The 453,159-nt window shown below is 52.1% G+C and carries 410 protein-coding genes, 1 tRNA gene, 5 pseudogenes and 1 riboswitch (1 of these 417 cut by a window edge); of the genes and pseudogenes, 347 read left to right on the top strand and 69 right to left on the bottom strand.

Features of this window, described 5'->3' with window-relative positions; translation table 11 throughout:
- The 16 genes from ACFPOF_RS15735 to ACFPOF_RS15660 form a co-directional block, all read left to right on the top strand.
- On the top strand, positions 1-224 hold a 224-nt coding region (locus ACFPOF_RS15735), incomplete at its 5' end, for a DUF4309 domain-containing protein (RefSeq protein WP_378134233.1).
- Positions 225-611: 387 nt separating this feature from the next.
- Complete coding sequence (locus ACFPOF_RS15730) at positions 612-2,870, top strand: helix-turn-helix domain-containing protein (protein WP_378134231.1); 2,259 nt, start codon at positions 612-614, stop codon at positions 2,868-2,870.
- Positions 2,871-3,158: 288 nt separating this feature from the next.
- Positions 3,159-4,070, top strand: coding sequence for an ABC transporter permease (locus tag ACFPOF_RS15725; RefSeq protein ID WP_378134229.1), 912 nt, complete (start codon positions 3,159-3,161; stop codon positions 4,068-4,070).
- A 93-nt stretch (positions 4,071-4,163) separates the two neighbouring features.
- Positions 4,164-5,030, top strand: coding sequence for a carbohydrate ABC transporter permease (locus ACFPOF_RS15720; protein ID WP_378134436.1), 867 nt, complete (start codon positions 4,164-4,166; stop codon positions 5,028-5,030).
- Between the two features lie 65 nt (positions 5,031-5,095).
- On the top strand, positions 5,096-6,673 hold the full coding sequence (locus tag ACFPOF_RS15715) for an extracellular solute-binding protein (protein ID WP_378134227.1): 1,578 nt from the start codon (positions 5,096-5,098) through the stop codon (positions 6,671-6,673).
- Positions 6,674-6,753: 80 nt separating this feature from the next.
- Positions 6,754-8,817 (top strand): beta-galactosidase, encoded by a 2,064-nt coding sequence (locus ACFPOF_RS15710; protein WP_378134226.1) that lies wholly within the window; start codon positions 6,754-6,756, stop codon positions 8,815-8,817.
- 3 nt (positions 8,818-8,820) lie between these two features.
- Complete coding sequence (locus ACFPOF_RS15705) at positions 8,821-9,855, top strand: DUF4432 family protein (protein ID WP_378134224.1); 1,035 nt, start codon at positions 8,821-8,823, stop codon at positions 9,853-9,855.
- Between the two features lie 208 nt (positions 9,856-10,063).
- Positions 10,064-11,881 carry a sensor histidine kinase gene (locus ACFPOF_RS15700; RefSeq protein WP_378134222.1) on the top strand — a complete coding sequence of 606 codons (1,818 nt, stop codon included), beginning with the start codon at positions 10,064-10,066 and terminating at the stop codon, positions 11,879-11,881.
- Positions 11,878-13,053 carry a response regulator transcription factor gene (locus tag ACFPOF_RS15695; protein ID WP_378134220.1) on the top strand — a complete coding sequence of 392 codons (1,176 nt, stop codon included), beginning with the start codon at positions 11,878-11,880 and terminating at the stop codon, positions 13,051-13,053. Before ACFPOF_RS15700 ends, ACFPOF_RS15695 begins: the two co-directional genes overlap by 4 nt.
- Positions 13,054-13,254: 201 nt before the next feature.
- On the top strand, positions 13,255-19,530 hold the full coding sequence (locus tag ACFPOF_RS15690; RefSeq protein ID WP_378134218.1) for an S-layer homology domain-containing protein: 6,276 nt from the start codon (positions 13,255-13,257) through the stop codon (positions 19,528-19,530).
- Positions 19,531-19,546: 16 nt separating this feature from the next.
- Positions 19,547-20,893: an ABC transporter substrate-binding protein gene (locus ACFPOF_RS15685; protein ID WP_378134216.1), complete on the top strand. Its 1,347-nt coding sequence runs from the start codon at positions 19,547-19,549 to the stop codon at positions 20,891-20,893.
- Between the two features lie 78 nt (positions 20,894-20,971).
- Complete coding sequence (locus ACFPOF_RS15680; RefSeq protein ID WP_378134214.1) at positions 20,972-21,844, top strand: carbohydrate ABC transporter permease; 873 nt, start codon at positions 20,972-20,974, stop codon at positions 21,842-21,844.
- 10 nt (positions 21,845-21,854) lie between these two features.
- The gene (locus ACFPOF_RS15675) at positions 21,855-22,685 is read left to right on the top strand and encodes a carbohydrate ABC transporter permease (protein WP_378134212.1); all 831 of its coding nucleotides are present in this window, start codon (positions 21,855-21,857) and stop codon (positions 22,683-22,685) included.
- A gap of 28 nt (positions 22,686-22,713) precedes the next feature.
- Positions 22,714-23,928, top strand: a complete 1,215-nt coding sequence (locus tag ACFPOF_RS15670) for a Gfo/Idh/MocA family oxidoreductase (RefSeq protein ID WP_378134210.1) — start codon at positions 22,714-22,716, stop codon at positions 23,926-23,928.
- Complete coding sequence (locus ACFPOF_RS15665; RefSeq protein ID WP_378134208.1) at positions 23,925-24,473, top strand: GNAT family N-acetyltransferase; 549 nt, start codon at positions 23,925-23,927, stop codon at positions 24,471-24,473. The genes ACFPOF_RS15670 and ACFPOF_RS15665 overlap by 4 nt, the downstream gene beginning before the upstream one ends.
- Before the next feature lie 4 nt (positions 24,474-24,477).
- Complete coding sequence (locus tag ACFPOF_RS15660; RefSeq protein WP_378134206.1) at positions 24,478-25,356, top strand: protein phosphatase 2C domain-containing protein; 879 nt, start codon at positions 24,478-24,480, stop codon at positions 25,354-25,356.
- Between the two features lie 156 nt (positions 25,357-25,512).
- Here ACFPOF_RS15660 and ACFPOF_RS15655 read toward each other — a convergent pair whose 3' ends face one another.
- The gene (locus ACFPOF_RS15655; protein ID WP_378134204.1) at positions 25,513-25,989 is read right to left on the bottom strand and encodes a GyrI-like domain-containing protein; all 477 of its coding nucleotides are present in this window, start codon (positions 25,987-25,989) and stop codon (positions 25,513-25,515) included.
- A gap of 15 nt (positions 25,990-26,004) precedes the next feature.
- Positions 26,005-26,442 carry a hypothetical protein gene (locus tag ACFPOF_RS15650; RefSeq protein WP_378134202.1) on the bottom strand — a complete coding sequence of 146 codons (438 nt, stop codon included), beginning with the start codon at positions 26,440-26,442 and terminating at the stop codon, positions 26,005-26,007.
- Between the two features lie 123 nt (positions 26,443-26,565).
- Here ACFPOF_RS15650 and ACFPOF_RS15645 point away from each other — a divergent pair, with 123 nt between their 5' ends.
- The 8 genes from ACFPOF_RS15645 (at position 26,566) to ACFPOF_RS15610 (ending at position 36,239) form a co-directional block, all read left to right on the top strand.
- Entirely contained in the window at positions 26,566-27,534 is a 969-nt protein-coding gene (locus ACFPOF_RS15645; RefSeq protein ID WP_378134200.1) for a helix-turn-helix transcriptional regulator, read from the top strand.
- Positions 27,535-28,104: 570 nt separating this feature from the next.
- Positions 28,105-28,572, top strand: a complete 468-nt coding sequence (locus ACFPOF_RS15640; RefSeq protein WP_378134198.1) for a MarR family winged helix-turn-helix transcriptional regulator — start codon at positions 28,105-28,107, stop codon at positions 28,570-28,572.
- A gap of 14 nt (positions 28,573-28,586) precedes the next feature.
- On the top strand, positions 28,587-29,789 hold the full coding sequence (locus tag ACFPOF_RS15635; RefSeq protein ID WP_378134196.1) for an MFS transporter: 1,203 nt from the start codon (positions 28,587-28,589) through the stop codon (positions 29,787-29,789).
- 685 nt (positions 29,790-30,474) lie between these two features.
- Positions 30,475-31,800 carry an ABC transporter substrate-binding protein gene (locus tag ACFPOF_RS15630; RefSeq protein WP_378134194.1) on the top strand — a complete coding sequence of 442 codons (1,326 nt, stop codon included), beginning with the start codon at positions 30,475-30,477 and terminating at the stop codon, positions 31,798-31,800.
- 105 nt (positions 31,801-31,905) lie between these two features.
- Entirely contained in the window at positions 31,906-32,793 is an 888-nt protein-coding gene (locus ACFPOF_RS15625; RefSeq protein ID WP_378134192.1) for a carbohydrate ABC transporter permease, read from the top strand.
- A complete protein-coding gene (locus ACFPOF_RS15620; protein WP_378134190.1) occupies positions 32,781-33,623 on the top strand; it encodes a carbohydrate ABC transporter permease in 843 nt (280 codons plus the stop codon). Before ACFPOF_RS15625 ends, ACFPOF_RS15620 begins: the two co-directional genes overlap by 13 nt.
- Before the next feature lie 40 nt (positions 33,624-33,663).
- Positions 33,664-35,493: a sensor histidine kinase gene (locus tag ACFPOF_RS15615; RefSeq protein ID WP_378134188.1), complete on the top strand. Its 1,830-nt coding sequence runs from the start codon at positions 33,664-33,666 to the stop codon at positions 35,491-35,493.
- Complete coding sequence (locus tag ACFPOF_RS15610; protein WP_378134186.1) at positions 35,487-36,239, top strand: response regulator; 753 nt, start codon at positions 35,487-35,489, stop codon at positions 36,237-36,239. Before ACFPOF_RS15615 ends, ACFPOF_RS15610 begins: the two co-directional genes overlap by 7 nt.
- A 27-nt stretch (positions 36,240-36,266) precedes the next feature.
- Here ACFPOF_RS15610 and ACFPOF_RS15605 read toward each other — a convergent pair whose 3' ends face one another.
- A complete protein-coding gene (locus ACFPOF_RS15605; RefSeq protein ID WP_378134184.1) occupies positions 36,267-37,346 on the bottom strand; it encodes an NAD(P)H-dependent flavin oxidoreductase in 1,080 nt (359 codons plus the stop codon).
- A gap of 123 nt (positions 37,347-37,469) precedes the next feature.
- Here ACFPOF_RS15605 and ACFPOF_RS15600 point away from each other — a divergent pair, with 123 nt between their 5' ends.
- The 6 genes from ACFPOF_RS15600 to ACFPOF_RS15575 all read left to right on the top strand — a co-directional run bounded on the left by ACFPOF_RS15600 (position 37,470) and on the right by ACFPOF_RS15575 (position 42,779).
- Entirely contained in the window at positions 37,470-39,236 is a 1,767-nt protein-coding gene (locus ACFPOF_RS15600; protein WP_378134182.1) for a Rieske (2Fe-2S) protein, read from the top strand.
- A gap of 354 nt (positions 39,237-39,590) precedes the next feature.
- Positions 39,591-39,920: a metal-sensitive transcriptional regulator gene (locus tag ACFPOF_RS15595; protein ID WP_378134434.1), complete on the top strand. Its 330-nt coding sequence runs from the start codon at positions 39,591-39,593 to the stop codon at positions 39,918-39,920.
- A gap of 85 nt (positions 39,921-40,005) precedes the next feature.
- Positions 40,006-40,626 (top strand): nitrite reductase, encoded by a 621-nt coding sequence (locus ACFPOF_RS15590; RefSeq protein WP_378134180.1) that lies wholly within the window; start codon positions 40,006-40,008, stop codon positions 40,624-40,626.
- A gap of 105 nt (positions 40,627-40,731) precedes the next feature.
- Positions 40,732-41,262: a MarR family winged helix-turn-helix transcriptional regulator gene (locus tag ACFPOF_RS15585; protein ID WP_378134178.1), complete on the top strand. Its 531-nt coding sequence runs from the start codon at positions 40,732-40,734 to the stop codon at positions 41,260-41,262.
- Positions 41,263-41,410: 148 nt separating this feature from the next.
- A complete protein-coding gene (locus ACFPOF_RS15580; RefSeq protein ID WP_378134176.1) occupies positions 41,411-41,875 on the top strand; it encodes a hypothetical protein in 465 nt (154 codons plus the stop codon).
- A gap of 25 nt (positions 41,876-41,900) precedes the next feature.
- Positions 41,901-42,779, top strand: a complete 879-nt coding sequence (locus ACFPOF_RS15575; protein ID WP_378134174.1) for an SDR family oxidoreductase — start codon at positions 41,901-41,903, stop codon at positions 42,777-42,779.
- Positions 42,780-42,870: 91 nt separating this feature from the next.
- On the opposite strand, the gene ACFPOF_RS15570 is transcribed toward ACFPOF_RS15575, so the two are convergent.
- On the bottom strand, positions 42,871-45,204 hold the full coding sequence (locus tag ACFPOF_RS15570) for a hybrid sensor histidine kinase/response regulator (RefSeq protein WP_378134172.1): 2,334 nt from the start codon (positions 45,202-45,204) through the stop codon (positions 42,871-42,873).
- Between the two features lie 161 nt (positions 45,205-45,365).
- On the opposite strand from ACFPOF_RS15570, the gene fdhF reads away from it, so the two are divergent.
- The 5 genes from fdhF (at position 45,366) to ACFPOF_RS15545 (ending at position 50,518) form a co-directional block, all read left to right on the top strand.
- Complete coding sequence (gene fdhF / locus ACFPOF_RS15565; RefSeq protein ID WP_378134170.1) at positions 45,366-48,308, top strand: formate dehydrogenase subunit alpha; 2,943 nt, start codon at positions 45,366-45,368, stop codon at positions 48,306-48,308.
- Between the two features lie 12 nt (positions 48,309-48,320).
- Positions 48,321-48,806, top strand: coding sequence for a helical membrane plugin domain-containing protein (locus ACFPOF_RS15560; protein WP_378134169.1), 486 nt, complete (start codon positions 48,321-48,323; stop codon positions 48,804-48,806).
- A gap of 89 nt (positions 48,807-48,895) precedes the next feature.
- Positions 48,896-49,618, top strand: a complete 723-nt coding sequence (locus ACFPOF_RS15555; RefSeq protein ID WP_378134167.1) for a cupin domain-containing protein — start codon at positions 48,896-48,898, stop codon at positions 49,616-49,618.
- A complete protein-coding gene (locus tag ACFPOF_RS15550) occupies positions 49,593-49,877 on the top strand; it encodes a hypothetical protein (RefSeq protein ID WP_378134165.1) in 285 nt (94 codons plus the stop codon). Before ACFPOF_RS15555 ends, ACFPOF_RS15550 begins: the two co-directional genes overlap by 26 nt.
- 158 nt (positions 49,878-50,035) lie before the next feature.
- Positions 50,036-50,518, top strand: coding sequence for a WGxxGxxG family protein (locus tag ACFPOF_RS15545; protein WP_378134163.1), 483 nt, complete (start codon positions 50,036-50,038; stop codon positions 50,516-50,518).
- 94 nt (positions 50,519-50,612) lie between these two features.
- Here the strand turns inward: ACFPOF_RS15545 and ACFPOF_RS15540 are convergent.
- Positions 50,613-50,960, bottom strand: a pseudogene (locus tag ACFPOF_RS15540) (type I phosphoribosyltransferase); the annotation flags it as partial.
- 151 nt (positions 50,961-51,111) lie between these two features.
- On the opposite strand from ACFPOF_RS15540, the gene ACFPOF_RS15535 reads away from it, so the two are divergent.
- The 4 genes from ACFPOF_RS15535 (at position 51,112) to ACFPOF_RS15520 (ending at position 55,735) form a co-directional block, all read left to right on the top strand.
- Complete coding sequence (locus tag ACFPOF_RS15535; protein WP_378134161.1) at positions 51,112-52,167, top strand: LacI family DNA-binding transcriptional regulator; 1,056 nt, start codon at positions 51,112-51,114, stop codon at positions 52,165-52,167.
- A gap of 193 nt (positions 52,168-52,360) precedes the next feature.
- The gene (locus tag ACFPOF_RS15530) at positions 52,361-53,584 is read left to right on the top strand and encodes an AGE family epimerase/isomerase (protein ID WP_378134159.1); all 1,224 of its coding nucleotides are present in this window, start codon (positions 52,361-52,363) and stop codon (positions 53,582-53,584) included.
- Between the two features lies 1 nt (position 53,585).
- On the top strand, positions 53,586-54,788 hold the full coding sequence (locus ACFPOF_RS15525) for a glycoside hydrolase family 130 protein (protein ID WP_378134158.1): 1,203 nt from the start codon (positions 53,586-53,588) through the stop codon (positions 54,786-54,788).
- Positions 54,789-54,922: 134 nt separating this feature from the next.
- Entirely contained in the window at positions 54,923-55,735 is an 813-nt protein-coding gene (locus tag ACFPOF_RS15520) for a divergent polysaccharide deacetylase family protein (RefSeq protein WP_378134156.1), read from the top strand.
- A 353-nt stretch (positions 55,736-56,088) separates the two neighbouring features.
- Here the strand turns inward: ACFPOF_RS15520 and ACFPOF_RS15515 are convergent, their stop codons facing one another.
- Positions 56,089-56,835 carry an N-acetylmuramoyl-L-alanine amidase family protein gene (locus ACFPOF_RS15515; protein ID WP_378134154.1) on the bottom strand — a complete coding sequence of 249 codons (747 nt, stop codon included), beginning with the start codon at positions 56,833-56,835 and terminating at the stop codon, positions 56,089-56,091.
- A 163-nt stretch (positions 56,836-56,998) separates the two neighbouring features.
- Between ACFPOF_RS15515 and ACFPOF_RS15510 the strand changes: the two genes are divergently transcribed.
- Positions 56,999-57,253: a YqzE family protein gene (locus ACFPOF_RS15510; protein WP_378134152.1), complete on the top strand. Its 255-nt coding sequence runs from the start codon at positions 56,999-57,001 to the stop codon at positions 57,251-57,253.
- On the opposite strand, the gene ACFPOF_RS15505 is transcribed toward ACFPOF_RS15510, so the two are convergent.
- The 3 genes from ACFPOF_RS15505 to ACFPOF_RS15495 all read right to left on the bottom strand — a co-directional run bounded on the left by ACFPOF_RS15505 (position 57,244) and on the right by ACFPOF_RS15495 (position 61,004).
- Positions 57,244-58,167: a hypothetical protein gene (locus ACFPOF_RS15505; protein ID WP_378134150.1), complete on the bottom strand. Its 924-nt coding sequence runs from the start codon at positions 58,165-58,167 to the stop codon at positions 57,244-57,246. The genes ACFPOF_RS15510 and ACFPOF_RS15505 overlap by 10 nt on opposite strands.
- Positions 58,168-58,386: 219 nt before the next feature.
- A complete protein-coding gene (locus ACFPOF_RS15500; RefSeq protein ID WP_378134148.1) occupies positions 58,387-59,271 on the bottom strand; it encodes a YqhG family protein in 885 nt (294 codons plus the stop codon).
- On the bottom strand, positions 59,268-61,004 hold the full coding sequence (locus ACFPOF_RS15495) for a DEAD/DEAH box helicase (RefSeq protein WP_378134432.1): 1,737 nt from the start codon (positions 61,002-61,004) through the stop codon (positions 59,268-59,270). The genes ACFPOF_RS15500 and ACFPOF_RS15495 overlap by 4 nt, the downstream gene beginning before the upstream one ends.
- Before the next feature lie 397 nt (positions 61,005-61,401).
- Here ACFPOF_RS15495 and ACFPOF_RS15490 point away from each other — a divergent pair, with 397 nt between their 5' ends.
- Together ACFPOF_RS15490 and ACFPOF_RS15485 are read left to right on the top strand one after the other, a co-directional pair.
- Positions 61,402-63,969: an adenosylcobalamin-dependent ribonucleoside-diphosphate reductase gene (locus tag ACFPOF_RS15490; RefSeq protein ID WP_378134430.1), complete on the top strand. Its 2,568-nt coding sequence runs from the start codon at positions 61,402-61,404 to the stop codon at positions 63,967-63,969.
- A gap of 444 nt (positions 63,970-64,413) precedes the next feature.
- The gene (locus ACFPOF_RS15485; RefSeq protein WP_378134146.1) at positions 64,414-65,394 is read left to right on the top strand and encodes a cache domain-containing protein; all 981 of its coding nucleotides are present in this window, start codon (positions 64,414-64,416) and stop codon (positions 65,392-65,394) included.
- Here the strand turns inward: ACFPOF_RS15485 and ACFPOF_RS15480 are convergent.
- Together ACFPOF_RS15480 and ACFPOF_RS15475 are read right to left on the bottom strand one after the other, a co-directional pair.
- Positions 65,382-67,166 (bottom strand): sensor histidine kinase, encoded by a 1,785-nt coding sequence (locus ACFPOF_RS15480; protein WP_378134144.1) that lies wholly within the window; start codon positions 67,164-67,166, stop codon positions 65,382-65,384. The two genes, ACFPOF_RS15485 and ACFPOF_RS15480, sit on opposite strands and share 13 nt — an antisense overlap.
- Complete coding sequence (locus tag ACFPOF_RS15475) at positions 67,147-68,409, bottom strand: response regulator transcription factor (RefSeq protein ID WP_378134142.1); 1,263 nt, start codon at positions 68,407-68,409, stop codon at positions 67,147-67,149. Before ACFPOF_RS15475 ends, ACFPOF_RS15480 begins: the two co-directional genes overlap by 20 nt.
- Before the next feature lie 196 nt (positions 68,410-68,605).
- On the opposite strand from ACFPOF_RS15475, the gene ACFPOF_RS15470 reads away from it, so the two are divergent.
- From ACFPOF_RS15470 to ACFPOF_RS15410, 13 genes are all read left to right on the top strand, one after another.
- Complete coding sequence (locus tag ACFPOF_RS15470; RefSeq protein ID WP_378134140.1) at positions 68,606-69,628, top strand: serine hydrolase domain-containing protein; 1,023 nt, start codon at positions 68,606-68,608, stop codon at positions 69,626-69,628.
- A gap of 23 nt (positions 69,629-69,651) precedes the next feature.
- A complete protein-coding gene (locus ACFPOF_RS15465) occupies positions 69,652-72,291 on the top strand; it encodes a glycoside hydrolase family 2 protein (protein ID WP_378134138.1) in 2,640 nt (879 codons plus the stop codon).
- Positions 72,288-73,217 (top strand): carbohydrate ABC transporter permease, encoded by a 930-nt coding sequence (locus tag ACFPOF_RS15460; RefSeq protein WP_378134136.1) that lies wholly within the window; start codon positions 72,288-72,290, stop codon positions 73,215-73,217. The genes ACFPOF_RS15465 and ACFPOF_RS15460 overlap by 4 nt, the downstream gene beginning before the upstream one ends.
- 11 nt (positions 73,218-73,228) lie before the next feature.
- Positions 73,229-74,113 carry a carbohydrate ABC transporter permease gene (locus ACFPOF_RS15455; RefSeq protein WP_378134134.1) on the top strand — a complete coding sequence of 295 codons (885 nt, stop codon included), beginning with the start codon at positions 73,229-73,231 and terminating at the stop codon, positions 74,111-74,113.
- 142 nt (positions 74,114-74,255) lie between these two features.
- Positions 74,256-75,734, top strand: coding sequence for an ABC transporter substrate-binding protein (locus tag ACFPOF_RS15450; protein WP_378134132.1), 1,479 nt, complete (start codon positions 74,256-74,258; stop codon positions 75,732-75,734).
- A 137-nt stretch (positions 75,735-75,871) separates the two neighbouring features.
- Positions 75,872-76,969, top strand: a complete 1,098-nt coding sequence (locus ACFPOF_RS15445; protein WP_378134130.1) for a peptidyl-prolyl cis-trans isomerase — start codon at positions 75,872-75,874, stop codon at positions 76,967-76,969.
- 44 nt (positions 76,970-77,013) lie between these two features.
- Positions 77,014-81,534: an S-layer homology domain-containing protein gene (locus ACFPOF_RS15440; RefSeq protein WP_378134128.1), complete on the top strand. Its 4,521-nt coding sequence runs from the start codon at positions 77,014-77,016 to the stop codon at positions 81,532-81,534.
- Positions 81,535-81,573: 39 nt separating this feature from the next.
- On the top strand, positions 81,574-83,736 hold the full coding sequence (locus ACFPOF_RS15435; protein WP_378134126.1) for a beta-galactosidase: 2,163 nt from the start codon (positions 81,574-81,576) through the stop codon (positions 83,734-83,736).
- Between the two features lie 246 nt (positions 83,737-83,982).
- The gene (locus ACFPOF_RS15430) at positions 83,983-86,016 is read left to right on the top strand and encodes a right-handed parallel beta-helix repeat-containing protein (protein ID WP_378134124.1); all 2,034 of its coding nucleotides are present in this window, start codon (positions 83,983-83,985) and stop codon (positions 86,014-86,016) included.
- Positions 86,017-86,096: 80 nt separating this feature from the next.
- Positions 86,097-86,744: a hypothetical protein gene (locus tag ACFPOF_RS15425; RefSeq protein WP_378134123.1), complete on the top strand. Its 648-nt coding sequence runs from the start codon at positions 86,097-86,099 to the stop codon at positions 86,742-86,744.
- Between the two features lie 111 nt (positions 86,745-86,855).
- On the top strand, positions 86,856-88,907 hold the full coding sequence (locus ACFPOF_RS15420; RefSeq protein ID WP_378134121.1) for a hypothetical protein: 2,052 nt from the start codon (positions 86,856-86,858) through the stop codon (positions 88,905-88,907).
- A gap of 397 nt (positions 88,908-89,304) precedes the next feature.
- Positions 89,305-91,476 carry a GH39 family glycosyl hydrolase gene (locus ACFPOF_RS15415; protein ID WP_378134119.1) on the top strand — a complete coding sequence of 724 codons (2,172 nt, stop codon included), beginning with the start codon at positions 89,305-89,307 and terminating at the stop codon, positions 91,474-91,476.
- A gap of 38 nt (positions 91,477-91,514) precedes the next feature.
- Positions 91,515-94,880 carry a GH39 family glycosyl hydrolase gene (locus ACFPOF_RS15410; RefSeq protein WP_378134117.1) on the top strand — a complete coding sequence of 1,122 codons (3,366 nt, stop codon included), beginning with the start codon at positions 91,515-91,517 and terminating at the stop codon, positions 94,878-94,880.
- A 124-nt stretch (positions 94,881-95,004) separates the two neighbouring features.
- On the opposite strand, the gene ACFPOF_RS15405 is transcribed toward ACFPOF_RS15410, so the two are convergent.
- Together ACFPOF_RS15405 and ACFPOF_RS15400 are read right to left on the bottom strand one after the other, a co-directional pair.
- A complete protein-coding gene (locus ACFPOF_RS15405) occupies positions 95,005-95,883 on the bottom strand; it encodes a carbohydrate ABC transporter permease (protein WP_378134115.1) in 879 nt (292 codons plus the stop codon).
- Between the two features lie 72 nt (positions 95,884-95,955).
- Positions 95,956-96,813, bottom strand: a complete 858-nt coding sequence (locus ACFPOF_RS15400) for an ABC transporter permease (RefSeq protein ID WP_378134428.1) — start codon at positions 96,811-96,813, stop codon at positions 95,956-95,958.
- 303 nt (positions 96,814-97,116) lie between these two features.
- Between ACFPOF_RS15400 and ACFPOF_RS15395 the strand changes: the two genes are divergently transcribed.
- The 7 genes from ACFPOF_RS15395 to ACFPOF_RS15365 all read left to right on the top strand — a co-directional run bounded on the left by ACFPOF_RS15395 (position 97,117) and on the right by ACFPOF_RS15365 (position 108,285).
- A complete protein-coding gene (locus tag ACFPOF_RS15395) occupies positions 97,117-98,841 on the top strand; it encodes a type 2 periplasmic-binding domain-containing protein (protein WP_378134114.1) in 1,725 nt (574 codons plus the stop codon).
- A gap of 113 nt (positions 98,842-98,954) precedes the next feature.
- Positions 98,955-100,640: a sensor histidine kinase gene (locus tag ACFPOF_RS15390; RefSeq protein WP_378134426.1), complete on the top strand. Its 1,686-nt coding sequence runs from the start codon at positions 98,955-98,957 to the stop codon at positions 100,638-100,640.
- Positions 100,641-100,660: 20 nt separating this feature from the next.
- A complete protein-coding gene (locus tag ACFPOF_RS15385) occupies positions 100,661-102,286 on the top strand; it encodes a response regulator transcription factor (RefSeq protein ID WP_378134112.1) in 1,626 nt (541 codons plus the stop codon).
- 72 nt (positions 102,287-102,358) lie between these two features.
- Entirely contained in the window at positions 102,359-104,248 is a 1,890-nt protein-coding gene (locus tag ACFPOF_RS15380) for a glycosyl hydrolase family 28 protein (protein WP_378134110.1), read from the top strand.
- A complete protein-coding gene (locus ACFPOF_RS15375) occupies positions 104,238-105,341 on the top strand; it encodes an SGNH/GDSL hydrolase family protein (protein WP_378134108.1) in 1,104 nt (367 codons plus the stop codon). The genes ACFPOF_RS15380 and ACFPOF_RS15375 overlap by 11 nt, the downstream gene beginning before the upstream one ends.
- Before the next feature lie 245 nt (positions 105,342-105,586).
- The gene (locus ACFPOF_RS15370) at positions 105,587-107,197 is read left to right on the top strand and encodes a family 43 glycosylhydrolase (RefSeq protein WP_378134106.1); all 1,611 of its coding nucleotides are present in this window, start codon (positions 105,587-105,589) and stop codon (positions 107,195-107,197) included.
- A gap of 2 nt (positions 107,198-107,199) precedes the next feature.
- Complete coding sequence (locus ACFPOF_RS15365; protein ID WP_378134104.1) at positions 107,200-108,285, top strand: Gfo/Idh/MocA family protein; 1,086 nt, start codon at positions 107,200-107,202, stop codon at positions 108,283-108,285.
- Between the two features lie 24 nt (positions 108,286-108,309).
- On the opposite strand, the gene ACFPOF_RS15360 is transcribed toward ACFPOF_RS15365, so the two are convergent.
- Complete coding sequence (locus ACFPOF_RS15360; protein ID WP_378134102.1) at positions 108,310-109,104, bottom strand: helix-turn-helix domain-containing protein; 795 nt, start codon at positions 109,102-109,104, stop codon at positions 108,310-108,312.
- 222 nt (positions 109,105-109,326) lie between these two features.
- Here ACFPOF_RS15360 and fdhA point away from each other — a divergent pair, with 222 nt between their 5' ends.
- From fdhA to ACFPOF_RS15305, 11 genes are all read left to right on the top strand, one after another.
- The gene (fdhA, locus tag ACFPOF_RS15355; protein WP_378134101.1) at positions 109,327-110,544 is read left to right on the top strand and encodes a formaldehyde dehydrogenase, glutathione-independent; all 1,218 of its coding nucleotides are present in this window, start codon (positions 109,327-109,329) and stop codon (positions 110,542-110,544) included.
- Between the two features lie 124 nt (positions 110,545-110,668).
- A complete protein-coding gene (locus ACFPOF_RS15350) occupies positions 110,669-111,445 on the top strand; it encodes a DeoR/GlpR family DNA-binding transcription regulator (protein WP_378134100.1) in 777 nt (258 codons plus the stop codon).
- A gap of 76 nt (positions 111,446-111,521) precedes the next feature.
- The gene (locus ACFPOF_RS15345) at positions 111,522-113,273 is read left to right on the top strand and encodes a class I mannose-6-phosphate isomerase (RefSeq protein ID WP_378134099.1); all 1,752 of its coding nucleotides are present in this window, start codon (positions 111,522-111,524) and stop codon (positions 113,271-113,273) included.
- Positions 113,274-113,289: 16 nt separating this feature from the next.
- The gene (locus ACFPOF_RS15340; RefSeq protein ID WP_378134098.1) at positions 113,290-114,219 is read left to right on the top strand and encodes an ROK family protein; all 930 of its coding nucleotides are present in this window, start codon (positions 113,290-113,292) and stop codon (positions 114,217-114,219) included.
- A gap of 269 nt (positions 114,220-114,488) precedes the next feature.
- On the top strand, positions 114,489-115,163 hold the full coding sequence (locus tag ACFPOF_RS15335; protein WP_378134097.1) for a GntR family transcriptional regulator: 675 nt from the start codon (positions 114,489-114,491) through the stop codon (positions 115,161-115,163).
- 52 nt (positions 115,164-115,215) lie between these two features.
- Positions 115,216-115,977 (top strand): SDR family NAD(P)-dependent oxidoreductase, encoded by a 762-nt coding sequence (locus tag ACFPOF_RS15330; protein WP_378134096.1) that lies wholly within the window; start codon positions 115,216-115,218, stop codon positions 115,975-115,977.
- 23 nt (positions 115,978-116,000) lie between these two features.
- Positions 116,001-117,098, top strand: coding sequence for a mandelate racemase/muconate lactonizing enzyme family protein (locus ACFPOF_RS15325; protein ID WP_378134095.1), 1,098 nt, complete (start codon positions 116,001-116,003; stop codon positions 117,096-117,098).
- 5 nt (positions 117,099-117,103) lie between these two features.
- A complete protein-coding gene (locus ACFPOF_RS15320) occupies positions 117,104-117,943 on the top strand; it encodes an amidohydrolase family protein (protein WP_378134094.1) in 840 nt (279 codons plus the stop codon).
- 392 nt (positions 117,944-118,335) lie between these two features.
- Entirely contained in the window at positions 118,336-119,385 is a 1,050-nt protein-coding gene (gene gap, locus ACFPOF_RS15315; RefSeq protein WP_378134093.1) for a type I glyceraldehyde-3-phosphate dehydrogenase, read from the top strand.
- 60 nt (positions 119,386-119,445) lie between these two features.
- Positions 119,446-120,312, top strand: a complete 867-nt coding sequence (locus ACFPOF_RS15310) for an AraC family transcriptional regulator (protein WP_378134092.1) — start codon at positions 119,446-119,448, stop codon at positions 120,310-120,312.
- Between the two features lie 115 nt (positions 120,313-120,427).
- Positions 120,428-121,174 carry a phytanoyl-CoA dioxygenase family protein gene (locus ACFPOF_RS15305; protein ID WP_378134091.1) on the top strand — a complete coding sequence of 249 codons (747 nt, stop codon included), beginning with the start codon at positions 120,428-120,430 and terminating at the stop codon, positions 121,172-121,174.
- A gap of 198 nt (positions 121,175-121,372) precedes the next feature.
- Here the strand turns inward: ACFPOF_RS15305 and ACFPOF_RS15300 are convergent, their stop codons facing one another.
- On the bottom strand, positions 121,373-122,935 hold the full coding sequence (locus tag ACFPOF_RS15300; RefSeq protein WP_378134090.1) for a HEAT repeat domain-containing protein: 1,563 nt from the start codon (positions 122,933-122,935) through the stop codon (positions 121,373-121,375).
- 141 nt (positions 122,936-123,076) lie between these two features.
- Between ACFPOF_RS15300 and ACFPOF_RS15295 the strand changes: the two genes are divergently transcribed.
- The 22 genes from ACFPOF_RS15295 (at position 123,077) to ACFPOF_RS15190 (ending at position 150,331) form a co-directional block, all read left to right on the top strand.
- The gene (locus ACFPOF_RS15295; protein WP_378134089.1) at positions 123,077-123,940 is read left to right on the top strand and encodes an AraC family transcriptional regulator; all 864 of its coding nucleotides are present in this window, start codon (positions 123,077-123,079) and stop codon (positions 123,938-123,940) included.
- A 384-nt stretch (positions 123,941-124,324) separates the two neighbouring features.
- Positions 124,325-127,063: a DUF7402 domain-containing protein gene (locus ACFPOF_RS15290; RefSeq protein WP_378134087.1), complete on the top strand. Its 2,739-nt coding sequence runs from the start codon at positions 124,325-124,327 to the stop codon at positions 127,061-127,063.
- 386 nt (positions 127,064-127,449) lie between these two features.
- Entirely contained in the window at positions 127,450-128,121 is a 672-nt protein-coding gene (locus ACFPOF_RS15285; protein ID WP_378134085.1) for a GntR family transcriptional regulator, read from the top strand.
- 69 nt (positions 128,122-128,190) lie between these two features.
- Positions 128,191-128,862 carry an RraA family protein gene (locus ACFPOF_RS15280; RefSeq protein WP_378134083.1) on the top strand — a complete coding sequence of 224 codons (672 nt, stop codon included), beginning with the start codon at positions 128,191-128,193 and terminating at the stop codon, positions 128,860-128,862.
- 30 nt (positions 128,863-128,892) lie between these two features.
- A complete protein-coding gene (locus tag ACFPOF_RS15275; RefSeq protein WP_378134081.1) occupies positions 128,893-129,960 on the top strand; it encodes a mannonate dehydratase in 1,068 nt (355 codons plus the stop codon).
- A gap of 15 nt (positions 129,961-129,975) precedes the next feature.
- Entirely contained in the window at positions 129,976-130,755 is a 780-nt protein-coding gene (locus tag ACFPOF_RS15270) for a glucose 1-dehydrogenase (RefSeq protein ID WP_378134079.1), read from the top strand.
- Positions 130,756-130,779: 24 nt separating this feature from the next.
- Complete coding sequence (locus ACFPOF_RS15265; protein ID WP_378134077.1) at positions 130,780-131,826, top strand: DUF4432 family protein; 1,047 nt, start codon at positions 130,780-130,782, stop codon at positions 131,824-131,826.
- A 325-nt stretch (positions 131,827-132,151) separates the two neighbouring features.
- Positions 132,152-134,020: a 3D-(3,5/4)-trihydroxycyclohexane-1,2-dione acylhydrolase (decyclizing) gene (gene iolD, locus ACFPOF_RS15260; protein ID WP_378134075.1), complete on the top strand. Its 1,869-nt coding sequence runs from the start codon at positions 132,152-132,154 to the stop codon at positions 134,018-134,020.
- A 13-nt stretch (positions 134,021-134,033) separates the two neighbouring features.
- Positions 134,034-134,948, top strand: a complete 915-nt coding sequence (gene iolE / locus ACFPOF_RS15255; protein ID WP_378134073.1) for a myo-inosose-2 dehydratase — start codon at positions 134,034-134,036, stop codon at positions 134,946-134,948.
- Positions 134,949-134,955: 7 nt separating this feature from the next.
- The gene (iolC, locus tag ACFPOF_RS15250; protein WP_378134424.1) at positions 134,956-135,966 is read left to right on the top strand and encodes a 5-dehydro-2-deoxygluconokinase; all 1,011 of its coding nucleotides are present in this window, start codon (positions 134,956-134,958) and stop codon (positions 135,964-135,966) included.
- A 41-nt stretch (positions 135,967-136,007) separates the two neighbouring features.
- Complete coding sequence (locus ACFPOF_RS15245) at positions 136,008-137,471, top strand: CoA-acylating methylmalonate-semialdehyde dehydrogenase (RefSeq protein ID WP_378134071.1); 1,464 nt, start codon at positions 136,008-136,010, stop codon at positions 137,469-137,471.
- A gap of 18 nt (positions 137,472-137,489) precedes the next feature.
- Complete coding sequence (fba, locus tag ACFPOF_RS15240; protein WP_378134069.1) at positions 137,490-138,371, top strand: class II fructose-1,6-bisphosphate aldolase; 882 nt, start codon at positions 137,490-137,492, stop codon at positions 138,369-138,371.
- Positions 138,368-139,396 (top strand): inositol 2-dehydrogenase, encoded by a 1,029-nt coding sequence (gene iolG / locus ACFPOF_RS15235; protein ID WP_378134067.1) that lies wholly within the window; start codon positions 138,368-138,370, stop codon positions 139,394-139,396. Before fba ends, iolG begins: the two co-directional genes overlap by 4 nt.
- Positions 139,381-140,205 (top strand): 5-deoxy-glucuronate isomerase, encoded by an 825-nt coding sequence (iolB, locus tag ACFPOF_RS15230; RefSeq protein WP_378134065.1) that lies wholly within the window; start codon positions 139,381-139,383, stop codon positions 140,203-140,205. Before iolG ends, iolB begins: the two co-directional genes overlap by 16 nt.
- Before the next feature lie 89 nt (positions 140,206-140,294).
- Positions 140,295-141,293, top strand: a complete 999-nt coding sequence (locus tag ACFPOF_RS15225; protein WP_378134064.1) for a LacI family DNA-binding transcriptional regulator — start codon at positions 140,295-140,297, stop codon at positions 141,291-141,293.
- The gene (locus tag ACFPOF_RS15220) at positions 141,290-143,095 is read left to right on the top strand and encodes a cache domain-containing sensor histidine kinase (protein ID WP_378134062.1); all 1,806 of its coding nucleotides are present in this window, start codon (positions 141,290-141,292) and stop codon (positions 143,093-143,095) included. The genes ACFPOF_RS15225 and ACFPOF_RS15220 overlap by 4 nt, the downstream gene beginning before the upstream one ends.
- A gap of 28 nt (positions 143,096-143,123) precedes the next feature.
- Entirely contained in the window at positions 143,124-143,870 is a 747-nt protein-coding gene (locus tag ACFPOF_RS15215) for a response regulator transcription factor (protein ID WP_378134060.1), read from the top strand.
- 33 nt (positions 143,871-143,903) lie between these two features.
- Positions 143,904-146,501, top strand: coding sequence for a DUF5054 domain-containing protein (locus tag ACFPOF_RS15210; protein WP_378134058.1), 2,598 nt, complete (start codon positions 143,904-143,906; stop codon positions 146,499-146,501).
- A 100-nt stretch (positions 146,502-146,601) separates the two neighbouring features.
- Positions 146,602-147,897 (top strand): ABC transporter substrate-binding protein, encoded by a 1,296-nt coding sequence (locus ACFPOF_RS15205; protein ID WP_378134056.1) that lies wholly within the window; start codon positions 146,602-146,604, stop codon positions 147,895-147,897.
- A gap of 78 nt (positions 147,898-147,975) precedes the next feature.
- Complete coding sequence (locus tag ACFPOF_RS15200) at positions 147,976-148,854, top strand: carbohydrate ABC transporter permease (protein WP_378134054.1); 879 nt, start codon at positions 147,976-147,978, stop codon at positions 148,852-148,854.
- A complete protein-coding gene (locus ACFPOF_RS15195) occupies positions 148,851-149,705 on the top strand; it encodes a carbohydrate ABC transporter permease (RefSeq protein ID WP_378134052.1) in 855 nt (284 codons plus the stop codon). The genes ACFPOF_RS15200 and ACFPOF_RS15195 overlap by 4 nt, the downstream gene beginning before the upstream one ends.
- 197 nt (positions 149,706-149,902) lie before the next feature.
- Positions 149,903-150,331, top strand: coding sequence for a hypothetical protein (locus ACFPOF_RS15190; RefSeq protein WP_378134050.1), 429 nt, complete (start codon positions 149,903-149,905; stop codon positions 150,329-150,331).
- 453 nt (positions 150,332-150,784) lie between these two features.
- Here ACFPOF_RS15190 and ACFPOF_RS15185 read toward each other — a convergent pair whose 3' ends face one another.
- Positions 150,785-151,678: a carbohydrate ABC transporter permease gene (locus tag ACFPOF_RS15185; protein ID WP_378134049.1), complete on the bottom strand. Its 894-nt coding sequence runs from the start codon at positions 151,676-151,678 to the stop codon at positions 150,785-150,787.
- A 24-nt stretch (positions 151,679-151,702) separates the two neighbouring features.
- Positions 151,703-152,632 carry an ABC transporter permease gene (locus ACFPOF_RS15180; protein WP_378134047.1) on the bottom strand — a complete coding sequence of 310 codons (930 nt, stop codon included), beginning with the start codon at positions 152,630-152,632 and terminating at the stop codon, positions 151,703-151,705.
- Positions 152,633-152,891: 259 nt separating this feature from the next.
- On the opposite strand from ACFPOF_RS15180, the gene ACFPOF_RS15175 reads away from it, so the two are divergent.
- The 9 genes from ACFPOF_RS15175 to ACFPOF_RS15135 all read left to right on the top strand — a co-directional run bounded on the left by ACFPOF_RS15175 (position 152,892) and on the right by ACFPOF_RS15135 (position 171,393).
- Positions 152,892-155,162, top strand: coding sequence for a helix-turn-helix domain-containing protein (locus tag ACFPOF_RS15175; protein WP_378134045.1), 2,271 nt, complete (start codon positions 152,892-152,894; stop codon positions 155,160-155,162).
- Between the two features lie 169 nt (positions 155,163-155,331).
- Positions 155,332-156,942 (top strand): ABC transporter substrate-binding protein, encoded by a 1,611-nt coding sequence (locus ACFPOF_RS15170; RefSeq protein ID WP_378134043.1) that lies wholly within the window; start codon positions 155,332-155,334, stop codon positions 156,940-156,942.
- 329 nt (positions 156,943-157,271) lie between these two features.
- Entirely contained in the window at positions 157,272-162,077 is a 4,806-nt protein-coding gene (locus tag ACFPOF_RS15165) for an S-layer homology domain-containing protein (RefSeq protein WP_378134041.1), read from the top strand.
- Positions 162,078-162,210: 133 nt separating this feature from the next.
- The gene (locus tag ACFPOF_RS15160) at positions 162,211-163,776 is read left to right on the top strand and encodes a spore germination protein (protein ID WP_378134039.1); all 1,566 of its coding nucleotides are present in this window, start codon (positions 162,211-162,213) and stop codon (positions 163,774-163,776) included.
- Positions 163,773-164,876 carry a GerAB/ArcD/ProY family transporter gene (locus ACFPOF_RS15155; RefSeq protein ID WP_378134037.1) on the top strand — a complete coding sequence of 368 codons (1,104 nt, stop codon included), beginning with the start codon at positions 163,773-163,775 and terminating at the stop codon, positions 164,874-164,876. The genes ACFPOF_RS15160 and ACFPOF_RS15155 overlap by 4 nt, the downstream gene beginning before the upstream one ends.
- A complete protein-coding gene (locus ACFPOF_RS15150) occupies positions 164,861-165,985 on the top strand; it encodes a Ger(x)C family spore germination protein (protein WP_378134035.1) in 1,125 nt (374 codons plus the stop codon). Before ACFPOF_RS15155 ends, ACFPOF_RS15150 begins: the two co-directional genes overlap by 16 nt.
- Before the next feature lie 235 nt (positions 165,986-166,220).
- Positions 166,221-168,290, top strand: a complete 2,070-nt coding sequence (locus tag ACFPOF_RS15145) for a DUF5054 domain-containing protein (protein WP_378134033.1) — start codon at positions 166,221-166,223, stop codon at positions 168,288-168,290.
- Between the two features lie 32 nt (positions 168,291-168,322).
- Positions 168,323-170,068, top strand: a complete 1,746-nt coding sequence (locus tag ACFPOF_RS15140; protein ID WP_378134031.1) for a glycoside hydrolase family 35 protein — start codon at positions 168,323-168,325, stop codon at positions 170,066-170,068.
- Between the two features lie 26 nt (positions 170,069-170,094).
- A complete protein-coding gene (locus tag ACFPOF_RS15135; RefSeq protein ID WP_378134029.1) occupies positions 170,095-171,393 on the top strand; it encodes a Gfo/Idh/MocA family protein in 1,299 nt (432 codons plus the stop codon).
- A 107-nt stretch (positions 171,394-171,500) separates the two neighbouring features.
- On the opposite strand, the gene ACFPOF_RS15130 is transcribed toward ACFPOF_RS15135, so the two are convergent.
- Positions 171,501-172,385 (bottom strand): helix-turn-helix transcriptional regulator, encoded by an 885-nt coding sequence (locus ACFPOF_RS15130; protein ID WP_378134027.1) that lies wholly within the window; start codon positions 172,383-172,385, stop codon positions 171,501-171,503.
- A 134-nt stretch (positions 172,386-172,519) separates the two neighbouring features.
- On the opposite strand from ACFPOF_RS15130, the gene ACFPOF_RS15125 reads away from it, so the two are divergent.
- Positions 172,520-173,368 (top strand): phytanoyl-CoA dioxygenase family protein, encoded by an 849-nt coding sequence (locus ACFPOF_RS15125; RefSeq protein ID WP_378134025.1) that lies wholly within the window; start codon positions 172,520-172,522, stop codon positions 173,366-173,368.
- A 60-nt stretch (positions 173,369-173,428) separates the two neighbouring features.
- Here the strand turns inward: ACFPOF_RS15125 and ACFPOF_RS15120 are convergent, their stop codons facing one another.
- The 4 genes from ACFPOF_RS15120 to ACFPOF_RS15105 all read right to left on the bottom strand — a co-directional run bounded on the left by ACFPOF_RS15120 (position 173,429) and on the right by ACFPOF_RS15105 (position 177,842).
- Positions 173,429-174,172: a phytanoyl-CoA dioxygenase family protein gene (locus ACFPOF_RS15120; RefSeq protein WP_378134023.1), complete on the bottom strand. Its 744-nt coding sequence runs from the start codon at positions 174,170-174,172 to the stop codon at positions 173,429-173,431.
- A 190-nt stretch (positions 174,173-174,362) separates the two neighbouring features.
- Positions 174,363-175,943 carry an ABC transporter substrate-binding protein gene (locus ACFPOF_RS15115; RefSeq protein WP_378134021.1) on the bottom strand — a complete coding sequence of 527 codons (1,581 nt, stop codon included), beginning with the start codon at positions 175,941-175,943 and terminating at the stop codon, positions 174,363-174,365.
- A 66-nt stretch (positions 175,944-176,009) separates the two neighbouring features.
- Complete coding sequence (locus ACFPOF_RS15110; protein WP_378134019.1) at positions 176,010-176,891, bottom strand: carbohydrate ABC transporter permease; 882 nt, start codon at positions 176,889-176,891, stop codon at positions 176,010-176,012.
- A gap of 24 nt (positions 176,892-176,915) precedes the next feature.
- Positions 176,916-177,842, bottom strand: coding sequence for an ABC transporter permease (locus tag ACFPOF_RS15105; RefSeq protein WP_378134017.1), 927 nt, complete (start codon positions 177,840-177,842; stop codon positions 176,916-176,918).
- Positions 177,843-178,092: 250 nt separating this feature from the next.
- Here ACFPOF_RS15105 and ACFPOF_RS15100 point away from each other — a divergent pair, with 250 nt between their 5' ends.
- The 6 genes from ACFPOF_RS15100 to ACFPOF_RS15075 all read left to right on the top strand — a co-directional run bounded on the left by ACFPOF_RS15100 (position 178,093) and on the right by ACFPOF_RS15075 (position 185,563).
- The gene (locus ACFPOF_RS15100; RefSeq protein WP_378134015.1) at positions 178,093-180,342 is read left to right on the top strand and encodes an AraC family transcriptional regulator; all 2,250 of its coding nucleotides are present in this window, start codon (positions 178,093-178,095) and stop codon (positions 180,340-180,342) included.
- A 360-nt stretch (positions 180,343-180,702) separates the two neighbouring features.
- On the top strand, positions 180,703-181,467 hold the full coding sequence (locus ACFPOF_RS15095; RefSeq protein WP_378134013.1) for an SDR family NAD(P)-dependent oxidoreductase: 765 nt from the start codon (positions 180,703-180,705) through the stop codon (positions 181,465-181,467).
- 55 nt (positions 181,468-181,522) lie between these two features.
- The gene (locus tag ACFPOF_RS15090; protein WP_378134011.1) at positions 181,523-183,445 is read left to right on the top strand and encodes a DUF8034 domain-containing protein; all 1,923 of its coding nucleotides are present in this window, start codon (positions 181,523-181,525) and stop codon (positions 183,443-183,445) included.
- A gap of 22 nt (positions 183,446-183,467) precedes the next feature.
- Entirely contained in the window at positions 183,468-183,764 is a 297-nt protein-coding gene (locus tag ACFPOF_RS15085; protein WP_378134009.1) for an L-rhamnose mutarotase, read from the top strand.
- Between the two features lie 28 nt (positions 183,765-183,792).
- On the top strand, positions 183,793-184,701 hold the full coding sequence (locus ACFPOF_RS15080; RefSeq protein WP_378134007.1) for an aldo/keto reductase: 909 nt from the start codon (positions 183,793-183,795) through the stop codon (positions 184,699-184,701).
- 25 nt (positions 184,702-184,726) lie between these two features.
- Positions 184,727-185,563 carry an amidohydrolase family protein gene (locus tag ACFPOF_RS15075; protein WP_378134005.1) on the top strand — a complete coding sequence of 279 codons (837 nt, stop codon included), beginning with the start codon at positions 184,727-184,729 and terminating at the stop codon, positions 185,561-185,563.
- Here the strand turns inward: ACFPOF_RS15075 and ACFPOF_RS15070 are convergent, their stop codons facing one another.
- On the bottom strand, positions 185,564-186,406 hold the full coding sequence (locus ACFPOF_RS15070; RefSeq protein ID WP_378134003.1) for an AraC family transcriptional regulator: 843 nt from the start codon (positions 186,404-186,406) through the stop codon (positions 185,564-185,566). It lies immediately after the preceding gene.
- A gap of 138 nt (positions 186,407-186,544) precedes the next feature.
- Here ACFPOF_RS15070 and ACFPOF_RS15065 point away from each other — a divergent pair, with 138 nt between their 5' ends.
- Positions 186,545-188,149, top strand: coding sequence for an alpha-amylase family protein (locus tag ACFPOF_RS15065; RefSeq protein ID WP_378134001.1), 1,605 nt, complete (start codon positions 186,545-186,547; stop codon positions 188,147-188,149).
- Positions 188,150-188,208: 59 nt separating this feature from the next.
- On the opposite strand, the gene ACFPOF_RS15060 is transcribed toward ACFPOF_RS15065, so the two are convergent.
- From ACFPOF_RS15060 to ACFPOF_RS15045, 4 genes are read right to left on the bottom strand one after another with little or no spacing between them, the layout of a single operon-like run.
- A complete protein-coding gene (locus ACFPOF_RS15060) occupies positions 188,209-192,081 on the bottom strand; it encodes a glycoside hydrolase domain-containing protein (protein ID WP_378133999.1) in 3,873 nt (1,290 codons plus the stop codon).
- 56 nt (positions 192,082-192,137) lie between these two features.
- On the bottom strand, positions 192,138-192,962 hold the full coding sequence (locus ACFPOF_RS15055; protein ID WP_378133997.1) for a carbohydrate ABC transporter permease: 825 nt from the start codon (positions 192,960-192,962) through the stop codon (positions 192,138-192,140).
- Between the two features lie 3 nt (positions 192,963-192,965).
- Positions 192,966-193,829, bottom strand: coding sequence for a carbohydrate ABC transporter permease (locus ACFPOF_RS15050; RefSeq protein WP_378133994.1), 864 nt, complete (start codon positions 193,827-193,829; stop codon positions 192,966-192,968).
- A 20-nt stretch (positions 193,830-193,849) separates the two neighbouring features.
- Positions 193,850-195,232, bottom strand: a complete 1,383-nt coding sequence (locus ACFPOF_RS15045; protein WP_378133992.1) for an ABC transporter substrate-binding protein — start codon at positions 195,230-195,232, stop codon at positions 193,850-193,852.
- 232 nt (positions 195,233-195,464) lie between these two features.
- Between ACFPOF_RS15045 and ACFPOF_RS15040 the strand changes: the two genes are divergently transcribed.
- The 4 genes from ACFPOF_RS15040 (at position 195,465) to ACFPOF_RS15025 (ending at position 199,633) form a co-directional block, all read left to right on the top strand.
- Positions 195,465-197,294, top strand: coding sequence for a cache domain-containing sensor histidine kinase (locus ACFPOF_RS15040; RefSeq protein WP_378133990.1), 1,830 nt, complete (start codon positions 195,465-195,467; stop codon positions 197,292-197,294).
- Positions 197,291-198,844 (top strand): response regulator transcription factor, encoded by a 1,554-nt coding sequence (locus tag ACFPOF_RS15035; RefSeq protein WP_378133988.1) that lies wholly within the window; start codon positions 197,291-197,293, stop codon positions 198,842-198,844. The genes ACFPOF_RS15040 and ACFPOF_RS15035 overlap by 4 nt, the downstream gene beginning before the upstream one ends.
- Positions 198,845-198,987: 143 nt before the next feature.
- Positions 198,988-199,233: a PD-(D/E)XK nuclease family transposase gene (locus ACFPOF_RS15030; protein WP_378133986.1), complete on the top strand. Its 246-nt coding sequence runs from the start codon at positions 198,988-198,990 to the stop codon at positions 199,231-199,233.
- Positions 199,166-199,633 (top strand): Rpn family recombination-promoting nuclease/putative transposase, encoded by a 468-nt coding sequence (locus ACFPOF_RS15025; protein ID WP_378133984.1) that lies wholly within the window; start codon positions 199,166-199,168, stop codon positions 199,631-199,633. The genes ACFPOF_RS15030 and ACFPOF_RS15025 overlap by 68 nt, the downstream gene beginning before the upstream one ends.
- Positions 199,634-199,837: 204 nt before the next feature.
- Here ACFPOF_RS15025 and ACFPOF_RS15020 read toward each other — a convergent pair whose 3' ends face one another.
- Entirely contained in the window at positions 199,838-200,725 is an 888-nt protein-coding gene (locus ACFPOF_RS15020; RefSeq protein WP_378133982.1) for a LysR family transcriptional regulator, read from the bottom strand.
- Positions 200,726-200,855: 130 nt separating this feature from the next.
- On the opposite strand from ACFPOF_RS15020, the gene ACFPOF_RS15015 reads away from it, so the two are divergent.
- Genes ACFPOF_RS15015 through ACFPOF_RS14995 form a run of 5 tightly spaced genes read left to right on the top strand, consistent with a single transcriptional unit; the run spans position 200,856 to position 205,109 of the window.
- The gene (locus ACFPOF_RS15015) at positions 200,856-201,743 is read left to right on the top strand and encodes a 3-hydroxyacyl-CoA dehydrogenase family protein (RefSeq protein ID WP_378133980.1); all 888 of its coding nucleotides are present in this window, start codon (positions 200,856-200,858) and stop codon (positions 201,741-201,743) included.
- 3 nt (positions 201,744-201,746) lie between these two features.
- Complete coding sequence (locus tag ACFPOF_RS15010) at positions 201,747-202,529, top strand: 3-hydroxybutyrate dehydrogenase (protein WP_378133978.1); 783 nt, start codon at positions 201,747-201,749, stop codon at positions 202,527-202,529.
- 14 nt (positions 202,530-202,543) lie between these two features.
- A complete protein-coding gene (locus ACFPOF_RS15005; protein WP_378133976.1) occupies positions 202,544-203,239 on the top strand; it encodes a CoA transferase subunit A in 696 nt (231 codons plus the stop codon).
- A 12-nt stretch (positions 203,240-203,251) separates the two neighbouring features.
- Complete coding sequence (locus ACFPOF_RS15000) at positions 203,252-203,926, top strand: 3-oxoacid CoA-transferase subunit B (RefSeq protein ID WP_378133974.1); 675 nt, start codon at positions 203,252-203,254, stop codon at positions 203,924-203,926.
- A 1-nt stretch (position 203,927) separates the two neighbouring features.
- The gene (locus tag ACFPOF_RS14995) at positions 203,928-205,109 is read left to right on the top strand and encodes an acetyl-CoA C-acetyltransferase (RefSeq protein WP_378133972.1); all 1,182 of its coding nucleotides are present in this window, start codon (positions 203,928-203,930) and stop codon (positions 205,107-205,109) included.
- Positions 205,110-205,136: 27 nt separating this feature from the next.
- Here ACFPOF_RS14995 and ACFPOF_RS14990 read toward each other — a convergent pair whose 3' ends face one another.
- Entirely contained in the window at positions 205,137-206,045 is a 909-nt protein-coding gene (locus ACFPOF_RS14990) for an AraC family transcriptional regulator (RefSeq protein WP_378133970.1), read from the bottom strand.
- 132 nt (positions 206,046-206,177) lie between these two features.
- Here ACFPOF_RS14990 and ACFPOF_RS14985 point away from each other — a divergent pair, with 132 nt between their 5' ends.
- A complete protein-coding gene (locus ACFPOF_RS14985; RefSeq protein WP_378133968.1) occupies positions 206,178-207,395 on the top strand; it encodes a Gfo/Idh/MocA family protein in 1,218 nt (405 codons plus the stop codon).
- 380 nt (positions 207,396-207,775) lie between these two features.
- Positions 207,776-210,277: an S-layer homology domain-containing protein gene (locus ACFPOF_RS14980; RefSeq protein WP_378133966.1), complete on the top strand. Its 2,502-nt coding sequence runs from the start codon at positions 207,776-207,778 to the stop codon at positions 210,275-210,277.
- Positions 210,278-210,860: 583 nt separating this feature from the next.
- On the opposite strand, the gene ACFPOF_RS14975 is transcribed toward ACFPOF_RS14980, so the two are convergent.
- A complete protein-coding gene (locus ACFPOF_RS14975) occupies positions 210,861-211,742 on the bottom strand; it encodes an AraC family transcriptional regulator (protein WP_378133964.1) in 882 nt (293 codons plus the stop codon).
- Positions 211,743-211,871: 129 nt separating this feature from the next.
- Between ACFPOF_RS14975 and ACFPOF_RS14970 the strand changes: the two genes are divergently transcribed.
- Entirely contained in the window at positions 211,872-212,636 is a 765-nt protein-coding gene (locus ACFPOF_RS14970) for a phytanoyl-CoA dioxygenase family protein (RefSeq protein WP_378133962.1), read from the top strand.
- Positions 212,637-212,737: 101 nt separating this feature from the next.
- Here ACFPOF_RS14970 and ACFPOF_RS14965 read toward each other — a convergent pair whose 3' ends face one another.
- From ACFPOF_RS14965 to ACFPOF_RS14955, 3 genes are all read right to left on the bottom strand, one after another.
- Positions 212,738-213,097 carry a DUF2500 domain-containing protein gene (locus tag ACFPOF_RS14965; RefSeq protein ID WP_378133960.1) on the bottom strand — a complete coding sequence of 120 codons (360 nt, stop codon included), beginning with the start codon at positions 213,095-213,097 and terminating at the stop codon, positions 212,738-212,740.
- A 159-nt stretch (positions 213,098-213,256) separates the two neighbouring features.
- Positions 213,257-214,771, bottom strand: coding sequence for a response regulator transcription factor (locus ACFPOF_RS14960; protein ID WP_378133958.1), 1,515 nt, complete (start codon positions 214,769-214,771; stop codon positions 213,257-213,259).
- A 1-nt stretch (position 214,772) separates the two neighbouring features.
- Entirely contained in the window at positions 214,773-216,671 is a 1,899-nt protein-coding gene (locus tag ACFPOF_RS14955) for a sensor histidine kinase (RefSeq protein ID WP_378133956.1), read from the bottom strand.
- Positions 216,672-216,890: 219 nt separating this feature from the next.
- Between ACFPOF_RS14955 and ACFPOF_RS14950 the strand changes: the two genes are divergently transcribed.
- From ACFPOF_RS14950 to ACFPOF_RS14940, 3 genes are all read left to right on the top strand, one after another.
- A complete protein-coding gene (locus tag ACFPOF_RS14950) occupies positions 216,891-217,829 on the top strand; it encodes an ABC transporter permease (RefSeq protein ID WP_378133954.1) in 939 nt (312 codons plus the stop codon).
- 49 nt (positions 217,830-217,878) lie between these two features.
- Positions 217,879-218,805: a carbohydrate ABC transporter permease gene (locus ACFPOF_RS14945; protein WP_378133952.1), complete on the top strand. Its 927-nt coding sequence runs from the start codon at positions 217,879-217,881 to the stop codon at positions 218,803-218,805.
- Positions 218,806-218,905: 100 nt separating this feature from the next.
- Entirely contained in the window at positions 218,906-220,417 is a 1,512-nt protein-coding gene (locus ACFPOF_RS14940; protein WP_378133950.1) for an ABC transporter substrate-binding protein, read from the top strand.
- A gap of 122 nt (positions 220,418-220,539) precedes the next feature.
- On the opposite strand, the gene ACFPOF_RS14935 is transcribed toward ACFPOF_RS14940, so the two are convergent.
- Positions 220,540-221,568, bottom strand: a complete 1,029-nt coding sequence (locus ACFPOF_RS14935; protein WP_378133948.1) for a glycoside hydrolase family protein — start codon at positions 221,566-221,568, stop codon at positions 220,540-220,542.
- Between the two features lie 203 nt (positions 221,569-221,771).
- Here ACFPOF_RS14935 and ACFPOF_RS14930 point away from each other — a divergent pair.
- The 24 genes and pseudogenes from ACFPOF_RS14930 to ACFPOF_RS14815 all read left to right on the top strand — a co-directional run.
- Positions 221,772-221,990 (top strand): annotated as a pseudogene (locus ACFPOF_RS14930) (YiaA/YiaB family inner membrane protein); the annotation flags it as partial.
- Positions 221,970-222,233, top strand: a complete 264-nt coding sequence (locus ACFPOF_RS14925) for a YiaA/YiaB family inner membrane protein (RefSeq protein WP_378134423.1) — start codon at positions 221,970-221,972, stop codon at positions 222,231-222,233. The pseudogene ACFPOF_RS14930 and the gene ACFPOF_RS14925, both read left to right, overlap by 21 nt.
- A 166-nt stretch (positions 222,234-222,399) precedes the next feature.
- Positions 222,400-223,107, top strand: coding sequence for a TerC family protein (locus ACFPOF_RS14920; protein WP_378133946.1), 708 nt, complete (start codon positions 222,400-222,402; stop codon positions 223,105-223,107).
- A 307-nt stretch (positions 223,108-223,414) separates the two neighbouring features.
- On the top strand, positions 223,415-224,917 hold the full coding sequence (locus ACFPOF_RS14915; protein ID WP_378133944.1) for an FTR1 family iron permease: 1,503 nt from the start codon (positions 223,415-223,417) through the stop codon (positions 224,915-224,917).
- A gap of 18 nt (positions 224,918-224,935) precedes the next feature.
- The gene (gene efeO, locus ACFPOF_RS14910; RefSeq protein WP_378133942.1) at positions 224,936-226,132 is read left to right on the top strand and encodes an iron uptake system protein EfeO; all 1,197 of its coding nucleotides are present in this window, start codon (positions 224,936-224,938) and stop codon (positions 226,130-226,132) included.
- Between the two features lie 19 nt (positions 226,133-226,151).
- A complete protein-coding gene (efeB, locus tag ACFPOF_RS14905; RefSeq protein ID WP_378133940.1) occupies positions 226,152-227,399 on the top strand; it encodes an iron uptake transporter deferrochelatase/peroxidase subunit in 1,248 nt (415 codons plus the stop codon).
- 141 nt (positions 227,400-227,540) lie between these two features.
- Positions 227,541-228,815 (top strand): methyl-accepting chemotaxis protein, encoded by a 1,275-nt coding sequence (locus ACFPOF_RS14900; RefSeq protein ID WP_378133938.1) that lies wholly within the window; start codon positions 227,541-227,543, stop codon positions 228,813-228,815.
- A gap of 89 nt (positions 228,816-228,904) precedes the next feature.
- Positions 228,905-229,678 (top strand): NUDIX domain-containing protein, encoded by a 774-nt coding sequence (locus tag ACFPOF_RS14895; RefSeq protein ID WP_378133936.1) that lies wholly within the window; start codon positions 228,905-228,907, stop codon positions 229,676-229,678.
- A 60-nt stretch (positions 229,679-229,738) separates the two neighbouring features.
- Complete coding sequence (locus ACFPOF_RS14890; protein WP_378133934.1) at positions 229,739-230,284, top strand: cysteine hydrolase family protein; 546 nt, start codon at positions 229,739-229,741, stop codon at positions 230,282-230,284.
- A gap of 21 nt (positions 230,285-230,305) precedes the next feature.
- Positions 230,306-231,136: an ammonia-dependent NAD(+) synthetase gene (nadE, locus tag ACFPOF_RS14885; protein WP_378134421.1), complete on the top strand. Its 831-nt coding sequence runs from the start codon at positions 230,306-230,308 to the stop codon at positions 231,134-231,136.
- Between the two features lie 4 nt (positions 231,137-231,140).
- The gene (locus ACFPOF_RS14880) at positions 231,141-232,583 is read left to right on the top strand and encodes a nicotinate phosphoribosyltransferase (protein ID WP_378133933.1); all 1,443 of its coding nucleotides are present in this window, start codon (positions 231,141-231,143) and stop codon (positions 232,581-232,583) included.
- 42 nt (positions 232,584-232,625) lie between these two features.
- Positions 232,626-233,357, top strand: a complete 732-nt coding sequence (gene pnuC, locus ACFPOF_RS14875; RefSeq protein ID WP_378133931.1) for a nicotinamide riboside transporter PnuC — start codon at positions 232,626-232,628, stop codon at positions 233,355-233,357.
- Positions 233,248-234,252, top strand: a complete 1,005-nt coding sequence (locus ACFPOF_RS14870; RefSeq protein WP_378133929.1) for an AAA family ATPase — start codon at positions 233,248-233,250, stop codon at positions 234,250-234,252. The genes pnuC and ACFPOF_RS14870 overlap by 110 nt, the downstream gene beginning before the upstream one ends.
- Before the next feature lie 52 nt (positions 234,253-234,304).
- Positions 234,305-235,192, top strand: coding sequence for an ADP-ribosylglycohydrolase family protein (locus ACFPOF_RS14865; RefSeq protein ID WP_378133927.1), 888 nt, complete (start codon positions 234,305-234,307; stop codon positions 235,190-235,192).
- A 108-nt stretch (positions 235,193-235,300) separates the two neighbouring features.
- Positions 235,301-236,143, top strand: a complete 843-nt coding sequence (locus ACFPOF_RS14860) for a DegV family protein (protein WP_378133925.1) — start codon at positions 235,301-235,303, stop codon at positions 236,141-236,143.
- A 339-nt stretch (positions 236,144-236,482) separates the two neighbouring features.
- Positions 236,483-237,583 (top strand): Gfo/Idh/MocA family protein, encoded by a 1,101-nt coding sequence (locus tag ACFPOF_RS14855; protein ID WP_378133923.1) that lies wholly within the window; start codon positions 236,483-236,485, stop codon positions 237,581-237,583.
- A 127-nt stretch (positions 237,584-237,710) separates the two neighbouring features.
- Positions 237,711-238,376, top strand: coding sequence for an SOS response-associated peptidase (locus ACFPOF_RS14850; RefSeq protein ID WP_378133921.1), 666 nt, complete (start codon positions 237,711-237,713; stop codon positions 238,374-238,376).
- 96 nt (positions 238,377-238,472) lie between these two features.
- On the top strand, positions 238,473-239,528 hold the full coding sequence (locus ACFPOF_RS14845) for a Gfo/Idh/MocA family protein (protein WP_378133919.1): 1,056 nt from the start codon (positions 238,473-238,475) through the stop codon (positions 239,526-239,528).
- An 81-nt stretch (positions 239,529-239,609) separates the two neighbouring features.
- Positions 239,610-240,194 carry a thymidine kinase gene (locus ACFPOF_RS14840; protein ID WP_378133917.1) on the top strand — a complete coding sequence of 195 codons (585 nt, stop codon included), beginning with the start codon at positions 239,610-239,612 and terminating at the stop codon, positions 240,192-240,194.
- A gap of 28 nt (positions 240,195-240,222) precedes the next feature.
- A complete protein-coding gene (locus ACFPOF_RS14835; protein ID WP_378133915.1) occupies positions 240,223-241,026 on the top strand; it encodes an alpha/beta hydrolase in 804 nt (267 codons plus the stop codon).
- Between the two features lie 6 nt (positions 241,027-241,032).
- Positions 241,033-242,442: a sensor histidine kinase gene (locus ACFPOF_RS14830; RefSeq protein WP_378133913.1), complete on the top strand. Its 1,410-nt coding sequence runs from the start codon at positions 241,033-241,035 to the stop codon at positions 242,440-242,442.
- Positions 242,435-243,106: a response regulator gene (locus tag ACFPOF_RS14825; protein WP_378133911.1), complete on the top strand. Its 672-nt coding sequence runs from the start codon at positions 242,435-242,437 to the stop codon at positions 243,104-243,106. Before ACFPOF_RS14830 ends, ACFPOF_RS14825 begins: the two co-directional genes overlap by 8 nt.
- 182 nt (positions 243,107-243,288) lie before the next feature.
- Positions 243,289-243,999 (top strand): YwaF family protein, encoded by a 711-nt coding sequence (locus tag ACFPOF_RS14820; protein WP_378133909.1) that lies wholly within the window; start codon positions 243,289-243,291, stop codon positions 243,997-243,999.
- Between the two features lie 93 nt (positions 244,000-244,092).
- Positions 244,093-244,749 (top strand): SGNH/GDSL hydrolase family protein, encoded by a 657-nt coding sequence (locus ACFPOF_RS14815; RefSeq protein ID WP_378133907.1) that lies wholly within the window; start codon positions 244,093-244,095, stop codon positions 244,747-244,749.
- 13 nt (positions 244,750-244,762) lie between these two features.
- On the opposite strand, the gene ACFPOF_RS14810 is transcribed toward ACFPOF_RS14815, so the two are convergent.
- Positions 244,763-245,086 (bottom strand): hypothetical protein, encoded by a 324-nt coding sequence (locus ACFPOF_RS14810; protein WP_378133905.1) that lies wholly within the window; start codon positions 245,084-245,086, stop codon positions 244,763-244,765.
- Positions 245,087-245,245: 159 nt separating this feature from the next.
- On the opposite strand from ACFPOF_RS14810, the gene ACFPOF_RS14805 reads away from it, so the two are divergent.
- The gene (locus ACFPOF_RS14805; protein WP_378134419.1) at positions 245,246-246,175 is read left to right on the top strand and encodes an AEC family transporter; all 930 of its coding nucleotides are present in this window, start codon (positions 245,246-245,248) and stop codon (positions 246,173-246,175) included.
- Between the two features lie 2 nt (positions 246,176-246,177).
- A complete protein-coding gene (locus ACFPOF_RS14800) occupies positions 246,178-246,822 on the top strand; it encodes a bifunctional 4-hydroxy-2-oxoglutarate aldolase/2-dehydro-3-deoxy-phosphogluconate aldolase (RefSeq protein WP_378133903.1) in 645 nt (214 codons plus the stop codon).
- Between the two features lie 56 nt (positions 246,823-246,878).
- Here ACFPOF_RS14800 and ACFPOF_RS14795 read toward each other — a convergent pair whose 3' ends face one another.
- Positions 246,879-248,114, bottom strand: a complete 1,236-nt coding sequence (locus tag ACFPOF_RS14795) for an aminopeptidase (RefSeq protein WP_378133901.1) — start codon at positions 248,112-248,114, stop codon at positions 246,879-246,881.
- 169 nt (positions 248,115-248,283) lie between these two features.
- Here ACFPOF_RS14795 and ACFPOF_RS14790 point away from each other — a divergent pair, with 169 nt between their 5' ends.
- The gene (locus ACFPOF_RS14790) at positions 248,284-248,952 is read left to right on the top strand and encodes a helix-turn-helix transcriptional regulator (protein WP_378133899.1); all 669 of its coding nucleotides are present in this window, start codon (positions 248,284-248,286) and stop codon (positions 248,950-248,952) included.
- Between the two features lie 11 nt (positions 248,953-248,963).
- Positions 248,964-249,773: a pyruvate, water dikinase regulatory protein gene (locus ACFPOF_RS14785; protein WP_378133897.1), complete on the top strand. Its 810-nt coding sequence runs from the start codon at positions 248,964-248,966 to the stop codon at positions 249,771-249,773.
- Positions 249,774-249,871: 98 nt separating this feature from the next.
- Here ACFPOF_RS14785 and ACFPOF_RS14780 read toward each other — a convergent pair whose 3' ends face one another.
- Positions 249,872-250,192: a hypothetical protein gene (locus ACFPOF_RS14780; protein ID WP_378133895.1), complete on the bottom strand. Its 321-nt coding sequence runs from the start codon at positions 250,190-250,192 to the stop codon at positions 249,872-249,874.
- A 118-nt stretch (positions 250,193-250,310) separates the two neighbouring features.
- Positions 250,311-251,507 carry a hypothetical protein gene (locus tag ACFPOF_RS14775; protein WP_378133894.1) on the bottom strand — a complete coding sequence of 399 codons (1,197 nt, stop codon included), beginning with the start codon at positions 251,505-251,507 and terminating at the stop codon, positions 250,311-250,313.
- A gap of 150 nt (positions 251,508-251,657) precedes the next feature.
- Between ACFPOF_RS14775 and ACFPOF_RS14770 the strand changes: the two genes are divergently transcribed.
- Positions 251,658-252,614, top strand: a complete 957-nt coding sequence (locus tag ACFPOF_RS14770) for an RluA family pseudouridine synthase (protein ID WP_378133892.1) — start codon at positions 251,658-251,660, stop codon at positions 252,612-252,614.
- Between the two features lie 13 nt (positions 252,615-252,627).
- The gene (locus tag ACFPOF_RS14765; RefSeq protein ID WP_378133890.1) at positions 252,628-253,308 is read left to right on the top strand and encodes a DNA alkylation repair protein; all 681 of its coding nucleotides are present in this window, start codon (positions 252,628-252,630) and stop codon (positions 253,306-253,308) included.
- A gap of 274 nt (positions 253,309-253,582) precedes the next feature.
- Here ACFPOF_RS14765 and ACFPOF_RS14760 read toward each other — a convergent pair whose 3' ends face one another.
- On the bottom strand, positions 253,583-254,251 hold the full coding sequence (locus ACFPOF_RS14760) for a DUF559 domain-containing protein (protein WP_378133888.1): 669 nt from the start codon (positions 254,249-254,251) through the stop codon (positions 253,583-253,585).
- Positions 254,252-254,576: 325 nt separating this feature from the next.
- On the opposite strand from ACFPOF_RS14760, the gene ACFPOF_RS14755 reads away from it, so the two are divergent.
- The 5 genes from ACFPOF_RS14755 (at position 254,577) to ACFPOF_RS14735 (ending at position 261,220) form a co-directional block, all read left to right on the top strand.
- Positions 254,577-256,328 carry an ABC transporter ATP-binding protein gene (locus tag ACFPOF_RS14755; RefSeq protein WP_378133886.1) on the top strand — a complete coding sequence of 584 codons (1,752 nt, stop codon included), beginning with the start codon at positions 254,577-254,579 and terminating at the stop codon, positions 256,326-256,328.
- Positions 256,325-258,232: an ABC transporter ATP-binding protein gene (locus ACFPOF_RS14750; RefSeq protein WP_378133884.1), complete on the top strand. Its 1,908-nt coding sequence runs from the start codon at positions 256,325-256,327 to the stop codon at positions 258,230-258,232. Before ACFPOF_RS14755 ends, ACFPOF_RS14750 begins: the two co-directional genes overlap by 4 nt.
- 46 nt (positions 258,233-258,278) lie before the next feature.
- Positions 258,279-258,854 (top strand): nitroreductase family protein, encoded by a 576-nt coding sequence (locus ACFPOF_RS14745; RefSeq protein WP_378133882.1) that lies wholly within the window; start codon positions 258,279-258,281, stop codon positions 258,852-258,854.
- A 99-nt stretch (positions 258,855-258,953) separates the two neighbouring features.
- Complete coding sequence (locus tag ACFPOF_RS14740) at positions 258,954-260,444, top strand: amidase family protein (RefSeq protein WP_378133880.1); 1,491 nt, start codon at positions 258,954-258,956, stop codon at positions 260,442-260,444.
- 20 nt (positions 260,445-260,464) lie between these two features.
- Positions 260,465-261,220: an AAA family ATPase gene (locus ACFPOF_RS14735; RefSeq protein ID WP_378133878.1), complete on the top strand. Its 756-nt coding sequence runs from the start codon at positions 260,465-260,467 to the stop codon at positions 261,218-261,220.
- Positions 261,221-261,322: 102 nt separating this feature from the next.
- Here the strand turns inward: ACFPOF_RS14735 and ACFPOF_RS14730 are convergent, their stop codons facing one another.
- Positions 261,323-262,339 (bottom strand): LacI family DNA-binding transcriptional regulator, encoded by a 1,017-nt coding sequence (locus tag ACFPOF_RS14730; protein WP_378133876.1) that lies wholly within the window; start codon positions 262,337-262,339, stop codon positions 261,323-261,325.
- A gap of 127 nt (positions 262,340-262,466) precedes the next feature.
- Here ACFPOF_RS14730 and ACFPOF_RS14725 point away from each other — a divergent pair, with 127 nt between their 5' ends.
- From ACFPOF_RS14725 to ACFPOF_RS14700, 6 genes are all read left to right on the top strand, one after another.
- Positions 262,467-264,257 carry an L-fucose isomerase gene (locus ACFPOF_RS14725; RefSeq protein WP_378133874.1) on the top strand — a complete coding sequence of 597 codons (1,791 nt, stop codon included), beginning with the start codon at positions 262,467-262,469 and terminating at the stop codon, positions 264,255-264,257.
- Positions 264,258-264,299: 42 nt separating this feature from the next.
- Entirely contained in the window at positions 264,300-264,956 is a 657-nt protein-coding gene (locus ACFPOF_RS14720) for a class II aldolase/adducin family protein (protein ID WP_378133872.1), read from the top strand.
- Positions 264,957-264,991: 35 nt separating this feature from the next.
- Positions 264,992-266,485, top strand: a complete 1,494-nt coding sequence (locus tag ACFPOF_RS14715; protein WP_378133870.1) for a rhamnulokinase — start codon at positions 264,992-264,994, stop codon at positions 266,483-266,485.
- 20 nt (positions 266,486-266,505) lie between these two features.
- Positions 266,506-266,940, top strand: a complete 435-nt coding sequence (fucU, locus tag ACFPOF_RS14710; RefSeq protein ID WP_378133868.1) for an L-fucose mutarotase — start codon at positions 266,506-266,508, stop codon at positions 266,938-266,940.
- Between the two features lie 567 nt (positions 266,941-267,507).
- Positions 267,508-268,089 carry a Uma2 family endonuclease gene (locus tag ACFPOF_RS14705; protein ID WP_378133866.1) on the top strand — a complete coding sequence of 194 codons (582 nt, stop codon included), beginning with the start codon at positions 267,508-267,510 and terminating at the stop codon, positions 268,087-268,089.
- A gap of 76 nt (positions 268,090-268,165) precedes the next feature.
- Positions 268,166-268,573, top strand: coding sequence for a DUF6232 family protein (locus tag ACFPOF_RS14700; RefSeq protein ID WP_378133864.1), 408 nt, complete (start codon positions 268,166-268,168; stop codon positions 268,571-268,573).
- Here the strand turns inward: ACFPOF_RS14700 and ACFPOF_RS14695 are convergent.
- From ACFPOF_RS14695 to ACFPOF_RS14685, 3 genes are all read right to left on the bottom strand, one after another.
- Positions 268,566-269,594: an LLM class flavin-dependent oxidoreductase gene (locus ACFPOF_RS14695; protein WP_378133862.1), complete on the bottom strand. Its 1,029-nt coding sequence runs from the start codon at positions 269,592-269,594 to the stop codon at positions 268,566-268,568. The two genes, ACFPOF_RS14700 and ACFPOF_RS14695, sit on opposite strands and share 8 nt — an antisense overlap.
- Before the next feature lie 74 nt (positions 269,595-269,668).
- Positions 269,669-270,106 (bottom strand): MarR family winged helix-turn-helix transcriptional regulator, encoded by a 438-nt coding sequence (locus ACFPOF_RS14690; RefSeq protein ID WP_378133860.1) that lies wholly within the window; start codon positions 270,104-270,106, stop codon positions 269,669-269,671.
- A gap of 105 nt (positions 270,107-270,211) precedes the next feature.
- Positions 270,212-271,057 (bottom strand): AraC family transcriptional regulator, encoded by an 846-nt coding sequence (locus ACFPOF_RS14685; RefSeq protein WP_378133858.1) that lies wholly within the window; start codon positions 271,055-271,057, stop codon positions 270,212-270,214.
- Between the two features lie 113 nt (positions 271,058-271,170).
- Here ACFPOF_RS14685 and lacZ point away from each other — a divergent pair, with 113 nt between their 5' ends.
- The 10 genes from lacZ to ACFPOF_RS14635 all read left to right on the top strand — a co-directional run bounded on the left by lacZ (position 271,171) and on the right by ACFPOF_RS14635 (position 286,147).
- Positions 271,171-274,299 (top strand): beta-galactosidase, LacZ type, encoded by a 3,129-nt coding sequence (gene lacZ, locus ACFPOF_RS14680; protein WP_378133856.1) that lies wholly within the window; start codon positions 271,171-271,173, stop codon positions 274,297-274,299.
- A gap of 103 nt (positions 274,300-274,402) precedes the next feature.
- Complete coding sequence (locus ACFPOF_RS14675; RefSeq protein WP_378133854.1) at positions 274,403-274,642, top strand: DUF3892 domain-containing protein; 240 nt, start codon at positions 274,403-274,405, stop codon at positions 274,640-274,642.
- 273 nt (positions 274,643-274,915) lie between these two features.
- Entirely contained in the window at positions 274,916-276,844 is a 1,929-nt protein-coding gene (gene glgB / locus ACFPOF_RS14670) for a 1,4-alpha-glucan branching protein GlgB (RefSeq protein WP_378133852.1), read from the top strand.
- A gap of 47 nt (positions 276,845-276,891) precedes the next feature.
- Complete coding sequence (locus tag ACFPOF_RS14665) at positions 276,892-278,058, top strand: glucose-1-phosphate adenylyltransferase (RefSeq protein WP_378133850.1); 1,167 nt, start codon at positions 276,892-276,894, stop codon at positions 278,056-278,058.
- Positions 278,055-279,167: a glucose-1-phosphate adenylyltransferase subunit GlgD gene (gene glgD / locus ACFPOF_RS14660; protein ID WP_378133848.1), complete on the top strand. Its 1,113-nt coding sequence runs from the start codon at positions 278,055-278,057 to the stop codon at positions 279,165-279,167. The genes ACFPOF_RS14665 and glgD overlap by 4 nt, the downstream gene beginning before the upstream one ends.
- Before the next feature lie 60 nt (positions 279,168-279,227).
- Entirely contained in the window at positions 279,228-280,661 is a 1,434-nt protein-coding gene (gene glgA / locus ACFPOF_RS14655; protein ID WP_378133846.1) for a glycogen synthase GlgA, read from the top strand.
- A 24-nt stretch (positions 280,662-280,685) separates the two neighbouring features.
- On the top strand, positions 280,686-282,668 hold the full coding sequence (locus tag ACFPOF_RS14650) for a glycoside hydrolase family 15 protein (RefSeq protein WP_378133844.1): 1,983 nt from the start codon (positions 280,686-280,688) through the stop codon (positions 282,666-282,668).
- 137 nt (positions 282,669-282,805) lie between these two features.
- On the top strand, positions 282,806-283,543 hold the full coding sequence (locus ACFPOF_RS14645) for a DUF1361 domain-containing protein (protein ID WP_378133841.1): 738 nt from the start codon (positions 282,806-282,808) through the stop codon (positions 283,541-283,543).
- A gap of 109 nt (positions 283,544-283,652) precedes the next feature.
- The gene (locus tag ACFPOF_RS14640) at positions 283,653-284,240 is read left to right on the top strand and encodes a hypothetical protein (protein ID WP_378133839.1); all 588 of its coding nucleotides are present in this window, start codon (positions 283,653-283,655) and stop codon (positions 284,238-284,240) included.
- Positions 284,241-284,473: 233 nt separating this feature from the next.
- A complete protein-coding gene (locus tag ACFPOF_RS14635) occupies positions 284,474-286,147 on the top strand; it encodes a PucR family transcriptional regulator (protein WP_378133837.1) in 1,674 nt (557 codons plus the stop codon).
- Positions 286,148-286,465: 318 nt separating this feature from the next.
- Here the strand turns inward: ACFPOF_RS14635 and ACFPOF_RS14630 are convergent, their stop codons facing one another.
- Genes ACFPOF_RS14630 through ACFPOF_RS14610 form a run of 5 tightly spaced genes read right to left on the bottom strand, consistent with a single transcriptional unit; the run spans position 286,466 to position 288,298 of the window.
- A complete protein-coding gene (locus ACFPOF_RS14630; protein ID WP_378133835.1) occupies positions 286,466-286,921 on the bottom strand; it encodes a spore germination protein GerPE in 456 nt (151 codons plus the stop codon).
- Entirely contained in the window at positions 286,918-287,130 is a 213-nt protein-coding gene (locus ACFPOF_RS14625; RefSeq protein ID WP_378133833.1) for a spore gernimation protein GerPD, read from the bottom strand. Before ACFPOF_RS14625 ends, ACFPOF_RS14630 begins: the two co-directional genes overlap by 4 nt.
- 18 nt (positions 287,131-287,148) lie before the next feature.
- Positions 287,149-287,823: a spore germination protein GerPC gene (gene gerPC, locus ACFPOF_RS14620; RefSeq protein ID WP_378133831.1), complete on the bottom strand. Its 675-nt coding sequence runs from the start codon at positions 287,821-287,823 to the stop codon at positions 287,149-287,151.
- Between the two features lie 18 nt (positions 287,824-287,841).
- Positions 287,842-288,060, bottom strand: coding sequence for a spore germination protein GerPB (locus ACFPOF_RS14615; protein WP_378133829.1), 219 nt, complete (start codon positions 288,058-288,060; stop codon positions 287,842-287,844).
- 1 nt (position 288,061) lies between these two features.
- On the bottom strand, positions 288,062-288,298 hold the full coding sequence (locus ACFPOF_RS14610) for a spore germination protein (protein ID WP_378133827.1): 237 nt from the start codon (positions 288,296-288,298) through the stop codon (positions 288,062-288,064).
- A 143-nt stretch (positions 288,299-288,441) separates the two neighbouring features.
- Here ACFPOF_RS14610 and ACFPOF_RS14605 point away from each other — a divergent pair, with 143 nt between their 5' ends.
- Positions 288,442-288,927 (top strand): hypothetical protein, encoded by a 486-nt coding sequence (locus ACFPOF_RS14605; protein ID WP_378133825.1) that lies wholly within the window; start codon positions 288,442-288,444, stop codon positions 288,925-288,927.
- 107 nt (positions 288,928-289,034) lie between these two features.
- Complete coding sequence (locus ACFPOF_RS14600; RefSeq protein ID WP_378133823.1) at positions 289,035-289,235, top strand: hypothetical protein; 201 nt, start codon at positions 289,035-289,037, stop codon at positions 289,233-289,235.
- Between the two features lie 75 nt (positions 289,236-289,310).
- Here the strand turns inward: ACFPOF_RS14600 and ACFPOF_RS14595 are convergent, their stop codons facing one another.
- Complete coding sequence (locus ACFPOF_RS14595) at positions 289,311-289,547, bottom strand: hypothetical protein (protein ID WP_378133821.1); 237 nt, start codon at positions 289,545-289,547, stop codon at positions 289,311-289,313.
- A 177-nt stretch (positions 289,548-289,724) separates the two neighbouring features.
- Here ACFPOF_RS14595 and ACFPOF_RS14590 point away from each other — a divergent pair, with 177 nt between their 5' ends.
- From ACFPOF_RS14590 to ACFPOF_RS14545, 9 genes and pseudogenes are all read left to right on the top strand, one after another.
- Positions 289,725-290,171, top strand: a complete 447-nt coding sequence (locus tag ACFPOF_RS14590) for a Fur family transcriptional regulator (protein WP_378133819.1) — start codon at positions 289,725-289,727, stop codon at positions 290,169-290,171.
- A gap of 14 nt (positions 290,172-290,185) precedes the next feature.
- Positions 290,186-290,398: a membrane protein insertion efficiency factor YidD gene (gene yidD, locus ACFPOF_RS14585; protein ID WP_378133817.1), complete on the top strand. Its 213-nt coding sequence runs from the start codon at positions 290,186-290,188 to the stop codon at positions 290,396-290,398.
- A 401-nt stretch (positions 290,399-290,799) separates the two neighbouring features.
- Positions 290,800-292,815, top strand: coding sequence for a methionine--tRNA ligase (metG, locus tag ACFPOF_RS14580; RefSeq protein ID WP_378133815.1), 2,016 nt, complete (start codon positions 290,800-290,802; stop codon positions 292,813-292,815).
- A gap of 336 nt (positions 292,816-293,151) precedes the next feature.
- Complete coding sequence (locus tag ACFPOF_RS14575) at positions 293,152-294,072, top strand: metal ABC transporter substrate-binding protein (RefSeq protein ID WP_378134417.1); 921 nt, start codon at positions 293,152-293,154, stop codon at positions 294,070-294,072.
- A gap of 54 nt (positions 294,073-294,126) precedes the next feature.
- Positions 294,127-294,897 (top strand): metal ABC transporter ATP-binding protein, encoded by a 771-nt coding sequence (locus ACFPOF_RS14570; protein ID WP_378133813.1) that lies wholly within the window; start codon positions 294,127-294,129, stop codon positions 294,895-294,897.
- A 6-nt stretch (positions 294,898-294,903) separates the two neighbouring features.
- Positions 294,904-295,707 carry a metal ABC transporter permease gene (locus tag ACFPOF_RS14565; protein WP_378133811.1) on the top strand — a complete coding sequence of 268 codons (804 nt, stop codon included), beginning with the start codon at positions 294,904-294,906 and terminating at the stop codon, positions 295,705-295,707.
- Between the two features lie 69 nt (positions 295,708-295,776).
- On the top strand, positions 295,777-296,484 hold the full coding sequence (locus tag ACFPOF_RS14560) for a cytochrome c biogenesis CcdA family protein (RefSeq protein ID WP_378133809.1): 708 nt from the start codon (positions 295,777-295,779) through the stop codon (positions 296,482-296,484).
- Between the two features lie 125 nt (positions 296,485-296,609).
- Complete coding sequence (gene mntR, locus ACFPOF_RS14550; RefSeq protein ID WP_378133805.1) at positions 296,610-297,032, top strand: transcriptional regulator MntR; 423 nt, start codon at positions 296,610-296,612, stop codon at positions 297,030-297,032.
- 185 nt (positions 297,033-297,217) lie between these two features.
- Positions 297,218-298,215 (top strand): annotated as a pseudogene (locus tag ACFPOF_RS14545) (patatin-like phospholipase family protein).
- 51 nt (positions 298,216-298,266) lie between these two features.
- Here ACFPOF_RS14545 and ACFPOF_RS14540 read toward each other — a convergent pair.
- Together ACFPOF_RS14540 and ACFPOF_RS14535 are read right to left on the bottom strand one after the other, a co-directional pair.
- Positions 298,267-298,578: a hypothetical protein gene (locus ACFPOF_RS14540; protein ID WP_378133803.1), complete on the bottom strand. Its 312-nt coding sequence runs from the start codon at positions 298,576-298,578 to the stop codon at positions 298,267-298,269.
- Between the two features lie 26 nt (positions 298,579-298,604).
- Complete coding sequence (locus ACFPOF_RS14535) at positions 298,605-299,549, bottom strand: DUF1385 domain-containing protein (protein ID WP_378133801.1); 945 nt, start codon at positions 299,547-299,549, stop codon at positions 298,605-298,607.
- 389 nt (positions 299,550-299,938) lie between these two features.
- On the opposite strand from ACFPOF_RS14535, the gene aroQ reads away from it, so the two are divergent.
- The 4 genes from aroQ (at position 299,939) to ACFPOF_RS14515 (ending at position 303,501) form a co-directional block, all read left to right on the top strand.
- The gene (aroQ, locus tag ACFPOF_RS14530) at positions 299,939-300,391 is read left to right on the top strand and encodes a type II 3-dehydroquinate dehydratase (protein ID WP_378133799.1); all 453 of its coding nucleotides are present in this window, start codon (positions 299,939-299,941) and stop codon (positions 300,389-300,391) included.
- A 27-nt stretch (positions 300,392-300,418) separates the two neighbouring features.
- Positions 300,419-301,492: a M24 family metallopeptidase gene (locus ACFPOF_RS14525; protein WP_378133797.1), complete on the top strand. Its 1,074-nt coding sequence runs from the start codon at positions 300,419-300,421 to the stop codon at positions 301,490-301,492.
- A gap of 34 nt (positions 301,493-301,526) precedes the next feature.
- Complete coding sequence (gene efp / locus ACFPOF_RS14520) at positions 301,527-302,084, top strand: elongation factor P (RefSeq protein ID WP_378133795.1); 558 nt, start codon at positions 301,527-301,529, stop codon at positions 302,082-302,084.
- Positions 302,085-302,247: 163 nt separating this feature from the next.
- Positions 302,248-303,501: an aspartate kinase gene (locus ACFPOF_RS14515; RefSeq protein WP_378133793.1), complete on the top strand. Its 1,254-nt coding sequence runs from the start codon at positions 302,248-302,250 to the stop codon at positions 303,499-303,501.
- A 273-nt stretch (positions 303,502-303,774) separates the two neighbouring features.
- On the opposite strand, the gene ACFPOF_RS14510 is transcribed toward ACFPOF_RS14515, so the two are convergent.
- Together ACFPOF_RS14510 and comA are read right to left on the bottom strand one after the other, a co-directional pair.
- On the bottom strand, positions 303,775-304,233 hold the full coding sequence (locus tag ACFPOF_RS14510) for a DUF441 domain-containing protein (protein WP_378133791.1): 459 nt from the start codon (positions 304,231-304,233) through the stop codon (positions 303,775-303,777).
- A 231-nt stretch (positions 304,234-304,464) separates the two neighbouring features.
- Positions 304,465-305,289 carry a phosphosulfolactate synthase gene (comA, locus tag ACFPOF_RS14505; RefSeq protein ID WP_378133789.1) on the bottom strand — a complete coding sequence of 275 codons (825 nt, stop codon included), beginning with the start codon at positions 305,287-305,289 and terminating at the stop codon, positions 304,465-304,467.
- A gap of 177 nt (positions 305,290-305,466) precedes the next feature.
- Here comA and ACFPOF_RS14500 point away from each other — a divergent pair, with 177 nt between their 5' ends.
- From ACFPOF_RS14500 to ACFPOF_RS14350, 31 genes are all read left to right on the top strand, one after another.
- On the top strand, positions 305,467-305,730 hold the full coding sequence (locus tag ACFPOF_RS14500) for a YqhV family protein (protein WP_378133787.1): 264 nt from the start codon (positions 305,467-305,469) through the stop codon (positions 305,728-305,730).
- A gap of 135 nt (positions 305,731-305,865) precedes the next feature.
- Entirely contained in the window at positions 305,866-307,011 is a 1,146-nt protein-coding gene (gene spoIIIAA / locus ACFPOF_RS14495) for a stage III sporulation protein AA (RefSeq protein WP_378133785.1), read from the top strand.
- Positions 307,004-307,531, top strand: a complete 528-nt coding sequence (gene spoIIIAB / locus ACFPOF_RS14490; RefSeq protein WP_378133783.1) for a stage III sporulation protein SpoIIIAB — start codon at positions 307,004-307,006, stop codon at positions 307,529-307,531. Before spoIIIAA ends, spoIIIAB begins: the two co-directional genes overlap by 8 nt.
- Positions 307,532-307,577: 46 nt before the next feature.
- A complete protein-coding gene (spoIIIAC, locus tag ACFPOF_RS14485) occupies positions 307,578-307,781 on the top strand; it encodes a stage III sporulation protein AC (RefSeq protein ID WP_378133781.1) in 204 nt (67 codons plus the stop codon).
- A gap of 9 nt (positions 307,782-307,790) precedes the next feature.
- The gene (gene spoIIIAD, locus ACFPOF_RS14480; RefSeq protein WP_378133779.1) at positions 307,791-308,180 is read left to right on the top strand and encodes a stage III sporulation protein AD; all 390 of its coding nucleotides are present in this window, start codon (positions 307,791-307,793) and stop codon (positions 308,178-308,180) included.
- 26 nt (positions 308,181-308,206) lie between these two features.
- Positions 308,207-309,511, top strand: coding sequence for a stage III sporulation protein AE (gene spoIIIAE, locus ACFPOF_RS14475; protein ID WP_378133777.1), 1,305 nt, complete (start codon positions 308,207-308,209; stop codon positions 309,509-309,511).
- Between the two features lie 28 nt (positions 309,512-309,539).
- Positions 309,540-310,298 (top strand): stage III sporulation protein AF, encoded by a 759-nt coding sequence (gene spoIIIAF / locus ACFPOF_RS14470; protein WP_378134415.1) that lies wholly within the window; start codon positions 309,540-309,542, stop codon positions 310,296-310,298.
- Between the two features lie 12 nt (positions 310,299-310,310).
- The gene (gene spoIIIAG / locus ACFPOF_RS14465) at positions 310,311-310,961 is read left to right on the top strand and encodes a stage III sporulation protein AG (protein WP_378133775.1); all 651 of its coding nucleotides are present in this window, start codon (positions 310,311-310,313) and stop codon (positions 310,959-310,961) included.
- 39 nt (positions 310,962-311,000) lie between these two features.
- On the top strand, positions 311,001-311,669 hold the full coding sequence (locus tag ACFPOF_RS14460) for a SpoIIIAH-like family protein (protein ID WP_378133773.1): 669 nt from the start codon (positions 311,001-311,003) through the stop codon (positions 311,667-311,669).
- A 215-nt stretch (positions 311,670-311,884) separates the two neighbouring features.
- Positions 311,885-312,373: an acetyl-CoA carboxylase biotin carboxyl carrier protein gene (gene accB / locus ACFPOF_RS14455; protein ID WP_378133771.1), complete on the top strand. Its 489-nt coding sequence runs from the start codon at positions 311,885-311,887 to the stop codon at positions 312,371-312,373.
- A 19-nt stretch (positions 312,374-312,392) separates the two neighbouring features.
- The gene (gene accC, locus ACFPOF_RS14450; protein ID WP_378133769.1) at positions 312,393-313,778 is read left to right on the top strand and encodes an acetyl-CoA carboxylase biotin carboxylase subunit; all 1,386 of its coding nucleotides are present in this window, start codon (positions 312,393-312,395) and stop codon (positions 313,776-313,778) included.
- Positions 313,779-313,894: 116 nt separating this feature from the next.
- Entirely contained in the window at positions 313,895-314,302 is a 408-nt protein-coding gene (locus ACFPOF_RS14445; RefSeq protein WP_378133767.1) for an Asp23/Gls24 family envelope stress response protein, read from the top strand.
- A gap of 167 nt (positions 314,303-314,469) precedes the next feature.
- The gene (gene amaP / locus ACFPOF_RS14440; RefSeq protein ID WP_378133765.1) at positions 314,470-315,033 is read left to right on the top strand and encodes an alkaline shock response membrane anchor protein AmaP; all 564 of its coding nucleotides are present in this window, start codon (positions 314,470-314,472) and stop codon (positions 315,031-315,033) included.
- Between the two features lie 12 nt (positions 315,034-315,045).
- Positions 315,046-315,276 (top strand): DUF2273 domain-containing protein, encoded by a 231-nt coding sequence (locus tag ACFPOF_RS14435; RefSeq protein ID WP_378133763.1) that lies wholly within the window; start codon positions 315,046-315,048, stop codon positions 315,274-315,276.
- Between the two features lie 152 nt (positions 315,277-315,428).
- Positions 315,429-315,881, top strand: a complete 453-nt coding sequence (gene nusB / locus ACFPOF_RS14430; protein WP_378133761.1) for a transcription antitermination factor NusB — start codon at positions 315,429-315,431, stop codon at positions 315,879-315,881.
- A gap of 2 nt (positions 315,882-315,883) precedes the next feature.
- The gene (gene folD / locus ACFPOF_RS14425) at positions 315,884-316,735 is read left to right on the top strand and encodes a bifunctional methylenetetrahydrofolate dehydrogenase/methenyltetrahydrofolate cyclohydrolase FolD (protein ID WP_378133759.1); all 852 of its coding nucleotides are present in this window, start codon (positions 315,884-315,886) and stop codon (positions 316,733-316,735) included.
- A 15-nt stretch (positions 316,736-316,750) separates the two neighbouring features.
- Positions 316,751-318,112: an exodeoxyribonuclease VII large subunit gene (xseA, locus tag ACFPOF_RS14420; RefSeq protein ID WP_378133757.1), complete on the top strand. Its 1,362-nt coding sequence runs from the start codon at positions 316,751-316,753 to the stop codon at positions 318,110-318,112.
- Positions 318,105-318,392, top strand: coding sequence for an exodeoxyribonuclease VII small subunit (gene xseB / locus ACFPOF_RS14415; RefSeq protein WP_378133755.1), 288 nt, complete (start codon positions 318,105-318,107; stop codon positions 318,390-318,392). Before xseA ends, xseB begins: the two co-directional genes overlap by 8 nt.
- Before the next feature lie 41 nt (positions 318,393-318,433).
- On the top strand, positions 318,434-319,345 hold the full coding sequence (locus ACFPOF_RS14410; protein WP_378133752.1) for a polyprenyl synthetase family protein: 912 nt from the start codon (positions 318,434-318,436) through the stop codon (positions 319,343-319,345).
- A gap of 201 nt (positions 319,346-319,546) precedes the next feature.
- The gene (dxs, locus tag ACFPOF_RS14405; RefSeq protein WP_378133750.1) at positions 319,547-321,442 is read left to right on the top strand and encodes a 1-deoxy-D-xylulose-5-phosphate synthase; all 1,896 of its coding nucleotides are present in this window, start codon (positions 319,547-319,549) and stop codon (positions 321,440-321,442) included.
- A gap of 2 nt (positions 321,443-321,444) precedes the next feature.
- Positions 321,445-322,302, top strand: a complete 858-nt coding sequence (locus tag ACFPOF_RS14400; protein ID WP_378133748.1) for a TlyA family RNA methyltransferase — start codon at positions 321,445-321,447, stop codon at positions 322,300-322,302.
- 242 nt (positions 322,303-322,544) lie between these two features.
- Entirely contained in the window at positions 322,545-323,009 is a 465-nt protein-coding gene (locus ACFPOF_RS14395) for a hypothetical protein (protein ID WP_378133746.1), read from the top strand.
- Positions 323,006-323,455, top strand: coding sequence for a transcriptional regulator AhrC/ArgR (gene ahrC, locus ACFPOF_RS14390; RefSeq protein WP_378133744.1), 450 nt, complete (start codon positions 323,006-323,008; stop codon positions 323,453-323,455). The genes ACFPOF_RS14395 and ahrC overlap by 4 nt, the downstream gene beginning before the upstream one ends.
- 48 nt (positions 323,456-323,503) lie before the next feature.
- On the top strand, positions 323,504-325,189 hold the full coding sequence (gene recN, locus ACFPOF_RS14385; RefSeq protein WP_378133742.1) for a DNA repair protein RecN: 1,686 nt from the start codon (positions 323,504-323,506) through the stop codon (positions 325,187-325,189).
- 124 nt (positions 325,190-325,313) lie between these two features.
- Complete coding sequence (spoIVB, locus tag ACFPOF_RS14380) at positions 325,314-326,642, top strand: SpoIVB peptidase (protein WP_378133740.1); 1,329 nt, start codon at positions 325,314-325,316, stop codon at positions 326,640-326,642.
- Between the two features lie 249 nt (positions 326,643-326,891).
- Complete coding sequence (gene spo0A, locus ACFPOF_RS14375) at positions 326,892-327,704, top strand: sporulation transcription factor Spo0A (RefSeq protein ID WP_378133738.1); 813 nt, start codon at positions 326,892-326,894, stop codon at positions 327,702-327,704.
- Positions 327,705-327,888: 184 nt separating this feature from the next.
- On the top strand, positions 327,889-328,863 hold the full coding sequence (locus tag ACFPOF_RS14370) for a tyrosine-type recombinase/integrase (protein WP_378133736.1): 975 nt from the start codon (positions 327,889-327,891) through the stop codon (positions 328,861-328,863).
- A gap of 215 nt (positions 328,864-329,078) precedes the next feature.
- Positions 329,079-329,363 (top strand): hypothetical protein, encoded by a 285-nt coding sequence (locus ACFPOF_RS14365; protein ID WP_378133734.1) that lies wholly within the window; start codon positions 329,079-329,081, stop codon positions 329,361-329,363.
- Positions 329,350-329,850, top strand: coding sequence for a hypothetical protein (locus ACFPOF_RS14360; RefSeq protein ID WP_378133732.1), 501 nt, complete (start codon positions 329,350-329,352; stop codon positions 329,848-329,850). Before ACFPOF_RS14365 ends, ACFPOF_RS14360 begins: the two co-directional genes overlap by 14 nt.
- A gap of 58 nt (positions 329,851-329,908) precedes the next feature.
- Complete coding sequence (locus ACFPOF_RS14355; protein WP_378133730.1) at positions 329,909-330,568, top strand: hypothetical protein; 660 nt, start codon at positions 329,909-329,911, stop codon at positions 330,566-330,568.
- Between the two features lie 162 nt (positions 330,569-330,730).
- Positions 330,731-330,922: a hypothetical protein gene (locus ACFPOF_RS14350; protein WP_378133728.1), complete on the top strand. Its 192-nt coding sequence runs from the start codon at positions 330,731-330,733 to the stop codon at positions 330,920-330,922.
- A 38-nt stretch (positions 330,923-330,960) separates the two neighbouring features.
- Here ACFPOF_RS14350 and ACFPOF_RS14345 read toward each other — a convergent pair whose 3' ends face one another.
- The 4 genes from ACFPOF_RS14345 to ACFPOF_RS14330 all read right to left on the bottom strand — a co-directional run bounded on the left by ACFPOF_RS14345 (position 330,961) and on the right by ACFPOF_RS14330 (position 334,502).
- On the bottom strand, positions 330,961-331,257 hold the full coding sequence (locus ACFPOF_RS14345) for a DnaA N-terminal domain-containing protein (protein ID WP_378133726.1): 297 nt from the start codon (positions 331,255-331,257) through the stop codon (positions 330,961-330,963).
- A 45-nt stretch (positions 331,258-331,302) separates the two neighbouring features.
- Positions 331,303-331,773 (bottom strand): hypothetical protein, encoded by a 471-nt coding sequence (locus tag ACFPOF_RS14340; protein WP_378133724.1) that lies wholly within the window; start codon positions 331,771-331,773, stop codon positions 331,303-331,305.
- Positions 331,774-332,200: 427 nt separating this feature from the next.
- Positions 332,201-333,634, bottom strand: coding sequence for a TOTE conflict system archaeo-eukaryotic primase domain-containing protein (locus ACFPOF_RS14335; RefSeq protein WP_378133722.1), 1,434 nt, complete (start codon positions 333,632-333,634; stop codon positions 332,201-332,203).
- A 322-nt stretch (positions 333,635-333,956) separates the two neighbouring features.
- The gene (locus ACFPOF_RS14330; protein WP_378133720.1) at positions 333,957-334,502 is read right to left on the bottom strand and encodes an NUMOD4 domain-containing protein; all 546 of its coding nucleotides are present in this window, start codon (positions 334,500-334,502) and stop codon (positions 333,957-333,959) included.
- A 402-nt stretch (positions 334,503-334,904) separates the two neighbouring features.
- Here ACFPOF_RS14330 and ACFPOF_RS14325 point away from each other — a divergent pair, with 402 nt between their 5' ends.
- Positions 334,905-335,030, top strand: coding sequence for a hypothetical protein (locus ACFPOF_RS14325; RefSeq protein WP_378133718.1), 126 nt, complete (start codon positions 334,905-334,907; stop codon positions 335,028-335,030).
- Between the two features lie 149 nt (positions 335,031-335,179).
- Positions 335,180-338,206, top strand: coding sequence for a hypothetical protein (locus tag ACFPOF_RS14320; RefSeq protein ID WP_378133716.1), 3,027 nt, complete (start codon positions 335,180-335,182; stop codon positions 338,204-338,206).
- A 268-nt stretch (positions 338,207-338,474) separates the two neighbouring features.
- Here ACFPOF_RS14320 and ACFPOF_RS14315 read toward each other — a convergent pair whose 3' ends face one another.
- Complete coding sequence (locus ACFPOF_RS14315; protein ID WP_378133714.1) at positions 338,475-339,071, bottom strand: recombinase family protein; 597 nt, start codon at positions 339,069-339,071, stop codon at positions 338,475-338,477.
- Between the two features lie 272 nt (positions 339,072-339,343).
- On the opposite strand from ACFPOF_RS14315, the gene ACFPOF_RS14310 reads away from it, so the two are divergent.
- The 10 genes and pseudogenes from ACFPOF_RS14310 (at position 339,344) to ACFPOF_RS14265 (ending at position 348,101) form a co-directional block, all read left to right on the top strand.
- Positions 339,344-340,420: a restriction endonuclease gene (locus ACFPOF_RS14310; protein ID WP_378133712.1), complete on the top strand. Its 1,077-nt coding sequence runs from the start codon at positions 339,344-339,346 to the stop codon at positions 340,418-340,420.
- A gap of 198 nt (positions 340,421-340,618) precedes the next feature.
- Positions 340,619-341,260, top strand: coding sequence for a restriction endonuclease (locus ACFPOF_RS14305; RefSeq protein ID WP_378133710.1), 642 nt, complete (start codon positions 340,619-340,621; stop codon positions 341,258-341,260).
- A gap of 200 nt (positions 341,261-341,460) precedes the next feature.
- On the top strand, positions 341,461-342,600 hold the full coding sequence (locus ACFPOF_RS14300) for a DUF3800 domain-containing protein (protein WP_378133708.1): 1,140 nt from the start codon (positions 341,461-341,463) through the stop codon (positions 342,598-342,600).
- Positions 342,601-342,951: 351 nt separating this feature from the next.
- Positions 342,952-343,083: pseudogene (locus ACFPOF_RS14295) on the top strand (sporulation initiation factor Spo0A C-terminal domain-containing protein); the annotation flags it as partial.
- 173 nt (positions 343,084-343,256) lie between these two features.
- On the top strand, positions 343,257-343,475 hold the full coding sequence (locus tag ACFPOF_RS14290) for a hypothetical protein (protein WP_378133706.1): 219 nt from the start codon (positions 343,257-343,259) through the stop codon (positions 343,473-343,475).
- 163 nt (positions 343,476-343,638) lie between these two features.
- On the top strand, positions 343,639-344,841 hold the full coding sequence (locus ACFPOF_RS14285; protein WP_378133704.1) for a peptidylprolyl isomerase: 1,203 nt from the start codon (positions 343,639-343,641) through the stop codon (positions 344,839-344,841).
- A 241-nt stretch (positions 344,842-345,082) separates the two neighbouring features.
- Positions 345,083-345,781: a response regulator transcription factor gene (locus ACFPOF_RS14280; protein ID WP_378133702.1), complete on the top strand. Its 699-nt coding sequence runs from the start codon at positions 345,083-345,085 to the stop codon at positions 345,779-345,781.
- Entirely contained in the window at positions 345,771-346,859 is a 1,089-nt protein-coding gene (locus tag ACFPOF_RS14275; protein WP_378133701.1) for a sensor histidine kinase, read from the top strand. The genes ACFPOF_RS14280 and ACFPOF_RS14275 overlap by 11 nt, the downstream gene beginning before the upstream one ends.
- Before the next feature lie 91 nt (positions 346,860-346,950).
- The gene (locus ACFPOF_RS14270; RefSeq protein ID WP_378133699.1) at positions 346,951-347,844 is read left to right on the top strand and encodes a D-alanyl-D-alanine carboxypeptidase family protein; all 894 of its coding nucleotides are present in this window, start codon (positions 346,951-346,953) and stop codon (positions 347,842-347,844) included.
- Positions 347,841-348,101, top strand: coding sequence for a hypothetical protein (locus ACFPOF_RS14265; RefSeq protein ID WP_378133697.1), 261 nt, complete (start codon positions 347,841-347,843; stop codon positions 348,099-348,101). Before ACFPOF_RS14270 ends, ACFPOF_RS14265 begins: the two co-directional genes overlap by 4 nt.
- A gap of 41 nt (positions 348,102-348,142) precedes the next feature.
- Here ACFPOF_RS14265 and ACFPOF_RS14260 read toward each other — a convergent pair whose 3' ends face one another.
- A complete protein-coding gene (locus ACFPOF_RS14260; RefSeq protein ID WP_378133695.1) occupies positions 348,143-348,475 on the bottom strand; it encodes a DUF2627 family protein in 333 nt (110 codons plus the stop codon).
- A gap of 301 nt (positions 348,476-348,776) precedes the next feature.
- Entirely contained in the window at positions 348,777-349,598 is an 822-nt protein-coding gene (locus tag ACFPOF_RS14255; RefSeq protein WP_378133693.1) for a transposase, read from the bottom strand.
- Positions 349,599-349,938: 340 nt separating this feature from the next.
- Here ACFPOF_RS14255 and lpdA point away from each other — a divergent pair, with 340 nt between their 5' ends.
- The 5 genes from lpdA (at position 349,939) to lipB (ending at position 355,819) form a co-directional block, all read left to right on the top strand.
- Positions 349,939-351,369, top strand: coding sequence for a dihydrolipoyl dehydrogenase (gene lpdA / locus ACFPOF_RS14250; RefSeq protein ID WP_378133691.1), 1,431 nt, complete (start codon positions 349,939-349,941; stop codon positions 351,367-351,369).
- 184 nt (positions 351,370-351,553) lie between these two features.
- Positions 351,554-352,582, top strand: a complete 1,029-nt coding sequence (locus ACFPOF_RS14245; RefSeq protein WP_378133689.1) for a thiamine pyrophosphate-dependent dehydrogenase E1 component subunit alpha — start codon at positions 351,554-351,556, stop codon at positions 352,580-352,582.
- Positions 352,583-353,569: an alpha-ketoacid dehydrogenase subunit beta gene (locus ACFPOF_RS14240; protein ID WP_378133687.1), complete on the top strand. Its 987-nt coding sequence runs from the start codon at positions 352,583-352,585 to the stop codon at positions 353,567-353,569.
- 39 nt (positions 353,570-353,608) lie between these two features.
- A complete protein-coding gene (locus ACFPOF_RS14235) occupies positions 353,609-354,973 on the top strand; it encodes a dihydrolipoamide acetyltransferase family protein (RefSeq protein WP_378133685.1) in 1,365 nt (454 codons plus the stop codon).
- Positions 354,974-355,105: 132 nt separating this feature from the next.
- The gene (gene lipB / locus ACFPOF_RS14230) at positions 355,106-355,819 is read left to right on the top strand and encodes a lipoyl(octanoyl) transferase LipB (protein WP_378133683.1); all 714 of its coding nucleotides are present in this window, start codon (positions 355,106-355,108) and stop codon (positions 355,817-355,819) included.
- On the opposite strand, the pseudogene ACFPOF_RS14225 reads toward lipB, so the two are convergent.
- Positions 355,818-355,865: pseudogene (locus ACFPOF_RS14225) on the bottom strand (hypothetical protein); the annotation flags it as partial. The gene lipB and the pseudogene ACFPOF_RS14225 overlap by 2 nt on opposite strands.
- Before the next feature lie 74 nt (positions 355,866-355,939).
- Between ACFPOF_RS14225 and ACFPOF_RS14220 the strand changes: the two are divergent.
- Positions 355,940-357,070, top strand: coding sequence for a M20/M25/M40 family metallo-hydrolase (locus ACFPOF_RS14220; RefSeq protein WP_378133681.1), 1,131 nt, complete (start codon positions 355,940-355,942; stop codon positions 357,068-357,070).
- 185 nt (positions 357,071-357,255) lie between these two features.
- Here ACFPOF_RS14220 and mciZ read toward each other — a convergent pair whose 3' ends face one another.
- The gene (mciZ, locus tag ACFPOF_RS14215) at positions 357,256-357,414 is read right to left on the bottom strand and encodes a Z-ring formation inhibitor MciZ (RefSeq protein WP_378134413.1); all 159 of its coding nucleotides are present in this window, start codon (positions 357,412-357,414) and stop codon (positions 357,256-357,258) included.
- Between the two features lie 104 nt (positions 357,415-357,518).
- Between mciZ and ACFPOF_RS14210 the strand changes: the two genes are divergently transcribed.
- The 4 genes from ACFPOF_RS14210 (at position 357,519) to fur (ending at position 360,582) form a co-directional block, all read left to right on the top strand.
- Entirely contained in the window at positions 357,519-358,088 is a 570-nt protein-coding gene (locus tag ACFPOF_RS14210; RefSeq protein ID WP_378133679.1) for an NUDIX domain-containing protein, read from the top strand.
- Complete coding sequence (locus ACFPOF_RS14205) at positions 358,022-359,302, top strand: endonuclease Q family protein (RefSeq protein ID WP_378133677.1); 1,281 nt, start codon at positions 358,022-358,024, stop codon at positions 359,300-359,302. The genes ACFPOF_RS14210 and ACFPOF_RS14205 overlap by 67 nt, the downstream gene beginning before the upstream one ends.
- A gap of 67 nt (positions 359,303-359,369) precedes the next feature.
- On the top strand, positions 359,370-360,029 hold the full coding sequence (spoIIM, locus tag ACFPOF_RS14200) for a stage II sporulation protein M (protein WP_378133675.1): 660 nt from the start codon (positions 359,370-359,372) through the stop codon (positions 360,027-360,029).
- Between the two features lie 73 nt (positions 360,030-360,102).
- Positions 360,103-360,582: a ferric iron uptake transcriptional regulator gene (gene fur, locus ACFPOF_RS14195; protein WP_378133673.1), complete on the top strand. Its 480-nt coding sequence runs from the start codon at positions 360,103-360,105 to the stop codon at positions 360,580-360,582.
- An 88-nt stretch (positions 360,583-360,670) separates the two neighbouring features.
- On the opposite strand, the gene ACFPOF_RS14190 is transcribed toward fur, so the two are convergent.
- On the bottom strand, positions 360,671-361,153 hold the full coding sequence (locus ACFPOF_RS14190; protein WP_378133671.1) for a glutathione peroxidase: 483 nt from the start codon (positions 361,151-361,153) through the stop codon (positions 360,671-360,673).
- 154 nt (positions 361,154-361,307) lie between these two features.
- On the opposite strand from ACFPOF_RS14190, the gene ACFPOF_RS14185 reads away from it, so the two are divergent.
- A complete protein-coding gene (locus ACFPOF_RS14185) occupies positions 361,308-361,772 on the top strand; it encodes a glutathione peroxidase (protein WP_378133669.1) in 465 nt (154 codons plus the stop codon).
- Positions 361,773-361,841: 69 nt separating this feature from the next.
- Here ACFPOF_RS14185 and ACFPOF_RS14180 read toward each other — a convergent pair whose 3' ends face one another.
- Positions 361,842-362,960 (bottom strand): S8 family peptidase, encoded by a 1,119-nt coding sequence (locus ACFPOF_RS14180; protein ID WP_378133667.1) that lies wholly within the window; start codon positions 362,958-362,960, stop codon positions 361,842-361,844.
- A 144-nt stretch (positions 362,961-363,104) separates the two neighbouring features.
- Here ACFPOF_RS14180 and ald point away from each other — a divergent pair, with 144 nt between their 5' ends.
- From ald to ACFPOF_RS14155, 5 genes are all read left to right on the top strand, one after another.
- Positions 363,105-364,220 (top strand): alanine dehydrogenase, encoded by a 1,116-nt coding sequence (gene ald, locus ACFPOF_RS14175; protein ID WP_378133665.1) that lies wholly within the window; start codon positions 363,105-363,107, stop codon positions 364,218-364,220.
- A gap of 62 nt (positions 364,221-364,282) precedes the next feature.
- Positions 364,283-364,522, top strand: a complete 240-nt coding sequence (locus ACFPOF_RS14170) for a DUF4227 family protein (protein WP_378133663.1) — start codon at positions 364,283-364,285, stop codon at positions 364,520-364,522.
- A 57-nt stretch (positions 364,523-364,579) separates the two neighbouring features.
- The gene (locus ACFPOF_RS14165; RefSeq protein ID WP_378133661.1) at positions 364,580-365,503 is read left to right on the top strand and encodes a tyrosine recombinase; all 924 of its coding nucleotides are present in this window, start codon (positions 364,580-364,582) and stop codon (positions 365,501-365,503) included.
- Between the two features lie 51 nt (positions 365,504-365,554).
- Positions 365,555-366,730, top strand: a complete 1,176-nt coding sequence (locus ACFPOF_RS14160) for a phosphopentomutase (RefSeq protein ID WP_378133659.1) — start codon at positions 365,555-365,557, stop codon at positions 366,728-366,730.
- A 30-nt stretch (positions 366,731-366,760) separates the two neighbouring features.
- Complete coding sequence (locus ACFPOF_RS14155) at positions 366,761-367,588, top strand: purine-nucleoside phosphorylase (protein ID WP_378133657.1); 828 nt, start codon at positions 366,761-366,763, stop codon at positions 367,586-367,588.
- A gap of 60 nt (positions 367,589-367,648) precedes the next feature.
- On the opposite strand, the gene ACFPOF_RS14150 is transcribed toward ACFPOF_RS14155, so the two are convergent.
- Positions 367,649-367,927, bottom strand: coding sequence for a hypothetical protein (locus tag ACFPOF_RS14150; protein WP_378133655.1), 279 nt, complete (start codon positions 367,925-367,927; stop codon positions 367,649-367,651).
- Positions 367,928-368,117: 190 nt separating this feature from the next.
- On the opposite strand from ACFPOF_RS14150, the gene ACFPOF_RS14145 reads away from it, so the two are divergent.
- From ACFPOF_RS14145 to ACFPOF_RS14005, 29 genes are all read left to right on the top strand, one after another.
- The gene (locus ACFPOF_RS14145; protein ID WP_378134411.1) at positions 368,118-369,308 is read left to right on the top strand and encodes a D-alanyl-D-alanine carboxypeptidase family protein; all 1,191 of its coding nucleotides are present in this window, start codon (positions 368,118-368,120) and stop codon (positions 369,306-369,308) included.
- A gap of 128 nt (positions 369,309-369,436) precedes the next feature.
- Positions 369,437-369,790, top strand: a complete 354-nt coding sequence (gene spoIIAA / locus ACFPOF_RS14140) for an anti-sigma F factor antagonist (RefSeq protein WP_378133653.1) — start codon at positions 369,437-369,439, stop codon at positions 369,788-369,790.
- Positions 369,787-370,233 carry an anti-sigma F factor gene (spoIIAB, locus tag ACFPOF_RS14135; protein WP_378133651.1) on the top strand — a complete coding sequence of 149 codons (447 nt, stop codon included), beginning with the start codon at positions 369,787-369,789 and terminating at the stop codon, positions 370,231-370,233. The genes spoIIAA and spoIIAB overlap by 4 nt, the downstream gene beginning before the upstream one ends.
- A gap of 25 nt (positions 370,234-370,258) precedes the next feature.
- Positions 370,259-371,017 (top strand): RNA polymerase sporulation sigma factor SigF, encoded by a 759-nt coding sequence (gene sigF / locus ACFPOF_RS14130; protein WP_378133649.1) that lies wholly within the window; start codon positions 370,259-370,261, stop codon positions 371,015-371,017.
- Positions 371,018-371,296: 279 nt separating this feature from the next.
- Positions 371,297-372,757 (top strand): spore germination protein, encoded by a 1,461-nt coding sequence (locus ACFPOF_RS14125; protein ID WP_378134409.1) that lies wholly within the window; start codon positions 371,297-371,299, stop codon positions 372,755-372,757.
- Positions 372,744-373,934 carry a Ger(x)C family spore germination protein gene (locus ACFPOF_RS14120; protein ID WP_378133647.1) on the top strand — a complete coding sequence of 397 codons (1,191 nt, stop codon included), beginning with the start codon at positions 372,744-372,746 and terminating at the stop codon, positions 373,932-373,934. Before ACFPOF_RS14125 ends, ACFPOF_RS14120 begins: the two co-directional genes overlap by 14 nt.
- Positions 373,931-374,182, top strand: a complete 252-nt coding sequence (locus ACFPOF_RS14115) for a hypothetical protein (RefSeq protein WP_378133645.1) — start codon at positions 373,931-373,933, stop codon at positions 374,180-374,182. Before ACFPOF_RS14120 ends, ACFPOF_RS14115 begins: the two co-directional genes overlap by 4 nt.
- Entirely contained in the window at positions 374,163-375,482 is a 1,320-nt protein-coding gene (locus ACFPOF_RS14110) for a GerAB/ArcD/ProY family transporter (RefSeq protein WP_378133643.1), read from the top strand. Before ACFPOF_RS14115 ends, ACFPOF_RS14110 begins: the two co-directional genes overlap by 20 nt.
- A 14-nt stretch (positions 375,483-375,496) precedes the next feature.
- Positions 375,497-376,138, top strand: a complete 642-nt coding sequence (locus tag ACFPOF_RS14105) for a stage V sporulation protein AA (RefSeq protein ID WP_378133641.1) — start codon at positions 375,497-375,499, stop codon at positions 376,136-376,138.
- On the top strand, positions 376,131-376,556 hold the full coding sequence (locus tag ACFPOF_RS14100; RefSeq protein ID WP_378133639.1) for a stage V sporulation protein AB: 426 nt from the start codon (positions 376,131-376,133) through the stop codon (positions 376,554-376,556). Before ACFPOF_RS14105 ends, ACFPOF_RS14100 begins: the two co-directional genes overlap by 8 nt.
- 133 nt (positions 376,557-376,689) lie before the next feature.
- Positions 376,690-378,021 (top strand): diaminopimelate decarboxylase, encoded by a 1,332-nt coding sequence (gene lysA, locus ACFPOF_RS14095; protein WP_378133637.1) that lies wholly within the window; start codon positions 376,690-376,692, stop codon positions 378,019-378,021.
- A gap of 44 nt (positions 378,022-378,065) precedes the next feature.
- Entirely contained in the window at positions 378,066-378,491 is a 426-nt protein-coding gene (locus tag ACFPOF_RS14090; RefSeq protein WP_378133635.1) for a peptidylprolyl isomerase, read from the top strand.
- A gap of 150 nt (positions 378,492-378,641) precedes the next feature.
- A riboswitch (FMN riboswitch) is annotated at positions 378,642-378,833 on the top strand.
- Positions 378,834-379,096: 263 nt separating this feature from the next.
- Complete coding sequence (gene ribD / locus ACFPOF_RS14085; protein WP_378133633.1) at positions 379,097-380,197, top strand: bifunctional diaminohydroxyphosphoribosylaminopyrimidine deaminase/5-amino-6-(5-phosphoribosylamino)uracil reductase RibD; 1,101 nt, start codon at positions 379,097-379,099, stop codon at positions 380,195-380,197.
- Positions 380,198-380,869, top strand: a complete 672-nt coding sequence (locus ACFPOF_RS14080) for a riboflavin synthase (RefSeq protein ID WP_378133631.1) — start codon at positions 380,198-380,200, stop codon at positions 380,867-380,869. It begins immediately after the preceding gene.
- A gap of 14 nt (positions 380,870-380,883) precedes the next feature.
- A complete protein-coding gene (locus ACFPOF_RS14075) occupies positions 380,884-382,104 on the top strand; it encodes a bifunctional 3,4-dihydroxy-2-butanone-4-phosphate synthase/GTP cyclohydrolase II (protein ID WP_378133629.1) in 1,221 nt (406 codons plus the stop codon).
- Between the two features lie 113 nt (positions 382,105-382,217).
- The gene (ribH, locus tag ACFPOF_RS14070) at positions 382,218-382,688 is read left to right on the top strand and encodes a 6,7-dimethyl-8-ribityllumazine synthase (protein ID WP_378133627.1); all 471 of its coding nucleotides are present in this window, start codon (positions 382,218-382,220) and stop codon (positions 382,686-382,688) included.
- A gap of 52 nt (positions 382,689-382,740) precedes the next feature.
- A complete protein-coding gene (locus ACFPOF_RS14065; RefSeq protein WP_378134408.1) occupies positions 382,741-383,526 on the top strand; it encodes a segregation and condensation protein A in 786 nt (261 codons plus the stop codon).
- The gene (gene scpB, locus ACFPOF_RS14060) at positions 383,495-384,112 is read left to right on the top strand and encodes an SMC-Scp complex subunit ScpB (RefSeq protein ID WP_378133625.1); all 618 of its coding nucleotides are present in this window, start codon (positions 383,495-383,497) and stop codon (positions 384,110-384,112) included. Before ACFPOF_RS14065 ends, scpB begins: the two co-directional genes overlap by 32 nt.
- Positions 384,113-384,158: 46 nt before the next feature.
- Entirely contained in the window at positions 384,159-384,848 is a 690-nt protein-coding gene (locus tag ACFPOF_RS14055) for a DUF2953 domain-containing protein (protein ID WP_378133622.1), read from the top strand.
- Positions 384,849-384,926: 78 nt separating this feature from the next.
- Positions 384,927-385,406, top strand: coding sequence for a GerW family sporulation protein (gene ytfJ / locus ACFPOF_RS14050; protein WP_378133620.1), 480 nt, complete (start codon positions 384,927-384,929; stop codon positions 385,404-385,406).
- A gap of 118 nt (positions 385,407-385,524) precedes the next feature.
- Entirely contained in the window at positions 385,525-386,763 is a 1,239-nt protein-coding gene (locus ACFPOF_RS14045; RefSeq protein WP_378133618.1) for a D-alanyl-D-alanine carboxypeptidase family protein, read from the top strand.
- Positions 386,764-386,766: 3 nt separating this feature from the next.
- A complete protein-coding gene (locus ACFPOF_RS14040; RefSeq protein ID WP_378133616.1) occupies positions 386,767-387,405 on the top strand; it encodes a nucleoside recognition domain-containing protein in 639 nt (212 codons plus the stop codon).
- Positions 387,406-387,410: 5 nt separating this feature from the next.
- Positions 387,411-387,950 carry a spore maturation protein gene (locus ACFPOF_RS14035; protein WP_378133614.1) on the top strand — a complete coding sequence of 180 codons (540 nt, stop codon included), beginning with the start codon at positions 387,411-387,413 and terminating at the stop codon, positions 387,948-387,950.
- A gap of 21 nt (positions 387,951-387,971) precedes the next feature.
- Entirely contained in the window at positions 387,972-388,706 is a 735-nt protein-coding gene (locus ACFPOF_RS14030; protein WP_378133612.1) for a pseudouridine synthase, read from the top strand.
- 305 nt (positions 388,707-389,011) lie between these two features.
- The gene (locus ACFPOF_RS14025; protein WP_378133610.1) at positions 389,012-389,545 is read left to right on the top strand and encodes a redoxin domain-containing protein; all 534 of its coding nucleotides are present in this window, start codon (positions 389,012-389,014) and stop codon (positions 389,543-389,545) included.
- 21 nt (positions 389,546-389,566) lie between these two features.
- Positions 389,567-391,279 (top strand): cytochrome c biogenesis protein ResB, encoded by a 1,713-nt coding sequence (gene resB / locus ACFPOF_RS14020; RefSeq protein WP_378134407.1) that lies wholly within the window; start codon positions 389,567-389,569, stop codon positions 391,277-391,279.
- Positions 391,276-392,535 carry a cytochrome c biogenesis protein CcsA gene (ccsA, locus tag ACFPOF_RS14015; RefSeq protein WP_378133608.1) on the top strand — a complete coding sequence of 420 codons (1,260 nt, stop codon included), beginning with the start codon at positions 391,276-391,278 and terminating at the stop codon, positions 392,533-392,535. Before resB ends, ccsA begins: the two co-directional genes overlap by 4 nt.
- Positions 392,536-392,559: 24 nt before the next feature.
- On the top strand, positions 392,560-393,273 hold the full coding sequence (locus ACFPOF_RS14010; protein WP_378133606.1) for a response regulator transcription factor: 714 nt from the start codon (positions 392,560-392,562) through the stop codon (positions 393,271-393,273).
- Between the two features lie 3 nt (positions 393,274-393,276).
- Positions 393,277-394,731: a HAMP domain-containing sensor histidine kinase gene (locus ACFPOF_RS14005; RefSeq protein ID WP_378133604.1), complete on the top strand. Its 1,455-nt coding sequence runs from the start codon at positions 393,277-393,279 to the stop codon at positions 394,729-394,731.
- Positions 394,732-395,287: 556 nt separating this feature from the next.
- Here ACFPOF_RS14005 and ACFPOF_RS14000 read toward each other — a convergent pair.
- A complete protein-coding gene (locus ACFPOF_RS14000) occupies positions 395,288-396,166 on the bottom strand; it encodes a LysR family transcriptional regulator (RefSeq protein WP_378133602.1) in 879 nt (292 codons plus the stop codon).
- Between the two features lie 123 nt (positions 396,167-396,289).
- Here ACFPOF_RS14000 and dapA point away from each other — a divergent pair, with 123 nt between their 5' ends.
- Positions 396,290-397,165 (top strand): 4-hydroxy-tetrahydrodipicolinate synthase, encoded by an 876-nt coding sequence (gene dapA / locus ACFPOF_RS13995; RefSeq protein WP_378133600.1) that lies wholly within the window; start codon positions 396,290-396,292, stop codon positions 397,163-397,165.
- 93 nt (positions 397,166-397,258) lie between these two features.
- On the opposite strand, the gene serA is transcribed toward dapA, so the two are convergent.
- Together serA and ACFPOF_RS13985 are read right to left on the bottom strand one after the other, a co-directional pair.
- The gene (gene serA / locus ACFPOF_RS13990; RefSeq protein ID WP_378133598.1) at positions 397,259-398,851 is read right to left on the bottom strand and encodes a phosphoglycerate dehydrogenase; all 1,593 of its coding nucleotides are present in this window, start codon (positions 398,849-398,851) and stop codon (positions 397,259-397,261) included.
- A gap of 228 nt (positions 398,852-399,079) precedes the next feature.
- On the bottom strand, positions 399,080-400,003 hold the full coding sequence (locus ACFPOF_RS13985; protein ID WP_378133596.1) for a hypothetical protein: 924 nt from the start codon (positions 400,001-400,003) through the stop codon (positions 399,080-399,082).
- 112 nt (positions 400,004-400,115) lie between these two features.
- Here ACFPOF_RS13985 and ACFPOF_RS13980 point away from each other — a divergent pair, with 112 nt between their 5' ends.
- Entirely contained in the window at positions 400,116-400,712 is a 597-nt protein-coding gene (locus ACFPOF_RS13980; protein WP_378133594.1) for a CPBP family glutamic-type intramembrane protease, read from the top strand.
- Positions 400,709-401,014: a hypothetical protein gene (locus ACFPOF_RS13975; protein ID WP_378133592.1), complete on the top strand. Its 306-nt coding sequence runs from the start codon at positions 400,709-400,711 to the stop codon at positions 401,012-401,014. Before ACFPOF_RS13980 ends, ACFPOF_RS13975 begins: the two co-directional genes overlap by 4 nt.
- Here the strand turns inward: ACFPOF_RS13975 and ACFPOF_RS13970 are convergent.
- A complete protein-coding gene (locus ACFPOF_RS13970; protein ID WP_378133590.1) occupies positions 401,008-401,895 on the bottom strand; it encodes a polysaccharide deacetylase family protein in 888 nt (295 codons plus the stop codon). The two genes, ACFPOF_RS13975 and ACFPOF_RS13970, sit on opposite strands and share 7 nt — an antisense overlap.
- Positions 401,896-402,076: 181 nt before the next feature.
- Between ACFPOF_RS13970 and ACFPOF_RS13965 the strand changes: the two genes are divergently transcribed.
- The 63 genes from ACFPOF_RS13965 to ACFPOF_RS13655 form a co-directional block, all read left to right on the top strand.
- On the top strand, positions 402,077-402,343 hold the full coding sequence (locus ACFPOF_RS13965) for a hypothetical protein (RefSeq protein WP_378133588.1): 267 nt from the start codon (positions 402,077-402,079) through the stop codon (positions 402,341-402,343).
- Between the two features lie 182 nt (positions 402,344-402,525).
- Complete coding sequence (locus ACFPOF_RS13960; protein ID WP_378133586.1) at positions 402,526-403,125, top strand: genetic competence negative regulator; 600 nt, start codon at positions 402,526-402,528, stop codon at positions 403,123-403,125.
- 135 nt (positions 403,126-403,260) lie between these two features.
- A complete protein-coding gene (gene prsW / locus ACFPOF_RS13955) occupies positions 403,261-403,956 on the top strand; it encodes a glutamic-type intramembrane protease PrsW (protein ID WP_378133584.1) in 696 nt (231 codons plus the stop codon).
- A 50-nt stretch (positions 403,957-404,006) separates the two neighbouring features.
- A complete protein-coding gene (locus tag ACFPOF_RS13950) occupies positions 404,007-404,165 on the top strand; it encodes a hypothetical protein (protein ID WP_378133582.1) in 159 nt (52 codons plus the stop codon).
- Between the two features lie 115 nt (positions 404,166-404,280).
- A complete protein-coding gene (ypeB, locus tag ACFPOF_RS13945; protein ID WP_378133580.1) occupies positions 404,281-405,636 on the top strand; it encodes a germination protein YpeB in 1,356 nt (451 codons plus the stop codon).
- Positions 405,637-405,778: 142 nt separating this feature from the next.
- On the top strand, positions 405,779-406,423 hold the full coding sequence (locus tag ACFPOF_RS13940; RefSeq protein ID WP_378133578.1) for a flagellar brake protein: 645 nt from the start codon (positions 405,779-405,781) through the stop codon (positions 406,421-406,423).
- 98 nt (positions 406,424-406,521) lie between these two features.
- The gene (locus tag ACFPOF_RS13935) at positions 406,522-406,755 is read left to right on the top strand and encodes a hypothetical protein (RefSeq protein WP_378133576.1); all 234 of its coding nucleotides are present in this window, start codon (positions 406,522-406,524) and stop codon (positions 406,753-406,755) included.
- A 145-nt stretch (positions 406,756-406,900) separates the two neighbouring features.
- On the top strand, positions 406,901-407,605 hold the full coding sequence (gene cmk, locus ACFPOF_RS13930) for a (d)CMP kinase (protein WP_378133574.1): 705 nt from the start codon (positions 406,901-406,903) through the stop codon (positions 407,603-407,605).
- A 3-nt stretch (positions 407,606-407,608) separates the two neighbouring features.
- Positions 407,609-408,196: a lysophospholipid acyltransferase family protein gene (locus ACFPOF_RS13925; protein ID WP_378133572.1), complete on the top strand. Its 588-nt coding sequence runs from the start codon at positions 407,609-407,611 to the stop codon at positions 408,194-408,196.
- 121 nt (positions 408,197-408,317) lie between these two features.
- On the top strand, positions 408,318-409,553 hold the full coding sequence (rpsA, locus tag ACFPOF_RS13920) for a 30S ribosomal protein S1 (RefSeq protein WP_378133570.1): 1,236 nt from the start codon (positions 408,318-408,320) through the stop codon (positions 409,551-409,553).
- Between the two features lie 126 nt (positions 409,554-409,679).
- Positions 409,680-410,297 carry a hypothetical protein gene (locus ACFPOF_RS13915; protein WP_378133568.1) on the top strand — a complete coding sequence of 206 codons (618 nt, stop codon included), beginning with the start codon at positions 409,680-409,682 and terminating at the stop codon, positions 410,295-410,297.
- A 6-nt stretch (positions 410,298-410,303) separates the two neighbouring features.
- Positions 410,304-411,221, top strand: a complete 918-nt coding sequence (locus tag ACFPOF_RS13910; RefSeq protein WP_378133566.1) for a YIEGIA family protein — start codon at positions 410,304-410,306, stop codon at positions 411,219-411,221.
- The gene (locus ACFPOF_RS13905) at positions 411,214-411,393 is read left to right on the top strand and encodes a capping complex subunit for YIEGIA (RefSeq protein WP_378133564.1); all 180 of its coding nucleotides are present in this window, start codon (positions 411,214-411,216) and stop codon (positions 411,391-411,393) included. The genes ACFPOF_RS13910 and ACFPOF_RS13905 overlap by 8 nt, the downstream gene beginning before the upstream one ends.
- Positions 411,394-411,534: 141 nt before the next feature.
- Positions 411,535-412,857 carry a ribosome biogenesis GTPase Der gene (gene der / locus ACFPOF_RS13900; protein ID WP_378133562.1) on the top strand — a complete coding sequence of 441 codons (1,323 nt, stop codon included), beginning with the start codon at positions 411,535-411,537 and terminating at the stop codon, positions 412,855-412,857.
- 14 nt (positions 412,858-412,871) lie between these two features.
- Positions 412,872-413,486, top strand: a complete 615-nt coding sequence (plsY, locus tag ACFPOF_RS13895; protein ID WP_378133560.1) for a glycerol-3-phosphate 1-O-acyltransferase PlsY — start codon at positions 412,872-412,874, stop codon at positions 413,484-413,486.
- Entirely contained in the window at positions 413,476-414,510 is a 1,035-nt protein-coding gene (locus tag ACFPOF_RS13890; protein WP_378134406.1) for an NAD(P)H-dependent glycerol-3-phosphate dehydrogenase, read from the top strand. The genes plsY and ACFPOF_RS13890 overlap by 11 nt, the downstream gene beginning before the upstream one ends.
- A 111-nt stretch (positions 414,511-414,621) precedes the next feature.
- On the top strand, positions 414,622-414,894 hold the full coding sequence (locus tag ACFPOF_RS13885; RefSeq protein ID WP_378133558.1) for a stage VI sporulation protein F: 273 nt from the start codon (positions 414,622-414,624) through the stop codon (positions 414,892-414,894).
- 160 nt (positions 414,895-415,054) lie between these two features.
- On the top strand, positions 415,055-415,273 hold the full coding sequence (locus ACFPOF_RS13880; RefSeq protein ID WP_378133556.1) for a DUF2768 family protein: 219 nt from the start codon (positions 415,055-415,057) through the stop codon (positions 415,271-415,273).
- A 30-nt stretch (positions 415,274-415,303) separates the two neighbouring features.
- Positions 415,304-415,597, top strand: coding sequence for a 2Fe-2S iron-sulfur cluster-binding protein (locus tag ACFPOF_RS13875; RefSeq protein WP_378133554.1), 294 nt, complete (start codon positions 415,304-415,306; stop codon positions 415,595-415,597).
- 22 nt (positions 415,598-415,619) lie between these two features.
- On the top strand, positions 415,620-416,276 hold the full coding sequence (locus ACFPOF_RS13870) for a nucleotidyltransferase domain-containing protein (protein WP_378133552.1): 657 nt from the start codon (positions 415,620-415,622) through the stop codon (positions 416,274-416,276).
- Entirely contained in the window at positions 416,233-416,595 is a 363-nt protein-coding gene (locus ACFPOF_RS13865) for a 2Fe-2S iron-sulfur cluster-binding protein (RefSeq protein ID WP_378133550.1), read from the top strand. Before ACFPOF_RS13870 ends, ACFPOF_RS13865 begins: the two co-directional genes overlap by 44 nt.
- A 26-nt stretch (positions 416,596-416,621) precedes the next feature.
- Entirely contained in the window at positions 416,622-417,359 is a 738-nt protein-coding gene (locus ACFPOF_RS13860; protein ID WP_378133548.1) for a hypothetical protein, read from the top strand.
- 305 nt (positions 417,360-417,664) lie between these two features.
- Complete coding sequence (spoIVA, locus tag ACFPOF_RS13855; protein ID WP_378133546.1) at positions 417,665-419,143, top strand: stage IV sporulation protein A; 1,479 nt, start codon at positions 417,665-417,667, stop codon at positions 419,141-419,143.
- Between the two features lie 248 nt (positions 419,144-419,391).
- Entirely contained in the window at positions 419,392-420,531 is a 1,140-nt protein-coding gene (locus ACFPOF_RS13850; RefSeq protein WP_378133544.1) for a sugar ABC transporter substrate-binding protein, read from the top strand.
- A 104-nt stretch (positions 420,532-420,635) separates the two neighbouring features.
- Positions 420,636-422,156, top strand: a complete 1,521-nt coding sequence (locus tag ACFPOF_RS13845) for a sugar ABC transporter ATP-binding protein (protein WP_378133542.1) — start codon at positions 420,636-420,638, stop codon at positions 422,154-422,156.
- Positions 422,153-423,139, top strand: coding sequence for an ABC transporter permease (locus ACFPOF_RS13840; RefSeq protein WP_378133540.1), 987 nt, complete (start codon positions 422,153-422,155; stop codon positions 423,137-423,139). The genes ACFPOF_RS13845 and ACFPOF_RS13840 overlap by 4 nt, the downstream gene beginning before the upstream one ends.
- Positions 423,140-423,268: 129 nt before the next feature.
- Positions 423,269-423,541, top strand: coding sequence for an HU family DNA-binding protein (locus ACFPOF_RS13835; RefSeq protein WP_378133538.1), 273 nt, complete (start codon positions 423,269-423,271; stop codon positions 423,539-423,541).
- A gap of 114 nt (positions 423,542-423,655) precedes the next feature.
- Positions 423,656-423,732 (top strand) — tRNA-Pro (locus tag ACFPOF_RS13830).
- 109 nt (positions 423,733-423,841) lie between these two features.
- A complete protein-coding gene (gene mtrB / locus ACFPOF_RS13825) occupies positions 423,842-424,063 on the top strand; it encodes a trp RNA-binding attenuation protein MtrB (RefSeq protein ID WP_378133536.1) in 222 nt (73 codons plus the stop codon).
- An 87-nt stretch (positions 424,064-424,150) separates the two neighbouring features.
- On the top strand, positions 424,151-424,684 hold the full coding sequence (locus tag ACFPOF_RS13820) for a hypothetical protein (protein ID WP_378133534.1): 534 nt from the start codon (positions 424,151-424,153) through the stop codon (positions 424,682-424,684).
- Between the two features lie 94 nt (positions 424,685-424,778).
- Positions 424,779-425,660, top strand: a complete 882-nt coding sequence (locus ACFPOF_RS13815; protein WP_378133532.1) for a heptaprenyl diphosphate synthase component 1 — start codon at positions 424,779-424,781, stop codon at positions 425,658-425,660.
- Positions 425,660-426,379: a demethylmenaquinone methyltransferase gene (locus ACFPOF_RS13810; protein ID WP_378134403.1), complete on the top strand. Its 720-nt coding sequence runs from the start codon at positions 425,660-425,662 to the stop codon at positions 426,377-426,379. Before ACFPOF_RS13815 ends, ACFPOF_RS13810 begins: the two co-directional genes overlap by 1 nt.
- A complete protein-coding gene (locus ACFPOF_RS13805) occupies positions 426,376-427,251 on the top strand; it encodes a UbiA-like polyprenyltransferase (RefSeq protein ID WP_378133530.1) in 876 nt (291 codons plus the stop codon). The genes ACFPOF_RS13810 and ACFPOF_RS13805 overlap by 4 nt, the downstream gene beginning before the upstream one ends.
- Positions 427,252-427,298: 47 nt before the next feature.
- Positions 427,299-427,886: a UbiX family flavin prenyltransferase gene (locus tag ACFPOF_RS13800; RefSeq protein ID WP_378134401.1), complete on the top strand. Its 588-nt coding sequence runs from the start codon at positions 427,299-427,301 to the stop codon at positions 427,884-427,886.
- Positions 427,873-428,757 (top strand): menaquinone biosynthetic enzyme MqnA/MqnD family protein, encoded by an 885-nt coding sequence (locus ACFPOF_RS13795; RefSeq protein ID WP_378133528.1) that lies wholly within the window; start codon positions 427,873-427,875, stop codon positions 428,755-428,757. Before ACFPOF_RS13800 ends, ACFPOF_RS13795 begins: the two co-directional genes overlap by 14 nt.
- Before the next feature lie 4 nt (positions 428,758-428,761).
- A complete protein-coding gene (locus ACFPOF_RS13790; RefSeq protein WP_378133526.1) occupies positions 428,762-429,736 on the top strand; it encodes a polyprenyl synthetase family protein in 975 nt (324 codons plus the stop codon).
- 63 nt (positions 429,737-429,799) lie between these two features.
- The gene (gene ndk, locus ACFPOF_RS13785) at positions 429,800-430,243 is read left to right on the top strand and encodes a nucleoside-diphosphate kinase (protein WP_378133523.1); all 444 of its coding nucleotides are present in this window, start codon (positions 429,800-429,802) and stop codon (positions 430,241-430,243) included.
- Positions 430,244-430,255: 12 nt separating this feature from the next.
- A complete protein-coding gene (locus ACFPOF_RS13780; RefSeq protein ID WP_378133521.1) occupies positions 430,256-431,077 on the top strand; it encodes a CheR family methyltransferase in 822 nt (273 codons plus the stop codon).
- Positions 431,078-431,141: 64 nt separating this feature from the next.
- Positions 431,142-431,300: a hypothetical protein gene (locus ACFPOF_RS13775; protein WP_378133519.1), complete on the top strand. Its 159-nt coding sequence runs from the start codon at positions 431,142-431,144 to the stop codon at positions 431,298-431,300.
- 148 nt (positions 431,301-431,448) lie between these two features.
- Positions 431,449-432,624 (top strand): chorismate synthase, encoded by a 1,176-nt coding sequence (aroC, locus tag ACFPOF_RS13770; RefSeq protein WP_378133517.1) that lies wholly within the window; start codon positions 431,449-431,451, stop codon positions 432,622-432,624.
- Between the two features lie 11 nt (positions 432,625-432,635).
- Positions 432,636-433,727 (top strand): 3-dehydroquinate synthase, encoded by a 1,092-nt coding sequence (gene aroB / locus ACFPOF_RS13765; protein WP_378134399.1) that lies wholly within the window; start codon positions 432,636-432,638, stop codon positions 433,725-433,727.
- Between the two features lie 168 nt (positions 433,728-433,895).
- Complete coding sequence (gene aroH / locus ACFPOF_RS13760; RefSeq protein WP_209743156.1) at positions 433,896-434,264, top strand: chorismate mutase; 369 nt, start codon at positions 433,896-433,898, stop codon at positions 434,262-434,264.
- Positions 434,265-434,412: 148 nt separating this feature from the next.
- Complete coding sequence (locus tag ACFPOF_RS13755) at positions 434,413-434,598, top strand: hypothetical protein (RefSeq protein WP_378133515.1); 186 nt, start codon at positions 434,413-434,415, stop codon at positions 434,596-434,598.
- Between the two features lie 9 nt (positions 434,599-434,607).
- Complete coding sequence (locus tag ACFPOF_RS13750) at positions 434,608-435,105, top strand: hypothetical protein (protein ID WP_378133513.1); 498 nt, start codon at positions 434,608-434,610, stop codon at positions 435,103-435,105.
- A 460-nt stretch (positions 435,106-435,565) separates the two neighbouring features.
- Entirely contained in the window at positions 435,566-437,143 is a 1,578-nt protein-coding gene (gene trpE, locus ACFPOF_RS13745; RefSeq protein ID WP_378133511.1) for an anthranilate synthase component I, read from the top strand.
- Between the two features lie 18 nt (positions 437,144-437,161).
- Complete coding sequence (gene trpD / locus ACFPOF_RS13740) at positions 437,162-438,208, top strand: anthranilate phosphoribosyltransferase (protein ID WP_378133509.1); 1,047 nt, start codon at positions 437,162-437,164, stop codon at positions 438,206-438,208.
- Positions 438,198-439,004, top strand: coding sequence for an indole-3-glycerol phosphate synthase TrpC (gene trpC / locus ACFPOF_RS13735; RefSeq protein WP_378133507.1), 807 nt, complete (start codon positions 438,198-438,200; stop codon positions 439,002-439,004). Before trpD ends, trpC begins: the two co-directional genes overlap by 11 nt.
- Positions 439,001-439,693: a phosphoribosylanthranilate isomerase gene (locus tag ACFPOF_RS13730; RefSeq protein WP_378133505.1), complete on the top strand. Its 693-nt coding sequence runs from the start codon at positions 439,001-439,003 to the stop codon at positions 439,691-439,693. The genes trpC and ACFPOF_RS13730 overlap by 4 nt, the downstream gene beginning before the upstream one ends.
- Positions 439,690-440,928 carry a tryptophan synthase subunit beta gene (gene trpB / locus ACFPOF_RS13725; RefSeq protein ID WP_378133503.1) on the top strand — a complete coding sequence of 413 codons (1,239 nt, stop codon included), beginning with the start codon at positions 439,690-439,692 and terminating at the stop codon, positions 440,926-440,928. The genes ACFPOF_RS13730 and trpB overlap by 4 nt, the downstream gene beginning before the upstream one ends.
- Entirely contained in the window at positions 440,925-441,782 is an 858-nt protein-coding gene (gene trpA / locus ACFPOF_RS13720; RefSeq protein ID WP_378133501.1) for a tryptophan synthase subunit alpha, read from the top strand. The genes trpB and trpA overlap by 4 nt, the downstream gene beginning before the upstream one ends.
- A 159-nt stretch (positions 441,783-441,941) precedes the next feature.
- Positions 441,942-443,039: a histidinol-phosphate transaminase gene (gene hisC / locus ACFPOF_RS13715; RefSeq protein ID WP_378134397.1), complete on the top strand. Its 1,098-nt coding sequence runs from the start codon at positions 441,942-441,944 to the stop codon at positions 443,037-443,039.
- Between the two features lie 4 nt (positions 443,040-443,043).
- Positions 443,044-444,189, top strand: coding sequence for a prephenate dehydrogenase (locus ACFPOF_RS13710; RefSeq protein ID WP_378133499.1), 1,146 nt, complete (start codon positions 443,044-443,046; stop codon positions 444,187-444,189).
- A gap of 1,499 nt (positions 444,190-445,688) precedes the next feature.
- On the top strand, positions 445,689-446,285 hold the full coding sequence (locus ACFPOF_RS13705; RefSeq protein WP_378134395.1) for an RNA polymerase sigma factor: 597 nt from the start codon (positions 445,689-445,691) through the stop codon (positions 446,283-446,285).
- Positions 446,282-446,881, top strand: coding sequence for an anti-sigma factor family protein (locus ACFPOF_RS13700; RefSeq protein WP_378133497.1), 600 nt, complete (start codon positions 446,282-446,284; stop codon positions 446,879-446,881). The genes ACFPOF_RS13705 and ACFPOF_RS13700 overlap by 4 nt, the downstream gene beginning before the upstream one ends.
- Entirely contained in the window at positions 446,878-447,492 is a 615-nt protein-coding gene (locus ACFPOF_RS13695) for a histidine phosphatase family protein (protein WP_378133495.1), read from the top strand. Before ACFPOF_RS13700 ends, ACFPOF_RS13695 begins: the two co-directional genes overlap by 4 nt.
- A gap of 123 nt (positions 447,493-447,615) precedes the next feature.
- The gene (locus ACFPOF_RS13690) at positions 447,616-448,833 is read left to right on the top strand and encodes a hypothetical protein (protein WP_378133493.1); all 1,218 of its coding nucleotides are present in this window, start codon (positions 447,616-447,618) and stop codon (positions 448,831-448,833) included.
- 98 nt (positions 448,834-448,931) lie between these two features.
- Complete coding sequence (locus ACFPOF_RS13685) at positions 448,932-449,114, top strand: IDEAL domain-containing protein (RefSeq protein ID WP_209743132.1); 183 nt, start codon at positions 448,932-448,934, stop codon at positions 449,112-449,114.
- Positions 449,115-449,270: 156 nt separating this feature from the next.
- Positions 449,271-449,714 (top strand): DUF2487 family protein, encoded by a 444-nt coding sequence (locus ACFPOF_RS13680; protein ID WP_378133491.1) that lies wholly within the window; start codon positions 449,271-449,273, stop codon positions 449,712-449,714.
- Between the two features lie 259 nt (positions 449,715-449,973).
- Positions 449,974-450,507, top strand: a complete 534-nt coding sequence (locus ACFPOF_RS13675) for a ubiquinol-cytochrome c reductase iron-sulfur subunit (protein WP_378133489.1) — start codon at positions 449,974-449,976, stop codon at positions 450,505-450,507.
- 20 nt (positions 450,508-450,527) lie between these two features.
- On the top strand, positions 450,528-451,199 hold the full coding sequence (qcrB, locus tag ACFPOF_RS13670) for a menaquinol-cytochrome c reductase cytochrome b subunit (RefSeq protein WP_378133487.1): 672 nt from the start codon (positions 450,528-450,530) through the stop codon (positions 451,197-451,199).
- 19 nt (positions 451,200-451,218) lie between these two features.
- Positions 451,219-452,091, top strand: a complete 873-nt coding sequence (locus ACFPOF_RS13665; protein WP_378133485.1) for a c-type cytochrome — start codon at positions 451,219-451,221, stop codon at positions 452,089-452,091.
- 112 nt (positions 452,092-452,203) lie between these two features.
- The gene (locus ACFPOF_RS13660) at positions 452,204-452,875 is read left to right on the top strand and encodes a DUF1405 domain-containing protein (protein WP_378133483.1); all 672 of its coding nucleotides are present in this window, start codon (positions 452,204-452,206) and stop codon (positions 452,873-452,875) included.
- Between the two features lie 44 nt (positions 452,876-452,919).
- Positions 452,920-453,159, top strand: the beginning of a protein-coding gene (locus tag ACFPOF_RS13655; RefSeq protein ID WP_378133481.1) for a sporulation protein YpjB. It continues 705 nt past the right edge of the window; 240 of the gene's 945 nt are visible here — the first part of the coding sequence; the start codon lies at positions 452,920-452,922; the stop codon falls past the right edge of the window.

The following is a 453,159-nucleotide window of genomic DNA, read 5'->3' as shown; positions in this document are numbered from 1 at the left end:
GCGAAATGCGCTATTTCGGCACGAACGTCGAACGCGAGACGAACATCGGGGGCATTACGCTGAAAATGCTCAAGCAGCATTGGGGCAAGCCAACCGCGACTACGTCGATCAAGAACGGAAAGCTCGAGCAACAGAAAGTCGTCTACAACCGCGGCGACTACGCGCTATCGTTTATTTTCAACGATGCGACGCATCTCGATCATATCAATCTGACGAAGAAATAGATCGATCGTGCGGAGTTGGCAGATGTGCTGGAATCAGGTGTCATTGGTAGCAATACAGTGGAGGTTCGAGTCCTCTCGACCGCACCACCTACTTAAGCGATAGAAGCCTAGCGATGGGCTTCTTTTTTTGTTGTCTTTGCGAATGTGAAGGGCTCGCACACTTGTCTGCCGATCTCGGACAACCCTAGTTATAAAGGCAGCGGAAAACTGACTGGACGAGTCGCGATCCTATCGGACGGAGATAGCGGCATCGGCCATCAGTTGTCGTATTTTTATTGTAATGTCCGTTATGAATATGATAATGTCAAAAACGAACATATACTTGTTCTCAATAAGAGAGGGTGCTTTAGCATCAAACGACAATCGTGGATCGGAAGATTGCGTTGGTTGACCGGGGCGAACCGGCTGATTCCGAAGCAGGCGTATATCCGGATTTTCATCGGGGTCGGCCTTCTCTTCGCGATCGTCTCCGTCCCCTTCGCGTTCTTGCTGTCCAATCAATTTTCCCGTTATGCGATGAAACAAATCGATCAAGTGAGCGAGGCGGAGATGGCGCACTCTCGGGACAACGCGCAATTCCTGCTAAGCAAGATGATTTCCTACGGCTTGAACATGTACGCGAACAAGAGCATCCAAGCCTGGATGATGGCGGACGCCGAATCGCATGAGAGCCAGGTCGACGCCTTGGCGGCAGGAACGCAATACATGGCGACCGAGCCTTTTCTTGATAACGTTTATATGATCAACATGCAGACCGAGCACGTGATCGATCTTCGTTACGGCATCTCCACGTTCGCGCAATTCAGCGATCCGTCGATGCTGGAGCTGGCGCGACACCCTCAGCCTTCGTACCAGCATTTCATTCCTCACGAGCTGAACGGCAAGACCAAGCTCGCGCTCGTTATTCCGACCGTTCCTTCCGGCCAGCCTTCCTTCGGGTACCTCGTCTTGATTCTCAACGACGATCTCCTGAAGCATTATTTGCTTAAGGACAACGGAAAGGCGGGCGTGCTGTCGTTCATCCTGGACGACGAAGGCAAGGCGATGCTCGGGCCGGCGGACGAATCGTTTGCCACGTTATATGACGGCTTCGCTTCCAAAGTGTCGGCGGATCAAGGAGACTTCACGGTTCGTTACGAGAGCGAAACATGGTCGGTTCAGTATGCGAAGATCGAACCGCAAGGCTGGACGTTCTTCCAGATGGCGAAGCTGGCCGGCATCCGGGCCGACTTCCGAACGTTCCAGTCTAGAATGATCGTATTCCTAACGAGCCTCATCATTCTGCTTCTTGCCATCTTGTTCTGGAATTCCCGCCGGACTTACCGCCCGTTCTCCCAGCTTGCGAGCCAGCTCGAGTCGAGGTTCGGGCCTGCGCTGCGCGGCAAGCCGAACGAGGGACCGTCGGAGGAATACCGAGTCATCCGATACGGCATCGAGATGTTGGAAGATCGTATGGATCAACTCGACTCCTCCATGCGCGAGCATCGCAACGTCATCAAGGCGGAGTACTTGCGGCAGTGGATCCTGCAGGGCAAGCTCATTACGCCGATCGAGACGTATTTGCGACGGGAAGCGCCCGCATTATTCGAAGAAGACGGCCTCTTCGTCGGCGCCATCCGCATCAGCGGCTATAGCGCGTTCAAGGAGAAGTACAGCTTCGCTTCGCGCAAGCTCGTCAAATACGCGATGGGCAACATCGCGGAAGAGATCATCCGCCGCGAAGGCTACGCTGAAGCCGTCGACCTGGGAGGCGATCATCTCGTGCTGCTGATCGCGGGAGGCAAGCTGAATAGCGACCAACTCACGCGATTGCTGGAGGAGATCCGCGATCAGATCCGGCAATGGACGCAAGTGCGGGTCGCGATTTCCGTCAGTGGACGAAAGGCGACCTTGGACGATCTTCGAGCGGTATATCAGCATATTCATGAGCTGACGATGCTGCAATTCGTCTCGGGCGAGACCAAGGTGTTTCTGGAACGCGACTTCGAAGCGTACATGCGGAAGGTCGAGCCGCTTCCCGACGACAGCCTGCTGGACGAGCTGATCGCGAAGGTTCGAATGGGGAGGACGGAGGAAGTGTCGGCGGGACTGGACCGGATCTTCGAGCCGATGCAGTCTATGCTATACGCCCAAAGCAAGTTCCAGCTGTCGCACCTGTTGTACACGCTGTTCAAGGCGTTCAATAAGCTGCCTTCGGTCGAATCCTTAGAAGGTATCGACGGCTTGCTCGAGTCGTTCGATACTCTCGCGGGCGTTCGGGCTTGGCTGGAGAAGGAATTGCTTGCGATTATCGAGGAGCTCAGCAACCGCAGAGGCTCCAGCCGTCGCGACGAGGTCGTGACGGAGATCGTCGATTACGTGCGCAGCCACCTGCACGATCCGATGTTGACCATCGAGGAGATCGCCGAGCACGTCTCATTGTCGACCCGCCATGCGAGGCAGCTCTTCAAGGAAGTGTGGGACATGACGCTGTCCGATTACATTCTTCAGGAGAGAGTGGAGAAAGTGAAAGAACTGCTCGGCACGACCGAATGGACGGTAACGGACATCGGCGAACGCGCGGGCTTCCAGACGAAGAGCCACTTTTTCACGATCTTCAAAAAGGCGACGGGCATGACCCCAAGCCAGTATCGCGAATCTTTATAACGGTGTGATGGACTCCTCTTTGCCCGAATGGGCGAGGCGGAGTTTTTATTATTTAAAATCGATATCCTCTTAAGCAGCCTTCGTCCTCCTTATAGATTCGCGCTATTTCACCTTATTCTTCGAGGTACTTCCGCCAAGAGAACTCGATTTCCGGATTGAGAACCTTGGTTTTATGCGGATTACGAGCCTCTTTTCCAAGATGAGAACTATACAGACCAAGCGCGGCGCCCGTAATGTTGGACGCAGAGCAAGTGAATCGCCGACAGCAGGAAAGGAGACGGAGAACCGGTGGGAATCGCTAGAGAGATTATTAAGAATCGTTATTTGTACGTATTGGCATTGCCTGGGTTCATGTTCTTGATCGTGTTCGCCTATGTGCCTATGGCCGGGCATCTGATCGCGTTTAAGCAGTACCGGCTCGCCGACGGCATCTGGGGGAGCAAGTGGATCGGCTTCGACAACTTCAAGTTTTTCTTTATGAGCAGCGATTGGTATAAGGTGACGTTCAACACGATTTTCCTGAACGGGCTGTTTATCGTCTGCGGCCTCGGAATCGCGCTTCTGCTCGCCATCTTCTTAAGCGAGATACAGAATGCGCTCTTTAAGAAAATCGCCCAATCGTTCATCTTCATGCCTTACTTCATTTCTTGGCTCGTCGTCAGCATGATGGTGTTCGCGTTCCTTAACACGACCGACGGCATCCTGAACCGGACGCTGGCCGCGAACGGGTTGGATACGAAGAATTGGTACTTGATGCCGGGCATCTGGCCAGCCGTGCTTACGATTATTTACGTGTGGAAGTTCGCGGGCTATTACTCGATTATCTTCCTCGCGGCAATCGCGGGAATTTCGGGCGAGTATTACGAGAGCGCCCGAATCGACGGAGCCACGCGCTTCCAACAGATCATCCATATCACGCTTCCGCTGATTCGCAGCGTCTTGATCGTACTTGCCTTGCTCGGGGTCGGGCGGATTTTCTACGGGGACTTCGGCATGATCTACGGCATCGTGGGCGATACCGCACCGTTGTACCCGACGACGGACGTTATCGACACCTACTCGTACCGGGCGCTAAGACAACTGGGCGACTTCGGCAAATCGTCTGCCGTTATCATGTACCAATCGGTGATGGGGCTCGTCACCATCGTCATCTTCAACGCAATCGCCAAACGAGTCGACAAGGATGCCGGCTTATTCTGATTCCAATCCGACAACAAGGAGGTGCCATTCATGGATAACGCAATCGGGCAGATCCGTTCCCAAAAAGCGGCCAAAATCAAAAACGACCGAACGATCCGGGAGAAGCTGTTCGTTATTTTCCTCTATGCGTTCAGCGGGTTGTTCGCTCTTCTTTGCTTCCTGCCGTTCTGGCTCGTGTTCATCAATTCCTTCGCGGCTGAATCCGCGATCAAGAAGTTCGGTTATCAGCTCATTCCGCACGACTTCACTTTGTATGCCTATCAATTCGTCATGCATGGCAAGCAGGTGGCGAGAAGCTACGGCGTCTCGGTGACGGTGACGGCCGTCGGAACGGTGCTGGCGCTGCTTATCACGGCGATGTACGCTTACGTGCTGGCCCATCCGAAAGCCAGGTACCGCAACATTCTCAGCTTTTTGACCTATTTTACGATGATTTTCGGCGCCGGCTTGGTCGGGTTCTACATCCTGATCGCCAACTGGCTTCATCTCAAAGACACGCTGTGGGCGCTCATCCTTCCTTATCTGCTGAACCCGTTCTTCGCCTTTATTATGGTGTCGTTCTACCGAACGTTGCCATACGAGATCAACGAAGCCGCAACGGTAGACGGAGCGAACGAGCTTCGCATCTTCTTCCGCATCATTCTGCCGATCTCGAAGCCGGTGCTTGCCACGGTGGGTCTTTTCTACGCGCTGCAATATTGGAACGACTTCTTCCTGGCGCTTATGTTCGTCGACGATTACAAGCTGCACCCGCTGCAAATGATGATCCGCCAGCTGATCTCCAACATCAACATCAGTGCCTACGTAAGCGGAAGCCAGACGACTTACACCCAACCGTTGCCGACTTATGGGGCTCAACTTGCGACGGTGTGCCTGACCATCGGCCCGATTTTCCTCTTGTATCCGTTCGTTCAGCGTTTCTTCGTCAAGGGGATTACTATCGGCGCCCTCAAAGGATAGTCTTGACCCGGCGACAAATCGTCCGGTTAAGGATAGAATCAACATTACACAGGAGGTCATTAAACATGATACTCAGAAAAGGATTGACGGCAGCGGCGGTAACCGCGCTTCTGCTGACGACGGCGGCATGCGGCTCGAATTCGAACGATGCCGGCAACACTGCAAGCTCGGGGGCATCCGCCAGCGCGGCGCCATCGGGAACGACGGGGGCATCATCCGCCAAGCTGGATCCCGTCACGCTTAAGATCGTCGTGCCGGGCGACCGTCCGGCGGAAATGGACGCGGTCATTAAAGAAGCCGAGAGGCAGATGGCCGATACGATCAACGTGAAGCTCGATCTTGTATTCGTACCGTGGTCCGATCTGGCCCAGAAGACGCAAGTCATGCTTGCATCCGGCGAAAACGTCGACCTCATCTTCGATGCCCCCTGGCTGCATATGGATCAGATGATCAGCGCCGGTTACTATGAACCGCTGGAAGACCTGCTGGACAAGTACGGCCAAGACGCGGTGAAAGTCCGTTCGCAGACGATGTTCGACGCCAACAAGTTCCAAGGACACATCTACGCGCTGCCGCTCGGCAATACCCATCTTGCGGGAAGAACGTATCTCGTGCGCAAGGATCTCCGCGAGAAATACGGGGTTCCGCCGATCCAAACGTATGACGATCTGATCAAGTTCGCTTATAAAGTCAAAGAGAACGAGAAGGACATCGTTCCGCTGCTTGCGTACGGTCAATCCGGGCAGAAGGACGTCTCTTGGGGAGCGTTCCGCGCCTTCATGGAATACGACCCGCAGTTGCTCCGCTCGGACGCGCTCGGCCAAAGTCTCGTGCTCTACTATAAGAACAACGACGGCAAGGTCTACAACCTGTTCGACGAGATGGAGCCGCGTGTCTGGTCGTGGATCGAAGACGCCCGCAAACTGTACACGGACGGCTTGATTCATCCGGACGTCCTCGCGATCAAGGACGTGGTTTCGGTCATCAATTCCGGTAAGGTCGCCGTTGCCGTGTACAACGAATTCGGCGTACCTTCCTCGATTAGCTCCGCTCTTGCGCAGAACTCTCCGGGCGCAGAGCTTGAAGCGGTCACGTTCATCAAGATGGAGAAGGGCCAGAACATCACGAACTTCAAGCAAGCTAACTTCCAAGCGATCCCGAAAGTCAGCAAGAACAAGGAACGCGCGATGTTGTTCCTCAACTGGACTGCCGATAGGGACAACTACGATCTTCTCGCTTACGGCATCGAAGGCCAGAACTATGAGAAGATCGGCGACGACCAATACAAGCAGATCGGCTCGGGCTACAGCTACTTCCCTTACGCTTGGATCTGGAATCCGACGACGGACCGCCTCAACGCGGGCTTCGACGAGGAGTCGATCAAGCACTATCAATTCAATAAGGACGCTTCCAACCTGACGCCGAGCATCCTGACGGGTTTCTCGTTCGACCCGGCTCCGGTCAACAACGCAATCTCGCTGTATAACGCGACCGAAGACAAGTATTACAACTCCTTATTCGACGGCGTGACCGACCCGGACGAGACGTGGTCGAAGTTCAAGAAGGAAGCCGAAGGCAATGCCAAGAAAATTCAGGTCGAGCTGCAGAAGCAAATCGACGCTTTCCTGGCAAGCAAGAAGTAAGTTAAGAATACGCAGGAAGACCGCGGGTATCCGGCAGCCGAGAGGTGCTGGGTACCCGTCCTTGATAGGGGAGAATTCATATGAACGCAGAAAAAGCAGGAGTAGCTTCGCGTAGATCGGTTATTCGCTTCGGCGGAGATTACAATCCCGAGCAGTGGCCGGAGGAGATGCTGGAGCGGGACATTGCCCTAATGAAGGAAACGGGGGTCAACGCGGTTACGATAAACGTGTTCGGCTGGTCGGCGATTCAGCCGGAACGGGAGCGGTACGATTTCCGCCGATTAGATGCCGTATTCGATCGTTTGGAGCAAGAGGGGATCGGTGTCGTCTTGGCAACTCCGACGGCCGCCCCGCCGGTTTGGCTGTTCGAGGAGTTTCCGACGATGCTGAAGGTCGGGGAAAACGGCCAGAGGACCGTGCATTGGAGCAGGCAGGCGTATTGCCCGAACCACCCGGCGTATCTGGCGGAGATCCGCAAGCTAGCAGCCGTGCTCGCCGAACGATACGGACAGCGCGAAGGGCTGCTCCTGTGGCACATCAACAACGAGTACATCGTGCATTGCTACTGCGATCATTGCGCCGAGGCATTCCGGGAATGGCTGAGACGAAAGTACGGCACGCTGGAACGATTGAACGAGGCATGGCAGCTCAGCCAGTGGAGCCTGACGCGCACCTCCTGGGAACAAATTACGCCGCCGCTCGGCGGGATGTCGCACACAAGCCACAGCTTGGATTATCAGCGTTTTCTGTCGGACTCCAATTTGCACAGTTTTCTGACGGAAAAGGAAGAGATCGTTCGGCGGTCGCCGGGAGTTCCCGTCACGACCAACTTCTATTCTCTCGACTTCCGAGGTCAGATTCATCCGAATTGGGCGCCGCATCTGGATGTTATTGCATGGGATTCCTATCCTCCGCATCGGGATCACGCCGTTTGGGCAGCCTTCCAGCACGATTATTTCCGCAGCCTGAAGCAACAGCCGTTCCTTCTCATGGAGCAAGCGACCGGCAGCGTCAATTGGAAGGCATACAACCCCGCCAAGCGTCCGGGCATGATGCGGTTGCAGAGCTATCAATCGCTCGCGCGAGGGGCGAAGGCTGTGATGTTCTTCCAGTTCCGCCAAAGCCGGGGAGGCGTGGAGAAGTTCCATAGCTCCATGGTTAGCCACGGCTCGGAGACGGAGAACCGAATCTATCGGGAAGTCCGAGAGTTGGGCGGTGAATTGGCGCAACTTGGAGAGCTCGCATGTGCAGGCTTTGGAGGTGCACGGGTCGCCTTGCTGTTCGACGTGACGCTCAGTTGGCTAGTAGACTGGAACCGCGGCAGCTTAGACATCTCTTATCGCGATGCGGTGACCGCTTTCTATCGGCCGCTCTATGAAGCGAACGTTCCGATAGATATCGTTCATCCGACGGACGATCTAAGCGGCTATGAGCTCATCGTCGCGCCGATGCTGTACATGTTCGAGGACGGAGTGCCGGAGAAGCTGCGCGAGTTCGTGGAAAAAGGCGGAAAGCTGGTCATGAGCTATCTAAGCGGAATGGTGAACGGCAACGACGTCGTGGAGCGCGGAGGGTTCCTGCGCCCGATCGATGATGTTTTCGGAATCGTCGTGGAGGAGTGGGACGCTTTCGAGCCGGATATGGCGAATCGGATTTCTTGGACTGCGGCGTCTTTATTGGCGGATGGTTCGCCGCGTTCCAGCTATGATATCCGCAAATGGGCGGAGGTCGTTCATCTGAGGGGAGCCGAAGCTCTGGCGACGTTCGAGGAAGAATATCACGCCGGGCAGCCGGCCGTCACGCGCCATAAGTATGGCAAAGGCGAGGCGTATTACGTGGCCGCTCATCCCGAGGAGGCTTTCTTACGCGAACTGTTCGGACGGATCTGCCGGGAGTACGGAGTGGAATCGCTTGGCGGAAGGAGCGAACCTTCCGGTGTAGAGATTACGGTTCGAGAAGGGGAAGAGGCAACGTATCGGTTCGTTCTAAATCACAATCCGGAGCCGATTGAGATCTGTCTTGAAGAAGCAGCCGGCGGATGGGAAATGATCGGTGGACAGCGCTTGGACGATGGGCGAATAGCGCTAAGCGGATACGGCGTTGCCATCGTGCGGCAGGGGTCTCGTAAGGAAGGAGTCGGTTGATCCATGAGTTTCTTGGATATTCGCGAGCTTACGGTCGGAGGCATCCCGGCCGTACGGCTTGAGAACGAGTGGCTGAAGGTCGTCGTTCTTGTCGGCAAAGGCGCGGACGTATGGGAGCTTGCGTATAAGCCGCTAGGCGTCAATTTATTGATGCGGACGAGGAACGGATTGGAGTCCCTTCGCGGAAGGGATTTACGATCGGAGCCAATGGAACACTACGCCCGTCCCTATCTCGGCGGTTGGCAGGAACTGCTGCCGAATCGGGCGCGATTCGGTGCTCGCGTGATCGGGTCAGACCGTGAAGGCGAGTCTGCGTGCATTCCGTGGGAGTACGAGCTACGGCGGGAGGAGGCGGGCGAGGTTACGCTGCGATGTTGGGCGGCGCTGCCGGTAACTCCCCTGACTGCGGTGAAGGAGTTCAGGCTGCGCGCCGGAGAGCCAGAATTAATCGTTGAAGAGGAGGTCGAAGGCGTAGGGGATGAGCCCATCCAGCTTATCTGGACGCATCACCCGGCTTTTGGCGCCCCGCTAGTTGAGAAGTCGGCGCGTATCATACTGCCCTCGGAGAGCCGGGCTTTTCAGGCGCTCTGGTATGACGTCGCGCCGAATGCAACGGAGCGACCGGCTTCGTTCGAGGAAGATGTCGGAGCGGTGACGCTGGATAACGGCAAGAACAAGGATCTGCGCGAGGTAGAAGAGAACAAGACGGATGGAGAGGACTGCTACGTCGCTCTGTATGGATTCTCGGATGCGGAAGCGGGTATTGACAATCCTAGGCTAGGCATTGGAGTAAGGCTTACGTGGGACAGAGACACATGGCCCTATCTGCGCTATTGGTCCAGCTACAACGAAGAGATATACACCGTTGCCCTTGAGCCAACCAACTCTCGCTATTCGAACATTGCCGACGGTCTGCGGCATGGAGAAGCTCTCACGCTTCACCCTGGAGAGAAGCGTTCGGCCTGGATTCGCCTTCGGGTGGAGCCGCTGGCATATCGGGATGAACTGCCCCGACAAGTAGACAGTCACAAAAAATAAAAATGACCTTTGCGGTCTTGGTCCTATACTCCACCGGACTGAGGCCGTTTTGCTTTTTTAAGAATGCATTCTCCGCCCGAAATGGGTTCGTTGCCTGATGAATGTTAAAGTTCTTCTACTCTATCGTTAACACGCCGTTAATTGTAAAACGATAAAATGTGATGACCGGACTTTTTGCCCGTAAATCTACTGCCGGGAGGTCGCATACATGAGCGTAAGAGACGGGTTCAGGGCTTTGTTGTCCAGTTGGAAGCTGTTTTTGTTCATTCTCTTTTCATTGTTGGTTTTGTTTCTCATCTCATTCCAGGGTTATGTCGTCAGCAAGCCGTCCACGAAGAAGATCGAAGAGCAATACAACCGGATCATCGAAGCCAATATGGATTCGGTATCCGTCAACGTGTCGAACGACTTGAATTACATCGACGATTTTGCCCGCACTTTATCGAACGATCCGGATTTGATCGAGGTGCTGCAACGCCCCGGCGCCGACATGAAGGAGAATGCCGAGAAGCAGATTCGCTTGTTCACAGAAAATTATCATTTAAGATTGCCCGTCAATATCCAAATTTACGACAACTACGAGAACGTTTTTGCCTACCCTTCTCTCAACCTGTGGGAAGAACAACGATTAAAGCAAATCGTCTCGAAGTTTCCGTGGTTCATTCAGCGCGTCGTGCTGGACAACAACTATCTTCACTGGAACGTGACGACGGATTTCCATAACGAACAAGCGTCGAACGCCCTCTATGTGAGCAAGAATATTATCCGGAATAGCCAATCGATCGGTCTGCTCGTCATCGAATTGAACGGAGCTTTGATCGAAAGGTTGCTGAACCGCGTGCAAATTCATCCCGACAATCCCATTTTGATTATATCGCCTGATATGCAAGTGCTGTTCCATAATGAAAAAGCTCCCGCTTCGCTTCGGCTGGACGCGGAATCGCTCCGCGGCTTCTATCAGTCGGCGAAATCCGGGAATCAGGATCGAGGCTCCGCCGACGTTTCATTATCGGGAATGCAATATCATCTCATCCATAAGCAAATCGCGGCCACTCCTTGGACGATGGTTTCTTTGATTCCTCCCGGGCTGCTTCATGCGGACAGCGTAAGCATATGGCGGATTTCATCGATCATGACAGTCCTATCGGTCATATTCATCATCGTTTTTTTTGCCGTTCTGTATACGAAAGTGACGCTGCCGCTTCATCAGCTGTCCCGCGTTATCCGCAATGCGGGGAACGGGCGGACGCCCGACGCTTATCACTATAAAGGCTTCAAGGAAATCGAAACGTTAAGCCGCGGCATCTTTCAATTTATCGCGGAAATCCAGCAGCAGTTCGAAACGATCAAGCGGGGGGAAGGGGAAAAGAGGAAGCTGGAGCTGCGAAGGCTTCAAGAGCAGATGCGGCCCCACTTTTGGCACAATTCGTTGAACTCGCTGCGCTTTCTGGCCGTTCTGCACGGCGATCGCACGATGGCGGACGCGTTGCTCTCATTGACCAAAATGCTCGATTACACCTTGAAAAATACCGAAGTTCTCTACAGCACGTTGGAGGAAGAGAAAGAATATGCGATGAGCTACGTACGGTTTCAGGAAATCCGTTCGATGCAGCCAATTCAAGTCCGGTTGGAATTGGACGAGCCGTCGCTCCAAGCGCAAGTGCCGAAGTTTACGCTGCAGCCGATCGTGGAAAACGCAATTATGCATGGGTTCGCATCTCCGTTCGTAGGCGAACCGCGCATTACGATTTCCGCCGCGGTACGGGACGGCAGCTTGATTCTCGAAACGACGGACAACGGAAACGGAATCGAACCTGCCAAGCTGCATGCCCTGTTTCACCGTGAACGACCGCGGTCCCCGCGATCCTCCGGAATCAGCTTGATCAATATGCAGCAGCGTTTCCGGCTGGAGTACGGCAAGCCATACGGCATTCGAATCGAGAGCCGGGTTCGGGAATATACCGACGTGACGGTTAATCTTCCCTATGTAACGGCGGACCGCCAGAAAGAAGGGATTTCAGGATGAAAGCGATGATCGTGGAAGACGAAATTTTGGTGCGGTTAGGCCTTCGAAAAGCGATTCCTTGGCCGGCGCTCGGAATGGAATTGGCTTGCGAGGCAAAGGACGGCGAGGAAGCTTTCGATCTATTCAAGCAGCATCGGCCCGATATCGTGCTGGTCGATATCGAGCTGCCGAAAATGGACGGCTTGAAATTTATCCGCTACGCCAAATCCCACCATGCGGGAGCCCGGTTCATTGTTCTGACGTGCCAGCAGGATATGAAATACACGCGCGAAGCGATTCAACTGCAGGTCAGCGACTTTATTCTGAAATCGACATTGGACATGTCCGAATTGTGCGGGATTTTGCAAAATCTCTCGCTCGAAATCGTGAAAGAGCGGATCGATGCGGAACAGGCAAAATCGTCCGAGCCTACCACCGACCGTATGGCTTCAGGGCTTCTGCCTTTCGACTATTACGAGGAGGAGCACGGCTTCGATCGCAATCATAGCCCGTTTCACGACGTCATGTCCGAGACCGTGCAGAAGAGGAAGAAGATTATCTACGAATGCATCGAATCGCTCCGGATTGCCGTCGCCAAACAGCGAATGACGGAGCTGAAAGCGGAATTGAGGCAGCATCAGCCGCCCTTCCTGCACCCCAACATTGTGAAAAACATGATCACGGAGTTTCTGTTCCGCATGTGGTCGGCCTGCGAGGAAATCGCTTCCGGAAAGCAGGCTGCCAACCATTTGCTTGTCGACCGAATTTACGCTTCCCGAACGCTCGAACAAACCTTCTCCCTGGCCATGCAAGAGATGGAACGGGCCGAAGCCGATTTGTCGTTGACGAATACCGGGGAAGACAAGGCCAAGGTCATCTTGCTGATCAAGCAATATATCAAGACGCATTTGCATGAGGAAATTTCCCTTCAGGATATCGCGGACTCTTTTTATATTAACAGCACGTATTTGAGCCGGCTCTTCAAAGAGGTAAGCCGCATGAGCTTCACCGAATTCGTCCTCTTCGAGAAGACGGAGCTTGCTATCCTCATGATGAAGAACGGCAAAAGCCTAACCGAAATTTCCGATAAGCTGGGCTATTTGAACCTCAGTTCCTTTACCCGGATGTTCAAAAAGGTCCGCGGCAGTTCTCCTTCCCGTTATTTGCAATCCCAGGATTCGACCATCGGGTGATAAATCGAAAAGCATAAAGTGATAAAAGCCGGCGCGGATTTAACCGCCGGCTTACAATCGTTTTCGGTTTGTTTTAAACGGTTATGGCCGCTTGCGAAGGAGATAACGGATTGGTCAAATCCTGTAGTACTCGTCCGAATGGCGTGTCTGTATTATGAAAGGCAGAATCGCGTGATTCTCAAACATCCGGGAGGAATGACAATGAAAGTCGGCAGCAGAGCCAGACGGAACTGCAGGGTAATGTTCGCGGCCATCCTTATATTGGCCATGATGAGCTCCGGTTGGAGCGCGTTCGCGTCGCCATCCCCCTCTGACGTGCAAGGTCATTGGGCGGAAGAATCATTAAACCGTTGGCTGCAGGACGGCCTGATCCAGGGTTATCCGAATGGGAAAGTCGAGCCGAACCGCGTCCTGACGCGAGCGGAATGGGCGGCGCTCGCCAACCGGGCATTCGGTTTCAGCGGCAGGAGCGACATCTCTTTCCCGGATTTGCCCGTGTCCAACTGGGCTTACGACGAAATCCGAACAGCGGTAAAGGCCGGATATCTAGGCGGCTATGCCGACGGTACGGTCCGCGCCGGCGCTCAAGTGAGCAGGCAGGAAGCAGCCGTGATGCTCGCGAAGATGCTTGCGCTGGATACGTCCTCAGGCGCGGCGACGGCCGATCGTTTCCTGGACGCGTCTTCTATCGCCGAATGGAGCAAAGCCGCCGTCGGCGCTCTCGCCTCGAAACAGCTTCTCTCCGGTTATCCGGACGGTTCGTTTAAGCCGAAAGGCTTCCTCACTCGCGCGGAAGCGATCGTCCTGCTGGAAAACGCGAAGCGGGCAGCCGCGCCAACCACCGTCACCACATATGACAAGCCTGGAACCTACGGTCCGGCCGATGGGCAAATGACGGTAAAAGGCGACGTATCGGTGAGCGCCGCCGGCGTTACGCTGCGAAATATGGTCATCGAAGGCAAGCTGACGCTCACGGCCGGCATCGGAGAAGGCGATGTCTTCCTGAACCGGGTTACGGTGAGGGGAAACACGCTCGTTCAGGGCGGCGGCCCCAACAGCGTTCACATTGCCGATTCCGATATCGCGAAGCTGATCGTCGACAAGAAGACGGGCGTTATCCGCATTGTAGCGGAAGGCTCGACTCGGTTCGCTTCGGTATCCTTGTTGTCTTCGGCCATATTGGAAGAAGCTTCGAACCTGACGGGAACGGGATTTACGGCCGTCGAGCTTGCAAGTATGCTTCCGGCCAAATCTACCGTGACTTTAAAAGGGAAATTTGACAGCGTTGACGTGTTTTCTACCGAAACAGCCGTGATCGTTCCGCAAGGCTCGGTCATCCGGTTCACGGTGGACAAGTCGGCCTCGGGATTGACCTTGACGGTGGAAGCGGGCGCGAAAATCGTGACGCTCGACCTGAACGCTGTCATCAAGGTGCGGGGTCAAGGCACCATTGAGAAAGCGATCGTAAGCGATCAGGCGAAAGGTTCGACTTTCGAGAAACAGCCGATTACGACGGTGAACGGAAATAACGGAAACAACGGCAATAACGGAAACAACCCGGGGACGTCGCCGGAAGAAGCGCCGATCCTTGCTTTTCCGGTGATGAGCGACACGCATGTCGGCATTGCGGATGTTTCCGTCGACGCCGCAGCCAAATTCGAGGCAGCGTTGAAGGTATATCGCAACCTCGCCCGCTACGATGCCGTCGTGGTCAACGGCGATCTCGTGGACAACGGTGCGGTCGCCGAGTATGACACCGCCATGCGCATTCTGGAGCAGAATAAAATCAAGGATGCCAAGTCCATTCTCGTTCCCGGTAACCACGAGTATTACGCTGCAGGCGACGAGTTCGGCGGCGACAAATACAAAGCGGCCGAGCGGTTCTACGAGAAAACGGGCATGAACGGAGACGGCTTCACCGTTGAGCCAGTCGACAGAAACACCGAGAACGCGGGTGTCTTTTTCGACACTTGGGTCAAAGGATACCACTTCATCGTGATGGATCACGATCGAAGCGCGATGTCGGATGCCAAGTATGCCTGGCTGGAGAAGGAAATCAAGACCAATGAGCATGGAAAACCCGCGGATCCCGCCAAACCGGTGTTCGTCCTCGTACATTATCCGTATCGGGACACGACCTACGGCAGCGAAAGCGCCGGTTGGAAAAATCCGGCCGAATACGCCAAATTCAAAGCCGTGATGGAGAAGCATCCGAATGCGGTCATGTTCACGGGACATACGCATTACACGCTGGAACATCCGAATACGATCAACGCGAACGACGGATTCATCCGCGTCAATGACGCGTCTACCTCGTTCGTGCAGACGGGCGGTTACAGCAACCGGAACGATCTTTATTTGGATAAGAAAACGTCGCAAGGCTTGTTGGTCAAGGTATACGACAAGAAGCTTGTCATTGAAAGAAGGGAACTGGATCAGAACGGCGCCTTGATCGGAGATCCGTACGTGATCGATCTGAAAGATCCCGTGGCTTCGGCGAAAAAGTATTCGACCGACAACCGCAATCCTGCTTTCGGTTCGAGTGCGTCGGTGACCGTATCGGCCGTAACCGCGACATCGGCGACGTTGACATGGCCGAAAGCTTCGGATGATACGAAAGTGGACTCTTACGTGATTAAGGCGAACGGCAAACTCATCGGAGCGCCGTCGGTGCTCTCGCCCTATGCGGAAGCGTCCGTCCATACCTTCGCAGCGAAAGGCTTGACGCCGAATACGGATTACTCGGTATCGATCCAGGCGATCGACGCGTTCGGGAAAACTTCGTCCCCAATCAAGGCAACCTTCAAAACGTCGGAGGCGCCCGCCGGTTACGATCCTTCGAAACCGGATATTCTCGATATGGATTTCACCAAAGTTGACGGAAATATTGTAAAGGACGGCACGTTAAACGGAAATGACGCCGATCTTGAACATCACGCGAAAGTCGCGAAAGATCCGATATTCGGCAAATCGGCGCTGGAGCTTGACGGCGCGGGGGCGCGCGGAATGCCGAGCTCTATCGCCAGGGTCAAATATAACAGCAGCTTGTTCAAGCAGGATGCGCTGACCATTGAAACCGCCGTGTACATTTCTCCCGACTCCGACTTGTCCAAGGACGAATATCACATCGTAGGCAACTATGAGAATGGCGGTTATTATCTGTACTATTCCGCCGAAGACAAGAAGTTCGTGTTCGACATCCAAAATTCGGACGACCCGGCGGAATCGGCTGAAATTGCCGACGTAAAAGGTAAGATTTTCTACCTCACCGCCGTATACGAAGGCGACGCGGCGCACGGTTACGCCAACGGCACGATCAAGCTGTACGTGAACGGAGTGTTGGCGGGCAGCAACACGGCTTCCGAAGCGCTGCCGATCAACGAAACGAACGACCTGATTATCGGCGGAGACGTGGAAGCTTACGGCGATGTGATCCATCCGTTCGAAGGCGCGATCGACCACGTGAAGATTTACTCCAGAGCGCTTAGCGACTCGGAGATTACCGATCACTTCAACCAATTCAACGGCAGCGTCAACATCGTAGGCGGACACGACATCGTCCTGTTCAAGGACGAAATCGCCTGGGTAGACGTCGCGACTCCGAAATTCATCGGGATCGGCGCCGAGGCCGTGTGGGACATTCCGGAAAACGGCGTCATCGCGGAAGACGACGACCACGGCAACAAGCGCGCCATCAAGGCCAAAGGACCTGGCGTCGAAACGATCAGCGTAACCGTCGGGGACAAGAAAGATACGGCCAACGTCATCGTAGCCAACTACAACGTCAAGCTGACGCTGAACCCCGGTATTCATAACTCGGCGGACCTAGCGGCCATTATGGCGCCGGGCAAGACGGCAACGGAATGGACATCGCTGTCGCCGGATGTAGCGATGGTGGACGCGAATGGCAGGGTAACCGCGAAGCGGGTCGGCAATACGGTCGTGTCCGCGACGGTCGACGGGAAGACGGTCCGAACGAGGGTCATCGTCGACCCGGATCCGAATCGATTCGAACCGCTGAATCCGATCGATATTTCCAACAGACCCTTATCGGCGCAGAAAGTCCAATTGAGCCATATTACGCCTGCGGCCGTGGGGACCGTGCTGCAAAAGAAAGCAACGAAGTATGCCAAAAACGACTCGTCGCTGCCGCAAAGCGTGAAAGATTATATCAACGGCGTTACTCCGGCCCCTGCCGACAAAAACATTCCGGTTCTGAACGGCTATCTTCCCGGACAGATCCTGCCTGTGGACGTCGCGGATGTGAAATTCAGCGTCACGGATGCCGTCAACACGACATGGCTAGCCACGACGAAAGGCGTCGTTCGCATCCAACCGGATGAAGCTTACTCGAGAGACGTCGTGCAATTGTTCGCGACGCACCGGTATTTGCCTGACGACAACGTCCTGTTCATCGCCGTCGATGGAAGCAACGGCATCTGGACCGTAACGGATACCGGCGTCTCGCATATCGAGATGATCGGAATGGGCTATGAACGGAAAGCCCAGATCATGAGCGACAATCTGCAGGCCAGCAACATTCGCCGCGGTCCTAACGGCGAGCCCGCATTGCCATTCCTGAGCGAAGGCTATGGAACCCCGGGGAACCGCCGCGGATCCGAAACGGATAACGACGGATTGTGGACGGCCGACGCGATCGCCGGCGAATTGTTCCGCACCGGAGTCGAGGAAGCCATCAATCCGAACAGCGCCCAAGCCAAAGAAGCGCGCGCCAGAGCGACCAAATCCGTGGAAGCCGATCTGCTGCTCATGTACGTGACGGGAAGAGCCGGCCAAATCGAGTCCAAAATCCGGATGTTGCCTTACAGCACGATGGATACCGGCATGATGAGCTACTCGTATCTGAAAGCCGGAGGAGACAAGAACAATCCGGACGATTATGTATACGCGGGGCCGGCGGCGACCGAGAAGCGGACGATCCAAGGCTTCATCAGCCGCACGATGGGCATCGACAAGGCCGGATTCGACCAGCACGCGAGTTGGGACGGCATCTTTTACAAAAAAGGGCTGACGGTGGACGGCAACAGCTACTCTTATAACACGACGGACTCGTTCGCGGATCCGGCCAATACGGGCAATCAGGACGTCAGGAAGAAAGGCTGGGGCGAATTCGCGGGCTCGGTCGTCAACTCGGCGAACGCGATTCCCGCCCGACTGTCCAAACTGTTCACCGATCTCGGCGCCAGCGAGCAGGACTTGTACTACAAAGGCGATACGAGCGCCGACGAAATTCTGGGTCATATGTATATGTACAAAATCGCCTACGATACGCTCTGTACCGGACCGAACGCGGATCATGAGCTCGGCGAGCTGATCGCGAACGCGGCAGGCGAGTTCGCGAGGCATATCATCAACAACGGCTACTCCATTGTCGATATTACTGGACAACCAACGGTACACGGCAAATATACCGGCGAGACGTTCGGTCGGACCGAAGACTCGGGTGAAGATACGGCTTTGCGTGCGGCGGAGCTCATGGCGATTTTCAAGACGGCCTCTTACGTGACGGGCAACCCGTTGTTCCTGAACGAGTATCGCAAGGTGGCGCGAGATTACATTTACCCGTCCGTCTTCGAAAATCAGGACGCTTACCAAGACGTCGTGAACGGCATTCTAGGTATCGGACCTCTGGCCGGGGCGAAAGAGCTTCACGGCGTGACCATGCCTCCGCAGAACGGGACGGCAAAGGGCTACATGCAGCGGCTGAATCAACGCTGGGCGAGCTACTTCTATGCGAGCAGAAGGGACGGGGACCCGCATCCGTTCACCTGGTACAACTATTCGGACGAGCGGCAGGCCATGTTCACCTACTACAACCTGATCGCCATACCGGACCAGGCGGGCGACGAAGATATTGCCGCCATGATCCGCGCGGGGCTCGACAATTGGTACAACTCCAACATGAAGTTTGAGGACGAGCCGCTGTGGGATTACATTTACCAGCTGGCTTATCCCGACAATCCTGTCATCGACCTGAACAAGGCCGCATGGGTGCTCAAGCGCACGCCGATCGACAGAACCGATTATTACGTGAATCTCACGGGCCGCACGGATATCTCGTGGTTCGTCGCCAAAGCGATCGTGACTGCCGACGACGGCTATAACAGCAAAATATCGAGCGGAGGCCTCGTGACCGCTGCCGGGGTGCCCGCGGCGAACGGGATCGTCTACGATCCCGTGTCCAAGCAGTATGTCAAGAAAGAGGTCCAAGAAGGAGACTTGTTCGTCGCCAGAACGAGAAGACAGGAAGGCCGGCACGTGCAAACCGCGATCAAGGACGATCCGACGACGAAAGTGGCCGTTTCGCCCGACGAACGTCCGTTAACGAGGCCCGGCGACAGTATGTTCGCTATCGACGACGGCGGCAACGAAAATGCTTGGGATTACGGGAACGCGTTTAACGCTCCCTATTGGATGGCTCGTTATTACGGCATGATTACCGCAGACCAGAACTAGGGAGGAGAACATTCGGATGACACGGAATCGAAAAATCGGGTTTATTCTGACGATCTTCGCATGCCTCGCTTTGCTTACGGCATGCAGCGGCGGAAAGGGGGAAAGCGGAGCGGACGTTTCCGCTTCTCCCGACTCCGGCAACACGGACGCAGGGCAGAAGATCAAGCTCGTCTTCTGGAATACGTCTTATCCGACGATCGACGAGAACGACAAAACGAAGAAAAAAGAAGCCTTCTATATTTACAAGGCGATCAAGCGTTACGAAGACGCGCATCCCGGCATTACGATCGATATCCAGGACATACCGGACGGAACGAACGCGATGACCAAGTTCCAGACGGCCGGAATCGCGGGCAGCGGTCCCGACGTCACGAACCTGTGGTCGGGGAATTACACGCTCGACTTGAAGTCGTTCATTGAGCCGCTGAACGATTATCTCGATCAGAAAGACATCGACAACCTGACCGGATGGAATGCCGTCACCGAAAACTTCGCCGATCAAGGTACCGTTTACGGAATTCCGGACGGGACCGACGGGACGATCGGCATCCTGTACAACAAGCAGTTGTTCGCGTCCGCCGGAGTCGACCCGGTGAAAGAGCCGCCTCATAACGTTACCGATTTCATGGCCATGCTCAAAAAAATCAAGGATTCCGGCGTGACCCCCATCGGCTCGGAAAACGACGGCGACTTCGTCTACTTCCTGGATTACTGGTTCGCGCAGATGGTCGGAACGTCCGGCATCAACGATATCGTGAACGGGAAAACGAATTTCAGCAATCCCCAGTTCGCGCAGGTTATGGACGGTTATCTCCAGCTTTACAAAAACGGGTATGTCATCAACGATCAAGCCCAGACGAATTTTTACAACGGCAAGGTGGCGCTCATCTTCGGCGGTTACGGTTATTTGAAAGATGCGCAGTCCGCGCTCGGAGACAAACTGGGCACGATGAAAATTCCCGATTTCAGCGAATCGGCTCTTGTGCGCGGCGGCGGCATAGGGGGAACGGGAGCGGCGTTCGTCGTAGCCAAATCGTCCAAGCATCCGAAGGAAGCGGTGGACTTCATCAAGTTCCTGATGAGCCAGGAGGAACAAATCGCACGCTTCAAGGACGGCTACGGCAAGCTGATCAACATCCGGAATGTCGATCCGGCTATGTTCACGGACGATCCGCTCGTTAAGGAGCAGCAGCAATGGGCTGACGAGCCGAGCACGATTTTTTGGCCCGATAACATTTATCCTTCGGAGCTGTCCGGTTACATCAGCAACATGAATGCTCTTGTCATCAAACAGCAGCTGGCCCCTGCCGATTTCTTGGCGAAGCTGGACCAGAAACGGAATGAAATCTTAGCGCAAAAATAGCGTCGCAATCGGTTAACGAAGGCCTACATGCCAGGTTGAGGCGTAGGCCTTCCTACTTCCAAAGAGAGGGACTGTCCCATGCATTATCGCGCGAAAGAATCGTGGACCGGCTACCTGTCCCTTTTGCCGGCATACCTTGCGCTCTCTGCCGTCATTTTCTATCCGATGGGGAATACGTTCTACCACAGCTTTACGAAATGGAACGGGGCGTCATCATCCTGGATCGGCTTGACGAATTACAAGTTCATCTTCACGAACGGGGAATTGTGGACGCTGCTGCGCAACAACCTGATTTTCCTGTTATCGATTCCGGGCATCCTGCTGCTCTCGCTCATCGTCTCCGTCCTGTTGTTCGAGGAAGTGCGCGGGAAGCGGTTTTTCCGCTCCGTGTACTACCTTCCGACGATCTTGTCTTCGGTCGTGGTCGGCATGCTCATGAAGCTCATGTTCGCCCGAAACGGGGTCGTGAACGAATGGCTACACGCGTTAGGGATTTCCGACGGAAATACAGAATGGCTCATGCGCGTGCCGACGGCGTTCGCGGTATTGATTTTTTGCTTTTATTGGCAAACGCTGGGACAAGGCGTGCTGATCTTTTTGTCCGGTCTGTCCTCGGTATCGCACGAAATTTTCGAATCGGCCAGCATCGACGGCGCCAATTGGTGGCAGCGGCTGTTCCGCATTACGATGCCGTCCTTGGTTCCGACGATCGTCTATTTTACTGTAACGAACGCGATTTACTGCTTTATCGGTTTGTTTTCGCTCATATACGCCGTCACGAAGGGCGGTCCCGGACTGGAAACGACGCCGATCGATTATATGATTTATGCCAAAGCTTTCGAATCCGCGGATCAGCTCGGCTATGCCAGCGCGTTGTCGATGGTGCTGTTCGCGATCGTCATGATCGTTTCGTGGGTGCAAATCAAGCTGTCAAACCGGTATCAGGAATAGGGTGTTCTATATGGCCAACCGCAAGCCTCTATGGGTGAATGTTACGATTTATGCCGTCTTGATCGCTTTCGCCGTTATCGACATTTATCCGATCGTATACATGGGGATCAACAGCTCTCGGACCGCGGTCGATTTTTTCCGAAATCCCGGCGGACTTCCCGCGCCCTGGTATTTCGATAATTTCAAGGCGTTGTACTACCGATTCGACGTCATTCGCCTGTTCGGCAATACGCTGTTCAGCGCCGCAGCCGCATTCGTGCTCGCGATGGCGTTGTCGATCCCCGCTTCCTTCGCTTTTGCGAAGCTGAAGTTCCGGTACCGCTCCGGATTATACTTGGCGGTGATCGCAACGATGGCGATTCCCGGCATCACGTTCGTCATTCCGAACTTTCTACTGATGTCCCGCCTGGGGCTCGTGAATCATCTCTCTTCGGTCATTCTGTTGTGGGCCATTATGAGCGTCCCGTCGAACATTTTTCTGCTCGTTGCGCTGATGCGTTCGATTCCGGACGAAATTCTCGAGGCTGCCAAGATGGACGGCATCCGATATTCTCAAACGTTGTTTCGGATCGTCATTCCGCTATCGATTCCGGGCATCGTGACCCTTGCCATTTTCAACACGACAGGGTGGTGGAACGACCTGTTCACGCCGCTTATTTTCCTGCAATCCGACGAAATGAAGACGATGACCGTGGCAGTGGCCACGATTTTGAAACGGTTCGACACCGATTATCCGCTGCTGCTCGCGGGTCTCTTTATGACATCCATCCCGCCGATCTTGATCTATATTGCACTGCAGAAATATATCAAAAAAGGACTTGTCATCGGCTCGGTCAAATAACGCAAACGTAGATTCGGAGGGAACGATTATGGCTCATCAACCGCTGCGCCTGGCAATTGTAGGAGGAAACCGGGGCGGCCGTTTCAAAAAAACGATATCGGCATTGGCCGGCCAAATCGAGCTCGCCGCCATATGCGATGTACAGGAGGAAGTGCTTCTCCGGTGGAAAGCTGATTACCCCGACATCGCCACGTACGGGGATTACCGCTTCATGCTGCAAAATCCGCGAATCGATGCGGTTTTGATAGCCAGTCCCATGCTTCTGCACGCCCGGCAAGCGATCGATGCCCTGAAGGCGGGAAAGCATGTGCTCAGCGAGGTCATTGCGGCGCATACGCTGGATGGTGCTTGGGAACTCGTGGAAACGGTAGAGAAGACCGGTCTTGTCTACATGATGGCGGAAAATTATTGCTTCTCGCGTTCGAATTTAGCGGTTCGCCATATGGCGGAGCAAGGGCTGTTCGGGGAAATTACGTATTTGGAAGGCGGCTATATCCACGAGCTGCGGCACTTGGCTCATCAACGCGATGGGTCGTTGACGTGGCGCGGCCAGCTACATCATGACTATAATGGGATGAACTACCCGACGCATGCAATAGGACCGATTACACAGTGGATCGCGTTAAACCGGGGCAAGGGGGACCGGCTGGAAACCCTGTCCACGTTCGTATCGAATGCCCGGTCGATGCGCCGTTATTTTCAGGAGCATTTCGGCAACGACCACCCGGCTTCGCAAGAAGGTTATTGGAGGCAAGGCGACTGCGCGGTCACGAATTTATTGACTCGGGACGGGGTGCTGATTACGCTAAGGGTGGATTGGACGTCCGTTCGCCCGCATAACATGCGCCACTATGCACTGCAAGGGACGGAAGGCGCTTTTGTGTCCAAGCGTCACGACCGGGAAGACGATCTCGTCTGGATCCATGGCCGGTCTCCGCACAATCAGCGGGAGAACGGCGAACGGGAGGAGTTGTGGGAGCCGCTCAGCCGTTATCTGCCGGAATTCGATCATCCCGACTGGAGACGATGGGAGGCGCACGCGCTCGGCGCTTCGCACGGCGGCGGTGATTTTCTCGTGCTGCAGGAATTCGTTTCCGCCATTCGCGACAAACGAAGCCCGCTGATCGACGTGTACGACGCGGCGGCGTGGAGCAGCATCTTTCCGTTGTCCATGGAATCGCATGCGCTGGGTGGCAACCCGGTTCAGGTTCCCGACTTCGGAAAACGGAGGCGGCTGTCATGAGGACGGAAGATAGACAATTGCCCCAGTTGGTCATGCGGCGCGCGAGCTTGTCCGATTTGCCGGAGCTTCTAATGCCTGCTGGTTTCCGCTTGCGGCAATACGAGCCGGGCGACGCGCCGGCATGGGAGGCGCTCGTGGAGAAAGCGTTCGGGTGGAAACGGGATTTTCAGGAGCGTATCGCTTCCCGCGCCTATTTCCGGCCGGAGCGGGTCCTGTTCATTTGCAATGGCGACGTGCCGGCGGCGACCGCTTGCGCTTGGGAGGAGCCGGCTTGGGAGGAAAGCTGCGGCTACTTGCACATGGTAGGCGTGAACCCGGACTATTCCGGCCGGGGCCTCGGGTATGCCGTCAGTCTCGCGGCGCTGCGGCGCATGCGCGAGGACGGCAAACGGCAGGCTGTTCTGGAAACCGACGACTTCAGGCTGGCGGCGATCAAAACGTATTTCAAGCTGGGCTTTCAGCCCGATGCGAAAGAGGAAGCCGTTCGGGAGAGATGGAGACGGGTAGGTTTGCAGCTTAACATGCGTTTCATGGAAGAGGGATGACCGGATGAAAGAGTATCGTTTACAAGATCGGGAGCTGATCGTCACGGCACTGACACGGCCTGGAAATCCGCTCAAACGGAATGAAGACGCGTTGGCGATCAACCCGGAAGCGCGGATTTTCGGCGTGATCGACGGGGTGTCGGGAATGGCCGTCTATGAGGACGAGCAGGGCAACTCGGGCGGCTGCATTGCCGCCCGGCTGCTAGCAGACGAACTTGCGGCCGCCACAGCGGAATTGGATTTGCGAGAGGTCGTGAGAAGCGCGAACGCGAAATTGCGGCAGCGAATGGAAGAGGCCGGCATCGATTTCGCGACCCCATGGAAGCGGTGGGGAGCCGTCTTCGCCGTCTTTCGGCTCCATGCCGACCATTTGGAATTCGTTCAAGCGGGCGACTGCATGCTGTTTGCGCGTTACCGGGACGGGAGCGTGAGGGCCGTCACCCGCAATCAAGTTGCCGAGTTTGACCTGCAAACGCTAGAGCGGAAGCGGGAATGGAATGAGGACGGGACACTGGCGGACGAGGAAATCGAACGGAGACTGAAAATATCCCATGAAAGCAATCGCAACAAAGCGAATACTCGTGAAGGCTACTCTGTCATGAACGGAGATCCGGCGCTGATCAGCTTCATGGAATCGGGCCGCATCTCGCTGGCGCGAGTGGCCGTCGTCTATGCCGTGACCGACGGGATGTTCCATTTTATCGAACATAGCAAGGATTCCGGGAAATGGGAAACGTTCGTGAAAGAATTGGACGAATACGGAATCGGTCCTTATATGGACCGGCTTCTCGAGCAAGAGAATCTCGATCCGTCATGCGTGAAATATCTCCGGCACAAAAAGTCCGACGACAAATCCGCCGTTGTCGCGGAGTTACTTCCATGACCGCAGCGAATGGGGGGCGGCTTGACTCTCGACCGCCACCATAACAATGAACTAGCTCTTGAAATTTGTCCTTGCGACGATTCAGGAGCTTTTTTGCAAGCTTGGGAAAAATGCAAAAAAACAAAGCCCCGATAAATCGAGGCCTTGTCGACATCCTTATTTTTTGACCACAGGCACCCAAAATTCGCCGTAGAAAGTGCCGTCGCCATTATCTTTACGATAAGTCGCATTTGGACCGCCGATGTAGGCATAGTCAGGGACTTGGCCCAAGACTTCGCCAAAAGCACGGTAAGTCAGCTGATCAAACAATGTTTCCTTATCGCCATTTCCTGCGACCACGATGTACTCGCTCTCCGGAAACTCGATGATGCGCGTGGCGTCGACCACTGATTTGCCAGCTTCTACCGCGAAATAATTCCACGGCTTGCCTTGATAAACCTCGTTGACTGACCATTCGCGATCGTCTTTGGCGGCGTCTTTGAGCTTATCGAATCGCCCATCAGCTTTGAGTCCGCTCCAAAACTCGGCTTTTTCCTTCTGCAAAGCGGGCATGTCTTGGAAATTCGACCGGATTGAAAAACCATAAGCGGTCAAAGTAAATGATTTTTTATGTTCAAGTTTGTAATCTGCCATGTGAGTGCTCCTTTATCAGCCTCCGATTTTTTTTGCACGAAGCCACATTTCGCCGTAGAATTCACCATTATCAGCAGCTTTGACGAATGTGGAGTTGCCAGGACCAACGTATTTGTAGTCTTTGATTTCTTCCAACAAGCCGCTGAAAACTTTGCCCGTGATTTCGTCGGCAAGGCGGTCTTTGTCAGCGCCTGTTCCCGGCACGACGATGTAGTCGCCAGCGAGGAAATTGAGGACGATCGCGCCTTCCGCTTCGAATTCACCCATCACGCCAAAGCCGCGCCAAGCCTTGCCTCCGAGGACGTAGTTGATTTGATATTCTTGCCCGTCAGCGAGCGCTAGAAGTTCAGCAAGTTTGCCGTTTTCAGTGATTTCAGCTTTTTTCGCTGCCGTTTTTGCTGCATTGCCTGCCCAGTCGTTGTAGTCTTCAAGTTCAACTCCGAAAGCCGTCATTTTGTAGTTTTCCGAGATTGTTTTGATGGAGTAGTTAGACATTTTTTTTCGCTCCTTGAGGATTTATTTTCTACAAGATTGATTGTATTGGCCTAATGTATCAAAAAATGATACTCTTTATTTATGAAGAAAACAGAACGAGTAAATCTGATCATGCGCTATATCAATAACCGCGCGCGTTTTACGATTGCCGAGATTCAGCGAGAGTTCAAAATATCACGCGCGACGGCGATCCGAGACATTAACGAGATTCAGGCGATGGGGTTTCCGCTGACGACCGAGCTTGGGCGCGGCGGCGGTTACAATGTCCTGCAAAATCAGTATCTACCCGCGACCCGCTTCACGCCAGAAGAGCTGAAAGCGATATTTATCAGTTTTATCGCCTCGAAAAATTCGCAGCTGCCGTATTTGCAAAATCGTCGCTCAATCTCTGAAAAACTCATCGGCATCGCATCGCAAACCCAGCAAGACGAGTTGATCGAACTGAATCATATTTTGCTATTTGAGAATACGAATCCTGCCAATCCGAATCTATTGGAGCTCGATGATGCGGCGCCTCCGGAGCTAAACCAATTGATTTCGCTAGCTGTGCGGGATAAGCATTTGCGCGTGACTTATGAGCTGAGCCCTGGTTGGCCGCAATTAATGGACGTTTATTTGCTGCATATTTTTAACTCGAACGCTCAGTGGTTGGTCGAGGTTTATGATTTTGACACGGATGAGTTTCGTTATTTGCCTGTTGAGATGCTGCGGGATTCGGCAATTTCCGAACAGGAGATGAAGTGGTCCGAGCAAGAGATTTTAGGCAAAAAACGGCTTAGTGCACGTGAGTCTAATCTTGTTGTGAAGCTTGATACGATTGGGATTCAGCGCTTTAAGCGTATGCACCCTCCGGGAATTATTTTGTCCCTTACCGGGATGTTTCAGTCGAGCGGGGTATTCAATGTCCAGTTGGATGTGACCGATGTGGAGGCGCTGACTTATTATGCGGACTGGCTTTTGTTTTTGGGGAAAGGGGTCGAGTTTGAGCGGATTCCTGATGAGCTGCGCATGATTTTAGAAGAGCGTTTAGCAAATTTAAAATTTTGTTGAGTTTTAGCGATGGAAAAGGGGCTGTCCCAAAAGTGTTCGCATGACAGGCGAACATCCCTATTCACACGTGAAAGGACCTCAAATTCCACCACTTCAATGTGGGGGCTGAGGTCCTTTCTACTACTGTACAATCGACGATTGCTTCGAATGAGCGTCGAACGATTAACAACTGGACGAGCGTATGTGTATGAAAATTCGTACAAAATCGGGAGGATCGGCGACCGGACGGGGTATGTGTATGAAAATTCACACAAAATCGGGTAGGTCGGCAACCGGACGGGCGTGTGTGTACGAAAATTCACACATAATCGGGAGGATCCGCAATTGGACGAGGTATGTGTATGAAAATTCGTACAAAATCGGGCAGAACGGCAACCAAACGGGGTATGTGAACGAGAAATACGCGGGGCACAAAAGAACGCAAAACGGCTTTTGGTACAGTCCCTTTATTTCTATTTCGATTTCTGAGCTCGCGTGATTTACATCAAATTAATTTAGAGATATAATTTAATTAATTGGTTGTCATGACAACTAAATACGGAATGGTGTACGACAGGAGGTTAGTAAGCAATGGCTAATAAGGAGAACGAACGCGCCGATTACGAGTTGGAGCGCTCCGTCGGATTTATGATGGGGATGGTTTATCGCAAAATGTCGGCTTTTTTTCTCAATCGAATCAAGGCATTCGGGGTGACCCCGGAGCAATGGTCGGTGCTCTTTCAGATCGACAGGCATGAAGGGCGGATTCAGAAGGAAATTGCGGATATGGTGGGCAAGGATAAGCCGACAACGACGCGGATTCTGGATCTGCTGGAGGCGAAAGGACTCGTTCGCAAACAAGTTGGCGAAAGCGACAAACGCTCATTCCAATTGTACATTACAGAAGAAGGCAGGAAGCTTGTTCGCCACCTGACTCCGATCGAGCAACAGGTAGCCGGAGAGGTCATGCAATGCATGTCCAGTGAGGAAGCTGACACCTTCATGCTGTTGCTGAAGAGATTGGACGCACACGTTGAACAAACGCTTAAACCGGAATAGGAGACCTAAATACGATGCAACAAGACCATTCCAGATTATGGACCAAATCTTTTGTCGCGTTGACGATTAGTTCTTTTCTTTTGTTTCTAAACTTGCAAATGCTATTGTCTTCCTTCCCGGCATATGTGAAGGCAGAGTTTCGATCCGATGATATGCAATTAAGCCTTGTCACAAGTGTCTTTGCTATCGCGGCGATCGGAGCGAGGTTCATGACAGCGGCATTGATGAAAAAGTGCAGACGGAGCTCACTGCTCTTCATAGGTCTGGGTATTGCCGCGCTTTCGACCGGCCTCTACGTGTTGGCGGATTCGATCGGCTCACTGCTTGTGATGCGCGTCTGTTACGGAGTTGGTTTCGGCATGGGCAGCACGATAATTCCGACCATTGTGTCGCAGATCATTCCGAGCCGCAGACTGGGCGAAGGGATCGGATACTTCGGATTGTCCACGAGTCTGGCCATGTCCGTCGGGCCAATGATCGGGCTAAATGTCATGAAGGAAGCGGGATTCGGCGCGCTTACGACGGTCGGGACGGTGACGATGCTGCTGACCTTCCCGCTTTTGCTGCTTACGCGAGCCATTCCGGTGGAAGCTGCGCGTTCAACTCACAACCAAGCTCCCCAGCCTTCCGTTAAAGCGCCGTTCAATTCCAAGCTGCTGCTTCCGATGCTGTTAAACTTTCTTCTGGCGATTACTTATAGCGGCTTGCTTAGCTTTCTGGCCTTGTTCGGGCAGGCGGCCAAGCTGGAGCAGGTTGGTTTGTTCTTCGTGTTCAATGTCATTACGATTCTGCTGATCCGACCGATATCCGGAAAAGTGTTCGACCGACGCGGTCACGCTTCTGTGTTAATACCTGCTGCAGTATTCGTGATCGCTAGTATGATCGTGCTGTCGTATGCGGAAACGATGCCGCTCCTGATTGTCTCCGCTTTGCTATACGGGGTCGGCTTCGGCGCGATTCAGCCGACGATACAAGCGTGGATGCTGCGAGTGTCGGCGCCTTCGCAGCACGGGATGGCCAATAGCATGTTCTATAATTCGACGGACTTGGGCGTTGCCGTTGGCGCCTTCATTCTAGGTGCGATAGCCGAGATGTCCGATTATAATGTTATGTATCGGTACTCTGCAGGCGTGATGGCTATATTTCTGATGCTCTACTCCATCAGCCAACTACGGTCGAAAATGGCCAAACAAACAGCGATCCCCGAACGACCGTGAACATACAGGCGATTCATTCAAGGCTTCTCGAGAAGGGAACCATTGAAATAGGTGGAAAAACCCGGTTGCAGCGACGGACTGGGCCAAACGCCCGCTGACGGACTACCTCGCACGCCGCTTTGTACGAAATTTCGCACAAACACTCGCTGACGGACTACCTCGCACGCCGCTTTGTACGAAATTTCGCACAAACGCCCGCTGACGGACTACCTCGCACGCCGCTTTGTACGAAATTTCGCACAAATGCCCGCTGACAGACTACCTAGTACCCCGCTTTGTACGAAATTTCGCACAAATGCCCGCTGACAGACTACCTAGTACCCCGCTTTGTACGAAATTTCGCACAAATCGAGCGAGAGAGGCGGGATTAACCCGCTTGGGCACCTTTATTATGAGACAGCTTCTTTCTTTTGGGGAAAGTTAGGTGTGGAGCCATCATCAACGAAATTCTTGTTATGAATGTGATATATTTCTTGACATGAAAAAGAGTGAGGGTAGCACGTCGATTTCAGACCAATCTTTGGAAACGGTGTCATCGGCTAGCAAGCGGTTTCATAAATGGCTGTACATTTCTCCGAATCAAAAAAATGAACAATAAAAACAAAATGCCGCCATTTGAATGTTATTTTGTTTGACATAAGATGAATTCAAGCTACAAAGAGACAATTCGAAAGGGGTTAATCGTATGAAAAAAACGCTTTCCACTGCAACCGCCTCCATCGTCGCTCTCTCGCTGCTCGCGGGATGCGGCGGCAAATCGAATGAAGGTGCGGCATCGCCGTCCGACACAAGCTCGTCTTCTTCGCCGCAAGCTAGCGCCAGCGCAAGCCCGAGCGGCTCGGAAACGGGAAATGCAGCCGAAGGGCTGAAGGGCACGATCACATGGGCAACACATCGCGCCGAACTGGTAGATACTGACCTGAAGAAATACGTAGACGCTTTCAAAGCGAAATATCCGGGCACGGATGTCAAAATCGAAGGCCTGAAAGATTACGAGCAAACGATGCGCGTGCGCATGGCTGCCAAAGAGCTGCCGGACGTCATGTCGCTCGTGGAAACGAAACGATCCGACCTGCCGAATTTTTACGCGCCGCTTGACGACCTTGGTCTGGACGACAACGTCTACTTCAAAGATTTCAACACTTACGACGGCAAAATGTACGGCATAACCCAGCAGGTTGCGATCAACGGCCTTGTATACAACAAGAAAGCGTTCGAGAAAGCGGGGATCGCCGAGCCTCCGAAGACACTGGACGAGTTGTTCGCAGACGCGGATAAGCTGAAACAAGCCGGCATTACACCGTTCGCGACGGCGTTCAAGGATGCATGGACTTTGCAATACTGGACGGATCCGGCCGAATTCATCTATGGCAGCACGAATCTGCGCAACGACAAGATCAAAACCGATGAGCCTTACACGCTGGACAACGCATATGGCAAAGGGCTTGGCATCGTCAAGCAACTGTATGACAAAGGCTATTTGGAGAAGGACGTCTATTCGGCGAACTGGGATCAGGCGCAGAAAGATATCGTTACCGGCAAAACCGCTATGATGTACATCGGCAACTGGTTTTTCTCGAACTTGCTCAAAGGCGGCATGCCGCTCGAAGACATCGGTTTCGCGCCATTGCCATATGACAACAGCGGCACGTATAAAGGGATGATGCGCAATGACTGGGCGTATGCCGTCAGCGCGAACAGCAAAAATCCGGAGCTGGCCAAAGCATTCGTCAAATTCCTGATCGAGGAATCGGGCGACTACGCGGATCATATGATTATTTCTCCGCTGAAGGACGCCAAGTACGACCTGCCGCAAATCAACGAGTTTATGAGCTTTAAACCGACGATGCTGGAAGCGCAAGCGATCGATCCGAACGTTGACGCGGTCGAGAAGAAAATGCAGTTCGATCCGTTCAAGTTCATTCAGGAAACGATCGTCGGCAACATGAAGGATGTTTTCGATGGCTACAACAAAAAGTGGAAAGCATCTAAGGCAAGCGTAAGCAAGTAACATCAAAGCTTCAACATGGCGGCAAAACGGACAGTGCGCGCAACAAGCCCATCCGTTTTGCCGTATGCATATGTTATTCATTTTTGCAGCAAGCGAGGTGGCTCCATGACCCCCAACATGTCTTACAAACGTCAGAAAACCATTTTGATCATCCTGTTTTTGCTCGTACCGTTAGTTTCGCTATCGGTGTTCGCCATCTATCCGGCGGGTTATCTCGTCTATTTAAGCTTCATGAACTGGGACGGCTTAAGCCCTGAGAAAACGTGGGCGGGGCTGGACAATTTCAGGGAAGTGTTCGCAAGCCCGGATATTTTCTCCTCGTTCCGGCATAACCTCGTTTACTTGGGCTGGGGCTTTCTACAAAACGCAATAGGACTCTTTTTTGCTTTGCTTCTGAATTCCAGATTGCGAGGCCGTAACGTCTATCGGGTCATTCTGTTCATGCCATTTATTATGAACGGGGTAGCCGTTGCTTATATGTTCAACTATGTATTCAACTCCGAATACGGGTCGCTGAATACGCTGCTAAGGGCGGCGGGGCTCGATTCGCTCGCGATCAGTTGGTTCGGCTCCCCGGGAGCCGTCAATCATGTGCTCGCCTTCATTACACTGTGGAAATTCATGGGGCTTAACATGGTTATCTATTTGGCTGCATTGCAGTCCGTTCCGTCCGAAATGCTCGAAGCGGCGCATATCGACGGAGCCACCAGATGGCAGACCATCACGCGCGTCATTTTGCCGAATATGATACGGGTTATTGAACTGAATCTGTTCCTGACGATTATCGGGACACTGGAAATTTTCGACTTGCCGTTCGTACTGACCAAGGGAGGACCGCTCGGAGCGAGCGATACGTTCCTCACGATCACGATGAACAATGCCTTTAAGTTCAACAACTTCGGCCTCGCATCCGCAATGAGTATCGTACTTATTGTGATGGTGATGATCGTCATCGGCGTTCAAAGACTTGTTTTCCGGAGGTGGGCAGATTGAGCTTGAAACGTAATGTGCCTGCGTCCATTTTGAAGCATGCGATTTTGCTTACGACTGTGCTGGCGATCTTTTTCCCGCCTTATATTCTGGTGTTGAATGCGTTCAAGAGCAGCGCGGAGTTTGCCCAGACGAGCGTGTTCAAGCTGCCTGAAAGTTTCCTGCACTTCGACAATTTCATCAGCGTCATGCACCGTGCGCATCTCGACCGAGCATTTGGCAATACGTTTTTCATTATCGTTCTTTCCATAGCAGGCAACGTGCTGCTCGGTACGATGGTCGCCTATGTGCTAGGCCGGTTCACTTTTCCGTTGAAGAAAACGGTAATGGGCGTCTATATCGCGGTTCAGTTCATTCCGACGATTACGACCCAGATTGCGACATTCACCGTTATTCAGCATCTTCACCTATACAATACGTTGTTCGCGCCGGTCGTGCTGTATTTGGGGACGGACGTGCTCCAGCTCTTTATTTATTTGCAGTTCATTAATAGCATTCCGAAGGATTTGGACGAAGCGGCGATGGTGGAAGGCGCATCATTGTTCAAAATTTATCACAGCATCATCTTCCCGCTGCTTGCTCCGGCGACGGCAACTGTCGTCATTATTAAGACAATCGGCATTTATAACGACATGTTTATTCCATACTTGTACATGCCGGCGCAGCATTTGGCCGTCGTGTCGACAAGTTTGATGAATTTCTCATCGGAGAGAAGCACCGAATGGGAAGTGATGTCGGCAGCTATTCTGCTCATTATGATCCCGATTGTCGCGCTTTATTTGTTCTTCCAGAAGTATGTGTTTGCCGGGATCGTGAATGGTGCTGTAAAATAATCGGTACTAAAACGGACTTTATCCCGGAGGAGGAGCTGATTTGGCGGCAGCAGTGCGGACGGCGATCCGGAACGCGGCGGAGAAAACGTGGATGGTATTCGCCAACCTCAGCATGCAGCAGAAGCTGCTCATTGTGTTCGTGTTTCTCGTTTCTTTGCCCGTTACGTTGGTCAGTTACGTCTCTTCCATTAACTATACCCGGTCTATCGAGGTCAACACGACCGCTTACGCGGAAGAACTGACAGCGCATTCGCTGGCGAAGCTGGATGACTACGTCACGGATTTGTTCAACATGTCGGCGATGCCGCTGTATAATGAAGACTTTCTGTCCTGGCTTCACGAGCCGGAATTGGATTTGCAGCGTCAAAATTCCATGTATTTTTACGTGACGAATTTGAACAAAATCAAGCCGGACACGGTATCGGTTTATATTTTCGATAACTTCGGCAACGCGTATTACAATATCAAAACCGGAGGTAAACGAAGTAATTTCTCCGAAGCCCAGATGACGTGGGCTCGCATCGCGAAGCAGGGAGACGGTCGGCCGATGCTCGTCAGCACGCAGGAAGTGTCCAACGACCGGGAATCTCCCTACTACGCATTCTCGGTTATTCGGGAACTGAAAGACGTGAAAAACGATTTCGAACCGCTAGGTTACATCGTGTTCGACACAAGCATCAATGCGATCCGGCGTCAGCTTGAAAGCGTGGACCAGGTGACCAAGGGCAAAACGGTGCTCGTGGACGAGAGCAATCGGGTCGTATTCGACAGCGAAGGGACGCTGACGACGCAAAACATTTCCAGCGATGAATCGATCCGCAAGGCGACGGCCGACCGCGGATCTTTTTCCATCCAGTTGGATGGTAAAACCTTTATTTGCACGTACGCGAAATCGGCGTTGACGAACTGGAAAATGCTCGTGTACGTACCGGTGGAGGAAGTGACCCGGCAAGCATCGGTGACGCGGAATTTGACGCTGCTGACAACCGCTATCTTTATCGCCTTTGCGTTGTTTATCGCCATCGCCATTTCCTACGCGCTTACACGGCCGATCAGCAAAATCAAGCAGCTCATGCAGGAAGTGCGGCTCGGCAACCTGGACGTGCGGTTCAACCAGAAATACCGGGACGAAGTCGGCCTGCTCGGACGCAATTTCAATACGATGATCGTCCGCTTGCAGGAATTGCTGGAACGCGTCAGGGTGACGGAGACGCAGCGCAAGGAAGCGGAGCTTGACGCGCTCCAAAGCCAGATCAACCCGCATTTTATCTACAATACGTTAGAAACGATCCGCATGCGCGCGGAAATCAACGATGACGAAGAAGTCGCCGATCTGACCTACATCCTCGGCAAGCTACTCCGTTATAGCGTCAACCACCGTGGCTCGTCCGTTACGGTACGAATGGAAATCGAGCATCTGAAAAACTATTTTGCGCTCCAGAATGTCCGATTTTCCGGCAAGTATGAGCTCGTGCTCGATATTGCGGAACGGTGGTACGATCATCCTTGCATCAAGCTCATATTTCAACCGATCGTTGAAAATGCGCTTCATCACGCATTCAAAAACAAGCCTGGACCAGGCACGATTCGCATCTCTGCTTGGGAGGAAGGCATCGACCTTGTTTTTGCGGTTGCGGACGATGGAGACGGCATGGACGACACTGCGTTAAAAACGCTGAAGGAGCAAATGGCCGGCTTGCGCAGCGACGCTACCGGCAGGGGAATCGGCTTGCGCAACGTGCACGAGAGGCTGAGACTGCAGTACGGGGAAGGATACGGATTAAGCGTGGAAAGCTGGATCGATCGAGGCACGGAAGTGAAGATCAGGTTGCCAATGTCAGATTCCGGCGGGGAGGGAACAACGTGCTGAACGTAATGGTTGTCGATGACGAACAGTCGATCCGCGAAGGCATCGTCAAAATCCTGTCCAAATATCCGGGCGAATTGGCCGTCGAAGGGACATATGCGAACGGACTCGATGCGATGGTTCGCATTGCCCAGATGGAGCCTGGCGAGTTAGACGTCATCATTACGGACATCGAGATGCCGGTTATGGACGGGTTGAAGTTTATCGAGCAGGCGAAACGCAAAATGCCGGACGTCTCCGTCGTCATGCTGAGCGGTTACAACGATTTCGAATACGCACGGCAATCGATGCGCAGCGGCGCGGCGGATTATTTGCTCAAACCGATGGACAAAGTGGAAGTGTTCCGGCTGCTGGATTCATTTGCGCTGAAGAAGCGGGCTGCCGAAGGGGAGCAAACGAAGACGCCTCCTCCTTCCGAGGGGAACGGCGTAGTCGAGCAAGTCCGCAAGCTGCTTGAGAAGGAATATTACCGGCCGATCGACCTTCCCTATATTGCGAAGAAAATCGGATTTAACGCGAGTTATATTAGCAGCGTGTTCAGCCGGGAAACCGGCGAGACGATTACCGATTGCCTTAACCGTCTCCGGATCGAAAAGGCCAAGCAATTTCTGCTTGACCATCCCCACTTGAAGGTATATGAGATTGCGTATCAGGTCGGTTACGGAGACAAAATTTATTTTCAGAAGCTGTTCAAAAAAATCGTCGGCTCGACGCCCGTGGAATATCGCGAGCGCAGAAGTGAAGGTTAGAAGTCGGAGATGCTGGAGAATAAATAACTAACGGAAACGATTTTGTACAAGAGTATAGGCTTGATCGATCGTTTGTTTGACGATTGCAGCTGCAGATTGATCGTTGGCTAACCTAACACCTTGCCCCGCCCAAAGCGACATATACTGAGAGTCATTTGCTTTTGCAGCTGCTTGTCTTATGTCTCGGGTCAATGCATTTTGTATAGGGTAGGCAGGGATTTCTCCGGGATACTGCTGCATGTCGTTCATAAAAGCTGTTCGAATCCCTCTTGCCGCTTTGCCGGAGTATGCAAGCGTTATTTCGGTGGAGTCCTCATTTGATGCGAGAATTTTCTGTTTGTACGTTTCATGGGCACCGCTTTCCGGACAGGCCAGAAATGCAGTGCCCATCTGTACAGCAGCGGCCCCTAATGCAAGGCTCGCTACAAGTCCTCTTCCATCCATAATGCCTCCCGATGCGATGACCGGAACCGACACATGATCGACAATCTGTGGAACAAGAGCCATCGTGCCGATCAGCGACTCGGAAACACTTTTCAAAAATGTGCCTCGGTGTCCTCCTGCTTCGCACCCCTGAGCTACAATTGCGTTTACGCCGGCTGCTTCCAAATGGTTAGCTTCTTCAACTGTTGTTGCAGTGCCTATTACGACTGTACCCTGCTGCTGCATGGCGTGGATCACGTCAAGTGACGGTATGCCGAAAGTGAAACTAAATACCGGGATCTTCTCTTCAAGCAGTACTTGCACTTGCTCCTCAAACGATTCCGAAAACTTCTTAATGGACGGATTCTGGACGATTCCAAGCTTGTCGCGGTATTTATTGAGATATTCTGTCATTTGCGCGACGGCTTCTTCCGTTTGTTCCGATACTTCCGGTTGCTCGGGCACAAACAAGTTGACACCGAAAGGCTGGTCTGTTAATTCTCTGATCTTCTGGATCGCGCCGCGAAGCTGTTCCGGCGTTAAGTATCCGGCTCCCAGATTGCCTATACCGCCGGCATTCGAAACGGCTGCTACCAAATCAGGCGTTGTGGGACCGCCTGCCATCGGTGCTTGGAAAATAGGGTGTCGAATGTTTAACGTGCGCGTTAACTCCGTTTCGAACATAGGTGAATGCCTCCTGAATTCACATCATGATAGACAAGTGATCGATATTATATCAATATTCTACATAAGTATGTATATCAATTAAACGATATCTCATCGTAATCCGGGAAGGGGAAAAAACGAATGCGTACAGAAGAATGGATTTCTGCCGGCGCGCTGGAACAATTGAGATCGGATGGCGCTAAAGTGATCAAAGGGGGAATCGCCGTATTTGCCCATGAGGACGGAGCGGCGGCAGTGGACAATCGCTGTCCGCATCTTGGGTTTCCACTCCATCTGGGCAGTCTTTGCGACGGAATATTGACCTGCCACTGGCATCATGCGCGCTTTGACGTATGCAGCGGCGGCACGCTCGATCCATGGGCGGACGATGCGTTGTCTCATGATGTCAAGATCGAAAACGGTGAAGTATGGGTCAACGCAGCACCTCGGAGAACGATGACGATCGAGAAATTAAACAAGCGGTTGCAGGAAGGCTTGGAGCAAAACATTGGTATTGTCATCGCCAAAGCTGTGGTCGGCCTTATCGAAGCAGGCGTATCCGAGGACGAGATTGTGCGCGTCGGCATCTTGTACGGGACATCGCAAAGCAGCGGCTGGGGCAGCGGCTTGACCATTCTGGCGGCTATGCGCAATGTGCTGCCTAAGCTGGATAAGTCAGGACGGATTCTGGCGTTATACCACGGACTGGTACACGTTGCTCGCGCCGGAGCCGGCCGCGCTCCCCGACGTCTGCTCGGTTCGTTGCCATCTGCGGACGCGTCAGTCAAACGGCTAGCGGAATGGTACCGCAACTGCGTAGAAGTACGTGATGCGAAAGGCGCGGAAAAAGTGTTGCTGACTGCGATCGCCGCTGACGCTTCTCCCGATCAGTTGGCCGACATGATGCTTGTTGCAGTTACAGACCATTTCTATCTGGACGGAGGGCATACGTTCGATTTCCATAATAAAGCATTTGAAACGCTCGAAGCTATTGGACCGGATTCAGCGGAATCCATTCTTGCCGCGCTTACGCCTCTGCTCAGTAACCCTTCGCGCAGCGAGGAGCAGCATCATTGGCAATCGCCAGTCGATCTGGTCACGCCCCTGAAGCAAACGTTCGAACGGTTACAGCGCGGAGAATTGTCCACACAAGATCAATCCGAGTCTTTCAATGCTCCTTTTGACGAAGAGGCATTCGTTGAACAATTGCTTGGCGATCAGCCTCTTGCTACGATTCGGCAAATGGCCGACGCGTTGCAGGGCGGCATCGATCCTGCCCGCCTGGCGCGGTTGATTGCTTTGGCGGCTGCGGAACGTATTGTTCGATTCCATACTCAAAATGATTTCGGAGATTGGCTAGCCGTCCTGCATACGTTCACTTATGCCCATGCGGTGCATGAACGATTGCTGCGCTCGAAGGAGCCTTTGCTGCATCGCGCTTTGTTCTACGGGGCAATTGCGATTTATCATGATCGATTCTTGAACGTGCCGCGCGCGCCAAAGCCGAAAAAGGATGCGTATATGAAGGGGATAGCTGAAGCCCCAACGGAGGATCTGCTTTCGTTGCTGGATCGTCGGCAGCAAGTGGAAGAAGCGGCGGGCTGGGTAACCGCCTATTTGGATTCCGGCTGTGACCATACAGCCTTGCTCAATACGCTTGGCCACAGCTTGCTACGCGAGGACGCTGAATTCCACTCCTTCCAAATGTACGAAGCCGCTATCGCCGAGTACGATCATTGGCGCGCATTAATGGGAACTGAATCATTATCGGAACGCGCTGCAGACACGATGTTGATCGCATGCGCCCGTTATTTGGCCGCCCATGCGCCGACTGCCCGAGAGATGCCGCATACGGCACGCATTGCCTGGCGTCTGCATCGCGGAGAGAAATTGTTCGAGTCTGAATAAGGAGAATAAAAATAAGCTCTTGAATTGTCCATTCGACAGTTCAAGAGCTTTTCTGTATAGCCAGATGACTAGCGGATATTTCCAATCGCATTTTTCGCTGTTTCATGTCTGGTTTTCAATCCATTGGAGCTGGACTCGGCAAAGGCAGCCCCGGCAAAGACAGTTAGCGTAAGAATAAGTACGAAAGCTGAAAACAGGAGCTTCTTCACGTGTGAAATCACCTCCAATATGGGATATTGTACCATGCCCCGAAGAAAAATAGGATATAAATAACGTTCTTCGAGTTGTATAGGGGGTGGGGGTATGGTATAATGTTTTGCAAAGGAGGCGAATCACGTGGAATTGACTACGAAAATGGCGGAGAAATCATGCGAGCACGATTCTCATCATTGCGGTGAAGAGGGAGAGCGAAAAAGTCATCATTCGGATAAAATGAAAAGCAGCTTGATTAGCCGATTAAATCGGATTGAAGGTCAAATACGCGGTTTAAAAGGGTTAATCGAGAAAGATACGTATTGCGATGACGTTCTGAATCAAATCGCCTCGGTTCAATCCGCTTTAAATGGAGTAGGCAAGCTTCTTCTCGAGCAACATCTCAAAAGCTGTGTCATCGAGAGAATTCAAGAAGGCGACACTGAGGTTATCACGGAGCTGATGACAACGATGAACAAGTTGATTAAATAATTACGGCAGCGAATGCTGCTTTTTCTTTGGAACAAATTATAGGGTACAAGGGTATCGTAAATTAATAAGAAAGAGGTGGCTGGTCATGGAAGAGACGACTAAAATCGCTATAAGCGCAGGGATTCAAGTTGGAGGAAGCCTGTTCACTCCGGAGCAGTTTGCCAAAATCGGTTCTGTCGTGGGCACGGATGCTACCATTGAGATGACCCCATTTAAGCAGCTTTATGCGGATGTGCCTCTCGAACGGCGCGAAGTCATAAAAGATGAGCTTGAGCGTTATGGACTTGAAGTGTACCCGGCAGGGTTTGTTACTAAAAGTCTAATTGCCTGTAATTTCTGCAAAGGGGCTGAGGAGGCCGGGTTAGATACAGCTAGTGCCTTAAATTCAGCGATAGCAGGCATTGAGACGCCTACCCCCCTGAAGATCGGGTATGCAGGTTGTGCCTTAGGTACGAGCGAGCCGTTGCTTAAGGATATCGGCGTTATCAAAATGCGAAATACATTTGACATCTACGTTGGCGGTGAGCCGAAAGGACTTAAAACCTCCTTCGCCAAACTTGTCGTTTCCGGATTATCCGAAGACCGGCTCATTCCGGCCGTCATCGCGCTTATCCATTTCTATAAAGCAAACGCGAAGGGAAAAGAAAAATTCAGCAAATTTGTGGACCGGGTATCGCTTGAGCAGCTACGGCAAATTGCAGGATAACGGATAGCAAAAGCGAGTCTAATAAGTCTGGGATTTGACGAGAAAACAAGTTGTGCCGGTGTAAAAAAGGTTGACACCCATATAATTAGGCGCCATACTAAATGCATGAACAACGATTATTTACAAAGATATGACATGAATGTTAGCCCGTCTCTTGCTCAATCGAAGCGCCAGATCGACCGCTATAACTTAGACGTAGATGCACAAGCCGTACTCGTTGCATCCAGGCTAATGGCGGCAGGGGCGAGGCTAGGACACGCAGCGGAGATCCATTTCTCCAGATTCGGTTTATCCACTGGGAGATATCGCTTATTGGCCGATCTGGAGGACCATGAAGGGGAGCTACTTCCCTCGCAGTTGGCGGAGCACTTAAGCGTTACTCGTGCTACGGTTACAGGGCTAATCGACATTCTGGAAAGGGATGGACTCGTTTCACGGCGGGCCAGTTCAGCGGATGGACGACAAAAAGCGGTGAGTCTGACCGAGAAAGGGGCTAAGAAGCTTCAAGAGATGGCTCACGAGCATTTTACCCGGTTAGAAGCGATGGTGAGCTTGCTAACGTTGGAAGAACGCGGCGTTTTTCTCGATCTGTTAGGGCGCATTACACAGGGCATTTCAGCCCTGACAGACGAATAAGTCGTGCATGCTAGAGAAGACATGTCACTTGAGAGTGATGCCGGTTTGGGCTAGTTGGACTAGCCCATTTTCATCGCCATATAGTTAGGTGGCTAATTATATGCGAGATTTTGCACCCCTTTGAACATGAGAGGATGGAAAAACGATTATGAACAAAATGAAAGCTGAAAAAAATGTGGGGACTCGTAAATTTGTGCTTTGGCGTGAAGTGATTATGGCTTATATTTCTCCAGCCATAATGGCAGGTATTGGCGGGGTGATTACTGGAGATAGGGCACTTCAACTAGGGGCGTTAACTACAATAGGAGGCACCTCGGCTTTAATCGCGTTGATGCTCGGGCTATGGCTCAGAAGACGAGGTGGGCCAATGCATCAAAGCTGGATGCTCAGAGCGCCTCGCTTGCTCGTTGTCGTTCTATTCGGATTGGGAGGGGGGATGTTAGGTCTGGGTGCGGCCTGGACTTTATCGGAGTGCCTGAGCAGTATCGCCTCGATCGGCAATAAGGCCTGGGTTGACCGAGTCTGGATGGACTTTCCATTATCAGGGGTCATCGCAAGTACGATCATGACGTGGCGGTGGCGCGTCGTTGTCAAATCGAATCGTCAAAACTAAGCAATCAACAAAGGAGAAGATGAAAATGATAGGAATCATTGGAGCTACAGGTACGATAGGGGATGCCTTGTTGAAACGTTTGGTTGATCTTGATGTGCCAGCCCGTGCGCTGAGCAGAGAACCGGAGAAGCTGCGAGCCCGACTCGGGGAGAAGGATCGGACAATGATTGAAGTCGCGTACGCTGATGCTGGGGAACCTGAATCGCTGCGACATGCTTTGAATGGAGTTAATCAGCTTTTTATGGCCATGTCTAACAGTCCTGATCAAATCGTGTTGGAAACTTCGATTATTCAAGCTGCCGTCGAGTGCGGCGTTGAGCATATCGTCAAAATCTCAAGCCCGGAATTTGAGAGAAAATCGCCTGTAGCTGTAGCCGGTTGGCACCAAGAAATTGAGCGCAATTTATCAGAATCGGGTCTCATTTGCACGGTGCTGCGTCCTTATGCTTTCATGCAAAACCTTCTGCGTCTCGCTCCACTGATAGCTGAGCAAAATATTTTCTTCGGCTCGATGGGAGATTCCCCTTGCAATTTCATTGACTGTCGCGATATCGCGGACGTTGCCGCAGAAGTACTAACAAACCGTAAAGCATCTGGCCAAATCTACACGCTTACAGGTTCGGAGACTTTCAGCTACCCTCATATTGCCGGCATGCTTACTGTCTTGCTTGAACGGCCTATCCGATACATCAACTTACCTTCTCAAGAGCTATACCGGAATTTGATAGAACAAGGGCAATTGCCACCTTGGATCGCAAACCATGTCATTGAAATCCAAGCTATGGCTATCGTTATTCCGGAAAGACCTACGGACACGATCAGGCAATTGCTTCATCGAGAGCCTCGTACGCTGGCGGCTTTTCTTCAGGAGCATCAAGAAACATTTAGTTTATCAAGGGCTTAGGATTACCCGTCACGACAAAGCCGCATGGTGTGCCATGCGGCTTTGATGAGATCCATACCGTACAGACGGCGAACTTGCCCAAGTCTTTAAGTCACCGCTTTCGATCTCCTCGCTTAAACTCGACAAACTTCCGTATCTCCTTGATTATTGCGCTGTAATCGAGAGCGTTTTTAGGCATAATGTTCTTCACATAACCGCCGAGCATTTGTCTTTCTTCCGCAGTTATCGATTTGGCTGTAATAACGACAACCGGGATGTTGTGCCAAATTTCATGTTTGCGAAGCTCGGCGATAAATTCAAACCCGTCCATTTCCGGCATCATTAAATCTAGCAAAATAAGCGAAGGAAGGTTCTGAACCAACTGTTCGAGCGCGTGGCGGCCGTTGTGCGATTGCACGACAGCATACCCTTCTTTACGCAATAGCTTGGTTATATAATCTGTTGTCGCAATGTCATCCTCAATAATGAGAATTTGCTCGTCATCGCGTGCGGAAATATATTTTTCCATCACTCTGATTAACTTCTCGCGTTCCACCGGTTTGGTCAAATATTCGGAGACGCCTAGCGTGTAACCAAGCTGACGATCGCTAGTCATCGACCAAATAATAACCGGAATATCCGCGAGTTCCGGATCGTTCTTCAGGGCTGTGAGCACGCTCCAGCCATCCATACTAGGCATGAGAATATCCAGACAAATCACCTTTGGTCGCAGCTTTTTGGCCAATCTCAGCCCTTCGGGACCGCTTTGAGCATATGCCATTGACCATCCGGTTCGTGACAAATAGCGCTCCATCAGCTCGCGATTAAAAGATTCATCATCAATGAGAAGAATGCTGACTTCGCCCGCCTCTATCTTTTGCATTTCTAAGGGTTCGGGCGAGTAAGAAGTCATTCGGTCCGCAGGTTCCTCTGCAGCAAGAGGCAGCCAGCATGTGAAGGTCGTCCCTTGGCCAAATTCGCTTTCTACCACGATGTCGCCGCCCATCAGTTGAATAAAGCGTTGGCTGATCGCAAGTCCAAGGCCGGTACCGCCATATTTCCGAGTCGTGGAGGCATCCGCTTGGGTGAACGGTTGAAACAGCTTCTCGAGTTGTTCTGGTGTCATGCCGATCCCCGTATCTTCCACACGAAACACGTAACCGTTTAGATTCCCGCGCGATTGTTTATACACATCGAACTTGATCGAACCCGCATCGGTGAACTTATTTGCGTTGCTTAACAAATTAATTAGAACTTGTCTCATTTTAGTGACATCGACGTTGATTTCCCCGGTTTCCTCGCACTGAGTTCGCATGTCGTTGCCTTTGTTCTCGACAAGCGGCCGGATCGTCGTTAATACGTCATGAATTAAATCCTGAAGGCTGCATTTTTCCAAAATCAGCTCCATTTTGCCGGCTTCGATTTTGGAAATGTCCAAAATATCATTGATCAAGGCGAGCAGATGATTGCCCGCTTTCCTGATTCTGCTAAGGTCCTCCACGAAAGTCGGCTCGCCGAGCTCTTCCGCTTCCTCCTTCAGCATCTCGCTGTAGCCGATGATCGCATTAAGAGGAGTCCGCAGCTCATGGCTCATGTTAGCCAGAAACTGGCTCTTGATCATACTCGCTTTGATCGCTTCGTCACGCGCTTTCGCGAGCTGCTCCGTACGTTCGGCTAGGTCGGTTTCCGCCTTCACCCGATCCGTAATATCCGAACGAATGGAGATGAATTGCTGTGGTTGGCCTTCACTCCCTAGAAACGGAACAATCGTCGTATTCATCCAGTATTCACTACCGTTTTTGGCGCGGTTTTTGACCTCGCCCCTCCAGACGCGTCCGCTTTTAATCGTCTCCCACATATTTTGAAAGAAAAGTTTTGGATGATAGCCGGAATTGATGACTCTATGTGTTTTGCCGATCAGTTCGTCCCGATTGTACTTGGAAATCTCGCAGAACTTCTCGTTGACATAGGTAATCACGCCTTTGTCGTCCGTGATGGCGACGATGGAGGATTCATCCAAAGCATTTTCGATGTCGCGCAAGCTTTCGATCGTTCGGTTTAAGGCGAGCTCATTATCCTTACGGCTTGTAATATCGGTTCCGAACGCGACGTGTTGCATTATCTTTCCCTCATCATTTTCGAAAGGGACGATCGTAAGGTTCACCCAGTACTCGCTGCCGTCTTTGGCTCGATTCTTCATCTCGCCTTTCCACACTTGTCCTTGCTCCAGCGTCATCTGCATCGATTGGAAATGCTCTTCGGTATACGTATCCGAGCTGATTAAGCTGGAAGGGCTTCCGACGAGCTCGCTTCGTTCGTACTTGGACGCTTCGCAGAACAGGTCATTCACATAAGTAAAGTTGCCTTCTCCGTCCGTGATCGAGACAATCATAGACATTTCCAGCGCATCCAGCGCTTTCTCGATATTTTTCAGCTCTCTTAACATCGTTCGCTCGCTCCTAACCGGCATTCGAATCCAGTCGCCGTCGGTTTTCCTGTATGACAATTAGTATAGGAATGGAAGCTCTATATTGTACAGTCTATTTCTCGCGAGAAGCTATTTTATAGTAAAATAAACGTAAACGCGACATGAAGGGGGCCCCGCTCATGACAGAAATTGCTGCCTCGATTCAATTGAATGGCACAACCTACGAATTCAAGCAGGGTTCAACGATTCTTGAGACGATTAATCGGCACCAGATACCGCATCCTCAAGTCTGTTACGTGCCGGAAGTAGACCCTATTCGGACGTGCGATACTTGTATTGTAGAGGCGGATGGAAGGTTGGTCCGTGCTTGTGCTACTGCAGCTGTGGACGGCATGGACATTCGTTTGTCTTCCGAACGGGCCAAGGCGGCGCAAGTCGAAGCGATGGACCGGCTGTTGGAGAACCACTTGCTCTATTGCACAGTGTGCGATAATAACAACGGCAATTGCACGATTCATAACACAACGGAACTGCTAGAGATCGAGCATCAGAAGTATCCCTATCAACCGAAAGTCGACCCAAGCGAAGTCGACATGTCCCATCCCTTTTATCGCTATGATCCGAACCAGTGCGTCGCATGCGGCCAATGCGTAGAAGTATGCCAGAATCTTCAGGTCAACGAAACGCTGTCGATGGACTGGGAAGCTGACCGCCCTCGAGTTATTTGGGATGATGGCGTAGCGATCAACGACTCTTCTTGCGTCAGCTGCGGTCAATGCGTGACCGTCTGTCCGTGCAATGCTCTAATGGAAAAGTCGATGCTGGGCGAAGCCGGGTTTTTAAGCGGAATGGGCAAAGAGCTACTGAATCCGATGATTCAATTGATTAAGGAAGTAGAGCCGGGTTATAGCGGTATTTTTGCGATTTCCGAGGCAGAGGCTGCTATGCGTGAAACACGAACGAAAAAAACGAAAACGGTTTGCACATTTTGCGGAGTCGGTTGTTCTTTCGAAGTGTGGACCAAAGGGCGCAAGATTTTGAAAGTCCAACCGGTATCCGATGCCCCTGTGAACGGCATATCGACTTGCGTAAAAGGTAAATTCGGATGGGATTTCATCAACAGTGAAGAACGACTGACGAAACCGCTTATCCGCCAAGACGACGTATTCGTAGAATCGACTTGGGAAGAAGCGCTCAGCCTGATGGCCAGCAAAATGGGTTCTATTAAAGAAAAATACGGCGGAGACGCGCTCGGATTTATTTCCTCTTCCAAATTCACTAATGAAGAAAACTACTTGATGCAGAAGCTAGCCCGTCAAGTATTCCATACGAATAACGTAGACAACTGTTCGCGTTATTGCCAATCTCCTGCCTCATGGGGGCTGCAGCAGACAGGCGGAATTGGCGGCGACAGCGGCACGATCAAGGACCTCGCATTCGCTGGTCTCGTTATTTTGGTCGGATGCGCCCCTGCCGAAGGCCATCCGGTACTCGCAACGCGCATCAAACGCGCACACAAGTTGCACGGACAGAAGCTGATCACGGTTGACTTGCGAAGGCATGAGATGGCGGATCGCGCCGACTTGTTCATTCGCCCTAAGCAAGGAACGGACTATGTGTGGCTATCGGCTGTCGCCAAATACATGATCGATCAAAACTGGCATAAGCCTGCATTCATCGAGCAACATGTGCATTTTTATCCGGAATATTTGCAGCTTCTCGAGCGATTCACTTTGGAATTCGCCGAGAAAGAAACAGGCATATCCAAAGAAACGTTAATTCAAGTGGCTACGATGATTCGCGATGCGGATGGAACGGCGATATGCTGGGGTATGGGCGTCACGCAAAACGTCGCCGGCTCCCATACGTCGGCTGCGATTGCCAACCTGCTGCTCATTACCGGAAACTTCATGCGTCCGGGGGCAGGCGCTTTTCCGCTGCGCGGCCACAACAACGTGCAAGGCGCGTCCGACATGGGAACGATGCCGAATATTTTCCCCGGGTATCAGCCGGTTGCGAACGACGAGATTCGCGCCAAATTTGCAGCGGCTTACGGAGTTGCGCTACCGGACAAACCGGGGCTCGACAACATTCAAATGCTCGACGCCATTGACCGCGACGAGATGAAAGGGATGTACATTTCCGGAGAGGAGATGGCGTGGGTGGATGCGAACTCCAACCATACCCAGGAAATGCTCTCCAAGCTCGAGTTTCTTGTCGTGCAAGACGTATTCCTAAGCAAGACGGCGCAATTCGCCGACATTGTCCTCCCTGCGTCGCCGTCGCTTGAAAAAGAAGGGACGTTTACGAATACCGAACGCCGCGTGCAGCGGCTGTATCAAGTGTTTGAGCCGAAGGGCGACAGCAAGCCTGATTGGTGGATTTTCAGCCAAGTTGCGAAGCGTATGGGATTTGAATGGAATTACAGCCATCCGAGCGAGATTTTTGAGGAAATGGCTTCGTTGACCCCATTTTTCTCGCAATGCAATTACGATTTACTTGAAGGCTGGAACAGTTTTCACTGGGGATCGCAGGACGGAAGCAATACGCCGTTGCTTCATACCAAAGGATTCAATTTTCCGGATAAAAAAGCTCGTCTCGCTCTATTCGAATACATTCCGCCTGCAGAGTTCCCTGAAGAGTTCGATCTTTCGCTCAACAACGGACGTCTGCTGGAACAGTTCCATGAAGGCAATTTGACGAACAAATCCGACGGCATTCAATTCAAACTCCCGAGCGTGTTTGTAGAAGTGTCGCCTGAGCTTGGCAGGGAACGAGGAATCAAAGATGGATCATTGGTGCGTCTGGAGTCGCCTTACGGCGCGATCAAACTTCGTGTCGTCATCTCCGATCGCACACAAGGGAAAACCGTGTACGTTCCGATGCACTCCGCCAGCCATGAGAATGCCGTTAATCTGCTGACCGGCGGAGCGGTCGATGTCAAGACGCACACACCGGCCTACAAGCAAATCAAAGTGCGCATGCAAGTGCTGGAACCGGAAGGAGACAATCCGCTGCCGAAAACAAGTCCAAGACTTAAGAAACGCCATCCGCAGAACGGCGTCGAAGTACAGCGCAAATGGAACCGTCCCGGATATGTATCGCTAATTGATTTAACGTGAAGGAGGAGGCAAATGGCTAAACCGATCGCGACAATCAAAAAAACGGAAGTCTCGGCGCAGGACAAAGAAAAGCAGGCGCTCAATCAGCTTTCAGCCGACCTTGCGGATAACGAAGCTGCGCTGCACAAGACGTTGGAATTGGTTCGCGAATTGCATGACAGCGGCATACTCGAAGCGGCTCATGCGATGTTGAAAGCGAAAGCGGACATTACGAATATCGTCGTCGAACAAGCGAATCGCAAACCGGTAACGAACATGATTAACAACGTTATGGGGGCGGCCGGCGCGTTGTCGGAAATAGACCCCGAGCTTACGAAGCAGCTGCTGAGCAGCGTCGCTTCCGGCATGGAAGAAGCCAAAAACTACTTGGAATCGCCGAAAAAAGTCGGGTTGCTCGACTTGATGAAAGTCATGAATGACCCGGATATCAATCGCGCGATCGGTTTCGGTTTACGCTTCTTGAAAGGGATGGGCAAAGGGTTGGCCGAAGAACATTAAGGTGAAAATGGGCGCACTCATCCTCTGGGCGGGCATACCCTGTTTGCGAAGGGCGATAGCCCAATACGCAATCAGAAGGGTTGGTTCCGATGGCAACATCCTCGATGGATTTTACGTCGCCGAACGTTCAATTTACTTATGATATCAACAAAAATCCCTTTTATGTCAAGGACGAGCGAAACCGGATCAACTCGCTCGGCGTTCAGCAGCTCAATACGTTAGGCAACGTTTCCCTTCTGGACATTTTTTTGAGCAAAGGAAACGTCGTCGAGCCGCACACGCATCAGAACGCAACGGAGCTTGTCTACTGTGCAACTGGCGGCGCGATCGTCTCCATGATCAACCCGTTCACGAAGAAACTGCTGAATTACCAGATCGGTCCCGGCCAAGTGGCCAACGTGCCGCAAGGCTGGTGGCATTATGAACTCGCAACGGTCGATCAGACGCATCTTATCGCCATTTTCGACGCGCCGACGCCGGAATTTATTCCTGGATCGGATGTGCTTAGACTGACGCCTCCGAACGTGCTTTCTTACACGTATTGCTTGGACGAAGCGACATTGAAGGCGGCGCTCGCGCCGATTAAAGATACCGTCGTAATCGGTCCGCCGGTCGGCTGCGTTCCGGCTAAAGTCCATGTGCATGCCGAGAGGCAGGAACCCGTACGGCAGCCCTATGCGGCTGGTCATCAGCCGGGCATGGCGGGCATGCCTTCTTCCGCGGCGCCTGTGAGCGTGCAACAACAGCGAGTGTCGCGCGAGTATGCGGCGGAAGCTTATCCAGGCCTTGGCTACCCGGGCACGTCCTATTAATGTTCCCTTTTTCGCGATGGCTCATGCCGAAGCGTATGAACATAACGAACGCCCCGCGGCCTCGGCACCGTGGGGCGTTCGTTTTCTTTTGCATATTTTAGCAATATCCAGCGCGCAGGATGATTACAAGAAGAACGAAAAGCACGAGAGCGATTGCAGCGGCTCCCAGACCGCCACCACAGTTAACGCCGCCGACGCCTTCACCAGCAACAGGATATCCCAAGTCTATCACCACCGTGCGTGTAATTTTGACGAATAGTCACGATGTAGCTTATGTCGGGATACGTATATGGTCAGTACAAATACCTAATGCAATGTAAAAACAGGCGCACGCACAGGTTGCCCTTTCCTCGGATGATTAGAGATCGATCAGGACACTATAAGTAAGCAGTCCAATTATCCGAGGGAGGTTTTACATTGAGAAAGCAAGCGGCAAGTTTGGCGTTGGCATCGGCGCTGTCTTTGACAATTGCGGTTCCGGCCTTCGCATCGCATACGGCAACCCATACGACGCCGCCGACGACGACAACGATCAACAGCACGACGAACACAACGAGTCCGACGTATAACCCGCGCATGAACCAAATCCCGTATAACGGCGGCATTTATAACGATTATTTCAACGATGCGAATGCCCGCTCGCGGACGGGAACAGGGATGGTCGGAACGTACAACGCTTATGGAACGAACAATGACGGTGTAAACCGTTACGGCGCTTACGACTCGACGCGGATGAACGCGTACAGACCGTACAGCACTAACTTGACGGAAAAAATTAACCACCCAGTGCGGACACTTGAAACGACAACCAAACGTACGTTTAACTGGGGCTGGCTTGGTCTGCTCGGCTTATTCGGGCTGGCGGGCATGAGAAGCAAAAGCCGTGACGAAGTTCGGTAAACAGCGGTTCTGAAAATGACCATGAAGTGACAAAATCCCCGTAACCCTCTTTCCTGCAGGAGAGTGGCTACGGGGATTTTTGTGTATTACTGCCCTTGGATAAAAACTTAGCTGCGACGGACACTTCATTTTCTTCCATTTTCGTGAACGAGCACACTTTCTCCGTATATAAGTCCGATTGCAGCGTCATTGATTTGCGTTTGCGGGCGAACACGACTGGGATGCCGAGCTCGAGACCGGTCATTACCGCTGGAGCGATGCCCGACGACTCGATCGTGACGATTTTGCCGATCTTGCTTTCCCGGAACAAAGTACCGAAAGTTCTCCCAATCTCGAGCATGAGCAAGGGGTCGACCTGGTGATTTAAGAACGAATCCACCTTTAGCACCTGATCGCTCAACACGATTCCTTCATCGATGATTTTCTTCTTCAGCAGTTCCATGTGATTTCCCCCTTTCCTATAGTTTATCACTCTTGTCATTCATTTGAGTGGCCTGTCCGAATAAAACACATTGTTAGCTTAAACATTATGTTATGATAACAAAAGTAGTTTTGTTATCATCTTCGCTTAGGCGAGTGGAGTGAACTGTACCATGTCGAAAAAAATGACAATGCAGCAAATCGCGGATCACGTAGGACTGTCCAAATTCGCGGTATCCAAAGCGCTATCAGGCAAATCCGGTGTTAGTCCCGATACGAGAGAGAAAATCATCCAGGCAGCCACCCAACTCGGTTATTTCTCTCAGAAACGTAACAAGCTCGCCGCCAGTCGGCCGACGGTGCCGACCCGACGCCCCTCAACAGATCGGGATACCATTGTTGTTCTCCTCCCTAACGTTCGGGAACAAAATCGGCAGTCAACGTTCTGGGGGAGAATCATCGACGGGATTACGGAAGGGCTCGAGATCAACAGCTTGGGTATGATGATCGTAACCGAACACATTACGGATAATTTCGCCAAGCTCATTAATGCGGACGCCGTGCTCGGCTTGATCGGAGTCGGCCTCATCTCGAACCAGTTGCTGCTTGAAATCCGCAAGTTGGGCATCCCGTTCGTGCTCGTTGATCATGAGGACTCTTTGATTCCGTCGGACGTCCTGTTCATGAATAATTATGAGTGCGTTCGTAAAGCAACGAATTACTTGCTGGGTAATGGCCATAATCAGCTTCAATTTGTCGGTAATGTCCGGCATTCCCGCAGCTTCTTCGACCGCTGGCTCGGCTTTCGCTCCCTGTTGGAGGAGCAAGGATTCGAGTTGCTGCAAGAAAACAAATTGCTTGAATTCGAGGGTATAAATCGTTCAGAAATGACGGAACAACTTGAGCCGATCTTGCGAGAGTTGAAGGGAGCGGGACGGCTGCCGACGGCGTTCGTCTGCGCGAACGATTCGATCGCGATCTGTATGATGACTGCGCTGATGAAGCTGGGCGTCGAAGTTCCCGGTGAGGTGTCGATTTGCGGTTTCGATAATATCGAGGATGCAAGTTTGTTCTCGCCTAAGCTTAGCACCGTCCACGTCAACAAAGAAGCGCTTGGGCAACGCGCCGTGGAGACTCTAATATGGCGAATTTCTCATCCCGATGCCCCGAAGGAGAAAATTCTCCTTGCGGGGGATTTTGTCCCGCGCGAGTCGACAGCGTCGCGCTGAGACGTCTGGTTCGTTTGGCGTTCGGTTATCGCCGCCCCTCTGCGGGCGGTTTTTTCTTTCCCGGAAAGGGCAGAAAACGATTGACAAACGGACTGACGGTGATACAATTTTCAATATTGTTATCAATAAATTAGCTATATAAAGCTAACGAAATAACTGTTATTGCTCTGGCGATCTGAAAGGGCGTGGAGACTTGGAAGATGGGCTAACGATCGGGCAATGGCGTGCGGAACTGGAGGACACCCTAAGAAGCAATATTCTTGGCTTCTGGATCGAACACACGGTAGATCGCCAGAATGGAGGGTTCGTGGGGGAAATTCGCGGCGACATGACGATAGTGCCAGACGCGAACAAAGGTCTGGTGCTGAATGCCCGCATCCTATGGAGCTTCGCCGCAGCTTACCGCATTTACGGAGATCCAGCTTATCTAAGTATGGCAAAGCGGGCTTACTCAGAGTTGCACGACCGATTTTGCGATCGTGAGCATGGCGGTCTGTTCTGGATGATCGACAAGGACGGGAAACCTGTCCAGGACAAGAAGCAGGTGTACGGGCAAGCATTCGCGATTTACGCATTGTCGGAATATTATCGGGCAACAGATACGGAAGAAGCACTCGAATGGGCGAAGGAGCTGTATATCCTCCTTGAAAGGCATGCTTGTGACTCTGTCCATAGAGGTTATGTGGAAGCACTGGCGCGTGAGTGGTCAGAGACGAGCGATCTTAGTCTAAGCACGAAAGATATGAACGAGCGTAAGTCGATGAACACTCATCTTCACGTGCTCGAGGCATATACGAACTTGTATCTTATATGGAAGCCAGAGCACTTGCGTGTGAGGCTGGCCGAGCTGATCGATATTCATCTCGACCTGATCGCGGACGGAAGCACGCATCATTTCCGGTTGTTTTTCGACGACGAGTGGCAATCGAAATCCGATCATATTTCATTCGGTCATGACATCGAAGGAAGCTGGCTGCTGTGCGAAGCGGCTGAAGCGCTCGGAGACGGGGACACGATCGCCCGTGTGAGGGCGGAAGCATTAGCGATGGCGGAGACGACGCTTGCGGAAGGCGTGGACGCTGATGGCGCTGTATTTAACGAAGCGGACGGCCATGGGCATATCGATGACGCCAAAGAATGGTGGCCTCAGGCGGAAGCAATGGTCGGTTTTCTGAACGCGTACTGTTTAAGCGGGGACGATGCGATGCTGCGTGCGGCGTATGCCAACTGGCAATTTACGAAGACATTCATGATCGATCGCGAGAACGGCGAATGGCACTGGCAAGTGGCGCGGGACGGCACGCCGAATGTGGCTCACGCTAAAGTCGACCCATGGAAGTGCCCGTATCATAATAGCCGAGCATGTCTGGAAGCAATGGAAAGATTGGCACAAATCCCGAATATGGAGGTTCATTAATATGAGCGAATTTATGCGGAAATTAAAAGTACTGAAAGAAAACTACGTTCGACTTATCGATCGTTCGAATGTGCCGACGGTAAATAACAACGGCGTGTACACGAGATACGAATTTCCGGTGCTTACGAGCGCGCACGCGCCGATCTACTGGCGTTACGATCTCAATCCGGAGACGAATCCGCTGCTGTTGGAAAGACTCGGCGTCAACGCGACGTTTAACCCCGGCGCGATCGAACTGAACGGTAAAATCTACTTGATCGTTCGCGTTGAAGGCGTAGACCGCAAATCGTTTTTCGCCATCGCCGAGAGCGACAGTCCCGTAGACAACTTTAAGTTCTGGGAATACCCGGTGCTGCTTCCGGAAACCGATAACCCGGACACGAACGTTTACGATATGCGACTAACAAAACACGAGGACGGCTGGATCTACGGCGTGTTCTGCACCGAGCGCAAAGATCCGAACGCCCCGGCCGGCGACTTGTCGAGCGCGGTTGCGCAAGGCGGCATCGTTCGCACGAAAGACTTGAAGGCATGGGAGCGTCTCCCCGACTTGAAGACACCTTCCGCGCAGCAACGCAACGTCGTCCTTCATCCGGAGTTTGTCGACGGCAAATATGCGTTCTATACCCGTCCGCAAGACGGATTCATCGATGCGGGCTCCGGAGGCGGTATCGGCTGGGGTTTGTCTGAGAGCATGAACCCCGCCGTCATCGAACAAGAGACGATCGTGGATACTCGGTACTACCATACGATCAAAGAAGTAAAGAACGGCCAGGGCGCAGCGCCGATCAAGACGGACAAAGGATGGCTCCACATCGCCCACGGCGTTCGCAATACAGCTGCCGGCCTTCGATACGTGTTGTATATGTTTATGACGTCCCTCGAAGACCCAAGTCTCGTCATTCACGCCCCTGGCGGTCATCTGATCGCGCCGGAAGGCATCGAACGGGTCGGCGACGTATCCAACGTCGTGTTCTGTAACGGCGTCATCGCGAAAGAAAGCGGCGAAGTATACATCTATTACGCATCTTCGGACACGCGCATTCACGTCGCGGAGACGACGGTGGAGAAACTGGTCGATGCGTGCGTGAATACGCCGGAAGATCTTTTCCGTTCCCGGACTAGTGTCGAGCAGCGTTCCGCGCTTATCTCTGCGAACTTAAAGCTGATGGAAACGCCGGAGTTCGCTTTTCTAAAAGATTGAATGTCGCATAGTCGTGCATCGTCCGAAGGCCTTATAGCTTGTGGCTTATAAACACACATATTTGTTGCCAATCCGACCGATACTGAGCGAAGGGGATATCATACCGACGACTCGGTTTATCAGGAGGATGCGAAATGAAAGTAAATGGTCGTCCGTCAGGACGCAAAATCGCGCTGCTGCTCGCAGCGGGCATGCTGTTCGGTAGCGTAAGCGTGCATGCGGAGGAGAAAGAGAAACCTGCGAGCAGGCAAATCGCGGTCGTCATCGACGACTTCGGCAACGGGATGAAAGGAACGCCGCAAATGCTGGATTTGCCGATTAAGCTGACGGTCGCGGTTATGCCGTTTCTACCGACGACCAAAGCCGACGCGGAAGCGGCATTCCGTAAGGGACACGATGTTATCGTCCATATGCCGATGGAGCCGGTAAAAGGGCTCAAAAGCTGGCTCGGTCCGGGAGCGATTACGACGGATTTGAGCGACGAAGAAATTCGCCGTCGCGTCGAAGCGGCGATCGCCGAAGTACCGCATGCGATCGGCATGAACAATCATATGGGCTCGAAGGCAACGGCGGATGCGCGAGTGATGAAGGTTGTACTCCAAGTATGCAAGGAGAAAGGACTCTTTTTCCTCGATAGCCGCACATCGTTTAAGACGGTTGTACCGAAAGTCGCAGGCGAGCTTGGCGTGACTACATTGCGAAATGACGTATTCCTCGACGACGTCTATACGCACAGCCATGTCATGCATCAAATTTCAGTCGTTAAGAAATTTATCGAAAGCCACGATAAATGCATCGTCATCGGCCATGTCGGCTCCCCAGGCTTGTACACCTCGGGAGCGCTAAAACAGGCGATTCCGGAGCTGACCGGCAAAGCGACGTTCGTGCCGCTATCCCGCTTACTGCCATCGACGATGCCTGTTGCCGACGAACAAAATAAGCAATAAGGAAGAGGGGGCAACTGCCCCCTCTACTTCGTTTAAGGCACGAAACTGGCCGGGAGTCATGCCCACTTTGTGCTACTGCACCCGCTTGATCAGATTTCGCCGAATTAACGTTCCAGCAGATCACTATTGCACTCGCTAACTCGATTCGGGCTGGAATAATGTTCCTGCAGACCACTATTCCGCTCGCCAACCCGGTTTTCTCCGAAATAATGTTCCCGCGGATCACTATTCCGCTCTCCAACCCGATTTCGCCGAACTAACGTTCCCGCAGATCACTAATTCGCTCGCTAACTCGATTCAGGCTGGAATAATGTTCCTGCAGACCACTATTCCACTCGCCAACCCGGCTCTCGTTAAGGGCAAAATTGGCGATAGCCCAATATGCCGCTTGCGATGGCGGCGGCGAGCCGATTTTGCCCGGGAATGGAGGTGAGCATTTTCCGATCGCCGGCATCGCTCAGGAAAGCTGTTTCGACGATGACACTCGGCACTTTCACCCGATTCAGCAAATAAAATTGATCAGCCGCCTGGGGCAGTCTGAACACATTCTGTTGACGGTTCAAGCTGTCTTGAATGAAGCCGGCTAGCATCGCGCTGCGTCCTTCGCCTTGATGGATGACAAGGGGGCCGCGCTTGTTGCCTTTGGGCGACCAGTTCACGTGAATGCTAACGAACAAATCTGCGCCGACTTCGTCGGAGAGGCCATGACGTTGGGACAAGTCTTTCCGATGGCGGGAGCGCGTCATATGCCAGCGATTATCGTCGCTGAGCGCGTAATCGCCCGTTCGGTTCAAAATCACTTTGATGCCTTTGCTTCGAAGCAGCAAATACAGCTTCCGTGACACTTCCAGATTAATGTCTTTTTCCAGCACATCGTTCCAATGGGTTCCGCCGTCGATGCCGCCATGCCCGGCATCGATGAGCACGTCGGCCGTCGGCAGCGTATATTCGATTGGATGTTCAGGATCGATCGGCGTTTCTGTCCGCCAGGTCCATCCGGATGCCAGCAGCAATGCGAAGCTGAACAGGATAAGACGAGCAAGCCGTTTGGCATTCGGTAGTCTCGTCGGAGTATGAGGGAAGAACGGCGTTATTTTCAAGCGGCAATCCTCCTTCGGCGGAACGGCTTTCTCCGTCCGCACAGTTGTACTGTTATCGTGGCACAAATCGGACAACCTCATGCAAGCATGTCGAAAGGGCGATCCGGAAAGATTGAACGGGCTTCCGATCGGGCATAATACAAGCAAGGAGGAGGAACAAACGATGGATAGTTCCGAGTATATAAGATACGTGACGGAGAAAGTTGTCGGTTATATGGAGAAGACAGCGTCACCGCAAACGGCTGACGATGAAAAAGCGAAAGGGCATACGAGCAAAATCAGCCGCGAACCGTGGCTGACGAGATGGTTCGGGGTGGCGCCGCTCGGAGTGCAGGTATGGTGGACGGGGCGCGCCGATCGCAAAAATAAAACGCGCCAGGAAGCGGCGCGCGCGGTTGAGCCTTCGTCTTATCGATAAAAGAAGCCTCGATCGAGCATGGCCCCGATCGGAATGAAACGGTCGCCTTCCATGTCGATCGCCAAGTCCATCCGACCGTTCGACCAGCGCTGATAGCCGATGATCGGAACGGCATACAGCATGGCCTCGCCGAATGGTTCGGTTACATATCTTAAATGTTTGTTGCTATCAAGCCGCTTCTTTAACACAGCGGCGTCTTTGGCATTAAACGGGGTGTCTCCCGTTAACCAAGGGAGCTTTTCATAGGGATCGAATGGCTCGTTAAGCTTGAGAGAGGATATTTTCGCGCCGGTCGATGTTAGTTGGTATAACGATTTATTATCCGGGAACAACGAATGCCATGACCGTGCATCCAGCGGCAGTTGTTCCGCCGTCTTAGCGTCGAGCCAATACGTATCCTCGCCTACAGTCACTTCCCAGACCGCAGCGAAAGGGTGAATGTAATGTTTGACCGCTACGATCCCGGGAAGCTGTTCTGCGGTCGCAAGACCTCCGTCGATGAGCGAGCGCTTGAGAATGGTTTTGGAGAATAACGAGTACGGGCCGGTGCCGTATTCCCCTAATTGAAAGGTGCCATCGGTGACTGCATGTACGACCATATAACCGATATCTTTGCCTTGTTTGGAGAAAAGGACGAGCCAGCTGTGCGTGCCCGGACCGAGCGCTTCGATCTGCGGGTCGGTGCCTTGCCATGCCTTAAAAGGCGTCTGCTTCGATAGGACGGCGACCCATTCAGCCACTTGGCGTTCAAGCTTGGACGGAATCGGTGCTGTCGCCTGAACAGCGGCTACAGCAGGCGGGGGGACGGAAGCATGAGCGGAAGCGAAAGATGGTATGCAAGCAATAAGCATCGCGGCTGTTGCCATTAGCTTCGAGACGCGGATGCGGAAAGTACGCTGTCGATGAACGGACATAGGACCTCCTGCAAATCAAGTGATGGAGCGGCTCTCGCCCGCGCTGGCGGCATCGAAACCGATAGGCTCCGACGGCTTTCTGTGCGCGGGGCGCCGCGTCGCTTTATTGTAAAGGACAAGCTTTGCCGAATCTGTTGCTTCATGTCGGACGCATCGGGCCTGACAGGTTCTATTTTTGCCGATTAACGGCGGAACATCGAAGCTTACTACTTGCAGCTGTCATTCGATGCCGGGCAGATGAAAAATGCCGCAGTTGATGACGGAGAGCGTCACGCGAGGGCGATATTGCCAATCGATCTCGGCCTGCCTCTGCTCGTACCTGGCGGACACCGCCTCTTTCTGCGTCTGCTGATCGGGGTGGGTCATCGCTTCCAGCATCGGCTCGTAGTAGTGACGAATGCGGTCAAGCTCGTCTTGTCTTCGTTCCTCCGCATCAACCGCCCATGTGAAGTCTCCTACTCGCAGCTTCCTTTCTAATGTCAGTTCGAGCTGATTCATCGCCTTGCGAAGCGACAGACCGTTTCGAAGCAGATGCACGTTGGAAGGCAGCCGAGGCGTTAGCTTCTTCTCGGCCAGCGTCTCCATGAATTTCTCGTTAATGACACCTGTTGCTAGAGAAATGCCCCAACCGTACATCTCTTCCCTTTTCATATCGCACTCGTAACCGACTTTGAAGTTGGCGCCGAGCCAGGCGGTATAGGGACGGGAACCGAACGGATCGCCCTTGCCGCGCGGCGGTTCCTCGAACATCGTGACACAACGGCCCCATTGGCGGGCCGCTTCGAAAATTTGCAGTAGCCTGCGCGAGCCATAATAAGCATCTTCCTGAACAATTCGCCCTGACTCCGTTACGATGTAGGAAATCGGATTGGCTGCTGCTCTTTCCGCCATCGAAGGCGGTTCGAACGTCCAGCGGAACGTCATCGTCTCCGGTTCCGAGCCGGTGCGATCGACAAAACTCCAATAATATGGTCGGTTCGTGAGCGCCCGGTCCGCCTCGGGGGACAATTTGACCGTCACATATGCGGGGTTCTTCTCGAGAATGAGACAGCCGGTCGACTCGAGGTAACCCATGACGTATTTCTGAACTTGTTTGGCGTTCATGGCCGACTCTCCCGCTTCATGTGTTCCCTCGTCTGCAGCAGCGTGTCTCCGAGCCCGTCGATTTTTTGCCGCAGTTCGTTGCCATCCGCCGCTTCCAATACGAGTTGGGCTAATCTGCGTTCGAGAGACTCTTCTTTCTCGAACTGCTGGATAATTTCGTCAAGCTCGCCAATAACCAATTCAAACATATTGATTTTCTCATGGAGCAGGTGTACGATATGTTCTTCGATCGTTCCGAGCGTACATAGATTATAAATTTCGACGTCCCGCGTCTGGCCTAACCGGTGAACGCGCCCGATGCGCTGTTCGACCCGCATAGGGTTCCAAGGCAAATCGAAATTAATGACATGTCGACAGAATTGCAGATTGATGCCTTCGCCTCCGGCTTCGGTCGCGATCATCACTTGGGCTCGTCTGCGGAATAGATCCATCATCCAGTCTTTTTTGCCGCGGTTCATGCCTCCTCTGTATGGTACAGCCGTTATGTCGCGTTCCTGGAAAAATTTCAGTAAATATTCCTGCGTTGCCCGATATTCCGTGAACACGATCACTTTGTCGTCCATCGCACGAATGAGCTCAATCGTTTTCTCCGCTTTGGTGTTCGATTTGATGCTCTTGATCAGTTCGACGAGTTCCCAGATTCTGGCGCGGAGCGGGGAATCCTCAGTTGTCTTCTTGAACAGGTTGATCAGCGTCAGGAAAACCGCATCGCGACTCGAGCACACTTCTCGCTGTAACGTGACGAGAGAGAGCATGCTTGCCAGGTCAACTCCGCTCTCCGAGGACGCGTGTTTGCGAACATAATCGGTAACGCCTTCGTACAGCGCCATTTCTTCGGCAGACAACCGGAGCGGGACATTCGTAACGATACGTTTGGTGAACTCGACGCCGCCGTCACTGCGGCGATTGCGGATCATGACCTGGCCGAGCGTCTCATGAAGCTGAGCTTCATTCTTCGGGACCCGACGGTCAGCGACGAAATTGGCGGCAAAGTCGCCTTCTCCGCCGAGTTGTCCGGGCTTCAGCAGCGTAATCAGGTTATACAGCTCGGACAAGTCGTTCTGGACGGGCGTGGCGGTCAACAACAGGCAATATTTTTTGCGAAGCTCGTTAATGAAGTGGTAATTGCCGGTTTTTTTATTTTTTAACTTATGCGCTTCGTCGACAATAACAAGATCGAACTCTTCGTTCAGCAGCGTGTCCCGATGGGGCTCCCGCTTCGCCGTGTCGATGGACGCCACGACGATGTCGTTGTCCCACATGTACGTTTTGCGCTGCGCGACGGCCGGAATGTCGAACTTGCTGTTTAACTCGCGAACCCACTGCAGGACAAGGGAAGCGGGCACAAGGATTAGCACTTTTCGGGCGAGGCCGCGAATCAAATATTCTTTCAGGATGAGTCCGGCTTCGATCGTTTTTCCGAGACCGACTTCGTCAGCGAGAATCGCTCTGCCTCTCATCTCATGCAGCACCTTGCGTGCCGTCTCGACTTGATGGGGGAGAGGTTCGAAATGCGGCAGCACGGACAAGCACCGAAGCGCGTGAAAATCGGTCACGAGAGCCGACTCCTCGGATTCAAGCGCGAGTTGGTACATCGCCCAGTCGTCCCAAGGGCCATTCCGTTCAAGTCGGCGTTCCAGCTCATCGAAAGGGGAACGCTCGATATGCAAATCGACTAACGGGTGCAGCTTCCGCGGCGGGACGTCTGAGACGGGGCTGCCGAATGGTTTCATGTCCTGTTTCTCTGACAAAGGCTGAGCCCCCGCTTCCATCGGCGGCAATTCGGCTTGCGGCAGAGCGGCAGGCGAAACCGCACCGGTCGGCATACCGGCGGAAGAAGAGTGAGGGTGTGGGGTTGGCAACGGTTGCTCCTCCTCGTAATTCTAACGAGACTTTTTTGAAACACTTACTGTTAGTATGAGCAAACGCATCGTTTTCAAAACAAGATCCGCTTATGAATTGTGAACATGCTGTATGACCTATGGAAGCACCAGATGTGGTCATGTATAATGAATTACGCACACCATATCTTGTACGGTCTGATATTCAGAGCGTATTGCGGATCGGGCGATTTATCGTCTTCTATTTTCTTTTATTTCTTTCTTGGGAGGGTGTATCGCATTGAATACGATGCAGTCGAAACGGTTGGAAGGCCTCAGCGAGAAAATATTTCTGGACCGCTACGCGTGGAAGAACGCCGACTCGAGCCAGACGAAAGTCGGCGACGTCGTTCTCGTTCTAACGAAAGATGATCCGAAGTTCCCGGCTAAAGAAGTCGGAGAAGTCGTGAAGCGTGAAGGCGATACGGTTACGGTCAAGCTTCGCAACGGCGAGCTGGTGGAGTCTCACGTTGAGAAATTAACCCTTACGATTGAGAAAACGCCGGAAGACTTGTGGGCACGCCTTGCGAACGCAATGGCTTCCGTTGAAGATACGCCGGAGAAACAGAAAGCATGGTCGGAGAAGTTCCGCTGGCTATTAGACGATTGGAAGCTTGTGCCGGGCGGCCGTATCGCTGCCGGGGCAGGCGCGAGCGAAGAATTGACGCTGTTTAACTGCTACGTTATCCCGTCCCCTCATGATAGCCGCGGAGGCATTATGCAGACGCTGTCCGAGATGACAGAGATTATGGCTCGCGGAGGCGGCGTCGGCATTAACTTGTCTTCGCTTCGTCCTCGCCGTTCGATCGTCAAAGGCGTGAACGGTTCGTCTAGCGGCGCCGTATCGTGGGGCGGCTTATTCAGTTACACGACCGGCCTGATCGAGCAAGGCGGCAGCCGTCGCGGCGCGCTCATGTTGATGATCAACGATTGGCACCCGGACGTGCAGGACTTTATTACGGTCAAGCAGACGATGGGCCAAGTGACGAATGCGAATTTGTCCGTCTGCGTCAGCAACGCGTTTATGAAAGCCGTAAAAGAAGATAAGGACTGGGATCTCGTATTCCCGGATTCGAAAGATATCGACTATGATGCGTTGTGGGACGGCGACCTGGAGAAATGGAAGCAACGCGGCAAAGCTGTCGTTCACTATCGTACCGTACGCGCACGCGACGTGTGGAATAGCATTATCGAAGGCGCGTGGAAATCGGCCGAGCCGGGCGTCGTCTTTATGGAATACTACAACCAGATGTCGAACAGCTGGTATTTTAACCCGATTATTTGTACGAATCCGTGCGGTGAACAAGGATTGCCGGCGTGGGGCGTGTGCAACTTGTCCGCCATTAATCTGTCCAAGTTCTATGATGAAGAGAAACACGACGTCGCGTGGGACGAACTGTCCAAAGTCGTTCGCTATTCGACGCGTTTTTTGGACAATGTCATCGACAAGACGCCTTACCATTTCCCCGAGAATGAGAAAAACCAACAGAACGAGCGTCGTGTCGGCCTCGGAACAATGGGACTTGCCGAGCTGATGATCCGTCTCGAAGTTCGTTACGGCAGCCCGGAAAGCCTGGAATTCCTAGACAAGCTGTACGGCTTCATGGCTCGCGAGGCGTATCTCGCTTCGACCGAGATCGCGGCGGAGAAAGGCTCGTTCCCCGCGTTCGAAGCGGAACCGTTCCTGCAATCCGGCTTTATGAAAAATATGGTCGGGACATATCCGGAAGTCGGAGAAGCGGTGAAAAAGCGCGGTATGCGCAACGTTACCGTCATTACCCAAGCACCGACAGGTTCTACGGGCACGATGGTTGGCACGTCGACGGGCATCGAACCCTATTTCGCGTTCGAATTTTTCCGTCAAAGCCGTCTCGGCTTCGACAAGCAGTTCGTACCGATTGCGCAGGAGTGGAAGGACTCGCACCCGGGCGAAGATTTGCCGGCATGGTTCGTGACTTCGATGGATTTGTCCGCGAAGGATCACATTCGCGTGCAAGCGGCGATCCAGCGCTGGGTCGACAGCTCGATCTCCAAGACGGCGAACTGCCCGAACGACTTTACGGTCGAAGAAACTGCGGAATTGTACGAGCTCGCGTTCGAACTCGGTTGCAAAGGCGTCACGATCTACCGCGACGGCAGCCGCGACGTTCAAGTGCTGAGCACGGCGAAAGACGAGAAGAAGACGGAAGCGAAAGCGGAGGCAGATGTTTCTTCGCCAGCTGCAACATCGGCAGTCGCAACGCCTGCAGAGACGCTAAACGCATCGCTTAACGTGTCTGTGACTCCGGAGCAGAAAGCGACGTTCGATAAGCAATACAAGAGCCGGCCGAAAATTCTTCGCGGCGCGACGTACAAATACAATACGCCGTTCGGCATGGCGTATATTACGGTGAACGATATTGACGGCACGCCGGGGGAAATTTTCCTGAACGTCGGCAAAGCCGGCTCCGACGTGTTCGCGATGGCGGAAGCGCTGGGTCGCGTCTGCTCGTTGTTCCTCCGGTACGGCGACCATGGCAACAAAGTGGAGCTGCTCGTCAAGCACCTGAAAGGCATCGGAGGTTCCGGCGCCGTCGGCTTCGGTCCGAACCGCGTCGAGTCGATCGCGGACGCGGTCGCCCAAGCGCTCGAAGCACACGCTGGCCTCGGCGATGAAGGACACGAACACGCTGCAGCGGCCGAAACGCCGATCGTAACGGAGAAAACGAAAGTTCCGTACACGTCGAAAGACTTGTGCCCTTCCTGCGGCTCGGCATCGCTGCTGAACGTGGAAGGTTGCAAAACTTGCGGGAATTGTGGTTATAGCAAGTGCAGCTAACTAATGTAAAAGTGTAGATGAATTTTAATGTCGTCCGTCCGTCTGGAACCAGTAGTAAAGAAAATCCCGATGATGATTTAAGGTCATCGGGATATTTTTCATGCATCTTATCCTAAAAAATGAACAATCGTCACAATACATACCGGGATACGTTGAAGGTCCAGTTATTATACTCTTGATGTAAAATTAAATGACGGTATGAAAATTCGAAAATCCGCGAGGGAATTGTTTCACAATTAACTAATCGATCGATCGGATAGCTATTGAATTTGGCTTCCGCCATCAAGCCAACCTGATTTCAAACCATTTCGCAGGTTAACAGCCTTTTACATCGCTGCTCCTCATGGTAATATCGATTCGCGATAAAAGAAAGCGCTTATCCTGCGGTTGGCGTAAAATAAAGGTTATTCATTGGCAGTTTGTTTCGGGAATGAGGGACGGACTTTGTTCAGAGCGCTTGATAAGAAAATGAAGGCCATTTTACTATCATTTATTCTAGTGTACGTTATCTTATCCAGCGTTCTCGTCTTTCGAACGATCGAGAACCGAAGCTCGGAAATGCAACGCCAGCTTTCGCTCCAATATACGGGTCAACAACATAAGAACGCGCAGCTTTTCATGAAATGGATGGAGGAAATGGCGAATCTGGTGACCAGCAATTCAGCCGTACAGGACTCGCTCTCGAGCAATGAATACGACAATACGATCCCTCCGATTTTGGACGGCATGATTTCATCTAACCTTTATATATTGGATATGGTTATATACGGAAACGGCGGCAATGTATACGCATCAAGCAACGTATCGGCGAATCTTTCTTTAAGCGAATTAGATGAGGTTTCAGAATACGCCGAATTTCTCGACTCCGATCTGACTTCCGAATGGACGGTTCAAGCTCCGGGATCGCTCGTATACAAGAACACGGACCCGCGCAGAAAACTTCTCTATATCGCGAAGATCGCCGATAAGAAGAAACAAACGGCGGGCCTGCTCCTGATGACAGTGGATCTTAAGAAAATGAACAGTTTCTATCATGCCGACGATCCGGATCTCTATGGCCGGCATCCCACGTTTATTCTGACGCATGATCATTCGATCGTAAACGCGAGCGGCTTGCAACAAGAGCCGTCTAGCCCCGTATGGGAAACGCTGCGGCAATCGTCGCCCGGCGAAGAAATGGAGATCAGGCAGACGGAAGACGGCATCGCGCTTCTTTACCGTCTGTACCACTCCGAAGATCGCATGGCGATTCTCATTTCGGGCGATGCGATTAAAAGCGAGCTCAGACTGTTGAGAAATACGTTAATCGCGGTAGGCGTTTTTATATTGATCTTGTTCTTCGTGCTGATCCAATGGCTATCGCGAAGTATTCTGGATCCGCTAAAGGAATTATACAAAAAGATGCGCAAGCCTCATGAAATTTGACCGGATTCCAACCGAATCCGAACAAGGGCGGTCGTGCCGACTCCGGGTTCGCTTGTAATGGTCAGGCCGCATTCCGCTCCGTACTCGAGCTTAATGCGTTCGTCAACGTTCCTTAGGCCGTATCCGCTTTGAAATAATACGTTTTTGCTGTTGCTTTGGATATTGTCTTTACTCCTGAAACCGACTCCGTCGTCTGTGATTTCAAAGATAAGGTAATCTTCTTCCTGCCAGTTTCTAATCCGAATAAGCCCTTTTCCTTGTTTCTCGCTCATTCCGTGCTTGATGGCGTTTTCGACTAAGGGCTGCAGGATCAGCTTCAAAATCCGAATTTTGCGCAGCGGTTCCGGTATGTCGTAGATGACGTCGAATTTATCGGGAAAACGCATGAGCTCCACCGTCACGAAACTTTGAACGAGCCGGATTTCATCCTCGACGGGGATATGCTTGTCCCCTTTATGCAAGCTGATTCTGAAAAAGGTTGCCAGAGCGGAAATCATTCGTTCGATCTCCGGCTGTTTCTTCAAACGGGCCGTCCACGTAATGGCGTCTAGCGTATTGTACAGAAAATGCGGATTGATTTGCGATTGCAGCGCGGTGAGTTCCATGACGCGCTGTTTTTCTTTTTCTTCATCGTTTTCGTGGATAAGATTATTGATTCGGTCGATCATCGCGTAATAGCTGTTTTCCAGCTCGCTGATTTCGTCGCTGGATTGCTTGCGGTCGATCATCAGCTTGAGTCCGGATTTGCCGATCGCGCCCAGCTTTTTCGTCAGATTGAAGACAGGCTCCGTCATTTTGGCGGCTAAGTAAAAAGACAGGACGAGCAGGCCGATAAACGTCGACAAGGCGAGAAACAGCGCATAGCGATTTCCTTCATCGATAGCCCCGAATAATTGGGGACGGGATACGACGGAGACGAGCTTCCAATCGACGCCGAATCGGTTAAGTCGGTCGCTTAAGGAATACGTGCTTAGTACATATTCCTGACGGTTCAAAGAAACGTTCCGATATCCGGCCTTTTTGCCGGGATGAAACGCATCGGATTCCAGCAGCGTGTTTCCTACGATCCGCTTGTCCGGGTGGGAGATAACTTCGTTGTTTACCGAGGCGAGATAGGAATATCCGATCCCCTCGAAAGCCGATTTATAAAGATTAAACAAAGAGTTTTCCTTCACGTACACGAGAATTATTCCGATATTTTGCCCCGTGTTGAAATTCCGGTATTTCTGACCGAAAACAATATACGCGTTCCCAGCGGAATCGTGCTTCACTTTTCCGACGACGGGCAGTACGGATTGGTTCACTTTCGAGATGAGGAGGTCGTCGGGGTCTTCGAAAATATTGTCGTCCGCAACGTATCTATAGCGGGCTCCTTCTTTCGTTATGACCACGATATCTCCGATTAGTTCGTTTTTGGCAATTATGCCGTCCATCAAGGAACGGATACGCGACTTTTTATCCTTTTCCCCGATAGACGAATCGCCGATGATCCGGTAAATATCGGAGTTGACGAGAAATCGGAGGGAAAGCATTTGAATATCGTCCACGATTAATTCTAGGCTCAGCCCGATCTCCTTCTGGATGTTGCCGATATGATTGTAGAGATTGTTTTTCAGATACGTATGGGCGTAAATGTTGAAGACGCCCAGCATGAGAATAAGGTGCAGGGTAAGGCCGAACACGATGACAAAGGTGATTCGGGCTCTTATGTTTAATTTCCGCAGGATAGACGAGCGACTGTTCGGATCTTGTTTAGGTTTGATTTTTAGCATATTCGCTCGGGGACATTCCGGTCATTTTCCGGAAAATTTGGCTGAAATATTTGGAATCGCCGAATCCAACCTTTAATCCGACCTCATAAACGCGATAGGAAGAATGGCGAAGCAATCTTTTGGCCTCATCGATGCGGTATTCTGTCAAACATTCATAGAAAGTTTTGTTTAAGTCTTTCCGGAACAAATGCATGAGATGAGTGGCGCTGACATGAACCTGCTCGGCAACCCTGTCCGCGGTAATATTGTCGGCGTAATGGAGCCTGATATAAGCGAGCGCGTCCCGGACTTCGCGACGGGCCCCCGTTTTTTCCTCTTCGGAATCGAACAAGACGCCTCCCAAGCCGGAAATCGATTTGCGCGCCGCTTCGCGCGATTTCACGACTGCCGCGTAAATGCCGGCATAGGGGTCGGATGCGACGGAGAAGCCCGCAGTCGCTTGGAGACCGGAACATCCTTTTAGCTCCTCGACGAGCGCATGGCCGAAAGCATACATGGTCGACACGATATCGGAGGGGGGGGATTTTGAATTCAAATCCAAGATTAAAGTCCACTCCGTGGCAGCGCTTCGCGAAACCGCGACGGCTAATAGACGATGGTCGTTCGCGACTTGACGGATTCGTTGTTCGATAGCGGACCATTTGGATGAATCAGCGAGATCCGTTGCCGTAAGCGCGTCCGGAAAGACGGAAATGACGGACACGACAAGCTTATCTTCAGGCGGGATTGAAATTTGCAACCAGTCGTACTTCTCCCGGATCGTTTCGGGATCGGAAATTCGTCCGTAAAATAAATCAAGCCAAAATTGCGAGGAGATGGCGTTTTCTTCCTCTTTGAGCTTTTGAAACTGCATACGATCGGTTTCTTTCGCGATTGTCAGCATGCCCACTTTAACTACGGCGTCGGCCAATTCTTCTATGTTAACCGGCTTAAGCAAATAATTGGACGCTCCATGGCGCAAGGCTTCCTGCGCGTATTGAAACTCGTCGTAACCGCTAAGCACGATGACGCCGCAATGCAAGTTATGTTCTTTGATCTTCTCTAAAAACTCTAAGCCGTTCATATACGGCATACGTACGTCGGTTACGATGATATCCGGACGATGAAGCAACGCCAGATCCAAGCCTTCTAAGCCATTGCTGGCATCTCCGATAATTTCCACTCCATAGTCGGCCCAATCGATGGTTTCGCGAATGCCCGTCCGTACCAGATATTCGTCATCGACGATAAGCGCTTTCAACACGGTGTCCGACTCCTCTTCAGCCAATTGATGACTTCGATGTTCATTATAATCTATCGCCCCATTCTCGTCAGTTCCATTTGGCGTTCCGACAGAATAATCCACTCTTTCGCAGGATAGCAACCTACTTCCGGCTCTTTTTCCTGTGCTACGATGAGCTCGTGAACGAAGTCGTAACGAAGGAGCTGGTATCGCCGCGATGAGCTGTCCATATGCGGTTGTTGAATATGTTGAGCGATTGATGCAAGAAAAAGTAACTCCGTGCTATTCCCTAGCTGTTGCCTATCGGGGCAAAACTTACGAAGCTTACGGAGGAACGGTCCTTACCTCTGACGGAACCAAAGTGGTCGCGGGGCCCGATGTCCCCTTTAACGTCGGCTCGGTGACCAAAATCATAACCTCGTCTCTTGCCGTCAAGTTAGCGGAGAAGGGGTTAATCTCGTTGGATGATCCCGTTTCCAAATACGTCCCGGCCTATAGATACCCGCATACCATCCTGCAATTAATGCTGCATACGGCTGGGTTCGCGCCTCCGGAATCGCTTCAATGGCCTGCGAACGAACAGTTGGATTCGTATAAGCAACGCATATACGATCATCCGGTATCCGAAGTCGCGGATCGAAGCGCGGTGTATTATACGCAAGGGTACACGATTCTGATGGATATTTTGGAGATTGCAAGCGGGTCGAGCCTGGGCGATCTTGGAAGCCGGTATATCTTCGAGCCTATGGAGATGTCCAATACGACGATCGAAACAAGCGGTTGGATGCCCGGCACTTATACTTTGCCTTATGATAACGGCAACAATGGGCCTGTTAATGAGTTGGAAGGACTGGCGGTTACCGGAGACAGCGGTTTGTACTCTACGGCGGCGGATTTGCTTCGATTCGGGCGGATGTTGCTTGCGGACGGACGGTATGAAGGAAAGCAGTTGTTCTCCGAGGCGGCCGCCAAGCTGTTGAAACGAGAGGTAACGAATCACCGGTTCAATAAAACGCCGGCGATGTGGGTGAAAGGCGAACGCGATCTCTACGGGTGCTTCGGGGACTTCATGACGCCATCGGCGATGGGACATCCCGGATTCAGCGGCTGCATGCTGGCGATAGATCCGGGATTCGACTTTGTCGGCGCATTCGTTACGAATAGCCAGAAGATTCATGCGGATTGGTCGTACTATAGGAAGCTATGGAATGTTGCGATTAGCGGTTCGGATCGAGTTTGACTTCCGAGAGGAGAAATTCTTGTATGCAAGAGATCAATTTGAGTTCATTGGATTGGCGCGTAAAAGGATTCTGGCCATGGGTGCCGATCAAAGGGACAAGCATGGAGCTCGGGCAGGAGCTGTTGGGAGTGACGGACTGGCTGCCGGCAACCGTGCCTGGAGGCGTACATTACGACCTATATCAAGCGGGTATCATCGCGAATCCTTATCAAAATCTGAACAGCTTGAACTGCGAGTGGGTCGAGAACCGCTGGTGGCTGTACCGAACCGTCGTCGAACGTCCGGAACGGACTGGCTGCCGAATCGAGCTAGCATTCAAGGGACTTGATTACGAAGCGGCCGTGTATGCGAACCAAACGCTGCTGGGCGAACACAAAGGCATGTTCCATGAAGCGGCATACGACGTCACGGCGTTAATGAACGAACATGAGCGATTGGAAATATCGGTGCTTCTCAAGCATGCTCCCGATGAGATGGCTCAAATCGGCAAAACTTCGGAAACTTTCACGCAGAAAAGCCGGTTTAACTACAAATGGGATTTCTCCACGCGTCTAGTCAATATCGGAATATGGGACGATGTCGTCTTGCGCTTGCACAATGCTTATTCGATCGGAGAAGTCTATTTGAGCTCGGATGTCCGGGGGCTTGGATCTTCGGAGGCGAATTCGGTTACCGGCATTATTCGCATGAAGGCAGACGTTCGGAAACAGGATCCCTGTAACGAAGATAGAATTCCTTTAATGCTTCTCGTGGACTGCCGCGATCCAGAAGGCCGCGATGTCGCGAGCCATACGGTAGTCGTTCGGGAGGGTGGTACGGCGGAAGCGGAGCTTAAGGTTCCAAATCCGCAGCTATGGTACCCTAACGGATACGGGTTTCAACCGCTTTACCAAGTGAACGTTAGGTTGCAATCGTCTGAGGGGGTCATTTTGGACGAGAGAACGTTCGCAACGGGTATCCGAAAATTGGAATATAGACGGAACGATGACAGTCCCGAGGATGCGTTGCCTTATACCGTGATCATCAATAACAAAAGAATCTACATTCGCGGCGTCAACATGACTCCGTTGGATCATTTGTACGGCAATGTGACGAATGAGCAGTATTCCTGGATGGTTCGGCTAATGCGGCAAGGCAACATGAATATGGTTAGGATATGGGGCGGGGGCCTCATCGAGAAAACGAAATTTTACGAGCTATGCGACGCAAACGGGATCATGATCTGGCAAGAGTTCATTCAATCGAGTTCCGGTGTGGATAATATTCCGTCCAAGCGGCCCGAGTTTCTGGAATTGCTGGAGCAAACGGCCCGAGCGGCGTTGGCCGATCGCCGCAATCATGTTTCTTTAACGGTATGGAGCGGCGGCAACGAATTGATGAGCGAGCCGAACAAGCCTTCGAACGACGGAGACGCGAATCTGGCGATGCTCAAGGCGCTTGTGGCGGAATACGATCCCGGGCGACTCTTTCTGCCGACCTCCGCATCCGGCCCCGTGGAGTACATTACGGACGATAAAGAGATTGGGCACGATGTGCATGGGCATTGGAAATACATGAACAACCCTGAACACTACCGTCTCTACGGGGAGAACGACAACCTCTTTCATAGCGAGTTCGGGGTGGACGGTCTAAGCCGGGTGAAAAGCCTGCATAAATTTCTGAGCGAACCGCATCGTGATCCCGTTTCCATGCAGGCGAGCATGGTTTGGCGTCATCACGGGGAATGGTGGGATACGCTGGCCCGCGATGATTCGTTATTCGGCCCGATGGAAGACTTGGCCGTCTTCTCCGAATGCAGCCAATGGGTTCAAGCCGAAGGGCTCAGATTCATCTTGGAGGCGAACCGCCGCCGCAAATTCCACAACAGCGGCAGCATCGTCTGGCAATTGAACGAGCCGTGGCCGAACGTCTCGTGTACGAATTTGGTCGACTACTTCGGGGAAACCAAGATGGCATATTATTGGACCAAACAGGCATTCGCGCCGTTGCATGTTTCGATGGATTACCGGAAATTGAATGTGGAGCCGGGCGAGCGGGTTCAACGCGACGTGTACGTGCATGCCCATGATGCGGGAATCAACGTGCAAGTTACCGCCGAGGTTCTCGACTTCTTGGGAAATCTTCTTCATAGCGCTAAGTTCGAGGCATTAACGGTTGAGGATAAAGCGCTATGCGTCGGGCAATTGAACTTCTGTATTCCTTCCGCGTTAGTCGGTCTGCTGATCGTCAGACTTCGATATCGGTCGAATCTCGGCGAAGGGGAAACCCACCCTTATTTCTTCTCGGCCGATTCGGGACCCGTCTATCGATCCGCGTTAAATATAGCAGGCGCGAAGCTTCAAGTTCGGAAAGAGCAAATCGGGCAGCGATCAACTCTAACGGGGATGATCGAAAGCCTATTTACCGTAACAAATAGCGGAACCGAAGCGGCATTGCACGTTCACGCGGAAGAATTGACGAACGGTTATTGGATGGAAAGCGACGATCAATATTTCACGTTGCTTCCCGGCGAGATGAGAAAAGTCGCCGTCAGGTGTTTCAAGAAGAACGGTGGAGGTTTTCTGACGGCCGATTCGATAGAAGGATCCGCTCCCGAAGCCGATCCGGAGATCGTATTTCGCTGTTTCCCTAAATACAACGTCATGGAAAGGAAGCCAACATGAGCGAAAACGCAAGTACGGGAACTTATACTCCCAAGCGGAAAAAATCAAGCTTAATTATGTATTGGATGAAGGAATGGTCTTCCTGGCTGTTGATCATCCCCACGCTGTTGTTTTTCTTTTTCTTTTCCTGGCAGCCGCTATTGTCCGGTGTATGGCTATCCTTTTTCAAAACGAAGGGATTTAAAGCCGAAGGATTCAACGGACTGCAAAACTATATCGACGTCGTTACGAATTCGGTCTTCCAGCAAACGCTGATCAACACGTTCGTGTACGTGCTATGGTCTCTCGTCATCGGATTCGTCTTCCCGATCGTCGTTGCCGTGATGATCAACGAAATGCGGCACTTTAAATCGTTTTTCCGGTTTTCGGCCTTTTTTCCGAGCATGATTCCGGGAATCGCCGCCTCCTTGTTATGGATGTTTCTATTCGAGCCCAGCGAGAACGGCATGATCAATCGGATTCTGGGCAGTGTCGGGATACAGCCGCTAGGATGGCTGCAGGACCCGAATCTTACGATCGTCACCATTATTCTTACGATTACTTGGAGAAACTTCGGGGCGACTACGCTTCTGTATTTGGCCAGCCTGCAAGGAGTCAACAACGACTTATATGAAGCCGCATCTATGGACGGAGCAGGCATATGGAGCAAATTCCGGAATATCACGCTTCCGCAGGTTGCGCCTTTGATCGGTTTGACCCTCATTTTGCAAGTAAGCGGCGTGTTTCAAATTTTTAACGAACCGCTCGTCCTGACCGAAGGCGGACCGAATAATGCCTCTATGACGCTGCAACTGCAAAGCTACTTCTATGCATTCCGTTATTTCGAAGCGGGCCACTCGGCAGCGCTTGGCGTCATTACGTTCTTGATCCTCATGGTGATGACGATTTACTATTTCAGGCTGCAGAAAAAATGGGATAGGGAGTAGGGAACGAGTCAATGAAAACAGTCAAAACCTCAGGAATCATCGGGGATCTGGAGTATAAATTACCCAAAGTCAAAATGGTATACTGGCTATTCTTTACGATCATGGTTTTCATTTCGTTGATCTGTATCCTTCCTCCGGTCTGGGTCATCTTGTCAAGCTTTAAGGACATCAAGGAATTTTACGAAATCCCAGCGACGGTCATTCCGCGCACCTTTCACGCGGAGAAGCTGTGGAACACCTGGAACGAGTTTAAGTTTATAAGGTATTATGTGAACACGTCCTACGTGACGATCGGTACCGTATTTTTTACCGTATTTTTTAACGGCTTGGCCGGATACTTTTTCTCCAAGCTGAAGCCCAAGGGGAGCGCGTTCTTTTTTCTGCTCATTCTATGGACGGTACTGTTGCCTAATACGGTCGGCATCGTGCCGCTGTTCGGCAATATCGTCGATTTTCCGCTGCTGCATATTAATTTTACGAACACCTATTGGCCTTTATGGTTTTTGGCGGCCGTTAACCCCGTTGCGATCCTTATTTTCAAAAACTTTTTCGATACGATTCCGGCTTCGCTGGTCGAGGCGGCGCGCATCGACGGCTCGTCCAAGCTAGGTATTTTCGTGCGTATCGTTCTTCCTTTAAGCATACCTGTTCTCATTACGATTACGATTCTAACGATCAACGGGGTATGGAACGACTTTTTCTGGCCTTACATGATTCTCAAAGATCAATCGAAGTGGACGGTCATCGTAGCTATTTTTAACCTGAAATCGACGTTGCCCGCGGATATCCAGTTCATTGGGTTGACCTACGCGATCGTTCCGCCCGTCCTTCTGTTCTTGATCTTCCAACGCTATATCATGCAAGGTTATTCGATCGCCGGGGGCGTTAAAGGATAGGGAAGAGCGCAGTATAACAAACCGTTTCGTAGAGTTGTACCCTACTGAACTCGACAATTTGTATGTTAGCATTTAGAGGCCGGCAGTAAGAAAGCGCTTCACAACAAATCTCATTCCATAAAAAAGGCTGGGGAAAATACGAATGGCTTCGAACAAAAGAAAGAATTGGCAGTTTACATGGGTCGTTATTTGCGTGTTTGCATTGGTCATCGCGGGATGCAGCAATAACAAAGGGAACAACGAAAGCAGCAAGCAACCGTCCGCAAGCAGCCAGAACAGCCAGGGCAGCGAAAGCAGTCCGACGGGCGAAGCTTCGCCGGAATCGAAACCCGTCACGATCAAGATCAGCAACTGGCCGAAGCCAAACGATGAAGCGCAAGTCAAAGTGTATGACGCGCTCGCGGCCTCGATGAAAGAAAAATATCCGTACATCAACATCGTGAAGGACGAGTGGGGCTACGATGTGAGCTCTTTCCTGCCGAAAGCGGCGAGCGGCGAACTTCCGACCGTGTACGAAACGTTTTTCACCGAAGCGGATAAAATCATCAAAGCGAATTATGCCGCGGATATCACGGATATCATGACCAAAACCGCGATCGACAAAGCCCTTAATCCGGAGTTGTTGAAGCTGGTTCAAAAAGACGGCAAGTACTATGGCATTCCCAAGGACGGCTATGTGATGGGAATGATGTACAACGTCAATTTATTCAAGCAAGCAGGCCTTGTCGACGATAAGGGGATCCCGAAATTCCCGAAAACGTACGAAGAGCTCGCGCAAACCGCGCAAGTCATCAAAGAAAAAACAGGCAAGCCAGGCTTCTTCTTCCCGACGAAAAACAATCAGGGCGGATGGATGTTCATGAATATCGCATGGGCATACGGCGCAGAATTCGAAGCCCAGGAAGACGGCAAGTGGAAAGCCGTATTTAATACGCCGGAAGCCGCTGCCGCCCTTCAATACGTGAAAGATCTTAAATGGAAATACAACGTTCTTCCGGCTAACAACTTGGTAGACGTCGGAACCGATTTGTTCCAAATGTTCGGAACGGACCAAGTGGGCATGAGCTTCGGAATATCCGATTGGGCGAACGCGATGGTTCAAAATCTTAAAATGTCCAAAGACAACCTGGCCATGTCCGCGCTGCCTGCCGGACCGAAAGGGAACGTCACGCTTCTGGGAGGCGGATTGTACATGTTCGCACCGGATTCGACTTCGGAGCAATTGGATGCCGCGTTCAAATGGCTGGAAGTCAAAGGCTTCTCGTCGCAGACGACCAAAGAAGCGCTCGACGGGCTTGAAACGTCTTCCAAGACGGCCAACGAGCAAGGCTTGATCGTCGGACCGCACGGTTTGCGGGTGTGGGTGAACGAAGATCGGATCAATGCGGAACAGAAGATTCTTGATCAATACACCAACGTCAACATGGCGATGTTCGACGATTACATGAAGAACGGTTCGAAGGGACTGCGTCCGGAAGTGCCGGTCAACGCTCAAGAGCTGTACAAAACGCTGGACGTCGTTATTCAGGCGGTATTGACGAACAAAAACGCCGATCCGGCCAAATTGCTCGAAAAAGCGGCTTCCGATTTCCAAAAAGATTATTTGGACAAAGTTCAATAAACAGCGGGAAATCGCGAAATGAATCGCTAGCAACGAAACCCCGAGGCGAATCGCCTTGGGGTTTCACCATTATTCGGAAGGATCGCGCGCATGTCATTTGAATGGAGCCGATGGTTATGAAAAGGGATGACCGGAAAATGGCGAAAACGATTCTCGGAAAAGGAAAGTCGTATGCGATCCTTGGTTTATTGGCGGCGCTAACGGTCGGTTTTATCTTGATCGGACCTATCCATAAGACATCGGACAAGAATCATAGCCCCTATCCGATTTCCTTGAACGGAAGCGAAGTGTCGGAGGACGAATTCGGCATGTATCTCGATTTCAATAAGGCGCTAGTTGTGAATGATTTCAAGCAAACCTATGACGCCGACTATTCCGAGCAATTCTGGACTACCCCATACTCCGGTGAAATTCCTCAACGGAAGCTCATCGATTATGCCAAAGCGCAATTGATGAAAACGAGGGTCGTACAACTGTTGGCGCAGAAGAGCGGCGTGATCAAGGAGATCGGTTACCGTTCGTTTCTAGAAAAAATGGAAGCGGAGAATGCCAGACGAAGCAAAGCAGCAGCCAACAATGAGATCGTGTATGGCCCTACTTCTTTCGAAGTCCTGGCTTATTATAGCTACTATATGAGCAACTTGGAAAATGCGACGATCGATGCGATGTTGAAAAACGGTACGATATCCATATCGGAAGAGCAAGCGAAACGGGACTACGAAACGAACAAGCAGTCGAAGTACGCCAAGCAAGGTCGTATAAAGCTGGAATGGGCGACACTCGCTTACGGCCCGGGAACGTCGACCAAAGATAAAAACGATGCGCTGGATAGGATGAAGCAGTTGAATAAAGCCGTTGCCAATGGAGCCAGTCTCGTAGAGACGGCTTCCGGGCTTGGCGTCGACGTTATCGACGCTAACTTAACCGATACTTCGCGTCGTACGGCCGCATTGGAAAATCCGTTGCTGCTTCGGAGGGCGGAACGGTTGAAGGAGGGGGAGACGAGCGAAGTTTTCGAAGAAAACGAGGCGTTCCATATCATCCGTTGCGTGTCCGCAAGCGGCATGGTAATCCTGCCGTTCGATCAAGTGAAAGATTCGATCGCCCGCCAATTGGCGAAGGAGAAATTCGACGACATCGTCCAGGGGGAAATGGAAGATTCAACAATCCAATGGAGTAACCGGATTGAAATGAAGCTCTGGAAAAAGTGGATGGAAATGAATTTCATTAAATAATCGTCAATTTGTGTTTTTTATTATCCAAGGGGGAGAAAACGAAAATGAAAATGATAAGAAAACTGACAAGTACGGCGATTGCGTTCGCGTTGCTCTGCATGTTGGCCCTTCCATCCGCGAGAGTAGCGGCACATCAAGCGACGACGATCGAAGATGAATTGTCCGATGTCTCAAAAGTGTTCTCGTATACCGCGAATTGGACGATCGACGGCAGCAATCCGCAATTTTTCGGCGGAGATGCAGCTAGAATCGTGAGAACATCCAAGTCGACCGAGAGTGTCGTGTACCATCTGAGCGGAATTCAATCTTTTTCCGTCCAAGCTTTTTATTTCTCGGGATCGACAGGCGTCATCAAGTTTTACGGATCATCGGATGCGACAACTTGGACGGAAATCCCATCCGATTATGCCGATCCTTACGGGACCGGTTCCGGCTGGTACGGAACCGTATATAGCCCTTCGGCTGCGCTGCAAAGCGGCATTGATTACTTAAAAATCGAAATAAGCGGAGACATCGATACGTGGCTTATGCAGATCGGATCGGTATCGATATCCAACGTATCCCTGGCGCCTCAAACGATAAACGATGAGCTAACCGATGTTTCTAAAATCCATTCGCAAACGGCGAATTGGTCAATCGACGGAAGCAATCCAGCCTTTTTCGGCGGAGATGCTTCAAGAATCGTAAGAACGACCGTCTCGGCCGAATTTATCGTTTATCATTTGCATGGCATCAAAAATTTCTCGGCACGGATTCATTCTTTCGCGGGGTCGACTGCCGCGATCAAGTTTTACGGATCATCGGATGGATCGGCATGGACTGAAATTCCGTCCAATCACGATACGCCCGTATCCACCGGGGACGGGGCGTGGACGGGAACGACTTACTCGCCTGCAGGAAATTTGCCGGCAGGAGTCGATTATTTGAAAATCGAAGTCAGCGGCGACCCTGTTCCGTGGGCCGTGCAATTGGGTTCCGTCTCTGTTTCGAATGTCGCGCCGGGAGGCGGGAGCTCCGGAGGCGAAGGGGACTACTTCGTCGATTCCGCTGCCGGCAGCGATAACAATGACGGCAAATCCCAGAGTACCGCTTGGAAAACCTTTGCCAACGTCAACAATACGACGTTCGCGGCCGGCGACCGGATTTTGCTGAGAAAAGGCGGCGTATGGAACGAACGATTGTATCCGAAAGGCAGCGGAACGAGCGACGCTCCGATCACGATCAGCTCTTACGGCAGCGGCGGCAAACCGATTATTAACGGCGGCGGCATGGCTGGAGGAGCGGTATACCTTCGTAACCCTTCGAATTGGATTGTACAAAATTTGGAAGTGACCAATTTCACGGCTGAGCGAGGAAACATATACCGGGAAGGCATCATGGTCGAGAATGCGAATGGCGGTACGTTAAGCAACATTCAAATATTGGACAATTACGTGCATGACGTTTCGAGCAGCTTTAGATATCCGACAGGATCGGGAGCGGAAGGCGGCCCTCATGCATTCGGTGGAATTTCCGTCTACGTGGGAGGAACAACGGCAGCGGACAAGTTCGATAACGTTCTGATTCAAGGCAATACGGTCGAGCGGATCGGACGAACCGGCATCGTAGTATGGGACCAACGCTGGAATGGAACCGGTTATGCGTCGACTAACGTGAAGATTCGCCAAAATTACGTCAAGCAAGCCGACAGCGACGGCATACTTACTTTCGGCGCCGACGGCGCATTGATCGAGCGCAACGTGGCGGAAGGGGGCGGCAATTATTCCGAACCGGGGGAATTTAACGGTTCGGCAGCCATCTGGCCGACGAGAGGCAAAAATAACGTCGTGCAGTTCAACGAGTCATTTAATACGAACAAACCGGAAGGCGACGGCCAAGGGTTTAATCTGGATATCGACTCTACCGACAGCGTAGTTCAATACAACTATAGCCATGACAATAAGGGCGGTTTCATGCTTTTCGTGGATGCGCGATTGTCTCCCGGCGTTTTTAACGGTTCCTCGAACAGCGTCGTGAGATACAACATCAGCCAGAACGACTTGACCCACACGTTCAATTTCGCGGGCGGCGTTACGCCCGGAACGCAAATCTACAACAATACGATCTATATCGGAACAGGGCAAAACACGAAAATCATCGACCATGAATGGAACGATGCCGGGGATTTGAACGCGGCATATTCGTTCAAGAACAATATCGTTTATAACTTAGGCTCCGGCGGCTACAATATACCGGGCTCGAACGGCGTTTTCGACCGTAACCTGTTTTACGGAAACCATCCTTTGACAGAACCTGCGGATTCGAACAAAATCACTGCCAATCCGTTGTTGGTTTACCAAGGAGGAGGCGGAAAGGGCTGGAATACCGTTGACGGGTACAAATTGAGGGCGGGATCTCCCGCGATCGGAAAGGGAGCTGTCATCCCGGGCAACGGCGGATTCGATTATTATGGCAATACGGTATCCGCATCGGAAGCGCCGAATATCGGGGCATACAATGGTACGGGGCTCGATCCTGCCGAATTGCCGGAACCACCGGTAGACGACTTGAGGCAATATTTCCAAGGTTTGCAGGTGACGCCGATCGTGGACAAAAACGGCGGCAAGTCGTTGCAGGTTCGGTTTGCGAACAGTTCGGATACGAATAACCTGTCCGTCGGCAACATTTCATGGAATGTCGGTACGGGAAATAGCGCCTTGAGCGGAACGAAGACAAATTTATCTCCGATCGGACCGAACGCTCAATCGACATTTGCGATTCCTCTCGTGGGATTGTCCGAAGGCATCCAATATCCGCTGGAGATGACGGTAGAAGTCGCCGGTTTCGAAAAGATCCATTTGAGCCGCAAGATCGACTTCAACCGCATTCTTCATGAATCATCCGGCATCCATCCGAATACGATCGATTTGGCGGACGGGAACAAGGTTTTAACCACGTACAACGGAGATGATGATCTTAGCGGTACTGTGAAGCTGCGCTGGGATTCGAACAATTTCTATCTTACGGCCGATATCAAGGACGATGTATTCTTCCATGAGGCTTCCGGGATTTCCATTTGGCAAAATGACGGTATTCAGTTCAGCGTGGCGCCCGGCGTTCCGGGAGAAAGCCAATCTTGGTACGAGTACGGAATTTCACAGACTCCGAACGGACCGCAGATTTATAGATGGCTAACGATGCAGGGAAAATCCGCCGGAGCGGTAACGAACGGAGCGCTTGCCGTAACGCGCGATGAAGTCTCGAAGATTACTTCATATCGGCTAGCGCTTCCTTGGAGCGAGCTTTATCCGATTCGGCCCGCGGCGGACAGCGTTTTAAGCTTCTCTATGGTCGTTAACGATAACGATGGCTCAGGTCGAAAAGGATACATCGAGTGGGGCTCCGGAATCGGAGCCGCCAAGGATCCCGTCCTCTTCCGCAACGTGCAACTGATGGGTCCGGATGACGAGAATGGGACGCCAATCATTGGAAATAACGGCAGCGGTGAAAGCAGTCCGAATAGCATCGACAAGGGCACCATTCATGCAAAGGGATTAAGCATCGACAATGGAGTTGTGCAAGTTGATATCGGAAGCGAAGAGATCAAGAAAGCGCTCGAAAGCGTACAGGACGGTCAATTGGTTATTAGCGTAGGCCCGGGCGAAAAGAATGTACTAGGGGCAGCCGTTCATCTTCCAGCAGACGGATTTAAGGAAATCGGAAACAAAGCGAAATCGATCGTCGTGAAAGCAAACGGCGCGGTCGTATCTTTTCCTGCAGAGACGCTTGCGGGCAGCATTCCTGCCGATTCCAAACGAATGGATATATCCATCGTACAAGTCGACTCGTCTTTGCTTCCATCGCAGCTTAAAGAAAAATCTCATGGTTATCCCGTTTACGATTTGTCCGTTAAGGTCGATGGAGCCGCGATCCATTCGTTCGGCGGCGGAGCCCCCGTAACCGTCACCATGAAATACGATCTGAAGCCGGGCGAGAACCCGCACCAAATCGTCGTTTATTTTATCGGGGAAGACGGTCGTTTCGAAGTCGTTAAAAACGGGAAATACGAACCTTCGACAGGCGTAATTACGTTTCAACCGAAACATTTCAGCCGATATGGAGCGGCTTATGCGAACGTTCGATTTACGGATTTAAAGAACAATTCGTCAACGATAATCGAAGCATTAGCAGCACGCGAAATAATAAAAGGAACGGGCAAGGGCAAGTTTGAACCGAACCGTCCCATTACCCGGGGAGAGTTCGTTCAGCTTCTTGCGACAGCGCTTGATCTGGCTCCGGGCATCGGAGAGGGCGGATCTTTCGGCGGATCCGAAGCGATCACCCGTGAAGAAATGGCGACAATCGTATTTCGCGCGTGGGGCATCGGATCGAAAAAAACGGCTACAGGCGGCGTAGCGGAACCGTTTAAGGATCAAAGCCAAATTGGATCCTATGCAATGGAGGCGATTGAGGCTTTAAGGAACGCGGGTATAGTCAACGGGTATGCTGACGGCTCCTATAAGCCTAAAGGAATGACGACTCGCGCGGAAGCGGCGGCGATTATTTATCGATTAATGGGAATGTAAACGACAACAAATAATGACCAAGCTGAGAGGTGCGACAAATTGAGCCAACTTTCTTTTATTCCATTCGGCTTTCAATATTACAGGTCTCCGACTCCTTATCGGGATCAGTGGGAACAGGATTTATGCCGCATAGCGGACATGGGCTTCAATTGCGTGAAATACTGGGTGCAGTGGCGCGCAAGCGCGCAGGATGAGAACACGTTCGTGTTCGACGATATTAAGGAACTGTTGGATTTGGCCGACAAATACCGGTTGAAGGTCATCTTGAATGTCATATTCGACATAGCTCCTGCATGGTTTTATAAGAAATATCCGGACTCCAAGATGATAACGGCCGATGGAACCGTGCTTGAGCCGCTGGCTCTCAGTTATCGGCAAATCGGCGGCGCGCCGGGCCCTTGTTATCATCATGAGGCTGCCCAAATCGAGAAGGACCGATTTCTTGCGGCCGCGGTCCAAGCGCTGAAGGATCATCCTTCCTTATGGGTTTGGGATTTATGGAACGAACCGGAGCTGACGACAGGTATTAAGCGTACGCTATCCTTCGAGAATCAGGTTTGCTATTGCGACCATTCTCAGCGGGCTTTCGGGCAATGGTTGGAAAGCAAATATGAGACGATGGAAGCGTTCAACGAAAAATGGCAGCGCAACTACTCGAATTGGTCAGAAGTAGAGCCGCCGAGAGGACAAGCGGTATTCAACGACCTGGTCGATTGGCGTCTGTTCATGTCCGATGCACTGACCGACGATTTGAAGCGCCGGGTCGCCGTCGTGAAAGTTTATGATCCGGTCCATCCCGTCATGGTACATACGGTGCCCGCGCCGATATTCAATCTGATTACGGCGGGGTCAGACGATTTCAAGCTGGCGGAGCCGTGCGATCTGTTCGGCAATAGTCTCGGCTCTTCGGCCTGGTCGGCCGACTTGCTCATATCGGCGGCTAAAGGAAAAAAAATCATTAATACCGAAATTCACGCGCTGCCCGGCCATACGGCGATGAAGCCCAAGAAGCTCGATTTTCGCGAATTGAAGCGGCATATTCTGATTCCGCTTGCGCGCGGAATCACCGGGTTCCTGTTCTGGCAGTACAGGCCGGAGGTGCTCGGGCATGAAGCGCCAGCTTGGGGGAGCACGTATTTGGACGGCAGCGTGACTCCGTGGCTTAAGGACATGGCGGATTTAAACCGAGTCGTTCAAGAGCATCAAGAGATACTGGAGAAAGCCTCGCGACCGTCTGACGGAATAGCGGTGCTTTACAGTTCGGAGAACCAGATCGCCAATTTCTCCGTATACGCGCATTTGGATACGTACAACGATTCAGTGCAAGGGACTCATAAGCTGCTTCATGACCTGAACTATAAAGTCGATTTTATTCACGACGGCGACGTGACGAAACAATCGCTTTCCCAATACCGGTGCTTGTGGATGCCGTATCCGCTATATTTGAACGCGCAAATTTGCGCCGTCATTCGGGAATGGGTCGATGAAGGAGGAATCCTCCTATCGGAATGCTCCTTCGGAGCGCTGATGGCCGAGAACGGAAGCCACAGTTACCGCGTACCGGGATACGGCTTCGATGAAGTGTTCGGCGTTCGCGAGACTTGGATCCATTCCGTGGAACATCTCGATCATAGCTACCATAACGTGACGATCCAATCGAAGAAGACGATTCCTCTTGTTAGCCGGATTGGCTTTAACGAAGATCAAATGCCTGTTGCTGGCAACGGGGCCTATTATAAAACGGATATCGAGCTTCAAGAGGGCACAAAAGTCGTCGCGGATTTCGCGGAGGATCGTTCGCCGTCCATCACCTGTGCGCGCTACGGGAAAGGCAAAGCGGTATGGATCGGCACGCTTCTTGCCGCCGCTTACTGGAATACCGGAGACGAGGGCACGTTGCGGATGACGAGAAGCTTGCTCATGGAAGAACTGGGTCTAAGGCCGTATGTCGAAGTTCAAAGCGGCTCCGTAAGAGCGGATCTGTCCGAATGGGAGCAAGACGGTAAACTTCAGCGCTTGTTGTTCGTCCATAACTGGGGGCAAGAAACGACCGTGGGCGAGGTAAAGCTGCCATCCGCTTGCAAGATGGCCACACCTTGGTTCGAGGACGGAGCCGAAACGGCCGAACGGGATACTACGCGCCCTGAGCGGTTGAGTATCCGTTTGGAAGCCGGGGATATTCAAGTGTATCAACTCATGTAGGCGACAATAACCCGGGATACGCTCGCTTGACGTAGAAGCGATAGTCTCCCGGGTTATTATTTGGATGAAAAAAGCGCAACGTTCAACCATTTCGCAGCTTTCCCCCCTAAACAAAATCGTTGCAAGCGATTACATTGGAGGTGCTAACGAAACCCTGTCAGCATGAGATGGACATTTCAACATCCGAAAGGAGGGACATGGATATCCGGTTTTGATTTGTATTCTACCCTTTAGGAGGTTAGGGAAATGTCGATAGGCATTCCGATGAGAAAAGTTTGGACGACGGCATTGATCGCCGTATTGCTCGCGTCCGGATTACTGCTCCCGAAATCGGACAGCAGGGCTTATGCGGCGAATACGACGTATTACGTAGACTCGGCATCTGGAAGCGACACCGCTAACGGCACAAGCATGGGTACGGCGTGGAAATCATTGACCAAAGTGAACTCGGTAACGTTCCAAGCCGGGGACAAAATTCTATTCAAAAAGGGAGGCAGTTGGAACGGACAGCTGCATCCGCTCGGCTCCGGCAGCTCCGGTAATCCGATCACGATCGATTCCTACGGAACGGGTAACCGTCCGCTCATTAACGGCGGCAGTTTGGCGTCCGGAGCCGCCGTGTACCTTGTGAATCAACAGTATTGGGTCATTCTGAACTTGGAGGTGACGAACAATTCCGGCACGGACAACTCGGGAACGGCAACCGCAGGGGGCATACCCCGCTATGGCATTTACGTCGAATCAAACGGAGGCGGAAAGCTTAACGGTTTTCGAATCGCCAATAACTACGTGCACGAAGTGAACGGTTGTTTCAACTGCGGCGCGGTTGCTCCTCATACGAACGGAGGCATAAGCCTATTTGCCGGCGGGGCGGTCGACGGCTTTAATGACGTGACTGTCGAGAACAATACGGTGGATCATGTCGGACGCAACGGAATCAATATCTGGGATGCCAGCTATCACACGGGAGATCAGACGGTAGCCGTTGCGTCGCAGCTAAGCACGGGCTTGAAGGTTCAGAATAACAGCGTATCGTATACGGACGGAGACGGCATTCTCGTATTCGGCTTCAAGGATTCGGTCATCCAGTACAACGTGTCGAACGGAGCCGGTCAGAAGATGATCGCGGGTTTCAACATGAACGCAAGCGCCGGTATATGGCCTACCCGTTCCATTGGTTCGATCGTACAATATAACGAAGCTTACGGCACTCGGACGACCGATACGGACGGACAAGGCTTCGATGTCGACTTGGTCCACTACGGAGCGATCGTTCAGTACAATTACAGCCATGATAACGAGGGCGGATTTATTCTATTGATGGGACCGTATACGAACACGAGCACGATCCGCTATAACTTAAGCGTAAATGACGCTTATGGCGGCCAAAAAGGGGTTTTCACGTTCTCTTGGGGAGTACCGGAAGGGACGAATATCTACAATAATACGATCTACATCGGCTCCGGTCTCAAAAATCCGATCTATTGCGATGGCTGCGACGCCAATACGCCGGGAACGTGGAGCTTCAAGAACAACGTGATCTATAACATGGGGACGGGCACTTATGGGTACCCGAGCGTAGGAGCTGCTTTCGATTACAATTTGTTCTACGGCAACCATCCTGTCAGCGAGCCGGTCGATGCCCACAAGCTGACTTCGGATCCGTTGTTCGTAAGTCCCGGAAGCAGCTTGCCGGGACTAAGCACGGCCGACGGTTATAAGCTTGCCGCAGGATCGCCCGGAATCGGCAGCGGCCTGTTCATCCCGGGTAATGGCGGGAAGGATTATTTCGGGAACATTCTCTCCAATTCGGCCGCTCCAAGCAGGGGCTTCCATGAAGCCGGTTCCTTCGCCGCTCCCGTTCAATTGACGGATTACGCGAACGATTGGAGCGTCTCGAGTTCTCATTCCGCCAATATGATGTTGGATTCCACTAATCCATCTTCCTTTAACGGGGATGCTTCCCGGTTCAAACGTGGCTCTACGGCGACGGGGTACGTCATTTATCAATTCGCCGACATGAAACAGTTTTCCGCGGATATTTACGAATTTAATATCAACTTGACGAAAGTAAAGTTCTATTCTTCGCAGAACGGCACGACTTGGACGCTAGTCGCTAGCACGAATACGACACCGGCAGCGACTGCCGCCGGCTGGGCGTTTACGCAGTACGCGCCAACGGCATTGCTTCCAACGGGAACGAATTACCTAAAGGCGGAGTTCTCGGATACGACTTCGGCATGGGGAACGCAACTGGGACAGATCGTGATTTCGAAGTAGGAGGAGGACGAGAGAACGAGATTCGAGACGGAGGGGCGACAAAAGGTTGCCCCTTCGTTTTATAGAAGGGAGTACCGTCGATGAAAAGAAATCGGATCAAGGGTCTATTACTGGCAATGGGAATTGTCTTAAATACGGGCTGCGCCGAACATTCGGCACAGGAAAGATCGACGGATAGGGTGAAGGATCAGGAAATCGTCGCTTCCGTAGACGGAGAACCAATTCGGTACGGCGAATTTGCGCTGATGATGATGCGTGAACGAAGCAAGGCCGTTCAGTATTTCTACGATAAATACAAAGCGGAAGACAGTACCCGTTATTGGACTACCCGTTTCGGCAAGGAAATTCCGATAGAGTGGCTTAAATCGGCCGCGCTCGACGAAGCCAGAAGGATCAAAGTTCAGCAGATGATCGCAAGAGACGAAGGCATCGTTCAGCGGATCGATTATTCCGATTTTAGGAACGGCTGGATCGAGGAAAACGAGCGTCGCCGGAAAGCCGCGGACAAGAAGATGATCCTGTACGGCCCCCTGCAATACGATGAAAACACCTATTACGATTACGTGTTCAGCAATATGGTTTTTCAGGTCAAGGAAAAGCAAAGAGAGAGTTCGGGCCTTACGGTCGAAGAAGGGGAAAAGCGGTATGAAAAGCTGGTAGATCGGAGGCTGGGCGCGGTAACGGAGGTTATCGAACGGGATGTTTACGACCGTATCAAAACTCCATAGACAAACAAACGCTTTCGCAGGGTTGTCGGATGTCGTGAGGTTTTGCAAAGCGTTATGATGAGGATTGAAGTGCTAAAACTTTGCCCTACTCCATGGAAAACGAGGAAACGCATGAATACGAATAATCTGATCTTTGCGCCGGGTAACTATGTGCCGATTAGCGAATTTATAAGGCTTGACGGTACTTCGGCGTTCTTCGAATTCCCCATTCGTCGGGACGTTCTAGAAACATTAATCGGTAAGGATGAACCAATAAAAGTAGCTATCTGTTCAAATGAATGTATTGCCTATGCGGAAGTGCTGCGCGTTGATACGAATAAGGGCCTTGTCCGGATCGAGTCGGGGAAAGCCGGTATTTATGCGATCGTCGCGACGGGCCAACGGAATGCTTTCCCGATCGTCACAAACTGGAACGCCGCATTAAACGAAGGTAGAGGCGGTCACCAGTCGGGCGGGACGGATGGAATCGGCATGCTACGATTGAATGAACAATCCGGGAATCGCGAAGTCGAGTTGTCGACGCTTAGGGACAATGATCCGAGTAATCCTTATTATTATCGAACGGAAGCATATGCGTTGTTCGCGGGGGAGGAAGATGGGCAGTTCTTTCCGACGCCTGCATACGAGCGCTATATCGGCGAGACGTACAGCTTGGTCCGCGTGACGGACGAAGCGGCTTTGAAGCTGTCGAATGAAACGCTGAAGCTGACCGGGTATCCGCTTATCGTAAGGCCTACCGATGTTGAACCGGAACAACTGGTAGGGAGGCCGGCTTTCCAACTCATTCATGGATGTATCGCTGGCCGGGGAGAACACCGCAGTATGGTTAGCTATATTGTTCCTCCTTTCTGGACACCGGCGCCCGAGAAGCGTTATCCGGCTTTGTTCAGCGGATTTTACGACCAGAATGAGAACGTGTTTTCTACGGTTGGTCCACCGCTGTTGAATGTGCTCGGGCAAACGCTCCTCGACACGGGGAAAGGCGTAGTCGGAATTATTTGGAACGGAGGAGGATCATTCGGCACGAGAACGATACAAGGATCGGTTTACGATAATTTGGATGATTTGTTTAGAACGGCGATAGAGCGATATGCCGTAGACGGCGAGGCGATCGTAACGGTAGGCGGTTCGCGCGGAGGCATTACGAGCTTGGTTGCGGCGGGTAATCCGAATAGCGCGGTTTACTTGGTCCGTTACGCTATTTGCTACAATGTACCGTTGTCTTTCGGCGAGCCTTTGAAAGAAATGGCGAATCCAACCTGCCCGGTATTTTGGCGCGTAATTTGCGAGGATACAGGCTACAAGGACGCTTGGCAGCCAGGTTGGACAGATCCGGAAGGCCGCTCGGCGGTCGATCTGTTCCTGCTCACGCTGCTCGGAACGAGCGATTCGTCCTTGATCGCAAGCGAGCTTAGCGCCGCTTCGGAACGAATTATCCGCAGCCTGAAAGCAAAAGGGACGCAAGTCTGGCTGACTCACGGAACGCATGATGCTTTCACATCAAGCTGGCTTGCTTACGAATGGGTGGGACGAGCACGCAGGAACGGAGTACAGGTACGGCATGAAATCGGATATCGGTTCGGCCATAATAATTGCACGAACCCGTTCGATAGCGCGAAAACGTGTTTGGAATCGTTATTGACCGGCGAGCCGATAGTTTTGGAGGGAACGCGGCATTATCGAAGGGCAAGCGAAGACCCGGATAAGTGGGAGCTCGCGGAGCGATTCCTTCCACTTCGGCAACCGGTTTTCTTGGAAGGACCGAAAGTCGCGGTTAAGGGATTGCCAATTCTCGTTATTCTGTATGGCGAACCTGGAATGGAGTATCGTTTGACTCTGCTTCCGCTGAGCGGGTCGAAGCCGAAGGTTGATCTGTTGGAAGGAAAGATGGAGTCGCTCGAAGGGTACGATGAAACTTTCTCCTTCGTGAAATCCGTGCAACTTGTACCCGGGGAGCTTGCACCGGGCGAGTACGTCTATGAGTTACAGTTCAGAAGGCCGGGTACAGCATGTTGGGAGAAGGCGGTAATGCATGCGCCTCATCCTGGTTTCGAAGGGCGGGCGACGTTGGAAGTGATCGAAGAAATGCCGAATTTCTCGAGCGACGAGTGGCTCGAGAAGACGATGAAATATGCGATCGGTTGGGGATTAAGCGAAGCTTGATGGTCTTTTGGGATATGACTTTTCATGATTGAGCAAATGAGAAATGGCGGCGTTAGGGGCATCCCTAATGCCGCCATTTCTCACATCCCCCCCTTTTTCTTACATTAGCAATCCCCCTTATTGAGCTAGGACTTACTTTGGGAACAGTTCTCTTTCTTTGCTCGTTTCAAGTTAATGATTTGTTGTTTTTGTTGATTTTGTTTTCTATTTTTTCTCGTTTTTATTCGCTATGCTTGGGATGAAATTCGGGGGGAAGGAGGGCGGTGACGGATTCAGAGAATCTCAAGTAGCCAATTTGAGTGGCAAAGGGGTGACGGTTTTCAGTTCATTCATATTTCTCGGAACAATACTGTAAGCGTTATCAAAATATGGGTTTTAAAAAGGAGCTCCTCCCAATATGAAATTCACTTTCAGAAGGTGTTGCGCTTGCCTGATCGTCTCTATGTTAATGTGCGGTGCGATCTTTTCTTCGTCGGGAGTCTATGCGGCCAATTCTTTTAATGTCAATGCCGTTCTGCAAAGCGATGTCATCACGAACAAATTTAATACGTTGAACAGCTGGTATTACAATAGCGACTGGGGTTCTTTCGCGAGCAGTCAGCCTGACAACTATGTGACAAGCAATTATCCTTTCATCCAATACGTCCGGCTGTTTACGGCAACCGGTGGCTGCTATACGGGGTATGCAGGCTGCAGCAGCGGGAATGACCGCGATCTGTTCGTGAATCCCGCCAACACGGCAACGATGACGGATTATAAGTTCGATAGTCTGAAGGCTTCCATTCAGAACGTTCTCAACAAAGGCTTGAAGCCTTATATCGTGACCGGCAACGTACCCATTAAATATTCCGCAGCCCCTTATATCGGAGCATTTAATGTCAATACCCGACCTCCGACAGACTACTCGACATACTACAATTATATTAAGGCAATGGCCGATGCGCTTGTATCCCAATTCGGCGTCACAGAAATCAAGACGTGGAAATGGGGAGTGCTGTCGGAATTCGAGAATGCGGATTGGTTTTGGGACAGCCCCGGCGCTGCTCCGGACGCGAACGCATCCAAAACGGCTTATTTCAAGTTGTACGATTACACGGTGGCGGCTCTGCAAAGTTCAATCGGCTCCGGAAATTTGACGGTTGGCGCGCACGCAATGGCCGTTACGACGGGCTTGTGGGATCCGCGTGACTTTATCGACCATGTTGCAACCGGAACCAACTACAAAACGGGTGGCATTGGCACGCAAATCAATTTCATCACAGCCTCGTACTACGATAATGCACCCGGCGTCTATACGGCCAACAGTTTGCCGTTTGTCATCAACCGCCTGCGGGACCGTGCCATCGTAGATGGGTTAACGAACCTTCAGGTCGGGGTGGACGAAGGCTGGTTCCTAACGGATACGAGCGGCAAGGATTTGTTCTCCCGATCATCGGGAACGGGCTATCAGGGAGCTTACTTGGCCAAAAAAATCAAGGAAATGGTCGACTACAACATCGACTGGTTTTCCGTCTGGGACCTCAACGCTTATGGCTTATGGGGAGGAGCGAGCGTTCCGACGATCTCCACCAATGTCATCGCGTTGGCGAGCAAAATGGCAGGGGAACGCAGGGCGGGATTGTCCATCGGCGGCAGCGCCTCCGGTTCGGGCAACGTCGTAGACGGATTCGCCAGCTACAGCGACTCGACGAAGAAACTGCACGTCCTCCTATATAACTACAACGCCAATCCGAGCGCCGCGAGCAGCGAGTCTCCGACGATTACCATCAACAACATAGCCGCAGTGACGGGAGGCAGCGTGAATGTCAAATCATGGACGGTCGACGACACCCACGCGAATTTTTGGCCCCAATGGTGGAGCGACAAGGGATCTTCGTTGACGTCGGCCGACTTTGGCGGCTTCTGGTCTCCGCAATCGGTAGAAGTCCCCGCCGCCCTGACGAATTCGTCCGCTCTTGCTTACTGGAACAGTAGGCTGGGAACCTACCAATCGCTAGCCGCCCTCACTTCGTCGGCGACTTCTCCCATGACGGTAAGCGGCAACACTATCACATTGTCGCCTACCTTGAACCATCATGGTGTCATGTTGTATGAGATCACGAATGTAACGAGCATAGGCAATCTTGTAAGCATCACGGACGACATTAACGATTTCTCGAAAATGAACGCGCACAGCTCCGGACTGTTCTTCGACAGCCTGAACGTGGCCGCGCTCGGGGATACGAGAAGAGCAGCGCGAACGACCACGGGTACGACGCCGGAATTCGTGACTTATCTATACAACAATTCAAAAAGCGTTACTTTGACCGGTTTGTTCGATTCCACTACCGAACCGATCAATAACTTCAAGCTTTACGCGTCTTCCACGGGAGCGAGCGGATCCTGGGGGCTCCAGAGCGGTTACACAACGAACGATACGCCAATCAATAGCAACCTATGGACGAAACGCGTTTACAACTGGTCTTCCCTGCCCGCGGGCACGAATTACGTTAAGGTGGAGTTTCCGACGGGCGGTTCGCAGAATTGGAATCCGCAGTTGAGTCAGGTAACGATCCAATACACCCCTTGACCGCAACGTTTAATCCCTTCACAGACAGGAGCAATAAGATGATAAAAAGAAAAGCTGTAAGCGCTATACTCTGTCCGTTTCTTCTGTTAAGCATGGTTCTTGGTCTATTTCCCGGCATTTCGACCGCAGCGGCCGGCGTTCAACTGACGTTCGACCTGAACGCCCAGGGCCAGACGCTGACGAACAAATTTTACGACCTGAGTGCCTGGGACCTGAATGAGCAATGGACGACAAAAGCGGACGGCCAGGATGCCGATTATTTCTCTTCCCGCTATCCATTTATCAAAAGAGTTCAGCTCATGATCGCGACCGGCGGCTGTTATATCGGCTACCCGGGATGCAACACGAACCGGGACTTATTCGCCGACCCTTCGGATAAGACGAAATTGAACGATTATAAGTTCGACTCCCTGATTCAAGCGACGGGCAACATTGTTAAGCAAGGATTGAAACCTTATATCGTAACTGGCAACGTTCCGATCAAGCTCAGCTCGAAGCCGGTACTGGGCCCTTTCCAGGTTAACGTCCGGCCGCCGGCTGATTACGAACAATACTACAACTATATCAAGGCAATGGGCGATGCGCTGGTTGCCAAATTCGGGGAGGAAGAACTAAAAAGCTGGCAATGGGGCGTCGTGCAGGAATACGAAAACCGTGATATGTTCCTAGCCGACGACGAATCTTCCGAGAGTACCCGAATCGCGTATTTCAAGCTTTACGATTATACGGTAGCCGCCCTGCAGGATTCAATAGGCTCGGCTAATCTCACGGTCGGTGCGCACGCGATGGCGGTCTCCCCCGGACTGTGGAGTCAACTTGAGTTCATCGATCATGTCGCGAAAGGGAAAAACTATAAAACGGGAAAGATCGGAACGCAAATCGACTTTCTGACCGGCTCGTATTACGATCAGAAACCGGGAGTCGGCGCTCCGGCCTCCAAATCTCTCGAGCATACGATCAATCTGCTGCGGAGCCGCGCTCTGCAAAACGGGCTGACAGGCTTGAAATTCGGCATCGACGAGGGTCGCATTCTTCAGGGACCCGACGGGAAAGATCTGCTGTCGAGGGTCGTCGGACATAGCTTTCAGGCCGCGGCCGATGCCAGGCTGTTCAAGCAATTGCAGGATTGGAACGTAGATTGGTTCTCCATGTGGGGGATGAATACCGAAGGAGTATGGGGCGGAGCGGATTCGGTAAGCGCCCATATCGCGAATTTGTCCTACAAGATGGTCGGCGGCAAGCAGTTGAATCCCGTCTTGTCCGGCTCTCCGGCCGGTACCGGCAATGAAGTCGGGGGAGTCGGCGGATTCAAAGCCGAGGAGGACAAGCTTCACCTCATGGTATACAACTATAACGCCGATATGAACGCCGAAGCCGGCGAGACGCCTGCGATCACGATCAAGAATATCGCTCCGGCATCCGGGAATACCGTTACGGTCAAGCAATGGACGGTTGACGATACGCACGGCAACTTCTGGCCCGCCTGGTGGTCGGATCAAGCTTCGCGCGGTCTGCAAGACGGCTCGTACAACGTGTGGTCCAAGTATTCCGTTGAAGTGCCGTCCTCTCTGAAGAACGAAGCGGATAGGGAGTATTGGTATTCCAAAGAAGAAGGCTACAAAAAACGGGCCGAGTTAGCGTCCACTACACGCAGTGTTGCCGTAAAAGGCGGCTCTTTGACGCTGTACCCCGACATGGGGCATCATGGCGTCGTCTTCTTCGAGATTACCAACGCCAAAAGTACGGGAACCGCTCAAATCGTAACCGACGATCTTAACGATTGGACCCGCAGCTACGCGCATAGCGACGGCCTGATTTTCGACACGGGCAATGCCGCTCTTCTCGGAGATCCCAGCCGCGTCATGCGGAAAGGTCCGTTTCCCGGTCCGGGCGCGGAATCCGTCACTTATAAGTATGCGAATATGGCCAGCTTATCCGCGACGGCCCTGTTTGCTTCTTCGAGCGAGGCCATCAGCGATTATAAATTTTATGCGTCCGCGGATGGGGAAAAATGGACGGAACAATTCGGATGGAAGAGCCAGGATACGCCGATCAACGACGGCTTGTGGACGAAACGAAAGTACACGCTGGGCTCGCTCCCCGGAGGGACGCAATATGTAAAAATCGAGTTCCCGGCGGAGGCGGCATACTTCTATAGTCCTCAGCTCGCCCAGGTTCAGATCGTCTATGCCAATACTTGCGCGTGCGCCGACAATTCGGTTTATGCCGACGATTTGAATGATTGGTCGGTCGCGCACTCGCATACGGTGGGGCTTGGATTCGATACGTTGAACGGGGAAGCGCTCGGAGACCCTAGCAGGGTCATGAGAACGGACAACGTCAGGAATTCATCGGAATCCATCACCTACCGGTTCGATGGAATGTCCGCGGCTTCCGTGTCCGCCCTGTTCGCTTCCGGCTCGGAACCGATCGCCGATTTCAAGTTTTTCGTTTCGGCGGACGGTTCCAAGTGGACGGAACACGCGAAGAAGAAAACAGCGATCCACGATGCTCCGATCTCCGGGAAGAGCTGGACCCAAAGGCTGTATACGCTTGCCGATCTGCCTTCGGACACCGCCTATTTGAAGATCGAATTTCCGAAAGGCGGGAAAAACAGCTGGAACCCGCAGCTCGGACGCGTCGAAATTCGGGTGAAACCGAAGCCACCGACGGAGCTGAAGGCAGCGACGGCCGGTATGACGAAAATCCGTTTAAGCTGGACGGCTTCTTCCGGCGCCGGCGGATATAACGTCTATCGTGCCGACAGCGCGAACGGCGTTTATAAGAAAGTCAACGATCATGCAGTTTCGACGACAGCGTACGAGGATTCCGGCTTGAGCGCAGGAGGTACCTACTTTTACAAGGTAACCTCGCTCAACAATGTGGGAGAATCCGCTCCTTCGGCTGCGGCCAGCGCGACGACCTCACTCTTCGACGTCGTGACGCTGACGGACGAACTGAACGACTGGTCGATCGCAAGCTCGCATAGCTCCGGGCTGCAATTCGATACCCTGAATGCCGACGTCCTTGGAGATCCGAGCAGAGTCATGAGGAAGGAGACACGGACTGAGCCCGCCGAATCTGTCGTCTACCGGATGAACGGGATGACCGGCGCCTTCGTAAACGGCTTGTTCGCTTCAAGCACGGAACCGATATCGGACTTTATATTCTACGTATCGCCGAACGGCACCGATTGGACGAAGTTATCGAAACAGGCGGCCGTAGAAGACAAGCCGATTACGAGCGTCAACTGGACCGATCGTAAATACGCGCTGAATGATTTGCCTTCGGGAACGAATTATTTGAAGATCGAGTTCCCGGCCGTCGCCGGCGCTTTCTGGAATCCGCAGTTAAGCAGGGTGGAGCTAACGGCGAAGATGGGCGCGACAACGGACAAGAAGTAGACTCCGAGCCGAATCGGTTCCTCGACGGAATATCGCGGTATGACAAGCAAAATGCAGCCTGCCTCCCTAGGGAGGCAGGCTGCATTTGAATTCCATCCGCCCCGGGCCGGAGCAAGCGAACGTCTCACTCCTTCACGGCACCCAGGACCATGCCTTTAACGAAATACTTTTGAAGAAACGGATAAACGAGCAAAATCGGAATCGCCCCGATGAAGATTTGGGAAGCTTTGACCGTGTTGTTGGAGATCAGTTTGACGTCTTCGGGACGGAGGTTGATCTTGCTAAAATCTTCCGTCACGACAATCGTTTGGAGCAGGGTACTGAGCGGCCATTTTCGGGCTTCCGTAATATAGATCATTCCGTCGAACCATGAATTCCAATGCCCCACCATCGTGAAAAGCGAGAGCGTAGCCAAGGCCGGCAAGGAAATAGGCAAGTAGATATGAAGCAGCGTTCTGAAATGCGAGGCTCCGTCTATAAGAGACGCTTCTTCCATTTCTTTCGGTACGGTCTTAAAGAAATTGAGCAGGAGAATCATGTTCCAGGCGGATACAGCTCCCGGCAACACCAGAGCCCAAATCGAATTCATAAGATGCATCTTCTGGACGACGATGTAGGTGGGGATCAGGCCTCCGTTAAACAGCATCGTAAAGACGAAAAACCACGTATACATCGTTCTTCCTTTGAAGCGGGAATGGATTTTGGACAACGGATAGGCCGTCAGGATCGTGACGATCATGCCGATTCCCGTCCCCAGGACGACTCGCTCGACGGAGACCAGGATGGAACGCAAAAAGTTCGAATTGGAAAACGTCTGCTCGTACGCGTCGGTATTAAAGCCGACGGGCCACAAGCCTACCATATTGGCGTTTGCCGGTTCCTTGGCGCTGAACGAGACTGCAAGTATATGAATCAAGGGCAGTATGCAGGCAACGGCTGAGAAAAGCAATAAAGTAATGTTGATGATGTAGAAGACCCTGTAGGCGGGGGCTTTATAATACATATTCATGCTCCTTTTCTTAATAGAGGTTGTTCAAAAAGTCCAATTTTGAAAATCGGACTTTTTGAACACGCATTAGAAGATGCGATAATTGGCGAATTTGAAAGCCATTCGGTAGGCGGTTACGATGAGGAAGAAACTGACCACCGATTTAAACATGCCGACCGCCGTGGCGAAGCTGAACTGTGTTTTGAGCAGACCGGCCCGATAGGCGAAAGTATCGATAATATCCCCTTTGTCATAGACAAGCGCATTGTAGAGATTAAAGATTTGATCGAAGCCCGCATTCAGAATGTTTCCAAGAGACAAAGTACCGAGAACGATGACGATCGGAGTGATCGCGGGAATCGTCACGTTCAGCGTTTGTTTCCAGCGACCCGCTCCGTCCATCTCCGCGGCTTCGTAAAGAGCCGGATTGACGGCGGTTAACGCCGCAAGGAACAGGATGGTGCCGAAGCCGAATTCCTTCCAAATATCGCTAGCGACAACCGTGAAGCGGAACCAATCCCCCTGCATAAGGAAAGGAATCGATTCGATGCCGAACCAGGAGCCGAGCAATTGATTGACGGGGCCATTGTTTCCTAGCAGGTTGATCAGAATGCCGCCTAGTATGACCCAGGACATGAAGTGCGGCAAGTAAACGAGCGTCTGCACGAGCCGTTTGACGAACATATGGCGCAATTCGTTAAGCAATAGGGAGAAGACGAACGGAACGAGCAAGCCGAACGCGATTTTCAATCCGGCGATAACGAAGGTGTTGCGAATGACCTCTAGGCTGTCATCCCGGGCGAACATCAGGCGGAAATTGTCCAGCCCTGCCCAAGGAGAGTGAAAAAAGCCCAGCCAGGGCTTAAAATCCTGAAAGGCGATTACTAGCCCGCCCATAGGATAATAGAGAAAAACGAGAGCCAGAACGATTCCGGGAACGAGCATGGCATGAAGCTGCCAAGACTGCCCGAATGATCGAGACCTTCTTCCTGCGGAAGCGTGCGTTTTTGTATCCAAGTTCAATTCGAATTCCTCCCAAGATCTGCGGTTATGTTTCCGTACATTCATTGTAAAAGGGCGATTTGGATTCAGATATGCGAAAGTTTCAACAAAAAAAGCATTCTCTTAACTTCGATGGGGAATGGTTAATGAATTGTCATTTTTGTTAAATTTGTTTTCTATCCGACCCTTTCATTATTCGTTATGCTTGGGGAGCAAATCCAAATCATGAGGTGGAGGTCAGCAGAAATGAAAGCTATAAAAAAGCAATTTTTACTAGGGATGGTCACGGTTCTCGCCCTCTCGTCTTTAGCTGCTTGTTCCGGCAAATCCGGCAACGAAGCCGTTCGGGAGACGAACCCCGCAGCAAGCTCTTCGAGCGCATCGTCAAATGATAGCGGTTCCGCGGAAGCGAACGGGGAAACGGCTCCATTCAAGAACGGCAAATACGATCCGCCGATTCCGATCAACATAGCGGTCGATGTCGGGGACGATATCCAGTATTTCAACGGAGAAACGGCTGAGAAGAATATATTGTTCGACCAGACCAAAGCCAACCTGGGCCTGGACATCCATGTGCTGTGGACCGCCCCCGGCAAAAACGACGGGTTCAAAACGAAGCTGCTGCTTTCCCTGGCTTCCGGCGAAAAGCTCCCCGACGTGGTCTTTACGGGCGGAGACTCCGAGCTTATGAATCAATTGATAGACTCCGGCAAGTTTATGGCTCTTAACGATTCCATCGACAAATACGCAAGCGAAGACATCAAACGGGTTTACAATGAAAACCCGGATCTGTTCCTGCCTGTTACACGCGACGGAAAAGCGATGGCTCTGCCTATTCCGATCTTCGGACCGAACAGCCCTCCTCTGATGTACGTCCGTCAGGACTGGCTGGATAAGCTGAGTCTGAAAGCGCCGACCAACATGGACGAACTTGAACAGGTAATGGACGCCTTCGTCAATAAGGATCCGGACGGCAACAACAAGAAAGACACGTACGGAGCGGCCGTGCAGTTGAAAAATCCGGGCGGAGATATATTCGCCGACGCGACCGCCTTGTTCGGTGCTTATGGAGCGATTCCAGGAATATGGAGAAAATCGGAAGACGGCCAATCGCTTTCCTACGATTCGGTTCAGCCGGGAATGAAAACGGCGCTTGGCAAATTCCGTGATTGGCTATCCAAAGGGTATATCTCCAAGGATGCCGCCCAGCAGGACGGAGGGACGGCGACGCAATTGTTCACTTCGGGGAAAGCCGGTATCGTGTTCGGTCCGAACTGGTTCCCGTACTTTCCGCTGCCGGATCTGGAGAAGAACGTTCCGGGAGCCAAGTACAAGGTTTATCCGATTCCAGCCGGTCCGGACGGCAAAGCCGGACGCAGAGCTATGTCCATCTTCGGCGGAGCGCTTCTTATTAACAAGGACTACGCTCATCCCGATGCCGTATTCAAATATGCCCAAGCCATGTACGAGTTGGCCAGAGACGGCCAGGTCTGGGGGCTTACTCGGGATTTCCTCATGAACAACGGATACCAAGCGCAAGGAAGCTATTTCCAAGTATCGAAATACGGTTTCCTTCCGAATTACTTCGTCGATCCGTGGTACCAAATCGACGGGTATCTGGATTATATGAAAGAAGGCAAGCCGGGCCGCTCTCCAAGCGAACAGGAAGGGTTCGATACGTGCCAAAAAAATCCGTTGTGCATTAACGGACAGATCGAATCGATGAGCACGTGGAGGGCGCAGAAAGACGCCGACGTCATCAGCGCTTTCGCCGGGCCTACGACGGAAACTCAAAAAACGCAAGGCGATTACCTCTACAAAATGGAATACGAGACGATGATCAAAATCATCTACGGCTCTACGCCGATTGACGGTTTCGACGCTTTCGTCGAGAAGTGGAAATCGAGCGGCGGCGATAAATTGACTCAGGAAGTCAACGATTGGTACACGAAGAACGTTCTGAAGAAATAACAGGCTAATCTGTACGGAAGAGGCGGAATTTCCATCCGCCTCTCTTGTACGTCCCGAAAGGGCTCCGTCATAATGGACATAAAAAACAGATGAGGCGATCGATTGTGATCAAGATGAACAACTTCACCAAGGTGAACATATTGATTCTCATGCTGCTCACTCCCGTTCTCATTATGTATGCGTATTCTTACCGAACAAGCATCCGGGTGCTTCAGCAAAATATTCAGGACTCCCAGATGAGCCGGTTGTCGTTTCTTTTCAACCAGCTTAACGATAACGTCAATCAATTGTCCATGATGGCCAACGTGCTGCTCAAAGACCCGAACGTAAAGGAGTTTCGCGACCTGGATTTGTATGGGGACGAAATCAACTTTCTCAAGACCGTGCAAATCATCAGCCAGAAGTTAAACCTTCAAAGCGTCGCCAATACTTTTTCCAATTCCATCGTCATCTACGCCCCCCGTATCCAAAAGGCGATCGGACAATATTCGCTCGTTTATTACGACCCGAAAGATCTTTACGGACATGCCGATCCGAAATGGCGGTACGATATGGAAACCGGCCAATTCATCTTATATGCGTTCGATCCCATCAACGAAAACAATCTTGCCGCGAATGCCAGATTAATCGCGAAAGTGAGTTTCAAGTCGGACAATATCGTGAAAATGTTGGACAACTATCATTCCGAAGGAACCGGGGAAACGTTCTTGTTTCGCCCGGGAGCTCGGACAATCGTCAAATCCAGCGATAATCCCGCCTTCATCGATCAAATCGCCGATAAAATCGGGCAGTGGAAGTTAGGGGAGCAAGGAAACGCAACGGTCGATATAGAGGGCTCCTCTTATTTGATCAATTACCTGAAATCCAATGAGCTGGGCTGGTATTTGGTCGACTATGTGCCGCTGCAGGATATCCTGTCCCCGATCACCGCCAACCGCAAGTTTTTCTATTTATTTTTGGGCGTGATGCTGTTTGTCAGCCTGATGATTTCCTATATCTTATATCAGAACATCCGGATCCCGATCAAAGATTTGATTCGCAGCGTGCAGCAGCTCAAAAAAGGCAACTATTCGACCCGAATCCGGGTAAAGTCGGACAATGAGTTTACATTCCTGATCCTAAAGTTTAACGAAATGGCGGGCGAAATCGAGAATCTGATCGGCAAGGTGTATGCGGAAGAAATCCGTTCCCGCGAAGCGACCTTAAAACAGCTGCAATCCCAAATCAACCCCCACTTCCTATACAACTGCCTGGCCTTCGTGAAAAGCATGGCCGTTCTGGAAGAGAAAGAGTCTATCGTCGCGATGGCCGTTAACTTAAGTAAATATTATCGCTACACGACGAGAAACGAACGGCAGCTCGTAACCGTGCGGGAAGAGATGGAGCTTGTCCGCCATTATTTGGCTATCCAGAACCTTCAAATGAAGCGATTGTCTTGCCGAATCGAAATCCCTGAATCCATGCTCGATCTTCCGATACCGCGATTGTTGATCCAGCCGGTCGTGGAGAACGCGATCATCCATGGTATCGAGCCGCATCCCGATGCCGGACGTATCGTTATCCGCGGCGAGCAGGATAATGGCGAAAATCGCATTACGGTAGAAGACGATGGGCCGGGAATGAGCGACGATGAGAGACTAGCGCTCTCGAAAAAGCTCAATCTCCCGCTCACGGACGAGATTGGGTGCGGTCTGTGGAACGTTCATCAACGGTTGAAATATCAGTTCGATCCGGAATCCGGACTTCAGTTCGAAGCGACTCAACCCTCGGGACTAAAAGTTATTCTTCATTGGAAATAAGCGGGAAGGGGGGCAGATTCATGTTTCGAATTCTGATCGTGGACGATCACGAACATCTGGTGGCGAGCTTGGTAAAGTCGATTCCTTGGGACGAGCTTGAATTCGATCAGGTCCATCAGGCTTATTCCGGCGCGGAAGCCTTGGATTTTCTTAACACGTACCCTATCGATATCGTTATTACGGATATCCGTATGCCGGGGATGTCGGGGATTGAGCTGCTTCAGCGGATTCGGCAAAAGTGGAAAAGAATCAAATGCGTCCTGTTCAGCGGATACGCCGATTTCGAATATGCCCAGCAAGCGATTCAATACCATACCGACGACTACATTCTCAAGCCGGCGGACGACGAAGAGATCGTCGCGTGTTTGAGGAGATTGACGGAAGCGATCCGTATGGAATGGGAGGAAATCAGTTCGAATCAACGGACACTCTATACGCTGAGAGAAAATTTCCCGAAGTTGAGGGACGGCTTGCTGAACGAATTGCTGCAAGGCCGGTCCTTCTCCGAGCAAGCTTTGTCCCAGCAGCTCGGCGCTTTCGAAATCCCTTTCGCCGCAGGGGACGAGGTCACTCTGATGCTCGTCCGCATGGATGATTCGTTCTATTCTTACAATGATCGGGACTTTCATCTGCGAGAATACGCAATCGTCAATATGGCGGAAGAGATATTCCGGGACGAATTCGTGTTGTGGACGTGCAAGGACCCCCACGACTATCTCCTCTTTCTGATTAAGAGGAAGCGGAGCGAAACGAGCGCTACCGATAGGCCACACCGGTTAGAGCGCGAAGCGAGCGAGCTTCAGAACAGCGTTCAGACCTTTCTGCACGGTAAGGTTTCTATTCTGCTCAGCGCTAAGGGAACGTTTCCGGACGCAGTTCCGCAACTGTATCAGTCTTCGCTCCGCGTCGTCCGCCAACGTTTCGGCAAGCAGGACGAGTTCTTGATCTCCACGGATTCTTTCGACGACAATCCGCAGGTTGACGCTTCCGCCGGCCTTTACGATTCGCCGACACTGATCCAGCTTCTGGAAGCAGGACGCTGGGAGGCAATCGACGTCAAGCTTCGGACCGTGTTCGAGGAGATGACCAAGCTGGATCGGCAAACCCATCAGGAGCACCTCATGGAAGTGTGCATGACGGTCAGCGGCGCGCTGATCTATATTTCGCACAAAAACGGAAAGCCTCTGGAATCCGTCATCGGCGAAGACTGGGTCTTTCTTTTCCAACCGAATCCGTTTCGCAATGTCGATCAATTGCAGCAATGGGTATGGCGGGTGCTGGGAAAGATGCAGGCCGATATGCAAAGCGAGCAGAACGAGACGGTGGCCTATCTCGTCCGCCGGGCTCAGCAGTACGTCGAGGATCATTTGTCGGGAGATACTTCGCTGCAGACCGTCGCCGATCATGTACGCGTTCATCCGGTCTATCTCTCTCGCGTCTACAAATCCGAGACCGGAGAAGGTCTCAGCGGTTATATTTTACGCTTGAAGATGGAAAAGGCGGAAAAAATGCTTTTGGACGGTAGCCAAAAGATCCATGAAATCGCCGAACAGTTGGGGTATGCCAATCCGCCCTATTTCATCAAAGTGTTTAAGAAGCATTCCGGGCTGACACCCAGGGAGTTCCGCGATCAGGCCGGGCGCTAAGCGCCGCTGAACCGATGGACGAGCTTCAAATGATAGGGCTAAAACTCTGAAACGTGAAAAGGTAGGCGAACGATGAGTAACAATACGATAAAGGACACCGGTACGGCAAGTACCGATTACCAAGTCCGGGTTAACGGCCATCCGGTGCATGTGTATCGGACGTCCGTCCATTTCGAGGACGACCGCTTGGAGAAAGAACGCTGCGAGCCGGAGATGGCTTCCTTCTGCTATTTTCCCATGACCGAAGATCAGGCCGTTGTGGAAGTCGAAGTGTTGTTCGGCGCCCCGGACGACGTGAGTATACGACCTCTAAGCCGTGCTATTCGATGGGATATCCGGGAGCGCACGATCCGGTTCGTGCTCGATTCGCCCGTAAAGCTGTCCGTCGAGATCGGTCGGCTTATTCATCGCAATTTGATGATATTCGCGGAACAGCCGGAGCGGGAGCCGATATCGGCTCCCGCCGCATCCGGGGCGGAAAACCTTATCTATTTCGGACCCGGGGTGCATACGATCGCCGGCGAGTACGGTATTTTGGAACTGAAGAGCCGACAGACGCTCTATCTTGCCGCAGGCGCCGTATTAAGAGGAAGGATTTTCGCGGAAGACGCGCACGACATTGTGATTCGGGGAGCCGGCATTCTCGAAGGCACTTGTCTGAAGGGCCGCTGGCCCGACTATCTGCAATCGCATTTCGGGGAGGAGCGGGGTACTGAACGGCCAGCGTTTGTCGAGCTTCGCAATTGCGTGAACGTAACCATCAGAGGGATCAAACTGATCGATTCACCGTCCTGGACCGTCTATCTGTCGGGTTGCGAACAGGTGCTTATCGAGGATATCAAGCTGATCGGGTACGTGCCGAACAGCGACGGCATTAATCCCGTGGATTCGCGCGACGTAACCATCCGGGACGTATTCATCCGCACGGGCGACGACTGTGTCGCCGTCAAGGCGAATGCGGGCCGGGCGAATACGGTCGTCGAACGAATTACGGTGAGCGATTCCGTCTTCTGGGCGGATCGAGCGAGCGCGATCGAAATCGGACACGAAACGACGGCAGCCGCGATTCAAGACGTCATTTTCGAAAATCTGGATATCCTTCATCAGGATATGGAGATTACGGGATATCATGCGATCGACATCGCCAACTGCGATCAAGCGGCTGTTCGACGAATTACGTATCGCGACATACGCGTCGAGAGGGCGCGCCGCTTGATCGGGGTGCGGGTGAACGGCGGCATTTTCGCCAAGTCGCCGGAACGCGGTCATTGCGCGGATATCGTATTCGACAATATCGTCTGTGGCGAAGAGGCGCCGTTCGATATCCACCTTTACGGTTACGACGAAGAACATCAGGTCGAGGGAATCGTTATTCGGAATTTGAAGCATAGCGGCGATCCGGAGCGCAAGCCTCAGCTTTACGCGAATCCGTTCGTCAGAAATGTCGTTGTCGATCATAAGGGCCATATTCGGCATGCGGACAGGCTGTATCCCGATGACATTCGGACGTTGCAGCCTGGACTCGCACAGCGTGAGCTTGAGGTTGGCGGCATCCGGTTTGAATGTCCCTCTATCCTGCCGTCCGAACCGGTTGCCGGCATTCCCTTCGAGGCGGGCATCCTGCATGACAGGTTCGATATCGGTGCGGGTGTGAATGCGGAGACGATCTTCTTCCTGCATACCGTCGCGGGGTTGTATGCGCGTATCGGAGTCGTTCTTGCGGCATACATCGTGGAGTACGAATCCGGCGAAGACGCGATTGTCCCTGTCGTCTCCCGTCTTGACGCGGACGACTGGAAGCTGTGGTCGATGGCGGGGTGGCAGGCCGTTCGCGATGGCGTTCGCTTGTATGTCCAGGCCTGGCGCAATCCGGAGCCGGGGCGGCGAATACGGGCGATTCGCCTGGAACGGAGCGAAGCGGGCAAACATTTAATCTGGCTGGGGGTGTCCTATGGAATCTAATGCAAGTACGATATGGCAGCATAGAAAACCAATGAAGCATACGAGCAGAGCTGTGGCTGCGGGTGCGATTACGCTTGGTTTTATCGGAGGCTCGATTACCGATCCGCGGTCTCGCCACAATTGGCCTGAGGCGGTCATCGCCTGGTTCGTCGAGCGGTATCCGGGACTGCGCGTGTTCGTGGAAAATGCCGCCATCGGCGCAACGGGAAGCGAACTGGCTGTATTCCGCGCCAAGCGGGATTTAATCGATCGCGGCTGCGATCTCGTCTTTGTCGATTATGCGGTCAATGACGGAGAAGAGCCTGCGGAGAAGCGGATGCGCACCCGGGAAGGACTGCTGCGTAAGCTGCTGGATGGCGATCGACGCGATGTCGTGCTCGTCTATACGTTCAGCCAGGCGTTCTACAAAGAAATGATGGGAGGCGAGGCGCCGGCGACGATCAGGGAGTTCGAACAGTTAGCGGATCATTACGGGCTTGGCTCGGTATGGATGAGTCTGTATGCGCTGGAAGAAGTGAAGAAAGGCCGGATGCGCTGGGAAGAATGGCTGCCCGACGGCCTTCATCCGACCGAACGCGGCAGTCTGAGCTATGCGCAAAGCGTGATCGCCTTCCTCGAGCGCGAGCTTCGGGCGAGCATAGCGCCGAGCGAACTCTCGTCGATCGAGCTGCCGGAGCCATTGAATGCGGCCCATTGGGCGGGCGCCTACGACCTCCCATTTGCAGCGGTGCGGCTCGAAGGGCCGTGGACGATTCGCCGCGGTGCGCATTTGACCTGGATCGACCGCATGTTGGAAAGCGCTGCCGTCGGGGCGAAACTGAGTTTTGATTTTCAAGGCCGCGGCTTGTCGCTCGGTTTCGACTTCGGACGCACATCGGCGGAATTCCGCTACCGGATCGATGACGGGGAATGGACCGTTTCTCAGCGGGATCGCCCCGCCTGGTGCGGCAACGACGGTTGGTATCGGATCTATTCCGTAACGGACGATCTAGTGCCGGGCGAGCATCGTTTCGAGCTTGAAGTCGTTCATGGCGATCGAGCCGAATGCACGGGGACGAATTTTCGCCTGGCGCTTATCGGGATCGTACCTTGAACTCGATTGGCCCGTTCTGTAAAAGAGTTGGTCTTCAAAGAGACCGCCACTCAAAAAGCCGCCGGTTTGCACTTCACACCGGCGGCTTTTTGATGTTCGGGCAGCAAGGTGACCCCAATGAGATCCGTATCCGGCAATACACGGCAAATCTTAGTTTATTTAATAGACAAACAAAGTTGTGGCATGTTATTCTGAGGGCAGGAATGATCGCGCGTACATTAGGCTTGAAGATAAGGGGATTATCGATGATCGGCATAGAAAATGAGTTCATGAATCCGGTGCTGCCGGGTGACCATCCCGATCCTTCGATCGTTCGCGTAGGCTCGGATTATTATATGGTTACTTCTACGTTTCAGTTTTTTCCGGGCGTCCTCGTCCTTCATTCCCGAGACTTGGCGAACTGGAAGCCGATCGGCCACGTCATTACGCGGAAGAGCCAGCTCGACTTGACGGGAATGCCCGATTCGTTCGGCGTATTCGCGCCGGATATTTCGTATTACGACGGGAAGTTCTGGGTTGTCGTGCCTTATTATCACGGCCAACCCCGTTGCACGACGTTGTTGTTTACGGCGGATCGGCCGGAAGGACCATACAGCGAAGCGACCATGCTTAATCATCATTTCATCGACCCTTCGATCTTTAACGATGACGATGGCAAACGGTATTTGGTGTTCGGCGGCGGCTGGGTTCATGAAATGAAACAGGACGGTTCCGCTCTTGTCGGAGAGGCGAGGCAAGTATGGCCTGGTACAGGAGGCGCCGCTCCGGAAGCGCCCCACATCGTAAAACGGAACGGATGGTATTACCTCATGCTTGCAGAAGGCGGAACGTTCTTCGAGCATATGGAAACGCTTGCCCGCAGCCGATCGATCTGGGGACCGTATGAGTCTTGTCCGTACAATCCGGTGTTGATTCAGCGCAATCCCGAACAGCGCATACAACGAACAGGTCACGGTAAACTCGTACAGGACGAACAAGGTGACTGGTGGATGTTCCATCTTGGCGGCCGACCTTTACCGCCGGGAGGGTTTTGTCCGCTGGGCAGGGAAACTTTCCTCCAACCGGTTCGCTGGACCGATGACGACTGGTTTATCGTAGGTGACGATGGGAAGCCGGTAGAAATTGTTCATTTGCCTTCAATCGCGGTAGAGAACGAGGGGATGTCCGTTCATACGGACTATTTCAAAGAGGAGGAGCTTTCGCCGCATTGGGAATGGGTACGTCATCCTGTCGATGAGGGCTATAGATTGACGTCGAATGGGCTTCGAATCGACTGCAAGCCGTTTATTCCTTATTCCCTTCAATCTACTTTGATCTTGACGCGCCGATGGCCGGATTTCGGCTTTGAAGCGAGAACATTATTGTCTGCTAGTTTCGCGAGCAGGGGCGAGGAAGCTGGCATGACGCTTTATCGGGATGCGGATGCTTTTTTGTTTTTTAACATTCGGAACGGGCTCGGTCAGACTTCCGGACAATCATTCGATGTCAGCCGACTGCATGAGAATCAGGAGCACGAAGGTCTTTATCTGGAAGTCAGCCAGTACGTCAATGTCTTTAAGAAGACATTGGGAACATGGAGATTGAACCTTCAGCCAGGGGAACAGGTGTGGCTAATTGTTCGTCTGGATCTGAGCACCCAGCTTATTTCGCTTTTGTATTCGATAGATGGGGAAGTCTGCGAAGATACGGGCATTACATTGTCGGCGGAATTCCTTTATCCGGAACGGGCTAACCGGTTCTTATGTTTCACGGCGCCGCGAATCGGCATTTATGCCAAAGGCGTTTACGGGGAGGACGAAGGTTTTGCCACCTTCCATTCCTTCGTTATCGATCATATTCGACAGGGGGAGCAATAAATATGAGCAAAGTGAAAGCCGGCATTATCGGTTGCGGCAATATTAGCAGTACTTACTTAAATAGCGGAAAAGCGTTCGAAAGCTTTGAAATTACGGCATGCGCCGATCTTGATCTCGCCCGGGCGCAGGCAAGGGCAGAGGAATATGGCACTCGCGCTTGTTCCGTTGAACAACTGCTGGCGGATCCAGACATAGCAATCATTATTAATTTGACGATTCCGCTTGCCCATGCCAATGTCTGTTTGCAGGCTCTTGAAGCAGGCAAACATGTCTACGTCGAGAAGCCGCTTGCCGTGACTCGGGAAGACGGCCAGAAGATTCTCGCACTGGCCGAGAGCAAGGGTTTGCTCGTCGGAAGCGCGCCGGACACTTTCCTTGGCGGCGGCATTCAGACGTGCCGCAAGCTGATCGAAGACGGCTTGATCGGCACGCCGGTAGCGGCAATCGCCTTTATGTTGTGCGGCGGTCATGAAAACTGGCATCCCGATCCGGCGTTCTATTACGACGTCGGCGGTGGCCCAATGTTCGATATGGGGCCCTATTACTTGACGGCGCTCGTTTCTTTGCTCGGTCCGATTCGCAGGGTGACAGGCTCTGCACGTGTTACGTTTCCTGAACGGACGATTACGAGTGCGCCGAAGCACGGCCAAAAAATTGAAGTCAAGACGCCTACCCATATCGCGGGCGTACTTGATTTCCACAGCGGTCCGATCGCTACGCTCGTGACCAGCTTCGATGTCATGGCCGGCTCGAACTTGCCGAATATCGAGGTGTACGGCAGTCAAGGCTCGCTGCGAGTTCCGGATCCTAACGGCTTCGGTGGTCCGGTGTATATCCGCAAGCCCGGCGCCGACTGGACCGAAGTTCCATTGACGCACGGGTATTTCGATCAAAGTCGCGGGATAGGCGTAGCTGACATGGCCGAAGCGATTCGCACCGGTCGTCCACACCGCGCGAGCGGGAAACTTGCTTATCACGTGCTCGAAGCGATGCATGGGTTCCATGACGCATCGCTCGAAGGCAAACATTATGAGATGCGCAGCAGTTGCGAAATTCCTGAGCCGCTGCCGACGAATGCGGTGTTATAACAGGAGTAAATACTGGCGCGGAAGCTATTGTCCGCGCCAGTTGTTTTGCCTGAATGCTGAAGGCGTAACGCCGGTCAACTGCTTAAACATACGGGCAAAATGATAGGAAGTTTTGAACCCGCAGCGAATAGCCACTTCGCCCATCGGGAGCCCCGTCTGAATGAGGAGTTCGTTAGCTTTAAGAATACGATACTGCCATAAATATTTGATCGGCGTTATTTTCTCGTAATTGCGAAACAACCGAACCAAATGTTCAGGCGACAGGCTGGCGCTTTCCGCGATGAGATCAAGTGTAAGATCGTCGTGGAAACGATCGGCGATGAATGATTTGGCGAGATCGACGGACGGGTGTTTCCTATTCGGCTGAATTTGCATCGTTTCTGATCGGAAATATTGAATGGCCGCTATTCCGAGGCTTCGAACGACTTCGGAATCGTTCTTATGCCTGGAACGAAGCGATATCATAAGATCTGTCATTCTGTTCAAGTCTTCGGAAATGGGGAGTGTAAGAGGCGAATCATTCGTAGATTCGGACAGCGCATCAGGGTCGACTTTGAAGTGGACGGCAATCCAGCGATGCCAAGTTTCTTGCTGCTTCGCAAAATAGAATTGCTCCACATGACCTGGCTTGAGCAAAACCGCATGACCTGGCTGTACATGATGAGGCACGTCATCGATATATACCGTCATTTGGCCGGTGTGGAGCAATACAAGCTGATAATCCTGCTGAACGCGCGGACCGAAGCGTCCCCCGGGAGGGTAGTTCACGGACCCGCCTTCCGCTGAGAGTACATTGGATAAACGAAAGTAATGATTCATGCGTGCGTACTCCCCTTCTTGCCTGGAATAGCGAATGTTCTATTACTATTATCGATAGAAATATTTTCGTCAAGTTGCGAATGGAGGAGGTGATGTTCAATATCCAATAGGTCTTGTTGCGTGCAGCAGGATCGGTTATAGTGCAGGTATTGCGAAAGCAATCCGGATTGGACGAGTATGGGTCGAAGCCGGAGCTGGCGAATAAAAAGGAGGAAACAAGACATGGCAGGAAACAGAGCGGTAGTGTACAGCAAGCCAGGACTCGTGGAAGTAAGCAATACGCCTTATCCCGATCTCGTGCTGCGAGACGGCCCCGGAGTGAACCCGCTGAATGTCGGGCGCAAATGTAATCACGGCGTCATTCTGAAAGTAGTGACGACGAACATTTGCGGAAGCGATCAGCATATGGTCAGAGGACGGACTACCGCGCCTTCCGGTCTTGTCCTCGGCCATGAAATTACCGGCGAGGTCATTGAAGTCGGCAGCGACGTCGAGTTCATTCGCAAAGGCGATCTCGTGTCCGTACCGTTCAACATCGCCTGCGGCCGATGCCGCAATTGCCGCGAGCGCAACACGAACGTCTGCCTGAACGTCAATCCGGACCGTCCGGGCTCCGCTTATGGTTATGTCGATATGGGCGGTTGGGTCGGAGGTCAGTCGGAATACGTCATGGTGCCGTACGCAGACTTCCAGTTGCTCAAATTCCCGGACAAAGAGAAAGCGATGGAGAAAATTCTCGACCTCACGATGTTGTCCGATATTTTCCCGACGGGTTACCACGGTGCGGTTAGCGCAGGCGTAAAGCCGGGATCGACCGTCTATGTTGCGGGTGCAGGTCCGGTCGGACTCGCTGCGGCGCACTCCGCCCAATTGCTCGGAGCAGCGGTCGTCATCGTAGGCGACTTGAATGCGGAACGGCTTGCCCAGGCGAGAAGCTTCGGCTGCGAGACGGTCAATTTGCGCGAACACCCGAACTTGGCTGAGCAGATCGACCAAATTCTCGGCGTTCCGGAAGTGGACTGCGCGATCGACTGCGTCGGTTTCGAAGCGAGCGGGCACGGGAAAGATCACGGAGAAGCGCCGGCGACGGTGTTGAACTCGATTATGGAAGTGACGCGTGCAGGCGGACGTCTCGGTATTCCAGGATTGTACGTGACCGGAGATCCGGGTGCCGTCGATGAAGAATCCAAAGTCGGCACGCTCAAAATCCGCATCGGACTCGGCTGGGCGAAATCGCATACGTTCGTGACAGGTCAGACGCCGGTCATGCAATATAACCGCGATCTGATGATGGCCATCTTAAGCGGTCGCGCGCAAATCGCGAAAGCGGTTAACGCGACGCTGATCTCGCTGGACGAAGCGCCGAACGCGTATCAGCAGTTCGACCGCGGCGTCTCTCGCAAGTTTGTCATCGATCCTCACGGGCTTGTGCGTAAGTAACTTGACGCTCTGATCCGATCATCCAAACCGCTATTATACATCAGCCTCGATTATCGATCGGGGCTTTTTTTTGTTGAAATTGATCATTTGTGTTAGAATTGGTGAAAAAAGACGAGGTGCGGACATGCTTCCTTTGCAAAGAAAACAGGCGCTCCTGAACTATTTATCGCAACGTGGTGCGGCGACTATGAAAGAATTGAGCGACCATTTCGGCGTGTCGGAGATGACGGTCAGACGCGATTTGCGTACGCTGGAGCTAGAAAACCGCGTGCAGCGCTCGCACGGGGGCGCGGTTTATTCCGGCGACTCGTCAGCGGTCGAAGAGCCGAATGCGGCGGCGAAGCTAGCGAGCAACCCTGATGTGAAAGGCCGGCTGGCCGCGTATGCGGCTGAGAAGTTCGTAAGCGCAGGCGACGTTATTATATTGGAAAATGGAACAACGGTGTCGCGGATGGCCGGAATGCTAGGCCAGTATTCTGAATTGACCTTGCTGACGAACGGACTGGATACGATGAATGTTTTCCGGTCGTTTGTTACCGACAGGAGGGCGGCAATTTGTTGCGGGGGCAACCTGCGCGAAGTGTCGGGCACATTTGTCGGACCGGTGGCCGAGCAATTTTTCGTAAGTTATCACGCAGATACGCTGTTTATATCGGCGCTGGGTTTCACGGCCGGAGAAGGATTTACCGATCCGAACTTGTTGGACACGCAAGTGAAGAAAGCGATGATTCAGGCGGCCAACCAAGTCGTCATGATCCTCGATTCATCCAAAATAGGCAACCGATATTTGACGACTGTAGCGAATTTATCCGACATCGACGTGCTGATCACGGATGCCGGAATCAGGGGTGAGGATCGTTCCTTCATCGAGGACAGCGGCGTGAAATTGCATATTGTGTGAATTTGATCATTTAAAAGTGTTCATATGTGAGAATATATGTTATATTGTGTGAAAAGGAGATGGGAGTTGATCACTGGTGAACAAGTTGTACAATAAATACCCATGTACGCGGATTAAAAACAGGGATACTGAGGCTTGGACCGGTTATAAGGCAATCGGCGCGCGCATTCAAGAGGCGGTTGCCACAACAGGCAATATGAACGCAATCGTAGTCATTGAATGTTATCCCGGCGTCAGGCAAGAAGAAATCGTTGCAGGGCTGGCCGATACGCTTGCTCCTGCAATTGTCATACGTTCGGAGGTTGCGGCGCTGGAGCCTGCCGAAGTCGATCGTCTGGTTGAACGCTACATGACGGACGATCGGGTTTTCGGTTATATGGCACCGTTCAGAATAGATGAACTGTACGATGCGGCCCGAATAGAAGCGTTGCGTCATCAATTGGAAGAAGCGAGAGACGGCATTGCGGTAGTCATCGGGTTCGGTGCTTCGCTGGTTGCGCAGGGTGACATTGTCATCTATGCGGATTTGGCGCGTTGGGAAATTCAACAGCGGTATCGGTCGAGAGAATTCGGCAACTGGCGGACGAACCGGGTGGAAACCGATATTTTGCGGCTATATAAGCGCGGGTTTTTCTTCGAGTGGCGGATGGCGGATCGGTTAAAAAAATCGCTGCTTGGCGGCATAGACTTTTATTTGGATACGAACGTCAAGAATGCGCCGAAGATGGTTACTCGGGAAGCGCTGTTTGCCGGATTTGCCCAAGTCGCCACCCAGCCGTTCCGACTCGTTCCGTATTTCGATCCCGGCGTATGGGGCGGCAAGTGGTTGGAAGCGAACATCGAGCTGCCCGAACGGGAGCATCCCTATGCGTGGGGATTCGATGGAGTTCCGGAAGAGAACAGTCTATATTTCCAATACGGTGATGTCCGAGTCGAGCTTCCCGCGATCAATCTTGTCTTCTTCGAATCGGTCAAGCTGCTTGGAGCTAAAGTATATGCGCGCTTTGGCGCGGAGTTCCCGATTCGATTCGACTTCTTGGATACGATCGGCGGACAGAATCTCAGCTTGCAAGTCCATCCGACCGTCGAATATATTCGCGAGCAATTCGGCATGACTTATACGCAGGACGAAAGTTATTACATTCTCGATGTCGAGCCGGGCGCTGAAGTGTATTTGGGATTGAAGGACGGCATCGAACCGGAAGCCATGCTGGCCGATTTGCGTAAGGCTGAGAAAGGCGGTTTCACATTCCCGGCGGAGAAGTACGTGAACGTCTATCCCGCACAGAAGCACGACCATTTCCTTATCCCGTCGGGCACTGTACATTGTTCCGCAACGGGCTGCATGGTACTGGAAATCAGTGCTACGCCGTACATTTTCACCTTTAAACTGTGGGACTGGGATCGGCTTGGCTTGGACGGCAAACCGCGTCCGGTTCACGTCAAGCATGGAAGCAAAGTGATTCAGTGGGACCGGACAACGGATTGGACGACTAAGCAGTGCGTCAACCGGATCGAAGATTTGGCCGAAGGCGAAGGCTGGAAGGAAGAACGTACGGGATTACATGAGCTTGAGTTCATCGAAACTCGCCGCTACTGGTTCTCGGAGCCGGTGCTGCACGAAGCGAACGGCAGCGTGCATATGCTCAATCTGATTGAAGGCGAGGAAGTCGTCGTCGAAAGCCCGACCGGCGAGTTCGAGCCTTACGTCATCCGTTATGCGGAGACGTTTATCATCCCGGCTTCTGTACAATCGTATAGGCTCCGTCCGAGCGGCCCGTCCGAAGGCAAGAGAGTCGGCGTCATTAAAGCCTACGTAAGAACATAAGGGAGCGGAATAGACGATGGAACGTAATCTAATTCTCGCTTTCGATGTCGGAGGAACGCAAATTAAAGCGGCAGCGGTCGTTAATGGGGAAATAGCCGAAGAGACAATAACCCATTACGACTCGCATGCCGACCGAAGCGCCGAAGAAATCGTCGCGCATTTCGTCGACATCACCGCTGATCTCTACGCGAAAGCGCGAAATGAGAGTCTGTTCATCGGAGGGATCGGGATGGCATTTCCCGGTCCTTTCGACTATGCGCAAGGCGTTAGCTACATTCGGGGACTGAGCAAATTCGAAGCGCTGTACGGTCTCCCCTTCGGACAACGGATGGAGGATGCCGTTCGCGATCACGAGAAACTGGCGACCCGACTTGCTCCATCCTTCGGAATCCGTTTCGAGAACGACGCCGCTTTATTCGGACTCGGTGAAGCCGGTTATGGTGAAGCTCGCGGAGCCAAAAGAGTCGTTTGTTTGACGATCGGAACCGGGCTTGGATCCTGCTTCCTGGAAAATAGCAGACTGATCCAACATCGCTCTGATGTTCCGGAAAACGGCTGGCTGTACAATGTTCCGTATCAAGGCAAAATAGCGGACGATTGGCTTTCCAGACGCGGTATATTGCAATTGGCGATGGACTTGAATCTGGAACCGAAGCGACCCGACGTTCGAGATTATGCGATGGCCGCCCTGTCCGGAGATCGGTCGGCTTTGGAACTGTTCGGCAAGTTCGGCAGTAGGATGGCCGCAATCCTTGTCCCTTCGATTATGGAATTTGCGCCTGATCGCATCGTCATCGGCGGTCAAATCTCCAAGAGCGGAAGTTTGTTCGTTCCGGCATTCAAAGAGGGGTTGGCGATTGCGGACATTGCTGTGGATGTGAGGGTGAGCAAGGACACGCTTGGCAGCACGTTTAAAGGAATCTACGACTACGTTGTGAGACAATGATATTTTCAACGACGCTGAAGCTGCATAAGACGTACCGCGGCGCCGTCCGGAATACGCACTACAGCGGCGGATCGGCAGCTTGGGCATTTGTGGACGGATGAGGGCAAGGACGAGGAAATATGGCGTGATAGAATGAGAATCGTTTCCAGCGCATTCTAGAGTTTGCTGTGAAACGATTCTTATTATCCGTTCTTCAGTAAAAACTCACTTGCTCGCACGTTGATTTTTTCCTATAATAAATCATGTACGATTTTTTATGCGACGGATCGGTGATTGATTTGAAAAAAGGTTTGAATCGTTATGTACTGACAGATGAAATCTATGCCTTGATCAAGGAGCAGATCATTAACCATGACATTGCTCCCGGGGAAAAGATCAATATCGACCAGTTGGGCCGCGAACTCGAAGTGAGCAATATTCCGATTCGGGAGGCTTTGTCCCGGTTAACTTCCGAAGGGCTAGTGAACATGGTCCCTTTTAAAGGGATGTACGCGACCGAGATGTCGTTGCAAGAATTGGACGAAATTTTTGAGATCAGGCTGGACCTGGAAGGATTGGCGATCCGCAAAGCTGCTCCTCGTATTCCGGAAACGTTGCTTGCGAATGTGGCCGAGGAAATGAAGAAATGGTCGGTCAGAAAGCCGGCGGACAGTAACGAGAAGATCGTGCTGATTGCCGAAATGAACGAGAGCCTTCATGGCTTGATTCTGGATTACTGCGACAATACGACCTTAAAAAATCTCATTCTTGTCTATATCGAAAGAATTCAGAGATACTTGTCTTTCATTCGCAAAGACATGGAGCAGAATGTGATCGAAGAAGAATGGGCGGAGCATATGCTCGTTATTGATGCGCTCCAGGCCAAAGATTTCGCGGCTGCGGAGCGGAATTTGCTTCAGCATATCCAGAATTCGCATCGTCGTACGCGTAACTTCTTCATCTAAAAATTTTGAACTAAATCATACATGATTAATGATTTCGAATGGAGGATGCTCAATGAACCTAGTCGGAAAAGTAGCCATCGTCACCGGCGGCGGTTCGGGGATCGGCGAAGCGATCGTACGTTTGTTTGCGGAGCAGGAGGCGAAAGTGGTCATCGCCGATTGGAGCGAGCAGGAGGCGACTCGGCTTGCCGAAGAACTAAGATTAGCTGGTAAAGAGGTAATAGCGGTGAAGACCGATGTCTCGAACGGGCAGGATGTTCAAGCTCTGATCGCAGCCACGATCCAACAGTTCGGACAATTGGATGTACTCGTCAATAACGCCGCTGTCATTTTGCCCAAGTTCCTGGAAGAAATCGAAGAGGAAGAGTTCGATCGCCTCGTTCGCGTTAATCTGAAAAGCGTGTATCTGACGATCAAACATGGGATCGGGCAGCTGCGGAAAACACGCGGTTCGATCGTGAACATGGCTTCTCTGAACGGATTGGTCGGTCAGAAGATGAATCCCGTATATGCCGCGGCCAAAGGCGGCGTGATCGCGATGACGAAATCGCTCGCGCTGGATTATGCGTCCGACGGTGTGCGCGTCAATTGTATTTGCCCAGCGGGAGTGTCTACGCCTCTTCTACAGCAATGGATTCAGCGGCAGGACAATCCGACTGCAACCGTTCAGGTGCTCAATGACATGCACGCGCTTGGCCGTCCGGCATCATCGGAAGAGATCGCGCAAGCGGCGCTGTTCCTGGCGAGTCATCAATCCGGTTTTATTACGGGCGTTGCGCTCCCCGTAGACGGGGGAGCATCGCTCGGCTACTAATATACGATTGGGAGAGGGAACAGATGAAAATTACGAAAGTAGAAAGTTTTGTTTTGCACGTGCCGATTACGCCGCCGATTACGGACGCGATTAACGTCGCGACGCACTGGGGATTGGCCGGCGTTCGAATCTACACGGATGAAGGCTTCATCGGTTATGGCTATACGGGGACATGCGCGCATGGCGACGATATGATCGTGGATACAATCGACAAGTACTATGCGCCTCTGCTCGTCGGCAAAGATCCTTTTATGGTCAGGGAACTGTGGGACGAGATGCGTTTTGGCAAAATGCATTGGATCGGTCGGTCCGGCGTGACGCATATGGCGCTGGCGGCTGTCGATATCGCGCTGTGGGACATTATGGCGAAAGCTTCGAACAAGCCGTTATGGCAATATCTTGGAGGTGCGAAATCCAAGCGGATCAAAGCTTACAACACGAACGGCGGATGGTTGAACTGGACGAAGGAGCGGCTGTTGAAAGATGTGACGGACATCGTCGAGTCGGGGTTCACTGGCGTTAAAATCAAAGTCGGCAAGCCGGACCCGCGCGAAGACTACGACCGGTGCAAAGCGGTGCGAAAGGCGATCGGCGACGACGTGATTTTCATGATCGACGTCAACCAGCAGTGGAATATCAATACCGCGATGACGTGGGGCAAAAAGCTCGAGGAATTCGACTTGTTCTGGCTGGAAGAGCCGCTGAATCCGGACGATATTATGGGACATAAGAAACTTGCGGACGAACTGAACGTGCCGATCGCGCTCGGCGAGCACGTGTACAACAAATACGCTTTCCGCGATTACATTCACCATGGCGCAGTCGAATATTGCCAGGTCGACGTCACCCGTGTTGCCGGTATTACGGAATGGGTGCAAGTCGCGGGTCTTGCCGCATCGTATGACGTGCCGATCTGCCCGCATGTCGGGGATATGGGACAGATCCATCAGCATCTCGTCGCATCGACGCAGAATGCAATCATGCTCGAGTATATTCCGTGGATTCGCCATATTTTCGAGGAACCGGCAACCGTGAAGGACGGACACTACGTGCTGCCTGAAATGCCGGGAGCATCGACGACGATATTGCCGAAATTTTTCGAAGAATACCGGGTGAGGTAATGGCGATGAAGATCGATGCTCATCATCATTTCTGGAACTTGGAGAAGGTCGCCTATCCGTGGATGGATCCGGCCTTCGGGCCGATCTGCCGGAACTTCGAAGCGGAAGAAATGGAACCGTTCGTGCAGAAAGCAGGCATCGACAAAACAGTGCTTGTCCAAGCGGCGAATTCCTATGAAGACACGGCTTCTATGCTGCAGATCGCGGCCGAGAAAACATGGATCGGCGCGGTCGTCGGCTGGGTGCCGCTGAACATTCCGGAAATCGCCGATAAGAAATTAAGCGATTATGCAAGGAACCCTTATTTCAAAGGGGTAAGGCATCTTATTCACGAAGAGAAAGACCCGGACTGGATCATTCGGGACTCCGTCATCGAAGGGCTCAAGGTGCTGGCCTCCTATGGTTTAACTTTTGATCTGGTCGGCGTATTCCCGAACCACCTGAAGCATGTTCCCTACGTGGCCGCGAAGGTGCCGGAATTGAGGATGGTCATCGATCACTTCGCCAAACCGCCGATCAAGGAGAAGGGAATGGGGGCGTGGGCGGAGCAGTTTGCCGAAGCGGCCAGATATCCGAATGTGTATGCCAAGGTGTCCGGCTTAAACACTGCAGCCGATCCTGATTCCTGGACAGCGGACGACTTAAAACCGTACATCGACTACGCGATGAAGCACTACGGCGCCGGAAGGCTGATGTTCGGCAGCGACTGGCCGGTCGCTAATCTCGCAGGGGATTACGCGAAAGTATGGGAACAAACGAATATCGCCATCGCGGACTATTCCGAGCAGGACCGAGACGCGATCTTGGGCGAAACGGCGAGAAGCTTCTACGGGATTCGTTGCTGAGGGGGGATTGAAGACGGCTATTTTGAATACGTCGGATCAAAAGGGTTTTAACCGATCCTTGCCAAGAGCCGCTTGAAACCCGCCAGCCCGGCGAATGATGGGCGTCGATCGAAGAATTGTTCCATGTCGATTAATATTCATAGACTGGTGTTAATTTCGGATGTCTCTCTCGAAACTGCGAGTCTCAAGCTCGCATCTTGGGAGGCATCCTTTTCTATATCGGGCAACGACGCGCAGCGAATCCGTCTTGGAGAAGATTATGCGTTAGTGTGAGATGAATCAGTTTCACGATAATCGATGAAATAGTGTGTCATTTATTCGAATTTTTACATTAAATATTGTGTGCTATATATGTGATTCGTTATATTAATGACATACTAATTAAGGCGGGGATGAAATTGCGGATTGGCATAAGCGGAATGGGGAGAATTGGAAGGCTTTGTGTTCGTAAAGCGTTTTCGGATCATTCGACGGATTATCAATTAACAGCGATCAACTCAACCAGTCCGCCTGCAGTGTTGGCGCACTTGTTGAAATATGATTCCGTTCATGGAACATGGGATGCCGAAGTCGCGGCAGAAGGCAATGATCTTCTGATCAACGGAAAGCGGGTAGCCATAGTAGCGGAAAGATCGCCAGAGTCGATTCCTTGGCAGCAGTTCGGCGTCGAATTGGTGATTGATGCGACGGGTAAATTCAATGATCGGCAGGGAGCACAAAGACATCTACATGCGGGCGTACAAAAAGTGCTGGTCACTGCGCCAGGCAAGCAGATGGATTTGACTGTCGTAATGGGCGTGAACGATGATCGATATGATCCTGACGCGCATCGGCTTCTATCCACCGCTTCGTGCACGACGAATTGCTTATCGCCCGTACTCAAAGTGCTCGATGACGCTTTCGGCGTCCGCCAAGGCTGGATGACAACCATTCATGCATTTACGAACGATCAGAACCATCTCGACAACTCGCATAAAGATCTTCGGCGTGCCCGTTCTTGTACGAGTTCGATTATTCCGACTTCGACTGGCGTCAGCAAGGCGCTTGCTGATGTGCTCCCGCATTTGGCGAAGCACATTCAGGGATGGTCTGTTCGCGTACCGACTCAGGATGTATCGCTGCTTGATTTGCAGGTTGATCTCGAACGATCCGCAATTGCCGATGAGGTACGGGAAGTTTTCCGTCAGGCGGTTGCCGGGAAGATGAAGGAGTACGTGGGGTACAGTGAACTCCCGTTAGTATCTGCCGACTATATCGGCAATGATAAGTCCGCCGTTATCGATGGATTAAGTATTCTGACACGTGGGAATCAGGTCAAATTGTTAGCTTGGTATGACAATGAGTGGGCTTACGCTTCAAGGGTCATGGATTTCACTGCATTGGCAGGCAAAATGGGAAAGCCGGTCTCAACCAAAAGTAGTCAATCTCGTGAAAAGAGATAATGTTTTGATATTATTACGTGTAACCTGTTAGTATCTTTGTGTGAAGAGGAGGGATGTCATATGGAACGGGAACGCAAGACGCCCGAACGTCTGCTGCATGAGCAGTACATGCTGCTGGATACGCCGTTTCGTCTTTTTCGCCATCAGGTCGAATGGGTCGTGTCCGTACATTGGCACGAATTTTTTGAAATCGCGTTGGTGACGTCGGGGGCGGGGACCCATATTTTCAACGGAAAAGCCAAGCCTTTGAAGCGTGGAAGCCTGTTCCTGTTGACGCCGGCCGACTTCCACGAGATTGTCCCGGACGCGGGTCAGACTTTGCACTTGTTTAACGCCATCTTTGTGCAGCGCTACATCCGTTCAGAACTGCTGCAGTGGATCTATCAAGCAGGCGAAGGCATCCAGGTTGAGCTGGAGGAAGATAGGCTGCTGCCGATCGAGCGGGAATTCGAGCGGATGTGGGACGAATCGGAGCAGCCAGTTCAAGGTGGGGAATGGGTCATTGCCGGTGCATTGGAACGGGTGTTGGTGGAGGTCATGCGTAGTCAACGGGCGGGTCGCCTGAGTGTCGGACATGGTGGGAACGCTGCTATCCATCCCGCGATCGTCAAGGCGGTGACGTACATATCCTTCCAATTCCACGAGCCGCTCACTCTGGCATCGACTGCCCGCCATGTCGGCTTGTCCGCCAACTATTTTAGCGAATGCTTTCGCAAGGAAACGGGAGTGTCCTTTCAACGGTTTTTGCAAGATTCGAGATTGCAATTCGCCCATTCCATGCTCGGCGTGACGCAGCTTCCGATTACGGAAATCTGCTACGCCTCCGGATTCGGCAACTTGTCGCATTTTGAGCGCGCGTTCAAGAGTAAGTATGGTCGGACGCCAAGGCAGGCTCGACATAGGGGCGGATTAACGTCGACAGAATGATGACCTGAAGATATGCATACTTTTCCATTGGAGCGTACAAGTAATGCCGACTAGTCTTCGAGATAATGGGGGTGTGGCTTGAATCACATCTATCATCGACAGGAGGCGTCGGTATATGTCTAACCCATCCAATAACCGATTAACGCAAGAAGAAGTGGAATTTTATCGCGAGAACGGGTACTTGCTTCACCATAAGCAAGTGTTCGGTCCGGAGAAGCTGCGGGAACTGAGCGATATTTTCGAGGAACAGTGGGAAATGGTCGGGCGGAAGCTGAACAGAGAGCTGGATACGCCGCATTTCCGGGACGAGCGCTTGCTGAAGTTCCTGCTCTCCGACGAAGTGCTGGACCTGGTTGAGCCGTTGATTGGGCCGAATATCGGCTTATGGTCAAGCCACTTCATCTGTAAGGAGCCGGTCATCGGCAAGCAGACGCCGTGGCACGAAGATTCCGCTTACTGGGACGGACGGTTGACCCGCTTCGACAAGATCGTAACGATCTGGCTGGCCATCGACCGCAGCTGGAAGGAGAACGGTTGCATGCGGGTTATCCCCGGCACGCACCGCGACGGGTTCTCCGAATATGAAGAGGTCGGATTAAAAGACAATATTTTCGAAACGGAAATTAAGAAGGTAGATGATTCCAAAGCAGTGTACTTTGAATTGGAGCGAGGGGAATGCTCGCTGCACGATTCGCGCATTATCCACGGTGCACAGGCGAACCAGAGCCAGTATCGGCGCTGCGGTTATACGATGCGATACTTCGCGACCGACGCGAAGGTGATTCCGGAGAAGAACGAGGGCTTCAAAATATGGCTGGCCAGAGGTAAGGACATCGCCGGCAGTTCGTTCGTCAACGCGTAAAGCGATGTGCCGATTCGAAGGAGGAACAGCCAAGGATGCAGCTTAGGCTGATCTAGGCGTTATGGGTGCTATTATTCAAGCTATCTAGCTACAAGATTGAGTCTGGAATATTCAAAGCGGAGACGCAGGGAACGGTCAATTGAATTGAGATAAATCTTAAGAGCCCTCTTCATCAAACAAAAGGGCTCTTTCACGAATTTAAAAAGGACTCGCTTTACTCGTATCCGAACACCATCGGGCAGTTCGATAATATCGGATCAGGACATCGACAGCCTCATCCGTCCGAAGATAGGTGAGCGCCTCCGCTGCATAGGCTCTGACGTAGCGGTCTTTGCTATGCAGCGCTTGTTCCAAGGAACGGACAACTTGTTTGGCATCGCCATCCTTACCTGTACGAAGCAACGACAGTGCTGCCGTATAGCCGATCTTGTTGCTGATATAGCTTTGATTGCTAATGTACATGTCGTTCGAACTTTGAGCTTCAGATTCGCTGTGAAGAGATTCCTCCAGTATTTTCGTCAAGGCAGGAACGACAAGATCTGATGCATTTCCGATCATCCCCAACGCTTCGATCGCATTTCGGCGAACCCATTCGCTAGTATCCTGCAAGCTTGCGATTAACGAAGGAACCGCTTCATCTGCTGCAGAGCCGATCATTCCCAGCACGAACGCCGCTAGCGCCCTTCGCTTCTCATCTTTATGCTCTAGCAGTTGGAGCAACGCGGGTATTGTCTCCACGCCGGCTCCCTGCAATCCGTATGCAGCACGTTCCGCGACCAAAGTTGTCCCGCTCGCGATATGACAGATTAATTGTTCGACTCCTGCGGGTCCCATATGACCAAGCGCATAGGAGGCGTTCAAGGCCGTCGTTTCTACCGGATCGCTCAGAAGGAGGCCTAATGCGGAAGCGCTGGAAGCGGCGGCCTCTCCGAGCAGTCCCAGTTCGTCCGCGGCCCGGCCGCGAACGTCTGCATCCGCGGCTGTAAGTTGTTGCTGAAGTTGCGCTAATCGAGCCGCGTCGTCCGATGGCGTGCCGGCTTGCCTCGACGTCCGTTCCCCACGAAGCCAGTCCCATACATCCTGCCACAGGTTCAAGTGGAAAGCAGGCGCCCCCTCCGGAACAATCATTTCCTTGTTTTGATGATTCCAGCTCGGATATTTCGGCTCGTGAAGTCTGACGAACTGGAACTTCAGCATATAGCGATCCATATCGGTCACATTCAGCGTTGCTTTATGCCACAAGTCGAAATGGACCAAAACCATCGTTCCCGCCTTGCCCGTCGGCAACAGCGTCTCGCCCCGATCGCCGATAAACTTCTCATAATATTGCGTGCCCGGCATGATGGCGGTAGGTCCCAACTCCTCCGTAATATCGTGCGTGTAATAGAAAATCATTGCCCACCACGGCCGGTGACTGCGCATGGACGACCAATAGCCGTCCTTGTGCCATTGCCCGCCGCCCGGCGTCTGGTTTTTCGGCTGGTTGTAATGGCAGTGCCGATGCGGATGCATGTAATAGTCGGGACCGAGCACACTCGTTAATGCGCCTTTGACGACCGGCGTGTCGAAAAACTGCTGAATGTCCGGTACGCGCGGCAAAATGTTGTTCCCCGGGTTGCCTTCTTCATGAAAAACATGATAAATCTCTTTCATAACGCTCTGATGGAGCTGAAGCGGCAAGTCGTTGCGTAGTACGAAGTAGCCTTTCGTAATGAACTGCATCATTTGTTCATCCGTCAACAAATATTTGCTATCCAGCATAGTTGAACTCTCCTTAAATGGCGTGTTTCATTCAATAACATTGTATCAACCGGCCATTCTGATGTATTTACAGAAGCGTCAACCATTTATACAATCGTCATATTAATTATTCGAATTCCAGGCAGAGGAAGTGGTCCAAAAATGGATTTCGCAGGCTTTCATCCGTATGTGTACTATGCAACCCGGTATCCTTTTTCCAAAGCTCAAGAGAGCCGCAATCGGCATTGCTATGCTTCCTCGCTCTACTTGATTAGCGAAGGTAAAGGCGTTGTTCATACAGTCGGCCGCACGTACGAAGTGCAGCCCGGTTCCCTGGTCTACATGCAGGCTGGACAGCCGCACGATTGGATTGCCGACAGCGTTGACCCGATCGTCCACATCTGCTGTTATTTCGATTGGTCATACGTGGATCGCCATGCGGTTTTCCCCCACCCTAGTACAATCTGCTATGACAAGGCTCAGTTGCAGCCGTCATTGATCGGGCCTGCATTTCCTCACTTCATCCCTGAGCATGTCAAAGTGGAAAAGCCGCGAATATGGATCGATCAGTTCGAGACGTTTTACACCGATAACGAGTATACAAACGAGCGGACGTTCGTCCGCAGTTTAAAAGTTCAAAGTCGTTTTCAGCAGTTTATCGAGTTTTTCCTCGCCTCTGCTCTGAAAGAGGAGCAGATCCCCGATCCTCGCATGTACAAGCTGCTTGAACGATTGGATCAGGACCTGGTGCGAGGCGATCTGCAGCCCTTGGCCGCCTACTATAATGAATTGCACATCAGCCGAGGGTATTTTTTTGATCTGTTCAAACAAGCGACCGGGATACCTCCCGTTCAATATATCAATCAATATCGGATTAACCGGGCGAAGGATGATTTGCGCTTTACGAGCATCAGTGTCACCGAAATCGCAGAAAAGCACGGGTTCTCTTCCGTGCACTACTTCTCAAAGCTATTTCGCCAGCTAAGCGGCAGATCGCCGCGGGAGTTTCGTGAGGAGAGTAAGTGATCTGCGGCTTATGAAGAGAAATATCCAACCTATCTCCCGGCAATGCCGGACATTGGCTGGTGGAAGTTCAACGAAACGATATTTGAAAATTTATTGGTAATTAATATTTAAAAATCACCAGTTTATTCGAATTTTATCGTTTCCTTTCCCGTGGCGCGGGATTATGCTGACTGACACCGGGAACTTCTAAGCAGCTATGCATCTTTCACATAGCGAAAACATAGGAGTTCCCTTTTCTATTTGAAAGGGGGGGGTGTTCATGACAAGATGACCAGCATGTAAAGGTTGGATATTGCAAAATGGAGCAGATGAAGGCTAATGGAAAGGAGAAATCGCAATTCGTCTGGCATTCCAATTGCTTTTCTAATTAAAGGAGGCAATTTCATGTTCAAGAAAACAACCAAAACCTTGCTTGCTGTCCTTGTGATGATGTCCACTTATTTTTCGATGGCGCAATTCGCTTTTGCAACTCCCTATAACCCGAATACGTACTGGTTCATGAATGCGAAGTACGGGGTGTTCGTGCATTATTTGAATCATATTCAGAATGGCGTAGATCAGTTTGGGACGGTCAAGAATACTTTGTTGACCCAAGGCAAGGCGGGCACTTCTTGGGACGAGGTCGTAAATGATTTTAACGTCAATACGTTTGCGGATCAAATGGAGCAAGCAGGGGCAAAGTACGTGATTTTTACCGTGCAGCAGGTTAGTCAATACATGATCGCACCGAACGCGACTTATGACCAATACACGGGTTATCAACCAGGCGAAGCAACGTCGCATCGCGATCTGATCAGCGATTTATACGATGCTTTAAATCCGAAAGACATTAAACTCATGCTGTATTGGACGGGCGACGGACCTCGTTGGGATGAAAAAGCAAGCGCAGGCTTGGGTTACAGCGGCATCAACGATACGTTCGTTAAGCGTTGGAGCAATGTTGCAAAAGAATATAGCTTGCGGTACGGGAATAAAATCGCCGGTTGGTGGGTGGATGGATGTTATTCAGATACCGGTTCAGGTAGCGACTATAATACTGCGCGCTTGCAAACTTTATCCGATGCATTGAAAGCGGGCAACCCGAATGCCATTGTCGCCCTGAATCCGGGGATCACCGATCCTGTCCGAGCATACGGTTCTTCGTTCGAAGATTATACGGCTGGCGAACATGATAGCTTACCTGTATTGCCGACTTCGCGCTTTGTAAACGGCGAACAGTGGCACACGTTAACGCATTTAGGAAAAACGTGGGCGAATACGGATCTGCAGTTCTCGAACTCCCAAATCATCGATTATCTTCAAAATGCATCATCGATTGGTGCGGTCGTCTCTTTGGATGTAGCTCTCTTCAGAGACGGTTCCATCGGTTCTGATTCGTTGTCCCAATTGCAGGCGATTAAGGCGGCGTTGTCATCCGTACATCGCAAGCCCTATAATTTGTCCTTGACGGCCACGGCAACGGCATCAAGCCAATTTAACAGCAATTATGTACCTTCAAAAGCCATCGACAATTCGATTGCGTCTGATTGGGCTTCCTTGGGCGAGTTAAATCCTTGGATCCGAATGGATTGGAGCTCAAGCCAAACGATCAATAAAATCACGTTTAACGATCGGCCGAATGGTACGGATTGGGCGCCTGGTGGAACGCTTACGTTCAGTGACGGAAGCAGTGTGACCGTTACAGGAATCCCGAATGACGGCAGCGCGTATTCTGTAACTTTTCCCGATAAAACGGTCACTTGGGTGAAGTTCCAAGTATCGGGCGGAAGCGGCTCGAATGTTGGACTAGCCGAATTCCAAGCTTACCGGTCAACGAATGTCGCCAGCACTTCGATAACGACAGCCTCGTCATCCTTTGATAGCAGATATACGCCCGATAAGGCGATAGACGGCATTATTAGTCAGCATGGTACGGGCGAGTGGGCCTCCCTGCATGAATTGAACCCTTGGATCAAACTGGATTGGAATACGTCTCAATTGATAAATAAGATTACGTTCTATGATAGGCCGAATACGACTGACTGGACACCTGGCGGAACGCTGACCTTCAGCGACGGAAGCACGCTTGAGGTTACCGGCATCCCGAATGACGGAAGCGCTTATTCCGTAACATTCCCTAATAAGTATGTGTCTTGGGTCAAATTCCAGGTAGCGAACGGAAGCGGTTCCAATGTCGGTTTATCCGAACTCAAAGTATTCAGCGACGGCATCTTGAGCCAACCGGTGACGGGAATCACGCTAAGCGCGAATGCCTTAACGCTCAGCGCAGGCCAAATCTATTCGTTGAAGCCTATCATTCTCCCATTAAGCGCTATAAATCAAGCAGTAAGTTGGAGTTCAAGCAATCCGTCGGTTGCGACCGTCAATTCCAGCGGCGTCGTGACGGCTGTTGCTAACGGTTCGGCAACCATTACCGTCACGACGGCGGATGGCAATAAAACGGATACGAGCGCCATTACCGTTGCCCCCCCACCTTCGCCGGTTCCGGTAACGGGCGTTAGCCTAAGCCCGAGTTCGGCTACGCTGGATATCAATACGGTCATGGACTTAACGCCTACGATTGCACCGAGCAACGCGACCAACCAAAAGGCAACGTGGAGTTCCAACAAACCGAGCGTCGCAACGGTCGTGAACGGCGTCGTCCGGACCTTTGCCGCAGGCAGTGCGTTGATTACAGTGACGACGGCGGATGGGAGCTATACGGCAACGAGCAGTATTACGGTCATTCACAATCTCGTTGGAACCGCAACGGCGACAGCATCTTCAGTGTTTAATAGCAATTATGCGGCCTCCAAAGCCATCGATGGAGTCACCGGCGTTCACGGCAGCGGCGAATGGGCTTCGCTTGGACAGCTGAATCCGTGGCTGCAGCTGGACTGGAGCAGCAGTCAAACGATGAATAAAATCACTTTCTTCGACAGGCCGAATACTACCGACTGGGCACCGGGCGGAACGCTCACGTTCAGCGACGGAAGCTCGTTGACCGTTACAGGCATTCCGAACGATGGCAGCGCTTATTCCGTGACTTTTCCGAACAAGACGGTCACTTGGGTGAGATTCCAGGTGTCCGGCGGAAGCGGGTCAAATGTCGGTTTATCGGAAATGCAAGTGTATGCACCGTAAAGTTATTATGTAACGGAAGACTTCGCAGACTGTTCGTGTTGTTATTTCAGAATAGTATTCGATATTTTTCGATGTTGCGAAAATGACTTTGGTAAGCATGGAGTGCTTGGATTTCGCAATTTATTTTCGAATGGATTGTTAGAAATCAAGTGCTCCATGTTTCTTGGAAAAACGGCAGGCCAAATCGGTCTTGAGCTGAATGCGAGCAGCCAGTTGAGCGTCCAGATTGCGCAAGCGGTTGATAACGGTCCGTTCCAGTCGAAGATATAATAAAGTGTTAGGACTTTAACCCAATCTTGCACTCGGACCGAAAATGGCGTAAAATGAAATCCATCTGAAATTTCAGATTTTAGATGGATTTCACTACGCGCGAAAGGGGGAACTGGATGTTCGATCTTGCGCACACGGAGCTTTCGGAGAAAGTCTATCAATTGCTTAAGAAGATGATTTTGAATCGGGAGTTTGTCGGCGGACAAAGGCTGGATTTGCGAGATTTGGCGCTGAAAATGAACATCAGCCGCACTCCGCTGAACGAAGCGGTGAAAAGGCTCGTTCTTGAAGGATTGATGGAGGTTAAGCCGAGATCCGGCACATTCGTCTCCACGTTAGATGCAACCGCCATCAAGGAAGCGACAGAGATCAGGCGGATGATCGAGACGTGGTGCGTCATTCATCTAACGCCACCACAGGCGGAACAGCTTGCGGTCACGCTTGGCAGCATTCTCGAACAAGCGCAAGCGTCGTTAGCCGCGGATGCGTTCGACTTTCAAAGCTTCCTTGAGCTTGACGTTCGCTTTCACATCGAAATCGTCAGAAGCGGCGGCAATCCCCGCATGCTGGAGCAGTACAAGTCTTTGAACAACTTTTTTCACGCGGCAAGAGTGTTTTTCTTCCAAAATTCCGAGCGTTCCGTCTCCGGACATCAAGAGCATCAAGACTTCGTCGCCTCGATCAAGCGTTATGATCTACAGGAGGCATCACGGAAACTGGAAGAACATATTTTGAAGAGCGAATCGATTATGATCGAGTATTTGCAAAGTAACGGCGGGATGCTTTAACTAGCATCTTTATTTTTGGGACAACTGAAATTTCACATTATAGATTTTAGAACAAAGGAGATTATTCATATGACACAAACTCACCAAATCGCAGGATTCGATTTCGATTTTCTGGAGCAAAATTTGTACTCGGCGGTCATTGCCGACATTCTTGACGATCTTGGCTACCGCAATCAAACGTTCGGAACAGGCATCCGGCTGATCGATCCGAGCTTGAAAATTAGCGGACGCGCATTTACGGCTCAAGCAGCCAAAGTGTTCGAGATTCCGGCGGAACCTTACAAGCTGCAGATGAAAGCGATCGACTCGGTGTCGCCCGGCGAAGTATTCGTCGTCTCTACGGGCGCTCCGGACGAAGCGGCGTTCTGGGGAGAACTGATTGCTACAGCATGCCGGGCACGCGGTGGACGCGGTGCGATCGTGGACGGCTTAAGCCGCGATACGGCGAAAATCATGGAAATGAAATTCCCGCTGGCGACGAGAGGGCAAGTTCCGACGGATTCCAAAGGGCGCATCAACTTAATCGCGTACCAGCAACCGATCGAGATCGACGGCGTCCGTATTCGTCCCGGCGATTATGTGTTCGCGGATATCGACGGCATTGCGGTTATTCCTCAAGAAGTCGAAGAGGAGACGATCCGCAAAGCGATGGAAAAGGTCAGCGGGGAGAACGTCGTCAGAGAAGCGCTTCAGAACGGGATGTTGTGCACGGAAGCTTTCAAAACGTACGGTATTTTGTAAGTTGAGAAGGCCACAAAGGGGGACGGTCATTTGAAGCTCGGACTCGGACTATATCGCGATCGATTAACGAAGGATAATTTCCAATTTGCCAGACAAGCCGGCTGTACGCATATCGTCGCCCATCTGGTCGATTACTATAACGGTATCGAGGGCTTGCCGTCGACCGACAAAAACCGGAATATGGGCGTTGCGAAGCCTAATGACGAAATTTGGTCTTACGAGAGCTTGCGCGCGCTGAAGCAAGCGATGAATGACGAAGGGTTAGTATTCGAAGCGATCGAAAATTTCAGTCCGGCGGATTGGTACGACGTGTTGATGGACGGTCCGAAGAGACCGGAGCAGATGGAGAATCTCAAGCGAATCATCCGCAACGTGGGCAAAGCGGGCATTCCCATCATCGGCTACAATTTCAGCATTGCCGGCGTATGGGGGCATGTGAATCGTCCGGTTGCCCGTGGAGGCGCCGTAACGGCAACATTTAATCTTCAGGAAGGGCCGGAAGAAACACCGATCCCGTATGGCCAGATCTGGAACATGACCTATGATTTTAATCCTCCGGCGGGGTTCATTCCTCCGATCTCGTCCGAAGAACTGTGGGAACGGCTGGAACGTTTTCTGAAGGAGATCGTTCCCGTCGCCGAGGAAGCGGGCGTCAAGCTGGCGGCCCATCCCGACGATCCGCCGATGCCGGCGATTCGCGGATATGGCCGGCTTGTAAATCAACCGCAACTGTACCAGAAGCTGCTCGATATCGTTCCAAGCGCAAGCAACGCACTGGAATTTTGCCTGGGTACGTTGCAGGAAATGACGGACGGCGATATCTACGACACGATCGATCAATATAGCAAACAGAACGCAGTCGGGTATGTGCATTTCCGCAACGTCAAAGGAAAAGTGCCTCATTATCAAGAGGTGTTCGTGGACGAAGGCGACATTGACATGATCCGGGCGCTGCGGGTATTCAAGAAAAACGGGTTCGACGGTGTATTCATTCCAGACCACACGCCGCAAATGACGTGTAAAGCGCCTTGGCATGCGGGGATGGCCTTCGCGCTCGGATACATGAAAGCAGCGCTTGCGATCGTGAATCAGGAATAAGGGGGAGCGGCTTGCATGTTTTCGGACATGGCAGGTAAAGTAGCGGTCATTACCGGCGCTTCGCAAGGAATCGGACGCGGCATCGCGGTACGGTTCGGGCAAGAGCGGATGAAAGTCGTCGTCAATTACAACAGTAGCGAAGAGATGGCCTTGGAGACTGTGCAAGAAGTGCAGGCAGCCGGGGGAGAAGCGATCGCCGTCAAGGGCAACGTCGGCCAGGAAGAGGATGTTATTACACTCATGAAGGCGACGATTGAAGCCTTCGGCCGATTGGATGTGCTGGTCAATAACGCCGGCATCCAGACGACGACGCCCTCCCATGAGCTGACGCTGGACGACTGGCATAAAGTCATGGACGTCAATCTGACGGGCGCATTCGTCGGCTGCCGCGAAGCGATCAAATATATGCTGGCGCACGACATCAAAGGCAGCATCCTGAATATTTCGAGCGTTCATCAGAAAATTCCAAAGCCGTATCACGTGCATTACGCGTCCAGCAAAGGCGGATTGAGGCTGCTGACCGAGACACTGGCATTGGAATACGCGCCGCACGGCATCCGCGTGAATACGATCGCTCCGGGAGCGATCGTAACGGCGATGAACGAACATATTTTGTCCGATCCAAGGCAGAACCAAGACGTGCTGTCGCTTATTCCGATGAATCAGATCGGCGAGCCCAAGCACATTGCTTCCGCCGCGGCATGGCTCGCTTCGGAAGAAGCAGGCTATGTGACGGGCGTAACCCTGTTCGTAGATGGCGGAATGACGTTGTATCCTGTGTATCTTAAAGGGTAAGCGGTTAACAGGGGGATATCAACAATGTTTCAATATCGGCCTCAGCGCAATTACGGATGCAGAATTCATGACCAGATCAGCTATATGGGGATGCGGACGATTGTCCTTGAAAATGATGTAGTACGAATATCCGTATTAGCGGACAAAGGCACGGAAATTTTCGAGTACTTGTACAAGCCGAAAGACCTCGACTTCATGTGGTTGACCGAGAACGGCGTGCAGAATCCGAACGAATATTTGCCGACTTCTCCCGATCCGGTAGCAACGTTCGTCGATTACTATTCCGGCGGCTGGCAGGAGGTGTTCCCTAACGGCGGGCCGACAAGCGCTTATCTCGGAGCCCAGTATGGACAGCATGGCGAAGTCGCCCACATGCCCTGGGATTACGAGATTGTGCGGGATACGGAACAGCTCATTTCCGTACGGTTCAGCGTCAGGACGAAAAAGATGCCTTTCCGGCTGACCAAAATGCTGACGCTGGAAAAGGGGTCCTCTTCTCTCCTGATCGAGGAGCAACTGGACAACTTGAGCGACATTCCGCTGCGGTACATGTGGGGGCAGCACTTGGCGTTCGGCAAGCCGTTCCTTGCACCGGGATGCCGAATCATCGTGCCGGATCACGTGAAAGTGTTGACGGAGGCGTCCGATTCGCCAGTTTCACCGCCGGGTAGAACGAAACGCGGCGTCACATACGACTGGCCGCTCGGCGTCTCGGCAACGGGGGAACAGATCGATCTCTCCTTGCTCCCGGAAAAAGGAACGCTGTCGGAGATGATGTACTTGACTGGCTTTGGCGAGCAGGCATGGTACAAAGTCGAGAACGGCTCTCTCGGCATGGGGATGAACGTGGAGTGGGACGGGGAGGCAATGCCGTATTTGTGGTACTGGCAGGAGTACGGGGCAACCGAAGGTTACCCTTGGTATGGCCGACATTACAATATCGGCCTTGAGCCGTTCTCCAGCTACCCTACGCTTGGGCTGGAAGAAGCGATTCGCAATGGCAGCGCGGGAGCGATAGGTGGCCAAGAGAGTAAAATTTTCAGCTTACGAACAACTCCATACGAGCTGTAAATTTTTGAGATTTAAGATGGTTGAAAAATAGCGGTGCGAGGGCGCCGCTATTTACATTTTTTGATTCCTTGGAAATACACTCTCCTGCTCGCCCAAATTGCCTGTTCATAGTCACATTTTGCAAACGATGAGCTTCGTTACGGAGTTACCTGGTAATGTATTCCCTATTGCATAGGGCGCAAATTTGTTATTGTCATTTCTTCGTGTATTCGATATGATTAGGTTAAGCGCTATACCTATTAAGAATGTTTTGTTCATTTTATGGTATAGCGATTATTTTTGGTCAAAAGATTAAGCGCTTAATCCAAAATGAAAGGGTGATCATGTGTCGACCGTGAGATTAACGATGGCTCAGGCGCTGATCCGATTTTTGAATCAGCAATACATCAGCGTAGATGGCGAGGAAACGCCGTTCATCGCGGGCGTAATGGGCATTTTCGGGCATGGCAACGTAACCGGCATCGGCGAAGCGCTGGAGCGCTCTCCCGGTAATCTCGCCTTTATTCAGGGTAAAAACGAACAAGGCATGGTGCACGCCGCCGTTGCTTACGCGAAACAGAAAAATCGCAAACAAATTTACGCATGCACGACTTCGATCGGTCCGGGGGCGCTCAATATGGTGACGGCCGCGGCGACCGCGACCGTCAACCGTCTGCCGGTGCTGCTGCTTCCCGGCGACAACTTTGCCAGCCGACAACCGGACCCGGTGCTGCAACAGATGGAAGTAGCCGGCGATTATACGATGTCGGCGACGGACGCGTTTAAGCCGGTCAGCAAGTACTGGGATCGCATCGTTCGGCCGGAGCAGTTGATGACCGCGCTGAACCAGGCAATACGCGTGCTGATTGACCCGGCGGAAACCGGAGCAGTGACGCTGGCATTGCCGCAGGATGTACAGGCGGAAGCGTACGACTATCCGGCATCCTTTTTCGAAAAGCGCGTTCACTACATCGATCGCCAGTTGCCGACCGCTTCGTCCAATGATCGCGCAGCGAAGCTGATTACGTCCAAAAAGCGTCCGCTGCTCATCGCGGGCGGAGGCGTATTGTACGCGGATGCGATGGATGAGCTGCGCGCCTTCGCGGAACGATTCCAAATTCCGATCGCCGAAACGCAGGCGGGAAAAGGTTCGATCGCTTGGGACCACCCGCTGAACGTCGGCGCAATCGGCGTTACCGGCTCGCTAGCCGCGAATCGCATCGCGAAGCAGGCGGACCTGATCATCGGAGTCGGTACGCGGTATTCGGATTTCACGACCGCATCCAAATCGGCTTTCCAGCATGGGGACGTGCAATTCGTCAACCTCAACATCAACAAGATGGACGCGGGCAAAATGTCCGGCGTTTCTGTCGCGGCTGACGCAAAGGCGGGACTGCAAGCGCTACTGGCCGCTTTGGAATCCGCCGGGTATGCCAGCCAGAATGAGCCAGGCTATATTGAAGCGCAGAAACGGGAATGGGACGCGGAAGTCGATCGGCTCTATCAGATGGAATTGACGGATGGCTTCTCCCAGACACGGGCGCTCGGCGTCGTGCAGGAAAACCTGCGGCCAAGCGACGTGATCGTCTGCGCGGCGGGCAGCCTGCCGGGCGATTTGCACCGGCTGTGGCGCGTAACCGAGCCGAAGACATACCACATGGAATACGGTTTTTCTTGCATGGGGTACGAGGTTAGCGGAGCGTTCGGCGCCGCGCTGGCCAATCCGGAGCGGGACGTCTACGCCGTCGTCGGAGACGGCAGCTATTTGATGCTTCATTCCGAGCTGGTGACGAGCTTGCAGGAAAACCGCAAATTCACCGTTTTATTGTTCAACAATCACGGCTTCCAATGCATTCACAATTTGCAACGCGGTCAAGGGAGCGACGGCTTCGGCAACGAATTCCGCTATCGCGACGCCCAAACCGGGCAATTGAGCGGCGCCTACATGCCGATCGACTTTGCGGCGCATGCGCGCAGCTTGGGCGCGAAAGCGTATAAAGCGACAAACGCGGAGGAGCTGAAAGCGGCCATCGAATCGGCTCGCAACGAATCCGTCACGACGCTGATCGAGATTGCCGTATTACCGGGAACGAATACGGACGGCTACGAGTCTTGGTGGCATGTCGGCGTTCCCGCGGTTTCCGTCAGCGGCAAAGTAACGGCGGCGCACGAAGCGATGAACGGCAAATTGCGGCAAACGCAGCATTTCGATTAAAGGAGGCGAACGTATGATGGAATTCCCGTTTAAATTAGGCGTTCATCCGATCAACTGGGTGGGCGAGGATGTCAAGGAGCATGGCGCGGATACGACATTCGAAACGATCGTTGACGACATTCAATCCTTGGGCTTGACGGGCACGGAGATGGGCCGCAAGTATCCGACCGATCCGGACATTCTGAAGCAGCAGCTTTCGCAGCGCGGCATCCAACTCGTCTCGCAATGGAAATCGGTGCTGTTCTCCGATCCGGCTTATCGAGAGCAGGAACTGGAAGATTACCGCAAGCACGCGCAGTTTCTGAAGCAAATGGGAGCAACCGTCATCAGCACGGCGGAAGTCGGCGGCTCGCTGCATTTCGATCCGAGAAGATCGCCTTTTGAAAAAGAGGTTATTCGTCTGGATGACAAAGGTTGGGAGAGTTTGGCCGAAGGCCTTAATGCAGCAGGCCGCATTGCGCAAGAATATGGCCTCAAGCTGACGTATCACCATCATGGCCGCACGGTCGTCGAATCTCCGGCCGAAATCGACCGTCTGATGGAGTTGACGGATCCTTCGCTCGTCTACTTGCTCTTCGACACCGGTCACGCCTATTACGGCGGCGCCGATCCGCTGGAAGTGCTGCGCAAGCATTACGACCGTATCGGTTATATTCACCTGAAGGATGTTCGCTTAAGCGTGCTGGAAGAAGCGCGCCTCGAGCATGCGGACTTCGTCACTTGCATCCGTAAAGGCGTGTTTACGGTACCGGGCGACGGTGACCTGGATTTTGTTCCGGTCATCAAAGAATTGGTGGCCAGAGGGTATGCGGAATGGGCGATGCTGGAAGGGGAGCAAGACCCCGCGACGCATCCGGCTTACGAGTATGCGTTCAACGCATTACAGCATTTGAAAAGCATTTTGAATGACGTTCAAGAAGGGAAATGAGCAGACGATGGCATACGTGACATTTCCGGCCGACAAGCCGGCGGACTTCGTGGCGATCGGTCGCCTGTGCATCGATTTGAACGCGAACGAAATCAACCGGCCGATGGAAGAAACGGTCAGCTTTACGAAATACGTCGGCGGATCTCCGGCGAACATCTGTATCGGCATGTCGCGGTTTGGCATGAAATGCGATTTTATCGGCAAAGTAGCCGACGACCAGATGGGGCGTTTCATTACAGGGTACTTGCAGCGCAACGGCATCGAGACGAGCCATCTCGCGGTTGACAAGACCGGGGCGGTGACCGGGCTGGCCTTCACCGAAATCAAAAGCCCGACGGATTGCAGCATTCTGATGTACAGAGACAACGTCGCCGATTTGAAGCTTCAGCCTGACGAAGTAAGCGAATCGGCAATCGCCGGCGCCAAGCTGCTGCTCATCTCCGGAACGGCGCTCGCTCAGAGCCCTTCGCGCGAAGCGGTGATGCAGGCACTGAACTACGCGAAAAAACACGGCGTCGTCGTGGCGTTCGACGTGGATTACCGCCCTTATACGTGGAAATCGGCGGAAGAAACGGCGGTTTACTACAACCTGGCGGCGGAAAAATGCGACATCATCATCGGTACGCGCGAGGAGTTCGACATGATGGAGCGGTTCGAAGCCAATCCGGAGAAGGACGACCGGATTACGGCGGCCAAGTGGTTCGATTACGACGCGAAAATCGTCATCATTAAGCACGGCAAGGAAGGCTCCATCGCGTATACGAAGGACGGTTCCAGCCACAGAGCCAGAAGCTTCCCGGCTAAGGTCATCAAAACGTTCGGAGCCGGCGATTCTTATGCGGCGGGATTTCTGTACGGCCTCATGAAGGGCTGGACGATCGAGAAAAGCATGGAGTTCGGCAGCGCGGCCGCCTGTATCGTCATTTCGAGCCACAGCTGCTCGGACGCGATGCCGACCGTAGCGCAAGTCGAAGATTATATCGCTCGCTCCAACCGTGGCGAAATCACGGCCTCGTAATACAGAAGACATGAATGCACAAGCAGAAAGGGATGGCATCAATGGCAGCTAAACAACAGCCGTATGGCGTATTGAAAAATTTGATCGGAGGGCAATGGGTTGAAGCGGTTTCGCAAATAGATGAACCGGTCATGAACCCGGCCACGGAAGAGACGTTGGCGCATGTCCCGATTTCCAATCGCGAAGATGTGGACCGTGCCGTCGCCGCGGCCAAGCAAGCTTTTCCGTTGTGGAGCCAGACACCCGTACCGAAGCGCGCCAGAGTGTTGTTCAAGTTCCAGCAGTTGCTGGTCGACCACTGGGACGAGCTGGCGAAGCTGATTACGGCCGAGAACGGCAAGAGCTATACGGAAGCGCATGGCGAAGTGCTGCGCGGCATCGAATGCGTCGAGTTCGCCGCGGGCGCGCCGACGCTCATGATGGGCAAGCAGCTGCCGGACATCGCGACGAATCTCGAATCCGGCATGTACCGCTATCCGGTCGGCATCGTCGGCGGCATTACGCCGTTCAATTTCCCGATGATGGTTCCTTGCTGGATGTTCCCGCTTGCCATCGCTTGCGGCAATACGTTCGTGTTGAAGCCTTCCGAGCGAACGCCGCTCCTCGCCAACCGATTGGCGGAACTGTTCCTGGAAGCGGGGCTGCCAGCCGGCGTTCTGAATGTCGTCCATGGCGCCCACGACGTCGTCAACGGCATTCTGACGCATCCGGACATTAATGCGGTGTCGTTCGTCGGCTCCCAGCCGGTAGCCGAATATGTGTATACGACCGCTTCGGCCAACGGGAAACGTGTTCAGGCGCTCGCCGGAGCCAAAAACCATTCGATCGTCATGCCCGACGCCGATATGGACGCGGCGGTGCAACAAATTACCGGCGCAGCCTTCGGTTCCGCCGGGGAACGCTGCATGGCTTGCTCGGTCGTCGTTGCCGTCGGCGATACCGGCGATGCGCTCGTGGACAAATTGCTCGAGGCCGCGAACAAAATTACGATCGGCGACGGTTCGAAGCCGGGCGTATTCCTTGGTCCGGTCATCCGGGAGCCGCACAAAACGAGAACGCTCGGCTATATCGCAAGCGGCGTGGAAGAAGGGGCCGTCATGCTCCGCGACGGACGGACCGATGAAGCGGCCGGACAGGAAGGCTATTTCGTCGGACCGACGATTTTCGATCAAGTCACGAGCGAGATGAAAATTTGGAAGGACGAAATTTTCGCGCCCGTACTCTCCATCGTCCGCGCCGAAACGCTGGCTGAAGCCGTCGAGCTGGCGAACCGGTCGGAATTCGCCAATGGCGCTTGCCTGTTCACGCAGGACGGAAGCAACGTGCGCTATTTCCGCGAGAACATCGATGCCGGCATGCTGGGCATCAACTTGGGCGTACCGGCTCCGATGGCATTTTTTCCGTTCTCCGGCTGGAAAAAATCGTTCTACGGCGACCTGCATGCCAACGGCAACGATGGCGTCGAATTTTATACGCGCAAAAAGATGGTTACGGCGCGCTGGTAACGGAGAGGAGAACCGAATATGCCTCTCGTTTCGATGAAGGATATGCTGATTACCGCCGTCAAGGGCGGATATGCGGTCGGACAGTTCAACCTGAACAACCTGGAGTTTACGCAAGCGATTTTGTTGGCTGCGAAAGCGGAGCGCTCGCCAGTCATTCTCGGGCTAAGCGAAGCCTATATTCCCTATATGGGCGGTCTGCCGAACATCGCCGACATGGTCCGGCACCTGATGGACGAACTCGGCATCGACGTGCCGGTCGCCCTACACCTCGATCACGGTTCGTCGTTCGAGGTGTGCGTCAAGGCGATTCACGCGGGGTTTACGTCCGTCATGATTGACGCCTCGCACCATCCTTTGGAACAAAATATTGCCGTCACGCGCCGCGTGACCGAAATCGCGCATACGCTTGGCGTCTCGGTGGAAGCCGAACTCGGCCGGATCGTCGGCAGGGAAGACGATCTGGTCGTGGACGATTCGGAAGCGATGTACGCCAATACGGAGGAATGCGTCCGTCTCGTTAGAGAGACGAGCGTAGATTGCCTCGCCCCGGCTTTAGGATCGGTGCACGGGCCTTATCGCGGACAGCCCAAGCTGGGTTTCGCCCGCATGGAGGAAATCCGGATGCGTACCGGCGTTCCGCTTGTGCTTCACGGCGGGAGCGGTTTGCCGGACGAAGAGATTCAAACCGCCATTTCATTAGGAACGGCGAAAATCAACGTCAACACGGACAACCAGATGGCGTTTACCGAAGCGGTACGCGAATATTTGCAGGCACACCCGGACGAATACGATCCGAGAAAATCCCTTGGCGCGGGAAGAGACGCCGTTCAGGCGGCTGTGCAAGCGAAGATGCGCCAATTCGGAAGCGCCGGCAAGGCGGAAGGAGCTGCGACAAGATGAACAAAGTAAAAATCGGAATCATTGGCGCCGGGCGTATCGGCAAAATTCATGCGGAGCATCTGCTGGCAATGACGCAAGCAGAGGTGACGGCTATCAGCGATTTGTTCGCCGATGATCACTTGCGGCAATGGGCTGCCGGGCGCGGGATCGGAACGGTCTTAAGCGACGCCGACGCTCTGTTTCAAAATCCTGATATCGACGCCGTCCTCATTTGCTCGTCGACGGACAGCCATATCGACTTCATTGAACGTGCGGCGAAGGCAGGCAAACACATTTTTTGCGAAAAACCGGTCAGCATGGACGTTTTCCAAACCCAAAAAGCACTGGACGTCGTCAATTCTGCCGGCGTGCAGCTGCAAATCGGCTTCAATCGCCGCTTCGACCACAATTTCAAGCGGGTTCGGGAAGTCGTTCAGGGAGGCGGTATCGGGCAGCCTCACATGATCAAGATTACATCGCGCGACCCGAACCCGCCGCATGCGGATTATATCAAAGTATCGGGCGGCATTTTCCAGGACATGATGATTCATGACTTCGACATGGCCCGCTACGTAGCGGGAAGCGACATCGAAGAAGTGTACGCGCACGGCGGCGTGCTGATCGATCCGGTGTTCGCCGAACACGGCGACCTCGATACGGCGATCGCCACGCTGCGCTTCGAGAACGGCGCGATCGGCGTCATCGATTGCAGCCGTCAAGCCGTCTACGGCTATGATCAGCGCGTGGAGGTGTTCGGATCGAAGGGCAGCGTCGCCGTAACGAACGATTATCCGAATACGGCGGAAATAAGCACGGCCGAAGGCATCTTCCGCGACAAACCGCTGCACTTCTTCCTGGAGCGCTACGACGGCGCTTATATCGATGAGCTGAAGCAGTTCATCGACTGCGTACAACATGGAAAGCCGGTGCCGGTCAGCGGATATGACGGCTTCCAGGCGGAATTGACGGCGCTCGCGTGCAAATATTCCGTTAAACTGGGCAAACCGGTCAAGCTGAAGGAGGTGCAGACATGGCCGAATCTTTGATCGTTTCGCCGCAGCGGACGACGGATACGGACGCTGGTCGCCTGGTCATTACCCCGGAGTCGGCGGGCTGGGAATATGTCGGCTTCGAACGCGTCTTGCTGAAGCCCGGAGAACGGCTGGATCGCCCAACGGGGGACAACGAGATTTGCCTTGTCCTACTGGCAGGGAAAGCGGATGTCGCGACCGAGCATGCGACTTGGCCGAATATCGGCAGCCGGATGAATGTTTTCGAGCAAACTCCGCCTTATTCGGTATATGTTCCGCCGCAAGACGAGTTCGGCGTGACGGCGTTAACCGAGCTGCAGTTGGCCATTTGCTCGGCTCCCGGCAAAGGCAGTTTTCCTGCGCGCGTGATCGCTCCGGAGCATGTCGGCGTGGAAACGCGCGGAACGGGCAGCATGGAACGGTTCATCCACAACATCTTGCCGGAGCAAGCGGAGGCGGAATCGCTGCTCGTCGTCGAAGTATTCACGCCGGGCGGACATTGGTCGAGCTACCCGCCTCATAAGCATGACCGCGACGCGCTGCCGGACGAATCGCTATTGGAAGAAACGTATTATTATCAAATCAATCCGCCACACGGATTTGCCGTCCAACGGGTGTATACGGACGACGAATCGCTGAACGAAACGCTTGTCGTCAAGCATGACCAAGCCGTTCTCGTGCCGCGGGGCTATCATCCCGTGTCCGCGCCGCCAGGTTATGACGCGTACTATTTAAATGTAATGGCGGGGCCGCGGCGCACATGGAAATTCCATGTGGAAACGCAGCATGAATGGCTGATGCCAAAGCCTCGGCGGATGGATTGAGGTTTGCGAAGCCGCGTCGTTGCGCACATAATAGATGACAGATGAGGTGACTGCATCTTTTTCTATTCGACTTTACGAGGGAGTCTGTTATGAAAGCGACCATATACGACGTAGCGCGCGAAGCGGGCGTGTCCATCGCGACCGTGTCGAACGCGATCAACGGCAAAGGCAAGATCAGCCATAAGAGGCGTCAAGAAATATTGCATATCATGGAGCGTCTGGACTACCATCCAAGCGTAATCGCCTCCGCATTGACCGGCAAGCGAACCTATACGATCGGATTGCTGATTCCGGACATTTCGAATCCGTTCTTTGCCGAGATTGCCCGAGCGGTCGAAGATTACGGCCACGAAATGGGCTATAGCGTCATTATTTGCAGCACCGACAACCAGATCGAACGGATTGAGCGTTATGTGCTGCTGCTCGAACAAAAAAGCGTCGACGGCATCATCATCGGCACGGGCATTGAGGATACGGATTCGATAGAACGGCTTCTGAAAAAGAAAGTGCCGATCGCCATGATCGCCCGGGAACTTCCGTCTGCCGCCGTCAATACGGTCGTCGTTGACGATTTTGCCGGCGGAGAGATGGCCGCCCGCCATTTGCTTAAGCAGGGACATCAAACATTCGCCGTGCTTGCCGAAAGCTACAAAGTCAGCAGCAGCCGGGAGCGCATTCGCGGATTCAAACAAGCGTTGGTCGAATCGAAGTTTGAGTTAGCCGATTCCGCGATTATGATCTGCGACTATACATTGGAAGACGCCAAGCAAAAAGCAGTCATGCTTCTCCAAAGCGATTCGCCGCCAAGCGCGTTGTTTTGCTGTAATGATATATTGGCGGTCGGCGCGCTTCAGGCGGCTAAGGAATCGGGAATCCGTATTCCGGAACAACTCGCGCTCGTCAGCTTCGACAATACGATACTATCGAGAGTGACCGATCCTCCGCTGACGTCGGTCGCGCAGCCGATGGAGCATATGGGCAGAAGGGTCGTCGAAATGATCATCGAAGAGCTTAAGGAACCCGACGTCGTTCGGCAGCGAATCGTGTTGCAGCCCGAACTCATCGTAAGAGCGTCTTCCGTCCGATGAAGCGGAGTATCGGCAAACGGTTCAAGCGAAAGACTTCCATACAAACTGCGATCATGATCAACATTTTCGTTGTCGTCACCGTACTTCTGACGATCGTTACCTATGCGTCGTACGCCATTTTTTCCAATTTCCTGGTTGAGCAGTCGCGGAACAACGCCTCCATGATGACGAAGGAAGTCATGGCGAACGTCGACTTTTATTTTAACGAGGTCGAGGAAACGATTATGGATGCTTCGTCTAACCCGAACGTGCAAATCGGGGTAAAAGACAAAGCCAAAATCAGCATGAAATATTATTTGAGCTATATTCGCGAAATTCAAAACTACTTTAACAATTTAACGATTTTCAAGCCGGACATCGATGAGATCATCATCGTGAAAGCGGACGGCACTAGCCTGGATTCCGCACGCAAGTCCGTAAGGCTGGACTATCGTTTTGATTCGGCGGAATGGTTTCCCGATGTGCACCGGACGAAAGGCCAAGCGGTGTTCGTAGGGCCGCATGAGCAGCAATATTATTACGACTCGAATGCGGCCGCAACGGAAACGGTATCCGCTGTCGCGCCGATTCGGGACATTTACCGAAAAGACAGCATTATCGGCTCGATCGTCGTCAATCTGAACATGAGTAAAATCGCGAGCATCTTGAACCGGCTCAGCATCTCTCCGAACCACGGCGTATATTTGCTTGATGACAAGCAAAAGCTCGTCTATAAGAATGTTGGTCCGGAACAACCGTCGTTCGGAACCGAATTTACCGATTTGCTGCGCAAAAGCACCGATAACGGCTATTTGATTCAAGGGTCGGGCTCCGCTCGTCAACTGCTTGCTTTCAGCCGATCGGAGGTCAACGGATGGACGCTCGTTTGGAACGTGCCGCTATCCGATGTGGCAAGCAAATTAAATCAATTCCGGATCATCGCGGTAATCCTGTTTTTCGCTTTTATCCCGATCGTTTGGATGATCGCCTACTTGATCTCGAACCGGATTACATCGCCGGTCAAACAGTTGATGAGACAAATGTCGGGGTTCGAAAAATGGATCGGACAAGATCATGCGGGTCCGTCTCTCCCGGCTTCCGGGTATCACGAGATCGATGTATTATCTTCGCGATTTCGCCATATGACCGGGCAGATCAATGAGCTGATCAACGAGGCTTATAAGCTGGAACTGGTGCATAAAGACTCGGAGCTGAAAGCGTTGCAAGCGAGAATCAATCCGCATTTCCTGTACAATACGCTGCAGACGATCAAGTCGTTATCGGCATTGGGAAAAAACGAAGAAGTCGGTAAATTGGTTACTTCGCTCGGAAGATTGTTTCGGTACACGATCGGAAACGATCACTATATGGTTGCGCTGCGGGACGAATTGAAGCATTTGCAACACTATTTGGATATTCAAATTTTGTGGCTGAGACACGACGTCGAAGTTTCCTTTGATGTGGACGAACGTTTGCATGAGGTGAAAATTCCGCGATTAAGCTTGCAGCCAATCGTGGAAAACTGCTTTATTCACGCATTCAAACGGATGGATAAGCCGTGCCGCATCGGCATTCGAGTCGCTTTGGACGATCAGGCAGTCGCCATTTCCATATACGATAACGGAAACGGCATGACGCAAGCCGACCTGGCAGAACTGCGCCGTCGTCTTGCTGAACTGGATACCCGTGACGAAGGCCATCATATCGCGTTGCTAAATGTGCATCGCCGCTTGGTATTGAAATTCGGACCGGCATTTGGATTATCCATCGATAGCATCGAGGATGAAGGCTTTTCTGTGCAGATCAAGCTGCCTGTCGGTTAACGGTGACGAACGAGAGGAGGTTTTCGCTTTGTACTCCGTCGTATTGGTGGACGATAACCCTATCATTACCGAGGCGCTGGTCTGCAGCATTGGATGGCATCGCTTCGGGTTTGAAGTTGCCCGGATTTTCGATGACGGCGAGGAAGCGCTCGAATATATCGTGGAACATGAGCCGGACGTTGTGATTACCGATATTCGCATGCCGAAGATGGACGGCATCGAGCTTGCGCGAAGGTTAAAACAATTGAATCTTTCCGTTCATGTCATCGTGCTCAGCGCCTATTCCGATTTTTCCTACGCGCAATCCCTGATTCGATACGGCGGGTATGGATACTTGCTCAAACCGTTGGATGAAGAAGAACTCGAAACGATGCTCGGCGAGCTTGCCCGCAAATTGAGTCCGCCAAACGATGAAAGCATGGCGAATCCGCCGGAATTATCGGAAACGATCGTCGAGAGAGCGAAGGCCTACGCCAAGCAACACTTACACGAGCCGATTTCGCTTGACGATGTCGCCGAAGGGATTCATCTCAGCAAAAACTATTTCTGCAATGTATTCAAAGCCGAGACGGGGCTTACATTCTGGGATTATTTGACGCAAATCAGGATCGAAAAAGCGAAAGAGCTTTTACAGACCGATATGAAAACGTATGAAATCGCCTATACGGTCGGATACGAGAATGCCAGCTATTTAAGTAAAGTGTTCAAGAAAGCGCACGGCATCACGCCTTCCGAGTACCGGAAAAAACGTTTTCCGCAAAAAAAATGGGAGTAGCGGACAATCGGCGATTGCGAATGGAGGCTGTTTATGAATCAGTTGGAAACGATTTATGTCGTGTTTAAGACTCACGTGGACCTGGGCTTTACGGATTTGCCGAGCCAGGTGACCAAACAATATACGCAAGACATGGCCCATGACGTTATTTCCATTTGCGACAAAACCGCGCATTTCCCGGTGGGGCACCGTTTCGTATGGACCGTACCTTCTTGGGTGCTCGACGAATCGTTGCAGCAAGCGGACGAAGAGCTTCGCGGCAAGCTGGAAAAGCTGGTGGAAGCGGGGCAGTTGAGCTGGCACGGACTGCCGTTCACGACGCAAACGGAATTTTGCGGGCTGGAGGAATGGATTCGCGGCTTGTATGTTGCCGCGCGCTTATCCGAACGATTCGGCAAAAAAACGAGATCCGCCAAAATGACCGACGTTCCGGGACATGCATGGATGCTGCCTTCGTTGCTGAAGGGGGCAGGCATCGATTTTCTGCACCTTGGCGTAAATGCATGTTCGCTGCCGGTAGACGTGCCGCGCCTGTTTTTCTGGGAAGGGCCGGACGGCAAGCAAGTGTTGACCTTTTATTCCAAAGGCGAGTACGGAACCAGCCTGCTTCCGCCGGATGATTGGCATTACCCGGTATGGCTCGCGCTTCAGCAAACGCATGATAATGCAGGGCCCCAGGATGAAACGGTGATTACGGAAATCTTGGCGAAGACGCGCGCCGCGCATCCGAATGCCAAAGTGGTCGTCGGCACGATGGATGATTTCGCGGCCGATTTTTTGAGCCGCGGGTTTACGGATATTCCGGTTGTGCGCAAAGACCTCGCGGATACTTGGATACATGGCGTGGGCTCGTATCCGAACGAAGTTTCGCTGATTCGCGAAGTGCGGAGCGAAACGGTGAGCAAGGAAATGATGGCGGCGTTTCAGAAGCTGGAAACCGGAGAATCCCCTTTTGCCGCGGATATTGAGGAAGCGTATAAGGAAGCGCTTTTATTCGGCGAACATACGTGGGGGCACGATGTCAAAATTCTTCTGCTTCCGGGCCGAAACAGCATGCGCGCGTTCGAGGATGAAGACGTCCGGAAAGATCGCGAACGTTTTCCCGAAACCTATGACAAGCTGGAACGGTCCTGGGAAGAGAAGCGGGCGTACGCATACCGCGCCGCCGAAGCTGCCAAGCGCATCGTTCCGCTTCAAAGCACGGATGCGGGAGAAGGCCGACCGAACAAAATCAGTATTTTCAACTCGCTTCCATGGACAAGAACGGATGAAATCGTACATGTCGGCTCGAACGTTCAAGGCTGTCTGGTGGACGAAACGACGGAAGAACGGCTGCCGATCGGGTCGGACGGGACAGTCCGCATTCCTGAAGCAGGACCGTTGGGCTACCGAACTTACCGGCTCGAGGAGCTAAAAGCGGGCGAAGAGGCGGCCGAGCCTAGCGTTAAATCCGTCGCATCGATGAATGACGATTTTGCGATACTGGAAAATCGATATCTGCTGATCCGGGTCGACCGGACAACCGGCTCCATCGTTCAATTAACGGATAAGCGGACCGGGAGAGAATGGGCGTCGGCGGACCAGCCGTTCGGCGTATACGAATATGATGTGTACGGCAAAAACGAAATCAATCAGTTCGTCAAAGATTATGCTTTCGATTTAATGGATTGGTACGTAAACGATTTCAGCAAACCGGGATATCCTCGCATCGATCATCATTTATATAGAACGAAATTGGAAAAGCTGGACATCGTTCATTCCGGATCGTCTGCCGAACTGAGATTGACGCTATCGACGCCAGATGAGAGCCGGCAGCGGTTCGGCAACGCGGAGCAGGTGACGATGTCGATATCGTTAGGCGACGACGACCCTTATTTCGATATGACGGTAAACGTGTTGAATAAAAAAGCGACGGCCTTCGCCGACGCCGGATTCGTTCAGTTCTATCCGAAAACCGCTCACCCCGAATATCGTTATCAGAAGCTGGGCGCCATTATCGATCCGCTTAAGGATATTGCAAGAAACGCCAACCAGCGACTTCATTGTTTTGACAGCTGGATCGATATTCGGGACGGCAACGAGGGGTTGGCGATATTGGCTAAAGACAATCCCTTGTTATCGTTAGGGGAAAAAGGCGTGTTTGCATGCAGTCCGCTGTATACGCCGGAACAAAGCGCGGTTTATATGAACTTGTTCAATAACCAGTGGGGGACGAATTATCCGCAATGGATCGAAGGCAATATGACTTTCCGCTATCGAATAGCGCCTCATCAAGGAAATTGGCAAGAGGGAGAAGTATGGAAACTCGCCGAGCAATGGCGTTCTCCGCTGATCGCAACCTCTTCGTTTGACGGGATTGAAGCGTCGCGCAGCCTATTCCGCAACGATTTGAATGGCATTCAGGTGCTTGCGTGGAAAACCGCCGCAACCGGCGACGGCTATGTGCTTCGATTGCAAAACGCGCTCGATGCGGTCGCGGAGCAAACGGTGGCCTTCCAATTGCGCCTTGAATCGGCAGCGAAATGCGATTTGCTGGAAAATGAACAGGATTCGCTGGCGATTCTCGACGATGCCATTACGCTTTCGTTCGCTCCAAGGGAAATTATAACGATCAAAATCCGAACATCGTAATATCGGAATAGATTTTCGTAACTTCATTGCTTCAAGCTCAGGTTGAAAACACTTACAATGAAACCGTTCTCACATATTCGACTTTAACTGGGGGATGGCCATGAAAAAGGGAATGACGGCTTCACTCGCTCTGCTAATCGGTTCTTCGGTAGCGCTTGCCGGTTGCGGCAAAAGCGACGGAGACTCGAACGCAAGTTCAAGCAATGCATCCGGCAACAAGCCTAAGCAACAAACGCTGAAGGTTATGATCTGGGACAAGGAAGAAATGCTTAAAGGCGCGTTTGACTTGTTCGCGCAGAAGCACCCGGAGATCAAGCTGGAAATCAGCTTTACGGACAGCAAGCAATATGACAACATCTTGAACGCTAAACTGGCTTCCGGCGAAGGTCCTGACCTGATCGAAGTGGGCGCGCAAGTAAGAAGCCTGGCGGCAGCCGGTTATCTCATGGACTTGACGAACGAAGCGTTCACTCAAAAGTTTCAAGGTACGGGCCTGTCCAGTTTTTCCTACCAAGGGAAAAACTACGGCGTTCCGTGGATGTCCTGGGTAGAAGGCATTTTCTACAACAAAGATCTGTTTGAAAAAGCCGGCATCACGGCCGTTCCGACGACATGGGACGAGTTCATGACCGTTCACGAGAAGCTGAAAGCGAGCGGCGTAAAGCCGCAAACGATGGGCGCGAAATCGTGGGAGCCGATGATGAAGCAGACCTTGGATCTGGTAAACGCAGGCTTCTTCGCTAAGCCGGAAAACAAAGGCTGGGGTGATAAGTACAGCAACAAAGAAGTTAACATGAGCGGAACGTTCGACACGTACTTGCAAAAGTGGTCCGAAATCGTGAAAAAAGGCTACTTGACCTCCGATATGCTGGGCTTGGATTATGACCAAGCGATGGATGAGTTCGCCACCGGCAAAGCGGCTATGTGGGAATCCGGCAACTGGGCCGTGGAAGGTTTGAAATCGAAAAACCCGGATCTGAAGCTCGGCTTCTTCCCGATCCCGGCAATCGAAGGCAAGCCTTGGCTGATGGGCGGTCCCGGCGCGGCTTGGGCGGTTAACAAAAACTCCAGCGTTACGGACGCGGCAAAAACGTTCCTGGATTTCTGGGCGACGGATGAAGCGCAGCTTGCGGCACAAAAAGGCTACGGCGGCGGCGTATTCCTCAAAGGGCTGGACACCCCGCTTGACCCAGCCATGGACGGCGCGAAAGAAGCTTTGGCCGAAGGACGCATCTTCGCGCCTTGGAATGAATGGTACGGCGCTTCTGCGATCATTATCGAATACGGCAAAGCGATGCAAGACTATTTGGCTTCCAAGGATGACAAGATGTTGCTCGAAGTTCTGAAGCGCACGGATCAAAAACGCGAAGAAATGAGCGAAACAAAGCCTGAATGATAGACGAATAGTCGCAAGGCAGAGAAACGAGGCAATGGAGAATCTCCGTTGCCTCTGTAATTACTGGGGTGAGAATGAGTGAAAAGAGAAACCTGGCAAGGCTTTAAATTGGAATTGCCGTACATGTTGTTCCTCGTGCCGGCGCTGATCGGCTTGGCGATGTTTTTTGTTTATCCGGTCGTATCCAGCATTTATTATAGCCTGACCAACTGGAACGGTTTGAATCCGACTTTCGATTTCGTTGGCTTGAAAAACTACGTCCGTTTAGCTAAAGATACAGTCATCGTATCCGCCGTTAAACATACGCTCCTATATGCCGTTTTGATGACGATTATCCAAAATGCGCTCGCCGTTCCGCTCGCGGTTGCGCTCGATTCGAAAATGCGGACCAAAAATTTGCAAAGGCTCGTTTTTTTCGCTCCTGCCGTATTAAGCCCGTTGATCGTCGGATTTCTATGGTCCTACATCATGTCGCCGGGCGGCGGCATGCTTTGGAGCTTAGGCTGGAAAGCGAACTTCCTCGGCGATCCCGATACGGTCATGTACTCGCTCGTCTTCGTATCGGTATGGCAATTTACCGGATGGGCAGCCGTTATCTACCTGGCCAATCTCCAAGGCATCTCTCAGGATTATTATGAAGCGGCGACGATCGACGGCGCGAACCGCTGGAAACAGTTCTGGCACGTCACGTTCCCGATGTTGGCGCCGGCACTGACGATCAACGTCATCAACTCTTTGGTCGGAAGCTTGAAAGTATTCGACATCGTCATGTCAATGACGCAAGGCGGACCCGGTACATCATCGGAAACGATTACGACGATGTTGATCAAACGCGCATTCACGGAGTATCGGTATGGATATGGTTCGGCGATTGCGGTCATGTTCCTTGCAATCACGGCCGTACTGTCCGTGTTTCTGCTGAAATACATGCAGAACAGAGAGGAGAAGCTGGCATGACGAACGTATCCGCAACCCCCAAACGCAGCTCCTCCAGATTGCCGGGCATGTTGTTCGAAGCCTGCATGCTCGTTCTCGCAGCGCTTGTCGCCGTTCCGTTCTATTATTTGTTCGCGACGACGTTCAAAAGCCCGGCGGAAGCGTCCGTGCATCCGCTGCGTTTTCCAACCGGATTAAACTTCGACCAGTATGCCGAAGCATGGAATGCGATGAACTATTTGAACGTGTTGAAAAATAACTTGGTGATCACGGTCGTATCCGTTCTGCTGGTCGTTCTCGTCAGCGCGATGGCAGCATATCCGCTGGCCAGAAGGCGGCATGCCGTCAACCGGTTTATTTTCGTCCTGATCTTGTCGGGCATTATGGTGCCTTACCAAATGGCAATCATTCCTTTGTTCAAGTTGATTAAATCGCTCCATCTCATCGACAATCAAATCGGCGTCATTCTCATCTACACATTCGTATTCATGCCGCTCGCCACATTCATTTTCAACGGGTTTATCCGCACCATTCCGGTCGAACTCGAAGAAGCGGCGAAAATCGACGGATGCGGAACCTGGCGGACGTATTGGCAAATCACGTTCCCGCTGCTTCGTCCGGCGACCGCGACCATCGTGATATTGACATCGTTGAATATTTGGAATGATTTTATTTTCCCGCTGTTGTTCCTCCAATCCCGAGACAAAGGGACTATTCTGCTCGAAGTTTACCGCAATGTCGGTCAATTCTCGACGGACTGGACCAAGATGTTCCCTATGATGGTTCTGGGCATTTTGCCAATGCTGCTCTTTTATTTGGTCATGCAGAAGCATATCATTAAAGGCATTGCCAGCGGTTCGATTAAAGGTTAACGCTCGGTCACCGATTCGACAGGATGCTTATAACGAGCATCCTTTTTATTATTTCGAATTGAAAAGATTGCCGCCTTCAGCAAACCTTCTGTATAATCTTATCAGGAACAGAAGTTTCAAGCCGATCCGTCCCTTTATCGGCCGCTGGAACAATCCGACGGAAGTACATTCCATCATAAGGTCGGAGGGATTAAGCAATGAGCGAGCAGATTTTGCACCAGATTTTGAACGAGATCAAGGGATTAAACGCACGATTCGGAACGGTCGAAGGTGACGTCTCCAGCTTGAAGATGGACATGGGGCAGTTGAAGGCGGACGTTGCAGACTTGAAGTCGGATGTAGCAGTCTTGAAGACGGACGTTGCTGATTTGAAGACAGACGTCGGTAATCTGCAGGTAGGACAAGCTGAATTACTTCAGTTGATAACCGCGTTAAAGTATGGTCAAGAGATGACGCACACCAAGCTTGATGTGCTTACGTTGGATGTTCGGCGACTGGAAGGCCATTTTATTCGACTTCAGAATAATCGGGAAAAAGAATCAACGAGACTGCGCGGGGACATTCGATTACTTAATCATCGGATCGCCGATGTAGAGTTAGAGGTTGAACGGTTGAAGAACCGTTAAGATATAGATTAACGAGAGAACAGGGGCGAGCCCTCTGTTCTTATTTATTTTGGCTGAGTTTCAGGTAGTTGTCGGAAATTCCATTCAGTACAAGCCCTGTCGGATCTGTACGAAAAATCGTACAGATTTTTTCATACAACCGAACCTCATTGACTTTGTACGAAAAAACGCACAGAACTCCCCATTCAGTACCGTCTCCATCGGTTTTGTACGAATAATCGTACAGAATTGGCCATTTAGCACATATTGAATCGTCTTTATACGAAAAATCGACCAGAATTGCGATGAAGCGAAACGAGGCTCATTAGAGAGATGGGGGATCACTGTCGACAGGACAGATCGGCACTTCGGATACGTTACTTTGGCTGAGCTTAAGCGTAATAGGCCCGGGAATGAAACGAAAAGACCCCATAAAGGGGCCTCTTCGTTTCATACCTATTTTCTTCACGCTTTCTAAGATTTAACCGCGCCGAGAGTAAGGCCTTTAACGAAATACTTCTGCAGGAACGGGTACAACAAGATAATCGGTCCAATGGACAGAATACATGTCGCCATTCTGGCGCTTTCGCCGGGCAGCACGCCCATCGCTTGCTCAAGCGACTTGGAAGCCGTTTCGTTACTTTGCAGGTAATCAAGGTTTGACATGAGAGCTTGCAATAAATATTGAAGGTTGTACAGCTTGTTGTTCTCTATAAACAAAGCATTGGTGAACCAGTCGTTCCAATAGGCGACGGAAGTTAATAAACCAATCGTCGCAAGCACGGGCGTGGACACCGGAAGTACGATTCGGAAAAAGGTCCGGAATTCTCCAGAGCCGTCGATACGAGCCGATTCGATAATGGAGTTGGGCACGTCTTTGAAGAAATTGCGCATAATCAGAATATTCATCGGCGAGATGAGCAACGCGAGAATTAAGATAAGCAACGTATCCTTCAAGTGAAGATAACGAGTAACCAGAATATAGTACGGAGCCAGTCCTCCGCTAAATAAGATGGTGAAAAATACGATAAACGAAATTTGGCTGCGATATCTCATTTCGCTTCTGGAGAGGGCGTAGGCCATTAAGGAAGTGACGAGCAAATGAGCGAACGCGCCAACGAGCGTAACGAATATCGTGACCTTGTACGCGTTCAAGATCGTGTCCGTCCCGGATAAGACGTAGCTGAAGCCGGCGTCGCTGAACACTTTCGGAATCAGCTGATAACCGTCTTCCATGAGCGAATTTTCATCCGTCAAGGAGGCGGACAACACCAACAAAATAGGAATGATGCACATAAGACTATAAACGATGAACACGCCATTCACGACAAGCTTCGGAAACATACGTCCTGCCAAGCTGTTTTTCACTTCGATCACGCTCCTGTTCGATGCCTAGAATAACGAGCTTTCGGAATCGTATTTTTTCACGAGATAGTTGGTTACCAGTACGAGGACTAGCCCTACGACCGCTTGATAGAGGCCGACGGCGGAGGACATCCCGATATCGCTGACGCCGCGCAGCGCCCTGAACACATAAGTATCGATGACGTCCGTAGAGGAGAAAAGAATCCCTGATTCCCGTGGCAACGTATAAAATGCGTTCCAGTCGCCAAGCCCGCCGTTAAATATTTTCCCGAGATTGAGAAGCGACAAAATGATGACGACCGGCATCAACAGCGGAATCGTAATGAATCTTACCTTTTGCCATTTGCTTGCCCCGTCGATGTCGGAAGCTTCGTAATAATCGGAAGAAATGCCGGTGATCGCAGCGACATAAATAACCGAAGTGTAACCTACATTTTTGATAATATAGGCCACGGGCATAATAATTCGCCAATAGGAAGGTTCGCCGTACCAATCGATCGCAGCTAGCCCGAACCATTCCCGAACTTGATTCAATAAGCCTTGATCCGTGTTCAGCAAAGCATATACGATATAATCTCCGACGACCCAGGATAAGAAAAACGGCAGCAGCATCAGACTTTTATAAAGGCCCGAACGAAATTTGCTGCCGGTTTCCTGCAGCAAGATCGAGAACAGGATCGAAAGAGAGGTCACGAGTACGATCTGAAGAACGTTATAAAAGATCGTATTAAACGTAACTCTCCACATCGCATCCGATTTGAAGAAGAACTCGAAGTTTTTGAGTCCGACCCAATCGCTGGCCCATACGCCTTTAACCGGATTGTAATCTTTGAACGCGATCACCACTCCGAACATAGGCGTGTAGTTAAAGATGATCAGGAAAAGCAGACCGGGCAAAACCATGAGGTAAAACGCCCAGTGCTTCGTTATTTCCTTAAAAAATGATAGGGAAAACATTTGACCACTCCTTCGTGCGAATTGTTTCTGTTTGCTTGATTCCAATGTATCAGCAGCGATTAAGCGAACAAACAGGGAAAAGCGAATTTTCCTTTAACAACCCGAGATCAAGGCCCATTAAAAATTATACTTTTCATTAAGATTGTGAGTTTCCATCCGTTTCCGATAAAAATCGAGGCAAGCTTTACAGGAAAGCCGCTCCGAACGTCGAATGAAAAACGAGCGAAAATAGACAAGAGAGAAGGGGCGGGAATTCGCGATGGGTATTCCGAACAAATGGCGGCTCAGTAGTCTGTACACCAAATTGCTACTGACTTTCACAATCACGGTAACGCTATTGATTATCGGATTATCGACGCTGCTGTACCGAAACTACAGCCAGTCTTCTATTGATAATGTAACGAGGACGAATACAGCTCTGCTTCATCAAATTAGCTACAGCGCGAACTATATGGACAATACGGCGCAGAAATTCATTTCTACGGTAATCGCCGAACCGAGAGTCACTAACCTTTTCTTTTACCCGGATAAAGATATGATCTTGCTTGATAACGCATTTAAGTATCTTAATCTTCTTGTTACCACCAATGATTATATTTTTTCCGCATATACGATCAGCTTTCCTTTAGACCGGATCGTCTCGACGGAGAACGGCGCGTTTTATTCCGTCGGCGATTTTTACGATTCGCAAGCTGTCGACTTTGTCCGTAATTGGGACGAATCGAATCCGGTTTCCATGCCGGTAGCCCGTACGATTCCTAGCGTAAGCGCCACGTCCGGACTCGCTGACGTCTACACTTACGTTGTGCCTTACCAACCCCGATCAGGGGAACAATTGCAAACAGCTCTTGTCGTCAACATCAAAGCCGAGGTGCTACGCGCACTTATTGCATCCTTGAATACGCAAGCGTCTGATTTCGGCAGCGATATTTTCGTCATGGACGAGAAAGGAGTCGTCGTCAATCATCCAACAGAGGGCATGATCGGGCAAAACCTGGAGACAGAGGCGTATGTCCGCAAAATTCTCTCCTCAGATCAAGCAGCCGGTAATTTCAAGACGAATATCGATAGTCAATCATTTAATGTAACTTACGTTTCCTCTAATAAATTGAAGTGGAAATTCGTCAGTTTGACTTCGTACGGCACGTTCATGTCTCCCGTTAATGCTGTCAAATCATCTACGATGCTTATAAGTGTCGCGGTGCTTCTCTTAGGATTGATCTTCTCGTTTATGATGTCGAAATCGTTATATTCGCCCGTGAGAAGATTGGTCGATTCCGTTCGGCTGAAAGGGGATGAATTGGACAAGAAGCAACGCGAGCATCGTCAAGCGCTTAAAGGCAATTGGCTGAGAGAAATGATTCTCGGGAGCAAAGAAATCGGGCAGAAGGAGTTTCTGGCCCAGAAGACGGAGCTCGGTATTCGCGCGGAATTGACCGGATCGATTCAAATGATTTTATTTCGAATCGACAACTACAAGTCCTTCACGGAGAGCTATAAGCAAGGTGACCGAAGGTTGTTGAAATTCGCCATTGCGAACATTATTGAAGATCTCGTTTCCGTGCGGTTTAAGGGTGACGTCATTGATATGGATGCGGACAGGCTCATTTTGTTATTGGATGTGGACGACTCGGATGAAAATGAGACGACTCTAAAGGCGCTTGTTCATGATATCCAACGTGCGGTCAACGAGTATTTGCGCTTGTCCGTATCCGCCGCAATCGGCAAGCTGACGGATTCCCGGCTTGGATTAGGAGAAGTCTATTCCGATATGCTGGCTCTGTCCATGTATCGGCTGTTCGCGGGAAAGGGCAGCGTTCTAACGCCGTCATTCTTATTGACAATCGATTCGAATCCGCTGCCGATTCCCGAAAGCAAGACGAAATTGCTGCTGGATTCGTTAAAGCTTGGACACCTCGAGAAGGCCAAAGGATATTATGACGAGATGATGGACGGTTTGATCGGTTCCTCATACGAAACCGCTCTTTCGTCGATCATGCATCTAATGTTCAAAATTCGCGGCGCTTTCCCGAGCATTGCCGCCAATGGCAACACGCGCGTTGGCGAGCTGTTTCAAGCGTTCTTCGTCGGTATTGACAGCATTGAATCGATGGAGGAGATCCGTCGGATGTTCGAAGCAATCTTCGAGGAGATCGTCGCGACTGCGGATACGAATAAGCAGAACAAACGACATATGATCGTATCCCGGATCAAAGAGCTGATTGAAGAACAGTATCGCGATCCGAATTTGAATTTAAGCTTGCTTGCCGAAGAATTTCAGATGTCCCATGTTTATTTGGGCAGGATGTTCAAGGAAGCGACGGGCAGATCCGTCGTTGAGCATATTACGGAAGTGCGGATGGGACATGTGAAACGATTGTTGGAAGAAACCAGCTTGTCTACTAAAGAAATCGTCGAGCAATGCGGCTGGGAAGATTCGAATTACTTCTATATTTTGTTCAAGAAACATTTCGGAATTCCGCTTTCCCAATACCGGTTAACGAAGAAATTCGATGACGAAAAATCATGATTTCAATGAAAAATACGTTTTTTCAAGAACCTTGAAAGCACGAATTCGAAGGATGATGCGCTTTTTTCGGTATTCAAAAATTTCGCCGTCGCCTATGTTGAAGTTGTGCTCGACGAGAGGTCGGGACATCCAAATTTTCTACACATGAAATGGGAGGCGAAAAAGAAAGATGGTCACAAAGAAGATCGTAACACCCGCAATGGCATTGATGCTCACTGGGGCGCTTGTCCTGTCCGGCTGCAGCAAAGACAACAACTCGTCTAACGGATCGGCCAGCCCTTCCGCTTCGGCATCAACCGAAAGCCCATCCGCTTCGGCATCGGATCAGCCGTCTTCGCAAGCGGCTAACCAAGAAGCGGTAGAGCTCACGATGTATATCGCGAACTCGCCGGTGAAAGACATGGATCGTGTTATGGAAGCTGCGAACAAAATCATTAAAGAAAAGATTAACGCAACGCTCAAGCTTGTCGTTACCGACTGGAGCACGTACCCGCAAAAGCTGAACTTGATGATTTCCTCGGGCGAACCGTTCGACATTGCCTTTACCGGAAGCTGGGGAGATCTGAACTACTTCCAGAATGCTTCCAAGGGCGCATTCGTGGATATTACGGGACTTCTCGACAAGTATGCGCCGACGACTAAATCCAGAGTGCCGGAATCCGTCTGGAATGGCGTCAAAGTGAATGGCAAAATCTATGGCTCCGTCAACTATCAAGTATGGGGGATGGCGGGAGCAAGGGGCGTACAGCTCAGAAAAGATCTCGTTGACAAGTATAATTTCGATTGGAAATCGGTGACGAAATGGGACGACTTGACGCCGTTCCTCGATTCCGTTAAAAAAGGCGAGAAAGGCGTCATTCCGTTCGAAGCAGGCCAATTGTTCACTCTTCAGCCGGTCTTTTCCGGCATGGATGCGGTTAGCGATAACACATTGCCTGGTTGGGTGAAGTACGGCGATCAGTCGATTCATGTCATTAACCAGTATGAAACTCCGGAATTCAAGGCTTACCTGAAAACGATGCGGGAGTGGTATACGAAAGGTTATGTCCGGAAAGACGCGGCAACGCTGAAGGACACCTCTCCGGATCGCAAAGCGAGCAAAGTCGCGGGCATCTATTCTCAGCCGCTTCCGGACGCCGTAGACATGCCTGAACTGATTGGTATGGACAAAATGTCCATGTCGGATCCGGCAGCGAATACTTACGCGTATAACAAGCGGTTTACCGAGCCGTTTATTTCTTCGAACGCGCCTTCCGCGGCTGTGCTGGCCATCGGAGCAAACTCGAAGAACCCCGAGAGAGCGATGCAATTGATCGAATTGATCAATACGAACGATGAGTTGTTCCATCTGATCGCTTTCGGTCAACCGGATGTGGATTACAAGCCGATCGGCGACAGACAGTTCGAGATGATCCCGGATAAATACAACTTCAACTATTCCGAATGGGAAATCGGTCAATCTTACGGAAGAATGCTTTGGGATAAGAGCACCGATTTGACTGTAAACGACAAGCGGCTTGAAACGATTTACGCTGCCGACAAAACGGCAATGGTATCCCCTGTTATGGGATTCGTATTCAACGCGGAGCCTGTCAAAACCCAAATCGCAAACGTGAACTCCGTTACCGCGGAACTGCTGAAAGGGCTTGAGGTCGGAGCAATCGATCCGGACAAATATTTGGATTCTTTCCTGAAGAAGCTGAAGGATGCCGGAGCCGACGCAATCATCGCCGAGAAGCAAAAGCAAATCGACGCATGGAAAGCAGCTAACGGCAAATAAGGCTTGTAAAACAAAATAGAGAATCGATGCCCCCTTTACTAGCGAGATTGCAGCTGTAGAGGGGGCATTCTCTTTACTAGGAAGACGATAACGTGGGTCAAATTCCAGGAACGAGGCTGTCCTGCAGATTTCTTCTGTGGAGCGGCCTCTTCTTCATCATGAGTGGCTTAATTTTAATGAAAAGTACATTTTTTATCGCTTTTTCTTGATCGTTTTTCAATAGAATGTTCATTTCTTCTGGATTTCACCGACGAGCAGCTTAAGTATAGTGAGAAGTGCGCTGAGTCACGGCGACAACATGATAGACAGATGAGACAGGAGGACAAGAAATGCTAAGAAAGACGTTAGGCACTCTCACCGCAATGTGTATGCTGCTAACTTCATGGTTAGATTCGGCATCCGTTGCAAAGGCATCCCCGGTAGTTTCCAATGTCATGCAAGGAAAGATTCAAGCTGAATTTTTTGTATCGCCATCCGGTAATGACGCTAACAGTGGTTCGTATGACAAGCCATTTGCTACGTTGCAAAGGGCACGTGATGCGGTCCGGCTCATTAACGGCAATATGACGGGTGATATCTATGTCTTCATCGCATCGGGGAATTATTATGTGAACGAACCGATTGTTTTCGACGAAAGAGATTCGGGAACGAACGGATTCGATGTTGTTTATCGGGATTTGGACGGATTGAGCACAGCGAAATTCATTGGCGGCAATAAAGTCGCTTCGGAGTGGAATCTAGTGGCGCGTACGGGCGCAGACGCGGATTTGCCTGCTGCCGCAAGTGGAAGCGTATACAAAACTTATGTAGGAACTGGATTTGACTTCAACACTTTGTATGTCAATGATGTTAGAGCGACGATGGCAAGAACGAAAAACTTGAACGTCGATCCGAGATTTCCTGCTTCTCAAACCGATTATTTGAGGTCCGCCGGCGGTGGAATCAGCACTCTAATCTACAACAACGGGGATATCGATGCGACTTCATTGGACGGTATGGTTAATGCGCAGGCGCGTGGCGATCTGGATGCGCAAGTGTATATGTGGGATGGCGGCTATTGGGACTGGATGACAGATACGATTCCGCTGGCCGGCATCAATACATCTACGCGCACGTTGACCTACAAAACAGTTGCAAGTAAGCCCGAAGCCTATCGCCCGAAATACGCGACCGGCAGCAGTGCAAGATATTTCTTGCAAGGCAATCTCGGTTTCCTGGACCAGCCGGGCGAATATTACTTCAACAAGAAGACCGGCTATCTCTATTATTACCCGTTAGCCGGTTCGGGCAGCATCGGCGAACAGAATATCGTCATCCCGACTGTCGAGAAGATTATTGATATTAAAGGCGCGTCCCGTACGAGTATGGTGTCCCATATAACGTTCAACGGTCTGGAATTAAAAGATACGAATTTCCCTGACTATTATAGCTATGGTTGGAACTGGGGAGATGCAGGAGCGGGGCTCGGATTCTATCCTCCAGAAGCGGCAGGCAGCACGCAGCCATCTTATAGCGAGCAGACCGAAAGAGTCGAGTTCCAAGTCGGCGTCATGACGCTGACGAACACGAATCATATTACAATTTCTAAGATGCACGTTAAAAATGCAGGCATGTTCGGGATCGAGCTTTATTTGGCCAACGACCATACAACGATCAAAGATAGTTTGATTGAACAGACCGGCCATGGCGGCATCAATATCGATGGCGGTTACCCCGGCGTCGGCGGAGATGCCAACGGGGACGGTTACAGCAGAGATAATACGGTTACGAATACGATGATTCATGATATCGGCCAATTGGTCGGTCAAACATCGGGTATTCAGGTCAATAACTCTGGTTACAACACCTTCTCGCATCTTGAAATCTACAATACGCCGAGGAGGGGCATATTCATTACGGCAGGGTATAGTCGCAATCCTGGCGCTGCCGCTCCGAACGGCGATCAGAATTTCAATATCATGACGGACATGTATTCTCACCATAATACGTTCGAATACATTTATTTGCACGACGCTCAGCAGGATGGAGGAGATGACGGAGCATTTTTTGCCTGCTATCTGTACAAAGGTTCAACGAACTATAAGCCTAACTATATCAACCAAATGTTGATCGATAACGTTGCCGCCAACCCGAGCATGCGGGATATTGCTCCTAACGGAATGAACCTGGATATGGGCGCATCGGGATTCGAGCTCAGCAATGTGAAAATCGTAAATCCGCAGCACTTTAATATGGAAGTAAATACGATTACGCAATATGGAGACAAGATCAAGTTTACAAATACAAATGTAGATTTTGGTTCGCATACGAACCAGCTTGCGTCCTTTAACGATTCCTTGATGGAATATGACAAGATTGGCGTAACGACGGATTATCCGAGCGTCTATTTACCTGCGACAGCTTCCGAGCAGGAACCTGACGATGTATATTTCAAGGAAAACTTTGAAAACAGCATCGATTTGTCGAAGTGGTCTTACAGAGGAACGATCCCGGACACGACAACCGAATGGATGTCCGAAGGCGTTCTCAACGGGAAGCAATCTTTGAAACTCAACAGCGACGGCTCGGCGAACGGTTCGAAGCCGGTATTGTATCGCGATTTCGGCGGACCGCTTAATAAGATCGTTACGGTGAAATTGTTCGATCGGCAAAGCAATAATCAAGCTCCTTATGATTCAGGGACGTCCATTCCTACGACGATCAAATCGCTGGCGCGAGTGGATGACGGCACAACTGCAATGGGTCTGGGTCTCGACACAGCAGTGAGCGGCGGTTACTATGTCCTGTTGAATGGCTCAACGGTAACGCCAACCTCGGTGCCGCGCACATACGGCTGGCATGAGTTGAAGTGGGATTATACGAACGGAACGGACGTCAAGCTGTACGTGGATGGCGTGCTCGTTCAGACTTCGAGCGCACTCACAGCGTTCAGTAAAGTTGAATTGGGCTCGGATGATGGCAAAGGAGTCAGCTTTTACGATCAGCTATTCATTTATGGCGGAGAAGAAGCGCCTGCGCCGGGTCCGGTAACTGCGCCGCCTGCGCCGGCTTATGATTCTTCCAACGATAATAAGGTACAGTTGGATCTGAATTTCGAAGATGGCGTTACGCCGACCTTCACCCCAAATGGGACTTCGGTCATGAGTGTTATTGCGGATCCGGATGATGCGATCAATAAAGTGTTGCAAAACGTCGTTTCCGACGGGCAAAATTTCTATCAGACTGGCGCTTCATGGAACAACTATATTGTAAATTTGAAGTGGAAGTTTGTTGGTTGGGGGTCTAATAACGTATTGGGCCAAGCTTACGATAATTTTACAATTTATTTGATGACTTCAACGATCAATAATACAACTGCAACCAACCCTGCAAGCTATCAAGTTGTTTATAGAAGAAACAAAAATGGAACGACCGGTTACCCGGCAGGCACCTCTTATTTTGAAGTTTCAAAGCATACGAAGGCTGCCGATGTTTCGCTTGGCAAAGCTGCCGTCCCAACCGGGTTTAATGAGTCTGCATGGCATAATCTCCAAATCCAGACATACGGCGGCAAAGTCGGATTTGTCGTTGATGGAACAACGTTATTTTCGGTAAATGACGGTACTTACACCTCCGGGGGCGTCGCTTTCGGCGGCATTAACTCCACCGTGCTGATGGACGACATCAAAATCATTTCCAATCCGACGTATGTCGACTACGGAACGAAATTTAATCTCGGTAATGTAACGTTAAACGGGGATTACAATCCGACCTGGCCAATTTATGATGCAACGGTTAGCGATCTTGCCCAACCGGTTACTTTGATCCGTCCGCGGCCGGTCTTAGCCGGAGCGACAACAACGGTGATGCTTAACGGTTTAGACATCACTGATCAATTTTCCGATTACAGCACAGCGATAGAGCTTCCGGGGCTGCATAACGGCAGAAACAAGCTTGTTTTGTCCGAAGTCACTTCGGCAGGGACGAAAGCGTTCACGATTAACATCGAGAAGCCTTACACAATCGTTTCGGTAGGCGTGATTGCACCGGTCGTTACTCAGGTCGGTACCGCGCCGGCATTGCCTGCGACGACGAGCGTGACGTTCGGCGATCAGACGAGTCAAACGGCTAATATCCAGTGGGATCACGTGAAGCCATCTCAGTATAAGAAGACGGGGACGTTCACTGTTCACGGCCAACTAGCTGGATTAACCGGTACGGTCAGTACGACGGTCAGCGTCTCAGGGCTCCTGTCTTTGGGACAGCTAGAGGACGTATCCACAGTTGCGGGGACGGCTCCGGAGTTGCCGGCAACGATCGGCGCTCAGTTCAGCGATGGGGCGGGAGATTTGGCTTTAACGTATGCCGAGCTTGCTCCTGCGCTGTACGCACAAGCAGGCACATTTATTGCGGTTGCCAGCGTTGACCAATATCCGGGCGTTGTTTTGCAGAAGGTCAAAGTCGTAAACGAACACAACGGCGGCAACAACAACGGTGGCAACAACAACGGCGGCAACAACAACGGCGGCAATAATAACGGTGGCAATAACAATGGCGGCAATAATAACGGCGGCAATAACAATGGCGGCAATAACAATGGCGGCAACAACAACGGCAAGTTTGCGGATGTTCCACCAACGCACTGGGCGAGTCAGGTGATTAATGAACTGGTTGAGCGGAAAATATTATCCGGCACCAGCGCAACTTCGTTCGAACCGAGTCGTATCGTCACTCGCGCAGAATTTGCGACGATGCTGGTGAACGCGCTGCAGCTTACAGCCAAATCGGACGTTCAATTTTCCGACGTCAAGACGACGGATTGGTTCGCCGATGCAGTTGCCAAGGCACTTGAAGCCGGTCTTGTACAAGGCAAGGACAACGGTCAATTTGATCCGAAGGGACAAATTACACGTGAGGAAATGGTCGTTATGCTCATGCGTGCGTATGCCATCATGTACGGCAAAGAGCTAGGCGACTACTCGACTTCCAAGTTTGTCGACATGAAGGACGTATCGTCATGGGCGGCTAATCTGGTCAGCGCAGCGGCTGAGCTTAACTTGATCAACGGGCGCTCGGGCGGCAAATTCGCCCCGAAAGGCATTTCCTCTCGCGCCGAAGCTGCGCAAGCGATTTATAATTTGTTGATGATTAAATAGTAAGAATCCTGAGATGAGAAAGAGGTTTGCAAACCTGACGGTTGCAAGCCTCTTTTCCTGTTGCATGCTGCATAGAAATACCAATTTGATCCACAATAGGAACGTATTCATTTCGTTTGTCGGAGGATTGCCCATGTTCTTCCTTTCGTGGTTATGGAATAGAAAGCGGCGCCGTTACCGGAAGGTAAATCCGGCAACGACAGAACAGCCGCGGACGCAGACGAACGGCAATCAGGAGCCGATCCGAAGCGATTTGTCCCGCAATCTCGAGATCGCCAAGCAAATGTTCCCTGAGGCACCCGATTTGGTCTTTCGCCGTTTCTCGGTCGGGCCGCACGAGACGCCGGGCGCGTTGCTCTATTTGGCCGGCTTAACGGATAAGAACGCGTTGAACAACCATGTTTTGCATCCGTTGATTTACGGGAATGCGGAAGGGAAGTCCGGATTTCCGCCTTCGACGATCGGCAGCATGCGCAAGGTGGCGGATTGGAACGATGTGGAGAATGCGATCCTGTCGGGCGAAAGCGCGTTGTTCCTGGAGGGTCATCAGGCGGTCTTTCTGTTTGATACGAGGGGGTGGCCCCAACGCGCGATAGAAGACCCGCAGTTGGAAAGCTCGCTCAAGGGCGCGCACCAAGGTTTTGTGGAAACCGGCATGCAAAACATCGCGATGTTGCGTCGTTATTTGCCCAACAAGGAGCTCCGTATCGCGGAGCACACGGTAGGAAGAAGAGGCATGTCGAAAGTGTGGATCCTGTATTTGCATGACGTCGCGGATCCTGAGGTGCTCCATGAATTGGAATACCGAATTGATAAAATCGACATCGACGCGATCATCAATACCGGCGAAATGGCGGAACTGATCGAGGACAATCCTTATTCGCCGTTCCCCCAATTCATCATGACCGAGCGTCCGGACTCGGCCATTTCGCAGCTGCTGCAAGGCCGTTTCGTCGTCATATTGGACCGTTCCCCGAGCGTCATCATCGCGCCGGCTACGTTTACTTCGTTTTTCCAGAGCGTCGACGACTACAGCACCCGGTGGTTGATCGCTTCCTTCATTCGGCTGCTCAGGTTTATCGCGTTTCTGATCGCCCTGTTCCTACCGGCCATCTACATCGCTTTCCTTACCTTTAATTTCGAAGTCATCCCTCTCGAGCTGTTCATGTCGATCGCGGAGACGCGCGAGCGGGTTCCTTTTCCTCCGCTGCTGGAAGCGATGCTGATGGAAATTACGCTCGAGATGATGCGCGAGGCCGGCATCCGCCTCCCCGCGCCGATTGGCCAAACGATCGGCATCGTCGGCGGCATCGTCATCGGACAAGCGGCCGTCCAGGCCGGAATCGTAAGCAACATCATGGTCATCGTCGTCGCTTCTACGGCCATCGCTTCGTTTATCCTGCCCAGTTACGACATGGGCACGGCGGTCAGGCTACTGCGCTTTCCGATGATGCTCATGGCGTCGTTGTACGGCATTGTTGGCCTCATCATCGGCTGCATGATCCTTGTCGCCCATCTGGTCGCGCTGGAATCGCTCAAAACGCCTTACGGAAGTCCGCTGGCTCCTTTTCGCTGGGCGGATATGAAGGATACGTTCATCCGTCTTCCGTTATGGGCGATGGTCAAGCGGCCGAAAAGCACGCAGACGACTCAAGAGAACCGAATGGAGCCGTTTCGGCCCAAGAAGGAACCGACATGAAACAACCAGTTACGCGCAACGGAATCACTTTGATGCAATACGTATTGTTGCTACACGCCGCCCAAGTGGGAACCGGGGTGTTTTCGATGCCGAGGCAGCTGGCCGAAACGAGCGGAACGGACGGCTGGATCTGCCTTCTAATCGCTTGGGCCATCAATGGCTTAGTAGGCTGGCTTATGATTCTATCGTTCAGGAAATACCCCGATCTCGAGTTGCCCGATTTGTTGAAACATCTGTTCGGCAAATGGCTGGGAAAGCTGCTTCTCCTGCCGATAATCGCCTATTTTGCGTACTTCAGCTGGATTACCATGATTAATGCGATGTTGTACATCCGATCGTGGTTTCTTATCCAAACGCCGGAATACGTGACCGTGTTTCTGTTTGCCATACCCAGCTACATGATTCTCGTTCACGGTCCGCGCATACTATCCCGTTATGCCGAGTTGGTGTTTTACTTGACGATGTGGATGCCGCTTATTTTACTCGTACCTATGAATGACGCACGATGGATCCACCTGCTGCCTGTGCTGAAGGAAGGGTGGAAGCCTGTCATGGACGGGCTCGGAAATACGCTGTATTCGTTTTCCGGGTTCGAAATTTTGCCGTTCTTTTATCCGTATTTGCAAAAAAAACAGTATGCGGTGCACGGAATGCTTGTGGCGAACACGCTCACGGTGCTGTTCTATCTGTTCGTGACGATCGTATGCTTCATGTTTTTCCCTCCGGATGGCATCACGACGTTGAACCAACCGCTGCTTACCCTGATGAAAAATATCGAATTCCGTTTCCTGGAGCGGTTCGACATGATTTTTCTGGCGCTTTACTTGTTCGTAGTATCTAAGGCATGGCTGCCATTCGTTTACTGCTCGCTCCGCTCGGTCTCCAGCTTGATCGGGATAAACCCGAATCGGACGCTAGTCGCCCTCTATTTAGGCCTCGTCATCTTCTCCATGTACCTTCTGCAGCCTACGTGGAATGACGCCGAGAATTGGCAAAAACCGATCGTTAATGCCGAAAAAATCGTCCTCATTGTGCTTCCGGTCGCGCTCTACTTCTATGTCATCGGCTTGGAAAGGATCCGAAAATGGCGGGCCGGTTAAAAGTACTGCTGTTCGTTCTGACGGCGTTGGCCTTAATGGTGAAGGGCGGCACGGACAGAGTCCTATTGGAGGACGTGTCCTTGGCGCTTATTGTCGGCATCGATCTCGATCAAAACGGCAAGCTCGTTTTTTCCGCCTCCAGTCCCGTGTTCAGCAGCGAAGCCAAACAAAAAGAAGAGGAATATACATCCCCCTCGAGTACGCTGCGGCAATCGCGGGACAAGGACGACAAGACGTTCGTGGCCATTACTTCCGGCGGGAAAGTCCAGGAGATGATCATCGGAAAAAAGGTGATGCAACACGAACACTGGTCCATGCTGATGGAGCCGTTTCTGCGGGATCCGAAAAATTCGATCAGGGGCAGAATTATTATGGTAGACGGGCCTGTATCCGATATGATTCACATGCATCCGGAGGACAAGCCAAGACTGCCCCTATACCTGACGAAGCTGATCGATACGGCGCATCGCCGCAACCTCACCGTAAAAACGACGCTGGAGGATCTCAGGAGGGACAACTACGAAAAAGGAAAAACGGTTAGCGTGACGGAAATGAAACGGCAAGGAGAGAGGGTGATCGTGACCGGAACCGCGCTTCTTGACGAAGCGGGAAAATACCAAATGTCGATCGACGATAATGAAACCAAACTGTTGCTTATGCTTCAACGAAGGTCAAAAGGCGAGTCGTCCTTCACCTTTCACGCGCTCGATCAGCCGGACGGCGGCGTGTTTCCGACCGACGCATACAGCTTCAGCGCGAATAAGATATCAGTCAAGACGAAAACGGGTTACCGCGACGGGAAATTCAAGTTCGACGTCAAGGTGAAGCTGAGGGTTACGCTGATAGAGCGGATGTTCCCGCTCGACATACGCAAGCATGCCGACAAGCTGGAACGGGACATCAACCGTCAGCTGGAGCAGCGTTTCGAACGGTTGATCCACGATTTCCAATCGAGGCAGATCGATCCGGTCGGATTCGGCCTGTATGCGCGAGCTTACGAATACCGGCATTGGCGGACCGTGCAGGATCATTGGGGAAAAGCGATGTCGGAGGCGGACGTCAACGTGAAGGTGGATTCGACCATCATCGCGATGGGCGTATCCAAATAGCTCAGAGAGGACACCGGATGGCATTCGTGCCATCCTTCTTTGCGTGCGTTGGAGTTTGGTTCTTATTTGGAGTATCAGATTGGATAGGCAACACCGTTTATTCGTTTTTTCTAGAAATGTTTAAAAAACGATGTTGCTTGTTATTCCGTTTTGAAGGTTTGTCGCGATTTCAATGTTCAAAAGCATCCGGGCGACTGCTACGGTAGGGAAAGAGAAAGAGAGGAGTGGCCTTTCCTTGACGAACATCAAAAGACTTCACGTCATTTTCAAAACACACCTGGACATCGGATTCACTGACTTTGCAAGGCAAGTTGAAGAAACGTACATGAACGACTTTATTCCGCAAGCCTTGTCCTTATCGGAACGAATGGCCGAGACAAGCGGCAAGTCCCGATTCGTATGGACGGTCGGTTCGTGGCTGATCAGCCAATATTTGCAATCGGCTACCGAGGAGCAGCGTGCACGGATGGAGCAAGCGATAGCCCGCGGCGACATTGCCTGGCACGGCATTCCGTTTACGACCCATACCGAGCTGATGGACGCGAAACTGTTCGAGTTTGGCTTGTCGTTATCACGGAGACTCGATCACAAATATGGCAAACAGACGATCGCCGCCAAAATGACGGACGTTCCCGGACATACGATCGGCATGGTTCCTTATTTGGCGAGGAACGGGATTCGGTATTTGCATTTGGGCGTTAATCCTGCATGTACGCCTCCGAGCGTACCTAAAGTGTTCGTATGGCGGGCGAGCGACGGCTCGGAGATCGTCGTTAATTACGCGGAGGATTACGGTCAGGCGCTCAGAGTGGAAGGACTAGAGGATGCTTTGTATTTTGCCCATACCGGAGACAATCTGGGGCCACCTTCCCTCGAAGAGATCGAGCGGATGTATGAACGGCTGCGCGAGGAATATCCGGAGGCGGAAGTTGCCGCCTCCACGCTCGATGCTTTCGCGGAGAAGCTGCTTGTCCATAAGTCTTCGCTGCCCGTTCTGTCCGAAGAAATCGGGGATTCGTGGATTCATGGCGTAGCCACCGACCCAGCGAAAGTCGCTCGTTACCGGGAGTTGCTGCGATTAAGAGACAAGTGGTTGGAAGCGGGCGCACTTGATGCAGATAGCGAAGCTTACGCACAATTTTGCAGCCGCCTGATGCTGATTCCCGAGCATACGTGGGGGCTAGACGAGAAAGTTCATCTGGCGGATTTCACGAATTACAGCGCGGCGGAATTCACGACGGCTAGAGCCGAGGACGAAGTCGCCGACCATCCCGTAAAAAACAAATACGAAGAGCTATACTCGTTCTACCGCAAAGGCAGCTATCGCAAGCTGGAAAGCTCTTGGGAGGAGCAACGGTCGTATATCGATCAAGCGTTGTCGGCGCTTACGCCCGAGTTGCAAGAAGAAGCGCGACAAGCGTTCGGCCGGCTGCTTCCCGATCTAACGTCCGGTAACGCTGCTGGAGAAGAGCTGGAGACGTACCGGGAGTACGAGCTTGGCAAGTTCCGCGTAAGCTTCTATTCGGATGGAGCGATCGGCAGCCTGATGGACGGCAACGTTAAAATGTGGACGGGAGACAATGCGCGATTAGGCGTATTCCGATACGAGACTTTCGGGCAAGCCGATTACGACCGGTTCTTCCGGGAGTATGCCGTTCACCTCGAACGGCATTATACGTGGGCGGAACCGGATCTTGGCAAACCCGGAATCGAGTATGCGAAGCCTGTGCCGGAGCATCGGCGGTACTCCCCAACGGTAAGAAGCTTGCGGCTGGAAAGGCAAGCGGACGGCGACAAAGTGTTGGCGAGGTTGGAAATGCCGCCAGATGTTTGCAGGCTCTATGGGGCTCCCCGGCAACTCATGATCGTGTACTTGTTCCATTCCGACGAGCCGGCGATCGACGTGGAGCTTCATTGGCAAGACAAACAAGCGTGCCGTTTGCCCGAAGCGAGCTGGTTCTCGTTCGTTCCTGCCGTCGATAATCCGAATCGATGGACGATGGATAAGCTGGGAGAGCTGGTTTCACCGCTGTCTGTCGTAAAGAACGGCAACCGGAACATGCATGCCGTAGGCAACGGACTCTACTATGACGGAGCGGACGGAACGCTGATCATCGAAACGTTGGATGCCCCAATCGTGTGCCCGGGCGAACCGAGGCTTTTGCAATTCGACAATACGTTTGCGCCGCTTGAAGGCGGGTTCCATTTTAACCTGCACAACAACGTCTGGGGAACGAATTTCAGAATGTGGTTCGAAGAGGATATGAAATTCAGGTTCCGGCTGACTTTCGGGTCCAATCTTTAAATGACATTCAGCTCTACTAGGGGGATAAACAAATGAGCGTATTCGGCATTGAAGGAAATAAATTCGTCCATGACGGAAAGTCGGTTCAACTCATCTCGGGGGCGCTCCATTACTTCAGAGTCGTGCCTGAATATTGGCGGGATCGCCTATTGAAGTTGAAAGCTTGCGGGCTGAACTGCGTGGAGACCTACGTGCCTTGGAATCTCCATGAACCGGAGCCTGGCTTATTCGATTTCAGCGGCATGACTGACGTGACCCGGTTCGTCGAGAGTGCGGGCGAACTGGGACTGTACGTGATCATTCGACCGAGTCCTTATATATGCGCGGAGTGGGAGTTCGGCGGCCTGCCTGCTTGGTTGCTGCGAGACGAAGGCATGCGGCTTCGCTGCAGCCATCGTCCGTTCCTCGACCGGGTGGATACGTATTACGATGAACTGATTCCCCGTCTGCTGCCCTACCAGTGCACGCGCGGCGGACCGATCATCGCCATGCAAATTGAAAATGAATATGGCAGTTACGGCAATGACAAAGATTACTTGGAATATTTGAAAGATGGACTTACGAACCGAGGCGTAGACGTGCTCTTGTTCACTTCCGACGGTTATACGGATGCGAACTTACAGGGCGGCATGCTGCCCGGCGTATTCGAAACCGTTAACTTCGGTTCCAGACCCGAGGAAGCATTCGCGAAACTGCTGGAGTATCAGCCCGATAAGCCGTTGATGTGCATGGAGTACTGGAACGGATGGTTCGACCATTGGAACAAGCCCCATCATACGCGCGATTCACAGGACGCGGCGGCCGTTCTGGATGAAATGCTCGCCATGGGGGCGTCCGTCAATCTCTATATGTTCCACGGCGGCACGAACTTCGGTTTCTATAACGGCGCGAACTGCCTGGAGAAGTACGAAGCGACGACGACCAGTTACGATTACGACGCGGCACTGACGGAAGCGGGAGATTATACCGAGAAATACACAGCGTTCAGGGCCGTTATCGAAAAATACGCCGGGCCGATCGATACCGAAATGCCGCCTTCAACGCCGAAAAAAGCCTACGGAAAAGTGGCATTAACCGAAAGTGTTCGTCTGTTCGACTCTTTGGGCGAGTTGTCTGCGCCTGTCCGTCGTCCTTGCCCGGATCCGATGGAGAAGGTCGGACAAAATTACGGCTTTATCTTGTACGAATCGCGGATTAGCGGTCCTCAGGACGATTGCGAAATTTCTCTGCAAGACGTTCACGACCGCGCGCTGGTTTTTATCGACGACCGGTACCTAGGCGTCATCGATCGTTGGAGCAAACAGAAATTAGCATGCAGCATACCGTCTGGCGGGGCCAAGCTAAGCATTCTTGTCGAGAACATGGGGCGTATCAATTACGGCCCGTTCCACAAGGATTTTAAAGGCATTACAGAGGCGGTGAAGATCGGCATCGCGATGCTCCACGACTGGACGATCTACCCTCTGCCTCTCTCTGATTTGTCCGGGCTTTCCTTCGAAAGGCTGGAGAAATTGGACCCTGGCGTTCCAGCGTTTTATCGGGGGACATTCCATGCGGAAGAGATCGCGGATACGTATTTGTCCATGGAAGGATGGGGCAAAGGGGTCGCTTATGTAAATGGCTTTAACTTAGGCCGCTACTGGGAAGCAGGCCCGCAGAAGACGCTTTACATCCCAGCACCGTTATTGCGTCAGGGCGACAATGAGATTGTCCTGTTCGAACTGCATGGGGCGGATGCGCCTGAAGTCACTCTTGTGGATCGTCCGTTCATCCAATAATTTTGCATAGCAAAAGGAGAAACGAAATGAAACCTATCACAGCCGCATTGATCGGCGCCGGACAACGAGGAGCGGGAGCTTATGCTCCTTACGCCCTGAATCATGCGGAGGAAATCCGGTTCGTCGCCGTCGCGGACGCCGACCCGGAAAGAAGGGAGCGATTCGGCCAAACGCACGGCATCGCGGAATCGAATGCATTTTCCAGTTGGGAACATCTGCTGAACGGTCCGAAAATCGCGGATGCCGTGCTCATCTGCACGCAGGACAAAATGCATTTCGAGCCGACGCTGAGGGCATTGGAGCAGGGGTACCACGTACTGCTGGAGAAGCCGATGTCGCCGGACCCTCTGGAATGTTTCATCATGGGCGAATACGCCGAGAAGCATAACCGCGTCTTATCGATCTGTCATGTGCTGCGGTATACGGACTTCTTCGCATTGATCAAGAAGATATTGTCCGAAGGCCGAATCGGCGAGCTTGTATCGATCACGCATACGGAGAACGTCGAGCATCGGCATCAGGCGCATAGCTTCGTCAGAGGCAACTGGAACAAATCCGAGGTATCGAGCCCGATGATTCTGGCCAAAAGCTGCCACGACATGGACATCCTGCAGTGGCTGGTCGAAGAAGATTGCACGAAAGTGTCCTCTTTCGGCTCGCTCATGCATTTCCGCAAGGAGAGCGCGCCGGAAGGAGCGCCGCCGCGCTGTCTGGACGGCTGCCCGGTGCAGATCACATGCCCGTACTATGCGCCGCGCATGTACATTGAGCGGGACGATTGGGTCGGAGCCGTACTTCGATCGGTCGTCAGCAACGATCCGAGCGACGAAGGCGTACTGAACGCGCTGAAAGACGGGCCTTATGGCAGATGCGTCTACCATTGCGACAACGATGTCGTCGATCATCAGGTCGTGAATCTGGAATTCGAGAACGGAGTCACCGTCGCGTTCACGATGAGCGCATTTACGTTCGAAGGCGGCCGCTCGGTGAAGCTGATGGGAACGCGCGGTCAGATTCGTGCGGACATGGATCGCAACGTAATAGAGGTGACGAGCTTCGTCACGCGCGAGACGGAAACGATCAATCTGGAGACGGATGCGGCTGGACACGGCGGCGGCGACACGAACATTATGCGCGATTTCGTTCGTCTGGTTCGTAGCGATGGGAAGGAGAAAGGGCGGACCGGAGCGCGGGAATCCGTACAAAGCCACTTGATTGCCTTCGCGGCAGAGAAATCAAGGGTGGAAGGGCGTACGATATCGATGCCGGAATATATCAAGGGGTTGAAGCAGGAAGCGCAATTGGAGCAGCAGCCAGACGGCTAACAAAATCGTTCTTTACGATCGTCCGAATACGACGCGGCCAAAGAAATCACTTTTGCGAACTGAAAACAAGCGGGATGCATCTCTGAGAAGAGGCATCCCGCTTGTTTTTACTGCTTCATATTGCGATATTCCGACGGGGAGTGAGTCGTAAACCGCTTAAAGAAAATGCTGAATGCATGAATGGAATCAAAACCGAGCTCACCGGCGATTAGGGTAACGGATTTGTCGGTCGACCGCAGCTCCGACTTGGCTTTGGACAACACCAGATCACGCATGTATTCTCCAATGGTAACGCCAATCGCGCTCTTGAATTTTCGAGCGAGCTGGGATCGACTGATCGGAATGGCCGCAGCCAACGCATCGATGTCCCGGTCGTAGCGGATTTCGCTGTGCAGCCGGTTCATTGTCATGAGCAATCCGCGATCTAACGGCTGATTAGAAGAGTGACGCTCGCTTTCACGATCGTGAAATTGCCGCAGTACACGGATGAGCATCTGCTGGAGCAGCGCCTCCGCCATAGGTGCTGTTAGACGGACCGCGGATTGCGCTTCATCGATCAATGAGAGAAACAGGCTTCTAATGACGCCGTCCGAATCCTCGCCGATTCTTGTCTCTCCGATGTTGTAAAGATCCAGCTGTAAAGCCGAGAGCAAATCGACATGGAAGCCGACATAGTAGAGTTTGAAGGGAGCGTTCTGACCTGCTAAGCCAAAGTGATCCTCACCGGGACGAGTCAGCAGGAACTGTCCTGCACCGAATTCGTATACCGTTTTGTCTATTTTATACTGACCGCTCCCCATATCCAAATAACAAAGCTCATAGTGCGAGTGCATATGGGAAGACGTCGCCCAGTTCTCGTGCAAGTTCATTCCTACGTAATAAATGCTGCTTGATGCCGGGGAGAATGGCAGTTCGATTCTAAGCTCTTGTTCGGTACGAAACGTGTTGGCTACGCTCGGAGTGGCATGGAAGTCTGAAGCGCGGTCGCTCATGTCGACAATTCCCCTCAATCCATTCGCTATGATCATAGAATATAAATTTTTGCTTTTCTAAAGGAAATACACGTTCATTTATTGATCATATAATTAAAATGAAATGAGTTCAATAGACGAAGGGAATGTCGAATATGAGCCAAACCGCAATCCGCAGCGCATGCTTGCCAAGCGGACAGGACGTAAGCTTCTTCGAGGAAAAGGGATACTGGGTGTCTCCCGTTATTTTCTCGAACGAAGAATTGGAGAGGATTAAAGAGCACCAGGACATGGTATATCGCGGTCAGTATGAACTGGGGCGCGAGCCGGTGTGCAATTGGCTGGAAGGCCAAGACAATCCGGCAGCATTGCGCAAAACGGACAATTCCCACTGGGCCGACGGTACGCTGCGCCAACTGGCGCTCGACCCGACCGTCGGCGCCATCGCCGCCAAGCTGATGAATGCGGACGCGATTAAGCTGTGGCATGATCAACTGCTGTACAAGCCGGCGCGCAAGTCGGCCAAGGAATCGGCCAACGTCGGCTGGCACCAGGACTTCTCGTACTGGCAATGTGCGCAGGAGCCGACGCTCATCACAGCGTGGGTCGCATTTCACGACGTCGATCTGTCGAATGGCTGTATGCAGATGGTCCCTCGGAGCCATAAATGGGGCTTGTTGAACGTGAGCGATTTCTTCGAGCAAAATATGGATTCGCAGAAGGATCAAATGGACGTGCCCGATGGCGAAGAGTTAACGACCGTGCCCATCATCATGAAGGCGGGACAGGTGAGCTTCCATCACGCCTTGACCATTCATGGCAGCGGAGCGAATACATCGGGTGAGCCGCGTCGATCAATGGCGATTCACTTGATGACGGGCGACACGGTTTACTCCGGTCGTCCGCGGGGCGAGGGGCATTTTAACGCCAAAATGATGGCAGGCCGGGTTGGCGAACGCTTTGAAGGCGATGCTTGGCCGACGTTGTTCGCCGCGAAGTCATAAAAGATAAGCCACCGACCAGTACAGTGTTGGTGGCTTATTTTCGATTCCGAGTCATTTTTACTAATAAAGAGGATATTTCTGACGAAGGTCTTCCCGATGGAGCACATTGGAATCCTCGCGGATGTAGTGACAAACGTAAGAGCGGCGCCAGCGGTCTTTGCTGCGGTTTTTGTTTGACGAGTGGATCAGCAGCTCGCTGAAGAAAAGAATATCGCCTTTTTCCATGATGACCGGAATCTGACGGCTTGTGTCGACGCCTTCTGTTTCCTCCGTATGATGCTCATGCTCTTCCAGGTTTTTGACTGCGCCATGCGGCAGCAAGCCAAGCTTGTGCGTTCCGGGCATCACCCAAAGGCAACCGTTTTCCTCGTCCACCAAGTCTTCCATTGCAGTCCATGCGGCTATCATCGTCATCGGATCATTTTTAATATAGTAGTAATCCTGATGAGAGGCTTGGCCCGGGGAACCGGGTTCTTTGTAGAAGTACATGCTTTGCACGCATACGGCTTCTTTGCCCATCAATTGCGCCAGCACATTACGGATAACCGGGAGCTTCATCAATTGGCGGGAGAAGCTGTCATGCTTGTGCGGATTAAACAACCGAACGGCGTACTTCTTGCTCTCGTCGCAGGCTGCCCATTCCGGCATGGGCGATTGGTTACGAATGTCATAGATGTGTCCGTTAAAGGCATCGATCAAATCTCCAGAGCAACGATTCTTAAGCAGGAGGTACCCGTTTTCTTTAAAAAATTCAACTTGCTCTTCGCTGAGCAGCTGCATCAATGGTGATTTTGTCGCTTCCATATGAGTGACGCCTCCGTGAAGAAGATTCTTTTTCATAATTCCAACTTAATTCATACGCGGTATTTCAACAATCGCTGTAATTAGCACTTTTGTGTCCGCGGTTGACATTTTAACTTCGAATCAAAAAAAGAGCAGGCCGTTCTGCGGAGATGCAGAACGGCCTGCTTGTGACTTTGACAAAATCTTCTTTTTACTTCGATGCTTTCCAAGCGTCGATCTGCTTTTGCATTTCCGCGATAATTTTGTCGGCGCCGGCGGTTTTCATTTTCTTCACGAACTCGTCGTACTTCTCAGCGCTTGTCACGCCAAGCTCGATGCCGCGGTAGTACTCGTCGAATACGGCGCTTGTTTTGCCGATTTCCGCTTTGACCGGTTCCGCATCGAAAGAGAAACCAAGCAATTTCGAAGGCGCTGCGGATTCGTTTAACTTAATGGTGTCTTCCCATACCGTCTTCGGCATGCCTTCCTGGACGTAGGCGAGGAAGTTGGAGGCGAACATCCATGGCACTTGCGGATTGTAAGCCTGTTGGTTTGGTCCGGCAACCATCAGACCGTCGGCGTTCATCGCATAGTGGTCATCCTTGATGCCGAAGTTAAGCAGGTTGTACAGCTCTACGTCCGTATTTAGCAGTTCAAGCAACATCATGGCTCTTTCCGGATTTTTGGAAGAGCGGCTAATCGCTTGCATCGTAGCAATGATACCGTTAGTTGTTAAATGCGGAGTGGAAGCGGGAGCGCTGACATACGTCTCGCCGCCAAGCGAGGAGGCTAGCACATCTCCGCCTGGCTTGTACGCGCCGCCGATATTGAGAATCCATTTCCCGGCTTTAGCGTCGGCCCAGTCGTCTTGCTTCTTGGAAATCCGTTCTTTGGAATTCATATAACCTTTGGCATTCCAATCTCTCATCACTGCGGCGAACTTCTTGAATTCGTCGGTTTCGAACTGGTTAACGACTTTCAGCGAGTCGTCATTGTAATATACGGCGCCAGGAATGTTGATACCGGAAATGGTTTCGAAGTTGAACATTTCTTGAATATTGGACAACGCCGTAATGAAAGCTTTCTCCGGGTGATCTTTCTTAACGGCCTGAATATATGGCTCGAGCAAATTCATCGTGTCTGCGCTAATTTTGCCGCCAATGCTGCTAATGTCGAAGCCGTATTTGTCTGCCAACGCTTTCGATGTGGACACTTCAGGCGTTCTGGCCGAAATTTGATAGTTGATGTAGCCATAGATTTTGCCGTTAACGCGGGTTGCATCCCAGAAGTTTGCCGGAATAGCGGCATATGATTTCGGCGCGTATTGCGCAAGCAAGTCGTCCAGCGGGATGAAGGCGCCCTTCGCAACGTTCTGGGTGTAGTTGTTGATCCAGTTGGACGTAAAGGCGATGTCGTAATTTTCGCCGGAAGCGATAACGACTTTCATTTTTTGGTCGTAGTCGCCGAAGGCAATCGGCTTGAAGTCGATCGTGGCGTTAATTTTTTGTTTGACGATTTTGTTCACTTCGTCGAACACTTTGTTTTGCTCGGGCTGCGGGAAGTTGCCCGGGAAGTACCAGGTCAGCTTGGCTTCCGGCAAATCTTTGGCTGCGTCGCCGCTTCCGGAAGGGCTGGAGCTTGCGTTCGCGCTGGCAGATGATGACGGGGAAGCGTTTGGCGAACCGGAGCTTTCATTGTTTTTGTTGCCGCATGCCCCCAGCACCAGGCTGAGCGACATGACCAAAGACGTTGCCATCATGCCTGTTTTGGAGAAACGTGTGTTTCTAAGCATTGTGAATCCTCCCTTTATCGTTGTGTATCGCTATATTCTTAAAAATGGGCTTGGCCCATGATTAAGCTATCCTTTAACCGCGCCGACCGTCAACCCTTTGACAAAATACTTCTGGAAGAAAGGGAACACGGCCAGCATCGGACCGGCGGCGAGAATCGCCATCGCCATCCGTGCGGTTTCCGCCGGCACGACCATGTTGTTCATACCCGGCGGCATCATATTGGTGGAGCGGGTCAGAAACTCGATATTATTAATCATGCGATAGAGCATGAATTGCAGTGGGACGAGCTTTTCCGATTCGATATAGAGGAGGCTGAGCCACCAGTCGTTCCAATATTGCAGCAGGATGAACAATCCGACGGTAGCGAGTCCCGGTTTGGCAAGCGGCAAAATCATCTGGAAGAAAATCCTGAATTCGCTTGCGCCGTCTATCATGCATGACTCGATCATGTCGTGCGGAATTTTCTGCATGAACGTCCTCAAAATCAAGATGAACCAGGGAATCGCCAAGTAAGGCAGAATGAGCACCCATATCGTGTTTTTCAAGTGCAAGTAGTTACTGATGAGCATATAAGTCGGAACAAGTCCGCCGTTAAACAGCATCGTGAAAAACACGTAAAAGCTAAGTTTGTTTTTGTACTTGTAGTCTTCTCTTGACAACACATAGGCAATCCCGGCAGAGATCAGCAAGGAAAGGACGGTGCCCATTATACTGATGATCATAGAAACTTTGAAAGCGTTCAGAAGCTGAGCCGGTCTGTAGAGCACGTAAGCATAAGCACGAATATTAAAATCCTGAGGCAGCAGGCTGTAGCCGTTTTTCAGAATGCTCGTTTCGTCGCTTAGCGATACGGAAATAATGGATATGAGCGGAACTACGCAAGCAATGCCGAATAGTATCAGCACGAGATGAATCAGCAATTTAGGCAGTCTGTTACGGTGCTTCATCGGTGCACCTCCATTTCAAGAAATTTAGAACAGCTTGTTCTCGTCGTTTACTTTTCTGACCAAATAGTTGCTAAACAGAACGACTACGAATCCCATCAGCGACTGGAACAACCCGACTGCGGACGACATCCCGATATCGCCGGACTGTCTCAGCATGCGGAATACATACGTATCGATCACTTGGGTAACCGGGTACAGCTGTCCGATTTCTCGTGGTACGAAGAAGAACAAGCCGAAGTCCGAGTAGAATATTTTCCCGACTGACAGCAGAGTCATAATCGTAATGAGCGGCATAAGAAGCGGGATCGTAATTTTGCGAATGATCTGGAATTTGTTCGCGCCGTCGATCGCGGCCGCTTCGAAGTAATCGTTCGGGATGCCCAGAATGCCAGCGTAGAAAATAATGCTCGTATACCCTAGTCCTTTCCAAATATTGATGAGTGTCAGTAAGAGGGGCCAAATCCAAGTTTCCGTATAGAAGTCGAAATTGACCCCGATTTTCTCCAGCCAGCCTGTCACGATGCCGTAAGGGCCAATGAAAGAGTAAGCCATATACGCGACGATAATCCACGAGAAGAAGTAAGGGAAAAAAAACATTGTTTGATATGTTTTCAGAAATTTGCGGCTGATGATTTCGTTGAGCAAAAGCGCAAACACGATCGAAAGCAACGTGCCGACAACGATAAAGACGGCGTTGTAGCCGAGCGTATTTCTGATGACCGTCCACGCGTCGCTTGAAGTAAAGAAGAAGTCGAAGTTGTCGAATCCTACCCATGGACTTCGGAATATGCCTTGCTCGTAATTGACGTTTTTGAAGGCAATGAAAATACCCGCCATCGGAATGTACGAGAAAATAAAAATCGCTACGATTGCCGGAAGCGCCAACACTGTAAGCTGAAATATTTTTTTGGATTCCGCATTTTTGAACTTTTCAATGATTGCTTTCGCCATGCTCACCTTCTCCTTTGATGTTCCTTTTGCCAGTCGCTTGTGTATGGCTTCATGCTAGCCGCCGCACTAGGGGAATTCAATTTCTGATCCCGATAATGTGTTCTGTACGGGAGAAATAGGAGTTCTCAATTGGGCATTCAGTTCTGAAAATGCATATTTTCGCGCTGACAACGAATGGGCTTGCCCGTTTTTTGCGGAGTATGTTAGTCTTCTTCTTACGCGAGAGAATCTGCCCAGGGGAGGTCGGGACATGTTTAAGCAGCTTGTTCTGAAAAATCCGTTTCAGTTGTTTCTGACGATTTCATTGCCGTTCCTGATCAGCGCCCTCGTGCTGTTGCTCGTGCAATCCTCCTTGTTAAATCGGAACTTTGAACACTTTGCGCTGCAGATGATCTATAGCCAGCAGCAAACCGACCTGCAAAATACGAGCCGCAACGTCCAGGCGATGGCCCAGTCGGTTAGATCGGTAGCGATTACCGCTTTCTTCGACGATATGATTAAAGATTTGTTGTACTCGGACGTCGCGGAGGAAGAGTACGTTAAATATCAGAAGAAAATGGAGTCTTACAAAAATATCTATCCCTTCCTGCAATCGATTTATATTTATAACGGCCGCAACATGTACACCGTACCGAGCGAAGGGTTTGTATTCGATCGGGCCGGTTTTCCGGACAAAGGTATCTTTCCTATTCTGGACGATATTCGCAACAACCGATCGCACAGCATCGTGCTGCGGGAGATCCCGAACGTGCTATCCGGTATTTCGACCGATGCGCCGTCGAAAATTCATGTGTACTCGTACTTGTTCTTCGACACGCAGCTGCGGGAAGGCAAAGTCAGCGAAGCTATTATTCTGAACATCTCAGAGGAGTGGGTGAAGCAAAATATTAGCGCTGCCGACGAGAAAAACAATCGAATCCAGATCGTCGACGCCAGCGGCAGGCTCATGACTGCGGATCCCGATCGCAAGTTGCTGAGCGATATGAACAATGTCGATTACATGAAGAAAATCAACTCGTTGAAGGAGCCGTCAGGCAGCTTCCGGATGAACGCCTCGGGGGTCGATTCTTTTATCACGTACACGGATACAGGGGTATTCGGGTGGAAAATGGTCAGCATAACGCCGTATACGAAGATTTTGCAAGAAATTTCGATCATGAAGAAAAAAACCGTGATGCTCGTGCTCCTATTGCTAGCCATCAGCATGCTGATCATGCTTTATTTCTCGCGTAGGTTGTACTTGCCGGTCAAGCTTGTTATACAGAACTACAACCGTCTGGAGTCCGAGCAGAAGAGCGAGTTCTATAACCGTAAGCAGCAGTTTCTGCGGAAGCTGGTGCAGACGAACGATTTCGAGTCTGCGCGCTCGCTGCACAATGCTTTTCAGCAATATAGAATTGCGCTTGACCCGGCAGACACGTTCCGAGTCCTGCTCCTCAGAATCGATTATTATTCGGATTTCTGCTCCAAGTACAACGCCAGAGAACGGGATTTACTGAAATTCGGCATTATGAATATCGTCTCGGAGCATCTGAACGGTCATCATAAGCACGAATGCGTTGAAGTGGCCGAAGATCAAATACTTGTTTTGATGAATGAACGCGCAGGGGATGATTCGGAGCATCGGGAGAAGACGTTGTTGCTCGTGCAGGACATTCAGTCGAGCACATCGACTTATTTGCGGGTGTCGCTATCCGTTGCGGTCAGCGAGCTGTTCGAGGCGCTGTCTAATCTGAATTTTCATTACCTGAAGACGGTCGATTTATCGGATTACCGCATCATTAAGGGCCGTCAAGCGATTATTACAGAAGGCAGCATCAGCCATCGGAATGAGGATTTCAAGTATCCGCAGGAGCAAGAGAAGGAACTGGCCGACGCGCTTATCCAGGGGAAGTTCTCCGAAGCGAATCGACTGCTGGGCGTCATGATCGACCATGCGTCTTCGTTCAGCTACACGGCGCTTAACTCGGTGTTGATTCGCTTGCTGTTATCCGTTCGACATGCGGTTGAGTTACTGGAATCCAATCACTCGATCAAGGTGAATTTTAACTTTCAGGCGTATTTGACGAAGCTGCAGAAGATCGAGACGCTGGATGAGATCAAGTCTGATTTTCATGCATTGTTCGAGCACTTGGCGCAGGAACTGGTAGCGAAAAAGGACAACAAACATTTGAATCTCATCGAGGATGTCGCGCGCATCGTGCAAAGAGACTTCGCCAATCCGGCGTTGTCGCTCGATACGGTGGCGGACGAAGTCGGCTTCTCCTCGCCGTATGTAGGGAAGCTGTTCAGGAAGCACTTCCTCGTCTCCGTGAACGACTACATCAACCAGATTCGCCTGACGCATGCGACCGAATGGATCGCGACGACGGACGATACGATAACGGACATTATGCTGCAATCGGGCTTTTCCAGTCGCAGCCACTTCTTCACCCTATTCAAGAAAGAACATGGGCTGACGCCCAGCCAATATCGCACGATGATCAAAAAATCCGGGTAAGCGGCTTGTACGCCGCTTCCGGATTTTTCTTTTTGGCCGCGCTATAAGCAGGCAATTCGAAGAAAGAGAACTTTGATTCAAATTGAGAACCAACATAACGTCCTGCCATTGCTGATTCGTGTTTGTTCGAGAACAGTTAGCTGAAAACAGAAATTGAAATCAAACGAAGGGGTGCTAGTATGAGGGCATCGAGCGCGTGATCGTGCAGAGGAGATGGTGTAATCGGCCGATAAGTCGAGATTTTTAAGAAATGTACATTTTTTAGAGTTTGAATTGGCTGATTTTCGTTGACATCGTTAACTTTAATTGATTTCACAAGTTATCAACCTTTGTATAGTGAAAGAGAAGGAGTTGAGGCAGTTGGTTGAATTTACGAATAAAGTGGCAATTGTGACCGGGTCCACCAGCGGTATCGGCAAGGCAGTCGCCGAGACGTTGGCACAGGGCGGCGCTCGTGTTGTCGTGTGCGGCCGGGATATGGAGCGAGGTCGGAATGTTGTAGAAGGAATCGAGAAGGATGGCGGTACCGCCTTGTTCGTCCAGGTCGACCAGCTCGATCCGTCCGCGCCGGAAATAGTGGTGGAGCAGGCATTGCATACATGGGGAAGAATCGATATCGTCGTCAACAATGCGGCCCTTGTCTGCAATAAGCCGATTGAAGAAGTTACGCATGACGATTGGGACCGGCTATTCGCCGTGAATATCAAATCGGGATTTTTCCTCGTTCAGAAGGCGTTGCCGTATTTGAGAGAGTCGCAAGGCTCGATCGTGAATGTCAGTTCCTTCAACAGCCAGAAAAACATCGCGGGCAATTTCGTGTACGACTCGCTTAAGGCGGCGCTGAATCATTTGACAACCGGACTTGCGCTTGACTTAAAGGGAACGGGCATTCGTTGCAACGCATTACTTCCGGCTGGGGTCTCGACGCCGTTGCTTAATGATTGGTTTAAGCAGTTGATCGCAGATCCGGTCGAGGCAGAGCGGGTTGCGGAATCCGAGAAGCAGAGAGCGGACGTCGGCTCGCCGCAGCAGATTGCCGACGCGGTTGCGTTCTTGTGCAGCGGCAAAGCCTCGTGGGTGAACGGAGCAATCATTCCTATACATGGCGGCTATCAACTGGGCTAAGAGGATCGAAAATACGGCAATTCGACTACATGGGTAAAAAAAGGAGAACAGCGCCATGACTTCAACTCAACACTCATTTGCTCGTGTACGCGCCACGGAGCGCATTGTTCCGCCGCAGTGGGCGTTGCAAGAGCAATTGCTTTTCGACACGTTAAACAAAGCGGCCAAGGAATTCGTTGCCCGGTATACGCATCCCGATGGCACTCTGATCTGGTTCGAGCATTGGCCGGGGATGGACGGATCGGACGATCCTTACGAAGGTTTTATGAACTTGGCACTGCTGTACGTGCTCGGCGGAAGCAGCGAGCTGCACGAAGTGTCCCGCAAAATCTGGGAAGGCATCACGTGGCAGTGGACGGAATACGGTCAGATTCATCGGGAGTTCGATGCTTATTACGACTGGATGCATCATGGGGAAGGGTATTTGTATTTATATTTCCTTGGGCTGGCAGGGCCGTCCACATTGAAGGACCGTCAGCGCGCCAGAAGTTTCGCCGCTATGTACACAGGTGACGATCCTGAGGCGCAGAACTACGACCGGGAGCTGAAGCTCATTCGGTCGCCGCTGAATGGCAGTCGCGGGCCGAGGTTCGAAGTGAACGAAGAGGATTGGAGTACGCATCGGGGCATTCTGGACGATTATCTTGCGCCATACGAAGACATTCCCGGCGTTGATTTTGCAAGCGGGAAGTGTGCTTGGTCGAATGATGAGGTGTACGGGCATTTGCTTCGTATGATGAACGAACGGATGAATCACGGCGACGTGCCGCTCAATCTGAACGCTACGGGTTTGATTACGCATGCTTATCTCCATTCCGGAGATGACAATTTGAAGCAATGGGTGGTCGAATACGTAGCGGCATGGCAAGAGCGTACGCGGCTTAACGGAGGCATCATTCCCGACAATGTCGGGTTATCCGGTAATATCGGAGAGTACAATGACGGCAAATGGTGGGGCGGTTATTACGGTTGGCGCTGGCCGCACGGTTTCATGACCATTATTGAGCCGTTGACGAATGCTTGCATGAACGCGGTGCTCCTGACCGGCGAGATGAGCGGGTTGGCGCTCGCAAGGGAGCAGCTTGACCGCAACTGGGAGCTGCGCAAGGAGCAAAACGGCAAATGGGTTGTACCTTATAAGCACTTCGACGGCGGGTGGACGGATTACCGTGAAGCGACGCCTAGTTATCCGATTTATTTGTGGACGACGTCTATGGCGGATGAAGATTTGGAACGCATCGAACGCATTCCGAAAGACCATGACTGGAACGAGGTCATCGTGCCAGGATTTTCCGGCAAAGATCCGAAGACCGGGCGCGGAACGAAACACTACATCGGGAATACGCAGCCGTGGTATCAATATATTCGCGGGCAGCATCCGGATTATCCAGAAATGATCCTAAGCGCCAACTTCGAAATGATCGGCAACCAGCTCGCGAAGATGCGCTCGCTGGAAGGCGATCCGCATAGTTGGACGGAACACTATAATGAAGGTATTTATTCCGCGATCCACATCTGGCAAGAGATGTGCCCGCTCTATTTCGAAGGGCTGGTGCAACTGACGCTCGGCGGGCCGATGCATATCTCGCATGGCGGCTTGCAGCACGGCCGTGTCCGTTACTTCGATGCGGAAGCGAAGCGTCCGGGTTTGCCGCAGGGCGTATCCGCGCTGGTCGAGAAGCTGACGCCGGATTCGGCTACGGTGCATCTTGTGAATACGAGTCTGTTCGACTTTCGCGAGTTGGTAATTCAGGCAGGCGTATTCGGCGAACATCGTTTTGTCACCGGGGACGTTCTCGAAGCTTCCGGCGAAATCATTGAAACAGTTCATATCAACGACAAGTGGCTTAACGTGTCGCTGCCAGCGGGAACGGGTATCACTTTGCGGTTGTCGATGCAGCGGTACGTGAACACGCCATCTTACGGAATGCCATGGCAAGCGGATGACGCTGATAGTATCATTCATGGACGAAGCTAACGAGATTAAAGGAGCGGGGCAGATGGCAATGCAAGTGAAAGTGGCGCGGCTCCATCCAGATCAAGTCGAGCGATACGAGCAGCTTCATCGCGATATACCTGCAGATAACGAGAAGCATATGCGGGAAGCAGGTATCGCATCTCTGCGAATTTTCCGCGAAGGGCTGACGTTGTTCATGATCGTGGAATCCGATCCGTCCTTGGTCGTTCCTGATCGAGTCGTGGATCTCCAGTTGGAAGAAGAGTGGCATCGGCTGACGGGTGAATGTTTTGCAAGCTTCTGGCAGGATGCGGTCGGGGTCTATCGGCTTGAGAGATAGAGTTCGTGAGTAATTGCAGCGGAAAGCGGTGACAGAGTTGGAATACACGACCTTCGGTAAAACCGGTTTAAAGGTGTCCAAGCTTGGTTTGGGCGGGGCGCCGCTGGCTGGGGATTTTGGCATCACGGACGAACAAGAAGTACAGCGGATGATTCACGCAGCGATCGATGGAGGCATCAACTTCATTGATACGGCTCCTCTCTACGGCAATGGGGAGTCGGAACGACGTATCGGCCAGGCGATTGTCGACCGGAGAGATCGCGTTGTTCTGGCGACGAAAGCGGCCAGGTCCGATATGCGATACGATTACGAGACGACGATCCGTTCTGTAGAGATGAGCTTGCATCGGCTTCAGACGGATTGGATCGATATTTTACAAATTCATGATGTGGAATCGCAGCCCTATGAACTGGTTGTTAGCGAGACGATACCGGCACTGGAAAAGCTCCGGCAAGACGGCAAAATCCGTTTTCTCGGCGTAACGACGCGTAATTTGGAGTTGCTCAGGAAGTATATGGCGACGGAGATGTTCGACTCCATTCAATTTTACACGCGGTATATGCTTCTCGATCACACGGCCAAAGACGAGACGATTCCGCTGGCTAAAGAGTTGAACATGGGCGTTATTAACGGCAGCGTTCTTGGCATGGGGATATTGGCGGATGCGCCGGCTCCTTTCCTGAGAGAGGATATTCAAGCAGACGGTTTGGCCCGAATGGAGCAACTGGCGTTTCTGCGTAAACCTGGACCGAAAGGATTAATTGAGCCTGCGATGAGGTTCAGCCTAGGCAATCCGGACGTTCATGTTACGTTGACGGGAGTGTCCACTCTGGCAGCTTTGCAGACCAATATGTCTTATTGCGATGGCAACGGCTTGGCCTCGGAGGAAGTGGAGAAAGTATATGCGCTGTTCCAAGAGCAGCCGTTATTCGATTAAAGGCTCAAGTTGAGGAGACAACGACATGATTATCGATGCGCACCAGCATGTCTGGAATTTGGATAAGTGCAGCTATCCGTGGCTTACTCCCGATAGCGGCTCGATCTATCGCACTTTCGAAGCGGTGGAGCTCGAGCCCGTCATTCGCAAGATCGGCGTAGATAAGACCGTTCTCGTGCAGGCGATGGATTCTTATGAGGACACCGACTACATGCTGGCGACGGCCGCCACTCACACCTGGGTGGGAGGCGTTGTCGGCTGGGTTCCGCTTGATCGTCCGGTGGAAGCTGCGGAAAGTCTGGAACGTTATCGCCAGCACGAGGTGTTCAAAGGCATTCGCCACCTCATTCACGGTGAGCAGGATCCGAGGTGGCTCATGCGTCCGGAAGTGCAAGAGGGCTTTCGGCTGCTAGAGCGGAGCGGACTGACATTCGATGTCATCGCCGTGTTCCCGAACCATTTGGGGCTGGTTCCGCTGCTGTCGGAGAAGTTTCCGGAACTTCGGATCGTGATCGATCATCTGGCGAAGCCGCCATTCGGCTCTGACGATTGGGGGGAATGGGCGCGGCAACTGAAGCAGGCTGCGGAAAATCCAAACGTATTCGCTAAAGTGTCAGGCTTAAACACAGCTTTCGGTCCCGGCTGGTCGGCGGATTCGCTTCGTCCTTGCATCGAGATCGCTATGAACGCATTCGGCGCGGAGCGGCTAATGTTCGGGAGCGATTGGCCTGTTGCGACATTAAACGGCACTTACGAGGAAGTATGGGAAGCGACTCACGCAACGCTTGCGGATTGCAATGCGGTGGAGAAGGAAGCTATTTTTGGCGGCACGGCAGCGCGGTTTTATCGGATTTCGGTATAACTATTTAAGATCCCTTCTCCATTCCGTCGGCGATTTCCCGTAATGCTTGCGAAAAGCTTTAGAGAATTGCAAAGAATCATGGTAGCCGACAGATCGAGCCACTTCACCGACTTTTAAGTCATTTCTTTGAAGGAGTTCGCTAGCGATCTTCATACGGTACCAGGTTACATAGTTTTTGGGGGAGAGCTGGCAGGCTTTTATGAAAATGGCATGGAGATGCTTACGGTCAACGCCTACATGCTTAGCCATTCCCGAAATAGTGAAGGGTTCGGAGTAATTCCGGTAAATATAATCGAAAGCTCGAGTCATATGCTGCTCCATTGCTCTGTAACCTGTCGCCTCAGCTCTTGTCGTCCCCGTTATCTTGGACTCGCAAAGCGCCCATATGAACCGATACAGATACGACATTAGTAGTAGTTCCTGATTGGGCTTATCCGAATCAGCCGTCAGAAGCTCTTTGATGAAGCGGTGTACATCATCTGAGAGCTCTGACGGCTGGAAGATCGGATGCGTGTCCGTGATTCCTGCTCTGTGCAAAAAGTCTGAGGCCAATCTCCCAGTGAAGCCGATCCATATATAATGCCAAGGCGATGCCTCGGAGGCTTCGTAATAAACAGGTGTCTGGGGGAAAATAACGAACCCGTGCCCTGCTTGGAGATCATAGATCTCACCATTGACCTTATATTTGCCGCTTCCGGACGTAATGTAATGAAAAATATATTCGTTCCGTATCCCCGGTCCCCAACAATATCCCGACGAACAATGAGCCTCGCCGGAGAAGTGATAGTAAAGTTCGCTACCTGCGTTATTTAACCTGATCAGCGGGTCGTTAAGCTTTGACATTACTCGAATCCTCTCTTTCAAGTTGAAGACATTTTACCATATAAATCTGACCTTCTGCCATTTTATCCATTGATGATTATTGATAGTATGTTGTCATGATCAAGACAAAACCACTTGTGAATCGGAAGGGATGACAAGATGGATCTAAACGTAATGGAATTTCCAATTGCAGTTAAAGTGGAGTTGGATGATGGTTGGATTCGACTTGAAAAAAACGCGGATACCTGGCAAGGGGGCGGAGTAGAACTCACGTTGCGCTCCACACCGGGAAAACATTCATGGGTGTTGTCGGCGCCCGAGGTGTCGGTCAAGCGAGTTCTTATGAGATGGAATCACGGGATCCGGGGCGGAGTCAAGTTATACGGCGATCACTGGGAAAGAGCGTACGGCGACCTCGAATGGAGAGGCATCGTACCGGACAGGATCATGCCCTGGTATTTCCTCGTTCACGATGGTCAGCGAACGTTCGGCATCGGAGTAAAGACCGGAACGAGCTCGCTTTGCCATTGGGAAATGGATGATCGAGGCGTAACGCTGATGGCCAACGTCATGTGCGGCCCTAAAGGCGTGAAACTCGGACAAAGAGAGCTTACATTTGCACAAATCGTTCAATATCAGAGTCAGGAAGGGGAAAGCGCTCACGAATCGGCTCAAGCGTTATGCCGGCTCATGTGCCCTAATCCAATACTTCCGGATCACCCGATCTATGGAGGAAATAACTGGTACTATGCGTTCGGTCAGTTCAGACCCGAAGACGCGATGGCCGATTCTCTTTTTATGGCGGAGCTTACGGGGGACAATGCTGTACGACCCTATATGGTTCTGGACGACGGCTGGCAAATGAACGGCGGCTCATACTCTGCGAATGGCGGACCATGGACGGGAAATCGATTTTTCCCCGACATGAAGCGACTAGCGGAGGACATGACTGCAGCGGGAGTCGCTCCCGGTATTTGGTGCAGACCATTGCTTACATTTGAACGCGTGCCGGAAAATTGGGCGTTGCCTAGCTCGATCGGCAAAGTATTGGACCCGAGCATTCCAGAAGTGCTGGAACTGGTTGCAAGCGACATCCGGCGAATGCATGACTGGGGCTATCGACTGATTAAACATGATTTTTCAACCTTTGACATCCTTAACGAGTGGGGCAATTCCCTTGGAGCGAATCCGTCAAGACAAGCTCAGCTGTTTCATGATCAGTCCAGAACGACAGCGGAAATCATCGTTGACTTGTACCGTACGATAGCCGAAGCAGCGGGAACGAGCCTTGTCATGGGGTGTAACACGATTAGCCATCTTGCGGCAGGCTTGTTCGCGATACAGCGAACCGGGGACGATGTGAGCGGCGTCGGCTGGGAACGCACTAGACGTATGGGGGTGAATACGCTGGGTTTCCGAATGCATCAGCACGGGACATTGTATAGCCATGATGCCGATTGCGTCGGAATAACGGCATCTACACCATGGAATTATGCTAAGCAATGGCTGGATTTAGTGGCTCGGAGCGGAACGCCATTGTTCATGTCCGTAAGCCCGAGTCTGGCGACCGAAGAGCAGAAGAGAAGGATCAAAGAAGCCTTTCAAATCGCAGTAACAGTCGGGCAACATCAGGCAGTTCCATTGGATTGGCTGGATAATAACTGTCCTTCCCGCTGGCAGTTCGGCGCTGAAACTATCGAATACGATTGGTATGGCGACAGCGGAGTCAGGAATGAAGACAAAGACAATACATGGTGGAGATAGGTATTCGTAAAAAACAACCATCGACGACTTTCAAAGTCGTCGATGGTTGTTTTTTTGTATCAAGCTGTCCGCCAGTTGACGAGCACATTGTCGAACTTGGCGCTGGCGCCGCCGGTGACCAGGGCAATGTTGCCCGAAGCGGAAGCTGTATTGGTGATGTTCACCAATGCTGTCACGGAGGAGCCGATGAACACTTGAATGTTGCCGCCTTGTGCGACGACTTTGACTTTCGTATTCTGGCCGGCGACATAACCGGGAATCGAGACTTTAGCCAGCTGCCCGCCCGAATTGGCGACGATTAGATCGCTGTTATTGCACACGGCAATCAGGTAGCCGGTATTCAAGTTCGAAGGGTCCGAGCTGCGAATCATCGCTCCGGTCCAGTTGGAATGGTCGCCTCCATCGTTCACGATCTCCGTATCGAAGGTTAGAGTAAAGTCTCCGAAGGAGCGGTTTTTAATCGCAGAATTGTTAAAATACCCCGAAGTACTCGTTTGGCTGTATTCCCCGCTAGCTACGGACCACGTTCCCGTCGGGTGCGTCCAGTTCGAATCGTTTCCGCTACTGAAGTCATCGGAAAACGTAAATAAGGTTCCGGTTTCCGACGAAAGGAGGGTGCGTATCGTTGTTCCCATACTGGCAGCAGACGCTTTGCGCGTTGCCGTCTCCTTCACGCGGGTGACAAACGTGTACGGCGTATCCGCCGACAAACCGCTAAACGTCGGACTGTCTTGCCAATGCGAACCGTCTTTGCTGTATTCCTGACCGACAATGGCCGCGAGCGCAATGCTTGTTGCGGATCTGCTGGCTTCGCTCGGCGCGCTCGGCGCTGCAGGGCCATCCGCTTTCGGGACTTGAACGACAACGTTGTCAAACTTGGCGCTGGCGCCTCCTGTGACTAGGGCAATCGTACCCGAAGCTGAAGCCGTATTGGTGATGTTCACCAATAGAGTCGGAGAGGAGCCGACGAACACTTGAATGTTGCCGCCTTGGGCAACGACTTTGACATTCGTATATTGACCGGCGATATAACCGGGAATCGTGACTTGTGCCAATGCCCCGCTCGCATTAGCGACGATCAGATTGCTATTGTTGCATACGGCGATCAGATACCCGGTATCCAAATTCGAAGGATCGGAGCTTCGAATCATGGCCCCTGCCCAGTTGGAATGGTCGCCGTTGTCGTTCACGATCTTCGTATCGAAGGTGAACGTAAAATTGTCGAAAGAACGGTTTTTAATTGCGGTGCTGACAAAATATTTGAGCGGTTTGGTTGGATTCGGGTCCCTGTATTCTGGCTGGTTATATTCTCCGTTAGCTACGAACCATGTCGTATCCTTCGCAGGCGCCCAGTTCGTAACGATGTCGCTATCGAAAGAATCGGATAACGTGTATAACCAGCTCGGTTCCGTTGAGACCAGTGTACGAATCATCGTTTCCGCGCTGCTCGCAGACGCTTTAATCGCTACCGTCTCTTTCACCCGGGTTACAAACTTATACTCCGTATTCGGCGCCAATCCGTTAAATACGGCGCTGTCTTGCCAGTTCGATCCGTCTTTGCTATATTCCTGACCGGCAATGGCCGCGAGCGTAACACTTGTTGCGGATTTGCTGACTTCGACTGGCGCGGCCGGCGCTGCAGGACCGCTCGCTTTTGCAACGTCTACAACCACGTTGTCGAAGGTGGCACTGGTTCCACCCGTGATGAGCGCGATGTTGCCCATAGCATAAACCGTATCCGTAATATTCACCAAAGCGTTAGAAGCGGATCCGATGAACACTTGAATATTGCTGCCTTGGGCGACAACCTTTACTTTCGTAGATTGACCGGCGACATAACCCGGAATCGCAACTTTAGCAAGCTGCCTGTCGGAGCTGTAGACGACCAGATCGCCGTTGTTGCAGACGGCAACCAGGTAACCGGTACCCAAATCCGTCGCATTCATGCTGCGAATCATCGTGCCAGCCCAGTTGGAATGAACTCCGCCGTCGTTTACGATTTTGACGTCGAAGGTATATTCGAAATTGCCGAAAGCTCGGCCTTTAATCGCGGATACGTTCTCGTATCCCGACAAGTCTGTCTGGGTGTACTCTCCATTATTGATCGACCAAGCACCGGCGGTATGCACCCAGTTCGCGTCGACGTCGCCGCCGAATCGATCGGAGAACGTAAACAACGAATCGGGTTCCGATGAAATGATCGCATCCAAAATCGCTTTATGCGCCATCACGACAATATTGCCCGATCTTGTAAACGTTGTGCCATTCGTAATTAATGAGTCTGCGATCAGTTTGGCTGAAAGTGGTTTCGTCTGCTTCAGAATATTCAGCAACTCGACATCCTCGATCCCGTCAAGCTGCGCTTCGCTCCTTACGCTATCGTAAATGTCGTAAGCCGCCTTGTTCGGACGCACGAGCCAGAAGTCGCCACCGTCACCCAATGAACCGTCAAACGTATCCGCTTCAGTATTGTTCGAAGTGAACCAATAGTTCCATCCCCAGTGCAAGTAACCGATGCCCCCGACTTTCCAGACAAACCAAGGGAGCAGTCTTGTTTCATCCAAGTAGTGAGTGATAAACCGGTTCATATAGTAGCTCAACGGTTTGTTTGCGGTATAGAGCCACAATTCCTTGCCACCGATACGCAAATTTTGATAATAAGCAGTATTGGCTTCATACGTGTAAGTTGTCGGAATGGTTGTAGACAAGCTGGCTTGCACTCCGGGCATTTTATGATCTTGGACTTCGGATGTTTTTCCGTTCGGGAAATACTGATGAAATTTGGCATAGAGCCAATTTGAACCATCGATCTGGTATTGAAAGTACGGTTCGTCACTCGCGCACAAATAAAAAATGTCAGTCCAACCCTTTGCGTCCAGATGAGCTTTAAGTGCCGGAAAGTAGATGTCTAAATATTGGTTTGCCTCCGCGGTGCCGGCGTCGACCAGAACTCTCGTCGTCACGCCGTTTATCTTCTTTAGCATATTCAATTTCATTTTGCTCTCCGAATCGATTCGTTCCAGCATTGTCGGGGTGTAAAGATATTGCATGGCGCCCGCATCGATAAACGTCTGAACGAATCGATCGAACGTGGCCCAACCGAACGTATAATTGCCGTTATTATCTATCGTTGTATCTTTTAAGATCAACGCTTGCACATCGGTGAAAATAACGTTGTTCCGATGTTTCTTATGGTTTTTGGCGATATTTTCAATCACCTTCCACCAGTTGTTATCATACTTGGCGACGTTATATTGCATAGGAATGTTGTCTTCGGTTTGTTCGTAGCCCCATCCGATCGATGTGAACCAGTTCAACGTCTTAAAGGTCGACTGGTTGGAAGGAGGGACAGTCACGTTGTACACGACAACCGTTACGGGAACGGCAACATTGCCTAGGCTGCAATGAACGGTGGCCGTGCCTGTATACGTACCTTCCGCTTGCGTAGCCGGCGCGTAGACGCTGTACCAGTAGGGCTGCGTCTGATTCGCCGGAACCGTTACAGGCGTATTGTCCACAAGGGCATCCGTATAGCTGCTGCTCCCGTCCGATGTTTGCTCATACGTACCTTTGACCGCGACGTTGCTGTGCGTGTATTCCCGAGTCACTTTAATGTTAGATGCCGGAATTATCGCTCCGCCCGGTCCGGTAAGATCGTTTGGCGTCACGTACACGCCGGATTGGCTTGAAGTCGATCGGACTAGAATTTGCGCCGCTTCATACTCGTTTTTGGCCATATAGAGCGAAATTGCCGTTGGAGAGTCGACCGAGATCGTCGACGTTTGAAAGGCTCTATCTGCCGCATTCTGAATCCATACTGTCGGTGCGGCTGCGTGGACGGTGCCAAGAGAAACAAAAAGACCGGAGACGAGGGCAAACGCCAAAGAAAGCGAAAAACACTTCGAAAGATGGAGTTTCATCAATAATTTCATAATTTCCCTCCTTATTGTGGAAGCGCTTAAAATGGTTTGCGGAGAAACCGCCAAGATTAGCTCTTGACGGCTCCGGCGGTTAAACCCGAAATAATTTGTTTCTGCAAGACGATGTACACGATGATGACCGGAATGGAAACGATGACTAAATCCGCGAATACCAGGTTCCAGTCGCTGGAGTGCTCCCCCTGAAAGAAAAACACGGTAATTCCGAGCGTGTATTTCTTTGCCGAGTTCAGAAAATAAATGGCGGTTGCAAAGTCGTTCCAAACCGAAATAAAAGTTAGGATAATCGCGGTAGCGTTCATCGGTTTCAGTAAAGGGAAAATAACCCGGAAAAACAATCCGTACCCTTTAGCTCCGTCAATGACGGCTGCCTCGTCGATTTCGCGGGACAGGCTGTTGAAGAAGCCGATGTACAAAAAAGTGATGATCGGATATGAAGTCGCCACATAGACCAAGATGAGACCGACATAAGTCGATTGCGTCAGTCCTAATTTGAACAGCATCATATACGTCGTAATGATCGATAACGGCAGCACCATGCCGGCCAGCAGCAGAAATTGTACCGTGTTCGTAAAAAAGTTTTTTCTGCGTTGAATGACGAAGGCGGAAGTACAGCAGACGACAAGCACGAGGAAAACGCTGCTTCCCGTAATGATCAAGGAATTCCAGAAAGCGGTAGACACTTTGGCTACCTTAAGTACTTCGGTGTAGTTCTCGTAGATGTACCATTCGGTCGGCAATGAAAATTTGAAATCGGCCGCCTCAGCCGGCCCCTTAAAAGAAGTGAATACAATTAATAGAAGGGGGACAATAACGATGGCGCTCAGAACGAGGCCGATGATTTCCAGCGGCCATTTACGAGATCGGGTGCTCATGCGTCATACCTCCACTTCTTTTCTGCTGATTACCAGGTTCAGAATGCCTACGATGACGATAATCAGAAGAAATAGCACCAGATTCGCCGCTGTAGCCGCTCCGTATTGCCCGTGACCGAAGTTTTTGTAAACGATCGTGCCGATGACTTGCGAAGCGCCTCCCGGACCTCCTTGCGTCAGAGCGAATACGATCGCAAACACTTTCAGTCCGCCGATAAGCGAAAGAAATAGGTTGGCTTTAATATTCGGTAACATCTGAGGGATCGTAATATAAAGCAATTTCTCCCAACCGCTGGCGCCTTCAATCGTCACCGATTCATAGGAATCTTTAGGAATCGATTGCAGACCCGCCAGGAAGATCGCCATATGAAGGCCTGTAAACTGCCATATTTCTACGAATGATATCGAATACATGACAAGATGAGGATCGGTAATCCAGGACTGGGTCAGCCGATCCAAATGAAGCATCCGCAGAAACTCGTTCAACAATCCGGCGGAAGGATGATAAATGGCCGAGAAAGCGAGCGCGACGGCTACCGTACTGAGGATGGCCGGAAAGAAAAATACGGATCGCAAAAATGTCGCGAATCGCAATTGTTGATTAACGAGCAGCGCCAAACCTAGCCCTAAAGCGATTTTCAGCGTCGTTGTCATGATGGTGAATATAAACGTATTCTTTAACACGAGAGAAATATTGTCGACATCGAGCAAATCTTTGAAGTTGTCCCAGCCGATGAAGGTCGAGGCTTGGAAACCGTTCCAGTTCGTGAAGGCATAATAAAAACTGCCGAACGAAGGCGCGACGAAGATCGCCAAATAAATGATTAATCCAGGTAGCAGCATGCCGTATGTGTAGTTCGTTTTCATCAGTTTGCTCATCTGTTTGGTTATTTGAATAGCGGATCGTTTTTCGCTTTGGCGTCTTTCGCATATTCTTTATCCATCGCTTCGAGCACTTGTTCCGGCGTCTTCGAACCGACAAGCGCGTCTTGCAGGAAGGCGCCGAAATCGCCGAAGTTATAATCGAACCCGTAAGCGAAGTTTGGACTGAATCTGCCCGCGTCAACAAAGGATTTGCCGTCCAATTCAGCCGGTGAAAGTTTCGTTTCCGTTACGCCTTTAATCGCCGGAATGCCTCCTTCGTTGCCGAAGTACAGGTTTTGCGTTTCGATCGACTCGAAAAAGTTCACGAATCTTTGTGCGGCTTCCTGATTTTTGCCTTTTGGCACGAACATGCCGTAAGGCGCGAATACAGGAACAATGTCCGTGTCGTTGCCGTCGAATGGCATAATGAACGAGCCAATATCGTTCACTTGATCCGGGAATTTCTTGCGGATGTCGTCCATCACCCAAGTTGCCATATGGTACATGCCCGCCGTGCCTGTTGCCAGCGCTTTCTGGGCGGCGCTGTAGTCGTCGGACAAGTAGTCTTTTTGAACGTAGCCTTTGTCTTTCAGATCGACAAGCGTTGCAATCCCTTTTTTCAAGTTGTCGTACTCGACAAATTTCCCTTGATTTGTATTGATTTTTTGGGCCAGATCGTTATATCCCTTTTTGCTGGCGGCATCAAGCGCAAGTAGCTGAAGAGACCAAGCTTCTTTGCCTGCATAGAATACAGGTGTTTTTCCCGCTTTTTTGAGCGCTTCGCATACGGCCAAGTATTCATCGTACGTTTTCGGAATTTGCAGGTTAAGTTCGGTGAATACTTTTTTGTTATACAACACTACGGAAACGTTGGAACCCCAATACGGAGCCGCGTAAAACCCGCGATCGCCTTTTAAGTTCTCTTTATCATCCAATGCTCTTACCCATGCCGCTTTGTCGAAGTTTTCCATCCACGGCTGGTCTTCTTGTTTCACGAAAATATCCGCAGGCGCGCCGAAATCTTTGAAAAGGTTGCCGGGGAAGTAGAGCAAAATGTCCGGCAAATCCTGCGTTGCAAACCTTGTTTTGATGAGATCGTTGCCGGCGTCGGAATCGGGAACCTTCTCTTCAACCAGTTCGAACCCATGCACCAGCGCATCTTTCTTGATCGCGTCCCAGCCCGATTTGAACCAGGTCGTGTGGCCGAGCACTTTAAGCTTGACCGTCTCAACCGGTTTGTCCGATGCAGTCGGACTGCTGGATGCCGGCTGCGTTTCCGTTGCGGTCGCCGCAAGCTTGCTAGCCTCCGCGTTGTTGTTTTTGTTGCTTGAACATGCGGCCAAGAAAATCGTCGTCGTGACGATCAGAGCCGAGACCAGCATCCTCTTTGCCATTAAACCCTTCATGTACTTTCCTCCTGAGAGACTATTTTTGTAACTGCTTACACGAAGAACTTTAGCCCAATTTCAAAGAGCCTTAAATAGAAAATCTTACACGCGGGAGTGGATAATCTTACACAGGTCGGAATGAGAAAATGATATAAGATAATCCACCTGGAGAAGTGAAATTATCTATTTAACGACCTGTGTTTTCACGTTATGATTAAAAATTAAGCGGTTACAATCGAGGTGGGCAGCTATGTTCTCATTCCGGACATTCCAAGCGAAATTATTTATTACGTATTCGATCTTTCTTCTCATTTTCACCCTTATTATTAGCGTTCCGATGTACTTCTACTTGAAGCATGCGACAGAGAAAAACATTATTGTCGGCACGCAAAATACGGTGTCCGGCATATCCGACAATTTGGACAGCTATTCCAGGCAATATGAAAATATGACGATGCAAATCTACTTAAAAAATAACCCCGCTTACTCGAATGTCATCCAATCTCTGCAAAATTTGAAGTCCCCCCGGAATGACAAAGAAAAATTAGAAAGCTACAACAGCATTGAGAACAGTATAGCAATCTTGTCTGCCATTAATAGCAACGTTTATCGCATTAATATTTTTAACGCCGCCGGCTTGTTTTTCTCTAATAAGCCGTCCGATTCCCCGAAAGATCGAATAAGCGCGGATCATTGGCTGCAAAAATCAAGATCGGCGCAGGGTGCGACGGTGGTTGGATATTTCAACAGCGATCGGTGGGTGGATAGCGAGTCGCCGCACGTCTTCTCATTTATGCGGATGATCAAATGGGCAGGCACTGAAATCGGCTATCTGGAAGTTCAATTCATAGCGGACGATCTGATCTCGCCGGACAAGCTTGAGAACCTTCCCGGAAACACCTTTGCAATCTTCAGTGATAACGATGTTTTGTATTACAAATCGAACGAAGCCGGCAAGAACGCGTTTAGTCAGCAAATCGAAGCGTATCGTCAAGTGACAACGGGCAAGGCGAACGGGCATTATCGGTTGAAAAATAACGGGGCGAAAGAAATCGTCGTTTACCAGCATGCCAAAAACACGTCGTACACGCTATTGTACGCCGTCCCGGAATCCCGATTATTTGCGCCTCTCCAAGTATTTCGGAACGTTACGTTTCTATCCATTTTTGCTCTAATCTTGCTGTCGATTCTCGTGTTTTATATCTTGTCCAAAGCGTTGACTTACCCGATCAAAAAGCTGAAAAAAGTGATCGATACGATCGATTTGGACGACAAAAAAATTAAAATAAGCAATGAATTCCGAATGGATGAAATTGAACTGTTAAATCGCTCCTTCCTGTCGATGAACGATCGGCTGCAGCAGTCCCTTGAGGAAACGGTACGCTTCCGCACCTTGCAGATTCAATCTCATTTCGAAGTGCTTCAAGCGCAGATCAATCCTCACTTTTTATTTAATATGCTCGGCGTTATTACGATTTTTTCCGAAGAGGAGGGGGCGACGAAGGCGGCCGGCGTAAGCGAGAAACTGGCGGATTTCTTAAGATACACGATTATCCAGGCCGATCCGATTACGACACTGGAACAGGAATTGAAGTTTGTTCAAGATTATTTGGAATTGATGAAGACGAGATACAAGCACCGCTTGCAGTTTGAGCTTACGGTTCCGGAAGAGATGAACACCATTCTTATTCCGAAGCTGACCTTGCAGCCGTTAGTGGAAAATGCGATCCATCACGGGTTTCAGGATATCGACAGGGGACTCGTTGTCACGATATCCGGACACATAGAAGCGAACCGCTGGTACCTGACGATCCGGGATAACGGCAAAGGCATGGACCCAGCACGGCTCGAAGTGCTAAATCAGGAAATGCAGGCCTATTCAGACGGTCTCGATTCGACTACTACCCAGGGAGAACGACTAGCGTTAGGCGGTATGGGGATCATCAGCACGTATACTCGCATTAGGCTTTACTACAAAACTCTCATAGATTTCAAGATTGGCAATAATGAGCAATATGGCACGTACATTACGATTTCGGGTTTTTTTCAAGAAGCTGCGGTCAAAGGAGAGAGACAATGAACATCCTGTTGGTCGATGACGAACCGATCTTTATCGATAAGCTTAGGTTGATTATTGAACAATTCAGCCGCGAAACCGGTATTGCAACGACGATTACCGGAGAAGCGTACAGCGCTCAGGAAGCGCTAAAAGGGATTACGGCATTTCCGCCTGATATCGTGTTCACGGATATTAAAATGTCGAGCATGAGCGGCGTCGAACTGGCAGCGATTTTGCAAAAAGATTGGCCAGGTATTTTCGTCGTCATCATTAGCGGATACCCGTCTTTCGAATACGCGCGTGAAGCCATGCGTGCCAATGTCGTAGATTACTTGCTGAAGCCGATCAAAGCCGGTCTGGTGAAGGAACAGTTGCTCCGTCTGCACCCGCAAATTCTCCTTAAATCCTATCAATTAGGTAAACGGCTTATCCAACAATTCATGGAGAACGATGTTCGCGATGATGCTGGGGAAGATGAGCTGCTGCACAAGGATGATTTATTTCCCTGTTATCGTATTCTTGTCTTCCCGAATGTGGAGGGCGGCTATACGGATCGTCTCTTGCTGCAACAATCCGAGAATCGGCATGCCTCCTATATTACGGAATTGCAGCGCATGATCGGCACGCGAAACGCGGCGTGGATGTTCAATTCACATGACAGCCGCTCTTACGTTGTGGTTATCGGATACGATCATGCGGAGGGACTGCAGCTCCAAACAATCGCAGTCACAACCCGCGAATATTTCTCCAATGACGGAGTGCCGGTGACAATTGCTTTCAGCGGAGAAATCGACAGTTTGGCGAAGATGAAATCTACGATTCAGCAACTGCTGGATTGTTTATATCACCGACTTGTCATCGGTAAGACCCAAGATATCCATGTGGAGGAAGAGAAGAACCTGGCCCAAGCTGCTGCGTTTACGCACTTTAAGGCACACCTCGAAACGAAGCTTTCCTCTCTATTCGCCAAGAAAGATGCGTCTTCATTAAAGAAAGAATTTCTTCAGTTGTTCCAAGTATGGAAGAGTGAGCAATGTCCGAGCGTCGTGATCGAAAGTAACTTGAAACGAATGATTCGGCTAATGGAACGGAGCCATCATGCAGCGGATGCCATCGTCAGCAAATCATCGGAGAAGGCGATCGAAGAAGTTTTGCATACGGCGGTTTCCTTCGAAGAGGCGGCGAGTTTCTGTTGGGAAGCGATCGCGAAAGTGCTTCCGTTTCAATCCACGGAAACAGATCTGCATCACGCCGCACCGTTGTTTGAACGCATTCATCATTACTTAGTCTCTCATTTGAGCGAGCCGATTGGCCTCGCCCAGCTTAACGAACAGTTTCACGTGTCTAATACGTTCTTAAGCAATTTGTTTCGCAATTACGCCAACGCTTCTTTCGTGGAATACTTCACGACGCTCCGCATGGATAAAGCGAAAGAACTCATTCGGGATCACCCGGGAATGATGCTTAAGGATATCGCGGAACTTGTAGGGTTCGGGGATCATCATTATTTCAGCAGAGTGTTCAAGACCGTTACAGGTCAAACGCCGAGCGAGTATAGAAGCGGGCTGTAGAAGATTGTTCATATTTTGTATTTGTCGCGAAGCACGCGCATCTTCATTTTCCTGATTACAGGGGAATGGGGCGGCGCGTGTTTTTTGGTGTTTCAAGCGACTGTTGGGGCATTAACGCTATGTTATAATGAGGAGGAAAAGGAATGGAAATTGAAAGACTGAATCCGAAGAACGACTTCTTGTTCAAACGATTGTTTGGCGAGGATGAAGGAAAGCCGCTGCTGATTGGCTTGCTGAATGCAGTGCTTAGGCGTGGGAAGAAGCAGTCGATTACAGATGTAACCATCGTAGACAATACGCATCTGGGACGCGAATTGGTGGATGACAAGGAAGTTGTACTCGATATTTTATGCGAAGTCGACGGACATCCTGGAAATCCACTTTATTGAATGCCCGAAATTCCAGCACGTTGTGTTTGATATTAACGATCCGTTGCATCATTGGCTCAGATTTTTGGACCAACACACGACAACCGAACAAATGGAGGAGTTGATGAGGATGGATGAGACGATCAAGGAAGCGGAGGCGCGTCTGAGTTATCTGGCAAGCGACGAGGAAACGCGCAGATTGTATGCGATTCGGGAGAAAGCGCTGCATGATCGCGCGAGTTGGTTGGAAGATGCGGAAGCAGAGGGAAGGGAAAAAGGCAGGGTAGAAGGCACGGCAGAAACCTTAAAGCTGACAGCACTGAGAATGCTTCAAAAGGGGCTCCCGATTGCCACCATTAGCGAAGTGACCGGGCTAGACGAGAAGGAGATAGAATCTTTGGATCATTCGAACAGTAAATGATCCGTTTGATGCTAAATACGATTAAAGCCGCTGTTCTGCCTTGACGGGCCGTTCGGCGGCTTTTCGTTGCCGATTTTTTAACAATGACCGTCTCTCCCCAAATCATCTCGCCATGTTCCCGCCACAGCAATAAGTTTCAGCGCAAAGTTTCCTATCGCCGGAACCGTTCCCCTTATCGCCACTCTAAAGTGCCTGCCCGGGTAATTACGCCTCCGTGAAACTTCTTTTCGCAAATTCGATAAAACCTCGCGAGGCATGGGATAAGTAACCGTCTTTACGCCAAATAATCGCGATGTTCCAAGGGATTGCAGGCAGCAGCTCGCGCTTGACAGTGATGCGTTCAGGTTCAATGCGATCGAAAATAATTTCCGGTAGCAGAGTGATGCCTAGGTTGGCCGCAACCATCTCGAAAATAAAATCCCAGTGCGAGCTTTCATAGATGATGTTCGGTTCGAAACCTTCGCGAATGCATACTTCTCGCACGCTGCTATTCACTTTGAACGTACTTCCGAACAGAATAAACTTCTCCTCGCGTAAATCCCGCAAAGAGATAACACTGCGATGGGCGAGGGGATGATTCGGATGCAGGCCGAGCGTGATTTTGCCGTTCACGATCGGCTCGACATTAAACTCGTTCTCGTCTACGGGAAGCATGACGACGGCAAGCTCCAGATTTCCTTCCAATATGGATTGCTCGAGCACTTTGCTGCCATGCTCGACGAACGACACGGTAATGAGAGGGAACCGCTCCTGAAACTTCGCGATAAGATCGGGAAACAACCGTGCGCCAATGAGCGGAGGGATGCCGAGTTTGATGCTTCCGCTTCTCATTTCATTTAAGTCGGCGAACGCGGAATGAAGATTGGCGAGAGACGCCGTTACAATTTGAGCATGGGTACGCAGAAGTTCTCCGGCTTCGGTAAGCTGCGCTTTGCGGGTCGTTCTGACGATCAGCGAGGCACCCAATTCTTGTTCGAGCGACTTGACCGCCTTGCTTAGATTCGGTTGCGAGACATGGAGGTTTTCGCTTGCTTTGGTGAAGCTGGCATGTTTGGCGATCTCCAGAAAATAAACGAGATGGCGAATTTCCATAGCCGTGCCCTTCCTTTCGCGATGATATATTCCAAATACGCATAAATTCTATTCTACATATATATTTCTCATATTGAAACATCGTTTGTACAATCAAGAAGAAAACGCTTAACCGAAAGAGGTGCGCAGCATGTTTCAGTCGATAGCTGTAATTGGTGCAGGAACGATGGGGCGCGGCATTGCACGACTTCTGGCCGGGCACGGAAGCCGGGTGACTTTGTACGACCCCAATCCCGAGGCCCTTCATGCGATGAAGGCTAGTAGGGTTGAGGCGGAAGAGAATCTTGGCCTCCAGCTGACGACAAATTTGCAGGAGGCGGTACGCCATGCGGAATTGATTTTGGAGGCGGCGCCCGAAAACCTGGAAATCAAACGTGCGATATATGAACAAATAGCAACCACAGTTGGTGAGGACACAATCATTGCCTCCAATACTTCCACGTATCCGCTTGCCGTTCTGGCCGAACATCAGCCGTTTGCGGATCGGATGCTGATTGCTCATTTTTTCAACCCTGCCGATATTATTCCGTTGGTCGAAATCGTACAGCTAGAGACGACTCGGCCGGGATTGGCGGAAAGACTCGCGGATACGCTCCGGACCGCCGGAAAAGTACCCGTCATGCTCAACAAAGATGTCCCGGGATTTCTGGCGAACCGGCTGCAGGCGGCGGTGATGCGCGAAGCTTGCCATTTGCTAGAAATAGGGGTGGCGACGGCAGAGCAGGTGGATACCGCGGTAAAAGAAGGGCTTGGTCCACGCTGGGCGCTGAACGGGCCTTTCGAAATTGCCGACTTTGGCGGGCTTGATGTGTGGGAGAAAGTGACAGGTCATCTGTTCCCCCACTTAGGCAGAGAGACGGAAGTTCCGGAGGCGATTGCTGAGCAAGTACAGCGCGGGCGGCTCGGCTTAAAGAGCGGAAGCGGCTTCTATGAATATGGGGATGCCGGTAATGGCGAGCAAACTGTCCGCCAGTGGCGTGACCGATTAACGAAGCTTATATGTTCAAGGGAGGATTAAGCTGTGAAATCGTTGGATCGCAAAATCGCATTGATAACGGGCGCCGCCAGCGGCATCGGATTGGAAATTGCCAGAGAGTTCGCTAGAGATGGAGCGATCGTCGTCATTGCCGACATGCAGGGCGAACGAGCGGAAGAAGCAGCCAAACAGCTGGAAGGAGAAGGCTTCGAGGCGCTAGGCATGGCATGCGATGTCACACAAGAAGATCAGTTTGCACAAGCAATTGCCGAGACGCAACGGAAGCTGGGACGATTAGATATATTGGTCAATAACGCCGGTTTGCAGCATGTGTCTTCGATCGAGCATTTTCCGGTGGAGAAGTTCGATTACATGTTAAAGGTCATGCTGACAGGCGCTTTTATCGGTATCAAACATGCATTTCCGATCATGAAGCAGCAGCATTGGGGACGGATTATTAATGTAGCCTCGATTAACGGATTGGTCGGCTTTGCCGGCAAAGCGGCCTACAACAGCGCCAAACACGGGGTCATTGGCTTGACGAAAGTCGCTGCGCTGGAAGGTGCCGAATACGGCATCACGGTTAACGCGTTATGTCCAGGATATGTCGATACGCCGCTCGTAAGAGGCCAGTTGGAAGACTTGTCCAAGGCCAGGGAAGTGCCGCTCGAGCGTGTGCTCGAAGAAGTGATTTATCCGCTTGTTCCGCAGAAGCGCTTGCTTGGCGTTGAAGAAGTGGCACAATTCGCCGCGCTGATCGCGGGCGATAAGCTCAAAGGAGTGACCGGGGCTTCGCTCGTAATTGACGGGGGTTATACAGCACAATAGGAGGCGATAGGAGCATGAATAAACTAGTACATTCCATAGCTGACGCCATCGATGATATTCCGGACGGGGCAACACTGGCTGTCGGCGGATTCGGGCTTTGCGGCATTCCGGAACATTTGATCGCTGCGCTGAAAGACCGGGGAACACAAGAACTGACGGTTTACAGCAACAACTGCGGCGTAGATGATTGGGGGCTTGGTTTGCTGCTGGCGAACAAGCAGATTAAGAAAATGATCGCTTCCTATGTCGGGGAAAACAAAACGTTCGAGCAGCAATTTCTTAGCGGGGAACTGGAAGTGGAGCTCGTGCCCCAAGGTACGCTGGCCGAGCGGTTGCGCGCCGGAGGAGCGGGCATCCCGGGTTTCTATACACCGGCGGGCGTTGGTACGCTAGTAGCAGAAGGCAAAGAGCACAAATCTTTCGGCGGGCGCACCTATTTGCTCGAACAAGGCATTGTCGCCGATTTCGCGTTTGTTAAAGCATGGAAAGCGGACACGTATGGCAATCTTGTATTTCGCCGTACGTCACGCAATTTTAACCCGTTGGTCGCCGCTGCAGGAAGGGTAACGATCGTCGAGGCTGAGGAGATCGTAGAGCCGGGCGAGCTGAATCCGGACGATATTCATACGCCAGGCATCTATGTGCAGCGCGTCGTTCAGGGAATCGGATATGAGAAACGAATCGAACGCCGCACCGTGCGGAAGGACTAGGAGGGCATACAGATGAGCGATGATCGCAACAAAATCGTGCAGCGCGCATTGCAAGAAATCAAGGCGGGCATGTACGTCAATCTGGGCATCGGCTTGCCGACGTTGATCGCCAATGAAATTCCGGCAGACCGTCATGTCATGCTTCAGTCCGAGAACGGGCTGCTAGGCATAGGTCCGTATCCGCAGACGGGCGATGAAGATGCCGACCTGATCAATGCCGGCAAAGAGACGATAACGGCCGTCAAAGGTGCTTCTTACTTCAACAGCGCGGAATCATTCGCAATGATCCGCGGCGGTCATGTCGATCTCGCGGTACTGGGCGGCATGGAAGTCGCCGAGAACGGGGACTTGGCCAACTGGGTGATTCCCGGGAAAATGGTTAAAGGAATGGGCGGCGCGATGGATCTTGTTCACGGCGCCAAAAAGATCGTTGTCATCATGGAGCATGTGAATAAATATGGCGAGTCGAAAGTAAAGCGGGCCTGTACTTTGCCTCTAACAGGACAGGGTGTCGTGCATCGGCTCATTACCGATTTGGCTGTGTTTGATTTCCTGGATGGCGGTATGGTTTTAGTCGAGCTGCAATCAGGCACGACTTTGGATGAGGTCAAAGAAAAGACTGAGGCTGCATTTACGGTCAGCCCAGATGTGCTGAGGACGTCGACTGCGGGGCGGGAGGGGGATTAACATGAGAGATGTCGTCATTGTCAGCGCCGTGCGAACGGCAATTGGCAGTTTTCAAGGGGCATTGTCCGCTATTTCTGCGCCAGATCTCGGAGGAATTGTCATCCGGGAAGCGTTGCTACGAGCGGGAATATCAGACGAACAGGTCGATGAAGTCATTATGGGCAACGTCCTGCAAGCCGGTCTCGGGCAAAATCCGGCCAGGCAAGCGTGGCTAAAAGCGGGATTCACTGTGGCAGTTCCGGCAATGACGATCAACAAAGTGTGCGGTTCCGGATTAAAAGCGGTGATGCTGGCGGCTCAAGCGATCAGTCATGGAGATGCCGACATTATCGTGGCGGGCGGCATGGAAAATATGAGTCTGGCGCCGTATGTGCTCCCGGGAGCGCGCTCCGGTCTCCGCATGGGCGATACACAGATGATCGATTCGATGATTCGGGATGGGCTGTGGTGCGCGACGGGCGATACGCATATGGGGGTCACCGCCGAAAACGTAGCAGAGAGATACGGGGTAACTCGTGCAGAACAGGATGAATTCGCGGCGCTAAGCCAGATGAAGGCGGAAGCTGCGATTCGGGATGGCGTTTTTCAAGCGGAAATCGTACCGGTTCCCGTACCGCAAAGAAAAGGCGAGCCTATCCCTTTCGATCAGGATGAGTTTCCTCGCGCCGGGACGACTGTCGAAGCGCTCAGCAAATTGCGTCCGGCATTCCGCAAAGACGGAACCGTTACAGCAGGCAACGCTTCCGGCATTAATGATGGAGCTGCAGCATTAGTCGTCATGTCCGCGGAAAAAGCGAGTCAACTCGGCGTGAAGCCGCTGGCGCGTATTCGCGGTTATGCAAGCAGCGCGCTAGACCCTTCGATTATGGGGATGGGCGCTTGGGCTGCCGTAGACAAGTTACAGGCGAGCACGGGAACATCCACAAGCGATGTCGATTTATTCGAGCTGAACGAGGCATTCGCCTCGCAGGCGGTCGCGGTTACCCGGGAGCTTGGCGTTCCAGGGGACATTGTGAACGTGAATGGCGGTTCCATCGCGTTGGGACACCCGATCGGCGCAAGCGGCGCACGCATTCTGGTCACGTTATTGCACGAGCTTGGCAGGCGCGACGGTAAGCGCGGCGTCGCCGGTCTTTGCATCGGTGGCGGCCAGGGCGTTGCGATGATGGTCGAGAAACCTTGATTTACGTTAGGAGTATTCAGACACGCCCTAGATGATCGCAAACAGCTTCCTGTACTGCAATGGAGAGATGCCTTGCCACTTCTTGAAAACATGACTAAAGTTGTGCAAATCATCGTACCCGACCAGGCTGCCGATGTATTCGATTTTGTAATCCGTCTCTCTCAAGTAACGCTTTGCCGCCTGATGGCGCAAATCTTGCAAATACTTTTGCGGCGACATGCCGAATGCATTCCTGAATAGACGTATAAAATGGTCCTCGCTGACGTTCAAGCGCTGGGCCATTGTTTGGTTTGTGAAAGGCAAATGCAAATTCCGTTCAAGCTCCTCTTTTAATTCAAGCAACTGCGCGCCGTAAGCGATTGAGACAAGCTTTTCCGGTTCCTCAGGCAAGTTCAGCAAAGTAGCCAGAATAAGCTGCATGTAACCTCGGCAGACGAGCAGCGATTCCGGTTTTCCGCTATGAAACGATGTCGAGATTTCCTCCATCCAACTGACGATATTCGGCGGGACAGAGCGGTAGCAGCGGGCAAAAACAAGTCGGCCGTTGTCGGCTGTCGGCCAGAAGCAAAATTGCTCCTCGCTCACATCGCTTTCTTTAACGACCATGTCTCCCACGACAGCCATTTCTAGTTCGTCGTAAAGGTCGAAGTGAACGCCGAGCAATCGGATATAAGGCGTCGCAAATGTTTCGACCTGATGTTTGACGGCTGGGGGCAATACGAGTAAATCACCGGCGTAATAGATGACAGGTTCCGCAAGATCCTCGTAGTACACAGCCATGCTGCCGTTGTAGACGTACATCAATTCGCCGTCGTACAGCCTTCTGGTTTTTCCGCGAATGGGAGCAATAGTTTGATGGGAAGCCCAGTGAATGCTTGGCGCGAATTCGCGTATATCCAGAGTGCGAGTGTGTGGCTGCACAAATGGGGATGTCATGGACGGTCATCTCCTTGCGATGTCGGAAATTCACAACCGTTATTCGGGAATAGACAAATACAAAAGGATTAATCTCATGATAGCATACATTCATCAACTGAAATTCACAAATATTTGCGATGAGGTGTTGGCGTGGGTAAGAAATCGGACAGCGTAAAAACGAAACTGGGCGTCATCGGGGTTGGACCACGAGGCAGAGGTTTGTTCCAATTGCTGTTGACGATGGAAGACGTAGACGTAATCGCGGTAAGCGACTTATACGAAGATAGAATGCATGATGCTACGCAGGATGCGAAGGAAGCGGGCAAAACGATCCCTGCGACGTACCGCAGCTATAAAGAGTTGCTGGCACAGGCCGACGTGGAAGCGGTTGTCGTCGCGTCCTCCTGGACAAGTCACATTGAGATCGCTATTGCGGCGATGAAAGCAGGTAAATACGTCGGTTGCGAAGTCGGAGGCGCTGCATCGCTTGAAGAGTGCTGGGAGCTTGTAAGGACGGCGGAAGCGACAGGCGCGCATTGCATGCTGCTTGAGAATTGCTGCTTCGGCCGCGAAGAGATGGCGATTCTGAACATGGTCAGAAAAGGCTTATTCGGAGAACTCGTCCACTGCCAAGGCGCTTACCAGCACGACTTGCGGGATGAGGTAGCGCTTGGCATCGAGAACAGGCATTACCGGATTCACAATTACCTTCACCGGAATGGCGACGTGTACCCGACTCACGGACTGGGATTGCCTGCAGCTTGCTTAAACATTAACCGTGGCAATCGGTTTATCAGCTTGACTTCGCTCGCTTCCAAAGCTCGAGGCATTAACGCGTGGGCGAAAGAGAATCTCGGACCGGATCATTTGGCGGCACGCTCCAATATTGCGCTTGGCGACGTCGTAACGACGATGATCCAATGTGCGAACGGCGAGACGATTTTGTTGACGCACGATACGTCATTACCGAGGGCGTATTCAAGAGGTGGGCGGATTCAAGGGACGAAAGGCCTTTGGATGGAAGACGGCAACGTGATTCATCTAGAAGGCGCGAGCCCGGCTCATGCATGGGAGTCGTTCGACGGATACAAAGAAGAGCATGAGCATCCGGTATGGCAGAAATTTATGCAAGAGGGCGTGCAGGGTGGTCATGGCGGGATGGACTATTTATGCTTGAGAGACTTCCTGTCCGGCGTGAAGACGAACTCCGCACCTTCGATCGACGTCTACGACATGGCTTCCTGGATGGCGATCACCGTCTTGTCGGAGCAATCGGTACGGTTCGGAGGTACGGCGGTCAGCTTTCCCGACTTCACGAACGGCAAATGGATCGAACGGAACGAGGATATGTTGGCGGGTACTTTTTAAGAAAAAGCGGGGACTGTCCAATGAGGTTTTAACCTTATTGGGCGGTCTCTTTTTTTGGTAGAGTAGTGTTTACAGGATGCGACTGATATTATCAGTTTTCCACAAAAAATAATCAGAATAATGCATGGCTTTTTTGTCTGATTGATACAAATTGTGTCTTTTATCCTCCGTTTTTGTGAAATTTTACCTTTACAGAGGTTACAGTAAAATGGATAATGTAGGGTGTAGAGAGCGACCGTAACAATTAAGGATGGAAAGAACTAAGGAATAGCGTTACATGATAGTCTAATTAGCACTTATATAGGTCGTATAGAAGTTCTCTACAAGATTTAGGCACCATGTTTCTATCATCTTATTGAAGATTTGGAGGAATATTAGAAATGAAAAAGCAGGTCATATCGGCGGCGCTTTCGACCGCAATCGTATTTGGCACAGTAAGTACGGGAAGCGTTATCACAGCTGCTTCTTCTCCATCCGGCTTCTCTGACATTCAAGGCTCATTTGCGAAGGAGGCGATCCAGCAACTGCTAGACAAGGGCATTATTCAGGGCGATGGATCGGGTAAGTTTGATCCGAAAGGCCAGTTGACGCGAGCCCAGTTCGTTAAGATGATCGTTCTGTCGATGGGATTAAAAGTGGACGAGTCTGTGACTCAGTCTACTCAATTCAACGATGTGCCTTCGTGGGCTGCCGCTTTTGTTGACGCTGCTTTCAAGGCGCAATTGATCAAAGGGACGGGTGTACATACGTTCAGCCCAAATCTTGCGTTGACTCGTGAACAAGCTGCTGTCATTATGGTGAACGCATTGATCTCCGCTGGTAGTATCTCGAAGGATGAGAAAGCCGAACTGACTTTTAAAGACAGCGACACCATTTCGAGTTGGGCGAAAGACGCGGTAGCTCTTGCGTTTAAGCTCGGATTGATTAAAGGTAACACGGACGGAACATTTAACCCGAAAGGCCAAGCAACGCGCGAGCAAGCTGCTCAAATGTCATCGAACTTCATTGATACTTCCGACAAATTGGAAAAAACGAATCCAGAGCCTGAACCGACGACTAGTCCTCAACCTACGAGTTCTCCGGGCACAGGTACTCCTGGTGGCGGCTATAACGATCCGTACACATATGTAAGTTCGTGGGAGCAACTTAAAGATGCAGTAATCGTATCGAACAAAATGATCAGACTTTCTACGGACATCACGGTGAACGGCGTGATTGACTTAACGGCTACCGGCGTAACGTTGGATGGCAATGGTAAGACAATTACGTTTACGGGTGCCAACAACATGCTTGTTCGTGGTAATAACGCGAAGATAAGCAATGTAACGTTCAAGAACTCATCGGACTATAATCTCGAAATTTACAATGTAACGGGAGTTACTTTAAACAATGTGACATCGAATTTGTCGGGTAAAGGCGGAATACTGATCAACGCCTCTACAGTCACGGCTTCGAACATCCACACCTCCGGTAACGATTGGGGCGGTATTGAAGTTGCCAAAGGCGATGGCGTTGCTGCAGAATCTGATCTGACGATTTCGGGAACAAACAGCCATACAGAATCTGTCCCAATCTGGACGATTGGTGCATCGACAGTATCATTTGATAACAACAGTCAGTACATTGAGATTCAAGATAAGCGAAGCAATAAAAGCAACTACAAGAACTATTTATTGAAATCTACCGTAGAAGTTGTTGACGATTTGGCTGAGTTGAAAACAGCTGTCGCTAAAAGTAATGTACGGATCGTACTTAACGCTGATATTCCAAACATCAAAGAGACTATAGCGATCACAGGCCACGATGTTATTCTTGACGGTTTTGGACATAAAATCGGAATCGTTGATCCAGCTGTGGTATCGAACAAGTATCTATTCGTTGTCCAAGAGACAAATAATGTTGTGATCAACGATGTTATTTTTACAAATGAAAAAGAATTTGGAATTCAAGTGTACAAATCAACGAACGTAACCTTAAAAGGTGTAACTGCTGAATATTCCGGTAAAGGCGGAGTACTCGTCAATGGTTCGACTGTCACCGTAAAAGGCATCACGACTTCCGGCAATGCATGGGGCGGTATTGAAGTTGCCAAAGGCGATGGCGTTGCTGCAGAATCTGAGCTGACGATTTCGGGAACAAACAGCCATACAGAATCTGTCCCAATCTGGACGATCGGTGCATCGACAGTATCATTTGATAACAACAGTCAGTACATTGAGATTCAAGATAAGCGAAGCAATAAAAGCAATTACAAGAACTATTTATTGAAATCTACCGTTGAAGTTGTTGACGATTTGGCTGAGTTGAAAACAGCTGTCGCTAAAAACGATGTACGGATCGTTCTTAATGCTGACTTTTTGGGAGTTAATGAATCGATTGACGTTACTGGCACCAACGTGACGATCGATGGATTCGGACATGAAGTTGCAATATCGGGTATAGGGAACCGTTTCATTGTATCCGGTGACAATGTCACGATTAACGATGTAATCTTTACTAATATAAATGAATACGGTATTCAAGTTTACGATGCTACAGGCGTAAAGTTGAACCGCATTACCGCGCAAGATTCCGGTAAAGGCGGGATACTGATTAATGGGTCGCAGGTAACGGTGAACGCTATCAAGACCTTGAGGAATGAAAATGGTGGGATCGAAGTATCGAATGGTGCAGGAGTCGGGTATTCTGAACTTAACGTTACTGGAACGAACGTTCACGACGATAAGACAGAAATAGCAATCTGGACAATTAACGAAGTGGATGGCGGTGTGGTAGCAGACAACAATATAGTTGTTGGCAGCATAACGCAATATAAAACTGCAGAAGAAGCTCTTGACAAACCAGGCTACACCTACTACAAAGTAAAACCCCCAACGCCATAATCATTACACAAAGAACAGGCTCTCCAGACATTTATCTGGAGAGCCTGTTCTTTGTACATCAATGAAACTGTGTATGAAAGCAATCTCACTTCTCTATTCCCCATCAAAATAAGGAATATATTAGTGCTCCGTGGGACATTTTCATTTACAAAGATGATGATAATCTTAACGATAATATACACAACAGTACTTCTGGTAATCGATCAGATGATAACGGGGGATTACTCCGGAGTTATGTGCCTGCCGATTTTGCCGTATTTGAGGAAATATCGGTTCGACGGCTCTATTTCCGTTCAGGCGGCAAGCAAAGGAGTTTAATCGGATATGACGATATTAACGGAATAAACTAAGCGAGTGGGTTGATTGACAATCGACTTGGCGTACCGATCTCCGGCGACGATTTTTCAGATCGGCGAATGCAACTTCTATCGCGGCTTCTTCTCGAGGCGATCGCGGCCGGAAAAATCGACGTCGGTACATACGTAACGCATCGTTGTTCGTTCGAAGAGATGATAGGACAGTTCGAGCATTGGTTGAAGTCGGAGACAAAAGTGATTAAAGCTATAGTCGAACTATAATTCACCTACTTCAATCGCTCCAATCGGTAACGTCCTGGCGAAATGCCCATCTTGCGAGTGAACAGACGGGTGAAGTAATGGACGCTATTGAACCCGGACAACTCGGCGATTTCCTGTATCGATAAGGAAGAGTTTTTTAAGTGATAAGCAGAGCGTTGCAGCTTCTCTTGCAAGACATAATCGATAAAGCTCATGCCGAGCTCCTGACGAAACAAGCGGGACAGATGGCGACTGGAAATATGCAGATAATCCGCGATTTCCGTTAACGTGAGTGGCTGCGACAAGTTATCCCTTAGAAATCGAATGGCTCTGTTTAACGTATGTACGGACGCTTTATACTTGATCGGCAGATAATCCGTCTCGGTCTGGTCTGATTTGAACGTCGGGTAAAAAGACAGCAGCAACGAGAGTGCGACGCTTCGGACATAAGGCTCGGCCATCGAATCGGGCGCTGCTAGGTAAGCGAACAGGGCTAGCCACGTTAAAGCAGCCGGAGAGTTGTCCGCACGGTCGATGATAAAGCGCTCCGACCTGGAAAGTCTGGCGAAGCTTTGGACGATCGACTCTTCCGACCGGTGTTCGTCCAGTTCGAAGGCGATGAAGAGCAAATACATGCCCGATTCGCTGCGAATTTGGTGAGTTACGCCGGGGCGGGTCATGAACATCGTTCCTTTTGCGAGAGCAAAATGAGAATCGGGCTCCCAATAAGTACCTTCACCGTCGAGCACGTAACATATTTCGAAAAAGGAATGGCGGTGGACCAGATTGTCCAAATGGCAAGTGTCGATGCCCCAGTAATGGACTTTGAAGCACGCAGACTCGTTCTCGAGCTTCAAAGCGACAGTGTTTAAGTAAGCCCAGCATCTTGCGGCTTCTTCAAGTTCCATTGGCATCGTCCGCCTTTCATGTCCGAAAAGTGCAATTACATGACAGATAAAAGCAAATACATTTCTCGTACTCTTCCCTACAATAACATTATGATTACGCATCATCAATAAAGGGGAGGACTACGGATCATGATTACGAGAGAACAGGCGGAATTTTATCGAGAGAACGGTTATTTGTTGGTTGAGGGCGTTTTTAACAGGGAAGAAGTCGAAGAAATGCGCGCGGCGACCGAAGCGATTATCGAGCGAGCCGCATTATCGAAATTCGACCACAACGCTGCGTGGCAAGGAGAGTATTTGCCTCCCGAGCAATTAAAGAAGCTGGTGCTGAAAGGCTTCCATGATGTTCACTACCATGACGCGGCATTCACGCGGGCGCTTTGCCATCCTCGCATGGCATCGATTCTGAAAATGCTCATTGGCCCGAATGTGCAAGTTCATCATTCCAAAATGCTGGTTAAGCCTCCCGAGAACGGTGCGGCGTTCCCAATGCATCAGGATCATCCGTATTTTCCTCACGAACGACACACAATGATGGCCGCGAGTATCCACATGGATGATGCCGACTTGGAGAATGGGTGCCTTCAAGTGATTCCGGGCTCACATAAGGATGGTCCAATTCCGCATGTCGGGTCGCACTATTTGAACCATAAGGAATTTCCGATCTCGATGGGCACGCCCTGCCCGGCCAAAGCGGGAGACGTGCTGTTCTTTAACTACTTGACGATCCACGGCTCCGATGTGAACCGTAGCACGAGACCTCGCAGAAATGTGCTCGTGCAGTACCGCGATCCCGAGGACATGCCGTCCGCCGACGTGCACGTCAACTGGGGACAAGGGCTTATGGTGTGTGGTCATAATCCGATATTTAAGGAATATAAGGGGGCGCACTAAATAGTTGCTCCGGCATTTCCTCGTCTATTATAAGGTCAAAGGTCGCGCCCATCGCAGGCAGCGACCTTTTTGCGTGACTTGCGTACTGCAAGGAACTCACGTTACTGCCGTTCGAAAGCGACAATCCAGTCTCCTTGAACGGCCGCATAACCTTCGTCCCCTTCAACGAGCAGGCCGTAAAGCTTCTTCACGTCGAGATATTCCCGCCGGGAGCCATCTTCGAATTCCAACGTTACATAGTAATCCGTGTGTGACGAACCCCTCGTGTGCGATATACCATTATCGTCATTATGATGATGGCCCGAGCTACTTCTAACATTCATACGTTTAGCGACGACTTTTGCATATACGGATTCTTTCGGAGATCTGGCGTTCTTAACGTAACGGGCTCCGCTAAAAATCATCAATCCAATCATAACGACAAATACGATGACGATGAAAATAGGGACGATCGTAAACATGGCATTAAAACCCCCGCCCCCCGGTGGTTCTGGGAACAAAGTAATCCCTCCGTTTCCAAACTTTGCATGATTTATAATATACGAGAATCTAACCATGCAGTTGCGCGTCTCGTCAACCCTTTCGTCGGAAGATCAGCAGATTATTTCCAAAAGAAATCTTCACACAAGCTTCCTATACTGTGCCGGAGAGACGCCGACGACTTTCTTGAAATGCTTGTAGAAGTGAGCGGTGTCCCAGTAGCCGACCGCCTTGGCGATGTCTTGCGTCTTTAAGGAGCCTGCCATCATCATATCCATCGCTTTCTCGATTCTCGTCCGGTTCACGTAATCGGAGAACGTCTGGTTCATCTCCTTGTTAAACAGTTGACCCAAGTAGACGGGATGTACGTTGTATGTCTGGGCGAGCGTCTTGAGAGAGAACTCTTCCATATAGGATCGCTGCACGAAGGAGACAATCTGCCGAATAACCGGGCTTTGGTCCTGGCGGCTGGCAAGGTCGCGAACCGCTTCAGAGGCGATATCACGGACGTGGTCGATTAATTGCTCCAGCGTCGTCGACCCGAACAGCCGGGCAAGCGGATCGACGCGAGCATGTGGCGTCGTATTGTTCGGCCTCGCGTCGCGAAGACGCTTCCTCAACTGAAGCGCGAGCTCGGCAGCCGCGCTTCGAATTTCGGCCGGCGTCACACCCTCCGTTCGTGAGAAGGTAGCCAAATCATCCACAATACGCGCATGCAACGCCTCTTCATCCATCGCCAGCAGCAGTTGGTTGTACACTTCCGGATCGTACGGTGGCGTGCGACCCATAACGGCAGAACGCGCGACAAGATCGTACGATAACATCCGTTCCTCGGGATGCAATAGAGCGTAATCAAGCGTCACGATTGCGTTCCTGTAACTTGCCGGTGCTTGCTCGAAGCCTTCCTCAAGAGAACCGAGCACGATAAGCGGCATCGTGCCTGAGCTTGCCGCAATTCGGGATTGAAGCTTGATCAGGCAAGAGCGAACGGCGTTCAGAGCCGTAGATGACCCGTTCGAGGCACCAATGATCAATACCCTATTGTCATCGATATCCCGGAAGCTCAGGCAAGGAGCGCCGAATTCGCCTTCGGCGTCATCGTCATATCCGCCGACAACGACGGCGACTACCGAATACGTTTCGTTCAGCCGCAATTGCAAGAAATCAGAACGCTGCTTCCATTGCTCTTTCGCGATTCGGCCAGATACCCAGCGGTAGAGAATGTTGTCTTTGAGCAGGTCGGTCTGCTCCGTGCTTAGCGAGGCGATTTTTCCCCGATTCAGCTTCTCAGTCGTGCTAATGACCGTCTGAGTCAATTCTTCGAGGTTAATCGGCTTCAGCAAATAGTTTTCGATACCGATACGCATGCCTTCGCGGACGTAATCGAACTCATTGAATCCGCTAAGAATAATGCTTTTGAGCTCCGGGTTGATTTTCTTCAGCTCACAGATCAACTCAAGTCCGTTCATCTCCGGCATTGCAATATCGGTAATGAGAATGTCGATCCGGCTCGCTTCGCCTTCGATTTGTTCAAGTGCGTCCAATCCGTTCTCGGCTTGCCCGGCGATCACGGCGCCCAAGGAAGCCCAATCGATTACGGAAGCCAAACCTTCCAAAATAAACGGTTCGTCGTCGACGATCCATACGTTGTACATATCAAACTTCCTCCTTCCGATGCGGGAAACGGACGCGAACGACAGTGCCCTCCATTCGTTTGCTGCGGATGTCGAGTCCGTAACCGTCCCCGTACAGCAGCCGGATTCTTTCGTTCACATTGCGCAAACCGAGAGAAGTGCCGCCAGGCTTTTTGTTTTCCTTGGACTCCGAATGTGCCCCGTTCGTAACGCTTGCCGCACGCTCCCCGGGCATATGCCCGTTGCCTGCCAAGTTCAGCTTAACGGCCTGCAGACGTTCTTCATCCATGCCTTTGCCATTATCCTCGACTTCGACGATAAGCGTGGACGTCTCCGCATCGGCGTATGCGCGAATCGCAATGACGTTGCCCATCTTCGCGGCCCGAACCCCGTGAACGATCGCATTCTCGATCAGCGGCTGAAGGGACAACTTGAATAAGAGGGCGGACTCCATGCCTTCCTCAAGCGAGATCGAATAGCTCATTTTATCCCGGAATCGAAGACGGTACAGCTCGAGAAATTGTCGGCAATACTCGATCTCGTCACCGAGCGTAACGGTAGTCTCCGGCTTGACTGCATACCGGAACAACGAACCGAGCACATAGGCCATTTCCCCGACGTCCGTCGCCCCTTGCGTAAGCGCGCGCATCCGGATCGCTTCCAGAGTGTTGTACAGAAAATGAGGGTTGATCTGCGCTTGGAACGCGACGAGCTCGGCATGTTTCTGCTTAATCTCGGATACGTACACCTGGTTGATATAGCTCATCAACTCTTCGCACATCCGGTTGAATCGATCGGAAATTTCGTCGAGCTCGTCGTTCTGCCCGGTCGGAACGCGAACGGACAAGTTCCCTTGCTGCGCGTGTTTCATCGCTTTGATGATCGCCCTCGTTCTACGCGAATACCGGTAGACGGTCATATACGCGAAAACGATCATGAGCACGATGCCGATGCCGGTAATGGCAATCACCTTGCTTTTGAACCCGGCGAATTTCCCTTCAAGTTCGCTCGCCGGTACGATACCGCTGACATAAAGACCCGATTTCGCCGTCCTGGTCGTCGTTCGGTAAGCTTTCGTCTCGAGCTTGGCGTATCCCGGATCTCCGTACAATTGACGGGCGTACGGATAGTCGAGCCCGCTGTATAGTCCCTTCGAATCGTAAACGACTTTGTCCGTTGGGAACAGAACAAGGTTGGAGCCGATACGTCGCTCGGCTTCGCTTGACTTTAACAATTTGCCGATCGCGTCTGGATCGAAGGTAAACAAAATGCTGCCTTCGTTCCGAAGCGTGTCAGGATCATTCATGTCGAACGTGAACGTATAGGCGCCTAAGCGGTCGATCCCAAGAATTTCATCCAATTCAGGTGTGCGCGAGGTAGCCGTACGGATCGCGCGCATACTGTCGAGCGCCTGCTCGGCAGGCCGCTTTTCCCCTTGCAGCATAATGAGTTTCTGCGTCTTGTTGCTATTGATCATAAATACGAACGATTGCGATCTGCTGTATACGGCGATCTGCAATATTTCCGGATGACTTTCCATGTGGCTTCGCAGGAACGTTTCCAGGTTGCGATTTTCCGAGCTGTTGCTCGCGATGTATTTGTTGAACCGGTACTGAATATAGAGCGGCATGTCGTTGCGCAGAAAATAGAGCATGTCGTTCAGTAGCAGCTGATTCTGATAAAACTGGAGTACTGCGTCCTGCGATTGGTCCATCTGCTCGTCGAGGAAGGCGCCGATTCTGTTTACAGCTTGCTGCTGCGCAGCGAGTTCCTTCTGCCGCAGCGAACTTGTCGAGTACTTGTAGACGAGTACGGCAAGCGTGCAGAACGTCACGATTGTAAGCGCGGAGAAGACGAGAACGATTTTGTTGAACAGCTTCGTACGAAAAAAAGCATGATAGACGTCGGCAAGTTTGGCCATGACGTTCACCTCCCGTGCGGGTGAAGTAGATATAAGATAACACGGGAGAAACGGGGCGGCAACGAAAATGTAAGCGATTGCGGGCGACGCCGAAGCGAACCTTTAATCCGTACATGAAAGCTTAAATCTGTTCACTATCGAGCCGCTTTCTGGTCGTGTTACCTTGAGATCGAGAACGGCAAACACGCAGCTAGACGGAGCAAGACGGAGGTGAAAAACATGCAAGGGATACTGACTTTCGTTCGTGATATCGGCAAAAACAAGGCGTTTCTGTTCATGGCGTTTCCCGGCGCGCTCTGGTTTCTGATCTTCGCTTATATTCCGATGCCGGGGGCGCTTATCGCGTTTAAGCAATACCGGCTCGATCTGGGCGGTTTTTTCACCGGATTGATCAAATCGGAGTGGGTGGGCTTAAAAAACTTCGAGTTTCTGTTTAACGCCCACGACGCGTACATCATTACCCGCAATACGGTATTGTACAATCTCGCTTTCATCGTACTAGGGCTCGTCTTGTCCGTATCGATGGCGATCGTCTTGTTCCATCTGACGCAGAAGAAGCTGGCCAAGCTATACCAGACGGCGATGTTCATGCCTTATTTTCTCAGTTGGATCATCGTCAGCTACTTCGTGTTCAGCTTCCTGAGCGTCGATCGCGGGCTCGTAAATCAAGTGCTCGAGTCTTTCGGAGCGGAATCGCGCAACTGGTATTCGGAGACGGCCTACTGGCCGCTCATACTAATCGTGATGAACGCCTGGAAAGGGATCGGCTATTCGAGCGTCGTCTACTTGGCAGCGATATCGGGTATCGACAAAACCTATTACGAAGCCGCGATGATCGATGGCGCGGGCAAATGGCAGCAGACGGTCCGAATCACGATCCCGCTCATCAAACCGATGATGATTATCCTGACCATACTCGCGATAGGCGGTATTTTCCGCGCGGACTTCGGATTGTTTTTCCAGATTCCTCGCGAATCGGGCGCTCTGTTCCCGGTCACCAACGTTATCGACACGTATGTATACCGCTCCATGAAAGTGCTCGGAGATTTCGGAATGGCAGCGGCGGCAGGGTTCTACCAATCGGTCGTCGGGCTCGTGCTCGTCTTGACCGCGAACTGGGCCGTCAAAAAAATCAACGAAGACGAAGCCTTGTTCTGACGACAGAGAGGCACTTTCAGATTCACACCACGAAAGGAGGCGAACACACATGAAACTCGCCGGTCCGGCGAAGTCGCGGGACGTTCACCGACTTCCGATAGCCTGGAATGGCCTGCTTCACTTGATTTCCGGAGGTTTCGCCTTCGCTTGCGTATTCCCGTTCCTGTTCGTTGTCGTCATTTCGTTCACGGACGAGAATTCGCTGCTGGAGAAAGGCTACAAAATCTGGCCGGCCAAGTGGAGCGCCGACGCATACGAATACGTGTTTCGGACAGGCGATCAGCTCTTTCGTTCTTACGGCGTCACGTTGTTCGTTACGATCGTCGGGATGCTGATCACGGTTGCGATGACGACGCTGTATGCGTACGCGATTTCGCGACGGAACTTCAAGTTCAGAAAGTTTTTTTCCTTCTACGCTTTTTTCACCATGTTGTTCGGGGGCGGACTCGTGCCGACCTATATCGTCGTCGCGCAGATGCTAGAGCTGAAAGATACGATTTGGGCGCTCATTTTGCCGATGTCGCTGAACGCATTTAATATTTTCATTTTGCGAACGTTTTTCCAGACGATGGTGCCGACGCCGATTATCGAATCCGGCAAAATCGACGGCGCGGGCGAATTCAAAATTTTGCTCAGACTCGTCTTACCGATTTCTCTGCCGGGGCTCGCGACAATTGCGCTCTTCAGCACGCTAAGTTATTGGAACGACTGGGTTAACGCTCTGCTGTACATCGATTCAAATAGGCTCGTGCCGCTCCAGGCGCTGCTCATGCGAATCGAGCAGAGCATGCAGTTCATTATCCAGAACTCGGCGCTGCTGAACAGCGGACAGAGCCGGGAAATGCTGCGATCGCTGCCGCAGGAGACGACGAGGATGGCGATGGTCGTACTCGCGACAGGACCGATCGTGCTCGCGTATCCGTTTTTCCAACGTTATTTCGTGCAAGGATTAACGATCGGAGCCGTCAAGGACTAGTTCTTACTAGGTAATCCGAACGCAAAGCAGGTTTTAAACGCTTGAAGAGCTCTCTCTTCGGCGGTTAAAATAAACACCAATAGAGGTCAGGGGGATTTACGTGTTCAACAAAAAGCGGTACGGATTTATTGCATTGGCGTTATGTGCGAGCGTGGCCCTATCAGGTTGCGGCAACGGCAACAACGAAGCGAAGTCATCGCCTTCCGCGTCCCCATCGGCATCTTCCGGGCAAGCTTCCGAGTCGCCGAGCGCGACGAAAGAGGAAGAAACGGTTAATCTGATCTGGTACACGATCGGCACGCCGCCGAAAGATTTGGCCAAAGTGAATGCCGAGATCAACAAGTACATCGAACCGAAAATCCATGCGACCGTAGAAATGAAAATGCTCGATTGGGGCGACTATTCCCAGAAGATGCAGATCATTATCGCTTCCGGCGAGCCGTACGACATTGCGTTCACGAGCTCTTGGGCGAACGATTATTTCGCGAATGCCAAAAAAGGCGCATTTTACGAACTGGATCAATTGTTAGAGCAGCAAGGCAAAGGCGTCAAAGAAGCGCTTAATCCGGCATTCCTTGAAGGCACGAAAGTAAACGGTCACAATTACGGCTTGCCTACGAATAAAGAACTTCCGCAGCAACGGGTGTTCCGCTTCAACAAAGAAATGCTCGACAAGTATAGCCTCGATATTTCCAACGTGAAGACGCTGCAAGATTTGGAACCGCTTCTGAAAGCGTTTAAAGAGAAAGAGACCGGAATTGCGCCGATTCCCGCCAAAATCGGCGAGTGGCTGCCGTTCGATCTGCCGATCGCCGACTTGCCGTTCATCGGCACGCCGCTCGGATCGACCGACGGCAAACTCATCAATGTCTGGGATACGCCGGAAGCGATGACTTATCTGGAGACGATGCACAAGTATTATCAAGCGGGGTATTTGCCGAAAGACGTAGCGACCCAGAAAGATGCGGGCGACTACTTCAAGACAGGCAAATGGCTCGTCGACGTTGCCGATTCTCAGCCGTACGCTGACAATTTGTGGAGCGGCGACGCAGGGTACAAAGTCGTCAGTGTCCCGATGCATGATCCAATCGCGTTTAACTGGTCGGTGGCGGGGGCGCTGCAAGCGATCAACGCCAAGTCGAAGCACCCGGAGAAAGCGATGGAGTTCCTGAACTTGCTGTACACCGACGCAACGCTTATCAATCTGGTGGACTTCGGTATCGAGAATACGCACTATAAGAAGACGGGCGACAACAGCAAAGATGCGATTCCGGACAGCGGCTACGGTTTCCCGGCGTTCAGCGTCGGCAACTTGATGCTGACGTACTTGAACACGGCAGACCCTGCCGACAAGTGGGACCAATTCAAGAAATTCAACGATTCCGCAACGAGTGCGCCGTTGCTGGGCTTCCAACCGGACACGGCAAGCATTTCAACCGAGATCGCCAACTTGAAGAACGCCAAAGACGCTTCTTATAACTCGCTCTTCTCCGGCACGCTTGACCCGAAAGAAAATTTGCCGAAAATCAATCAGAAGCTCAAAGACAACGGCTTGGACAAAGTGCTGGCCGAGCTTCAGAAACAAGTGGATGCTTGGAAGGCGAAGCAATAATTTATTTTATAATGAAGAAACAGCCGCGATCGTTGCGGCTGTTTTGTTTTGGAGCATGGATGACGATTACGTCGTCAAGTGCGATACCGATTATGTGCTGCCCTTCATCCGATAGGTTTGCATTATTTTAATGGAATCACCATATTCCAAGTCACACCGTCAAACTCCCACGCCTCATTGCCATTCCCAGTTGCTAGAAACAGGTGCGTCGGCCTGCCCTCATGGAATAAAAGATTAGGTCTTTCTAGGTTGCACTGCAGGCTTGTGGATCCGTCATCCCATGACACATTGCGCGTATAGGACAAAGGATTCGGATGCAGATCCCAATGAATACAATCCTTGCTTGTGGCGTACACCCCAGCTCCCCATTCGCCCGTGAGTCCGCCGCTGTTGTTCTTATAGTCATCCTTCATCAGGACATGAAACAAGCCATCCCCATACCAAAGATACGGATCCTCTACATGGAAATCTTCATTATCAAAGCGGAAAATCGGCTCGTCGCTCAGTCGTTCGAACGGTCCGTCGGGCCGAGGAGCTTTTGCGATTCCAAGCTGCAAAGTCGCATCTGCGTATTCGCGCGATTTATAGATCATATAGGTTGTACCATCGGGAAGAATCGCTGCCGAGGGATTCGTGGTAATGGTGCAATCCCAATGGCCGGGGTTCCTAGGCTCCAGCAGCGGCGTGTCTCTGCGTTGCCACGGTCCATAGATGGACTTGCTGGTGGCAAGACCAATCCGTTTGCGATTCCACACCTCAAGCGCGCGGCCGGAGGGAATCGTTTCACCCGCTGTCGGTATGGGGCCGCCGTAAGAGGTTCCAAAATAATACAAATAATAAGTGCCATTCCAATATCTAATGGAAGGGTTATGCTGATTAAGCGCATCGAAGTACGAACGATCCCTACGTTCGAAAACGACTTCCGCGAATTGATAGGGACCTTCCGGCGTATCGCTTACGGCTCTTACGATTTCGCAGTTAAATAGCCATTGCGCGCCAAAACCAAGCTCTTTACGCCATCTAGATGCAAATAAATGATACTTGCCATCTTCTCCTTGAATCGCAGAGCCGCACCATATGTAATAATCCTCCATACGAAAGCCTCCGTTTTTCGGAGCAGGGGATAACCTGTGATAGATTGGGTTTTGCATGATGTATGCCTCCTAATTGAATTAGGTTGATTTTAACATAGAAGTTGAAGAGATGTTGCCCACGAATAGGTCGGATATTAACATTATGCCTGGTACTACGAATAGTTGGTACTATTCGCTTACCGCCGACAGTCTTATGATAAGGTCATCGGTCATCGAGAAGTCAATCGATAATACTAGGAGGAACTGTCATGGAAGACGGAATGCTCAAAAAAACGAACGATTTTTACCGCCGGAGAAATACGCCGACCTATACATTTATGGCTTGGGCGGCATTCGTGCTCGCATTCGGTTTTGAGTTCGGGGGAATCTATTCCCTGAAGCAGCCTTTGTCAGTTAAAGGATATTATGCTGCAGTCGGCGTTCTCCTCATTATTACCGCGTTCGTCTTGCAGAAAGTTATTCGGGACAATGACGAGGATCAATTTCTGCGCCAATCGAACCCGCACCATCGCAAACGTAATACTTCGGCGTTCACTTTTCTGAGCTGGATCGGTTTTATATTGGCGATTCTGTTCGAGTTCGTCGGGTTATCGACGCTTGAGGAACCGTTCTACGTCGTCGGTTACTATGCGATCGGCGCAGCGTTCCTAATCGTTACGAGCCTTGTGTTGCAGAAAACGGTTCGAGATAACGAGGAAGATAAGATGTTTGGCAATGAATAAGGTGTCGCAAACGTTCGCCGAACAAAATATAGCCTGATCTCTAAGACGGCCGGGGTTATCCCCCGGACCGTCTTTTGGCGTGCTCTTCTTTTATCGTCGAAGGTGTAAACAGTACCGGAATCGGGCAATAATAAGCGAATGCCCAACTACGCTTAAGGAGTCTACAATGCTCGAAAATTTTCTGTTGCTGATAGAAATACTGTTGATCAATATCGTGCTTAGCGGAGACAATGCCGTCGTCATTGCGCTGGCGAGTCGCAATTTGCCCGAACGACTTAGAGGCCGCGCCGTATGGCTAGGAGCGACCGCCGCCGTCGTACTGCGAATCGTGCTGTCCATTGCCGCCGTCGCCTTGCTCGATATCCCCGCGGTTCAGATCGTCGGCAGCTTGCTTCTGCTTTATATCGCCATTCATTTGCTGCTCGAAGACGAAGACGGCAAAGAAGTGAAAGGCGTGTCTTCGCTCGGCAAAGCGATCGGGATTATTATCGTTTCCGATCTTATTATGAGCCTGGACAACGTACTCGCTATCGCGTCAATCGCACATGGACATGTGTGGCTAATGGCAACCGGCGTCGCGCTGAGCGTTCCTTTGCTAATATGGGGGAGTCGTCTGCTGCTAAAGCTGATTGCGCGTTATCCCGCGATTGTTTGGATCGGGTCTGCCGTCCTTGGTTACACGGCCGGAGAGATGCTTACGGAAGTGGCAGTCGTTCGCGACAACGTGCCAAGCTGGGGCGACTGGGGATACAACTGGCTGCCTATGCTGGCTGCCGTGTTTGTGCTGGTCGCGGCTTACGGGTGGAGGAAACTCAAGCGCGTCGCCGACGATCATTCGAACGGACATACGGAAGACGGAGAAAGATTGCGATGACTTAGAAAGTGGGGAGGGGCGGTTCGGTTTGTAGGGACTACCGCCTCCCCCGCAAGCTTTTCATACTCGTATCACCAACAAGCCACCTGACACACCTCATGCGTTCCTTTCAATAACCCCCTTAATAACCCTCCTCTTGTAACTGGCCGAATCTGTGCAATCCCATGCCGTACGCGGATAATCGTGCGATTTTAGACAATTGTTACAATTGACACCCACTAGGTTGCTGTCTATAATTATGCTGAGATTGAGAATTGTTATCATCCAATTGAGAAATCATTTCAACTGCAACAGGGAGGCAAACGCAATGATGAGCACGGGCCGGAGCAAGCGGATTACAGCGGCGCTTCTCACGATGGTTTGTGCTTTTATATGGTTTGCGGCAATTTCGTTGGTCAATGTCCCGTCAGTTCGTGCGGAATTGGTAGATGCGAGCCAAGATATTGGAACGATTGTCGCAACCGCCGAAAAGATGAACTCGGATTTGGAAGCCGGCAAGCTGGAAGAAGGCGCCGATTCGTTCGGACAGATCAAGAAATGGTGGGGCTCGCATAAAGCGGAGGCGAAGAAGCAATCGCTTGACATGGCACTCGAGATCGACAGCAAAATCGCTGCTTTGTCGCTCGCATTCGTCGGCAAAGACGCGAAGCAAGCGGCCGTGAGCGCTGCCGACCTACGATTCACCCTTCAAATGTACGCAGAGGGTGCTTTCGCGGGTAATGACGGGAAACAGAAACTTACGCTAGGCACGTATGTTTTGAAGCTTCGCCAGACGGGCGACCTGATCGCTCAGGGCAAATGGGACGCGGCGCTGAACGAAACAAAGCTGCTGCAACGGCAATGGCTTGCGGTTGAGGGCGACGTTGTCAGTCAGTCACAGGCTGCATATGACGCTTCCGAACGAGACTTGGTCATGCTTGACGCCTACTTATCCAGTGAGAGCAAGAGAGCTGAAGCTTCCGCCATCGTCGATCGTATGGTCGAATCGCTAACGCCTCTTATTGACGCGCAGTACACTTGGGTTGACGCCGCGCTTATTCCTATTCGCGAAGGCCTTGAGGCGCTGCTTGTCGTCGGGACGCTTCTTATGTTCGCCAAGAAAGCGAACTCTGCGAAGGCGAAACGTTGGGTGCTCGGGGGTACGGCTGCCGGTGCTGCTGTGTGCATTACGGTCGGTTTTCTCGTTGCCTTGTTGCTTTCCTCCAGTGCTTTCGGACGCAACAATTCGCTGATTAACGGTTGGACGGGCGTGCTCGCTAGCGTATTGCTGCTTTATGTCAGTTACTGGCTGCATCGCAATTCCGACGTCAAGCGCTGGAACAAATTTCTAGCCGACAAGAGCACTCAAGCGTTGTCCGGCGGCAAAATGATTTCATTCGCCTTGATCGCTTTTTTCGCGATTACCCGCGAGGGGCTGGAGACGGTTATTTTCTTGATCGGCATGGCTGGCAAGATGCCTGCAAGCGAACTGGCCGGGGGGATCGCAGCCGGTTTCGGCGTACTTATCGCCTGTGCGTTCATTCTCATTAAAGCTGGAGCTAAATTACCGGTTCGCCCTGTGTTTCTCGTATCCAGCGTCATTGTTTTTTACTTATGTTTCAAGTTTATGGGTTCCGGCATCCACAGCTTACAGATGGCCGGAGTCATTCCTTCGACGGTGCAAGATTATTTGCCGGAGAAAGCTTCTTTCAGTTTGTACCCGTCCTGGTATAGCACGCTTCCGCAGCTGTTGTTTTTATTGGTCGGCATATCGGTCGTGCTGCTGCAGTCGTTGCTGTTCAAACGGAAAAACAATAAAATCATGGCTTAATCGGAGGTTGTCCAGTTCATGAACGTTAGAAAACGCACTAGCTTATCCCGGGTAAACGCAATCCTAGCTGCTTCTCTCCTTGCTGTTATGCTTTCCGCATGCGGAAACAACGATACGAACAAACCGGCCGCAACCGGATCGGCAGTTCCATCGCAAAGCGCATCCTCTTCCGGAGATACGAGCGCAATCCAGGATGGCACGACGAAGCTTCAGGAACAAACAACAAAGCTGCAAGAAGCTATTGAACAGAAAAATTTGGACGAAGTCAAAAAACTAGGCAAAGCGGTCAACGAAGATTGGCTTTCTTACGAGAACGCCGTCCGCCAAGTGTTTCCTCTTGAATATACGGAAGTAGAGAAGTACGTCATGCCGATCTTCTCTGCATCGGCTTACGATAAAGTCGATTTCGACGCCCTAAAAGTAACGGCGGCGAAGCTGCAAGATGCGCTGACTGCGCTTAAGAACGCGAAGCCGACGACAGCGAACACGAATGAACTGCTTACGAAAGCGGTAGACAACTACAAGAAGTACGTGCAAGAGCAAGCTGACGGCCTTGTCGCCCAGACGAAACTGTTCGCGGATGCGGTCAAAGCCGGCAACGCGGAAGAGGCAAAACGGTTGTACCCGCAAGCCCGCGTTTACTTTGAGACAATCGAGCCGATCGCTGAAAGCTTCGGCGACCTTGACCCACGCATCGATGCGCGGTTGGCCGATGCGGAAGACCCGAACACATGGGGAGGCTTCCATCGTATCGAGAAAGCGCTCTGGGCGGACAACTCCCTTGAAGGTATGGCGGCTTACGCGGATCAGCTTGTGAAAGACACGCAAGAGCTTCAAGCTAAAGTTGCGACGTTCGAACTTGATCCGAAAACGATGGTAGCCGGTGCAATGGAACTGCTGAACGAAGCGGCGACTTCCAAAATCACCGGAGAAGAAGAAATTTACTCGCACACGGATTTGGTCGACTTCGCGGCGAACGTGAGCGGCTCCAAAACGGTTTACTTGGCGATCATCCCGGCGTTAAACGAGAAAAATCCGGATCTGGGCAAGCAGCTTGACACCCAATTCGTGAAAATGGAGCAGACGCTGCTTAACTACCAAACGACTGGCCAATTTGTCTCTTACGATAAGCTCACTGACGAGCAAATTCGCGAGATCAGCGATGAACTGAGCCAATTATCGACGCTGATGTCGCAAACGGCAAGCATTCTGTAAGAGGTAACGAAGAAGGAGGATGTCCGACATGAGTGAGCAAATGAGCAAAGGCGGCATGAGCAGACGAGATTTTCTGAAAATGTCCGCAGTTGCCGGCGTCGGACTGGCGGTTGGCGGCGCGGGTATGTACGCTATCGAACGGGCGCTCGGCTCGGACAGCACTGCGCAGGCCGAAAGCAATCCTGCAGGCGAGCAAGTGCCAATGTACGGCGATCACCAAGCGGGTATCATTACGCCTCAGCAGACTTATATGTACTTGGCGAGTTTCAGGATTACGGCGACGAGCAAGGACGGGTTGATCCGTTTGCTGAAGGACTGGACTCGTTTCGCCGATCTGAGTACGTCTGGCGGCACAATGCGTACAGGTGATAATCCGAATTTGCCACCAAGCGACACGGGCGAATCATTGGACTTACCGCCATCGCGGTTAACGGCAACATTCGGATTCGGTCCGTCGCTATTCGGCGTCGGCGGAACCGATAGGTTCGGCATAGGAAGCAAGCTGCCTATGCACTTGAAAGATATTCCTCGCATGCCGAAAGATAACTTGGATCCTTCGCAGTCCGGCGGCGATATCATCGTGCAGGTGTGCGCTGACGATCAGCAGGTTGCTTTTCACGCAGTCCGCAACTTTATTCGTCTGTCGACAGGCTCCGCGTCATTGAACTGGATGAACGAAGGTTTCATTAGCGGTCAGCCGGGCAAGACGGCGCGCAATTTGTTCGGTTTCAAGGATGGAACGGCAAACGAATCGCATCAGACGCCTTCCGGTTTCGACCAAGTCGTCTGGGCGGCGGACGACGAGCCGGCCTGGATGAATGGCGGCAGCTACCTTGCCTTTCGTAAAATCCGCATGCTGCTCGAGGTATGGGATCGTTCGTCCTTGACCGATCAACAGAATACGTTCGGCAGGTACAAGGAATCCGGCGCCGCCTATGGCAAGAAAGAAGAGTTCGACACCGTCGATGCTTCACAATTGCCGGCAACCGCGCACGTCCGCTTGGCGAAAGACTCGAAGCAGCAAATTCACCGCAGGGCGTTCTCCTATACAGACGGAGTAGATCATCGAACCGGCAACGTGAACGCGGGCTTGTTGTTCCTCAGTTATCAGCGCGACCCGGATACGCAGTTCGTTCCCATGCTTAAGCTGATGCAAAGCAGCGATAAGTTAAACGAGTATACGATGCACGTTGCGAGCGGCATGTACGCATGTCCGGGCGGTATCCGCGAAGGTGAGTATATTGGACAGAAATTATTCGAATCTTAAAATACAATTTTCAAAAGACGGTTCTTCACTTGTGAGGGCCGTCTTTTCCTTTTCTACGCAGCGACGTGTGACATTAGTCACATTTCCTCCAGGTTTTTCGTGTTCTAATAAAATTACTTCTACATAACGGGGGACAAGCAAATGCAAACCCGATTGAGCATCGTGAAAAAAATGGTAATCGGCATTACGGCAGCTTCGGCTGTGACATACGGGACAAGTGCGTTTTTCCTGTTGGCGCTGAAAGACTCGTTTTCTTTTATGCCGAGTTGGCTGTTCGTGCTGCTGACATTGCTAGTCGGCGTGTTCTGGACAGGGTTATTCGGTTTCGCGGCGGCGAGATGGTTGCTTCGCCCGCTGTTAGCACTGACGGCAGCAGCGAAAGAAGCTGCGGCTGGCAATCTGGCCGTGAAGATCGACACCCGGCGTTCCGGCGATGAGTTGCAAGCGCTTGGAGATGCTTTCTCTAGCATGCTTGCGCAGTTCAGAACAATAATTGAAGGAATCAAGGACAATAGCCATATGGCGGATGTACATGCCAAAGAGTTGCAAGAAGCTGTCGGCCATGCGACGAACCAAATCGAGCAAATGACGAACGAGTCTGAAGTAATCACTTCCGGCACGACGTCGCAAGCAGAATCCGCTGAGCGGCTGTATGTCGACGCAGAGACATTATCCGGAGAAGCGAATCGCATGACCGAAGAAGCGGAGGACGCCCGCGGCCGGGCGCAACGCATGAACGGAGCAGCCAAACAAAGCGAAGAAGTGTTCCAGTCGCTCGTTGGCGGGATGAGACGGCTTTCCGCGCTTAACCGGGATGCGCTTGAAGTGGTAAAGCAACTTGATTCGTACGCAAATGAGATTGGCACAATATCGAACGTGGTTGGCGATCTTGCGGATCAGACTCATTTCCTTGCTTTGAACGCTTCTATTGAGGCGGCGAGAGCTGGCGAGGAAGGCAGAGGATTCCAAGTCGTAGCCCAAGCCGTCAAGTCGCTTGCCGATGAAAGCGCCGGCTCGGTCAAGTCGATTCGGGCGCTGATCGCCCGCATCCAGCAAGAAATCGCCAGAGCGGTTGATCATATTCGGGCGCAGCACGAAGTATCCGAGCAGGAAGCGACGCAGGGGGAGCGATATGCCGGCGTGTTCGAAGAAGTCGCCCGCGATTCGAAGCTTGTCGTCGAGATTGTCGAATCGATGGCGGAGCGGATATCGTTCCAGGCGGGCCAGGCGATCGAGCGGTTAAGCGAGTCGCGGAAAGTCGCCTCCGTAGCCGACCAAATCCGCCAAGGGGCGAAACATGTGTTTGCGGCGTCGCAAGAGCAGACGGCGGTGATGGAAGAAATCGCGGCATCAACCGACGGTTTGCGTGCCAAGTCTTCCGAGCTGCGGAGCAAAACGGAATTTTTCAAAATTTAAGCGAAAAGGCGGAAGTCGAGGTTGACATCCCGCCTTTAAATGTTCATAATGAAAATATCAAAACGACAATATTGAAACGGGTGAAAGCAATGGACGAATCGAAAGATCGGCCCTCCAGTTATTCCGTAGCTGCATTCCGCACACCTGACGGCGCGCCCGCGGACATTGTCATTTTCACGATTACGTCAACGGAACGCCGCGCAGTGAAAAAATCGTTGCCGCTAATGGAACTGCAAGTACTTCTGATCGAGAGGAAAGGCTGGCCTTTCGAGGGCCAATGGGCGCTGCCAGGCGGTTTCTCGAAAGATACGGAATCGATCTACGAGACGGCAAGGCGCGAGCTGCAAGAAGAAACCTCGATAGATGACGTTCATCTGGCGTATTTTAACGTGTACAGCGAGCCGGGTAGAGATCCGAGAGGTTGGATGATCTCTCATGCATTCTTTGCGCTTGTGAACGAAAGGCAATTGCTGAATCGCAAAGCGGCCGATGACGCTTCGGACGTGAAGCTCGTTCCCGTTGAAGAGGCGCTGCGGATGCGTCTCGCATTCGATCACAATACGATTGTGGCTGATGCATTAGAACGGGTGCGACATCAAATGCTCACGACGACAATCGCGAAGGAATTTCTACCTGAGAAGTTTACGATCAGCGAGCTGTACCAAGTGATTCGAACGGTCGTTCCGGAGTTCGAAGAGAGCAATTTCATTCGTAAAATTACAGCGACGCAAAGCAGGAACGGCATTATTGAGGAAGTTCGAGACGAGCACGGGCAATCCGTCACATCCAATCGTTATTCTCAACGGGCCGCTCAACTGTATCGATTCACGGATTATCAACCTCGGCTATCCATTTATGGATAGAGTTTTTTTCACCTTTTGATACTGTCGGATTAATAATATTAAACTGAGGGGGAATGAAAAATGAAAGCATTGATCATTATCGATTACACGATCGATTTCGTCGTCGGGAAGCTGCCATGCGGGCAACCTGCCATCGACATCGAGGAACGTATTGCCGCATTGGCGCGCCAGTTCGGGAAACAGGGGGATTTCGTCGTCCTGGCGGTCGATTTGCATGAAGAAGGGGATCCTTTTCATCCAGAGACGAAACTGTTCCCTCCCCATAACCTCCGTGGCACCGAGGGTAGACGGCTGTACGGCAAGCTGGACGACTGGTATCGGAAAGACGGACAGGACGCCTATTGGATGGACAAAACGAGGTACAGCGCATTCGCCGGAACGGATCTGGAGTTGAAGCTGCGGGAGAGAGGCATCGAAGAGCTCCATCTCGTCGGCGTATGTACCGATATTTGCGTCTTGCATACGGCAGTCGATGCGTACAACAAAGGATTTCAAACCATCATACATGAAGACGCAGTCGCGAGCTTTAACGCGACCGGGCACGAGTGGGCGCTCGGACATTTCACTAGCGTGCTTGGAGCTCAGGTCGAGCGCGGCTATCGATAACGATCAGCGGGAGGAACGATGATGACGAACAAACAGCGCGAGATTGCGAACGCCTTGAAAGTAAAGCCGACGATTGATGCCGGCAGCGAAATTCGGGAACGAGTTGACTTTCTGAAAAAATATTTGCTCCACACGGGTGCGAAAGGGTACGTACTCGGTCAGTCCGGAGGGCAAGATTCCACGCTTGCCGGCAAGTTGGCTCAGCTCGCCGTCAACGAATTGAACGCTGAGCATGAAGGCGGCGGCTATTCGTATATGGCCGTCAGATTGCCGTACGGTGTGCAGTCGGACGAAGAAGACGCACAGGATGCGATTCGTTTCATCGGGGCGACGCGCGTTGTAACGGTTAACGTCAAAGCTGCCGTCGAAGCTTCTGTCCGCGCTTTCGAAGAGGCAACGGGAGAGAAGTTGAGCGATTTTCTGCGAGGCAACGTCAAAGCGAGAGAACGGATGAAAGTCCAATATGACCTCGGGGCGCACTATCGTCTGCTCGTGCTCGGCACGGACCATGCTGCGGAAGCGATTACCGGCTTCTATACGAAGCACGGAGACGGAGCTTGCGATGTGGCGCCGATTTACGGCCTGAACAAGCGGCAAGGCAAAGCGTTGCTGCAAGCGCTCGATTGTCCGCCGCATTTGTATACGAAAAAGCCGACGGCCGATCTGGAGGACGACAAGCCTGGGTTGCCGGACGAAGATGCCCTCGGTCAGACTTATGAGCAACTGGACGATTATCTGGAATTAAAATCTGTACCCGAAGATGTCGCTCGCAAGATCGAAGAGCGCTACGACCGGACGGAACATAAGCGGCAAGGACCGGTGACGGTATACGACGAATGGTGGAAGGCGTGAGAACATGGGAGACAATTTAACGCTTCATACAGATAAATACCAGATCAATATGATGTACGCGCACTGGAAGAACGGCTCGGCGAACGAGAGGGCCGTCTTCGAAGCCTACTTTCGCAAGCTGCCGTTCGGCAGCGGTTATGCGGTAGCCGCCGGGCTGGAAAGGATCGTCGATTACATTCGCAATCTGGCGTTCGACGACGAAGAGATTGCCTACTTGCGAACGCAGGAAGAAAATTACGACGAAGGGTTCCTTGCGGAACTGCGGGCGTTTTGTTTTACGGGCGACTTGTTTGCTGTTCCGGAAGGAACGGTCGTTTTCCCGAACGAACCGCTTGTGCGGGTAGACGCCCGAATGATCGAAGCTCAACTCGTGGAGACGGCATTGTTGAACTTCTTGAACTACCAGACGCTGATCGCGACGAAGGCGGCCAGGATCAAGAGAGTAGCCCCGAACGATCGGCTGCTCGAATTCGGAACGCGTCGGGCGCAGGAAGCGGACGCGGCGATCTGGGGCGCACGGGCGGCGTATATTGCCGGGTTCCACGCCACATCGAATATGCGGGCGGGCATGCGCTTCGGCATCCCGACCTCGGGTACGCACGCACATGCCTGGGTGCAAAGCCACGATAGCGAAGAAGAGGCTTTTCGCCTATACGCGGAGACGTTGCCCGATCACGTGACACTGCTCGTCGATACGTACGATACGCTGAAAAGCGGCGTGCCGAACGCGATCAAGATCGCACGAATGCTGCGCGAGCAAGGCAAAGAGCTCAAAGGCATCAGGCTCGATAGCGGCGATCTGGCTTACTTATCGAAACGCGCACGGGAAATGCTTGATGAGGCGGGTTTCCCTGACGTGCGTATCGTCGCATCGAACGACTTGGACGAGAACATTATCGGCGAATTGAAGGCGCAAGGGGCGCGTATCGACATTTGGGGTGTCGGCACCCAGCTCATTACCGCGTTCGACCAACCGGCGCTCGGCGGTGTATATAAGCTGATTGCACGGGAGAAGGATGGCGATCTCGAACCGGTCATCAAAATCTCGGGCAATCCGGAGAAAATTTCGACGCCTGGGGTAAAGGATGTTTACCGGATCGTGAGCAAGGAGACGGGAATGGCTGTCGCGGATTATGTGTGCATGCCTGAAGAAGGCGAAGCTGTCCGTAACGGCGAACCTTTGAAGCTGATCGATCCGCTTCATCCGCACCGCTACAAGGAGATCGACAATTACGAGGCGACTCCGTTGCTTCAACCCATATTCCGGGAAGGCGAACTCGTCTATGCGTTGCCTGAGTTGACGAATATTCAGCGATACCATGAAAAGCAGATCGTATTGTTCTGGCCTGAACATCTTCGGAAGCTTAATCCTGAGCTTTATTTGGTCAACGTAAGCCGTGGACTGTGGGAACAACGGGCTCGATTGATCGAACGCTATCATCCGTAATATTGGGGTGGCCATTTGTTGCCGGCAAAGGAGAGGATCGTTATGAAGTCGATCGTCACAATCATCGCATGGCTTGCCGCATTTACGGCGATCGGCTATTACACGTCGTCCACGACGCTGGAGATCGTCGCGACGACGACCGGATTGCTGTGCGTATGGCTGACGGCTCGGGAGAATCTATGGGCGTGGCCGATTTCTCTGGTGAATGTCGTCTGTTTCTTCTATATGTTCATGGACGTGAAGCTTTACGCGGACATGTCGCTGCAAGTGTTCTTCTTCGCGTTAAGCGCCTACGGCTGGATCGTCTGGGCGACGAAAAGGGGCAATGCCAAAGTGCGTCCGACCCGTCGACTGAGTCGGAGGACGGCACTCGCGCTCATCGTTTTCCTTGTCGCGGCAACGTGGGCGTGGGGGGCGTTGCTGCAGCATCATACGGACGCCTCGATTCCTTACATGGACGCATTCGTAGCGACGCTTAGCTTGATCGCGCAATTTTTGCTATCTTACAAAGTTTTAGAGAACTGGTATGTGTGGATTTTCGTAGATGTATTGTCCATAGGCATGTATTTCTATAAAGATCTGAATACGATCGCATTGCTATATGTCGTCTACTTGGGTATTGCGACGATGGGACTTATCTCATGGAGAAAGGAGCTCGGCAACTATGGGGACGGAGGGGATGCAGCGAAAGACGGGACTTACGCTGGGGAAATTCGCGCCACTGCACAAGGGGCACCAGTACATGGTGGAGACAGCGCTCGCGGAAACGGATGAGCTGATCATTCTCATTTACGATTGCCCGGAGACGACTTCAATTCCGCTGCAAGTTCGAGCAGAGTGGCTTCGTGTTTTGTATCCGATGGCGCGGGTCATCGAGGCGCGGGGTGGTCCGACGGATGTCGGCTATACGCCTGAAATCAAAAAAGCCCAAGAGGATTACGCGCTTGGGCTGCTTGGCGGCGAGACGATTACGCATTTCTATTCGAGCGAGCCTTATGGCGAACATATGAGCGAAGCATTGGGTGCTGTGAATCGGCAAGTCGATCCTGCGCGGGAGCGGTTTCCGGTGTCGGGGACGGCGGTGCGCGCCGATCCGTACGCCTATCGCGAGTTGGTGCATCCGCTCGTCTATCGCGATTTGATCGTCAAAGCGGTTTTCATGGGAGCGCCGTCTACCGGGAAGACGACGCTCGCCCACCTTATGGCCGAGCGGACAGGTTCCGAGTGGATGCCCGAGTACGGCCGGGAGTATTGGGAAACACATCAGGTGGATCGCCGATTGACGCCCGAGCAGTTGCTTGAAATCGCCGAAGGTCATCTCGAACGGGAAAATCAGCTTGCTGAGATCGCAGAGGGGACGTTATTCGTCGATACGAACGCGCTAACGACTTACCGCTTCGCGCTTGAATACCACGGGATGGCGCTGCCGGAATTAGTCCGTCTTGCAGAAGCGGTCGCAACTCGGTACGACCTCGTCTTCCTGTGCGATGACGATATTCCGTACGACGATACATGGGACCGATCCGGCGACGTCGAACGACAACGATTCCAGCAAATGATCATCGGTGATCTGGACAGATTGCGTATTCCATACGTGACGCTTAGCGGAAGTTTGGAAGAAAGAGCGCGCAGGGTGGAAGAAGCGTTGGCTGCTTACCGGAAGTGCTGAGCGGTGGGAATTACATATCTGCGTAAATGGAGAGAAAGGGGGAGAGGAACAAATGGACTACGCGAGATTGCTTGATCGGATCAAAGGTGGGCTCTACGGCGTTGCGATCGGAGACGCGCTCGGCGGCACGACCGAATTTATGACGGCAAACGAGATCAAAAGACAGTTCGGCAGCCTGACTGAAATCGTCGGCGGAGGCGTGTGGCGGCTAGCTCCGGGAGAAGTGACCGACGATACGATGATGACGCTATGCGTGGCTGAGGGCATACTGGCGAACCCGGAATCGCCGATGGCGGCGATCGGCGATCGTTTTCTAGCGTGGTACGCGTCGAATCCGAAAGACATCGGCATTATTATTAGACACGTTCTGGGCTCCTACGACGGTGATTGGTTCGAAGCTGCCTTTCTGGCGGATATGGAGCTTGGACGGAGCGCAGGCAATGGCTCGCTTATGCGATGTTTGCCGGTCGGGCTAGCATATGCCCGGCTTGAAGACATTGAACGCGTGTCCGTAATGCAGTCGAGAATGACGCATTACGACGAAAGATGCGATCAAACTTGTGTCGCCTACAATCGCATCGTTTTTCGTCTACTGCACGGGGAAGACTTGAGGCAAGCGATACGAGCGGAAATTGCGGGAACCGAATTCGAATCGGCGTTGGTCGCCGAGCCTCGTTGCGAACCGAGCGGCTTCATCGTTCATAGCTGGAAGTGGGCTCTTCATCACGCATACAACGCCGATAGTTTCGAGGACGTCGTTCAACGTGCGGCGAATCATGGCGGAGACAGCGACACGATCGGTGCGATTGCCGGAGGGCTGGCGGGTGTTTTCTACGGCTTCTCCCGACTTCCACAACGTTATTGCGAAGCCATTCTCGTTCGCGACCATCTTGACGATGTTGCCGAGAGGTTAAGTGCACTTCGCAACAGTTGGCTTTAACTTCAAGGAACCGTTATTGATTGCGGAACGTATGAGATGATAGACAACACGAATGCGTTCCCGATAATCGGGTCGGCATCGATCAACTGGCGAAAGCAGGATGACCCCTTGGCTTCAATTAAAATCGTAACGGATTCTACCGCAGACTTATCGGACGATCTATTACAGCAGTACGGCATCGAAATTGTACCGCTATCCTTATGCATCGATGGCCGTACGTATTTGGATCGCGTCGACATCACCCCGGCGCAGTTCATGGTCGAGATGAAGCAGGCGAAGGAGTTACCGAAAAGTTCTCAACCGCCCGCAGGAGTTTTTCTGGAAGTGTATGACAGATTAGGAGCTGATGGCAGCGAAGTGCTGTCGATCCATATGACCGGTAATATGAGCGGAACTGTCCGTTCCGCACAGATGGCGGCTGACATGACCGAGACGAAGGTGACGGTCGTCGACTCGAGATACATTACTCAGGCGCTCGGTTTTCAAGTCGTCGAAGCGGCAATTATGGCTCGAGAGGGTAGGAGCGTTGAAGAGATTTTGTCGAGGTTGGATGTTGTACGCGAACAGACGAGACTTTTTGTCGTAGTCGACACGCTTGACAATCTCGTAAAAGGCGGTCGAATTGGCAAAGGTACGGCATGGATCGGCTCGCTGCTGAAAATCAAAATTATCGCCTCGCTTGCGGGAGGAGAGTATACGCCGGTTGCCAAAGTGAGGAGCCGCACCCATATCGTCGATTACTTAGTTAGGCAGTTCGCCGACGATGTCCGAGACAAGGAAATCAAAGGCGTCGGATTGCTCCATGCGGACGGCTACGAACTGGCAGCGAAGCTGAAAGAGGCAATCGTCGAACAAACCGGCTTTGATCGGATTCGCATCGAAGAGACGACGCCTATCATCAGCACGCATACGGGGCCTGGCGCGATCGGGTTCGTCTATTACTTTGAATAACGCTCATCGAACAAGAGGGGGCTTCCTGGAAGGGGCAAGCCTTCTCTTGTTTTTTATGAACTAACATTTTCGCTTTTGTCGATATCCCCTTCACTCAGAAAAATGCCGATGCTCCGTTGTTGCAAAATGCGACATGAGGGTAGTCGTTACCCTCGCCTTCGATTCCTTCGGACTCTTGCTGAGCGACGGGGATATCGGCAAAAGGGGCGAGATACGACTTCACCGCCGGGCAAGAATGCCAAATTGCAATAACAATTGAGCCAGATTGGCTACTCCAAACAATGGTAGAGTAGTGTCAGAAGCATCGTATTTGAAACGACAGGGAGTGAGATTCCGTCCATGCAAAAAATCAAAGTAGGCATGATCGGCACGGGTAACATCAGCGGCATCTATTTCCAAAATGGCAATCGATTCGAGTCGATGGAAATCATCGCATGCGCGGACATCGATGTTGAGCGTGCGAAGGCAAAAGGTGAGGAGTATGGCATTCGCGGCTGTTCGGTTGAAGAGTTGCTAAACGATCCCGAGATCGAAATGATCATCAACCTAACGATTCCACAGGCTCACGCCAATGTATGCCTTCAAGCACTAGAAGCCGGCAAACACGTCTATGTGGAGAAACCGCTCGCAGTTACTCGCGAAGACGGGCTTAAAGTGCTCGAGCTCGCGAAGCAAAAAGGTCTGCGCGTCGGCTGCGCGCCGGATACATTTCTCGGAGGCGGCATCCAGACGTGCGTCAAGCTGATTGAGGACGGCTGGATCGGCACGCCGGTCGGTGCGACGGCGTTTATGCTCGGAGGAGGTCCGGAAGATTGGCATCCGAACCCGGAGTTCTTCTATCAGGTCGGAGGCGGCCCGATGTTCGATATGGGGCCCTACTACTTAACGGCACTGATCGCATTGCTCGGCCCGATTAAGACGGTGACGGGCATGACGAGAATATCGTTCCCTGAACGGACGATCGGCAGCAAACCGAAGCGAGGTCAAGTGATGAAGCCGGAGATCGCGACGCATATCGCAGGCGTCATGCAGTTCGAGTCCGGCCCGATCGGAACGCTGTTGACGAGTTTTGATGTAAAAGGCGGTACGCAATTGCCGCGCATCGAAGTGTACGGCAGTCAGGGCACGCTGCTCGTGCCGGATCCGAACACGTTCGGCGGTCCGGTGTACATCCAGCGTGCGGGAGCGAACAATTGGTCCGAAATTCCGCTGACGCACAGCAAGTCGGAGAACGCCCGCGGCGTCGGCGCGGCAGACATGGCGAAAGCGATCCAAGCCGGGCGCAAGCACCGGGCGAGCGGACAACTGGCCTATCACGTTCTGGAAGCGATGCATGGCTTTCACGACGCGTCCGATGCGAAAGCCCATTACGAGATGAAGAGCACTTGCGACAAACCGGCGGCGCTTCCAGTCGGGCTCGCGGATTACGGACTGGATTGACAATACCAATTGCGACTCCTGTGTCTCATGACGTAGGAGTCGCTATTTTCGTACGACTGCATACATAATTTTGCCAGCAACCGCCCACACTGATGAATAGTAAATTCATGGAAATGGGTGGTTGACTGTGTGCAATCGTTTCTCGCTGACGGCGGAGTTGGCGGATTTGACGGAGAGCTTCCGCATCGACCGTGTTCACGTTCCGTATTTTCGCAGGTACAATATCGCACCAACGCAGCAAATTCCGATTATTCAGCAGATCGGAGAAGAGCGGTGCCTGAATCAACATCGCTGGGGGCTTATGCCGTATTGGGGCAAGAGCTCGATCAACGCGAATCTTGACACGCTTGTCGACCGAAACCACTTGCGCCTCATGTTGCGGAAAAAACGTTGCGTCATTCCTTGCAGCGGTTTCTACGTCTGGCGGACGGAAGGGAAAAGCAAAAGCGCGTGGCGCGTCGTACATCGGACGTTGTCTACGTTCGCGATGCCGGGAATATACGATGTCTGGCTCGATTCGGAAAGAAATGAGTTTCCAATGAGCACCGTCATCACAAGAGGCGCCTTGTTCGAAACCGGCGATCCGCTCCCAGTCATTCTTGACGACGAGTCGATGGAAGCTTGGCTTGACCCGCAAGAAACGAGGCCGGAGGCGCTTCAATCGCTTCTTCAGGGATTGCCCGACGCAGATTTCAAAATGTACCCTGTTGCGCCATACGTGCACAACATGGATTGGGAGGCACCGGAATGTATCGTTGAAGTGGCGCCCGAACTGAGCTGGGTGAAACACTAGCGAGTGATGAAATCCCCCTCTTAAACCGGCATTGCAGCGTCGGTTCAAGAGGGGGATTTTTAATTCAAGCAAGATACAGCAAAGGAGAATCGACGTATGGCGGCATCTTTTAAAATAGCGGTGGCGGGCTGCGGCGGCATGGCGAACACGTGGGTGAATTATGCGATGGAAAGGCCGGATGCGGAGATCGTAGCACTGGTCGATATCAAACTCGAATTCGCCAAAGCGATGGCACAGCGGCACGGACTTGCTTGCCCGGCGTTCACGGATTTGCGGGAGGCCATACAAGCGACGGGGGCGAACCTTGTTTTTGACATTACCATACCTGCCAGCCATTATCAGATCGCGACGACGGCGATGTTGCTCGGCTGTGACGTGTTCGCGGAGAAACCTTTGTCGGAGACGTTGACGCATTGTCAGGACGTCATTCGGGTTGCGAATCAAACCGGCAAAACGCACGCCGTTATGCAAAACCGCAGGTACGACCCGCGAATACGCGCCCTCCGCAGCATGATTGAGAATGACGTTATCGGTCAACCTGGTTACGTAGGTGCGGATTTCTTCCTCGGACCGCACTTCGGCGGATTTCGGGAAGCAATGGAAAGCCCGCTGCTGATTGACATGGCGATTCATACTTTCGATCAAGCGAGGCTAATTCTTGGCGCTGACCCGATATCAGTCTATTGCCAAGAATTCAATCCCGTCGGTTCATGGTACGCCGGCCAAGCGGCCGCCATCTGTATTTTCGAAATGTCTGATGGATCGGTGTTTTGTTATCGCGGTTCCTGGTGCGCGGAAGGGGCACCGACTTCATGGGAAGCGACATGGCGCGTGAACGGAGTGAAAGGAACGATCGTGTGGGATGGAGACGGCAACCCCTATGCGGAAGTCGTCGCGCCGATCGATCAGCAAGGGAAATTCATCCGGGATTATGTGCGAGTAGATCCTGAGATTCTGCCGCTCGTGAGCACTTTTCACGATGGATGCCTGGACGAAATGTTCGCCGCGCTCTCCGAAGGCCGAAGGGCGGAGACGGACTGCCGCGACAACATCCAGAGTATGGCGATGGTGCTCGGCGCGATCGAAAGCTCTCGTCAGGGACGCAAAATTGTAATTTCGGAATTGCTGGCTTCCAACAAACCGAATCTCTAATTTTCAACGAGACTCCCTATTGCTGGGAGATCTTCTCCTGTATAATGGGTGCTATTGATCATCTTTGCGGAGGTTGGCTTAGTGGCACAGTTATATTTCAAATACGGGACGATGAACAGCGGCAAATCGTTCGAGATTATCAAAGTCGCGCACAACTATGAGGAGCAAGGCAAGCCGGTGTTGATTTTCACGCCTGCCATCGATACGAGGAACGGGTCGGATCGCGTAGGCTCACGGGTCGGTTTCACCCGTCCGGCTATTCCCGTTGACGATCGTACGAATTTGTACGAAGCGGTCAAGACGCAATTGTCCGGTTCCGGACGTTTTTTCTGCGTGCTCGTTGATGAAGCACAGTGGCTGAAAAAGCATCACATCGTTGAGCTGACGAGAGTGGTGGACGAGCTGAACGTGCCGGTGATGGCGTTCGGATTAAAGAACGATTTTCAGAACGAGTTGTTCGAAGGAAGCTACAACTTGCTCGTCTATGCGGACAAGATCGAAGAAATCAAGACGATTTGCTGGTATTGCGACCGCAAAGCAACGATGGTTATCCGGTTTAAGGATGGCGTTCCGGTTAACGAGGGAGAGCAGATACAGGTAGGCGGAAGCGAGGACTACAAACCGGTGTGCCGCAAGTGCTATAACAAGGCGTTTCAGGGGAACTAAGCAGTTATAGATGAGGAGGACATCCATCATGGGAGAGAACAGAGAATGGATCAAGCTTTGGCCGGAGGGAGCTCCGCTTGCGCAAGGGAGTGGAGATGAAGACGTTCCGGCCCTTCAATATTTCCCGGTACAGGGCACTGGCAGGGGAGCGGTTATCGTTGTGCCCGGCGGCGGCTACGGCATGCGCGCCGATCATGAAGGCGAACCGATTGCCTTAAAGCTGAATGAATTCGGAATCCCGACGTTTGTGCTTCGCTACCGCGTCGCACCGTACCGTTACCCTTGCGCGTTGACCGACGTGCAAAGGGCGATACGTTATGTGCGCCACTACGCGGAGAAGTGGGGTATTCGCGCCGATCGTATCGGCGTGCTCGGTTTCTCCGCCGGCGGACATTTGACCGCTTCTGCGGGCACGATGTACGACGCCGGAAATCCGGAAGCCAACGACCCGATCGATCGTCTGTCGAGCCGTCCGGATGCAATCGCGCCATGTTATCCGGTCATTACTTTGCAGCCGCCGCATTACCACGAAGGCTCCCGAATCAATCTGCTTGGCGACAATTCGGACGAGGACTTTGCGGCTCAGCTGAGCTGCCACACCCGGGTGACGCCCGACACGCCAACGACATTTCTGTGGCACACGGCGGACGACGGCGCGGTTCCTGTCGAGAATTCGTTGCTTTTCGCCGCTGCGTGCAGCATGAACAAAGTTCCTTTCGAGCTGCACGTCTACGAATCTGGTCAACATGGTCTAGGCTTGGCCGAAAATGACCCGCATGTCGCTTCGTGGATGCGCCTTTGCGGCGAATGGCTGATTAAACATCAGTTTTAATTCGCGATGTTATTCGTCTGGGTTTCTTTATGGTCGGTCGGGCTGATTTTACTGCTCGCCGATCCTCGCTCATCCGTCAACCGATGGCTGAGCGCAGTTGCTATGTTCGGCGGAGCGGGAGCGCTGGCTGCTACGCTGGACAACGTCTTCGTTCCGTACGTTCATGAACGCCGGCCTGACGGACAGTTGGAGCAGATGCTGTATCGCGTACAAGGAATCGCCTCGTTGTCGTCTTATTACGGGATGCCTTATGCATTCCTGAAGTTCGCGATGGCCTATCGACCGGCTGCTATTGCAACGAGCCTGCGTCGTGCCGCGACTTATATGCTATTGCTGCCCGTCGCAGGATTTCTGATCTTTACGCCGCCGTATACCGAATATTCGCCGATTACGTTTACGGTTGTCATCTGGTGGGCTGTGCCTTGCATGCTTGCGGGAGCAGCGCTCATTTTGTTCGGTCGCAGCGTAGGCGGCGACTTGTCCCATTCACGATGGCTCATTATTTTAGCGGTGCTTCCGCCTGTTTTGTTTACAATGGTAATGAGTTACGTGCTTCCGGTTCTGGGATGGCGGGGGATGTGGCGATACAATGTCTGGTTCGTCGGCATCGGCGTGGCTGTATTCCTCATTGGACTGTTTACTTATGGTTTTCTTGGCATCCGTGTGCTCATCGATCGCCGCCGACTCGATTCGACGCTCAGAGCAGTTACGTCGGGGACGTCGATTCTTCATCACGCGATCAAGAACGATATTGGGAAAATGAGACTGTTCACCGACAAAATGGCAACGTACGCCATCCATTCAGGGCAAGACGAGCTGCTTGAGGACATTCGTGTCGTACAGAACGCCTCCCGCCATATTCAAGAAATGATCGGAAGAGTGCATCGCCGCACGGAAGATTTGATCGTACGCCCGACGGAGGTCGATCTCGGGGATCTGGTCCGAGAGACGCTGAAGCCGTTCGAGCTGCGGTCTGACCACGTACGTTTGAGCGTAAACGTGGCAGAAGGTTGGATATGCCGGCTCGATCAAGCGCAAGTCGGCGAGGCGCTCGGCAACTTGATTGGAAACGCGCTTGAGGCGATGAACCGAGAAGGACGTCTGTTCGTGACGATGCGCGAAAACAAACGAGAGCTGACTGTGGAAGTGCGAGATACCGGGCCGGGCATGGATCGGGCACAAGCGTCAAAAGCGCTCGAGCCGTTCTATACGACGAAGGGCGGACGGGAAACGAGTTTCGGGCTCGGTTTGCCTTATACTTACTACGTCATGCGCAAACATGGCGGAACGCTCCACATTCGAAGTAAGGTTGGCGTTGGGACGCGTGTTATTATGACGTTCCCAAAGCGGAGCGTAAAAGCCGAACGGGTGGACGCGAACCGGCTTGCGGGAAGGGGAGTCGATGCGAATGGCTAACGGTGTGCCTGATAGCAGCGTCTGGATCGTGGAAGACGATAAGGATTGGCTTCGCGGTCTGAGAGCGTATTTGAACGGGCAGCCGGGCATCGCGATTGCGGGTACTTCGGCAAATCCGGACGAGGTCCGGCAAGCGCTGGAGGACGGCCGGATGAACGTCGACGTCGTCTTGATGGATATTATGCTGGATGGGGTTCCGGCTGGTATCGCACTGGCTGAACAAGTGTGTACACATATTGGGGCTCGAGTAGTCATGTTGACTTCGCTCGAAGAGAAAGATTTTATTTTCCGCTCGTTCCAGGCCGGGGCGATCGATTATCAGGTGAAGTCCGATTACGAATCGCTTCCGGAAGCGATTCGGGCTGCGGCACGGCGCGAGTCGCCGATTAGCCCGGCTGCGGCAGAGCGGATGAGAGAGGAATTTCGGCGGTTGAAGCGGCTCGAGCGGGAATTCGAGTCGCACAAACTGCGTAATCTGATCACTCCGTCGGAACTCGAGTTGCTCAAACTCGTCGATCAAGGATACACGCAAACCGAAATCGCTAGTCGCCTCGTCGTCTCCATTCGCACGGTCAAAAATCATATTAACCATGTATTAAGAAAACTCGGTGTCCAAGGTTCCAAAGAAGCGGCGCGCGAGGCAAAGGATAAAGGGTTGTTCTAGGGCGTGTCTGAAAACTCGCTCAACAGTGATCAGACACGCCCTAGGCGCCACTCTACGAGGGGCGTTTTTTTTGCGCGGCGGCAGCCGGTACTAAGCAAAATTGGAACTATTTTTTGCGCTCTGTCGGTCTACAATGAGAGTATACAATTCACTTTCAGTAAACCGGGAAAAGAGGGTTCGGCATGGCATTCGAAGCATACTCTTGGGCGCATGGGCTAGGTATCGCAATGGCGGCCGCGATCGTCGTCGCCATCGTCGGTTTTCGAGGAAAGCTGCGCGCCGGAACGAAAGCGAACCGCAATGCGAGATACGCTCTTGTGGCCATTCTCGTCGGCAGCGAATTGTCATTACAAGTTTGGTACGGCATTACCAGCCAATGGGGGATTTATTCTTTGCCGTTTCAGCTGTGCAGCATCATGATCTGGCTGTCGGCTGCCTTATTGCTAACGGGAAACCGGAAGTTGTTCGAAGTAACCTTCTTCCTCGGCATTATGGGCGCATTGCAGGCGTTGCTGACGCCGAACCTAGATGCGACTTATCCCGAGTTCCGCTATTTCCATTTCTTTATCGCGCATGGGGCTATTATCGGTGCAAGCCTCTTTCTGGCGGCGACAGAGCGTTATCGGCCGACTGTGTCTTCGGTATTTCGCGCATTAGGCTGGCTGCAAGTGCTGGCCATTCCGGCGGCGATTGCCGACTGGCTGACGGGTTATAACTTCATGTTCCTCGCTCGCAAGCCAGACACCCCGTCTCTGCTCGACTTACTAGCGCCTTGGCCGTGGTATTTGCTTGAGTTGGAGGTTGTCGCACTCGTTTTGTGCTTTGCACTGCTTGGCGTCGTAAAACTTGTCGATTACGTGTATCGCCCGCTAATATACAGGGCGAAGTCATAAATTTGGACTATCCGATCGCCGATTCGCCATGTAAAATGGGATTGTTTGGATAACAAATTTAACGATCAGCGAATCGATAGGGGATGAGTTCTCATGTTGTTGCAAAAAGGGGAAAAGCTGCTGTTTATCGGGGATTCGGTAACGGATTGCGAGCGGCAACGGCCAGACGGGGAAGGTTTGTTCGGCGCGCAAGGCAAAGGTTATGTGTCAATCGTCGACGCGTTCCTGCAAGCCGTATATCCGGAGCTTGGCATTCGAGTCGTGAACATGGGAGTCAGCGGGAATACGGCCGTGAACTTGCAAGAGAGGTGGGAGCAAGATGTCATCGCTCGCAAGCCGGATTGGCTGTCGATCATGATAGGCATCAATGACGTTTGGCGGCAATACGACTTGCCGGCGATCAAGGAATGGCATGTATACGCTGATCGGTATGAGGCGACGTTGCGCGAGCTCGTTAGCCGTACGAAAGATCAAGTCGGCCGCATCGTGCTTATGACTCCGTTTTATTTGGAAAGCAATAAGAACGATGCAATGAGACGGACGATGGATGAATACGGCGCCATCGTGAAGAAGATTGCTGAAGATGAAGGCACTTTGTTCGTCGATACGCAAGCAGCATTCGACCGCGTGCTTGAGCATCTGTATTCTGCTACTCTTGCTTGGGATCGCGTCCATCCGTCGCAAGCCGGTCACGCCGTGCTCGCTCGTGCGTTTCTGAACGCCGTCGAATTCGACTGGAATAAAGCGTAAACGGCGAAGGGGTTCATTTTTCGTAGTTCGTCCCCGGCCGCAAGCCGAACCGGGCGATATGTTCAACGAGCCCTTCCCGTTGCAACACTTCGACTTGTTTCTCTCCCATCAAGTCGAAGTGAGGGAATGGCGGCCTGTTATGAATGTAACGTGGACTTAGACCGTTGGCGACACACCACGCTTCGAGCCGTTTCAGATCGGAATTGCCGACTTTCGTGACGGTACGGAAACGTGGAAATCTTGGATCGTACCAGTAATGGGTAAGGAATGCGGTTTCTCCGCGACTGACGGTCGCTTTCCACGCATTTAATTCTTCTCTCTTGACTCCGAAAGCCAATGCGATGACATCCTCTCCACTAAGTGCTAGGCCTGATCTAGGTAGATCTGTTGTTCGTATTATAACACGCGAGTTGGAAGCTGCGCGCTATGCCGGTGGCACGTCGTACGATGTCGAATTTCATTGACGGAAAGCTGCATGGGGAGCATAATGGACGGCATGGACATTTTTCTGCATATTCTATGGAACAACGTACTCCCGCTTTCGGTTATTATCGGGCTTGGGGCGTTTTTACACCGGATGTTCTCGCTTGACATTAAGACGTTGTCGAAGCTTAACTTTTATTTGTTTTCTCCGGCGATCATGTTTCAGCTACTGTACGGTACGGCGATCTCGCTCGGGCTGCTCGGCAATGTTCTGCTGTTCTTCGTGGTATTCATGCTATTGCAATACGCGGTAACGGAAGTGATCGTCAGGCTTAGAGGTTACGACGGCGGCAAACGAGCGGCGATGAGAAACAGCGTACTGTTCTACAACAGTGCCAATTACGGCATTCCGATCAACCAGCTTGCGTTTTCCGGCAATCCATATACATTAAGCGTGCAAATCATTATTATGATGATGCAATCGCTTGTTCCGAACACATACGGCATCTATAGCGTAAACGCGCACAAGGCCGACTGGCGACGCATTCGCAACGTCATTCTGTCGATGCCAGTCATTTACGTCATTCCAATCGCTTTCGCGATGAGAGGTTTTCATGTGCCTCTCCCGGGCTTTCTCGACATCTCCATCGGTTACTTGGCAAATGCGTTTATTGGAACGGCGTTGTTTACTCTCGGCGTTCAGCTTGGCAGCATGAAGGGCGGCGTTAGCCGTGAGCTTGCGCTTGACGTTGGGATTGCTGTCGCGCTGCGACTTATCGGCGGGCCGCTACTTGCCTGGGGTGTGGTGCTGCTGTTCGGTCTGGACGGCTTACTCGCTTCGGCGCTAATCGTGTCTTCCGCCGTACCGACCTCGCTATCGAGCGTCTTGCTTGCCGTCGAGTTCGACAATGAAGAGCAGTTCTCGTCTCAGACCGTACTCGTCTCGACGATTCTCAGCATCATAACCGTTACGGCCACGATCTATTTGCTAAAAGGAGCATGAATATGACTTCCCCATTGATGCAGCAGTTAGACCAAGAGAAAATCATCGCCATCGCGAGAGGCCTTTCCCCGAACGATTGCGATGCGACCGCACAGGCGCTCGCCGATGGCGGTGTCGTTTTCCTCGAAGTGACGTTAAATACGGAAGGCGCGCTAGGCATGATTTCGCGCTTGAGGGAAGCATACGGTGACCGCATGCGCATAGGGGCCGGCACCGTCATCGATCTGTCGCAGGCTAAAGAAGCGATCTCGGCGGGTGCCGAGTATTTAATCTCGCCGAATCTTGACGAAGACGTCGTCCGTCACGGCGTTGAGTGCGGTATCGAAGTGTGGCCGGGGACGATGACGCCGACTGAAATCGTTCGTGCCTACAAGGCAGGGGCTTCCGCAGTAAAGCTCTTTCCGATGGGGGCGCTCGGGATCGGCTACTTAAAGGAAGTTCGAGCGCCGCTGAACCACATTCCGATGATCGCGACAGGCGGCGTCAACTTGCAGAATATCAATGCCGTATTGGATGCCGGAGCAATCGCGGTCGGCCTCGGCAGCAATTTGATCGACAAGCAGCTTGTCAAGGACGGCAAGTTCGACGAACTGACGAAGAACGCACGTTTGTTTGTGAATACGGTTCAAGGTGCCAAGCAAGTATAGAAGATACGCGCATGAGAAAGCGCCGCTGATCCCGGTTGGGGAGGCGGCGCTTTTGATTACCCGATTGCCCAGTTGCCTGCACGAAAGATGGGCTCAGCAGTACCATCGGCGGTAATGCCGTCGATGTCAAGATCGGCCCGTCCGATCATGAAGTCGATATGAGTCAGGCTTTGGTTAATGCCGCGCTGTGCCAGTTCTTCTTTGTCCATAGCGAGTCCGCCTTCGATGCAGAAAGGGAACCCAAAGCCGATAGCTAAATGGCATGCGGCGTTCTCGTCGAACAGCGTATTGTAGAAAATTAGATTTGTATCGGAGATCGGCGACCGGTGAGGTACAAGGGCGACTTCTCCCAAGTAATGCGAACCGTCATCCGTCTCGACGAGTTGCTTAAGCGCGTCGTATGCGACATCCGCTTTGTAATCGACGATGCGACCATCTTTAAATGTGAACGAGAAACCGTCGATGAGCTTGCCATTGTAGCTAAGCGGTTTGCTGCTGGATACGGTGCCGTTGACGCGCTCCCGGTGCGGCGACGTGAACACTTCCTCCGTCGGCATGTTCGGGATGAAGACGCTGCCCGCCGCATTACGAGCGCCCGCGCTTGTCCAGAGATGACCGTCTGTCAAACCGATTGTCAAATCCGTGCCGGGTGCGCGGTACCGTAATTCTTTGTACCGGCGCTCGTTGAGCCACATCGCCTTGGCATCGAGCGCTTCCGCGTGCCGTCTCCACGTGTCGATCGGAGTGGGGTCATCCACGCGCGTTGCCGCGAAAATCGCGTTCCAAAGCGCATCTACACGCTCCGCTTCTGGCAAATCCGGAAACACCTTATCCGCCCATGGCTTATTCGGGCAGGCTACGATAGACCAAGCGACTTGATTGCTCAGCATGAATCGACGGAAGGGCTGCATTGCGGTTTGTTGCGCCTTCGACGATCGACTGATTCTGCCGGCGTCTATTCCTTTAAGCAAGTCGGGATTTTCGGCGGAAATGAATAAGAAAGCCGCTCCAGATTCCGCCATCTCCACCCGTCCTTTCGCATGCCATTCCGGGAAGTAGGAGAGGCCGTCATCAGAGGACAGTTCGACTCGAGTTCGCGTAACTTCATCGTCGCTCCAGTCGACGTAGACGTATTTCGCGCCGATTTTATAGGCGTGTTTTACAGCTTCGCGCACGAGCGGTGCAGCTCCAATCGGAGAGACGATGCACAATTGCTGGCCGGGCTGCACGTTAACGCCGACTTCGATCGCCAGGGCGGCGTATTGTTCCAATCGTTTCTGAAAATGGGTCATCTTTATCGCTCCTTTGCGTTCATTATAGCTAAGCGACTCCTGCCAAGAAAGCTTTCGGGTTTCGACATCGGCATTGAAGGTATTTGTATCATTATATATCGAGAAATGGGATTAAATATTGTAGCTTATATCGGTTTGTGGTATACCCTATTTATCGGCCTTGTCGCCATTGCAGTCAGAGAGGAGCGGAATCGCCATCGAACTTAACGCAAGACAAATCGCGATCGTCGACCACGTAAAGAAAAATGCCCCGATTACAGGTGAGCAAATCGCCGAATATTTAGGGGTCAGCCGTCCGACGATCCGTTCTGATTTATCTGTCCTTGTCATGCTTGGCTATATCGACGCGAAGCCGAAAGTCGGTTATTTCATTGGCAAAGCGTTAAGCCCGGAAGGCAGGCAGGGGGAAAATTTTCTACGCCTGAAGGTGAAAGACGTCATGAATCGTCCGGTCGTCATTTCGGAGAACGCTACGGTGAACGATGCCGTTATCGCGTTGTTTGTTGAAAGCACGGGGCATATTTCCGTAACGGACGAGCACGGAATGCTTGCCGGAATGGTCAGCTTGAAGGATCTACTGAAAATGACATTAGGCAATCCGGGTGCGGCTGCGGTGCCGATCAGCATGGCGATGACCCGTTCGCCACGAGTTGCCTACGCGTTCCCCGATGATTCGATTATTGACGCCGCAAGGAAGATGCTCGATCACCATGTCAACGGTTTACCTGTCGTTCGACCTAATGGAGAAACGGGCGGACTGGAAGTTGTAGGACGCATTACGAAAACGAATATGACCCAAGCGCTGGTCGATTTGGCGTCTGGTTTGATTGCGGAGTAGGGGGAGAGGGCATGGCGGAGGAGAGACAGAAATGGATGTTCGTCTGTTCGGACGCGGTTGGTGAGACGGCGGAGGCGGTCGCGAGGGCGACGGCACGTCAATTTTCCACCGAGCAGGTGAAAATTCGCAGGTATGGCAATATCAAACACGAAGACGAGATTAAATCGATTATTTTCGAAGCTTCCCGCGCCGGAGGCTTTATCGCTTACACGCTTGTTCAACCGGAGCTTCGAGAGACGATGCGCGAAGAATGCATCCGCTGCGGTGTCAGGGCGGTGGACGTCATGGGACCGATGATGCAAGCCTTCATCGATACGTTTAACGATGCACCGAAGTACCAGCCGGGCCTTCTGCACGAAATGGATGAGAACTACTACCGTAAAATCGAAGCGATCGAGTTCGCGGTCAAATACGACGATGGCAAAGATGCGCGCGGATTGCTGCAAGCGCAAGTCGTTCTCATCGGGGTGTCGCGCACGTCGAAGACGCCACTGAGCATCTATTTGGCGCACAAAGGCATCAAGACAGCCAATTACCCGCTCACGATCGAGGTCAAGCCTCCCCAGGAGCTTTTTACTCGTTCCGATCGTTTGATCGTCGGTTTAACGATGCAGCCGGAGCGGCTACTGAAAATCCGCGGCGAACGGCTTAAAGCGCTCGGGTTGCCGAGCCAGGCGAATTACGCGTCGATGGATCGGATTCGGAAAGAGCTCGAATTCGCAGCGGACATTATGAAGCTGCTGCGCTGCCCTGTCATCGACGTGTCGGAGAAGGCGATCGAAGAGACGGCAGGATTGATTATGGAGATGAGCGTCAGCTAACGGAAATGACGAAAGCCCGAGTTAACCGGGAGACGGAGGTTTCCAGGTTTTCTCGGGCTTATTTACGCTCCGGGATCATGTAGATAGTTGCATTACGGTCAACGGTCCATTAATGCGCGGATAAGCTGTTGTTTCCTTGAGGAGCAGGGCAGACGTTTGGAAGTATCGCCGAAGAAAAGACACTGTTCCCCGATGACGGAAATGTTCCTCACATTCACGTAGCAATCGGAGGCAACTCGGAAGAATGTCGACGAATCTGCAATTAAGCGGTTTCTTTCGTCGGCGGACATTCTTTTTTTGATGTTATAATTCCGTCCGTGAAAGCTGATTAACCCATGCGTGCCGACTTTGAAAAACAACGTGTCCTGGCGCGGGTCGAAATCCTCGTACACATTTTTGTGCTGTAGCGCTACAGTCATCGTTCCAAATCCCCCTCAGAAAGATGTTTTTGTGGTAGCGCTTACAGTATAGCATGACTAAGCCTAGTTTGTGAATACTTCCGAAAAAAATGAGGAGAAATGACAAAGTGGATTTACTTCATAACGTAACCCACTCGTCTCCTGCGAATGAACGGAAATGGTAGTAGACAGTCCCGCTCGGAGATATCCATTTTTCGAAAGCAAGGACGGCTTGCGGCGAATAAAACCCAGTCTGATGGGAAATCTCGCCGGTCGCAGGAAAAACGTAGTAGGAGCTCGTTTTGGTCAGCCGGATTCTTTCATCTGTCGGAATGATGCCGAGCGGCCGCTCTAACAGTGCTCGCTTCGGATTTACCCATACCTCGCCAAGCTCAGTCCGAATGTGTACGAAATCACCGGACGATTCGAACGCTTCGTATGTGCCGGGTTTTAACCAGTTCGTTTTTCCGTTTCGCTGATTGCCATCTTGCAATTGCTCGAAATATCGGGTTTCCGACTGCAATGTGAGCGATTCGTTCAATTCCTGATAATCGTCAATTATGGGTTGCTTCGGAATGAACCATCGGTCTCCTTCGGGAAGCCGAATTTTGAGCCAATTAATCTCGTTTGGCCCGAGCCCGACTTTCCATTCGCCTACGATTTGCACGATCTGGGGTTCGATCTTTTCCGCTTTGGATTCCACGACGAAAGGAATCGGGTAACTGATTTCGGTTCCCGTCAATTTAATCTTCTTGGCGAGAGGGGTTTTCTTGACGCTCTCCAGGAAGGCGGGATTACGGATCCACTTCTTGCCTGCTGCTGTATCGATTCGGTACCAATGTTCATCGTTCATGATGATCAGGTCGTTCGCGTTGGATGCGCTCGGCGGACGATAGTTGAACAAGGACACGGCGTGCAATTTTCCGGGGGCTACCTTGTCGACAGCAGCCGTTGCTCCGGGATAATCGTATAGCTCTGCGTCGAACACCGTCGTGATTGTTTGATCCGTTTTCGAATAATTGCCTGTGTACAGCATGCCTTCTTCGGCTTTGATCCATTTGTTGCCGAGCCAAGTTTTGACCTGATACCAATCGGCAGCTTTGTCCAAGAAGCTGGTTTGATCAGTTTCAACAATTGTGAGCACTTGGCCGGCGACCAGAGTAGCGACGGTTTTTTTTGCAGTCGATTTGCCATTGTACAATTTCGCGTCTTTGAGCAAATAGAGATGCTGGAAAAAGGTCGGCTTCTGGGCATCCACTTTCCCGGGTATGATCAAGCTGCTGAACGCCAGAGCCAGTAGGGTCATGCATATTGCTACAATTTTGTTCCATCGCATCCAATCATTCCTCCTCGGTATGTAGACGTCCATTACTGGAAATAGTTGCACATTGTCTGCGGAACTAACATTGTACGGAGCAGGGTTTGGCCATTATAATCAAGACATTCAGTTTCGATTGCAATACAGCCAGAGGAGATAAATTCGACTATGATCAACCGTACCGTCACCCCGTCCGAGGGCGGGAAACGACTTCATCGTTATTTAAGGAACCTGATGCCGAACATTCCGCTCGGACAAATCTACAAAATGATCGACAACGGCAAAGTGAAAATAAACGGTAAACGTAAAAAGCAGGATTACGAGCTAGTCGCCGGCGATGTGTTGTCGCTGTACGTGGAGGAGTCCATCTATCAGGAGGCGAGCATAGGCCAGAGAAAGCAAAAATACGTCGGCGTTAATGCAAACGTAGACGTGTTGTACGAGGACGCCGAACTGCTCGTCGTGAACAAGCCGGTCGGCATGCTGACGCATCCTGATCAGACGGACCAAAAAGACACATTAGTCAATCGCGTTCACGCGTATTTGTACCGCAAAGGAGAACTGGACAGCCCCCTGTTCATGCCGGCGACCGCGAATAGGCTCGATCGGAATACGAGTGGTATCGTTCTTGTTGGCAAGACTGCGAGGATGCTACATGCTCTTAACCAGATGATCCAGAAGCATGAGCTAAGCAAATTTTACGTGACGATCGTGGAAGGCAGATTAACCGGCGAAGGAACGCTCGCTGAAGATTTGATCCGCGACGAGAAGAGCAATCGGACCCGCGTCGCAAGCGGGAATGTGGACATCGAACGTCTGGGCGGCGTCGGGCAAGTGAAATCGGCTGAAACCCGTTATCGCGTCTTACAGACGGGCGCTTCCCATTCGCTTGTGGAGATCGAGTTGATCAGCGGACGCACGCACCAAATCCGCTCCCATTTTCAGCATATCGGCCATTCGTTGCTCGGGGATATCAAGTACGGCGGGCATCGGTTCGGCGATATTAATCATCAGTTGCTGCACGCATGGCGCATTGAGCTTCCGGACGGTAGGGAATTCAAGGCGCCTGTACCATCGGATATGCGTTCAGCCATGGCCAGGGCGGGGCTTAGTTTTAACGGGTAAAGGGGATATGGAGATGACGGCGAGGGCGGAACGTTACGTCAGCGAGCTTGCGGAATGGTTCAGAAAACACGGAAATAGAAGCGTGGCAATCCCGATGGAAAATTACATGCGCGGCCAGTATCCGTTCCTTGGGATCAAGACGCCCGAGCGAACGCGGCTAACGAAAGCGTTCTGGGCGGAGCACGGGTTTCCGGGAGACGAAGACGTGCTCGACATCGTCGAGCGGCTATGGGCGTTTCCCGAGCGAGAATTTCAGAACGTTGCCATGGCTTTTCTCGAACGCTACAAGAAAAAGTCGAAGGTCGGGGATATCGATAAGTTCGAACGTCTGATCACGACTAAGTCTTGGTGGGATACGGTCGATTATTTGGCCGCGCATACTGTCGGGGTGCATTTGACGCGATTCCCCGAGTTGCTGGCGGAATATCCCGAACGATGGATCAACTCAGATCATATGTGGCTCCGCCGCACGGCCATACTATATCAACTGCGCTACAAAGAGCGCACCGACGCGGACAGGCTGTTAGCGTACGCATTGCATTGCAAAGACGAGAGCGAGTTTTTCATCCGCAAGGCAATTGGCTGGGCACTGCGCGAATACGCCAAAACCGATGCAGAGGCGGTAAGGCGATTCGTCGCGGCGAACAAGCTCTCACCGCTCAGCGAACGAGAAGCGCTGAAGCATATTGGGTAATAGGGGGCTAGTGAAAGAGTCAGACCCACTGCCCTACTCGATATTCCTGCGAAAATACAGGCTTTAGCCGAGAAGTGCTTCCCTGAGAGCTAATTCCTGCGAAAATGCAGGCAATTTATCAAATATCTCCACAGTACTGCTATTTCGCCAAAAAAACTGTATTTTCGCAGGAATTACTCGAATGGCCAAGAAAAATAGAGCAAAAAACTGCATAATTGCAGCTTTTTGCATATCGGAACAGTCTTACGCATCCTCGCTGTCCCGTTATCCAGCCCTACAACAAACGAAGCGCTCCGGGAAGCAGCGTATAACGGACGATGTGTTTACCTTCAGCGCCGGCGACAGGCGAGGCTAGTCCTTTAACGCACAAGATCCGCAGCGTCTTGACGGCAGTACGATGATTGAGGCCCAAATGTTTCTCAACGTCGAGTGGGCGCAGCATTCCCCCAAGCGCACACGATAGTCGAACCAACTCTTTCTCCGCCAAAGTCGTCATACCAATTGGGTCCGTCGTCGCTTGAAAACGGCTCATCACCATGCGCAACAAATTAATACACAGCTCCGGACGAAGTGCGACGTCGTCGTATGCGAAAGAGATGACTTGAAATCCCATGGCGGTCAAGAAAGTTTCCCGATTCAACTCGTTGCAGTATTTTTGTCTGTCCATCTCTTTAACGTGCGACCCGAAGCCTTTAATTTCAATGACAAGCTTCACGTAAGGAGTTATCCAGACAAAGTCGCAAAAATACGAATGTCCGCGCCAATCCAGCACTTCAAATTCGGGATGCAACTGATCGAAGCGTCCGGCAACGCGCCACCACACGTTCCCGCAAAATAATTTCTCGGCCTCACGATGCCCCCGTTCGAGGCGACCTTTGCGTTCCCCGGATCTCTGCGCCAAATGATGACGAATGAAACTTTCGTGCGCATCTTCGAAGTTCATTTTTAATGCATCCTCTCTATTCAAAATAAAAAACGCCCCGGCTCCATGTACGGCATGGAATCGGGACGTTCTTCGTCTCGTTGGGAACAGTATAACCAATTTGGGACAAATTGGGCAACCTTTTTCGATTATCGTGTGTTGTTGTGCCGCTAGGCGTTGTACTGTCGCATAACGCGATCGCCTTCGTGCCCCCTCATTACCGCCGCCGTCCAAAAGACTCCGCATTGTGTTCCGTTCATATTCCGTTCATAATGTTGGCATATTATCTTATTTACATATGTTTTTTCGATTTCACGACTATCGGACATGGAGATGATGAAGATCGATGTTGAAGCTTTTTCGTAATTTAGGTCCGTACCGTTGGGCGGTGGCGGCGGTTATGGCACTTGTGCTGTTGCAGTCGCTCAGCGAGCTTTATTTACCTACTCTGATGGCGGACATTATTAACTTTGGAGTTGTTAAGGGAGACATTCCGTATATTTGGCGCATTGGCGGTTTGATGGTCGGCGTTACGGCGATCGGAACGATCGTGTCCATCGCATCGAGTTATTTCTCGTCGCGCGTGTCTTCCGCGTTCGGCAGGGACGTACGGCGCAAAGTGTTCAGACACGTCGAGAACTTCTCCTTGCAGGAGTTCGACAAGCTCGGCACGGCGTCGCTGATCACGCGTACGACGAACGATATTACGCAAGTGCAATCCGTACTCGTCATGATGATGAGAATGATGATTTCCGCTCCGATGATGTGTATCGGCGGTTTGATTATGGCCGTCTCGAAGGACGCCCATCTGTCGCTCGTTTTCGTAGGGGCTCTACCGATATTGGCGTTTACGATCTATGCGATTGCGAGCAAAGGGATTCCGTATTTCAAAGTGATGCAGAAAAAAGTCGATAAGCTGAACCTCGTTCTGCGCGAGGGGCTCACTGGCATCCGGGTTATCCGTTCGTTTAACCGCTTCGAGCACGAGACTGCACGTTTCAAGGAAGCGAACGGCGATTTGACGCAGACTGCGATCAAAGTCAACCAGATTATGGCGTTCATGTGGCCGCTGATGATGCTGATCCTGAACTTCTCATCCATCGCGATTATTTGGTTCGGCGGCGTTCGAGTGAGTGAGGGCAACATGCTTGTCGGCGATTTGATGGCATTCCTGCAATATGCGATGCAAATTATGTTCTCCTTGCTGATGGTATCGATGATGTTCGTCATGGTGCCGCGCGCGTCCGCGTCCGCAGTCCGGATCAATGAAGTGTTGGAGACGGTGCCGGTTATTGAGGATGTGGCAAAAGGTAAAACGCGTATGGCGGACAATCAAACGACGGAAGATGCGGTTCGGGGGACGGTGGAGTTCGACAACGTGACGTTCCGCTATCCCGGCGCCGAGAATCCGGCTGTGACGGGCATATCGTTCAAGGCGCTGCCCGGCGAAACAACCGCGATCATCGGAGGAACGGGTTCGGGCAAGTCGACTCTCGTTAACTTGCTACCTCGTTTCTATGATGTCGAAGGCGGAGCCGTTCGTATTGACGGCATGGACGTGCGCGAATTGCCGATGGAGGAGCTGCGCGAGAAAATCGGTCTTGTACCGCAGAAAGCGTTGCTGTTCACGGGAACGATCGCCGATAATATACGTTTCGGCAAAGCTGATGCGACCGAAGAGGAAGTGCGACATGCGGCCGCGACGGCGCAAGCAAGCGACTTCGTCGAGGAAATGGCGGAAGGGTATGGCTCCGCCGTTGCCCAAGGCGGCACCAACTTGTCCGGCGGACAGAAGCAGCGGTTGTCGATCGCCCGCGCGCTCGTTCGCAAGCCGCAAGTATATTTGTTCGATGACAGTTTCTCGGCGCTTGATTTCAAGACGGACGCGAAGCTACGGGCAGCGCTTAAAGCCGAAACGGGAGAAGCGACCGTCATCATCGTCGCGCAGCGTGTCAGCACGGTCATGGACGCGAATCGGATCATCGTGCTCGACGAAGGCAGCATCGTTGGCAGCGGCACCCACCGCGAGCTGATGCAAAGCTGCGACGTCTATCGCGAGATCGTATCATCCCAGCTATCCGAGGAGGAGATCGCATGAGCGGACCGCAAAGAGGTGCGCCAGGGGGCGCAGCGCCGCAAGGCCGGGGTCCGATGGGTGGCGGCTTCGGGGGAATGGGCGGCATGGGCATGCCTGTTCAGAAGGCAAAAAACTTCAAAGGAACGTTGCGTAGGCTGATGGGGTATTTGCGCCCGCAACGAGTGAAGTTAATAGCAGTGCTGATCACTGCGATATTAAGCACCGCTTTCTCAATCTACAGCCCGAAAGTGCTCGGGGAAGCGACGACGAAGCTATTCAAAGGCATGATGGGCGTAGCGCATGGGGATCCAAACGCCAGCTTCGACCTCCCTGGCATTTGGCGCATTATCGTGTTTCTGGCCGTTTTGTACGTGATCAGCTCGCTATTCAGCTATATTCAGCAATTTCTGATGGCCGGAGTCGCGCAGAAAACCGTGTACGGACTTCGCAATGAAGTGAAAGAGAAGCTGGGCAGACTGCCGCTGAAATTTTTCGACGGCCGGACGAACGGGGAAATTCTGAGTCGCGCGGTGAACGACGTCGACAATATTAGCAATACGCTGCAACAAAGCTTGACGCAGCTCATCACATCGCTCATTACGATTATTGGCGTCATTATTATGATGCTGACGATCAGTCCATGGCTGACGTTGATCCTATTGCTGACGCTCCCGCTTTCCATGATCGTCATTCGCGGCGCGGCCAAACGTTCCCAACAGCATTTCAAAGCGCAGCAGGCGGAATTGGGCAGATTAAACGGCCACGTCGAAGAAATGTTTTCCGGGCATCAAATCGTGAAAGCGTACGGGCAGGAGAAAAATGCAGTCGAGCAATTCGACCAAGTAAACGAACGGCTATACGAGGCAGGCTGGCGCGCGCAGTTCGTGTCGGGCAATATTATGCCTCTCATGAATATGGTGAGCAACATTGGCTACATGTTCATCAGCGTTGTCGGCGGTATTATGGTCACGAAAGGTACAATCTCGATCGGGAACGTGCAAGCCTTCATTCAATATGCGAGACAGTTCTCGATGCCGCTCGTTCAGACGGCGAACATCGCCAACATCATCCAATCGACGATCGCTTCCGCCGAGCGCGTGTTCGAATTGCTTGACGAACCGGAAGAGACGCCGGAACCGGCGGACGGTACCGACACGAAACTCGTTGCGCCAAAAGGAGACGTCTCTTTGCGCAGCGTCAGCTTCGGGTACAAAGAGGACGCGCCGTTGATCGAGAACATGGACATTGACGTGAGAAGCGGGCAGATGGTCGCCATCGTAGGACCGACCGGTGCCGGGAAAACGACGCTCGTTAACTTGCTCATGAGATTTTACGAGGTGAACGGCGGTGCAATCACGATCGACGGCGAAGACATTACGCGGATGAAACGGAGCCACTTGCGCGGCATGTTCGGTATGGTGCTGCAGGACACGTGGCTGTTCAACGGCACAATTCGCGACAACATCGGCTACGGGCGCATTGGCGCAACGGAAGCGGAGATCGTCGAGGCGGCGAAGGCCGCGCACGCGGACCATTTTATCCGAACGTTGCCGGAGGGCTACGATACGGTACTGAACGAAGAAGCGTCCAACTTGTCGCAAGGTCAGAAGCAGTTGCTCACGATCGCTCGCGCTATTCTGGCGAATCCTTCGATTCTTATTCTGGACGAAGCGACGAGCAGCGTTGATACGCGGACGGAAGCGCACATTCAGAAGGCGATGCATGAGCTGATGCAACACCGCACGAGCTTTGTTATCGCGCACAGATTGTCTACGATTCGCGATGCGGACTTGATTCTTGTCATGAATCATGGCAGTATCATCGAGAAGGGTACGCACGAAGAACTGCTGGCGAAAGGCGGCTTCTATGCCGACTTGTACAACAGCCAGTTCGTAGGCGGCGGCCTTCGGCAGACCGCGGGCTAACCCGCGTCTGCGAACAAGTTGAGCGATGGGGAGAGGAACAAAGAAAATGGCAAGTATAGAAGAGGTAATCAGAAGCAGACGCAGCATCGGGAAAGTGAAAGAGGACGCCGTTCCGAAGGAGTTGCTGGAACGGATTATCGAAGCGGCGACATGGGCGCCGAATCATTTCGGCACGCAGCCGTGGAAATTTATCGTAATGACGGGACAAGGACGTCGTGTGCTCGGTCAAGCGTACGCCGATGTCGCGGCAGAGAAGTTGGGCGATCTGCCGGAAGCAGAGCTTGAAGAGAAACTGGAAAAAGCGGTCGCGCAAGCATTCCGCTCCCCTGCGGTCATCGCGGCTGTCTGCTCGCCGTCTGACGACGCGCGCGCAGTCGCGATCGAGGAACTGGCTGCCGCTCATGCCGCAGTGCAGAACTTGCTGTTGTCGGCGCATGCGAACGGCTTGGGCGCCGTATGGCGTACGGGCGAGCCGGCTTACCATCCGAAAATGCAAAACGCATTTGGCCTCGGTGAGAAGGAACAGATCGTCGGCTTTATCTATGTCGGTTATCCGGATATGACGCCGTCGGCCGGTAAGAGAATTCCTGCCTCTGAGAAAACAGTGTGGCTGGAAGGATAAAAGAAGTGCGAAGAAGCCAGTCGCTCCGGCAGAAACCGGAGTGACTGGCTTTATTTGGCATGGTACAGTAGAGAGGGTCATCTAGAGGGGGAATAAGAAATGATTAAGAGCAACATATCCGAATGGATAATAGAGAAAGATATTCCGTCGCTGCAAGCGGTGATGGAAGCGGGACAAATCAGTTCGGAGGAGCTTGTCCAATCTTATATTGAGCGAATCCGGACGTTCGATCCGGCGATCAACTCGGTGCTGGAGCTGAACCCGGACGCGGCGGCGATCGCAAGGGAGCTCGATCAGGAGCGGGCGAGTCATGGAAGCCGGGGAATGCTGCACGGCATTCCGATATTGCTGAAAGACAATATCGACACGGGCGACCGGATGCATACGAGCGCGGGATCAATTGCGCTTGCGGAATCGTACGCTTCGGAAGATTCGGCTGTTTCAGCTCGACTTCGTGCTGCTGGGGCTGTGCTGCTCGGCAAGACGAATATGACGGAATGGGCGAATTTCATGTCTCCGACGATGTGGGCGGGGTACAGCTCGCGCGGAGGACAGACGCAAAATCCTTATGGTTCGGGCGATCTATTCGTCGGAGGCTCCAGTTCGGGATCGGGGGCAGCGATTGCAGCCAATTTTGCAGCGGCTGCGATTGGAACGGAAACGATGGGATCGATCATCAGTCCGTCGTGTCAGAACTTCCTAGTCGGTATCAAGCCGACGGTAGGGCTCGTTGGTCGTTCGGGCATTATTCCAATTACGAGCAGTCACGATACGGCCGGTCCAATGGCGCGCACGGTCACGGACGCAGCGATTGTGCTCGGCGCGATTGCCGGGGAAGACCTGCGCGACACCGCCACTTTGCACGGTATCCCCTTCGATCAGACGGAGCCAACGAAGCTGGACTCGGACTTTGTGCGGCAGGCTGTTATCGGCATTCCGAGGCACTATTATCAGGATCTGGATGCTGAAAGACTGGAGATTGTCGAGGAAGCAATCGCAACGTTAAGGCGTCTCGGTGCGACGATCATTGATCCTGTCGCGCTGACTTGCGAGAGAATGGACATGGGCGGGGATGTGTTAAGGTACGAGTTCAAGAAGGCGCTCAACGATTACTTGAGCCGTCTGCCGGAGCATGTGCCGGTGCATTCGTTGAGAGACGTTATTGCATACAACGAAGCGAACGCGGAACGGGCGCTGAAGTACGGCCAAGACACGTTGAAATGGTCGGAAGAGACGAGCGGGACGTTGACGGAGCCGGAATATAAAGCTGCCTTGGAGCAAAATGACTTTGCTCGCAAGAGCCTTGACCACGCTCTTCGTGAGCACGGTTTGGATGCACTGCTATTTTACGGTGCGGAGGATGGCACGGATTTGGCGGCGAGAGCCGGTTATCCTGTTGTTACGGTGCCTGCGGGTTACGCGAAGACGAGCGCTCGACCTTGGGGACAAGTACCGACAAACGGACCGCAAGGGATCAGCTTCGTAGGAACGGCATTTAGCGAGCCTACGCTTATCCAGATCGCTTACGGATACGAACAAGCGACACAGCATCGTTTTCCGCCTCGGCTGGAAGCGGATGCAAAAGACTAAACCTTTTATGAATTGAGGGGATGCCGATGGACAGTCGCTCATCTTTCTTGAGAAGTATCGCTCTTGATCGGGCTGCCTTTCCGCCCGATCGGCATTATCCTTTCAATCTGGCATCTGTCCGCGGACTGGACAAGCTTGATTTTCACTCAAAAGTAACGTATATCGTCGGCGAGAACGGGATGGGCAAATCGACGCTAATGGAGGCGATCGCCGTCGCCTGGGGCTTTAACCCGGAGGGCGGCACGAAAAACTTCTCATTCTCCACGTCATCCACCCATTCGGAGCTGCACGAATATATCCGTCTCGTTCGCGGCATGAGGCAGGCGAGAGACGGATTCTTTTTTCGGGCGGAAAGTTATTATAATCTCGCGACGAACATCGACGAGCTTGATCGCGAAGCGGGAGGGCCGCGAATCAAAGACTCGTACGGCGGGAAATCCTTGCACGAACAGTCGCACGGCGAGTCTTTTTTCTCGACATTCGTTCATCGATTCGGGGGCAGCGGGTTGTATATTCTCGACGAGCCGGAAGCGGCGCTTTCACCTCTACGGCAGATGTCGATGCTGGCGCGCATGCATGAGCTTGTAGGTTACGATTCCCAGTTCATTATCGCTACACATTCCCCTATACTGATGGCGTATCCGGATTCGATCATGTATCGGTTAACGAGCGACGGAATCGAAACGACGACGCTGGAAGAAACCGATCATTTTATCATTACGAAGCGATTCTTGAATGACAAGGAACGTATGCTCAGGGAATTGTTCGGCGAGTAATCGGAAGCGGACGATCTTAACGAATTAGATCTGACTCAAAGGGATAACGACAAAAAAGCAGGCGGAAGCTCCGTGCGAGGGGCGACTGCCTGCTTTCGTATTTTATGTCGCATCTGCAACCGAACGCCGTACGATCAAGTCTGCTGGCAACACGACTTTGCGCCACGGCAGAGGTGATTCGCCCCGTTCCTGAATGCGCTCGACGAGCATTTGCATGCCAAGGTAACCGAACTGGTAAGCTTGCTGGGCGATGACGGTCAGGAACGGATCGATCTCTGAGTACGGACCTAGATCATCGAAGCCGACGACCGACATATGCTCCGGCACGCGATTGCCGCGTTCGGCAAGCGTACGGATAACTTCGACCGCGAGAACGTTGTTGCCAGCGACAATCGCAGTAGGAGGAGGAGTCATCCGGTCGAGCCAATTTTCGATTTCCGACAAGTCGCTGCGGGGTTCGAACGCCATCTCAAGCACGTAACGATCGTCGAAAGGCAGATCGTTCAGCTTCAGCGCCTCCCGGTAGCCTTCAAGTCGTAGCCGCGCGCTCGATATTGTCGGCGAGCCGTTAATAAGCGCGATCGCACTATGTCCTCGAGATTTTAAATGTTCGACGAGCTTGCGCGCGCCTTCTTTCGTATCCCCGAGCACGACGTCGCTGCCGACGCCGGGCACTTCGCGATCGAGCAGCACGAACGGCACGTTATGCAGACGAAGGCGCTCCAAGTTCGACAGCGACAGGTCTCCGGTCGGTGCGATGAGCACGCCGTCCGCCCGGGTAGCCAGTATCGCGTCGATGTAATCTTTTTCCTTGTCGACATTCTCGTCGGAATTGCCGAACAAGAGCCGGTAGCCGTGTTTTTTCGCCGCGTCTTCCGCACCTCGCGCGATCGTCGTATAGAACGGGTTCGTAATGTCCGTAATAAGCAGGAACAGCAATTTGCTCTGCTGAAGGACGAGACTGCGGGCCACATGGTTCGGCACGTAGTTTAATTCCTCCATCACCCGCCGGACTTTCGCCCTCGTTTTGTCGCTGATTTTCCCAGTGTTATTGATAACTCTGGATACAGTCATGGCGGATACGCCCGCCTTGGCGGCGATATCGTAAATCGTAGCCATCGTAAAGCTCCTTAATTGACATGATGTGTGTTTATATTACCGAAATCTTCGATTGACAGCAAGCGCTTTCGCTGATAGTTTAATGTTATCGGTAACATTATCTTCTTACAAGCGGAGGTTTAATCAAATGGCAGAACAAACGTACAGATGGAATGGCGCATTTCCGAAAATCGGTATCCGCCCGACGATAGACGGCCGCCGCAAAGGCGTACGCGAATCTCTTGAAACTCAGACGATGAATATGGCGATTGGCGTCGCGAAGCTGATATCCGACAATTTGCGTTATCCAGACGGCTCGCCCGTCGAATGCGTCATCGCCGACAGCACGATCGGCGGCGTCGCGGAATCCGCGGCGGCGGCTTCGAAATTTGCCCGCGAGAACGTGGGGGTATCGATAACGGTTACGCCTTGCTGGTGTTACGGTACGGAAACGATGGATATGGACCCGTCTGTACCGAAAGCGGTGTGGGGATTTAATGGTACGGAGCGTCCAGGCGCGGTTTATTTGGCGGCGGTACTGTCCGCCTATGCGCAGAAAGGGCTGCCGGCGTTCGGCATTTACGGCAAGGACGTACAAGACGCGGGGACGACTGACGTGCCGGAAGACGTGAAAGGCAAATTGCTCGGTTTCGCTCGCGCCGGTCTCGCCGTCGCCCTGATGAAAGGCAAATCCTATTTGTCGATGGGCTCCGTTTCCATGGGGATTGCGGGTTCGATCGTGAACGACGCTTTCTTCCAGGAATACTTAGGGCTGCGTACCGAATACGTCGACATGAGCGAATTCGTTCGCCGCATGGATGAAGGGATTTTCGATCCTGCAGAGTTCGAGAAAGCACTCGCTTGGGTGAAAGAAAACTGCAAAGAAGGTCCGGACAATAACCCGGCGAACATTCAGACGTCCCGCGATCGCAAAGACCGCGACTGGGAGACGGTCGTCAAGATGACGATCATCGCTCGCGACTTGATGGTCGGCAATCCGCGTCTCGCCGAGCTCGACTTCGGCGAGGAAGCGCAAGGACACAACGCGATCGTCGCCGGCTTCCAAGGCCAGCGCCAATGGACGGATCATTTCCCGAACGGCGACTTTATGGAAGCGATGCTGAACTCTTCGTTCGACTGGAACGGTATTCGCGCTCCGTACATGCTCGCGACCGAGAACGACAGCTTGAACGGCGCGGTTATGCTGTTCGGCAACTTGCTCACGAACACGGCTCAAATTTTCGCAGACGTTCGTACGTACTGGAGCCCGGAAGCGGTCGAGCGCGTTACCGGCCATAAGCTGAGCGGCGAGGCAGCGAACGGTTTGCTTCACTTGATCAACTCCGGACCGGCTACGCTGGACGGCACGGGCGAACAGACGAAAGACGGCAAGCCTGCGATGAAACCGTTCTGGGAAATCAGCCAGGAGGAAGCGCAGAAATGTCTCGACGCGACAAGCTGGCGTCCGGCGTCCGTGGAATATTTCCGTGGGGGCGGCTACTCGTCCGATTTCCTCACGCGAGGCGGTATGCCGATGACGATGTCCCGTCTGAACTTGGTGAAAGGCATCGGTCCGGTACTGCAAATCGCGGAAGGTTATTCCGTCGACTTGCCGGCAGACGTACACGACACGCTTGACAAACGGACGGATTCGACATGGCCGACGACTTGGTTCGCACCGATCTTAACGGGCGAAGGTTCGTTCAAATCCGTCTACGACGTCATGGATAACTGGGGCGCGAACCACGGCTCGATCAGCTACGGTCACATCGGCGCGGATTTGATTACGCTCGCTTCGATGCTCCGAATCCCGGTCAGCATGCACAATGTCGCCTCCGAGAACGTTTTCCGCCCACGGGTATGGGGACTGTTCGGCACGGCCGATGCGGAAAGCGCGGACTATCGCGCATGCGCCAACTTCGGACCGTTGTATAAATAAAAGAAGAAACCGTCCGCGGACGAAGAGAAGGGGAGAACGAAGATGAGCAGCCAAGCGATTCGTGAAGAATTATGTAAATACGCGCAGAAAACCGTCAGCAACAAACTGGTTGTCGGACCAGGGGGGAACATCAGCGCCAGATTCGAAGGCAAAATGTACTTGTCCCCGAGCGGGTTCGCGCTTGACGAAGTCAAGCCGGAGCAGTGGGTAGAGGTGGACATCGAAACGGGGGCGATTACCGACATCGGGCTTCGTCCATCGTCCGAAGTGCTGATGCATCTGTACGCCTATCGCCAGAATCCGAACATCGGCGCCATGGTGCACACGCACCCGCCTTACTGCATCGCTTTTACGCTAGTGGAGAAAGATTTGCCGATTATGTTCCCGGATCAGGCGGCGCTCGTCGGACGGACGGTATACGTCGATTACGTGCTACCGACGACGGATCGGCTGGCGGACGCGGTTGTCGCGAAAATTGAACATTCGTCGATTCTGCTTGGCAACCACGGGCTTGTGACGACGGGGCGCAACTTGCGCGAAGCGTATTACCGGACGGAAGTCGTCGAAGAGAGCGCTAAGATTTTCCTCATTGCGAAAGCGATCAAGGAGCCGAAAGTGCTTACGGCTGAAGAGACGGACGAAATTGCTTCGCTCGAAAGCGAAGCTTACCGGATTCAGTTGCTTCAGAAAATGAAATAAGAGCGCCTGCGCAGGCGCAAGGGGGTCAATCGCGCATGGCGAATCAGACGACGGTGCTGGCGTTCGACTTGGGCGCTAGCAGCGGCCGGGCGCTTGTCGGACGGCTGCAAACGGGAGAAAGCGGCGTTCGCACGCTGGAAGTAACGGAAATCCACCGCTTTCCGAACCATGCGATCCAAGTCGGCAATCATCTTCACTGGGATATTTTGCGGCTGCTTCATGAGATGAAGAAAGGCATTCGGACCGCATTCCAACTCGGCTACGGGCCTGCGACATTCGGCATCGACACGTGGGGCGTTGACTTCGGATTGCTTGACGCAAACGGAGAACTGATCGGCAACCCGTATCATTACCGCGATCCGCAGACCGAAGGGCTTATCGAGGAAGTGAACGCGCTCGTCGGCAAAGAGAAGCTTTTTCGGGAAAGCGGCCTTCAGCTCATGCCGTTTAATACGATTTACCAACTGTATGCGATGCGCAAGGCGGCTTCGCCCAAGCTGGACATTGCAAGGACGCTGCTGCTGACGCCGGATCTGCTCGCTTATTTGCTGACAGGCATCCGCTCATGCGAGTTCTCGATGGCGACGACAACTGCGCTATATGACCCGGGCAAACAAGCATGGAACAAGGCGCTGATGGAACGTCTCGGCATTCCGTCAGACCTGTTTCTTGAACCGGTTCACCCCGGAACGATCGTCGGCCCGTTGTCGGCGGAAGTGATGGCTGAACTGGGCGTTCCGGCGATGCAGGCAGTTGCGGTGGGCACGCACGATACGGAATCCGCTGTAGCGGCTGTTCCGGCGGGCGATGAGCCGTTCGCGTTTCTTGTCTGCGGCACTTGGTCGCTGCTCGGTACGGAGATGGCGGGACCGCTGCTTACGGACGAGACGCTGGCTCTCGATTTCTCGAACGAAGGCGGCGTCGGAGGCACGTACCAACTGCTTAAAAACATTATGGGCTTGTGGATCCTGCAAGAATGCAAGCGGGAGTGGGATGAACAGGGTCGTGAAATCGGCTTCGGCGAGCTCGCGGCGATGGCAGAGAAAGCTGAACCTTTCCGTAGTCTGATTCATCCGGACGATCCGCGTTTTTTTGGACATGGCGGCATGGTCGACAAAATTCGCGCTTTCTGCGTAGAGACCGGGCAACCGGTTCCGCGTGACGAGGCGGAGTTTGCCCGCTGCATTATAGAAAGTCTGGCTCTCAGGTACAGACAGGCGCTCGAACAGGCGGAACGTCTGACGGGACGCGTATATGCCGGCCTTCACATGGTCGGCGGCGGTATTCAGAATACGTTATTGTGCCGGTTTACGGCAAACGCGATCGGCAAGTCGGTATGGGCCGGCCCCGTTGAGGCAAGCGCGATCGGCAATTTGCTGGCGCAGCTTCTTGCGACCGGCGAGTGCCGGGATTTGCGAGAGGCGCGGGCGCTTGTCGCCGCGTCGTTCCCAATCGACTTCTATGAACCGGTAGTCGATGCGAGCTGGGAGAACGCGTACGAGAAATTCGTCGGCTTCGGCCGAACTTAGAGAAGGAGGCGTCATTGCCGATGCTGAAGGGGGTATCGCCTCTCATTTCTCCGGAGCTGTTAAAGGCGTTGATGGAGATGGGGCATAGCGACGAAATCGTGTTCGCCGACGGCAATTTCCCGGCGGCCAGCCACGCGCAGCGGCTGATTCGCGCGGACGGTCACGGCGTTCCCGAGTTGCTTGAAGCGGTGCTGAAGCTTTTTCCGTTAGATCAATATGTCGACAAACCGGTCGCGCTCATGCAAGTGACGCCAGGCGACCCGACGGAGACACCGATCTGGGGCGTCTACGGCGACATTATCCATAAGCAGGCCGGTCTTGCCTCGCCATTCGAGGAAGTTGAGCGGTTCGCGTTTTATGAGCGTGCTAAGAAAGCTTATGCGATTGTAGCGACGGGCGAAGGCGCCTTATATGCGAATTTGATATTGAAAAAAGGCGTTATTCCCGCTGGATAAGAGCCTGCGTTGTGCAATGAAACCCCGCTTCTCGCAATCGAGATGCGGGGTTTTTGGCTTGCGCGAACAGGACGAAAGCTAAAGCTCGCTCGGCACGGAGTACGGTCAAACCGAATTACAGTATCCCAACTGCCACGCAAGTGGCCTGTAGTACGGCCAAACCGAATTGCAGCATCGTAACGGCCACTCAATTGGCCTGTAGTATGGCCAAACCGAATTGCAGCATCGTAACGGCCACGCAATTGGCCTGTAGTATGGCCAAACCGAATTACAGCATCCCAACGGCCACTCAAGTGTCCTGTAGTACGGCCAAACCGAATTGCAGCATCTCAATGTCCATCAAGTGGTTTTCGCGGCTGTTTTAGTTTGCAAATAACAATTTCAGAAACACTTGTTTTCTATTATGGAGATTAAGTGGATCACATTTGGATTCTCTTGACAGTTCAGCCTGCTGTAGGCATAATCTGACTTATAGAAACATGGCATTCGGGGAAGCACCTCGTACAAGCTGAACACGAATCGTGTCGCTTGTCGGGGTGTTTTTATTTTCGAGAGGGGGTAGATATAGTGGCTGAAAATGGTGACAACGAGGAAAAAAACAAGAAGATTTCGACGAAGCTGAAAGAGCAGCGGGAGAACTACTTGATCGATGAACGTTATGAGATTATCGGGGGAGTACGCTACGATTTTTTGTCGTCTCCGCTTTATGTCCATCAACGTGTACTGGGCGATCTGCACTATGCATTCCGACATGCATGTTCGCATAACGGGGAAATACTGCTTGCGCCGCTTGATGTCCACTTCGATGCCGACAACATTTTTCAACCGGACTTGATCTACGTATCGCACCAGAATAGAGGGATTATTCGCGACGGTTACATCTACGGCGCTCCGGATCTGGTCGTTGAAATATTGTCTTCCAGTACAGGGCGGCGGGATAAAACCATCAAAAAAGACGGCTACGAGAAATTCGGCGTTCGCGAATATTGGCTGATCGATCCCGTGTACCGGATCGTGGAGCAGTTCGTTCTCCTCGACGAGAAGTATGCATTGGTTGCGACGCTGACAGAAGATCATCATTTGTCTTCGTCGACCGTTCCTTGTTTAAACCTGAAGCTGAAAGACATTTTTCCGCCTGAAGATTCTTAATCTTTTCTCATAGGAGTTTCCAGTTACGCGTCGAACATACTAGAGGAGCCCGTAACCGCCTCTAGGAGGAATGAAAATGGAAGCGCAGCCGATTTACAAAGATCAGAACTTCATGATTACGAAGGAATTGTTTATTAGCGGCAACGCCCGGTTTTCGATCCCTCATCTTTGTTCAGTCCGTCTCGTTAAGACGCGGAGAACGATCCCTTACACGTTGCTTGTTCTGGAGCTTCTTCTCATGATCGGCGGATTCGGATGGGACTATCGTTTCCATACGCTTGTCGGCTTGCTGGGCATAGTCGGTTTCGTCGCGAACGCTCTCGTCTACGCCCTAGTCAAGCCGGTGCACAAGCTGCTGCTCACTTTCGCCTCCGGAGAAAAGGAAGTGATCGGCGTGACGGATTACGAGTATCTCGAAGGATTGGCGAATGCGTTTAGCCGTTCGATGGTGGAGACGAGAGGGCGCGGCCTGATGATCAGCTGAACAGTCGGCTGCGAACTTCGGCGATCAATTCGAACGAACGCAATCGAGCTTGGTGATCGTAAATTTGGGAGGCGACGATGATCTCGTCCGCGCCCGTCTCGGTGATGATCGCGCCTAGTCTCTGTTGTACTTGGGTTGCGTCGCCGACGATGGCAAAGCCGAATTGTTTGCTAAGCGCCGCTTCCTCGTAAGGGGACCAAATGCCGTCCATGGTGTCGACCGGAGGCGGCAATTGCGCGAATTTGCCGCGTATCATATTCAGGAAGGCTTGCTGCTGCGAGGTGGCAAGCCTTTTTGCTTCTAGTTTGGAATCTGCGGCGACGATGTTGACTCCGATCATCGCGTACGGTTCGGCGAGCGCGGCGGACGGACGGAAGCTACTGCGATAAATGTCGAGCGCAGGCATGAGATAATCCGGCGCGAAATGACTCGCGAAGGAAAACGGGAGGCCGAGCTGGCCGGCCAATTGTGCGCTGAAGCCGCTAGAGCCGAGCAGCCAGATCGGCACGTCGAGCCCTTCGCCGGGGAAAGCGCGCACGATGTTGCCGAAGTCGAAGGCGTCCGGATGGAAATAAGCCCGAAGTTCGCTTAGCAGTTCCGGGAAGTCTTCGCCTCCCATTCCAAGTCCTCTTCGAAGGACGCGGGACGCGGCTTGATCCGAGCCGGGCGCGCGACCGAGCCCGAGGTCGATTCGACCGGGGTACAACGACTCGAGCGTGCCAAATTGCTCGGCAATCGCAAGCGGCGCGTGATTCGGCAGCATGACACCGCCTGAGCCGACGCGGATTGTGCTCGTGCCGCCAGCGACATGTCCGATGAGGACGGACGTTGCCGAGCTGGCTATGCCCGGCATGTTGTGGTGCTCGGCCAGCCAGAAGCGGTTATAACCCCAACGTTCGGCATGGCGGGCCAGGTCCAGCGTGTTGCGAAACGATTGGGCAGGCGATCCGCCTTCGATAATCGAAGCAAGATCTAGCACGGAAAACGGAATTTGACGCTCAGTATTCGGAGAACGGGTCATTGGACGAAACCTCCAGATCTTAGGGTGCATAATTGGTCAACACATTGACTATGTGACATTATAAAGCTGCTAGCTTACTCATCGTTCATGTTGTCGATGAGTTTCAGCAGGCAGCCGTTAAAGGAAGCGAGTTCTTCCAGCCGAAGCCGGTCGACGCAAGCGCGATCGCTGAGCTTGCCGAAGCGTTCGAGCTTCGCAAGCGTCAACTCGCCGAGCTCCGTCAGGCGAACGAGAGTACTACGCTTATCGTCTGCGTCTTCGTATGTCGTGACGAATCCGCCGGTCTTGAGTCGCTCGACCATTCCGGTCATGTTCTGCTTCGTGACGTGCGTATTTTGCCCCAATTGTTTAAGCGACAAGTCTCCGCCGGAGAGCGCGGACAAAATAAACCATTGGTGAACGCTCGTTAGCCCAACCTCAGACACGAGCTTGCGCCCGATTCGCTCGAGTAAGTTCGAGCAGCGGAAGAGATTAACGACTACGCTTTCGTGTAATTGTCCGTCGTTGTTCAAAGCGGCAGCCCCAGAAGTCAATTTATTGACTAAAGAGTAGCCGAAAAGAAGCCGGAAGTCAAACAACTGACCGGAAACAAATGACCGGATAAGTGCCGGTAAGCCTCACGATGAAGCGCCTGAAGCATTCCGACCGTGCGAAAGCTTAAATTGCTCAGGGGTGATCCCTTCGATGCGTTTGAACACGGCGCTGAAATAGCTAGGATTGTCGAAGCCGGCCTTGGTGGCAACGTCCCTCATCTTCAAATCGGGCTCGCGGAACATCCATTCTTTGCTGCGTTTGATTCTTTCACGATTGACGTATTCCATTGGTCGCATCCGCATGCCGACTTGGAACAACCGGCATAGGTATTGCGCGCTGACATCTATCGCGCCGGCCATCTCCTCGATCGTAATCGGCCGATGGGAGTTCGTCTCGATAAAACGAATAACCGGTTGCAGCTTCGTCAAATGATGGTCTGCGGAGGATGAGCCCGTGCGAAGACTAAGAGACAAGTCGAGCAAACAGGCATAAAGAAGCTTCGATAATTCCATGCCGAGAAAAGGAGTTCCAGTGAGAGAAAGGTCATAAAGGTGGTCGAAATGACTGATCATTCGTTCCGGGACGGATAACGTAAACACGCCTGAGCGGACGATACCCGCCTGCCGCAGCAGCGTATGCACAAGCCCGCCGTTAAAGCTGATCCAATGGACACCCCAGTCATCGGCAACAGGTTGGTAGAGGTGAGCTTCCCTCGGAAACAAAAAGAAACCTTGACCCGGTTTTACCGCATAACGCGTATCCCCGACAATCAGCTCTCCCGCCCCTGAGCTGACCTGCAGCCATTGGTAGTCGGGAAAACCTTCGGGGCGGCGAGTTCGCTCCTGGCAGTCCCAATATCCGACGCTCGTTAAATACAAGGGGAGTTCGGAGTCTCTGTCCGTTACATTCAGAAATGAGAGCTTGTCCATGCCGATCATCCACTTTCATATTGTGATAGAAATACGAAAATTTTTGGATATATTAGGCCAATTGATAATTTTATAATACGAATATAGTTACATTATGAATGGGAGTGTACAACTTGTCCAAAGCAAAATGGAAATATACGCCTCCGTCGAACGGGTATCCGGAATGGAACAATAACCCGACGATTTTTGAGCTGAATCGAATGGACGCTCACGCGACGTTAATGACGCATCATTCGCTGGAAGAAGCGCTTGCAGGCCAACGACAGAAGTCTCCTAGCTATAAGAGCTTAAACGGCAAATGGAAATTTGCTTTCGCGCCGAATCCGAACGCTAGAATCGCGAATTTCTATGAGCAAGAATTCGACGCTTCGTCATGGAGCGAGATCGACGTGCCTGCTCACTGGCAGCTTCAAGGATATGACTACCCGCAATATACGAATGTTAACTATCCATGGAAAGAGTCGGAACCCGATCTGAAGCCGCCTTTCGCGCCGACAAAATACAATCCGGTCGGCTCCTATATCCGCACGTTCGAAGTGCCTGCCGGTTGGCGTGGCCAATCGGTATTCATCAGCTTCCAAGGTGTAGAATCCGCGTTTTATGTTTGGTTGAACGGCGAACTAGTCGGCTATAGCGAAGATACGTTCACGCCATCTGAGTTCGATCTGACGCCTTATATCGTCGAAGGGGAAAACAAACTTGCCGTCGAGGTGTATCGGTGGTGCGATGCTAGTTGGCTGGAAGACCAGGATTTCTGGCGAATGAGCGGCATTTTCCGAGACGTTTATTTGTATACCGCGCCGGCTGAGCATATTTACGATTTTTTCGTCCACACCGACCTAGATGCCGATTTCCGGAATGCGACCCTACGAGTGGAAGCGCTCGTCGAAAGCGGAGGCGATGCGGGCTGGAAGGCGGATGCGCAGTTGTACGATGCGGAGGGCGCAGCCGTACTGGCCGAACCGTTCGCGCTTTCGTCCAAGGGAATCCGTGGAAGTCGAATCGAAGTGGAAGGAGCGGTTCACGTTGACAATCCGTTGAAGTGGAGCGCCGAGTTTCCGAACTTGTATACGCTCGTCCTGCGACTCTCGGATTCGGACGATTCCGGTGAGGCCAAGCAATACGTAAGCTGCAAAGTCGGTTTCCGTTCGTTCGAGATCAAAGACGGGCTTATGCGCATCAATGGCCAGCGTATTGAATTCAAAGGCGTTAACCGCCACGAATTCAGTTGCGATGTCGGACGTGCACTGGGCGAAGAGGATATGGTGCGCGATATATTGCTCATGAAGCAATACAACATTAACGCCGTCCGCACCTCCCATTATCCGAACAATCCGCGATGGTACGAATTGTGCGATGAATACGGCTTATACGTCATCGACGAGACGAATTTGGAGACACACGGCTCGTGGGTATACGGTCAAGATGAATACGAGGAAGGCGACACGGTACCCGCAAGCAAGCCCGAATGGCGGGACAATGTCATCGATCGGTGCAATTCGATGATGCAGCGGGATAAAAATCATCCGTCCGTCGTCATTTGGTCGCTCGGCAACGAATCGTGGGGCGGAGATAATTTCATCCACATGCACGATTACTTGCGCGCCAGCGATCCGTCTCGCGTCGTTCACTACGAAGGCGTATTTAACTGTCGCAAATCGGATGCTTCTTCCGATATCGAGAGCCAAATGTACACGAAACCGTGGGACGTTGAAGCATACGCTTTGCGGCCGGGCGCAAAGAAACCGTTTATTTTGTGCGAATACAGCCACGCGATGGGTAATTCATGCGGCGGGTTGCATAAATATATCGAGTTGTTCGAGAAATATCCGATCCTTCAAGGCGGTTTTATTTGGGACTGGATCGACCAGGCGATACGCGTACGGGGCGAGGATGGGAGCTCGCATCTCGCGTATGGCGGCGATTTCGGAGAAATGCCGCACGACGGCAATTTCTGCGGCAATGGCCTTGTGTTCGCGGACCGTGCCGTCTCTCCTAAGCTGCACGAAGTAAAAGCGTGTTATCAGAACGTCAGGTTCGCGTCCATAGATGCCGCGAAAGGGTTGTTTACTGCGTTGAATCGCTATTTGTTCACGGATCTGGCCACTTTTGAACTCGTTTGGAAAATAGAAAACAACGGCAATGCCGTCTCGGAAGGCAAGCTTGAAGTTGCGGCTGCGCCGGGCGAAACGGCGGACATCGACTTGACTTCGGCGATTCCGGCAAGCGCAGGAGCAGGTGACGAATTTGTATTGACGCTTTCGTTCGTATTGAAGGAAGCAACGTCATGGGCGGAGATGGGTCATGAAGTGGCATTCGGGCAATTCATTCTTCCGGTTCCCGTAACGGCCGATATTACGGAGGAGTTGACTTTCGGCGAACTTCGGACGAATCGCGACGATGACACACTGTTCGTAGACGGTCCAAACTTCAGCATTGTTCTCGACTTGGCAGTAGGAGCGGTCGTTTCCTACGCTTTCGAAGGAACTGAATTGTTGCGCACTCCGCTCGTGCCGAATTTCTGGCGAGCTTACACCGATAACGATAGAGGCAGCGGACACCACGACCGGACTGCAATCTGGCGGAACGCGGGTGCGAATCGGAAATTGATTGAATGCGCGGTTGCGCAGATTGGACCTTCGAACATCGAGGTAACGACATCATTCATCTTGCCGACAGTCCCGGCATCTTACTGTCGAATTGCTTATACGTTGCGAGGCAACGGCAGATTAGACGTCAAGTTCGAGCTCGACCCGGGCGAAGGGTTGCCCGAAATACCGGAAATCGGAATGTTGTTCGAGATGGACGGCTCGTTCGACGTAATTAACTGGTACGGCAAAGGGCCTCATGAGAACTACTGGGATCGCAGCGCAGGCGCTCGGATAGGTTTGTATACAGGCAAGGTCGCCGATCAGGTTGCGCCGTATCTTCGTCCGCAAGAGACGGGCAACAAAACAGGCGTGCGTTACGCAACCGTGACGAATGTTCAAGGCATTGGCGTGCGCATTGAAGGGCAATCGGTCCTCGAATGGAGTGCGCTGCCGTACACGCCAAGCGAAATGGAAGCGACAAGCCATCATCATTTGCTGCCGGCTTCCGATAAAACAGTCGTGCGGGTCAATCATAAGCAAATGGGCGTTGGCGGCGACGACAGTTGGGGCGCCAGGACTCATCCGGAATATACGTTGTATGCGAACAAGTCGTACGGTTATGCTTTCTCTTTACAAGGCTTTAAGCAGTAAAAAATAGAGCATGAAGCCAACCAGTCCGACAGCTTTAACTCCGCCTGCACGTATGATCCTGTACGAACCTGCTCAGACTAGTGGGCGGAGGTGGTAGTAAAAGATGGAACAACAATCCGGCAAACAGCAAATCGTAGCCGTCCGTAAAAACGGCGACGGCGACATCGTCGAACTGCAATTAAGTTCCGGTCAGGTCGTCGGCTACAAAGAAGCGCAAGCGATGGCCAAGAACGATCAGATTGCCAACGTGAACGTGTTCAAAGGCAGAGACGGAGACGAGCATCTGCGCTCGGATCCGGACGGACGTACGGACAACAATCTCGACAACTTGCCTACGTTCTAGGAGAAAGCCGCCGATGCTTCGGCGGCTTTCTCTTATTTACACCTAGCATACATGTAACTAGCCCTGCATAAACATAGATGGTCTCGGGCGCAAGTCCGTGAACTTTCTCTCGGCTTTTTTGAAAATGGGGTGAATCTTTTCATAAGTTTCGTTATAATGTACGTAAGTTTCATGTAATTTGTAAGGGATGTTAACAAGTAATTAACAATGTTAATATTCCGCTAACTTATGCTCCAGTCCAACCAAGCCCTATTCGCCGGGAGGTGACGTCGCATGCAGGCATCGCCGGTAAGTGTTTCATCCGACGACCTGTACTTGTTTAACACCGGGCAATTGTTCGAAGCTTTCCGTACGTTCGGGGCGCATATTGCGCATTGGGAAGGACAAGAGGGTGTAAGATTTGTCCTCTGGGCGCCGGGCGCCCGCGAAGTGAACGTCGTCGGGGATTTCAACGGATGGGACGGTTGGAATCGGGTCGTCGACATGCGGCTCGTCGGATCTACGGGCATCTGGGTCGGTTTCGGGCCGGGCCTTCGCGAGGGCGACCGTTACAAGTATGAAATTCTCGGAGCCGACGGAGAGCGTCGGCTGAAATCCGATCCGTTCGGCTTCCGTGCCGAGCTCAGACCGAACACCGCTTCGATCGTCGCGAGACTCGATCGCTATGAATGGGGAGACGGTGAGTGGATGAGCGCACGGGCGAGCCGCAAGCCTTACGATCGCCCGATGCTGATCTATGAAACGCACCTTGGCTCCTGGAGAATGGACGCTCCCGAGCAGTTCAGAGATTATGGACAGCTTGCGGATGAACTCGTCGATTACGTCTGCGCAATGGGATACACACACATCGAGATTCTTCCGATCACCGAACATCCCCTGGATCGGTCCTGGGGTTACCAGGCGACCGGCTACTTCGCGACGACAAGTCGTTACGGTCCTCCTGAAGGCTTGCAGAAGCTTGTTGACAGTTGCCACAGACGGGGGATAGGCGTGGTGCTCGATTGGGTCTGCGGCCACTTCTGCAAAGACGACCACGGGCTTCGGCAGTTCGATGGATCGCCGCAATACGAGCCTGCAGACTTTCGCGTGGCCGATAAGCCGCTGTGGGGGACGCTCGCTTTCGATTTCGGCAAACCGCAAGTCCAAAGCTTCCTAATCTCCAATGCGCTGTTTTGGCTCGATGTTTACCACATCGATGGCTTACGGGTAGATGCTGTCGCGAGCATGATCGACTTGAACTTCGATAAACCCGAAGAGATGCGTACGACGAACCGCTATGGCGGATCCGATAACGTCGACGCACTTGATTTTTTGCGCAAGCTGAACGAAACCGTATTCCGTTATTATCCGGAAAGCCTCATGATGGCCGAAGATTCTTCCTCTTATCCCGGCGTTACTGCGCCGACATATGCTGGAGGCTTGGGCTTTAACTACAAATGGAACATGGGTTGGATGAACGACATGCTCCGCTACATGGAGACCGACCCGGAACACCGCTCCTCCTGTCATTCCCTCATAACGTTCTCGATGCATTACGCCTTTTCCGAAAATTATGTGTTGCCGCTTTCCCACGACGAAGTCGTGCACGGCAAACGTTCCTTGTTAAACAAAATGCCCGGCCCGTATCCGGAGAAGTTCGCGAACTTGCGATTGTTCTATGGATACTGGATGACCCACCCCGGCAAGAAGCTGCTGTTCATGGGCGGGGAGTTCGGCCAATTCGACGAGTGGAAGGACTACGCCGGATTGGACTGGGACCTGCTCCGTTATCCGCTTCACGACAGCGTGCGCAAGTACACGGAACGGCTGAATGCCGTGTATGCCGAGAATCCTGCCCTATGGGCGCTCGATCACCGGCCGGAAGGTTTTGAATGGATCGATGTGAACAACGCTTCCCAAAGCATGCTGTCGTTCCGACGCAGCGCGGGCGAATCGGATCGTTCAATCGTGGTCGTGTGCAATTTCTCGCGCAGAAGTTACGAGTCATACCGACTCGGCGTATCGTCTCCCGGCACATACACGCTAGCATTGAACAGCGACGAAAGCGACTTTGGCGGCTCGGGGTCGCCGATGCCGTCGGAGTCAATGACTTCTCGTTCGCCCATGCATGGCAAAGCATTCAGCATCGAAATACCGGTTCCCGCCCTTTCCATCCAGATTTGGCAGTCAGAAGCGTCATCTCGCGGTCTTGAAGACATGTAGATCGGCAAGCTCGGCTTTCGTCAACTAACATGGAGGGAGTGCATTTTATGCGCAAAAACGAATGCATCGCAATGCTGCTCGCGGGCGGTGAAGGCCGCCGGCTGGGCGTTCTCACGAAGGATTTGGCGAAACCGGCCGTTCCGTTCGGAGGCAAATATAGAATTATCGATTTTACGCTAAGCAATTGCGCTCATTCCGGCATCGAGACCGTCGGGGTGCTCACGCAATACCAACCGCTGGTGTTGACGCAGCATCTCGGCATCGGGACGCCATGGGGGCTCGACCGGCGCGAGGGAGGCATGCACGTACTGCCGCCCTACGTTCGGCAGAAAGGCGGGACGTGGTACAAAGGAACGGCCAACGCGATTTATCAGAACCTCGGATTCATCGAAAGATACGATCCCGAATATGTGCTCATCATTTCCGGCGATCACATTTATAAAATGAACTATGACTTGTTGCTCGAAGAGCACAAGAAAAACCGCGCTGACGCGACGATTGCCGTCATCAGCGTACCTTGGGCGGAAGCAAGCCGCTTCGGCATTCTGAAAGTCGACGAAGAAGGTCGGATCGAGGAATTCGCCGAGAAGCCGAAGAAGCCGACGAGTAATCTCGCTTCGATGGGCGTGTATATGTTTAATTGGCAAGTGCTTAAAGAAGCCCTTTTGAAGGACGAAGCAGAGAAGGCGTCGTCGAACGACTTCGGCAAAGACATTATTCCGACGTTGCTCGCAGAAGGCGCGCGACTGTTTTCGTATCAATTTAATGACTACTGGAAAGACGTGGGCACGATCGACAGCTTGTGGGAAGCGAATATGGATCTGCTGGCGGATAAACCGTCGCTGCGGCTGAACGATCGTTCATGGCGCATATTCTCCACGAACCCGAACCAGCCAGCTCAATATGTAGCCCCTACCGCTCGCGTGCAAGAGTCGCTCATTAACGAAGGGTGCGTCGTAGAGGGGCGGGTCAATCGTTCGGTGCTATTCCACGGCGCCAGTGTCGGCGAAGGCAGCATCGTCGAGGATTCGATTTTGATGCCTGGTGCGATTATAGGGCGAGAATGCCGGATTATTAGGGCAATCGTCGGCGAAGGTGCGACGGTCGAAGATGGATGCAATGTCGGTGCTGCGCTTTCGGATGAAATCGCGGTCGTCGGAAGCGGGGAAACGATCCGCCCGGAGGCGGAGCTTAAGGAGGCGGAGCCGGTATGAAATTATCCATGATGGGCGTCATCAATTTGATTCACGAAGCCGATGAAATGGAATCGTTGACGACAAACCGCTGCCTAGCAACCGTGCCGTTCGGCGGCCGCTATCGGTTGATCGATTTTACGTTGTCCTCGATGGTCAATTCGGGTATTCCAAGAGTTGCCGTCTTCGCGCACCGCAAATACCGCTCGCTCATCGACCATCTCGGCTCCGGCAGCAATTGGGACTTGCATCGCAAGCAAAGCGGCTTGTTCGTGCTTCCTCCAGCGATGGAAGAGCAAACGGATTTCGGAAGAGGAGATCTATACCACTTCTATCGAAACAGAGATTATTTCGCCCGCAGCGCGGTCGATTACGTCGTTATCTCCCGCAGCCATATGGTGTGCAACGTCGATTTCGCAAAAGTGCTAGACGAGCATAAGATGACAGGGGCGGACGTTACCGTCGTCTGCAAGCAAACATCGGAAAACTTGCCAGGTCTCGCTCGTAAGGCGAAGCTAAATGAAGCAGGACGCATTGTGGAAATGCAAGACCATTTCGGCCGACTGGACTCCGACATCGTCTCGATGGAGATGTACGTCATGAGCATGGAACTGCTGCTCGATCTTGTCGACACGTCGCTCGCGCGCGGTCGGGATCATCTTGTTCGGCATGCTATCCTTCCTGCGCTAGATAAGCTTCAGGTCCACGCTTACATGCATGAAGGCGTTCTTGGCGTCGTGAACAACATCGCTGCGTATTACCGGCACAGCATGGAGCTGCTCAAGCCGGACGTCTGGCGGGAGCTGTTCTTTAACCCGAGCTCTATCTACACCAAAGTCAAAGACGAGCCGCCGACGCATTATCGCGCCGGAGCGGACGTCAGTCATTCGTTGATCGCGAACGGCTGCGATATCGAAGGGACGGTCGTGAACAGTATTTTGTTTCGCGGCGTTAAAGTTGCGAAAGGAGCTATCGTCCGCAACAGCATCGTGATGCAGAACGGCATCGTCGGGGAAGACGGTTCGCTCGAAAATTGCATTTTGGATAAAGAAGTGGAGATTCGCCCGATGCAACAGCTTAAAGGTTCGATCGAGCTGCCGTTTATTGCGCTCAAACGCAAAGTCATCTAGGACGTGTCTGCAAACCCCTCTCGTGGTTTGCAGGCACGCCCAAGCGAGGGGCGAGATTCCATGAAAGTGATGTTCGCGGCGTCCGAAGCGATGCCGCTTGTCAAAACTGGAGGGCTGGCCGACGTTGTCGGCGCCCTGCCGAAAGCGCTCGCCAAACAGGGAGTCGACGTTACGGTCGTTCTGCCGAAATACGGAGAGATCCCGCAATCGCTGCTCGCGGAAGCGAAGACGCTGGCGGTGACAGAAGTGCAGCTTGGCTGGCGACGGCAATATTGCGGTATTCAGACGATTACCGTAGGCGATGTCCGTTTTCTGTTGATCGATAACGAATATTATTTCAAACGCGGATATTTGTACGGTTATGGCGACGAGGCGGAACGGTTTGCGTTTTTCAGCTTCGCGGTGATGGAGATGCTTGCAGCTCTGGCTCCGGAGGAGATGCCCGACGTCCTTCACTGCCACGATTGGCAAACCGGACTCATTCCTTTTCTGCTGCGCACGCGTTTTTCTGGAAGACCGGGCTATCGTGATATTCGGACCGTGTTTACGATTCATAACTTGCAATATCAGGGCGTATTCTCCCGGGATTTACTGCAAGATTTGCTTGCGACGGGAGACGACTCGTTCACGGAAGACAGCTTGTCGTTTTATGGCGCGGCCAGTTGCATGAAAGGCGGACTCCGGTTCGCGGACAAGCTGTCGACAGTCAGCCGGACATATGCTTATGAAATTCAAACTGAGCAATACGGCGAGAAGCTCGACGGTGTGCTTAGACAGCGGTCGCACGATCTTTGGGGTATTTTGAATGGGATCGACACCGACGTATACGACCCGCTTCACGACCCGAATATCGCTTTTCCATATCGTTACGACCTAGCGGGTAAGCGCAAAAACAAAACCGCTCTGCAGCAAGAGCTGGGGCTGCCCGTTGACGAGTCCATTCCCATGTTCGGTGTCGTATCGCGGTTGAGCGGTCAGAAAGGCTTCGATCTGATCGGAGAAATATGGCCTGCTTTGCTCGAGATGAACGTCCAGCTTGTCGTACTCGGTTCGGGCGAACCGGCTATCGAACATATGCTTAGTGAAGCTCAAGCAAAATTTCCGGGCAAAGTCGCAATCTGGTTCGGTTTTAACGAAGGGCTGGCGCGTCGTGTATACGCGGCTTCCGACATGTACTTGATGCCGTCGCGCTTCGAACCGTGCGGTCTTAGCCAACTGATTGCGCTGCGATACTCTTCCGTGCCGATCGTAAGGGAAACGGGCGGCCTGGTCGATACGGTGAAGCCGTATAATGAGTACGAGGGCACGGGTACCGGTTTCACCTTCGGGCCGCCGTCGGCGCATGACTTCCTGCATACCATACATCGTGCTCTTTCGTTCTATGGCAAACCCGAGCATTGGGAGAAAGTCGTCGCGAACGGCGCGGAGATGGACTACGGATGGGGTGCTTCTGCAAAGCTTTACATCGAACTTTACAAAGAACTCGTCAGCTAATAGGAGATTTGGGAGTGGATAGGAATGGCACGACATCTGGTCATCGGCAACGGTAAAATGCTTATTAACCTGGATCACACCTGCTACATCCGCGACATTTATTTTCCGTTCGTAGGGCAACTGAATCACGTCGGGGGGCATTCGTGCCGCTTCGGCATATGGAGTAACGGCACGTTCTCCTGGCTTAGCGATCCGGATTGGCGCATAGAGCTTGGCTACATCGAGGATTCGCTAGTGACGAACGTGACTGCCCGCAACGAACGGCTAGGCATCGAGCTGCAGCTTAACGACGGCATCCATCAAAGGGAATGCATTTACTTGAAGCGGGTCGTCGTCCGTAATTTGGGCAGCGTGGAGAAGGAAGTCAGAGTGTTTTTCCATCACGATCTCATGATCGACGGCAACGAAGTCGGAGATACGGCGGCATTTTATCCGGATAACCGGACGTTGTTCCATTACAAGCGTTCATCCTATTTCATGTTTAACGGACGCTCCGAAGCTGGCGGCATATTTCAGTACTCGACAGGCATCAAAAGATTTCATTCGGCCGAAGGCACTTGGCGCGATGCGGAAGACGGAGAGTTGATGGGCAATGCGATTGCGCAAGGCTCGGTCGATAGCACGATCAGTTTTCGCACGACCGTCCCTCCGGGCGGCGACAGAACGATCTATTACTGGATGGCGGTCGGCCCCGACATGGAAGAAGTGAAAAGGCTTGATCAGTATGTTCAAGAGAGTCACCCGGAGAAGCTGCTTAGCCGAATCGTCATTTATTGGAATCACTGGCTGTCTCGCGTCGGCGACTTCGGCGACTTACCGGCGCAAGTTGTTCGGCAGTTCAAGCACAGCTTGCTTATCGTGCGGACGCAGATCGACGAACGGGGCGCCATACTAGCGGCCAACGATACCGATATCCTGCAGTACAACCGAGATCACTATAGTTACATGTGGCCGCGGGATGGGGCCTTGATCGCCGATGCGATGTCTCTTGCCGGCTATCATAGCACGATCGCATCTTTCTTCCAGTTTTGCGGGCGCAATTTATCTCCGGAAGGGTATTTGCACCATAAGTATAATCCGGACGGAACGGTTGGCTCCAGTTGGCATCCTTATGTCGTTCAAGGCGTGCCGAGGCTGCCGATCCAGGAAGATGAAACGGCTCTCGTTTTGTACGCGCTTTGGAAAGATTACGCCAGGCACGGGGAAATTGAGCTGCCGCAAGCGCTCTACGGCACGCTCATCCGCAAGGCATCGGCGTTTCTATGCGACTATATGGAGCCTGAGCTTGGATTGCCGAAGCCGAGCTACGATTTGTGGGAAGAGCGGTACGGCATATGGACGTATACGGTCGCTTCCGTGTATGGCGGGCTAATGTCGGCCGCGTATTTCGCCGACTTGTTCGGCGATTATGACCGCAGCGACAAATACCGGGATGTCGCGGAGCGGATGAAGCACGGCATTGTCACTCACCTGTGGAACGAGCAAGAAGGTCGCTACGCCCGCGGACTTGTCTATATCGACGATCGCTGGGAGAAGGACATGACGGTGGAAAGCAGCATGTTCGGCTTGTTCGAGTTCGGCGTGTTTCCTGCGGAAGACGATAAAGTGACTCGTACGATGAACGCGATTGCCGAGAAGTTGCGCATTCAGACAGACGTCGGCGGCATCGCCAGATATACGAATGATTATTATTTCAGACAGTCTGACGATATCGGCAAAATTCCCGGTAACCCCTGGATCATCTGTACGTTGTGGGTAGCGAGCTTTCAAATCGAGAAAGCGAAGACGGTTGAGGAATTGGAAGAGCCGCGCAGAACGCTCGAGAAAGTGACGACGTTTGCTTTGCCTGGAGGCAACTTGCCGGAGCAAGTGCATCCGGAGACGGGCGAACCGCTGTCTGTCGCTCCGTTGACGTGGTCCCATGCGACCGTTGTGTCTACGGTATGCAAATATTTGCGAAAACGGGAGCAACTCGTCTCTCCGACGCAAGCCTCACGCAGTTCATAAATTGGAGTAACCCGAAATGCCATCCGGCGGTTTCGGGTTCTTTTTTTTGGCGTCCGACTCTGTTGATTTGTCTGAATGAAGATGGTAGTGCTACAATATGTATAAATTTCAAAATCAAGCGAATAAGGTGCTTCCAAATGAGAGATGCAAAATCTTCGAAATCCTCGATATCGGTCATTAATCCCTTGTTTTACGTCTTGGCGGCAACTTCGGTGCTGTGCACGTTCCTGATCGTCGTCAGGGCGGATCGCGTGGAGGAGATGAGATATCAATTTCTGCTGTGGAATTTGTTCCTTGCTTGGCTTCCCCTAGTCTTCTCCATGACGGCCGTCGCCTACGCGCGGCTCATTAAAGGCAGAACGGCCTTGGCGGCGGGGCTGGTCATTCTTGGCATCGGTTGGTTACTGTTGTTTCCGAATGCGCCGTATTTGACGACGGACTTGATTCATTTAATCTTCAATGGCGACTATCGTTTCTACAACAGGGAAGAGGATTTGCTTGTTTGGTATGATCTCGTGCTGTTCGTTCTCTTTTCATGGTGCGGCTTGCTGCTGGGCTATCAATCGGCGAAGCATTTTTACTCTCTCATCGCTCGTTCCGCAGGCGAGCTAGCGGGCTGGATTTTCGTGATCGCGACATCGTATTTAGGCGGATTCGGCGTCTATTTGGGTCGCGTCGTCCGATTGAACAGTTGGGACGTTGTCTTTAGCCCGTTCCGGCTGATCGAGGGAGTGCTTGAAGGCATTAACCGCAAAGCTTTTATTTTCACGTTGCTGTTCGGCACGATGATCCTCATCGTATACGTGTCTCTCGATCTGATCGGCGGCGGCCGGGGCCGCAAAATGTCTGTAGGCAGGCACTACGAGGAAGCATAGTTCCGTAAAACTTCTCGTAGTTTGATGAGACACCTATTTTTTGCAGCTTCGGAACCATGCAACATCCGCCGTCGTATGAGATAATAAGAGTCAGAAAGGAGTGGATGACATGAGTTTTTTCAAAAAATTAACCGATACGGTAAGCAAAGGTGTTGCGACCGCAACGGAAAAAGCGCAGCAGACGGTTGAGATCACCAAGCTTCACGCCCAAATCTCGAGCAAGCGCAAGGAAATCGATAAATTGTTCGCCGCAATCGGTGAATCCGTATACGAGGCTGTTGCGGCCGGCAGCATGCTGACTGCGGAGACGGAAGTGTTAAGGCGCTCCGGGGAGATCGCGGTCATACGCGCGGAAATCGCCGGATTGCAAGATCGGATCAAGGAGATTCGTAACGAGAAAGATTGCGAATGCGGCAAACGCGTGGCTGAGGATGTAAGATTTTGCCCATCGTGCGGCCGTGAGTTTCCCGTTCCTGTCGCATCGGAAGAGACTGAGCATGACGGGGGAATTCCTGGCGTAGATGAGCATTTGTCTGAAGCGGGGGAGTCCGCAGGTGCAGTACGGGTGAACTTGGACAAAGCGCAGGATGACGGTGCGCCGGCTTACGTGGATAACCGGATGAAATGCCGACATTGCGAAACGCCGCTTTATGCGGACAGTCATTATTGTCCGGCATGCGGTCAACCAACCCAATAACTGACAAACAAACAATTTTGATAAGACTGACCCGAGTCGGCGTGAAGCCGGAGGGTTGGTCTTTTTTTGCTTTTCAACGGAAAATCATTCGGGAAACTAGCGATGTTTGCTAAAGACATTTTCGCTATTATGTAATAAAATATTACATTGTACAGAAAGTATTCATCTTCATGGTTTTAACGTCATGTTATATTACGCAACTGGATTCGGTTTTGCATGGAGGAGATACGGTCATGGCCAAAATGTCGCGCAAAGGGAAACGATCTTCCGCGCAGACGCCGAACGTGCAGTTCACGGTCAAGGATATGCTAGACATGCCGCAGTTGAAGGGGGCGCGCATATTGACTGGGGACGTAGGCGTTTCTCGTCCGATTACGGCATTTACCGTCGTGGATCGCGATGGGGCGAATCTAACCCGGCCGGAAGAATTTCTAATGGTGCTAGACGGTCTGTATCGCGACGAGCCGGAGCGATTGCGTCTCCTCGTGCCGGAATTGGCTCGTAAAGGCGTTGCGGGGATCGGCATTCGTACGGGTGAGGGTTCGGAAGACGTGCCGCAGGAAATCGTCGATGAGGCGGTTCGGCAGGGCCTTCCGCTGCTCGCACTTCCTGACGATTGCGACTTCTCAGAGTTTGCCGTGACCGTCATGGAAAATATGCTTGCGATCGAGACGACTCAAGTGTCGGAGCTGCAACGAAGAATTCAGTCGTTATCCCGTTTGCTGCTTGAAGGAAAAGGCATTGGCGGTATGCTGGATGCGCTGGAAGAAATACTCGGCAATCCGGTTGCAATCGTTCGCGACAACGACACGCCGTGGTTGTCCGCTTCCCTTAAAGTGAAGGATTCGACCGGGCTGTTGCCGCTTCTGCAATTACTCCCGTATCGTCAAGTTTCTCGTGGCGCGGAGAGCGGATTCGCCTTGCTTCAAGGAGAGTTCCGCGCTTATTTACGGGAAATTCCATTGGGTCGAGGTAAGCAAGCTTGCTTTGTAATCTTGGAACGCAGGCGCGGTATTCGCGCGATCGATGCCCTCACCGTCGATCGGATGGCTGCGCTGGCGGGTGTAGAACTGGCTAACGCAGAGGCGGTCAAAGAGGTCGAAGACAAATATTTGGATCAATTTTTGCAAGATTGGCTAACGGGCAAAATCGTAACGGATCGCGATTGGAAGCTGCGTGCGGAAGTGTGCGGTTGCGTCGTTCCGGAAGGTATACCAATGTGTGCCTTGATTGTCGGTATGCAGCGGAGAGATCCGGTACGTACGCTTAAAGATACGGCGAGAAGATTGCGTTCGGAGCTGATACGCACTTCGGAAGGGGTGCTTGTCGCGCCTGTCGGAGACGATCTCGCGATCATCCTTCCGGTTGGGAAACAAGCAAGAGATGGGGACGGGCGAACGGTCGATGCAGTTGCGTCCAAACTTCTCGAGGAGCTGCGCTCACTGTTCGGCGACAAGGGGCTTCGTTTATATGTCGGAAAAATGTTCGAACGCGCCGAGGATTTGCCGTCCAGTTGGTCGCAAGCCGTTCGCGCGAGGCAGGTCGCGGAAGTGTGCGGATTGCCGGGGGACATCGTCAGATACGATCGGCTGGGCGTGTATTCGTTACTATATTTGATACCTCCCGGAGATGAGAGAGAGCAATTTCTGAACCGTTATGCGATCCCCCTGCAATTAGCGGATCGCAAAGGCGGCGGACGCCTCGTGGAGACGCTCGATATGTTTTTTCGCTGCAACGGCAATATCAGACTGACGTCGGAGAAGCTATACGCCCATTACAACACGATCGTCTATAGACTGGAGAAAGTGCAGTCGATTGTCGGCGTTTCGCTCGACGATCCGGAAGAGCGGCTTCAGTTGCATCTGGCGCTGAAGCTCGTGCAGATGACGCCGTTGCCAATGGTCTAACCGCAACCGGCGTATGCGAACGAAAAACCCCTTCGGTCGAAGGGGTTTTTCGTTCGCAATGCGTTTTTTAGAAAGTCAGCTTCTAATTAGTAGCCAGCGCGAAGGATGATAACGAGGAGAATAAAGAGGACGAGCGCGAATGCTGCTGCACCCATACCGCCGCTCACTGGTCCGCAACCGCAACCAGCACCAGCACCTGCAACCGGATAACCCATTTTAGAAAACCTCCCGAAGTTTTGTTTGATGTGATGGCGAATCACAATGTCAGCATATGGCGGGAGGCATACGGTCTCCTGTACGTTTGTACCGGGAGGACGTTTATTGCTCGTTTTTCAGCGATTGTCCCGGATTCGGAACGAGCGTGGCATCGGGAGAGTGTTCGGATGAAATATCCGGAGTCAGATCGTTGAAGTGACGTATATGCTTGATTCTGGCCTCGGCGTCGATCGGACCGCTGTAGCCGGCTCGAAACAATGAAGAGGCCGAGACGCCGAGCATGTACATCCAGCCGACTCGAATATCGGGGCAATCGGTTGAACGACTGACGAATGAGACTTGGTCGCATTGGACGAGGCGCAGTCTCGGTTTGTAAAATATCGGGTAAGTTTCGAATTTGAATTCGTCATCCAAGAAGTTTGCAATTTTGCGCTGGACGGCGATCGCTTTCGACCGCAGAGTCGAGGTGCCTCCATCCCCGAATTGCACGATACCGGAGGTGCTGACCGTATTGACGAACACACAGCCGATTTTCGACGTACGCGGTTCGATGCTCATTGTTCACCCTCCGTTTCCTCCGGCGGAACCGGCATTGGCGCGAGCGGTCCGACGATGACGGATTCGGGAGGCGTATCGAAATAGGAGTACAGCGAGAAAGACTCCGTGTCCCCGATCAGAAGCGCCGATGAGCTCGACACGCCTACAAGCGTCATACAGCCGATTTGTACCGGGCCGTTGTTCACATTTAACGTTATGGATTTGGCCATACTCGAATCCCAGCCTTTCTAGGTCCGTCGCGCTTGCGGCGACTCTGCACTTTGCTGCCTTTTCTGTTTGGTCAAATAGTCCGAGAAGGCGGATTTGACATCCGCTCTTGTCTTCGCGAGAACGCCCTCACTCCATTCGCGCTTCTCTTGGTCCGTACCGGAAGCTGGGTATTTCGTCTTCCTAGCATAATAGTGAACACGTCCTCCGACCTGGTTCTCCACGTCCTGGACGACTTTGCGGCGATGATCCGCACCGAGCGGATATTCGAACTGTTTCTCCATCTCGAGCAGAACGTTTTCGGCGTTCGCACCCATCTCTTCGAGCGCCGTCCTCTGCAAACTCTTTATAACCTCATCCGGCGGCTGGTCGCTATCGTTGTCGCCTGGCCCCGTCTGGACTTGAAAGCAGGACGGGTCAGGCGTAGATAATTGCTCGATATCGGGAATGCCTTGCGGGGAAATGCCGACGTTCAGCGTACCTTCCAGACGGTTGACTTTAAGCTGATCGAAATGATATTCGATATGGATCGGCTGTTTGGCCGCCAGTTCATCAATCCGCTTCTGCATACCGGCAACCTGATCCGTCACGCCGCGCAGTGCGGCTTCGGTCATATAGAGCCGCTGCAGCAGCGACTGCCAGTCGTGCGGATAGACGTACGGCGTTACATTTCTCTCTTGCGGTCCTGAATGCATCGGCATCCCCCTTTCGGATTAAGTCGGATTGGGCAACGGCACGAGCGACAACGCTTGGGAAGCCGCACCGATTTCGTTCAGTTGAGGCGCAGGCTCCGCGAAACCGCCCGTATTGTACAACTGAGACAGTCCGCTGATGCTGCCGGCGCTGCCGATCTGGAGTACGGAAGAATTCGTAATGCCGTCTATGCGAAGCTGCCCGATCGAAATCGTTTGTTGAATGTTCCATATAGACATTTTAGATAACCCCCGAATTTCCGGTGTTGTTTTCGGAGGAGTCCTGAACGTCCGGATCGTTCGTATTCGTTGCGCTAATGGCGTTGTTCGTGCGCGGCAGATCCCCGGTCAGAAACGAGCCTGCTCCGGCGTAGGTTTTGGAAATACTCGAAGGAGAAATTTGAAGCGTATCCCCGAATTGAACGACGCCGCTGCCGCCGACGCTGAGAATTTTGACGTTGCCGACAATGCAAGGCATGGGCAATGCGACTCCTTCGCTGTAGGGTCATGAAACAGTGTATGAAGGCGCTCGCCTAGAGGTTCGCTTGAAGCGGTCAACGCACGGCAGGGTCTTCATAGGCATATGTATAGTAGCAACGAATTGCCGAAGGGGGAATTCCGGTGGGGTCTTTTTTCGATGACGGTCCGCTTCCCGATTGGAAAGACCTCCAGTCGTGGCTGAAGAAGGAAATCCCTTGGAATCTGGCTGAAAATTTGGGCGAGTCTAACGGATCGAACTGGATAGAGCAATATGTACAAAATATGCTGCTCCCCGTCAAAAACGGAGCTCGACTTCACGCTAACGCGATCGGCAAAGGGGGAGCAGGCGCCGAAGCGCTTGTCGACGTGAAACGCAATGCGAAGACGTTAATTGTCCGTGTGCGCTTCGCGCCGAATGTCGAAATGCGTCACGTACAAATGCACGTTACTTCCGAACGGTTAAAAATTACGGGGCTCCCGGACGGCGGGAGGAAAATCGTCCGATTTCCGTGCCTCGTCCTCCCTCGATCGGGCAGCGCCGTCATGAATGACAATGGAACGGTGGAAATCCGATTAAAGCGCAAGCCGCCGGATAAGTCGGAATACGAATTGTTCATCCGTCAGTAGCGACGATCGCCGAATATATTTTTGCTTGTCCGGTTGCAAATCGGTATAATGCTATTGACAAGATTGAGCCGGATCGGCAAAGCGAGCGGGCCTGGAGGAGGATTTTGGTGGATTTGGTTAATGTGGAGGGCGTGTCTCCCGCGCTTTTCGTGACGGGAATCGTATTTATTCTGATGATTGGTTCTTTTCTGAGCTTGGGCGTCCTTCGTTTTTTTCAGTTGAAGAAACGTCAGGGCGGCATTTACATGGGCTTGTCCGTTCTATCGTTAATCGGACTGTTGGTCGCAGTAGAGACATGGTTCGTCTAATCGGCTAATAGCGGGGACTGCAATGAAAGAAGCCGATCGTCCAGCGGGGCTGGAACGGTCGGCTTTCGGCATCTTTTAACGTCTTTTACGGATGTTCAACGTTTGAACTCCGCGCTCTCCGGCGAAATCGCCGCAATAGACGTCTTTGACGGAGACAGTTGTCACATGGTTATAAACCGGTACGCAGTGGTGTCTCCGTATGACTTGGATTTGGTGGATGACATCAACCTGTTGCGGGTGGAAATAGTCTTCGTAAACCGTCTGCGGAGGATCGTATACCGCCTTGCCGTTGCATTTAGGGCAGTCGGACATGTTCAAGCTCCTTTCGCATGTTGTGGTACAGTATACGGGTAATGTCGATAACCTACCTGTTCAAAGGCCTAGTAAGCTCGCCCACATTCAAGCGGTACGTTTGACGGAAGCGGCGATTTCCTGCATAATTTCCTGCATAGTAGAAAAATGAAAAGCGGAAATCGAGGAGGAAGCCCGGTGGGGACGACGGACGAAATTATGCAACGGATGTCCCGCAAGGGATTACGCATAACAGAACAACGGAAAACGATGGTTAAACTGTTCGAGAGCGCCACTGGCTATTTGACACCGAAGGACGTTTATGAGCATATGCAGCAAGTATACCCGGGGCTCAGCTTCGATACCGTGTATCGGAATTTACGGCTTCTGCTCGATATGGACGTCGTGGAGCAGATTATGTTCGAAGACGGCGTGAAATTTAAGCTCAGTTGCGAAGAGGAACATCACCATCATCATATGATTTGCTTAAACTGCGAGAAGACGCTGCCGATTCGCTTCTGCCCGATGTCCGAGACAGACGTGCCAGGCGGGTTCCGGGTTGTCAAACATAAATTCGAAGTGTTCGGCTATTGCGAAAATTGTGCGGCAGCACCGGCGGCTTCGGCATCCGAGAGCGACAGTTGATGAGGATCGCAAGGATGACGCTGCAAGCCCCGATTCGCTTTTACCGAAAATTCATTTCGCCGCTTACGCCGCCTTCGTGCAGATTTCTGCCGACGTGCTCTGCATACGCGCTTGAGGCGATCGAGGTGCATGGCGCGTTTAAAGGCTCGTATTTGGCGGCGCGGCGCATTAGCAAATGCCACCCTTTTCACAAAGGGGGCTACGACCCGGTGCCGCCCAAGAAGTAAGAATCGGCGGGGCCATGCGCGACAGGTGAATTTGACAAAGCGCGTCGGATCGGGTATATTTTGCGCAATGAAACATTCATATCACTTCCAGTGATGGGATAAGTACAAAGTGTCGCGCCTATTTCAGAGAGCCGGGGAAGCTGCGAACCGGCATAGGACGTCTTTGGAAAATGGTCCCGGAGGAGTCGACTTCAAGCGGTTTCGGTTCGCATGCGCGGATCTGCGGCCGTAAGGGGACGACGCGTGTCCGGCGTTAACGGATTTCGTACAAGAGCTTTCGCGGGCGTTTATGCTGCCGGCGGAAGGAAATTGGGTGGTACCACGTGAGCTGCGCTCCCGTCCCATGCGGACGGGAGCTTTTTGCATTTCAAAAACAATCCGAAATCGAGGAGATGGCCGGAATGACCGATGCCAACAAAACGTTTTACATTACGACGCCGATTTACTACCCAAGCGACAAGCTGCACATCGGGCACGCGTACACGACAGTGGCCGGCGACGCGATGGCGCGCTACAAGCGTCTGAGAGGCTACGAAGTCCGCTACTTGACGGGGACCGATGAACACGGTCAGAAAATCGAGCGCAAGGCGCAGGAGGCTGGCAAGACGCCTCAACAGTTCGTTGACGATATCGTCGTCGGCATTAAGGAACTGTGGCGAAAGCTGGATATCTCGAACGACGATTTCATCCGAACGACGGAGTCTAGACACAAAGATGTCGTGCAGCAAATATTCGACCGCTTGCTGGAGCAAGGCGATATTTATAAAGGCGAATACGAAGGCTGGTACAGCATTCCGGACGAGACGTTCTATACGGAGACGCAGCTGACGGATGTCGTTCGCAACGAGAAGGGTGAAGTCGTAGGCGGCAAAAGCCCGGACAGCGGCCATCCGGTGGAGCTGGTCAAAGAAGAATCGTACTTCTTCCGGATGAGTAAATACGCGGATCGGTTGCTGCAATATTACGAGGACCACCCAAGCTTCATTCAGCCGGAGTCGCGCAAGACGGAGATGATCAACAATTTTATCAAGCCTGGACTTGAAGATTTGGCCGTCTCCCGCACGACGTTTAACTGGGGCGTACCTGTTCCGCGGGATCCGAAGCATGTCATTTATGTCTGGATCGACGCGCTCTCGAACTATATTACGGCGCTCGGTTACGGCAAGGACGACGATTCGTTGTACCGCAAATTCTGGCCGGCGAACGTGCACCTTGTCGGCAAGGAAATCGTTCGTTTCCATACGATTTATTGGCCGATTATGCTGATGGCGCTTGGGCAGCCGCTTCCTGAAAAAGTGTTCGCCCACGGCTGGCTGCTTATGAAAGACGGCAAAATGTCGAAGTCGAAAGGCAATGTCGTCGATCCGGTGAAGCTGATCGAGCACTTCGGTCTTGACGCGGTTCGTTATTACTTGCTGCGCGAAGTGCCGTTCGGTGCGGACGGTGCGTTCACGCCGGAAAATTTCGTTGAGCGCATCAACTTCGATCTCGCCAACGACCTTGGTAATTTGCTTAATCGGACCATTGCAATGATCGACAAATATTTTGACGGCATCGTCCCGGCTTTCTCCGGCGGAGCGACCGAATTCGACGATGAACTGGAGCAGGCGGCGAAATCGACGGTCGAGAAAGTCGAAGCTGCGATGGAGAACATGGAGTTCTCGGTCGCTCTTGCCGCGATCTGGGCGTTCGTCGGTCGTACGAACAAGTACATCGACGAAACGAAGCCGTGGGCGCTGGCCAAAGACGAAGCGAACCGTAATGCGCTCGCGTCCGTAATGGGGCACCTCGCTGAAAGCTTGCGTTACGTCTCGATCCTGATTCAGCCGTTTATGACGAAGACGCCATCGTTGATCTGGTCGCAGCTTGGTATCGTGCAAGGCAAAGCGACCGAATGGGAAAGCCTTGGCACATTCGGAACGGCGATCGCGGGAACAAAGACGAGCAAGGGCGATCCGATCTTCCCGCGCCTCGAACTGGCCGATGAAGTTGGGTTTATTACCGGCACGATGGCCGGAGGAGCGGCGAAGCCGCAAGAGCCAGCAACTGAAGCGGCCTCTCCGTCCAATGCCGAGGAAACGCCGGAACTGGCGCCGGAGATCTCTATCGACGAGTTCATGAAAGTCGAGCTTCGCGTCGCACAAGTCGTTGCTTGCGAACCGATTCCGAAAGCCGACAAGCTGCTCAAACTTCAACTCGATCTTGGCTTCGAGCGTCGTCAAGTCGTCTCAGGCATTGCAAAGTTCTACAAGCCTGAAGAGCTAATCGGGCGCAAGGTGATTTGCGTCACGAACTTGAAGCCGGTCAAGCTGCGCGGCGAAATGTCGCAAGGCATGGTGCTGGCCGCTTCCCAAGGCGACCAATTAACGCTGGCGACCGTGCCTGACAATATGCCGAACGGTGCGATCGTGAAATAACTAGGCATAGGCAACACTGATCGGCAACACCGATCTGGGCGGCCCTCGAAACGCTTATCGCGTTCCTAAGGCCATACTAGAAGGTGTTGCTTTTTTTATGCCAATAATGCAGGGGAATCGGGTCTCTCAACAGGCAATTACACGAAAAAATCGAACAATTCACTATCGGACGGGGCTCACAGTAGGCAATTACACGAAAAAATCGAACAACTCGCGCTCAGACGGGTCTCTCAGTTAGTTGACAGCCGGAAGGGGGGCGTCTATAATTCGGATTGTTAATAATAATTATTACGATTAAGGAGATCGACTGTGAAACGCAAACTTAAAATTCGGCTGATGGTCGCGCTCAGCTTATTGATGTTCATTGCCATTTTGTCCGGCTGTGGGGACGCGTCGAAAGCGACCGAAGCTGACGGGAAAATAAAAGTCGTCACCAGTTTCTATCCGCTCTATTATTTCTCGAAAGAGATCGGCGGCGAGGACGCATCCGTTACGAACTTGATTCCGGCAGGCGTCGAGCCGCATGACTGGACGCCAAAAAGCAAAGATTTAACGACGCTGGCGAAGGCTCGTTTGTTCGTCTACAACGGCGCAGGCTTGGAAGGATGGGTCGGAGACATGCTTCACGGAGTCGAGTCCGGCAGCGATGTCATTAACGTCGAGGCAAGTAAAGGGATCGATCTGATTCGCGGCAATCCCGAAGAAGACGAAGACGGACACGATCACGGCGGCCTTGATGTCGATCCGCATACATGGGTCAGCCCTCGTTCAGCGATAATGATGGCGACGAACATTAAGGACGCGTTCGTGAAGGTCGACCCCGACCACGCAGCGGGTTATGAGTCGAGATTCAATGATTTGACTGAGCGGCTGCGGAAGCTCGATGAGAAATTCATTGCAGGTTTGTCCGGCCTAGCCCGCAAAGACATCGTCGTCTCCCATCAAGCGTTCGGTTATTTATGCCGTGATTACGGGTTGAATCAGATTGCGGTCATGGGGCTTTCGCCAGAGGCGGAGCCACGCGCGAAAGATTTGCTTGCGATCGCGAAGTTCGTGAAAGAAAATCGCATTCCATACATTTTCTTCGAAGAATTGGTGTCCGAGCGGCTGGCAAATACGCTTGCGAGCGAAGCGGGGGTGAAGACGCTTGTGCTGAACCCGCTAGAAGGATTGACGCCGGAACAGGAAAAAGCCGGGGACGATTACTTCACGATAAGCGAACGTAATCTTGAAAACTTGCGGAAGGCTCTCGGGTAATCTAACATAGAATAGACGAAGGCGACATCGCCCGGAAGAACAGGAGCGCCAGCTATGAACGAAATCGCAATGCCGACGCAAGCCGGCTGCCATAGAGAAATCGTCAGATTGGATGGCGTATCCTACGCATACGATTCCCAGACGATTCTCTCTGACGTCAACTTCACGATTATGGAAAGAGACTTCGTCGGTCTGATCGGCGCTAACGGCGCGGGCAAGACGACGCTGCTCAGGATGATTGTCGGTTTGACCCGCCCGCAGAAAGGGTCCATTACGTTGTTCGGCAAGCCGGCATCGCAGTTTAAAGACTGGAACGATATCGGCTACGTTCCTCAGCGAAGCCATGTGAACCCGCTGTTTCCTGCTACGGTTCGGGAAGTCGTGTTGTCCGGCATGTATGGGAGAAAGAAGCTGTTCCGCAAGCTGAGTAAAGGGGATATCGCTCGCTGCGAAGACGCGCTAGGGGCGATGAAGATTGGCGACTTGGCGAACAAGAAGATCGGCGCATTGTCCGGCGGGCAGCAGCAACGGGTGTTTCTAGCGAGAGCGCTCATTAACAACCCGAAGCTGCTCATCTTGGACGAGCCGCTGACCGGCATCGACGTCGAGACGCAGACAAGTTTTTTTCAAATGGTCAAGCACATGCACCAAAGGCATAACATCACGTTCCTGATGGTATCCCACGATATGGAGATGGTTCGCTCGTACTTGGGGCAAGAACCGAAGGAACGAAGCGGCAAGCTGTCGTTCTATGTTCGCCATTCCCACGATCTGGACGACTGCGATGGAACGGACTTATTGCATTCGCTGCGGAAGGAAGGGTAACCCGGCGTGGATTTGTTAACGGCAGAGTTTTTTCAACGGGCATTGATCGGTGGAGCGCTTATCGCGATTACGGCGCCGCTTATGGGGCTGTTCCTCGTGTTAAGGCGGCTGGCGATGATTGGGGACACGCTAGCCCACGTCAGCATCGCCGGCGTTGCGCTTGGGTTCCTGATCAATGTGTACCCGGTAGCTGTGGGGTTGGCGTTTGCGATTGCTGCGTCTTTCGCCATCGAATTTCTAAGACGGGCGTATCGCACTTATGCGGAATTATCGATCGCCATTATTATGTCAGGCGGAATCGGACTCGCTTCGATCTTGTTTACGTCGGGCAGAGGGTTTAATCTGGACGTCAATTCGTATTTGTTCGGAAGCATTTATACGCTTAGTTATGTCGATATCGCTGTTATTGCGGCGATCACGGTTGTTGTGCTCGCACTAGTCATGCTTCACAAGAAAGAGCTGTTCCTGCTCACGTTCGATGAGGACGCGGCGGCAGTCAGCGGATTGCCGGTTAAATATTTCAACATAATGCTCAGCATTATGACAGCGCTTGTGATCAGCGCATCGATCAAAATCGTAGGCGCGTTGCTCGTTTCCGCGCTATTGACGATACCTGCCGCATGCGGCTTGACGCTTGCCCGAAGTTTCAGGCAGGCCGTCGCGCTCGTTGTTATCGTCGGCGAAGTTGCCGTGCTTGCCGGCTTATGGATTGCCGGCGTTGCGAACTGGGCGCCGGGCGGCACGATCGTGTTGCTGCTTATTGCCGTGCTGCTCGCTTCGATGCTGTTCCGGCGGTTCAGGGGCGCATAAGTTCCGACGGAAGCCGGCATCGACGTGTAACAGGCGCGGTTTACAACCGCCAAAGGGAGGTTTCCAACTATGGCAGACGTGAATATAGGTATTGCTGCAGCCGCGGGGTTCGCTTCTTTTATTTCCCCATGCTGCTTGCCGCTTTACCCGGCTTACTTATCTTACATAACCGGCGTATCCGTATCTCAGATCAAGACCGATACGAGCCGAAGCATGCGATTTAAGACGATGAGCCATACGTTTTTCTTTATCCTTGGCTTCTCCGCTGTCTTCTTCGCGCTTGGATACGGCTCCAATGCGTTCGCAGATGTTTTCCGCGATCATCAAGACACGATCCGCAAGCTTTCCGCCATCTTTATCGTGCTTATGGGTCTATTTCTGACGGGCTTGTTTCAACCGCAGCTACTGATGAAGGAACGTAAAATCAATATTGGCTGGAAACCTGCCGGATACTTGGGCTCGTTCGTGTTCGGCATCGGCTTCTCCGCGGGGTGGTCGCCTTGTATCGGTCCGATTCTTGGCTCGATTCTCCTGCTCGCGGCGAGCAAGCCCGGCACGTGGGCGGGACTTACGACGGCGTATTCGCTTGGTTTCGCGATTCCGTTTTTCGTCCTTGCCTTTTTCTTGGGGACAGCTCGATGGATACTGAAATATTCGAGCTTGTTGATGAAGATTGGCGGCGTTCTGATGATTGTTATGGGCATTCTGCTGTTTACCGATCGAATGACGACAATTACAATCTGGCTCCAGGGCATTACCCCGAAGTGGCTGGGATAATTATAAGCTGAACGTAAAAGAAGCGCTCCCGATCCATTCGCGGGCGCTTTTGCTTGTTTTCGACAGTCGGACTTGCTCCTGAGCCTTTAAGCGGTGTATGATATTGTAGGAAAGGGGGATTAGCTTTGCCAACCCCAAGCATGGAAGATTATTTGGAACGGATCTACCGGCTGATCGAAGAGAAGGGCTACGCCCGCGTATCCGACATCGCCGAGGGGCTGGAAGTTCATCCTTCATCGGTCACGAAGATGATACAGAAGCTCGACAAGGATAACTATCTCATATACGAGAAGTATAGGGGACTTGTCCTGACGAACAAAGGCAAGAAGACGGGCAAAAGACTCGTGGATCGACACCATCTATTGGAGTCGTTCCTGCATATCATCGGCGTGCAGGAAGACAAAATATACGGCGACGTGGAAGGCATCGAGCATCACTTGAGCTGGGACTCCATTACTTGCATCGAGACGCTCGTCGAATACTTCAACAGGGAACCTTCCCGCAAGGAAGAGTTGACCCGTTTGCGCGCGGAGATGGACAGCGAGTAACCGATGCCGCCATAGCCTGACGAAAGCTATTGAATAAGTTTTGCTATGAGAGAACCGCCTGCATTCGGCATGGCCGAAGCATAGGCGGTTTTTTTGCGCCTAGAAAGAAGGATTAGGTGCACTCCGTCTCGCATACGGATAAAGGTAGGGCGGCGCAGGCGGGCTGCCACGGCGGAGGGGCTATCGTGCAGACGACGGCGGTAAACGCGGTATTCGAGGGCGGGGGCGTGAAGGGCATTTCGCTGACGGGCGCGGTCCGTGCGGCGGAGCAGCACGGCATCGTATTCCATCGGGTGGCGGGGACGTCTTCCGGCAGTATCGTCGCTGCGTTGATCGCCGCTGGATATACGGCGATCGAGATGCGAGAGCAAATCGAAAGGATGCCGTTTAAGTCGTTATTGAAAAGGGGTTTATTTATAACACCAAATTCGTAGGGCCGGCGCTTAGAGTTCTTCTTCGCAAAGGATTGTATTCCGGGGATGCCTTAGAGGCGTGGGTGGAAAGCATGCTTGCCGACAGAGGCATTCGGTGTTTCGGTGATTTGCCGGAAGGCATGCTGCGCATCGTCGCTTCGGACATTACGAACGGCAAGCTGCTCGTCTTGCCGGAAGACATTCGCCATTACGGCGCAGACCCTGGCAAGCTATCCGTCGCCAAAGCGATCCGGATGAGCACGAGCATTCCGTACTTTTTCGATCCCGTCGTATTAAAGCAGCCTTGGAAAGAACGGAAAAGAAGCGTCATCCAGTCCCGTGTTTCTTATGTTGTTGACGGAGGCTTACTCAGCAATTTTCCTTTGTGGCTGTTCGAGAAAGATGTAGCGGAAGGCACTCCTGTTCCGGTCATCGGCTTTCAAATGGTCGGACGTTCCGATGTTCACCCGCATCGCATCAGCGGGCCGATAACGATGTTCCAGGCGATGTTCGAGACGATGCTCGGGGCGCATGACGAAAGATATATCGAGAAACACAACGCCATTCGCACGATCAAAATTCCGACGCTTGGCGTCGGGAGCACATCGTTCGATCTGTCCCCGAAAACGAGTCTTGCGCTGTACGAGTCGGGTTTGCAAGCAGGCGAGAAGTTTTTTCACGAATGGGACCGCAAATCCGGTACTTTGAAGGTTACGGTGATGAAAAAGGGAGAGTCGCAGACAGGGCAGGCAGAACAGACGGACCACTAAGCACGAAAAACCGCCTCCCGTAAAATGAACCGGGGAGGCGGTTTTTCGTGCTTAGTGGTATCGAGGCGGCTCGTCGTTCTTGTCTTTCCGTCCTTCGATGACGGTAAACGTCGAATTGCGGCGCCGTTCGCTCTGCGCGTTCGTCTTTCGGAAGTCCGGGCGGGCTTTGCGAGCGGACTGCTTAGGCTTACGCAACTTGGAGCGCCAAGTATTCGGTGGAAATTTGTAGAGCAAGAATACGATCGCGATGATCACGACGGGCACGAGCCAGCTTTGGGTGGAGCCCTTGGAAAGACTGGTAGCGATGCCGATAGCCATCAGGGCGAGCACGACGGCGAACCAAATCTGAATTCGATTTTTCATCTTCATCGTCCTCCTTGCTTGTTGTGTCAGCTTTTCAGCGCGTTAGATTGCCGATCCAATTCCAACATGCGATTGAAAGATGCGATCGAGACGGCGACTTGTTCGTCGTTCGGTTCTTTCGTCGTCAACAGCTGCAGCCACAGTCCTGGAACTCCGAGCCACTTCAACACCGGAATGTCTCTCAGGGCGTTTGTCCAGCGAAGCACTTCATACGAGATCCCGAGCACGACGGGCAACAGCAGAAGACGCTGCAAAATCCTTTCTCCCATCGTATCCCAAGTAAAGAATGAATAAACGATGACGCCGACGATAACGGTGAAAATAATAAAGCTGCTTCCGCATCTGTAATGCAATCGGCTGAACTTCTGCACTTTATCGACGGTTAATTCCGAACCCGACTCGTAAGCGGTAATGACTTTATGCTCGGCGCCGTGGTATTGGAACAGACGTTTGATGAGCGGCGTCTGCGAGATAAACCAAAGGTAACAGAGCAGGAATACGATCTTGATAACGCCTTCGAGCAGGTTGTGCAATATTTTATTCTCGAAAGCTTGGCTAAAGATCAGGCCTTCGACGAACGCGGGCACTAAAGTGAAAATAATTTTCCCGACAGCGAACGATAGAATGCCGACGACGGCGACGCCGAGGATCATCGTCAAATTCCAGCGTTCTTTCTTCTCTTTGCCTTTGGCTGCTTCCTCGGGAGAAGTCTCGTCTTCGGCATACGCCTCAGCCGAGAACGTCAAGTGCTGGGAGCCTTTGGCTGCGGATTCGATAATGCCGACGATGCCTCGAAGGAAAGGAATTTTTTTCAGCGAGGTCAAAAAGGCGTTCGGTTTCTTCGGCACTTCAAAAAAGGCGATCTGATTGTCTTTACGTCGAACGGCCGTCACGTGGACGTGTTTGCCCGCGAACATAACTCCTTCAATAACCGCTTGTCCGCCGTAGACCGCGGGTGTTTGATCCGACATGGTTAGCCACCTGCTTATCTTTGAAAACTCTGGGCGACGGCAATCGCCGACCCAAGTAATTTTATTTTACTAGATTAAAGGAGGGAAAGCCACAGGCAAAGGATGTCGGCGGCCTTCAGCCGTCTGGCGGTTAAAGGGGAAGAAGGGAGGAAATACTAGTTCGCAGTTTAGCGACTGGGGGTTGGCCGACATGACCGACGAAAAAGATGGCGTGCCCCTAAGACTTGAACACCACTCATATTGGTTAGCTTTTAGGTTATGCACTGCACCTTGGTGTGCAGCTTCATCACAAAGGACAAATATGGTACAATGTCTGATGGACTTGAAGACTCCGGTAAAATTGAGGTTCAAGCAGGAATCCGGCTGTTGGCGGGAGGAGAACATCAGACATGGCAAGCATTTTGGTGCTGAACGGCCCTAACTTAAACATGCTCGGCATTCGAGAGCCCGGCGTATACGGCGCTTCGACACTGGCGGATATTGAAGCGCGGCTTGCCGAGTACGGTAAAGAACTTGGCGTCTCCCTCAGCTTTTTCCAATCGAATCACGAAGGCGCTTTGCTGGACGAGATTCACGCGGCATACGGCAAACATGACGGTATTCTCATTAATCCAGGTGCGTTGACTCACACGAGTTACGCGCTCAGGGATGGACTATCGGCTGTCAGCCTGCCTGTCGTGGAAGTTCATCTGTCCAATATCCATCAAAGAGAAGCATTCCGGCACGTATCGGTTATCGCCGCGGTTGCTATTGGGCAGATCGCCGGATTCGGCCCGCTCGGATACGAACTTGGTTTGCAAGCTTTATACCGCCACATTGAGACATCACGAATGAAAGATTAACGAATGCGGGAAAGCGGGGATTTATTCATGCCTAATGCGCGTATTAAACGACTGCGAGAGCTGCTCGCCTCTTCGGAAGGCGATGCTTTACTTGTCACCAATCCGATCAACCGGAGATATTTAAGCGGGTTCACTGGTTCGTCCGGCGTTGTGCTCGTCACGGCGAGCGATGCCGTGCTCGTAACCGATTTCCGTTACCGGGAACAAGCACCGCAACAAGCGGCCGGTTTCCGGATCGAGGAGCATGGCGCGAGCATGAACGGCAAGATCGCGGAATTGCTGGTCGAATGGAAAGTCGGCACGCTTCTGATTGAAGAGGACGATGTGACGTTCGCTTCCTATCAGAAGATGGCTGCGGACTTCGCTCCTGCAAAGCTGTCTCCGTCGGCGAGTATGGTCGAGAAGCTGAGAGAAATCAAGGACGAAGGCGAGCTTGCGATCATGCAGGAAGCGGCTGACATCGCAGACCGCGCGTTTCAACACATTCTCGGGTTCATTAAGCCCGGATTGACGGAGAAAGCGGTTGCCCTCGAGCTTGAAATCTTCATGCGTTCCCAAGGGGCGGCGAGCTCTTCATTCGACACGATCGTAGCGAGCGGCGAACGCTCGGCATTGCCGCATGGCACCGCCAGCGACCGGGTTATCGGTCAGGACGAATTCGTAAAGCTCGATTACGGCGCCTATTATAAAGGATACTGCTCGGATATTACGAGAACGATCGTTGTTGGCAAACCGAGCGACAAGCACTGCGAAATTTATGAAATCGTGCTCGAAGCCCAGCTTCATGCCCTCGACAACTTGCGCCCTGGATTGACGGGAGTGGAAGGTGACGCCTTGACGAGAGATATCATCACAAGGTATGGTTATGGAGAATATTTCGGCCACGGGACAGGGCATGGTCTCGGGATGGAAGTCCACGAGTCGCCGCGTCTGTCCAAGTCTGGCGGTCCCGTGCTTGTACCGGGAATGGTCGTCACCGTGGAACCAGGTATCTATCTCCCCGGCTTCGGCGGAGTAAGGATAGAGGACGATGTTGTCGTAACCGAAAGCGGTATTCGGATACTGACGCAATCTCCCAAACAGCTAATTACGCTGAACTAATCAAGAGCAACGTCTCTACAGGAGGAATTTCGAAGTGATTTCCGTAAACGACTTCAAAACAGGCTTGACGATCGAACTGGATGGCGCGCCTTGCAGCGTCGTAGATTTCCAGCACGTAAAACCGGGCAAAGGTGCGGCGTTCGTTCGCTCCAAGCTCAAAAACTTGCGTAACGGCAACGTTGTTGAGAAAACGTTCCGCGCAGGCGAGTCCGTCGTTCGCGCGATCGTCGAGAACCGCACGGTGCAATACTTGTATAACTCCGGTTCGGAATATACGTTCATGGACAACGAGACGTTCGATCAGTTCGAATTGAGCAAGTCTCAACTTGAGTGGGAAGTTAACTTCCTTACGGAGAACATGTCCGTGAACATCACGAGTTATCAAGGCGAGATGATCGGTATCAACCTGCCTAACAGCGTCGATTTGAAAGTCATCGAAGCTGAGCCGGGAATTAAAGGCAGCACGGCGACAGGCGCGACGAAAGCGGCTAAGCTCGAGACGGGCTATTCTGTACAAGTGCCATTGTTCATCAACGAAGGCGATGTGCTGACGATCGATACGCGCGAAGGCAAATACGTTTCTCGCGCATAAGCGAACATAGCTGGCTGTTTCGCTGCTCAGCGTGGCGGCAGCGACGGTTCCCGCCGTTCTTCGATTTCGGAGAGCGAGCGGGAATTTTTTTTATTTTTGGGCCGAAGGACTTATGCTATAATATAATGCTGTATGCAGATGTACTCTTGGGGAGTGACTACCGGTGTCTTTGATAGTAATGAAATTCGGCGGAAGTTCCGTCGGGACGACCGAGCGTATGAGTCGGGTAGCGCAGCGGATCATTGACAAAAAGCTGCAAGGCGACCGCGTTGTCGTTGTCGTGTCGGCGATGGGAGATACAACGGACGATCTGATCGATAAAGCGAACGAAGTGAACGACAATCCGCCCGCGCGCGAGATGGATATGCTGTTGACGACCGGTGAGCAAATCTCGGTCGCGCTGCTCTCGATGGCGATTCACAAGCACGGCCATGCCGCCAAGTCGTTCACGGGCTGGCAAGCGGGCATCGTGACGGAAGCGGTACATGCGAAAGCGCGCATCAACGACATTTCTCCCGAGCGGATTTTCTCTGCGCTGGATGAAGGCAACATCGTCATCGTCGCCGGCTTCCAAGGGATGACGGAGAATGGGGATATTACGACGCTTGGACGCGGTGGATCGGACACGACGGCCGTGGCACTGGCTGCTGCGATCAAAGCAGACGTATGCGAAATCTACACGGACGTTGACGGCGTCTATTCGACCGACCCGCGGGTCGTGAAATGCGCCAGGAAGCTGGATCAAATCTCGTATGACGAAATGCTCGAGCTTGCTAACCTCGGTGCGGCGGTACTGCACCCGCGCGCTGTCGAGTACGCGAAGCATAATAACGTCAACTTGGTCGTACGTTCGAGTTTTAATCAAAATGAAGGCACGTTGGTGAGGGAGGCCGCGGAAATGGAACAAGGAATCGTCGTAAGAGGAATCGCTTCGGACAAAAACGTAGCGCGCATTAGCGTGCTTGGCGTTGAGGACGTGCCGGGTGTTCTTGCCAAAATGTTCGGAGCGCTCGCGAACAACGGCATTGATGTCGACATTATCGTGCAAAGCGGCGTACAGGACGGTAAAGCGGACTTCTCGTTCACCGTGTCGCTCTCCGACCGCCAGCGCGCCATCGATGTGCTCGCAAGTATTAAAACCGAAGTGCCTTATCGCGAGACGACGTACGAAGAAGGCCTTGTGAAAGTGTCGATCGTCGGCGCAGGAATGGTGTCGAATCCTGGCGTTGCAGCGACGATGTTTAAAGCGATCTCTGATGTTGGCGTCAGCATCAAAATGGTGAGCACTTCGGAAATCAAAGTGTCGTGCGTCATCGCCGCAGAGCCGGTGCAGGAAGTCGTTCGAGCCCTTCATACGGCGTACGGCCTTGACACCGCGCAAACGGCGTTTGTCGGCGGGCCGCAAGAGCGCAGATAATATATTGAGACGTAAGGAGCCGTCTTCGGTCATTCTTCCAACAAATGTTGGGATGATCGAGGCGGTTTTTTTGCGTGGAAAAATTTGGTTGGGCGATGGCGACGGTGTCGTGTTCGCTCCCTTTTGTCGATATCCCCTTCGCTCAGCAAGCGTCTGTAGGGGGGCGTCCTATCGTTGCATTTTGCAACATTTGCGGAGCATCGGCATATTCTCTGAGTCAACGGGATATCGACAAAAGGGAGTTGCGCTATAACCATGTGCTAGATTTGAGCTTCACTTTCCCATAAACAACTGAATAAGTTTAATCAATATGGCGCTAATGCCTGCAGCCATCAGGGGGCCTACTGGAATGCCGCGCAGAAGAAGTACGCCGGCGATCGAGCCCAGTACGATGCCGACAATGAGCTGCGGATCGGCGCGCAGCGTGTCCAGCCCTCGGCTGTTCAGGAATGCACCGATTGCGCCGCCGGCGATCGCGACCCAGCCTGTCCAACCAGTGAAAGCCGCGACAAGATCTTTCGGCTGCACCCGCCCGGAAGCGAACGGAACGAGCACGGCCAACGTTAAGAATAGCAAACCGAGCTCGATGCCCCTTCTTTCGATGGACGGAAGGAATCGGTCGAGATGGGTCAGTTTGACGATGAGAAGGATACAAGCTGCTGTCGTAATAATCGAGGAGCGGCTAAGCAGGCCGATGACGATTAAAGCGACGAGAACGAGTTCTCCGTACATAGCATGGGCACGCTCCCGTTGCTCATATTGAAAAATCCGAATGGTACACGATATGGAACAAGCCCCGCGTTTAGAACGCGGGGCTTTAGCAAGTTGCTCAAAGTGTGACTCGGCCGCACGTAATTACTCATCCAAACGAAGTAACTCGCCCCATGAGCACACCGACCGCACGCAATTGCTCATCCAAACGAGGTAACTCGCCCCCAAAGCGCCCCGGCCGCACGTAGTTGCTCAGATCATATAGTCGATATAAGGCTCGCGATGAAGTCCGAACGTATCGGAACGGAGGCCGCGTCGCATCGTCTCGAGCGTCAGGACATCGCTTACGGGAATGTTTCCGAGATTGACGTTCGGTCCGAGTTCTCTGATCAAATACACTTGCTGTTCCTTCAACGGCGCTTCCCACAGCACGCGGTCCATGTTTGGTATAGCTTCCAATATTGCACCAAGCTCGCCTTCACGGTATTCCCCTTGTTCGTCGAATAAACCGACTCCTTTCCCCGATTCCCTTGCTTCTACCGTAACCAGCTCAGCGCCGCATGCCCAGTCCTGCTCGGCGGTTTCTGCGAAATGGCGGATGTCTATGCGCGAACCCGACAGCTTTTTCCCGTATTCCGTATATACGGTTAAGCCTAGACTTATCGCGTCGCGAATCAGATCGTTGCGCATCGAGCGGCTCATGTTGATCGTCCCATCGGACACTTCGATGCCAGTGAAACCGCAAGCTAGCGCCTGTCGGAAAAACCCGGGAACGACGTCGAGCCGCACCGCCGCTTCCAACAAAGTACCGCCGGGAATGACCGAAATGCCGTACTTGGATGCTGCATCGATTTTCATGCGCAGCACCTCGGGTGGGTAGAGCGGGGACGTGCCGAAGCCGAATTTGATGATATCGATATATTGCCCGGACGTCGACAGCAAATCCTCGAAAGCGTGCATACCGATTCCTTTGTCGATAATCATCGTTCGGCCTTTGGCCCGCGGCTTCGGTTGCCTGCTGCCGCTCGGATCCGACAATCCTTCTGGCCATCTGCTCTTAACCGTCGTTTTGTTCAATTATGTTCGCTCCCCTGGTGACAAGGTGGGATTTTACAAAGCAATATATGCACTCGCCCATTCGGAGGTGAGTTTAAGTTGCCCGTGTCAAATAAACTTCTTAACAGATAGACAAGTTACAGGTCCGTCACGCATATATTTGGAACATCTCATTTTGCTTATCAGGGGGATTACAAGATGGACAAGGCATCGTTCAGCATGGCCATGCTGCGGATATTGTCCGGCAGCATTGAACTTACGGCGGCGCTCGTCATGTTGAAACTCAACGATGTACAGAAGGCGCTAGCCGTCAATTCGATGCTCGCGCTCGTCGGGCCGCTTGTTTTAATCTCGACAACGACGATCGGACTCGTCGGTATCGCGGACAAGTTATCGCCTGCGAAGTTCGTATGGATTCTCGCCGGGGTTGGCTGCCTGCTCATCGGCATTCTTCGCAAATAATACGACACCGGCGCCAACGGCACCGCGTCCAAGGCGATTCGTCCGCGTGGACGGGTCAAGCTGTCATAAAAACGTCGTCCAAGCATACACATGAAACAGATTCTATTACGATACCGACGGAAAGGGGGAACTAGCTTGACGCAATCGCTATTAGAGCTGTTCCCGATCTCTTTGCGTTCGGTGCTGGAGCAGTTGCCGACACCCGTGAAGACGACGTTGGAGGAGATCAGGGTTAGAGAGAACAGGCCGCTCGAGATCGGATACGGCAGTCGTTATTCGTTTGTTCGGGCGGATGGCACATTGTCGGAGCGCGAGAACGAGGCGTTCGTACCTTCCCGTGAGCATTGCAAGGCACTGCTTGAGCGGATTACGCATCATTCGGTGTATGCAGTGGAGGAAGAGCTTCGCAGAGGTTTCGTGACGGTGTCCGGCGGGCATCGAATCGGGCTGGCAGGTCGAGCGGTGCTGGACAAGGGGGCTGTCGCTCATCTGAAAGATATTGCCGGATTTAATGTCCGCGTTGCCCGAGCCAAAGTCGGTTTTGGCTCTGAAGTGTTGCCGGGACTGCTTGACTTCGGATCTAGGACGATCGCCCATACATTAATCGTGTCTCCGCCACAACAAGGTAAAACGACGCTTATTCGCGATCTTGCGCGCTGCATCAGTTCCGGCCACTGGCATCATCCGTCGGCGACCGGGTGGGGCAGTCGTAAAGTCGGTATTGTGGACGAGCGATCGGAAATCGCAGCTAGCGACAAGGGAGTGCCGACTTTTGATCTTGGCCCCCGCTGCGATGTGCTCGATGCTTGTCCGAAAGCGGAAGGAATCATGATGATGATTCGTTCGATGTCCCCTGAAGTCGTCGTAGTGGACGAGATCGGCCGACCGGAAGACGCAGAAGCGATCCGAGAGGCGCTGCATGCCGGCGTTAGAGTGCTGGCAACGGCGCATGCTTCGGGGTTGTCCGATGTGTTCGCGAGGCCTGTGCTCGCCGGGCTCGCGGCGGATGGCGTATTCGGTCGGTATGTGCTGCTGTCGCGGTCCGGAGGAAAGGTGGAGCATCGCATCATCACGGCGGACGAGGCTGCCCGTGAAACGTCGAGACGGTTCGGCCGAACGATCGGGGCTACGCCAAGGGACGCTCCTCCATTAACGAAGGCATCGTCTGTCCCCGCCGAAGGGATAGTGCCCGTCACAGTCAACACGCGAGCGATGCCGACGATCCGGTCGCCTGCCCCTGTCGCATCGCTAACGGCGGATCGGGGGGAAGGCCATGATTAAGTTCGCGGGCGCGTTACTCGTGTTGTTAGCAGGTACGATGATCGGATTTCTGCAGGCTGCCAGATTCGCTGCGCGTCCAAGGCAGATTCGCGAGCTGCTGCATGCGCTGCAGCGGCTCGAGACGGAAGTCGGGTACGGACAGACGCCTCTTCCCGAAGCGCTCGCCGGCATCGGCAAGTCAATGACAGGCCCCTTGGCTGCGCTGTTCTCCGAGATCGCTTCTCGCCTGAGCGCCGAATCCGCCGAGTCCGGAGAGACGGTCAAGCAAATATGGGAAAAGTCGATCTCCGAGCGCTGGGCAGCGACGGCGATGCGTAAAACGGAGATGGCAGCGCTTCTCCGACTCGGTGCGACGCTTGGCGGCAGCGGGAAGGATGATCAGCTTAAACACATCCGACTCGCCGCGATTCAGCTTCAAGCCGAAGAAGGGGCGGCCAGGGAAGACCAACGACGCTACGAGAAACTGAGCCGAAGCTTAGGAATGCTCGGGGCTGCGCTCGTCGTCATCGTTATGTTGTAACCGATGCCGGGCAGGGAGTTTCCAGACACGCCTAGGAGGCCTAACGATGAACTTCGACATCAGCACCATTTTCCAAATCGCCGGCATCGGCATCATCGTGGCGATGATTCATACGGTGCTGAAGCAGATGGGCAAGGAAGACATGGCGCACTGGGTGACCCTGATCGGGTTCGTCGTCGTCCTGTTCATGGTCGTCAGAATGCTCAACGACTTGTTCCAGGAAATCAAAACGATATTTCTTTTCCAGTAGGTGAAGCGGTTGAACATCGTCCAAATCGTCGGCATCGGGCTACTGGCGACTGTGCTCATTCTCGTCATCCGGGAGCAGAAGCCGATATTCGCCTACCTGCTCGCCGCGTTCGTCGGGGTATCGATTTTCCTCGCGTTTATTGGGAAGATCGATAACGTCATTACCGTGCTGGAGGAGTTGGCCGACCGTTCGGGCATACCCGCCGTGTACTTAAAGACGATGCTCAAAATTATCGGAATCGCCTACGTCGCGGAATTCGGCGCACAAATCGTACGGGACGCCGGGCTGGAAAGTATCGCATCAAAAATCGAATTCGCCGGGAAAATGCTCATTCTCGTCATGGCCGTGCCCATCATCAGCGTCATCGTCGAAACGGTGCTGAATTTATTGCCGGCTTGACGAAAGGCGCGGGATGGAGGGGGAGCATGAGCTGGAACGACAGACTAGGGAACATGGGCGTCGAAAAAAAAGCGATGTTCCTTTTGTTCGCGCTCATGGTGTTCCTGCTGCTCGGAGATACGATCGCGATGGCGCAGTCCCGATCAGCGCCTGACAGCATTGGAACAGAGCAACGCGCAACCAATGCGGGTTCCGGTAATGGCGTGAATGAAGCGAACGGCGGTCTGGACGGCGGGTTATCGGGCGACCTCGCCAAGGAACAGAGCGAGGATGTTGAACTCGGACAGATCCAGAAATACTGGAGTGATCTGAAGACGGAATACGGCGGTTATTTCCCCGAAGGCAAGTTGCCTGAACTGAGGCAGCTTATGTTCCCGACCGGGGAGTCGTGGAACCCGATGAAAGCGCTCGGCGGATTGGCGAGATTTTTCTTGCACGAAGTGCTGTATAGCGGGAAATTGCTCGTGACGATCGTGCTGCTCAGCGTATTCACGATGCTGCTCGAAACGATGCAGAGCGCTTTCGAACGTAACGCTGTCAGCAAAGTCGCCTACGGCATCGCATATATGGTGCTCATCATTCTCGCGGTGAATAGCTTCAAGACAGCGACTTCCTATGCGGGAGAAGCAATCGCGAACATGGTGCAGTTCATGCTCGCAATGGTGCCGCTGCTGCTGACGCTGCTGGCGGGCACGGGGGGCGTCGCATCCGCTGCGGTGCTTCATCCGCTCATCGTATTTATGATCCATACGGTCGGGACGTTCATTCATGTCGTCGTTTTCCCGCTTCTGTTCTTCTCGGCGGTGCTTTATCTCGTGAGCGCGATGTCGGAACGGTACAAGGCGACGCAGCTTGCGAATTTGCTCCGCAATGTCGGCATCGGCATCATGGGCGTGCTGCTGACCGTATTTCTCGGCGTGCTGTCTGTGCAAGGCGCGACGGGGGCGGTAACGGACGGCGTCGCACTGCGGACCGCCAAGTTCGTTACCGGTAACTTCGTCCCGGTCGTCGGCAAAATGTTCTCGGACGCGACGGATACGGTCATGTCGGCGAGCTTGCTCGTCAAGAACGCCGTCGGGTTGGCGGGTGTCATCGTACTGCTGTTCCTGTGCGCGTTCCCTGCGCTGAAAATATTGACGCTCGCGCTGATCTACAACGTGGCCGGGGCGGTCATGCAGCCGCTCGGAGATACGCCGATCGTTAAGTGTCTGCAGACGATCGGGAAGACGCTCATATACGTATTTGCGGCGCTTGCATCGGTGGGGCTCATGTTTTTCCTCGCTGTGACGATCATTCTAACTGCCGGCAATGCGGCGCTCATGATTCGGTGAGCGGGAAAGGGGGCGCCGTGTGAACATCATGGACGGGTTATCCCACTGGCTCAGGCAGATTATCGCCGTCATTTTGCTGGCGTCGCTGATCGATCTGCTGTTGCCGAACCGGACGATGCAGCGTTATGTCAGGCTTGTGGCAGGTCTCTTTATTCTGATGACGGTGGCGACGCCCATTCTGAACTGGATGAAGGGTGACTTTGGCTCCAAGCTTGCCGGCGGATTGACCGCTGTCGAACAGGAGTCGATGAATGCGCCTAGCCGGATGGCGATGATCGAAGCGGACGGGGCGAAGCTGCGGGACAAACAAACCGCGCAAGCGGCCAAATTGGTGACGGCACGACTGGAAGCCGCGATTCGCCAAGAGGTGGAACAATCGGAGAAACGCGGCGTAAGCCGAGTCGACGTATCGCTTGAGCGCGGAACCGACGGGAGTGTGCAAGTGGCGGGCGTCGCCGTAACGCTGGAACCGGACGATGCGGCCGGTACTGGCATCGGCGCTGAAGCGGGAACGGCTTCGAATGGTGTGAAGGACATAGTTCCGGTAGACATCGATGTGACGGTTGAAGATTGGACGTCGGACAAGAACGCGGCGGGGACCGGGAGCGCCGGCAAGTCTGGATCGGGCGCAGATGGCGTCGCGGCGGCAGGCGCAAGCACGGAGCCGGATAACGGGACGGTTCGGCGAGTGACGGACTTGATCTCTAGCCGATTCGGCATTCCAACCCGCGATATCGAAGTGAACGCGGAGCCGCTTTCGGGCGAAAGCCGCGCTGCGAAGAAATAAGGAGGAAAAGCGATGGCGAAGTGGCTGCAGCAGTTGGAGTCGTTCATCGGAGGGGGGGCGGGCGGACAGAAAAGAGTAAAGGCGTTCCGCTGGCTCATCCTGATCGGCTTGATCGGCGCCGCCTTGCTGCTCGCGTCCTCCATGATGAATATGAAAAAACTAGATCCCGGTCAGACGCCGGACGTGTCGCCCCCACGAGACGAAGACGTCGCCGATCAGTCGACCTTTATGGGCGCAGGGGAACAGAAAACTTCCTTATTCGCGGATATTGAGACGGAAATCGAAGGCCGGCTGAAGGACATGCTGGAGAAAATCGTCGGCGTAGGCACTGCGGATGTTATGGTAACGGTTGATTCGACGGAAGAGACGGTCGTGCAGCTGAACGAAAAACAAATTCAGACGCTAACGGAAGAAACGGATCGCAACGGTGCCAAGCGGCACATTACGGACGTGTCGAAAGACGGGCAAGTGGTCTTGTACGAAATTTCTTCCGGTGCGCAGTCTCCGATCGTCGTGAAAAAAATCAAGCCGAAAATCCGCGGCGTCCTCATCATCGCCAAAGGAACGGAAGACGCGACCGTGCACCGTCTCGTCGCCGAAGCGGTATCCCGCGGACTCGATGTGCCGATTCATCGGATCGCCGTCGTTCCCCGCAAAAGCTGATTTAGATCCAATCACTCACTATTTGGGAGGAATTGAACAATGAACAACAAACGTCAGACGATTTGGCTCGTGTCGATGCTCAGCTTGATGGTCATTTTATCCGCCTATTACTTGTTTACGGAAGATGCGTCGAAGCCGGGGAGTTCGGCGAGCGGCGTAGAGCAGACGCAACTTGGCGATAATGATATGCCGAGTGCGAGCAGCGCGAATGGGATCTCGATTACCGAAGAAGAGACGGTGACCAAGCAGCTTGATGGTAAATCGTCCCCGGACGGAAAACAAGCATCTGCAGAAGACCCGTCAAGCATTTCTCCGGAAGATCAGGAAGTGCTGAAAAGCATTACGAACTCTTCGGGCAACCAGAAGATCGAACAGAAGCTCCTCGATCAGCGCGAGAAAATCAGCCAGCAGGCCGAGCAATTGCGCAATATTATTTCAGGCACGTCCAAGGTGACGCAAGAAGAAAGCGCCAAAGCAGTCGAAGACATGGGACGACTCGAAGACACGGACGAGCGGATTACGAGTCTTCAAACGAAGTTGCTGCAAGACTACGATAACGCGGTCGTGGAAGAAGAAGATTTGAATAACTTCAAAGTTATCGTGCTCAGCGATAAGCTCGAGAAGAAACAAGCGATCGATATTCTCGATCTGGCGACCAAAGAGCTGAACGTAACGCCGGACCGCGTAACTATCCAATACGTGCAATAACAGATCGCAGCACGCCTCGCAACGATTCGCAAGAAAGCCGCCCAGGGCACAGGATTGACGTTCCCGGGCGGTTTTCTTGTCGTTCGGGAGTTGCTGCCCTTTGACGCGAAGGCGCATAAGCCTTTCCATTTCGGTCGATTATGGTATAATAGTTCCGTTGTGGGTACGAAAAGGCTTTCTTCACATGGGGAATCCCGAATCAAGGAGTGACCGATATGTTTAAGTTGAGCGAAATCAAAGAACTGATTAAATTGGTAGACCAAACGACCGTACACGAATTGGAAATCGAGAACGAAGGCATGCGCCTATCGATTCGCAAGCCGGGCCGCACGGAAGTCGTTAACGTGCAAGCACCGCACCTTACCCATACATACTTGCCGCAAGCTGTGCCTGCACCAGCTCCGGCACCGTCCGCTGCTGTTGCAGAGGAGACGAAAGCTGCCCCTGCGGCAGACACATCCAACTTGCATCGCATCGTATCTCCGATGGTGGGCACGTTCTACCGTGCGCCTTCACCGGACGCTTCCTCGTTTGTTAACGTGGGAGATCGCGTAAACGACAAAACGGTCGTCTGCATTCTCGAAGCGATGAAATTGATGAATCCGCTGGAAGCGGAAGTGAAAGGCGAGATCGTGGACATTCTCGTGGAGAACGGACAACTGGTCGAATTCGGCCAACCGCTGTTCCTGGTGAAGCCCGAATAATCGCGAGGAGGACTTCAATTTGAAATTCAAAAAAATTCTAGTCGCGAATCGCGGCGAAATCGCGGTACGGATCATTCGTGCCTGCCGCGAGCTTGGCATGTCTACTGTTGCGGTCTATTCCGAAGCCGACCGCGAATCGTTACATGTGCGTTTGGCAGACGAAGCTTATTGCATCGGTCCAACCGCGTCGAAGGACAGCTATCTGAACTTGACGAACATTATGAGCGTCGCGACGTTAACGGACTGCGACGCTATTCATCCGGGTTACGGATTCCTCTCGGAAAACGCCGATTTCGCGGATATCTGCGAATCTTGCAATATTGCTTTCATCGGACCGTCCTCTGCTGCAATCAGCCGCATGGGCGACAAGTCCGTCGCCAAGCAGACGATGAAAGAAGCCGATGTCCCTGTCATTCCGGGCTCCGACGGTTTGATCGAGGACATCGATGACGCGATGCGCATTGCGCGCGACATCGGATATCCTGTCATTATTAAAGCGACTGCCGGAGGCGGAGGCCGTGGCATTCGTATCGCGGAAGACGAAGAAATGCTCGTTCGCGAAATTACGACCGCTCAACAAGAAGCGGAGAAAGCATTCGGCAATGCGGGCGTTTATCTCGAGAAATATTTGACGGGCATGAAACACGTTGAGATCCAGATTATTGCCGATAAGTACGGCAATGTCGCGCATCTCGGTGAGCGAGATTGCTCCGTGCAACGTCGCCGCCAGAAGCTCGTCGAAGAAGCGCCCTGCCCGATCATGAAGCCCGAGCTTCGGGAGCGGATGGGACAAGCGTCGGTTCGTGCGGCGAAAGCGGTTAACTACTCCGGCGCCGGTACAATCGAATATTTGCTTGGACCAGACGGCAACTTCTACTTCATGGAGATGAATACCCGGATTCAGGTCGAGCACCCGGTAACCGAAATGATTACGGGTATCGACTTGATCAAGGAAATGATCGCTATCGCTGAAGGCGAGAAGCTTTCGTTCTCCCAGGAAGATGTGAAGCTCGACGGCTGGGCAATCGAATGCCGTATCAACGCGGAGGATCCAGACCGCAATTTCATGCCATCCCCAGGCCGCGTCGGATTTTACTTGCCTCCAGGCGGACCGGGCGTGCGCATCGACAGCGGCGCGTATTCTCAATATATGATCTCGCCGCATTACGACTCGATGATCGCCAAGCTGATCGTTTGGGCACCGACGCGCGCGGAAGCGATCGCACGGGCTCGCAGAGCGCTAGGCGAATTTATGATCGAAGGCGTGAAGACGACGATTCCGTTCCATCAGAAGTTGCTCAGTCATCCGACTTTCATCAAAGGCACGTTTGATATCAAGTTCCTTGAAGAAAATGATGTGAACAACGTGGCTGCGGAGAGCTCGGACGATGAGTTTTCTCTCTGATTTTCAGGCCAAGCGTTTGTCATAATAATCCCGCAATGCTATATTTATAAGTAGTGAAGCGGATGCTCGGACAATACCCCGAAACGAAGTCCGGGTAGATGGAGGTGGAACTACGAATGGAAACGATAGCGCCGGATTACGAACGTACGGATTTGGGCACGATCGAGATCGCTCCCGAAGTGATCGAGGTGATCGCTGGCTTAGCGACGATTGAAGTTGAAGGAGTCGCTGGAATGAGCGGCGGGCTGTCCGCCGGTATCGGCGAATTGCTCGGCCGCAAAAACTTGTCCAAGGGCGTGAAAGTGGAAGTCGGCCAACGCGAAGCTGCAGTCGACGTCTCGATCATCGTTCATTACGGACGCAAGATCCCTGAAGTGTCTACGGAAATTCAACGCAACGTCAAAAGCTCGATCGAGACGATGACCGGACTGAACGTCGTTGAAGTCAATGTGCATATTCATGACGTCCACTTCAAAGCGGGCGACAAGCCCGATGACGAAGAGTCTAACGCACGCGTCCGATAATGACGTGACCGCAACCTGACATCCGCGGTGACGGCAAAATCTTCCGATCTGCAGATGACGGTCCTCCGCGGGAATTCCAGTGCGAATTCTCGCGGAGGGCTTTTCGCGATTATTCGGGGGAGTTTTCACATTTTGCTCGATATCGAGGTTCTGGGAGGGCTCATACGTTGATTAAAGTGTTGGACAAGCTGCTTTTGTTTTTGTATAGCATCGCTGTGGGCGTTGCGGCGATCGTGGCGATCGTGGCCGCAAGCGGCGGCATATCCGCAAGCTGGATGAAAGACGTTGTTGACTCATTTACGGGCGATTCGCAAGCCGTTCAGCTGTCGGTCATCGTAGTTGCTGTCGTCTTGCTGCTGTTCAGCTTTCGTTTCTTCGTATTGTCGGTCCGCCGGGACGGAGGTTCCGCGCCATCGATCAACCAGCGTACGGATCACGGCGACATTCGCATTTCAGTAGAAACCGTTGAGAACTTGGCGTTGAAGGCCGCATCCCGCACGCGCGGCGTAAAAGATTTGCGCGCTCGCGTCAGAGTGTCCGAGAAAGGGCTCGGCATTCTTATTCGCGCTTTTGTGGATGGGGACGGCTCTATTCCGACGCTGTCAGAAGAGATGCAACGGACGGTATCCAAAGAAGTCGAGGATGCGACCGGCATTCCGGTGGCTGAAGTGTCGGTGTTTATTGCGAACGTCACGCAAACGCCGAAAACATTCAAAAGCCGCGTGGAATAGGGGGAACCGCGGATGTGGAAAGCCTGGGTGGAAACCTTCGGCGGAAGGATACTCGGCGTTGCGGCGGGTCTCCTATTCGGAATCGTTTATTTGATTAGCGGATTTTGGGATATGCTATTTGTCGCGCTGCTCGTCGGCATCGGTTATGGGATCGGCAAACAGAAAGACGAAGGACGGGGGCCGTTGCTCCCTTGGGGGCGGATCGGCGAATGGATGACGGACCGCTGGCCCTGGTCGCGATAATTCCCGTGAACGTTTCTCGCCCGGGAGGTACGGCGGAGCGCTGTTGGCTCCGCAGGTGCCGGTCGCGCGAGAGGCGCATGGGTTTTTTTGTTTAATCAAAATAAGACTTTTTGAATTACAGCTCAAAGAATCGCAAGTTTCCAGGAGGACTCATGAAGCGCAGAATCGCAAGGGAAATCGCGGTACAGAGTCTGTACCAAATCGAAATGAACGGCGTCACATGCGACGAGGCAGTCGATATCGTCATGGACGAAGCACGCCAAGACAACGAGATCGGAACCGACGTAGCGGAATTAAAAAACGTCGACGCGTTTACGCGCGGGCTCGTGCAAGGAGTAACGGAAAACCGCGAGCAGATCGATCAGAAGCTCGTCGTATACTTGACCGGCTGGCAGGTGGACAGGCTCTCGCGTGTCGACCGGCAAATTTTGCGGCTTGCCGCCTATGAAATGATGTTTAGGACGGACGTGCCGCCCAAAGTCGTCATTAACGAGGCGATTGAGCTAGCGAAGCATTTTGGCCTGGACGAGAACGGGAAGTTCGTCAACGGCGTGCTCGGCCGGATGATGAAGGAAAGAGAAGAGACAACGCAGGAGGGGGAATAACGATGAGCGCACAAATCATTTACGGCAAACAAATTTCCGATTCGATACGAGAGGAACTGCGCGCGGAAGCTGACCGCCTGAAGGCGGAAGGCGTTACGCCTGGGCTCGTGGTCATTATCGTGGGAGAGGATCCGGCATCGCAAGTGTACGTCAGAAACAAAGCGAAGGCGTGTGAGGACCTCGGTTACTATTCCGAAGTCGTTCGTCTTCCGGCGGACACAACGCAAGCCGATCTTCTCACGCTCATCGAACGGTACAATGCGGATGATGCGGTTCATGGCATTCTTGTGCAGCTTCCCCTGCCGAAGCATATCGAAGAGAAAGCGATTATCGACGCGATTGCAGTGGAGAAAGACGTCGACGGTTTTCATCCGGAAAGCGTCGGTAATTTGATGATCGGAGACGACGCGCTGTTGCCTTGCACGCCATCCGGTGTGATCGAGCTATTGAAACGAACGGGCAACTCTCCGGCTGGTAAACATGCGGTCGTCATCGGGCGCAGCAATATCGTCGGCAAGCCGGTCGCTATGCTCCTTCTACGCGAGAACGCGACAGTGACGATCTGTCACTCGAGAACTCCTAACATCGAAGAGATGGCCCGTCAAGCAGACATACTTGTCGTTGGTGTCGGCGTGCCGAAGCTTGTGAAGAAAAATTGGGTGAAACCGGGAGCGGTCGTCATCGACGTCGGTGTGAATCGTCTGCCAGACGGTAAACTGTGCGGTGACGTAGATTACGAGGATGTCGTCGAGACGGCTGGCTGGATCACGCCTGTACCGGGCGGCGTAGGACCGATGACGATTACGATGCTTATGGCGAATACGTTAAAATCGGCGAAGCTTTCGAAAAAATAGAGAGGAGCCGATACTATGGACCCGACGCGCGCACTCAGCATTCGCGACATCAACCGCCTCATCAAGATGAAGCTGGAAGGCGACTCCGGGCTCCAGGATATCTGGCTCAGAGGCGAAATTTCCAACTTTACATTTCACTCCAGCGGCCATATGTATTTTACGCTGAAGGACGAAGGGGCACGCCTCAAATGCATCATGTTCGCCTCCTACAATCAGCGGCTTCCATTCAGTCCGAAGGACGGTATGAAGGTGCTGGCTCGCGGAGGCGTTTCCGTATACGAGAGGGATGGGCAGTATCAGTTCTATGCCACGGCGATGCAGCCGGACGGCATCGGTAGCCTTTACCTCGCTTACGAACAGCTGAAGAAGAAGCTCGCAGCGGAAGGTTTGTTCGACGAGTCACGCAAAAGAGAGCTTCCGGCGTATCCGAGAACCGTCGGCGTCATTACGAGCCCGACAGGGGCTGCAGTTCGCGACATTCTTATTACGCTAGAAAGGCGCAATCCAGCCGTTCACGTGCTGCTCTATCCGGTGTCTGTACAGGGGAAGGCTGCGGCGCCGTCCATCGTAAAGGCGATTCGCGATATGAATGCGTTCGGCGAAGCGGATGTGCTGATCGTCGGCAGGGGCGGCGGTTCGCTCGAAGAGTTGTGGGCGTTTAACGAAGAGGCAGTTGCGCGGGCGATCAGCAATTCACGCATTCCGGTCATCTCTGCGGTTGGCCACGAAACCGATTTTACGATTGCGGACTTTGCTGCGGATTTGCGCGCGCCAACGCCGACTGCAGCAGCCGAACTCGCAGTGCGGCATGCGGGCGAGCTGAAACAAAATCTTGCTTATTCCGAACGTCGGATGGCTAAGTCGCTGTCGTCGTTGCTGGCCGCCGCTCGCGAGCGATTGAGACATGCGGTAAGATCGCCTTATTTCGTTCAGCCCCGCAGAAGCTTACTCGTTCAGGCGGAACGGCTCGACAGGCTAAAAGACAGATTACGTTACGTGCTGCGCGACCGACATGCGGCGTCGACTGAGCGCCACGCAAGGCTGGTCGGCAAGCTGCTTGCGGTGAATCCCGGCCGTCAGGCGGCACTTTCCCGTCAGCGACTTACTTCGGCGACGAGAAGTCTGGAACAGGCGATGGTGGGCTTGCTGAGCAGACGGCGGGCGGAATTCGGCTCTGCCTTAAGACATCTGGACGCTCTAAGTCCCCTCAAGATTATGGGGCGCGGCTACAGCCTTGTGTACGACGAAAGTATGAAGAAGCTCGTCCGGATGACGGGCGATGTTCAGCCAGGCGATCTGATCCGGGTCAGGCTGCAGGACGGGACGCTTGATTGCCAAGTATGGGGAATTCGCGGGGAGGAGCAGGCACATGGCTAAAAATACAACCGGCGGCAAGCCGGAGCAACTGAGCGGGACAACGGATGGGACGGACGTTCCGGCAATTTCGTTCGAACAGGCGATGGAGAAGCTGGAGCATATCGTCGCCAAATTGGAAAGCGGCGATGTCCCGCTTGAGATGGCGATTGAGCTGTTCCAGGAAGGAATGAGCTTGTCCAAGCTATGCGGACAGAAGCTCGAGCAAGTGGAACGGCGCATCGAGATGCTCGTAGAAGGCGACGGAGGTTTGCAGCGCAAGCCATTTGCGGCCGAACAGTAACAATTGGAGCTTTGCGGCTTCGAGACTGAGAGGGACGTGTTGTGACAACATCGGTAGATTTGCATACCTATTTGAATTCGAGGCGCGAACAGGTTGAAGCAGCGCTTCGCGACGTGTTTCCGTCGAACTGGAACGTTCCGACGACGCTTCGCGAGGCGATGGACTATTCGCTTCTGGCGGGCGGCAAGCGGCTGCGGCCGATTTTTGCGTTGGCGGCTGCGGAGGCGGTTGAAGGCGGATCGGGTGCAATGGCTCGCTCAATGCCTTTCGCATGCGCCATCGAAATGGTTCATACGTACTCCCTTATCCACGATGATTTGCCTGCGATGGATAATGACGATTTCCGACGGGGAAGACCGACTAACCATAAAGTGTACGGCGATGCGATGGCCGTTCTCGCGGGAGACGGGTTGCTGACGCACTCGTTTCACGTACTCGCTTCCGCCGTGAAACTCGGCGTACCGGCTGAGCGCGTGCTGGCCGTATCGGAAGAGCTGGCCAAGTTTGCCGGCGTATACGGCATGGTAGGCGGACAAGCGCTCGACATGGAAGGCGAGCAAGGCGTTACATCCCTCGAGCAATTGGAATCGATCCATCTACATAAGACGAGCGACCTGATTGCCTTCTCGCTTCGCGCGGGCGGACATGCTTCGGAAGCCAGCGAAGATCAGTTGCGTGCACTTGAGCGCTTTGGCAGAAATGTCGGGCTCGCGTTTCAGATTCAGGACGACATCCTCGACTTGACCGGCACGGAAGAGAAAATCGGCAAGCCGGTAAAGAGCGACGAGCGTCAGGAGAAGGTCACTTATCCGTTCCTGATCGGACTGGATGAGAGCCGCAAAAGAGTGTCAGCCTTGACGCAAGAGGCAAATGAGGCGCTGCAAAGCGCGGGACTTACAGATCCGCGCCGGTTATACGAGATCGCAGAATTTTTGCTTACCCGCGATCATTAAGCTTTCGCGCGTCCTCAAGCGAAGACGGCGCGCACGGCAAACCCCGTCTGCGGCGGAAGGCATGCCTTCTTCTGCTGACGGGGTTTGCCGTTTTATAGCTATGTACGGCGCGTTATCGTGGGATGTGTAGAAATTTGGGCATTGTTTGGCGATATGGTATACTAAGCGTAATATCTATTGGGGGAAAGCGGGGAACTACCTTTGCTGCTCGAGCGAATCGACAGTCCGCAACAATTGAAACAACTAACGCTACCCGAGCTTCCGCAATTAGCCGAAGAAATCAGGCGTTTCCTCATCGAGAAACTATCCGCCACGGGTGGCCATTTGGCGCCGAATTTGGGCGTCGTCGAGCTGACGTTGGCGCTTCATTATAGGTACAACAGCCCGAATGACAAGCTTATTTTCGACGTCGGACATCAAGCTTATGTTCATAAGATTTTGACGGGACGGCAAGGGCGTTTCGATACGCTGCGCCAGAAAAACGGCTTATGCGGCTTCGTGAAGCGGAACGAAAGCGAGCACGACGTCTGGGAAGCCGGGCACAGCAGCACATCGTTGTCCGCGGCGATGGGGATGGCGTTGGCGCGTGACCAGCAAGGCGGTTCCAATCGCGTGATTGCCATTATTGGTGATGGTGCCTTAACGGGCGGTATGGCGCTCGAGGCGTTAAATCATATCGGTCATGAGAAACGCAAGTTGATGGTCGTGCTGAACGACAATGAGATGTCCATCGCGCCGAATGTCGGAGCCATTCACAATTATTTGGGCAAAATTCGTTCTGAGAAACTTTATCGCAAAGCGAAGGACGAACTCGACTGGCTGCTTCGCAAAGTGCCGGCTATTGGCGGTAAACTGGCCAAAACAGCCGACCGGGTCAAAGACAGCTTAAAAACGCTAGTCGCGCCCGAAGGCGTATTGTTCGAAGAATTCGGATTAAAGTATTTCGGTCCCGTTGACGGCCATGATATCGGCAAGCTGCTCGAAGCGTTTAAGCAAGCGGATTGCATCGAAGGTCCCGTACTTGTGCACGTTCTGACGACGAAAGGCAAAGGTTATTCTCCGGCGGAAGCCGATTCCCATAAGTGGCATGGGATTACAGGTTCTTACAAAATTGAATCAGGCCAAGTCGTTAAACCGGTTGGCCCGCCAATGTACACCGAAGTTTTCGGTAACGCGCTGATCGAGCTGGCGGAACAAGACAAGCGAATCGTCGCGATAACGCCAGCGATGCCTGGCGGCTCCGGGTTGCTGAAGTTCGCGGAACGATTCCCGGATCGCATGTTTGACGTCGGCATCGCCGAGCAGCATGCTGCTACGCTTTCCGCAGCTATGGCAATGGAGGGCTCAAAGCCGATTTTCGCGGTGTACTCTACATTCCTGCAACGGGCTTATGATCAAGTCGTTCACGATATTTGCCGGCAAAATTTAAACGTCGTCTTTGCGATCGATCGTGCGGGCTTCGTCGGTGCAGACGGGGAGACGCATCAAGGCGTGTATGATATCGCGTTCTTGCGCCATATTCCGAACATGGTGCTTATGATGCCGAAGAACGAGAACGAGTTGCGAAATATGATGAAAACGGCAGTTGAATACGATAAAGGACCGATCGCCGTCCGTTACCCGCGTGTTGCGGGAACCGGAGCAACATTTGACGACGTGATGACGCCGATCGAGATCGGCACATGGGAGACGGTCAGGGAAGGCGACTACGCCGCCGTTCTTGCGATCGGGCCGATGGTACAAGTGGCGGAGGAAGCAGCCGAACTGCTCAAGCGTGAAGGGATGAACGTCCGTGTCATTAACGCCCGCTTCGTGAAGCCGCTGGATGAGAAAATGCTGTTATCCCTGGCGAAGGAACACCTGCCGTTGCTCGTCGTCGAGGAAGGCTCCGTCCAAGGAGGCTTGGGCAGCGCGATCCTCGAATTTTTCGCGCTGAACGGTATTCAGCCGGCGTCGATTCAACTGGCCGGCGTCCCTGACATTTTCGTCGAACATGCGACGATCAAAGAACAGCGTGCGGACTGCGGCTTGACGGCGGAAGCAATCGCCAATCGTTTGGTTTCGTTGCCTGGACGTCAGCGGCTGAAGGCGACGTGACGATGGAGAAAATAACGGTCGGCAAGGAACGGCTCGACGTATTGCTGCTCGAGCAAGGGTTTTATGAAAGCCGAGAGAAAGCGAAAGCGGCGATAATGGCGGGGCTTGTCCTCGTCGGGACGGAACGCGTCGACAAGGCGGGCACGAAAGTGCCGCGTGACGCCGCTATTACGGTTAAAGGCTCGGTTCATCCTTATGTCAGCCGCGGCGGGTTAAAGTTAGAGAAAGCGATCAAACATTTCGGGCTTGATCTGCGCGGCAAAACGATGATTGATATCGGCGCATCGACGGGCGGTTTTACGGATTGCGCATTACAGCACGGTGCTGTCGGCGTATATGCCGTCGACGTCGGCTATAACCAATTGGATTGGTCGCTTCGCCAGGACGATCGCGTGCGGTCGATGGAACGCACGAATTTTAGACATATGACCGTAGACCAGTTGGAAGGGCCTATGCCGTCATTCGCCTCGATCGACGTAAGTTTTATTTCGCTTCGGCTGATTTTGCCGGCGTTGGCGGATATTTTAGAGCCTGGCGGTCAGACGGTCGCATTGATCAAGCCTCAATTCGAGGCGGGAAGAGATCAAGTCGGCAAGGCGGGCATTATCCGTGATTCCTCTGTTCATGCGAGCGTGATCCGAGATGTGCTTGTATCGGCGAATGGACTCGGGTATGAGCTTCAAGGTTTAACCTTCTCTCCGATTACAGGAGGCGAGGGCAATATCGAATTTCTCGCCTTGTGGCGTCTTCGTGAAGGAGAAGATCCGTTGCCTGAGCTTCATGAGGACGAACTGACGAAACTCGCCAAAACGACATCCGAAGAAGCCGCCGCTGCTTTCAAGCGTGGCCCGGCTTCGTGATCAAAATCGAACTTTTTGAACTACCTCTCGTCCGGATGACCCGGAGCGCCGAAGAACGGCCGTACCCTAATGGGCCGGGTCGCGGACGCTCCGGGTTTTATTGATTTCATCCTTGAAGACCTCCTGGTGACTGATGCCTGAAAGAGGAATAAGCGACCTTGGTCGCGAAAGATTAAAGACGCACGAGCAACGAGTCCAGGCAGCGAACGACGATCCGATTCGGATCTTACCTGGAGGGCGCGATGGAAAAGTTCGGTGACGGTCTATTAATGATGATCGCAGCGGGGTTGATGATCTGGTGGGCGATTAGGCGTATAGACCGCTGGTTGCACGAGCCGCCGGGTTCGAGAATACGCAAGCTGGCTCAAGCCGGCGGCGTCGAACGCGACGACGCCGTGGAGTTGCTCGAAGAGCAGGGGTTCGAAGTGTTGTCCGGAAAGCACCGCATCCCGCTCGGAGTCGTCGTGGCCGACGAGCCGGCGATGCCGACCCGGCTGTATTTCGATTATTTGGCTTCGCGGGACTATAAATATTATCTCGTGAAGCTTGATCGGCCGCGGCAGCCAATCGTTTGGACTGCGAGCGGCCTGCGGGAGAAATTGTTGCCTTATGCATTGCTTTTTCCCGATTGCGAAGGCATTATCGTCGCATCGGTTCAGGACAGGCAAGTCAAAATCGTGAGATTCAAAGTGGAGGCTGGCGAATGAAAGGATTACGTCAACGCAAAATACGGGAAATGATCGCTTTGCGGGAAATCGAAACACAGGAAGATCTCGTTGAAGCGCTAAGTCTCGAAGGGATGCAAGTGACGCAGGCAACCGTCTCCAGAGACATCAAGGAAATGCAATTGATCAAAGTGCCTCTCGAAGACGGGCGCTACAAATATTCGATGCCGCAAGACCAGAAATACAACCCGGCTCACAAATTGAAGCGAGCGCTGCTTGATCACTTTATCAGCGCCGATTACGCGGAAAATCTTGTCGTGCTTAAGAGCTTGCCTGCGACATCAATGACCATTGCGGCGCTGATCGACGGAATGGATTGGAGCGAGATCATCGGCACGATCGGCGGAGATGATACGACGTTGCTTATTTGCAAAACCAAAGCGCAAGGGGAAGATGTACTGAATCGGATTTACGGGATGATGCAGTAAAAGGCGGCTAGAAAGGTTTATATTCGACGATTCGACAGGAGGCTATTCATGCTTCGGGAATTATTCATCAGTAATTTGGCTGTCATCGAGAAAGTATCCGTTCGTTTCCATAACGGGTTTCACGTGCTTACCGGTGAGACGGGAGCAGGCAAATCAATCGTCATTGATGCGTTAACGCTTGCGGTGGGAGGCAGGGGTCAGGCAGACATGATCCGCCATGGTCAGGATCGCGCGAAAGTCGAAGCCGTGTTCGATTTACCGCGCGAACATCCCGTGTGGATGACGCTTGAGCGTCTGGGCATTGAAGCCGATCCCGAGGAAACGTTGCTTATTCGCAGAGAATTGCTCGCCCAAGGCAAAGCGACCGCCCGAATTAACGGGCAAAGCGTTACGTTGTCGATGCTGCGCGAAGTCGGAGAGCATCTGGTCAACATTCACGGCCAGCATGAGCATCAATCTTTGCTGCGCACCGATAAACATCTCGAATGGTTGGATTCGTTCGCCGAAGAGGACATCAAAGTGCTCAAGGCGGATTATCGGAAATTATTCGCCGAATACCAGTCCGTTCACAAAGAGCGCCGGGAACTCGACGAGAAGTCTCGCCAGGGGATGCAAATGCTGGATCTTTATCGGTTTCAGCTAGAAGAAATCGCGGCGGCCAAGCTGAAGTCCGGCGAAGATGAATCCCTCTCCGACGAACGACGCAAACTATCCCATGCGGAGAAATTGGCGGAAACGGTGACGGAAGCTTACGATTTGCTGTACGGCACGAAAGGATTGACCGCATTATCTCGTGCGCTGACGCGCCTGCAGGACATTTCCAAGGTCGATCCCGCCTTTATTCAACCGCTCGTCGAGCAGTTGCAAACCGCGTATTACGCGGTTGAAGACAGTGCATATCAGCTTCGCGATTATAAGGAAAGCATCGAGTTTAATCCGCAGCGGCTGGCCCAAATCGAACAGAGGCTTGACCTGCTCCATGGGCTTAAACGCAAATATGGAGAGACAGTCGAAGACATTATCGGCTACAAAGCAAAAATCCAAACGGAAACCGATCAGCTCGACAATCGGGACGAATTGCTTCAGCAGCTTGCTGCCCGTGAGGAGGCGCTTCATCGGGAGCTAGTGTCCAAAGCGGAGAAGCTGACGGAAATCCGCAAAGCGGCGTCTAGAACGCTTTCCGGTCAAATCGAACGGGAACTTGCGGATTTGCAAATGGAGCGTTCGGTGTTCGAGGTGAAGCTGGCTCCGTCAACGTTGATGGCTACGGGTGCGGATATTGCCGAGTTTCTACTGTCGACCAATCCGGGCGAACCGCCTAAGCCGCTGTCCAAAATCGCTTCCGGAGGCGAGATGTCTCGGGTTATGCTTGCGCTTAAAGCGATATTTGCGCGGATCGACGAAATACCGGTTCTTGTTTTCGATGAGGTCGATACGGGCGTCAGCGGTCGTGCGGCTCAGGCGATTGCCGAGAAGTTATCGCTGTTGTCTCGCCACTGTCAGGTGTTCGCGATTACGCATTTGCCTCAGGTTGCTTGCATGGCTGATCATCAGTACGAAATCCGCAAGCAAGTAACGGAACAAGATCGTACGAGCACGTCTGTTCTTGAGTTGTTGCACGAGCAACGTGTCGAGGAGCTTGCCCGCATGCTCGGCGGCGTAGAAGTAACGGAAAAAACCCGCCATCACGCGCAAGAAATGCTTAGTCTGGCGGAACAACGAAAAAACGCGTAACGGCGCGAAAAATCACAGGCGTAGGAATCATTTCGGGAACATAAAAGAACGGGCTCGCGGTTACCTTATAGTTACGTTATCGGCGGCACTCGCGTCGGTCTAGACTGTAAGGGAGCGTGAGAACTTGTACCAGAAGCACTCCAAAAAACGCCGCATCGGTCTCGTCGTTGTTCTTATGCTGTGTTTTGCCGTTTTTTCAGCGCCTGTTCAGCATTTCGCGGCATTCCCGAGTCAACTCAGGTTATTTCAGGGACAAGCGGTGTCGCTGCATTACGCAATGCCCGTTCACGCTCAAGGCAGTGTGAACCCGCACGTAGCCGAGATTAACGGAAACAACGGTTCTTCCATGCGGGTCGATCTGAGCCGTCCTTTATCCATCCAACCGAAGCATAGCGGCATTACGGACCTGAAGTTAAAATTGTTCGGCAAAATTCCGTTCAAGACAGTGCGCCTTCAAGTCATTCCGAACTTAAAAGTCATTCCCGGCGGGCAAACGATCGGCGTTAAAGTCAAAGCTGCGGGTATTATGGTCGTAGGCCATCACCTTGTTCAGATGAAGGACCACTCGAAAGTGTCGCCGGGCGAAGATGCCAAATTGAAGCTCGGGGATCTCATTGTCGAGATCAATGGAGAGAAGTGCAATGATATTTCTAAAATTTCGACCTATGCGGAAAATGCAGGCCGAACAGGTGAAGCGCTCCGGCTGCTTGTGCAGAGGGGCAAGGAACGATTCAAAACAACATTAAAACCGGCGTACGATGAAGAAGATAAAGCTTGGCGGTTAGGCTTGTATATTAGAGATTCTGCAGCAGGCGTCGGTACATTGACATTTTACGCACCCGATCAAGGCGTCTACGGAGCTCTCGGCCACGTCATCACGGATATGGATACACAATCTCCGATAGTCGTCGGCAGCGGCGAAATCGTCCAATCCAACGTGAATTCAATTTCCAAAAGCCAAAGCGGCGAACCTGGCGAGAAAAGGGCGAGCTTCTTAAAAGGCGGCAAAACACTCGGTAATGTGGAGCGAAATACGCCGTTCGGCATATTCGGCCAAATGAAGCAGCTTCCCGATCACGCATACCAGCCTGAACCGATTCCTGTCGCTTTTGCGGAAGAAGTAAAAGAAGGTCCCGCGCAAATGCTGACTGTCGTCGAGAAGCAGAAAGTCGAACGATTTGACATCGAGATCGTCCATACTGCCAAACAATCGTCACCGGCAACGAAAGGTATGGTCATCAAGATCACCGATAAACAATTAATCGAAAGAACGGGCGGTATCGTGCAAGGCATGAGTGGAAGTCCGATTATTCAGAACGGCAAATTAGTCGGCGCCGTAACGCACGTGTTCGTGAACGATCCATCGTCCGGATATGGCTGCTTTATCGAATGGATGCTCCAAGATGCCGGCATTATGCTAAAACCGGAGCAGGCAACGTCTAAGGCGGTTTAACGCCTTAGATTTTGTTTTATCCAATCATGGCCAAAACACGAACATTTGTCGAAAATACTTGAAAAGCATCAGGTTTTGGCGTGTTATGACGCAAATTTTATATTATATGCGATTTTCTTAAATAAATAAAGAAAAATTTTCGAATCGAGAAGGAATCACGAAGTGCAATGTCGAAAACGGATAATCAGAGAAACGATAAACGTTTTTCAGCCAATAAAAACTTAGGGTTGAGAAAGGGAGGACCAGACATTGCCACGGATTGAAGTGTTTCTAGCAGACGACAACCGAGAGTTTACGAACTTATTATCAGAGTACATCCAAGAACAGGATGATATGACGGTCATCGGAGTGGCGTACAACGGAGAAGAGGTCATTCGTCAATTAGAGGAAACACGCAGAGTACCGGATGTCATGATCCTCGATATTATTATGCCGCACTTGGACGGACTAGGCGTCCTTGAGAAGCTGCGGGATATGAATTTGTCGCCGATGCCTAAGATCATTATGCTGACGGCGTTCGGGCAAGAAAACATCACCCAGAGAGCGGTGCAACTCGGCGCATCGTACTACATACTGAAACCGTTCGACATGGATGTGTTGGCGAACCGGATCCGGCAGTTGGCTGGCAGTCCGACTTCATCGTCGATGACGACAACGTCCTCCTCCTCCTCGAGCAGCCGTTCGAACATCGTGCAAATCGGCAAGCCGAAAAATTTGGACGCCAATATTACGAGCATTATTCATGAGATTGGCGTGCCGGCCCACATTAAAGGGTATCAATACTTACGCGAAGCAATCACGATGGTGTATAACAACATCGAGATTCTGGGCGCGATTACGAAGACGCTGTACCCGTCCATCGCCGAGAAATTCAAAACGACGCCTTCCCGCGTCGAACGCGCTATTCGCCACGCGATTGAAGTCGCTTGGACGCGTGGCAACATCGATTCGATTTCGCATTTGTTCGGTTACACGATCAACATTGCGAAGTCGAAGCCGACGAACTCGGAGTTTATCGCGATGGTGGCGGATAAGCTGCGGATTGAGCACAAGGTGAGCTGAGGAGGCTCGGGAATGGCGTAATAGCAAGGGATTTCGGGTTATGGGAACGGTTTACAGCCAAAACGATTTTGGCGGTAAATATCTGAAATTGACGTTTCTGTACCGATAAACTTCTGAATAGTAAACCAACTGATACCACTTATTTATTGGTTCTCTAAAAACCAATGAAGGAGTGGTATTTTTTATGACCGATTTTGACTTTCAACTCGACAATTTTATGCTTTATTGTTCATCCAAAAACCTTTCGCGTAAGACCTTAGCCAGTTATGAACAGACGCTAAAGCTGTTCGGCAAGTATTTACTTGAACAATTCCAAATTGAAGATGTGAAAAAAGTTCAGTCGGGTCATATTCGACAATACATCAAGTATGTTCGTGAGAGGGGCAAATACACAGTCGTTAATAATGTTGATTCCAAAGACAAAAATCATCCAGAGAACCGCACTGACTACAAAAAAGAAGTATCGATGACAACAATTGCAAATTACGTTCGTAACATCAAAGTATTTTTCAATTATCTTTACGAAGTCGAACGCGAGATACAGAAGAATCCTGTTGAAAGTGTTGAGAATCCCAAGATTCAGCGGAAGGTCAAGAAAATCTTAGCGGCAGATGAAATCAAGAAGGTACTAGGTCAGTTTGATACAGCAACATTTCATGGTTATAGGAATTACACGATTACACGACTATTACTGGACACTGGAATGAGAATCGGAGAATGTCTTAGTCTACAGCCAGAAAGCTTTGATTTCAAACATAAAAGCATCCTCATTAAAAACCCCAAGAACAGGCAAGAGAGGTATGTTTACTTTTCATTCAAATCAGCAAATGAAATCAAGCAATGGATGCGCTATAAAGACCGTTACTCTGAGAGTCCGTTCCTGTTCCCGACAACGAGAGGAACGCAATTAGAGGTTAGGAATTACGAAAGGTCATTGAGGGAAGCGGGGGAGCGGGTAGCAGTGCCAATACATCCGCATCAGTTAAGGAATAACTTCGCTAAGTATTACATTCTGAATAATGGTGACTGGTTCAGTCTGTGCCGAATACTGGGACATTCATCAGTTGAAGTGACTCAGAAGGCATATCTGGACTTCACTGATGAAGAAATTGGGAAGAAGTATCAGAAACATAGCCCACTTGCTTTCTTGGAGGTCTGAACCATGACAACGAAAAGTATTGTGTGGTTAGCTGTGGAAGATAATGTTACTGCCTGTAGGCTCATAGAACTCGCTCAGAGCCACTGTAAGCTTGTTCTGGAACACATCAATAAAAATACTTGTTTAGAGCGAAAGGAAGCCATAAGAGCCAAAATTGCGCGTTTGAGGGTGGATCGGGAATTATTGTTGGCTCCATACGTGCAGGAGGTCGTAGGATGAGTGAAGAGTTTGCGAAGTACGAACAGCTTGTTCGGGAACAGGATGAGTTGTTTCTGAAAATAGAGACGTATCAGGAAGTAATTGCGTCATTACAAATGCTACTTCATAGGCATGGTGCGAGTGGTCTTCATCTGCTGACGATTGAGGAAATCCTAACAACGATTCATTCGTCAGAAATGAATTTTCGGACTGAACTATTAAAAATGCAAACGGCTAAGCTCCTACTGTCAAACAAGATCAGTTATAAATCATTTTTTGGAGGAAAGAATGAACGCTACTAAAAACAACGTCATAGCGGACACAATAAGAGAAGAATTATCAGCAATGGGCTTTAAAGGATTATTGTTGCACAAACTGCTTGCTTATATCGTCGATGGTGAATCACTTCAAGCATTTTACAACTTCATTATTATGAAGGAAGAGGAAGAGGGGAGAATGACGAAAGTCTTACTTGTACATAAGTTCAGCGAACATATGCAAGATAGACTGACATTTAAGGACTTTAACGATTTTCTTTCTGAATTTAATAATTCCGCAGATGAATCAGAGCAAGAAAAAATTATTCAAAAACTTGTTGTGAGGAAAGCTGATAATGATATGCTCAATAAAGTAGCAAAGCTATTCGTCTGTAATCCGCTCAGGGTAGAAATCATTTACAATATGATTGTTGAGTATCGAAGGATGTACAAGCCAGATGAGATAATCATGCTTTTGGAAGAGATGTCTCACAAGTATGCGAAGGAAAAAGCACTCCTGAAAACTTCGTAAATATACGATATTATTGGTTGGATAATTTTGTGGGGGTATTTTCCAACGGGAGGAAAACATGAGGAAGCTTTTATGTCTATCGATGGTCGTAATGGTGTTACTATTATCGGCTTGTGGTGATCTTGAAAATTCCGCTATTCCAAGTGATACCAACAACCAGAGTGATGCGTCGGTTGGTACGGAGTCAAGCACTAGCGACAATGAAGTATTGTCGGATACGCAATTAAAGGAACAGGTTATAAGTCTCCTTGATGATTGGCACTATGCAGATGCAAAGGAATTAATCGTCTCGCATAATAAACGAGATGATAAACTATTTGATGCTTTTTATTCATATGCGTCACTTGTGTCATTGAGTCCTTCATTTGATGAAATGGATAATTATCGAGAAGAACATAGTAAAGTGTATGATAAGTTTCTTCAACTAATGACAGATGGTATTATTAGCGTTGATGAAATGATGAAATTCACTGAAAGTTTGAGTGACGAGTTGAAAATCAAAACGAACATTGTAATCAGCAAGCATTCAAAAGATAATGGATATTTTGACCCTGAACTTGGTATGACAGCAGAACGATTATTGGAATCAAAATCATGGGGTAAACCAAAAGATATAAATAGAACGACTACGAAAAATGGTGTTAGGGAACAATGGGTTTACTATGGAGATAAGTATGTTTACTTAGAAGATGGGATTGTCACATCAATTCAGGAATAAGGAAGGCACCTCCAATATAAAGTTATGGTTGCAATATCCAGTTTTTTGAAGTGTATTATTCAGAGATTAATACTGTGCAAAGCGGAAGCACCGCTATTTCTCGGACTACGTGTCCTTGATTTAGCTGTGCTTTTTTGCATTCAATTATAGGAGGATAAAACTATGATGAACGGAAAAGTAATTCGTACTGATGCCGATCTTACAAACTGCATCTACTTCGACACAAGAGTAGAGGTATGGATGAATGGTGGGTTCGAGGAAGAGGTAATAATCGCAGACTATGATGATATTACCATCAAGATTGTAGGGGGAGGTAAATTTTTGCGTCAGAACGTGATCCTTAAAGTTGCATAGAAAACGGAGAGCCTTACCTGAGTGGTAGGCTCTCGCTTTCACTCACCCTTCGTCATTCTCCGTCGTTTCAGCCATTCCAATACGAGAGTTAAGTTTGTTCCAAAAATGACACTATTATCGTCCGAATCTTCGATGCTTAGTTCACTAAACCAAGCATCGAATGATGGTTCTGAAATTTTGTTTCTAATGTCTTCTAAGAGTCTGGTGAGCAAGCTCCGTTGATATTCCGTTTTGAGTCTTTCTTCGTTTTGTCGAGCCTTCTCCAAGATACGAGGGAAATGTTTTTTAAATTGTTCCTCAACTCGTTTTCTTCGCTCTTCATTGTTTTCAGTCATCGTCCCGCTCCTCCAACTAAATAAAATAAATCTTCCATTTACTCCTCAATATGCAATGTTTTCGTCAAATACAAGTAACTCCAAGGTATATTCACTCCCTGTAATTACTTTTAAGACTTCAAATATGAGATCACTATATTTAATCCATATCCAATCAACATGCACTTCGGTTTTGGCTACAATCACTAAATGATGATCGCTTTCGTGATCGCTCATCACTGATAAAATACGAAAGTTATCGTTATCGAACCAAAAATCAAATTCCTCCTCAGGGACAAGTGTCTGAACTATAGTCAACAACTGATTCTCTAGTTGCTTGCGTCTTTCTGAAAATTTCCTTAGTGTTTCAAAAATCCCCTTACCTTCCACACCACCAACCCCTTTCAAAATGCCAAAGAAAGAACAGGACGAAACTTGTGCAAAAAGAAAAGCGGAAGGCTTAGTAGCCCTCCGCTGCTTCATGCTATGATAAATGAATGATATGTTCCGCTTGTGGCTAATCAAACTGTTCAACACCTATCAACACCCCGTTCTTCTATCTGATTTGGATAGTGAAATTGATAGATGAATCATATCTCACCATCGAAATTATGTCAAATAATGGGAATGCCGAAGAAAGTACTTGTTGATGAACTATAGCTCCTTGAAAGGATTCCATAGTGCTTTATCTATAATGTACGATTACGATATTACCTACAATAGATTATTTGTCTCTTTAGGCTCTGGTACTTAACGCACTACAAGCAAGTATCTAAGCATTAACAAGCAAACCAACTCAGTCATGTACAATTTTATACTCAATAGATATTTATATCTCTTACAAGCCTCTACACGCACTCCATGTATTTGAAGCAGTCAAGCCATTTAATCAGCATCAAGCAATGGGTGACCAGATAACTTGTGCGCCAACAACTACAACATCAACGCACAAGCACCAATCAAGTCAACCAACCAAACTCTCATATTGTTTCCTTGGTAATATACGCTTTAATTCTTTTCTTTCAAAAAAGTACAAAATACAGGACTTAAAATCATGGGATTCGTTGACCTCCAACATACTTGAGTCATCGACAATAACATCAATATTCAAGCGGTACAGATTAGGCAGATTTCGTTGAAAACCTTTACCGCCTGTTGGCTTCCTGTTTCGTGCGACAACATCAATGACTCCTAAATTAATCAACTTATTAACTTGATTGATTGCTGTTTCTCTAGTCACGCCAGTAGATTTTGCAATTGTTGTAAATGGCATATAAAAAACGCCTTGCAAGTTCGCATGGCGTTTAGAGTGTTTCAGCAGTGCATATGTGATTAGTTTCTGATTTTTCTCTGGACATCGTTCTACAATCCACTTCATTTCATTCAGGCTAACATTCAAGTCCTTGTTACCACCACTTAAATTGTATTTGTCATCATTGCAAACATCTTTAACAATTTGATCTATGTCCTTGTAGCAGTCAGCCAACTTAGTTGTATATGAATCAGGATTCTGCCATTCCATCCAAGTGTATAGTTCGTTTCTGCATTCATCTGCTTCTAAGCCTGAATATTTCAAGTATAAGCACACTAAAAACGTAGCCTTGTGCCTTGAACCCTGAACGTTTAAGCCCTCGTTGAGTAGTTTTTTTGCAAGATCAATCGAATAGTCCTCAGATTGCTCATGATTCTTAGGCGGCACAAATGGACTTACCGCGTCTTCTACTTCAATTAACTCTTTCGTATCAATATTCTGCTTATCTACGTCATCGATCTCAAGTATATCTAACACTTGCTGACTTTCAATCTTGTGAATCGTTAGAAGATACGCTTCTGACTGTTGCCTGTTCATAACATTGAAATCATCGTCAATGAATCCACAATACTTTCCAGTCTTCTGATGAATACCAAGCGGAAGCTTTACACCTTGACTGTTAGTGACTCTGAACTCAACCTTATTGCCATCGTCAGAGTGTTCGATAACGTCTGACATTTGAATCACATGATTGAAGAAACTCTTTGCATCGGTAACTTTAATCAAATCATCAAAGAATATGTCGATGTGGTAGCCTTTGTTACCACTGAAACTGATGTGATGTTCGATATTCAATTCATTCAATGTAATTACAATCTTACCTGTAATCCATTTTGCTTTGATAGGATCATGAAAATCTACATCAAACGTCATAAACTTTGTTGTTTGCTCGCCGCTGAAAGTGCCAACCGTAAACTTACCCTTTAGGTGTTGCTCCATGTGCCAGTCATTCAATTTTTGCGTCTTACCTAGACTGGATGGTCGCCCTGCAATACATGTGATGTACCCTTGCTTAGATTGCTTTAAATATTTTCCAGTCTGTATGATAAATAACTCTTCGAGTTTCTTGATAACTTTCTTCTGCATTGTCGAAGACCACTCCTAACGATTTAATTTAACCTGTCAAAAAAAGAAGACTCTACAACTAAAGCGTTGTAGAGTCCATTGGTTTTGATAATGCGTACTCACGTAGTGCGTGGTTGACTAGATTAGTTCTCTGGTATAGCCAGAATTTGTTTCCAGTTTTCTCATGCAATGCGCCGCAAATATAGGGGACATTCTTTGTTCTTAGGAAGTGTTGCAGGTTACTACTATAACAGTAAAAGTAATCTTGCTGATAATTGTTGTTTTTCATGTCGATCGATACCACTCCTTTAGGTTTTATTTGCCATTCATCTTAATAGCCTCGTCAACAAATTTTTCGTTCTAGTCTCCATCCAATTGAGCGTTTGGCTTTTCCGCTAAGTATATAGCTAGCATTCAAACCAAGTTGTCGAGATGCTTCTGATTGTGAAATAAACTCTAATCGTTCATTTGTTTCGAGATTGATTGCTATTACTGGCTTTACACAGTTTGCTAACCCATTCGCGAAAGCATGCGATGTATTCTCAGAATGAGTACACCATTCGAGGTTAGAAACATGGTTCTTTGACTTTACTCCATCACGATGGTTCACTAGCGGCTTATTCGCAGGATTCGGAATGAATGCCTGTGCAACTAAACGATGAACCGAGAACTTTTTACGATGACCCTGTTTGTAAAGGTCAACTCTCAAATAGCCATTTTGATTAATATGCGTTTGTACAGTTTTTTCTTTACGAGTCAAACGATTGGCTAAACTTTTGATATTACCGTAATTAGAAACCTCATAAATTCCTTCATAGTCCACAACAGGAAGCCATACTTCATCTTTCAAACTCCCATTTTGATTCTCATTTGCTTTGTTTATTGTCATGCCAATCTTCCCCTAGTTGTTCGAATTTTGCGAAACGCAAATAGCCCTTACCGTAATTGGCAAGGGTTACTTATGTTTTGTTCAGAAGTCTCTCTGAAAAAAACGTCTCATATCTAAAAGTGCTTAGGGCATCTATGATTCGTTTTTTTTGCACCGAAGAAGAAATTGATTTAAACCATAAACAATTACTTGGAAATATAGATCATGCTCTCTGAGACATGGACTTTAATTCTTGCGCCAAACTGAATAGCACAAAAAGCCACTTCGTTGTTGGAAGTAGCTCTGTTCTTGGTTATAAGGAATATCACTCAACTCGTCGGTGTGTAAACGGTTTTCCCCCTGCCAAAACAGACTAACTAGACTATGTCACATCACTTAATTAGTTAAGAAGGTAAAGGGGGAATGAAAAATGGAATTACAGTTGAGTTTAAAACAGAGTTATCAGGTTCTACGCAAAATGAAGAATCTAAAGTTACGGCAGATCGCCCAACAACTAGAAGTGTCTGTTCCTATGTTGTCAATGTATGAGAGGGAGGTTGTGAATTTAAGCAAAGACAAGGAATCCTTGTATCGAGAAATTATCCTGAGTCATCGAGAGTAACAATTACGCACATCTAATTAGCCTACGAGAGTTCATCTTGTAGGCTTTTTCCATTCAAAGAAAAGGGAGTGTTGAAATGAGCAACGCAACAATAATACAGACAAATACGGATATTTTTATTGGCTCAGATACAGCGACATCAGTTTCAATTGGAAACCAAATATTTCGTGTAGATACAAAGGCAACAAAGTTATATCACATTGATGATCTGGTTCTCTTTTGTTCTGGTGACTTAGTCTTCTGTTATAACCTGATTGAGTTGTTCTTAAAGGAAGAAGTCAGGAATGCTAACGTTCTTAGGAATATCCTGCTTGCATGTCATCATGACGAAACAGTCGATATTGTAGTCTGTGAATACAAAGGGAACAAAACAGTAGTTACGGAATTGTCTCCGAATAATAATTTTGAACCAGTAATTCATGCTGATATTGCTGCTGGTGGAGTAAATGTTGTAGCAGCTGGAATTAAAACTAAGGAGTCTCATGATATTGCTTGTGAAATGCTGTATAGAGGGAAATCAGTCTCGAACATATTCAAAGAAGTATTCGACACTATCTCTTATGAAGGCATAGGTGGACAACTATCTGTCTATCGAGTAAGTGAAAACGGAATTCAAGTTTTCCTTAATCATCAGATCAAAGAGAAGCCATCACTCAAAAGAGTAAGTCCTGCTATATTTATGAATCATAATAAGCAGCTTATCGTCGGTGAGCGTATCTACGGAAAAGTAATGATGGGTGCTAACCTTGCAATCGAAGATGAGAGTGGCGTACTAAAGTTCCAAGGTTCGAAAGGTGAAATCTTTGACCGAAATGGCAAACTTGTAATGAAGATGGGTCTGGTTGATGAAAATCCCGATACGTTTGGCTTGTGGTCGTTTAACGACATTACAAGAGTGCGTATGGATGACCGTACAGGTTTTGCAATCGAACGTGCAAGTACAAATACCACAAATCATCCGAATGGATGGGAAAAGATACTGTGGGCTGACCAAAGCGATGGAACTCTGTATGGCTATGATATTGTGGCGCAAAACATTAAGATCGTTAACAATGTTGGTGATGTAATTTTAGATGCAGAGAACAACTATCTCAATATCGGTGATTTCGAGAAGATTGTCATGGATAATAAATTGACTGTGTTAGAGAAGATGCAAATTATCACCGAACTGTACAAGATTGAAGCACAATACAAGAAGATGCTAGAACAGGCTGAGAAGTATAAACAATCTGAGCGTGATGCAGTATTTGATATTAATGCTCAATACTTCGCAAAGACACCAAGTACAACAGACCTGTATTCGACTCAATCTCTTACAGATGCGTATAATGCACTCATCACGTATATGAGTCAGTTCATAAAAATAGATAGTGTTCTTCCGCTATCCATTGATATTAACGCCCCTTTAACTGAATCGACGAGTAATATCACAAATCGTTCAGAGTTCATCTTGAAGTTCAAGGCGTACTATGATGCAGAGAAGGATTTGCGCAATAAGATCGAGGATGCTCAATTCTACTCTGGATTGAATATGGGCGTATTCTACAACAATGTTGTTATTGGAGAGTATGGCTTCATCGCTCTGAGAAACGATGGAAAGTATCGGTCTGTTCTTAATGCCACGAATGGCTTGGCGTTGCAGAAGTGGGAGAATAATAGATGGACGAATAAGGTCTATGCTTCTCTTGGTAATTCCTCATATGAAGATGGTACGTTGATCGCAGAGGATTTGGTTGCTAAACGTTTACGTATCGAAACGAAGCTTGGTGGAGTGTTGCTAGACGTAGATTCTTTGTCGTTGGACTTCACAGTTCTGGATTCTATCATCTTAGACAATGTAATCATGTCGCCAGAAAAGATCACTTTAGCTACTCAGTTCAAGAACATCACGAAACAGTATGCAGAACTGAGAACTGAATTAAACAAGTATGCAACCACAATTTATAGCGACAGGGATTCTAGTTATTACGGTCTGGATAATGCGAAGACAGCATTGGTTGCGGCAGGAGCAGATTTGGATTCGAAGTACAACATACTTAATGCCTACATGATTCCTGTGTTTACAGACATGAATGCAAAGACAAACATTATCAGCGATCTTCATTCGACGAGGCTAATCTTCCATCAAGTATGGGAGGACTTCTACAAGGCGTATGAGGTAGGGCGAAGCACACTTGCTGACTTCCTTGAAAAGAGTTCGTTACAGTTGGGTAGAAACTACAATAACATTGTCATTGATGGACTTAATGGCATTGTCGTTACGAGAGGAAACTTCATGAACAAAACAACGCTCAATGCCACGTTTGGCATCAAGATCGAGCGTAATGATGGCTCTGCGGGAGTGCCAGCTTGGTATAAAGTCTTCTACGTTGATATTAACGGAAACCTTTTCGCAGAAGACATGAGTACGAAGCGTCTTCATATCCTTGATGGTGATCTTGGTGAAGCAATTCTATTTGATGCGCTCACAGGTATCACAATCAATGGTCGTCATGGAGAGAAAATTCGTCTGAACGCGAACGAAGGTATTGCCATTGATGTAAATGATGAGAAGCGTTTTTGGATTGATACAGATGGAACACTGAGGGCTAGAAAGTTGATTATTACAGACGACGATGAAGAAGCTGTTGAGCTGCCAGATGGTTCATTCATCTCTCGACTGACAGTCAATGAGGTACGAACTTTGCAAGACATAAATCAGCAAGATTATGTATGGATTAAAGATCAATCCGTTAAGTTAATGTCTGGTAATGGTGCTATTGAAGATCAAGAGAAAATGTCATTCTACTTAGATGCTCCAACAGGAAGCCTCAATGGTATCCCTACAATCAAGATGGGTGTGGGTACTGGAATAGGTGCAAACGAAGTTGGATTTATCATTAAAGATTCAGATGCCTTCAAGTTCAGTTATTCGTCTGGTGGTCAGAAAAAAATCTGGATGCAACGTAGTGGATTTGGAACTGAGGGTATTCTTATTGAATCTATCGGAAGTGCAGTTCGACTCAATTCCAGTACGAAGATTCGCATTGAAGCAGGAAGTAGTTACATTGAGGTAACTCCTACTGGTATCAAGTTGTCAGCTTCGAGAATTGACATTAACTAGGTGGTAGATTATCTTATATTGACAGTGATTATACTAATTTAAGGGTCTTTCGTATCGGGGTATAAATTAAGATCGGATTGCGGAGTGGAAGTGTTATATCCGTTATTGTGGGGCTATGGGGTAACAGCCTGTAAACCTAGCCCCCTTATCTGAATCTTCTTGTGAGTCCCTATGAAAGTAATAAATGACAGTTGAACACCTCGCTTCCTGTTCAAAGAAAAGAAGAAGCCCCTATCATGATAGGCTTCTCATTCACTCATTATGGAACTTACTTGTCATTCTTTAGCTTCTTTAATTCAACATACAATGTAGCCTTTGGTATGCCAGTGGACTTGATGATCTCGCTAACAGTTAGTCCGTTAGATTCTCTCTCTGCATACAGTTTCAATGCACGTTTAATGATACTTGAATCTAGTGCAGGACGTCCCATATGCGTACCCTTTGCCTTGGCGCGTTCTCTACCCTCCGTAGTACGGTCTACGATTAAATCGCGCTCAAACTGCGCAAACGCTCCTAGCATGTTGAACATTAAATCCTGCATTGGACTACGTTTCTCTACGGCTTCAAAGTGCAAGTTGTCCTTCAAGAACTTCACATTGATACCTCTGACAAGCAAGTCATTGACGATGCTATTCAGGTCGATGATGGAACGTGCTAGACGGTCTATCTTGGTTACGACAAGCGTATCACCTTCTGACATTGCTTCTAATAGTTCCTTTAGTGCAGAACGCTTATCAGTGCTTGTACCTGTCACTTGCTCATGATAGATGTTAGCACATCCTGCTTCTTTAAGAAGTTGCTTCTGTGTCTCTAGCCCGTTATCCTGACCTACAGTCGAAGTTCTAGCATATCCGTATGTAGTCATTGTCGATCACCTCAAAAAGTATAGATATTTGCAAACTTCTATACTTTGTATTCTAGACTATCTTTTAGACTATTTCAAGTATAGAAGTTATAGACTTCCAAACCATTTTGCGACTAGGGCAGAAGTCGAAACTTTTGGACTACCGCTTAATTGTATTCTTGGTAATCAATGCGTTCAATTAATAGTGTAAGATGATACCTACGCCTGAAAAAAGGTTAGATTGTGCTGGCTAAGATGATAGTAGTTGCTCTGCCGGGTGAGTCACGGATGGAGTGGCTACTGTTCGCACCACCCCTCATGTTGAAATGTCTCGAACAAAACTGGAAGTCGATACCATTGTTTGTGATAAAATGGACTGTGAAAGAGTGGATGTACTTTACGTTTCACGGGATTATAAGGAGAGAGGGGATTCGGGGGAAATGGAACTGAATGAATGGTTGTACACGACTAACTATCAGTCGTTGGAAGAATGGCAGAACCTTGTGTTGAATAAGCAAAATGTGTACCCGTCATTAAGGATTCCATATGATGAATGGATGGAAAAGTATATAGCGAAAATAGAAAATGTACCTCTGGATGATGTGAAGAGTTTGCTTAGGAGTCTGTTGGAGCCTTTAACGCGCAATAAAGACATGGATGATTATTCGGTTAACGAAATGATGCAACAAGTTACAGATGTGAAAATACGTCAGGGTGCGGCATCAATGGCAAGAAGTGAAAGGATGATTAGACTAAGTAAGGGACATGATGCTTGGGAAGGAGTCACTTGGATATTAGAACTGCTTCCAAGAACACCTTACAATGCAGTACAAGCACTTGAAAGCTATCTGTACTCACAGCCCAATTTACCTGACGATCGTATTATTGGGATTTCTCAGTGTATTGAAATTATCTATGCCAAGTTTGTCCACTGTGAGAACTCAATTGAAAAGCTACATGGATTAGAACCTGTAGAATTTGAGTGGTTCATTGAGTACCTATATAGCTGCATGGGCTATGATACCTTGTGGACTCAGGCAACACGTGATGGTGGAAAGGATATTATTGCAACAGGTAAAAGACCAGACGGAATTGAACAGGTATATGTGGAATGCAAGCTTTATAAGAAGACAAAACTTAGTCTACAATCTGTTCAAGCATTTAGTCGTGTGATAGATAAGAATGAAGTAAATAGAGGTGTCATCTTTTGTACAGGCTATGTTGGTGAGAATCTTAGAAAGGAAGATAAGCGAATACAGATATGGTCATTTGACAACATGAGTACACTTTTGAACTCTCATCTAGGAAGCAATTGGACTGAATACGTGAACAGAATTGTTGAAGTTCAAAGGAGAAAATACAAGCATTGAGTCAAGCGTTAGTGGCACATGGACAGTCGAAAACTAATATTATGTATCTGAAAGAGCCTATGTGAAGGCTCTTTTCTCATTTCAATAGTAGAACAAACATATATGCTGGTGTGTCTTGCCATTATATTTGTGTGGTATATTTTTACTTGCGGAACCACGTGAATTAACCAGATATTTATTGAACATGGAGGACTTGTTGTGAAAGGCATATTGATTGCAATAATAGCTGCGACGATTCTAATCATAATCATTGTTAGAAATAAAATAGTAACAAAACACAAGGAAGGTCATCAAGTATCATCGGTATATGATGATATAAGGACTGTTTCCATTACTGATATTGATCGAATGGAAGACGGTTCTGAGTTCGAGATGTATCTGTACAGACTATTCCTCGAACTCGGCTATCAGGGTGTATATAAGACGATAGGTGCCAGAGACTTTGGAGCAGATATTGTCTTTACTGATCGAGAGGACATTAGAAATGTAGTACAAGCGAAGCGTTACACTGATTCGGTGGGCATAAGTGCCGTACAAGAGGTATTTTCGAGCATGAGATACTACAAAGCTAGAAAAGCTATTGTAATTGCTTCTGCCAAGTTCACTGAACCATGTGAGACATTAGCAGGAGTTAACCATGTGAAGCTATTAGATCGTGATGATTTAATATATATGATCGAAGCATTTAAGAAGGATGACATACAGGCAGTCAAAGATAAAGTTGAAGCAGAGCCAAGGATGATATTGGAGTCATGGAGTGAAGTGAATAATACTATTCTTCATGAGATTCGGAAGGATTATAAAGCTGAAAGTGATGTGCAAAAAATGAAAGAGGTATAAAAGTGAGGGGGAATCAAAAATTTTTAGCTGGGTAAAATGGGAACCTAGTTCTTTCTGTTTTTTTCTTCTGAGAAATATTGAGTAAAAGAAAACGCAGAGTTGACTGAAATTAAACTAGGCGATATTGTATAATACAATTAATAGATGAAATGAACCCAAGAATAGGAAATTGAAAAAACGACGAAAGGGAGGACATTCAAATGAAACGAGAGAACTCAACAGATGTAGCAGTCTTTGATGAAGAGATTGACACGGAGGACGAGGACCAAGTTGAAATAGACCCCGAAAAAGAAGCAAAACGAGAACGAGAAAAGCAGTTGTTAATTGCTAGACTTAACGCTGATGACCATACACATTTAATTACAAGAATCGCACATTTATTAAATCGCTTCCCAAACACGAGAAATTCTGATGTCACACTGATGTTAAAATACTGGGAGATTTATTCTTCCGAAAGTTATAAGGAAGGACAAGCAGTTGACCCAAAAGACTTGTATCAATTCGAACGTCTAACTGCAATTGCTCGAGCAAGAGCAAAAATTCAGAATGAATTTAGACTCTTTAGAGCAGATGAAAAGGTAAGAAGATTTCGAAAGAGTAAAGAAGAGATTGAAAAAGAAATACAACTATCGACCAAACCCGAAATCCCTACACTTACGATCTATTGTGATGAGACTGGGAAAAACAAAAAATACGCAATTGTAGGAAGTGTATGGATTCTTGATAGAAGTGAAATGGAGAAGATTTATAGAATATTGAATGAGTGGAAAAGAATTAATGGCTTAGGTATCAAAGATGAGTTTCATTTTACGGAAATGAAAAAACATGAATTAGATTTGTACAAACAATTCTTTAACAAAGTTATAGAATTAGGCTCCATGATTAGTTTCAAGGCTATTGTGTTCAAAATGGAGAATAGCAAGAGGAAAATTGATGATTTATTAAGCGATCTTCATTACCAATTGGTTCATATTGGTATTGAACACGAAGCTAAAACTGGACGTGTCGGGTTGCCCAGATTAGTAAATTTCACTAAGGATAAGGAAGAGGGAAACGACAAGCTTACACTAACAAAGATAGAACAGCATTTACAACTACAGTTTAAAGTGAATTATGATGAAGAATTGAAGTTGAATATGTTTGTGGCTACTGAATCATGGGCAAATATATTGTTGCAGGTTGCTGACTTGTTTGCAGGGAGTTTGAACAGATTCTTAAATGAAAAGCACAGTAACTACAAGGACGAGTTTGCCGAGCATGTTTTTAGTTTGCTTGGTATTGACGCAGAAAGTATGTTTGTTACTGAGAAAGATATGGTGAAAATTATACAACTCGAATAAATCGTGCTTCTTGTTTTTCTTTGAGCTAACTGAGGTAAAACTACATCACAAATCAGTGCATGAACGGAATGAACCCCGTAAGCCCTCGATACAACTGGGTTCGTGGTCATCGTTGAGAGCGACTGAAAAGAATCTGCAAGTGGTGACTCAAGAATCCTGAACTCAATAGGTGGTAGCTTTTACATTATGAAGCTTGACATTTAATAACTGGTTATATATTGTTTTTATAAGGCGCTTTTGCCCTTAAATAATCCTACTGGAAACCAATAAATATTTGGTTTCGGTTGGTTGACTATCATTTCAAGAAGTAAGCCCTAACAAGTCATTTTCCCTCACAACCCTTGATGCTCAACGCGCGGCAATATCGATTCGATTTCGCATTTGTTCGGCTACACGATCAACATTGCGAAGTCGAAGCCGACGAACTCGGAGTTCATCGCGATGGTGGCGGATAAGCTGCGGATTGAGCACAAGGTGAGCTGAGGAGGCTCAGAGTAAGGGATTCAAAGAAGATTCTCTCTTATTGGGAGGATCTTTTTTTGTTCTAACTGAATTCTCATCTTATAAATTTTTAATCATACCCCCTCAAAAAGCAAAACGAGTACGAATACTATATTGAACTGATTCGCCACTATTCGACTAAGCGAGGGGAAATCATGCGTAGTGTGTCTAGAAAAAACCAACCTGATCATATTGCGGCTGCATATCAATTCAGAATATCAGAGAACCAAAAACTACTTGAAGAGATCAGTAGATTAAATATTAAGATTAGCAATTTGACTAATGAATTGACGAAAGAACAACAAGAAAAGAACAACTATAGGGAATTATATCTAGCGCTTCGCCAAGGAAATTACTTACTCATTCCTAAATGATGCAGATGAGACTTCCAGTACATAAGTCGTTGAAGATCGGGCCTATTCGCTCGTTCTTTTCTTTTTTTGCGAAAAAATTTAACAGTCTTTAAGGTAACTTCCCGAAATTCTGCTATAGTAAGTAAGGTCGACCGATTGTAAATTAAGAGGGGGAAATGAAGAAATGTCTGAACGCAATGAGAATGAACTGAACGATAAGAATGTAACGTCTAACGAAGAAATCGAGAATGAGTTGGAAAATAGTGCACAGGAGTTCGACGGACAAACAGAATCGTTCGATCATTTGTCGAATGACGAGACTGAGGACAAGAACGACGATACAGTTGCATCGGTGTCGAACGCTCCTCAAGCCGCAACCGCTGGCAAAAGCTCTGCTGCAATCATCGCACCTTGGATTATCGCGGTTATTGCCGTAGTTGCACTTGTTTTCGTGTTATTGCGCGACAATTCCGGTGGCGAGATGAACAAAACGGTCGCCAAAATGGAAGGCATCACCGTCAAAAACTCTGATGTATTGGACTTTATTTCGCTTCAAATGGGACAAGAGCAATTAAAAACTTTCGTTGACAAAACTGCGGAATCAAAGCTTATTAATTCAGAATTTGATAAAGCTAAGCTTGTCGTAAGTGAGGAAGAAATTAAAAAAGCACTTGAAAGCGTGAAAAAAAGCAACAACATCGCTTCGGATGAAGATTTGAAAGCAGCGCTGGAGCAGAACGGCCTTACACTGGAAATATACAAGAACACTATTCTCATGCCGCAATTGAAACAAAAAGTGCTGTACGAGCACATGAACCCGGTGTCAGATGCGGATCTGAAAGCTTATTATGAGAAGAATAAGGACTCGAAGTTTGCTACGACGCCTAAGCAAGTGAAGGCTTCTCACATTCTGGTGGCGACGAAAGAAGAAGCGGACAAGATTCTCGCAGATCTGAAGGCGGGCAAAGATTTCGCGACACTCGCAAAAGAGAAGTCGACCGATGGTTCTAAAGATAAAGGCGGCGACTTAGGTTTCTTCGGCGCAGGCCAGATGGTGCCGGAATTCGAAAAGGCTGCGTTCGCATTAAAGAAAGGCGAGTTGAGCGATGTTGTACAATCGCAATTCGGCTTCCATATTATTAAAGTGACGGACATTAAAGAAGCGGTCGTGAAACCGTATGACGAAATTAAAGACGAAGTGAAGCTTGCTTATGGAGAAGAAAAGTTTGCAACCGAAGGGCAGGCGTGGATGACTAAGCTTAAGGAAGATCGGAAATACGAGAATCTTCTCGAGAAAAAACCTGAAGCTTCGCCATCCCCTTCGCCATCGGCGACTTCATCTCCTTCGCCGTCCCCGTCAGCTAGCGCGTCGGCTGCATCTAAATAATCAATCGCTTGCCTTTTCGAACAGCTTGTCCTTATTCGCTTGACAGCGAATGCGGACAAGCTGTTTTAATGTTGAAACATTTAAAGCCGAAAGTTTAAGATTACCTTAAACGTCCCTTAAAATATATAAAACCTAAGCAGACATGGGGACGATACTTCTGCAGTTACGGTATAGTGGAGATATGGGAAAATTAATGTTGGATCGGCTTGGCGCCGAGTCAATGCCGCGGAGGAGAATGGAAATGACCAAATCCGTATTGATCGTAGATGACGATCGCGAGATCGCCGGGCTGATCGATATTTACTTAAGAAACGAAGGCTTGGATACGACTAAGGCGTACGACGGAGAAGAAGCGCTGGAGAAGCTTGCCGAACGCGAATTCCATCTGGTCGTCCTGGACGTCATGATGCCGAAGATGGACGGTATTGAGCTTTGCCGCCGTATTCGGGAAGCGGGAAATATCCCGATTTTGATGGTCAGCGCCAAGGCGGAGCATATGGACAAAATTTTGGGGTTGATGACCGGCGCAGACGATTACGTCGTGAAGCCTTTTAATCCGCTTGAGCTTGTTGTCCGGGTAAAAACGTTGATGCGACGTGCTTACCAGTACGCCCCGCCCGCCACTGGCGGCAGCAAGGAAGATGGGTTGATCAAAATCGGCGAATTAACGATCAGCAAGTTGACGCATACTGCCGAAGCGGACGGCAGGCCGATCCATTTGACGTCGACGGAATTCGGGATTTTGTATTTGCTTGCCAGTAATCCTGGAAGAGTTTTCAATGCGGAAGATATTTTTCAGCAAGTGTGGAAAGAAAAATATTTCGAATCGAACAATACGGTTATGGTACACATCAGTAAGCTTCGCGAGAAGCTCGAACAAGAGCTTGGGCGGAAACTGATTACGACAGTGTGGGGGGTAGGTTATAAAATTGAGAGCTAACATCGCGATCAGACAAGCATGGAGGCTCGTATGGCAAATCGTTGTGAGCTCCGTTTTGGCGCTCATAACGTTCTATTTAGTGCTGATGTTACTGTGGTTCATGACGCGAAGCAGCACTTATCCTCGATTGTTTCTGCAAACGCTCTATAACTCGGTCGGTCAACTTCCAATTATTGTGTTAGGCTGTTTCGTGTTTTTTGTGTTTTATATGGTGCTGCTGAACTGGCGAAGATTCCGTTATTACGATAATTTAACTCGTTCAGTCGAGCATATTGCTCAAGGACATTTCGAGGCGCTTGTACCCGTCCGGCAAAACAACGAAGTGACTTTTCTGGCTGAAAATTTGAACAGTCTTGTAGAAAAGCTGAAGCGATCGCTCGATGAGGAGCGGTTGGCGGAGCAGACGAAAAATGAACTCATTACGAACGTCTCACACGACTTGAGAACACCGCTGACATCCATCATCGGATACTTGGGATTGATTGAGCAGGACAGGTACCGTGATGAAGTTGAACTCAGATATTACGTACAGATCGCTTATGCGAAAGCAGAAAGGCTGAAAGTACTGATCCACGATTTGTTCGAATATACGCGGATGAGGCACGAGTCGCAGGAAGTGATCAAGAAACCATTTAATCTTGTCGAGATGATGAATCAATTGCTTGCGCATCATCGCTTGATGTTGGATGGTTCGAAAATGAAAGGGGAACTTATAACGGATTTGACTGAATTGCGGATGATGGGAGAGCCGGACAAACTCGTTCGTGTATTTGAGAATTTGCTTGCTAACGCCGTTACCTACGGCTACGCAGGCGGCAAGGTAGATATATACGTCAACCACTACGGCGGCGATGCTGTCGTTGACTTCGTGAATTACGGAGAGGCGATCCCATCGTCTGATTTACCTCTTTTGTTCGATCGTTTCTACCGGGTGGACAAATCGAGGACAGAGAACAGCGGCGGCTCCGGTTTGGGACTAGCGATTGCGAAAAGCATCGTTGAAAGGCATGGCGGTTCGATTTCGGCAACGAGTGACATCAATGCGACGAATTTCCGGGTACGGCTTCCGATTTCTTAAGAGAAATTTATGATTTATTTGACGACAGCTTAAACAGTTCCTTCTACAATGACCTTTATCGAGAAGCGATAAGGACATGGAGGAACAGTGAATGCGATTAAAAAGAGCAATAGTCGTGGCAATGCTGGTTGTTGTTGCGGTCATTTGGTGGATGGGAAGCAGGGGAATGCTCGGGTCCCAAACAAATCGTCTGACCATCACAGCAGGATCTGCGGTGCTGCTTGACGCCAAGACCGGGAAATGGGTGTACAGGCTGAATGCCGATAAGCCATTGCCTCCGGCAAGCATGTCAAAAATGATGACTGAGGCGATCGTGTTGGAGGCGATCGATCAAGGGAAGATCGCTTGGAACGATCGGCTGTCCGCTAGTGATTACGCTGCAAAAGTAGGCGGGGCATCCATGGGGCTTGTACCTGGTCAGAAGGCGACCGTGCGAGAATTGTTCTTTGCAATGGCGGTTCACTCTGCTAATGACGCTGCGGTGACGCTTGCCGAAAGCATCGCAGGCTCGGAGTCTGCTTTCGTCGAAAGAATGAACGCCAAGGCGGCTGAGATTGGGTTATCCGCCAACTCGCAGTTCGCGAACGCAACTGGACTGCCGAGTGCTGATCTCGAGCCATATGCGACCGCAGCGGCGGCTGGTGATACTGTCATGACTGCCGAAGACGTGGCACTGCTAGCGGAATATCTCGTTAATAAACATCCCGAGCTGCTAGAGGTGACTAAACGTCCAGTTGTCGAAGTTAACGGTGGGGAGTCGCTTGCAACGACGAACGAAATGCTGCCGGGACAACGTTTCAGCACGAAAGGAAACGAAGGATTAAAGACGGGCTATACGAAAAACGCGGGGTACTGCTTTACGGGGGTGACTGTTATTGGCGGGCGTCGCTATATTACGGTCGTGATGGGCTCTGCGACGGCGGAAGGCAGATTCGAAGAGACGCAAAAATTGCTCAACTACGCAAAGGAGCGGGCGGAATCATGAAGAACGCCGATACCGGCCGTATTGATGCGCTTCGCAGAGTAGAAGAGAGTGTCTTTACCTACTGCTCCGTTCTTCTAGTGGAGGAATCGGTTGCCGCGGCAGCCGCAAAGAAAGTATTGTTGGATTTGTTTGCGAACGATTGCTTCTGGAATACGGAAGGGGCGGACAGGGAGTCGTTCGTCAAAAAACGATCAATTGCGATCGCTCTGCAGACTGCTGCGAATAACCTGAAATTGAAGAGCCCTGTCACCACATGAGCGTGACAGGGCTCTTATACATTGGACTCAGCGTTTCTCGTTTAGGATGCTCCGTTGTCGGATCGTTCGCCTTGTTCCTTTCGCTCAGGACGAGGCGGGCGCGGTGTCTTCGGACGGAAACGAGACGACAAGTAATTGTGTTTGCGATCGCGGAAAAAGATCCATCCGCCGATAAATCCGATGCCAATGAGAAACAAGATTGCGCCGCCGATGAATTTCACCCATTCGAAGTCGGGTGTACTTGTATCCGTGCCGCCCATATTGGCGAAATAATCGAATAAAGCATCTTTCATCAGCAAAAAGCCGTAAGCGGCTGCAATACCCGGTACAACAAGAATCAATATGGCGATAAGACGTTGTATGAGTAGTTTCATCGTAAGATTAGGTCCTCCTTCCAACCTCCTAATCATAACGACTACTCGTAGTTTTGTCCATGAATGTCGAAAACTCTGATTATCCCTGTCGCTCAGTCTGTATTTTCTCGAGCGTCGTCTTTGCGGCCTTTTTCCAGCCACTCCCTCTTTTGACGACATCCCCTTCGCTCAGGAGCTCTACATTAACGCATTAATGCGGCTCGATAGTCTTTGCCCCAGAAGCACGACGAAAGCCAATACAGGCCGAATCAAACAACGTCCATATCTAAATAAGCCTTAAATAGCACAAAAAAATGTGGAGTTAACCCATTAGAGCTGACGCAGAAGCGATAATTCTTGCAGACCGCGTGTTTCTGAAGCTACGACGGCTTCGCGTTAGAAGCGGATACGTTATGGTCCTCCCGATAGCGCTGTCCGTCAGAAGAAGACCGAACACAGAACGCTGCGGACGATTGTAGTAATAACAATATTGATCCAAGTAGGCTTGAACGACAGTAGGAACGCTGGAAGGCTCTACATTCTGACGAATGAAAGTCGCAGGATCCGGGCAATCATATTTGTCTTTGAGCTGCGATTTCGATTGCAATTTGATCTTAAGCTGATCTATTGTGCCTTTTGAAGTGAGAGAAGAGCCAACGAGGAGTGCTTGTTCTTGAGGGTGCCAGTCGAAATAGGGAGTCAATCTTTTGCAATACATGGAGTCGGAGACATGAACGCAACCTTTCAGCAAATTGCCGGATTCCGCTTGACTCATTCCATACCGTATTTTGTGGCAGATCAGCCACGCGGTTTTATAAGTTACACCGATGATTTTCGATAGCTGAAGCGCATTGATGCTCTGAGGTCTTGCATGTAAGTAAATCGCTTGAAACCAAAGCCGTAATGGTGTTCGGCTTCCCTCCATAATTGTCCCGGCGATTAGCGAATGTTGCAGCCGGCAGGAGCGACATTCGTACAATGGTAATCTTCGTGAGGATATGAAGTAATACGCTGTAAACCCGCAACGAGGGCATACGAAACCTGTCGGCCACTTTGCGCGAAATAGTGATTCGACACATGATTCTTCAGATGCAAATCGGCTGCAGAACTCATCGAAAGAATCAGGGGTTTCATGAACGCTCATTGGGCTACCTCCAGTCCGAAAATCATATTTTCATTATACCAAACATATGTTCTCGTATAAAGAGATTCTACAAAATATTTCATTTGCGTCGTCAATATATTTACGTCGGTATACCGAAGGCTAAGGAGCATTCCTGAGCATCGGGGATATCGGCAAAAAGCGTTAGGAGTAAGCTGTTTCTGAGCTACGGGGATACCGTCAAAAGCGACGGCAAGGAGCTAGTGCAAGCGGCTAATTCTGAGCGAAAGGGATACCGACAGAGAGATAAACTGCGATCTTTTGTCCCGGAGCTGAAAAAAAGGTACAATAGAAAAGTCAGTTTGCATACGGAGGGGAAACGATGCCAATCGAAGTCGATGTCGCCATTCTAGGCGGCGGACCTGGAGGTTATACGGCGGCTGTAAAAGCGGCGAGAGCCGGTCGAAGCGTCGCAATTGTGGAAATGGATAAGTTAGGCGGGACGTGCCTGCATAGAGGCTGCATTCCAAGCAAGTCTTTGCTTAGAAGCGCGGAAGTTTTCGCAACGATTAACGAAGCTGCGGCGTACGGCGTTGCGCTCTCGGAAGGGACAAGCGTTTCCGTTGACTGGAAAGCTGTCACGAAGAGGAAGGACGGCATTGTCGAGCAATTACATAAAGGTGTACAGGCGCTTATGGCGCAAAACAAAATTCAAGTCATTAACGGCAAGGGAAGAATAATCGGTCCTTCGATTTTTTCGCCAAAAAGCGGGGCAATCGCAGTAGAGCTTGCGGATGGCGAGTCGGAGACGGTTGTGCCCAAAAACGTGATAATCGCTACGGGCTCGCGTCCGAGAAAACTCGAAGGCATTCCTTATGACGGGGAAAAAATCGTCACGAGCGACGAAGCATTGGGCTGGGAATCCCGGCCATCTTCCATTTTGATTATTGGCGGAGGCGTCATCGGTGTGGAATGGGCGTCGATGCTCGGTGATTTCGGCACGCAGGTGACGCTTGTAGAGACGGCGGATCGGTTGTTGCCGGGAGAAGACAAAGATGTTAGCGCGGAAATCGCTAAAGCGCTGAAGAAGAAAGGCGTCACGGTGTACATCTCTGCGACGTTGCGTACGGATAGCGTACAAGCAACGGCTGACGGAGTTCGAGCGGAAATTGAGGTCAAGGGCGAGACGTTAGCGGTCGATACGGAAAGAATGCTCGTGTCGGTAGGCAGGATCGGCAATGTTGACAACCTTGGTCTGGAAAATACGGACGTGAAGACGGAAAAAGGATTCATCAAAATTAATCCCACGACATTGCAGACCGGCGAATCGCACATTTATGCGATTGGCGACTGTATCGGAGGCGTGCAGCTTGCTCATGCGGCCATGCATGAAGGGAATGTCGCGGTCGATCATATGACGGGGAACAAACCGAGTCGTTCCGCGGACAGAGACATTCCACGCTGCATTTACTCTCGTCCGGAAGCTGCGTCGATTGGATGGACGGAGCACGACGCGAAGTCACACGGATTCGATGTGAAGACGGCCAAACTTCCACTGCGCATATTGGGCAAAGCTCTCGTGTACGGCGAAAGCGAAGGCTTCGCGAAAGTGGTCGCGGACAAAAAGAGCGGCGATCTGCTTGGCGTGCACCTTGTAGGCGCGCATGCGACAGATTTGATCGCGGAAGCCGCGCTTGCAAAGCTGTTGGACGCGATTCCATGGGAAATCGGGCGTACGATCCATCCGCATCCATCGCTTTCCGAAGCGATGCAAGAAGTGATGCTTGCGCTCGAAGGTGCAGCAGGTCATTAAATCATAAGCTCAACTTAGTGAAAAGGAACTTACACTGCCGATCGAATGAGCGATTCGCGGCAAAAGTTCCGCATCACCGGGTTGGGCGTTTCTTTTTACCGCGGAGGAGAGTATAATAAGTTCTAGGTTCAAGTATTAAGACCAGGTTATAAAAATACATCCTAAAAATCAGGAGGACGCGCCCATGAAACAAACAGGTTCCGTCCAACAGAACTTAAGGCACTCGGAGATCGGCATTTCGGACGAAAAAGCGGTCGACATGCTTAAGATGATGCTTCTCGCCCGTCGTTTCGACGAGCGTGGGCAATTGCTGCAACGCGCCGGCAAAGTCAATTTTCACATTTCGGGAATTACCCAAGAGCCGTCGCAAGTCGCGATGACTTTCGCGATGGATCGCGAGCGGGACTGGTTCCTGCCTTATTACAGAGATTACGGCGTTGTGCTGAGCCTTGGGATGACAGTTAAGGACTTGATGCTGTCCGTTTTCGCGAAAGCGGAAGATCCGAATAGCGCTGGCCGTCAAATGCCGGGCCATTTCGGCAGCAAGAAACTGCGAATCGTAACAGGTTCAAGTCCTGTAACGACTCAAGTGCCGCATGCGACTGGATTCGCGCTTGCGGCGAAGATGCGCGGTGAGCCTTCGGTCGCCATCGTTTCCTTCGGGGAAGGCTCGAGCAACCAGGGAGATTTTCACGAAGGGTGCAACTTCGCCGGCGTTCAGAAGCTTCCGGTCATTTTCATATGCGAGAACAATCAATATGCGATCTCTGTACCGCTGGAGAAGCAGACGAGAGGCCGTATTTGCGACCGTGCTCTCGGCTATGGCTTCCCGGGTATTCGCGTGGACGGCAACGATCCGCTCGAAGTGTATCGCGTCGTGAAGGAAGCGCGCGATCGCGCTGTCGCCGGTGAAGGGCCAACGTTGATCGAGATTATGACTTATCGCGTCACTGCGCATTCGACTTCCGATAATGATTTGGCATACCGGACGAAAGAAGAGGTTGATCTGCACAAAGGCAAAGATTCTTTGCCGGTGTACAAGCAATATTTGGTCGACGCAGGATTGTGGGATGACGAGAAAGAAGCTGCACTGCTCGCCGAACATCGCAAAATGATCGACGAAGCGACGGAATACGGAGAGAATGCGCCGTTCCAATCGATCGAAGACGCATTCCGCTACGTATACGCGGAGCAAGACGGGGAGGGACGGTAAATGGCGGTTATCGAATATATCGAAGCGATCCGGCTGGCGATGAAAGAAGAGATGGAGAAAGACCCGAACGTATTCGTCATGGGCGAGGACGTCGGCTTAAAGGGCGGCGTATTCGGCACGACCAAAGGACTGCAGCAGCAGTTCGGAGAAATGAGATCGATTGACACGCCGCTCGCCGAGTCGGCCATAGCTGGCGCCGCGATCGGCGCGGCGATGGCGGGCATGAGACCGATTGCGGAAATGCAATATTCGGATTTCATGTTTCCGGCGACGAATCAGATTATTAGCGAAGCGGCCAAAATCCGCTATCGCTCCAATAACGACTGGGACTGCCCTATCGTCATCCGCGCCCCAATCGGAGGCGGCGTATTTGGCGGCTTGTACCACTCCCAATGTCCGGAATCGGTCTTTTTCGGAACGCCAGGCCTCAAAATCGTAGCGCCGGCGACCGCTTACGACGCGAAAGGACTTTTGAAAGCAGCCATCCGCGATCCCGATCCGGTTATTTTCTTCGAAAACAAGAAGTGTTACAGGCTGATTACCGATGAAGTGCCGGACGATGACTATATCGTGCCGATTGGCAAGGCAAACGTTATGCGCGAAGGCACCGACCTGACAGTTATCGGTTACAGTATGCCGCTTCACTTTGCCATGCAAGCCGCAGAGGAATTGTCCCGAGAACATGGCGTCGAAGCTCATATTCTCGATCTGCGCACGATCCAACCGCTTGATCGTGACGGCATTCTCGAAGCGGTCTCAAAAACGGGCAAAGTGCTCATCGTTCACGAAGATAACAAGACTGGAGGCGTCGGTGCCGAGGTGGCCGCGATTATTGCGGAAGAACTTCTGTACGATCTCGATGCGCCGATTCGCCGGCTATGCGGACCCGACGTGCCAGCGATGCCAATCAATCCGCCAGGAGAGAAACATTTCCTGTTAAACAAAGAGAAGCTCAAAGCGGCGATGTTGGAACTCGCGCGGTATTGATTCGCGCTGTTTGTCTGGACTAGGGAGGAGAACGTACGAATGGCGAAACAGATTATCGAAATTACGATGCCGCAGTTGGCGGAGTCTCTCGTATCCGCGACGGTCGACCGTTGGCTGAAGGAGCCCGGCGATCAGATTGAGAAGTACGAGCCCATCTGCGAGCTCATCACGGATAAAGTCAATGCGGAACTGCCTGCAACCGTAAACGGGAAAATCGTCAAGTTGCTTGTCGGCGCAGGAGAAACGGTCGAAGTCGGTGCAGCGATCTGTCTCGTTGAGGTAGAAGTCGCCGATGCGGCTGCGACAGAGAGCCTGTCTACTCCGTCTACGGAGGCGTCGCAACAAAGCATGGCAATGCCGTCCTCAGCGAATACGACGCAAGCTGCACCAGCGCGTCCTGCCTCGACGGCTGTCGCATTCGACGCAGCTCAGCCGATGCGCAACCGGTTCTCCCCGGCTGTTCAACGTCTTGCAGCGGAGCGGAACATCGATCTTGGCCTTGTTCGCGGAACGGGCGAGGGCGGACGGATTACGCGCAAGGACGTGCTTGATTTCGATCCGGCTTCCGCCGTCACGGCCGCTCCCGTCGCTCAACCGACTGCTACGCCAGCAGTTGTGTCGGCAGAGAAGTCCGCCGTTCCGTCGAGGCAGTCTGCCGAAGCTGCGGTCATCCCGACGGTCGAAGTCGAGGGGCAAACCGGACCTGGCCGCGAGTATTATATCGACGTTACTCCGATTCGGAATACGATTGCCAAAAACATGCGTCAAAGCATGAACGAAATTCCTCATGCGTGGACGATGGTCGAAGTCGATTTGACGAACCTCGTTCAACTACGCGCGAAGCTGAAAGACTCTTTCTTGAAAGACGAAGGAGTTAATCTTACTTTCATGCCATTCATGGTCAAGGCTGTCGTCGGCGCGATCAAGGAATTCCCTATCATGAACTCCGTATGGGGAAATGATAAAATTATCGTGAAACGTGACATTAACATTTCTTTGGCCGTTGGCACGGAAGGCTCAGTACTGACGCCGGTTATTCGCAACGCTGATCAGAAAAACATCGTCGGTCTCGCCCATGAGATTAACGATCTAGCGAAGCGGACGCGCGAAGGCAAACTGAAGCTGTCGGATTTACAGGGCGGCACATTTACGCTGAATAACACGGGTACATTCGGCTCCGTGCTGTCGTATCCGATCATCAATTACCCGCAGGCTGCCATTTTGACGTTTGAAGCGATTGTCAAACGTCCGGTCGTCATCGGAGACATGATCGGCGTACGCTCGATGGTTAATCTTTGCCTTTCGTTTGACCATCGCATTCTGGACGGCGTTATTTGCGGGAAGTTCCATCAGCGTATTAAAGAGAATTTGGAGAGCTATAACTCCGATACGAAGCTGTTCTAATCATGCAAGTTCAGCCTCTAAACATGAAGCCTGGACGCCGACGCCATACAGCGCAGGCGCCGGGCTTCTCTCTTTTGCGGAAAGAAGGGCAATCGGCTACAATGGAAGTTGAACTGCGGAAGGAGGTAGTATATGGAGGTGTTGACGACCGAATGGCTGTCAATGATCGACTACGGGGAAGGTTGGGAGTTGCAAAAAAAACTCGTGAAGGAAATCGACCGCGAGGAAAGACCCGACACGTTGTTGTTACTGGAGCATAGCCCGACTTATACGATCGGCTCCGATCGCCATCCGGAACATCTGCTTTACAGTAAGGAAGAATTGGCCCGCAGAGGTATCGCCCTGTATGAGATCGACAGGGGTGGAGACATTACGTACCACGGCCCCGGCCAATTGGTCGGTTATCCGTTGATCTATTTGGATGCAGTCGGTCTGGACTTGCACCAGTACTTAAGGAACTTGGAAGAAGTGCTGATCCGTATGCTGGCCGATTTCGGCATTACGGGCGGACGAAAACCGGAATATACAGGCGTCTGGGTCGGTGAAGAGAAAATCGCGGCAATCGGGGTGAAGTTCAACAAGGCCCGGACGAGGCGAGGATTCGTCACGAGCCACGGTTTCGCTTTTAACGTGAGGGATAACGTCAGACGAGAGGGCTTCCAAGGTATTATTCCATGCGGCATTACGGAGTATGGAGTCACCTCGCTTGAAACACTCACGGGGCAACGTTACGAGCTGGAAGAGATCGGTCGTCGAGTATTGCCGTATTTCACCGAAATTTTCGGTTACGGACAGTTTATTCCATCAGGGATCCTAAGCTCAGAAGCAGCGTGGAGACAATCATAACGAGTAAAGTAACGTAAACGACGATTTTGAACCATTTTCTATTCAAGAGCGTAACATCCTTTCTTCATGGGCTTGTTCATGAATCTATTTTAACGAATGCTTCGTCAGGAGGAAAGCCGTATGGTGCAAAAACAGCGATTGATCGACGAATTCATGGAACTCGTACGTATCGACAGTGAAACGAAATTCGAAACGGAAATCAGCAAGGTGCTCATCAAGAAATTCGAGGAACTTGGGCTGGAAGTCGAAGAGGATAACGTCGGACCGCAAATCGGCCACGGCGCCGGCAACTTGTTTGCTTGGCTGCCCGCTACCCCTGGACAAGAAAATGTGCCGGCGATCTTGTTCACGTCCCATATGGACACCGTCATGCCCGGCAAAGGCATTCAACCGACGCTGAAAGACGACGGTTACATATACAGCGACGGAACGACAATTCTCGGAGCCGATGACAAAGCCGGCCTGGCCGCGATGTTCGAAGCGCTGCGCGTGATGAAAGAAAACAACTTGCCGCATGGTGGCATTCAGTTCGTTATTGCAACAGGCGAAGAATCGGGTCTGCTCGGTTCCAGACATATGGACGGCTCACGTCTGCGTGCCAAATTCGGTTACGCGCTCGACTCGAACGGTGAAGTAGGCGCGATCGCGGTCGCCGCTCCGACGAATTCCAGACAGTTCATCACAATCCGCGGCAAGGCGGCACATGCGGGCGTCAACCCGGAAGACGGCATCAGCGCCATCCAGGTTGCATCCAAGGCGGTATCGCGCATGAAACTGGGGCGCCTGGACAGCGAGACGACATCGAATATCGGGCGTTTCGAAGGCGGCGGCGAAGTAAACATCGTGACGGATACGATCAAAATTTATGCGGAAGCCCGCAGCCAAGTGCAAGAAAAAATGGATAAGCAAGTGGAAGCGATGCGCGAAGCGGTCCGAAGTGCTTGTGAGGAGTACGGGGCGGAATTTGAGTTCGTCAACAATACGATTTATCCGGCGTACAAGTATGGAGACGGTGACGAAGTGGTCGAAGTGGCCAAAGCCGCCATTCAAGCGATCGGCTTGACGCCTCGACAATTCGCAAGCGGCGGAGGCAGCGACGCCAATATGTTTAACGGCAACGGCGTGCCGACCGTAAACTTGGCTGTCGGCTACGAGCACATCCACACGACGGACGAGAGAATCAAGGCGGACGACATCGTTAAGGTGGCAGAGCTTGTACTGGCGATCGTCAACGAAACGTTGAAGAAGTAAAATCAAGCAGCGCTCCGGCGATCTAGGGCGTGTCTGAATACTCCGAGGGCAGCAGATTTGGCCGAATTTTCGTTCCATGCAAGGAGCGTTTGTGAAGGCGTACCGGGGGTACGTCAAGCAAACGCGACGAAGCAGGGGGCGAAAAGGCGGTGAAAGATGCCCCTGAGCGGGTTTTCAGACACGCCCTAGCTTTCGCCGCAGCGTTGCTTTTTCAATAAGTCGGCTAGGAGCACAGTGAGAGGTAAACGACTTTCGCGATTTTTCTGCTCCTGGCGAAGCGCATGGCGGATTTCCCACGCTTTGCCTACAAGGCGGAGCCGTCCGGGCTCGGCATATTTTTTCAACATGGCAGTCGACCTCCTTACATATTGTTGCAAAAGGATGGACAAGCTTATATGTTGAACATATGCATCGAATTTTTTAATCATGACTGGAGGCCATCGAAACGATGAGCAAACAAAAAGAAAACGCACATCATCCTTTTTACGAAGAAACAATCGGTACGAAATCCATATTCGAAGGCCGCATGATTTCTTTGCAAGTAGATACGGTTCGCCTGCCGAACGGCGAGACAGCGACAAGGGAAATCGTCAGACATCCCGGAGCGGTCGCAGTCGTGGCGATCATGGACGGCAAAATGCTCGTCGTCGAGCAGTTCCGCAAGCCGCTCGATAAAGCGCAGGTCGAAATTCCGGCCGGCAAGCTGGACGCGGGCGAAGAGCCGGAAGCGGCGGCAAGACGCGAACTGGAAGAGGAGACGGGATTCCGGGCGAGAAGCATGCGCCGCTTAAACTCGTTCTCGACGTCTCCCGGATTCGCCGACGAAATTATCCATATTTATTACACGGACGATCTGGAGCAAGGCGAAGCGCATTTGGACGACGAAGAGTTTCTTACTTGTGAGGCGATTACGATCGAGCAAGCACAACGTTACATCGAAGAAGGCAAAATTTGCGACGCGAAGACGCTGCTGGCGGTTTACGCGTGGCGCTTGCACACATTGACGGGCTCGTTCTGATGCGTGGGGATACAAGCGAGACTGACGTCGCGCAAACGCTCGGCCCCGTTTTCGCCGACTTGCACGTGCACATTGGACGCAGTCAAGACGGCAAACCCGTCAAAATAAGCGGAAGCAAAGATTTAACTTTCTCGAACATCGCGAGAGAGGCGTCCGAGCGCAAAGGAATCGAACTTGTAGGAGTTATCGATTGTCATTCTCCTGCTGTTCAGGCGGAAATGGAAGCCTGCCTTGCGTCCGGCGACATGCAAGAGGTTGAAGGAGGCGGCATCCGCTACCGCCGCACTACGATTGTGCCCGGAATCGAGATGGAAGTGAAGGAAGAGGGCGGCGGCCCGTTTCATCTGCTCGGATACTTGCCGACGCTGGCGGCGATGAAAGAATGGACGGCGTGGCTCAAACCGAGGGTGACGAACATTTCGCTCAGCTCGCAGCGCGTTCGCGCCAGCGCCAGAGAACTGCAGCGCGAGCTGTTGGATCGCGGCGGATTGCTTGTGCCGGCGCATGTGTTTACTCCGCACAGAGGGCTGCTCGGTTGTTCTGCCGATCGGTTGTCAGACCGACTCGATCTGGACGGTATTGCCGCCGTCGAGCTTGGTTTAAGCGCGGATACGGCGATGGCCGGAACGTTGTCGCAGCTGGACGCGATTCCGTTTCTGACAAACTCTGATGCTCATTCTGTCGGCATGATCGGCAGGGAGTGCAACGAACTGCTGCTAGCGGAACCGTCTTTCGCGGAATTCGCCAAAGCGCTTAAGGGAGCGGACGGCAGACATATCGTTGCCAACTACGGTTTGCACCCGCGACTCGGGAAGTATCATACGACGTATTGCCGGGGATGCGGCAAAGCGGTTTCAAGCGCAGAAGCGACGACCGGCGGTTGCCCTTTCTGCGGCAGTCACAAACTTGTCCGCGGCGTTGAAGGGCGCATCTCCCAACTGGCAGACCGCAAAGCGGCACCGTCCGAAGTGCGCAGACCGCCGTATCGCGCACATGTGCCGTTAAGTTTCTTTCCCGGCATCGGCCCCGCGACGAGAGAGAAGCTGTTCACGGAAGCGGGCACGGAAATGGACGTGCTGCATCGTCTGCCCGAGTCGCTGATTGCGTCCGTCGCGGGCAGCAAAGCGGCAGCGCTGATAATTGCCGCAAGGGAAGGGCGGCTTGATTTTGTCGCCGGCAACGGCGGCACGTACGGCGCGATCGTTCTATCATAATCTCGGCTTGTCCCGCATACGAATAGGCACGAAGCCTGTACGCACGGCGGATAAGGAGGTTGCATCGATGCAACTGAGGTTGTGGAATTTGTCGGCCCGCGACAACATTAATCTATACGTGTTCGTAGGCGTTCTTGTCATCGTCGGGGCGGTCTTCGGCGGCATGCTCGTGCATGCTTTGACGCTCGAGCAGCAGCAGGAGATGGCCGATCATCTTGGCGCCTACTTGACGACTTTAAAACATCCTGACCAGCTGTCCGCAAGTGATGCGTTCTGGGGAAACTTCCGTTTTTACGCCAAATGGCTGCTATTGATCTGGCTGCTCGGCTTATCCGTTATCGGTTTGCCGTTTGTATTTGCGCTTGATTTTCTGAAGGGTGTTCTTGTCGGCTTCGCCGTCGCGCTCCTGGCGCAGCAGTTCGAATGGAAAGGCGTCTGGTTTTTCATAGCGGCAACCGCGCCGCAGAACGCCATCGTCGTTCCCGCGCTGATGATCGCCAGCATCTCGGCTGCCAGGTTCGCTTATTTCGTCGTGCGCGAACGGCTATTCCGCCGCAAAGGCCAGCTATTGCCGCCGTTCCTTGCTCATACGGCCGTAACGGGCATGATGCTGATCGCACTTGTCGTTGCTTCTTTAGTCGAGGCATACGTATCTCCAGCGTTGGTTTCTCGGGCAGCTCCGTCAGTATCGGTATCGACAGCTTCTACCATTCCTGCTGAATTCTGACGATAGGTTTGACTATTCGAATAGGCTCGTCCTATAATGAAAGGAAGTGCAGTAGCGACCGGAGGGGGAAACTATGGAAGCCCGCATTGAAAAAATAAAACAGCAATTGCAGTCCCAGGGCTACAAGCTAACCCCGCAAAGGGAAGCGACCGTCCGGGTGCTACTTGAGAACGAGGAAGACCATCTGAGCGCGGAAGACGTATTTATGCTCGTCAAGGATAAGGCTCCCGAGATCGGACTTGCGACCGTGTACCGTACGCTTGAGCTTCTCAGCGAAATGCATGTCGTAGAAAAGTTGAATTTCGGAGACGGTGTCGCAAGGTACGATCTGCGTACGGACAGCAATAAGCATCACCATCACCATCTCATCTGCGTGAAATGCGGTTCCATGTCCGAGATATTGGAAGACTGGCTCGGGCCGCTTGAAGAGCGTCTGGAGAAGGAATACGGCTTCACCGTCCTCGATCACCGTTTGGATTTCCAGGGCATCTGCGCGAAATGTAGAGCCAAAGAAGCGGAAAATTCCACGGATTCCTCGAACGAACCGGCATAAACGAACGTTTTAGGTTCATTTCGCCCATAACAAAAAGGCTGCCTTCCGATGCAGCCTTTTTGTATGCTGGAAATAACGTATCCGACAATCAACTTTGCAGAAGCCGCTTGATGTGCGCTTCGATTTTCTCCGGCTTAACGGTAGGGGAGAAACGTTTCACGACTTTGCCGTTACGATCAACAAGAAATTTCGTGAAATTCCACTTGATGTTTTTCAGTCCGAGGAATCCCGGCGCGACTTTCGTTAAATGGCGATAGAGCGGGTGGGCCGTTTGTCCTTTGACGTCAATCTTGGCGAACAAAGGAAATGTAACGCCATGGTTTATCTGGCAATGGGTGACGAGGGAATCGCCTTCAAGCGGTTCTTGGTTCGCGAATTGGTTGCTTGGAAAACCAAGAACGGCCAACCCATCGTTTGCATAATTTTCGTGCAGCTTCTGCAATCCTCCGAATTGAGGAGCGAATCCGCATTTGCTTGCTGTGTTAACAATAAGCATCACTTTGCCGCGATAGGGTTCCAAACTTGTGTGTTCGCCGCGAGAAGTATTGAACGGGATGTTGTAGATAGACATTAAGGACGCCTCCTTGGGCAACGATTCATTAGTTTGACTTTATGCAATTCATTCGAACGTTGTCAAGGCCAGAGCTTTGACAGTCGCATAAACGGATGTTATAGTAGCTTCGATTACAACCCCAGCAAACCGAAAAAAAGAGGAGGCAAATCCCATGTCCATATATGCATATTCTTCTCGCAAAGCGAACGGAGAAGCTGTTCATTTATCTGCTTACGAAGGCCAAGCATTGCTTATCGTAAATACCGCCAGCGAATGCGGTTTGACACCGCAATTCAAGGAGCTTCAAGAGCTTTACGATACGTATAAAGACCGGGGCTTGGTCGTGCTCGGTTTCCCTTGCAACCAGTTCGGAGGACAGGAACCCGGGACGGCTGCGGAAGCGGAAGCATTCTGCAGCTTGAACTACGGCGTGACGTTCCCTATGTTCGATAAGCTGGACGTGAAAGGGGCGGAAGCGGACCCGTTATTCGTCTATTTGACGGACACGACTGGAGCGGAGATTACTTGGAATTTTGCCAAGTTTCTTGTCGATCGCCAAGGTAACGTCGTCAAACATTTCGACCCTACCGCGAAACCGCTCGAATTGAAATCGGACATTGAAAAGCTGTTAGGCTGAGTCGTACATCATACTAAGGGAGGCCCTCGCTGGATGGGCCTCCCTTTTGCGTTTGTCGAACATACTTTATTAAGGGGAGCGACGTAGCTTCTTCGGAAGTCCGGTTGCTGCGGAGGCCGCTTGCAGCAAACCGTTTCCGACGGCATTCTTCCCGCCGGGAATCGGCAACGCAGAGCGCCTGAGCCGCCTCGCGACTGCCGTCGCGCTCAGCGTCGGACAAATCGCTCTCAGAAGTGCCGCTGCGCCCGTCACGTGGGGAGCCGACATCGACGTCCCTGACTCTCTCCGGTATGTGCCTCCAGGCCACGTCGACAAGATGTTGACGCCCGGCGCCGCAATGTCGATACCTTTGCCCCTGCTGGAAAAGAAAGCGGGCCGATTCGCTCTCGTCGTGGCTGCGACCGCAATCGTCTGCGGATAGCGGGCCGGAGAGTCGATTCGCTTGAACTCCGTCCCACTGTTACCAGCGGAAGCAACCATGACGGCGCCGCGTTTTCTCGCTTTCACGATGGCGGCTTTCAAAATATCGCTGTCGCCGGCCATGCCAAAGCTCATATTCATGATGCGAATGCCTCGGGCCATACACCATTCGATGCCTTCCACGATATCTGATATGAAGCCGCTGCCCGAAGCATCGAGTACTTTCACCGCGTACAAACTCCCTTTGGGCGCAACCCCGTAAATGCGCTGCCTGCCTGTAGCGGCGGTGATGCCTGCGACATGCGTGCCGTGGCCGTTATCGTCTGCGAACGATTTGCCTCCGATCGTGTTTACGCCGCCTGCGATCCTTAAGTCTGGCGAGCGGGCGATGCCCGTATCGAGAATGCCGATCTTGACGCCCGCTCCGAAGCGGGAGGCAGTCCAGATCGGCGGCGCTTTCACGCGCCTGACGTTCCAAGGGATGCGTGCCGGGATAACGATATCGTGCGCTTTCGCTTTGCGGTCGCGTTCGATAAAGGCGACTCTGGGATGGGCGTTTAATGCTTTCCAATCGCTGCTCTTGTCTGCATGACAGCAAACGAGGCGAAACGCGTCGACTTTCTTGATCGGCTTAACGCCTGCTGCAGCAAGCTGTTTCAGGCAGCGCCTGTAATCGGCGTCCCGATGGAAGACAATGTTTCTGCGTTCCGTCCGTGCGGACGGACGCGGCTTGACCGATCGGCCGATCGATCTCGCTAGCGCGTTCAAGGCGATCCCTCCCGTCGGCGTATTCCGCCATGATCTGCTTGTAAAGTATGGAGAACCCGGCGATATGGTGCATGGCGCGGGAGCATAGCGACAGCGGAACGAAGCAATTCTAAAGAGGACTACAACACGGGAGGAATTGCGACTATGATCATCGGTTTGCCTAAAGAAATCAAGAAACAGGAATATCGCGTCGCGCTTACGCCGGCAGGCTGCGAAATGATCGTTCGGCAAGGGCAATCCGTCGTTGTGCAGGCGGGGGCTGGAGAGGGCAGCGGCTTCCCGGACAGCGAATACGAGAAAGCGGGAGCGAAGCTCGTTACGGAAGCGGCGGAGGTATGGGCTGAAGCGGATATGATCGTCAAAGTGAAAGAGCCTTTGCAGGAGGAATTCGGCTATTTTCGCCAAGACCAGCTATTGTTCACGTATTTGCACCTCGCTGCGGCGCCCGAACTTGCGAAGGCACTCGCGGATAAGCGCGTGACGGCGATCGCTTACGAGACGATTCAGGCACCGAACGGAAGTTTGCCGTTGCTGACGCCGATGAGCGAAGTGGCCGGACGGATGTCGGTGCAGGAAGGGGCCAAATATTTGGAGGCATTCCAGGGCGGGCGAGGTGTTCTGCTCGGGGGTGTGCCTGGCGTACCGCCAGCCGAAGTTATCATAATCGGCGGCGGGATCGTCGGCACGAACGCGGCGAAAATGGCGCTCGGACTCGGCGCGGAAGTAGTCGTGCTGGAGAAGAGCGGCGAGCGGATGCGTTATCTGGACGATGTCTTTCAAGGGCGGCTGCGGACGTTGATGAGCAACCCGTACAACATTGCCCAGGCGGTTCGCAAAGCCGATCTGTTAATCGGCGCCGTTCTCGTGCCCGGTGCTCGCGCGCCGAGACTCGTCAGCGAAGAGATGGTTAAAACAATGAAGAAAGGCGCAGTCATCGTCGATGTGGCGGTCGACCAAGGCGGCTCAATCGCGACGATCGACCGGGCGACAACGCATGAGAATCCGGTATTCGAGAAATACGGCGTCATCCATTATGCCGTCGCCAACATGCCCGGAGCCGTACCGCGCACATCGACGCTCGCGCTGACGAACGTTACGATCGATTACGTGCTGCAGCTTGCGTCCAAAGGATTCCAAGAGACGATCAAAAGCAATGCAATGCTCGCGCTCGGAGTTAACGCCTATCGAGGCGCCATTACGCATCCTCATGTCGCCGCGGCAGTCGAACAGCCATACACGCCGCTGGAGAGTTTGTGGTGACATCATTTCGCCTTTCCTTTCATACGGATGAATGAGAGTCCGGACAAGGGGGAGTTCGAACGATGAAACGGGAACGAGCTTACGAAAGATGGTGGGAGCGTCTGCAGTTTACGCTCCTTTTTCTTGCTCTTGCGGTATTCGTCCACAGTTTCTTCGGCTGGTTCCACAGTTGGCTCACACCGTCTGACCCTTACAAAGTGCCTTCGGGTAATGCCTCCAAAGTGTTTCATTCCGGCGAAGGCGGTGACCCGGACAGTTCTCCGGGCGACAGGCTAAGATTATTTTATTGGTTAGGCGAGTAGGAAATAGCCGGGTACGCGTGGAATACAACATACGTGCCCGGAAGGAGTTAATCTACGATGAGCGACAACAGCGCGGAACGGAATGCTCTACTCGGCGACTGGATCAGACGATATATCGATTTTGTGAAGGAACAACGCGGCAAATCCGCGAATACGGTGCTCGGCTATACTGCGGATCTGGAGCACTTCAGGCGATGCCTTGAAGATGCCGGCGTAGGGTATCCTTTCGAAATTCGACCGCACCATTTGTCCGTGTATATGAACGATTTGCGCCAAGAGGGAAAATCAATTGCGACCATCAGACGAAGAACGGTCGCCATTCGCGCGTTTTGCAAATATCTTGCGATTCATCGGGCTGTCGATTACGATCCATCGATGCAGCTTGAATCGCCGAAAGCTGAAAAAAAACTTCCGGCAACGATCGAGCAAGCGGAACTTGAAGCTTTACTTGACTTGCCGGACGTGTCCGAAGAGGCTGGCGTTCGCGATCGCGCGCTGCTCGAATTGTCGTATGCATCCGGGCTTCGCGCCTCGGAGCTTGTGGCGCTCGACGTGGCCAGCGTTAGACTCGACATGGGATTTTTGTTATGCTTGGGATCCGGGGGCAGGGAGAGAATGGTTCCGTTCGGCTCTCAAGCATCCTATTGGGTAGAGCGATACTTGAGCGAAGTGCGCCCAAATCTTGAATCGGCGGACAAGCCGACGAACGCCTTGTTCCTGAACCGGGCCGGCGGCAGATTGACGCGCCAAGGCTTCTGGAAAATATTAAAGATGTACGCGGACAAGCTTGGCGTGAAAGCAAGCCCGCACACGCTCAGGCATTCTTTTGCTGCCCATTTGCTTCGCAACGGAGCGGACGTTCGGGCGGTTCAGGAAATGTTAGGCCATACGGAGCTAGCGACGACGCAAATGTACGTATCGGGCGCCAAACCCAAAATCAAGGAAAACTACGAACGCAATCATCCGCGTGCCCAAAGTTGACGAAGCTGAGCGCTTCGCCAGCGAGGGCAACTGACGAAAAGGGGAATGTGAATGGCCTACCGAAAAGTGACCGTCATCGTGTTGGACAGCGTTGGCATCGGCGAAATGCCCGACGCGGCTGATTATGGAGATCTGGGCGCAAACACACTTGGACATATTGCCGAACGCGTCCGCACGCTTGAGTTGCCTAACTTGAGGAAACTCGGCCTCGGTAATATCGCTCCACTGGCGGATTGGAAGCCAGAGCCGTCACCGAGCGGTTACTATGGGAAAATGGCCGAAGTTTCCGTCGGCAAAGACACGATGACCGGTCATTGGGAACTGATGGGGCTGCGGATCGATACGCCGTTCCGAACGTTTCCGGACGGGTTCCCTGCCGAGCTGCTTCGTCAGTTCGAAGATTTGACCGGCCGCAGCGTCATTGGCAACAAACCGGCGTCCGGAACGGAAATTTTGGACGAACTTGGCGAAGAGCAGATGAAAACGGGAGCTTGGATCGTCTACACCTCTGCGGACAGCGTTTTTCAGCTTGCAGCGAACGAAGACGTAATACCGCTCGAGGAACTGTATGAGGCGTGCCGCATTGCGCGCCGTCTGACGATGAAAGATGAGTTCTCTGTCGGCCGTGTTATCGCAAGGCCTTATGTCGGCAATCCCGGTGCTTTCAAGCGGACAAGCAACCGGCACGACTATGCGGTGAAGCCGCCGCGTCCGACAGTACTCGACGCGTTGAAGAACCGTGGGCTGGATGTCGTCGCGGTTGGTAAGATCAACGATATTTTCAGCGGCGAAGGCGTTACCCGGGCGATTCCGACGAAGAGCAACGCGGACGGCATCGCCGTGACCGCCAAAGAAATGGCAGCAGACTTTCAAGGGTTGCTGTTCACGAATCTCGTTGATTTCGATTCGTTGTACGGTCACCGGCGCGATCCGGAAGGTTACGGTCGGGCGCTTGAGGAATTTGACCGCGCGCTACCTGACCTGATGGCAGCAACGGGAGAGAACGACTTGCTTCTCATAACCGCAGACCACGGCAACGACCCGATTCATGCGGGCACCGATCACACCCGGGAGTATGTGCCTTTGCTGGCATGGAGCCCGAGCTTGTCGGGAACAGGCCCTATCGACACTCGGTCGACTTTCGCCGATCTCGCAGCGACGATCTCCGAAAACTTCGGTGCGGGTTACTCCACACATGGCCGCAGCTTTCTATCGCTTCTGAAATAATTTATTGGGAACAGGGAGAGATTGCAAACGATGGCACACGCGATTACGAAAGCGATTATCGACGAAGCGGCGGCATTTATCCGCACAACAACACATATCCGTCCGGAAGTTGGACTCATTCTCGGCTCCGGCCTTGGCGTGCTCGGAGACGAATTGGAAGATGCGGTTACGATTCCTTATGAAGACATTCCGCACTTCCCCGTGTCGACGGTCGAAGGACATGCCGGCGAACTGCTGATCGGCAAGCTGCAAGGGCGCAGCGTGCTGCTGATGCGCGGTAGATTCCACATGTACGAAGGGTACGGGCCCGAGCGGACGGCATTGCCGGTTCGCGTCATGAAGGCGCTCGGCGTAAAGACGTTGCTTGTGACGAACGCGGCCGGCGGCGTTAATTTGACCTATGGCCCTGGCAACTTGATGCTCATCTCCGACCATCTGAACTTGACAGGGCGCAATCCGTTAGTCGGACCTAACGATAACGCGCTTGGCGTCCGGTTCCCGGATATGTCAGACGCATACAGCGCGCGTCTGCGCGCCATCGCCAAGGAGTCGGCTGCAGCGCTCGGTTTCTCGGTGCAAGAGGGCGTGTACGCGGGGTTACTCGGGCCGAACTACGAGACGCCGGCGGAAATCCGCATGCTTCGTACGATCGGGGCAGACGCGGTCGGTATGTCGACCGTATCGGAAGTCATCGTTGCCCGGCATTCCGGCATTGAAGTGCTTGGCATCTCGTGCATTAGCAATATGGCTGCTGGTATATTGCCGCAGCCGCTTTCCCACGAAGAAGTCATGGAGACGACGGAACTCGTCAAGGAGCAATTCATTTCCCTCGTGCTCGCGGTTATACCGAAAATGTAAGCAAGCACAATGACCGCCAAACAAAAAAAGAGCGTGCACCGTGAAGGTGACGCTCTTTTTTTATTTAAATATACGAGTCTTGAACACATGTATGTCATGATCGTGTTGGGTGGTCTTGTCCATTAAATAGTGGATGGAATCATTAAAGCGGACCTGCTCGGTTTCTACGCGTTCGAGCCTGTTTTCTACTCGATCAAGCCTTTGATTGATTTCCTTGATGTCGCTCTTCATTTCCTGCATATCGCTCTTCATGTCTTGCTGCTCGCCAAGCACTTTGCCAACCATGCCGATGAGCTGACCCATCATGTTCTCAAGCCGTTCGAGACGTTCCTCGGACATCCGGATTCCTCCTTGTTGGATCTTGTCTTATTTTAGCAAACAGGCGTTCGCATGTCAATGTGGGGTGGCGGTTCAGTTGCCGGTGTTGGAATATTTTCCAGAGGAGGAGGGAACACTAGGGGGAAGAACAAACTATGGCCGCTTGCGGCCGCAGGAGGGGGAGCCATTTTTGGCCTGTCACGATAAATGTATGAAATCCCGTTTCCAACTGTTCGCTTATTTGCTTGCGCTCGGATTGACCATCGCCCTCGCGTTGCCGAACGTCGCACGTGCGAAAGAGCCCGCTTCGGGCGAAACCGTTACCGACATGGCCGCCAGCGCCAAGTCGGCTATTCTGATGGACGCGGACAGCGGAACGGTCATTTACGAGAAAAACAGCGATATGCAGCTGCCTCCCGCGAGTATCACGAAGATTATGACGATGCTGCTCGTTATGGAAGCGCTGGATGAAGGCAAGCTGAAGCTGACGGACAAAGTTCGGGCGAGCGAATATGCTTCTTCGATGGGCGGCTCGCAAATTTTCCTCGAACCAGGCGAGGAGATGAGCGTCGATGAAATGCTGAAAGGCGTTGCCCTCGCATCCGGTAACGACGCTTCCGTGGCCCTGGCAGAGAAGCTCGGCGGCAGCGAACGGCAATTCGTCGCGATGATGAACGCGAAAGCGGAAGAGCTCGGCATGAAGAACACGAAATTCGTCAATTGCAACGGACTCCCGGCCGAAGGGCATATGAGTTCTGCGCGCGATATCGCGATCATGTCAAGGGAGCTGCTCAAGTACGAAAGCATTACGAAATATACGGGTCTCTATCAGGATTACTTGCGCAAGAGCAGTCCGAAGCCGTTCTGGCTTGTGAACACGAACAAGCTAGTTCGGTTCTATAGCGGCGCTGACGGCTTGAAAACAGGTTTCACAAGCGAAGCAAAGTTCTGCTTATCGGCGACTGCACGCCGCGACAACTTGAGGCTGATCGCCGTCGTTATGGGCGAGCCGAACACGAAGACGCGCAACGCGGAGGTTTCCCATCTGTTCGATTATGCATTCGCGCAATATACAAATGTACCGATTTACAAAAAAGGCGACGCGATCGGTACGTTGGAAGTCGAGAAAGGCAAAGTGGGTTCCATTCCGTTAACCGCTAAACATTCGTACAGCGTGCTCCTGAGGAAAGGGGATGCCGGCAAAGGCATCCGCCACGAGCTTGTGCTGCAGCCGAACGTCAAAGCGCCAGTCGAGATCGGACAATCGGTCGGCAAACTTGTCGTGTATCGGGGCAACGAAGTGCTATCGGAGTTCCCAGTCGAATCGCCACTCGCCGTCGAACGCGCTGGCTGGTGGACGCTGATGCGCAGAGCTACGGGACACTTGTTTTTCGCAGGTTAAGTAGGGCGAAGTTTTTGTCGAACGAGGCAACGTTGCTTCTAGTTTTGTCGGAGGGCAGGAATGGGAGAGCCGCCCGTAGAATTGGACAGGGGCAAAGAAGAAGCGCACATGGGGAAGGGGAAATCGGTATGAGCTTGCAAGTCGAGCTGGAGCAGCAACGCAACGTGTTGATCGTCCGCCTAAGAGGCGAGTTGGATCACCATACGGCCGACGTTGTTCGTTTCAAAATGGAGGACGCGATACTAAGGGGCAGGTGCGATCACGTCGTTCTGAGCTTGAAAGATTTGCATTTTATGGACAGTTCGGGTTTGGGCGTCGTCCTCGGGCGCTACAAGCTTGTGAAGAGCCGCGGCGGCAAAATGGTCGTCTGCGACGTGCAGACGGGCGTCAGAAGGCTGTTCGAGCTGTCCGGACTGTTTAAAATTTTATCGTTCTACGATACCGAGCGGTTAGCGGTCTCCAGTCTGGAGGTCGTGTCATGAGCGGAAGCAATCAGATGAAATTGAGCTTCTCCAGCCGTTCCGAGAACGAGTCTTTCGCGCGTATCGCCGTCGCTGCGTTTATTTCCCAGCTTGATCCGACGCTCGAGCAATTGGACGAAATCAAGACGGTTGTCTCCGAGGCAGTCACCAATTCAATCATTCACGGTTATGACGGCAGAACGGACGGCGTCGTGACGGTAGAAGCGACGATCGAAGGGGACACGGTGAGCATCTCGGTCAGCGACGAAGGCAAAGGTATCGAAGATTTGGAGCTCGCCCGCCAGCCGCTCTTCACTTCGAGGCCGGAGTTGGAGAGATCCGGAATGGGTTTTACGATCATGGAAAATTTCATGGATGAGTTCGACGTCGTCAGCTCGAGCAATGGCGGAACTTCTCTGCGGATGAGAAAGCGGATCGAATCGAAAAAAGCGCTGTTCAACTAATCGACGCGCGGCAGGGGTTGGGGGCATGGAATCAGAGTGGAAACGTTCGTCTCCGCCGGCTTACCTGGATGACAGCGAAGTGAAAAGACTAATCGCGCTCAGCCAATCCGGGGATACGACCGCGCGGGACACGCTCGTCAGCAGCAACATCCGGCTCGTCTGGTCCGTCGTGCAACGGTTCTCGAACCGCGGCTACGACAGCGACGACCTTTTTCAGATCGGTTGCATCGGACTTCTCAAGTCCGTGGACAAGTTCGACCTGAGCTACGACGTGAAGTTCTCGACTTATGCAGTGCCGATGATCATCGGCGAAATCCAGCGGTTCCTTCGCGACGACGGCACGCTTAAAGTAAGCCGTTCATTGAAGGAGATGGCGAACAAAGTTCGCAAGGTGAAAGACGAGCTTTCGAAACGGCTTGGCCGCGCGCCAACGATTGGAGAAGTCGCGGAAGAAATCGGTGTGACGCCGGAAGAAATCGTGTTCGCCCAAGAAGCGAATAAACCGCCGTCATCGATTCATGAGACGGTGTTCGAGAATGACGGAGACCCGATCACGCTGATGGACCAGATCGCCGACGACTCCCAAGAACGGTGGTTCGACAAGCTGGCATTGACGGAAGCGATTCAGGGCTTGAATGATCGCGAGAGGCTTATCGTGTACTTGCGCTACTTCCGCGACCAGACGCAATCGGAAGTAGCCGGTCGACTCGGTATTTCCCAAGTACAGGTCAGCCGTCTGGAGAAAAAAATATTGCAAAGCATTAAAGAACAAATCGCCCAGTAGTGCAAGAAAAAAGATTGCCGTTCTTCCGTTCGAATAAACGGATGATCCGGCAATCTTTTTTTCGTCTGGATACATAGGAAACTTCTCCCTTGGCAAAATAACGGAAGGTGGTGATCCCGATTGATCTTACGTAGAGGAAAAGGCAGAAACAGCGGCAACAGCAGCAATGGCGGGGAGAAGAACGACTCCAAGGAACATATCGATTTCACGTACATAACCGAGTTGAATGAAGTTCCGATCAAGCGGACGCTTCAAGAAAATAAAGATCTGATCGACGACATGTTCAAAGAGTGCTCGGACATCGTCATCCGCCCTTTCGACATTGAAGAAAACGTACATGCTCTCGCCGTTTTCGTCGACGGACTCGTGTTGACGACAGAAGTGGACGAAGCGCTGAAAGCAGTCATGATCTATGAAAGAGGATCCGAAGACGCGAAGCGGTTATTGGAAACGGTCATTCCGTCCGGACAGGCAAAGACGACCGACAATTACGGCGACTTCCTGCTAGGAGTGCTCAGCGGAGACACTGGCATCATTATCGAAAATAGCGATAAGGCCATCTTGCTCGGTTTGCGAGGACCATCGCTCAGATCTGTCTCGGAGCCGCCGTCGGAAGCAGTCATTCGTGGCCCGCGAGAAGGGTTTATCGAAAACTTGAGGACGAATACATCGCTCGTTAGGCGTAAAATCAAGTCGCCGAGGCTGAAGATGAAGCCTTTCGTCATCGGCAAGCACAGCAATACGTCCGTTGTCCTTTCGTATATGGAAGGCATTACTGACCCGGCATTGGTAGAAGAAGCGGTTAAGCGCCTGCAGAAAATCGAAATCGACGGCATTCTCGATTCCGGGTATATCGAGGAACTGATTCAAGACAGTGCCTTTTCTCCGTTTCCGCAAATTCAGCATACCGAACGTCCCGACCTTGTCGCGGCGGCGCTGCTTGAAGGAAGAATCGCCATTTTCGTCGACGGGACGCCGTTCGTTCTGCTTGCTCCTACCGTCTTCGTTCAACTATTGCAAGCGACAGAAGACTATTACGAACGTTTCCAGATCGGTACGCTGGTACGATGGCTCCGATACTTTTTTTTATTCGCGTCGCTCGTTACGCCGGCGATGTACGTAGCGCTCACGACGTACCATCACGTTCTGATTCCGACCAAACTGTTGTTCAGCATCGCTGCGGCCAGGGAGTCGATCCCTTTCCCGGCGATCGTGGAGACGCTGATCATGGAAGTTATTTTCGAAGCGCTCCGGGAAGCGGGCGTTCGGCTCCCGAAAGCGATCGGCTCGGCCGTCGGCATTCTGGGAGCGCTCGTCATCGGGCAAGCGGCCGTGGAAGCGGGGATCGTGTCCGCGCCCGTGGTAATCGTCGTGTCGATTACCGGAATCGCATCCTTCACAATTCCGCATTTTAACGGTGCGATCGCCGTCCGCATGCTTCGTTTTCCGTTGCTCATTTTGGCGTCCATCTTCGGGGTTTACGGCATCTTTTTCGGTTTGATTCTGATCATCGGGCATATGGCCAATCTTCGTTCCTTTGGCGTGCCGTATTTGACGCCGATCAGTCCTCTCAAGCTGTCCGATTTGAAGGATGTATTGATCAGAGCGCCGCAGTGGGCGCTCTCGACGCGCCCCAGCTTCTTGCACGTAAGGGACGATACGCGCATGAGCGATACAATGTCGAAAGAAATCAAAGATCAGAACGGGTCAAAGGGGGATTCACCCGATGACAAAAGGTAAGCTGTATAAACGGATACGTCCCCTCGTCCTTTTGTTGTGCTTGCCGTTTCTGGCAACCGGCTGTTGGGACAGGCTCGAGGTGAATGATGTCGCGATCGTCGTCGCTATGGGCATCGATAGGGAAAAAGACGGCACGTACAAGCTTTCGCTGCAAATACCTCTGCCTGGCCAAATGGGCAGCTCCGGCTCCAAGGGTGGCGGAGGAGGGACGGGAGGCAGCAAAAGTTATTATATCGATTCCGAATCGGGAACGACTACGAGGCAAGCCGCCGTCACCTTGCAAAAACGAATGTCGCGAAGATTGATTTACGGTCACTACCGCGTGCTCATCATCAGCGAAGAAGTCGCGAGGAACGGCATCGAAAATCTGTTCGACATTTTTTCCAGGTGGCCGGAAAACCGGTTGACTTCTTATGTGATCGTCTCGAAGGGCAAAGCGATCGACTTGTTGGAAGTCCAGTCTAGCCTGGAACGATTTTCAGGCGAGGCGATGCGTGAATTGATCCAAATGGGCGGATTTATTCCGGTCAGCATTAAAACCGTCGGGCAAACGTTAAGCCATATCGGAACCGACCCTATTATTGCCTATATGGGTCAGCAGGAAACGGGAGCCAAAGAGAAGAGCAAAGAAATTCAAGTGCTCGGTTACGCCCAATTTCAAGGCGATAAGATGGTCGACGTATTCGAAAACGAAGCCGCTGCAGGTTTAGCCTGGATGAAAAGAGAGGCCAAACCTGTCTTCTTGAATGTCGCGTTGAATCAACCGAAAAGACTTCAATTTAACGTGAGCAGAGCAAAGACGACAATAACGCCTTCAGTAGACGGAAACAACCGCGTCAAATTCAAGATCGAAGTCGAGGCCAGGCTGGCGGTCGTCGAAAATATGACCATGGAAGATTTGTCCGAAGAACAAACGATTCGGAAAGAAATCGGCGCCGCTTCGGCAAGCATCAAAAATCAAATCGAAAAAGCGGTTGCGACTATTCGAAAGAACGGCTCCGATTCGGCCGATTTGGGAATGATCGTGTATCGCAAGTATCCCCGCAAATGGCAGCGAACGCTCAAACAGCATTGGACGGAAACGCTCAAGAACGCCGAATTCGACATTCATGTCGACGCGGATATCGTCCAAAGCGGATTGGCAAACGAAAATATCGTGAGGCAGGAAAACAGATGAATCCTATTTTTCAAGTCGTGTTTTTGCTTGGAATGGCCATTTGGTGCGCGACGGACTATAAGAAAGTCAAAGCGCTCCCGTCTTCCAGGATGCTGTTCTGGGCCATTCAAATGTTATCGCTCGCTTTGTTCGTCGCGATCAGCCTGAATTACCGGCCTCGCCTTCCTTCGGAATGGCTCGACGATACCGTCTCGTCTTGGGCGAAATCAATCATCGGAGGGATCATGTATGTCCAAACAGGCGATTAGTTCGCGCCAAATGGCGTGGCTGTTGGCCGCGTTTATCTATAAAGCGTTCGACAACATTGGCTGGCAGTTGGCCAAGGCCGCCGGGCATGATGCGATTTTCTCCTATGCCGCCGCGATCATGTACGCCTTTCTGATCGCGTTTCTTTTCTATACGTTATCACGCAAATTTCCCGGAAAAAACGTATTCGAAATCAGTTTTATCGTAGCGGGAAGATTTGGCGGCGCGGCGATCAACGCGATCCTCCTATTGCAAATTTGGTTCGTCTTCGTCCGTGACGTCTCGTATTCGACCAGCTTCATCAGCAACGTGCTGCTGCGGTTTACGCAGCCGGAAATTTTGATTCTTCTGTTCGTGCTGGTCATGATTTATTACGGGAAAACGAGCATCGAAGTCGCGGCAAGGGTCAACGAATTCATTTTCATTTCGTTCGCCTTTGTCTTCCTGCTTTTTCCGCTGCTGTTAAGCAACGAAATTTCCGCTTCCCAATGGGAACCCGTGTTTACGCAACCGCCTGCGCAAGTGCTGCTGACCAACGTATACGGCGCCGTTCAATTCGGCGATATGTTTCTGTTCGGCGCTTTTTTGCACATGCTGCAAAATTCCCGCATGCTTCATGCGTCGCTTCGGCATGGAATGGCCATCGCCGCGTTCGGCCTGTCGCTGACGACGATCATCATCATCGCCGTGTTCGGCGCTCCAATCTTCGAAAAGCTGACCTACCCCGGGTTCAATTTGTCGACTCAGATGCATATCACCGACTTCCTGGACCGGTTGGAGATTTATTTATACGTGTTCTATCTTCCTCTTTTGCTGTTTAACTCCGTCGTGACCTTCCTGGCGTTTCAGCACGGCGTGACCAGCTTCCTGAAAGGATCCAATCCGATTGTGTTCAGTAGATCGTTAGGCTGGCTGTTGATGCTTACGCTTCTCGTCGCTTTCCGAAATCAGAGCGAGCTGTGCAATTTCTACCAGTATGCTTATCCGGTATTTCAGATTGCCGTTCAGCCGCTGATCATCATATTGTTTTTCGTATTGGCCATGCGCTTTAAAGCCGATCCGGCGAACGAAGCGGAAGAGCGAAGGCCGGAAAATAAAAGCGATAAAGGCCGTATGCGGCTCAGTGTAAGGGGGTGGATGCGTTTGACGCATTTGTCGGTCGGCGCGACTGTGTTTCTCGTCGTCTTGGGCATGTGGCTGGCAACCGATTTCCCGTGGGTCGGCAATGCTTGTTTGCTTGCATATGGGCTTTCCTTGCTGTTTATCGTCTTTTCGACATATAAAGAAATGAAAAGCGCCTAATGGGGGACGAGTCCATGGAAACATCGTCCGTCGTCTATGTGAGGCTGCGCCGCCGGGTCGTCGTGACCCCGGAATCCGTCATTACGCTTGGACAAGTGGCAAGGCTCGTATCGGATGCCGATAAGGAACGGCAATTGAGAAACTTGCCGCTGCACCGCGTACGGTCAGAAGATAGCAATATGCTCGTCATCGACATGCTTCAAATCGTCAAGGCAGTGCGGGAAACGCTGCCTGGCACTGCTATCGAAACGTTCGGAGAACCGCATGTGCTCGTCGAAATTTCTTCCGCCGGCCCAGCCAAACCCCGCATCCTCATCCTTGTTCTGGCATGGCTACTGCTTTTTTTTGGATCAGGGATGGCGCTTATGAACTTTCATGCCGACGTCAACATGCCCCATGTCCAGAAGCGGGTCACCGAACTCATTACTGGCAAGCCTGACTGGCATCCTTGGTTGTTTCAAATCCCGTACTCCATTGGAGTCGGCTTCGGCATGCTGCTGTTCTTCAACCGGTTGCTGCGCAAAAGAAGCTCCGACGAGCCTAATCCCCTCGAAGTAGAAATGTTTATGTACCAAGAAAATGTGAATCACTACGTCATCACGGAAGAATATCGCAAGAAACAAGACTCGGAGGAGGCGGAAGGAAAAGGTGGTTGATTGGCTAACTGGCGCGCTGATGGTCGCCGTTGGTCTGGCGGGCGGCTTTTCCGTTGGCAGCGCGTTCGTGGCTCTTCTTATCGTACTTGACCTGATTCCTCGTCTCGTGCAACTGACTAAGGCGCACAGGCGGTCAGGCTTGTTCGAATCGGCGATTCTGGCAGGAGCAGTAATCTGGAGCTGCGCCGATCAATTCGATTGGAAGCTCGGTTGGCCGGACGGCATTCTTCTTTTTCCCGCTGTATTTCAAGGTTTATTCGTCGGGATGTTAGCCGCCGCACTGACGGAAGTGCTTAACGTCCTTCCCATATTTTCCAAGCGATTCAGGCTCAAGTCTTATATGTTCTTGCTTCTCATGGCCATGGTGCTGGGCAAGGTGACCGGCTCGCTAATCGATTGGCTGCTTATTCAGCGATGAAGAGAATGCAAATGATTTGGCGAATCCTCCATTTCCCCAACAGCGAAATTCGGCTATACTCATGCTATAAGTGCAAACACCGGGAGAACGGTCGAATGCCGCCGCCCGAATTTCGCAAAAGGGGAAATCATTAATGTTCTTGCATGGTACGAGTAAAATAAACGCTAAAGGTCATCTCGAAATCGGCGGTTGCGACGTTACGGATCTGGCCGAACAATTCGGCACGCCGCTTTATATCGTGGACGAGGCGCTCGTGCGCCAACGCGCCCGCGAATTCATGGAAGCGTTCCGCGCCACCGGTCTTCGCCACCAGGTGGCTTATGCATCCAAGGCATTCTGCGTCATGGCGATGTGCCGTGTTGCGGAAGAAGAAGGGATGAGCCTCGATGTCGTGTCCGACGGCGAGCTGTATACGGCGCTTCAGGCGGGTTTCCCGGCGGAACGCATTCACTTCCACGGCAACAACAAGACACCTGAAGAAATCAACATGGCGCTTGACGCCAACATCGGCTGCTTCGTTGTCGATAATTTTGTCGAGATGCATTTGCTGAATGCACTCGCGGCCGACAAAGGCAAGCGCGTTAACGTGTTGCTCCGCATTACGCCGGGAGTCGAAGCTCATACTCACGACTATATTTCCACCGGTCAGCAAGATTCGAAGTTCGGCTTCGACCTCGGCAACGGCACCGCATATAAAGCGATCGAGACGGCAATCGGATTGCCGAACCTGAAGGTGCTTGGCGTTCACTCCCACATCGGCTCGCAAATTTTCGAAGTCGAAGGTTTCCGCATGGCAGTGGAGAAAGTGTCCGCGTTCGCAGTTGAAATTCGCGACAAGCTTAATCATACGTTCACCGTTCTGAATCTCGGCGGCGGATTCGGTATTCGTTATGTGGAAGGCGATCAGCCGCTTCCGCTCGGTGTATACGTCGACGCGATTGCAAATGCGGTTCGCACGACTTGCGAGAACGCGAACTTCCCGTTGCCGGAAGTATGGATCGAACCGGGCCGCAGCATGATCGGCGACGCGGGTACGACGCTCTACACGGTCGGGACAAGCAAAGACATCCCTGGCGTACGCAAATATATTGCGGTTGACGGCGGCATGACAGATAATCCTCGTCCGGCGCTGTACGAGTCCAAATATGAAGCGGTGCTCGCGAACCGCGCGAACGATGCGCTTGAAGAAGTTGTGTCCGTAGCCGGCAAATGCTGCGAAAGCGGCGACATGCTCATCTGGGACTTGAAGCTTCCGCAAGTGCAAACAGGTGATCTGCTCGCCGTATTCTGCACGGGTGCATACAACTACGCCATGGCGAGCAACTACAACCGCATACGTCGTCCGGCCGTCGTTTTCGTGAAGGACGGGCAAGCTGATCTTGTCGTCGCTCGCGAATCTTACGACAATATCGTCGGCAACGATGTGATTCCGGCACGCCTGCAAAAGCAAACCGTATCGAACTAACTCAATGATTTTGGTTCACATTGCGACAGGAGGAAATTTTTTTAATGGCTAAGAAAGCGATTATCAAACTGGCTACCGGCCAGCAAGTGGAGTTGGAGCTGTTCGACGAGGACGCGCCGAATACGGTCGCTAATTTCGAGAAGCTCGCGAACGAAGGGTTTTACGATGGCATTCCTTTTCATCGCGTGATTCCGGGATTTGTTGCGCAAGGCGGATGCCCGAACGGTAACGGCACGGGCGGCCCCGGCTATACGATTCCGTGCGAGCATAACAAAAACAAACACGAGCGGGGCAGCTTGGCGATGGCTCACCGCGGTCCGAACACCGGCGGCAGCCAGTTCTATATCGTGTACAGCCCGCAGCCGCATTTGGACGGCGTCCACACCGTGTTCGGCAAAGTGGCGTCCGGCATGGAGCATGTGGATGCGCTGAAAGGCCAAGAGAAAATGGAATCGATCCGCGTAAGCTAGTCTCGGATATTTATTAAGGCGTCAAGCCCTGCAACGTTATCCGCCAGGACCTCGTTGCGGGGATTTTTTGTCATTGGCCGAAGGTAATCAATCCCAAGTCAATTGCTTGCAATTTAAGAGGCAGAATGTTACACTTTCATACAATCAGTTGCTTACCTTCGGGGCGGGGCGTAATTCCCCACCGGCGGTGATCGGCTCGTGAGCATATCGGCTTTGCGCCGGGGCGACGGCCGTCAGTCCGTGACCCGCAATCGACTCTTCCGGTTATCCGGCGGCGCGATTTCGGTGGACCTGGTGCAAATCCGGGACCGACAGTTAAAGTCTGGATGGGAGAAGGAAGCGCAGCGACATTTTGCTGTCCAATAGACAGATATTCGTGCGTCAGGCACGTGAAGATAACATTCATCGCAGATGATTGTTCTTTTTTTCACATGCCACCAACGCTACGGTTTATTTCTGTATCTTTTCGGACGTTTGTTTTTTCGCGCTGTGTTTCTCTAACCCCCGGAGCCTGGGCTCTTGGGGTTTTTTTATCGTAACTGACCGCAAGTCAAAAAATCGGCGTGGTCGCTCAAGCGAAGCGCGTCAGGGAAAGGAGCGGAAATATGGATTTGCTGAACGACGAAACGTATATGAGGCTTGCGTTAAACATGGCGGGAGCGGCCTCCGGACAAACCGGTGTTAATCCCGTCGTCGGCTGCGTTGTCGTGAACGAAGGGCGGGTCGTCGGACTCGGGGCCCATCTGAAGCGCGGCGAAGGGCATGCGGAAGTGCTTGCGCTGAACATGGCGGGAACACTAGCTAGAGGCGCTACCGCCTATGTGACGCTAGAGCCCTGCAGCCACACGGGCAAGCTGACGCCGCCTTGCTGCGAACGCCTTATCGCGGAAGGCGTCTCTCGCGTCGTCGTCGCGGCGAAAGATCCGAATCCGCTTGTGGCGGGTAAGGGAATCGATAGACTTCGGGAAGCGGGCATTCAAGTCGATGTCGGGCTGCTAGGAGACGAATCGACGGCGCTGAATGAAGCGTTCAACAAGCATATCGTCCATGGCATTCCTTTCGTAACGCTGAAGACGGCGGTGACATTAGACGGGCGAATCGCGACGAGGACCGGGCACAGCCGCTGGATTACGGGCGAGAAAGCAAGAGAAGCCGTCCACACGATGCGTCATAAGCATCAAGGAATTATGGTCGGCATTGGGACGATTAAGGCCGATGATCCAGAGCTGACGACACGCTTAAGCGTGCCAGGTATCCATCCGATACGTATTGTCGTGGACGCCAAACTTGCGATCTCCGAACATGCCAGAGTGTTGAACAACGTTGCCGATACGATTGTGATCGCGACTGAGCACGCGGACGCGGATAAAGCCGCTTTGCTGGAAGCGAAAGGGACCACGGTGCTTCGCTGCGGCAACGGCGACAGAGTTGATCTCACGCAGGCCATGATGAAGCTTGGGGCCATGGGCATCGGTTCGATTTTGCTGGAAGGCGGCGGAGTGCTGAACGGTGCCATGCTCAAAGCCGGACTCGTCGACAAAGTTAAATTGATCTACGCGCCGATTATCGTCGGCGGCGAAGGGGCGCCTTCTGCGTTTGAATTCGCAGGGCCGGAGAAAATGTCGGATGCGCTCAGGCTGAATCGCGTGACGATGGAGCGCTTCGGCGACGATTGGTGTATGACGGGATATCCGGAGGGAAAATGAATGTTTACGGGACTTATCGAAGAATTGGGCGTGCTTCGTTCCGTTCAAAGACGAGGCGAAGCAATGATCCTTGACATCGGGGCAAACAAAATCATGGACGATGTGAAGCTTGGCGACAGCATTTCAGTTAATGGCGTTTGCCTGACGGTCGTCTCTTACGATCGCGGCTCCTTCTCCGTCGATGTGATGCCTGAGACTTATAGGCATACGAACTTGAGCGCGATCAAGGCAGGCAGTCCGCTGAACTTGGAACGGGCAATGCCTGCGGGAGGACGTTTCGGCGGACACATCGTCCAGGGACACGTCGACGGTACCGGCACGATCAGGGGACGAACGAACGAAGCGAACGCCGTTGTATTTGAAATCGAGCCGAACAAAGAAGCACTTATGAGGCACATCGTTCAGCAAGGCTCAATTACGCTGGACGGCATCAGTCTGACGATTGTCGCGGTCGACCGGGAAGCGGGCAGATTCTCGGTGTCGATCATTCCGCACACGCTCCGGGAGACGATTCTGCAGAATAAGCATCCCGGAGATACGCTGAACATCGAATGCGACATTTTAGGCAAATATATTGACCACTTGCTGAGCGAAAGGGATAACGGCACAAAAGCCGCAGGCGGCGCCGGTAAACTGACGGCATCGTTTTTGCGCGACAACGGATTTATGTGAAGGAGGCAATCGCTATGACTCAACCATTGTTCGATCGCATTGAGGAAGCACTCGAAGATTTGAAAGCCGGCAAGGTTATTATTGTCGTCGACGACGAGGACCGCGAAAATGAAGGCGACTTGATCGCTCTTGCCGATAAGGCGACACCAGAAGTGATCAACTTCATGATCAGGGAAGCAAGAGGGCTTCTGTGCGTGCCAATTACGCCGGAAACAGCCGAAGCTCTTGACCTGCCGCCGATGGTCAGTCACAATACGGATTATCACGGTACGGCGTTTACCGTTTCGATCGACCATGTGTCGACGACGACCGGCATTTCCGCGCACGAGCGTTCGCTGTCAGTACAGGCGCTGATCGACCCGAATGCCAAGGCTGCTGATTTCCGCCGTCCCGGTCATATATTCCCGCTGATCGCGAAGAAAGGCGGCGTCTTGAGACGCGCCGGACATACGGAGGCGGCAGTTGATCTCGCCCGGATGTGCGAATCGGCGGAAGCAGCCGTCATCTGCGAAGTCATTAAGGAAGACGGCACAATGGCTCGTCTCCCCGATTTGCAGCTATTTGCGAAGCAGCACGGATTGAAGCTGATTACGATTAAAGATTTGATCCATTATCGCAACGAGAAGGAAAAGCTGGTCAAACGCGAAGTCGAAGTGCGCCTGCCGACCGACTTCGGGACGTTCCAGGCGATTGCCTACACGAACGACGTCGACCGCAAGGAACACGTCGCTTTCGTGAAAGGCGATATCGACGGCACCAAGCCGGTGCTCGTTCGCGTCCATTCGGAATGCTTGACGGGAGACGTGTTTCATTCGCATCGCTGCGATTGCGGTCCGCAACTTGAAGCCGCGCTGCGGCAGATCGAGAAGGAAGGCAGCGGCGTTCTGCTGTATATGCGTCAGGAAGGGCGAGGCATTGGGTTGATTAACAAGCTTCGCGCTTACCAATTGCAAGAGCAAGGCATGGACACGGTCGAAGCGAACGTTAAGCTTGGCTTTGCGCCTGATCTTCGCGATTACGGCATTGGCGCGCAAATTTTGAAAGACATCGGCATTCGGGAAATTCGCTTGCTTACGAACAATCCTAGGAAAATTAAAGGGTTGGAAGGATACGGTCTGAACGTTGTCGAACGAGTGCCAATCCAAATGGAGGAAAACGAAGACAACTCAGGCTACTTGCACACGAAGAAAGCGAAACTCGGTCACATGCTGCAGTTCGAAGGCGAGCCTAGTTAAGGCGTGTCTGAAAACTCGCTCAGGGGCATCTTTCACCGCCTTTTCGCCCCCTGCTTCGTCACTTTTGCTCGACAATCGCGCATCATTCGCGAACTACCGGGAGGACATAACAAATGACAGTCGTATACGAAGGTAATTTAATTTCTCAAGGGCTCAAATACGGGATCGTAGTCGGACGGTTTAACGAATTCATTACTTCCAAGCTGCTAGGCGGGGCGCTTGACGCACTGAAGCGCCACGGAGCGGAAGAACACGAAGTTGAAGTCGCCTGGGTTCCAGGTGCATTCGAAATCCCTCTCGTCGCGCAGAAGATGGCGGAAAGCGGAAAATACGACGCAGTCATTACGCTCGGCGCAGTCATTCGCGGCTCAACGCCGCATTTCGATTTCGTATGCAACGAAGTAGCCAAAGGCGTTAGCGCAATCAATCTGAAAACAGGCGTTCCGACGATTTTCGGCGTGCTTACGACGGACAGTATCGAGCAAGCGGTCGAACGCGCAGGCACGAAAGCCGGCAATAAAGGCTGGGAAGCGGCTGCCACAGCGATCGAAATGGCGAATTTGACGAGAGCGATCAGCGGGTAATCCGTTCTTAAGGTAAACGGGAGAAGCAAGGGGAGAAGTTCGATTGGCGACGATGTCGTACAAGCTGGAGACGTTCGAAGGGCCGCTTGATTTGCTGCTGCATTTGATCGATAAAGCGGAGATCGATATTCAAGACATCTCGATCAACGAGATTACCGAACAGTATATGGAATATCTCGCGGCGATGCAGGAACTTGAACTCGACATTACGAGCGAGTTTCTGGTTATGGCCGCGACGCTGCTGTCGATCAAGAGCCGCGGCCTTTTGCCGAAGCCTCCGGTCACCGACGAGCCTTGGCTGACAGTCGACGAGGAAGACGACCTCGATCCGCGCGAAGAGTTGATCCGCAAACTGATCGAGTACAGGAAGTTCAAGTCGGTCGCCGGTCAACTTCGGGAAAAAGAATGGGATCGCAGCCAGGTGTACACGAGAGAGCCGACGGATTTAACGCCTTTCGAGAAGAAGCCTGACGTTAATCCGGTCGAAGGCTTACACGTTGACGACTTGGTGAACGCCTTTCGGAAAGCGATGAGACGTCTTGCCGGACGCAACCGCGTTTCGTCGATCCGCAAGGATGAAATCTCGGTAAAAGACCGGATACGCGACATCGTCGATACGTTAAAGAGCCGTTCGAACGAGGGCAGATTATTATTTTCCCAGTTGCTGGGCGACGGGGACGAACGGGAGGAAATCGTCGTTACTTTCCTCGCCATCCTCGAATTGATGAAGCGCAGGTGGGTGTCCTGCCATCAGAGCGCTTTGTTCGACGAGATCGTGTTGACGTGGACGGGGAGAGAGGATAGCGATGGATTACTCGACATTGAAATCAGTACTTGAAGGTTTGTTGTTCGTATCCGGAGACGAGGGAATCAGCGCCAAGACGGCTGCGGAAGTCGTCGAGACGGACGTGGACGTCGTCAAAGACGTGCTGAAAGATTTGCAGAAGGAGCTCTCGAAGAAAAACCGCGGCATACGGTTAACGGAAGTTGCGGGAGGGTATCGGCTGACAACGGTCACCGAGCACGCTCCGTACTTCGAGAAGCTGGCTTATTCACCGACGCGTTCGGCGCTTTCGCAGGCTGCGCTTGAGACTCTTGCGATTATCGCTTACCGGCAGCCGATTACTCGGATAGAGATCGAGGAGATTCGCGGGGTTAAGGCGGAGCGCCCGCTGCATAATTTGGTGAATAAAGATTTGATCGAGGAGAAAGGGCGCGCAGACGCGCTAGGACGACCGATTCTGTATGGTACGACCAAGGCGTTCCTCGATTACTTTGGTTTAGCTTCAATCCAGAGCTTGCCCGAGCCGTCGGCATTTGATGATGACGATGAGCTGGAGGAGCGGACGAAGCTGCTCTTTGACCGCATCGAAGGCCGTCAACTTTCGATGGAGGATCTCGACAAACAATTGGATACGGAATGAACATTTGCCAGAAGGCCATACTACCCCTAGAAAGGCGGGGGAAAGTATGGCCTTCTGGCTTTTGTTCGCATGCGCTGTCGTCATCGCCCTTATCGCCATAGCGTGCGTCTCCCGCATTCGCGTTCGCGTTCGTTATTCCCGCATCGGTGAGCTCGATCAGTTAGTCGTCATCGTTCAGGCATTATATGGCATCGTCTCCCGTCAAGTCGTCGTTCCGACGTTAAAGCTGGAGAAAAGAGGGATCGTATATGCCGAGAAGCCGAAGGGGGAAATCGCAGGATCGCAGGGTCAACAAAGCGCAAAAAAACGGATGTTCGGCATCGGCACGTTGAAGCGGAACCGTAAAGCGCTAAAGACGATCATGCGTTCCACGACTCGCTTCAAGCGCTGGGCCAAATACGCGCTGAAGAAAATCGAGTGCACCCGCTGGCGGCTAGACTTTCGAGTCGGCACCGGAGACGCGGTTTCTACGGCGATCGTCGTCGGTTTGCTTTGGGCGGTCTCGGGCTGTGCAACCGGTGCGGCAAGCCATTTCCTTCGGCTAAAGACGGTTCCCCACGGCGAAGTTGTCCCGAACTATTCGACGAAGGAATTCGCTGTCGTCTGGGAAGCCGACTTCGCCATTCGGATGGGTTCGGCGTTTGCGGCGGTCATGAAGCTGGGATTTCGGACAATCCGAATCGGCAAAGCGATTAGGGCATGGCGAACGTGGATGGCTCCACCGGAGCAAGTATGAGGCGTGCGTAAGGCGGAGTGGAACGAATAAACACGTGGCTCATTCGGGAATATTAGGTACACGAAAGGAGGAGTATACATGTCACAGCATCCGATTAACGGCCTAATGCAAACCGCCATGGAAAACATTAAAGACATGGTGGACGTCAATACGATCGTCGGCGAACCGGTTCAGACACCGGACGGCAGCGTCATTCTTCCGATCAGTAAAGTCGGCTTCGGCTTTGCGGCTGGTGGGAGCGAGTATTCCCCTATGGAAGACGGCAATTCTGGCTCCGGACAAAAGTCGGGGCAAGACGCGCATAACGCTTCTGTCTCCCTTCCGTTCGGAGGAGGCAGCGGCGGCGGCGTTTCGATTACACCGATCGCATTCCTTGTCGTCGGCTTGCAGGGCGTAAAAGTTGTGCCGCTCGACAATCAAACCCATCTGTTAGAGCGTTTGATAGACGCTGCTCCAGGTTGGGTCGACAAGCTGAAAGGCGCGTTTCAGCGCCCTCAGGAAGCCGAAACCGAAATTTCGATCAAAACCGTGCCGTCCGACTCCAATACGATCATGTAACGATCGCTCCGTCACGGCCGCGCCAGGCACTTGCCTGCGCGGCCGTTTCACGTTTACATACTTTCGAGCGCATAGACATAAAATGGTACAAGTATTTCTCCGAGGAGGAAAATCGCGCATGTTGAGACTAGCAAAACCTTTCCGCGCCCGCGCGAGATGGACAAGCGCGACCGCTTGCATTTTCATGCTGCTGTTCGTATTCCCAGTACTAGGCGGGCGCGCTCAAGCGCAAACCGGTGGCGGTGCCACGTCTTCGCTTCCGCCTGCCCCGAGTAATTCCGCCCGGTCCGCGGCGCTTGCTGATGTGACCTCTGGTCGAATCTTATTCGATGAGCGGGGCGACGAGCGGATGAAAATTGCCAGCCTGACGAAGATCATGACTGCCATTGTCGCTATCGAGCATGGAAATCTGGACGGAACGTTGACAGTCAGCGAGAAGGCTTCGAAGATGGAAGGCTCTTCGATTTATTTGCAAGCCGGAGAACGGATGACGCTTCGTAACGCCCTGTACGGGCTCATGCTTCGATCCGGCAACGATGCGGCGACGGCGATTGCAGAGTATGTGGGAGGCTCGGTTGAAGGATTTGTTTTTCTGATGAACAAAAAAGCGGAAGAAATCGGACTGTCGAACAGCCATTTCATGAATCCGAGCGGTTTGGACGAGCTAGGTCACTATTCGTCCGCGAACGATTTGGCCAAGCTGACGGTGTATGCCCTTCGTAATCCGACGTTTAAGGAGATTGTGGCGACGAAAGTGAAAAAAGCGCCGAACCCGAACGATAAATGGGAATACGAATGGGTGAACAAAAACAAGATGCTGGGAATGTACGACGGCGCCGACGGCGTCAAAACCGGATATACGAAGCAGGCGCTTCGCACGCTCGTCAGCTCGGCGACAAGGAACGGTCAGCAACTCGTCGCCGTGACGCTGAACGACAGAGACGACTGGATCGACCATCGTCGATTGCTCGATTACGGTTTCGACAATTTCTCGTTGCAGACGGTAGCCGAAGCCGGACAGCCGATAAACGGTTATCCGTACAAAGCGGCAGGCAAGTTTGTATATCCGTTCGCGAAAGGCGAGAAGGAAAGGCTCGAAGTGCGGATGGCGTTGCTGATCGAAGGAACAGCGGACTTCAAGCTTGGTTATCGCGGTCAAATTCGTTTTGTTCTTGACGGTCGGAAAATCGGCTCCGTGCCGCTAGTGGAAGCTTCTCCGGAGGCGGGAAACGGAGGCACAGCCGATAAAGTCAAGGCAACGTCCGGGAAGGTTCAGGGCGAAATCACCTCCAACCGTTCTTTTTCGTCGTCTGTCCGCACAGTCCTGAGAGCGTTATTCATGCAAAAGGGGGAATAGCGGATGGTCAACTGGATATGGCTAGGAATGATCGTCTTCAGCGTCCTGTTCGGAGCCGCGAACGGCAAGATGGAGAAAGTCGCCGAAGCGGCGTTCGGCGGGGCACAGACGGGGGTGACCGTCTGCCTTGGCTTGATCAGCGTTCTCGTCTTCTGGATGGGGCTTATGCGCATCGCCGAAGTGGCAGGCCTCGTGAACAAGCTGTCCAAGCTGCTTGCCCCCGTTGTACGACGGCTTTTCCCTGACGTGCCGCGCGAGCATCCGGCGATGGGGTATATTCTATCTAATATGAGCGCCAATTTGCTTGGACTCGGAAACGCCGCGACGCCGATGGGCATCAAAGCGATGCAGGAGCTTCAGAAACTCAATCCTGATAAGACTGTAGCGACACCCGCGATGTGTACGTTGCTCGCACTCAATACGGCGAGCATTACGATTGTGCCTACGACGATTATCGCGATCCGTATGAACTTCGGATCGCTTCATCCGGCCGATATCGTCGCGCCGACGCTGCTCGCAACGGCGATATCGACTGGGGCCGCCATTTTGGCCGATCGGTGGTACAGAAGGAAAGATCGCAAGCCGCCGAGGACGGTCAGCCCGACCTATACGCCTACTCCTCCGGCAACCAAAGGAGGCTGACGCCGATGGTTGCAATGATCCAACTGCTCTCAACATGGACTATTCCGGTGCTTATCGCATTCATTCCCCTATATGCATCCCTCCGGAAAGTTCCCGTATATGAGACGTTCGTGGACGGCGCCAAAGACGGTTTTCAAACGGCTATCGGAATTATCCCTCATCTCGTCGGCATGATGACGGCGATCAGTATGTTTCGCGCCTCCGGGGCGATGGACGCGATGATTGGCCTGATCCGGCCGGCGCTTGAAGCGATCGGAGTTCCTGGAGACGTGCTGCCGCTTGCGCTGCTTCGGCCGATAACGGGAGCGGGCTCGCTTGCCTTCGTCACGGACTTGATCAAAGAGCAGGGCCCCGATTCCTTCGTCGCCCGCGTGGCTTCGACAATCCAAGGCAGCACCGATACGACGCTATATGTGCTGACCGTTTATTTCGGTGCGATTGGCATACGCAATTCGCGTTATGCGCTAAAAGTCGGGCTTTTCTCCGATATCGTCGGTTTTTTTGCCGCGGTCGCCGCTTGCTGGTTGTTGTTTGGATTGGTATGATGGGTGTTGAGGTGAAACACCGTGGAAGAAAGACTGCAGAAGGTGCTTGCGAACGCAGGCGTCGCTTCCCGTCGCAAGTGCGAAGAATTGATTGCATCGGGCAAAGTGACGGTTAACGGGGAAGTCGTGACGGAGCTCGGGCGCAAAGCCGACCCGGACACCGATGTCATCGCCGTGGCGGGCAAGCCGATTAAGAAAGAATCGAAAATTTATATGATGTTCAATAAGCCGAAAGGCGTTATTACGAGCGTCACCGATCCGAAAGGGCGCAGCGTCGTCACGGATTACATCAAGGATGTAAAGGAACGGCTGTACCCGGTCGGTCGACTGGATTACGATTCCGAGGGATTATTGCTGCTTACGAACGATGGAGACTTGGCGCATAAGCTAACGCACCCCCGCCATCACGTGCCGAAGACGTATCATGCGACTGTCGAACGGGTGCCTCACGGCAACGCCCTCGAACGGCTGAAGAAAGGCATCAAGCTCGAGGATGGCATGACCGCGCCGGCGGAAGTCGAATATTACGACATCGATCCGGACGGCAAGTTTGCGACGATCTCCATTACGATTCATGAAGGTCGTAATCGGCAAGTGCGCCGGATGTTCGATGCGATCCACCATCCGGTAACCAGGCTGAAGCGTATATCGTTCGGCGGCTTGCATTTGAATAATTTGCAGCGCGGCAAACATCGTAAGCTAACGGCGGAGGAACTTGGCAAACTGCAAGCATTCGCCGTGGAGGTCGACGAATAGGGCGGGTCTCCAGACACGCCCTAATCCCATATTGCGTCACACAATGTTCAGAAACCGGAGGTCGGGGGTTTACCCCCACCCCCGGTATTTTCGTTATAATTAGAGCGGAAGTTCAAAAAGTCCGATTTTGATCACGAAGAGTTTCAGGAGGAGGTTTCGACGTCGAATCTTGAATTCAGTCGGGTCTTCCGGTTCTCACGTAGGTTTTCCTACGCTCCGATCCTCATTCCCGCCTTCATTCAACCTTCTCGGTGCTGAAAACCGAACTTTTTGTACCTTTAATCACAGGTGGTGGAAAAAACGCTATGGGACGACATCGTAAAACGGTGCAATACGTCATTCTCGTTATCGTGCTGATCGTTGGCGGCTATGCGGTCGGCAGTTCGCTATTTTCAAAGAGCGTCGTGCTGAAGAAAGGCGACAAGGCGCCTGAATTTCGGCTCGCGGGTCTCGACAATGCCGTACACGAACTGAAGGATTACGAGGGCAAGCCGCTGATCGTCAACTTCTGGGGCACTTTCTGTCCGCCATGCCGCAACGAGATGCCCGCTTTGCAGAAGCAATACGAGAAATGGAAAGGGCAAGGTCTTGAGCTCATAGGCATTAACCTGAGCGAGGACAAGCTGACGGTGGAAAGTTTTACTCGTCAGATCGGCGTGTCGTTCCCGATTTTGATCGACAAAGACAAGCAAACAGAACGGCGGTACGGTTTGAAGCAATACCCGACAACTTTCTTCATTACGCCTAAAGGTAAAATTCAAGAGGTCGTAATCGGCGGATTGCTGACGGAAGAGGAAATAGAGGCGCGCGTCGATCGACTGATGAAGTCGGACTCGTAGCGCCAAGGAGGATAAATGGCTTTGTTTCAGAACACCAAGTGCGAATGCGGACATCAGAACCCCGTCGGCACGGTTCTGTGCGAATCATGCGGCAAACCGCTAGACGAGAAATTGCTTGCGGACGAGGATGCGCTGCTGGAAATGAGATATGACGGGGTAGCTCGGCGATCGCAGAAGGCGAACCCTCATATTGTGGACAAAGTATGGAATTTTTTTTCTTCCGTTAAAATCGCGGTGTATTTGATCGTGATTACGCTTCTTGGAGCCGCTATTGGAACGGTGTTCCAGCAAGAGAGCACGCTCATCAACTTGACGGAAAACTCCGAATATGCTGCGTTCTACAAAGAAAAATACGGTACGCTCGGCGTAATTTATCACGCGCTCGGCTTATCTCATACATACGAGTCGTGGTGGTTCATTATGCTGCTTGTCATGATCGGCACATCACTTGTCGTATGTAGTCTCGACAGGGTACTTCCGCTTTATCGAGCGCTGTCCAAGCAGCAAATACGCAAACATCTGCAGTTCATCAAGCGTCAACAAGTGACGTATTCCGGCATCGTGTCAAATGACCCGGAAGCATGGCTGGACGATATGGGTAAGCAACTGAAACGCAAGCATTACCGCGTGTACCGGGAAAATGGGGCGCTTCTCGCAGAGAAGAACAGATTTAGCCGCTGGGGCCCTTATATTAACCATATCGGCTTAATTATTTTCTTACTCGCTGTTCTCGGACGGGGTATACCTTCCTGGCACATGGATCAATATTTGTCCTTGTACGAAGGGGAGACGAGACAAATCTCCGGCACGAACTATTATTTAAAAAGCGTTGATTTCACTGCCGAATACTACAAGGACGAAGAGCTCGCCAGCAATCAAAAAGGGACGCTCGTCGCGAAGAAGTACGAAACGAATGCTGTTCTGTACAAATGCACCGCCGATTGCGACGATCCAATCAAGGAGCCTGTCTTAACCGAAGTGAAGCAGCACGAGATCAGAGTCAACAGCGCGCTTTCTTACGACGGACTCAGCGTGTACCAGAACAGCTTTCAGCAGCGGGTCCGGCTCATATCCGTCCATCCTACGCTGACGAACCTAGACACGATGAAGCAGCTGGGTTCGTTTGATCTGCTGATGGACGACCCAGCCAGGGAGTATGCGGTCGGCAATTACAAATTGAAGCTGATCGACTTTTATCCGGACTTCGGCCTTGACGATCAGAATCGCCCGATGACGAAATCGCGCGACCCGAACAACCCCGCTTTCGTCTTCCGCATATTCGGGAACGACACGTCGGCGGAAGGCGAGGTATACATTTACTTCGCGATGCCGAGCGATAAGAGCAAGACGTACGGCAAGTTGTTTAACGATAGCTTTAAGCAGCGTGGGGACAGTTCGGGCAGATTCGCGATTACAGTGGAAAATCCGGTTGTCGATGGTAAAATGAACAATATCAAATATTCCGAATATATGACTTACTTAAATATTCGGATGGACAAGGCAATGCCGTACATCTGGGTCGGTGCGGCCATCTCCATGATCGGTCTGATTATGGGCTTTTACTGGCAGCACCGGCGCATCTGGCTGCGCATTGACGAAGAAGACAAGCTTACGCTCGGCGGGCACACGAACAAGAACAGTTTCGGCTTGCGCGCTGACGTCGCATGGGCGCTAGGGAAAACCGGCATCGAAGTTCAGCCGAAGGCGCTCGATAACAGGAGGAATGACCGTTGAATTGGACCACTTTCAGCAGTGACGCGTTTATGGTTGCTTTTTATGTGTACTGCGCGTCTTTTATCGGCTTCGCTATTGCGGTAGCGGGCAAACGCTGGAGCAACCGCAAACCGGAAGATCATACGAACCGGTGGGGCAAAATCGGATTCGGTCTGGCTGTTGCGGGTTGGGCCGCGCATTTGACGTTTTTCTTTACCCGCTGGTACGATAGCGGTCATATCCCGACGAGTAACATGTACGAGTTCATGACGTTCCTCGGCATGGCGATTATGTTCGCTTTTATCGTCGTTCATCTTATTTACCGCAATATGATTCTCGGAGCGTTCGCGCTCCCGCTCGTCATTATTCTTATTGCATACGCCTCTGTATTTCCTTCCGAAGCGCAGCCGCTTATCCCGGCGCTGAATAGCGTCTGGTTGAAGATTCACGTAACGACAGCGGCGACGGGAGAGGCATTTTTCGCAGTCGGCTTCGCGGCGGCGCTCATGCAGCTTATCCGCGTCGTTGATTTCACGCGAACAGATAAAGCGGGGAAAAGAGCGCGTTTCTGGACCGAGTTTTCCTTGTTCGTCATTATCGTGCTAATCGGCTTCCTCGTCGCCGTATTTACGTTCCGCGGAGCGGGCTACGAGGCGACATTCTCACAGGAGAAAGTGACGATCGCTGACGATGGAACGGCGTCGTCTACGTTTAAGGAAGTGAAGTACGGCTTGCCGCCGCTCGTGAAGCCTTATAACAGCGAGAAGGTCGAATTTCAGTCGTTCCTTGGCTTGACCGACGCGCCGCTCGAATCTCCGTCGTGGCTGAACGGCGCCAATGCGGGCCGCAAACTGAACACCGTTATTTGGTCCGTCATCTCAGGCGCTGTGCTGTACGGCATCCTTCGTTTGCTAGCGCGTAAGCAATTGGCAGCGGTCATCCATCCGCATCTGACGGACATCGATCCGGATGATCTGGAGGAAATCAGCTATCGTGCGATCGCGATCGGGTTTCCGATTTTTACGCTCGGCGCGCTTATTTTCGCGATGATCTGGGCGCAGATCGCTTGGTCCAGGTTCTGGGGCTGGGACCCGAAAGAAGTATGGGCGCTCGTTACGTTCTTGTTCTATAGCGCGTATTTGCACTTGCGGCTGTCCCGCGGATGGCAAGGTACGAAGTCTGCATGGTTGGCCGTCATTGGTTTCCTTGTCGTTATGTTTACGCTCGTTGGCGTTAATCTTGTCATCGCCGGTTTGCATTCGTACGCAGGCGTTTAATCTACTCGAAAGAGGTGTTTCGGCATGAACACGGGAAACCGAATATTGGTCGTGGACGATGAAGAACGGATTCGCCGATTGCTCAGAATGTATTTGGAGAAGGAAGGTTATGTCATCGAGGAAGCGGAAGACGGGGAGAGCGCCTTGCGCATGGCGCAGGAGGACGATTTCGACCTGATCGTGCTCGATTTGATGCTTCCGGGCATCGACGGCATCGAAGTCTGCAGCCGACTGCGACAGTACAAGGCGACACCGGTACTGATGCTGACGGCAAAAGGCGAAGAAGTCAATCGCGTTCAAGGGTTCGAAGTCGGCGCGGACGACTATGTCGTGAAGCCGTTCAGCCCGCGGGAAGTCATTTTCCGCATCAAGGCGATCCTTCGTCGCTCTTCCGCGACTGCGTTCCTGTCGAAAGAAATGAACACGAGCAATAATATTGTGTTCCCGTATCTTGTTATCGAGCACGATGCGCATCGCGTAACGGCCAGCGGTCATGAAGTGAATTTGACGCCGAAGGAATACGAATTGCTTCATTACTTAGCGAGCACGCCGGACAAGGTTTTCTCACGCGAGGAACTGCTGAAGGATGTATGGAATTACGACTTCTTCGGCGATTTGCGGACGGTAGATACTCATGTGAAGCGGCTGCGAGAGAAGCTGAACCGCGTATCGGCTGAGGCGGCTTCGATGATTACGACCGTATGGGGCGTCGGTTACAAGCTGGAGGCGGCGAAGTAAAGGATGGCCATCTGGAGATCGGTCGTCGGCAAAATGTGGCTGACGATCATAGGTTTGGTCGCGGTCGTCATTTCCACGCTCGGCATTTTCCTGCTGAAGTATATCGACGAGCAGACGTTCGCGGATCCGCTAAAAATTAAACATCTGTTCATTTTCACCGGGCTGATCGGTTTTCTGCTAACAACCTTCTTCGCTTTTTTCTTGCTGACGAAGATCACGCAACCGCTGCGGGAAATGAAGGATGCGGCTAACCGGGTTACGCAAGGCGATTATACGACACGGGTCGCGATCCGCTCGTCTGACGAAATCGGCGAGCTTGCGAATACGTTTAACCAAATGGCTTCGGAGCTGCATACGCTGATCCGCGACTTGCAGCACGAGCGGGATCACTTGAGCAGCGTTCTGCGGAGTATGACGGACTCGGTCATCTCGTTCAATACCGATGGCGAGGTCATTCTGACAAACCCGCAAGGTCAGCATTTGCTGGAGGAATGGGGAACCGTTGACTGGACTGACGGAGACAAGCCGGAGCGCGACGAAAGTGTGCCAGGCCCGCTCCGGGAGACGTTCCGGGAAGTGATCGACTGCGGCAAGGAATTAACCGTTAAGGTGCACGTACAAAGCGGCGTCTGGTCGGTTGTTATGACGCCTTTAGTATCGACGGATGAGATCAGGGGCGTCGTTGCCGTGCTTCGCGATGTGACGGAGGAGTTCCGCGTCGACAAGATGCGTAAAGATTTCGTCGCTAACGTCTCTCACGAGATTCGTACGCCGCTATCGATGGTGCAAGGCTACAGCGAAGCGCTGATGGACGACATCGCCGCGACGCCGGAAGAGCGCAAAGAGCTCGTTCAGGTCATTCATGACGAATCACTCAGAATGGGCCGCCTTGTTAAAGATTTGCTCGACCTTGCCCGCATGGAAGCTGGTTACTTGGACATGAATTTGCAACCACTCGATGTGAATGGATTGCTGTCCCGCGTATACCGCAAATTTTCGGCGATCGCGAAGGATAGACACATCGCATTCACTCGTACGCCGGAAAGCGCAGAGCTGCACCTTGACGCCGCCGACGGCGATCGGCTCGAGCAAGTATTGACGAACTTAATGGACAACGCATTGCGCCATACGCCCGACGGAGCGTCGATCGCTCTCGCTGCTAGGAGGATCGAAGATGGAGCCGGAGGCGTGCTTGAGCTGAAGGTCATCGACGAAGGACAAGGTATCCCCAGGGAAGACTTGCCGTACATCTTCGAACGTTTCTACAAGGCGGACAAGGCGCGCAAGAGAGAGACGTCGGGAGGCGGTACAGGGCTTGGGCTCGCCATCGTCAAAAATCTCATCGTCTCGCATGGCGGGGAAATCTCCGCTTCAAGCGCGCCTGGCGAAGGGACGACATTTACGATATTGTTGCCTGTCGCGGCGAATCGGAAGCTGAACGGCAAGGCAAGCAGATAAGGCATATTCGGCATAAAAGAATCCTCCGAATTCCCAAATTCGGCGAACTAGCGGTGTAAGAGGCGGCTAAATGCTCCGAATTCCCAAATTCGGCGAACTAGCGGTGTAAGAGGCGGCTAAATGCTCCGATTTCCGAGATTTTGCGAATTAGCGGTGCTTGTCGCCGCTAGATACCGGGAACTCTACGCCTTCGAGGCTCGTGCCACTAATGTCCCCTCAGATCACTAACAGTCGCAAATCCGCTGGACCCGTGCCACTAATGTTCCCCCAGTCCACTAACAATCTCAAATCCGCTGGACTCGCCACACTAATATCCCCTCAGACCACTAACAGTCGCAAAATCGCTGGACTCGCACCGCAAATGTTCCCTGAGACCATTAACAGTCGCAAATCCGCTGGACCCACCCCACTAATGTTCCCTCAGTCCACTAACAGTCGCAAAATCGCTGGACCCACCCCACTAATGTTCCCTCAGTCCACTAACAGTCGCAAATCCGCTGAACCGCCCTACTAATGTTCTCCTCTCAAACCGCTATCGGCCCCCACTTCTTTGCGACTAGAGCATATTTCTCTGCAACCGGGCCATAAAATCCGCTTGAGCATGAGAGATCCATTTCTTGGGATGCTTTACGAGTTGAAGATCCAGCCGGATCTCGGGGTGGGAGAACGGTAAAACCGCCAGATCCCCTCTGCGGATCTCGTCTTCGGCAGCCATTCGCGGCAGGAGTGCGATGCCGTCTCCGGACATGATACAGCGCTTGATCGCTTCCGGATTGCCGAGCTCCAAGCCGACGCGGTACATGATGCCGTTCGCCCGGAGCACTTTCTCCAACATGATGCGATAGTTGCAACTCTCTTCGCTCATGAACCATTCCACCCTCGCAAGATTCGGAAGTTCCACTGTATCCAGCGCCGTAAGTGTATGGGACGGATTTGCGATGAGCACCAGCGGCTCTTCGCGAATGACCAGCCATTTCAGCGCCGAGTCGGATGGATTTCTCGCCAGAATAAGCCCTAGATCGAATTCGCCTTCCTTGATTTTGTTCAAAATGGTCTCTTCACGGTCAGTCTGCAACCGAATCGCCAGATCCGGATAATCCCGACGCAGTTGCTGAATGTAAGAGGGGAGATAGTAGGAAGCGACAGAATCGATGGTGCCGATAGACAAAGTGCCCCCACCTTGAAGTGCTAATTTTTCTTTGGACTCTTGGTACAAATCGAGCATTTGCACCGTCATCCGCAACAATTCTTCGCCGGCCGATGTAAGTCGCAGCCCTCGCCCGAATCGCTCGAACAGCTCCACGTTGTAAATCTTCTCTAGCTTCTGAACTTGTGTTGTCACGCTGGATTGGGCATAGCCCAGCTTCTCCGCAGCACGAGTGAAGCTCTGTTGCAGCGCCACTTCCCGAAAGGTTTGCAGGTAAATCAATTCCATGTTCGATGCCGCCTCATCAATATTATTGATATTGCATATCACTTATTATAGATAACTACGATAGTAATTCCTATGCTACATTTACGTTACTAAAACAAACATTATTTGAGGAGGCGCTGACGCATGTTGAGAGAAGAAGATGTACGAGGAATTTTTGTGCCCGTAGTGACGCCGTTCTCGATGAATGGGGATCTGGATGAAGAGTCATATGACCGCTATTTGGAGAATTTGCTGACTCATGACATTCAGGGGCTAGTGATCAACGGAACGACGGGAGAAGCACCAACTGTCTTATGGGAGGAAGTTCACAATCTTGTGTGTCGGACGAAATCCGTCATCGCAAGAAAAGGGATATCTATTCCGATCGTCGTCGGTACTGGCACGAACGATACGCGCTCGACAGTTGAGCGAACCGTGCTAGCTAAAGAAATCGGAGCGGACGCCGCGCTCATCGTCGTGCCGTATTACAGCAGGCCATCGCAAGCAGGCATACTCGAGCACTACCGGCGCGCCGCGCAAACGGGATTGCCAATAATCGCGTATGAAGTTCCGTACCGTACGAGTGTGCGCATCAGTGCGGATACAGCCGAGGAAATCCTAGCGTTGGACGGGGTCATCGGAATGAAGGACAGTTCTGGAGGCACTGAACTGATCTCGGCTTTGAAGCAGCGAGGTGTCACTAAGCCGATTCTATGCGGAGAAGATGCGTATTTCCTCGGATGGTTGCGTCAGGGTGCCGCAGGGGGGATATTGGCAGCTGCTAATCTAAGAACGGAGATGTTCATCGAGACATATCGGCAATTCCGGGATGGAAATACGGCTCTGGCAACAAGCGCCTTCGATTCGCTAACCCAGCTCATCGATCATCTGTTTCGGGAATCCAACCCCGCCCCGCTCAAATGGCTGCTCTCGCATCAAGGCTTGTTGGATTCGGATACTCTTCGCCTGCCGCTGCTGCCCATATCCGAGGGTTTGCGCAATCAGCTCTCCGTCATTTGAATACAGCCTTAGAATGGATGCCCATAACGCTAATCGCAATTGAAAAGCCCACCTTCTTGAGAAGGTGGGCGACAAATGGATGGAGCTGTGAAATTAGTAAAGCTGAACTTCTTTGGCGTTGTGGAGGTCCGGCAACGCGGTGAGTTCTCCAAGAATTGGCTTGGTGACGCCTTTATCTACGCCGAGCACCATGATCGCGGCGCCGCCGACGATTTTGCGGCCGACTTGCATCGTTGCGATGTTGACATCGCGTGTGCCAAGCAGCGTGCCTACGCGGCCGATAATGCCTGGTTTGTCATCATGCGAGATAAGGAGGACATGCCCTTGCGGCTCGACGTCTACCGGGAACTTGTCAATCTGCGTAATGCGCGGACCGAAGCCGTTCAGCAGCGTACCGGCAACAAGACGCTCTTCTTTGTCCGTGCGCAGCGTGACGCTCACTTGGTTAGTGAAGCCTTTCGACGCATGCGATTTGACGATGACGACGTTAACGTCGCGGTTTTTGGCCAAGTGCATCGCGTTAACGACGTTAACTTGATCGGAACCGAGATGGTGAGCAAGCACGCCGGCGACGACATGACGATTCAATTGCTGCGTGTCCACGTCGGCCAATTCACCCGCGTACGTGACCGAAATTTCTTTGACCGGTCCTTCGGCGATTTGGGCGGCGAAGCTGCCCAATTTGCTGCCGAGCGAGAAATAAGGCTCAAGTTTAGCCAGCACATCGGCGGCAACAGGCGGCATGTTAACCGCGTTTTTGAACGGCTCGCCACGCAAGATATGAAGCAATTGTTCCGAAACGTCGATTGCGACGTTTTCTTGGGCCTCAATGGTCGAAGCGCCCAAGTGCGGCGTCACGATAATTTTAGGATGCGAGAGGAAAGGGTGGTCTGGTGCAGGCGGTTCTTCCTCGAACACGTCAAACGCAGCTCCTGCGACTTGTCCGGCGTTGATCGCTTCGACAAGCGCTTGCTCGTCGATAATACCGCCGCGTGCGCAGTTAACGATGCGAACGCCTTTTTTAATTTTTGCAAATTGTTCTTTACCGATCATATGGCGAGTTTCGGGCGTCAGTGGCGTATGCACGGTAATGAAGTCCGCTTCCGCGATAATATCTTCTACGGACGCTTTGCGAACGCCCATTTTTTCCGCACGTTCTTCAGTCAGGAATGGATCGTAACCAAGCACTTCCATACCGAATGCTTTGGCGCGGGCGCCGACTTCGCTGCCGATGCGGCCCATGCCGAGTACGCCGAGTACTTTGTTGCGGAGTTCTACGCCGACGAACGATTTGCGATCCCATTCGCCGCCGACCGTTTTCAGATAAGCTTGCGGAATGTGACGGGCAACGGCCATCATCATCGCGAACGTGTGCTCGCAAGTGGTGATCGTATTGCCATCCGGCGCATTAATGACAATAATGCCGCGTTTCGTCGCCGCATCGAGATCGATGTTGTCCACGCCAACGCCGGCACGGCCGATCACTTTAAGTTGTTTGCCGGCATTCATGATCCGCTCGGTGACGCGGGTTTGGCTGCGTACGAGAAGCGCGTCGTAATTGCCGATAATGGCGACCAACTCGTCCTCGCTTAAGCCCGTTTTCTTGTCAATGGAGATGTCGGATGCCTCGACGAGGAGCGAGATGCCCAAGTCGCTGATCGGATCCGATACCAATACTTTAAACATATGGAACCCTCCTTCGATATATAGAAAACACCCTCGACCGCCGCTCGCCGCATAAAGCGGAAAGACGGTGCATAGAGGGTGACTCCGCAAGGTCACTTCTTGTCGTACAGGTGTCGTACACGCCCGTTTCGCAATGCCTTTCCTATTTTATAGCAATGGAACGGTCAATTGCAATGGCGAAAGTGCGACAAAGTTGCCGAATTCTGAAAATGGACGGCTATCCCGCGACTATTTGTCCGAGAAAAACATCGGAAGCTGTGGCAGTTGTTCTTGATCGTAGAACCGAGCTTTCATGCTGACGAAGTCTCCGTTACGTACTGCTTCCGTGCTCGTCAAGAGCTCCGCTATCGAATTGAAGCTTTTGGCGTTACGTTTGCTTGCTTGTCCCGAAATAATGAACTGGTCGACGCGGGCGGTCAAGTCGCTAGGCAAATATTCGGTCAGCTCCGGCTGCTTGGCCATAAAGTCCGAAGCGATTTTCAGCTTGACGACGAGAGGGGACGATTTCCATTTGGCAAGTGCGACTGTCTCCTCGGCTGGGATCTCGCCAGGAATATTCATATCGATCGTCGCCGCCCATTTCAACATCGATCCGAAATATTGCTGCTGCGCGGAAAGCGAATGCGTGAGCGCTTGCTTGTAAAAGGCGTCGGCTTGAATTTTGTCTAGCATCATCTGGGCATTACCTTGGTTGGCTTTGCTCACGAGATTGTCGAAGCTGTCATGGAACAACTTTAAGCTTTTTAAATAGTTGGTTTGCGAGTCTTTTAACAGAGGCGAAGCCGGCGATACGGCGACTTTGCCGATCTGGTCGAATTTTTTCTGGGACAGCTTGACGAGTTCTTTCAGCGTTGATGCGCGGTCGGCCGTAGAATCGGCCAGCCATTTGTCCTGAGCGGTCAGCCATTCGTTTTGAAATTCACGATACGATAAAAATACGGTATGATAGAAAGAGACGAGATCTTGCTGCTGGTAAGCGAAAGGTCGGGTTTCCTGCGTAGAAGCCGGCTCTTCCGATGCAGTGGCGTATTTGGCTTCGACGCGATCCGTTCCGACTTTAACGCCGTAGAAAAACGCACCTACCGCAATAACGAGCATGAGGATGAAGGACAAGGAAAACATGAGATCGGATCGGTTCAGACGCTTTTCCATCGGGTGCTCCTTTGTACGGCTGGTTTATAGTGGGAAGAATGAAACGGCAAATCTTAGTATAAAAAAATTCAAGCCAAATGAACATACAAAAAAATGCAAATCGCGAGGTAACATGAGAAAATTCGACATTCGAAACATCAAAATTCGCAAAGTAAACGTAGAAGACCTCGACGATAGAATGCTGCTTGCAAACTTGTATTTGACACAAGGGCTTACTCTTATTATCGGTATCGCATGGCTTTTATTTCAGGGGAGAAATCCATTTGTTCTGTTCGAGCTACCGGAAGATTGGAGCTTTGCGATTTGGGGCGCGGGACTTGCCGCTCTTGTACTTGTCTTCGATCTGGCGATTTCCCGTTTCGTGCCGGAAGAGGCATCGGACGACGGCGGGATTAACGAGAAACTTTTTCGGAATCGTCCCGTATGGCATATCGCGGCCCTTTCTCTCATCGTGGCGGTCTGCGAGGAGACATTGTTCAGGGGGGCGATCCAACATGCACTCGGCCCGTACTGGACAAGCATTTTGTTCGCGGCTATTCACGTTCGTTATTTGCGTCACTGGGTGCCGACAGGGATGGTGTTTGGAATTAGTTACGGACTCGGTTGGATCATGATCCAGACGGGGACGATATTGGCGCCGATATTGGCGCATTTTCTGGTTGATTTGACGATGGGGTGCATCATCCGTTTTCGGAGGGAGCAGGAATGAACGAAGACAGCAATAAAGAGGGCGAAAACGCTTGGGACCGTTACGTCAAAGCGAAAAATGCGGCATTCGGTCGCCAAGCCGATTCCGAGACGGCAATGTCGATCGAAGAGCTGGAAGCAGCGATCGCGGAAACGGCAGCGAGCTCCGGCATTCCGGAAACTGGCATGCCGCCGCGATCGGGCGTTCATGAGCCGAACCGACTGCAATTGTCCAAGTGGTTCTATTTGATGCTTGTCGTGTTGTTTACGACGCTTGTCATCGGCTTATTCTGGTGGGGGCGACAGGAGTACGGCGATCATTGAGGCGCGATTGTCGTATCGATCGCATTCGGGTCTACGAACGAATAGCCTTTTGATTCCAGTTGGGTCAGCAAATCGTCAAGCGCTTTGTCCGTCCACGCCAGCTCGTGCATCAGTATGTTGCTCCCCGGATGGAGCTGCTCTAACACGTTGTCGATGACCGCCTGCGGTCTTTTCTCTTCCGGCGTCTTGGCCATGTTCCAGTCGAGGGACCCGTTGGACCAGGTCATGTACAGCAGCCCATTGGCTTTGGCGACTTTGCGCACTTCGTCGCCGCCGGAACCGAACGGCGGACGGAAAAACATTGGCTCATACCCAATCGTTTGTTCGACGATTGTTTGCACGTCCCCGATTTGTTTCTCGACTTTGGCCGCGGGCTCCTTTTTCAGATCGATGTGATCCCAGGAATGGTTACCGACGATTTGGCCGCGGTCTGCGATTTGTTTCAACAGTTCGGGATGGGCTTTGACGCGGTAGCCGTTCACGAAGAAAATCGCTTTGGCTTTATGTTTGTCGAGCGTATCCAGCAGCGGATTGAGCGTTTCCGGCGCTTTCGGACCGTCGTCGAATGTAAGCAAGACGATTTTGTTTGTCGTTTTTTCCTTGTCGATCGGGACAATGAAATAGTTTTTATTCATCTTGTACGTTTTAGCTGTCTCGGTCGGTTCGGATGTCGCCGACTCGGAAGGCTCTGCGGAAGAAGATGGGGTTGCAGTTTGAGCGCTTTCGGCAGGTGAAGATGGAGTCTGGGAAGCGTTAGCCTCTTGTGTGGCAGCGGTTGTCGACGGAGCCGACGGGCTTGCGTCTTTCTGCCCGCTGCTGCCGCAAGCCGCAAGCAGAAGCGTAAATGCCGCTGTAGTCGCGGCGAGCCAATGTCTGTTCATGTCAAGCTTCCCTTCTAGTTCTGAAGAATTTGGCGCCCGTTTCGCGGCGGCAGTCCGCACGATCGGGCTTTTCGATTGTATCACATTTCCTTTATCGTTCGACATCGAGCGGGTTTCCTTATTTTGATGGCGCATGACCTTCGGCGGCGCGGCAACAATAAAGGTACTAAGGAGGTGGCAAATGAAACTCGGGACTTTCATCATAGGTGGTTTGGCGGGGGCGGCGGTCGTCATGATGGTTAGACGGAACCGGATGATGTCTGCCGTAGCGGCAAACGTCGGCGGCCAGTTGAGACAGCGAATGAGCGATATGAAGGACGATGCCATCGAGAAGGCGCTTAATATGAAGTTCGCCAGCAGCTTTAAGCGAGCGGCATCCAAAGCGGAGCGCATGACAGAAGGCGTTATGCATGAAATGCACGATCAAAATACGGACCACCGGTTTTAGTCATTTTTCGTTGCAATCGAGACGGCGCCCGTCTTTCCCGAACAAGGGGGACAGGCGCCGTTTTTGTTTTCACTAGTGCATTTCGGGTTGAGAAATGATAACATAATCTAAAGCCAAAGTTTCATTCACGCATCATATCCATATTCATAAGCTGTTATCACCCACAGAAGGAGGATCCTGCCATGAGGATGGAACGTCTTAGTCAGGACAAAATTCGGATTTTCCTCACGTTCGACGATTTGACGGAACGCGGGATCCAGAAGGAAGATATGTGGCGGGAAATACCGAAAGTGCACGAGCTTTTCAGCGAAATGATGGATCAAGCCTATAACGAGCTCGGATTCGACGCTTCGGGGCCGCTCGCGGTCGAAGTGTTCGCAATGCCCGCGCAAGGAATGGTCGTTATCGTAACTCGCGGCAAGCTGGAACGTGACGCCGAAACCCACACGGAAGACGAAGAAGAAGTGTATGAATTGGAAGTGACGCTCGAACAGAGCGAAGCCATCATATATCGTTTCAGGGACATTGAAGACGCGATCGGCGCGGCGAAGACGCTAGTCGGCCGTCTGACGGAAGATGGAAAGATGTACCGATACCAGAACCAGTGGGTTCTCATCTTCGATCCTGCCGGCTTGGAGACTTCTGAATATCACGCCCTGATTGCCGTGCTCGCGGAGTACGGAGAAGCGACATCGATTACTCCCGCCGTGCTTGAGGAATACGGCAAGCTGATCATTGCGTCAGACGCTGTGAAGACGCTAGCCGAGCACTTCGCGGATTGACTTTGGCCTTTTGTTCGAAGCCATTAGCCCCTTTTGAGGGGCTTTTTCTTTTTTTACGTAATCACCACAAAAAGTTCCTTTCTACCGCGAGTCCGATTGCTGTTATAATAGGGAGACGAGGAGGGAGGGAACTTCATGCCGCTCGTATCGGTTCTCGCTGCGTCGATCGTCCCAGGCATCGCGCTGCTTGCTTATTTTTACTGGAAAGACCGTTATGACACCGAACCTGTGCCGATCGTGCTCCGGATGTTCCTGACCGGCATGCTCATCGTGCTCCCGATCATGATCGTCCAGCGCAGCTTGACGTTATGGCTCGGAGATTCGCCGTTTACGTTCGCTTTCGTCATCTCTGCGGGCGTAGAAGAATTTTTCAAATGGTTCGTGTTGTATCATATGATCTACAACCATACGGAATTCGATGAGCCTTACGACGGAATTGTTTATGCGGTCGCCGTGTCGCTCGGCTTCGCGACGCTTGAAAATGTGCTGTACGCGTTCATGCAGCCTGCCACGTTCGGCAACCTGATGATGCGCGCGCTGTTGCCTGTTTCAGGACATGCTTTGTTTGGCGTGTTTATGGGTTACTCATTAGGCAAGGCGAGGTTTTCTGTCGGGAAGAACATCAAATTGCATTTATGGCTCGCCTTGCTGCTCCCGATATTGTGGCACGGACTGTACGATTTCATTATGGTCACTGTCTCTTCAGCGTGGATCTGGCTTGTCGTTCCTTTTATGTTTATCTTATGGTTCTGGGGCATGCGGAAGGTGAACAGCGCCAACGCCGTCTCGCCGTTCAGGTTCCTCAAACGGGAGGAAGAGATTAAATCTTGACCGATCCGTCCATACTGGGTGTGGGAACATCCGGCAGAGGAGGGTGAGCGGTGTCCAACCGGTTAAAAATTACGATCAGGTGCAACCGCTGCAACGAGAAATTTGTCCTTAGGGGACGCAAGGAGCGCGGACGCGTAGATACGGGATTTAAGCAATGCATATGCAATAACTCAGAAGATTTCGACATCGAGGAAGAAGCGCTCGTCTGAGTAGGACGGGCGCTTTTGCATGTAAAGACGATCCTTGCGGATTCCCGCATAAAGACTTAACCTTTTTCCCACAATAACGGCAATACCGTAAGGGAATGAAAGGGGTCGGCCGTACATGTATGCACGTTTAAGTTCCATCATGTTCCCGATTGCCGCACTGCTGTTTGCAGGGGCGCTATTCTGGGGATACCAGGAGCATCAGGAGAAAAATGCGGTTTTGATCAAGGCGGAAAACCAGTATCAGCGCGCGTTCCACGATCTGAACAGTCATATGGGCAAGCTTCAGCAGCAACTCGGTCAGACGCTTGCCGTGTCGTCCGCGTCTCAAGGGATGCAGCGCAAGGGGCTGGTCAACATTTGGCGCCTGACGAGCCAAGCACAGAACGAAATCAATCAGTTGCCGCTTGCGATGTTGCCGTTTAATAAGGCCGACCAGTTCCTGGCGCGCCTATCTAGCTTCGCCTACAGAACGTCTGTAAGGGATTTGACGAAGAAGCCGCTTACGAATGACGAGATGAAAATGATGAAGTCGCTGTACACGACGGCGGGTTCCGTTAACGAGCAACTGAACAAGGTGCAGGAAGCCGTTATCTCCGACAGGCTCCGCTGGATGGATGTCGAAGTCGCGATGGCGAGCGCCAACGGACCTCACGACAACATGATCATCGACGGATTCAAATCTGTTGACAAGCAAATGGGCGAGTACCCGGAAACCGGATGGGGGCCGTCCGCCATGTCGACAGATCGTAAGCTGTCCACAGCCGGACTGGAAGGAAAAGATATGACCCCGGAAGAAGTGACACACAAGGCGCTTGACTTCCTCGGATCTCAATCGTCGGGCGCGGAAGTAAAAGTGTCCGAATCTGGCGGAAAAACCGACATGCCGGTTTATTCCCTGAGCGTAAAAGGCCACGGCGACGTTCACATCCAGATGGATTACACGCGCAAAGGCGGCCATCTTCTCTGGTTCATGAACCCGCGTCAGGTGAAGTCCCGAAAACTGAATTTCGACACGGCACGCAACAAAGGATCGCAATTTCTGTTGCGGCACGGTTACAAGGACATGACGCCTGTGACATACGACGAGTACGACCACGTCTCTGTGTTTACTTACGCACAGATGGTGGGCGGCGTTCGCAACTTCTCGGACAAAGTGACGGTCAGAGTTGCGCTCGATAACGGCGAAATCGTTGGCTTGCAAGCTTCGGATCACGTCTTTGCCAAGAAGCTTCTCGATCCCGGCAAACCGAAAGTGACGAAGCAACAAGCTCAGTCCGGGCTGAATCCAGATTTCAAAGTCGAGAATTACTCCCTGACGCTGATCGAGAACGATTTGAGAGAACCCGTTCTTTGCCACGAATTCGATGGCAAAATCGACAACCGCCGATATCGCATCTTTATGAGCGCCGAAACGGGCATGGAAGAGAGCATCGAGGAAATTCCCGATGCAGCCAAACCGATATACAAATAATCGGGAGACGCGCTCCGTCAGGCCGAAGATGGCCAAGCGGGGCGCGTTTTTTGCTTGGTTACTTAACGACCTTCGCCATGCTATAATGAGGCTAAGTTCCGGGCTTGTCCGGACGTCGGGCCAAATAGGTGGAGGGTTACGGGTGCTTCCGAAGATTAATCAGACGATGTACATACAGACGGCGTTAAACGGCGAGCCGCTTACGCTTCGTTCCAGAGTTGCGGATATGGATGGCGGAAACATTTTTATCGAGGTGCCCTTAAACGAGAATACTCGCGCTCTTTACCGTTCGCAGCTTGGGGAGCAGTTTCAGATTTATTTTTTCACGCAGGACGGCGTGAAGCACTTATTCTCTAGCGAAGTGACCGGGTTTCGTAAGGAGAAAGTCCATCTCGTCTCTATTCGCAAGCCGCAGCTCGAGGAGATTACGAAAGATCAGCGAAGGAGTTTCCTTCGCGTGGAAGCGAATTTGGAAATCGCGGTTAGAATCGGAGACAAGCTTCGTTTCGTCGCGGTAACCGAAGACGTGGGCGGCGGAGGCGTCTCGTTCATGTGTGAACGAAGATGGCCAATTGTTCAGAATGCGGTGCTTAGTTGTTGGCTATTATTAAATTATAAGAGCGGCGCGATCGCACACGCCAAGTTCGAAGGTGAAGTCGTTCGCGTGCTATCCGCAGAACCGGATAAACATCTCGTTATGATGAGGTTCAAGGATATCATCGACGGCGATCAGCAGAAGATTATCCGTTACTGCTTCGAGCGTCAACTAGACATGCGCAAAGATTAAGTTGGCGCCGCCTCTCGGCAAGCGTACGCGGTCGCTTAGCTGACCCGGCGTCTTGATAGACGCCGATGGCGTTTTTGCTTGAAAGGCGGCAAAGCATAATGGCTCCACAAAACATTTCAACTCGTCAGCAAGAAGATCGAGGTTACGACGATTATTCCTCCGCATTTCGCAAATGGTCCGGTCAGGTGGAGAAAATATTGGCGCGCGCTATTATCGCTCTCGTCGCGTTGCTCGTCGTCTCTCAATTGCTGCTGCAGTCCCCGGCGATTCGCAGGCACATAACGTCGGCGGATCGCGCCGAAGGTATCCCGTTCAGACAGTCGACGAGGTGAGCGATTTTTGTCTCCTTCGTCGACTTTTTTGCATCGCTGGTGGTGGTGTGGTATAATTTTCTCCGTAACTGCAGGCTCCGCCTGCCTTATTTTTTCTGATTCTATCTCAGTGTTCTCGTTTATTTAGGAGGCCAGTCGTTCCGTCATGAATGCAAAGCAACTTTCTCGAATCAACATCGCCATCGACGGTCCGGCGGGCGCCGGCAAGAGCACGGTCGCGCGGCTGGCCGCGAAGGCGCTTCACTATATTTATGTAGACACGGGCGCCATGTACCGAGCGGTAACGCTGAAAGCGCTCGAAGCGGGCATCGCCAGCGACGACGAATGGAATGTCGGTTTGTTCGCGCAGAAGCTGGATATTGTTCTGCTGCCGGGCGAAGACGGCCAGCGCGTTCTGGTTAACGGCGAAGACGTCACATCGCGTTTGCGCTCGCTTGAGATCAACCGCAACGTCTCTTACGTCGCTCGCTCTGAAGGCGTTCGTTCCAGAATGGCCGAACTTCAGCGGTTGATGGCACAGGACAAAGGCGTTGTCATGGATGGCAGGGATATCGGCACTCACGTGCTGCCCGGCGCCGAATTGAAAGTGTTTTTGACAGCTTCGCCAAGGGAACGCGCGCAACGCAGGTTTCTTGAGCTCGACCCGGCGTCCGGCATTTCTCTGGATCAACTGGAACGCGAGATCGAAGAGCGCGACAGACTGGATCGGGAGCGGGAAATCGCTCCGCTCGTTCAAGCAGCAGACGCGAACCTGCTCGATTCGACGGGGATGTCGATCGAACAAGTCGCCGAACAAATCGTTCGGTGGGCGGTTGCCGCGGCGAGCACCAATTCGGCGGAGGAGAAGTAAATTATGTTATATCGGATTGCAAGAGCCCTTCTCCGAGCCATTTACTTTTTATTGTATCGCCTGGAAGTGAGAGGGGTCGATCAGATCCCGCGCGAAGGCCCGGTTGTGTTGTGCAGCAATCATAAGAGCTTGCAAGATCCAATCACTTTGGGAGTTTATGTCCCCCGCAAAGTTCACTATATGGCCAAGGAAGAGCTGTTCAAGGTTCCTCTCTTTGGAAGGCTGATCAGGGCGCTCGGCGCATTCCCCGTCAAACGCGGAGGCGTCAGCAAAGAAGCGATCCGTACGGCCATTGCGCTGCTTCAAAGCGGCAAGGTGATGGGCATTTTCCCGGAAGGGACGCGCAACGAGACGGTCGGCATGGGCAAGCGCGGTGCAGTTACGATGGCAATGCGCGCTGAAGCGATCGTTGTACCGGTAGCACTTGTCGGCAACTATAAGCCGTTCCGCAAGATGATTGCGGTGTACGGCGCGCCGATCGATTTGAAACCGTTCGCGGAGCAAGGGACGACGGAAGGCATGGAGGCTGCGACGGAGTTGATTATGTCGCGCATCCGCGAAATGGTTCAAACCGGTCGTCCGGCATCTTGACGAATGCATGTTTTTAATGAGATGTTCTCATACTAAAGGCATTATTTGGATGATTATGATTTAAGCGCCGCCATGAAGCGGGTTTAAATAAAGTTGGGGTAGAACTGAGGAGGTAATTTTCATGTCTGAAGAAATCAACGTCCAGGAAACGGCTGCCGTAGAACCGGCTACGGAAACGGTGAGCCAGGATGCACTGGAAAATCTCGTGACCTTGAAAAAAGGCGACACCGTGAAAGGAACGGTAGTCAAAATCGAGGATAACCAAGCGTACATCAGCCTTGGATATAAATACGACGGCGTCATTCCGTTGCGCGAGCTTTCGTCCGTTAATTTGGACAATGCAGGCGATGCAGTGAAAATCGGCCAGGAAGTCGAAGCGAAAGTCGTCAGCATCAACGATGCCAAAGAATCGCTCGTCCTGTCCAAACGCCAAGTCGACAGCCCGCGTGCGTGGGACGATCTTCAAGCGAAGTTCGATGGCGGCGAAGCATTCGAAGTTACGATTACCGATGTCGTCAAAGGCGGCCTTGTCGCTGACGTCGGCGTTCGCGGATTTATTCCAGCTTCGATGGTTGAGCGTCATTTCGTTGAAGATTTCTCCGGTTACAAAGGCCGTACGCTGAAAGTCAAAGTGAAAGAAATCGACCGCGAGAACAACAAAGTTATCCTTTCCGCGAAAGACGTACTTGACGCGGAATATGAAGCGCAGAAGCAACAAATCATGAGCACGCTGCAACCGGGCCAAGTGCTCGAAGGCAAAGTTCAACGTTTGACTCCGTTTGGCGTATTCGTAGACATCGGTGGCATCGACGGCCTCGTGCACGTCTCTGAAATTGCCTGGTCTCACGTTGCGCATCCGGCTGATGCCGTGTCCGAAGGCCAGGAAGTTAAAGTTAAAGTGCTGAAGGTTGATCCTTCGCTCGGCAAAATCTCTCTCAGCATCAAAGCGGCTCAACCGGGTCCTTGGGAGAGCGCGACGGGCAAATTCAACATTGGCGACATCGTGACCGGCGTCGTGAAACGTCTCGTAAGCTTCGGCGCGTTCGTTGAAATCGCGCCAGGCGTCGAAGGCCTCGTGCACATTTCCCAAATCGCTCACCGTCACGTGGCGACTCCGTTCGAAGTGCTGAAGGAAGGTCAAGAAGTTCAAGCGAAAGTGCTTGACTTCAACCCTGCCGAGAAGCGTGTTTCGTTGTCCATCAAGGAGACGGAAGAAGCGCCTGCGCGTCCTGAGCGCGAACACCGCGAACCTCGTGCACCGCGCGAGCGTCGCGAAGAGGCAAACCTGCCTCCTGTCGAGAACATGAGCTTTAATCTCGGCGAGCGCTTCGGCGACAAACTGAGCAAATTCAAATAAGCCATAACGGCTGCCATCGAATCGACCTCCTTAAGGGGGTCGATTTTTTGATGTTCTTAAACGCCCTTGCAAGAAGAGACGTGTTTCTCTCTTTATGGCGCATACTACCTTTATGGAGGTGGGGGAATGTCGCCGTCGTACGGTTCGGCATTTTTATGGCTGTTTGCCGCAGTGCTTTGGTGGAGCGGGTGGAGAGAAGAGCCAAGAGGCCGTGTACCGCGCTGGTTCGTAGGGGTGTTTTTAGCCGGATGGCCGTTGTTGCTGCGTATCGATGTGTCAACTACTTATGGCGACATTAACGGTGCTTGGGCATGGACGCTGCTAGCTGTCCTCGTGCTGGCCGTGACGACACCTGGAGCGCGCAAATGGACGGCGCTATCTTCGGGTGTACTGCTTGGTGCCGTTTACTTATTGTTTAATCGGCTTGCCTCGTACCCGGGAGGTTACCCGCGAGAGATGACAATGTGGCTTATGGCGGTGATGATTGGTTGGGTGGCGGCATTGTTTCTTCGAACTTCTGCGGAGCAAGTTCTGGCCATATCGGTAGCGCTTTACGCTAACGTCGGGTTGCTGGCGATCGTGAGAGGTTCGGATGTCGTAGCACATTCTTCCTGGGCAACGGAATGGACGGAAGCATGGTGGACAGCGGTGCTTGCAGCCCGCTTATGGTCGATTGGCGTCGACGCGATCGCGGTGAAGGCGAGCAGATGGATCCCGGGATGGGGTAACCGAAGAGGGGGATAACGGGCAATGCACAGTTGGATTAGTTCGCATCACGAATTGATAGGCGTGACGATGGGGACAGCATTCGGTCTGGCGGCGAGAATGACGATGCTTCGAAGCGATTACCGTCAATATCCGGCGTACCCGCATGGCAAAATCATTCATCTGGCGCTCGGGTTGATTGCAGGCGCTTTGGGCTCGGTTGCGGTTCCGGCGTTGTATAACAAAAACTACACGGCGATTACATTCCTGTCGCTTGCCGCCCAGCAATTCAGGGAAGTCCGCAATATGGAACGAAACACATTAACGGCGATTGATCATTTGGAGCTGGTACCGCGCGGAGCGGCTTACATTGAAGGTATCGCCGTTGTATTCGAGGGCAGGAATTACTTGGCGATTTTGACGGCGTTCGTTACCAGTCTCGTGGTCATGCTCTCAACATGGTGGGCGGGGGCGATTGCGGGAGTGCTGCTGCTGTTCATCATACATTTCTTTATGAAGGGGAAAGTGATCGCGCATATCGCTAATATCGAAAGAGTGCCGGTAAAACTGGACGGGCCCAACCTATATGTCGGAGACGTGTACATGATGAACGTGGGCTTGGACGAGAACCGTGAGATCATTCGGGAGCAAGGGTTCGGGTTTGTGTTAACGCCCAAAAGCGACGACGCCAAAGTGACGATTGCCAACTTGGGGCAACGTCAAGCCATACTTCACGATGTTTCGACGAGGCTTGGCGTTTACCGGGACGACGGCGACCCAGCGCTGCTTCCGATCGCGAAGCTTGGGCTCGGGACGGGGAAGCTCGGTGTCCTTGTGCTTCCTAGGGAGAAGGACCATGACAAGGCATATCAGGCGGTTTGCAACGTTCCTCTGCTCGAAGCGGCCGTCCGAAAGCCGACAAAGGCGAACAGAAAAAGCACGGAGGGGAACGCCGTTGGCTAAAATTGTAGGCATCGTAACGACCGTTAAAGACAGCGTCGCCGGCGGGGCGCCCATTTTTATCGCGAAGGACAGAACTGATCTGCAGAAGGTGTCCCATCTTCTGGAGAAGGTTCTTGACTGCGCGGCGCACGAAGTTCATCCCGATATGTTCATCATCGTCGATCGTCACTGATTATCGGTGAAGTCTAGCGGCGATAACGAAGAATCGTTAGCCAAGAAGGACGATTTTTGGTATGATGAAAGTTGTGGTTGTTTTTAACAGCTGTCAGTAACAAGGCGGCTAAAGCGTTATGACCAGTTAAGGAGTGAAAATATGGCAAGACCCGTAATCGCCATCGTCGGTAGGCCGAACGTCGGCAAATCGACGATATTTAACCGGATCATTGGCGACCGGCTTGCGATTGTCGAAGATAAGCCGGGCGTTACGCGAGACCGGCTCTACGGCACTGGCGAGTGGAATGGCATAGCATTCAGCGTTATCGATACCGGAGGCATCGAGATCGACGGGGAGGACAGCTTGTTGCGTTCCGTGCGCGCACAGGCGGAACTCGCTATCGAAGAAGCCGACGTCATCATATTTATGGCGGATGCCAAAGCCGGCGTCACGCATTCGGACGAAGAAGTCGCGCAAATGCTGTTCAGATCGCGCAAGCCGATCGTGCTCGGCATTAATAAAGTGGACAACATGCAGCGGATGGAAGACATTTACGAATTTTACTCCCTCGGCTTCGGCGAACCGATCCCATTGTCCGGCTCTCACGGCACGGGCATCGGAGATTTGTTGGATGCTGCCGTCTCCCAGCTTCCGGTGAAGGAAGACATCGTCTATAACGACGACGTCATTAAGGTCGCGCTAATCGGGCGGCCGAACGTCGGCAAGTCGTCGCTTGTCAATGCCATACTCGGCGAAGAGCGCGTTATCGTCAGCAATATCGCTGGTACGACGAGAGATGCGATCGATACGCCGTTCGAGAAGGACGGCCAGAAATACGTGCTTATCGATACGGCTGGCATGCGTAAGCGCGGCAAAGTGTACGAGACGACGGAGAAGTACAGTGTCATGAGGTCGATGCAAGCGATCGAACGAGCGGATGTCGTGCTTGTCGTCATTAACGGCGAGGAAGGCATTATCGAGCAAGACAAGCATATTGCAGGTTATGCGCATGAGAACGGTAAAGCCGCGGTATTTGTTGTTAACAAATGGGACGCCGTCGAGAAAGATGACAAGACGATGCAGCATTTCACGAACACGATCCGCGACAACTTCCTGTTTATGTCGTACGCGCCAGTCGTATATTTGTCCGCGCTCACGAAGTCCCGGCTCAGCAAGCTGCTCCCGGTCGTTAACCATGTAGCCGAGCAGCATGCGCTTCGCATTCCGACAAATGTGCTGAACGACATTATATCCGATGCGGTCGCGATGAATCCGCCGCCGACGGACAAAGGCCGCAGACTGCGCATCAATTACGTGACACAAGTCGCCGTCAAACCGCCGACGCTGCTCATCTTTGTTAACGACCCTGAATTGATGCATTTTTCTTATGAACGTTACTTGGAGAATAAAATCCGCGCCGCGTTCGCGTTCGAGGGGACGCCGCTTCGGTTGTTCACCCGTAAGAAATCCGATCAAGATTAGGGGAGGCCGTCGCGTTGAGTGCGATTATCGCGATTATTGTCAGTTATTTATTAGGTTCTGTTTCCTTTAGCATTTTAATGGCTCGGTGGCTGCGCAAAATCGACATACGCGACTTCGGCAGCGGCAACGCGGGAGCGACGAACACGTTGCGGGTGCTTGGCAAAGGTCCCGCGCTGCTTGTCTTCTTGCTCGATTTTGCGAAAGGTACAGCAGGCGCTTTGATCGGTATGGGACTCGGCGACGGGCACCATTGGGTTCCGGTTGCTTGCGGCCTTGCGGCTATCGCCGGACATAACTGGCCTATCTTTTTCCGCTTTAAGGGTGGTAAAGGCATTGCGACGACCGTTGGCGCTCTCGTCATTTGGGGATTTCTGCCGACCCTGATCGCGGGGCTCGCCGCTATCGCCGTAATCGCAATGACGAAATACGTATCGCTCGGCTCTATGATTCTCGGCGTCTTGCTTCCGATTCTTTTTTACGCGTTCGATCTGAACGCGGCTTACGTATGGGGAGCGGTTGTTGTCGGCGTACTTGCGCTCGTAAGACACCGTAAAAACATCGTTAAGCTGGCAAACGGCACTGAGAATAAGCTTGGCGGAGGAAAGAAAGGTGAGCCACATGGCGCTTAAAGTCGCGGTGCTCGTCGCAGGAAGTTGGGGGACGGCGTTATCGCGAGTTCTTGCGGATAACGGCCACTCCGTCGCATTGTGGACGAGAAACTCGGCACAGGCGGATGAAATCAACCATAACCGAACGAACGAAAAGTATTTACCTAGCGCCGAGCTTCCGGCCGGTATTTCGGCAACGACGGACATGGCAGCGGCGCTGACCGGCGCTACGGCCGTGCTTGTCGTGGCGCCGTCCGCCGCGATGCGGGATGTCGCCCGCTTGGCGAAGCCGCATTTACATAAAGATTCTTTCGTTATTCACGCCACGAAAGGATTTGAAATCGACAGTCTGAAGCGGATGTCGACGGTGCTGGCCGAAGAGTTGGAACGTCCTGAAGGCGAGATTGTCGTTCTCTCGGGACCGAGCCACGCGGAGGAAGTCGTCAAACGGCTACCGACGACGATTGTCGTCGCCGCCAAAGACATCGCGTGCGCGCAAGCGGCGCAAGATTTGTTTATGAACGGGGAATATTTCCGCGTCTATACGAACCCGGATCCCGTCGGCGTCGAGACGGCCGGGGCGATCAAAAACATTATCGCGCTCGGCGCGGGCTTATCCGACGGACTTGGATTCGGCGATAATGCGAAAGCAGCGCTCATTACCCGCGGACTTGCCGAGATTGCTCGTCTTGGCGCAGCGATGGGCGCGAATCCGCTAACGTTCGCAGGCATCGCAGGAGTCGGCGACCTGATTGCAACTTGCACGAGCAAGCACAGTCGCAACTGGCGGGCAGGTTCGCTACTGGCGCAAGGCGTTCCGGCAGCGGAAGTTCAAGAGCGCATTGGAATGGTCGTCGAAGGCGTGCGGACAACGAAAGCCGCTTATGCTCTTGCTCGTCAATTCAACGTCGAAATGCCGATTATGGCGCAGTTGTATGCGGTATTATTCGAAGGTTTGTCTCCGGATCGCGCCGTCGAGGCACTCATGGGTCGCGTCAAGACGCACGAGATCGAAGAAATCAAGGAAAAATGGATTCCGGGTTAACATGCCCATGCTTCGGGCATACTAACCTGTTTTCCTGTCCGGGCAACGAGCCCACACGCTTCCGCTTTTCTCCTCATAGGATGCATGGCAATCACCCGGAGGAGGGGAAGCATGGACAAATTTCCTAAAGATTTGCTCGGCGCCGTCAACAAAAAAGCGGGCAAAAACATTTCGGAGAACTCGATCAAAAAAATCGCGAGCGGCGTTAATTCCAACACGTTGCAGAGTGAAGCGCAAATCCGGCAGCTCATCAAGCAAGTATCCACGATGGCGAACGTTCCCGTATCCGAAGATACGGTGAAGGAAATCGTGGCTGCCGTGAAAAAAAGCGGCATGAACATGGGCGGTTTGGAGTCGCTTATGAAAATGATGATCAAGAAGTAACGCGAAAACGGTTCTTAATCGGTTTTGGCCGATTAAGGGCCGTTTTTTGTCAAAGTATCGTGACAATTGCCATACTTCGGCAAGCAGCGGTGGAGAAGGTTTCGCCAAAATGGTATAATATGATGCATTTATCGCACTCCTTGGACGGAGGAACTTCGACATGTATTTGATGTTTCAAGCTTTTACGGCTGCGGCGAAGCTCGACGGCATGATGAAAATGTGGTTTTCTTTTATCGGCATGGGCTTGATGATCGTATCCGCGGTGCTGATCTATTTTGCGAGAAGCAAAACGAAAGGGTGGATTCGCGTCATCTTGACGATTGTTTCCGTTATTATTTTAATTTATGGTTGCGGATTTGAATTGGTCGCCCTTACGTAATCGCACAATGGGGATAGAGAGGGATTTAACTTGTTAACGCTAATGGGAAAAACGGTCACGAAAACGGTTGAGCCGAAGCCGGGCCGAACGCTTCTGAACCATGCCGTCGACGCGTCCGTGGATTGGCTGTTCAACTGTTCCCGAGGAACCTGTGCCAAGTGCAGGTGTATCGTAACTGAAGGAGCCGATCTGCTTGAGGAATACACGGATGCCGAATGGGACAGGCTCGGACCGGAAGAACTGGATGCCGGTTATCGGCTCGGCTGCCAGGCGGTCGTTGCGACAAGCGGCGTTATCGCGGCCAGAAACAAAACATATTTCTGAATGGAGATAGGAAGTGGTCCGCATGAACGACGCCGGACGTATGGAAGAGACGCTAGCGAAGCTGGCGGAACTGCTGGAAGGCAGCGGCGCGCGCTGGGTCGTTGGAGGCAGCACGGGGCTTGCGTTGCGCGGCGCTAAGCTGGGGCGCGCGCCTAGAGATGTCGACTTGTATGCCGATGCGAACGACGTTCGCGCGATTCACGAGCGGCTGAGCGAGTTCGCGTTGGATGCGCCCGCAGAAGATGAGACGGACAAGTATCGGTCAATTTTATCGCATTATCATATCGGAGGAACGGTCGTCGAACTGGTCGGACAGTTTCGTGTGGCCGCAAGAAATTCGGTATACAAGACCGAAGTGTCCGAGTTCCTCTATCCGATGGGACATGAGGTTCGAATCGCAGGGAAAAACGTCGTTCTCGTTCCGCTCGCCCACGAGCTTGTTTTTAATCTGCTAAGAGATCGCGTCGACAGAGTGGAAATGGTTGGCGCACTTATAACCGCCGATTCTCGCCTCCACGTTACCCAGCTCGAAAAGCTGCTAGCGAGGAATCACATATCCGAGGAGGTTACGGCTGCAGCGCGGACGTACGCGGCTCGCGACGAACGAAACGGTGCGAAAGGGGCTGCGATAGCGGATGAGCAAGACGAGAACGGTAACGTTTCTGCCGGACGGGACTAAAATCGCCGTTCGTCCGGGTACGACACTGTTGGAAGCTTCGCGACGCGCAGGCGTCGCTATTCGGACCCGATGCGGCGGCGTTGCGGGTTGCTTGATGTGCAAGGTGAACGTCCCAGTCGATTATGCTGGAGCTTTTCATTCGCCGACTGCGGCAGAGACGTACAAGCTCGGACCTCAGCAGCTCAGCGAAGGCTACCGTCTGAGCTGCCAGGCGAAAATAACCGGCGACGCGACTGTTGTCGTACCTGAAGATCCGCTGAAGGCAGCGATCCGCAAGAAGCTGGCAGAACAGAATGAAGATGATGACTGGTTTAGATAGATGAGAGGGAACGGGGGAATGGAGCGATGAAAGCAACGCAGTGGATACGAGTGATGGCGGTAACGCTGATTGCTCTGACCATGCTGGCACTGACAGGTTGTCTGTATCCTGAAGAAAATACGCCGGGCAACGACGGTTCCGTCAGACAGGCGGTGGTAGCCGTTCAAGATGCGGTGGACAGATTCCAGCAGCAATCGGGCTTGCTGCCGATTAAGAGCGCGGACGCTAGTGTGCCGTTGTATGAGAAATACAAAATTGATTTCGGTAAGCTGAAACGAATGGATTTCCTTGGCCAAGTGCCGTCTGCGGCATTCGAGAACGGGGGCAAATATCAGTTTCTCGTTATCGACGAAGAGACGAAACCGCAAGTTAAGCTGCTCGACGTGGCAACGTTTCAGACGATTTCCGACATTCAGAAGAAAGTAGACGCATACCGCGCCTCGCACGAGGACAAGCTGCCCTCCAAAGGTGAGCTTTACACCGGCTATTCGTCCATTGATTTCGATAAGCTCGGAGTGAAAGCGCCGGATGTGATGAGTGTCTATTCAAACCAGTCGTTAAACGTAATGCTGAACGATAAGGGCAAAGTGTTCGTCGACTATGCGATCGACATTGCCACAGCGGTTCGGAAATCGGGCGTCGAGCCGAAGCAGGGCGGAGACCTAAGACGCGTACTGATCGAGCAATCATATTATGTGCCCGTGAAGTCTCCTGAGTACGTCTGGACGAACGGAGAACCTATCCCGATTGCCGTCAATTCATAGAGTCGAGTAACGGAAAACCGTATTTTCGCCGACGAGCCGCGTCGGTCGAAGATGCGGTTTTTCTTTGTTTGCAATAATATTGCGGGAACGCGCTATGGAAAGTCATACGCGTCTGCCTTCTTTCATATGCTCATGGGGGAAACGACGAGGCGCCGGGGACGATAGCCGGCTTGGCAAACATTTTTCGCGTGAGCGTCATATTCGGGTCGTTCGCACATACAATGTTACTAGTCCAAGTTCGTGTACGAGTTCCGCCCTATGGCGGGTCACGAAAGTTTCGCGATTACGATGGGAGGGAATCTCTAGTGGAAAAAGTGGACATTTTCAAGGATATCGCCGAACGCACCGGCGGCGACATCTACCTCGGGGTCGTGGGTGCCGTACGAACGGGCAAATCGACCTTCATTAAACGGTTTATGGAAACCGTCGTATTGCCGAACATCGCGCATGAAGCCGACCGGGTACGCGCGATCGACGAACTCCCGCAAAGCGCGGCCGGGCGCACGATCATGACGACCGAACCGAAGTTCGTGCCGAACAACGCCGTTCAATTAAAAGTCGCCGAAGGGCTTGAAGTAAATGTCAGGCTCGTAGATTGCGTCGGTTATACGGTAGAAGGCGCCAAAGGATTTGAAGACGAAGGCGGACCGCGCATGATTACGACGCCGTGGTTCGATGATCCGATTCCTTTCCAGGAAGCGGCAGAGATAGGCACCCGCAAAGTCATTCAAGAACATTCGACGCTTGGCGTCGTCGTCACGACGGATGGCTCTATCGCGGAAATTCCGCGCAGCGCTTACGTCGACGCGGAAGAGCGTGTCGTTAACGAATTGAAGGAAGTCGGCAAGCCGTTCGTCTTGATCGTAAACTCCGCGCGTCCGAAGAGCGAAGAAGCGCAGGCGCTTCGCAGCGAATTGGCAGCGAAATACGATATTCCTGTTATGGCCGTCAGCGCGGCAACGATGGGCGAAGAAGAAGTGATGGGCGTCCTTCGCGAGGTGCTCTACGAGTTCCCGGTTCACGAAGTGAACGTGAATCTGCCAAGCTGGGTTATGGTGCTGAACGAAGGTCACTGGCTCCGTTCGAGCTACGAGAATTCCGTTCGCGATACAGTCAAGGACATCAGACGTTTGCGCGATGTTGAACGTGTTGTCGGTCAGTTTATGGAGTATGATTTTGTCGCTCGCGCGGGTTTAAGCGGGATCAACTATGGCCAAGGCGTTGCCGAGATCGATCTGTACGCGCCTGACGAGTTGTACGACAAAATTTTGATGGAAGTCGTCGGTACCGAAATTCGCGGCAAAGATCATCTGCTGCAGCTCATGCAGGAGTTCTCCCACGCGAAGCGCGAGTATGATCGATTCGCAGAAGCGCTCGAGATGGTCAAGACGACCGGCTACGGCATCGCTGCGCCTTCCCTAGCGGAAATGGTGCTCGACGAGCCGGAATTGATCCGCCAAGGCTCGCGTTTCGGCGTACGGCTCAAGGCGACGGCTCCGTCCATCCATATGATCCGCGTCGATGTCGAGTCCGAATTCGCGCCGATCATCGGTACGGAGAAGCAAAGCGAGGAACTCGTTCGTTACTTGATGCAGGATTTCGAGAAGGACCCGATCAAGATTTGGGAGTCGGATATTTTCGGTCGGTCACTCCATTCGATCGTCCGCGAAGGCATCCAAGGCAAAATCGCTATGATGCCGGACAACGCCCGCTACAAATTGCAAGAAACGCTCGGACGCATCATTAACGAAGGCTCCGGCGGCTTGATCGCCATCATTTTGTAAACTTGATTCATGGATATTTGCATGGAGAAACCCCGACGGCGGAAGCCGATCGGGGTTTTTGCAGTGCCCAAAATGTATCGGGTATTGTCAGATCGTGTCGAATACCCTAAAATGATGGATGGCAATGGGGTGGATATGCAAATCTAGTGGAATTCAAAATAAAATACTAAAAACCGATTGACATACTCGGAATTACCGTTTATAGTCATTTTATCTACTAGAGATATGATTTGGGAGGCTATCAGACAATGACTCAACGCAAACTGAAATTTTCGTGGTTCGCTTTGGCACTCGCGCTCGTATTGGTACTTGCGGCCTGCGGCAAAAAGGAAGAAAACAATAACGCCGGAAGCTCGGCTTCCGCATCATCTTCGGCATCCGCCGCTCCGTCCGAGAGCGCATCTGCTGCGCCCGCGGCAGACGCCTTGAAAGGCAAGAAAATCGCTCTTATCATGAGGCTTAACACCGGTACGTTCTCGGCGCAATACGTCGATGGCGTGAAGAAGCAAATCGCGAAATACGGCGGCAATGTAACAGTGCTTACAGCCGACAACGACTTAGCTAAAATGGCAGCAAACCTCGATTCTGCAGTAACGCAGAAGTTCGACGGTATCCTCATCGACCATGGCGATGCGGCGGCGCTGACGAATGGCGTAAACAACGCGATCGCGGCTGGAATTCCGATCGTTGCGTTCGACTCCGGCTTGAATGCGGTCGAAGGCGTGACGAACCTCGCGCAGAACGACCAATTGCTGGCGCAATTGACTTTGGACAAGCTGGCCGAGGAAGCTGGCGGCAAAGGCAACATCGTTAAAGTGTGGGTTGCCGGATTCCCTCCGATGGAAAGCCGTCAAATTTCGTACAAAGCGTTTATCGAGAAAAATACGGGCATTAAAGAAATCGCTGCGTTCGGCGATGCGTCTAACCCGCAACTCGATACGCAGAATAAGCTCGAAGCGGTATTGAAACAATATCCGAACAAAGGCGACATAACGGCGGTATGGGCATCTTGGGATGAATTCGCCAAAGGCGCCGCCAACGCGATCAAACAAGCCGGCCGCGACGAAATCAAAGTGTACGGCATCGACTTGAGCGATGAAGACTTGAAACTGATTCAAGATCCGACGAGCCCGTGGGTTGCTTCCGCAGCGGTTGACCCGGCTTCGATCGGTACGGTTCAAGTTCGGTACCTTTATCAAAAGTTCCATGGCGATACGACGCCGCCGGAAGTGCAGCTGGAGCCGATCTTCGTACACCGAGACGCGTTGCCGAAGGATAAAGTGATTACGACTGCCGAGTTGTCCCAATACGTGCCTGGATGGGGCAGCAGCGACTTGGGCAATACGGAATACTTGAAAGAGCTTGAAACGGCTGTAGGCGCAAAATAATTAATAAAGTATGGCACGGCGCGGGTTATTTCCGCGCCGTTTCCTGCTGTACAAAGCCGCTCATGGCGCGAATATCGTTCCGTGAAGAAGGGAGGCCGACGGCGATGAACGACAAACTGCAGACGGTATTGAACATGAAAGGCATAACGAAAGCATTCGCAGGCGTAAAAGCGCTCAATAACGTCGATTTCTCCGTCCGAGGCGGGGAAATCCATGCGTTGCTCGGCGCCAACGGAGCAGGTAAAAGCACGTTAATGAAAATTTTGTCCGGCGCCTACGAGACGGACGAAGGCACAATCGAAGTTGCGGACGCGGAATTCGTCTTCCGTTCCCCGTCCGATGCGAAGGGCTCGGGCATTCATTGCGTCTATCAGGAAGTGGACACTTCGCTTGTCCCCCATTTATCCGTGTCGGAAAACATATTCCTTGACCGGCTCGCTTCTGCGAACGGCAAAGGGTGGTTAAGATGGGGGAGGCTGCACGAAGAGGCACAATCCGCGCTTGATCGGGTCGGATTTGAATTGCCGCCTCAGACGCTGGTGCGCGATTTGACGTTAGCCGAGAAGCAACTTGTATTGATTGCTAGATTGCTAGCACAAGAAGCGAAATTTGTCATTCTCGACGAGCCTACCGCTCCGCTTAGTTTGGAAGAGACGGAGAGGTTATTTGCAATAATGAGCGGACTTAAAGCCGTAGGCATCGGCGTCATCTTTATTTCCCACCGGCTGCCGGAAGTGTTTCGCATATGCGACCGGATCACGGTCATGCGGGACGGCGAGAGAGTGTTGACAGAGCGTAAAGAGCAGCTGGATACCGGCGCTGTCGTGCGTGCGATGTTGGGCAGAAGCTTCGAAGAGGAATTTCCGAAGCTGGAAGCCGAAAAAGGTGAGCCGGTGTTAACTGTTCGCGGTCTAGAGGCCGGCAAAAGGGTGAGAGGTGTCGATCTTGACGTGCGCCGAGGGGAAATCGTAGCGGTCGTCGGGCTCGTCGGTGCCGGCAAGACGGAGCTGTCGCGAGCTTTATTCGGCGCAGATCCGGTCGATCGCGGCACGATTGCGGTCGGAGGCTATGAAGCGAAGACGGGATCACCTGCAGAGGCCGTGCGTTCGGGTATTGCGCTGGTGCCGGAAGAACGTCGTAAAGAAGGCATTCTCGTCAGACATTCGGTGCTGCATAACCTAAGTTTGCCGATCCTTGAATCGATCAGCAAATTCGGCTTTTTGTCCGGCAAGTTGGAACGCAGTTTCGCTGATCGGCAAATTCGGGACTTGGGCATCAAGACGACTTCCGCAGCTCAGCTTACCGCTTATTTAAGCGGGGGTAACCAACAGAAAGTCGCCATCGGCAAATGGCTTGGTACGAACGCCGACGTATTTTTGTTCGACGAGCCGACCAAAGGGGTCGACGTTGGCGCGAAAAGCGATATTTTCCGCATTATCGGCAAGCTCGCTCAACAAGGAAAAGGCATCTTGTATTTGACTTGCGAGTTCGCCGAAGCGCTTGGGCTGGCGGATCGTATCCTCGTCATGTGCGACGGGGCGATCGTTAAATCATTTAACCGCGGGGAAGCGACGCAAGAAGATTTGCTGAACTACGCCAGCGCGGTGCGGGAGGAATTCGCGTGAAAAAACATTATCTGCCTTTCTTGTTCAAGTACGGGGCGCTTATTTTCATCGGCCTTGTGATCTTGTTCTTCTCGTTGTGGAACGAACACTTCTTCACTTATTCGAATATGTCGGACATTTTGCGTTCGATCTCAATCGTGACGTTCGTCGCGATCGGCGTCACGATTTCGCTAACGGTAGACGGCTTCGATCTATCGGTCGGCGCGACAGTGTCGCTGTCGACAGTCGTTACGGCGACGATGATGGTGTGGTACGAAATGCCGCTGATCGTCGTGCTTCTCGTACCGCTCGCCGTCGGCGCGCTAGTCGGTTTGCTGAATGCGCTTCTCATCGTTAGAATCCGCATTCCGGATTTGCTTGCAACGCTCTCGGTAATGTATATCGTAAACGGCATTCATAAGACATACACGAAAGGGTATTCGATATACGGCCATATGCCGATGCAAGACGGTTCTACTGCTCCGGGCGTCATGAATAAAGATTTTCTGTGGATCGGCCAAGGCAAGCTGCTCGGCATTCCGTTCCCGGTCATTCTTATGCTGCTCGCCGTCATCGCGGTCCACGTCTTCTTCAAGTACACCCGTTGGGGCAGACAGATGATCATGACAGGCGGCAACGAAGAAGCTGCAAGACTGTCGGGATTGAAGGTGAAAAAAGTGCGTGCGCTGGCCTATATCGCTTCCGGCGTATTCGCTGCGATCGGCGGCATGCTGTTCGCGGCGCGCATCGGCTCTGGCCAAATCGACGCTGGCGCGCCGATGCTGATGGAGTCCGTCGCTGCCGTGTTCGTTGGTTACTCCGTGTTCGCGGCCGGTAGGCCCAACATCGTTGGCACGTTTTTTGGAGCCGTGCTGATGGGCGTTCTCGTGAACGGTCTAACGATGATGAACGTGCAATACTACAATACCGACATCGTTAAAGGCCTTGTGCTAGTGCTCGCTCTAGCGGTCACGTTTATTCACCTGAATCGTCGAAAAGCGTGACCCTTTGATGGAGGGTTATCCGAAAAAACGCGCCACGCTTGAATATTCGGCGATCCCGAGTGTATAATTTCCGTGTAATCGGTTAAACAGATAACATGCCGACGTGCTGATCCGGGGAGGTGAATGCAAATGAACAAAACCGAATTGATCGCCAAAGTGGCCGAAATGGCCGACTTGTCCAAGAAAGACGCTACGCAAGCGGTAGACGCCGTATTCGACGTCATCTCCGAAGCTTTGCAAAGAGGGGACAAAGTGCAACTCGTAGGTTTCGGCAATTTCGAAGTGCGCGAACGTTCCGCCCGTAAAGGACGCAATCCGCAAACCGGCGTGGAAATCGAAATTCCGGCCGGGAAAATCCCCGCATTCAAGCCGGGCAAAGCGCTGAAAGACGGTATCAAATAAGTAGCGGCAACGTTTGAACCGGAAGTAGCTTTTCACGCGTATCTGCTTGTCTATCAAGGATTGTCGGGTTGCAACGCTAGAATCGGCTGTGCTATAATCCATTCGTATTCGAATCGGGACGTGGCGCAGCCTGGTAGCGCGCACCCTTGGGGTGGGTGAGGTCGAGAGTTCGAATCTCTCCGTTCCGACCAGACAAGACCGCATACTGCTTTCCCGCCATCGATGCGGGAGGGCAGTTTTTGTTTGACAGTGCTTCATGCATTCCTTCATGATAGATAATAGGGAGGAGGTTTTGGACCGATGAATAACGAGGTGCAAGATTACGTCGTCATTAAAGCGAAGGATTCCGGCGTGCAAGTGATCGGATTAACGCGCGGGCAAGATACGAAGTTTCACCATACGGAGAAACTCGACAAAGGCGAAGTATTGATCGTGCAATTCACCGACCATACGTCCGCCATGAAAATTAGAGGCAAGGCAACGATTGTCACCAAGTACGGCACGCTCGAGACGGATACATAGAACTAGGCGAAGGCGCAGGCATAGCCTGCCCTTTTTGTTTGTACAATGGGTAGGAAGAAGCATTTCCTGAAAAGGGGGATTTCGCCCATGCCCGCCCTTCCGTTCAAATCTTGGTCGTTATTCGTTGTCGCAGGTGTGGTAACCGTCTTGTCGCTCAGTGTATTGCCTACTACCGAACAGGTATTGGATCAACGTCGACAAGCAGTCGCGGTTTTTCAGCACGGCGGAGGCCGATGGCTGACGGACGACAATCTCGTCGACGCAATGGCTACTCTTCCGCTTCGCGGGCGGCTGTCCAAAGTAGTGTGGGACCACTCGATATTGACCGTAGATCTGACGGCCGATTCTGCAGACGGCGTATGGGCGGACTTGGCACAGCTTGTATCATTCGCCTGCGGGGATACGCGTAATGTGAAGCAACTTCTCGTGCGTTTTTTTGCAAGCAAAAGCAGTGGTCGTACGCTCATGATGGCGGCGGAGACAAGGAAGAGCGACTGGAGCTTAGAGGCGCTCGCGGACCCGCTGCTTCCGGCGAAATTGGCGGATCCTGACGGCAACAACAACATTCGCTTGTCCGTGACGCCTTCAGGCAAGAGGTGGCTCGCAAATTTTGCAAATTGATGAACAAAATCCTTGTCTCATGCGAGACTTTAACGGTTATGTTATAATATATGAAATCAAAAATCGGACGGGCAGCAAGTTCGGAGGCGGTAGGATGAGTACAGCAAAGATCGACCAGATGGCCGGCAAATATATGAACCACGACATGATCAACTTGCATACGGATTTGCCGGAATTCCCGCAAGGAAGAGTGTCTTTGCTTTACGCGGTGCTTCAGCACCAGCCGGAGGCTGCAAAGGATAAACAGTTGTTTGCGCTCGTTACGTCGCTTGTGCAAATGGGACTTGATACTCACGAGATGGTTGATAACGCGCCGTCTGGCATCGGGGGCGTGCTCGGCATGAGAGCGCAGCAACTTAAAGTGCTCGCCGGAGATTATTTCAGCAGTCGGTTTTACCATCTGCTGTCGCAGGCGGGGCAGATCGACGTAGTACGCCGGCTAAGCGAGGCGGTTTGTCAGGTCAATCGGTTGAAAATGATTTTTTACAGCAAAACAAAGCAAATGAAAATGGACGCGGAAGAATATCTCCACTACGGCGCAGAGTTAAGATCTGGGCTTTTCCTTTCGTTCACGGGGTTCATGAGCGGATTATACGAGCGGCTGTGGCCGGAAATTTTGAACGCATTCAGCCGTTGCGAAGTGTTAATGAACGAGCTCGGCAAAGTAGAAAAAGGCGCTTTCCTCGACGGCAGTTGGGGGATGTGGCACATTATGCAGGAAGGCTCCGAGGATGACCGTCGCATGCTGACGGAACGCCGCGAAGACACGGGCATGTTTGAGGCGTTACTGAGCAAGTACGACGTCGCTGAGAAGCTCGACGGATTGCTGCGTCAGGCGACTGCGCAATTGCAAACCACGTTGCAGCGGCTTCAATCGGATACGCTGCTGAGCGAACTGCAGCCAATTATCGAGCCGTTCGCTCAAGCCGGTAAGCTTCGCGCTGCCGTACTGAAGGAGTTGGGGCAAGGAATATGATGGACGCGGATTCCAAACAGAAGCATGTACACGCGGTGTTCGAAAGCATCGCTCCGAAATATGACATGATGAACGACTTGTTAAGCTTTAGACGTCACAAAGCGTGGCGCAGGTTCACGATGCGCAAGATGGATATGAAGCCGGGGCAGACGTCGCTGGACTTGTGTTGCGGCACATGCGACTGGACGATCGCGCTCGCGAAAGCATCTGAAAGCGGTAAGACTGTCGGTCTTGATTTTAGTCAGGCGATGCTGGATATCGGACAGACGAAGGTAGACAAGCTCAAGCTCGGCGATCAGATTACGCTTGTCCAGGGCAATGCGATGGATCTGCCGTTCCCGGACAACTCTTTTGACTTCGTGACGATCGGCTTCGGACTAAGAAACGTGCCAGACATCGTGCGGACGCTTAAGGAAATGAAACGGGTCGTCAAGCCGGGCGGCAAAATCGTCTGCCTGGAATTGTCCAAGCCTTCTTGGCAGCCGTTCAAAGGTATTTATTATTTTTATTTCGAGAAATTGTTGCCGCTGATGGGCAAGTGGTTCGTCAAAAGATACGAGCAATACCGCTGGCTCCCGGAATCGCTCGCGACTTTCCCCGATTTGCAGGCTCTTGCGGAACTGTTCCGCGGTGTCGGCATGCGCGATGTGAAAGCCTATCCGCTGACCGGCGGCGTGGCGGCGCTCCATCTCGGCACGAAAGGGAATGAGAGCGTATGATCGGCAAAATTCGCGTTTTTCTAGAAATGATAAAATTCGAACATACGTTGTTCGCTTTGCCGTTCGCTTATGTCGGGGCTATTCTTGGCGCGGTAACGGTTGAAAAAAGGTTGCCCGAATGGAGCGAGTGCGGCTGGATTCTTCTCGCGATGGTCGGCGCCCGTACGGCGGCGATGGGGCTGAATCGAGTGATAGACAAGGCGATTGATGCCCGCAATCCGCGCACGGCGATGCGCGCTATTCCGGCGGGGTTGTTGAAATCGAAAGATGTCCTTATTTTTATCGTCATCTCGTTCATCGCTTTGTTCTGGGCCGCCTCGCAGTTGAATTCACTTGCGGTTAAGCTGCTTCCGGTCGCCGTCTTTATGACCGTCATTTATTCGTATACGAAGCGCTTCACTTGGGCATGCCATATTATTCTTGGTCTCACGCTCGGCCTTGCGCCGCTCGGAGGATGGGTTGCAGTGACCGGCGGCGTAACATGGACGTCGATCATCCTTTATGTGACGGTGGCGTTGTGGACAGCAGGTTTTGACATTATTTACGCTTGTCAGGATGTCGATTTCGACCGCAAGGAAGGGCTTCATTCGATTCCTGTGCGTTTCGGTATCGCAGGCGCTCTCGATATCGCCAAAACATTCCATGCTTTAACGGCTGCCGGTTTCGCATTGTTGCTTGTGCTGACCGATCTTAGCTGGTGGTACTTCGTAGGCATGATTGTCGCCGCCGGGTTAATGTTATATGAACATCGTCTTGTGAAACCAAACGATTTGAGCAAGCTGAACGCCGCGTTCTTTACGATGAACGGCATTTTGAGCGCCGTTATTTTCTTCTTTACGTTTATCGATCTTGTGGTGGTGAGATCGTGGTAAAACGCGTCGACAACCCCGAACGCGAGCCGCGCAGATGGGTCGTCGGCATGACGGGGGCCAGCGGTGCTACCTACGGCGTTACGCTTTGCCGCCAGCTGCTCGCCTTCGGGTATCACGTACATTTGGTCGTGTCCGAGGCGGGCTGGCGTGTGTTGAAAGAAGAGTTGGGGTGGGAAACGACACGGCGAGCGGATGTGTTAAACGAACGTTTCGACGGAGCCATCGCAGACAAGCGGATGACCTATCATCCGCTTGCTGACATCGGGGCGAGCATTGCGAGCGGATCGTTCCGCTGCGAAGGAATGGCGATCGTGCCGTGCTCGATGGGCACTCTGGCCGCCATCGCCAGCGGCGCATCGACGAATCTGTTGACAAGAGCGGCTGACGTCGCCCTAAAGGAAGGTCGTCCGTTACTCCTCGTGCCCCGAGAAACGCCGCTGAACGCGATCCACCTCGAGAACATGCTGAAGCTGTCCCGTCTCGGCGTGCGGATTATTCCGGCGATGCCGGCTTTCTACAACGGTCCGCAGACATTGGACGATATCGTTAACTTCATGGTCGGCAAAGTGATGGACGGCATGGGCATCGAGCATCACATTTACAGAAGATGGGGACGACCCGATGACGAACAATAACGAAAGCAACCCGCGCCCGATTAAGCTCGGTCGCATTTCATACACGAATTCCTGGCCTGTGTTCCACCATTTCGATCCCGCGGACATTCCGTATGCGATGGAACTTCATTCGGACTTACCGGCGACGTTAAACCGGAAGCTTCGTTCGGGAGACATCGACATGGCTGCGATTTCATCCTACGCTTACGGATTGAATTCGGATTCATATTACGTTCTGCCTGATTTGTCTGTCAGCGCCTTTGGCAAAGTGCAATCGATTTTGCTTTTTCTTAAATCCCCGCTTGAGCAAGCGATCAACGGACGCATTGCGCTGACGACCGCTTCCGCTACATCCGTCAATTTGTTGAAGATCATCATGGAGAAGTTTTACGGCGGCAAACCGACTTACGAGGATGCCGAGCCCGATCTTGAGCAAATGCTCGCGAACGCGGATGCTGCGCTTCTCATCGGCGACCATGCCATTCGCGCTTCGTGGATGAATCACGGGTATCGCGTGCTCGATCTTGGCGAAGTATGGAACGTATGGACGGGGCATTGGATGACGTTCGCCTTGTGGGCCGTACGCCAAGAGACGGCGCAGACTTACCCGGAAGCGGTTCAAAGCATATACGAGGGACTGCTCCGCAGCAAAGCAAAAGCTTATGCGGATATGGGACCGATCATCGCGAAAGCGACGAACCAGATCGGTGGCGAATCCGGCTACTGGGAACGTTATTTTGCCTGCTTGCGCCATGATTTCGGACCGGAGCAGCAAGCCGGTCTCAAGCTTTATTTTCGTTACGCCAAAGAGCTCGGGCTCATCGAGAAAGAGCCTTCTCTCCTGGCATTGCCGGGTATTCCCGTAACGGACACCTTAACGAACCGCAGGTGAACTCATGAAATTAATTCAGCTTTACGCTTCCATGAGATCGGAGCTTCAATCCATCGAGGACGAAATGGCGCGTACGGTCACTTCGGACTTGCCGATCTTAAGCGAGACATCGTTACATTTGCTAAAGGCGGGCGGCAAGCGGCTTCGTCCGGTCGTCGTTCTGCTTTCGGGCAAGTTCGGCAACTATTCGCTGGAAACGCTCAAAAAAATCGCCGTTCCGCTGGAACTGATCCATATGGCGACGCTCGTGCATGACGACGTGATCGATGATGCCGACACACGCCGCGGTCAGTTGACGGTCAAGTCCAAGTGGGACAACAGGATTGCCATGTATACAGGTGATTACATATACGCCAAAGCGCTGACGGTCATTACGGAACTCGACAAGCCAAGAATCCATCAAATCTTGTCCGGCGCAATCGTGCAAATGTGTATCGGAGAGATGGAGCAAATCCGGGATTTCTTTAATATCGAGCAGAGCGTTCGCAATTACTTAAAGCGCATTCGTCGCAAAACGGCACTGCTGATCGCGATCAGCTGCCGGCTTGGCGCGATGGCGACCGACGCGCCGCCTCGGATCAGCAACACGCTGTACACGTTCGGTTACAATGTCGGAATGGCGTTCCAGATTACGGACGACTTGCTCGATATTTGCGGAACGGAGAAGGCCATCGGCAAACCGCCGGGCAGCGATCTGCGCCAAGGAAACATTTCGTTACCGGTATTGTTTGCGCTTCAAGACCCAGCAATTCGCGACCCGCTGCTGGACGAGATCAAACGAATTCGAGCGCAAGAAGGTCAAGCCGATTCTTCTGCGGCTGTAAAGCTCGTTCGTTCGAGCGAAGGCATCGGGCGGGCGGAGAAGCTCGCGGATCGTTACATCGCGAAAGCGGTCAAGGCGCTGGAGTCGCTTCCGGATATTCCAGCCAAACGCAATTTGGCAGATATTGCGCGATTTGTGGCGAAACGGAGTTATTAAGCGAAGGATTTTATGGTAATATAGTGGATACGTCATCCCGTGATGGCTGAAAGGAGAGAGCGCATGGAAAGAACCTACTTAATGGTCAAACCGGACGGTGTCGAACGTGGATTGATCGGCGAAATTGTCGGCAGATTCGAGCGCAAAGGCTTGAAGCTCGTCGCAGCCAAACTCATGAATGTATCTCTGGAACGAGCCGAACGGCACTATGCGGAGCACAAAGGGAAAGATTTTTACGAGCGGCTCCTGCAATTCATTACTGCCGGCCCCGTATTTGCGATGGTATGGGAAGGCGATCAGGCAGTCGGCCTTACACGGGCGATGATCGGCAAGACGAACGCGCTCGAAGCCGCGCCGGGAACGATCCGCAGCGATTTTGCGATACATACGAATTTCAATTTGATTCACGGCTCGGATTCTCCGGAGAACGCTGCTAGGGAAATCGGCATCTTTTTCAACGAGGAAGAATTGTTGTCTTACGATAAGGCGATTCAGGTGTGGATATAGGAGGACGCCGGCATGGGAGACAGAGGTGTTAACCCGCTAGCGGGCGGAGGGCTTTCGGAAGACGAAGATTTCGCGAGGTTTATCGTCAACATCAAGAAAGCGACATCGATCGATTTATCCCAGTACAAGGAAAATCAGATGCGGCGCCGGTTGACGACTTTGCGCATGAAATACGGCTACCAGACGTTTCAAGAGTATTTTTCCGCGTTAACCGCCAGCGATAAAATCCGGAACGAATTTCTCGACCGGATGACCATTAACGTCTCCGAATTTTGGCGTAATCCGAACCGTTGGCAAGTGCTGAAAGATAAGTTTTTTCCGGCCATGTTGAAGGAAAACGCTCGATTGAACGTATGGAGCGCCGCTTGTTCGACGGGAGAAGAGCCCTATACGCTTGCGATGATTCTTGACTCTCTCGGCGCGTTGGATAAGGCGACTTTGCTCGCGACCGACCTCGACGAAGGAGTTCTCGCCAAGGCGAAGGAAGGCGTCTACTTGGAGCGCTCGCTCCGCGACGTGCCTCCCGCATTTATTTCCAAATACTTCGAAGAAGCTGACGGCGCATACAAAGTTGCCGATCGGTTAAAGAGAGCGGTCAAGCTGCAAAAGCAAAATTTGCTGCTTGATACTTTCGGCGAGCGCTACGATCTGATCGTCTGCCGAAACGTTATGATTTACTTCACGGAAGACGCGAAACATGTGCTATACGGCAAATTCGCTAAAGCGCTGAAGCCGGGCGGACTGCTATTCGTCGGAAGCACGGAGCAGATTTTCTCTCCAGGGCAGTACGGACTTGAGACGGCCGACACATTTTTCTACCGGCGAATGAATTAAACGTATGAGGAATGGGCTCCCAACCGATACTAACAGGTATGAGACGACGTTAGCGGAGGGAGCCATGGACAAGCGCAAGGTGATCGCCGCCTATCGGCGAGGGTTAATATCCGTGCAGGAATGCGCGCAAATATTAGGCTTGGATAACGTGGAATTGCTCGGGTTCGTAAGGGAGCCGAGAGCCTCGGGTTCGAAAGCCGTATCGAAACAGTCCGTCCGATAAGGCGGGCTGTTTTCTTGTCAAACGCTTTAACGCTGTACTATAATGGTCAAAGATGTTGACGGCTTTTACGGCTTAGGGACTGTTGCGAAACGGTTATTTCGTAACAGTCACTGATTATAGCTGTAGTGGCGAATAGGGAGGAACCGGAGTGAGTTTACGTTACTTGACAGCGGGAGAGACGCACGGTCCGCAGCTTACCGCAATTATTGAAGGATTACCGAGCAATTTGGAATTGGATTTCGAAGCATTGAATTTTCAACTGCAACGTCGCCAGAAGGGGCACGGCCGTGGCCGGCGCATGCAGATCGAGACGGATACGGCAAACATTGTCGGCGGAGTCCGGCACGGACGGACGACGGGAGCTCCTGTCGCTGTCATCGTAGAGAACAAAGACTGGAAACATTGGACGAGCGTCATGAACGTGGAGCCGATTGAAGGCGGGGACGAGGCGAAGCGCCGCGTATTCCGTCCACGCCCGGGTCATGCAGATTTGAACGGCGGCTTGAAATACAATTTACGCGATTTGCGCAACGTGCTCGAGCGTTCGAGCGCCCGCGAGACGGCTGCACGCGTCGCGGTAGGCGCGATTGCGCGACAATTGCTCGCGACGTTTGACATCAAAGTCGCGGGACGTGTCGTTTCGATCGGAGACGTCGTGGCGGCTGATCCGTCGCCGGATATGTCCATCGACGAATTGATCGCGGTAACGGAAGAGTCCCCGGTTAGGGTTACGGACAAGGACGCGGAACAGAAAATGATCGAACTGATCGACCGTATGAAAGCGGAGGGCGATACGATCGGCGGCATCGTCGAATGTATCGTCACCGGGCTTCCGGTCGGTTTGGGCAGCCACGTGCAATGGGACCGCAAACTAGACGGGAGAATCGCGCAAGCGGTCATGTCCATCAATGCGTTCAAAGGCGTCGAGATCGGCATCGGTTTCGAAGCGGGCCGCACGCCGGGCTCGAAGGTTCACGATGAGATTATGTATACCGAGGAGCGCGGATTTTACCGGGCTTCCAATCGGCTCGGCGGCTTCGAAGGCGGCATGACGAACGGAGAACCGATCGTTGTGCGCGGTGTTATGAAGCCGATTCCGACTCTGTACAAACCGCTCGCGAGCGTGGATATCGACACGAAAGAACCGTTCACGGCGCAAGTTGAACGTTCCGACGCCTGCGCGGTGCCAGCGGCCAGCGTCGTGATGGAGCACGTCGTCGCTTGGGAAGTGGCTAACGCGTTCGTAGAGAAGTTCGGCGGAGATTCCGTTGAAGAAATTCAGGCGAACCTTGATCACTACTTGAAACAAGTCGGTGCTTACTAATGGCTGATACGATGCGGGAACTGACGGTTGATCTCGGCGATCGCTCGTATCCGATTTATATCGGCAGTGGTTTGATGGCCAAGGCAGGGGACACGTTCCTGAAACATGGTTTGCCGATCAAATCGCCGATTCTTCTTGTGACAGACTCGGCTGTCGTTGATCTGCATGCGGATAAGCTGGAGGCGTCTCTGGCTCATGCGGGTTATCGCGTGACGACGGCGGTCGTGCCTTCGGGAGAGGCGTCCAAGTCGCTCGAGATGCTCGACGAGTTGATTGGAGCCGCTTTGGAAGCTGGACTAGACCGCAAGTCGACCGTTGTCGCGCTTGGCGGGGGCGTCGTTGGAGACTTGGCGGGTTTCGTCGCAGCTTCGTTCATGCGGGGCGTGCGGTTCGTCCAAGTGCCGACGACCGTCTTGGCGCACGATAGCAGCGTCGGCGGCAAAGTTGCGGTTAACCATCGACTGGCGAAAAACATTATCGGAGCGTTCCATCAGCCGGAATTTGTGCTATACGATCTCGATACGCTGGCAACGCTGCCGATCCGGGAAGTGCGAGCCGGCTTGTCGGAAGTGATCAAGCATGGGCTCATCTGGAAGGCGGAGTTCGTCGAGTGGTGCGACGATAACGCGGATCGGCTGCTCGCGCTGGACCCGGACGCTCTCGGCTACGCCTTGTACGAAGGTTGCCTCGTGAAGTCGATCGTCGTGTCGCGAGACGAGCGAGAGAACGATTTGCGCGCCATCTTGAACCTCGGCCATACGATCGGTCATGCGCTCGAGGCGGTTGCCGGTTACGGCGAACTCGTTCACGGCGAAGCGATCGCGATCGGCATGGTCGGTTCCGCCCGTCTGGCGGCGCAGTTTGGCTATTCGCCGGACATTGCTTCAGAGACGGAACGCATTTTCAGGAAGTTCGGGTTGCCGGTTCGATTCCCGTCGGAACTGAGCACTGACGACATAATGGATGCGATGATGCACGATAAGAAATTCGCGGAAGGCAGCATGACTTTCGTCGTCCCGACGGCGATCGGCAGCGTGGAAATCCGCAAAGACGTTCCGTCCACATGGGTGAGGGAAATCGTCGACGGATTAAGAGACTGTTGAGAATTAACGTGAAGGATAACCCGTAGGATTTTGTCGGAGTACAAGGAAGCGAAACCGCCGCGTAGCAAAGCTACGCAAAGTTGAAGCTGACGCAGTAATTCGGCAAAAGACAAGGGATAGACGAACAGTTATTTCGTAACAGTCACTAAGAGAGGGGAATGGGCAAGAATGAGCGTGAGGGGAATCCGCGGTGCTATAACGGTTGAAGCAAACGAAGAAAAAGAGATTCTGGACGCGACTATCGAGCTGTTGAACGGCATCGTAGAAGTGAACCGGTTTTCTCCCGAGGACATCGCCAGCGTGTTCGTTACCGTCACGCAAGATTTGGATGCGACTTTCCCGGCGCGGGCGATTCGCCAGATGGAAGGCTGGGAGCTTGTTCCGTTGATGTGCTCATTAGAGGTGCCGGTTAAAGGCAGCCTTGAGAAATGCATCCGGCTTATGGTGCTCGTGAATACGGATGTCGCGCAGAAAGATATTCGCCACGTGTACTTAAACCGCGCCCAGGCGCTTCGTCCCGATTTGGTTGGGAAGTAACACGGAAATGTTCAGCCATTCGCGTGGCGAATGACGTAGAGCTAGTTTTGTGCAAAGAATAAACCGATTGACGCGCGAAGAACGCGCCGTTTGTCCCTATCGGGGCGGACGGCGTTTTTTTATTTTACCGAAGGGAGTTGGAAATAAGATGAGGGCAACGGCAATAGGCGAGGCTGAGAATGCGTACCTAAAGTTGTTGGAGGAGCAGTTGCTGACCGCTTCGGGTGAAAGGTTGGAACGGCTGCGCAAGCATGGAGAAGGAGAAAAGAGACTGCTGGTCGATTTGATTTGGCCGGTTCGCGGTTCGTTCGAGGGGATCGAGTTGGAGAAGTAGTTTTATACGTTGACAGGCGTGAAAGCCTATATCGACGTCTATGATACTAGAGCGCGTTTGGCTATGGAGGCGGAAGGTTTCGTCGTTCACGCGGAGAACATCACCCGTTCCCGTTTTGATTTTGAGAAGATGAGAGTGCGTTCGTTGGGCGCGCTAGGCATCGTCTACGTACCGTTTACTTTCGATGAGATGGATAAGAAACCGGATGCGTGCCGGCGGCAATTGTATGAGCTATTTGGGAAGTTTGGCGATTGGACATTAGCTGATAAGGGCAGTCTGGAATTATCTTTACACGAGAAAGAATTGCTTAAATTCTCGTTGTTTGTCGCACGCCCGATCCGAGTTCGCGACGTGCAACAATGTCTGGGGTTGACGGATCGGGCTGCATGCGGAAAAGTTTTGCGCGCGATGGTAACCAAGAAGCTGTTTCGTCCTCTCTTTGAAGGACGCCGGCGAAATCATCAATTTGTGCTTACAGATTCTGCGGCTGCAGGCAAGTGGAAATAAGACTCATTCACGAACTCGTACCGTAAGTCGGTTGAACCATCTTGGAGAGCCAGTTTTCGTTTTATTGATGCCTATAAGATGGTTTGACCGTCTTGCAGAGACAAACTGAGAGCAATTCTGATCGTGCAAGGTGGTTTGACCATCTTGGAGTGAAGGGAGTCGAACTGCATTCGTAGTGGTTTAGTTGTTGTTGACGCTCGCCATGCCGGATGCTATAGTATTACATATTAAGCGTTGCGGAACGGCCGGCCACAGGGACGGCAACTTACGCAGACGCGAGCCAAGTAGAGACGAGAAGAGATGAGCGGAGTTGCCGAATTCGACGTGCCGGACCGACAGGTGGGCGCGCGGATAATGGGCAGACTAAACTTATCGATTTTAACGCATCTCTGCGAAGCAGAGGTGCTTTTTTGTTTCCGCAAGGCGATCAGGCCGCTCAGCGGCAAGGGAGAGATGAGAGATGGATCAGCGCGAGCTGCAAGGAATCAAGTCGATGGCCGGACAATACAACGTCATTCCGGTCGTGCGCCGTTTGATGGCGGACACGGAAACGCCGATAAGAGTGTTCCAACACCTAAGCAAAGATGAGCGGGCATTTTTGCTGGAAAGCGTGGAAGGCGGCGTGAAATGGGCGCGGTATTCGTTCATCGGCACCGATCCTTTCCTCGTGCTGAAGCTGAAAAAAGGCGAATTAACGCTGGAGCAGAACGGCAAAATCGAATCGCACCGGACGACGGAGCCGCTTCAGTTGCTTCGTGAGAAACTTCGCGGTTACCGCAGTCCGTCGTTGCCGGAGCTGCCTCCCTTCACTGGCGGGGCAATTGGATTTTTCGGATACGACCTGCTGCAATATTACGAGCGGAAGCTGCCCCCTCATAAGCATGACGACTTGAACATGGACGATATGCAATTTATGTTCTGCGACCGCATCATCGTGTTCGACCACTTCAAGCAGCAAGCGCTTGTCATCGGCAACGTTCATATCAAAGATGGTGCGACGGATGCCGATATCGAAGCGGCGTACCGCGAGGCGCTGAACGCGATCGACGACACGATCCGCCGCATTCAGCAGCCGTTGCCGGTGCAGCCTTCGAGAGGAGCTCCGCCGCACGATCCGGAGCTCGGCGATATTTCGTCCAATGTGAGCAAGGAGCAGTTTCTCGCCAACGTCAACCAGGCGAAAGAGTACATTCGAGCGGGCGATATTTTCCAAGTGGTGCTGTCTCAAAGGTTCCACATCGAGACGGAAGTTGATCCGCTTCACGTGTACCGCGTTCTTCGGACGATGAACCCGTCGCCTTACATGTACATTCTGAAACTGGACGACGAGACGGTTGTCGGCACATCGCCGGAGTTGCTCGTCAAAGTCGACGATGGCAAAGTGGAAACCCGCCCGATCGCGGGTACGAGACCGCGTGGAGCGACGCCGGAAGAAGATTTGGCGCTCGAGAAAGAACTGCTTGCGGATGAGAAAGAACGCGCCGAGCACGTCATGCTCGTCGATCTGGGCCGCAATGATTTGGGCCGTGTGTCGACTTTCGGAACGGTCAAATGCGACAGCTACATGGAGATAGAGCGTTACTCTCACGTCATGCACATCGTTTCGAACGTTACAGGCACGCTTCGTCCTGACAAAGATTTCTACGATGCTTTTCTGTCCTGCTTGCCCGCCGGCACCGTATCCGGCGCGCCGAAGCTGCGGGCGATGGAAATCATCGCCGAGCTTGAGAACGAAGCGCGCGGCGCCTATGCGGGTGCGATCGGTTATCTCGGATTTTCGGGTAACCTGAACACGTGCATTACGATTCGTACGATTATTTTCAAACATGGCAAAGCTTACGTGCAAGCAGGGGCGGGGATCGTATGGGATTCCGTTCCGGAAAAAGAATACGAAGAGACGGTCAACAAAGCGAAAGGGATGCTGAAGGCGATCAGAGCCGCGGAAGTGGCGTTCCCTCCCGTCGGTCAGGCAAAACGCAACAACGGGTTTTCCGCCGTATTGGCCGGGGATCGCCGCACGAATCTCGACTACGATTAAGAGAGGGGATTACGCGACATGAACGATACGATGACAATCAGCCTTCCGCAGGCACTTGCGAGGTTAGTGAACGGAGACGACTTGACCCGCGATGAAGCTTACGGCGCGATGACGACGATCATGAAAGGAGAGGCGACGCAGGCACAGATCGGCGGCACGATGATCGCCCTTCGAATGAAAGGCGAGACGGTGGACGAGATTACCGGTTTCGCCGAGGCGATGCGTGCCTTCTCCAGCAGACTTGCGACCGAGAATACGGATTTGCTCGATACTTGCGGTACCGGCGGATCGGGCATTCATAAATTCAACATTTCCACGGCATCTGCGATTATTGCTGCGGCTGCGGGCGCGCGCGTCGCCAAACACGGCAACCGCGCGATGAGCGGCAAAGCCGGCAGCGCAGACGTGCTGGAGGCGCTCGGCGTCAATATTAACTTGACCGCAGAACAGGCTGCGGTATGCTTGGAACGTACGAATATTTGTTTTATGTTCGCGCAGTTGTACCATCCGGCGCTGAAACATGCGGCAACTCCTCGCCGGGAGCTCGGCGTAAGGACGATCTTTAACATGCTTGGCCCGCTTGCCAACCCTGCGAACGCGGATCGGCAATTGATCGGCCTGTACGATAAAACCAAGACGGCTATTGTGGCGGAAGTGCTCGGTCGCCTCGGTTTGAAGCGTGCGATGGTCGTGGGGAGCCATGACGGATTGGACGAAATCAGCTTGTCGGCGCCGACACAAGTGTCGGAACTACGTAACGGCGAAGTGACGACGTACGATATTACACCGCAAGAACTCGGCTTAAACCGCGTTTCGCTCGGAGACATGCAAGGCGGCAACGCGGTCGAGAACGCCCAAATCATCCGTAGAGTGCTTGGCGGCGAAAGAAGCGCTTATCGCGACGTCGTGCTCGCGAACGCAGGTGCATGTATTTATGTCGCAGGTCGCGCGGATTCGCTGTCGGAAGGCGTAAAAGTGGCGGCGGCAACGATCGATGCCGGACTTGCAGCAGATAAATTACAGGATTGGATCGCAACGACAGGAGAAGTGAGCCATGTTTCTTGATCGCATCGTCGCCGCTAAGCATCGCGAAGTGGAGACGTTAAAACAAACGTTATCAATCGCCCAAGCAGAGAAAGAGATTGCTGAAATGGCTGCTTGCCGAGGCTTCGAGGCAGCGCTGGTGCGCCGCAATCGTCCGGTCGGCCTCATCGCGGAAGTGAAGAAAGCGAGTCCTTCCAAAGGGATGATCCGTCCGGACTTCGATTCGGTCGGATTGGCGCAAGCTTATGAGCAGGCCGGGACGGATTGTATTTCCGTGCTGACGGACGTTGATTATTTTCAGGGGAGCAATGCGTACTTAACAAGCGTTCGTTCGGCTGTGAACGTCCCATTGCTTCGCAAAGACTTCACGATAGACGAAAGCCAAATTTACGAAGCTCGTCTGATCGGTGCCGACGCCATTTTGCTGATCGCGGCGATACTGACGAAGAGCCAGTTGGCGGATTTTCATACGCTCGCCCGCGATATCGGTCTGGACGTGCTTGTTGAAGTTCATAATCGCGAAGAGCTGGAAACGGTACTTGAAGTCGGCAAAGCGACGTTGATCGGCGTTAACAACCGCGATTTGAAGACGTTCGTCACCGACCTTGGCGTCACCGAACGGCTGATCGGCCTTATGCCGAAAGACGTCATCGCTGTCAGCGAGAGCGCGATCTCGTCGCCGGAAGACGTTGCGTTCGTGCGGAAGGCGGGAGCGCAGGCGGTGCTCGTCGGCGAGCATTTTATGCGTCAGCCGCACGTTGGTCAGGCGGTACAAGATTTGCTCGGCCCGATCGCGAAAGAAGGAGCGCAGCGATGAGTGATGCGGCTACCGACACTACAAATGCGTTGATCAAAATATGCGGCATTAAAGAAGAGGCGACGCTGGAAGGAATGAAGGGGCTCGACGTCGCTTACATCGGCTTCGTGTTCGCTAAGAGCAAACGGCAAGTGTCCCCGGAGCGGGCGGCCCAGCTGCTTGACGTTGCGCACGGCGTGCCGATGGCAGGAGACGCTCGGCCGCTCGCCGTAGGCGTATTCGTAAACCCGACTTTGGAACAGCTCGAGGAAACGCTCGATGCCGTTCGGCTGGACGTCGTGCAGCTTCACGGTCAAGAGACGCCGGAGTTTAGCCGCGAAGTCGGCCAGCGATTCGGCGTAGAAGTATGGCGCGCACTGCCGGTGACGGAAAGCGCGGACGAGGATCCGGAAGAAGGTTCGGCAAGGTTGGCCGCGTATGCGGGCGCCGTATCGACGATATTGCTCGACACGGCAGGCGGCGGCACGGGCAAATCTTTCCGCTGGGACGTTATCCCCGCCTATCAGGAAGCGGCCAAGGAGAGTGGCTTGCGTTTGTTCGTTGCAGGCGGCTTGTCGCCTGACAATGCAGATCGGTTAATTACAGCTTACCTACCGGAAGGCGTAGACATCTCCAGCGGCGTGGAGACGGACGGAGTAAAGGATAACGGGAAAATCGCCGCATTCGTAGAAAGGGTGAAACGGCCATGAGTCAAACGCAATCGCAAACGAAACCGTACGAAGGCAAACAAGTGCCGGACGAGAACGGCCGCTTCGGACCGTTCGGAGGCAAATATGTGCCCGAGACGCTGATGAACGCGTTGATCGAGCTGGAAGAAGCTTATTTGAAATATAAGGACGATCCGGATTTTCTCGAAGAGGTTCGCTACTTGCTCAAACAGTACTCCGGTCGGCCGACGCCTCTTTATTACGCGGAGAGGTTGTCCGAGCATTTGGGCGGCGCGAAAATTTACTTGAAACGCGAAGACTTGAACCATACGGGCGCGCACAAAATCAACAATACGATCGGGCAAGCGGTGCTCGCCAAGCGGATGGGGAAGAAAAAGGTCATCGCAGAGACGGGAGCGGGACAGCATGGCGTCGCTTCGGCGACGGTAGCCGCTTTGATGGGGCTCGAATGTAAAGTGTTTATGGGCGAAGAGGACACGAAGCGCCAGCAACTGAATGTTTTTCGCATGAAGCTGCTCGGCTCCGAAGTCATTCCCGTCACATCCGGCACGCGGACGCTTAAAGACGCCTGCAACGAAACGTTGCGCTATTGGGTCAGCCATGTCGACGACACGTATTACATTCTAGGCTCGGTTACCGGACCACACCCTTACCCGATGATGGTGCGCGATTTTCAACGGATTATCGGCCTTGAAGCGAGGGAGCAGATCCAGGAAGCCGAAGGCAGATTGCCTGACGCGGTCGTTGCGGCCGTCGGCGGCGGCAGCAATGCGATTGGCATCTTCCACCCGTTCGTCGGCGACGAAGGCGTTCGCTTGATTGGCGTAGAAGCGGCAGGACGCGGCGTTGACACTGATGAGCATGCGGCAACGATGACGAAAGGTCGCCCAGGTGTTTTCCAAGGCTCGATGAGTTACGTGCTGCAGGACGAAGGCGGCCAGGTGCTTCCGGCGCACTCGATTTCCGCGGGCCTTGACTATCCGGGCATCGGACCGGAGCATGCTTTTCTGAAAGATACGAAAAGAGCCGAATACGTCCCGATTACAGACAAAGAGGCGCTCGATGCGCTCGGGTTGCTGTCCCGTACAGAAGGCATTATTCCGGCGCTCGAGTCCGCACACGCAATTGCGCATACGTTAAAAATCGCACCAACGATGGGTAAAGACCAAATCATTGTCGTCAATTTGTCGGGGCGCGGCGATAAAGACGTCGAGTCTATTATGGGTTACTTGGCGGCAGAGGAGGGGCAAGCATGAGCGAGCGGGATAACGTGAACGGCTCAACGAACTTGATTGACGACGTTTTCGCGAGATTAAAGGCATCCGGTGAGACTGCGCTCATCCCTTTTTTGACAATGGGAGATCCGGATTTGGATACGTCGGTCGATCTTATTGAAGCGGCTGAAAGAGCGGGAGCCCATATCATCGAAATCGGCGTTCCGTATTCCGACCCGCTTGCCGACGGTCCGGTTATCCAACGCGCGGCTGAAAGAGCGCTGCGCAATCGGGTCAGCATGATGGACTGCATTGGCATCGGAGCCAAAGCAAGGACGCGCGGCGTGAAAATGCCCTTTATCCTGTTCAGTTATTTTAACCCGGCGTACCAGTTAGGCTTGGATAAGTTTTTCTCCTTGCTGCGGGAGAACGATTTCAGCGGCGTCATTTTACCTGACTTGCCTCTCGAAGAGGATGCAGAGACGAGAGCTTACGCTGACAAATACGGCATTCATCTTATTCCGCTTGTTGCGCCGACTTCCGAGGCTCGTGTCGAGAGGATCGCCGCCCAGGCACGAGGATTCGTATACTGTGTCTCGTCTCTTGGCGTCACCGGCGTAAGATCGACGTTCCACGAGGGCATCGACGCGTTCCTGGACACCGTTCGTCGCGCGGCCACCGTGCCGATCTGCATCGGATTCGGCATCTCGACCCGCGAGCATGCCGAACGGTTCGCCAGCCGGTGCGACGGCGTTGTCGTCGGCAGCGCGATCGTACGTCAAGTCGAAGAAGCATTGCCGCTGCTGACCTCCTCCTCGGAAGAAGAGCATAAACGCGGCGTGCAGGCAGTGGAGCAGTTTATTTCCGATCTGAAGCCGCGCACGGCGAACGTCTGAAGAACGACGTTCAGAAGCACACTTTAAAAATGCAATCTGTACACCAACGCGTTGATGTGTCACAATAGAAATACATGTTCATCCGGAGCGCCTGCCGCTTCGTCCTTGGAGGGCGAGGCGCTTACGCTCCGTTTGCCGTTACACAGGAGGGGATGTATGATGCAACCGAAACCGAATATTGTCCACTTGCCGGTCTATCAGCCGGGCAAACCCGTCGAAGATGTCAAAAGAGAACTCGGCTTGACCGAGGTCATCAAGCTCGCCTCTAACGAAAATCCGTTCGGCAGCTCGCCGAAAGCGCTTGAAGCGATCCGGAACGAACTCGAAAATATTAGTATTTATCCCGATGGTGCTGCCGTCGAACTGACGAACGCCATTGCTGCGCATTTTAACGTAAATGCAGATCAAATCATTTTCGGAGCAGGCTCCGACGAAATTATACTTATGATCGCCCGTGCTTACTTGTGCCCAGGCGACGAGACGATTATGGCGGACCAGACGTTCCCGCAATATAAGCACAATTGCACGATCGAGAACGCTGAAATAATCGAAGTGCCGCTGAAAAACGGTACGCATGATTTGCCGGCGATGCTGGCGCGCGTGACCGATAAAACGAAAGTCGTCTGGGTTTGCAATCCGAATAATCCTACCGGCACGATAAATACGGCGGAGGAAGTGGAAAGTTTTCTAGCCGCCATGCCTGCTAACGTGCTTGTCGTTCTCGACGAAGCGTATTGCGAATACATTGGCGATCCGTCGTTCCCGGACGGCCTCGCTTTACTCAAGAAATATCCGAACGTGGTCGTGCTCCGCACATTCTCGAAAATTTACGGTCTTGCTTCGCTCCGCATCGGTTACGGCATCGGCCGCCCGGATGTGATCCGCAGCATCAACCAAGTGCGCGAGCCGTTCAATACGTCCCGATTCGGCCAAGCGGCTGCGCTCGCAGCGTTGAAGGACGAAGCATTCGTCGCCTCCTGCCGCGAAGCGAACAAGAAAGGGCTTGTCTACTTGAACGCGAAGTTCGCCGAACTGGGTCTCGAAGCTTTCCCTGCATATGGCAACTTCATCATGGTTGACGCGAAACGTCCTGCCCAAGACGTCTTCGACGGTTTGCTGCGCAAAGGCGTCATCGTCCGCGGCGGCCATAAGAAATACCCGACGCATATTCGTATTACCGTCGGCAGCCAGGAGCAGAACGAGAAGGTCATCGCCGCCTTAACCGCCGTCCTGCAAGAAATCGCGGTAAAGGTGTGACGGTATGAGCGGAGAGTTTAGCGACTTTGCGGAGCCGAACGGCAATGCAAGCCAGTCTCAAATCAAAATCGCCATTTTTGGCGTCGGGCTGATCGGCGGCTCGCTAGCGCTGTGCTTCAAAGGCAAGCCAGGGTTCGAAGTTGTCGGCCATTCCATCAATGCGGCTTCGACGGAGAAGTATGTGGCGCGCGGCGTCGTCGACAGTGCGACGACATCGATCGCAGAAGCGGCGAAAGATGCCGATTTCCTATTTTTGTGCGTTCCCGTCGGCAAACTGGAGGCGTACGTGGACGAGTTGTCGAGGCTGCCGCTGAAGCCCGGCTGCATCATTACGGACGTCGGCAGCACGAAAGCTTCTATCGTCCGCTATGCGTCGAAGCTTCAGCTTCAAGGGTCCGTCTTCATCGGCGGTCATCCGATGGCTGGCTCGGAGCGCTCCGGCGTTGAAGCGGCGAGTTTGCACCTGCTCGAGAACGCCTATTACGTGCTGACGCCTTCTGAAGGCGCTCCGGAAGAGGCTATAACGAAGCTGGAAAAGCTGCTCAAGCTGACTCGCGCCCATATTGTCAGAACGGATGCGGCCCAGCACGACGATATCGTAGGCGCCATCAGTCATTTGCCTCATATGATTGCGGTCGCCCTTGTGAACCAGATCGCAGGATATAACGAGACAAACGAACTGTACCGCACGCTCGCCGCTGGAGGGTTCAGGGATATTACGCGAATTGCGTCGAGCGATCCTTACATTTGGCGGGATATTCTTCTGAATAACCGCGACGTCATGCTGAAGCTCGTGACTGAGTGGCAAGAAGGAATGGGACAGTTTGCCGATCTTGTTTCCCGGGAAGATGGGGACGGGATCGTGGACGCATTCCGGCGCGCGGGGGATTTCCGTAGCCAGTTGCCCGAGAGACGCAAAGGCATGATTACATCGCTGTACGAATGTTACGTCGACGTGCCCGACCACCCCGGCATCATCGGAAAAATCGCCACGGATCTCGGCCAGGCGAAAATCAATTTGAGCAACTTGCAAATTATCGAAAGCAGGGAAGACGTTCCGGGCGTGCTGCGGCTATCCTTTAAGCAGGAAGACGATCTGGACCGCGCTACGGCGTTGCTGCAATCGATCGGATACGATGTTCATATGTGAAACGGAGGCGCTGCGCGAGCGGCGTCTTTTTGCGGTTGGCGAGTATGTAGGAGCATGGATAGGGTAGACAGCTGGGCCAGTCTAATCGAAGTATGGGTACGCACCTACAAAAAGTAAGGCAAAGCAATGCGGGGAAGAAATAGCAAATGTGTCGAGCCAGTCCCGAAAGTCTTTATGCGAATCCGTTATATGAAATCGCTTCAAATATAAATGTAAGCGCTTATTGACAAAATGTAATCGTATACATATAATAAAAGCATAGTATGGTTTCTCTCCACTCCTATCCAATCCTTGCACAATGTGCAACCGCCCTCCGGGGCGGTTTTTTTTTGACTTTGTGACAAGTAACATTCAATAGGCTTGCAAGCTATAAGTAACCCAGGGGCTCACGAAATTGAAGGCTGTGAGAGAGGTTTGCGGCAGGCTGAGTTAATGCGAACTTCGAGTAAATGCCCGCTGAGAGCCCTGCCCGAGAGTGAGATGTTCGATTCTTTCGAGTAATTGCCTGCTGTGGGCCCTGTTCGAGAGCGAGATGTTCGAATTTTTCGAGTAATTGCCTGCTGTGGGCCCTGTTCGAGAGCGAGATGTTCGATTCTTTCGAGTAATTGCCCCCGTCGAGCCCCGCCCGAGAGTGAGATGTTCGAATTTTTCGAGTAATTGCTCACTGCGATCCCTGCTCGAGAGTAAGATGTTCGAATTTTTCGAGTAATTGCCTGCTGCGGGCCCTGTTCGAGAGCGAGATGTTCGATTCTTTCGAGTAATTACCTACTGCGAGCTCCGACCGAGAGTGAGATGTTCGAATTTTTCGAGTAATTGCCTGCTGTAGGCCCTGTTCGAGATTGAGATGTTCGAATTATCGAGTAAATGCCCGCTGAGAGCCCCGCCCGAGAGCGAGATGTTCGATTCTTTCGAGTAAATGCCTGCTGTAGGCCCTGTTCGAGAGCGAGATGTTCGATTCTTTCGTGTAATTGCCTGCTGTGGGCCCTGTTCGAGAGCGAGATGTTCGAATTTTTCGAGTAATTGCCTGCTGTGGGCCCAGTTCGAGAGCGAGATGTTCGATTCTTTCGAGTAATTGCTCACTGCGAGCCCTGCTCGAGAGTAAGATGTTCGAATTTTTCGAGTAGATGCCCCCAGCGAGCCCGACCTGAGAGTGAGATGTTCGATTTTCAAGTAATTATCCGCTCGGAGCTGCGTCGGAGGACTCCCTCTCACCGCTCTTTAACCGACACGCTAAGCAAACAGTCCCCCATTTTGAAGCACCTGCTCAAGCGGTAGAATGACCGTTGCGAATATGGACAGCTTTTCCTTCGAAATTTGAGAAATTTTTAAGCGCAAAACCTCCATTCCTGTGATACAATAACTCATAGAATTTGTAAAATACTGGCTTATCCAATAGATGTGCGCTGAAAAGCGCAACTTTTTCGTTTTTGGTCGGTACAATTACGTAAGACCGCCGACTGCGAACGTTCACCCTAAGACGGGGGAGGGTCGCGAACATGATGACCGATTCCCAATTGATACGGGAAATCAAGGACGGAAACGTAGAGATGTATGCTACGCTTATGGGTCGATATCAGAAAAAAATATTAGCTTTCGTATACCATATGCTCAAGAGCGCCAAACTCGAAATACTGGCGGAAGATATCTGCTCGGAATCGTTTTACAAAGCTTATCGAAGCTTGCATTCCTTCCGAGAAGTCGACGCCTCGTTCTCGACTTGGCTATATACGATCGCGCGAAATACGGTTCTGAGCGAACTGCGCAAGCAGAAGAGCGCGCATCAATCGCTGGACGACTCCACTTACATACCGGCCGCGCCTCATGAAGAGGCGCCCGAACATCGGCTGCTGCAGAGCGAGAAAGTGACCAAGGTCAGGGAAGCGATCAACAGCTTGCCCGAGAAGCAGCGGTCCGCGCTCATTCTCCGCGAATACGACGGGATGGACTATCAGGAAATCGCCAACATTCTCGGTCAGACGGTAAGCTCGGTAAAGTCGTTGTTGTTCAGGGCTAGAGCCAGCGTGAAGACGCAGATGGAATCGTACTTTACTGAACCGTCCATCATGAAGGAGTACGAGGAGATGAAGTTGCGATGAGGTGCGAAGAAGCGGGGGAATGGTTCGGTATTTACCGCGATCTACCGGAACAATCGGAAGAGAGATTGGCGGTCGATCTTCACGTTGCCGGGTGTCCACAGTGCGCCGAAGAGTTCCGCATGTGGGAAGAGAGTGCACTGCTTATTCATGAACTGCCCATGAATGACGCTGAGGAGGAGATTGTCTCCTCCGAATGGGTGAACCGTAACGTGATGAACCGGATTTACGAGGAACAAAGCTGGTTTATGCCGACCGTGCGGCATTCCTATTCTTTTACTTTCGCATTCAGGAAGAAGATTGCCGGTGCTCTGGCCGCTCTGTTTGCTTTGTTCGTAGGCGGATTCCTCTACATGATATATGATCGTTCGACCGATGGAGGGCGGACGAGTTCCGACTTGTTGGATTCCGCCAGCGTTTTCTCTACTAGCCATCAGTCGGGCGGCAGTGTTCATTTCGATGTTCCGATGGCCAGTTTAAGCGATCCGATCATGCTAAACGTTTCTCCCGCCGCCCCCGAATACTGGATTGCCTTCTCCATCGTCGGCATGATTATGACGTTGCTCATTTTGAACTGGTTTTCGAGGGTGCGTACATGACGGAAGCGGCGAGAATGGGTTGGATACGCCACGGCATTACGGAATGGAACCGGCTGGGTAAGATCCAGGGCGTAACGGACATTCCGCTCTCGAAGGAAGGCGAAGAGCAAGCGCGCAGGTTGGCTGTTAGGCTGATCGCCGACGGCGACCGCTGGGACGGTATCTATTGCAGCGATTTGAAGCGGGCGCATCGCACAGCGGAGATTATATCCGAACGGCTCGGTATTCCGCTCGTAACCGATTCGAGGTTGAGAGAGCGTTCATTCGGGCAAGCGGAAGGCACGACACTGGAACAGCGCGTATCCGAGTGGGGGGAGAATTGGCGAGCGAACGTGCCTGATCAAGAAAGCGATGACGAAGTTCGGGCGAGGGGCCACGATTTTGTGGACGATTTCTTGCTTAGACATCAAGGTCAATCGTGGCTGATTGTTACCCATGGCAGCTTCCTAGCTAGAATGCTGCAATCGTTATGCGAAGATTTGACGGACTCGCATTTGCAAAACGTGAGTCTGACCGTACTGGAAAGACCGGCAAATTCAATGCACTCGAATTGGACGCCTCTCTTGCACAATTGCACGCTTCATCTGGCAGAACCGTCGACAAAACGATAATTTACGGAAGACCCGGCCATGGCCGGGTCTTTTTTTGCGTGAGTTTCGGACACGTCCAACGTTTAAGTCGATTTCCTCGCGCCCATACTGAACAATATACCCACCAAGAAGCGGGGAAAACCGATGAACTTGGCTGAAATGCTCAGCTATTCGGACATTGCCGAATTGTCGGCGATCGCCGATGCTTATGGTTGCGAATGCAGCAGCCATTCCAAAAACGAGTTGATCCAGTCTATTCTCTCGACCGTTCAGCGAAGAGACGTGCTCGAATCGAGAGTGGGGGAAGTGACGGGCAATGATTTGCGTTTCCTGAACTCTCTCCTATTCGAAAGTCGAACGGCCTACAGCCTGGAAGAGTTAAAGGCGAGAGCGATCGGTGGGGGAGCGGGAGCGCCTGAAGGCGACGGAAGAGCATCGAATGCCGGAGAGGCTGCAGCTTTGGCAGCAACGAAGCAGGAAGTCGCAGCGAAGGGGAATGGTCGAAAAAAAAAGACGGATGCGTCAAAGATTCCGCGCGTCCCCGAAGACAGCGCACGTCAATCGATTTCCCGTTTCAAAAGAAACGGTTGGCTGTTCAACGGTTTCTCCCAGCATACGAAATATTTGTTTCAAGTGCCGGAAGACGTGAAAGCGCGACTCGGAGATGCCCTTGAGAAAAGATTTCGACATTCTCTCGACTTCGCCGCAGAACCTCCGGCCTATCGCGACGAAGGTAATCTGCTTGCCGAAGACGTGACCGCTTTCCTGAAGTTCGTCCGTGACAACGATGTGCCGGTGACGGCAGAAGGCGTCATGTACAAAAGACAGCTCTCGCTCGCGCTTGAGCGGATGTCGGTCATGGAGTCGATTCCGACACGTGCGGGATGGCGGTTCGGATATGGTCGCAAGTTCAGGGATTATCCGGATCGATTTTCATTGTTGTACGATTACGTCTATTTGGAAGGGCTCGTGGAAGAACGGACGGATAGGCTCGAATTGACGGAGCTCGGACGCAATGTTGCCGACGGATTCGCCAAAGCGGAACAAATCGGGATATACCGCTGCTGGATGCGGCAATACAAAATTCCGGTGCCCAGTTTGCCGGCGCTTGCTCAGTGGGTTATGAGGCTTACGCCGGAGTGGACGACGGTCGAATCCGTCATTCAAATTCTTCAACCGCTCGTTCGTCCTTACTTCTACGACACGCAACGGGATGTGCTCGATAATAGAGTGTTGCGCATGCTCATGCATCTTGGTGCACTGCGATGGGGCGAGACGGAATCGGGAGAAGCGGTCGTGAAGCTGACCAAACAAGGCAAATCACTTATTTCCGGCGTTCCTCACGCGTCGTTTCCACGATAGGCGAGGGTACATTGATCGGAATAGGGGCGTTTGTCTTGAGCGAGGCAGGCCGCGATGAATATGCTTGTAGTGGGAGCCGAAATTCGGAGGTGCAACGAATGGACAACATGAAAGTCGCCTACGAGACGATGTTGGGATTGGCGGCGGAAATGGTCCTTGACGAAGCGCTGCGCAATTACCGGACGGAGAAAATTTATAACGCTATCGACGATGCGCTCGCGCAAGGAGACGCCGAATCATTTCGCCGCCTGACCGACGAACTGAAAACAATTCAGCGATAAGGATGGAACCGCCGGATCGGCCCCTCGCGCCGATCTTCCTATGCGTTACCCGGCCTGCGGCCGGGTTTTTTTCGTTATTTATTTGTAGTAGGATAGACATAAGTGTATGGTGAACAACCTCTATACATACATTGACGAGCAGGAGAGGACATGATCATGAAATTCAACGAAATCGGCGAGGAGAGCTGGCCGAATCTGCAGACTTATCTCGACACTTGCTTCATCCCGTTATCCGGTTTGACCGGGGAGGAATCTCCGTGGGAGGCGACGGAGAAAATAGCCCGAACGGGCGATTGGCTCGCTCCGCTCGAACAAGCTTTCCGGGGGCGTACGGTAACGATGCCGGCTTTTCATTATAACGGCAACGGCGAAGCTTCCAGAACCGGCGATATTAACGAATTGATTCAGAATTGGAGACGTCTTGGTTTCCGTTACATCGTCATTATCAGCGGTCAGCCTCTCCGTATGGACGAGACGCTCGAAGCTGATCTTATCGTACAGCCGGCAAGCGACGACGAATTGCCCGAGGCGGACGTTATCGGCAAGTTGGTCACCGAATTGTGGCGAAACCCGTCTGCTGCGCCTAGATCAGTCGTGTAATTCGGCGCTGCCAGGCGACGAGTGTTTGGAAAGAACGCGAATAACCGAGCGGTATCGCGCAAACAATAGGCAGACACCGACGCGGTGAAATGTGACAATTTGAGAACATTTTAACGGCACGTGCCCCGACAGGAGAAGGAAACTCCCGGCGCTATTCTTGACGCTCTATAATGCGTGGGCTATTATAGTTATGTCCTTGTGAACAGATTGTAAAGTCCGTACCGGACGCAAGATTGGTGTGGCAAAGGGGGTAGAATGAATGGACCACAATACGCAGCAAGAAACCGCGCACGGACCGGCTAAGCGTAAAGAAATGTCGAGACGTCAGTTTTTGTCTTACACGCTTGGCGGAGCAGGAGCTTTTATGGCCGGCGGGGCCATTTTACCGATGATCCGCTTTGCCGTAGATCCGATATTGGTTAAGAAGCAGAAGGGTAGCTTCGTTAAAGCGATCGAAGAAAGCAAAGTGACCAATGAACCGCAGCAAATCGATTTCACGGTTCACCAGGTAGACGGTTGGTACGAGTCCGACCCGAAAATGCAAGCGTGGATTACGAAGGATGCAAGCGGCAAGATTTTCGCGTTGTCTCCGATTTGTAAACACCTTGGTTGCACGATCGGCAAATTCGGCAAAGAAATTCCGAATGTGTACCTTTGCCCGTGCCACGGCGCAGAGTATACGATCGATGGGAAGAACCTGAAAGTAGCACCGAAGCCGCTTGATCAATACCAAGTCAAGACGGATAACGGTTGGGTGTACCTAGGCCCGCTTGAACCGAATAGTCGCGTTTAGAAGGAGGGCGCTAACGTCCCATGTTCAAAAACATGTACAACTGGATCGACGAGCGTCTGGACATTACGCCGATGTGGAGAGATATTGCCGATCATGAAGTGCCAGAGCACGTCAACCCGGCTCATCATTTCTCCGCTTTCGTGTATTGCTTCGGCGGACTGACGTTCTTCATTACCGTCATTCAGATCCTCTCGGGGATGTTTCTGACGATGTATTACGTCCCGGATATTATCAACGCTTACTACAGCGTCGATTACTTGCAGCACCAGGTTGCGTTTGGCGCGATCGTGCGCGGGATGCACCACTGGGGCGCAAGCCTTGTTATCGTGATGATGTTTTTACATACCCTGCGCGTATTCTTCACGGGTTCCTACAAGGCGCCTCGGGAAATGAACTGGGTTGTCGGTATGCTGATTTTCTTCGTTATGTTGGGCCTCGGATTTACGGGTTACCTGCTTCCGTGGGATAACAAAGCGTATTACGCAACGAAGGTTGGTCTGGAAATCGCTGGGTCTGTACCTTTCTTGGGCGATTACATCAAGGAGTTAATGAACGGCGGCACGATAGTCGGCGCGCAAACGCTAACCCGGTTCTTCGCGATCCACGTGTTCTTCCTGCCGGCCGCATTGCTCGCGCTGTTAGCCGGACACTTCTTTATGATTCGTAAACAGGGCATATCCGGGCCGCTGTAAGAGAGGGGAGTGACTAGCGATGGCACATAAACATGATCCAAACGAGAAAGTCGTCTTCGTCGGCGACTCTCGTATCCGTAAAAGGGAGCGCACGAACGCGACGCCTCCCGACTATACGTCCTTCCCGGGGAAATCGGAAGCTTTTATCCCGAACTTCCTCCTAAAAGAATGGATGGTCGGCGTCGTCGTGCTCGTCGGATTCCTGACACTGGTTATTGCGGAACCGGCTCCGCTCGGTTATCCGGCGGATCCGCTGAACAGTTCGTTCATCCCGATGCCAGACTGGTACTTCTTATTCCTGTACCAATTGCTGAAATATCCGTATGCTTCGGGCGATTATATCGTTCTTGGTATTTTGGGCTTGTCCGGTATTCCGTTCATCGCCCTTCTGCTCGCGCCTTTCCTTGATACGGGCAAAGAGCGCCGCTTCTATCGCCGTCCGATTGCATCTTCGTTGATGCTCGTGTCGCTAGTCGCGATCGCGTACTTGACGTGGGTTTCTTGGAATCATTACGAGCATGAGCTGGAAGTGAACAACCAAATCCCGGAACATATCGAACGGGAGATCAAAGCCGAAGAAGCGGTGAAGAAAGGCTTACCGCGTCCGATCCCTGGCAGAGAGAAAATTGCTGCTATGGTCGACGCCAACGATCCAGCCTTCACCGAAACGATGACGAAAGCGCAATGTATCGCTTGCCACGGTGCGGAACTCGAAGGCGGCGGCGGTCCTACGCTGCGCGGCATTGGTGACGTACTGAGCAAAGAAGAGATCGTGGCTACGATTACGAACGGCAAAAACAATGGCGCAATGCCATCGTTCAAAGCGAATCTGACGTCAGATCAAATCGATCAAATCGCGACTTGGCTGTCCAAGCAAAAAAAGGCGGAGTAACGCGATTGCCATTAGGCTGATAAAAAAACCTGACCGGTATGGTCAGGTTTTTTTTGAGAAATAGCGACGACGTCCGGTATACGTCTCGGACAAGTCCGAAAGGAAGAGGCAGATGGCTTGGTTGAAATGGATGTTGTCACGCAGCGTCTTGCTTCACCCCATTACGCTGTGGATGTTGATCATTATCTACATTCCCGGAACGTTATACGGCTATTATTGGTACAAGGATCAGTTGGAAAGCGTCTGGAACGCTAACCCGGCCTGGCAGCTTCCATTCGTACCGGACAGCCCAACGGCATCGTTATTGTTCGTAGCAGCGGTGCTTTGGTTATGGATCGCACCTCGACCGTCGAAGAGATGGTGGATAAGCGGTGTACGAGGAATCGTTGAGGCGCTTGGCGTTGTCACTTCGGTGAAATATGGCATATGGGCGACAGCGATTATTTTCGCCGGACAAGCCCAAGGAGACGTGCTGCAATGGGAACATTGGATGCTCGTTATCGGGCACACGGCGATGGCGGTTGTGGCGCTTCTGTACGCAAGATTTTTTTCGTTCGGCGGTTTGTCTCTTGCCGTTGCAGCTGCGTGGACGTTCTTGAACGACACGGTTGACTACAGTTTCGATGTTTATCCATACTTGCCTACAGAGCTTGACGACGATCTGAAATACGTTGCTATTTTCACGTTCGTGCTGACTGCGCTCAGCGTCGTCTCAGCGGCTCTGGCCCGTTTTTTGCCATCCTCGGACAAAGAGGCGACCGAGCGAGCGGACAAGTCGTTCTAAACACGGACATCCCTTCATATCCTGACGGATAGGAGGGGATGTCCGTGTTTGCTTTCGGGTGGTTCATGCAAGGAAAGCACCGAATGCGAGCCGTTGTATCGCTGATGCTGCTGATCGCCGTACTCGCGGTGGCACTGCCGACAACTGCAACAGCGAAGCCCAGCGCAGTCGTACAAGCATCGTATGATCGATTCTTAGCCGGGGCGGACTTGTTATACGGTGCGGTTAACGCAAGCGACGTACAATCGGCAAGGGACAGGCTCAGCGCGCTGGAAGAACAATTC

It is taken from the genome of Cohnella soli, assembly GCF_042655525.1.
Lineage (GTDB): Bacteria > Bacillota > Bacilli > Paenibacillales > Paenibacillaceae > Cohnella > Cohnella soli.
This window is presented reverse-complemented; position numbering and strand designations above follow the sequence as displayed.

Coding starts and splice junctions, on each gene's coding strand:
- ACFPOF_RS15715 (WP_378134227.1), top strand. CDS start 5,096: ATGATACTCAGAAAAGGATTGACGGCAGCGGCGGTAACCGCGCTTCTG.
- ACFPOF_RS15710 (WP_378134226.1), top strand. CDS start 6,754: ATGAACGCAGAAAAAGCAGGAGTAGCTTCGCGTAGATCGGTTATTCGC.
- ACFPOF_RS15705 (WP_378134224.1), top strand. CDS start 8,821: ATGAGTTTCTTGGATATTCGCGAGCTTACGGTCGGAGGCATCCCGGCC.
- ACFPOF_RS15700 (WP_378134222.1), top strand. CDS start 10,064: ATGAGCGTAAGAGACGGGTTCAGGGCTTTGTTGTCCAGTTGGAAGCTG.
- ACFPOF_RS15695 (WP_378134220.1), top strand. CDS start 11,878: ATGAAAGCGATGATCGTGGAAGACGAAATTTTGGTGCGGTTAGGCCTT.
- ACFPOF_RS15690 (WP_378134218.1), top strand. CDS start 13,255: ATGAAAGTCGGCAGCAGAGCCAGACGGAACTGCAGGGTAATGTTCGCG.
- ACFPOF_RS15685 (WP_378134216.1), top strand. CDS start 19,547: ATGACACGGAATCGAAAAATCGGGTTTATTCTGACGATCTTCGCATGC.
- ACFPOF_RS15680 (WP_378134214.1), top strand. CDS start 20,972: ATGCATTATCGCGCGAAAGAATCGTGGACCGGCTACCTGTCCCTTTTG.
- ACFPOF_RS15675 (WP_378134212.1), top strand. CDS start 21,855: ATGGCCAACCGCAAGCCTCTATGGGTGAATGTTACGATTTATGCCGTC.
- ACFPOF_RS15670 (WP_378134210.1), top strand. CDS start 22,714: ATGGCTCATCAACCGCTGCGCCTGGCAATTGTAGGAGGAAACCGGGGC.
- ACFPOF_RS15665 (WP_378134208.1), top strand. CDS start 23,925: ATGAGGACGGAAGATAGACAATTGCCCCAGTTGGTCATGCGGCGCGCG.
- ACFPOF_RS15660 (WP_378134206.1), top strand. CDS start 24,478: ATGAAAGAGTATCGTTTACAAGATCGGGAGCTGATCGTCACGGCACTG.
- ACFPOF_RS15655 (WP_378134204.1), bottom strand. CDS start 25,989: ATGGCAGATTACAAACTTGAACATAAAAAATCATTTACTTTGACCGCT.
- ACFPOF_RS15650 (WP_378134202.1), bottom strand. CDS start 26,442: ATGACGGCTTTCGGAGTTGAACTTGAAGACTACAACGACTGGGCAGGC.
- ACFPOF_RS15645 (WP_378134200.1), top strand. CDS start 26,566: ATGAAGAAAACAGAACGAGTAAATCTGATCATGCGCTATATCAATAAC.
- ACFPOF_RS15640 (WP_378134198.1), top strand. CDS start 28,105: ATGGCTAATAAGGAGAACGAACGCGCCGATTACGAGTTGGAGCGCTCC.
- ACFPOF_RS15635 (WP_378134196.1), top strand. CDS start 28,587: ATGCAACAAGACCATTCCAGATTATGGACCAAATCTTTTGTCGCGTTG.
- ACFPOF_RS15630 (WP_378134194.1), top strand. CDS start 30,475: ATGAAAAAAACGCTTTCCACTGCAACCGCCTCCATCGTCGCTCTCTCG.
- ACFPOF_RS15625 (WP_378134192.1), top strand. CDS start 31,906: ATGACCCCCAACATGTCTTACAAACGTCAGAAAACCATTTTGATCATC.
- ACFPOF_RS15605 (WP_378134184.1), bottom strand. CDS start 37,346: ATGTTCGAAACGGAGTTAACGCGCACGTTAAACATTCGACACCCTATT.
- ACFPOF_RS15600 (WP_378134182.1), top strand. CDS start 37,470: ATGCGTACAGAAGAATGGATTTCTGCCGGCGCGCTGGAACAATTGAGA.
- ACFPOF_RS15595 (WP_378134434.1), top strand. CDS start 39,591: ATGGCGGAGAAATCATGCGAGCACGATTCTCATCATTGCGGTGAAGAG.
- ACFPOF_RS15590 (WP_378134180.1), top strand. CDS start 40,006: ATGGAAGAGACGACTAAAATCGCTATAAGCGCAGGGATTCAAGTTGGA.
- ACFPOF_RS15585 (WP_378134178.1), top strand. CDS start 40,732: ATGAACAACGATTATTTACAAAGATATGACATGAATGTTAGCCCGTCT.
- ACFPOF_RS15580 (WP_378134176.1), top strand. CDS start 41,411: ATGAACAAAATGAAAGCTGAAAAAAATGTGGGGACTCGTAAATTTGTG.
- ACFPOF_RS15575 (WP_378134174.1), top strand. CDS start 41,901: ATGATAGGAATCATTGGAGCTACAGGTACGATAGGGGATGCCTTGTTG.
- ACFPOF_RS15570 (WP_378134172.1), bottom strand. CDS start 45,204: ATGTTAAGAGAGCTGAAAAATATCGAGAAAGCGCTGGATGCGCTGGAA.
- fdhF (WP_378134170.1), top strand. CDS start 45,366: ATGACAGAAATTGCTGCCTCGATTCAATTGAATGGCACAACCTACGAA.
- ACFPOF_RS15560 (WP_378134169.1), top strand. CDS start 48,321: ATGGCTAAACCGATCGCGACAATCAAAAAAACGGAAGTCTCGGCGCAG.
- ACFPOF_RS15555 (WP_378134167.1), top strand. CDS start 48,896: ATGGCAACATCCTCGATGGATTTTACGTCGCCGAACGTTCAATTTACT.
- ACFPOF_RS15535 (WP_378134161.1), top strand. CDS start 51,112: ATGTCGAAAAAAATGACAATGCAGCAAATCGCGGATCACGTAGGACTG.
- ACFPOF_RS15525 (WP_378134158.1), top strand. CDS start 53,586: ATGAGCGAATTTATGCGGAAATTAAAAGTACTGAAAGAAAACTACGTT.
- ACFPOF_RS15520 (WP_378134156.1), top strand. CDS start 54,923: ATGAAAGTAAATGGTCGTCCGTCAGGACGCAAAATCGCGCTGCTGCTC.
- ACFPOF_RS15510 (WP_378134152.1), top strand. CDS start 56,999: ATGGATAGTTCCGAGTATATAAGATACGTGACGGAGAAAGTTGTCGGT.
- ACFPOF_RS15505 (WP_378134150.1), bottom strand. CDS start 58,167: ATGTCCGTTCATCGACAGCGTACTTTCCGCATCCGCGTCTCGAAGCTA.
- ACFPOF_RS15500 (WP_378134148.1), bottom strand. CDS start 59,271: ATGAACGCCAAACAAGTTCAGAAATACGTCATGGGTTACCTCGAGTCG.
- ACFPOF_RS15495 (WP_378134432.1), bottom strand. CDS start 61,004: ATGAAACCATTCGGCAGCCCCGTCTCAGACGTCCCGCCGCGGAAGCTG.
- ACFPOF_RS15490 (WP_378134430.1), top strand. CDS start 61,402: ATGCAGTCGAAACGGTTGGAAGGCCTCAGCGAGAAAATATTTCTGGAC.
- ACFPOF_RS15480 (WP_378134144.1), bottom strand. CDS start 67,166: ATGCTAAAAATCAAACCTAAACAAGATCCGAACAGTCGCTCGTCTATC.
- ACFPOF_RS15470 (WP_378134140.1), top strand. CDS start 68,606: ATGAGCTGTCCATATGCGGTTGTTGAATATGTTGAGCGATTGATGCAA.
- ACFPOF_RS15465 (WP_378134138.1), top strand. CDS start 69,652: ATGCAAGAGATCAATTTGAGTTCATTGGATTGGCGCGTAAAAGGATTC.
- ACFPOF_RS15460 (WP_378134136.1), top strand. CDS start 72,288: ATGAGCGAAAACGCAAGTACGGGAACTTATACTCCCAAGCGGAAAAAA.
- ACFPOF_RS15455 (WP_378134134.1), top strand. CDS start 73,229: ATGAAAACAGTCAAAACCTCAGGAATCATCGGGGATCTGGAGTATAAA.
- ACFPOF_RS15450 (WP_378134132.1), top strand. CDS start 74,256: ATGGCTTCGAACAAAAGAAAGAATTGGCAGTTTACATGGGTCGTTATT.
- ACFPOF_RS15445 (WP_378134130.1), top strand. CDS start 75,872: ATGGCGAAAACGATTCTCGGAAAAGGAAAGTCGTATGCGATCCTTGGT.
- ACFPOF_RS15440 (WP_378134128.1), top strand. CDS start 77,014: ATGAAAATGATAAGAAAACTGACAAGTACGGCGATTGCGTTCGCGTTG.
- ACFPOF_RS15430 (WP_378134124.1), top strand. CDS start 83,983: ATGTCGATAGGCATTCCGATGAGAAAAGTTTGGACGACGGCATTGATC.
- ACFPOF_RS15425 (WP_378134123.1), top strand. CDS start 86,097: ATGAAAAGAAATCGGATCAAGGGTCTATTACTGGCAATGGGAATTGTC.
- ACFPOF_RS15420 (WP_378134121.1), top strand. CDS start 86,856: ATGAATACGAATAATCTGATCTTTGCGCCGGGTAACTATGTGCCGATT.
- ACFPOF_RS15415 (WP_378134119.1), top strand. CDS start 89,305: ATGAAATTCACTTTCAGAAGGTGTTGCGCTTGCCTGATCGTCTCTATG.
- ACFPOF_RS15410 (WP_378134117.1), top strand. CDS start 91,515: ATGATAAAAAGAAAAGCTGTAAGCGCTATACTCTGTCCGTTTCTTCTG.
- ACFPOF_RS15405 (WP_378134115.1), bottom strand. CDS start 95,883: ATGTATTATAAAGCCCCCGCCTACAGGGTCTTCTACATCATCAACATT.
- ACFPOF_RS15400 (WP_378134428.1), bottom strand. CDS start 96,813: ATGCTCGTTCCCGGAATCGTTCTGGCTCTCGTTTTTCTCTATTATCCT.
- ACFPOF_RS15395 (WP_378134114.1), top strand. CDS start 97,117: ATGAAAGCTATAAAAAAGCAATTTTTACTAGGGATGGTCACGGTTCTC.
- ACFPOF_RS15390 (WP_378134426.1), top strand. CDS start 98,955: ATGAACAACTTCACCAAGGTGAACATATTGATTCTCATGCTGCTCACT.
- ACFPOF_RS15385 (WP_378134112.1), top strand. CDS start 100,661: ATGTTTCGAATTCTGATCGTGGACGATCACGAACATCTGGTGGCGAGC.
- ACFPOF_RS15380 (WP_378134110.1), top strand. CDS start 102,359: ATGAGTAACAATACGATAAAGGACACCGGTACGGCAAGTACCGATTAC.
- ACFPOF_RS15375 (WP_378134108.1), top strand. CDS start 104,238: ATGGAATCTAATGCAAGTACGATATGGCAGCATAGAAAACCAATGAAG.
- ACFPOF_RS15370 (WP_378134106.1), top strand. CDS start 105,587: ATGATCGGCATAGAAAATGAGTTCATGAATCCGGTGCTGCCGGGTGAC.
- ACFPOF_RS15365 (WP_378134104.1), top strand. CDS start 107,200: ATGAGCAAAGTGAAAGCCGGCATTATCGGTTGCGGCAATATTAGCAGT.
- ACFPOF_RS15360 (WP_378134102.1), bottom strand. CDS start 109,104: ATGAATCATTACTTTCGTTTATCCAATGTACTCTCAGCGGAAGGCGGG.
- fdhA (WP_378134101.1), top strand. CDS start 109,327: ATGGCAGGAAACAGAGCGGTAGTGTACAGCAAGCCAGGACTCGTGGAA.
- ACFPOF_RS15350 (WP_378134100.1), top strand. CDS start 110,669: ATGCTTCCTTTGCAAAGAAAACAGGCGCTCCTGAACTATTTATCGCAA.
- ACFPOF_RS15340 (WP_378134098.1), top strand. CDS start 113,290: ATGGAACGTAATCTAATTCTCGCTTTCGATGTCGGAGGAACGCAAATT.
- ACFPOF_RS15330 (WP_378134096.1), top strand. CDS start 115,216: ATGAACCTAGTCGGAAAAGTAGCCATCGTCACCGGCGGCGGTTCGGGG.
- ACFPOF_RS15325 (WP_378134095.1), top strand. CDS start 116,001: ATGAAAATTACGAAAGTAGAAAGTTTTGTTTTGCACGTGCCGATTACG.
- ACFPOF_RS15320 (WP_378134094.1), top strand. CDS start 117,104: ATGAAGATCGATGCTCATCATCATTTCTGGAACTTGGAGAAGGTCGCC.
- gap (WP_378134093.1), top strand. CDS start 118,336: ATGAAATTGCGGATTGGCATAAGCGGAATGGGGAGAATTGGAAGGCTT.
- ACFPOF_RS15310 (WP_378134092.1), top strand. CDS start 119,446: ATGGAACGGGAACGCAAGACGCCCGAACGTCTGCTGCATGAGCAGTAC.
- ACFPOF_RS15305 (WP_378134091.1), top strand. CDS start 120,428: ATGTCTAACCCATCCAATAACCGATTAACGCAAGAAGAAGTGGAATTT.
- ACFPOF_RS15300 (WP_378134090.1), bottom strand. CDS start 122,935: ATGCTGGATAGCAAATATTTGTTGACGGATGAACAAATGATGCAGTTC.
- ACFPOF_RS15295 (WP_378134089.1), top strand. CDS start 123,077: ATGGATTTCGCAGGCTTTCATCCGTATGTGTACTATGCAACCCGGTAT.
- ACFPOF_RS15290 (WP_378134087.1), top strand. CDS start 124,325: ATGTTCAAGAAAACAACCAAAACCTTGCTTGCTGTCCTTGTGATGATG.
- ACFPOF_RS15285 (WP_378134085.1), top strand. CDS start 127,450: ATGTTCGATCTTGCGCACACGGAGCTTTCGGAGAAAGTCTATCAATTG.
- ACFPOF_RS15280 (WP_378134083.1), top strand. CDS start 128,191: ATGACACAAACTCACCAAATCGCAGGATTCGATTTCGATTTTCTGGAG.
- ACFPOF_RS15270 (WP_378134079.1), top strand. CDS start 129,976: ATGTTTTCGGACATGGCAGGTAAAGTAGCGGTCATTACCGGCGCTTCG.
- ACFPOF_RS15265 (WP_378134077.1), top strand. CDS start 130,780: ATGTTTCAATATCGGCCTCAGCGCAATTACGGATGCAGAATTCATGAC.
- iolE (WP_378134073.1), top strand. CDS start 134,034: ATGATGGAATTCCCGTTTAAATTAGGCGTTCATCCGATCAACTGGGTG.
- iolC (WP_378134424.1), top strand. CDS start 134,956: ATGGCATACGTGACATTTCCGGCCGACAAGCCGGCGGACTTCGTGGCG.
- ACFPOF_RS15245 (WP_378134071.1), top strand. CDS start 136,008: ATGGCAGCTAAACAACAGCCGTATGGCGTATTGAAAAATTTGATCGGA.
- fba (WP_378134069.1), top strand. CDS start 137,490: ATGCCTCTCGTTTCGATGAAGGATATGCTGATTACCGCCGTCAAGGGC.
- iolG (WP_378134067.1), top strand. CDS start 138,368: ATGAACAAAGTAAAAATCGGAATCATTGGCGCCGGGCGTATCGGCAAA.
- iolB (WP_378134065.1), top strand. CDS start 139,381: ATGGCCGAATCTTTGATCGTTTCGCCGCAGCGGACGACGGATACGGAC.
- ACFPOF_RS15225 (WP_378134064.1), top strand. CDS start 140,295: ATGAAAGCGACCATATACGACGTAGCGCGCGAAGCGGGCGTGTCCATC.
- ACFPOF_RS15220 (WP_378134062.1), top strand. CDS start 141,290: ATGAAGCGGAGTATCGGCAAACGGTTCAAGCGAAAGACTTCCATACAA.
- ACFPOF_RS15210 (WP_378134058.1), top strand. CDS start 143,904: ATGAATCAGTTGGAAACGATTTATGTCGTGTTTAAGACTCACGTGGAC.
- ACFPOF_RS15205 (WP_378134056.1), top strand. CDS start 146,602: ATGAAAAAGGGAATGACGGCTTCACTCGCTCTGCTAATCGGTTCTTCG.
- ACFPOF_RS15195 (WP_378134052.1), top strand. CDS start 148,851: ATGACGAACGTATCCGCAACCCCCAAACGCAGCTCCTCCAGATTGCCG.
- ACFPOF_RS15190 (WP_378134050.1), top strand. CDS start 149,903: ATGAGCGAGCAGATTTTGCACCAGATTTTGAACGAGATCAAGGGATTA.
- ACFPOF_RS15180 (WP_378134047.1), bottom strand. CDS start 152,632: ATGTTTTCCCTATCATTTTTTAAGGAAATAACGAAGCACTGGGCGTTT.
- ACFPOF_RS15175 (WP_378134045.1), top strand. CDS start 152,892: ATGGGTATTCCGAACAAATGGCGGCTCAGTAGTCTGTACACCAAATTG.
- ACFPOF_RS15170 (WP_378134043.1), top strand. CDS start 155,332: ATGGTCACAAAGAAGATCGTAACACCCGCAATGGCATTGATGCTCACT.
- ACFPOF_RS15165 (WP_378134041.1), top strand. CDS start 157,272: ATGCTAAGAAAGACGTTAGGCACTCTCACCGCAATGTGTATGCTGCTA.
- ACFPOF_RS15160 (WP_378134039.1), top strand. CDS start 162,211: ATGTTCTTCCTTTCGTGGTTATGGAATAGAAAGCGGCGCCGTTACCGG.
- ACFPOF_RS15155 (WP_378134037.1), top strand. CDS start 163,773: ATGAAACAACCAGTTACGCGCAACGGAATCACTTTGATGCAATACGTA.
- ACFPOF_RS15150 (WP_378134035.1), top strand. CDS start 164,861: ATGGCGGGCCGGTTAAAAGTACTGCTGTTCGTTCTGACGGCGTTGGCC.
- ACFPOF_RS15140 (WP_378134031.1), top strand. CDS start 168,323: ATGAGCGTATTCGGCATTGAAGGAAATAAATTCGTCCATGACGGAAAG.
- ACFPOF_RS15135 (WP_378134029.1), top strand. CDS start 170,095: ATGAAACCTATCACAGCCGCATTGATCGGCGCCGGACAACGAGGAGCG.
- ACFPOF_RS15130 (WP_378134027.1), bottom strand. CDS start 172,385: ATGAGCGACCGCGCTTCAGACTTCCATGCCACTCCGAGCGTAGCCAAC.
- ACFPOF_RS15125 (WP_378134025.1), top strand. CDS start 172,520: ATGAGCCAAACCGCAATCCGCAGCGCATGCTTGCCAAGCGGACAGGAC.
- ACFPOF_RS15120 (WP_378134023.1), bottom strand. CDS start 174,172: ATGGAAGCGACAAAATCACCATTGATGCAGCTGCTCAGCGAAGAGCAA.
- ACFPOF_RS15115 (WP_378134021.1), bottom strand. CDS start 175,943: ATGCTTAGAAACACACGTTTCTCCAAAACAGGCATGATGGCAACGTCT.
- ACFPOF_RS15110 (WP_378134019.1), bottom strand. CDS start 176,891: ATGAAGCACCGTAACAGACTGCCTAAATTGCTGATTCATCTCGTGCTG.
- ACFPOF_RS15105 (WP_378134017.1), bottom strand. CDS start 177,842: ATGGCGAAAGCAATCATTGAAAAGTTCAAAAATGCGGAATCCAAAAAA.
- ACFPOF_RS15100 (WP_378134015.1), top strand. CDS start 178,093: ATGTTTAAGCAGCTTGTTCTGAAAAATCCGTTTCAGTTGTTTCTGACG.
- ACFPOF_RS15090 (WP_378134011.1), top strand. CDS start 181,523: ATGACTTCAACTCAACACTCATTTGCTCGTGTACGCGCCACGGAGCGC.
- ACFPOF_RS15085 (WP_378134009.1), top strand. CDS start 183,468: ATGGCAATGCAAGTGAAAGTGGCGCGGCTCCATCCAGATCAAGTCGAG.
- ACFPOF_RS15075 (WP_378134005.1), top strand. CDS start 184,727: ATGATTATCGATGCGCACCAGCATGTCTGGAATTTGGATAAGTGCAGC.
- ACFPOF_RS15070 (WP_378134003.1), bottom strand. CDS start 186,406: ATGTCAAAGCTTAACGACCCGCTGATCAGGTTAAATAACGCAGGTAGC.
- ACFPOF_RS15065 (WP_378134001.1), top strand. CDS start 186,545: ATGGATCTAAACGTAATGGAATTTCCAATTGCAGTTAAAGTGGAGTTG.
- ACFPOF_RS15060 (WP_378133999.1), bottom strand. CDS start 192,081: ATGAAATTATTGATGAAACTCCATCTTTCGAAGTGTTTTTCGCTTTCT.
- ACFPOF_RS15055 (WP_378133997.1), bottom strand. CDS start 192,962: ATGAGCACCCGATCTCGTAAATGGCCGCTGGAAATCATCGGCCTCGTT.
- ACFPOF_RS15050 (WP_378133994.1), bottom strand. CDS start 193,829: ATGAAAACGAACTACACATACGGCATGCTGCTACCTGGATTAATCATT.
- ACFPOF_RS15045 (WP_378133992.1), bottom strand. CDS start 195,232: ATGAAGGGTTTAATGGCAAAGAGGATGCTGGTCTCGGCTCTGATCGTC.
- ACFPOF_RS15040 (WP_378133990.1), top strand. CDS start 195,465: ATGTTCTCATTCCGGACATTCCAAGCGAAATTATTTATTACGTATTCG.
- ACFPOF_RS15035 (WP_378133988.1), top strand. CDS start 197,291: ATGAACATCCTGTTGGTCGATGACGAACCGATCTTTATCGATAAGCTT.
- ACFPOF_RS15030 (WP_378133986.1), top strand. CDS start 198,988: ATGGAAATTGAAAGACTGAATCCGAAGAACGACTTCTTGTTCAAACGA.
- ACFPOF_RS15025 (WP_378133984.1), top strand. CDS start 199,166: ATGACAAGGAAGTTGTACTCGATATTTTATGCGAAGTCGACGGACATC.
- ACFPOF_RS15020 (WP_378133982.1), bottom strand. CDS start 200,725: ATGGAAATTCGCCATCTCGTTTATTTTCTGGAGATCGCCAAACATGCC.
- ACFPOF_RS15015 (WP_378133980.1), top strand. CDS start 200,856: ATGTTTCAGTCGATAGCTGTAATTGGTGCAGGAACGATGGGGCGCGGC.
- ACFPOF_RS15005 (WP_378133976.1), top strand. CDS start 202,544: ATGAATAAACTAGTACATTCCATAGCTGACGCCATCGATGATATTCCG.
- ACFPOF_RS15000 (WP_378133974.1), top strand. CDS start 203,252: ATGAGCGATGATCGCAACAAAATCGTGCAGCGCGCATTGCAAGAAATC.
- ACFPOF_RS14995 (WP_378133972.1), top strand. CDS start 203,928: ATGAGAGATGTCGTCATTGTCAGCGCCGTGCGAACGGCAATTGGCAGT.
- ACFPOF_RS14990 (WP_378133970.1), bottom strand. CDS start 206,045: ATGACATCCCCATTTGTGCAGCCACACACTCGCACTCTGGATATACGC.
- ACFPOF_RS14980 (WP_378133966.1), top strand. CDS start 207,776: ATGAAAAAGCAGGTCATATCGGCGGCGCTTTCGACCGCAATCGTATTT.
- ACFPOF_RS14975 (WP_378133964.1), bottom strand. CDS start 211,742: ATGGAACTTGAAGAAGCCGCAAGATGCTGGGCTTACTTAAACACTGTC.
- ACFPOF_RS14970 (WP_378133962.1), top strand. CDS start 211,872: ATGATTACGAGAGAACAGGCGGAATTTTATCGAGAGAACGGTTATTTG.
- ACFPOF_RS14965 (WP_378133960.1), bottom strand. CDS start 213,097: ATGTTTACGATCGTCCCTATTTTCATCGTCATCGTATTTGTCGTTATG.
- ACFPOF_RS14960 (WP_378133958.1), bottom strand. CDS start 214,771: ATGTACAACGTATGGATCGTCGACGACGAACCGTTTATTTTGGAAGGT.
- ACFPOF_RS14955 (WP_378133956.1), bottom strand. CDS start 216,671: ATGGCCAAACTTGCCGACGTCTATCATGCTTTTTTTCGTACGAAGCTG.
- ACFPOF_RS14950 (WP_378133954.1), top strand. CDS start 216,891: ATGCAAGGGATACTGACTTTCGTTCGTGATATCGGCAAAAACAAGGCG.
- ACFPOF_RS14945 (WP_378133952.1), top strand. CDS start 217,879: ATGAAACTCGCCGGTCCGGCGAAGTCGCGGGACGTTCACCGACTTCCG.
- ACFPOF_RS14935 (WP_378133948.1), bottom strand. CDS start 221,568: ATGCAAAACCCAATCTATCACAGGTTATCCCCTGCTCCGAAAAACGGA.
- ACFPOF_RS14920 (WP_378133946.1), top strand. CDS start 222,400: ATGCTCGAAAATTTTCTGTTGCTGATAGAAATACTGTTGATCAATATC.
- ACFPOF_RS14915 (WP_378133944.1), top strand. CDS start 223,415: ATGATGAGCACGGGCCGGAGCAAGCGGATTACAGCGGCGCTTCTCACG.
- efeO (WP_378133942.1), top strand. CDS start 224,936: ATGAACGTTAGAAAACGCACTAGCTTATCCCGGGTAAACGCAATCCTA.
- efeB (WP_378133940.1), top strand. CDS start 226,152: ATGTCCGACATGAGTGAGCAAATGAGCAAAGGCGGCATGAGCAGACGA.
- ACFPOF_RS14900 (WP_378133938.1), top strand. CDS start 227,541: ATGCAAACCCGATTGAGCATCGTGAAAAAAATGGTAATCGGCATTACG.
- ACFPOF_RS14895 (WP_378133936.1), top strand. CDS start 228,905: ATGGACGAATCGAAAGATCGGCCCTCCAGTTATTCCGTAGCTGCATTC.
- ACFPOF_RS14890 (WP_378133934.1), top strand. CDS start 229,739: ATGAAAGCATTGATCATTATCGATTACACGATCGATTTCGTCGTCGGG.
- nadE (WP_378134421.1), top strand. CDS start 230,306: ATGACGAACAAACAGCGCGAGATTGCGAACGCCTTGAAAGTAAAGCCG.
- ACFPOF_RS14880 (WP_378133933.1), top strand. CDS start 231,141: ATGGGAGACAATTTAACGCTTCATACAGATAAATACCAGATCAATATG.
- pnuC (WP_378133931.1), top strand. CDS start 232,626: ATGAAGTCGATCGTCACAATCATCGCATGGCTTGCCGCATTTACGGCG.
- ACFPOF_RS14870 (WP_378133929.1), top strand. CDS start 233,248: ATGGGGACGGAGGGGATGCAGCGAAAGACGGGACTTACGCTGGGGAAA.
- ACFPOF_RS14865 (WP_378133927.1), top strand. CDS start 234,305: ATGGACTACGCGAGATTGCTTGATCGGATCAAAGGTGGGCTCTACGGC.
- ACFPOF_RS14855 (WP_378133923.1), top strand. CDS start 236,483: ATGCAAAAAATCAAAGTAGGCATGATCGGCACGGGTAACATCAGCGGC.
- ACFPOF_RS14845 (WP_378133919.1), top strand. CDS start 238,473: ATGGCGGCATCTTTTAAAATAGCGGTGGCGGGCTGCGGCGGCATGGCG.
- ACFPOF_RS14835 (WP_378133915.1), top strand. CDS start 240,223: ATGGGAGAGAACAGAGAATGGATCAAGCTTTGGCCGGAGGGAGCTCCG.
- ACFPOF_RS14830 (WP_378133913.1), top strand. CDS start 241,033: ATGTTATTCGTCTGGGTTTCTTTATGGTCGGTCGGGCTGATTTTACTG.
- ACFPOF_RS14825 (WP_378133911.1), top strand. CDS start 242,435: ATGGCTAACGGTGTGCCTGATAGCAGCGTCTGGATCGTGGAAGACGAT.
- ACFPOF_RS14820 (WP_378133909.1), top strand. CDS start 243,289: ATGGCATTCGAAGCATACTCTTGGGCGCATGGGCTAGGTATCGCAATG.
- ACFPOF_RS14815 (WP_378133907.1), top strand. CDS start 244,093: ATGTTGTTGCAAAAAGGGGAAAAGCTGCTGTTTATCGGGGATTCGGTA.
- ACFPOF_RS14805 (WP_378134419.1), top strand. CDS start 245,246: ATGGACATTTTTCTGCATATTCTATGGAACAACGTACTCCCGCTTTCG.
- ACFPOF_RS14800 (WP_378133903.1), top strand. CDS start 246,178: ATGACTTCCCCATTGATGCAGCAGTTAGACCAAGAGAAAATCATCGCC.
- ACFPOF_RS14795 (WP_378133901.1), bottom strand. CDS start 248,114: ATGACCCATTTTCAGAAACGATTGGAACAATACGCCGCCCTGGCGATC.
- ACFPOF_RS14785 (WP_378133897.1), top strand. CDS start 248,964: ATGGCGGAGGAGAGACAGAAATGGATGTTCGTCTGTTCGGACGCGGTT.
- ACFPOF_RS14780 (WP_378133895.1), bottom strand. CDS start 250,192: ATGACTGTAGCGCTACAGCACAAAAATGTGTACGAGGATTTCGACCCG.
- ACFPOF_RS14775 (WP_378133894.1), bottom strand. CDS start 251,507: ATGCGATGGAACAAAATTGTAGCAATATGCATGACCCTACTGGCTCTG.
- ACFPOF_RS14770 (WP_378133892.1), top strand. CDS start 251,658: ATGATCAACCGTACCGTCACCCCGTCCGAGGGCGGGAAACGACTTCAT.
- ACFPOF_RS14765 (WP_378133890.1), top strand. CDS start 252,628: ATGACGGCGAGGGCGGAACGTTACGTCAGCGAGCTTGCGGAATGGTTC.
- ACFPOF_RS14760 (WP_378133888.1), bottom strand. CDS start 254,251: ATGAACTTCGAAGATGCGCACGAAAGTTTCATTCGTCATCATTTGGCG.
- ACFPOF_RS14755 (WP_378133886.1), top strand. CDS start 254,577: ATGTTGAAGCTTTTTCGTAATTTAGGTCCGTACCGTTGGGCGGTGGCG.
- ACFPOF_RS14750 (WP_378133884.1), top strand. CDS start 256,325: ATGAGCGGACCGCAAAGAGGTGCGCCAGGGGGCGCAGCGCCGCAAGGC.
- ACFPOF_RS14745 (WP_378133882.1), top strand. CDS start 258,279: ATGGCAAGTATAGAAGAGGTAATCAGAAGCAGACGCAGCATCGGGAAA.
- ACFPOF_RS14740 (WP_378133880.1), top strand. CDS start 258,954: ATGATTAAGAGCAACATATCCGAATGGATAATAGAGAAAGATATTCCG.
- ACFPOF_RS14735 (WP_378133878.1), top strand. CDS start 260,465: ATGCCGATGGACAGTCGCTCATCTTTCTTGAGAAGTATCGCTCTTGAT.
- ACFPOF_RS14730 (WP_378133876.1), bottom strand. CDS start 262,339: ATGGCTACGATTTACGATATCGCCGCCAAGGCGGGCGTATCCGCCATG.
- ACFPOF_RS14725 (WP_378133874.1), top strand. CDS start 262,467: ATGGCAGAACAAACGTACAGATGGAATGGCGCATTTCCGAAAATCGGT.
- ACFPOF_RS14720 (WP_378133872.1), top strand. CDS start 264,300: ATGAGCAGCCAAGCGATTCGTGAAGAATTATGTAAATACGCGCAGAAA.
- ACFPOF_RS14715 (WP_378133870.1), top strand. CDS start 264,992: ATGGCGAATCAGACGACGGTGCTGGCGTTCGACTTGGGCGCTAGCAGC.
- fucU (WP_378133868.1), top strand. CDS start 266,506: ATGCTGAAGGGGGTATCGCCTCTCATTTCTCCGGAGCTGTTAAAGGCG.
- ACFPOF_RS14700 (WP_378133864.1), top strand. CDS start 268,166: ATGGAAGCGCAGCCGATTTACAAAGATCAGAACTTCATGATTACGAAG.
- ACFPOF_RS14695 (WP_378133862.1), bottom strand. CDS start 269,594: ATGACCCGTTCTCCGAATACTGAGCGTCAAATTCCGTTTTCCGTGCTA.
- ACFPOF_RS14685 (WP_378133858.1), bottom strand. CDS start 271,057: ATGGACAAGCTCTCATTTCTGAATGTAACGGACAGAGACTCCGAACTC.
- ACFPOF_RS14675 (WP_378133854.1), top strand. CDS start 274,403: ATGGAACAACAATCCGGCAAACAGCAAATCGTAGCCGTCCGTAAAAAC.
- glgB (WP_378133852.1), top strand. CDS start 274,916: ATGCAGGCATCGCCGGTAAGTGTTTCATCCGACGACCTGTACTTGTTT.
- ACFPOF_RS14665 (WP_378133850.1), top strand. CDS start 276,892: ATGCGCAAAAACGAATGCATCGCAATGCTGCTCGCGGGCGGTGAAGGC.
- glgD (WP_378133848.1), top strand. CDS start 278,055: ATGAAATTATCCATGATGGGCGTCATCAATTTGATTCACGAAGCCGAT.
- glgA (WP_378133846.1), top strand. CDS start 279,228: ATGAAAGTGATGTTCGCGGCGTCCGAAGCGATGCCGCTTGTCAAAACT.
- ACFPOF_RS14650 (WP_378133844.1), top strand. CDS start 280,686: ATGGCACGACATCTGGTCATCGGCAACGGTAAAATGCTTATTAACCTG.
- ACFPOF_RS14645 (WP_378133841.1), top strand. CDS start 282,806: ATGAGAGATGCAAAATCTTCGAAATCCTCGATATCGGTCATTAATCCC.
- ACFPOF_RS14640 (WP_378133839.1), top strand. CDS start 283,653: ATGAGTTTTTTCAAAAAATTAACCGATACGGTAAGCAAAGGTGTTGCG.
- ACFPOF_RS14635 (WP_378133837.1), top strand. CDS start 284,474: ATGGCCAAAATGTCGCGCAAAGGGAAACGATCTTCCGCGCAGACGCCG.
- ACFPOF_RS14630 (WP_378133835.1), bottom strand. CDS start 286,921: ATGAGCATCGAACCGCGTACGTCGAAAATCGGCTGTGTGTTCGTCAAT.
- ACFPOF_RS14625 (WP_378133833.1), bottom strand. CDS start 287,130: ATGGCCAAATCCATAACGTTAAATGTGAACAACGGCCCGGTACAAATC.
- gerPC (WP_378133831.1), bottom strand. CDS start 287,823: ATGCATTCAGGACCGCAAGAGAGAAATGTAACGCCGTACGTCTATCCG.
- ACFPOF_RS14615 (WP_378133829.1), bottom strand. CDS start 288,060: ATGTCTATATGGAACATTCAACAAACGATTTCGATCGGGCAGCTTCGC.
- ACFPOF_RS14610 (WP_378133827.1), bottom strand. CDS start 288,298: ATGCCTTGCATTGTCGGCAACGTCAAAATTCTCAGCGTCGGCGGCAGC.
- ACFPOF_RS14595 (WP_378133821.1), bottom strand. CDS start 289,547: ATGTCCGACTGCCCTAAATGCAACGGCAAGGCGGTATACGATCCTCCG.
- yidD (WP_378133817.1), top strand. CDS start 290,186: ATGACGCTGCAAGCCCCGATTCGCTTTTACCGAAAATTCATTTCGCCG.
- metG (WP_378133815.1), top strand. CDS start 290,800: ATGACCGATGCCAACAAAACGTTTTACATTACGACGCCGATTTACTAC.
- ACFPOF_RS14575 (WP_378134417.1), top strand. CDS start 293,152: ATGGTCGCGCTCAGCTTATTGATGTTCATTGCCATTTTGTCCGGCTGT.
- ACFPOF_RS14570 (WP_378133813.1), top strand. CDS start 294,127: ATGAACGAAATCGCAATGCCGACGCAAGCCGGCTGCCATAGAGAAATC.
- ACFPOF_RS14560 (WP_378133809.1), top strand. CDS start 295,777: ATGGCAGACGTGAATATAGGTATTGCTGCAGCCGCGGGGTTCGCTTCT.
- ACFPOF_RS14540 (WP_378133803.1), bottom strand. CDS start 298,578: ATGAAAAATCGAATTCAGATTTGGTTCGCCGTCGTGCTCGCCCTGATG.
- ACFPOF_RS14535 (WP_378133801.1), bottom strand. CDS start 299,549: ATGTCGGATCAAACACCCGCGGTCTACGGCGGACAAGCGGTTATTGAA.
- aroQ (WP_378133799.1), top strand. CDS start 299,939: ATGGCAAGCATTTTGGTGCTGAACGGCCCTAACTTAAACATGCTCGGC.
- ACFPOF_RS14525 (WP_378133797.1), top strand. CDS start 300,419: ATGCCTAATGCGCGTATTAAACGACTGCGAGAGCTGCTCGCCTCTTCG.
- ACFPOF_RS14510 (WP_378133791.1), bottom strand. CDS start 304,233: ATGTACGGAGAACTCGTTCTCGTCGCTTTAATCGTCATCGGCCTGCTT.
- ACFPOF_RS14500 (WP_378133787.1), top strand. CDS start 305,467: ATGGACAAGGCATCGTTCAGCATGGCCATGCTGCGGATATTGTCCGGC.
- spoIIIAB (WP_378133783.1), top strand. CDS start 307,004: ATGATTAAGTTCGCGGGCGCGTTACTCGTGTTGTTAGCAGGTACGATG.
- spoIIIAC (WP_378133781.1), top strand. CDS start 307,578: ATGAACTTCGACATCAGCACCATTTTCCAAATCGCCGGCATCGGCATC.
- spoIIIAE (WP_378133777.1), top strand. CDS start 308,207: ATGAGCTGGAACGACAGACTAGGGAACATGGGCGTCGAAAAAAAAGCG.
- spoIIIAF (WP_378134415.1), top strand. CDS start 309,540: ATGGACGGGTTATCCCACTGGCTCAGGCAGATTATCGCCGTCATTTTG.
- spoIIIAG (WP_378133775.1), top strand. CDS start 310,311: ATGGCGAAGTGGCTGCAGCAGTTGGAGTCGTTCATCGGAGGGGGGGCG.
- ACFPOF_RS14460 (WP_378133773.1), top strand. CDS start 311,001: ATGAACAACAAACGTCAGACGATTTGGCTCGTGTCGATGCTCAGCTTG.
- accB (WP_378133771.1), top strand. CDS start 311,885: ATGTTTAAGTTGAGCGAAATCAAAGAACTGATTAAATTGGTAGACCAA.
- ACFPOF_RS14445 (WP_378133767.1), top strand. CDS start 313,895: ATGGAAACGATAGCGCCGGATTACGAACGTACGGATTTGGGCACGATC.
- ACFPOF_RS14435 (WP_378133763.1), top strand. CDS start 315,046: ATGTGGAAAGCCTGGGTGGAAACCTTCGGCGGAAGGATACTCGGCGTT.
- nusB (WP_378133761.1), top strand. CDS start 315,429: ATGAAGCGCAGAATCGCAAGGGAAATCGCGGTACAGAGTCTGTACCAA.
- folD (WP_378133759.1), top strand. CDS start 315,884: ATGAGCGCACAAATCATTTACGGCAAACAAATTTCCGATTCGATACGA.
- xseA (WP_378133757.1), top strand. CDS start 316,751: ATGGACCCGACGCGCGCACTCAGCATTCGCGACATCAACCGCCTCATC.
- xseB (WP_378133755.1), top strand. CDS start 318,105: ATGGCTAAAAATACAACCGGCGGCAAGCCGGAGCAACTGAGCGGGACA.
- ACFPOF_RS14400 (WP_378133748.1), top strand. CDS start 321,445: ATGGAGAAAATAACGGTCGGCAAGGAACGGCTCGACGTATTGCTGCTC.
- ACFPOF_RS14395 (WP_378133746.1), top strand. CDS start 322,545: ATGGAAAAGTTCGGTGACGGTCTATTAATGATGATCGCAGCGGGGTTG.
- ahrC (WP_378133744.1), top strand. CDS start 323,006: ATGAAAGGATTACGTCAACGCAAAATACGGGAAATGATCGCTTTGCGG.
- recN (WP_378133742.1), top strand. CDS start 323,504: ATGCTTCGGGAATTATTCATCAGTAATTTGGCTGTCATCGAGAAAGTA.
- ACFPOF_RS14370 (WP_378133736.1), top strand. CDS start 327,889: ATGACCGATTTTGACTTTCAACTCGACAATTTTATGCTTTATTGTTCA.
- ACFPOF_RS14365 (WP_378133734.1), top strand. CDS start 329,079: ATGAGTGAAGAGTTTGCGAAGTACGAACAGCTTGTTCGGGAACAGGAT.
- ACFPOF_RS14360 (WP_378133732.1), top strand. CDS start 329,350: ATGAACGCTACTAAAAACAACGTCATAGCGGACACAATAAGAGAAGAA.
- ACFPOF_RS14355 (WP_378133730.1), top strand. CDS start 329,909: ATGAGGAAGCTTTTATGTCTATCGATGGTCGTAATGGTGTTACTATTA.
- ACFPOF_RS14350 (WP_378133728.1), top strand. CDS start 330,731: ATGATGAACGGAAAAGTAATTCGTACTGATGCCGATCTTACAAACTGC.
- ACFPOF_RS14345 (WP_378133726.1), bottom strand. CDS start 331,257: ATGACTGAAAACAATGAAGAGCGAAGAAAACGAGTTGAGGAACAATTT.
- ACFPOF_RS14335 (WP_378133722.1), bottom strand. CDS start 333,634: ATGCAGAAGAAAGTTATCAAGAAACTCGAAGAGTTATTTATCATACAG.
- ACFPOF_RS14330 (WP_378133720.1), bottom strand. CDS start 334,502: ATGACAATAAACAAAGCAAATGAGAATCAAAATGGGAGTTTGAAAGAT.
- ACFPOF_RS14325 (WP_378133718.1), top strand. CDS start 334,905: ATGAAAAATGGAATTACAGTTGAGTTTAAAACAGAGTTATCAGGTTCT.
- ACFPOF_RS14320 (WP_378133716.1), top strand. CDS start 335,180: ATGAGCAACGCAACAATAATACAGACAAATACGGATATTTTTATTGGC.
- ACFPOF_RS14315 (WP_378133714.1), bottom strand. CDS start 339,071: ATGACTACATACGGATATGCTAGAACTTCGACTGTAGGTCAGGATAAC.
- ACFPOF_RS14300 (WP_378133708.1), top strand. CDS start 341,461: ATGAAACGAGAGAACTCAACAGATGTAGCAGTCTTTGATGAAGAGATT.
- ACFPOF_RS14290 (WP_378133706.1), top strand. CDS start 343,257: ATGCGTAGTGTGTCTAGAAAAAACCAACCTGATCATATTGCGGCTGCA.
- ACFPOF_RS14285 (WP_378133704.1), top strand. CDS start 343,639: ATGTCTGAACGCAATGAGAATGAACTGAACGATAAGAATGTAACGTCT.
- ACFPOF_RS14280 (WP_378133702.1), top strand. CDS start 345,083: ATGACCAAATCCGTATTGATCGTAGATGACGATCGCGAGATCGCCGGG.
- ACFPOF_RS14270 (WP_378133699.1), top strand. CDS start 346,951: ATGCGATTAAAAAGAGCAATAGTCGTGGCAATGCTGGTTGTTGTTGCG.
- ACFPOF_RS14265 (WP_378133697.1), top strand. CDS start 347,841: ATGAAGAACGCCGATACCGGCCGTATTGATGCGCTTCGCAGAGTAGAA.
- ACFPOF_RS14260 (WP_378133695.1), bottom strand. CDS start 348,475: ATGAAACTACTCATACAACGTCTTATCGCCATATTGATTCTTGTTGTA.
- ACFPOF_RS14255 (WP_378133693.1), bottom strand. CDS start 349,598: ATGAGCGTTCATGAAACCCCTGATTCTTTCGATGAGTTCTGCAGCCGA.
- lpdA (WP_378133691.1), top strand. CDS start 349,939: ATGCCAATCGAAGTCGATGTCGCCATTCTAGGCGGCGGACCTGGAGGT.
- ACFPOF_RS14245 (WP_378133689.1), top strand. CDS start 351,554: ATGAAACAAACAGGTTCCGTCCAACAGAACTTAAGGCACTCGGAGATC.
- ACFPOF_RS14240 (WP_378133687.1), top strand. CDS start 352,583: ATGGCGGTTATCGAATATATCGAAGCGATCCGGCTGGCGATGAAAGAA.
- ACFPOF_RS14235 (WP_378133685.1), top strand. CDS start 353,609: ATGGCGAAACAGATTATCGAAATTACGATGCCGCAGTTGGCGGAGTCT.
- lipB (WP_378133683.1), top strand. CDS start 355,106: ATGGAGGTGTTGACGACCGAATGGCTGTCAATGATCGACTACGGGGAA.
- ACFPOF_RS14220 (WP_378133681.1), top strand. CDS start 355,940: ATGGTGCAAAAACAGCGATTGATCGACGAATTCATGGAACTCGTACGT.
- ACFPOF_RS14210 (WP_378133679.1), top strand. CDS start 357,519: ATGAGCAAACAAAAAGAAAACGCACATCATCCTTTTTACGAAGAAACA.
- spoIIM (WP_378133675.1), top strand. CDS start 359,370: ATGCAACTGAGGTTGTGGAATTTGTCGGCCCGCGACAACATTAATCTA.
- fur (WP_378133673.1), top strand. CDS start 360,103: ATGGAAGCCCGCATTGAAAAAATAAAACAGCAATTGCAGTCCCAGGGC.
- ACFPOF_RS14190 (WP_378133671.1), bottom strand. CDS start 361,153: ATGTCTATCTACAACATCCCGTTCAATACTTCTCGCGGCGAACACACA.
- ACFPOF_RS14185 (WP_378133669.1), top strand. CDS start 361,308: ATGTCCATATATGCATATTCTTCTCGCAAAGCGAACGGAGAAGCTGTT.
- ald (WP_378133665.1), top strand. CDS start 363,105: ATGATCATCGGTTTGCCTAAAGAAATCAAGAAACAGGAATATCGCGTC.
- ACFPOF_RS14170 (WP_378133663.1), top strand. CDS start 364,283: ATGAAACGGGAACGAGCTTACGAAAGATGGTGGGAGCGTCTGCAGTTT.
- ACFPOF_RS14165 (WP_378133661.1), top strand. CDS start 364,580: ATGAGCGACAACAGCGCGGAACGGAATGCTCTACTCGGCGACTGGATC.
- ACFPOF_RS14160 (WP_378133659.1), top strand. CDS start 365,555: ATGGCCTACCGAAAAGTGACCGTCATCGTGTTGGACAGCGTTGGCATC.
- ACFPOF_RS14155 (WP_378133657.1), top strand. CDS start 366,761: ATGGCACACGCGATTACGAAAGCGATTATCGACGAAGCGGCGGCATTT.
- ACFPOF_RS14150 (WP_378133655.1), bottom strand. CDS start 367,927: ATGTCCGAGGAACGTCTCGAACGGCTTGAGAACATGATGGGTCAGCTC.
- ACFPOF_RS14145 (WP_378134411.1), top strand. CDS start 368,118: ATGAAATCCCGTTTCCAACTGTTCGCTTATTTGCTTGCGCTCGGATTG.
- spoIIAA (WP_378133653.1), top strand. CDS start 369,437: ATGAGCTTGCAAGTCGAGCTGGAGCAGCAACGCAACGTGTTGATCGTC.
- spoIIAB (WP_378133651.1), top strand. CDS start 369,787: ATGAGCGGAAGCAATCAGATGAAATTGAGCTTCTCCAGCCGTTCCGAG.
- sigF (WP_378133649.1), top strand. CDS start 370,259: ATGGAATCAGAGTGGAAACGTTCGTCTCCGCCGGCTTACCTGGATGAC.
- ACFPOF_RS14125 (WP_378134409.1), top strand. CDS start 371,297: ATGTTCAAAGAGTGCTCGGACATCGTCATCCGCCCTTTCGACATTGAA.
- ACFPOF_RS14120 (WP_378133647.1), top strand. CDS start 372,744: ATGACAAAAGGTAAGCTGTATAAACGGATACGTCCCCTCGTCCTTTTG.
- ACFPOF_RS14115 (WP_378133645.1), top strand. CDS start 373,931: ATGAATCCTATTTTTCAAGTCGTGTTTTTGCTTGGAATGGCCATTTGG.
- ACFPOF_RS14110 (WP_378133643.1), top strand. CDS start 374,163: ATGTCCAAACAGGCGATTAGTTCGCGCCAAATGGCGTGGCTGTTGGCC.
- ACFPOF_RS14105 (WP_378133641.1), top strand. CDS start 375,497: ATGGAAACATCGTCCGTCGTCTATGTGAGGCTGCGCCGCCGGGTCGTC.
- lysA (WP_378133637.1), top strand. CDS start 376,690: ATGTTCTTGCATGGTACGAGTAAAATAAACGCTAAAGGTCATCTCGAA.
- ACFPOF_RS14090 (WP_378133635.1), top strand. CDS start 378,066: ATGGCTAAGAAAGCGATTATCAAACTGGCTACCGGCCAGCAAGTGGAG.
- ribD (WP_378133633.1), top strand. CDS start 379,097: ATGGATTTGCTGAACGACGAAACGTATATGAGGCTTGCGTTAAACATG.
- ACFPOF_RS14080 (WP_378133631.1), top strand. CDS start 380,198: ATGTTTACGGGACTTATCGAAGAATTGGGCGTGCTTCGTTCCGTTCAA.
- ACFPOF_RS14075 (WP_378133629.1), top strand. CDS start 380,884: ATGACTCAACCATTGTTCGATCGCATTGAGGAAGCACTCGAAGATTTG.
- ribH (WP_378133627.1), top strand. CDS start 382,218: ATGACAGTCGTATACGAAGGTAATTTAATTTCTCAAGGGCTCAAATAC.
- ACFPOF_RS14065 (WP_378134408.1), top strand. CDS start 382,741: ATGTCGTACAAGCTGGAGACGTTCGAAGGGCCGCTTGATTTGCTGCTG.
- scpB (WP_378133625.1), top strand. CDS start 383,495: ATGGATTACTCGACATTGAAATCAGTACTTGAAGGTTTGTTGTTCGTA.
- ACFPOF_RS14055 (WP_378133622.1), top strand. CDS start 384,159: ATGGCCTTCTGGCTTTTGTTCGCATGCGCTGTCGTCATCGCCCTTATC.
- ytfJ (WP_378133620.1), top strand. CDS start 384,927: ATGTCACAGCATCCGATTAACGGCCTAATGCAAACCGCCATGGAAAAC.
- ACFPOF_RS14045 (WP_378133618.1), top strand. CDS start 385,525: ATGTTGAGACTAGCAAAACCTTTCCGCGCCCGCGCGAGATGGACAAGC.
- ACFPOF_RS14040 (WP_378133616.1), top strand. CDS start 386,767: ATGGTCAACTGGATATGGCTAGGAATGATCGTCTTCAGCGTCCTGTTC.
- ACFPOF_RS14035 (WP_378133614.1), top strand. CDS start 387,411: ATGGTTGCAATGATCCAACTGCTCTCAACATGGACTATTCCGGTGCTT.
- ACFPOF_RS14025 (WP_378133610.1), top strand. CDS start 389,012: ATGGGACGACATCGTAAAACGGTGCAATACGTCATTCTCGTTATCGTG.
- ACFPOF_RS14010 (WP_378133606.1), top strand. CDS start 392,560: ATGAACACGGGAAACCGAATATTGGTCGTGGACGATGAAGAACGGATT.
- ACFPOF_RS14005 (WP_378133604.1), top strand. CDS start 393,277: ATGGCCATCTGGAGATCGGTCGTCGGCAAAATGTGGCTGACGATCATA.
- ACFPOF_RS14000 (WP_378133602.1), bottom strand. CDS start 396,166: ATGGAATTGATTTACCTGCAAACCTTTCGGGAAGTGGCGCTGCAACAG.
- dapA (WP_378133600.1), top strand. CDS start 396,290: ATGTTGAGAGAAGAAGATGTACGAGGAATTTTTGTGCCCGTAGTGACG.
- serA (WP_378133598.1), bottom strand. CDS start 398,851: ATGTTTAAAGTATTGGTATCGGATCCGATCAGCGACTTGGGCATCTCG.
- ACFPOF_RS13985 (WP_378133596.1), bottom strand. CDS start 400,003: ATGGAAAAGCGTCTGAACCGATCCGATCTCATGTTTTCCTTGTCCTTC.
- ACFPOF_RS13980 (WP_378133594.1), top strand. CDS start 400,116: ATGAGAAAATTCGACATTCGAAACATCAAAATTCGCAAAGTAAACGTA.
- ACFPOF_RS13975 (WP_378133592.1), top strand. CDS start 400,709: ATGAACGAAGACAGCAATAAAGAGGGCGAAAACGCTTGGGACCGTTAC.
- ACFPOF_RS13970 (WP_378133590.1), bottom strand. CDS start 401,895: ATGAACAGACATTGGCTCGCCGCGACTACAGCGGCATTTACGCTTCTG.
- ACFPOF_RS13965 (WP_378133588.1), top strand. CDS start 402,077: ATGAAACTCGGGACTTTCATCATAGGTGGTTTGGCGGGGGCGGCGGTC.
- ACFPOF_RS13960 (WP_378133586.1), top strand. CDS start 402,526: ATGAGGATGGAACGTCTTAGTCAGGACAAAATTCGGATTTTCCTCACG.
- prsW (WP_378133584.1), top strand. CDS start 403,261: ATGCCGCTCGTATCGGTTCTCGCTGCGTCGATCGTCCCAGGCATCGCG.
- ypeB (WP_378133580.1), top strand. CDS start 404,281: ATGTATGCACGTTTAAGTTCCATCATGTTCCCGATTGCCGCACTGCTG.
- ACFPOF_RS13935 (WP_378133576.1), top strand. CDS start 406,522: ATGGCTCCACAAAACATTTCAACTCGTCAGCAAGAAGATCGAGGTTAC.
- cmk (WP_378133574.1), top strand. CDS start 406,901: ATGAATGCAAAGCAACTTTCTCGAATCAACATCGCCATCGACGGTCCG.
- ACFPOF_RS13925 (WP_378133572.1), top strand. CDS start 407,609: ATGTTATATCGGATTGCAAGAGCCCTTCTCCGAGCCATTTACTTTTTA.
- rpsA (WP_378133570.1), top strand. CDS start 408,318: ATGTCTGAAGAAATCAACGTCCAGGAAACGGCTGCCGTAGAACCGGCT.
- ACFPOF_RS13915 (WP_378133568.1), top strand. CDS start 409,680: ATGTCGCCGTCGTACGGTTCGGCATTTTTATGGCTGTTTGCCGCAGTG.
- ACFPOF_RS13910 (WP_378133566.1), top strand. CDS start 410,304: ATGCACAGTTGGATTAGTTCGCATCACGAATTGATAGGCGTGACGATG.
- der (WP_378133562.1), top strand. CDS start 411,535: ATGGCAAGACCCGTAATCGCCATCGTCGGTAGGCCGAACGTCGGCAAA.
- ACFPOF_RS13890 (WP_378134406.1), top strand. CDS start 413,476: ATGGCGCTTAAAGTCGCGGTGCTCGTCGCAGGAAGTTGGGGGACGGCG.
- ACFPOF_RS13885 (WP_378133558.1), top strand. CDS start 414,622: ATGGACAAATTTCCTAAAGATTTGCTCGGCGCCGTCAACAAAAAAGCG.
- ACFPOF_RS13880 (WP_378133556.1), top strand. CDS start 415,055: ATGTATTTGATGTTTCAAGCTTTTACGGCTGCGGCGAAGCTCGACGGC.
- ACFPOF_RS13870 (WP_378133552.1), top strand. CDS start 415,620: ATGAACGACGCCGGACGTATGGAAGAGACGCTAGCGAAGCTGGCGGAA.
- ACFPOF_RS13865 (WP_378133550.1), top strand. CDS start 416,233: ATGAGCAAGACGAGAACGGTAACGTTTCTGCCGGACGGGACTAAAATC.
- ACFPOF_RS13860 (WP_378133548.1), top strand. CDS start 416,622: ATGAAAGCAACGCAGTGGATACGAGTGATGGCGGTAACGCTGATTGCT.
- ACFPOF_RS13850 (WP_378133544.1), top strand. CDS start 419,392: ATGACTCAACGCAAACTGAAATTTTCGTGGTTCGCTTTGGCACTCGCG.
- ACFPOF_RS13845 (WP_378133542.1), top strand. CDS start 420,636: ATGAACGACAAACTGCAGACGGTATTGAACATGAAAGGCATAACGAAA.
- ACFPOF_RS13835 (WP_378133538.1), top strand. CDS start 423,269: ATGAACAAAACCGAATTGATCGCCAAAGTGGCCGAAATGGCCGACTTG.
- mtrB (WP_378133536.1), top strand. CDS start 423,842: ATGAATAACGAGGTGCAAGATTACGTCGTCATTAAAGCGAAGGATTCC.
- ACFPOF_RS13820 (WP_378133534.1), top strand. CDS start 424,151: ATGCCCGCCCTTCCGTTCAAATCTTGGTCGTTATTCGTTGTCGCAGGT.
- ACFPOF_RS13815 (WP_378133532.1), top strand. CDS start 424,779: ATGAGTACAGCAAAGATCGACCAGATGGCCGGCAAATATATGAACCAC.
- ACFPOF_RS13810 (WP_378134403.1), top strand. CDS start 425,660: ATGGACGCGGATTCCAAACAGAAGCATGTACACGCGGTGTTCGAAAGC.
- ACFPOF_RS13805 (WP_378133530.1), top strand. CDS start 426,376: ATGATCGGCAAAATTCGCGTTTTTCTAGAAATGATAAAATTCGAACAT.
- ACFPOF_RS13800 (WP_378134401.1), top strand. CDS start 427,299: ATGACGGGGGCCAGCGGTGCTACCTACGGCGTTACGCTTTGCCGCCAG.
- ACFPOF_RS13795 (WP_378133528.1), top strand. CDS start 427,873: ATGACGAACAATAACGAAAGCAACCCGCGCCCGATTAAGCTCGGTCGC.
- ACFPOF_RS13790 (WP_378133526.1), top strand. CDS start 428,762: ATGAAATTAATTCAGCTTTACGCTTCCATGAGATCGGAGCTTCAATCC.
- ndk (WP_378133523.1), top strand. CDS start 429,800: ATGGAAAGAACCTACTTAATGGTCAAACCGGACGGTGTCGAACGTGGA.
- ACFPOF_RS13780 (WP_378133521.1), top strand. CDS start 430,256: ATGGGAGACAGAGGTGTTAACCCGCTAGCGGGCGGAGGGCTTTCGGAA.
- ACFPOF_RS13775 (WP_378133519.1), top strand. CDS start 431,142: ATGGACAAGCGCAAGGTGATCGCCGCCTATCGGCGAGGGTTAATATCC.
- aroB (WP_378134399.1), top strand. CDS start 432,636: ATGCGGGAACTGACGGTTGATCTCGGCGATCGCTCGTATCCGATTTAT.
- aroH (WP_209743156.1), top strand. CDS start 433,896: ATGAGCGTGAGGGGAATCCGCGGTGCTATAACGGTTGAAGCAAACGAA.
- ACFPOF_RS13755 (WP_378133515.1), top strand. CDS start 434,413: ATGAGGGCAACGGCAATAGGCGAGGCTGAGAATGCGTACCTAAAGTTG.
- trpE (WP_378133511.1), top strand. CDS start 435,566: ATGGATCAGCGCGAGCTGCAAGGAATCAAGTCGATGGCCGGACAATAC.
- trpD (WP_378133509.1), top strand. CDS start 437,162: ATGAACGATACGATGACAATCAGCCTTCCGCAGGCACTTGCGAGGTTA.
- trpC (WP_378133507.1), top strand. CDS start 438,198: ATGTTTCTTGATCGCATCGTCGCCGCTAAGCATCGCGAAGTGGAGACG.
- ACFPOF_RS13730 (WP_378133505.1), top strand. CDS start 439,001: ATGAGTGATGCGGCTACCGACACTACAAATGCGTTGATCAAAATATGC.
- trpB (WP_378133503.1), top strand. CDS start 439,690: ATGAGTCAAACGCAATCGCAAACGAAACCGTACGAAGGCAAACAAGTG.
- trpA (WP_378133501.1), top strand. CDS start 440,925: ATGAGCGAGCGGGATAACGTGAACGGCTCAACGAACTTGATTGACGAC.
- hisC (WP_378134397.1), top strand. CDS start 441,942: ATGCAACCGAAACCGAATATTGTCCACTTGCCGGTCTATCAGCCGGGC.
- ACFPOF_RS13710 (WP_378133499.1), top strand. CDS start 443,044: ATGAGCGGAGAGTTTAGCGACTTTGCGGAGCCGAACGGCAATGCAAGC.
- ACFPOF_RS13705 (WP_378134395.1), top strand. CDS start 445,689: ATGACCGATTCCCAATTGATACGGGAAATCAAGGACGGAAACGTAGAG.
- ACFPOF_RS13700 (WP_378133497.1), top strand. CDS start 446,282: ATGAGGTGCGAAGAAGCGGGGGAATGGTTCGGTATTTACCGCGATCTA.
- ACFPOF_RS13695 (WP_378133495.1), top strand. CDS start 446,878: ATGACGGAAGCGGCGAGAATGGGTTGGATACGCCACGGCATTACGGAA.
- ACFPOF_RS13690 (WP_378133493.1), top strand. CDS start 447,616: ATGAACTTGGCTGAAATGCTCAGCTATTCGGACATTGCCGAATTGTCG.
- ACFPOF_RS13685 (WP_209743132.1), top strand. CDS start 448,932: ATGGACAACATGAAAGTCGCCTACGAGACGATGTTGGGATTGGCGGCG.
- ACFPOF_RS13680 (WP_378133491.1), top strand. CDS start 449,271: ATGAAATTCAACGAAATCGGCGAGGAGAGCTGGCCGAATCTGCAGACT.
- ACFPOF_RS13675 (WP_378133489.1), top strand. CDS start 449,974: ATGGACCACAATACGCAGCAAGAAACCGCGCACGGACCGGCTAAGCGT.
- qcrB (WP_378133487.1), top strand. CDS start 450,528: ATGTTCAAAAACATGTACAACTGGATCGACGAGCGTCTGGACATTACG.
- ACFPOF_RS13665 (WP_378133485.1), top strand. CDS start 451,219: ATGGCACATAAACATGATCCAAACGAGAAAGTCGTCTTCGTCGGCGAC.
- ACFPOF_RS13660 (WP_378133483.1), top strand. CDS start 452,204: ATGGCTTGGTTGAAATGGATGTTGTCACGCAGCGTCTTGCTTCACCCC.